General features: G+C 65.0%; 450 protein-coding genes, 7 tRNA genes, 3 pseudogenes, 2 riboswitches and 1 other annotated feature (2 of these 463 only partly in view). Of the genes and pseudogenes, 224 read left to right on the top strand and 236 right to left on the bottom strand.

The window, feature by feature from the left end; translation table 11 throughout:
• Window positions 1-479: the 3' portion of a hypothetical protein gene (locus T8T98_RS09330; protein ID WP_322295604.1), read on the top strand. Its footprint begins 88 nt before the window's first position; the window shows 479 of its 567 coding nt (coding positions 89-567); its start codon lies beyond the left edge, outside the window; the stop codon is at window positions 477-479.
• A 75-nt stretch (window positions 480-554) separates the two neighbouring features.
• On the opposite strand, the gene T8T98_RS09325 is transcribed toward T8T98_RS09330, so the two are convergent.
• Window positions 555-740, bottom strand: coding sequence for a hypothetical protein (locus T8T98_RS09325; RefSeq protein ID WP_322295603.1), 186 nt, complete (start codon window positions 738-740; stop codon window positions 555-557).
• A gap of 156 nt (window positions 741-896) precedes the next feature.
• On the opposite strand from T8T98_RS09325, the gene T8T98_RS09320 reads away from it, so the two are divergent.
• Genes T8T98_RS09320 through T8T98_RS09255 form a run of 14 tightly spaced genes read left to right on the top strand, consistent with a single transcriptional unit; the run spans window position 897 to window position 8,813 of the window.
• Window positions 897-1,160 (top strand): hypothetical protein, encoded by a 264-nt coding sequence (locus T8T98_RS09320; RefSeq protein ID WP_147391779.1) that lies wholly within the window; start codon window positions 897-899, stop codon window positions 1,158-1,160.
• A complete protein-coding gene (locus T8T98_RS09315) occupies window positions 1,157-1,612 on the top strand; it encodes a hypothetical protein (RefSeq protein ID WP_322295602.1) in 456 nt (151 codons plus the stop codon). Before T8T98_RS09320 ends, T8T98_RS09315 begins: the two co-directional genes overlap by 4 nt.
• Window positions 1,609-2,052: a hypothetical protein gene (locus tag T8T98_RS09310; protein ID WP_322295601.1), complete on the top strand. Its 444-nt coding sequence runs from the start codon at window positions 1,609-1,611 to the stop codon at window positions 2,050-2,052. Before T8T98_RS09315 ends, T8T98_RS09310 begins: the two co-directional genes overlap by 4 nt.
• The gene (locus T8T98_RS09305) at window positions 2,049-2,594 is read left to right on the top strand and encodes a Rieske 2Fe-2S domain-containing protein (protein WP_322295600.1); all 546 of its coding nucleotides are present in this window, start codon (window positions 2,049-2,051) and stop codon (window positions 2,592-2,594) included. Before T8T98_RS09310 ends, T8T98_RS09305 begins: the two co-directional genes overlap by 4 nt.
• Window positions 2,570-2,716 carry a hypothetical protein gene (locus tag T8T98_RS09300; RefSeq protein ID WP_322295599.1) on the top strand — a complete coding sequence of 49 codons (147 nt, stop codon included), beginning with the start codon at window positions 2,570-2,572 and terminating at the stop codon, window positions 2,714-2,716. The genes T8T98_RS09305 and T8T98_RS09300 overlap by 25 nt, the downstream gene beginning before the upstream one ends.
• Window positions 2,713-3,405 carry a lambda exonuclease family protein gene (locus tag T8T98_RS09295; RefSeq protein WP_322295598.1) on the top strand — a complete coding sequence of 231 codons (693 nt, stop codon included), beginning with the start codon at window positions 2,713-2,715 and terminating at the stop codon, window positions 3,403-3,405. Before T8T98_RS09300 ends, T8T98_RS09295 begins: the two co-directional genes overlap by 4 nt.
• Before the next feature lie 56 nt (window positions 3,406-3,461).
• Window positions 3,462-4,100 carry a hypothetical protein gene (locus tag T8T98_RS09290; protein ID WP_322295597.1) on the top strand — a complete coding sequence of 213 codons (639 nt, stop codon included), beginning with the start codon at window positions 3,462-3,464 and terminating at the stop codon, window positions 4,098-4,100.
• On the top strand, window positions 4,100-5,968 hold the full coding sequence (locus T8T98_RS09285) for a DNA cytosine methyltransferase (RefSeq protein ID WP_322295596.1): 1,869 nt from the start codon (window positions 4,100-4,102) through the stop codon (window positions 5,966-5,968). The genes T8T98_RS09290 and T8T98_RS09285 overlap by 1 nt, the downstream gene beginning before the upstream one ends.
• Window positions 5,965-6,165, top strand: a complete 201-nt coding sequence (locus tag T8T98_RS09280) for a hypothetical protein (protein WP_322295595.1) — start codon at window positions 5,965-5,967, stop codon at window positions 6,163-6,165. The genes T8T98_RS09285 and T8T98_RS09280 overlap by 4 nt, the downstream gene beginning before the upstream one ends.
• Window positions 6,162-6,425 carry a hypothetical protein gene (locus T8T98_RS09275; RefSeq protein WP_322295594.1) on the top strand — a complete coding sequence of 88 codons (264 nt, stop codon included), beginning with the start codon at window positions 6,162-6,164 and terminating at the stop codon, window positions 6,423-6,425. The genes T8T98_RS09280 and T8T98_RS09275 overlap by 4 nt, the downstream gene beginning before the upstream one ends.
• Complete coding sequence (locus tag T8T98_RS09270; RefSeq protein ID WP_251105406.1) at window positions 6,422-6,901, top strand: hypothetical protein; 480 nt, start codon at window positions 6,422-6,424, stop codon at window positions 6,899-6,901. The genes T8T98_RS09275 and T8T98_RS09270 overlap by 4 nt, the downstream gene beginning before the upstream one ends.
• A complete protein-coding gene (locus T8T98_RS09265; protein ID WP_322295593.1) occupies window positions 6,894-7,529 on the top strand; it encodes a hypothetical protein in 636 nt (211 codons plus the stop codon). Before T8T98_RS09270 ends, T8T98_RS09265 begins: the two co-directional genes overlap by 8 nt.
• Window positions 7,526-7,705, top strand: coding sequence for a hypothetical protein (locus T8T98_RS09260; protein ID WP_251105408.1), 180 nt, complete (start codon window positions 7,526-7,528; stop codon window positions 7,703-7,705). Before T8T98_RS09265 ends, T8T98_RS09260 begins: the two co-directional genes overlap by 4 nt.
• Complete coding sequence (locus T8T98_RS09255; RefSeq protein ID WP_322295592.1) at window positions 7,695-8,813, top strand: tyrosine-type recombinase/integrase; 1,119 nt, start codon at window positions 7,695-7,697, stop codon at window positions 8,811-8,813. The genes T8T98_RS09260 and T8T98_RS09255 overlap by 11 nt, the downstream gene beginning before the upstream one ends.
• A gap of 6 nt (window positions 8,814-8,819) precedes the next feature.
• On the opposite strand, the gene T8T98_RS09250 is transcribed toward T8T98_RS09255, so the two are convergent.
• From T8T98_RS09250 to infA, 5 genes are all read right to left on the bottom strand, one after another.
• Window positions 8,820-8,895 (bottom strand) — tRNA-Phe (locus T8T98_RS09250).
• A gap of 88 nt (window positions 8,896-8,983) precedes the next feature.
• Window positions 8,984-9,151 (bottom strand): DNA gyrase inhibitor YacG, encoded by a 168-nt coding sequence (locus tag T8T98_RS09245; RefSeq protein ID WP_160733107.1) that lies wholly within the window; start codon window positions 9,149-9,151, stop codon window positions 8,984-8,986.
• On the bottom strand, window positions 9,148-10,119 hold the full coding sequence (locus tag T8T98_RS09240; RefSeq protein WP_251105410.1) for an Rne/Rng family ribonuclease: 972 nt from the start codon (window positions 10,117-10,119) through the stop codon (window positions 9,148-9,150). The genes T8T98_RS09245 and T8T98_RS09240 overlap by 4 nt, the downstream gene beginning before the upstream one ends.
• Window positions 10,112-10,726, bottom strand: a complete 615-nt coding sequence (locus T8T98_RS09235; RefSeq protein WP_251105411.1) for a Maf family protein — start codon at window positions 10,724-10,726, stop codon at window positions 10,112-10,114. Before T8T98_RS09235 ends, T8T98_RS09240 begins: the two co-directional genes overlap by 8 nt.
• Before the next feature lie 157 nt (window positions 10,727-10,883).
• A complete protein-coding gene (infA, locus tag T8T98_RS09230) occupies window positions 10,884-11,129 on the bottom strand; it encodes a translation initiation factor IF-1 (RefSeq protein WP_047806247.1) in 246 nt (81 codons plus the stop codon).
• A gap of 231 nt (window positions 11,130-11,360) precedes the next feature.
• Between infA and T8T98_RS09225 the strand changes: the two genes are divergently transcribed.
• Window positions 11,361-14,420: a TonB-dependent receptor domain-containing protein gene (locus T8T98_RS09225; protein ID WP_251105412.1), complete on the top strand. Its 3,060-nt coding sequence runs from the start codon at window positions 11,361-11,363 to the stop codon at window positions 14,418-14,420.
• A 92-nt stretch (window positions 14,421-14,512) separates the two neighbouring features.
• On the opposite strand, the gene T8T98_RS09220 is transcribed toward T8T98_RS09225, so the two are convergent.
• Window positions 14,513-15,715, bottom strand: a complete 1,203-nt coding sequence (locus T8T98_RS09220) for a BaiN/RdsA family NAD(P)/FAD-dependent oxidoreductase (RefSeq protein WP_251105413.1) — start codon at window positions 15,713-15,715, stop codon at window positions 14,513-14,515.
• 41 nt (window positions 15,716-15,756) lie between these two features.
• A complete protein-coding gene (locus T8T98_RS09215; protein WP_160733102.1) occupies window positions 15,757-15,885 on the bottom strand; it encodes an entericidin A/B family lipoprotein in 129 nt (42 codons plus the stop codon).
• A 132-nt stretch (window positions 15,886-16,017) separates the two neighbouring features.
• Here T8T98_RS09215 and uvrC point away from each other — a divergent pair, with 132 nt between their 5' ends.
• The 3 genes from uvrC to T8T98_RS09200 all read left to right on the top strand — a co-directional run bounded on the left by uvrC (window position 16,018) and on the right by T8T98_RS09200 (window position 21,000).
• Window positions 16,018-17,961, top strand: coding sequence for an excinuclease ABC subunit UvrC (gene uvrC, locus T8T98_RS09210; RefSeq protein WP_251105414.1), 1,944 nt, complete (start codon window positions 16,018-16,020; stop codon window positions 17,959-17,961).
• Window positions 17,962-18,129: 168 nt separating this feature from the next.
• Window positions 18,130-18,441 (top strand): hypothetical protein, encoded by a 312-nt coding sequence (locus tag T8T98_RS09205; RefSeq protein ID WP_160733100.1) that lies wholly within the window; start codon window positions 18,130-18,132, stop codon window positions 18,439-18,441.
• A gap of 246 nt (window positions 18,442-18,687) precedes the next feature.
• Window positions 18,688-21,000: an EAL domain-containing protein gene (locus T8T98_RS09200; RefSeq protein WP_251105415.1), complete on the top strand. Its 2,313-nt coding sequence runs from the start codon at window positions 18,688-18,690 to the stop codon at window positions 20,998-21,000.
• Between the two features lie 210 nt (window positions 21,001-21,210).
• Here the strand turns inward: T8T98_RS09200 and T8T98_RS09195 are convergent, their stop codons facing one another.
• The 5 genes from T8T98_RS09195 to T8T98_RS09175 all read right to left on the bottom strand — a co-directional run bounded on the left by T8T98_RS09195 (window position 21,211) and on the right by T8T98_RS09175 (window position 28,737).
• Window positions 21,211-22,119, bottom strand: a complete 909-nt coding sequence (locus T8T98_RS09195) for an acyl-CoA thioesterase (protein WP_160733098.1) — start codon at window positions 22,117-22,119, stop codon at window positions 21,211-21,213.
• 31 nt (window positions 22,120-22,150) lie between these two features.
• Window positions 22,151-23,038, bottom strand: coding sequence for a cupin-like domain-containing protein (locus tag T8T98_RS09190; RefSeq protein ID WP_251105416.1), 888 nt, complete (start codon window positions 23,036-23,038; stop codon window positions 22,151-22,153).
• Between the two features lie 3 nt (window positions 23,039-23,041).
• On the bottom strand, window positions 23,042-24,208 hold the full coding sequence (locus tag T8T98_RS09185; RefSeq protein ID WP_251105417.1) for a GNAT family N-acetyltransferase: 1,167 nt from the start codon (window positions 24,206-24,208) through the stop codon (window positions 23,042-23,044).
• 103 nt (window positions 24,209-24,311) lie between these two features.
• Window positions 24,312-26,414 (bottom strand): alpha/beta hydrolase family protein, encoded by a 2,103-nt coding sequence (locus T8T98_RS09180; protein WP_251105418.1) that lies wholly within the window; start codon window positions 26,412-26,414, stop codon window positions 24,312-24,314.
• 208 nt (window positions 26,415-26,622) lie between these two features.
• On the bottom strand, window positions 26,623-28,737 hold the full coding sequence (locus tag T8T98_RS09175; RefSeq protein ID WP_160733096.1) for a sodium-translocating pyrophosphatase: 2,115 nt from the start codon (window positions 28,735-28,737) through the stop codon (window positions 26,623-26,625).
• A gap of 238 nt (window positions 28,738-28,975) precedes the next feature.
• On the opposite strand from T8T98_RS09175, the gene T8T98_RS09170 reads away from it, so the two are divergent.
• Window positions 28,976-29,170 (top strand): hypothetical protein, encoded by a 195-nt coding sequence (locus T8T98_RS09170; RefSeq protein ID WP_160733095.1) that lies wholly within the window; start codon window positions 28,976-28,978, stop codon window positions 29,168-29,170.
• Window positions 29,167-30,180 carry a fatty acid desaturase gene (locus tag T8T98_RS09165; protein ID WP_251105419.1) on the top strand — a complete coding sequence of 338 codons (1,014 nt, stop codon included), beginning with the start codon at window positions 29,167-29,169 and terminating at the stop codon, window positions 30,178-30,180. Before T8T98_RS09170 ends, T8T98_RS09165 begins: the two co-directional genes overlap by 4 nt.
• Window positions 30,181-30,277: 97 nt before the next feature.
• On the opposite strand, the gene thiL is transcribed toward T8T98_RS09165, so the two are convergent.
• From thiL to hisG, 4 genes are read right to left on the bottom strand one after another with little or no spacing between them, the layout of a single operon-like run.
• Complete coding sequence (gene thiL / locus T8T98_RS09160) at window positions 30,278-31,189, bottom strand: thiamine-phosphate kinase (RefSeq protein WP_251105420.1); 912 nt, start codon at window positions 31,187-31,189, stop codon at window positions 30,278-30,280.
• Entirely contained in the window at window positions 31,186-31,644 is a 459-nt protein-coding gene (nusB, locus tag T8T98_RS09155; protein ID WP_160733092.1) for a transcription antitermination factor NusB, read from the bottom strand. Before nusB ends, thiL begins: the two co-directional genes overlap by 4 nt.
• Complete coding sequence (gene hisD / locus T8T98_RS09150) at window positions 31,641-32,930, bottom strand: histidinol dehydrogenase (protein ID WP_251105421.1); 1,290 nt, start codon at window positions 32,928-32,930, stop codon at window positions 31,641-31,643. The genes nusB and hisD overlap by 4 nt, the downstream gene beginning before the upstream one ends.
• A complete protein-coding gene (gene hisG, locus T8T98_RS09145; protein ID WP_251105422.1) occupies window positions 32,930-33,586 on the bottom strand; it encodes an ATP phosphoribosyltransferase in 657 nt (218 codons plus the stop codon). The genes hisD and hisG overlap by 1 nt, the downstream gene beginning before the upstream one ends.
• Window positions 33,587-33,624: 38 nt before the next feature.
• Between hisG and T8T98_RS09140 the strand changes: the two genes are divergently transcribed.
• On the top strand, window positions 33,625-34,725 hold the full coding sequence (locus tag T8T98_RS09140; protein WP_251105423.1) for a DUF2332 domain-containing protein: 1,101 nt from the start codon (window positions 33,625-33,627) through the stop codon (window positions 34,723-34,725).
• A gap of 12 nt (window positions 34,726-34,737) precedes the next feature.
• On the opposite strand, the gene T8T98_RS09135 is transcribed toward T8T98_RS09140, so the two are convergent.
• The 5 genes from T8T98_RS09135 to T8T98_RS09115 are packed head-to-tail and all read right to left on the bottom strand — an operon-like array spanning window position 34,738 to window position 38,311.
• Window positions 34,738-35,634, bottom strand: coding sequence for an alpha/beta fold hydrolase (locus T8T98_RS09135; protein WP_251105424.1), 897 nt, complete (start codon window positions 35,632-35,634; stop codon window positions 34,738-34,740).
• Between the two features lie 4 nt (window positions 35,635-35,638).
• Entirely contained in the window at window positions 35,639-36,454 is an 816-nt protein-coding gene (locus T8T98_RS09130; protein WP_251105425.1) for an SDR family NAD(P)-dependent oxidoreductase, read from the bottom strand.
• On the bottom strand, window positions 36,451-37,332 hold the full coding sequence (locus tag T8T98_RS09125; protein ID WP_160733087.1) for a pirin family protein: 882 nt from the start codon (window positions 37,330-37,332) through the stop codon (window positions 36,451-36,453). Before T8T98_RS09125 ends, T8T98_RS09130 begins: the two co-directional genes overlap by 4 nt.
• The gene (locus tag T8T98_RS09120; RefSeq protein ID WP_251105426.1) at window positions 37,329-38,036 is read right to left on the bottom strand and encodes a glutathione S-transferase; all 708 of its coding nucleotides are present in this window, start codon (window positions 38,034-38,036) and stop codon (window positions 37,329-37,331) included. The genes T8T98_RS09125 and T8T98_RS09120 overlap by 4 nt, the downstream gene beginning before the upstream one ends.
• A complete protein-coding gene (locus T8T98_RS09115) occupies window positions 38,036-38,311 on the bottom strand; it encodes a BolA family protein (RefSeq protein WP_251105427.1) in 276 nt (91 codons plus the stop codon). The genes T8T98_RS09120 and T8T98_RS09115 overlap by 1 nt, the downstream gene beginning before the upstream one ends.
• 51 nt (window positions 38,312-38,362) lie before the next feature.
• Here T8T98_RS09115 and T8T98_RS09110 point away from each other — a divergent pair, with 51 nt between their 5' ends.
• Window positions 38,363-38,956, top strand: coding sequence for a DnaJ domain-containing protein (locus tag T8T98_RS09110; protein ID WP_160733084.1), 594 nt, complete (start codon window positions 38,363-38,365; stop codon window positions 38,954-38,956).
• Here the strand turns inward: T8T98_RS09110 and T8T98_RS09105 are convergent.
• The 10 genes from T8T98_RS09105 to T8T98_RS09060 form a co-directional block, all read right to left on the bottom strand.
• Window positions 38,953-39,303, bottom strand: coding sequence for a GFA family protein (locus tag T8T98_RS09105; protein WP_251105428.1), 351 nt, complete (start codon window positions 39,301-39,303; stop codon window positions 38,953-38,955). The genes T8T98_RS09110 and T8T98_RS09105 overlap by 4 nt on opposite strands.
• Window positions 39,300-39,938 carry a glutathione S-transferase family protein gene (locus T8T98_RS09100; RefSeq protein ID WP_251105429.1) on the bottom strand — a complete coding sequence of 213 codons (639 nt, stop codon included), beginning with the start codon at window positions 39,936-39,938 and terminating at the stop codon, window positions 39,300-39,302. Before T8T98_RS09100 ends, T8T98_RS09105 begins: the two co-directional genes overlap by 4 nt.
• A gap of 81 nt (window positions 39,939-40,019) precedes the next feature.
• On the bottom strand, window positions 40,020-40,670 hold the full coding sequence (locus tag T8T98_RS09095; RefSeq protein ID WP_251105430.1) for a glutathione S-transferase family protein: 651 nt from the start codon (window positions 40,668-40,670) through the stop codon (window positions 40,020-40,022).
• A complete protein-coding gene (locus T8T98_RS09090; RefSeq protein WP_251105431.1) occupies window positions 40,670-41,335 on the bottom strand; it encodes a dihydrofolate reductase family protein in 666 nt (221 codons plus the stop codon). Before T8T98_RS09090 ends, T8T98_RS09095 begins: the two co-directional genes overlap by 1 nt.
• 3 nt (window positions 41,336-41,338) lie before the next feature.
• Window positions 41,339-41,815 (bottom strand): VOC family protein, encoded by a 477-nt coding sequence (locus T8T98_RS09085; protein ID WP_251105432.1) that lies wholly within the window; start codon window positions 41,813-41,815, stop codon window positions 41,339-41,341.
• A 130-nt stretch (window positions 41,816-41,945) separates the two neighbouring features.
• A complete protein-coding gene (locus T8T98_RS09080) occupies window positions 41,946-42,749 on the bottom strand; it encodes a VOC family protein (RefSeq protein WP_251105433.1) in 804 nt (267 codons plus the stop codon).
• Between the two features lie 3 nt (window positions 42,750-42,752).
• Window positions 42,753-43,118: a DUF1428 domain-containing protein gene (locus T8T98_RS09075; RefSeq protein WP_251105434.1), complete on the bottom strand. Its 366-nt coding sequence runs from the start codon at window positions 43,116-43,118 to the stop codon at window positions 42,753-42,755.
• Between the two features lie 47 nt (window positions 43,119-43,165).
• Window positions 43,166-43,882, bottom strand: coding sequence for a DUF1428 domain-containing protein (locus tag T8T98_RS09070; protein ID WP_160733077.1), 717 nt, complete (start codon window positions 43,880-43,882; stop codon window positions 43,166-43,168).
• Window positions 43,879-44,589, bottom strand: coding sequence for a glutathione S-transferase family protein (locus tag T8T98_RS09065; RefSeq protein ID WP_251105435.1), 711 nt, complete (start codon window positions 44,587-44,589; stop codon window positions 43,879-43,881). The genes T8T98_RS09070 and T8T98_RS09065 overlap by 4 nt, the downstream gene beginning before the upstream one ends.
• A 133-nt stretch (window positions 44,590-44,722) precedes the next feature.
• Window positions 44,723-45,157 (bottom strand): VOC family protein, encoded by a 435-nt coding sequence (locus tag T8T98_RS09060; protein WP_251105436.1) that lies wholly within the window; start codon window positions 45,155-45,157, stop codon window positions 44,723-44,725.
• A gap of 71 nt (window positions 45,158-45,228) precedes the next feature.
• Between T8T98_RS09060 and T8T98_RS09055 the strand changes: the two genes are divergently transcribed.
• The 3 genes from T8T98_RS09055 to T8T98_RS09045 all read left to right on the top strand — a co-directional run bounded on the left by T8T98_RS09055 (window position 45,229) and on the right by T8T98_RS09045 (window position 46,912).
• Entirely contained in the window at window positions 45,229-45,939 is a 711-nt protein-coding gene (locus T8T98_RS09055; protein WP_251105437.1) for a winged helix-turn-helix transcriptional regulator, read from the top strand.
• 102 nt (window positions 45,940-46,041) lie between these two features.
• Complete coding sequence (locus tag T8T98_RS09050; protein WP_160733073.1) at window positions 46,042-46,509, top strand: hypothetical protein; 468 nt, start codon at window positions 46,042-46,044, stop codon at window positions 46,507-46,509.
• Window positions 46,499-46,912, top strand: a complete 414-nt coding sequence (locus T8T98_RS09045) for a hypothetical protein (protein ID WP_251105438.1) — start codon at window positions 46,499-46,501, stop codon at window positions 46,910-46,912. The genes T8T98_RS09050 and T8T98_RS09045 overlap by 11 nt, the downstream gene beginning before the upstream one ends.
• A gap of 99 nt (window positions 46,913-47,011) precedes the next feature.
• On the opposite strand, the gene metE is transcribed toward T8T98_RS09045, so the two are convergent.
• On the bottom strand, window positions 47,012-49,300 hold the full coding sequence (metE, locus tag T8T98_RS09040; RefSeq protein ID WP_251105439.1) for a 5-methyltetrahydropteroyltriglutamate--homocysteine S-methyltransferase: 2,289 nt from the start codon (window positions 49,298-49,300) through the stop codon (window positions 47,012-47,014).
• A gap of 354 nt (window positions 49,301-49,654) precedes the next feature.
• A riboswitch (cobalamin riboswitch) is annotated at window positions 49,655-49,885 on the bottom strand.
• 129 nt (window positions 49,886-50,014) lie between these two features.
• Here metE and T8T98_RS09035 point away from each other — a divergent pair.
• A complete protein-coding gene (locus T8T98_RS09035) occupies window positions 50,015-50,326 on the top strand; it encodes a PilZ domain-containing protein (protein ID WP_251105440.1) in 312 nt (103 codons plus the stop codon).
• Here T8T98_RS09035 and T8T98_RS09030 read toward each other — a convergent pair.
• A complete protein-coding gene (locus T8T98_RS09030) occupies window positions 50,323-50,715 on the bottom strand; it encodes a metallopeptidase family protein (RefSeq protein ID WP_251105441.1) in 393 nt (130 codons plus the stop codon). The genes T8T98_RS09035 and T8T98_RS09030 overlap by 4 nt on opposite strands.
• A gap of 150 nt (window positions 50,716-50,865) precedes the next feature.
• Between T8T98_RS09030 and T8T98_RS09025 the strand changes: the two genes are divergently transcribed.
• Genes T8T98_RS09025 through folE form a run of 3 tightly spaced genes read left to right on the top strand, consistent with a single transcriptional unit; the run spans window position 50,866 to window position 53,522 of the window.
• Window positions 50,866-51,354 (top strand): hemerythrin domain-containing protein, encoded by a 489-nt coding sequence (locus T8T98_RS09025; protein ID WP_160733068.1) that lies wholly within the window; start codon window positions 50,866-50,868, stop codon window positions 51,352-51,354.
• 15 nt (window positions 51,355-51,369) lie between these two features.
• On the top strand, window positions 51,370-52,917 hold the full coding sequence (locus T8T98_RS09020) for a phospholipase D-like domain-containing protein (RefSeq protein ID WP_251105442.1): 1,548 nt from the start codon (window positions 51,370-51,372) through the stop codon (window positions 52,915-52,917).
• Entirely contained in the window at window positions 52,914-53,522 is a 609-nt protein-coding gene (gene folE, locus T8T98_RS09015) for a GTP cyclohydrolase I FolE (RefSeq protein ID WP_160733067.1), read from the top strand. The genes T8T98_RS09020 and folE overlap by 4 nt, the downstream gene beginning before the upstream one ends.
• Here folE and T8T98_RS09010 read toward each other — a convergent pair.
• Window positions 53,503-54,336 (bottom strand): acyl-CoA thioesterase, encoded by an 834-nt coding sequence (locus tag T8T98_RS09010; protein WP_251105443.1) that lies wholly within the window; start codon window positions 54,334-54,336, stop codon window positions 53,503-53,505. The genes folE and T8T98_RS09010 overlap by 20 nt on opposite strands.
• 109 nt (window positions 54,337-54,445) lie before the next feature.
• Window positions 54,446-54,639: riboswitch (cobalamin riboswitch) on the bottom strand.
• Between the two features lie 42 nt (window positions 54,640-54,681).
• Window positions 54,682-55,161, bottom strand: coding sequence for a peroxiredoxin (locus tag T8T98_RS09005; protein ID WP_160733066.1), 480 nt, complete (start codon window positions 55,159-55,161; stop codon window positions 54,682-54,684).
• A 186-nt stretch (window positions 55,162-55,347) separates the two neighbouring features.
• Between T8T98_RS09005 and ahcY the strand changes: the two genes are divergently transcribed.
• From ahcY to trxA, 8 genes are all read left to right on the top strand, one after another.
• Window positions 55,348-56,760 carry an adenosylhomocysteinase gene (ahcY, locus tag T8T98_RS09000; RefSeq protein ID WP_251105444.1) on the top strand — a complete coding sequence of 471 codons (1,413 nt, stop codon included), beginning with the start codon at window positions 55,348-55,350 and terminating at the stop codon, window positions 56,758-56,760.
• Window positions 56,761-56,903: 143 nt separating this feature from the next.
• Window positions 56,904-59,246 carry a sensor histidine kinase gene (locus tag T8T98_RS08995; RefSeq protein ID WP_251105445.1) on the top strand — a complete coding sequence of 781 codons (2,343 nt, stop codon included), beginning with the start codon at window positions 56,904-56,906 and terminating at the stop codon, window positions 59,244-59,246.
• Window positions 59,243-59,692, top strand: a complete 450-nt coding sequence (tsaE, locus tag T8T98_RS08990; RefSeq protein ID WP_251105446.1) for a tRNA (adenosine(37)-N6)-threonylcarbamoyltransferase complex ATPase subunit type 1 TsaE — start codon at window positions 59,243-59,245, stop codon at window positions 59,690-59,692. The genes T8T98_RS08995 and tsaE overlap by 4 nt, the downstream gene beginning before the upstream one ends.
• Window positions 59,689-60,678 (top strand): aminoglycoside phosphotransferase family protein, encoded by a 990-nt coding sequence (locus T8T98_RS08985; protein ID WP_251105447.1) that lies wholly within the window; start codon window positions 59,689-59,691, stop codon window positions 60,676-60,678. The genes tsaE and T8T98_RS08985 overlap by 4 nt, the downstream gene beginning before the upstream one ends.
• The gene (locus T8T98_RS08980; RefSeq protein WP_251105448.1) at window positions 60,675-61,391 is read left to right on the top strand and encodes a nucleotidyltransferase family protein; all 717 of its coding nucleotides are present in this window, start codon (window positions 60,675-60,677) and stop codon (window positions 61,389-61,391) included. Before T8T98_RS08985 ends, T8T98_RS08980 begins: the two co-directional genes overlap by 4 nt.
• The gene (gene addB / locus T8T98_RS08975) at window positions 61,384-64,440 is read left to right on the top strand and encodes a double-strand break repair protein AddB (protein ID WP_251105449.1); all 3,057 of its coding nucleotides are present in this window, start codon (window positions 61,384-61,386) and stop codon (window positions 64,438-64,440) included. Before T8T98_RS08980 ends, addB begins: the two co-directional genes overlap by 8 nt.
• Entirely contained in the window at window positions 64,437-67,904 is a 3,468-nt protein-coding gene (gene addA, locus T8T98_RS08970) for a double-strand break repair helicase AddA (protein ID WP_251105450.1), read from the top strand. The genes addB and addA overlap by 4 nt, the downstream gene beginning before the upstream one ends.
• A gap of 47 nt (window positions 67,905-67,951) precedes the next feature.
• Complete coding sequence (trxA, locus tag T8T98_RS08965) at window positions 67,952-68,272, top strand: thioredoxin (RefSeq protein ID WP_251105451.1); 321 nt, start codon at window positions 67,952-67,954, stop codon at window positions 68,270-68,272.
• A gap of 13 nt (window positions 68,273-68,285) precedes the next feature.
• Here trxA and T8T98_RS08960 read toward each other — a convergent pair whose 3' ends face one another.
• Both T8T98_RS08960 and argJ read right to left on the bottom strand, forming a co-directional pair.
• Window positions 68,286-69,083 carry an inositol monophosphatase family protein gene (locus T8T98_RS08960; RefSeq protein ID WP_251105452.1) on the bottom strand — a complete coding sequence of 266 codons (798 nt, stop codon included), beginning with the start codon at window positions 69,081-69,083 and terminating at the stop codon, window positions 68,286-68,288.
• Window positions 69,080-70,306 (bottom strand): bifunctional glutamate N-acetyltransferase/amino-acid acetyltransferase ArgJ, encoded by a 1,227-nt coding sequence (argJ, locus tag T8T98_RS08955; RefSeq protein WP_251105453.1) that lies wholly within the window; start codon window positions 70,304-70,306, stop codon window positions 69,080-69,082. The genes T8T98_RS08960 and argJ overlap by 4 nt, the downstream gene beginning before the upstream one ends.
• 87 nt (window positions 70,307-70,393) lie before the next feature.
• On the opposite strand from argJ, the gene T8T98_RS08950 reads away from it, so the two are divergent.
• On the top strand, window positions 70,394-70,666 hold the full coding sequence (locus T8T98_RS08950; protein ID WP_160733056.1) for a hypothetical protein: 273 nt from the start codon (window positions 70,394-70,396) through the stop codon (window positions 70,664-70,666).
• 97 nt (window positions 70,667-70,763) lie between these two features.
• Window positions 70,764-73,511: a preprotein translocase subunit SecA gene (gene secA / locus T8T98_RS08945; RefSeq protein ID WP_251105454.1), complete on the top strand. Its 2,748-nt coding sequence runs from the start codon at window positions 70,764-70,766 to the stop codon at window positions 73,509-73,511.
• A gap of 110 nt (window positions 73,512-73,621) precedes the next feature.
• On the opposite strand, the gene T8T98_RS08940 is transcribed toward secA, so the two are convergent.
• Window positions 73,622-73,696: transfer RNA gene (locus tag T8T98_RS08940), tRNA-Asn, on the bottom strand.
• 91 nt (window positions 73,697-73,787) lie between these two features.
• Window positions 73,788-74,576 carry an NAD kinase gene (locus T8T98_RS08935; protein ID WP_160733054.1) on the bottom strand — a complete coding sequence of 263 codons (789 nt, stop codon included), beginning with the start codon at window positions 74,574-74,576 and terminating at the stop codon, window positions 73,788-73,790.
• 122 nt (window positions 74,577-74,698) lie between these two features.
• Here T8T98_RS08935 and T8T98_RS08930 point away from each other — a divergent pair, with 122 nt between their 5' ends.
• Complete coding sequence (locus T8T98_RS08930) at window positions 74,699-75,523, top strand: EAL domain-containing protein (protein WP_237486818.1); 825 nt, start codon at window positions 74,699-74,701, stop codon at window positions 75,521-75,523.
• Here T8T98_RS08930 and mfd read toward each other — a convergent pair.
• Both mfd and T8T98_RS08920 read right to left on the bottom strand, forming a co-directional pair.
• Window positions 75,520-79,017 carry a transcription-repair coupling factor gene (mfd, locus tag T8T98_RS08925; RefSeq protein ID WP_251105455.1) on the bottom strand — a complete coding sequence of 1,166 codons (3,498 nt, stop codon included), beginning with the start codon at window positions 79,015-79,017 and terminating at the stop codon, window positions 75,520-75,522. The genes T8T98_RS08930 and mfd overlap by 4 nt on opposite strands.
• 171 nt (window positions 79,018-79,188) lie before the next feature.
• Entirely contained in the window at window positions 79,189-79,485 is a 297-nt protein-coding gene (locus tag T8T98_RS08920) for an FAD assembly factor SdhE (RefSeq protein ID WP_251105456.1), read from the bottom strand.
• A gap of 135 nt (window positions 79,486-79,620) precedes the next feature.
• Here T8T98_RS08920 and recG point away from each other — a divergent pair, with 135 nt between their 5' ends.
• Window positions 79,621-81,681, top strand: coding sequence for an ATP-dependent DNA helicase RecG (recG, locus tag T8T98_RS08915; RefSeq protein WP_251105457.1), 2,061 nt, complete (start codon window positions 79,621-79,623; stop codon window positions 81,679-81,681).
• On the opposite strand, the gene T8T98_RS08910 is transcribed toward recG, so the two are convergent.
• Both T8T98_RS08910 and T8T98_RS08905 read right to left on the bottom strand, forming a co-directional pair.
• A complete protein-coding gene (locus T8T98_RS08910; protein ID WP_251105458.1) occupies window positions 81,678-82,139 on the bottom strand; it encodes a low molecular weight protein-tyrosine-phosphatase in 462 nt (153 codons plus the stop codon). The two genes, recG and T8T98_RS08910, sit on opposite strands and share 4 nt — an antisense overlap.
• A gap of 89 nt (window positions 82,140-82,228) precedes the next feature.
• Window positions 82,229-82,305, bottom strand: a tRNA-Pro gene (locus T8T98_RS08905).
• 109 nt (window positions 82,306-82,414) lie between these two features.
• Here T8T98_RS08905 and thyA point away from each other — a divergent pair.
• The 6 genes from thyA to T8T98_RS08875 all read left to right on the top strand — a co-directional run bounded on the left by thyA (window position 82,415) and on the right by T8T98_RS08875 (window position 87,866).
• Window positions 82,415-83,371, top strand: a complete 957-nt coding sequence (thyA, locus tag T8T98_RS08900; protein ID WP_251105459.1) for a thymidylate synthase — start codon at window positions 82,415-82,417, stop codon at window positions 83,369-83,371.
• 103 nt (window positions 83,372-83,474) lie between these two features.
• Window positions 83,475-84,776 (top strand): 3-methyl-2-oxobutanoate dehydrogenase (2-methylpropanoyl-transferring) subunit alpha, encoded by a 1,302-nt coding sequence (locus tag T8T98_RS08895; RefSeq protein WP_251105460.1) that lies wholly within the window; start codon window positions 83,475-83,477, stop codon window positions 84,774-84,776.
• Window positions 84,773-85,831 carry an alpha-ketoacid dehydrogenase subunit beta gene (locus T8T98_RS08890; RefSeq protein ID WP_251105461.1) on the top strand — a complete coding sequence of 353 codons (1,059 nt, stop codon included), beginning with the start codon at window positions 84,773-84,775 and terminating at the stop codon, window positions 85,829-85,831. Before T8T98_RS08895 ends, T8T98_RS08890 begins: the two co-directional genes overlap by 4 nt.
• 4 nt (window positions 85,832-85,835) lie before the next feature.
• Entirely contained in the window at window positions 85,836-87,185 is a 1,350-nt protein-coding gene (locus tag T8T98_RS08885; RefSeq protein ID WP_251105462.1) for a dihydrolipoamide acetyltransferase family protein, read from the top strand.
• Window positions 87,186-87,301: 116 nt separating this feature from the next.
• The gene (locus T8T98_RS08880; protein ID WP_160733044.1) at window positions 87,302-87,484 is read left to right on the top strand and encodes a CsbD family protein; all 183 of its coding nucleotides are present in this window, start codon (window positions 87,302-87,304) and stop codon (window positions 87,482-87,484) included.
• Between the two features lie 187 nt (window positions 87,485-87,671).
• On the top strand, window positions 87,672-87,866 hold the full coding sequence (locus tag T8T98_RS08875) for a hypothetical protein (RefSeq protein WP_251105463.1): 195 nt from the start codon (window positions 87,672-87,674) through the stop codon (window positions 87,864-87,866).
• A 9-nt stretch (window positions 87,867-87,875) separates the two neighbouring features.
• On the opposite strand, the gene T8T98_RS08870 is transcribed toward T8T98_RS08875, so the two are convergent.
• Window positions 87,876-89,312, bottom strand: coding sequence for an MFS transporter (locus T8T98_RS08870; protein WP_251105464.1), 1,437 nt, complete (start codon window positions 89,310-89,312; stop codon window positions 87,876-87,878).
• A 116-nt stretch (window positions 89,313-89,428) separates the two neighbouring features.
• Between T8T98_RS08870 and pgsA the strand changes: the two genes are divergently transcribed.
• Complete coding sequence (gene pgsA, locus T8T98_RS08865) at window positions 89,429-90,022, top strand: CDP-diacylglycerol--glycerol-3-phosphate 3-phosphatidyltransferase (RefSeq protein ID WP_160733041.1); 594 nt, start codon at window positions 89,429-89,431, stop codon at window positions 90,020-90,022.
• Here the strand turns inward: pgsA and T8T98_RS08860 are convergent.
• From T8T98_RS08860 to rnd, 3 genes are all read right to left on the bottom strand, one after another.
• Window positions 90,006-90,989: a division plane positioning ATPase MipZ gene (locus T8T98_RS08860; protein ID WP_251105465.1), complete on the bottom strand. Its 984-nt coding sequence runs from the start codon at window positions 90,987-90,989 to the stop codon at window positions 90,006-90,008. The two genes, pgsA and T8T98_RS08860, sit on opposite strands and share 17 nt — an antisense overlap.
• Before the next feature lie 108 nt (window positions 90,990-91,097).
• Window positions 91,098-91,994 carry a hydrogen peroxide-inducible genes activator gene (locus tag T8T98_RS08855; RefSeq protein ID WP_160733040.1) on the bottom strand — a complete coding sequence of 299 codons (897 nt, stop codon included), beginning with the start codon at window positions 91,992-91,994 and terminating at the stop codon, window positions 91,098-91,100.
• Window positions 91,991-93,193, bottom strand: coding sequence for a ribonuclease D (gene rnd / locus T8T98_RS08850; RefSeq protein WP_251105466.1), 1,203 nt, complete (start codon window positions 93,191-93,193; stop codon window positions 91,991-91,993). Before rnd ends, T8T98_RS08855 begins: the two co-directional genes overlap by 4 nt.
• 158 nt (window positions 93,194-93,351) lie before the next feature.
• Here rnd and aspS point away from each other — a divergent pair, with 158 nt between their 5' ends.
• From aspS to T8T98_RS08805, 9 genes are all read left to right on the top strand, one after another.
• Window positions 93,352-95,172, top strand: a complete 1,821-nt coding sequence (gene aspS / locus T8T98_RS08845; RefSeq protein WP_160733038.1) for an aspartate--tRNA ligase — start codon at window positions 93,352-93,354, stop codon at window positions 95,170-95,172.
• Between the two features lie 126 nt (window positions 95,173-95,298).
• The gene (locus T8T98_RS08840) at window positions 95,299-95,859 is read left to right on the top strand and encodes a YfiR family protein (protein WP_251105467.1); all 561 of its coding nucleotides are present in this window, start codon (window positions 95,299-95,301) and stop codon (window positions 95,857-95,859) included.
• Complete coding sequence (locus T8T98_RS08835) at window positions 95,853-97,094, top strand: diguanylate cyclase domain-containing protein (RefSeq protein WP_251105468.1); 1,242 nt, start codon at window positions 95,853-95,855, stop codon at window positions 97,092-97,094. Before T8T98_RS08840 ends, T8T98_RS08835 begins: the two co-directional genes overlap by 7 nt.
• A 10-nt stretch (window positions 97,095-97,104) precedes the next feature.
• Window positions 97,105-97,593 carry an OmpA family protein gene (locus T8T98_RS08830; protein ID WP_251105469.1) on the top strand — a complete coding sequence of 163 codons (489 nt, stop codon included), beginning with the start codon at window positions 97,105-97,107 and terminating at the stop codon, window positions 97,591-97,593.
• 113 nt (window positions 97,594-97,706) lie between these two features.
• A complete protein-coding gene (locus tag T8T98_RS08825; RefSeq protein WP_047805955.1) occupies window positions 97,707-97,943 on the top strand; it encodes an acyl carrier protein in 237 nt (78 codons plus the stop codon).
• Window positions 97,944-98,114: 171 nt separating this feature from the next.
• Entirely contained in the window at window positions 98,115-99,374 is a 1,260-nt protein-coding gene (gene fabF, locus T8T98_RS08820) for a beta-ketoacyl-ACP synthase II (RefSeq protein WP_251105968.1), read from the top strand.
• A 1-nt stretch (window position 99,375) separates the two neighbouring features.
• Window positions 99,376-100,347: an endolytic transglycosylase MltG gene (mltG, locus tag T8T98_RS08815; protein ID WP_251105470.1), complete on the top strand. Its 972-nt coding sequence runs from the start codon at window positions 99,376-99,378 to the stop codon at window positions 100,345-100,347.
• Window positions 100,344-100,862 carry a 2'-5' RNA ligase family protein gene (locus T8T98_RS08810; protein ID WP_251105471.1) on the top strand — a complete coding sequence of 173 codons (519 nt, stop codon included), beginning with the start codon at window positions 100,344-100,346 and terminating at the stop codon, window positions 100,860-100,862. The genes mltG and T8T98_RS08810 overlap by 4 nt, the downstream gene beginning before the upstream one ends.
• A gap of 89 nt (window positions 100,863-100,951) precedes the next feature.
• A tRNA-Met gene (locus tag T8T98_RS08805) sits at window positions 100,952-101,028 on the top strand.
• A 79-nt stretch (window positions 101,029-101,107) separates the two neighbouring features.
• Here T8T98_RS08805 and T8T98_RS08800 read toward each other — a convergent pair.
• The 17 genes from T8T98_RS08800 to T8T98_RS08725 form a co-directional block, all read right to left on the bottom strand.
• On the bottom strand, window positions 101,108-102,106 hold the full coding sequence (locus tag T8T98_RS08800; RefSeq protein WP_322295591.1) for a tyrosine-type recombinase/integrase: 999 nt from the start codon (window positions 102,104-102,106) through the stop codon (window positions 101,108-101,110).
• A gap of 174 nt (window positions 102,107-102,280) precedes the next feature.
• Complete coding sequence (locus T8T98_RS08795; protein WP_322295590.1) at window positions 102,281-102,550, bottom strand: hypothetical protein; 270 nt, start codon at window positions 102,548-102,550, stop codon at window positions 102,281-102,283.
• Complete coding sequence (locus T8T98_RS08790; protein WP_322295589.1) at window positions 102,543-102,761, bottom strand: hypothetical protein; 219 nt, start codon at window positions 102,759-102,761, stop codon at window positions 102,543-102,545. Before T8T98_RS08790 ends, T8T98_RS08795 begins: the two co-directional genes overlap by 8 nt.
• A gap of 113 nt (window positions 102,762-102,874) precedes the next feature.
• Window positions 102,875-103,780, bottom strand: coding sequence for a DHHA1 domain-containing protein (locus T8T98_RS08785; protein ID WP_322295588.1), 906 nt, complete (start codon window positions 103,778-103,780; stop codon window positions 102,875-102,877).
• A gap of 41 nt (window positions 103,781-103,821) precedes the next feature.
• A complete protein-coding gene (locus T8T98_RS08780) occupies window positions 103,822-104,169 on the bottom strand; it encodes a hypothetical protein (RefSeq protein ID WP_322295587.1) in 348 nt (115 codons plus the stop codon).
• Entirely contained in the window at window positions 104,162-104,554 is a 393-nt protein-coding gene (locus tag T8T98_RS08775) for a hypothetical protein (protein ID WP_322295586.1), read from the bottom strand. Before T8T98_RS08775 ends, T8T98_RS08780 begins: the two co-directional genes overlap by 8 nt.
• A gap of 147 nt (window positions 104,555-104,701) precedes the next feature.
• Window positions 104,702-105,037: a hypothetical protein gene (locus T8T98_RS08770; protein WP_322295585.1), complete on the bottom strand. Its 336-nt coding sequence runs from the start codon at window positions 105,035-105,037 to the stop codon at window positions 104,702-104,704.
• A 204-nt stretch (window positions 105,038-105,241) separates the two neighbouring features.
• Complete coding sequence (locus tag T8T98_RS16340) at window positions 105,242-105,691, bottom strand: HNH endonuclease signature motif containing protein (protein WP_407675120.1); 450 nt, start codon at window positions 105,689-105,691, stop codon at window positions 105,242-105,244.
• A 10-nt stretch (window positions 105,692-105,701) separates the two neighbouring features.
• A complete protein-coding gene (ssb, locus tag T8T98_RS08765) occupies window positions 105,702-106,136 on the bottom strand; it encodes a single-stranded DNA-binding protein (protein ID WP_407675019.1) in 435 nt (144 codons plus the stop codon).
• Window positions 106,136-107,074 (bottom strand): hypothetical protein, encoded by a 939-nt coding sequence (locus tag T8T98_RS08760; RefSeq protein WP_322295584.1) that lies wholly within the window; start codon window positions 107,072-107,074, stop codon window positions 106,136-106,138. The genes ssb and T8T98_RS08760 overlap by 1 nt, the downstream gene beginning before the upstream one ends.
• 13 nt (window positions 107,075-107,087) lie before the next feature.
• Window positions 107,088-107,846 carry an ERF family protein gene (locus T8T98_RS08755; RefSeq protein WP_322295583.1) on the bottom strand — a complete coding sequence of 253 codons (759 nt, stop codon included), beginning with the start codon at window positions 107,844-107,846 and terminating at the stop codon, window positions 107,088-107,090.
• Window positions 107,836-108,003: a hypothetical protein gene (locus T8T98_RS08750; protein WP_322295582.1), complete on the bottom strand. Its 168-nt coding sequence runs from the start codon at window positions 108,001-108,003 to the stop codon at window positions 107,836-107,838. The genes T8T98_RS08755 and T8T98_RS08750 overlap by 11 nt, the downstream gene beginning before the upstream one ends.
• Window positions 108,000-108,296 carry a hypothetical protein gene (locus tag T8T98_RS08745; protein WP_322295581.1) on the bottom strand — a complete coding sequence of 99 codons (297 nt, stop codon included), beginning with the start codon at window positions 108,294-108,296 and terminating at the stop codon, window positions 108,000-108,002. The genes T8T98_RS08750 and T8T98_RS08745 overlap by 4 nt, the downstream gene beginning before the upstream one ends.
• Window positions 108,296-108,613: a hypothetical protein gene (locus T8T98_RS08740; RefSeq protein ID WP_322295580.1), complete on the bottom strand. Its 318-nt coding sequence runs from the start codon at window positions 108,611-108,613 to the stop codon at window positions 108,296-108,298. The genes T8T98_RS08745 and T8T98_RS08740 overlap by 1 nt, the downstream gene beginning before the upstream one ends.
• Window positions 108,610-108,930: a hypothetical protein gene (locus tag T8T98_RS08735; protein ID WP_322295579.1), complete on the bottom strand. Its 321-nt coding sequence runs from the start codon at window positions 108,928-108,930 to the stop codon at window positions 108,610-108,612. The genes T8T98_RS08740 and T8T98_RS08735 overlap by 4 nt, the downstream gene beginning before the upstream one ends.
• Window positions 108,927-109,631, bottom strand: coding sequence for a hypothetical protein (locus tag T8T98_RS08730; protein ID WP_322295578.1), 705 nt, complete (start codon window positions 109,629-109,631; stop codon window positions 108,927-108,929). Before T8T98_RS08730 ends, T8T98_RS08735 begins: the two co-directional genes overlap by 4 nt.
• A 185-nt stretch (window positions 109,632-109,816) precedes the next feature.
• Window positions 109,817-110,188, bottom strand: coding sequence for a helix-turn-helix domain-containing protein (locus T8T98_RS08725; protein WP_322295577.1), 372 nt, complete (start codon window positions 110,186-110,188; stop codon window positions 109,817-109,819).
• Between the two features lie 96 nt (window positions 110,189-110,284).
• On the opposite strand from T8T98_RS08725, the gene T8T98_RS08720 reads away from it, so the two are divergent.
• Together T8T98_RS08720 and T8T98_RS08715 are read left to right on the top strand one after the other, a co-directional pair.
• Window positions 110,285-110,491, top strand: a complete 207-nt coding sequence (locus tag T8T98_RS08720) for a hypothetical protein (RefSeq protein WP_322295576.1) — start codon at window positions 110,285-110,287, stop codon at window positions 110,489-110,491.
• Window positions 110,488-110,796, top strand: coding sequence for a GIY-YIG nuclease family protein (locus T8T98_RS08715; RefSeq protein ID WP_322295575.1), 309 nt, complete (start codon window positions 110,488-110,490; stop codon window positions 110,794-110,796). Before T8T98_RS08720 ends, T8T98_RS08715 begins: the two co-directional genes overlap by 4 nt.
• 45 nt (window positions 110,797-110,841) lie before the next feature.
• Here the strand turns inward: T8T98_RS08715 and T8T98_RS08710 are convergent, their stop codons facing one another.
• A complete protein-coding gene (locus T8T98_RS08710) occupies window positions 110,842-111,105 on the bottom strand; it encodes a hypothetical protein (protein ID WP_160732394.1) in 264 nt (87 codons plus the stop codon).
• Between the two features lie 173 nt (window positions 111,106-111,278).
• Here T8T98_RS08710 and T8T98_RS08705 point away from each other — a divergent pair, with 173 nt between their 5' ends.
• From T8T98_RS08705 to T8T98_RS08510, 41 genes and pseudogenes are all read left to right on the top strand, one after another.
• Window positions 111,279-111,614, top strand: coding sequence for a DUF3307 domain-containing protein (locus tag T8T98_RS08705; protein WP_322295574.1), 336 nt, complete (start codon window positions 111,279-111,281; stop codon window positions 111,612-111,614).
• 90 nt (window positions 111,615-111,704) lie between these two features.
• The gene (locus T8T98_RS08700; protein WP_322295573.1) at window positions 111,705-112,286 is read left to right on the top strand and encodes a hypothetical protein; all 582 of its coding nucleotides are present in this window, start codon (window positions 111,705-111,707) and stop codon (window positions 112,284-112,286) included.
• Entirely contained in the window at window positions 112,287-112,484 is a 198-nt protein-coding gene (locus T8T98_RS08695; protein ID WP_322295572.1) for a hypothetical protein, read from the top strand. It abuts the gene before it with no gap.
• Window positions 112,477-112,965: a hypothetical protein gene (locus T8T98_RS08690; RefSeq protein ID WP_322295571.1), complete on the top strand. Its 489-nt coding sequence runs from the start codon at window positions 112,477-112,479 to the stop codon at window positions 112,963-112,965. The genes T8T98_RS08695 and T8T98_RS08690 overlap by 8 nt, the downstream gene beginning before the upstream one ends.
• Window positions 112,965-113,234: a hypothetical protein gene (locus T8T98_RS08685; protein WP_322295570.1), complete on the top strand. Its 270-nt coding sequence runs from the start codon at window positions 112,965-112,967 to the stop codon at window positions 113,232-113,234. The genes T8T98_RS08690 and T8T98_RS08685 overlap by 1 nt, the downstream gene beginning before the upstream one ends.
• Before the next feature lie 112 nt (window positions 113,235-113,346).
• Complete coding sequence (locus tag T8T98_RS08680; RefSeq protein ID WP_322295569.1) at window positions 113,347-113,598, top strand: hypothetical protein; 252 nt, start codon at window positions 113,347-113,349, stop codon at window positions 113,596-113,598.
• Window positions 113,595-114,071, top strand: coding sequence for a helix-turn-helix domain-containing protein (locus tag T8T98_RS08675; protein WP_322295568.1), 477 nt, complete (start codon window positions 113,595-113,597; stop codon window positions 114,069-114,071). Before T8T98_RS08680 ends, T8T98_RS08675 begins: the two co-directional genes overlap by 4 nt.
• Complete coding sequence (locus T8T98_RS08670) at window positions 114,068-114,415, top strand: VRR-NUC domain-containing protein (RefSeq protein WP_322295567.1); 348 nt, start codon at window positions 114,068-114,070, stop codon at window positions 114,413-114,415. Before T8T98_RS08675 ends, T8T98_RS08670 begins: the two co-directional genes overlap by 4 nt.
• On the top strand, window positions 114,415-115,077 hold the full coding sequence (locus tag T8T98_RS08665) for a hypothetical protein (protein WP_322295566.1): 663 nt from the start codon (window positions 114,415-114,417) through the stop codon (window positions 115,075-115,077). Before T8T98_RS08670 ends, T8T98_RS08665 begins: the two co-directional genes overlap by 1 nt.
• Window positions 115,055-115,351, top strand: coding sequence for a hypothetical protein (locus T8T98_RS08660; RefSeq protein WP_322295565.1), 297 nt, complete (start codon window positions 115,055-115,057; stop codon window positions 115,349-115,351). The genes T8T98_RS08665 and T8T98_RS08660 overlap by 23 nt, the downstream gene beginning before the upstream one ends.
• Before the next feature lie 219 nt (window positions 115,352-115,570).
• Entirely contained in the window at window positions 115,571-116,122 is a 552-nt protein-coding gene (locus tag T8T98_RS08655; RefSeq protein WP_322295564.1) for a hypothetical protein, read from the top strand.
• Window positions 116,123-116,185: 63 nt separating this feature from the next.
• Window positions 116,186-116,827 (top strand): hypothetical protein, encoded by a 642-nt coding sequence (locus T8T98_RS08650; RefSeq protein ID WP_322295563.1) that lies wholly within the window; start codon window positions 116,186-116,188, stop codon window positions 116,825-116,827.
• Between the two features lie 458 nt (window positions 116,828-117,285).
• Window positions 117,286-117,468: a hypothetical protein gene (locus T8T98_RS08645; RefSeq protein ID WP_322295562.1), complete on the top strand. Its 183-nt coding sequence runs from the start codon at window positions 117,286-117,288 to the stop codon at window positions 117,466-117,468.
• A gap of 58 nt (window positions 117,469-117,526) precedes the next feature.
• Window positions 117,527-117,970: a terminase small subunit-like protein gene (locus T8T98_RS08640; protein WP_322295561.1), complete on the top strand. Its 444-nt coding sequence runs from the start codon at window positions 117,527-117,529 to the stop codon at window positions 117,968-117,970.
• Window positions 117,971-118,065: 95 nt separating this feature from the next.
• The gene (locus tag T8T98_RS08635) at window positions 118,066-119,457 is read left to right on the top strand and encodes a hypothetical protein (protein WP_322295560.1); all 1,392 of its coding nucleotides are present in this window, start codon (window positions 118,066-118,068) and stop codon (window positions 119,455-119,457) included.
• On the top strand, window positions 119,454-121,526 hold the full coding sequence (locus tag T8T98_RS08630; RefSeq protein WP_322295559.1) for a portal protein: 2,073 nt from the start codon (window positions 119,454-119,456) through the stop codon (window positions 121,524-121,526). Before T8T98_RS08635 ends, T8T98_RS08630 begins: the two co-directional genes overlap by 4 nt.
• On the top strand, window positions 121,523-121,891 hold the full coding sequence (locus T8T98_RS08625; protein WP_322295558.1) for a hypothetical protein: 369 nt from the start codon (window positions 121,523-121,525) through the stop codon (window positions 121,889-121,891). The genes T8T98_RS08630 and T8T98_RS08625 overlap by 4 nt, the downstream gene beginning before the upstream one ends.
• Window positions 121,892-121,928: 37 nt before the next feature.
• Window positions 121,929-122,936 (top strand): hypothetical protein, encoded by a 1,008-nt coding sequence (locus tag T8T98_RS08620; protein WP_322295557.1) that lies wholly within the window; start codon window positions 121,929-121,931, stop codon window positions 122,934-122,936.
• Window positions 122,937-122,948: 12 nt separating this feature from the next.
• A complete protein-coding gene (locus T8T98_RS08615; RefSeq protein WP_322295556.1) occupies window positions 122,949-123,920 on the top strand; it encodes a DUF5309 domain-containing protein in 972 nt (323 codons plus the stop codon).
• A gap of 73 nt (window positions 123,921-123,993) precedes the next feature.
• Window positions 123,994-124,293 carry a hypothetical protein gene (locus T8T98_RS08610; protein ID WP_322295555.1) on the top strand — a complete coding sequence of 100 codons (300 nt, stop codon included), beginning with the start codon at window positions 123,994-123,996 and terminating at the stop codon, window positions 124,291-124,293.
• Window positions 124,290-124,946, top strand: a complete 657-nt coding sequence (locus tag T8T98_RS08605) for a phage adaptor protein (protein WP_322295554.1) — start codon at window positions 124,290-124,292, stop codon at window positions 124,944-124,946. Before T8T98_RS08610 ends, T8T98_RS08605 begins: the two co-directional genes overlap by 4 nt.
• 1 nt (window position 124,947) lies before the next feature.
• A complete protein-coding gene (locus T8T98_RS08600; RefSeq protein ID WP_322295553.1) occupies window positions 124,948-126,354 on the top strand; it encodes a hypothetical protein in 1,407 nt (468 codons plus the stop codon).
• Complete coding sequence (locus T8T98_RS08595; RefSeq protein ID WP_160732414.1) at window positions 126,351-126,554, top strand: hypothetical protein; 204 nt, start codon at window positions 126,351-126,353, stop codon at window positions 126,552-126,554. The genes T8T98_RS08600 and T8T98_RS08595 overlap by 4 nt, the downstream gene beginning before the upstream one ends.
• The gene (locus T8T98_RS08590; protein WP_322295552.1) at window positions 126,551-126,910 is read left to right on the top strand and encodes a hypothetical protein; all 360 of its coding nucleotides are present in this window, start codon (window positions 126,551-126,553) and stop codon (window positions 126,908-126,910) included. The genes T8T98_RS08595 and T8T98_RS08590 overlap by 4 nt, the downstream gene beginning before the upstream one ends.
• A gap of 88 nt (window positions 126,911-126,998) precedes the next feature.
• Window positions 126,999-127,568, top strand: coding sequence for an HNH endonuclease signature motif containing protein (locus tag T8T98_RS08585; protein ID WP_322295551.1), 570 nt, complete (start codon window positions 126,999-127,001; stop codon window positions 127,566-127,568).
• Window positions 127,569-127,721: 153 nt separating this feature from the next.
• The gene (locus tag T8T98_RS08580) at window positions 127,722-128,432 is read left to right on the top strand and encodes a tail fiber domain-containing protein (RefSeq protein WP_322295550.1); all 711 of its coding nucleotides are present in this window, start codon (window positions 127,722-127,724) and stop codon (window positions 128,430-128,432) included.
• Entirely contained in the window at window positions 128,432-128,995 is a 564-nt protein-coding gene (locus T8T98_RS08575; protein ID WP_322295549.1) for a hypothetical protein, read from the top strand. Before T8T98_RS08580 ends, T8T98_RS08575 begins: the two co-directional genes overlap by 1 nt.
• Window positions 128,970-129,314 carry a hypothetical protein gene (locus T8T98_RS08570; protein WP_322295548.1) on the top strand — a complete coding sequence of 115 codons (345 nt, stop codon included), beginning with the start codon at window positions 128,970-128,972 and terminating at the stop codon, window positions 129,312-129,314. Before T8T98_RS08575 ends, T8T98_RS08570 begins: the two co-directional genes overlap by 26 nt.
• Entirely contained in the window at window positions 129,314-132,265 is a 2,952-nt protein-coding gene (locus T8T98_RS08565; protein ID WP_322295547.1) for a hypothetical protein, read from the top strand. Before T8T98_RS08570 ends, T8T98_RS08565 begins: the two co-directional genes overlap by 1 nt.
• Window positions 132,266-132,395: 130 nt before the next feature.
• Window positions 132,396-132,731 carry a hypothetical protein gene (locus tag T8T98_RS08560; protein WP_322295546.1) on the top strand — a complete coding sequence of 112 codons (336 nt, stop codon included), beginning with the start codon at window positions 132,396-132,398 and terminating at the stop codon, window positions 132,729-132,731.
• 32 nt (window positions 132,732-132,763) lie between these two features.
• Window positions 132,764-133,039: pseudogene (locus T8T98_RS16335) on the top strand (NUMOD4 domain-containing protein); the annotation flags it as partial.
• Window positions 133,040-133,048: 9 nt separating this feature from the next.
• Complete coding sequence (locus T8T98_RS08555) at window positions 133,049-133,459, top strand: HNH endonuclease signature motif containing protein (RefSeq protein ID WP_322295545.1); 411 nt, start codon at window positions 133,049-133,051, stop codon at window positions 133,457-133,459.
• A gap of 59 nt (window positions 133,460-133,518) precedes the next feature.
• Entirely contained in the window at window positions 133,519-133,971 is a 453-nt protein-coding gene (locus T8T98_RS08550; protein ID WP_322295544.1) for a hypothetical protein, read from the top strand.
• On the top strand, window positions 133,968-135,881 hold the full coding sequence (locus T8T98_RS08545) for a glycosyl hydrolase family 28-related protein (protein ID WP_322295543.1): 1,914 nt from the start codon (window positions 133,968-133,970) through the stop codon (window positions 135,879-135,881). Before T8T98_RS08550 ends, T8T98_RS08545 begins: the two co-directional genes overlap by 4 nt.
• A 115-nt stretch (window positions 135,882-135,996) precedes the next feature.
• A complete protein-coding gene (locus T8T98_RS08540) occupies window positions 135,997-136,212 on the top strand; it encodes a hypothetical protein (RefSeq protein WP_160732425.1) in 216 nt (71 codons plus the stop codon).
• Complete coding sequence (locus T8T98_RS08535) at window positions 136,212-137,414, top strand: helix-turn-helix domain-containing protein (protein ID WP_322295542.1); 1,203 nt, start codon at window positions 136,212-136,214, stop codon at window positions 137,412-137,414. The genes T8T98_RS08540 and T8T98_RS08535 overlap by 1 nt, the downstream gene beginning before the upstream one ends.
• Entirely contained in the window at window positions 137,411-137,533 is a 123-nt protein-coding gene (locus T8T98_RS08530) for a hypothetical protein (protein WP_322295541.1), read from the top strand. Before T8T98_RS08535 ends, T8T98_RS08530 begins: the two co-directional genes overlap by 4 nt.
• On the top strand, window positions 137,526-137,708 hold the full coding sequence (locus T8T98_RS08525) for a hypothetical protein (RefSeq protein WP_322295540.1): 183 nt from the start codon (window positions 137,526-137,528) through the stop codon (window positions 137,706-137,708). Before T8T98_RS08530 ends, T8T98_RS08525 begins: the two co-directional genes overlap by 8 nt.
• Window positions 137,709-137,772: 64 nt before the next feature.
• Complete coding sequence (locus T8T98_RS08520) at window positions 137,773-138,321, top strand: glycoside hydrolase family 108 protein (protein WP_322295539.1); 549 nt, start codon at window positions 137,773-137,775, stop codon at window positions 138,319-138,321.
• Complete coding sequence (locus tag T8T98_RS08515; protein ID WP_322295538.1) at window positions 138,318-138,641, top strand: hypothetical protein; 324 nt, start codon at window positions 138,318-138,320, stop codon at window positions 138,639-138,641. The genes T8T98_RS08520 and T8T98_RS08515 overlap by 4 nt, the downstream gene beginning before the upstream one ends.
• Window positions 138,638-138,934, top strand: coding sequence for a hypothetical protein (locus T8T98_RS08510; RefSeq protein WP_322295537.1), 297 nt, complete (start codon window positions 138,638-138,640; stop codon window positions 138,932-138,934). Before T8T98_RS08515 ends, T8T98_RS08510 begins: the two co-directional genes overlap by 4 nt.
• 22 nt (window positions 138,935-138,956) lie before the next feature.
• Here the strand turns inward: T8T98_RS08510 and T8T98_RS08505 are convergent, their stop codons facing one another.
• From T8T98_RS08505 to T8T98_RS08480, 6 genes are read right to left on the bottom strand one after another with little or no spacing between them, the layout of a single operon-like run.
• Window positions 138,957-139,415, bottom strand: coding sequence for a DUF2493 domain-containing protein (locus tag T8T98_RS08505; RefSeq protein WP_322295905.1), 459 nt, complete (start codon window positions 139,413-139,415; stop codon window positions 138,957-138,959).
• Window positions 139,351-139,503 carry a hypothetical protein gene (locus T8T98_RS08500; protein ID WP_322295911.1) on the bottom strand — a complete coding sequence of 51 codons (153 nt, stop codon included), beginning with the start codon at window positions 139,501-139,503 and terminating at the stop codon, window positions 139,351-139,353. The genes T8T98_RS08505 and T8T98_RS08500 overlap by 65 nt, the downstream gene beginning before the upstream one ends.
• Window positions 139,504-139,524: 21 nt before the next feature.
• The gene (locus T8T98_RS08495; RefSeq protein WP_322295536.1) at window positions 139,525-139,671 is read right to left on the bottom strand and encodes a hypothetical protein; all 147 of its coding nucleotides are present in this window, start codon (window positions 139,669-139,671) and stop codon (window positions 139,525-139,527) included.
• A gap of 14 nt (window positions 139,672-139,685) precedes the next feature.
• Window positions 139,686-139,895, bottom strand: a complete 210-nt coding sequence (locus T8T98_RS08490; RefSeq protein ID WP_322295535.1) for a hypothetical protein — start codon at window positions 139,893-139,895, stop codon at window positions 139,686-139,688.
• A complete protein-coding gene (locus T8T98_RS08485) occupies window positions 139,892-140,095 on the bottom strand; it encodes a hypothetical protein (RefSeq protein WP_322295534.1) in 204 nt (67 codons plus the stop codon). Before T8T98_RS08485 ends, T8T98_RS08490 begins: the two co-directional genes overlap by 4 nt.
• Window positions 140,088-140,276 (bottom strand): hypothetical protein, encoded by a 189-nt coding sequence (locus tag T8T98_RS08480; RefSeq protein WP_322295533.1) that lies wholly within the window; start codon window positions 140,274-140,276, stop codon window positions 140,088-140,090. The genes T8T98_RS08485 and T8T98_RS08480 overlap by 8 nt, the downstream gene beginning before the upstream one ends.
• Here T8T98_RS08480 and T8T98_RS08475 point away from each other — a divergent pair.
• Window positions 140,275-140,781: a hypothetical protein gene (locus T8T98_RS08475; protein ID WP_322295532.1), complete on the top strand. Its 507-nt coding sequence runs from the start codon at window positions 140,275-140,277 to the stop codon at window positions 140,779-140,781. The genes T8T98_RS08480 and T8T98_RS08475 overlap by 2 nt on opposite strands.
• A gap of 930 nt (window positions 140,782-141,711) precedes the next feature.
• Here the strand turns inward: T8T98_RS08475 and T8T98_RS08470 are convergent.
• From T8T98_RS08470 to T8T98_RS08455, 4 genes are read right to left on the bottom strand one after another with little or no spacing between them, the layout of a single operon-like run.
• A complete protein-coding gene (locus T8T98_RS08470; protein WP_160732430.1) occupies window positions 141,712-141,966 on the bottom strand; it encodes a hypothetical protein in 255 nt (84 codons plus the stop codon).
• Complete coding sequence (locus T8T98_RS08465; protein WP_160732431.1) at window positions 141,959-142,108, bottom strand: hypothetical protein; 150 nt, start codon at window positions 142,106-142,108, stop codon at window positions 141,959-141,961. Before T8T98_RS08465 ends, T8T98_RS08470 begins: the two co-directional genes overlap by 8 nt.
• Before the next feature lie 21 nt (window positions 142,109-142,129).
• The gene (locus tag T8T98_RS08460) at window positions 142,130-142,396 is read right to left on the bottom strand and encodes a hypothetical protein (protein WP_322295531.1); all 267 of its coding nucleotides are present in this window, start codon (window positions 142,394-142,396) and stop codon (window positions 142,130-142,132) included.
• Window positions 142,397-142,406: 10 nt separating this feature from the next.
• A complete protein-coding gene (locus T8T98_RS08455; protein WP_322295530.1) occupies window positions 142,407-142,793 on the bottom strand; it encodes a Lar family restriction alleviation protein in 387 nt (128 codons plus the stop codon).
• A 568-nt stretch (window positions 142,794-143,361) separates the two neighbouring features.
• Here T8T98_RS08455 and T8T98_RS08450 point away from each other — a divergent pair.
• Window positions 143,362-144,615: a tyrosine-type recombinase/integrase gene (locus tag T8T98_RS08450; RefSeq protein WP_224800986.1), complete on the top strand. Its 1,254-nt coding sequence runs from the start codon at window positions 143,362-143,364 to the stop codon at window positions 144,613-144,615.
• 7 nt (window positions 144,616-144,622) lie between these two features.
• On the opposite strand, the gene T8T98_RS08445 is transcribed toward T8T98_RS08450, so the two are convergent.
• Both T8T98_RS08445 and T8T98_RS08440 read right to left on the bottom strand, forming a co-directional pair.
• On the bottom strand, window positions 144,623-144,826 hold the full coding sequence (locus T8T98_RS08445; RefSeq protein WP_224800987.1) for a DUF5818 domain-containing protein: 204 nt from the start codon (window positions 144,824-144,826) through the stop codon (window positions 144,623-144,625).
• Window positions 144,823-145,407 carry a lytic transglycosylase domain-containing protein gene (locus tag T8T98_RS08440; RefSeq protein ID WP_224800988.1) on the bottom strand — a complete coding sequence of 195 codons (585 nt, stop codon included), beginning with the start codon at window positions 145,405-145,407 and terminating at the stop codon, window positions 144,823-144,825. The genes T8T98_RS08445 and T8T98_RS08440 overlap by 4 nt, the downstream gene beginning before the upstream one ends.
• A 145-nt stretch (window positions 145,408-145,552) precedes the next feature.
• On the opposite strand from T8T98_RS08440, the gene T8T98_RS08435 reads away from it, so the two are divergent.
• The 3 genes from T8T98_RS08435 to T8T98_RS08425 all read left to right on the top strand — a co-directional run bounded on the left by T8T98_RS08435 (window position 145,553) and on the right by T8T98_RS08425 (window position 152,869).
• On the top strand, window positions 145,553-146,467 hold the full coding sequence (locus tag T8T98_RS08435; RefSeq protein WP_224800989.1) for a DUF7146 domain-containing protein: 915 nt from the start codon (window positions 145,553-145,555) through the stop codon (window positions 146,465-146,467).
• Window positions 146,468-146,543: 76 nt separating this feature from the next.
• The gene (locus tag T8T98_RS08430; protein ID WP_322295529.1) at window positions 146,544-150,791 is read left to right on the top strand and encodes a strawberry notch-like NTP hydrolase domain-containing protein; all 4,248 of its coding nucleotides are present in this window, start codon (window positions 146,544-146,546) and stop codon (window positions 150,789-150,791) included.
• Between the two features lie 104 nt (window positions 150,792-150,895).
• Window positions 150,896-152,869 (top strand): ParB/RepB/Spo0J family partition protein, encoded by a 1,974-nt coding sequence (locus tag T8T98_RS08425; RefSeq protein WP_322295528.1) that lies wholly within the window; start codon window positions 150,896-150,898, stop codon window positions 152,867-152,869.
• A 184-nt stretch (window positions 152,870-153,053) separates the two neighbouring features.
• On the opposite strand, the gene T8T98_RS08420 is transcribed toward T8T98_RS08425, so the two are convergent.
• Complete coding sequence (locus T8T98_RS08420) at window positions 153,054-153,536, bottom strand: hypothetical protein (RefSeq protein WP_322295527.1); 483 nt, start codon at window positions 153,534-153,536, stop codon at window positions 153,054-153,056.
• The gene (locus T8T98_RS08415; protein WP_322295526.1) at window positions 153,536-155,017 is read right to left on the bottom strand and encodes a chymotrypsin family serine protease; all 1,482 of its coding nucleotides are present in this window, start codon (window positions 155,015-155,017) and stop codon (window positions 153,536-153,538) included. The genes T8T98_RS08420 and T8T98_RS08415 overlap by 1 nt, the downstream gene beginning before the upstream one ends.
• A 461-nt stretch (window positions 155,018-155,478) precedes the next feature.
• Here T8T98_RS08415 and T8T98_RS08410 point away from each other — a divergent pair, with 461 nt between their 5' ends.
• The 5 genes from T8T98_RS08410 to T8T98_RS08390 all read left to right on the top strand — a co-directional run bounded on the left by T8T98_RS08410 (window position 155,479) and on the right by T8T98_RS08390 (window position 159,021).
• Entirely contained in the window at window positions 155,479-156,408 is a 930-nt protein-coding gene (locus tag T8T98_RS08410) for a zincin-like metallopeptidase domain-containing protein (protein ID WP_322295525.1), read from the top strand.
• Window positions 156,409-156,419: 11 nt separating this feature from the next.
• Window positions 156,420-156,860 carry a hypothetical protein gene (locus T8T98_RS08405; protein ID WP_322295524.1) on the top strand — a complete coding sequence of 147 codons (441 nt, stop codon included), beginning with the start codon at window positions 156,420-156,422 and terminating at the stop codon, window positions 156,858-156,860.
• Window positions 156,861-157,079: 219 nt separating this feature from the next.
• Window positions 157,080-158,015 (top strand): DUF2493 domain-containing protein, encoded by a 936-nt coding sequence (locus T8T98_RS08400; protein ID WP_322295523.1) that lies wholly within the window; start codon window positions 157,080-157,082, stop codon window positions 158,013-158,015.
• A gap of 70 nt (window positions 158,016-158,085) precedes the next feature.
• A complete protein-coding gene (locus tag T8T98_RS08395) occupies window positions 158,086-158,355 on the top strand; it encodes a hypothetical protein (RefSeq protein WP_212451793.1) in 270 nt (89 codons plus the stop codon).
• A gap of 267 nt (window positions 158,356-158,622) precedes the next feature.
• Window positions 158,623-159,021, top strand: coding sequence for a single-stranded DNA-binding protein (locus tag T8T98_RS08390; protein ID WP_322295522.1), 399 nt, complete (start codon window positions 158,623-158,625; stop codon window positions 159,019-159,021).
• 65 nt (window positions 159,022-159,086) lie between these two features.
• On the opposite strand, the gene T8T98_RS08385 is transcribed toward T8T98_RS08390, so the two are convergent.
• Window positions 159,087-159,353, bottom strand: coding sequence for a DUF6437 family protein (locus tag T8T98_RS08385; protein WP_322295521.1), 267 nt, complete (start codon window positions 159,351-159,353; stop codon window positions 159,087-159,089).
• A gap of 343 nt (window positions 159,354-159,696) precedes the next feature.
• Between T8T98_RS08385 and T8T98_RS08380 the strand changes: the two genes are divergently transcribed.
• The 4 genes from T8T98_RS08380 (at window position 159,697) to mobF (ending at window position 166,218) form a co-directional block, all read left to right on the top strand.
• A complete protein-coding gene (locus T8T98_RS08380; protein WP_322295520.1) occupies window positions 159,697-159,918 on the top strand; it encodes a hypothetical protein in 222 nt (73 codons plus the stop codon).
• 680 nt (window positions 159,919-160,598) lie between these two features.
• Window positions 160,599-160,928, top strand: a complete 330-nt coding sequence (locus T8T98_RS08375) for a hypothetical protein (RefSeq protein WP_152434326.1) — start codon at window positions 160,599-160,601, stop codon at window positions 160,926-160,928.
• Window positions 160,918-163,257 carry a type IV secretion system DNA-binding domain-containing protein gene (locus tag T8T98_RS08370; RefSeq protein WP_322295519.1) on the top strand — a complete coding sequence of 780 codons (2,340 nt, stop codon included), beginning with the start codon at window positions 160,918-160,920 and terminating at the stop codon, window positions 163,255-163,257. Before T8T98_RS08375 ends, T8T98_RS08370 begins: the two co-directional genes overlap by 11 nt.
• A gap of 48 nt (window positions 163,258-163,305) precedes the next feature.
• Complete coding sequence (mobF, locus tag T8T98_RS08365; RefSeq protein ID WP_322295518.1) at window positions 163,306-166,218, top strand: MobF family relaxase; 2,913 nt, start codon at window positions 163,306-163,308, stop codon at window positions 166,216-166,218.
• Between the two features lie 93 nt (window positions 166,219-166,311).
• On the opposite strand, the gene T8T98_RS08360 is transcribed toward mobF, so the two are convergent.
• Window positions 166,312-167,526 carry a type II toxin-antitoxin system HipA family toxin gene (locus T8T98_RS08360; protein WP_224800992.1) on the bottom strand — a complete coding sequence of 405 codons (1,215 nt, stop codon included), beginning with the start codon at window positions 167,524-167,526 and terminating at the stop codon, window positions 166,312-166,314.
• The gene (locus tag T8T98_RS08355; RefSeq protein ID WP_224800993.1) at window positions 167,523-168,146 is read right to left on the bottom strand and encodes a helix-turn-helix domain-containing protein; all 624 of its coding nucleotides are present in this window, start codon (window positions 168,144-168,146) and stop codon (window positions 167,523-167,525) included. Before T8T98_RS08355 ends, T8T98_RS08360 begins: the two co-directional genes overlap by 4 nt.
• Window positions 168,147-168,591: 445 nt before the next feature.
• Here T8T98_RS08355 and T8T98_RS08350 point away from each other — a divergent pair, with 445 nt between their 5' ends.
• The 5 genes from T8T98_RS08350 to T8T98_RS08330 are packed head-to-tail and all read left to right on the top strand — an operon-like array spanning window position 168,592 to window position 173,878.
• Window positions 168,592-169,371, top strand: coding sequence for a hypothetical protein (locus tag T8T98_RS08350; RefSeq protein WP_322295517.1), 780 nt, complete (start codon window positions 168,592-168,594; stop codon window positions 169,369-169,371).
• Between the two features lie 40 nt (window positions 169,372-169,411).
• Window positions 169,412-170,362 (top strand): patatin-like phospholipase family protein, encoded by a 951-nt coding sequence (locus T8T98_RS08345; RefSeq protein ID WP_322295516.1) that lies wholly within the window; start codon window positions 169,412-169,414, stop codon window positions 170,360-170,362.
• Complete coding sequence (locus tag T8T98_RS08340; protein ID WP_224800996.1) at window positions 170,363-171,253, top strand: nucleotidyltransferase domain-containing protein; 891 nt, start codon at window positions 170,363-170,365, stop codon at window positions 171,251-171,253.
• Window positions 171,254-171,258: 5 nt separating this feature from the next.
• A complete protein-coding gene (locus tag T8T98_RS08335; protein WP_322295515.1) occupies window positions 171,259-172,995 on the top strand; it encodes a hypothetical protein in 1,737 nt (578 codons plus the stop codon).
• Between the two features lie 34 nt (window positions 172,996-173,029).
• The gene (locus T8T98_RS08330) at window positions 173,030-173,878 is read left to right on the top strand and encodes a hypothetical protein (protein ID WP_322295514.1); all 849 of its coding nucleotides are present in this window, start codon (window positions 173,030-173,032) and stop codon (window positions 173,876-173,878) included.
• Between the two features lie 181 nt (window positions 173,879-174,059).
• Here T8T98_RS08330 and T8T98_RS08325 read toward each other — a convergent pair whose 3' ends face one another.
• Window positions 174,060-175,877 carry a restriction endonuclease gene (locus T8T98_RS08325; RefSeq protein ID WP_322295513.1) on the bottom strand — a complete coding sequence of 606 codons (1,818 nt, stop codon included), beginning with the start codon at window positions 175,875-175,877 and terminating at the stop codon, window positions 174,060-174,062.
• Between the two features lie 71 nt (window positions 175,878-175,948).
• Here T8T98_RS08325 and T8T98_RS08320 point away from each other — a divergent pair, with 71 nt between their 5' ends.
• Window positions 175,949-176,161 carry a DUF3892 domain-containing protein gene (locus tag T8T98_RS08320; protein WP_081432280.1) on the top strand — a complete coding sequence of 71 codons (213 nt, stop codon included), beginning with the start codon at window positions 175,949-175,951 and terminating at the stop codon, window positions 176,159-176,161.
• 225 nt (window positions 176,162-176,386) lie between these two features.
• Here the strand turns inward: T8T98_RS08320 and T8T98_RS08315 are convergent, their stop codons facing one another.
• From T8T98_RS08315 to T8T98_RS08300, 4 genes are all read right to left on the bottom strand, one after another.
• Window positions 176,387-177,022, bottom strand: a complete 636-nt coding sequence (locus tag T8T98_RS08315) for a S24 family peptidase (protein ID WP_007163807.1) — start codon at window positions 177,020-177,022, stop codon at window positions 176,387-176,389.
• 303 nt (window positions 177,023-177,325) lie between these two features.
• Window positions 177,326-177,487 carry a DUF6961 family protein gene (locus tag T8T98_RS08310; RefSeq protein WP_322295512.1) on the bottom strand — a complete coding sequence of 54 codons (162 nt, stop codon included), beginning with the start codon at window positions 177,485-177,487 and terminating at the stop codon, window positions 177,326-177,328.
• Between the two features lie 29 nt (window positions 177,488-177,516).
• Window positions 177,517-177,657: a hypothetical protein gene (locus tag T8T98_RS08305; protein ID WP_322295511.1), complete on the bottom strand. Its 141-nt coding sequence runs from the start codon at window positions 177,655-177,657 to the stop codon at window positions 177,517-177,519.
• Window positions 177,648-178,187 carry a thermonuclease family protein gene (locus T8T98_RS08300; protein WP_322295510.1) on the bottom strand — a complete coding sequence of 180 codons (540 nt, stop codon included), beginning with the start codon at window positions 178,185-178,187 and terminating at the stop codon, window positions 177,648-177,650. Before T8T98_RS08300 ends, T8T98_RS08305 begins: the two co-directional genes overlap by 10 nt.
• A gap of 123 nt (window positions 178,188-178,310) precedes the next feature.
• On the opposite strand from T8T98_RS08300, the gene T8T98_RS08295 reads away from it, so the two are divergent.
• A complete protein-coding gene (locus T8T98_RS08295) occupies window positions 178,311-178,520 on the top strand; it encodes a hypothetical protein (protein ID WP_209196999.1) in 210 nt (69 codons plus the stop codon).
• 1 nt (window position 178,521) lies between these two features.
• On the opposite strand, the gene T8T98_RS08290 is transcribed toward T8T98_RS08295, so the two are convergent.
• The 18 genes from T8T98_RS08290 to T8T98_RS08205 are packed head-to-tail and all read right to left on the bottom strand — an operon-like array spanning window position 178,522 to window position 196,120.
• On the bottom strand, window positions 178,522-181,224 hold the full coding sequence (locus tag T8T98_RS08290; protein WP_322295509.1) for a conjugal transfer protein TraG N-terminal domain-containing protein: 2,703 nt from the start codon (window positions 181,222-181,224) through the stop codon (window positions 178,522-178,524).
• A 9-nt stretch (window positions 181,225-181,233) separates the two neighbouring features.
• Window positions 181,234-182,670 (bottom strand): conjugal transfer protein TraH, encoded by a 1,437-nt coding sequence (locus tag T8T98_RS08285; RefSeq protein ID WP_322295508.1) that lies wholly within the window; start codon window positions 182,668-182,670, stop codon window positions 181,234-181,236.
• Complete coding sequence (locus T8T98_RS08280) at window positions 182,660-183,472, bottom strand: conjugal transfer protein TraF (protein WP_322295507.1); 813 nt, start codon at window positions 183,470-183,472, stop codon at window positions 182,660-182,662. The genes T8T98_RS08285 and T8T98_RS08280 overlap by 11 nt, the downstream gene beginning before the upstream one ends.
• Complete coding sequence (locus T8T98_RS08275; protein WP_322295506.1) at window positions 183,469-185,190, bottom strand: conjugal transfer protein TraN; 1,722 nt, start codon at window positions 185,188-185,190, stop codon at window positions 183,469-183,471. Before T8T98_RS08275 ends, T8T98_RS08280 begins: the two co-directional genes overlap by 4 nt.
• Complete coding sequence (gene trbC / locus T8T98_RS08270; RefSeq protein WP_322295505.1) at window positions 185,187-185,942, bottom strand: type-F conjugative transfer system pilin assembly protein TrbC; 756 nt, start codon at window positions 185,940-185,942, stop codon at window positions 185,187-185,189. The genes T8T98_RS08275 and trbC overlap by 4 nt, the downstream gene beginning before the upstream one ends.
• Complete coding sequence (gene traU, locus T8T98_RS08265; RefSeq protein ID WP_305958907.1) at window positions 185,939-186,952, bottom strand: conjugal transfer pilus assembly protein TraU; 1,014 nt, start codon at window positions 186,950-186,952, stop codon at window positions 185,939-185,941. Before traU ends, trbC begins: the two co-directional genes overlap by 4 nt.
• Window positions 186,949-187,581 (bottom strand): type-F conjugative transfer system protein TraW, encoded by a 633-nt coding sequence (gene traW, locus T8T98_RS08260; protein ID WP_322295904.1) that lies wholly within the window; start codon window positions 187,579-187,581, stop codon window positions 186,949-186,951. The genes traU and traW overlap by 4 nt, the downstream gene beginning before the upstream one ends.
• Entirely contained in the window at window positions 187,581-188,087 is a 507-nt protein-coding gene (locus T8T98_RS08255; RefSeq protein ID WP_322295504.1) for a S26 family signal peptidase, read from the bottom strand. Before T8T98_RS08255 ends, traW begins: the two co-directional genes overlap by 1 nt.
• On the bottom strand, window positions 188,084-188,464 hold the full coding sequence (locus tag T8T98_RS08250; RefSeq protein WP_322295503.1) for a TrbI F-type domain-containing protein: 381 nt from the start codon (window positions 188,462-188,464) through the stop codon (window positions 188,084-188,086). Before T8T98_RS08250 ends, T8T98_RS08255 begins: the two co-directional genes overlap by 4 nt.
• Window positions 188,457-188,861 (bottom strand): hypothetical protein, encoded by a 405-nt coding sequence (locus tag T8T98_RS08245; protein WP_322295502.1) that lies wholly within the window; start codon window positions 188,859-188,861, stop codon window positions 188,457-188,459. Before T8T98_RS08245 ends, T8T98_RS08250 begins: the two co-directional genes overlap by 8 nt.
• A complete protein-coding gene (gene traC / locus T8T98_RS08240) occupies window positions 188,861-191,410 on the bottom strand; it encodes a type IV secretion system protein TraC (protein ID WP_322295501.1) in 2,550 nt (849 codons plus the stop codon). The genes T8T98_RS08245 and traC overlap by 1 nt, the downstream gene beginning before the upstream one ends.
• The gene (locus T8T98_RS08235) at window positions 191,407-191,991 is read right to left on the bottom strand and encodes a hypothetical protein (protein ID WP_322295500.1); all 585 of its coding nucleotides are present in this window, start codon (window positions 191,989-191,991) and stop codon (window positions 191,407-191,409) included. Before T8T98_RS08235 ends, traC begins: the two co-directional genes overlap by 4 nt.
• On the bottom strand, window positions 191,988-192,866 hold the full coding sequence (locus tag T8T98_RS08230) for a DsbC family protein (RefSeq protein ID WP_322295499.1): 879 nt from the start codon (window positions 192,864-192,866) through the stop codon (window positions 191,988-191,990). The genes T8T98_RS08235 and T8T98_RS08230 overlap by 4 nt, the downstream gene beginning before the upstream one ends.
• Window positions 192,863-194,146 (bottom strand): TraB/VirB10 family protein, encoded by a 1,284-nt coding sequence (locus T8T98_RS08225; RefSeq protein ID WP_322295498.1) that lies wholly within the window; start codon window positions 194,144-194,146, stop codon window positions 192,863-192,865. Before T8T98_RS08225 ends, T8T98_RS08230 begins: the two co-directional genes overlap by 4 nt.
• Window positions 194,146-194,901: a type-F conjugative transfer system secretin TraK gene (locus tag T8T98_RS08220; protein WP_230293240.1), complete on the bottom strand. Its 756-nt coding sequence runs from the start codon at window positions 194,899-194,901 to the stop codon at window positions 194,146-194,148. The genes T8T98_RS08225 and T8T98_RS08220 overlap by 1 nt, the downstream gene beginning before the upstream one ends.
• On the bottom strand, window positions 194,898-195,467 hold the full coding sequence (locus T8T98_RS08215; RefSeq protein WP_010412621.1) for a type IV conjugative transfer system protein TraE: 570 nt from the start codon (window positions 195,465-195,467) through the stop codon (window positions 194,898-194,900). The genes T8T98_RS08220 and T8T98_RS08215 overlap by 4 nt, the downstream gene beginning before the upstream one ends.
• A 12-nt stretch (window positions 195,468-195,479) precedes the next feature.
• Window positions 195,480-195,767, bottom strand: a complete 288-nt coding sequence (gene traL / locus T8T98_RS08210) for a type IV conjugative transfer system protein TraL (RefSeq protein WP_010412623.1) — start codon at window positions 195,765-195,767, stop codon at window positions 195,480-195,482.
• A gap of 26 nt (window positions 195,768-195,793) precedes the next feature.
• On the bottom strand, window positions 195,794-196,120 hold the full coding sequence (locus T8T98_RS08205; protein WP_173214078.1) for a hypothetical protein: 327 nt from the start codon (window positions 196,118-196,120) through the stop codon (window positions 195,794-195,796).
• Window positions 196,121-196,483: 363 nt separating this feature from the next.
• On the opposite strand from T8T98_RS08205, the gene T8T98_RS08200 reads away from it, so the two are divergent.
• Window positions 196,484-196,945, top strand: a complete 462-nt coding sequence (locus T8T98_RS08200) for a hypothetical protein (protein WP_221572381.1) — start codon at window positions 196,484-196,486, stop codon at window positions 196,943-196,945.
• Between the two features lies 1 nt (window position 196,946).
• Complete coding sequence (locus T8T98_RS08195; protein ID WP_137678726.1) at window positions 196,947-197,213, top strand: AlpA family transcriptional regulator; 267 nt, start codon at window positions 196,947-196,949, stop codon at window positions 197,211-197,213.
• A gap of 47 nt (window positions 197,214-197,260) precedes the next feature.
• Here T8T98_RS08195 and T8T98_RS08190 read toward each other — a convergent pair whose 3' ends face one another.
• On the bottom strand, window positions 197,261-197,647 hold the full coding sequence (locus tag T8T98_RS08190; RefSeq protein WP_010412642.1) for a MerR family transcriptional regulator: 387 nt from the start codon (window positions 197,645-197,647) through the stop codon (window positions 197,261-197,263).
• A gap of 82 nt (window positions 197,648-197,729) precedes the next feature.
• Between T8T98_RS08190 and T8T98_RS08185 the strand changes: the two genes are divergently transcribed.
• Both T8T98_RS08185 and T8T98_RS08180 read left to right on the top strand, forming a co-directional pair.
• Window positions 197,730-198,092: a DUF3703 domain-containing protein gene (locus T8T98_RS08185; protein ID WP_010412645.1), complete on the top strand. Its 363-nt coding sequence runs from the start codon at window positions 197,730-197,732 to the stop codon at window positions 198,090-198,092.
• 8 nt (window positions 198,093-198,100) lie between these two features.
• Window positions 198,101-198,679: a class I SAM-dependent methyltransferase gene (locus T8T98_RS08180; RefSeq protein WP_224800998.1), complete on the top strand. Its 579-nt coding sequence runs from the start codon at window positions 198,101-198,103 to the stop codon at window positions 198,677-198,679.
• A gap of 163 nt (window positions 198,680-198,842) precedes the next feature.
• Here T8T98_RS08180 and T8T98_RS16360 read toward each other — a convergent pair whose 3' ends face one another.
• From T8T98_RS16360 to T8T98_RS08115, 14 genes are all read right to left on the bottom strand, one after another.
• On the bottom strand, window positions 198,843-199,190 hold the full coding sequence (locus T8T98_RS16360) for a hypothetical protein (RefSeq protein WP_456107228.1): 348 nt from the start codon (window positions 199,188-199,190) through the stop codon (window positions 198,843-198,845).
• A gap of 2 nt (window positions 199,191-199,192) precedes the next feature.
• Window positions 199,193-199,501 (bottom strand): redoxin domain-containing protein, encoded by a 309-nt coding sequence (locus T8T98_RS16355; protein ID WP_428831680.1) that lies wholly within the window; start codon window positions 199,499-199,501, stop codon window positions 199,193-199,195.
• A 195-nt stretch (window positions 199,502-199,696) separates the two neighbouring features.
• Window positions 199,697-201,931: a TonB-dependent receptor family protein gene (locus T8T98_RS08170; RefSeq protein ID WP_224800999.1), complete on the bottom strand. Its 2,235-nt coding sequence runs from the start codon at window positions 201,929-201,931 to the stop codon at window positions 199,697-199,699.
• Window positions 201,932-202,132: 201 nt separating this feature from the next.
• A complete protein-coding gene (locus T8T98_RS08165; protein ID WP_224801000.1) occupies window positions 202,133-203,086 on the bottom strand; it encodes a cation diffusion facilitator family transporter in 954 nt (317 codons plus the stop codon).
• Window positions 203,086-203,952, bottom strand: a complete 867-nt coding sequence (locus T8T98_RS08160; RefSeq protein WP_224801001.1) for a hypothetical protein — start codon at window positions 203,950-203,952, stop codon at window positions 203,086-203,088. The genes T8T98_RS08165 and T8T98_RS08160 overlap by 1 nt, the downstream gene beginning before the upstream one ends.
• Window positions 203,949-204,578 carry a cation transporter gene (locus T8T98_RS08155; RefSeq protein WP_224801002.1) on the bottom strand — a complete coding sequence of 210 codons (630 nt, stop codon included), beginning with the start codon at window positions 204,576-204,578 and terminating at the stop codon, window positions 203,949-203,951. Before T8T98_RS08155 ends, T8T98_RS08160 begins: the two co-directional genes overlap by 4 nt.
• Complete coding sequence (locus T8T98_RS08150) at window positions 204,575-207,070, bottom strand: heavy metal translocating P-type ATPase (protein WP_224801003.1); 2,496 nt, start codon at window positions 207,068-207,070, stop codon at window positions 204,575-204,577. The genes T8T98_RS08155 and T8T98_RS08150 overlap by 4 nt, the downstream gene beginning before the upstream one ends.
• A gap of 116 nt (window positions 207,071-207,186) precedes the next feature.
• A complete protein-coding gene (locus T8T98_RS08145; RefSeq protein ID WP_224801004.1) occupies window positions 207,187-207,612 on the bottom strand; it encodes a hypothetical protein in 426 nt (141 codons plus the stop codon).
• Between the two features lie 13 nt (window positions 207,613-207,625).
• On the bottom strand, window positions 207,626-210,889 hold the full coding sequence (locus T8T98_RS08140) for an efflux RND transporter permease subunit (protein ID WP_219149915.1): 3,264 nt from the start codon (window positions 210,887-210,889) through the stop codon (window positions 207,626-207,628).
• Between the two features lie 37 nt (window positions 210,890-210,926).
• Window positions 210,927-212,075, bottom strand: coding sequence for an efflux RND transporter periplasmic adaptor subunit (locus tag T8T98_RS08135; protein ID WP_219148248.1), 1,149 nt, complete (start codon window positions 212,073-212,075; stop codon window positions 210,927-210,929).
• An 11-nt stretch (window positions 212,076-212,086) separates the two neighbouring features.
• On the bottom strand, window positions 212,087-213,340 hold the full coding sequence (locus T8T98_RS08130) for a TolC family protein (protein WP_219148250.1): 1,254 nt from the start codon (window positions 213,338-213,340) through the stop codon (window positions 212,087-212,089).
• A gap of 64 nt (window positions 213,341-213,404) precedes the next feature.
• Window positions 213,405-213,704: a hypothetical protein gene (locus T8T98_RS08125; protein ID WP_251105510.1), complete on the bottom strand. Its 300-nt coding sequence runs from the start codon at window positions 213,702-213,704 to the stop codon at window positions 213,405-213,407.
• Between the two features lie 204 nt (window positions 213,705-213,908).
• Window positions 213,909-215,840, bottom strand: a complete 1,932-nt coding sequence (locus tag T8T98_RS08120; protein WP_322295497.1) for a cytochrome c/FTR1 family iron permease — start codon at window positions 215,838-215,840, stop codon at window positions 213,909-213,911.
• Window positions 215,837-216,478 carry a cation transporter gene (locus T8T98_RS08115; protein ID WP_219148254.1) on the bottom strand — a complete coding sequence of 214 codons (642 nt, stop codon included), beginning with the start codon at window positions 216,476-216,478 and terminating at the stop codon, window positions 215,837-215,839. The genes T8T98_RS08120 and T8T98_RS08115 overlap by 4 nt, the downstream gene beginning before the upstream one ends.
• A 138-nt stretch (window positions 216,479-216,616) precedes the next feature.
• Here T8T98_RS08115 and T8T98_RS08110 point away from each other — a divergent pair, with 138 nt between their 5' ends.
• Complete coding sequence (locus tag T8T98_RS08110) at window positions 216,617-217,012, top strand: MerR family transcriptional regulator (protein ID WP_010412699.1); 396 nt, start codon at window positions 216,617-216,619, stop codon at window positions 217,010-217,012.
• A 26-nt stretch (window positions 217,013-217,038) separates the two neighbouring features.
• Here T8T98_RS08110 and lspA read toward each other — a convergent pair whose 3' ends face one another.
• Both lspA and T8T98_RS08100 read right to left on the bottom strand, forming a co-directional pair.
• Window positions 217,039-217,605, bottom strand: coding sequence for a signal peptidase II (lspA, locus tag T8T98_RS08105; RefSeq protein WP_322295496.1), 567 nt, complete (start codon window positions 217,603-217,605; stop codon window positions 217,039-217,041).
• A gap of 199 nt (window positions 217,606-217,804) precedes the next feature.
• Window positions 217,805-217,990: a hypothetical protein gene (locus T8T98_RS08100; RefSeq protein ID WP_230293248.1), complete on the bottom strand. Its 186-nt coding sequence runs from the start codon at window positions 217,988-217,990 to the stop codon at window positions 217,805-217,807.
• Window positions 217,991-218,031: 41 nt separating this feature from the next.
• Between T8T98_RS08100 and T8T98_RS08095 the strand changes: the two genes are divergently transcribed.
• Together T8T98_RS08095 and T8T98_RS08090 are read left to right on the top strand one after the other, a co-directional pair.
• Window positions 218,032-219,672 (top strand): acetolactate synthase large subunit, encoded by a 1,641-nt coding sequence (locus tag T8T98_RS08095; RefSeq protein WP_322295495.1) that lies wholly within the window; start codon window positions 218,032-218,034, stop codon window positions 219,670-219,672.
• Window positions 219,669-221,063: an aldehyde dehydrogenase family protein gene (locus T8T98_RS08090; RefSeq protein ID WP_322295494.1), complete on the top strand. Its 1,395-nt coding sequence runs from the start codon at window positions 219,669-219,671 to the stop codon at window positions 221,061-221,063. Before T8T98_RS08095 ends, T8T98_RS08090 begins: the two co-directional genes overlap by 4 nt.
• 137 nt (window positions 221,064-221,200) lie before the next feature.
• On the opposite strand, the gene T8T98_RS08085 is transcribed toward T8T98_RS08090, so the two are convergent.
• Window positions 221,201-221,599 carry a MerR family transcriptional regulator gene (locus tag T8T98_RS08085; RefSeq protein WP_008603824.1) on the bottom strand — a complete coding sequence of 133 codons (399 nt, stop codon included), beginning with the start codon at window positions 221,597-221,599 and terminating at the stop codon, window positions 221,201-221,203.
• Window positions 221,600-221,674: 75 nt separating this feature from the next.
• On the opposite strand from T8T98_RS08085, the gene T8T98_RS08080 reads away from it, so the two are divergent.
• The 7 genes from T8T98_RS08080 to T8T98_RS08050 all read left to right on the top strand — a co-directional run bounded on the left by T8T98_RS08080 (window position 221,675) and on the right by T8T98_RS08050 (window position 230,068).
• Window positions 221,675-222,292: a cation transporter gene (locus T8T98_RS08080; protein WP_054523302.1), complete on the top strand. Its 618-nt coding sequence runs from the start codon at window positions 221,675-221,677 to the stop codon at window positions 222,290-222,292.
• 94 nt (window positions 222,293-222,386) lie between these two features.
• The gene (locus T8T98_RS08075; protein WP_322295493.1) at window positions 222,387-224,339 is read left to right on the top strand and encodes a cytochrome c/FTR1 family iron permease; all 1,953 of its coding nucleotides are present in this window, start codon (window positions 222,387-222,389) and stop codon (window positions 224,337-224,339) included.
• A gap of 156 nt (window positions 224,340-224,495) precedes the next feature.
• Window positions 224,496-225,113, top strand: coding sequence for a TetR/AcrR family transcriptional regulator (locus T8T98_RS08070; RefSeq protein WP_219148266.1), 618 nt, complete (start codon window positions 224,496-224,498; stop codon window positions 225,111-225,113).
• Window positions 225,110-226,114 (top strand): efflux RND transporter periplasmic adaptor subunit, encoded by a 1,005-nt coding sequence (locus tag T8T98_RS08065; RefSeq protein WP_219148268.1) that lies wholly within the window; start codon window positions 225,110-225,112, stop codon window positions 226,112-226,114. The genes T8T98_RS08070 and T8T98_RS08065 overlap by 4 nt, the downstream gene beginning before the upstream one ends.
• 6 nt (window positions 226,115-226,120) lie before the next feature.
• Window positions 226,121-227,842: an ATP-binding cassette domain-containing protein gene (locus T8T98_RS08060; RefSeq protein ID WP_230293249.1), complete on the top strand. Its 1,722-nt coding sequence runs from the start codon at window positions 226,121-226,123 to the stop codon at window positions 227,840-227,842.
• The gene (locus T8T98_RS08055) at window positions 227,839-228,957 is read left to right on the top strand and encodes an ABC transporter permease (protein ID WP_322295492.1); all 1,119 of its coding nucleotides are present in this window, start codon (window positions 227,839-227,841) and stop codon (window positions 228,955-228,957) included. The genes T8T98_RS08060 and T8T98_RS08055 overlap by 4 nt, the downstream gene beginning before the upstream one ends.
• A 4-nt stretch (window positions 228,958-228,961) precedes the next feature.
• Entirely contained in the window at window positions 228,962-230,068 is a 1,107-nt protein-coding gene (locus T8T98_RS08050) for an ABC transporter permease (protein WP_046904073.1), read from the top strand.
• A 6-nt stretch (window positions 230,069-230,074) separates the two neighbouring features.
• Here the strand turns inward: T8T98_RS08050 and ppk2 are convergent, their stop codons facing one another.
• Complete coding sequence (gene ppk2 / locus T8T98_RS08045) at window positions 230,075-230,851, bottom strand: polyphosphate kinase 2 (protein WP_230293251.1); 777 nt, start codon at window positions 230,849-230,851, stop codon at window positions 230,075-230,077.
• Window positions 230,852-231,041: 190 nt separating this feature from the next.
• Between ppk2 and T8T98_RS08040 the strand changes: the two genes are divergently transcribed.
• On the top strand, window positions 231,042-231,617 hold the full coding sequence (locus T8T98_RS08040; RefSeq protein WP_322295491.1) for an RNA polymerase sigma factor: 576 nt from the start codon (window positions 231,042-231,044) through the stop codon (window positions 231,615-231,617).
• 272 nt (window positions 231,618-231,889) lie between these two features.
• Here T8T98_RS08040 and T8T98_RS08035 read toward each other — a convergent pair whose 3' ends face one another.
• The 5 genes from T8T98_RS08035 to T8T98_RS08015 all read right to left on the bottom strand — a co-directional run bounded on the left by T8T98_RS08035 (window position 231,890) and on the right by T8T98_RS08015 (window position 238,231).
• Window positions 231,890-232,939, bottom strand: a complete 1,050-nt coding sequence (locus T8T98_RS08035) for a type II glyceraldehyde-3-phosphate dehydrogenase (RefSeq protein WP_230293253.1) — start codon at window positions 232,937-232,939, stop codon at window positions 231,890-231,892.
• Between the two features lie 57 nt (window positions 232,940-232,996).
• On the bottom strand, window positions 232,997-233,914 hold the full coding sequence (locus T8T98_RS08030) for a ribose-phosphate pyrophosphokinase (protein WP_230293254.1): 918 nt from the start codon (window positions 233,912-233,914) through the stop codon (window positions 232,997-232,999).
• Complete coding sequence (locus T8T98_RS08025; RefSeq protein ID WP_230293255.1) at window positions 233,911-235,449, bottom strand: thymidine phosphorylase family protein; 1,539 nt, start codon at window positions 235,447-235,449, stop codon at window positions 233,911-233,913. Before T8T98_RS08025 ends, T8T98_RS08030 begins: the two co-directional genes overlap by 4 nt.
• Window positions 235,446-236,810, bottom strand: coding sequence for an MBL fold metallo-hydrolase RNA specificity domain-containing protein (locus T8T98_RS08020; protein ID WP_230293256.1), 1,365 nt, complete (start codon window positions 236,808-236,810; stop codon window positions 235,446-235,448). Before T8T98_RS08020 ends, T8T98_RS08025 begins: the two co-directional genes overlap by 4 nt.
• 86 nt (window positions 236,811-236,896) lie before the next feature.
• Window positions 236,897-238,231 (bottom strand): hypothetical protein, encoded by a 1,335-nt coding sequence (locus T8T98_RS08015; protein WP_230293257.1) that lies wholly within the window; start codon window positions 238,229-238,231, stop codon window positions 236,897-236,899.
• A 148-nt stretch (window positions 238,232-238,379) separates the two neighbouring features.
• Between T8T98_RS08015 and T8T98_RS08010 the strand changes: the two genes are divergently transcribed.
• The gene (locus T8T98_RS08010) at window positions 238,380-239,969 is read left to right on the top strand and encodes an acyl-CoA dehydrogenase family protein (RefSeq protein WP_230293258.1); all 1,590 of its coding nucleotides are present in this window, start codon (window positions 238,380-238,382) and stop codon (window positions 239,967-239,969) included.
• Between the two features lie 54 nt (window positions 239,970-240,023).
• Here T8T98_RS08010 and T8T98_RS08005 read toward each other — a convergent pair whose 3' ends face one another.
• Both T8T98_RS08005 and T8T98_RS08000 read right to left on the bottom strand, forming a co-directional pair.
• The gene (locus T8T98_RS08005) at window positions 240,024-242,417 is read right to left on the bottom strand and encodes a heavy metal translocating P-type ATPase (RefSeq protein WP_230293259.1); all 2,394 of its coding nucleotides are present in this window, start codon (window positions 242,415-242,417) and stop codon (window positions 240,024-240,026) included.
• Window positions 242,418-242,502: 85 nt separating this feature from the next.
• Window positions 242,503-243,432: a 1-phosphofructokinase family hexose kinase gene (locus T8T98_RS08000; RefSeq protein ID WP_046904079.1), complete on the bottom strand. Its 930-nt coding sequence runs from the start codon at window positions 243,430-243,432 to the stop codon at window positions 242,503-242,505.
• Here T8T98_RS08000 and T8T98_RS07995 point away from each other — a divergent pair.
• From T8T98_RS07995 to T8T98_RS07975, 5 genes are all read left to right on the top strand, one after another.
• Complete coding sequence (locus T8T98_RS07995; protein WP_230293260.1) at window positions 243,431-244,474, top strand: alpha/beta fold hydrolase; 1,044 nt, start codon at window positions 243,431-243,433, stop codon at window positions 244,472-244,474. The genes T8T98_RS08000 and T8T98_RS07995 overlap by 2 nt on opposite strands.
• A gap of 111 nt (window positions 244,475-244,585) precedes the next feature.
• A complete protein-coding gene (locus tag T8T98_RS07990) occupies window positions 244,586-246,238 on the top strand; it encodes an L-lactate permease (protein ID WP_407675119.1) in 1,653 nt (550 codons plus the stop codon).
• The gene (locus tag T8T98_RS07985; RefSeq protein ID WP_230293261.1) at window positions 246,235-247,449 is read left to right on the top strand and encodes a cation:proton antiporter; all 1,215 of its coding nucleotides are present in this window, start codon (window positions 246,235-246,237) and stop codon (window positions 247,447-247,449) included. The genes T8T98_RS07990 and T8T98_RS07985 overlap by 4 nt, the downstream gene beginning before the upstream one ends.
• A 144-nt stretch (window positions 247,450-247,593) precedes the next feature.
• Entirely contained in the window at window positions 247,594-250,014 is a 2,421-nt protein-coding gene (gene ppsA, locus T8T98_RS07980) for a phosphoenolpyruvate synthase (RefSeq protein ID WP_322295896.1), read from the top strand.
• Complete coding sequence (locus tag T8T98_RS07975) at window positions 250,011-251,012, top strand: hydroxyacid dehydrogenase (protein ID WP_230293263.1); 1,002 nt, start codon at window positions 250,011-250,013, stop codon at window positions 251,010-251,012. Before ppsA ends, T8T98_RS07975 begins: the two co-directional genes overlap by 4 nt.
• 4 nt (window positions 251,013-251,016) lie before the next feature.
• On the opposite strand, the gene mrdA (T8T98_RS07970) is transcribed toward T8T98_RS07975, so the two are convergent.
• Both mrdA (T8T98_RS07970) and T8T98_RS07965 read right to left on the bottom strand, forming a co-directional pair.
• Entirely contained in the window at window positions 251,017-252,894 is a 1,878-nt protein-coding gene (gene mrdA, locus T8T98_RS07970; RefSeq protein WP_322295895.1) for a penicillin-binding protein 2, read from the bottom strand.
• A gap of 283 nt (window positions 252,895-253,177) precedes the next feature.
• Window positions 253,178-253,900 carry a lysophospholipid acyltransferase family protein gene (locus T8T98_RS07965; protein WP_230293265.1) on the bottom strand — a complete coding sequence of 241 codons (723 nt, stop codon included), beginning with the start codon at window positions 253,898-253,900 and terminating at the stop codon, window positions 253,178-253,180.
• 207 nt (window positions 253,901-254,107) lie between these two features.
• Between T8T98_RS07965 and T8T98_RS07960 the strand changes: the two genes are divergently transcribed.
• Together T8T98_RS07960 and cls are read left to right on the top strand one after the other, a co-directional pair.
• A complete protein-coding gene (locus T8T98_RS07960; protein ID WP_230293266.1) occupies window positions 254,108-254,701 on the top strand; it encodes an RNA polymerase sigma factor in 594 nt (197 codons plus the stop codon).
• Window positions 254,702-254,989: 288 nt separating this feature from the next.
• Complete coding sequence (cls, locus tag T8T98_RS07955) at window positions 254,990-256,411, top strand: cardiolipin synthase (RefSeq protein ID WP_230293267.1); 1,422 nt, start codon at window positions 254,990-254,992, stop codon at window positions 256,409-256,411.
• 109 nt (window positions 256,412-256,520) lie between these two features.
• Here the strand turns inward: cls and T8T98_RS07950 are convergent, their stop codons facing one another.
• The 6 genes from T8T98_RS07950 to T8T98_RS07925 all read right to left on the bottom strand — a co-directional run bounded on the left by T8T98_RS07950 (window position 256,521) and on the right by T8T98_RS07925 (window position 268,422).
• Complete coding sequence (locus T8T98_RS07950; RefSeq protein ID WP_230293268.1) at window positions 256,521-264,740, bottom strand: GH36-type glycosyl hydrolase domain-containing protein; 8,220 nt, start codon at window positions 264,738-264,740, stop codon at window positions 256,521-256,523.
• The gene (locus T8T98_RS07945; protein WP_230293269.1) at window positions 264,740-265,765 is read right to left on the bottom strand and encodes a universal stress protein; all 1,026 of its coding nucleotides are present in this window, start codon (window positions 265,763-265,765) and stop codon (window positions 264,740-264,742) included. The genes T8T98_RS07950 and T8T98_RS07945 overlap by 1 nt, the downstream gene beginning before the upstream one ends.
• A gap of 363 nt (window positions 265,766-266,128) precedes the next feature.
• Window positions 266,129-266,314 (bottom strand): YHS domain-containing protein, encoded by a 186-nt coding sequence (locus T8T98_RS16330; protein ID WP_407675110.1) that lies wholly within the window; start codon window positions 266,312-266,314, stop codon window positions 266,129-266,131.
• A gap of 2 nt (window positions 266,315-266,316) precedes the next feature.
• A complete protein-coding gene (locus T8T98_RS07935; protein ID WP_230293271.1) occupies window positions 266,317-267,432 on the bottom strand; it encodes an NAD(P)/FAD-dependent oxidoreductase in 1,116 nt (371 codons plus the stop codon).
• Window positions 267,433-267,484: 52 nt separating this feature from the next.
• The gene (locus tag T8T98_RS07930) at window positions 267,485-268,138 is read right to left on the bottom strand and encodes a methyltransferase family protein (RefSeq protein ID WP_230293272.1); all 654 of its coding nucleotides are present in this window, start codon (window positions 268,136-268,138) and stop codon (window positions 267,485-267,487) included.
• 2 nt (window positions 268,139-268,140) lie between these two features.
• Window positions 268,141-268,422: a DUF2933 domain-containing protein gene (locus T8T98_RS07925; protein WP_230293273.1), complete on the bottom strand. Its 282-nt coding sequence runs from the start codon at window positions 268,420-268,422 to the stop codon at window positions 268,141-268,143.
• A gap of 249 nt (window positions 268,423-268,671) precedes the next feature.
• Between T8T98_RS07925 and T8T98_RS07920 the strand changes: the two genes are divergently transcribed.
• On the top strand, window positions 268,672-270,024 hold the full coding sequence (locus T8T98_RS07920) for an SAM-dependent methyltransferase (protein ID WP_230293274.1): 1,353 nt from the start codon (window positions 268,672-268,674) through the stop codon (window positions 270,022-270,024).
• A 351-nt stretch (window positions 270,025-270,375) separates the two neighbouring features.
• Here the strand turns inward: T8T98_RS07920 and T8T98_RS07915 are convergent, their stop codons facing one another.
• Both T8T98_RS07915 and T8T98_RS07910 read right to left on the bottom strand, forming a co-directional pair.
• Entirely contained in the window at window positions 270,376-271,941 is a 1,566-nt protein-coding gene (locus T8T98_RS07915; RefSeq protein ID WP_322295894.1) for a sulfatase-like hydrolase/transferase, read from the bottom strand.
• A 417-nt stretch (window positions 271,942-272,358) separates the two neighbouring features.
• Window positions 272,359-273,102 carry a Bax inhibitor-1/YccA family protein gene (locus T8T98_RS07910; RefSeq protein WP_370638880.1) on the bottom strand — a complete coding sequence of 248 codons (744 nt, stop codon included), beginning with the start codon at window positions 273,100-273,102 and terminating at the stop codon, window positions 272,359-272,361.
• 151 nt (window positions 273,103-273,253) lie between these two features.
• Here T8T98_RS07910 and T8T98_RS07905 point away from each other — a divergent pair.
• The 7 genes from T8T98_RS07905 (at window position 273,254) to petA (ending at window position 281,136) form a co-directional block, all read left to right on the top strand.
• Window positions 273,254-274,605 (top strand): IS3 family transposase gene (locus T8T98_RS07905; protein WP_155806041.1). Its coding sequence is split into 2 segments (ribosomal slippage): window positions 273,254-273,589 and window positions 273,592-274,605, totalling 1,350 coding nucleotides; the frame shifts between segments, so codons are not numbered across the junction.
• Window positions 274,606-274,682: 77 nt separating this feature from the next.
• Window positions 274,683-275,669 (top strand): alginate export family protein, encoded by a 987-nt coding sequence (locus T8T98_RS07900; RefSeq protein ID WP_322295893.1) that lies wholly within the window; start codon window positions 274,683-274,685, stop codon window positions 275,667-275,669.
• 11 nt (window positions 275,670-275,680) lie between these two features.
• A complete protein-coding gene (locus tag T8T98_RS07895) occupies window positions 275,681-277,126 on the top strand; it encodes a YfcC family protein (RefSeq protein ID WP_230293285.1) in 1,446 nt (481 codons plus the stop codon).
• Between the two features lie 39 nt (window positions 277,127-277,165).
• The gene (locus T8T98_RS07890; protein ID WP_219148305.1) at window positions 277,166-278,395 is read left to right on the top strand and encodes an arginine deiminase; all 1,230 of its coding nucleotides are present in this window, start codon (window positions 277,166-277,168) and stop codon (window positions 278,393-278,395) included.
• A gap of 38 nt (window positions 278,396-278,433) precedes the next feature.
• A complete protein-coding gene (argF, locus tag T8T98_RS07885; RefSeq protein WP_219148307.1) occupies window positions 278,434-279,435 on the top strand; it encodes an ornithine carbamoyltransferase in 1,002 nt (333 codons plus the stop codon).
• 4 nt (window positions 279,436-279,439) lie between these two features.
• Window positions 279,440-280,393, top strand: coding sequence for a carbamate kinase (arcC, locus tag T8T98_RS07880; RefSeq protein WP_219148309.1), 954 nt, complete (start codon window positions 279,440-279,442; stop codon window positions 280,391-280,393).
• 164 nt (window positions 280,394-280,557) lie between these two features.
• Entirely contained in the window at window positions 280,558-281,136 is a 579-nt protein-coding gene (petA, locus tag T8T98_RS07875) for a ubiquinol-cytochrome c reductase iron-sulfur subunit (protein WP_230293286.1), read from the top strand.
• 250 nt (window positions 281,137-281,386) lie between these two features.
• Here the strand turns inward: petA and T8T98_RS07870 are convergent, their stop codons facing one another.
• Window positions 281,387-282,055 (bottom strand): DUF6629 family protein, encoded by a 669-nt coding sequence (locus tag T8T98_RS07870; RefSeq protein WP_230293287.1) that lies wholly within the window; start codon window positions 282,053-282,055, stop codon window positions 281,387-281,389.
• A 343-nt stretch (window positions 282,056-282,398) separates the two neighbouring features.
• On the opposite strand from T8T98_RS07870, the gene T8T98_RS07865 reads away from it, so the two are divergent.
• Complete coding sequence (locus tag T8T98_RS07865; RefSeq protein WP_230293288.1) at window positions 282,399-283,307, top strand: DMT family transporter; 909 nt, start codon at window positions 282,399-282,401, stop codon at window positions 283,305-283,307.
• An 80-nt stretch (window positions 283,308-283,387) separates the two neighbouring features.
• On the opposite strand, the gene T8T98_RS07860 is transcribed toward T8T98_RS07865, so the two are convergent.
• The 9 genes and pseudogenes from T8T98_RS07860 to T8T98_RS07820 form a co-directional block, all read right to left on the bottom strand.
• The gene (locus T8T98_RS07860; protein WP_230293827.1) at window positions 283,388-284,584 is read right to left on the bottom strand and encodes a HipA domain-containing protein; all 1,197 of its coding nucleotides are present in this window, start codon (window positions 284,582-284,584) and stop codon (window positions 283,388-283,390) included.
• A gap of 51 nt (window positions 284,585-284,635) precedes the next feature.
• Window positions 284,636-284,884 (bottom strand): helix-turn-helix domain-containing protein, encoded by a 249-nt coding sequence (locus T8T98_RS07855; protein WP_230293289.1) that lies wholly within the window; start codon window positions 284,882-284,884, stop codon window positions 284,636-284,638.
• A 147-nt stretch (window positions 284,885-285,031) separates the two neighbouring features.
• Entirely contained in the window at window positions 285,032-285,691 is a 660-nt protein-coding gene (locus tag T8T98_RS07850; RefSeq protein WP_230293290.1) for a PepSY domain-containing protein, read from the bottom strand.
• 83 nt (window positions 285,692-285,774) lie between these two features.
• Window positions 285,775-286,218 carry a YybH family protein gene (locus T8T98_RS07845; protein ID WP_230293291.1) on the bottom strand — a complete coding sequence of 148 codons (444 nt, stop codon included), beginning with the start codon at window positions 286,216-286,218 and terminating at the stop codon, window positions 285,775-285,777.
• A 99-nt stretch (window positions 286,219-286,317) separates the two neighbouring features.
• A pseudogene (locus tag T8T98_RS07840) lies at window positions 286,318-286,985 on the bottom strand (copper resistance protein B).
• Between the two features lie 446 nt (window positions 286,986-287,431).
• Window positions 287,432-289,261 (bottom strand): copper resistance system multicopper oxidase, encoded by a 1,830-nt coding sequence (locus tag T8T98_RS07835; RefSeq protein ID WP_230293293.1) that lies wholly within the window; start codon window positions 289,259-289,261, stop codon window positions 287,432-287,434.
• A gap of 56 nt (window positions 289,262-289,317) precedes the next feature.
• A complete protein-coding gene (locus T8T98_RS07830) occupies window positions 289,318-289,878 on the bottom strand; it encodes an RNA polymerase sigma factor (RefSeq protein WP_230293294.1) in 561 nt (186 codons plus the stop codon).
• Window positions 289,879-289,884: 6 nt separating this feature from the next.
• A complete protein-coding gene (locus tag T8T98_RS07825; RefSeq protein ID WP_219148329.1) occupies window positions 289,885-290,319 on the bottom strand; it encodes a periplasmic heavy metal sensor in 435 nt (144 codons plus the stop codon).
• Window positions 290,320-290,322: 3 nt separating this feature from the next.
• The gene (locus T8T98_RS07820; protein WP_230293295.1) at window positions 290,323-290,619 is read right to left on the bottom strand and encodes a hypothetical protein; all 297 of its coding nucleotides are present in this window, start codon (window positions 290,617-290,619) and stop codon (window positions 290,323-290,325) included.
• Between the two features lie 99 nt (window positions 290,620-290,718).
• Between T8T98_RS07820 and T8T98_RS07815 the strand changes: the two genes are divergently transcribed.
• From T8T98_RS07815 to T8T98_RS07800, 4 genes are read left to right on the top strand one after another with little or no spacing between them, the layout of a single operon-like run.
• Window positions 290,719-291,393: a DUF2231 domain-containing protein gene (locus T8T98_RS07815; RefSeq protein WP_053059237.1), complete on the top strand. Its 675-nt coding sequence runs from the start codon at window positions 290,719-290,721 to the stop codon at window positions 291,391-291,393.
• Window positions 291,394-292,080 (top strand): class I SAM-dependent methyltransferase, encoded by a 687-nt coding sequence (locus T8T98_RS07810; RefSeq protein WP_230293296.1) that lies wholly within the window; start codon window positions 291,394-291,396, stop codon window positions 292,078-292,080.
• Window positions 292,077-292,544, top strand: coding sequence for a DUF411 domain-containing protein (locus T8T98_RS07805; protein ID WP_230293297.1), 468 nt, complete (start codon window positions 292,077-292,079; stop codon window positions 292,542-292,544). Before T8T98_RS07810 ends, T8T98_RS07805 begins: the two co-directional genes overlap by 4 nt.
• Before the next feature lie 35 nt (window positions 292,545-292,579).
• On the top strand, window positions 292,580-292,861 hold the full coding sequence (locus T8T98_RS07800; RefSeq protein WP_046904114.1) for a hypothetical protein: 282 nt from the start codon (window positions 292,580-292,582) through the stop codon (window positions 292,859-292,861).
• A 47-nt stretch (window positions 292,862-292,908) separates the two neighbouring features.
• Here T8T98_RS07800 and T8T98_RS07795 read toward each other — a convergent pair whose 3' ends face one another.
• Window positions 292,909-293,193, bottom strand: coding sequence for a metal-sensitive transcriptional regulator (locus T8T98_RS07795; protein ID WP_046905158.1), 285 nt, complete (start codon window positions 293,191-293,193; stop codon window positions 292,909-292,911).
• A 104-nt stretch (window positions 293,194-293,297) separates the two neighbouring features.
• On the opposite strand from T8T98_RS07795, the gene T8T98_RS07790 reads away from it, so the two are divergent.
• The 17 genes and pseudogenes from T8T98_RS07790 to T8T98_RS07710 form a co-directional block, all read left to right on the top strand.
• Window positions 293,298-293,570 carry a DUF5676 family membrane protein gene (locus tag T8T98_RS07790; protein WP_230293298.1) on the top strand — a complete coding sequence of 91 codons (273 nt, stop codon included), beginning with the start codon at window positions 293,298-293,300 and terminating at the stop codon, window positions 293,568-293,570.
• Between the two features lie 63 nt (window positions 293,571-293,633).
• Window positions 293,634-294,467, top strand: a complete 834-nt coding sequence (locus tag T8T98_RS07785; RefSeq protein ID WP_322295892.1) for an AlbA family DNA-binding domain-containing protein — start codon at window positions 293,634-293,636, stop codon at window positions 294,465-294,467.
• 140 nt (window positions 294,468-294,607) lie between these two features.
• Window positions 294,608-296,821: a copper-transporting P-type ATPase gene (locus T8T98_RS07780; RefSeq protein WP_230293300.1), complete on the top strand. Its 2,214-nt coding sequence runs from the start codon at window positions 294,608-294,610 to the stop codon at window positions 296,819-296,821.
• Window positions 296,822-297,010: 189 nt separating this feature from the next.
• Entirely contained in the window at window positions 297,011-298,315 is a 1,305-nt protein-coding gene (locus T8T98_RS07775; protein ID WP_230293828.1) for an APC family permease, read from the top strand.
• A gap of 324 nt (window positions 298,316-298,639) precedes the next feature.
• Window positions 298,640-299,868, top strand: a protein-coding gene (locus T8T98_RS07770) for an IS3 family transposase (protein ID WP_251104415.1) whose coding sequence is annotated in 2 segments (ribosomal slippage) — window positions 298,640-298,928 and window positions 298,928-299,868 — 1,230 coding nt in all. Because the reading frame shifts where the segments join, the coding sequence is not laid out codon by codon here.
• Window positions 298,921-299,037, top strand: a sequence feature (AL1L pseudoknot). (Overlaps the previous gene by 117 nt.)
• A gap of 67 nt (window positions 299,869-299,935) precedes the next feature.
• A complete protein-coding gene (locus T8T98_RS07765; protein ID WP_230293301.1) occupies window positions 299,936-300,679 on the top strand; it encodes a glutaredoxin in 744 nt (247 codons plus the stop codon).
• The gene (locus T8T98_RS07760; RefSeq protein ID WP_230293302.1) at window positions 300,676-301,089 is read left to right on the top strand and encodes an ion channel; all 414 of its coding nucleotides are present in this window, start codon (window positions 300,676-300,678) and stop codon (window positions 301,087-301,089) included. The genes T8T98_RS07765 and T8T98_RS07760 overlap by 4 nt, the downstream gene beginning before the upstream one ends.
• Window positions 301,086-301,613 carry a DUF305 domain-containing protein gene (locus tag T8T98_RS07755; RefSeq protein WP_219148349.1) on the top strand — a complete coding sequence of 176 codons (528 nt, stop codon included), beginning with the start codon at window positions 301,086-301,088 and terminating at the stop codon, window positions 301,611-301,613. The genes T8T98_RS07760 and T8T98_RS07755 overlap by 4 nt, the downstream gene beginning before the upstream one ends.
• On the top strand, window positions 301,610-302,098 hold the full coding sequence (locus T8T98_RS07750; protein ID WP_219148351.1) for a DUF6692 family protein: 489 nt from the start codon (window positions 301,610-301,612) through the stop codon (window positions 302,096-302,098). Before T8T98_RS07755 ends, T8T98_RS07750 begins: the two co-directional genes overlap by 4 nt.
• Before the next feature lie 92 nt (window positions 302,099-302,190).
• Window positions 302,191-302,895: an NAD(P)-dependent oxidoreductase gene (locus T8T98_RS07745; RefSeq protein WP_322295891.1), complete on the top strand. Its 705-nt coding sequence runs from the start codon at window positions 302,191-302,193 to the stop codon at window positions 302,893-302,895.
• Window positions 302,896-302,966: 71 nt separating this feature from the next.
• Window positions 302,967-304,319 carry an MBL fold metallo-hydrolase gene (locus T8T98_RS07740; protein WP_322295890.1) on the top strand — a complete coding sequence of 451 codons (1,353 nt, stop codon included), beginning with the start codon at window positions 302,967-302,969 and terminating at the stop codon, window positions 304,317-304,319.
• A gap of 721 nt (window positions 304,320-305,040) precedes the next feature.
• On the top strand, window positions 305,041-306,276 hold the full coding sequence (locus T8T98_RS07735) for a TolC family protein (protein WP_322295889.1): 1,236 nt from the start codon (window positions 305,041-305,043) through the stop codon (window positions 306,274-306,276).
• Window positions 306,273-307,766, top strand: coding sequence for an efflux RND transporter periplasmic adaptor subunit (locus tag T8T98_RS07730; RefSeq protein WP_322295888.1), 1,494 nt, complete (start codon window positions 306,273-306,275; stop codon window positions 307,764-307,766). Before T8T98_RS07735 ends, T8T98_RS07730 begins: the two co-directional genes overlap by 4 nt.
• Entirely contained in the window at window positions 307,763-310,930 is a 3,168-nt protein-coding gene (locus T8T98_RS07725) for an efflux RND transporter permease subunit (protein ID WP_230293305.1), read from the top strand. Before T8T98_RS07730 ends, T8T98_RS07725 begins: the two co-directional genes overlap by 4 nt.
• Window positions 310,909-311,292: a copper-binding protein gene (locus T8T98_RS07720; RefSeq protein WP_230293306.1), complete on the top strand. Its 384-nt coding sequence runs from the start codon at window positions 310,909-310,911 to the stop codon at window positions 311,290-311,292. Before T8T98_RS07725 ends, T8T98_RS07720 begins: the two co-directional genes overlap by 22 nt.
• 56 nt (window positions 311,293-311,348) lie before the next feature.
• Window positions 311,349-312,899: a multicopper oxidase family protein gene (locus tag T8T98_RS07715; protein ID WP_219148362.1), complete on the top strand. Its 1,551-nt coding sequence runs from the start codon at window positions 311,349-311,351 to the stop codon at window positions 312,897-312,899.
• A 12-nt stretch (window positions 312,900-312,911) separates the two neighbouring features.
• Window positions 312,912-313,151: pseudogene (locus T8T98_RS07710) on the top strand (YHS domain-containing protein); the annotation flags it as partial.
• 12 nt (window positions 313,152-313,163) lie between these two features.
• Here the strand turns inward: T8T98_RS07710 and T8T98_RS07705 are convergent.
• Together T8T98_RS07705 and T8T98_RS07700 are read right to left on the bottom strand one after the other, a co-directional pair.
• Window positions 313,164-313,604 (bottom strand): hypothetical protein, encoded by a 441-nt coding sequence (locus T8T98_RS07705; RefSeq protein WP_230293307.1) that lies wholly within the window; start codon window positions 313,602-313,604, stop codon window positions 313,164-313,166.
• Window positions 313,605-313,697: 93 nt separating this feature from the next.
• Window positions 313,698-313,985: a hypothetical protein gene (locus T8T98_RS07700; protein WP_230293308.1), complete on the bottom strand. Its 288-nt coding sequence runs from the start codon at window positions 313,983-313,985 to the stop codon at window positions 313,698-313,700.
• A gap of 223 nt (window positions 313,986-314,208) precedes the next feature.
• On the opposite strand from T8T98_RS07700, the gene T8T98_RS07695 reads away from it, so the two are divergent.
• Window positions 314,209-314,598: a hypothetical protein gene (locus T8T98_RS07695; RefSeq protein ID WP_322295886.1), complete on the top strand. Its 390-nt coding sequence runs from the start codon at window positions 314,209-314,211 to the stop codon at window positions 314,596-314,598.
• Between the two features lie 215 nt (window positions 314,599-314,813).
• Window positions 314,814-315,443 carry a DUF2231 domain-containing protein gene (locus tag T8T98_RS07690; protein WP_040464221.1) on the top strand — a complete coding sequence of 210 codons (630 nt, stop codon included), beginning with the start codon at window positions 314,814-314,816 and terminating at the stop codon, window positions 315,441-315,443.
• 690 nt (window positions 315,444-316,133) lie between these two features.
• On the opposite strand, the gene T8T98_RS07685 is transcribed toward T8T98_RS07690, so the two are convergent.
• From T8T98_RS07685 to T8T98_RS07665, 5 genes are read right to left on the bottom strand one after another with little or no spacing between them, the layout of a single operon-like run.
• Entirely contained in the window at window positions 316,134-317,486 is a 1,353-nt protein-coding gene (locus T8T98_RS07685) for an MBL fold metallo-hydrolase (protein ID WP_251105532.1), read from the bottom strand.
• 58 nt (window positions 317,487-317,544) lie between these two features.
• Window positions 317,545-319,317, bottom strand: coding sequence for a SulP family inorganic anion transporter (locus tag T8T98_RS07680; protein ID WP_322295885.1), 1,773 nt, complete (start codon window positions 319,315-319,317; stop codon window positions 317,545-317,547).
• Window positions 319,318-319,332: 15 nt separating this feature from the next.
• The gene (locus T8T98_RS07675) at window positions 319,333-319,752 is read right to left on the bottom strand and encodes a DUF6691 family protein (RefSeq protein WP_251105533.1); all 420 of its coding nucleotides are present in this window, start codon (window positions 319,750-319,752) and stop codon (window positions 319,333-319,335) included.
• Window positions 319,749-320,198, bottom strand: a complete 450-nt coding sequence (locus tag T8T98_RS07670) for a YeeE/YedE family protein (RefSeq protein ID WP_251105534.1) — start codon at window positions 320,196-320,198, stop codon at window positions 319,749-319,751. The genes T8T98_RS07675 and T8T98_RS07670 overlap by 4 nt, the downstream gene beginning before the upstream one ends.
• Window positions 320,195-321,127, bottom strand: a complete 933-nt coding sequence (locus T8T98_RS07665) for an MBL fold metallo-hydrolase (RefSeq protein WP_160733028.1) — start codon at window positions 321,125-321,127, stop codon at window positions 320,195-320,197. Before T8T98_RS07665 ends, T8T98_RS07670 begins: the two co-directional genes overlap by 4 nt.
• A gap of 249 nt (window positions 321,128-321,376) precedes the next feature.
• Between T8T98_RS07665 and T8T98_RS07660 the strand changes: the two genes are divergently transcribed.
• Entirely contained in the window at window positions 321,377-322,396 is a 1,020-nt protein-coding gene (locus T8T98_RS07660; protein ID WP_251105535.1) for an amidohydrolase family protein, read from the top strand.
• A gap of 23 nt (window positions 322,397-322,419) precedes the next feature.
• Here the strand turns inward: T8T98_RS07660 and T8T98_RS07655 are convergent, their stop codons facing one another.
• From T8T98_RS07655 to T8T98_RS07645, 3 genes are read right to left on the bottom strand one after another with little or no spacing between them, the layout of a single operon-like run.
• Window positions 322,420-324,417 (bottom strand): TonB-dependent receptor plug domain-containing protein, encoded by a 1,998-nt coding sequence (locus T8T98_RS07655; protein ID WP_251105536.1) that lies wholly within the window; start codon window positions 324,415-324,417, stop codon window positions 322,420-322,422.
• Between the two features lie 47 nt (window positions 324,418-324,464).
• Window positions 324,465-324,827 carry a DUF3703 domain-containing protein gene (locus tag T8T98_RS07650; protein ID WP_251105537.1) on the bottom strand — a complete coding sequence of 121 codons (363 nt, stop codon included), beginning with the start codon at window positions 324,825-324,827 and terminating at the stop codon, window positions 324,465-324,467.
• On the bottom strand, window positions 324,820-325,440 hold the full coding sequence (locus T8T98_RS07645) for a cation transporter (protein WP_251105538.1): 621 nt from the start codon (window positions 325,438-325,440) through the stop codon (window positions 324,820-324,822). Before T8T98_RS07645 ends, T8T98_RS07650 begins: the two co-directional genes overlap by 8 nt.
• A gap of 67 nt (window positions 325,441-325,507) precedes the next feature.
• Here T8T98_RS07645 and T8T98_RS07640 point away from each other — a divergent pair, with 67 nt between their 5' ends.
• Both T8T98_RS07640 and T8T98_RS07635 read left to right on the top strand, forming a co-directional pair.
• Window positions 325,508-325,909, top strand: a complete 402-nt coding sequence (locus T8T98_RS07640; RefSeq protein ID WP_160733023.1) for a heavy metal-responsive transcriptional regulator — start codon at window positions 325,508-325,510, stop codon at window positions 325,907-325,909.
• 90 nt (window positions 325,910-325,999) lie between these two features.
• Complete coding sequence (locus T8T98_RS07635; protein ID WP_251105539.1) at window positions 326,000-327,457, top strand: amidohydrolase family protein; 1,458 nt, start codon at window positions 326,000-326,002, stop codon at window positions 327,455-327,457.
• 34 nt (window positions 327,458-327,491) lie between these two features.
• Here T8T98_RS07635 and T8T98_RS07630 read toward each other — a convergent pair whose 3' ends face one another.
• The gene (locus tag T8T98_RS07630) at window positions 327,492-328,307 is read right to left on the bottom strand and encodes an alpha/beta hydrolase (protein WP_251105540.1); all 816 of its coding nucleotides are present in this window, start codon (window positions 328,305-328,307) and stop codon (window positions 327,492-327,494) included.
• A 139-nt stretch (window positions 328,308-328,446) separates the two neighbouring features.
• On the opposite strand from T8T98_RS07630, the gene T8T98_RS07625 reads away from it, so the two are divergent.
• Together T8T98_RS07625 and T8T98_RS07620 are read left to right on the top strand one after the other, a co-directional pair.
• Window positions 328,447-329,565: an ABC transporter substrate-binding protein gene (locus tag T8T98_RS07625; protein ID WP_251105541.1), complete on the top strand. Its 1,119-nt coding sequence runs from the start codon at window positions 328,447-328,449 to the stop codon at window positions 329,563-329,565.
• A gap of 27 nt (window positions 329,566-329,592) precedes the next feature.
• Window positions 329,593-331,011: a YncE family protein gene (locus T8T98_RS07620; RefSeq protein ID WP_251105542.1), complete on the top strand. Its 1,419-nt coding sequence runs from the start codon at window positions 329,593-329,595 to the stop codon at window positions 331,009-331,011.
• Window positions 331,012-331,094: 83 nt separating this feature from the next.
• On the opposite strand, the gene T8T98_RS07615 is transcribed toward T8T98_RS07620, so the two are convergent.
• A complete protein-coding gene (locus tag T8T98_RS07615; protein ID WP_160733018.1) occupies window positions 331,095-331,895 on the bottom strand; it encodes an ABC transporter ATP-binding protein in 801 nt (266 codons plus the stop codon).
• Window positions 331,892-332,896, bottom strand: a complete 1,005-nt coding sequence (locus T8T98_RS07610; RefSeq protein WP_251105543.1) for a FecCD family ABC transporter permease — start codon at window positions 332,894-332,896, stop codon at window positions 331,892-331,894. The genes T8T98_RS07615 and T8T98_RS07610 overlap by 4 nt, the downstream gene beginning before the upstream one ends.
• A gap of 197 nt (window positions 332,897-333,093) precedes the next feature.
• On the opposite strand from T8T98_RS07610, the gene T8T98_RS07605 reads away from it, so the two are divergent.
• Window positions 333,094-334,245, top strand: coding sequence for a M20 metallopeptidase family protein (locus T8T98_RS07605; RefSeq protein ID WP_251105544.1), 1,152 nt, complete (start codon window positions 333,094-333,096; stop codon window positions 334,243-334,245).
• The gene (locus tag T8T98_RS07600) at window positions 334,242-334,862 is read left to right on the top strand and encodes a cytochrome b (RefSeq protein WP_251105545.1); all 621 of its coding nucleotides are present in this window, start codon (window positions 334,242-334,244) and stop codon (window positions 334,860-334,862) included. The genes T8T98_RS07605 and T8T98_RS07600 overlap by 4 nt, the downstream gene beginning before the upstream one ends.
• Here T8T98_RS07600 and dhbA read toward each other — a convergent pair.
• The 6 genes from dhbA to T8T98_RS07570 are packed head-to-tail and all read right to left on the bottom strand — an operon-like array spanning window position 334,829 to window position 343,101.
• Window positions 334,829-335,572 carry a 2,3-dihydro-2,3-dihydroxybenzoate dehydrogenase gene (gene dhbA, locus T8T98_RS07595; RefSeq protein ID WP_251105546.1) on the bottom strand — a complete coding sequence of 248 codons (744 nt, stop codon included), beginning with the start codon at window positions 335,570-335,572 and terminating at the stop codon, window positions 334,829-334,831. The two genes, T8T98_RS07600 and dhbA, sit on opposite strands and share 34 nt — an antisense overlap.
• Entirely contained in the window at window positions 335,569-339,456 is a 3,888-nt protein-coding gene (locus T8T98_RS07590; RefSeq protein ID WP_251105547.1) for an amino acid adenylation domain-containing protein, read from the bottom strand. The genes dhbA and T8T98_RS07590 overlap by 4 nt, the downstream gene beginning before the upstream one ends.
• On the bottom strand, window positions 339,453-339,698 hold the full coding sequence (locus tag T8T98_RS07585) for a phosphopantetheine-binding protein (protein WP_251105548.1): 246 nt from the start codon (window positions 339,696-339,698) through the stop codon (window positions 339,453-339,455). Before T8T98_RS07585 ends, T8T98_RS07590 begins: the two co-directional genes overlap by 4 nt.
• Window positions 339,695-340,342 carry an isochorismatase family protein gene (locus tag T8T98_RS07580; RefSeq protein WP_251105549.1) on the bottom strand — a complete coding sequence of 216 codons (648 nt, stop codon included), beginning with the start codon at window positions 340,340-340,342 and terminating at the stop codon, window positions 339,695-339,697. Before T8T98_RS07580 ends, T8T98_RS07585 begins: the two co-directional genes overlap by 4 nt.
• On the bottom strand, window positions 340,339-341,964 hold the full coding sequence (locus T8T98_RS07575; RefSeq protein WP_251105550.1) for a (2,3-dihydroxybenzoyl)adenylate synthase: 1,626 nt from the start codon (window positions 341,962-341,964) through the stop codon (window positions 340,339-340,341). The genes T8T98_RS07580 and T8T98_RS07575 overlap by 4 nt, the downstream gene beginning before the upstream one ends.
• On the bottom strand, window positions 341,965-343,101 hold the full coding sequence (locus tag T8T98_RS07570; RefSeq protein WP_251105551.1) for an isochorismate synthase: 1,137 nt from the start codon (window positions 343,099-343,101) through the stop codon (window positions 341,965-341,967).
• Between the two features lie 127 nt (window positions 343,102-343,228).
• Here T8T98_RS07570 and T8T98_RS07565 point away from each other — a divergent pair, with 127 nt between their 5' ends.
• Window positions 343,229-344,434: an MFS transporter gene (locus tag T8T98_RS07565; RefSeq protein WP_251105552.1), complete on the top strand. Its 1,206-nt coding sequence runs from the start codon at window positions 343,229-343,231 to the stop codon at window positions 344,432-344,434.
• Between the two features lie 54 nt (window positions 344,435-344,488).
• Here the strand turns inward: T8T98_RS07565 and T8T98_RS07560 are convergent, their stop codons facing one another.
• Complete coding sequence (locus T8T98_RS07560; RefSeq protein ID WP_251105553.1) at window positions 344,489-346,735, bottom strand: FepA family TonB-dependent siderophore receptor; 2,247 nt, start codon at window positions 346,733-346,735, stop codon at window positions 344,489-344,491.
• 158 nt (window positions 346,736-346,893) lie between these two features.
• On the opposite strand from T8T98_RS07560, the gene otsB reads away from it, so the two are divergent.
• From otsB to trxB, 5 genes are all read left to right on the top strand, one after another.
• Entirely contained in the window at window positions 346,894-347,637 is a 744-nt protein-coding gene (otsB, locus tag T8T98_RS07555; RefSeq protein ID WP_251105554.1) for a trehalose-phosphatase, read from the top strand.
• Entirely contained in the window at window positions 347,634-349,436 is a 1,803-nt protein-coding gene (locus tag T8T98_RS07550; RefSeq protein WP_322295884.1) for a glycoside hydrolase family 15 protein, read from the top strand. The genes otsB and T8T98_RS07550 overlap by 4 nt, the downstream gene beginning before the upstream one ends.
• Window positions 349,433-350,824, top strand: coding sequence for an alpha,alpha-trehalose-phosphate synthase (UDP-forming) (gene otsA, locus T8T98_RS07545; protein WP_160733236.1), 1,392 nt, complete (start codon window positions 349,433-349,435; stop codon window positions 350,822-350,824). Before T8T98_RS07550 ends, otsA begins: the two co-directional genes overlap by 4 nt.
• A 67-nt stretch (window positions 350,825-350,891) precedes the next feature.
• Window positions 350,892-351,671, top strand: coding sequence for a tyrosine-protein phosphatase (locus T8T98_RS07540; RefSeq protein ID WP_160733004.1), 780 nt, complete (start codon window positions 350,892-350,894; stop codon window positions 351,669-351,671).
• 41 nt (window positions 351,672-351,712) lie between these two features.
• A complete protein-coding gene (trxB, locus tag T8T98_RS07535) occupies window positions 351,713-352,687 on the top strand; it encodes a thioredoxin-disulfide reductase (protein WP_251105556.1) in 975 nt (324 codons plus the stop codon).
• Between the two features lie 34 nt (window positions 352,688-352,721).
• On the opposite strand, the gene T8T98_RS07530 is transcribed toward trxB, so the two are convergent.
• The 5 genes from T8T98_RS07530 to T8T98_RS07510 form a co-directional block, all read right to left on the bottom strand.
• Window positions 352,722-353,159 (bottom strand): MAPEG family protein, encoded by a 438-nt coding sequence (locus T8T98_RS07530; protein WP_251105557.1) that lies wholly within the window; start codon window positions 353,157-353,159, stop codon window positions 352,722-352,724.
• A 15-nt stretch (window positions 353,160-353,174) separates the two neighbouring features.
• On the bottom strand, window positions 353,175-353,603 hold the full coding sequence (locus T8T98_RS07525) for an MAPEG family protein (protein ID WP_251105558.1): 429 nt from the start codon (window positions 353,601-353,603) through the stop codon (window positions 353,175-353,177).
• Between the two features lie 76 nt (window positions 353,604-353,679).
• Window positions 353,680-354,336, bottom strand: a complete 657-nt coding sequence (locus tag T8T98_RS07520; protein ID WP_251105559.1) for a class I SAM-dependent methyltransferase — start codon at window positions 354,334-354,336, stop codon at window positions 353,680-353,682.
• Window positions 354,336-355,550, bottom strand: a complete 1,215-nt coding sequence (locus T8T98_RS07515) for a DUF3419 family protein (RefSeq protein WP_251105560.1) — start codon at window positions 355,548-355,550, stop codon at window positions 354,336-354,338. The genes T8T98_RS07520 and T8T98_RS07515 overlap by 1 nt, the downstream gene beginning before the upstream one ends.
• 84 nt (window positions 355,551-355,634) lie before the next feature.
• Window positions 355,635-356,624, bottom strand: coding sequence for a threonine ammonia-lyase (locus T8T98_RS07510; protein WP_251105561.1), 990 nt, complete (start codon window positions 356,622-356,624; stop codon window positions 355,635-355,637).
• 277 nt (window positions 356,625-356,901) lie between these two features.
• On the opposite strand from T8T98_RS07510, the gene T8T98_RS07505 reads away from it, so the two are divergent.
• From T8T98_RS07505 to T8T98_RS07490, 4 genes are all read left to right on the top strand, one after another.
• Window positions 356,902-358,113, top strand: a complete 1,212-nt coding sequence (locus T8T98_RS07505; protein ID WP_251105562.1) for a saccharopine dehydrogenase family protein — start codon at window positions 356,902-356,904, stop codon at window positions 358,111-358,113.
• Window positions 358,114-358,171: 58 nt separating this feature from the next.
• Window positions 358,172-359,350: a carboxynorspermidine decarboxylase gene (locus T8T98_RS07500; protein ID WP_251105563.1), complete on the top strand. Its 1,179-nt coding sequence runs from the start codon at window positions 358,172-358,174 to the stop codon at window positions 359,348-359,350.
• Between the two features lie 90 nt (window positions 359,351-359,440).
• Window positions 359,441-359,947, top strand: a complete 507-nt coding sequence (locus T8T98_RS07495; RefSeq protein WP_160732996.1) for a YbjN domain-containing protein — start codon at window positions 359,441-359,443, stop codon at window positions 359,945-359,947.
• Between the two features lie 193 nt (window positions 359,948-360,140).
• A complete protein-coding gene (locus T8T98_RS07490; protein ID WP_160732995.1) occupies window positions 360,141-361,343 on the top strand; it encodes a type III PLP-dependent enzyme domain-containing protein in 1,203 nt (400 codons plus the stop codon).
• A gap of 90 nt (window positions 361,344-361,433) precedes the next feature.
• Here T8T98_RS07490 and phoB read toward each other — a convergent pair whose 3' ends face one another.
• From phoB to recJ, 9 genes are all read right to left on the bottom strand, one after another.
• Window positions 361,434-362,123 (bottom strand): phosphate regulon transcriptional regulator PhoB, encoded by a 690-nt coding sequence (phoB, locus tag T8T98_RS07485; protein ID WP_160732994.1) that lies wholly within the window; start codon window positions 362,121-362,123, stop codon window positions 361,434-361,436.
• Between the two features lie 46 nt (window positions 362,124-362,169).
• Window positions 362,170-362,838 (bottom strand): phosphate signaling complex protein PhoU, encoded by a 669-nt coding sequence (phoU, locus tag T8T98_RS07480; RefSeq protein WP_201784030.1) that lies wholly within the window; start codon window positions 362,836-362,838, stop codon window positions 362,170-362,172.
• Window positions 362,838-363,584, bottom strand: coding sequence for a phosphate ABC transporter ATP-binding protein PstB (pstB, locus tag T8T98_RS07475; RefSeq protein ID WP_237486888.1), 747 nt, complete (start codon window positions 363,582-363,584; stop codon window positions 362,838-362,840). Before pstB ends, phoU begins: the two co-directional genes overlap by 1 nt.
• Window positions 363,585-363,622: 38 nt before the next feature.
• Entirely contained in the window at window positions 363,623-364,870 is a 1,248-nt protein-coding gene (gene pstA, locus T8T98_RS07470) for a phosphate ABC transporter permease PstA (RefSeq protein WP_251105564.1), read from the bottom strand.
• Window positions 364,863-366,248: a phosphate ABC transporter permease subunit PstC gene (gene pstC, locus T8T98_RS07465; RefSeq protein ID WP_160732991.1), complete on the bottom strand. Its 1,386-nt coding sequence runs from the start codon at window positions 366,246-366,248 to the stop codon at window positions 364,863-364,865. The genes pstA and pstC overlap by 8 nt, the downstream gene beginning before the upstream one ends.
• A 110-nt stretch (window positions 366,249-366,358) precedes the next feature.
• A complete protein-coding gene (locus T8T98_RS07460) occupies window positions 366,359-367,570 on the bottom strand; it encodes an ATP-binding protein (protein ID WP_251105565.1) in 1,212 nt (403 codons plus the stop codon).
• Between the two features lie 84 nt (window positions 367,571-367,654).
• Window positions 367,655-367,729, bottom strand: a tRNA-Glu gene (locus tag T8T98_RS07455).
• 38 nt (window positions 367,730-367,767) lie between these two features.
• Window positions 367,768-367,842, bottom strand: a tRNA-Glu gene (locus T8T98_RS07450).
• Window positions 367,843-367,969: 127 nt separating this feature from the next.
• A complete protein-coding gene (recJ, locus tag T8T98_RS07445; protein ID WP_251105566.1) occupies window positions 367,970-369,757 on the bottom strand; it encodes a single-stranded-DNA-specific exonuclease RecJ in 1,788 nt (595 codons plus the stop codon).
• An 82-nt stretch (window positions 369,758-369,839) separates the two neighbouring features.
• Between recJ and T8T98_RS07440 the strand changes: the two genes are divergently transcribed.
• The 3 genes from T8T98_RS07440 to T8T98_RS07430 all read left to right on the top strand — a co-directional run bounded on the left by T8T98_RS07440 (window position 369,840) and on the right by T8T98_RS07430 (window position 371,785).
• Complete coding sequence (locus tag T8T98_RS07440) at window positions 369,840-370,331, top strand: flavodoxin family protein (protein ID WP_160732988.1); 492 nt, start codon at window positions 369,840-369,842, stop codon at window positions 370,329-370,331.
• Window positions 370,332-370,516: 185 nt separating this feature from the next.
• A complete protein-coding gene (locus T8T98_RS07435; protein ID WP_251105567.1) occupies window positions 370,517-371,212 on the top strand; it encodes a hypothetical protein in 696 nt (231 codons plus the stop codon).
• Window positions 371,213-371,215: 3 nt separating this feature from the next.
• Complete coding sequence (locus T8T98_RS07430; protein WP_251105568.1) at window positions 371,216-371,785, top strand: AHH domain-containing protein; 570 nt, start codon at window positions 371,216-371,218, stop codon at window positions 371,783-371,785.
• Here the strand turns inward: T8T98_RS07430 and T8T98_RS07425 are convergent.
• The 8 genes from T8T98_RS07425 to miaA all read right to left on the bottom strand — a co-directional run bounded on the left by T8T98_RS07425 (window position 371,746) and on the right by miaA (window position 381,331).
• Window positions 371,746-372,714, bottom strand: coding sequence for an NAD(P)H-dependent flavin oxidoreductase (locus tag T8T98_RS07425; protein WP_160732986.1), 969 nt, complete (start codon window positions 372,712-372,714; stop codon window positions 371,746-371,748). The two genes, T8T98_RS07430 and T8T98_RS07425, sit on opposite strands and share 40 nt — an antisense overlap.
• 83 nt (window positions 372,715-372,797) lie before the next feature.
• On the bottom strand, window positions 372,798-373,838 hold the full coding sequence (locus T8T98_RS07420) for an amidohydrolase family protein (RefSeq protein WP_322295883.1): 1,041 nt from the start codon (window positions 373,836-373,838) through the stop codon (window positions 372,798-372,800).
• Between the two features lie 345 nt (window positions 373,839-374,183).
• Window positions 374,184-375,872, bottom strand: coding sequence for a 2-isopropylmalate synthase (gene leuA, locus T8T98_RS07415; protein WP_251105570.1), 1,689 nt, complete (start codon window positions 375,870-375,872; stop codon window positions 374,184-374,186).
• A 199-nt stretch (window positions 375,873-376,071) separates the two neighbouring features.
• The gene (locus tag T8T98_RS07410) at window positions 376,072-376,737 is read right to left on the bottom strand and encodes a YceI family protein (protein ID WP_251105571.1); all 666 of its coding nucleotides are present in this window, start codon (window positions 376,735-376,737) and stop codon (window positions 376,072-376,074) included.
• Window positions 376,738-376,792: 55 nt separating this feature from the next.
• On the bottom strand, window positions 376,793-377,812 hold the full coding sequence (ilvC, locus tag T8T98_RS07405; protein WP_160732982.1) for a ketol-acid reductoisomerase: 1,020 nt from the start codon (window positions 377,810-377,812) through the stop codon (window positions 376,793-376,795).
• A gap of 130 nt (window positions 377,813-377,942) precedes the next feature.
• Complete coding sequence (ilvN, locus tag T8T98_RS07400; RefSeq protein ID WP_160732981.1) at window positions 377,943-378,458, bottom strand: acetolactate synthase small subunit; 516 nt, start codon at window positions 378,456-378,458, stop codon at window positions 377,943-377,945.
• A gap of 13 nt (window positions 378,459-378,471) precedes the next feature.
• Complete coding sequence (gene ilvB / locus T8T98_RS07395) at window positions 378,472-380,220, bottom strand: biosynthetic-type acetolactate synthase large subunit (RefSeq protein WP_251105572.1); 1,749 nt, start codon at window positions 380,218-380,220, stop codon at window positions 378,472-378,474.
• Between the two features lie 151 nt (window positions 380,221-380,371).
• Window positions 380,372-381,331, bottom strand: a complete 960-nt coding sequence (miaA, locus tag T8T98_RS07390; protein WP_251105573.1) for a tRNA (adenosine(37)-N6)-dimethylallyltransferase MiaA — start codon at window positions 381,329-381,331, stop codon at window positions 380,372-380,374.
• Between miaA and serB the strand changes: the two genes are divergently transcribed.
• Complete coding sequence (serB, locus tag T8T98_RS07385) at window positions 381,324-382,205, top strand: phosphoserine phosphatase SerB (protein WP_251105574.1); 882 nt, start codon at window positions 381,324-381,326, stop codon at window positions 382,203-382,205. The two genes, miaA and serB, sit on opposite strands and share 8 nt — an antisense overlap.
• A gap of 100 nt (window positions 382,206-382,305) precedes the next feature.
• Complete coding sequence (locus T8T98_RS07380) at window positions 382,306-383,151, top strand: Coq4 family protein (protein WP_251105575.1); 846 nt, start codon at window positions 382,306-382,308, stop codon at window positions 383,149-383,151.
• Between the two features lie 24 nt (window positions 383,152-383,175).
• Here the strand turns inward: T8T98_RS07380 and T8T98_RS07375 are convergent, their stop codons facing one another.
• From T8T98_RS07375 to T8T98_RS07365, 3 genes are all read right to left on the bottom strand, one after another.
• On the bottom strand, window positions 383,176-383,841 hold the full coding sequence (locus T8T98_RS07375; protein ID WP_251105576.1) for a nitroreductase family protein: 666 nt from the start codon (window positions 383,839-383,841) through the stop codon (window positions 383,176-383,178).
• A gap of 55 nt (window positions 383,842-383,896) precedes the next feature.
• Window positions 383,897-386,089, bottom strand: a complete 2,193-nt coding sequence (purL, locus tag T8T98_RS07370; RefSeq protein ID WP_251105577.1) for a phosphoribosylformylglycinamidine synthase subunit PurL — start codon at window positions 386,087-386,089, stop codon at window positions 383,897-383,899.
• A 63-nt stretch (window positions 386,090-386,152) separates the two neighbouring features.
• The gene (locus tag T8T98_RS07365) at window positions 386,153-386,833 is read right to left on the bottom strand and encodes a hypothetical protein (protein WP_251105578.1); all 681 of its coding nucleotides are present in this window, start codon (window positions 386,831-386,833) and stop codon (window positions 386,153-386,155) included.
• Between the two features lie 193 nt (window positions 386,834-387,026).
• Between T8T98_RS07365 and T8T98_RS07360 the strand changes: the two genes are divergently transcribed.
• From T8T98_RS07360 to T8T98_RS07335, 6 genes are all read left to right on the top strand, one after another.
• Window positions 387,027-387,278, top strand: coding sequence for an exodeoxyribonuclease VII small subunit (locus tag T8T98_RS07360; protein ID WP_160732973.1), 252 nt, complete (start codon window positions 387,027-387,029; stop codon window positions 387,276-387,278).
• Window position 387,279: 1 nt separating this feature from the next.
• On the top strand, window positions 387,280-388,188 hold the full coding sequence (locus T8T98_RS07355; RefSeq protein ID WP_251105579.1) for a polyprenyl synthetase family protein: 909 nt from the start codon (window positions 387,280-387,282) through the stop codon (window positions 388,186-388,188).
• Window positions 388,185-388,727, top strand: coding sequence for a pantetheine-phosphate adenylyltransferase (gene coaD / locus T8T98_RS07350; RefSeq protein ID WP_251105580.1), 543 nt, complete (start codon window positions 388,185-388,187; stop codon window positions 388,725-388,727). The genes T8T98_RS07355 and coaD overlap by 4 nt, the downstream gene beginning before the upstream one ends.
• Before the next feature lie 107 nt (window positions 388,728-388,834).
• Entirely contained in the window at window positions 388,835-389,548 is a 714-nt protein-coding gene (locus T8T98_RS07345) for a peptidylprolyl isomerase (RefSeq protein WP_251105581.1), read from the top strand.
• 109 nt (window positions 389,549-389,657) lie between these two features.
• Window positions 389,658-390,686: a tRNA preQ1(34) S-adenosylmethionine ribosyltransferase-isomerase QueA gene (gene queA, locus T8T98_RS07340; protein ID WP_251105582.1), complete on the top strand. Its 1,029-nt coding sequence runs from the start codon at window positions 389,658-389,660 to the stop codon at window positions 390,684-390,686.
• Between the two features lie 67 nt (window positions 390,687-390,753).
• Entirely contained in the window at window positions 390,754-392,859 is a 2,106-nt protein-coding gene (locus T8T98_RS07335; protein ID WP_251105583.1) for a CapA family protein, read from the top strand.
• Here T8T98_RS07335 and T8T98_RS07330 read toward each other — a convergent pair whose 3' ends face one another.
• On the bottom strand, window positions 392,860-393,450 hold the full coding sequence (locus tag T8T98_RS07330; RefSeq protein WP_251105584.1) for a TetR/AcrR family transcriptional regulator: 591 nt from the start codon (window positions 393,448-393,450) through the stop codon (window positions 392,860-392,862).
• 57 nt (window positions 393,451-393,507) lie between these two features.
• On the opposite strand from T8T98_RS07330, the gene T8T98_RS07325 reads away from it, so the two are divergent.
• The 6 genes from T8T98_RS07325 (at window position 393,508) to T8T98_RS07300 (ending at window position 400,960) form a co-directional block, all read left to right on the top strand.
• Window positions 393,508-394,932, top strand: coding sequence for an 8'-apo-carotenoid 13,14-cleaving dioxygenase (locus tag T8T98_RS07325; RefSeq protein ID WP_251105585.1), 1,425 nt, complete (start codon window positions 393,508-393,510; stop codon window positions 394,930-394,932).
• 40 nt (window positions 394,933-394,972) lie between these two features.
• Window positions 394,973-395,926 (top strand): ABC transporter ATP-binding protein, encoded by a 954-nt coding sequence (locus tag T8T98_RS07320; protein ID WP_407675108.1) that lies wholly within the window; start codon window positions 394,973-394,975, stop codon window positions 395,924-395,926.
• Window positions 395,923-396,687: an ABC transporter permease gene (locus T8T98_RS07315; protein WP_251105586.1), complete on the top strand. Its 765-nt coding sequence runs from the start codon at window positions 395,923-395,925 to the stop codon at window positions 396,685-396,687. The genes T8T98_RS07320 and T8T98_RS07315 overlap by 4 nt, the downstream gene beginning before the upstream one ends.
• Window positions 396,684-397,751: a DUF481 domain-containing protein gene (locus T8T98_RS07310; RefSeq protein WP_251105587.1), complete on the top strand. Its 1,068-nt coding sequence runs from the start codon at window positions 396,684-396,686 to the stop codon at window positions 397,749-397,751. Before T8T98_RS07315 ends, T8T98_RS07310 begins: the two co-directional genes overlap by 4 nt.
• On the top strand, window positions 397,751-398,878 hold the full coding sequence (gene tgt / locus T8T98_RS07305) for a tRNA guanosine(34) transglycosylase Tgt (RefSeq protein WP_251105588.1): 1,128 nt from the start codon (window positions 397,751-397,753) through the stop codon (window positions 398,876-398,878). The genes T8T98_RS07310 and tgt overlap by 1 nt, the downstream gene beginning before the upstream one ends.
• A gap of 114 nt (window positions 398,879-398,992) precedes the next feature.
• Window positions 398,993-400,960, top strand: coding sequence for an alpha/beta hydrolase family protein (locus T8T98_RS07300; protein ID WP_322295882.1), 1,968 nt, complete (start codon window positions 398,993-398,995; stop codon window positions 400,958-400,960).
• 106 nt (window positions 400,961-401,066) lie between these two features.
• Here T8T98_RS07300 and rpsD read toward each other — a convergent pair whose 3' ends face one another.
• Window positions 401,067-401,681, bottom strand: a complete 615-nt coding sequence (gene rpsD, locus T8T98_RS07295; protein ID WP_251105589.1) for a 30S ribosomal protein S4 — start codon at window positions 401,679-401,681, stop codon at window positions 401,067-401,069.
• A gap of 284 nt (window positions 401,682-401,965) precedes the next feature.
• Here rpsD and T8T98_RS07290 point away from each other — a divergent pair, with 284 nt between their 5' ends.
• The gene (locus tag T8T98_RS07290) at window positions 401,966-402,277 is read left to right on the top strand and encodes a chorismate mutase (RefSeq protein WP_160732961.1); all 312 of its coding nucleotides are present in this window, start codon (window positions 401,966-401,968) and stop codon (window positions 402,275-402,277) included.
• Here the strand turns inward: T8T98_RS07290 and T8T98_RS07285 are convergent.
• From T8T98_RS07285 to T8T98_RS07240, 10 genes are all read right to left on the bottom strand, one after another.
• Window positions 402,274-402,987 carry an RNA methyltransferase gene (locus T8T98_RS07285; RefSeq protein WP_407675118.1) on the bottom strand — a complete coding sequence of 238 codons (714 nt, stop codon included), beginning with the start codon at window positions 402,985-402,987 and terminating at the stop codon, window positions 402,274-402,276. The genes T8T98_RS07290 and T8T98_RS07285 overlap by 4 nt on opposite strands.
• 70 nt (window positions 402,988-403,057) lie before the next feature.
• Window positions 403,058-403,534, bottom strand: a complete 477-nt coding sequence (nrdR, locus tag T8T98_RS07280) for a transcriptional regulator NrdR (protein ID WP_160732960.1) — start codon at window positions 403,532-403,534, stop codon at window positions 403,058-403,060.
• Between the two features lie 6 nt (window positions 403,535-403,540).
• Window positions 403,541-404,851, bottom strand: coding sequence for a serine hydroxymethyltransferase (gene glyA, locus T8T98_RS07275; RefSeq protein WP_407675117.1), 1,311 nt, complete (start codon window positions 404,849-404,851; stop codon window positions 403,541-403,543).
• A gap of 5 nt (window positions 404,852-404,856) precedes the next feature.
• Window positions 404,857-405,294: a ribose 5-phosphate isomerase B gene (gene rpiB / locus T8T98_RS07270; protein WP_160732958.1), complete on the bottom strand. Its 438-nt coding sequence runs from the start codon at window positions 405,292-405,294 to the stop codon at window positions 404,857-404,859.
• A gap of 86 nt (window positions 405,295-405,380) precedes the next feature.
• The gene (locus T8T98_RS07265; protein WP_251105591.1) at window positions 405,381-405,731 is read right to left on the bottom strand and encodes a response regulator; all 351 of its coding nucleotides are present in this window, start codon (window positions 405,729-405,731) and stop codon (window positions 405,381-405,383) included.
• A complete protein-coding gene (locus T8T98_RS07260) occupies window positions 405,728-407,176 on the bottom strand; it encodes a sensor histidine kinase (RefSeq protein ID WP_251105592.1) in 1,449 nt (482 codons plus the stop codon). Before T8T98_RS07260 ends, T8T98_RS07265 begins: the two co-directional genes overlap by 4 nt.
• Before the next feature lie 147 nt (window positions 407,177-407,323).
• Window positions 407,324-409,345 carry an RNA polymerase sigma factor RpoD gene (rpoD, locus tag T8T98_RS07255; RefSeq protein WP_251105593.1) on the bottom strand — a complete coding sequence of 674 codons (2,022 nt, stop codon included), beginning with the start codon at window positions 409,343-409,345 and terminating at the stop codon, window positions 407,324-407,326.
• 10 nt (window positions 409,346-409,355) lie between these two features.
• On the bottom strand, window positions 409,356-411,242 hold the full coding sequence (gene dnaG / locus T8T98_RS07250; protein WP_251105594.1) for a DNA primase: 1,887 nt from the start codon (window positions 411,240-411,242) through the stop codon (window positions 409,356-409,358).
• A 41-nt stretch (window positions 411,243-411,283) separates the two neighbouring features.
• On the bottom strand, window positions 411,284-412,039 hold the full coding sequence (locus T8T98_RS07245; RefSeq protein WP_251105595.1) for a hypothetical protein: 756 nt from the start codon (window positions 412,037-412,039) through the stop codon (window positions 411,284-411,286).
• Entirely contained in the window at window positions 412,036-412,488 is a 453-nt protein-coding gene (locus tag T8T98_RS07240; RefSeq protein WP_160732953.1) for a GatB/YqeY domain-containing protein, read from the bottom strand. The genes T8T98_RS07245 and T8T98_RS07240 overlap by 4 nt, the downstream gene beginning before the upstream one ends.
• Before the next feature lie 151 nt (window positions 412,489-412,639).
• On the opposite strand from T8T98_RS07240, the gene carA reads away from it, so the two are divergent.
• From carA to greA, 4 genes are all read left to right on the top strand, one after another.
• Entirely contained in the window at window positions 412,640-413,806 is a 1,167-nt protein-coding gene (carA, locus tag T8T98_RS07235) for a glutamine-hydrolyzing carbamoyl-phosphate synthase small subunit (protein WP_251105596.1), read from the top strand.
• Window positions 413,803-414,171, top strand: coding sequence for a hypothetical protein (locus T8T98_RS07230; RefSeq protein WP_251105597.1), 369 nt, complete (start codon window positions 413,803-413,805; stop codon window positions 414,169-414,171). The genes carA and T8T98_RS07230 overlap by 4 nt, the downstream gene beginning before the upstream one ends.
• Window positions 414,171-417,494 (top strand): carbamoyl-phosphate synthase large subunit, encoded by a 3,324-nt coding sequence (gene carB / locus T8T98_RS07225; RefSeq protein ID WP_251105598.1) that lies wholly within the window; start codon window positions 414,171-414,173, stop codon window positions 417,492-417,494. Before T8T98_RS07230 ends, carB begins: the two co-directional genes overlap by 1 nt.
• 108 nt (window positions 417,495-417,602) lie before the next feature.
• A complete protein-coding gene (gene greA / locus T8T98_RS07220) occupies window positions 417,603-418,079 on the top strand; it encodes a transcription elongation factor GreA (protein ID WP_160732949.1) in 477 nt (158 codons plus the stop codon).
• A gap of 70 nt (window positions 418,080-418,149) precedes the next feature.
• Here greA and T8T98_RS07215 read toward each other — a convergent pair whose 3' ends face one another.
• The 5 genes from T8T98_RS07215 to T8T98_RS07195 all read right to left on the bottom strand — a co-directional run bounded on the left by T8T98_RS07215 (window position 418,150) and on the right by T8T98_RS07195 (window position 420,404).
• Entirely contained in the window at window positions 418,150-418,380 is a 231-nt protein-coding gene (locus T8T98_RS07215) for a DUF4170 domain-containing protein (RefSeq protein WP_160732948.1), read from the bottom strand.
• A 117-nt stretch (window positions 418,381-418,497) separates the two neighbouring features.
• Entirely contained in the window at window positions 418,498-418,992 is a 495-nt protein-coding gene (locus tag T8T98_RS07210; RefSeq protein WP_251105599.1) for a hypothetical protein, read from the bottom strand.
• Window positions 418,993-419,037: 45 nt separating this feature from the next.
• Window positions 419,038-419,361, bottom strand: a complete 324-nt coding sequence (locus T8T98_RS07205; protein ID WP_251105600.1) for a hypothetical protein — start codon at window positions 419,359-419,361, stop codon at window positions 419,038-419,040.
• Complete coding sequence (locus tag T8T98_RS07200; protein ID WP_251105601.1) at window positions 419,358-419,759, bottom strand: phage holin family protein; 402 nt, start codon at window positions 419,757-419,759, stop codon at window positions 419,358-419,360. Before T8T98_RS07200 ends, T8T98_RS07205 begins: the two co-directional genes overlap by 4 nt.
• A 27-nt stretch (window positions 419,760-419,786) precedes the next feature.
• Window positions 419,787-420,404, bottom strand: a complete 618-nt coding sequence (locus T8T98_RS07195; RefSeq protein WP_251105602.1) for a hypothetical protein — start codon at window positions 420,402-420,404, stop codon at window positions 419,787-419,789.
• A gap of 176 nt (window positions 420,405-420,580) precedes the next feature.
• Between T8T98_RS07195 and eno the strand changes: the two genes are divergently transcribed.
• The gene (gene eno / locus T8T98_RS07190) at window positions 420,581-421,867 is read left to right on the top strand and encodes a phosphopyruvate hydratase (RefSeq protein WP_160732943.1); all 1,287 of its coding nucleotides are present in this window, start codon (window positions 420,581-420,583) and stop codon (window positions 421,865-421,867) included.
• A 46-nt stretch (window positions 421,868-421,913) separates the two neighbouring features.
• Here the strand turns inward: eno and T8T98_RS07185 are convergent, their stop codons facing one another.
• The 8 genes from T8T98_RS07185 to T8T98_RS07150 all read right to left on the bottom strand — a co-directional run bounded on the left by T8T98_RS07185 (window position 421,914) and on the right by T8T98_RS07150 (window position 428,572).
• A complete protein-coding gene (locus tag T8T98_RS07185) occupies window positions 421,914-422,213 on the bottom strand; it encodes a hypothetical protein (RefSeq protein WP_160732942.1) in 300 nt (99 codons plus the stop codon).
• Window positions 422,214-422,253: 40 nt separating this feature from the next.
• The gene (gene ribH / locus T8T98_RS07180) at window positions 422,254-422,673 is read right to left on the bottom strand and encodes a 6,7-dimethyl-8-ribityllumazine synthase (RefSeq protein WP_160732941.1); all 420 of its coding nucleotides are present in this window, start codon (window positions 422,671-422,673) and stop codon (window positions 422,254-422,256) included.
• Window positions 422,674-422,746: 73 nt separating this feature from the next.
• Window positions 422,747-422,822: transfer RNA gene (locus T8T98_RS07175), tRNA-Lys, on the bottom strand.
• Window positions 422,823-422,919: 97 nt separating this feature from the next.
• On the bottom strand, window positions 422,920-424,035 hold the full coding sequence (gene rodA, locus T8T98_RS07170) for a rod shape-determining protein RodA (protein ID WP_160732940.1): 1,116 nt from the start codon (window positions 424,033-424,035) through the stop codon (window positions 422,920-422,922).
• On the bottom strand, window positions 424,032-426,074 hold the full coding sequence (gene mrdA, locus T8T98_RS07165) for a penicillin-binding protein 2 (protein ID WP_251105603.1): 2,043 nt from the start codon (window positions 426,072-426,074) through the stop codon (window positions 424,032-424,034). Before mrdA (T8T98_RS07165) ends, rodA begins: the two co-directional genes overlap by 4 nt.
• The gene (locus T8T98_RS07160) at window positions 426,074-426,628 is read right to left on the bottom strand and encodes a rod shape-determining protein MreD (protein ID WP_160732938.1); all 555 of its coding nucleotides are present in this window, start codon (window positions 426,626-426,628) and stop codon (window positions 426,074-426,076) included. Before T8T98_RS07160 ends, mrdA (T8T98_RS07165) begins: the two co-directional genes overlap by 1 nt.
• Window positions 426,628-427,518: a rod shape-determining protein MreC gene (gene mreC / locus T8T98_RS07155; RefSeq protein WP_251105604.1), complete on the bottom strand. Its 891-nt coding sequence runs from the start codon at window positions 427,516-427,518 to the stop codon at window positions 426,628-426,630. Before mreC ends, T8T98_RS07160 begins: the two co-directional genes overlap by 1 nt.
• Window positions 427,519-427,528: 10 nt before the next feature.
• Entirely contained in the window at window positions 427,529-428,572 is a 1,044-nt protein-coding gene (locus T8T98_RS07150; RefSeq protein WP_160732936.1) for a rod shape-determining protein, read from the bottom strand.
• 194 nt (window positions 428,573-428,766) lie between these two features.
• Here T8T98_RS07150 and mutL point away from each other — a divergent pair, with 194 nt between their 5' ends.
• Both mutL and T8T98_RS07140 read left to right on the top strand, forming a co-directional pair.
• Window positions 428,767-430,590 carry a DNA mismatch repair endonuclease MutL gene (gene mutL, locus T8T98_RS07145; RefSeq protein ID WP_251105605.1) on the top strand — a complete coding sequence of 608 codons (1,824 nt, stop codon included), beginning with the start codon at window positions 428,767-428,769 and terminating at the stop codon, window positions 430,588-430,590.
• A gap of 1 nt (window position 430,591) precedes the next feature.
• A complete protein-coding gene (locus T8T98_RS07140; RefSeq protein WP_251105606.1) occupies window positions 430,592-431,140 on the top strand; it encodes a hypothetical protein in 549 nt (182 codons plus the stop codon).
• A 30-nt stretch (window positions 431,141-431,170) separates the two neighbouring features.
• On the opposite strand, the gene T8T98_RS07135 is transcribed toward T8T98_RS07140, so the two are convergent.
• The 3 genes from T8T98_RS07135 to T8T98_RS07125 are packed head-to-tail and all read right to left on the bottom strand — an operon-like array spanning window position 431,171 to window position 433,748.
• Window positions 431,171-431,647: a MaoC family dehydratase gene (locus tag T8T98_RS07135; protein WP_251105607.1), complete on the bottom strand. Its 477-nt coding sequence runs from the start codon at window positions 431,645-431,647 to the stop codon at window positions 431,171-431,173.
• 1 nt (window position 431,648) lies between these two features.
• Complete coding sequence (locus T8T98_RS07130; RefSeq protein ID WP_251105608.1) at window positions 431,649-432,992, bottom strand: hypothetical protein; 1,344 nt, start codon at window positions 432,990-432,992, stop codon at window positions 431,649-431,651.
• A 15-nt stretch (window positions 432,993-433,007) separates the two neighbouring features.
• Window positions 433,008-433,748 (bottom strand): glutaredoxin family protein, encoded by a 741-nt coding sequence (locus T8T98_RS07125; protein WP_160732932.1) that lies wholly within the window; start codon window positions 433,746-433,748, stop codon window positions 433,008-433,010.
• Between the two features lie 50 nt (window positions 433,749-433,798).
• On the opposite strand from T8T98_RS07125, the gene T8T98_RS07120 reads away from it, so the two are divergent.
• On the top strand, window positions 433,799-434,176 hold the full coding sequence (locus tag T8T98_RS07120) for a MerR family transcriptional regulator (RefSeq protein WP_456107230.1): 378 nt from the start codon (window positions 433,799-433,801) through the stop codon (window positions 434,174-434,176).
• On the opposite strand, the gene T8T98_RS07115 is transcribed toward T8T98_RS07120, so the two are convergent.
• From T8T98_RS07115 to T8T98_RS07075, 9 genes are all read right to left on the bottom strand, one after another.
• On the bottom strand, window positions 434,173-434,970 hold the full coding sequence (locus tag T8T98_RS07115; RefSeq protein ID WP_251105610.1) for a DUF1206 domain-containing protein: 798 nt from the start codon (window positions 434,968-434,970) through the stop codon (window positions 434,173-434,175). The two genes, T8T98_RS07120 and T8T98_RS07115, sit on opposite strands and share 4 nt — an antisense overlap.
• Window positions 434,971-435,046: 76 nt before the next feature.
• Window positions 435,047-436,342 carry an alkaline phosphatase family protein gene (locus tag T8T98_RS07110; RefSeq protein ID WP_251105611.1) on the bottom strand — a complete coding sequence of 432 codons (1,296 nt, stop codon included), beginning with the start codon at window positions 436,340-436,342 and terminating at the stop codon, window positions 435,047-435,049.
• 17 nt (window positions 436,343-436,359) lie between these two features.
• Window positions 436,360-437,460, bottom strand: a complete 1,101-nt coding sequence (gene ychF, locus T8T98_RS07105) for a redox-regulated ATPase YchF (RefSeq protein WP_251105612.1) — start codon at window positions 437,458-437,460, stop codon at window positions 436,360-436,362.
• A 98-nt stretch (window positions 437,461-437,558) separates the two neighbouring features.
• Window positions 437,559-438,554: an SDR family oxidoreductase gene (locus tag T8T98_RS07100; RefSeq protein ID WP_251105613.1), complete on the bottom strand. Its 996-nt coding sequence runs from the start codon at window positions 438,552-438,554 to the stop codon at window positions 437,559-437,561.
• A 107-nt stretch (window positions 438,555-438,661) separates the two neighbouring features.
• Entirely contained in the window at window positions 438,662-439,234 is a 573-nt protein-coding gene (gene pth, locus T8T98_RS07095; RefSeq protein ID WP_251105614.1) for an aminoacyl-tRNA hydrolase, read from the bottom strand.
• Window positions 439,235-439,305: 71 nt separating this feature from the next.
• Window positions 439,306-441,249: an acetate--CoA ligase gene (gene acs, locus T8T98_RS07090; RefSeq protein WP_251105615.1), complete on the bottom strand. Its 1,944-nt coding sequence runs from the start codon at window positions 441,247-441,249 to the stop codon at window positions 439,306-439,308.
• Window positions 441,250-441,388: 139 nt separating this feature from the next.
• Window positions 441,389-442,066 carry a 50S ribosomal protein L25/general stress protein Ctc gene (locus T8T98_RS07085; protein WP_251105616.1) on the bottom strand — a complete coding sequence of 226 codons (678 nt, stop codon included), beginning with the start codon at window positions 442,064-442,066 and terminating at the stop codon, window positions 441,389-441,391.
• 111 nt (window positions 442,067-442,177) lie between these two features.
• Entirely contained in the window at window positions 442,178-443,065 is an 888-nt protein-coding gene (locus tag T8T98_RS07080) for a TraB/GumN family protein (protein WP_251105617.1), read from the bottom strand.
• Complete coding sequence (locus tag T8T98_RS07075) at window positions 443,062-444,000, bottom strand: TraB/GumN family protein (RefSeq protein WP_251105618.1); 939 nt, start codon at window positions 443,998-444,000, stop codon at window positions 443,062-443,064. The genes T8T98_RS07080 and T8T98_RS07075 overlap by 4 nt, the downstream gene beginning before the upstream one ends.
• Before the next feature lie 134 nt (window positions 444,001-444,134).
• Here T8T98_RS07075 and T8T98_RS07070 point away from each other — a divergent pair, with 134 nt between their 5' ends.
• From T8T98_RS07070 to ppdK, 3 genes are all read left to right on the top strand, one after another.
• Window positions 444,135-445,034 carry a glycine--tRNA ligase subunit alpha gene (locus T8T98_RS07070; RefSeq protein WP_160732922.1) on the top strand — a complete coding sequence of 300 codons (900 nt, stop codon included), beginning with the start codon at window positions 444,135-444,137 and terminating at the stop codon, window positions 445,032-445,034.
• 117 nt (window positions 445,035-445,151) lie between these two features.
• On the top strand, window positions 445,152-447,380 hold the full coding sequence (gene glyS, locus T8T98_RS07065; protein ID WP_251105619.1) for a glycine--tRNA ligase subunit beta: 2,229 nt from the start codon (window positions 445,152-445,154) through the stop codon (window positions 447,378-447,380).
• A 115-nt stretch (window positions 447,381-447,495) separates the two neighbouring features.
• Window positions 447,496-450,159 (top strand): pyruvate, phosphate dikinase, encoded by a 2,664-nt coding sequence (ppdK, locus tag T8T98_RS07060; protein ID WP_251105620.1) that lies wholly within the window; start codon window positions 447,496-447,498, stop codon window positions 450,157-450,159.
• Here the strand turns inward: ppdK and T8T98_RS07055 are convergent.
• Window positions 450,156-450,911, bottom strand: coding sequence for a methyltransferase domain-containing protein (locus tag T8T98_RS07055; protein ID WP_251105621.1), 756 nt, complete (start codon window positions 450,909-450,911; stop codon window positions 450,156-450,158). The two genes, ppdK and T8T98_RS07055, sit on opposite strands and share 4 nt — an antisense overlap.
• Window positions 450,912-450,966: 55 nt before the next feature.
• Here T8T98_RS07055 and T8T98_RS07050 point away from each other — a divergent pair, with 55 nt between their 5' ends.
• Window positions 450,967-451,468: the 5' portion of a ComF family protein gene (locus T8T98_RS07050; protein ID WP_251105622.1), read on the top strand. The gene runs 311 nt beyond the window's last position; only the first 502 of its 813 coding nucleotides appear in the window; it begins with the start codon at window positions 450,967-450,969; its stop codon lies beyond the right edge, outside the window.

The raw sequence follows: 451,468 nt of genomic DNA, 5'->3' as shown, positions 1-451,468 counted from the left end.
CACAGGTGGAGGTTGACCTGTCGGCTTTGTTCGCTGCGCTTCACGGCGTTCCGATGCAGGAAGCGTCACATCCGATCAGGCAGGTGTTCGAAGTGGTGCAGTCGTTTGAAACCCGTGTCGCGATGACGAACAGAAGTGTCGAGTGCTTTATCGACGCGCACCCCGCCTACGCCGAGGCATGGCAACCACTGAAGAACAAGATCGAGAGATCGGCAAGGCGGCGGCATGAAGTCGCCCATTTCGTTCTTATCAGCCGGAATGCGATTCACGGGATCAAGCCCTTCTTCACCTTCCATAATTTCCGAACCAAGCAAGGAAGGGGCGAGCTTACAGCTCGTCAGATTGCGGATCGGGCAAGGGGCTTTTTCGATCTCTCGACGAGAGTGCGACGTCACGCGGGATATGTATCGCGTCTCCAAGGGCTGCCTGTAGAATCTGACTTAGCAACAGCCGATCTGGCTCACCTGCTTGAGCGCTGAGAACGCCGGAGTGAAATAGGCAGCCGGCCGCACGGTCCAGCATCTCGACCGTCACTTCGATTCGCTTCGCCATCTTCATTTTCCTCGGCATGCCGCCTTGTCGCCCGACGCTTTATCATCGTCGGGCTTGGCGGTCTGGTTGTTCTGGATCAGCCTCAAGAGTTCGCCGTGTCGCCGATATTCGCGGATCGTCAAGATCAGGAAAAGCACCTGAATCAGCGTCCCGGCGACAATTAGCTTTGCCCAACATTCCATGGTCACAGTCTCCTTTCCAGCGTGATGCCGTGCAGGACGCATAACACTGCGATCACAAAATGTGAATTTTGTTCTTGACGGGAAAGTCACAACCTGTGATTATCTCTCCAACAGCCCGGGTGAGCCGAAAGCGCAGACCCCGGGGCAAGTTGGAGATGAAGCATGGCGGAGAGCCTTTCCCTTAAGTGGGGCACATTGAAGGGCTGGGACCTCAACGAGGACGGTCCCGCGTTCAAGGCACTGCAGCGCTACCATGAAGAGCCCACGGCTCTCGGCGCGATGCAGCAGCAGGACACTGACAGCCAGAAGCAGGCAATCTGCGACATCATCGACGCCCTCGATGCTGACACCGTCTATCTTGATTGGGACGGCAAGGACGTCAGCAAGGAAGAGGCGAAGCGGTACGTGCTGGAGTACCGCGCATGAACGCCCCCTCGAAAATCGCCGTCGCTACCGCCCCCCACCGTCCGCGCGCCGTCCCCCCAGCGCGCTCCGCCGGCGCAACCTCCACGTCCGCTGAGGTAGCGGGCGGGCGTGGACAGGCCTCGGACTGGCACCGTCGCCCGCAGGCGCGCGCCGTTCTCGAGAACATCGATCCTGCAGATTTTCGTTGCGGGATCGCAGGCAACATCTGGGGGTCGCTGTTCGACAAGACCGAACTCCGGCCAGTCACCCCTGCCGCCTGGGCCGTATACGACCGCCTTGAGAACCTGCGCCGCGGCGCGGTTACTGCCGAGGTCGGTTGCACATTCGAGGCCACGCAGTGCCCCTACGATGAAACGCGCGCAGCGCGGTGGCTCGATCTCATTGGGAGCATCCCCGACGTCTCGGAAGTGATCGCTGCCGAATTGGCTTCGAGAGCCGGAGGCGCAGCATGAGCCAGCCCGAACGCCTTCACCGCCTCTCGCTGGCTCCTGCAATCGCATACGGCGCCAGGACGACCACGTTTCGGGCGTGGCGCGTCCCGCACGGCTCGCTGCACCCTGCCATCCCTCTCGATATTGGCGAACCGGCCGATCTGACCGAAGCGCTCGCCAATGCCCAGGACGCGACCGGGCTGCAGCACAAGGACGCACTGCTGATCCACGCCCGCGACGAAGCGCGGCGGACCGGCATCCTGCGCAGCTATGCGATCAAGCAGAAGTCGCAGGCAGTCTGGCGCAAGTGCGAGGCCACCGGCGCGCCGAAGGCGATGCGTCCGCTCTACGCCGAGGAGCTGTTCGCGCTGCCGATCTACGACTTCGAGCCGGAGCGGCCGTTCGATGCGCTGCGGGATGATGCGGTTGGCGTGGACCGGTCGCTGGTGGGGGCGGGATGATGAGTGCGCCGCTTCTCTCCGAATTGCGCGAGCCCCCGGTCGTCGGTCGCTTCTACATGGTGCCGGTCATCGACTTCCGATATTGCGGGTACGCGGGTCAGTGGCCGACGCTCGGTCCCGCGCATCGCGACCGGGAGGATATAGGCTTTGAGCCGGTCCACTTCCACGTCGACTTTCGCTTCCTGACTGCGAAGCAGGTTCGCCAGATAACCGAATGCAGATGGTGGCAAAAGCCCGAGGTCACTGTCGCGGTCGCACCGCTCGCTCAGCGGGGGCGGGAAGTGCCGCGCAAGCCATATCTGGCGAAGCGGCGGTGTCGCGTCTCGGGTTGGACCTACTCGCCGCCCCACCGCCCCAAGTGGCTCGATGCCTTCGACAAGCGCTACGGCAAGATTGTCGAACCGCGGCGCCTAGCTGACGGCCGGCTGCTTTGCCCGCATCGCAAGGTCGACCTCTCGTCGTTTGAACCGGATGCGGATGGGGTCGTTACGTGCCCCCTGCATGGCCTGCGCGTCCAATGCCGGGAGCGCGTGTCGTGCTGACCCGCCACCACGCCCTCGGCGCCGCCCTTGGCCTGGTCCTCGGGTTGCTCGTCGCGCTCATGGCGAACGGCCTCATGGCCGGTGCCGCCGCGGTGGCGACGGGGGAGATCGTGCTGCGATGACGATCAAGTACCACAACGACCTCGTGCAGGGCAGCGACGAATGGCACGCGGCCCGCTGCGGCTTGCTGACGGCGAGCGAGATCGATCGCATCCTGACGCCCAAGCTCAAGATCGCGGACAATGTGAAGACGCGCGCCCACCTCTGGGAGCTTGCCGCGCAGCGCATCAGCCACTTCGTCGAACCGCAATACATCTCCGACGCCATGCTGCGCGGCCACGAGGACGAGATATTGGCCCGCGCGCTCTACAGCGGAGAGTACGCGCCCGTCGAGGAAGTCGGCTTCGTCACCAACGACAAATGGGGCTTCACGCTCGGTTGCTCGCCTGACGGTCTGGTCGGTGCTGACGGCATGATCGAGTGCAAGTCGCGGTGCCAGAAATACCAGGTCCAGACGATCGTCGAGGAATGGACCGGCGTCGCATCGATCCCCGAGGAATACTCGCTCCAGGTGCAGGCGCAGCTTCTCGTCACTGGCCGGCGCTGGTGCGACTTCGTCAGCTACTCGGGCGGCCTGCCGATGGCGGTTTTCCGTGTCGAAGCGGACCAGGCTGTCCAAGACGCGATCATCGAAGCCGCCGCCAAGTTCGAGGCGCGGATCAACGAGGTCGTTGCCGACTTCCACGCGGCCGTGAAGGCGCGGGGATACCACCCGACCGAAAGGCGGACCGAAGAGGAAATGGTGATCTGACGATCGCCACCGACGCGTGCGGGCCAGGCCCGCAACCGGAGTGAAGGAGAAAGATCTTGGTAGACATGTCCCAAACGATTGCGCCGAAGAGCGATCAGCTTAACGCAGACGATCTGATCGGCGGACCGCGCACGATCACGATCACGCGCGTGACCGGCAATGAGGGCAATGCCGAGCAGCCCGTCAACGTCTTCTTCGAAGGCGACAACAACAAGCCCTATCGCCCCTGCAAGTCGATGCGCCGTGTAATGGTGAAGATCTGGGGTGCCGACGCATCTCAGTACGTCGGCAAGTCGATGACCCTGTTCCGCGACCCGAAAGTGAAGTGGGGTGGCATGGAAGTGGGGGGCATCCGGATCAGCCATATGACCGGCATCGACAAACCCGAGCAGATGGCGTTGACCGAGACGCGGTCCAAGCGATCGCCCTATACGGTACGCCCCCTCAAGGTCGAAGATCAGCGGGATCGCGCTGCCGAGTGGGCCGACGATCATGTGGCCGGCGTAGCGAAAGCGAGATCAGCTGAAGAGCTGGCCGAGGTCATCGAGGGCGGCGTCAAGGCGCTCGATAGGCTCCAGAAAACGCGGCCAGAACTGCATCAGCGGGTTGTCGCGGCCTACGAGGCGCGTCGCTCGGAGCTGGAAAGCGTCGATGCAGCTGATGCGCAGGCGGAAGACAGCGGGGTGGGGTTCTGATGGGCCTGATCGTCGACAACTTCGCCGGCGGCGGCGGTGCTAGCACCGGCATCGAAGCCGCGCTCGGCCGCGCCGTGGACATTGCCATCAACCACGACGAACAGGCCATCCGGATGCACGAGGCCAACCATCCCGGCACCCTGCATATTCGCAACAATATCTGGCAGGTCGACCCGCGCGAAGTGGTGAAAGGCCGCCCGGTCGACCTCGCGTGGTTCTCGCCCGACTGCAAACATTTCAGCAAGGCGAAGGGCGGCAAGCCGCGCGAGAAGTCGATCCGCGATCTCGCCTGGGTCGTGGTGCTGTGGGCGCAAAGGGTGCGGCCGCAGGTCATCCTGCTCGAGAACGTCGAGGAATTCCGCACCTGGGGCCCGCTCTGCGACCAAGGGAAGCCGATCAAGGAGCGGCAGGGCGAGACGTTCGACAAATGGTGCCGCGAGCTGCGCAAGGCGGGCTACAAGCTGCAGTTTCGCGAGTTGCGCGCATGCGACTACGGCGCGCCGACGATCCGCAAGCGCTTCTTCATGATTGCTCGCTGCGATGGGGAGCCGATCGTTTGGCCCGAGCCGACACATGCGCCGGCCGATCCCGATGAGCGGGAGGCATGGGCCCGCCGCCAGCGCAAGGCAGGTTTCAAGGTAAAGCGCCCCGACACGCTCAAGCCGTGGCGCACGGCGGCTGAGATCATCGACTGGTCGATTCCCTGTCCGTCGATCTTCGAGCGTAAAAAGCCGCTGGCGGAGAAGACGCTGCGGCGGATCGCGCACGGGATCATGAAATTCGTCGTGAACAATCCGGCACCGTTCATCGTGCCGGCAGAGGGTGCCTCGCCGCTCTTCGCGCGCACGGCGCACGGCGATGTCGACAACAAGGGGAAACGTCGCGGGCAGGGCAGCCATGGGCCCAAGGAGCCGTTCCCGACGGTCACGCAAAGCGGCGATAGCGCGCTCGTCGTGCCGCACATCACGAAGTTCCGGGCCGGCGCGGTCGGGCATGCTGCAGACGAACCGCTGCATACGGTCACCGCGAACAGCTACGTGAAGCGACCTGGTGGCAGCGCGCCGTTGGGCCGCGTCGATGCCGTCCTCGCGCCGTTCGCCAGCTACGCCCAGCAGGGCGGCGCAAACCGCTCGGTTGAGGGTCCTCTTCACACGGTCACCGCGTCGCAGAAGGATCACAATGTTGCGGTCGCGGCGTTCATGCAGAAGTTTGCCCAGAACGGGAAGGGGATCGATCCGTCCGAGCCGCTCCACACGGTTATGGCGGGCGCACCTCGACATGCCGTCGTCACCGCGCACATCGAACAGGCCAATGGCGGCCCGAACAACGATAAGCTCGCCGGGCGTGCTGCGGACGATCCGATTTCGACCATTGCGACGAAGGGTAGTCAGCAGCGGCTTGTCACATCTAACTTGGTCAAGCTGCGCGGCGGGGAGGATAGCCACGACAGGTCAAGCAGTGTCGGAGTAGATGAACCGCTGCACACGGTTTGCGCCACCGGCACGCACATGGCCGAAGTCCGCGCCTTCATGATCAAATACTACGGGAACGAGCAGGACGGTCACGGCCTCGAAAGCCCGCTCGGCACAGTCACCGTTCAGGACCGCTTCGGTCTGGTCACCGTCACTATCGCGGGCGAGGAATACGTCATCGTCGATATCGGCATGCGGATGCTCTCGCCGCGCGAGCTCTTCAACGCGCAGGGGTTCCCGCCGGATTACATCATCGACCGGGATGCTGCCGGCGACCCGATCACCAAGACGGCCCAGGTCGCCAAGTGCGGCAACAGCGTCTGCCCGCCGCTCGCCGAGGCGCTGGTGCGCGCAAACGTCGCAGCCGGCCAGCAGGACGAAAGGGCGGCGGCATGAGCGGCTCCGGCCTTATCCGCGCGGCGCTCGATCTGCCACGCAGCGCCACGAGCGAGCGTGCCGACACGCTGGCCTGGCTCGATTCCAAGATCGTCGCATGTCGCCGCGCTGGCGAGCCCGCCGAGGACAGTCTGCGCCGGTTCGCAGTCGCTCGCGAGGAGATCGCGGCGGGACTGCATGAGAGGGATGACGAATGACCTCGCGACCGAAGAAGCGTTCGATGCCGGGCAAGGTTCTCCATTTGCCGAGCGCCGAAGACACGCAACTCCAGCGCACCCGCGCCCTGGCCGATGCGTTCGCGCAGCTCGACGCGGCCGAACAAGCCTACGGCGAAGCCCAGGCGGCGGTGTCGGCAGCGTTCGGACCGTGGTCGGCCGGGCGCCGCATCAGTCGTGACGAGGCGAGGGCGCAGCTGATTTCGACCGGGCATCTGCCGCGGAGGAGGATTTGGGAATGAGCCGATACGCGAAAGATACGAGCGTCCCGGTCGCCAACAGTAAAGCCGAGATCGAGCGGATCCTCGAGCGCTACGGTGCGGACCAGTTCATGTCCGGGTGGTCGGCGGACCAGGCGGTGATCGGCTTTACCATGCTCGGTCGCCAAGTGCGTTTCGTTCTTCCGATGCCCGATCGCGGCGACACTGAATTCACCGTAACGCCGACTGGTCGAGATCGCTCTGCAGACGCGGCTCACAAAGCATGGGAGCAAGCATGCCGTCAGCGGTGGCGCGCGCTGGCGCTGGTCATCAAGGCGAAGCTCGAAGCGGTCGAGAGCGAGATCAGCGTATTTGAGGACGAGTTCATGGCGAACATCGTCCTGCCGAATGGGCGCACGGTCAGCGATGAGGTGCGGCCGCGGATAGCAGCGGCTTACGACACCGGCGACATGCCGAACCTGCTGCCGGATTATTCGGGAAGCGCTGGCAATGGCTGACAAGGGCATCATCTTCGCAGCCCCGATGGTTCGCGCGCTGCTCGACGGGCGGAAGACGCAGACGCGGCGGCTGATCAAGCCGGCGCCATTCATCGACAGCATGGGCAACTTCTGTGCGCCAGATCGCAAGGGCAAGATCTGGAACTGGGGGCAGAACATCGATGGCAGCCCCTGCACGCGGAACTTCGTCAAGAAGATGCCCTACGCCCCCGGCGACCGGCTCTACGTGCGCGAGGCTTTCGCGGTCAGCGGCATAGGCTGGGGAAAGAAGCCAAGCCAAGCGAGGGGCGGAAGGGTTCACTACCGGACCGACCCGGACCATGGATGGCAACCGTATTGGGGACCGTGGAATCCATCCATCCACATGCCTCGCTGGGCTTCGCGCCTGACGCTGCTTGTGACCGACGTCCGGGTGCAGCGAGTGGCGGAGATCAGCGAAGAGGATGCGATCGCGGAGGGCGCCGAGTACAGCTTCATCCGCGGGGCGGCGATCAGCCAGCGGCGCATGTTCGAGCTGCTTTGGAACAGCCTCCACGACAGGCCCGGTCAGCGCTGGGAGGACAACCCGTGGGTCGTCGCCGTCAGATTCGACGTGAAGCACGGGAATATCGACAGGATCAACCGATGACCGCTCCAGCGCGCATCACGCAGGACGACATGAACCGAGCGACCAAGGCAGTTGCGAGGGCCGGGTTCCACTGCGCGCGGATCGTCATGCGCTTGGAAAAAGCAGAGATCGAAGTCATCATCGGCGAATCGCCGCCCCCGCCAGCGGCGGAGGAGGAATGGACGGATGACGACTGACCTGCCGCGCAACGTTCGACCGGAACGCGACCGGCATGGCAAGATCCGATATCGTTTCCGCAAGGCCGGTTACCGCAGCGCCATGGTGCCTGGGCCGCCCGGTTCGCCCGAGATGCTCGAGGCGGTCGCGGCGATCTTGCGCGATGGCAAACTCCCGAAGGAGGGCGCCAAGAGCCCGAAACCGGTCGAGCCGCGGTCGCTCGACGATCTCTTCCGGCGCTACAAGGCTTCGGTGCACTGGACCAAGAACAGCCCGCGGTATCAGCATGTCGCCGGCCAGGTCATCGATCGCTTTCTCAACCGGGAGGACAGGAAGGGAAGGCGCTACGGCCGCCGTCCGGTCGAAAGGGTAACGGTCGGATGGCTCGACGCGAAGCTTGCGGAGATGGCCGACAGGCCGGGAGCAGCGAACGACCTGCGCAAGAAGCTCAAGGGCCTGATGAACCACGCCATTCGCCTCGGGTGGCGGAACAGCAATCCGGTCGAGTTGACTGCCAAATATAAAGACGGTGCCGGGTTCCACGATTGGACTGACGACGAGATCGAGCAGTTCCGGGCAACGCATCCTCTCGGCACTATGGCTCGGCTGACGCTGGAGCTGACGCTCAACACCGCGGGGCGACGCTGCAACGTGAACAAGATCGAGCGCGACCATATCCGCAACGGGCGGATCTACGTTGCGCACGCGAAGGGCAGCCATGAGACGAGCGTCCCGATGCTCTCGACCACGCGTGCAGCGATCGACGCGCTTCCCGCCGCTCCGATCCGCTTCCTCATCACCACCGTCTACGGAAAACCCTTCACCGATGCAGGGCTGGGCAATCGCGTGCGCAAGTGGTGCGATGAGGCCGGGCTACCGCAGTGCTCGCTTCATGGGCTGCGCAAGTCCGTATCGCGGCAGATGGTCGAGCGCGGCGCCACCGACGCCGAGGGCCAGGCAGTGACCGGCCACAGGAAGTCTGACACCTTCGTGCATTATCGCGCCAAGGCCAACCGTGCCCGTCTCGCGGACAGCGCGCTTGCGCGATTAGAGTCGCAATTTGCCGAACCTAGTGCGCCGGAAAATTGCCGAACCTCGGCAAACGACTGGAAAGACACCGAAAAATAGATGGGGTGGTGCCCAGGGACGGAATCGAACCGCCGACACTGCGATTTTCAGTCGCATGCTCTACCAACTGAGCTACCTGGGCGCACTCTGCGAACGACCCTTCGGAAAAGGCCGGCGAGCGGTTGGAAGCGGCCCTATGGCGAAGGCTGCCGGGCTTGGCAAGGGGGGAATCAGTCCTCGCGCGCGATCTCGTCCGGGGACGCCGGGCGGCCGGGTACGGCATAGCCATCGTTGAACCACTGGGCGAGGTCGCGGTCGCGGCAGCGGGCGGAGCAGAAGGGGGCGAATTCCTCGCGCCGCGGCTTCTTGCAGATCGGGCAGGGGCGGGGCTTGGTCATGCCGCCACCGCCTGCGCGAAACCGGCCTCCGGGGCAAGGGCGGCGTCGGATTCGATCCGCACCGCGCGGCCGGTGCGGCGGGTCAGCTCCTCCAGCCAGGGCGGGGCAAGCTGCGCGGCGACGGCCGGGTGGCAGGCGAGCAGCAGCGCGCCCGGCTCCGCCACCCGTTCCGCCCGGCGAAGCAGGCGCCGCGCGGCGAGGGCGGCGGGCGCGACATGCGCGAGGTGGAGGAGCGAGGGCCGCTCCAGCCGCGCGACGATCTGGACGAGGCCGAAGCCGTTCATCGCCGTGCGCTCGTGCGGCCAGCCTTCCAGCGCCGCGCCCAGCGCCGCGTCGACCGCGCGGCGATCCTCCCGCGCGGAGAGGGTGGGGAAATCGATCGCCACCGTCCCGCCCAGCCCGAAACGGCGCAGCGCGGCGGCGATCGGGGCGCAGGCGGCGAGCGCCAGCTCGCGCGGGGGCAAGGCCCCGTCGATGTCGATCACGGTCATGCCCGGCGTCGGGGCGAGGAGCAGGGTGCCGCCGGCGAAGTCGATCCGCGCGTCGAACGCCTCGCCGACCAGCTCGTCCCAGTCGCAGGGGGGGAAGGCGTGGACCACGCGCACCGCGCGGCCAGCGGCGGAAAGGCGCTCGGCCAGCGTGGGCGCGGCCGGTTCCGCGGCGCTCGGCCGGGCCTGCGCCAGCTTGCTGCGGCCCCGTTCCCCGATCGCGGCGCGCACGATCTCGACCCGCAGGCCGGCCCCTTCGGCCGCGTCGCGCGGCAGGCGGCCGACGAGCGCCTCTTCGCCGCCGGGCAGGGCCACTCTCCCACGCGATCCGCCGGCATTACGCGCGAGCAGGCGGCCCTCGAGCACCTGGCCCGGCATCGCCCGGCCGGGCCATTCGACGTGCGCCTCGACGATCCGGCCATCGGCGATCCGCACCGCGCGGTGTTCGCCGATCCCTTCCTCGACCAGCCAGTCAGCCAAGGGCGAACCCTGCCGCCTTGAGCAGCGCGCGCGTTTCGAACAGCGGCAGGCCGACCACGCCCGAATGGCTGCCCTGGATCCAGGCCACCAGCCCTTCGGCGGCGCCCTGGATCGCGTAGCCGCCGGCTTTTCCGTGCCATTCGCCGCCGGCGATATAGGCGTCGACCTCTTCGCGCGAGAGGCGCTTGAAGCGCACGCTCGTCTCGCTCAGCCGTTCGCGCAGGGTCCCGTCGGGGTGGAGCAGCGCGACCGAGGAGAAGACCCGGTGCCGCCGTCCCGACAGCAATTGCAGGCAGGCGCGCGCGGTCGCCTCGTCCTCCGCCTTGGGCAGGATGCGCCGCCCGGCCGCGACGACGGTGTCGCCGGCGAGGACGTGGCGCGTTCCATCGGCCGCGGCCAGCGCCTTTTCCCGCGCCATGCGCGCGGCATAGGGGCGCGGCAGTTCGCCGGGCAGGGGGCTTTCGTCGATATCGGCAGGGGCGATCCCGGCCGGCTCCACCCCCAGGCGGGCCAGCAGCTCGCGCCGGCGCGGGCTGGCGGAGGCGAGGAGGAGCGCAGGCAGCGCTCGGTCGCCCGCCGCCTGGCGCGGAGAGGAGAAATCGGTCATCGGGTCGGCATCCGGGCCCGGGCCCCCGTCGCGTGCGCCGTCGCGGCTCTCGTCGTGGCCCCCGTTACGTCCCCGGTGGCGGCCCCAGGGCGGCCTTTCATGGCAGCCCCCGCGCCTGCGGGCGGCGTTCGCCGGGCCGGGGCAGGGGCGGCACCGCTTACTGCGGCCCCGGGCCGCCGCGTCCGGGCATGAAGCGATAGGTGATGCGCGCCTTGGTCAGGTCGTAAGGCGTCAGCTCGCACAGAACCTCGTCCCCCACGAGCACGCGGATGCGGTTCTTGCGCATCTTGCCGGCGGTATGGCCGAGTACCTCGTGACCGTTTTCGAGCTCCACCCGGAACATCGCGTTGGGCAGCAGTTCGACCACCTTGCCGCGCATTTCGAGGAGTTCTTCCTTGGCCATCCAGTAATCGTTCCGTTTGCAAGAGTGTGGGGATCGGGCGCGCGCTTTAGCGGCGCGGGCGGCAAAAGGGAAGCCTTCTCCGCGATCGGGCGCAGGGGCGGCCCATTCGCGTCAATCGCCCAGAAAGCTTCGTGCGACAATTCGTTACGCGTCCGGGGATTGCGCGCCGGCCGCCGCCTTGGCACTTCGCCGCTGCGGGGGAGAGGGCCAACGACAAGAGGAAAGAGCACCTTGCCGAGACTGTCCACGACCGCATCCTTTGTCGCCATTGCCGCCTTCACCGCCGCCCCGGCCGCCGCGCAGGTCGATCCCGCCCCTGCCGGCGCGATCGCGCAGGATGGCGCCGCCCCGGGCGTGGAGGAGCGCGTGGAAGAGGGCGAGGCCGAGATCGTCGTCACGGCGGAGCGGCTGCGCGGCCAGGTCGATACCGACGTGCCGCCGGTGCTCGAACTCGATGCCGAGGAGATCGCGTCCTACGGCGCGGGTTCGATCGAGGAACTGATCGAACAGCTCGCGCCGCAGACCGGATCGGGCCGCGGGCGCGGATCGGGCCGCCCGGTGTTCCTCGTCAACGGCCAGCGCGTCGGCGGCTTTCGCGAGTTTCGCCGCTACCCGCCCGAGGCAATCCAGAAAGTCGAGGTCCTGCCCGAGGAAGTGGCGCTGCAGTTCGGCTATCCGGCCGACCAGCGGGTGATCAACTTCATCCTGAAGGACAACTTCGCCTCGCGCGAGGTGGAGCTGGAATATGGCGGCCCCGACCGCGGCGGCACGGCCAATGGCGAGATCGAGCTGTCGCAGCTGACGATCGACGGTTCGCGCCGGACCAATATCGGTTTCGAGTTCAACACCAATTCGATGCTGACCGAGGCGGAGCGCGACATCGTCCAGACCCCGGGCAGCACGCCGACGGTCGCGGGCGATCCCGATCCGGCGGCCTTCCGCAGCCTGCGCGCCGATGCCGAGTCCTGGGAACTCGACGCCACGATCAACGACACGCTGGGCGATGCCCCCGGCTCGGGGACATACTCGCTCAACGCCGGGATCGAACGCGGCTTCAGCCGCTCGCTTTCGGGTCTCGACGTCGTGACGCTGACCGACGGGGGCGCAAGCGCGGTGCGGACGATCGACGACGATCCGCTCGAACGGCGGCGGCGCGCGACGACGTATTCGCTCGGCGGGTCGCTCAACAAGCCAGTCGGCGACTGGATGCTCGACGCGACGCTCGACGGCAGCCGCGCCGACACGACCACGCTGATCGACGCGCGACGCGATACCGGCGTGCTGCAGGACATCGTCGATGCCGGCGAGCTGGCGATCGACGGCCCGCTGCCCGCGCTCGCCCCGGGCGGAACCGACCGGGCCGACAGCACGACCTACAGCGCCGATTTCAAGACCACGCTGCGCGGCACCCCCTTCACGCTGCCCGCGGGTGAGGTGCGGGCGACGTTCGATGCCGGCTATTCCTGGAACCGGATCGAGAGCACCGATACCCGTTCCGACGCCGGCGAACTGGCGCAGACGCGCGGCAACCTGACCGCCGGGGTCAACCTGGGCCTGCCGATCGCCAGCGCGCGCGAGGGGTTCCTGGGCGCGCTGGGCGAAGTGAACCTGAACCTGGCCGCCGGGGTCGATCGCCTGTCCGATTTCGGCACGCTCGCCGATGCCACCGCGGGCCTCGCCTGGCGCCCGACCGAGGCGCTGACCCTGCAGGCCAGCTATATCTGGCGCGAGGCCGCCCCCAGCCTGTCGCAACTGGGCGATCCGGTGGTCACCGATTACAACGTGCCGGTCTACGATTTCAGCCGCGGCGAAAGCGTGCTGGCGACGATCGTGACCGGCGGCAATCCCGACCTGGCCGCCCAGACGCAGCGCGACATCAAGCTGGCGGCCAATTACGAGCTGGAGCTGTTCAGCCGCACCAACATCGTGGTCGAGTACTTCCGCAACCGCTCGGACGACGTGACCCAGTCTTTCCCGCTGCTGACCCCGGCGATCGAGGAAGCCTTCCCCGACCGGGTCGTGCGCGACGGGGCGGGCAACCTGGTCTCGATCGACCGCCGGCCGGTAACCTTCGCCGGCACGCGCAGCGCGCGCCTGCGCTACGGCATCAACATGTTCGGCCGGGTGGGCAAGGAAGCGACCGACGGCGAGAGCGACAGGCGCAGCGGCGCGCGCGCCGGCGGGCGGGCGCGGGCGGGCGCGGGCGAAGGCGCGCAGTCGCCGGCCAATGGCGGCGAAGGGCCGCCGGCACCCGCGGGCACCGCGCGGCAGGCGGGGCCGGGCGCGCAGGATGGCCGCGGCCGGGCGCGCGGGCGGTTCGACCCGGCGCGCATGGCCGAGCTGCGCGAGCGGTTCTGCGCCGCGCCCGAAGGCGAAGTGCCCGACCTTTCCGGCCTGCCCGAACGGATGCTCGCGCGCCTGAAGGGGGCCGACGGGCAGGTCGATCCCGCGCGGGTCGCCATGTTGCGCGAACGGTTCTGCAGCGAGGAAGGCGCCGCCGCCGGGGGGCAGTTCGGCCGGATGGACCCCGAACGCTTTGCCGCCCTGCGCCGGGCGCTCTGCGCCGATCCGGCCGCGCCGGTCGATCTCGATGCCCTGCCCGAACGGGTGCGTGCGCGCCTCGCCGGCGCCGACGGGCAGGTCGATCCCGCGCGCCTGGCCGCCTTCCGCGAACGGATCTGCGCCATGCCGGCTCCGCCTGCCGGGGGCGAGGCACGCCAGGGGGGCGAGGGCACCCAGGGGGCCGGCCGCGGCGGTAGCGGCGGGCGCGGCGGCGGCGCAAGTCGCTTCGGCCGGCGCGGCGACGGGCAGGGGCGCTGGAACCTGGGCCTCTATCACTCGATCGAGTTCGAGAACGAAGTGCTCGTCGCGCCCGGCGGCCCGGTGCTCGACCAGCTCGACGGGCAGGCGATCGGCAGCGGCATCCCGCGCCACAAGATCGAGCTGGAAGGCGGGCTGTTCTACAAGGGGCTGGGCCTGCGCCTTTCGGGCGATTACCAGTCGGCCACGCGGATCGACGGCACCGGCCTGCCCGGATCGCAGGACCTGTTCTTCGACCATATCGCGACGTTCGACTTGCGCGCCTTCGTCAACCTCGAACAGCAGGAATGGCTGGCCGGCGACACGCCCGGTTTCTGGAAGGGCGCGCGGCTTTCGCTGCGGGTCGACAACCTGTTCGACGCGCGCCAGCGGGTGACCGATGCCAGCGGCGCGGTGCCGGTGAGCTACCAGCCGCTGCTGACCGACCCGCTGGGCCGCACGTTCGAGATCGAGTTCCGCAAGCTGTTCTAGGCCGCTAGCTGTTCCCGGCCGCACTGTTCCAGGCCGCACTGTTCCCGGCCGCACTGTTCCTCGGGGTCCCCGGCCAGCCGGGGGGCGGGCGGTCAGCCGCGCGGTTCGGCGAGCGCGTTGCCGGCGGCGACCGCGCTCGCCCAGGCCCACTGGAAGTTGTAGCCGCCGAGCCAGCCGGTCACGTCCACAGCCTCGCCGATCGCGTAGAGGCCGGGGACCGCCTTCGCCTCCATCGTGCGCGACGACAGCTCGCTGGTGGCGATCCCGCCCAGCGTCACCTCGGCCTTGGCGAAGCCCTCGCTCCCGTTCGGGTGGAAGTGCCAGTCGGACAGCGCCTGCCCGGCGGCGCGCAGGCGCTTGTCGGGCAGGTTGCCGAGATCGCCGGACAGGCCGATCCGCTCGGCCAGCGTGGCGGCGAGCCGGTCGGGCAGGCGCTCGCCCAGCACGGTCCGCAGATGCGCGCGTGGGGTCCGGCGCTTGGCCTCGACCAGCCACTCGGGCGCGGTGCCGGGCAGGAAATCGATCGCGACCGCGTCGCCCGGGCGCCAGTAGGAGGAAACTTGCAGGATCGCCGGGCCCGACAGGCCGCGATGGGTGAACAGCGCCGCCTCGCGAAACGCCGCGCGGCCGCAGCGCGCCTCGACCGGGGCGGAAACGCCCGAAAGCTCGCGGAACAGGACGTCCTCGCCGCCCAGCGTCAGCGGCACGAGCGCGGGGCGCGGCTCGACGATCCGCAGGCCGAAACGCCGCGCGAGGCGATAGGCGAAATCGCTCGCGCCCATTTTCGGGATCGACGGCCCGCCGGTCGCGATCACCAGCGCGGGGGCCGAATGGGTGCCACCTGGCGTCGTGACGTCAAACCGGCCGTCGACGTGCGCGACATCGCCGATCTCTTCCCCGCAGCGAACATCCACCTGGCCGCCGGCGGCCTGCGCCGCTGCGCATTCGTCCAGCAGCATGGCGACGATCTGGCGCGCCGACCCGTCGCAGAACAGCTGGCCCAGCGTCTTCTCGTGCCAGGCGATCGCGTGGCGTTCGACCAGCGCCAGGAAATCGTGCGCGGTATACCGGCTCAGCGCCGACTTGGCGAAATGCGGGTTGGCGGAAAGATAGCGGTCGGGGGCGGTGTGGATATTGGTGAAATTGCACCGTCCGCCGCCCGAAATCACGATCTTGCGCCCGACTTCGGCCGCGCGTTCCAGCACCAGCACGCGGCGGCCCCGCTGCCCGGCGACGGCGGCGCACATCAGCCCGGCGGCTCCTCCGCCCAGCACGATGATGTCGTAATCCTGCATCCCGGGCGCGGTAGAGAAGCCGGCCGGAATGGCAAGCGCGGTCAGATCGCGCGGTCGCCCGCTTCGCCGACCGATTCGATGTCGCGGCCGAGGCCCTTGACCGTGTTGCAGGCGGCCAGCGTCACGACCGAGGCGCCCAGGGCCACGATGGCGATCGTCTTCTTCAGCATCTGTCGAACTCCTGATTCCCGTGTTTGCCAGCATAGTCGCTGGCGCCGGCGCGTGCGATAGCCATGCGGACCTGAACCGGCGCTGTTGCGCCTGCCGGTTCCCATTTCCGGCGCAGCGATTATGTCAGGCCCATGTCGCGAACCCCCGCCGGAACCCCGCACGACCCGAGAGGCGCCGAGCGCTTCAACGAAGAGCGCGCCACCTATACCGTCAAGGGCGGCACCCGGCCGGACATCGAGGCGGGGGTGGCCGCGATCCGCGACACGGTGAAGACGCTGCGGCCCAAGCCGGGGGTCTACCGGATGCTCGATGCCCGCGGCGACGTGCTCTACGTCGGCAAGGCGCGCGCGCTGCGCAACCGGGTGGCGAACTATACCCAGGTCGCGAACCTTTCGAACCGGCTGCGGCGCATGGTCAGCCAGACCCGGCGGATGGAAATCGTCACGACCAATTCGGAGGCCGAGGCGCTCCTGCTCGAAGCGCAGCTGATCAAGCGCTTCCGCCCGCCGTACAATGTCCTGCTGCGCGACGATAAATCCTTTCCTTTCATCCTCTTGCGTGCCGATCATGAATATCCGCGCATCATGAAGCACCGCGGCGCGCGGCGGGCGAAAGGCAATTACTACGGCCCCTTCGCCAGCGCCGGATCGGTCAACACCACAATCAATGCCTTGCAGAAGCTGTTCCTGCTAAGATCCTGCACGGACAGCTTTTTTGCCCGCCGCGACCGGCCGTGCCTGCTCTACCAGATCAAGCGTTGCTCCGCCCCCTGCGTGGGCCGGATCGGGCCGGAGGCCTACGGCGAACTGGTGCAGGAGGCGAAGGATTTCCTCTCGGGCCGGTCGGGCGCGGTGCAGAAGAAGATCGAGGCGCAGATGGCCCAGGCCGCCGAAGACCTCGATTTCGAGCGCGCGGCCATGCTGCGCGACCGGCTGCGCGCGGCGACCGCGATCCAGGCGAGCCAGGCGGTCAACGCCGCCGGGGTCGGCGACGCCGATGTCTTCGCGCTCGCGGCCAAGGGCGGGCAGGTCGGCATCCAGGCCTTCTTCGTCCGCGGCGGGCAGAACTGGGGCCACCGTGCGTTCTTCCCCACCCATACGCAGGACGTGGAGGAAGCGGACGTGCTCGCCGGCGTTCTCGCCCAGTTCTACGAGGAAGTGCCGCCCCCGCGCACGGTGCTGGTCGACCGCGCTCTGCCCGAACAGGCGCTGCTGGCCCAGGCGCTGGGCGAAAGCGCGGGCCACCGGGTGGAGATCAGCGTGCCCCAGCGCGGCGAGCGCCGCCGGCTGATGGCGCAGGCGAGCCGCAACGCGGTCGAGGCGCTCGACCGGCGCCTGGCCGAAAGCGGCACCCGGGCGAAGATCAACCGCGACCTGGCCGAGTTCTTCGAGCTGGCCGAGCCGCCCCGCCGGATCGAGGTTTACGACAACAGCCATATCCAGGGCGCCAAGGCGGTCGGCGCGATGATCGTCGCCGGGCCCGAGGGGTTCCTCAAGAGCCAGTATCGCAAGTTCAACATCCGCACCGCGCAGAGCAACGACGATTTCGGGATGATGCGCGAGGTCATGACCCGCCGCTTCGCCCGCGCGCTGGAGGAAGACCCGGATCGCGACGGCGAGACCTGGCCCGACCTCGTCCTGATCGACGGGGGCAAGGGCCAGATGTCGGCGGTGCGCGACGCGCTGGAGGAGCTGGGGATCGAGGACGTGCCCCTGATCGCCATCGCCAAGGGCCCGCACCACGGGCGCGAGGGGCGCGAGGTGTTCCATTTCCCCGACGGGCGCGAGAAGACCCTGCCGACCAATTCCCCCCTGTTGTTCCATCTCCAGACGCTGCGCGACGAAGTGCACCGCTTCGCCATCGGCGCCCACCGGGCGAAGCGCAGCCGGGCGATCAGCGCCTCCCCGCTCGACGAGATCCCGGGCATCGGCCCGAGCCGCAAGCGCGCGCTTCTGCTGCGGTTCGGCACGGCCGGGAAGGTGCGCGCGGCCGCGCTGGAAGACCTGAAACGGACCCCGGGGATCAGCGCCGCCGTGGCGCAGAAGATCTACGATTTCTATCACCCCGCCGGCTGACCGGGGCGAGCGCGCGCAGCGCGCGGATTTGGTGCGGCCGTTAACCCGCGTTAAAGCATTGGCGCCGACAGTTCGGTCCGTGGCGGATGCCGCGCGGGGGGCTTCGATACCGGTCGGGATCGCACTTGCTCGCGCGCCGCGAAGGCCGCCGATGCGAGGAGACGACACATGCACAGGATTGCCGCCATTATCGCGCTGGGCCTGGGACTATCGGCTTGCGCCACCGGAGGGCCGGGCAAGCACGGGTATTTCGATTGCAGCGATGGCTCGGTGCTGAAAGTGAACTTCACCCACGGCGGGGCGACCGTCGTCAGGAACAACGGCGTGCCGATCTACGTCCGCTCGGTCCAGTCGGTCGGCGCCTCGGTGTTCGAGAACCGCGCCGGCTACCGGCTCCAGGTTTCCGGCGACACCGTGACATGGAGCGGCAAGACGCGCGAGGCGCCGCTGACCTGCCGCCGCGTGACCCTGCCCCGCTAGGCGCGAAAAGGCATTCGCCTGCGCCCGCCGGCCCCGATGCGGCTCGTGCCTTCGCGCGGCTATCGTGTATAGTCGCCGGGGCGCCGCTTCGCTGCCGGTGGGCGTAGCCGTTCGCGGGCCCCGGCCCGCACGGCGTTTACCAATGGATGGCAGCAGTCAGGCGGCGTTCACGCCCCGATCGGCCGGTGCCGGAAACACCATCTTTACGATGTTCCCCTATGGCAGCGGCGAACAAGGGATGCTGCATTGTTGCCACTGGCACGAAACCTGATCGCATCCGAGAGGTTGCGCCATGCGGCAATCGCCGTAGGCATCGCCGTGCTCGTCGCGGTCACGACGATCCTGCGCCCGCTCGACATCACCGTCTGGTCGCTCCAGGCCAAGCTGTTCGATCACCGGCCCAGCGGCGAGATCGTGTTCGTGGAGGCGGAACGCGGAGCCGGGGCGGATGCGCTGGTCACCGCCAACCGGCGCCTTGCCGGGACGCTCGAGGCCGTGGATGCCGCCGGTGCAGCGCGCATATTCATCGACCTGCCGATCCAGCGAAGCGGCGATGACGCCGTGGACGAGCGCCTGCGCGGCGAGCTCCTGCGTCTGCGCGACATGACCGTGCTCACGCGTTCGCTTCGCACGGATTTCCTGAACGGGCGCGGCGTTGCCGAGACCGATCCCTTCTTCGCTCGCGGGCTGCGAATGGTCAGCAATGACTACAAGACCGATTTCCTCGGCTATGTCTGGGGTATCGATGCGGTTCATGGCGATGGCCGACGGACCCTGCCGGCATTGTGGACCGAGCTGGCCGGGAATTCCGGCCCCAAGGCGGAACTAGCGCCCGACTACGCGGTGAACGTCGAAGCCATCCCGTCCTTCGAAGCTGAAAACCTGGGAACAGACGCCCTGTCGGCCTCAATTCGCGATAGGGCGGTTGTTCTGGGCCAAGCCGGTCAGAGTCGTCGCGTGGTGAAAATCCCGGGCAGCGGCGTCGTCAATCCCAGCCTTGTTCACATCGTTGCCGCAGAAACCGCGCTACGTGGCGGCGGACAGCCGGTGAATTGGCCGTGGACAACCGCATTCTTTGGCCTGTTGCTGGCTCTGGCGGCGAGCGCTTCGGTCCGGGCGCGTCGTCGGCGTTTGCTTTACGGTCTTCTCGTGGTTTCGCTGGTGGCGACCGTCGTGGTCACAGCAGCCTCCGGGGTCAGGGCGATCTTTGCGTCGTCAATCGCACTTTTTATCGTCTACGCGTGTTTGCGGCTGATTGTTCGATTCAAACGTCGGCACCTCCTGGTCGAGCCGCGCAGCAAGCTGCCCAATTTCGTCGCCTTGAGACGCGATCTCAGCGACGATCCGCCCGACGGAGCGGCGGCCATCGTCGTGGCGAAGATCGCACGCCTCGATGCCGTGTTCGCGACGCTGACCCCGGCCGATCAGGGCCGATACCTGCGCCAGCTCGCCTCGCGGCTGGCGCTCGGCGATCCCGAAGCGCGCATCTATTACGACGGCGGCAAGTACTTCGCCCTGATCCTCGCCGCGGCCAAGTACGAGGACCTGCAAGGGCATCTGGAGGGTCTGCGCGCCATCGCATCGCAGTCGGTGACCGTATCGGACAGGGTGCTGGACGTTTCGATGACGATCGGCGTCGATCGATCGGCCGAGAAGTCGGGGCCCAGCCGGTTGAGCTCTGCCATTGCCGCCGCCGACCAGGCGCGCGAGGCCTATCGCCCGGTCTTCATCATCTCCGACACGGTCGACGATGCGGAAGAGTGGGACTATTCGCTGCAGGCGCGGCTGGAGAGCGCGCTCTCGCAGGATCGGATCTCGATCAAGTTGCAGCCGCAGGCCGATCTTCGCACTGGACAGATCATCGGTGCCGAGGCGCTGGCGCGGTGGGTGGACGAGGAGCGGGGCGAGATCCCGCCGGCCCGATTCATCCTCCAGTGCGAACGCGTCGGCCGGCTGGACGAGCTGACCAAGCGCATCCTGATGAAGAGCCTGAGTGCAGCGGAAACACTGCGACAGGCCGGTCATACGCCGCGCATCTCGGTGAATGTCTCGGCGATCCAGTTCGTCGATACCCGGATCGCCGAGCTGATCGAGCGCTGTCTGGCAGTTCGGCCAGCCGATCCATCTCGCCTCACGATCGAACTGACGGAAACCGCGCGCATCGAGGACTTTTCATCTGCCCGATCGGTAATTGAAGAGATCAAGGCGCTCGGAGTTTCGTTTTCCATGGACGATTTCGGGGTTGCCAGCGCGAACCTGGAGGCGATGTTCGAACTGCCTTTCGATGAGATCAAGATCGACCAGTTGTTTGTGCAACGCATTCACTCATCGCCGATGGCACGAGCTATCGTGGCCAATGTTTCGCGGCTTGCGAGAGAGACGGGGTTGACCTCAGTGGCCGAGGGAATCGAGGATCAACAGACCTTTACCGCACTGCGGGAGATGGGTGTCGACATCGGTCAAGGTTACCACATTGCGCGCCCGATCGTCCTTTCGGAGCTAGAAAAAACGCTTTCTTTACAAAAGGATGCCATCGCTCCTTTTGAAAATCGTGGTTAACAATTTACAAACGGACATGGTTAACGTATTTCTCCGTAGCAGGCAGCAACAGGAGATTAACCATGTTTGGTTCGATCTGGGACTGGATCTTCAACTGAGATCCTGAATACCGACAGTTTCGAAAAGGCCCCCTCGCGGGGCCTTTTCTTTTGCCCGCGCCGCACCTCTGTCGGCGCGAGTCGCGTCTCTCGCCGCCCTATTCGCTCACCGTCAGCCCTTGCGCCGGCGGATCATGCCTTCCTGGGCCACGCTCGCCACCAGGTTGCCCGCGCGGTCGAAGATGCGCCCGCGGTTGAAGCCGCGGCCGTTGCCGCTCCACGGGCTGTCGGTGGCGTAGAGCAGCCATTCGTCGGCCCGCGCGGGGCGGTGGAACCAGATCGCGTGGTCGAGGCTCGCCCCCACCATCTCGCCGCGCGCCCAGCTTATGCCGTGGGGCAGGGCGCTGGTGCCGAGCAGCGTATAGTCGCTGGCATAGGCGATCACCGCGCGGTGCAGCGCGGCATCGTCGGGCAGCGGCGCGGCCGCGCGGAACCAGGAATGGGCATGCGGCGGGCGCGGTTCGCTGTTCATCCAGTGCAGGCTGTCGGCCGTGCGCATCTCGATCGCGCGCGGGCGCAGCATCAGCGCGCGCTGCGCCTCGCCCAGACCGGGCATGGCATCGACGAAGCGGCGCCGCTGCTCCATGTCCGGCGGCAGGTCTTCCGGCGGGGCGACGTCGGGCATCGCGTAGTCGTCGTGCGACAGCCCTTCCTCCGGCCGCTGGAAACTGGCGGTGAGGTTCAGGATCGGCGTCTCCCCGCGCTCCGGGTCGTCCTGGCTGGCGACGACGCGGCGATTGGCGAAGCTGCGCCCGTCGAAGTCGGCCTCCACCCGGTAGGCGATCGGTGCGCCTTCGCGCCCGCCGCGCAGGAAATAGGCGTGGAGCGAGTGGGCGACCATCGCCTCGGGCGCGCTCGCCTGCGCGGCCTGGAGCGCCTGGGCCACGACCTGCCCGCCGAAGACCCGGCCGACACCGCCCTTCTGCGCGCGCCCTTCGAACCGGCCGCCGCCGTGCGGCGCGACGGTGAGGAGTTCGACGAGGTCGGCGACGAGGCTCTGGGCGCTGGGCTGGTCGGTCATGGCCGCGCTTTGCGGCCCCGGCACGCCGCGGTCAACCGGCCAGGCCGAGCCGCCGCAGCGCGCGATAGGCGAGCGCCTTGCCCTTGTTCCCGGCCGGCCAGCGCCCCGGCGGCGCGGGCCGGAGGCCGATCCGGCGCAGCAGGCGGTTTAAGCCGCGGGCGTCGGCCTCGGCGAAGCTCCAGTCGCTGCGCCAGGTGATCGACAGCGAGATCGAGCTGTCGGGGCCGTTGCGCACGAAGTGCGGGGCCATGACCGGCACGTAGACCGCCTCGCCCGGGCCGATCGCGAATTCGCGCCCGCCGGCGAGCAGTTCGTCGCGCCAGGTCAGCTCGCGCGCGCCGCCCGCGTGGTAGGATTCGTGGATCGTGTCGGGGGCATAGCGATCGTCGCCTGCCGGGAACTGGGTCATCGTCTTGCGGCCGACCAGCTGCAGCAGGATATTGTGCTCCGGGTCGAAGTGATAGGGGGTGACCGCGTCCGGGCTGGAGATGAAGACGAAGCCCTGGGGCCGCAGCATGGCCCCGGTGCGCGCCTCTATCTGCGGGCGGATCTCGTCCAGCAGCGCCATCAGCAGGTCCGCGTACTCGGGCACCTGCTCGATGTTCTTGAGCACGGCCCAGCTATTGCTGCGCGCGATGTGCCGGATCGTGTCCTCGATCGCGAGGCCGGTGCCCTCGGGCTTGCCGTCCACCCCGATCGGCAGGTCGCCGCGGTTGTACTCGATCGAGCGTTCGGGGAGCCGCGCGGCGAGCGCGGCCAGCGCGTCGAGCGTGAGCAGCGCGTTCTGCCCCAGGCCGTGCGCGAGGACGTGCGGCTCCTCGGGATAGGACCGGGCGAAGGCGGCGCGGGCCTCCTCCGCGAAAACGGGGGCGGGCCGCGCCTCGCCGGCGGGCAGGTCGATCGGGGTCTGGACGCCCATCGTTCACGTACTCCTGGTCTGGCGGGCCAGCTCGGCCCGCAGGATCTGGCGAAAGGCCGCGCGGCGAAGCCTGCCGCCGATGGCCACGTTGACGCGCACCATTGCGCGCTTCTCGCGCCAGATGCGCTCGATCATCGGGTGGTCGGCGGCCGCGCAGCTGTCGCACCAGGCAATGTCCTCGCGCGCCAGCAGGTCTAGGTTCTCGCGCTGGAGCAGGACGCCGGGCGAATAGCGGGCGTACCGTTCGTCGTAAGCGGTCTTGAAACTGAACGCGCCGGGCGGGGCGATGAAATTGGCCAGCATGGCGACGGGCGCGCCGTCGAGCGTCAGGCTCAGCCGTTCGAGCCGCCCGCGCGCCGCGGCCCCGTGCAGCGTCGCGGCGAACCAGCCGGCGGTGCGCGGGTCGTCGGCGAGGGCGGAGCCGTTGCGCCCCTTCCACCCGGCCTGCTCGAGCGCGAGGAACTGCTCGATCCAGCGCTCCAGCCCCGCGCCGTCGCTGCGGCGTTCGAACCCTTTCGCGCCTTCTTCGGCCAGGCGCTTGTCCTGCCGGCGCAGTTCCTTGCGCTTCTTGCCGTTCAGCGAGCGCTCGAAATAGGCCTGCGGCGACAGGCCCGATCGCAGCATCGCGCGTTCCTCGCGCTGGACCACGCCCCAGGCGCGCCCGTCCCCGTCCGCCACGCGGGCAAGGGCGGCGAACAGCGGGCCATTCGCGTCGAGCCGGTCGAGGTGGAGGAAGAGCGCCCTGCCGGTCGCCGCGTCGAGATGGCCGAACAGCGCGCGCCAGAACCGCTCCTCGAACCCGCTGCGGACCAGCGGGCTGCCGACGAAGAGGTTATCGTGGCTCCAGTTGACGCGATGGGGCAGGGGGTAGCCGTAATAGGCCGCCGCGCGCCCGAGCGGGACGAGCGCGCAGAGCCGCCCGCCGCACCGCAGCGCCATGATCGTGCAGTCCGCCCCGGCGCCGAGCCGCTCCAGCGCCGGCAGCAGGGCCCAGCGCTCGTAGAACGGATTGGGCTCTGCCACGGCATCGGCAAGCTCGTCCCACTCGGCGGCGAATTCGGCGCTGCGAACAAGGGCTGGGGCGACCGGGCGCAGCGAGGGGACGTCCCGCGACGCGATGTCGCGGGACGGTTCTCCAAGAGATGCGCGCCGATCGGGCAGGCTCGCCAAGAGTTAACCTTCGCTACCGCGGTCCAAGGTGCCGCGGCGCCTGCGATAGCAATGCCCCGGTTAAGATTTCCTAGAACGCGCCACCGTCCAGGATCGTCCGGCCTCAGATCCCCGTGATGTTCAGCCGCTGCGCCATGCGGCTGGCGGCGGGATCGAGTGGCGGGCGCTGGTCGTAGTCGGCATCGCCGGCCACGTAGGCGGGGTTGTGTTTCGCCAGCCATGCCGTCGCGCCGGCCAGCCACTCCAGCCGCTCTTCCTTGGTGAAATAGGGGCTGTGATGCCCGTTCTTCGGTTGTTCGAGATAGGCGTAGTCCACGCCTTCGCGCTTGCCGGCCCGCTTCAGTGCATCGCGCAGGACCCGTGCCTGTTCGATCGGGACGCGCGGATCGCGCACGCCGTGGACGATCAGGATCGGCGACCAGTCGCCTTCCGCGTTGCGCGCCGGGCTCACGTCGGTGAGCGAACTGGCCCCTTCCGCCAGGTAGTTCGCCCCGAAGCTGCCGAGATAGCTCTGGTCGTAGGCTTTCATGCGCGGAAGGTCGTAGACCCCGGCCCCCGCGATCGTGCAGTTCCAGCGGTCGGGATCGCGCTGGGCCGCGCGCGCGGAGGCATAGCCGCCGTAGGACCAGCCCATCATGCAGGCGCGGTCCTTGTCGACCAGTCCCTGAGCGTCAAGGTGATCGACGACGTCGTTGAGATCGTCCTGCATCCGGGTGCCGAAGCCGTCCTTGCGCCCTTCCTTGACGAACTCGGTGCCGTACCCGCCCGATCCGCGATAGTTGGGCTGGATGACGACATAACCCTGTTCGGCAATGGCCTGGGCCCACTGGTCGTACGTGGCATAGTCGCGCACACCATAAGGGCCGCCATGCGTGAGCACCACGACCGGCAGATCGCCCTGGCCTTCGCGCAGGCGCGGCCGGGTAACGATCGCCTCGATCTCCAGCCCGTCGCTGGCCTTGTATCGGATGGCCTCGACCGGGTTCATCACGCCGTCGCGGATCGCGTCGCTTTCATAGCCGATCACGCGGAAATCGCCGGTCGGCACGTCGTAGAGGTAATAGGAAGCCAGCTGGTTCGGCCGCGAGAGCGACACGATCATCCTGCTGTTGTCGTCGCTGCGGCTGACGATGCGGGCGTTGGCCTCGCCGAACTCTTCCTCCAGGAACGCGGATATCTGCGCGAAGACCGGGTCCGTCCAGCTGCGGCGCGGGCGATCGGTGGCGTAGGCGAAGCCCAGGATGCCGTTTTCGTCCTCGTTCGCAATCGCCGACGAAACGTCGTAGCCTTCGACGGAGAAGAGCTTTTCCCCGATCTCCATCGTCGCCAAGTTGGCCTTGTAGATCGCGCGGTAGCCCTCGTGGTTGCTGGAGACGATGGCCATGTCGGGTTCGTCGAGGAACACGATCGGCCGAATCCCCTTGCCTACGAAGTTTTCATCCCGCACCTTCTGCACGGTACGGAAGTTCTCGTCCGGGCCGGACCGATAGAGGTAGCGTTCCTCGCCGCTATCCGGGTCGGAGGCGAAACCCATCCGCACGACGCCCTTGCCGTCCGCTGCCCAGCCATCGACGATCGGGTTCGGCCGCTGGACCAGTTCGATCACCTTCCCGGTCGCTAGATCGACCCATTCGACCTGGTAACGGAAAGCCCGCTCGGTATTGCCGTCGTTGACCATGCGGGCGAGGAGAATGCGGTTGTTGTCCCCGTCGGTCATCAGGAGCGCGCCGGCATCCGACGTGGCGTCGCGCCATGCGAGCGGCGTCGTTTCCCCGGTCTGCGTGTCGTAGGAGGCGAGACGACGGACGGTCGCCCGGAGCCCGTAGGCGTTCTGGACCGAGTGGAGTTCGAACAGGACGTAGCGGTCGTTGGCCCATTCGTAATCCCACAGGATGCGGTCGCCGGTATCTTTCAGCGTTTCGGCAGTGGCGAAGACCTGGGGCTTGCCGCCCTTGTCGAGATCGATGATCGCATAGGCGAAGTTGTCTCCGGCGCCGATCGTCGCCAGGGCTCGGGTGCCGTCGGGCGAAAGCGTCAGGTTGCTGAGCGCCGGCAGCGCGGCGATCGTGTCGAGCGGGACCTTTTCCGCAACCGGATCGCCGGGCGTGGTCTGGGCCGCCGCGGGCAATGCGATCGCCGTTCCCAGCGCGGAAAGGGCAAGTGTGAAAATGCTGGCGCCACGGATCGTGCGCGATTTCGAAAACATCTGGTGTCCCCCCAAAAAATCGGCGGGAGACGCCGGCACCGAGGCAATGCCCCGAGGCCCGGTGCGCTTGGTCGCGGCTGCCGACGATCCCCCTTTGAATGCGTCGATCTTGGCATAAAGGGCCGCGACTGCAAGAAAAAACCCCGCCCGGCTGGTTACGGGCGGGGTCTGTGATCGTTTCGCAACGACCGGTCCGGTCGGCCCGTCCTCAGCCGGCGGCGAGGGCTGCCAGGAGGAGGAGGGCGACGATGTTGGTGATCTTGATCATCGGGTTCACCGCCGGGCCGGCGGTGTCCTTGTAGGGATCGCCCACCGTGTCGCCGGTCACCGCGGCCTTGTGCGCTTCCGAGCCCTTGCCGCCGTGATTGCCGTCCTCGATGTATTTCTTCGCGTTGTCCCACGCGCCGCCGCCCGCGGTCATCGACAGGGCGACGAACAGGCCGCCCACGATCACGCCGAGCAGGAGCGCGCCGAGCGCGGCGAAGCCGTTCGCCTCGCCCGCGACCCAGGTGATCGCGAAATAGACCACGATCGGGGCGAGCACCGGCAGCAGCGAGGGGACGATCATCTCCTTGATCGCCGCCTTGGTCACCAGGTCCACCGTCTTGGCATAGTCGGGGCGGCTGGTGCCGGCCATGATGCCCGGGTCGTTGCGGAACTGGTCGCGCACGTCCACCACCACGTCGCCGGCCGCGCGGCCGACCGCCGTCATGCCCAGCGCCCCGAACAGGTAGGGCAGGAGCGCGCCGAGCAGCAGGCCGACGATGACGTAGGGGTTCTCGAGGCTGAAATCGACCGTCACGTCGGGGAAGAAGATCCCGAGGTCGGTCGTGTAGGCGGCGAACAGGACGAGGGCGGCGAGCCCGGCCGAGCCGATCGCATAGCCCTTCGTCACGGCCTTGGTCGTATTGCCGACCGCGTCGAGCAGGTCGGTCTTCTCGCGCACGCTGTCGTCCAGCCCGGCCATTTCGGCGATGCCCCCGGCATTGTCGGTGACGGGGCCGTAGGCGTCGAGCGCCACGACCATGCCGGCCAGCGCCAGCATCGCGGTCGCGCCGTAGGCCAGCCCGATCAGGCCCGCGAGCTGGTAGGCACCGACGATCGCGGCGACGATCGCCAGCGTGGGCAGGGCGGTCGATTCGAGGCTGATTGCCAGGCCCTGGATCACGTTGGTGCCGTGGCCGGTTTCGGAAGCCTTGGCGATCGACCGCACCGGGCGGAAGCCGGTGCCGGTGTAATACTCGGTGATCCAGATGATGATGCCGGTCAGCACGAGGCCGATGATCGAGCACAGGAACAGGTCGGTCCCGGTGAAGGCGACCATGCCGGTGCCCGGGTTGAGCACGGTGTTCATGTCCGATCCCGCGGTGCCCAGGGCATGGCTGGTGACGAACCAGATCAGCGGAACGGCCAGGACGGCGGTGACGATGAAACCCTTGTACATCGCGCCCATCACGTTCGTGCCGCCGCCGAGGCGCACGAAGTAGGTGCCGATGATCGAGGTGACGATGCAGGCCCCGCCGATCAGCAGGGGCAGCGCCATCAGCGGCAGGAGCAGGTCGCCCACCGCGGTCAGCAGGAGCGCGGTGAGAACCATCGTCGCGCCCACGGTGACGACATAGGTTTCGAACAGGTCGGCGGCCATGCCGGCGCAGTCGCCGACATTGTCGCCCACGTTGTCGGCGATCACCGCCGGGTTGCGCGGATCGTCCTCCGGAATGCCCGCCTCGACCTTGCCGACGAGGTCGGCGCCGACGTCGGCGGCCTTGGTGAAGATCCCGCCGCCCAGGCGCGCGAAGATCGAGATCAGCGAGGCGCCGAAGGCGAGGGCGACGAGCGCGTCGATCACCTCGCGCCCATTGGGCTCGAGCGCCATCGGGCCGATCAGGACGTAGAAGAAGACCGCGATCGCCAGCAGCGCCAGCCCGGCCACCAGCATCCCGGTGATCGCGCCCGCGCGGAAGGCGATGGTCAGGCCCTGTTGCAGCCCGGTCTGCGCGGCCGCCGCGGTGCGCACGTTCGACCGGACCGAGATGTTCATCCCGATGAACCCGGCCACGCCCGACAGGATCGCGCCGATGACGAAGCCGATGGCCGAGATCGGGCCGAGGAAGACGCCGACGATGATCGCCACGGCCAGGCCGACCACGCCGATCGTCGTATATTGCCGGTTGAGATAGGCCCGCGCCCCTTCCTGGATGGCGCCGGCGATTTCCTGCATCTTCTCGTTGCCGGCATCTGCGCCGAGCACCTGGCGGCTGGTGACGAAGCCGTAAATAACGGCCAGCAGCCCCAGGCCAATTGCGATCATGACTAGATCCACGCGCCTTTCCCCTCTTCTTCCCAGATATTGTTCTTTTGCTGCGGCCCGCGTTTTCGCAGTGCCGTTCACTTCGCGAGGTATAGGGGGTGCGGCGCGGCGCGCAAGGGCTTGCGGGCGCCGCCCGCGACCGGGGCGAAGGGCGGGCCGCCCCCGGGCGGGTGACCCGAAATGCGACGGCGGCGCGGCCCGTTCGCCGCCGCGCTTGCGACTTGCCATGGTTAAGTTTAAGTAAACGGCCATGCAAAGCGCGGTCCAGGCCCTGTTCAAGATCATGCCGTTCCTGTTCGGCATAGGTTTTATCGCGCCGCTGATCGCGCAGACGATGGCCTATTGGGGCTGGTCGCCCCCGCTCGGCCTTTCGCCGATCGGCTTCGGCCTGCTGATCGGCGGGCCATGGGGCCTTTACGCGACCGTGCGGGGGCGCTGGATATGACCGACGGCATCGGCAACCCGCGCGATCTCGCGCTGTCCGGCGCGGCGGCCCCCGCGGCCCCCTCTGCCGACACCTCGCCGGCGCTCGACACCCCGCGCACGCGCGGCGACGGGCCTGCGATCCCGCTGGGCGGCGACGCGACGCTGGACAGGCACACCCGCATCGCCCTGCTGAAAGAGGAACGGGCCATCGCGCGGCGGTTCGAAGGCGGGAAGATGTGGATCTACCCCGCCGCCGCCTTCACCTGCTACGCGATCTGGCTCAGCTTTTTCCCGCTCGCGATCATGGGCTGGCTGAACCTTCCGCTCGCCTTCGTCCTGTCGACCGTCTTCGCGGTCGGCGGCTATGTCACCAGCCACGAGGCCATGCATTCGAACATCGCCCGGCACGGCACGAAGTGGCGCTGGCTGAACGAATGGACGGGCAAGGTCTCTACCATCATCATCGTCTTCCCGTTCTCGATGGCGCGGCTGATGCACCTCGAGCATCACTATCACTGCAACCACCCGGAAAAGGATCCCGACTATCCGGACCGGGCGAACGGGCCGTGGCACGCGATCTACAAGACCTGGCTCAACCGCCAGCCGGGGGTGGACGGGTCGATCCACATCTACAAGCGCATCCTCGCCGAAATGGGGACCAGGGAAGCCGCCGACGCGCTGAAGGACACGGTGCGCCTGCAACTGATCTTCATGGCCGTGCTGTTCGCCATGGCGTGGAGCGGATATGCGATAGAGGCGGCTTTGATCTGGTGGCTGCCGCGCCATATCGGCCTCAGCTATATCCGCTTCTACCTCAGCTGGGCCCCGCACCACCCGCGCGAGGACCAGGGCCGCTACGGCAATACCCGCCTGTTCAAGAGCCGGCTGGGCCAGATCGGATCGATCGGGATGGAAACCCACCTGGTCCACCACCTCTATCCCTCGATCCCGAACCACCGGACGAAGGAAGCCTACTACGCGCTGCGCCCGATCCTGGAGAAACGCGGCGTCCATTGCCCCGAGATCTGACCGGCGCGCGCGGCTGCACCCGGGAACGCCTTGCCGCGGCTTTCAAGACGTTACGACAACGAACCTCGCTGATCGAACGGGCGCCCGGTGCCGCGGCCTAGTGGCTGTAGCCGAGGCCGTCGGGGGAGGCGATCGGCCGGCCGTCGAGGATGAGCGCGCCGCCGCCATCGCTGTCCCCGTCGCTGCCCCCGTCGCCCCTGCTGTCGGGCGATTCGACCGTCCCGATGCGGGTCGCGCGGACCGGCGGGGCCAGGCCGGCGGGGAGGGCGAACAGCAGCTGGTAGTCGTCGCCCCAGCGCAGCGCCTCGTCGCGCCGTGCCTCGGGCAGCGCGATGGGCACCGCGGCGCTTTCCAGCACGAGGTTAGCCCCGCTCGCGCGCGCCATGCGCCAGGCATCGAGCAGCAGGCCGTCGGAAACGTCCATCATCGCGGTCGCCACCGGGGCGAGGGCGACGCCTTCGCCGACCAGCGCGCGCGGACGCAGGTAGGCGCCGGCCCCGTCGCGGTCGCCGGCGGTCAAGGCCTCGAACCCGGCGAGCGCCGCGCCGAGCGTCCCGGTCACCCAGACCGCGTCGCCCGGCCGCGCCCCGCCGCGCGACGGGACGGGGACGTGGCTCGCTCGTCCGATCGCGGTAAGGCCGTGGCTGCGCGGCGGGCCGCCCGATACCGTGTCGCCGCCGAGCAGGGGCACGCCGTAATGCCGCAGCGCGGCCTCCAGTCCGGCAACGAAGCGCGCCTCGTCCTTGCCGCGGGTGAAGCCGACGAGGACGCCGACCGGCCGCGCGCCCTTGGCCGCGAGGTCGGAGAGGTTGGTCGCGACGAGTTTCCACGCCACGTCGGCGGCGTCCTGCCCCCGCGCGGTGTGCACCCCTTCGACCAGCATGTCGTGGGTCAGCACCAGCGTTTCGCCCCCGATCTCGAGCACGGCCGCGTCGTCGTCGAGATTTCGCGCCCCTTCGTGCAGCGGAAGGGCGCGCAGGCGCTCGATCAGGTCGAGCTCCCCGCTCACCGCACCTGCCTGGCCACCGCGTCGAGTATGCCGTTGACGAACTTCGCTTCGCGGTCGTCGAAGAAGGCCTTGGCCACATCGACATATTCGCTGATCGCGGTGCCCACCGGCACGTCGGCCCGGGCGATCAGCTCGTAAGCGCCCGCGCGCAGGATCTGCAGCATGGTCTTGTCCAGCCGGGCGAGGTTCCAGCCCTGGGCCAGCCGTTCGCTCAGCAGCAGGTCGATCTCGTCGCAGCGCGCGTCCACGCCCGACACGACGTCGTCGAAGAAGGCGACTTCGGCATCGGCGTAGTGCTCGTCCTCGATCACCGCGCCTAGGCGGTGCTGGTGGAACTCGTCGAGCAGGCGGACGAGGGCCGTGCCTTCCATTTCGCGCTGGTAGAGCGCCTGGACCGCCGCGAGGCGCGCGGCCGAACGGGCGATCGAGCGCCGGGGCGAAGGTGCGGATGTCATTTGAGCCTCATGGAAACCGAATTTGCATGCGCGGGCAGGCCCTCGGCCTCGGCCAGGGCGACCGCGGCCGGGCCGATTGCCGCCAACGCGCCGGGGCCGCACTCGATGAAGCTGGTGCGCTTCATGAAATCGAGCACCGAGAGCCCGCTGGCGAAACGGGCGCGCCGCCCGGTCGGCAGGACGTGGTTGGGGCCGGCGACGTAATCGCCGACCGCCTCGGGCGTATGGCGGCCCAGGAACACGCTGCCGGCATGGCGCAGGCCGGCGAACAGGGGGGCGGGATCTGCCACCGCCAGCTCGACGTGCTCGGCCGCCAGCCGGTTGGCGAGCGGGATCGCCTGGTCGAGCGTCTCGACCACGATCATCACCCCGTTGTCGCGCCAGCTCGCCTGCGCGGTCGTGCGCGTGGCCAGCTGGGCGGACTGGGTATCGACCCGGTCCTCCACCTGGTCGGCGAAGGCGGCATCGTCGGTGATCAGGATCGATTGCGAGGTCGGGTCGTGCTCCGCCTGGCTGAGAAGGTCGGCGGCGATCCAGTCCGGGTCGTTGACGCCGTCGGCGATCACCAGGATCTCGCTCGGCCCGGCGACCATGTCGATGCCGACCACGCCGTAGAGTTGGCGCTTGGCCTCCGCCACCCAGGCGTTGCCCGGGCCGGTGACGACATCGACGCGGGCGATCCGCTCGGTGCCATAGGCGAGCGCGGCGATCGCCTGCGCCCCGCCGATGCGCCAGATCTCGTCCACCCCGGCGACATGGGCCGCGGCCAGGACCAGCGGGTTGCTTTCCCCGCCGCGGGTCGGGGTCACGACCACCAGCCGCCCGACGCCGGCCACGCGCGCGGGGATCGCGTTCATCAGCAGCGAGGAGGGATAGGCCGCGCGCCCCCCGGGCACGTAGAGGCCCGCGGCATCGACCGGCTGCCAGCGCGCGCCGAGCCGCACGCCGTTGCTATCGGTGAAGTCCCGGTCCGCCGGCAACTGGTCGCGGTGATAGGCCTCTATCCGCCGGGCGGCGAGGTCGAGCGCCTCGCGCAGCGCCGGTTCCAGCCCCTCGTAGGCCGCGCGGCACGCCTCCGGCGCGATGCGCCAGTCGCTGTCCTGCGTCAGCGCGTGCTTGTCGAAACGCTGCGTGTATTCGACCAGCGCGGCATCGCCCTTGCGGCGCACGCGCTCCACGATCGTCGCGACATCCTGCGACACCGCGATGTCGCTTTCGCGCCGCCCGTCGACGATCCGGGCGAAGGCCTTTTCGAAGCCGGGATCGGTGATGGCCAGCCGCCGCATCAGGCGCCTTCCGCACCGCTTGCGATCGCGCGGAACCGTTCGACCAACTCGCCGACGCGCGGATCGGTCTTGAGCGCGGCGCGGTTGACGATCAGCCGCGCGGAAACCTGCATGATGGCGTCGCGCTCCTCCAGCCCGTTCTCGGCCAGCGTGCGGCCGGTGGAAACGAGATCGACGATCCGCCGCGCGAGGCCCAGCGCGGGGGCGATTTCCATCGCGCCGTTCAGCTTGACGCACTCGGCCTGGATGCCCTGGCGTTCGAACCAGCGACGCGTGAGGTTCGGGTATTTCGTCGCCACGCGCATGTGGCTCGCCCCCGCGCCCGCCTCGGGCACGTCGGCCGGGGCGGCGAGCGACAGGCGGCAATGGCCGATGTCGAGATCGACCGGCGCGTAGAGATCGGAATAGTCGAATTCCTCGATCACGTCCGATCCCACGATGCCCGCCTGCGCCGCACCGTGGGCGACGAAAGTGGCGACGTCGAAGGCGCGCACCCGGATCAGGCGCAGGTCTTCGCGCGTGGTCGCGAAAGTAAGGCTGCGGTTGCCCTTGTCGTGGAACGCGCGTTCCGGCACGACGCCGGCGCGTTCCATCACGGGCAGAGCCTCGTCGAGAATACGCCCCTTGGGGATGGCGAAGGTCAGCGGTGTTGCCATTGCGCCGCGGCACTTAGGCAAGGGGCGAGGAAAGGGCAATGGAGATGGCCGAAAGGCAGGAGATGAAAATCGGGCGGGAAGATCCGCAGGCGCGGGGGCCGGAGGCGGTGCGCCGCGCCTTCGCCAACCAGGTCGCCTATTGCCGGTCGAACGGCGCGCCGGTGACTGCCGGCATCTGCGAGGGGCTGCACCGGCTGCTGGAGGGCGAGCGAGGCGGGGCGGTCATGCGGCGGGTGCGCAAGTGGCAGGGGCCGCCGCTCGCCGACGCCCTGCCGCTGCGGATCGCGGGCGGGCTGCACGCGCTTCACCTCGACGGGGCGGAGCCGGACCTCGAGCCGGTCTACGCCGGCCAGCGCACGACGCGCATGGCCGACCTGCTGGCCGATGTCATCGAACGGCACGAACCTTTCCTCATGCCCTGGCTCGACGGGCCGCCGCAGACCAACGAGGCGGGGCGCTCCGCCGCCTTCGCCGCGGCTTTCCTGTGGCTTCGCGCCCGGGGGCTGCCGGGGCGCCTCGCGCTCGGCGAGATCGGGGCCAGCGCCGGTATCAACCTGATGATGCGCCGCTATCGCTACGACCTGGGCGGGGTGCGCGTCGGCCCGCCGCGGGCGCGGATGCGGATCGCCCCCGAATGGCGCGGCGACCCGCCGCCCGCCGGCGATTTCGACATTGTCGGCGCGCAAGGCTGCGACATCGCGCCGGTGGACCTGGCGGACCCGCGCCAGGCCCTGCGGCTGCGCGCCTATATCTGGCCCGAGTTCACCGAGCGGTTCGCCCGGCTCGACGCGGCGATCGCCGCCGCCCGCACGTTCCCGCCCGAGATAGAGCGCAGCGCCGCGGCCGATTTCGTCGAGCGGACCCTGGCCGCCGCGCCCGAGGCGGGGGTGACGCGCGTGGTCATGCAGTCGGTCGTCTGGCAATACCTGCCGCCGGCGGAGCGCGAGCGGATCGAGGCGGCGATGGCCGAAGCCGGCGCGCGGGCCAGCGCCGAAAGCCCGCTTGCCTGGGTGGCGCTGGAGGCGAACCGCGAGAGCCACCGGCACGAGTTGTCGGTGCGCCACTGGCCCGGCGGGCCCGAGTGGACCCGGCTGGCGGTCGCCCATCCGCACGGCGAATGGATCGAGTGGAGCGGCTAGCCGGCCCGGCGCTCAGCCCGTCCGGCCGAGGAAATCGTCGAGCGCGGCATTGACCTTCTCGGGCGCCTCCCACGGCACGAAGTGGCCGCAATCGGGCACTTCGACGAGGGCAAGATCCTCGATCAGTTCGTCCATCCCCTCGAGGTTTTCGGGCGGGAGGGCGCGGTCGTCCATGGCCCAGATCACCAGGGTCGGGATCGTCAGCCGGGGCAGGGGCGGCGGGGTCCAGCCCCGTGGCGGCTCGTAAGGGGCGTCGAGCGGGGGCACGTCGATCGGGCTGGCCCGGTACCAGTTGAGCATTCCGAAGGCCGCCTCGCGGTCCTGCCAGTCGCGCAGTAGCGCCTCGCGCTCTTCCGGCTCCATCTCGCTCGGCCGGTCCCATTTCACTTCCTGCATCAGCAGGGCGGCCAGGCCGTGTTCGCGCACCAGCGCATCGTTCGTGCGGTCGCGGAAACCGCGGATATACTGGCTGGAGCGGCGCTGGTTCTCGTCGGTGTAGAGCAGTTTCTGGAAGATCGCCGGGTGCGGGGCATTGGCCACGACCGCGCGCGTCACCCGCCCGTTCGCCTGCCCGGCCAGCGCGGTGCCCCAGGCGATCGCCCCGCCCCAGTCGTGCCCGACGATGGTGAAGCGTTCGACCCCCAGCGCATCGGCCAGCAGGAAGATGTCGCCGATCAGCTTGTCGGGCGTATAGGCTTCCACCTCCTGCGGCTTCGACGATCCGCGATAGCCGCGCTGGTCCGGCGCGATGCACCGGAACCGGTCCGAAAGGTGCGCGATCTGGTGCCGCCAGGTCCGGTGGCTTTCGGGAAAGCCATGGAGGAAGACCAGCACCGGGGCGTCGCGCGGGCCCGTGTCCACCGTGTCCAGTTCGATCCCGTTCGCCAGCGTGACGCGCGTCTGTTCCATCTGCCTACCCCTCCGCTTCCATCTTTTCCATGTATCCACCGGCGACCATCGCCGCGACCTGGTCGAACACCTGGTCGGGCGTCTGGCGCAGCTTGCCCAGTGCCTCTTCCATCCCGCGCGCGACGATGATCTCGCGCTGGTTGAGCGCGATCGCATCGACCATTTCGCGGGCTGCCTCGTCCGGTGGGATCCCGTTGTCGATCGCCGGGTCGCTTTTGCCGCGTCGCGAGCCGTCGGCGGTCAGCGCATTGCGGCTGACGTCGGTCGCGACCGAGCCGGGCGCGACGACGTGGACTTCGACCCCCGATTGCGACAGCTCGGCGCGCAGCGCGTCGGCATAACCGACGAGGCCGAACTTGGCCGCGCAATAGGCGGTGCGCATCGGCACGCCGACCTTGCCGGCGATCGACGATATGAACACCAGCCGCCCGCTGCCCCGGTCGGCCATGTGCGGTACCAGCCCCTGCGCGAAGGCGATCTGCTGGACGAGGTCGATTGCGACGATCTCGCGATAGACGTGCATTTCGGTCTTGCGCGCGGCGCCGCGCTGCGAGACGCCGGCATTGGCGACCGCGATGTCCACCCCGCCGCGCCAGTCGATCGCCGCGCGCGTGGCGGCGGCCATGGCATCGTCGTCGCGCACGTCGAAGGGGAGGCACAGGCTCTCGGTCGCCAGCCCCTCGGCCACGGCGGCCAGCCGCGCCTCGTCGCGCCCGGAAAGAACGACGTGCGCCCCGCGGGATGCCAGCTCGCGCGAGAGGGCCGCGCCGATGCCCGAAGATGCGCCCGTGATCCAGGCGACCCGGTTTTCGAAACTCATGGATAGCTCACCGTCGTTGCTTTTTCAGGAAGGGGAATGAACTCGTCCTCGTCGCCCGGCACCGCCGGGAAGCGACCGTCCTTCCAGTCGCGCTTCGCCTGGTCGATCCGCTCGCGGTCGGAACTGACGAAGTTCCACCACACATGGCGCCTGGTGGCGAAAGCCTCGCCGCCCAGTAGCATGACCCGGCCCCCGCGCTCGCTCGCCAGCGTCATCGCAGCGCCGGGGGCGAGCACGGTCAGCTCGAACAGGGTCAGCGGCTGCCCGCCCACGCTCGCTTCGCCATCGACCAGCATGACGGCGCGTTCGTCCGCCTCGGCCTCGACCGGGATCGTCCCGCCAGGGGCGAGCGCGATCTCGGCATAGATCGTGCCGGCATGGGTCGTCGTCGGCGCGCGGCGGCCCCAGAGCTCGCCCATGACCACGATCGCGCGGGCCGGGCCGTCCTCCACCACCGGCAGGTCGGTCTGCGCCTCGAACGCGGGGGCGATCTCCTCCTGCCCGTCGGGCAGGGCCAGCCATGTCTGCATGCCATAGAGGCGCGCCCCGCGCTCCCGCTCGTCCTGCGGGCTGCGTTCGGAATGGACGATGCCGCTGCCCGCCGTCATCAGGTTGACCTGGCCCGGGCGGATCGTGGCGAAAGTGCCCAGGCTGTCGCGGTGATCGATCGCCCCTTCGAACAGCCAGGTGACCGTGGCGAGGTTGATGTGCGGGTGGGGCCGCACGTCCATGCCCGCGCCGATGTCGAGCTGCGCCGGCCCGAACTGGTCGACGAAGATGAACGGGCCGACCATTGATCGCTCGCGCGAGGGGATGGCGCGGCGGACCTCGAACTGGCCGAGGTCGTGGGTGACGGGGGTTATCGCTTGTTCGATCATGGGCCGTCGAGCTCCGGGTAATGGCGGAAGATGCCGTCTTCGTTGAACGCGATGCAGCGGGACGAGGCGCGATAGGCGGCCACGCCCTCGATCGCGCCGACCGCCGCGTGGCAGGCGGCCAGCCGCGGATAGCCGCCGAAGACCGCGGCCATCCGCCGGGGGAACATGTATTGCAGCCCCTCGACCAGCTGGAACAGCGAGGTGTCCACGTGGCTCCAGCGGTCGCCGAGCACGAAGGGCCCGCCGGTCTCGCCCAGGGCATCCTCGAAATAGTCGAGGAACCTGGTCAGCCGGCCGGCGCGGAACTCGGCAGCGGCGCGCGCGGCGGCGTCCTCCTGCTCGCGGTAGTAGAGGCCGGTCGCGACCGGGTGGTGGACGGCATGGACTTCGGCGACCATGTCGCTGACGGTCAGCTGGACGGTGATCAGTTCCAGGTCGCGCGCGAGCGTGCCGGCGCCGAAGCCGTGCCGGTCGGCGAGCCAGGCGAGGATATGCGCGACTTGCGCGATCGCGAAGTCGCCATCGACGAGATAGGGCGGGGCGAAAGGGCGCAGGCCCTTGCGCGCCGCGAGGTCGGCGGCCAGCGCATCGGCCCCGTCCTCGCGCGCGCGGTCGCGATAGGCAATGCCGGCAGCCTCCAGCGCCAGCCGCACGAATTCCCCGCGCCCGGGGATCTGCGGCCAGTACCAGAGGTCGTAGGCCATCAGCCGTCGCCGGGTGCGAAGGCGCGAATGGCAAGGGCGTGGACGCGCTCGCCCGGGATGTCGCCCAGCGCGCGGTTGACCATGCGCTGGCGTTCGAGCCGGCCCTTGCCGGCAAAGGCCGCGCTCTCGATCACGACGGTGAAGTGCGATTCGCCGCTGCCGTCGTCGCCCGCGTGGCCCCGGTGGCTGGCGCTGTCGTTGATGACGTCCAGCCGGTTGGGGGAGAATGCCTGTTCGAGACGCGTCTCGATCTCGGATTGCAACGGAGTCGTCATAGGCCCGGTTTGGGGGTTCCCATCGCCCTTGTCCATGCCCATCCTAATGGGGTGAAGCAGACGAAGTTCCATGGACGTTACGAGGGCAGCGGGCGGGAATGCGAGCGGCCGGGATGCCGCGAAAGGGGCGAGTTCCGCGCCCCCGGCAGGCGCGGCAATTCGTTCGACGGGCCGGGCGAATGGCGCTGGTTCTGCCTCGACCACGTGCGCGAGTTCAATGCCGGGTACGACTGGTTCGAGGGGATGAGCGCGGAGGAGATCCTGGCCGCCCAGGCCCCCGGCGCCGGCTGGCGCACCGAAACCCACGCCTACCGCCCGCCCGGCGGAGTGGACGGCATGCCGCGCTGGTCCGATTTCGACGACCCGCTCGACGCGATTTCCGCCCGCGCGGGCGGAATCCGGAGCCGGGCCGAGCGCGAGGCGCGCATGGCGATGGATGCCCGTTTCAGCGCCGAGGAGGCCAGGGCGCTGGAAACGATGGGGCTGGGCCTCGATACCGACCTTCGCCGCCTGCGCCGCCGCTATTCGGAACTGGTCCGCCGCTATCACCCCGATCGCAACGGGGGCGACCGCCGGCACGAGGCGCGTCTCGGCCGCGTGGTCGAGGCCTACCAGCTCCTGCGCAAGAGCGCGGTCTTCGCCTAGAACGACGCGCCGTCCACGGCGGTGAGCTTCAGCCGGTCGAGATCGCAATCTTCCACGCACCGCAGGTTGACCGCGACCATGGCGTTGCCCTGCGGATCGGTGCCGGTGGCAAACGGCGTGCAGCCGCAGTCCATGCAGAAATGGTGGTGGATCGCGTTCTTGCCGAACCGGTAATCGCGCAGCTTGTCCGCCGGCGCGTGGAGGCTTGCCGCGTCCGCCGGAACGAAGTGCAGCACGGTCCCCTTGCGCCGGCAGATCGAACAGTTGCAGGTCATCGCCTCGGCCGGCAGGTCGCCCGCGATCGTCGCCCCGATCGTGCCGCAATGGCATGTGCTCGTGTAACTCATCCCGCGCCCCCTTCGCCCTGCATTTCGGCCATCAGCCGGCCGTCGATCGCCTTGCCTTCGCGATAGGCCGGACGCTCGCGGCAGCGCGCGGCATAGGCTTCCAAGACGTCGCGCGGCGGGATCGAGCCGAACTGGAGCCCCCAGTCGATCGCGCTGCCGACATAGACATCGGCCATGGTGAACCGTTCGCCGCAGACATGGTCGCGATCCGCCAGCCAGCCCGCGATCGCGTCCAGCGCGCGCTCGTAACTGCCGAACCCGGCGCTCCTTTCCTGATCGGGCGACAGTTCCCAGCCGAACATCCGCGCCGTCACCGCCTGTTCCAGCGGGCCGGCGGCGAAGAACATCCAGCGGAAATAGTCGGCCTTCTCGTGCGCGCGCGGCAGCAGTTCGGGCGCCGACATCTCGGCCAGGTAGTGGCAGATTGCCGCCGCCTCGGTCACGACGTGATCGTGGCCGGCGTGGTGATGGACCACCGTCGGCAGCTTGCCCAGCGAATTGGCCGCCATCAGCGCCGCCGGGGGGTTGTCGAACGGCACGAAGACCGGCTCGTAATCGACGGCCGCCTCGTGCAGCGCCCAGCGGGCGATCTGCGCCCGGCTCATCGGATTGAAGAAGAACGTGTACTCGGCCATGGCGCAGCCTCTCCCTTGAACGGGTGGGAACAATACAGGAACATCGGCAGCGGTCAACCGCGACCGGTCGATCGCACCCGCTCAGTCGCGATCGGGTGCGCCCAGCGGGAACAGGTCGCGGAAAGGGCGTGCATCCTCGACGCAGCGGGCGACCGGCGGCAGGGCCAGCAGTTCGCGCCGCAGCTCAAGAAGACGCGGACAATCGGCCGGAATCTGTTCGACCCAGTCGGCATAGAACAGCGATGGCGCCGCCGCGCAGGTGACGAGCGAGACGTGTTCGGGCAGCGCGTTCCGCGCCAGCCACCCTTCGAGCCAGGCATAGGCGCGCCGGAGCGTTTCCCCGCCCTGCCGCACCGCCCCCGGATCGGGGTTCGCGCTGTCGGCGAGGTAGGCGTGGACCACCTGTTGCACGCCGCCCATCACGTAGTTGTCGAACACCCGGTCCAGCATCCGGGTCGTGACCGCCGCGGCCGGATCGGCCGGGATCAGCGGCGCACGGCCCGGATGGTGCTGCGCGAGGTGCTCGACGATCGCCGTCGCCTCGATCACCGTTGTCCCGCCATCGACCAGCACCGGGAACTTGCCCGTCGGGTGGGCGCGCTCGACGAAAGCCGCGTGCTCGGGATGATCGGGCCCGACCTCGCGAAATTCGTACGGCGTGCCGTTGGCATGGAGCGGGATCAGCGCCTTCCAGGTATAGGACGAGAAAAGATGGCCGTAGAGTATCGGCATCACCAGGTCCCCTCGGCCATGCGGCGACGCCGCGCGATCTCGGCCTCGCTCGGTTCCTGCGCGGCGAAGCTGCCCACGTCGGGCGGCCCGTTCGGCTCGTAAGTGGACATGACGCAGCCGCCGGCGCCGATGCGCTGTTCCACCATGCGGAACGTGCGCGCCGGCGTGCCTTCGCCGAACAAGCGCTTGCCCGTGCCCAGCGTGACCGGCACCGTCATCAGCACGAGCCGGTCGAGCAGCTTGCGTTCGAGCAGTTGCGGATAGAGCGTCGAACTGCCCTGGATCACGAGGTCCGGCCCTTCCTGCCGCTTGAGCCGCGCCAGCGCGTCGAGATCGGCCAGGCGATGGCTCCCCTCCCACTCGGCCTGCAGCTCGGAGGTGGAAAGCACGTACTTGCGCGCGCGGGCGAACATCGCGGCGACCGGATCGTCCTGCGGCTGGTAAGGCCAGTGGCCGGCGAAGATATCGTACGTGCGCCGGCCCAGCAGGAGATCGAACGGCATCGACAGCAGCGTGTCGACCTGGTTGGCGATCGTTTCCTCGAACAGGTTCGCCAGCCAGCCGCCCAGCGCGAAATCGCCGGTCGTGTCTTCCTCCGGCCCGCCCGGGGCCTGGACAATGCCGTCGAGCGAAATGAAGGCCCCGCCGATAATGCGTCTACCCATCCGTCAGGCCCCCTTGCGAGCGGCTTCGATCGCGGCGACGTCGATCTTGCGCATCGTCATCATCGCCTCGAAAGCGCGGGACGCTTCCTCGCCGCCGGCGGCCATCGCCTCGGTCAGGACGCGGGGCGTGATCTGCCAGTTGAGGCCCCACTTGTCGCGGCACCAGCCGCAAGCCGATTCCTCGCCTCCGTTGCCGACGATCGCGTTCCAGTAACGGTCGGTTTCCTCCTGGTCCTCGGTCGCGATCTGGAACGAGAACGCCTCGGTCTGCGGGAAGGAGGGGCCGCCGTTCAGGCCGAGGCACGGAATGTCGCAGACCGTGAATTCGACCGTGAGCACGTCGCCTTCCTTGCCGCCGGGGAAATCGCTCGGCGCCGTGCGCACGGCGGTCACTTCGCTGTCGGGGAACGTCGCGGCATAGAACCGCGCGGCCTCTTCGGCGTCCCGATCGAACCACAGGCAGATGGTGTTCTTGTTCATTGCGATCTCCTTCGCGCTTCTTTTTTTCCGGCCCTGTCTTTTCGGGCCCATTCTTTCGGGGCCTTGTTTCCGGAGGCCTTGTCGGTTCGGGCTTCGTCGTCTTGTCGGGCCCTGGTTTCGGGGGCGGGCCCTATCGCCGGCGCGGGCCGATCAGGCCGACGATCGCCCCTTGCGGGTCCGTGCACTGGAGCGCGAACTCGCCGCCGGGGATCTCGGTGATCTCGTCCAGGTGCCGCCCGCCGCGGTCGGTGGCGGCGCGGGCCGCCCGGTCGATGTCGTCCACGCCGAGGTAGAAGGTCCAGCCCGTGCGGGGCGCGGCCTGCAGGTGCGGCATGATCGCGCCGATCATCGCGTCGCCGCGATGGAGGAAGCGGTAGGTGCCCATCTCGCCCATCGGCATGGTTTCCTTCTGCTCCCAGCCGAAGACCTCGCCGTAGAGCGCGGCCGCCGCCTGCGGCTCGCGCGTCTGCAATTCGTTCCAGCGCACGTGCTGCGCGCGGGCGTCATCGAAGACGTCGCTTTTCGCGTCGGGCGGACCCGGGGGCGGCGCAGGCCGCATGACGTAGATCGCGGCCCCCTGCGGGTCCTGCACCAGCGCGATGCGGCCGACGCCTTCCATGTCGTGCGGGGCGACGTGCACGCTGCCGCCCGCCTCGACGATCCGGGCCACCGCGCGATCGACGTCGGGGTGATGGACATAGCCGAGCCAGCCGGGGGCGGCGCCGGCTTCGCACATCGCATCGGTCAGGGTCAGGACGCCGCCCGCCCGGCCTCCGTCGGCGCGGAGGATCATGCGGTAATCGGGCCCGCCCGGCGGGGCCGTGCTTTCCTGCGCGAAAGTCCAGCCGACGACTTCGCGATAGAAGTCGGCCGCGCTTTCGCGGTCGGTGGTCATCAGTTCGTACCAGATGAAGGCGCCGCGATCGCTGGCCATCGCTCAGGCCTCTTTCCACACGAGCGGCTCGAAACCGCCGTAGACCATGCGCTTGCCGTCGAACGGCATGTCGCTCCCGTCGCCGAAGAACGCCTCCATCCGCTCGTCCGCCATCATCTTGTCGTGGCTGGCGTCGGCGGTTTCCTTGTCGTCCCAGGTGACCCAGGAGAAAACGATCTTCTCGCCTTCGCGGCACTGGACCGCGCGGCGGAAATCGGTCGCCTCGCCGTCGGGCACGTCGACTTCCCAGCACTCGATCTGCGATTTCGCGCCGTAGTCCTTGACGATTTCCCAGAACTTCTCGGCCACCTCCTTGTAAGCGGCCTTGTTCGCTTCCGGCACGGCCAGGATGAATCCGTTCACGTACATCGCGCTTTCTCCTTTTTTGCGGGCCCGGCCGGCCGGTCGCGCGGCTCTCAGAGGTCCAGGATCGGGCGGAATCCGCCCCAGAACATGCGTTTCCCGTCGAAAGGCATGTGCTCGCCCGGCTGCATATCGGGATCGGCCATCAGCGCTTCCCATGCCTTGTCGCGGGTCTGCTTGTCGGGCCAGGCGATGTAGGAGAATACCACGTTTTCGCCGTCCTCCAGCCTGACCGCGCGGCGGAAATCGGTCGTCTCGCCTTCGGCCACGTCGTCGCCCCAGGCCTCGACCACGCGGACCGCGCCGGCATCGATGAACTTGCCGGCCATCTTGCGCGCCATTTCGCCATAGGCTTCCCGGTTCGCCGCGGGGACGGGGGTGAACATGCCGTCGAAATAGGCCGGCGCGCCATCGCCGCGCTCGTCCACGATCGCGGCGAACCCGCCGAAGATCATGCGCTTGCCATCGAACGGCATCGTTTCGCCGAGGGCGTGCATCCGCTCGTCGTTCACGATCCGCTCGTTCGCCGCGTCGCGGGCGGCCCGGTCCGGATATTCGAACCACGAGAAGACGGGCGTTTCCTCGTCGGTGGCGGCGACCGCGCGGTAGAAATCGGTCACCTCGCCGCGCGGCACGTCGTCGCCCCAGGCCTCGACCATGCGGGTGGCACCGAACTCGCTGAACAGGGGAAAGGCCTCGCGCGCGTGGGCGGCATAGGCATCTTCGTTCGCGGTCGGCACCGCGGCAACAAATCCTTCGAAATAGGTCATGCGATCTCTTCCTCTTGCTGGGCGGCGGCCCATTCGGCCGGCGGGGCGCCCGTGAAGCCGGCCATCTGGTCTTCCAGCGCGCGGCGATAGGCCGGCCGGGCCTCGCCCCGCGCGCGGTAGGCGGCGAGATTGGGGTAGCGCTCGAGCAGGTCCGCCAGCTCGCCGCTGACGAGCTGGAGCACGGCGATCATCGTCAGGTCGCCGACGCAGAAACGCCCTTCGAGCCACTCGTCGTCCCCCAGCCGGGCCGAAAGTTCGCCCAGGCGTTCGTCGATCCGTTCGCGGATCGCGGGCTTGCGCGGGGCGGACCAGGGCTTGTCGGCTTCGAACAGCGTGGCCATGGACCAGTCGCCGAGCGGCGGCTCGACGGTATTGAGCGCGGCGATCACCCATTGCGCCGCGCGGGCGCGGGCATTGTCGCCTTCGGGCAGGAGAGCGGGGGCCTGGTCCGCGATATGGAGCGCGATGGCCCCCGATTCGAACAGGGTGACCGCGCCGTCTTCGTAAGTCGGCAGCTGGCCGAACGGCTGGCGCCTGCGGTGCCGGGGCAGCTTCTGCGTCCCTTGGGGCAGGTACTCGACCCGGTAGTCGAGCCCGGCCTCTTCGAGCGCCCAGCGCACGCGAAGATCGCGCACCAGGCCGCGGGCGAAATCGGGCACCCAGTCGAAGGCGGTTACCGTAATCGCGGCATCGGGATTGAGGGGCATTGTCGATCCTTCTCGCTGGTGAAAGGACGGAGACGATCGCCTGCAGCCTTTTGGGGGAGGGCCTAGCAGGCGATCGCTCGGTCGCGTGGCGAGATGGCTCCGTTACAGAGCCATCCGCGGGTACTGCGGCGCGTCAGGCCGCCTCGGTGGGCATCGGTTCGCCCTGGTCCATTGCCGCCATGTCCATGAAGGTGTTTTCCCAGATATGGCCGTCGGGATCCTCGAAGCTGCGGCCGTACATGAAGCCGTGATCCTGCCGCGGCGTGGGATCGGCCCTGCCGCCGGCCGCGGCCGCGCGGGCGACGATCGCGTCGACATCGGCCGTGCTCTCCTGGCTCAGCGCCAGCAGGACCTGCGCCGTCGTCTGCGCGTCGGGGATCGTCTTGCTGGTGAAGGTTTTCCAGAAACCATGCGTCAGCAGCATGACATTGATCGCGTCGGACCAGACCATGCAGGCGGCATCGTCGTTGGTGAAGCGCGGTTCGTTGCGGAAGCCGACCGCTTCGTAGAACGCCTTCGAACGTTCGAGATCGGAAACGGGCAGGTTGATGAAGATCATTCGGTTCACGGTGTCATCTCCCGGTTCGGTGTCGAATCACTGCTTGCATTTTCTGGACCATTAAGTTACCAAAGGCAACCATGAAGTTACAAAAAGAAACCAAGGAAAATCAGGCAATTCACGGAAAGTGGTATCGCGATGCCTGCGGCACGGCCTTCGCGATGGAGCTGGTGGGCGAGCGCTGGTCGCTGCTGATCGTGCGCGAGTTGATGTTCGGCCCGCTGCGCTTTTCCGACATTCGCGCCAGCCTGCCGGGGATCAGCGCGAAAGTGCTGACCGAACGGCTCGCCTCGCTGGAAGAGGCGAGCGTGCTGGAGAAGCGCCAGCTTCCCCCGCCGGGCAAGGCGCAGGTCTATGAACTCACGCGCTGGGGTTACGCGGCCGAGCCGCTGATCCAGGAGGCCGGGCGCTGGGCCGCGCAGTCGAGCGCGCACGATCCGCGCCTGCCGCTGTCCGCGGTGTCGCTTATGCTTTCGCTGCGCACGATGGTGGACAAGGCGCGCGTGGGCGGGGTCGCCGGTGCCGTCGGCTTCGCGATCGGGGACGATCGCTTCGTCGCCGAGCCGCGCGAAGGCGAGCTGCCGATCCGTCGCGACCAGGCGGGCGGGGACGGCGCGGACGGGGTCGATGCCCTGTTCCGCGCGCCCGACGCCGCCGTCGTCGCGGCCGGGCTCTACGCGGGTGTGCCGTGGGAAGATCTCGAGCGCGATGCCGGGCTGGCGATCGAGGGGGATCGCGCGCTCGCGCTCGAATTCGCGTCGCTCTTCGCACTGCCGCCCAAGCTTGCCTGACGCCGCGCGCGGCCGCGCGGCCCGCCTGCAGATAGCCGTTGACCCGGCGTCCCGTTTCTCGCTAATGAAAATCACTCGCAACTAAGCAAGTGGGTGAACAGCATGGCATCGGGACGAGAGAGATTCGCGCAGGGGCTGATCGTGCGGCTGTTCCGCGCCTGGGCCGCCGCGCGCAGCGCCGGCCGCGGCGGGCTGCACCGAATGCGCGAGATCGTCGTACCGCTGGGCCTTCCGGACGAGACCGCGCCGGCCTGCGCCAGCCTGTTCGAACTGGTCGAGGCCCACCTGGGGCGGGCATTGCAGGCGGAGCGCAGCTGCAGCGCGCGGCTCTCGGCCGACGAGCGCGCGCTGCTCGGCATCGTGTCGCTGGCGCCCGCCCTGCACGGCGGGGCGACGATCCGGCAGGTCCCGCACGGGCTGCCGGGGGCGATCTGCTGGGCGGCGATGGTCGTGCGCCGCGCTTTCTCGATCGCCGAAGGCGCGGGCCTGCCCGCCGCGGCGGACGCGGGGCGCGGCGGGTGCCCGTTCGGCACGCGCGGCGTTGCGCGGGAGGCGCACCATGGCCTTTGACCTGGCGCAGCTGACACGCACGCCCGATCTCAGGACGGTCACCCCGCTCCACGCGCGGCTGGTCTGCGCGATGCGCTACACTCATGTCGCGCGGCGGGTGGGCGATTACTCGCATCGCCGGCTGGCGAGCCACCTCGGCTCCTTCTGCGCCGTGCACAGTTTCCACGTCTTCATGGACGAGGCCGGGCACGCCTGGCCCGAGCGGATCGTGCTGAACCCGCCGTGCCAGTCTGCCTTCAGCTACGACGAGATGCTGCTGGTCGATCTCCTGACCGCCGCGGCGCGGGGCGAGCGCGCGCGGTTCGACGATTTCGTGCGCGACATGATCGGCGCCGGCGCGCGCCACGCGATCTGGTCCGCCGCCCGCCGGCTCATGCGGCACATGGCGACCGGCGTCAGCTGACCCGCCGCGCGCCGGCCCGGTAGGGGAAGCGGCGAGGGCAGGGGTGGCCAGCACGCTGCCGCCCGCCCTGCGCCGCCCTTTCGCCTGCCGGCCCGGGCTTCAACCGGTTTCGGCGCGCACCAGCCGCGCGGCGGCGACCATGTTGGCCAGGGCCGGCTCGACATCTTCCCACCGGCGAGTCTTCAGCCCGCAATCGGGGTTGACCCACAGCTGCCCCGGGTCGAACGCGCCGCGCGCCTTCACCAGCAGCGCGCGCATTTCATCGGTCGAGGGGACGCGGGGCGAATGGATGTCGTAGACCCCGGGGCCGATCTGCGCGGGGTAGCGGCAGGTGGCGAAGGCATCGAGCAGTTCCATCTTCGAGCGCGCCGTCTCGATCGAGATCACGTCGGCATCCATCGCGCCGATCGCATCGATGATGTCGTTGAACTCCGAATAGCACATGTGGGTGTGGATCTGCGTCTCGGGCGCAGCGACCGCGGCGGCCAGGCGGAAGCACGCGACCGCCCAGTCGAGATAGTCGTTCCAGTCCGCGCGCCGCAGGGGCAGCCCTTCGCGCAGGGCGGCCTCGTCGATCTGGACGATCCGCGCGCCGGCCTTCTCCAGGTCGGCCACCTCGTCCCTGATCGCCAGCGCGATCTGGCGGCAGGTTTCGGCGCGCGGCTGGTCGTCGCGAACGAACGACCATTGCAGGATCGTGACCGGGCCGGTCAGCATTCCCTTCACCGGCCGTTCGGTCAGGCCCTGGGCATGGCGCCACCAGTCCACCGTCATCGCCCGGGGCCGTGCCACGTCGCCGTAGAGGATCGGCGGCCGCACGCAGCGCGAGCCGTAGCTCTGGACCCATCCGGCGCGGGTGAAGGCGAAGCCCGAGAGGCGTTCGCCGAAGTACTGGACCATGTCGTTGCGCTCGAACTCGCCGTGCACCAGAACGTCGAGGCCGAGGCTTTCCTGCCGGCGGATCGCCCGCTCGGTCTCGGCCCGCAGGAAGGCGTCGTAACCCGCCTGGTCGAGCGTGCCCTTGCGGTGCTCGGCGCGGGCCTTGCGGACCGCTTCGGTCTGGGGGAACGAGCCGATCGTCGTGGTCGGCAGCGAGGGAAGGCGCAGGCGCTCGCGCTGGCGCGCCAGCCGCCGCTCCACCGGCAGTGCGCGCCGGGTCCAGTCGGGCGCGACCTCGGCGACCCGCGCGCGCACCGCGGGATCGTTGGTCAGCGCGGAGCCGCGGCGCGCGGCGATGGCATCGGCATTGGCCGCCAGTTCGTCGGCGATGACGTAAGGGCCATGTTCGAGCCCGAGGCGCAGCAGCGCCAGTTCCTCCAGCTTCTGCACCGCGAAGGCGAGCCATTCGGCCACTTGGGGGTCGAGCTCGGTCTCGAGCGCCAGGTCGATCGGCGCGTGGAGCAGCGAGCAGGAAGGGGCAAGCTGGATCTCGCGCCGCGCCCGTGCCGCCGGGCCGAGCCGGTCGAGCAGGGCCGCCAGGTCGCATTTCCACACGTTGCGCCCGTCGATCGCCCCGGCCGAGACGACGAGGTCTTCGCGCGCGCCGTCGAGCACCGGTTCGAGCTGTTCGGGCGCGCGCACCAGATCGAGGTGAAGCCCGTCCACCGGCAGCGACAGGGCCAGTTCGCGGTTGTCCGCCAGCCCGCCGAAATATGTCGCCAGCATGATCCGCGGGCTATCGGGGCCGCACAGCGCGGCATAGGCGGTGCGCAGGGCCGCCCGCGCGCGCTCGTCGAGATCGAGGACCAGCGCCGGCTCGTCGATCTGGACCCATTGCGCGCCGGCCGCGCGCAGCCGCGACAGCAGCTCGCGATAGAGCGGCAGGATCGCGGGCAGCAGGGTGAGCGGATCGAAGCCCGCCTGGTTCGACTTCGCCAGCAGCAGCCAGGTCACCGGGCCGAGCAGCACCGGCCGGGTGCGGTGGCCGAGCGCCAGTGCCTCGGCGAATTCGCCCAGCGGCTTGGCGGCGCAGAGGGTGAAATCCTGGTCCGGCCCGACCTCGGGGACCATGAAGTGATAATTGGTGTCGAACCACTTGGTCATTTCCTGCGCAGGCAGGTCGCCGCCCTGATCGGAACGGGTGCCGCGCGCCATTGCGAAATAGACCGCCAGCGAATCCTGCGGCCCGAGCGCGCGATAGGGCGCGGGGATCGCGCCGAGCATGACGCTGGTGTCGAGCACCTGGTCGTAGAGCGAGAAATCGTTGCTGGGGATCACGTCGATCCCCGCGTCGCGCTGGCGCGCCCAGTTCGCGGCGCGCAGCCTGCGCGCGGTGTCGCGCAGCGCGCCCTCGTCGATCCGGCCGGCCCAGAAGGCTTCCAGCGCCTTCTTGAGCTCGCGGCGCGGGCCGATGCGGGGAAAGCCGAGATTGGCGGTCGTGACAGGCATGAATCGTCTCCTCCGGCCGCGCGCGTAGCCCCGGCCGTTGCTGGTGAAATAAAATCGATCGGTTGGTCGCTGGGGCGCGCGCCGCGTCAGGAAGACCCGGCGCGCCTGGTCATTCGGCCCGGCGGGAGCGTTCGGCCGGGCGGGGCCATCCGGAGGGGCAGGGTCCTGCGTGTCGGCAAGGTCGCGCGAACCGGCAGGGGCGCGATGGGGGAAATCGTCGTGGTCGGCATTGTCCGCGCACCTTTCGCATCGGGGGACGAAGGGCCGGTCGGCGGGCGCGCAGGGGGCGGCGCGGCGCACCCCGGGCAGGGGCGCCGCACCTTGCGCGTCCGCCGGAGGAACCCCCGTCCGGAGAACGTTATCGCGTCGCAGGCAGGTCTCCTGGCTCGCGGGTCGTCGCGCCGGCCCCGGCCTTCCCGGCCCTGCACGGGGCAGGTCCAGTGGCTTGGTGGGGCTGCCGCTCGCCGCTCACAGTTGCGGGGGCAGCGCCGGATTCCATTCGTGGAGGAATGTCACCGGCTTCCCGTCTTAGCCCCACCGCGCGGCACGGGCCGCGGGCGGGGAACCTCGACAGCGCGGACAAGAGCCGACGGGCATCGCCATGTCAAGCGCAATATAAAGAGTTCTTTATGTCTTGATGTCGGCATGTCTTGATGTCGGGTGCGGAACGAAATCGAGGTTGCCACCGCAGCGGGCAGGGCGCACAATCGGCGAATGTCCGAAAGGGATGGCGAAATTCGCCGCGAGGAACGGCACGGCGTAACGGTGGAAGGCCGTTACCGGACGGGTCGCGGCGTGCCCAAGGACATCCGCGTGCTCGACCTGTCCGAGCACGGCTGTCGTTTCTACGACAAGTTCGGATCGCTGACGGCCGGCACGCGCATTTCCATCCGTATCGGCCCGATCGGCCCGATCACCGCGGTCGTCCGCTGGTCGCAGGGGCAGACGGTGGGGGTGGAATTCGACGACCCGATCTACGGCCCGGTGCTCGACCACATTCGCAGCCAGCTGGCCGGCGAAGGTTAGGCCCCTTCGCCTTCCGTCCCGGGCCGACCATGCGCGTCGCCCGCGTTTTCTTCCAGCCAGTGCATTTCCTCGTCGGAAAAGCCGAAGTGGTGGCCGGCCTCGTGGATCACGACGTGGCGCACGAGGTCGCCGAAATCGACCCCGGTCTCGCGCCATTCGCGCACCAGCGGCTGGCGGAACAGGCTGATGACCGGGGGCAGGTCGCCCGGGTCCCAGATCGACTGTTCGTCCAGCGGGCGGCCTTCGTAGAGGCCGGTCAGGTCCCACTTGCTGCGAATGCCGACCGAATCGAGCTGTTCGCGGGTGGCAAACTCCTCCACCCGCACCACGACCGCGCGCATCGGCTCGCGGAATTCCTCCGGCAGGCCCGCGACGACGGCGCCGGCCATGCGTTCCATCTCCGCAGCGGAGGGCGGCTCGCGAAATCGCTCCATGCGCCGCATATGGGGCGGAGCGGCGCGATAGTCACCCCCGGGCGCGCGCGGAACAAAGCACCGGTTCGCCCATTCCATCCGGCAGGCAACAGGAGGAAACCGCCCATGGCCGCCGAGGCAATCTTCGCGCGACTGAAACAGGATCACGATCGCCACCGCGAGCTGCTCGACCGGCTGCTCGAAACCGAAGGCGAGAGCGAGGAACGCCGGCGGCTCTTCACCGAGCTGACCAAGGAGCTGAAGAGCCACGCCGCGGCCGAGGAGCAGGCGCTCTATTCGACAATGCTGCGCAAGCCCGACACGACCGACGAAACGCGCCATTCGGTGGCCGAGCATCACGAGATCGACGAGATGCTGAACGACCTAGCGGCCACCGACATGTCCTCCGGCGCCTGGCTGTCCAAGTTCAAGGAACTCGAGCACCGCTATCGCCATCACATCGACGAGGAAGAGGAAGACCACTTCCCCGATTTCGAGGATCACCTTACCCGGGAGGACGAGGAACACATGGAATCGGTGTTCGAACGCCGCAAGCGCGAGGAGAAGGCCGATGCCGAAGTCACGCCGGAGAAGCTGGAAGACGCCAAGGAATAAAGCGTCGGGGGCGGGGTGACAGCACGGGAAACGGAGGCGGCCGAACCGGAGTTCGACGACGAGCCGGAGGAGCCCGGCGTCTGGCGCTATGCCCATGCCGACCGGGCGAGCGTGATCGTCGACGCGGCCGATTATTTCGCGCTGATGCAGCAGGCGATGCTGAAGGCGCGCCACCGCATCTTCCTGGTCGGTTGGGATTTCGACACCCGCATCCACCTGGCCCTGGGCCGCAGGTGGTTTCACCGCATCCTGCGCCGCAACTATCCCCGCCGCCTGGGCAGTTTCCTGATGTGGCTCGCCCGCCATCGCGACGGGCTGGAAATCCGGGTGCTGAAATGGAGCCTTGGCCTGTTCCAGTTTTTCGCGCGCGGATACATGCTCGTGGACCTGGCGCGGATGGCCGCGCACAAGGGGATCACCTTCAAGTTCGATACCCACCACCCGGTCGGCTGTTCGCACCACCAGAAGATCGCCGTGATCGACGACAAGCTGGCCGTGTGCGGCGGCATCGACATGACGCAGGACCGGTGGGACACGCGCGATCACCTCGAGCGCGATCGCCGCCGCCGCCGGCCGCACGGCAGGCGCTATGGCCCGTGGCACGACGCGACGATGATGTTCGAGGGGGAAGCCGCCCGGGTCCTGGGCATCCTCAGCCGCGAACGGTGGGAGCGGGCCGGGGGCGAGAACCTCGACCAGGTGCCGATACCCGGCGAAAGCCTGTGGCCCGATGCCCTCGCGGTCCAGTTCGAGGACGTCGAGCTGGGCATTGCCCGCACCCGCGCCCGCTACGACGGGCTGGAACGGGTGTGCGAGATCGAGGAACTCCTGCTCGCGCAGATCGCCCGCGCGCGCCGGTTCATCTACAGCGAGAACCAGTATTTCACCTCGCGCCGCATCGCCGAGGCGATCGGAGAGCGGCTGAGCGAAGACGACCCGCCCGAAATCGTGATGGTCCAGCCCAAGACGGCCGAGGGCTGGCTGGAACAGCAGGCGATGGACCACGCCCGGGTGCGGATGATCGAATGCCTGGCGGAGTTCGACCACAAGGACCGTTTCCGCATCTACGTGCCCCATACCGGCGACACGCCGATCTACGTCCACGCCAAGGTGACGATCATCGACGACGAGATCCTGCGGATCGGCTCGGCCAACTTCAACAACCGATCGATGGGGCTCGACAGCGAATGCGACGTCTTCATCGATTGCCAGCGGCCGGCCAACGGCCACGTCGGCCCCGCGATCGCCGCGCTGCGCCATTCGCTGCTGGGCGAGCATTGCGGGCTCGAGGCGGAGGAGGTCGCCCGCCTGCTGGAGCGCGACCCGTCGATGCACCGCCTGATCGCCGAGCACGGCCAGGGGGAAGACCGTTCGCTGCGCGCCTACGACGTGCCGGACCTCAACGGGGTGGAAGATACCCTGGCCGAATCGGGCATGCTCGACCCCGAACGGCCGGACGAGATGTTCGAGCCGTTTGCCAAGGGCGGACTTTTCCGCAAGGGGAGCATGCTGCGGCGCGCCGCGCGCCGCGCGAAACGGACACGAAAGAGGATCGGATTATGAGCAGCCTGGTCGGGCCGGACGAAGACGTATCGCGGGGCAAGCCCCCCGTTCCCGACGAGGTGCAGGAGGCGATTCGCACGCTGATCCGCTGGGCCGGCGACGACCCGGAGCGCGAGGGGCTGCTCGACACGCCGAGCCGGGTCGCCCGCGCGTGGAAGGAGTATTGCCTCGGCTATGCCGAAGATCCCGCGATCCACCTCAGCCGCGTGTTCGAGGAAGTGGGCGGATACAACGAGATCGTCCTGCTCAAGGACATCCCCTTCCAGAGCCACTGCGAACACCACATGGCGCCGATCATCGGCAAGGCGGCGATCGCCTACCTGCCGACCGACCGCGTGGTCGGCATCTCGAAGCTCGCCCGCGTCCTCCACGGGTTCGCGCGCCGGCTCCAGGTGCAGGAACGGCTGACCGCCGAAGTGGCCGACTGCATCTGGGAACATCTCCAGCCCCAGGGCGTGGCGGTCGTGATCGAGGCGAGCCACAGCTGCATGACCGCGCGCGGCGTTCGCACCCCCGGGGTGACGATGACCACCAGCCGCATGATGGGCACGTTCCTCGACGACCCGCGCAGCCGCGAGGAAGTGCTCAAGCTGATGGGATACTGAACGGCAGCGGGCGGCCTTCGCGGTTCACGCTGACGAGGGTGAACAGCGCGCTCGCCGCGCACCGGCGTTCGCCCGTCAGCACGCCTTCCGACCACAGTTCCACCGCCACGCGGACCGAGCTGCGCCCGGTCATCTTCACCCGCGCCACCAGTTCCACGATGTCGCCTTCGACGATCGGTGCGACGAAATCGATCCGGTCGGAGGAGGCCATGACGAGCACCTGGCGCACGTGGCGGGTGGCGGCGATGAAGGCCGCCTTGCCCATCATCCGCAGCGCGTCGCCGCCATAGAGCGTGCCGTAATGGTTGGTCTGCCCCGGGAAGACCATGTCGAGGATGCGCAGCGGCGCCCCGCCATGGCCATCCACGTCCTCTTTCGCGTCGCCGTGCGCCCCGGGGGGCGCGGCGAGCGGGGGCAGGGGAAGGCGCGTGTCCGGCCCCTTGCGCGCGACCATCGCGAACCGTCCGCGCGTGCACAGCCGCCGTTCGCCGCTGACCGGCGCTTCGGCCACGAGCTCCACCTCGACGTCGAGCGAGGACGCCCCGACCCGCACGACGCGCCCGGTCACCTCGACCATGTCGCCTTCGTGCGCGGGCGCGGCGAAGTCGATCTTCTCCGATGCCGCGGTGACGAACGGCGCCCGGCCATGACGCGAAGCGGCGAGGAAGGCGACCTTGTCCATGTGCGCCAGGGCGACCCCGCCGAACAGCGTGCCGTGATGGTTGGTGTCGCCGGGAAACACCATGTCCACCAGGCGCACGGGCGGGCCGGGTTGGGCGGCCGGTTGTGCTGGCGTGATCTGCCCGGGTGTCATCGTCGTCGCCTCCTTCACATGGCGGCAATGCGTCGACCGGGCACGTGCAGCCGGCCGCGCGGGCGGGCGCTCCGGCTGCCAGCGACCCGACCGGACACCCCGCCGGTGGTTCGTTTGCAGCGCCCGGGCAGGTCTCCTGGCTTGCGGGTCGTCGCGATCGGCCTGGCCTTCCCGGGGTGGGCCCGGTGGCGCTTCGTCGGCCGTCGCTCTCCGCCTACAGTTGCGGGGGCAGCGCCGGATTCGGACCGGCTTCCCGTCTTCGCCCCGGCGCGCGGCCGGGGAACCTGGGCGCGTGTTTCGGTTCGGATCGGGCCGGCGCCACGGCCGGCCCGTCCCCCGTTGCGGTCAGAGCTGGCCGAGCATGTGCTCCGCGCTCGAGACCGAGAAATCGCCCGGCTGTTCGACGTTGAGTTCCTTCACCACGCCGTCTTCGACGATCATCGAATAGCGCTGACCCCGCTGGCCGAGGCCGAAACCGCTGCCGTCCATCGTCAGCCCGGTGGCCTGGGCGAACTCGCCGTTACCGTCGGCCAGCATGGTCACGTCCGACGAACCGGCCTGGTTGTTCCAGGCGCCCATGACGAAGGCGTCGTTGACCGCGGTGCAGGCGATCTCGTCGATGCCCTTGGCCTTCAGGTCGCCGGCCTTTTCGACATAGCCGGGCAGGTGGCGCGCCGAGCAGGTCGGGGTGAACGCGCCCGGCACCGAGAACAGCGCAACTTTCTTGCCCTTGAAGTATTCGCCCGCCTGGACTTTCTCGGGACCCTCGTCGGTCGCCTTCACCAGCGTCACATCGGGAATCCTGTCGCCAACCGAAATCGTCATCTCGCAATATCCTTTCGTCGTCCCGTCCGTTCGCGTGCCGATATAGAGCCTGCGGTGCGCGCGGCAACGGCAAAGGATATAAAGATCGCTTTATATTTGCTTCGCGACAGGGCCGTCGCTACATCCGCGGGCAGGAAAACGGGCGCGCCCTGCGCGCCGCCAGACAGCAGATTTCAGGAGAATTCCGTGGCCGACGCCAAGCAGGATTACATCGTCAAGGACATCAGCCTCGCCGATTACGGCCGCGACGAGATCGCGATCGCCGAAACCGAGATGCCCGGCCTGATGGCCCTGCGCGAGGAATATGGCGAGGCGCAGCCGCTGAAGGGCGCGCGCATCACCGGCTCGCTGCACATGACGATCCAGACCGCGGTGCTGATCGAAACGCTGACCGCGCTGGGCGCCGAGGTCCGCTGGGCGACCTGCAACATCTTCTCGACGCAGGATCACGCCGCCGCGGCGATGGCGGCCAACGGCGTGCCGGTCTTCGCGGTGAAGGGCGAAAGCCTGGCCGATTACTGGGACTACGTCGGCAAGATCTTCGACTGGTCGAGCGAGGACGATCCCGACTGCACGGCCAACATGATCCTCGACGACGGCGGCGATGCGACGATGTTCGCGCTCTGGGGCGCGCGGATCGAGGCGGGCGAGGAAATGCCCGCGCCGCAGAACGCCGAAGAGATCGAGATGCAGCGCGCGCTCAAGGCTTTCGTCAAGGCCAGGCCGGGCTATCTCACCAAGTCGGTCCAGGCGATCAAGGGCGTTTCCGAAGAAACGACCACCGGCGTCATGCGGCTGTACCAGATCGCCAAGCAGGGCAAGCTGCCGTTCCCGGCGATCAACGTGAACGACAGCGTCACGAAGTCGAAGTTCGACAATCTCTATGGCTGCAAGGAATCGCTGGTCGACGCGATCCGCCGGGCGACCGACGTCATGCTGGCGGGCAAGGTCGCCTGCGTGGCGGGCTACGGCGACGTGGGCAAGGGCTCGGCCGCTTCGCTGCGCGACGGCGGCGCGCGGGTGATGGTGACCGAGATCGACCCGATCTGCGCGCTCCAGGCGGCGATGGACGGGTTCGAAGTCGTGACGATGGAAGAAGCGGTCGGCCGCTGCGACATCTTCGTGACCGCGACCGGCAACGAGGACGTGATCACGGCCGAGCACATGAAGGCGATGAAGCACATGGCGATCGTGTGCAACATCGGCCACTTCGACAGCGAGATCCAGATTTCCGCGCTCGACAACTACACCTGGAAGGAAATCAAGCCGGGCACCGACCTGGTGACCTTCCCCGATGGCAAGTCGATCCTGGTCCTCGCCAAGGGCCGCCTCGTCAACCTCGGCTGCGCCACCGGCCACCCGAGCTTCGTGATGAGCTCCAGCTTCACCAACCAGACGCTGGCCCAGATCGAGCTGTTCACCAAGTCGGACGAATACCGCAACGAGGTCTACGTCCTGCCCAAGCACCTGGACGAGAAAGTCGCCGCGTTGCACCTGGAGAAGCTCGGCGTCACGCTGACCAGGCTGAGCCAGAAGCAGGCCGACTATATCGGCGTCCCGCAGGAAGGGCCGTTCAAGCCCGAGCACTACCGCTACTGACGCGCGCTGGCGCCCGGCGGCGAGCGGCGGGCATTCGCCCGGCCCCTGCCGCCGGGCCGCCCGCCGGGGCGGCCGGGAGCACCCGGGGCGAGCGCGGCAGGATTGGCGTTGCATCGCGGGCGCTTGCCGCATAGCTGACCGGCATGGACCTTTCCCCCACCGCGCTGGCGCTGATCGGGCTGCTGCTGGCAGCATGGACTGCCGGCGCCGCATGGCTGATGATCGCGGCGGCGGCCAAGGCGCGGGCGGCGGAAACGAGCCGCAAGGCGGCCCGCAGGCTCGCCCGGATGATCGACGAGGCGCCGGCGATCCCGCTGCTGGTCCGTGCCGACATGCGGATCGAGGCGTCCGAACGGCTGGCCGGCTGGTTCGGCCTCGACCGCCTGCCGGCCTATCTCAGCGAACTGTCGGGCAGCGGGGGCGAGGGCCTCTCGCGCGATCAGCTGGAAGACCTGACCCGGCACGTTCGCCGCGCGCAGAAGACCGCCGCACCGTTCCGCATGGCCCTGACCCCGCCGGGATCGCAGCGTAGCCTGGCCCTGCGTGGCGCGCTGGCCGACCCGCAGGTCTCGCCCGGCGGGGCGGCGCTGATCTGGGTGTTCGATTTCAGCGAGAGCGAAAGCGAACTGGCCCGCCTGCGCGAGGAGGCGGCGCGGGCGCAGGGCGATTTCGCCGCGCTCGTCGGCCTGATCGAGGCCGCGCCGATGCCGATGTGGTTCCGCGGCACCGACGCCCGGCTGCGGCTGGTCAACGGCGCCTATGTCGAGGCGGTCGGCGCGGCCAATGCCGCCGACGCGGTCGATCGGCAGCTCGAACTGGTCGAGCAGGTGGACGGTCTTTCCGCGGCGCAGGTGGCCCTGCAGTCGGCCGAGCACGACGCTCCGATAGAGCGGATCGTGACAGCGACCGTGGCCGGCGAGCGGCGCTCGCTGCGGGTCAGCGACCTGCCGCTGGGGCGCGAGGGCATTGCCGGATACGCGATCGATATCGAGGACATGGAGGAACTGGCCCGCGAATTCCGCGCCTTCCGCGAGGCGCAGCGTTCGATCCTCGACCAGCTTTCGGTCGGGGTCGCGCAGTTCGACGCGCGCCGCCGCCTGACGTTCGCCAACCAGCCGTTCCGGCGCATTTTCGGCGTCACCCCGGGCACGGTCGCCGCGGGTCTCGATTTCGAACGGTTCCTCAGCGATGCCCGCGATGCCGGGAAGACCCCGGTCGTGCGCGATTTTCCCGCCTGGCGGCGCGAACATGCCGAGTGGTTCAGCGCCGACGAGCCGCGCGAGGAAGCCTGGCCGCTGGCGGACAAGACCCACTTGCGCGTTGTCGGCAACCCGATGCCCGACGGGGGGCTGGTGCTGGTGGCGGAAGACCGGACCGAACAGCTCGCGCTATCTGCCACGCGCGACACCCTGCTGCGCACGCGCACGGCCACGTTCGACAGCCTGTTCGAAGCACTCGCCGTCTTCGCGCCCGACGGGCACCTGCAGCTGTGGAACCGCAGCTTCGCCGGGACCTGGGGGCTGGACCCGGACCTGATGGACCGGCACCCGGCCGCCGACCGCCTGATCGAGGCGCTGGCCCCCAATCTTGCCCGGCCGGCCCAGGCCAGGGCCGTGGGCGAGGTGATCCGCGCCGCCACGCTCGACCGCAAGGAAAAGGGCGGGCGCATACAGCTGGCGGACGGGCGCACGCTGGAATTCGCCGGCGTCCCGCTGCCCGATGGCAACGGCCTGCTGACCGTGCTCGACATCACCGACTCGGTGAAGGCGGAAGAGGCGCTGCGCGAACGCAACATGGCGCTGGAAGAGGCGGACCAGGTCAAGACGCGCTTCCTTGCGAACATGAGCTACGAATTCCGCACCCCGCTGACCTCGATCGGCGGCTTTGCCGAACTGCTCGACAGCGGAGCCGCGGGCGAGCTTTCGGAGCAGGGGAAGGACTATGTCCGCGCGATCCTCGATTCGGTCGCCCGCCTGACCGACCAGGTGGAGGACGTGCTCGACCTCTCGCAGAGCGAGGCGGGCCTGCTGCCGGTGACGAAGGAGCGGATCGCCCTGATGCCCTTCGTCACGCGGATCGTGCGCGAGCGCGAGCAGGCGATCCTTGCCGGCGGCCTCAATCTCGACCTGGAAGGCAGCTCGGTCGGCAAAGTCGATGCCGATCCGCGCCAGCTCGGCCGGGCGATCGGCCACCTGCTCGACAACGCGATCGCCGCGACCGACAAGGGCGGGCGGATCCTCGTCAACCTGACGCGCGAGCCGGACGGGGTGAAAGTGGTCATATCGGACAATGGCCGGGGGATGACCGCGGGTGAACTGGCCCATGCGCTCGATGGCCTGCGCAAGACCCGCGACGGCAGCGGGCTGGAGCGGCGGCAGGGGCTGGGCATTCCGCTGGCGCGCGAACTGGTCGAGGCGCAGGGCGGCACGCTCGACATCGCCTCGCGCAAGGGCGCCGGCACGACGGCGACGATCCGCCTGCCATGACCGGCCCGGCGACCCTGGACCTCCCCGATCTCGCGGCGATGGAGCGGCTGGGGCAGGCGATCGCGCGCCAGCTGCGGGCCGGCGACGTCGTCGCGCTCTCGGGCGGGCTGGGCGCGGGCAAGACCACGCTGGCCCGCGCGATCATCGCCGCGCTGGGCCACCGCGGCGAGGTTCCGTCGCCCACTTTCACGATCGTCGAGACCTACGATGCGCTGGACCCGCCGCTGGTCCATGCCGATTTCTATCGCCTCGACGATCCGGCGGAGGCGGAGGAGATCGGGCTCGACGATTACCGGGCAGGGGCCGCGCTGCTGGCCGAATGGCCGGAAAACGCCGGCGGTTTCGCGCACGAGGCGGGGTGCCTGTCGATCACTCTCGAAATCGCGGATAGCGGGCGCAAGGCGATTGTCGTGCCGGGCGACGATTGGCTAGGGCGCATGCCATGAATGCGCTGCCCGATGGCCTGATTCCCTTTCTCGACAATGCCGGCTGGCAAGGGGCGACGGTGGAGCCGCTCGAAGGCGATGCCTCCTTCCGCCGCTATTTCCGCGTCCGCCACGGCGATCGCCGGGCCATGCTGATGCATGCGCCGCCCCCGCACGAGGACCCGCGCCCGTTCCTCGACGTCGCGCACTGGCTGTCCGCCAATGGCCAGCGCGCGCCGGAAGTCCATGCCGAAGACGCCGCGGCGGGCTGGGTCCTGCTGGAGGATTTCGGCACGGACCGGATGCGCGACTGGCTCGAAGCCCACCCGGACGGGGAAGCCAACGCCTATGCCTGCGCGATCGACGCGCTGGTGGCGCTGCATCGCCTGCCGCCCGGTCCCTTCGCCCCCTACGACCTCGCCGCCTACCGCCGCGAACTGGCGCTGTTTACCGACTGGTACTGCCCGGCGATGGGGCTGGCGGTCGATCGCGAAGGCTATCTCGCCGCGTGGGACGAAGTCATGGCCCCCGTGCTCGATCGGCAGCGGCCGGGCGTCACGGTGCTGCGCGATTACCACGCGGAAAACATCATGCTGCTCGACCCCGCGCCCGACGGCAGCGGGCCGCAGGGGCTGATCGATTTCCAGGACGCGCTGGTCGGCCACCCGGCTTACGACCTCGTGTCCCTGCTTCAGGACGCACGGCGCGACGTTGCGCCCGAACTGGAGCGCGCGATGATCGAACGCTATGTCGCCGCCGCCGGGCCGGGGGATGGCTTCGCGGCCGACTACGCCCGGCTCGGCGCGCAGCGCAACGCGAAGATCGTCGGCATTTTCACCCGCCTGTGGAAGCGCGACGGCAAGGCGCGGTACCTCGCCATGATCCCGCGCGTGTGGGAGGCGCTGGAGCGCGACCTGGCCGATCCCGCCCTGGCCCCGGTCGCCCGCTGGTTCGATGACAACATCCCGCGCAATATCCGCGATACCTTCGGTGGAGAACTGATGTGAGCAGGCTCGCTTCGGATACGGCGATGGTCATGGCGGCGGGCCTGGGCAAGCGGATGCGCCCGCTGACCGCGAGCCAGCCGAAGCCGATGGTGCGCGTCGCCGGCAAGCCGCTAATCGATCATGCGCTCGACCGGCTGGCCGAGGCAGGGGTCGAACGCGCCGTGGTCAATGTCCATTACTATGCCGATGCGCTGGAAGCGCACCTGAAGGAACGCGCGCGCCCGGCGGTGACGATTTCCGACGAGCGCGCGGAACTGCTGGAAACAGGCGGGGGGATGAAGAAGGCCCTGCCGCATCTTCCCGATCCCTTCTTCTGCCTCAATTCCGACAACATATGGCTGGACGGGCCGCGCGACGCCTTCACCGACCTTTCCGAACGGTGGGACCCGGAACGGATGGACGCGCTGCTGCTGGTCGTGCCCCATGCCCGCGCGCGCAATTTCCGCGGGCTGGGCGACTTTCACATGGACCCGCACGGGCGGCTGAAACGCCGCCTGGCGGGGCGGGTGGCGCCCTTCATCTACACCGGGATCCAGCTCGTGTCGCACCGCCTCCTGCGCGATTCGCCGGAGGGGCGCTTCGGCACGATGGAACTGTGGGAGCGCGCGATCGCCGAGGGCCGATTGTTCGGGGCGAGCTTCACCGGCTGCTGGTACGAAGTGGGCACCCCGCAGGCCATCGCACCCACCGAAGAAGCGTTGCAGGGTGGCTGACCGGCCCGGCCCGGCCGTCTATTCGATCGCCGCGCACCGCGGCTTCGCCGATGCGCTGGTGGCGGGGCTGGTGCCGCGCTACGGCGAGGACGATCTCGGCCTCGCCCGCCTGACGCTCCTGCTGCCCAGCACCCGCGCAGTGCGCACGGTGACCGAGGCGTTCATCCGCCACTTCGGCGCCGAGGAGCGCGACGGAATGCTGATGCCGCGCATGGCGGCGGTCGGCGACCTCGACTTGGACGAGGCGATCGGGCCGCTGCTCGACCCGCTCGGCGCGAACGCGATCCCGCCCGCGGTGGAGCCGACGCGGCGCTGGCTGACCCTGGCCGAATTGCTCGACCGGGCGATGGACGCGCTGGGCCGCAACCCGCGCCCGTCACCCGCAGGGCGCCTGCGGCTGGTGCGCGAGATCGGCCAGACGATGGACCGGCTGCTGGTGGAAGGGATCGCCCCCGACGACCTCTGGGCCGAACCGGTGATGCAGGCCCTGGCCGAAGTCGCCGCGCACTGGAGCGAGAACACCAAGCTGTTCTACGCCGTCCAGGCGATGTGGCGCGCCGAGCTGGAAGACCTTGGTATGGTCGATGCGGCCACGCGGCGAAACATGCTGTTCGCGCGCGCCGCCCGCCAGTGGCGCGATGCGCCGCCCGCCACCCCGGTCGTCGCCGCCGGCGTGACCAGCGCCGCGCCCGAGCTGGCGCGGATGCTGCGGGTCATCTCCGAGCTGCCGCGCGGCGCGGTGATCCTGCCCGATCTCGACCTGGCGCTGGCGGACGAGGTCTGGGACGAGCTGGGCCGCGCCGGCCATGCGGACGAGGCGGGCGCGAGTCCCTTCGCGCGCGACGACGCGGTCACGCACCCGCAATACCATCTCAAGCTGCTGCTCAACCGCATGGGCGTGGCGCGCGGCGAAGTGCGTCCGTGGCACCGGCGCGGCATGGGCGCGGCGGAGCCCGAGCGCAGCCACGCGATCTCCAGCCTTTTCATGCCGCCGCAGGCGAGCACGCGCTGGGTCGACCTGCCGGCGGAGAAGCGCCGCATGGCCGGGGTGCGGATCATGGAAAGCGCCAACCCGGAAGAGGAAGCCCAGGCGATCGCCCTGCTGGTGCGCCGGGCGCTGGAAGGGGCGGAGCGGCGGATCGCCGTCGTCACGCCCGATCGCGGGCTGGCCGCGCGGGTCGCGGCCCACTTGCGCCGCTGGAACATCGAGGCGGACGATTCGGCCGGCCGCCCGCTGTCGCAAACCGCCGCCGGGCGTTTCCTCCTCCTCCTGGCCGAAGTCATGGCCGACGATGCCGCGCCGGTGCCGCTGATCGCCATGCTCGAACACCCGCTGGCGGGCGAGCCGTTCGGGCGGGCGGCCTGGCTCGACCATGCCCGCCAGCTCGAGCTGGAGTTGCGCGGGCCGCGCCCTGCGCCGGGCCTGGCCGCCCTGCGCGAGCGCATCGGGCGCCTGGCGCGCCGGACGGCGGGGATCGGCGACTGGTGGCAGGCGGTGGAAGCCGCGCTGGCCCCGCTGTTCGTGCGCGATGCCGCCGCCGGGGACGGGGCCGACGGCGAGGCACCCGCGCGCCCGCTGGGCGGGCATGTCGACCTGCTGGCCCGCGCGGCCGAGGCGATCTGCGGCGATCCGCTGTGGGCCGGGGCCGACGGGCGCGCGCTGTCGGCCTTTGTCGACGACTTGCGGCTGCACGGCAGCGAGGCCGGGCCGGCGCTCGCACCGGGCGACCTCCCGGCCGTGCTGCGCGAGGCGATGGACCAGGTCGCGGTGCGCCCGCCTTACGGCGGCCATCCGCGCGTTGCCATCTACGGCCTGCTCGAATCGCGCATGGCGCGGGCGGACCTCGTCATCTGCGGCGGGCTGAACGAAGGGGTCTGGCCGCCGCGGCCGGCGCCCGATCCGCTGCTCGCGCCGCCGGTCATGCGCGCGCTCGGCGTGCCGGGGGCCGATTTTCGCATAGGCCTTTCGGCGCACGACCTCGCCGCGGCCCTCGGCGCACCCGAAGTCGTGCTGAGCCGCGCGGCGCGCGACGAAGGGGGCCCGGCGATCCCTTCGCGCTTCCTCCTGCGGGTCAAGGCGCTGCTGGGCGATCGCCTGCTGGAGAGCCACCGCGAAAGCGCGGCGGTCGATCTCGCCCGCGCGATCGACGACACGCCCGGCCAGCCGCCGGTCTATCCACGCCCGGAACCGCGGCCCGACGCGTCGCAGCGCCAGGTCGATATCGCGGTGACCGCGCTCGATCGCCTGCTGGGCGATCCCTACCAGTTCTATGCCCGCGAGATACTGGCGCTGCGCAGCCTCGACCCGCTGGACGCCGATCCGTCGGCCGCGTGGCAGGGCACCGCGGCGCACGCGATTCTCGAACGCTGGCACCGGGCGCGGGCGGACGATCCCCGGGTGCGGCTGGCGCCTATCGCGGACGACGTGCTGGAGGAAATGAACATGCACCCGCTGATGCGGGGCCTCTGGCGGCCGCGGTTGCTCGCCGCGCTCGAATGGGTCGAGCGCGCGATCGGCGAGGACGGGGCGCGGCAGGCGATCGCGATCGAGCGCAAGGGCGAAATGACGGTCGAGGGAGTGCGGATTCACGGCCGCGCCGACCGGATAGACCGGCTGGCCGACGGAACGCTGGCGATCGTCGATTACAAGACCGGCAAGCCGCCGGGGTGGAAGATGGTGGAACAGGGTTTCGCCCTCCAGCTCGGGCTGATCGGCATGATGGCCCGCGCGGGCGGCATTGCCGATGTCGAGGGGGAGCCCGTGGTCTTCGAATACTGGTCGCTGGCGAAGAACCGCGCGGGCGGCTTCGGCTATGTCGAGACGCCGCTGCGGGTCGGCAGCAAGCGGACCGGGATCGAGCCGGATCGCTTCCTGCCCCTGACCGAGGCGAAGCTGCGCGAGGCGATCGGCGACTACATCCGCGGCGATGCGCCGTTCACCGCGCGCAAGAACCCCGATTATCCCGGCTATGCCGATTACGACCAGCTGATGCGGCTCGACGAATGGCAGGCCCGGGTGGACGACGACCCCGTGGGCGACGGGCGATGAGCGGCAAGGTCTATCCGCTCCATGGGCGGCAACGCGACGCGGTCGATCCGCGCGAATGCGTCTGGCTGTCCGCGTCGGCCGGGACCGGCAAGACGCAGGTCCTTTCCGCGCGCGTGCTGCGCCTGCTGTTGCAACCGGAAACCGATCCCTCGCAGATCCTGTGCCTGACCTTCACCAAGGCCGGGGCCGCGGAAATGGCCGTGCGCGTGAACGACGTGCTCGCCCGCTGGGTGCGGATGGACGCGGCCGCGCTGGCCGGCGAGCTGAAGGATATCGGCGCGCCCTTCGATCCCGCGACCCAGGCGCGCGCGCGGACCCTGTTCGCCAGCGTGCTCGACACCCCGGGCGGGGGGTTGCGGATCGACACGATCCACGCCTTCGCCCAGTGGCTCCTGGCGACGTTTCCGGAAGAAGCCCGGATCGCCCCGGGATCGCGGCCGATGGAGGACCGCGAGCGCGAGCTGCTCTCGCGCGAGGTCCTGGCCGAGATGCTCGCCGCGGCCGAGCGCGAAGGCGATGCGGCGACGCTCGAGGCGATCGCGCGGCTCAGCTGCGACAAGGGCACCGACGGGGTGCGCGCCTGGCTGATGCGCTGCGCCGGCGCGAGCGAGCTGTGGACCGGCCCTGGCGCGTGGCAGCCGCCGATGCGCCCGCGGGTCAACCGCCTGCTCGGGCTGGCCGCCGATGCGAGCCGGGACGATGCTGCCGCGCTCTGCGCCGACGAGGGTTTCGACATCGCCGCGCTGCGCGAATGCCTGGCGCACTACCGCGACTGGAAGGGCAAGCAGGGCGCGGCCGCGGTCGAGGCGATCGAGGGCTGGCTGGCGGCCCCGGCGGCCGGGCGGGCGGACACGGTCGACCGGCTGGCCGATGCGTTGTTCTTCAAGAACGGCAACCCGCGCCTGCCCAGGAACGCCGATGGAGCCTTCGCCGCGGCGAGCGAGCGGGCGGGGGCGGCGATTGCGCGGGTGCGCGAATTCGTCGGCCTCGTCGCGCTGGCCGAGGCGATGGCTCCCCAGCTGGAACTGGGGCGCAAGTTCGCGCTGCGGTGGGAAGAGGCCAAGGCGCGCGAGGGGCTGGTCGATTTCGACGACCAGATCCGGCGCGCGGCGGACCTGCTGGGTCGTTCGGACATGGCGGCCTGGATCCGCTACAAGCTGGACCGGCGTTTCGACCATGTCCTGATCGACGAGGCGCAGGACACCAACGCGGCGCAATGGGCGATCGTCTTTGCGCTGATCGACGATTTCTTCGCCGGCGAGGGCGCGCACGACGACAAGCTGCGCACGATCTTCACCGTCGGCGATTACAAGCAGGCGATCTTCCGGTTCCAGGGCACGAGCCCGGAGAATTTCGAGGCTGCGCGCGCCCGGGTCAGGGCGGCGATGGCAGCCGCGGCCGAGGGGGCGCGCGAGGCGCGCGACGCGGTGCCGATCCGCGAGCTGCGCGAATACGGGCTGGACGAATCGTTCCGTACCGGCGCGCCGGTGCTCGGCTTCGTCGATCGGGCGATCGCCGCGATCGGCCATCCGGAACTTGGCCTGGCCGAGCCTGCCGATCCGCATGTCGGGCGGTTCGACGCCGGACTGGTCACGCTCTGGCGCCCGGTATCGGGGGTGATCGAGCGCGAGGACGACGAGGGCGAGGAAGGCTGGCTCGCGCGGCACGACCGGCAGATGGCCGATCGCATCGCGCGCCAGGTGCGGACCTGGCTGGACGACGGCTTCACCCTGGCCAAGAACCATCCCCCGCGCGCCGCCGGGCCGGGCGACATCATGGTCCTGGTCCGCAAGCGCAAGGAACTGGCCGGCCTGATCGTGGCCCGCCTCCACGCCGCCGGCGTCCCGGTGGCGGGGGTCGATCGGCTGCGGCTGGGCGCGCCGCTGGGGGTGAAGGACCTGATGGCCGCGCTGCGCTTCGCCGCGCAGCCGCTCGACGACCTCAATCTCGCCAATCTCCTCGTTTCCCCGCTCGTCGGCTGGAGCCAGGATGACCTTCTGGCCTATGCACATCGCCCGCCGGGCGTACCGCTCTGGACCCACTTGCGCGCCGCGCGCGAGCCGCTGGTCGCGGCCACGCGCGAGGCGCTGGGCCAGCTGCTCGCCCGGGCCGACTACGAATTACCGCAGGCACTGCTGCGCTGGATCCTCGTCGGCCCCTGGCAGGGGCGGCGCAAGCTGGTCGCCCGGCTGGGGCGGGAGGCGAACGACCCGATCGACGAACTGCTCAATGCCGCCCATGCCTACAGCGCGGGCAGCGCCGCCAGCCTGCAGGGCTTCATCCGCTGGTTCGACGCCGGCGAGGGAGAGCTGAAGCGCGAGGCGGGCGAGGGCGGCAGCCAGGTGCGGGTGATGACGGCCCACGGATCGAAGGGGCTCCAGGCGCCGATCGTGATCCTTGCCGATGCGACCGGCGCGCCGCCGGGGGGCGGGGCGCTGTCGCTGGCGGAGAACCTGCCGGGCGCCGAGGAACCGCGGCAGGTCCCGATCCCGGCGCTTGCGCGCGAACAACGCCTGGGCCCCGTCGCTGCCGCGCACGACGCGGCGCTGGCCGAGGAAATGCGCGAGCACTGGCGCCTGCTCTACGTCGCGATGACGCGCGCGGAGGAGGCGCTGTTCATCGGCGGCTCGCTCGGCCCCCGCGACAAGGGGGAGCCGCATCCGGATAGCTGGTACGCCCGCCTCGCCCCCCTGTTCGAGGGGGAAGGGCTGGCCGACGACTTGTGGGGCGCGCGGTGGGAAATCGGCGCGCCCGCACCGCCACTGCGCCCGGAGGAGCCGGTGACCGAGAGCGCGCCGGCCGAACTGCCCGGCTGGGCCCGCCGCCCGGTCGGCCCGGAACCGCGCCCGCCGCGCCCGCTGGCCCCCTCGGCAGCGGGGGAAGACAGCGCGGCCGATCCCCCGCTTCCGCCCGACCGCCTGCGCGAAGCCGCGCTGCGCGGCACCCTGATCCACAAGCTGCTGGAGCGGTTGCCCGAAGTGGCGGTGGACCGGCGCGAAGCGCTCGGCCGTGCCTGGCTGGAGAAGCAGGGCGCAGCCCTGGACGCAGGTGCGCGCGACGAGATCCTGGCATCGGCCCTGGCGGTCATGGCCGATCCCGCCTTTGCCCATGTCTTCGGCGCGCAGGCCCTGGCCGAAGTGCCGCTGGCCGCGATCGTCGAGGGGCAGGTCGTCGCCGGCACGGTGGACCGTCTCCTGGTCGAACCGGAACGGGTGACGGTGGTGGACTTCAAGACGGCCCGCCGGCCGCCGGCATCGCTCGACCAGGTGCCGCGCGCCACGGTGCGGCAGATGGCGGCCTATGCGGCGGCGCTGGGGCGCATCTATCCCGGCCGCGCGATCGAGGCGGCCGTGCTCTATACCCAGACGCCGCAGCTGATCGCGATCCCGGCGGACATGCTGGCGGCGCAGAAAGCGGCCTTGTCGGTCGAGCAGGAAAGCTTTGACCCGCCGCCCGTTGAGTGAACCGACCCGCGCCCTAAATAAGGGGGCAAAGAAACAGGAGATTTCCCATGGCGACCGTCAATGTCACCGATGCCAGCTTCCAGTCCGACGTTCTCGAAAGCGACAAGCCCGTGCTGGTCGATTTCTGGGCCGAGTGGTGCGGCCCGTGCAAGATGATCGCGCCCGCGCTGGAAGAAATCAGCGAAGAGCTGGGCGACAAGGTGACGATCGCCAAGATGGACATCATGGAAAACACCGGCGTCCCCGGCGAGATCGGGGTGCAGTCGATCCCGCTCATGGTCCTGTTCAAGGACGGCAAGCCGGTTGCCCAGAAGCTGGGTGCCGCCCCGAAGAGCCAGCTCAAGGGCTGGCTCGAGAGCGAGCTCTGACGCCTTCGGTGCGTTAAAGGCCCGCCATTCGCGCGGCCAGGTCGTCCCACAGGGCCGGGCTGGCCGCGGCGAGCAGGCCGGGCCGGTCCCATTCGTCCAACCGGTACGCGCTGCCGTCGGGGCGCGCGGCCTTGCCGCCCGCCTCGTTCAGCCAAAGCGCGCCCGCCGCGTGGTCCCAGGCCAGCGTGCGTTCGAAGATCGAGACGTCGTTCCGGCCCAGGGCGAGGCGCGGGTATTGCTCCGCCGCGCAGAACGGGACGTCGGTCAGGCGGTAATGCGGCGCGACCTGGCGCTTCACCGCCTCGCGCCGCCCCTCGTCCATGAAGAGCAGCGAAATGGCCGCGACCGGCGTGCTCTCGCCGGTGCCGCGCGCCGCGATCCGTTCGCCGTCGACAAAGGCGCCGCGACCTTCGTGGGCGGCGCAGAACCGGCCCGAGAGACAGTCGTAGATCCACCCCGATCGGGCCACACCGCCCTCGGCGCGGGCGACGAGAATGCCGAAAGGCGCCTCCCCCCGCGCGAAATTGCGCGTTCCGTCGAGCGGATCGACGATCCAGCAATCGCCGGCGAGGGCGTCGAGCACGCCGGCGTCGGCATGGGCGGCTTCCTCCCCGACGACGGGCAGGGTCGGCTCGAATGCCGCGAGCGCCTCGGTCAGCATGGCTTCGGCCGCGTGGTCGGCCGCGGTCACGACGTCGCCGGGCGCCTTGGCCACGATCTGCCCGTCGTCGAGCGCGCGATAGAGCGGCAGGATCGCTTCTTCGCTGACCCGGCGCACGAGCGCGAGGATCTCGCGGTCGAGCACGCTCACGAGCGGTAATCCGCGTTGATCGCGATATACTGGTGCGTGAGGTCGCAGGTCCACACGGTGGCCCGGCCGTCGCCCAGGCCCAGGTCCACGTCGATCCGCACCTCGTCGCCGCGCAAGTGTTCGGCCACCGGCCCCTCGTCGTAGTCGGCCAGCGGCAGCCCTTCGCGCGCGGCCCAGTGGCCGCCGAAGCCGATCGAGAGCCGGTCGCGGTCGGCCGGTTCGCCGGCCTTGCCCACCGCCATGACCACGCGCCCCCAGTTGGCGTCCTCGCCCGCGATCGCCGTCTTGACCAGGGGCGAATTGGCAATGGCGAGGCCGATCCGGCGCGCGCTGTCGTCGCTGGCCGCGCCGGTCACCGCGACTTCGATGAACTTGCGCGCGCCCTCGCCGTCGCGGACGACGAGATGGGCGAGCTGGCGGCAGATGTCGTCGAGGGCGGCGGCAAAGGCATCGGCGCCGTCATCGCCGAACGAGGCGAGCGGTGCATTGCCCGCCTGCCCGGTGGCAAAGGCGAGCACGGTGTCGCTGGTAGACGTGTCGCTATCCACCGTGATGCACGAGAAGGTCCGCTCGTTCGCGGCGGAGATCAGGGCCTGCAGGAAGGCCGGTTCGACCGCGGCGTCGGTGAAGACGTAGCCGAGCATCGTCGCCATGTCGGGCGCGATCATGCCGCTGCCCTTGATGATCGCGGCCAGCGTCACCGTGGTGTCGCCGATCACCGCGCGGGTGAGGGCGCCCTTGGGAAAAGTGTCGGTTGTTCCGATGGTTGCGGCCGCATCTTCCCACGAGCACTCGCTCGCCTCGAGCGCGGCAGCGACCCCGGCGCGGGCCTTGTCGCGCGGCAGCGGCACCCCGATCACCCCGGTGGAGGAGACGAAGACCTCGCGCTCGTCGCAGCCGAGGTGGGCGGCCACCTGGCCCATGATCTGTTCCACCGCCGCGCGCCCGCGGTGGCCGGTGAAGGCGTTCGAGTTGCCCGCGTTGACCACCAGCGCGCGGGCGCGCCCAGCGCGCACCTGCTCACGACCCAGTTCGACCTCGGTCGAACAGCACCGGTTGCGGGTGAACACCCCCGCAACGGCGGTGCCTTCGGCCAGCTCGACGTAAGTCAGGTCGCATCGGCCCCAGTCCTTGTACCCGGCGCGCGCGACGCGCAGGGCGACGCCGGCAACCGGCGGCATGTCGGGGAAAGGCCGGGCGAGGGGGGAGCGTTCGAGCTTCATGGGCCGGCTCCTACCCCCGCGGGGCGCGGGGGTAAATCCGCCATTCGCGGTGGACGGGGGGACGAACAGCCCCTATCTTGCGCCCAGATGTTGACGCGCCTTCTTGCCTGCCTTGCGCTCATTACCGGCCTGGCTGCCGCCGGGGCGCCGGCCAGCGCGGCGTTCACGCAGGCAGCAAGTGCCGAGATCAGCGGCAGCGTCGCGGCCGCACAGCCGGGCCGGAGCCCGCGGTGCGAGGCCGACTTGCGGCGCGGACGGCCGCCGGCGCGGTCCGACCGGGCCCCCGGTTGCAGCGACTGCGCGCCGATCCGCATCTATATCCCGACCGTCCAGTTCGGACCCGATCGCGCCTTCGAATAGGCGCCTCCACCGCTTTTCCACGTGATCGTTCGCAGCTGCCCGCGCCCGCGCGCGGGCGGCGCCCATCCATATTCCAGTCCTGACAGGGCCCCTTTCCATGTTCCAAGCCATTGCCAAGTCCCTCTTCGGTTCCTCCAACGACCGTTACGTCAAGTCGATCGGCAAGGTCGTCAACCAGATCAACGCGCTCGAAGACCAGGTCCGCGCCCTGTCCGACGAGGAGCTGCAGGCGCAGACCGCGAAGTTCCGCGCCCAGCTGGAAGAAGGGCGCACGCTCGACGATATCCTGCCCGAAGCCTTCGCCACCGTGCGCGAGGCATCGGTTCGCGTGCTCGGCATGCGCCATTTCGACGTCCAGATGATCGGCGGCGTCGTGCTCCATCGCGGCGAGATCGCCGAAATGCGCACCGGCGAGGGCAAGACCCTGGTGGCCACGCTGGCCACTTACCTCAACGCGATCGAGGGCAAGGGCGTCCACGTCGTGACCGTCAACGACTACCTCGCCCGCCGCGACGCGGAATGGATGGGGCAGCTCTATCGCTGGCTGGGGCTAACGGTCGGCGTGATCGTGCCGAACCTGAACGAGCAGCAGCGCCGCGAGGCCTACGGGGCCGACATCACCTATGGCACCAACAACGAGTTCGGCTTCGACTACTTGCGCGACAACATGAAGCACGAGCGCGGCCAGATGGTGCAGCGCCCGTTCAACTACGCGATCGTCGACGAGGTGGACTCGATCCTGATCGATGAGGCGCGCACGCCGCTGATCATCTCCGGCCCGACCGAGGACAAGAGCGAACTCTACACGACGATCGACGCGATAGTGAAGCGGATCGACGACAGCTATTACGACGCCGACGAGAAGACCAAGAACATCACCTGGACCGAAGAGGGGATCGAGAAGGTCGAGACCATGCTGGCCGAAGCCGGCCTGCTGGAGACCGAGAACCTCTACGACGTGGAGAATACCCAGGTCGTCCACCACCTCGACCAGGCGCTGAAGGCGAACGTGATGTTCAAGCGCGATACCGACTACATCGTGAAGGACGGCAAGGTCGTCATCATCGACGAGTTCACCGGGCGCATGATGGACGGCCGCCGCTGGTCGAACGGCCTGCACCAGGCGGTCGAGGCCAAGGAAGGGGTGAAGATCGAGCCGGAGAACCAGACGATGGCCTCGATCACCTTCCAGAACTATTTCCGCATGTATCCGAAGCTTTCCGGCATGACCGGCACCGCCGCCACGGAAGCGGCCGAGTTCTGGGACATCTACAAGATGAACGTGGTCGAGATCCCGACCAACGTCCCGGTCCAGCGGATCGACGAGGAAGACGAATTCTACAAGAACACGCAGGACAAGTTCAAGGCGATCGCCAAGGCGATCCGCGAGAAGAACGAGATCGGCCAGCCCGTCCTGGTCGGCACCGTGTCGATCGAGAAGTCCGAACTGCTGTCGAAGTTCCTTGACGAAGAAGGCGTGAAGCACGCCGTGCTCAACGCCCGTTTCCACGAAATGGAGGCGCATATCGTGGCCCAGGCGGGCCGGCTGGGCGCGGTTACCATCGCGACCAACATGGCCGGCCGCGGGACCGACATCCAGCTGGGCGGCAATGTCGATTTCCGGATCGAGGACGAGCTGCGCGACATGCCCGAGGGGCCCGAGCGCGACGCCGCGATCGAGAAGATCAAGCAGGAAGTCGCCGCCGAGCGGGACAGGGTGCTCGAGGCCGGCGGCCTGTTCGTTCTCGGCACCGAGCGGCACGAATCGCGCCGTATCGACAACCAGCTGCGCGGCCGTTCGGGCCGCCAGGGCGATCCGGGCCTTTCGCGGTTCTACCTCTGCCTGGAAGACGACCTGCTGCGCATCTTTGGGCCCGACACGCTGTTCGCGCGGATGATGAATTCGAACCTGGAGGACGGCGAGGCGATCGGATCGCGCTGGCTTTCCAAGGCGATCGAGACCGCCCAGAAGAAGGTCGAGGCGCGCAATTACGACATCCGCAAGCAGGTCGTCGAATACGACGACGTGATGAACGACCAGCGCAAGGTCATCTACGAACAGCGCGCCGAGATCATGGACAGCGAGACGGTGGACGACGTCGTCGTGGACATGCGGCACGACACGGTCGGCGCGATCGTGCGCGAAAACTGCCCGCCCGGATCGTATCCCGAACAGTGGAACGTCGAAGGGCTGAAGGAACGCGTCGCCGAAGTCATCGGCATCGAACCGCCGATCGACGAGTGGATGCAGGAAGACACGCTGGAGCCGGAACTGATCGAGGAACGTCTGCGGAGCGAGGCCGACGCGATCATGGAGCGCAAGATCGCCGAGAACGACCCGACGATCTGGCGCCAGGTGGAAAAGTCGATCCTGCTCGAACGGCTCGATTTCCACTGGAAGGAACACCTCGCGACGCTCGACGCGCTGCGGCAGGTCGTGTTCCTGCGCGCCTATGCCCAGAAACAGCCGATCAACGAATACAAGCAGGAAGCCTTCGGCCTGTTCGAATCGATGCTCGACAAGCTGCGCGAGGACGTGACGGGCATCCTGCTGAAGAGCGAGCTGCGTATCGCCGCCCCGCCGCAGCAGGAACTGCCCGACCTGCCCGATTTCCTGACCGGGCATATCGACCCGCTGACCGGGCTGGACAATTCGGCGGACGGCGACGGTTCCGCCGGGCGCGCGGCGCTGTTCGGCGCGCTGGCCGGCAGCCCCAGGGCCGCCGCCGGCCCCGGCGGCTCGGCACCGGAAAACCCCTATGCCGGCATGGACATCAGCCGCAACGCCCCGTGCCCGTGCGGTTCGGGCAACAAGTACAAGCATTGCCACGGCGCGGCCGGGTGAGTGCGCGCTCGCCGGGGCTCCGTGCCCCGGCGGCATGAACGACGGGTCCAGCATGAAAAAGGGCGCGGAGGGGATGACCCGCCGCGCCCTTTTTCATGTCCGCCACCGAGTGGCTCCCCGAGTTGGATTCGAACCAACGACCAAGTGATTAACAGTCACCTACTCTACCGCTGAGCTATCGGGGAACAGTCTCGGTGCGGACAGGGGTGCGCCTATATGGGCGCGTTTCGGCTTTGGCAAGGGGGTGCTGCACCCTGTTTTCGCGCGCGCCGCATGTCAGGCGATGAACTGCTCCGCCACGATCCGTTCGTCGAGCGCGTGGCCCGGATCGAACAGCAATGTCAGCTGCAGTTCGCGCGCGATTTCCAGCGTCACCTCGGCCACGTCGCGCACTTCCTTCTGATCGGCAACGGCCGAGACCGGGCGCTTGGCCGGCTCGCGCACGCGGAGCTGGATGCGGCTGCGATCGGGCAGCAGGGCCCCGTTCCACCGGCGCGGGCGGAACGGGCTGATCGGGGTGAGGGCGAGAAGCTGCGAATCGAGCGGCAGGATCGGCCCATGGGCCGAAAGGTTGTAGGCGGTGGAGCCGGCCGGCGTCGCCACCAGCACGCCGTCGCAGACCAGTTCCGCGATCCGCACCCGGTCGTTGACCGAGACCTCGATCTTCGCCGTCTGCCGGGTTTCACGCAGCAGCGACACCTCGTTGATCGCGCAGAAAGTGGTGGTCGCACCGTCCTGGGTGACGGCCTCCATCCGCAGCGGCGCGATCTGGAAGGCGCGCGCGCGGTTGACCTTGTCGAGCAGGTTGCCGCTCTTGCGATAGCGGTTCATCAGGAAGCCGACCGTGCCGAGGTTGATGCCGTAGACCGGCTTGATCTTTCCGCTGTCGAGCATCTGGTGCAGCGTTTGCAGCATGAAGCCGTCGCCGCCGATGACGGCCACGGCCTCCGCCTCCTCGATCGGGCAGAAGCTCATCGCTTCGCGCAGCTCGTGCGCCGCGGCCTGGGCGCGTTCGCTGTCCGAAGCGACCATTGCCAGCCGCGAAAATTCGTTGGAAACACTCATTTAAAGGAGGCTCCGTCCCTGCCCGGCGCGCAACCTATGGGCGGGCGTCTCGATTTGCAACGCGCGCCGGCGACGGGCAGACGCGCGGGGCGGTTTGCGCCATCGAGCGAGGGATGAAATCAATGCTGCCGATTCGCGAACGCCGGACCTCCGCCGATCGCCGCAAGAACGACGAGACGATCGCTGCCGAGCTGGCGGCGGCCTTTGCCGAAGGCCAGATCGAGGTTCTCTACCAACCGCAGTTCGCGTGCGAGGATGGCAGCCTGGTCGGGGCCGAGGCGCTTGCGCGCTGGAATCACCCCGCGCGCGGGCAGATCGGGGCGGAGGCAATGTTCTCGCTGGCGGCGCGGGCCGGGATGTCCGAACGGCTCACGCGCCATGTCGCCGCGCGCGCGCTGGACGACGCGGCCGGCTGGCGCGCGCCCTTGCGCCTGTCGCTCAACGTCACGGCCGCCGATATTGCCGCGCCGGACTTCGCCGATGCGCTGACCGCGATCGTCGGACAGGCATCGTTCCCGCCCGACCGGCTGACCCTGGAGCTGACCGAGCATGCGCTGGTGCGCGATATCGAGGGAAGCGCCCGCCAGCTCGCCCGCCTCGCCGCCGACGGGATGCGGCTGGCGCTCGACGATTTCGGCGCGGGGTTCTGCAACTTCCGCTATCTCAAGGTCCTGCCGCTGCATTACCTGAAGCTCGACCGGTCGATGGTCGAGGGGATCGTCACCGATCCGCGCGATCTCGCGATCCTGCGCGCCATCGTGGCCTTGGCCGGCGCGCTCGATATCGCGGTGATCGCCGAGGGGATCGAGCGCGAGGCCCAGCTGGCCGCGGTGCGCGCGGAAGGCTGCGTGCTCTACCAGGGGTTCCTGCGGGCACGGCCGATGGACGCGGGCGCCTTCGCGGCCTTCGCGCGCGACGGGGCAGGGGGCGCCCCCGGCGACGCCTAGGCCGCCGCCGCCTCGCCCCGCTTGCGCGCCGCCTTGCGCGCGATCCCGCTCAGCCCCTTGGTGAGCTGGAACAGGCCGTTGAGACGCGAGCGCGGATCGCCCCAGGCGCGGTTGATCACCAGCTTCATGTCGGGCCGCAGCTTCGCCGTGTCCTTCAGCCGCTCGACATAGGCGAGCAGCCCGGCCGGGTCGGGGAAGTCGTCGTTGTGGAACGTCACCAGCGTGCCGCGCGCGCCGACGTCGATCTTGGCGATATTGGCCTCGATCGCCTGGTGCTTGATCTCGATCAGGCGGACGAGATTGGCGGTGGCATCGGGCAGCGGGCCGAAACGGTCGATCATCTCGGCGGCCATGGCCTCGATCTCCGCCTTGTCCTTCGCGTCGTTCAACCGGCGATAGAGCGCCATGCGCACGGCCAGGTCGGGGACATAGTCGTCGGGGATCATGATCGGGGCATCGACCGTGATCTGCGGGCTCAGCGGCCCGTCGTCGCGCTCCAGCCCGGCGTCGCCGGCCTTGGCGGCGAGGATCGCGTCCTCCAGCATCGACTGGTAGAGCTCGAAGCCGACCTCGCGAATATGGCCCGACTGCTCGTCGCCCAGCAGGTTGCCGGCCCCGCGGATGTCGAGATCGTGGCTCGCCAGCTGGAAACCCGCGCCGAGGCTGTCGAGATCGCCCAGGACCTTGAGCCGTTTCTCCGCCACTTCGGACAGGGCCACGTCCTTCTCGTACGTCAGGTAGGCATAGGCGCGCAGCTTCGACCGGCCGACGCGGCCGCGCAGCTGGTAGAGCTGGGCCAGGCCGAAGATGTCCGCCCGGTGGATGATAATCGTGTTGGCGCTGGGCAGGTCGAGCCCGCTTTCGACGATGGTGGTGGAAAGGAGCACGTCGTACTTGCCCTCGTAGAAGGCGCTCATCCGTTCCTCGATCTCGTTCGCCCCCATCTGGCCGTGGGCGGCGACGAATTTCACTTCGGGCACGTTCTCGTGGAGCCAGTCCGAAACCTGCTCCATGTCCGAAATGCGGGGGACGACGATGAAGCTCTGCCCGCCGCGGTGGTGTTCGCGCAGCAGTGCCTCGCGCATCACCATGTCGTCCCACTCCATCACGTAAGTCCGCACGGCGAGGCGATCGACCGGCGGCGTCTGGATCGTCGAAAGCTCGCGCAGGCCGCTCATCGCCATCTGCAGCGTGCGCGGGATCGGCGTGGCGGTGAGGGTGAGCACGTGCACGTCGGCCCGCAGCTGTTTGAGCTTCTCCTTGTGGGTCACGCCGAAGCGCTGTTCCTCGTCCACGATGACGAGGCCGAGGTCGCGGAACTTCGTGGTCTTCGACAGGATCGCGTGGGTGCCGACGACGATGTCGACCTGCCCGGCGGCCAGGGCCTCGCGCGTTTCGGCCATTTCCTTGGCCGGCACGAGGCGCGAGAGGCGGCCGATCCGCAGCGGGAAGCCGGCGAAGCGTTCGATGAAATTGGCGTAGTGCTGGCGCGCGAGGAGGGTCGTGGGGGCGACGACCGCCACCTGCTGGCCCGCCATCGCCGCGACGAAGGCCGCGCGCAGCGCGACCTCGGTCTTGCCGAAGCCGACATCGCCGCAGACCAGACGATCCATCGGCCGCCCTTGGGCCAGATCGCCCAGAACATCCTCGATCGCGCGGTCCTGGTCGTCGGTTTCCTGCCACGGGAAGCGATCGACGAACTGGTTGTAACTCGCCTCCTCGGGCTCGAGCGCGGGGGCTTTCTTCAACGCGCGCTGCGCGGCGACCTGCATCAGTTCGCCGGCGATCTCGCGGATCCGCTCCTTCAGGCGCGCGCGGCGCTTCTGCCAGGCCTCGCCGCCGAGGCGGTCGAGCATGACCGCGTCCTCGCTGCTGCCGTACCGGCTGAGCACGTCGATGTTCTCGACCGGGATGTAGAGCTTGTCGCCGCCCTTGTATTCCAGCATCACGCAATCGTGCTGGCTCTTGCCGACCGCGATCGGCTCCAGCCCGATGTACTTGCCGATCCCGTGTTCGACGTGGACCACCAGGTCGCCCCGGTTGAGCGCCGACAGCTCGGCCAGGAAGGCATCGGAGTCCTTGCGCCGCTTCTTGCGCCGCACGAGCCGGTCGCCGAGCACGTCCTGCTCGGTCACCAGCTCCATCTCGTCGTTGGCGAAGCCGGTTTCGAGCGGCAGGACGAGCGCCGCCGGGCTTCCCTTGGCGGCAGTGCCCAGCGCTTCCTGCCATCCGTCGGCGAGCCGGGTTTGCGCCCCCGCTTCGGACAGGATCGAGGCGATGCGGGCGCGGCTGCCGGGCGAATAGGCGGCGAAGAGCGCCTTGCGGCCCGATTTCGCGACCGCGCGCAAGTGTTCGGCGGCGCTCTCGTACACGTTGTCGCCGCGGGCCCGCTCGGGTGCGAAGTCGCGGGCCGAGGAGAAGCCGAAATCGACCACGCCCGTCCCCTCGGGCTCGGCGAATATGGTCGTGCGGTGGACCGGGCGGGACTGGAGCGCCGCGCCGAACTCTTCCTGCGCCAGGTAGAGCGCATCGGGTGCCAGCGGGCGATAGCTGCCCTTGGCCTGGCCGCCGGTGCTCCGGCGCTGGTCGTGGTAATCGGCAATGTCGGTCAGGCGCTCCTCCGCGGCCTGGAGCGCCGCCGAATCGATGACCACGAGGTCGCGCGGATCGAGATGATCGAACAGGGTCGCCATCCGTTCCTCGAACAGCGGCAGCCAGTGTTCCATTCCCGCCAGCCGCCGCCCCTCGCTCACCGCCTCGTAAAGCGGGTCCTGCGTGGCATTGGCGCCGAAAAGCTCGCGGTAACGGCCGCGGAAGCGCTTGATGCTGTCATCGTCGAGCAGGGCCTCGCTCGCGGGAAGGAGGAGGTGCGAATCGAGCACCCCGGTGCTCATCTGCGTCGAGGGGTCGAAGCTGCGCAGGCTTTCCAGCTCGTCGCCGAAGAAATCGAGCCGCAGCCCTTCCTCCATCCCGGAAGGAAAGACGTCCACGATCGATCCGCGGACCGCGTATTCGCCCTTGTCCACCACCGTATCGGTGCGGCCGTAGCCCTGGCGCTGGAGCAGCGCGGAGAGACTCTCGCGCCCGATTTCCACCCCGGGGCGGAAATCGCGCACACTTTCGCGAACGCGGAACGGGGTCAGGACGCGCTGGAGCAGGGCATTGGCGGTGGTGACCAGCAGCTGCGCCCCGGCCTTGCCGGCCTGGAGCCGATGAAGGGCTGCCAGCCGGCTTGCGCTGACGGAAAGGGCGGGGCTGGCGCGGTCGTACGGCAGGCAGTCCCAGGCCGGGAACTCGATCACGTCCAGTTCGGGGGCGAAGTACTGCGCCGCCTCCGCGACGGCGCGCATCGCCGCGTCGTCGGGCGCGACGAAGACCGCCCGCCCGCCCGCCGCGCGCGCGAGGTCGGCCATGACGAGCGGCTGCGCCCCGCGCGCGACCGAGGCGAGGGTGAGCGGCTTGTCAGCGGCCAGGATGTGTTGGAGATCGGGCATCTAGGGTCAAAGCTTCCAGTCGGCGGACGGGTTCCGGGCACGGGTCTTCACCCCGGGGCCGTGTGGGCCGGGGCGGAGTTCGCCGCCCGATAGCGCGGGCGCGCGCCGGGCACCACCCCGCGGGCGGCGGGCGGCGGGCGGCGGGCGCAGGAAAGCGGTTGCCGGCGCGGTCTAGCGCTGCGCCGTGCCAGTACCCGCGATCTTGCCCTCGATATCGACGTAGTCGAGCTTCTGCATGGCGGCCATCTGGCTGCCCACGAAGCGTTGGGGAACGGGCTGCGTGCCGAGCGCCCAGGCCATGACGTCGACGTCGTCCTGTTCGAGAAGCGCCTCGAACCAGGCGAGGCCTTCCTCGTCCCACTGCGCGTGATAGCGATCGAAGAAGCCGCCGATCATGAAATCGGCCTCGCGCGTGCCGCGGTGCCAGGCGCGAAAGCGGGCTTTGGAAAGGCGGGCGGGGTCGATCATCGCGCGCGCCCTACCGGGTTTGTCCCCGGCCGTCATCCCCGAGAATCGTGCCCGGACCCGGCTTTTCAGGGGCCATTCGCCGGGGCTGGTTGCCGGCGGCTTTCGCCGCGGTCGCGGCTGGGGTAGTGGCAGCCCATGCGCCCGGACATCCTCAACCCGCTGTTCGCCGAGACCGGCACGCTCGACGGGGTCGGCCCGAAGCTGGCCCGGCCGCTCGGCAAGCTCGGGCTGACCCGGGTGCGCGATCTCGCCTATCACTTGCCCGAACGCTTCGTGACGCGCCGCCCGGTGGACGATCTCGACCAGGCGGGGGAGGGCGAGCAGATCGTCGTCGCGCTGACGCCGAGCGAACACCGCGCCGCGCGCTCGGGGCGTGGGCCCTATCGCGTGCTGGCCCACGACAGCGCGGGCAACGTCTGTGCGCTGACTTATTTCGGCCGCGCCTCCTACACCGCGAAGAAACAGCTGCCGGTGGGGGAGAAGCGCTGGGTCGCCGGGCGGCTCGACCGTTACGGCGACATGTTGCAGATCGTCCATCCCGACCATGTCAGCGAGGCCGGCGATGCCACGCTCGGCCACTTGTGCGAGCCGGTCTATGCGCTGTCCGAAGGGCTGACCCAGCCGCGCCTGGCCGGGCTGGTCGGCCAGGCGCTGGAGCGTCTGCCGGACCTGCCGGAATGGATCGAGCCGGGGCAGCGCGCGGCGCGCGACTGGCCGGATTGGCGCCGGGCGCTGGCCCAGGCGCATCGCGGGGAAGATTCCGCGGCGCGCGATCGGCTGGCCTACGACGAACTGCTGGCCAAGAGCCTCGCCCTCATGCTCGTGCGCGCGGACAACCGCCGCCGCCGGGGACAGCCGCTGGCGGGCGACGGCAGGCTTCGCGAGCGGCTGGAACTGCCGTTCCCGCTGACCGGCGCCCAGACCCGCTCGATCGCGGAGATCGAGGGCGACCTGGGGCAGGAGGCGCCGATGCTGCGGCTGCTGCAGGGCGATGTCGGCGCGGGCAAGACGGTGGTCGCGCTCCACGCCATGCTGATCGCGGTCGAGGCGGGCAGGCAGGCGGCCCTGCTGGCCCCGACCGAGATCCTCGCGCGCCAGCATTTCGAGACCCTGCGCGCCATGCTGCGCCCCACCGGGGCCGAGATCGCGCTGCTGACCGGGCGCGACAAGGGGCGCGCGCGCGAATCGATCCTGATGGGGCTGATGGACGGCACGATCGACGTCGTCGTGGGGACGCACGCGATCTTCCAGGACAGCGTCGCCTATCGCGACCTTGCGCTGGTGGTGATCGACGAGCAGCATCGCTTCGGCGTGGCCCAGCGCCTGCAACTGGCGGCCAAGGGCCGGCGGACGCCGCACACGCTGGCGATGACGGCAACCCCGATCCCGCGCACGCTGACCCTGGCCCAGTACGGCGAGATGGACGTCAGCCGCCTCGACGAGATGCCGCCCGGGCGCCAGCCGATCGATACCCGCGTCGTCGCGCAGGAGCGGCTGGCCGACGTGGTCGAGGCCGTCGGCCGCCACGTCGCGGGCGGGCAGCAGGCCTACTGGGTCTGCCCGATGGTGCGCGAGCACGAGAGCGAGGACATTGCCGCGGCCGAGGCGCGCCACGCGGCCTTGCAGGACCGGTTCGGCGACGGGGTCGTGCTCGTCCACGGCCAGCTCGCGCCCGAACGCAAGGACGCGGCCATGGCGCGCTTCGCCGCGGGCGAGGCGAAACTGCTGGTCGCGACGACCGTGATCGAGGTCGGGGTGGACGTGCCCGCGGCGACGCTGATGGTGATCGAGCAGGCGGAGCGTTTCGGGCTGGCCCAGCTGCACCAGCTGCGCGGGCGCGTGGGGCGGGGGAGCGAGAAATCGACCTGCCTCCTGCTGCGCGGCGATGCCCTGTCGGAAACGGGGCGCGAACGCCTGGCCCTGATGCGCGAGACGCAGGACGGTTTCCGCCTGGCGGAGGAAGACCTGCGGCTGCGCGGCGGCGGCGAACTGCTGGGAACGCGCCAGTCGGGCGATACGCCGTTCCGCGTCGCCACGCTCGACCAGATCCAGCGCCTCCTGCCGCTCGCGCACGACGACGCGCGGCTCCTGATGGAACGCGACGGCGGTCTGGAGGGTGAACGCGGCTCCGCTGCGCGCGTCCTGCTCTATCTGTTCGAGCGCGACTGGGGCGTCCAGCTCCTGCGCGGAGGCTAGCGCAGCAGCGCCACCAGCGCTTCGGCCCCGCGGCTCACGTCTTCCCAGGTGCGGACGAAGTTGTCCTCGCCGCCGTGCCAGGGGTCGGCGACTTCGGCGCCTTCGCGTCCGGGCACCAGGTCCATGAACATCGCGACTTTCGCCCTGCTGTCCGACGGCCGCAGGCGTTCGATATCGCGCATGTTCGAGCGGTCCATGCCGACGATCCAGTCGAACCGGTCGAAATCCTCCACCGCCAGCTGGCGCCCGCGATAGTGCGCGATGTCGATCCCGTGCCGTTTTGCCGTGGCGATGCTGCGCGGGTCGGGCGGCTCGCCGACGTGGTAGTCGGCGGTCCCGGCGCTGTCGGCCGCGACAGCGAGGCCCGCGCGCGCCGCGGCCTCGCGAAACGCCGCCTCCGCAAGCGGAGAGCGGCAGATATTGCCGAGGCAGACGAACAGGATGGCGGGGGTGGTCATCGCGATCTCCTCCCGCCCATGGAGCCTGGAGCGATCCGGCCGCGAATGCCCAGGACATTCGCCCGAAACACTCGCGTAGCGCGGAAAACTGGTCGGGGAGAGAGGATTCGAACCTCCGGCCCCTGCCTCCCGAAGACAGTGCTCTACCAGGCTGAGCTACTCCCCGACCGTGTCGGTCCCGCCCGGGCAAGCCCGTGCGGGTCGAGGCAAGGCGCGCCCTATAGGGAGCGTGACGCGGGGTGGCAAGCGGGCATTTGCAGGTCTAGGGAAAAGTCATGGCCAGTGCCGCGATTCCCGCCGATTCTTCCGCCCGCGATCACCCGGAGTGGCAATATCTCGACCTGATGCGGCGCATCTGGTCCGAGGGCAGCGAACGGGTCGACCGTACCGGGATCGGCACCCGGTCGATCTTCGGCGCCACGCTGCGATTCGATCTTGCCGGCGGGGCCATGCCGCTGCTGACGACCAAGCGGGTCTACTGGAAGACCGCCACGCGCGAGATGCTGTGGTTCCTGACCGGCGAGACCAATATCCGCCCGCTGGTGCTGCAGGGCGTGAAGATCTGGAACGAGTGGCCGCACGCGCGCTACGTGCGCGAGACGGGCGAGCAGATCGCGCTCGACGATTTCGTCACCCGCATCGCCGAGGACGAGGCCTTTGCAGAGCGGTGGGGCGATCTCGGCCCGGTCTATGGCAAGCAATGGGTGGACTGGCCGACCTGGCGCTATCGCAAGGACGGGCTCTACGAACCCGGGCCCGGCATCAACCAGGTCGCGCAAGTGGTCGAATCGCTGCGCCACGATCCGGGCAGCCGGCGCCATATCATCGAGGGGTGGAACATCGCCGAGCTGGATCGCATGGCCCTGCCGCCGTGCCACAAGACCTACCAGTTCCACGTCGCCGACGGGCGGCTCAACTGCGCGCTTTACCAGCGCAGCTGCGACGTCGCCCTGGGCCTGCCGTTCAACTTGTGGTCGGGCGCGCTCTTGCAGCGCATGCTCGCGCAGCAGGTGGACCTGGAGCCGGGCGAATTCGTGTGGATGGGGGGCGACGTGCACCTCTACCTGAATCACAGCCACCTGATCGAGGAACAGCTGGCAAGGGAACCGCAGGGCCGCCCGCGGCTTGAGATAATGCGGCGGCCGGAGAGTGTTTTCGGTTACCGGATCGAGGATTTCGAGGTGCGCGACTACGCGCCGCTCGCGCCGATCAGGGCGCCGGTGGCGGTCTGAGACGGGAAAGCTTGACCCCTCCCGCGGCGTGAAATAAAATAACGCACACGTAAAAGAATGCGTCTCACGCTGGAATGCATCTCACGCTCTGGGAGAAAACCCTATGGCCGACAGGCCCGACGCGGACAGCGAAGCAGGTGCGAACAAGCCCGCGCTGCGCCTCCACGTTCCCGAACCGAAGTTCCGCCCCGGCGACACCGTCGATTTCAGCCACGTCCCGATCAGCGAGGCCGGCAAGCAGCCGCGGCCGGACGAGGCCTGCGACGCCCGCGAGACCGAGGGGCTCTGTTACGACCTGATCCGGGTCCTGGGCGACGACGACAAGGCCCATGGCCCCTGGGATCCGAAGCTCGATCCCGAAACGCTGCGCACGATGCTGGGGCATTTCGCGCTCGTGCGGGCATTCGACGAGCGCATGTTCCGCGGCCAGCGCCAGGGCAAGACCAGCTTCTACATGAAGTGCACGGGGGAAGAGGCAACCTCGGTCGCGGCGGCGATGGCGCTGGCGAGCGACGACATGGTCTTCCCCAGCTATCGCCAGCAGGGCGTGCTGATCGCGCGCGGTTACGACCTGGTCGAGATGATCAACCAGATCTATTCGAACAAGGGCGACAAGCTGAAGGGCCGCCAGCTCCCGATCATGTATTCGAGCCGGGAGCACAGCTTCTTCTCGATCAGCGGCAACCTCGCCACGCAGACCCCGCAGGCGGTGGGCTGGGCCATGGCCAGCGCGATCAAGGGCGACACCCGGATCGCGGCGACCTGGGTGGGCGAAGGCAGCACGGCCGAAGGCGATTTCCACAGCGCCTGTACGTTCGCCACCGTCTATAATGCCCCGGTTATCCTCAACGTTATCAACAACCAGTGGGCGATCTCCAGCTTCTCCGGATTCGCCGGGGCCGAGCGGACGACCTTTGCCGCCCGCGCGCTGGGCTATGGCCTCGCGGGCCTCAGGGTGGACGGGAACGACGCGCTGGCGGTCTATGCCGCGCAGCGCTGGGCCGCCAATCGCGCGCGGGCCAATGCCGGGCCGACCCTGATCGAGTATTTCACCTATCGCGCCGAAGGCCATTCCACCTCCGACGATCCCGCCGGCTATCGCAGCGCGCAGGAACGCGACGAATGGCCGCTCGGCGATCCGGTCACCCGGCTGAAGGACCACCTGATCGCGCTGGGCGAATGGGACGAGAATCGCCAGGCGGAGATGGACCGCAAGGCGGCCGAACGGGTCAAGGCCGCGACCAAGGAGGCCGAGAAGAACGGCATCCTGGGCCACGGGATGCACCAGCCCTTCCGGACGATGTTCGAAGACGTGTTCGAGGAGCTGCCCTGGCACCTGAAGGAACAGGCCGAACAGGCGACGCGCGAGCGGTTGATCAAGTTCAACGGGGGGCGCCCGCAATGAGCACCGAGACGAAGGCGCAGGCCGCGGCCGACAACGGCGGCGAACGGCGTCTCAACATGATCGAGGCGATCAACGACGCGCTCGACATCATGCTGGAGAAGGATCCCGACGTCATCGTCATGGGCGAGGACGTCGGCTATTTCGGCGGCGTGTTCCGCTGCACCGCCGGCCTGCAGAAGAAACATGGCAAGACGCGGGTGTTCGACACCCCGATCTCCGAATGCGGGATCATCGGCGTGGCCGTGGGCATGGGCGCCTATGGCCTGCGCCCGGTGCCGGAAATCCAGTTCGCGGACTATATCTACCCCGGGCTCGACCAGCTCGTGTCGGAAGCGGCCCGCCTGCGCTATCGCTCCGCGACCGAATATATCGCGCCGATGACGGTGCGCTCGCCCTTCGGCGGCGGGATCTTCGGCGGGCAGACGCACAGCCAGAGCCCGGAGGCGCTGTTCACCCACGTCTCGGGGCTGAAGACGGTGATCCCGTCCACGCCCTACGACGCGAAAGGCCTGCTGATCGCGTCGATCGAGGACAACGACCCGGTGATCTTCTTCGAACCGAAGCGGATCTACAACGGGCCCTTCAGCGGATACTACGACAAGCCTGCCGAGCCGTGGAAACGCCACGCGCAGAGCGTCGTGCCCGAAGGATACTACCGGATCCCGCTGGGCGAAGCGCGCACGGTGACCGAGGGGGAGGCGCTGACCGTGCTCGCTTACGGCACGATGGTCCACGTCGCCGAATCGGTCTGCCGCGAGAAAGGCGTCGATGCCGAGATCCTCGACCTGCGCACGCTGGTGCCGCTGGACATCGAGGCGATCGAACGCTCGGTCGAGAAAACGGGCCGGTGCCTGATCGTCCACGAGGCGACCCGCACGTCGGGCTTCGGCGCCGAGCTCTCGGCGCTCGTGACCGAACGCTGCTTCTATCACCTCGAAGCCCCGGTCGAGCGCGTGACCGGTTTCGACACCCCTTATCCGCATAGCCTCGAATGGGCCTATTTCCCCGGCCCCATCCGCATCGGCGAAGCGATCGACAAGCTCTTGAGCGAGTAATCCCATGGCGAAATTCACCTTCAACCTGCCCGACATCGGCGAAGGCATTGCCGAAGCCGAGATCGTGGACTGGCACGTCAAGGTCGGCGACACGGTCGAGGAAGACGACCGACTGGCCGACATGATGACCGACAAGGCCACGGTCGAGATGGAAAGCCCGGTGGCGGGCAAAGTGATCGAGGTGGCCGGCGAGGTGGGCGACACGATCGCCATCGGATCGATGCTCGTCGTCATCGAAGTCGAAGGCGAAGTGCCCGAAGACGCGGAAGAAGACGCGGAAGGGGGGACCGAACCGGCCCCCGCGCCCAAGGCCGGGGAATCGGAAACGCGGATCGAGGTGGAAACGCCCGATCCCAGCGACGCCGAAGACGCCGCGGCCGCCGCGCCGCCTTCCGCCCCCGAGCCGCCGGCCGAACCGGTTGGCGAAGCCGGGGCGCAGGGCAGTGGGCGGGACGCGGGCGATGCGTCGGCGCCGAGGCCGGCGAAAGTGCTGGCATCGCCGGCGGTCCGCCAGCGGGCGAAGGACCTGGGGATCGACCTTGCCGAAGTGAAGCCGGCGGCCGACGGGCGGGTGCGCCACGCCGATCTCGACGCGTTCCTTTCCTACAACCGCGCCGGCGGTTTCGGCGCGGCCGGGCGCGCGCGGGCCGACGAAGAGGTCAAGGTGATCGGGCTGCGCAAGCGCATCGCCCAGAACATGGCCGAGGCGAAGCGCAACATTCCGCATTTCTCCTATGTCGAGGAATGCGACGTTACCGATCTCGAGCGGCTGCGCGCCGACCTCAACGCGGAGCGGGGCGACCGGCCGAAGCTGACGATGCTGCCGCTGCTGATCACGGCGATCTGCAGGACCCTGCCCGATTTCCCGATGATCAACGCGCGTTACGACGACGCGGCCGGGGTCGTCACCCGGCACGGTTCCGTGCACCTGGGCATGGCCACGCAGACCGACAAGGGCCTGATGGTCCCGGTCATCCGCGATGCCCAGTCGCGCAACCTGTGGCAGCTCGCGCGCGAGATCCTGCGGCTCGCCAATGCCGCGCGCGACGGCTCGGCCACGTCGGACGAGCTTTCCGGTTCGACGCTCACCGTCACTTCGCTCGGGCCGCTGGGCGGGGTCGCGACCACGCCGGTCATCAACCGGCCCGAGGTCGCGATCATCGGGCCCAACCGGATCGTGGAACGGCCGATGTTCGTGCCCGACGGGCTGGGCGGCGAACGGCTGGAGAAGCGCAAGCTGATGAACATCTCGATCAGTTGCGATCACCGGGTGGTCGATGGCTGGGACGCCGCCAGCTTCGTCCAGGCGCTGAAGCGGCTGATCGAGGCCCCGGCGCGGATCCTGGCCGACTGAATCGCCGGAAAATCAGGCACCTGCTCGCGCCGGTGGCGGAACCGGCGGCGGCTATCCTCGTTGAATCTGCGAAAGGCAGGCGTCCCGCCTGCCGCTCAGACACGAGGAGAATCGCAATGGGCGAACTGAAGGACAAGGCCAAGGGCATGGGCAACGAAGTCGCGGGCAACGCCAAGCAGGCGGCCGCCGAATTCAGCGGCAATCCGCGCCTCGACGAAGAAGGCAAGGCGCAGGAGCGCAAGGGCGAAGCCCAGAACCTCAAGGGCGAAGTCAAGGGCGCGACCGGCGACAAGGTCTGATCCTCGACCGACCACGAGACGACGAAAGGGCCGCCTGCAAGGGCGGCCCTTTTGCATTGCGAGCCCCTTTTTTCGCGTTGCGGGCCATCGGGCCGCGACCGGGGGCGGGACCGGCAAACTGTCTCGCCATGCGACAGTTTGCATCGGGCGGGAGCAAAATGGTTACCGAAGTGTTAACGCATGCATCATGCGTCGTTGCCTTGTCCTTACCGATGAAGCCGCCCGGCACCCGTTCCGGGCCAGCCTGCCGCCCCATGTCTGCGCCGTCGAAGATGGCAAGGCGGCCACGCAATCGGGCTGGCGCGTGACGCTGGCCGACATGCGCGGGTTCGCTTCCGCTTACGTCGCCTGCGTGGTCGGGATCGTGGCGTTCATCGCCTGACGTGGTGCGTTAGCCCGCCGGGGCCGCTTTTTCCGCGTCGTAGAGCTTCTTGCCGAGCCAGCTCGATACGAGGCACATCGCCGCGCTGAGCAGGAGCTGGTCGGCAATCGCGACCTCCGCCGCGCTGAGCCCCATTGCCAGCACCGCACCGGCGACCATCGCGCCCGAGTTCACGATATTGTTGGCCGCGATCGTGCGCGCGGTCTGCGTCTTGGGCACGAAAGTGGTGAGGAAGGCGTAGAGCGGCACGACGAACATCCCGCCGGCGACCGCAATGCCCAGCAGGCAGAACAGAAGGGCGATCGCCAGCGGCTGCCCCATGAACTGGCCGACGTCCATCAGCGTATCGCCCGGCGCCGGCGTCCAGGCGCGGCAGACGAGGTAGAACGCCAGCACGAACAGCGCCATGACGATCACCGACAGGGGCGAGAAACGCGCCGATACCGTGCCCTTGAGCAGGGCGTTGACCGAAACCGACCCGATCGCCACGCCGACGGAGAAGATCACCAGGAACAGGCTGGCGACTTCCTTGCTCGCGGTCAGCACGTTCTTCGCCAGGGGCGGGAACTGGATGAACAGGACCGCGCCGATCGTCCAGAAGAAGCTGATTGCCATGATCGCGAGGAACACGCGCCGATCATGGGTGGTGGACCGCACGAGCTTGAACATCGACACGAGCTGGTCGGCGACAAGCGTGGGCAGGAAGGCCGCCGCCTTGGTCGCCTTGCCGTGCCCCGAGCGGCCGAGCGGGCCGAGCAGGGGAAAGTCCAGCTCGTTGCTGTCCCCCTGGGGCGGGGCGGGCGGCACGAACTGCGCGGTGATGAAGCCGAGCACGGCGATCCCGACGACGACCGCGGCGGCGACTTCGACCGGGATCCACCCGGCCAGAATCGTGCCGAAGAGGATGGCGAGATAGGTGCCCGCCTCGACCAACCCGGTCCCGGCGAGCACTTCGTCGGAATGCAGGTGCTGGGGCAGGATCGCGTACTTGATCGGCCCGAGGAATGTCGAGTGGACGCCCATTGCGAATAGCGCGGCGAGCAGTAGCGGGATCGCGCTCTGCGCCAGCAGCGGGGGCGGGGCCGTCAGGCAGGCGGCCCCGGCGCCGGTCGCGCATTCGACGTCCTGCCAGGCGATCAGCAGCCCGGCCGCGCCGACCAGCATGATCCCGATCTCGCACCCTTTCACGATCCGGATGATCCGTGCCTTGTCGCGCATGTCGGCGAGTTGCCCCGCGAGCGCGGAAAGGACGAAGAAGGGCACGATGAAAACGCCCGAGGCGACGGCGCTGAACATCGCCTCCTCCGCCTCCGAATTGTAGATGCTGTAGACCACGAACAGCACCATCGCGGTCTTGTAGAGGTTGTCGTTGAAGGCGTTGAACAGCTGCGTCACGAACAGCGGCAGGAACCGGCGGCGGCGCAGGATGTGCGTCGAGGTTGTCATGCAGGTTCCGTGCGCCCTTAACCCAGTCCACGGACCGTGTAACGCACGCGAGAATGCGGACAAGGGCAAATCCGCGGCTTTTGCCCGAACGGCACACGCGCTAGGAGAGAGGGGCCGTGCTGAACCTGCCCAATATCCTCACGCTGTCGCGGATCGTCACGATCCCCCTGCTGGTCTTCCTGCTGTGGTGGCCGGGCTGGGCGTTCGGCTATTCGCTCGCCTTCGCGCTCTACTGCCTGATGGGGATCACCGACTATTTCGACGGCTACCTAGCCCGGGCGAGCGGGACGGTTTCGAAGCTGGGCGTCTTCCTCGACCCGATCGCCGACAAGATCATGGTCGCCGCGGTCATCCTGGTGCTGACCGCCCAGGGCTGGCTGCGCGGGCCGGTGGCGGGCGATTTCCACGTTATCGCGGGTCTCGTGATCCTGATGCGTGAAATTGCCGTCTCGGGCCTGCGCGAGTTTCTCGGGCCGCTCCAGGTCTCGGTCCCGGTCAGCAAGCTCGCCAAGTGGAAAACGGCCGCGCAGATGATCTCGCTCGGCGCGCTGATCCTGGCCGGGGCGCTGCCGGGCTGGACGATGGGGCTGGGCGGGGCGGTGTTCAACGTGCCGCACCTGGTCGGGATCGCGACCTTGTGGACGGCGGCGGTGCTGACGCTGATAACCGGGTGGGACTACCTGCGCGTCGGCCTCAGGCACATGGACTGACGGCGCCCGTCGCGGCGGCCAGTGCCTCGCGATAGGCGGCACGGGCCCGGCCCGAAGTGCGCACCGGCGTCGCGGCAGCGCGCCGGGAGCGGCCGGGACCACGGCGATCGGCCCCCAGCAGGTCGTCGATCAGCTCCTCGATCTCCGCCGTCGTCGTCCGGCTGGCGCGTGTCATGTCGGGCAGCTGCGGCAGGTCGAGGTGCGTCAGGCCGAACTGGAACAGCTCGCGAAAGGCGACCCGTTCCGACAATCCGCACGCCACGCGAAACTCGTGGTGGCCGGCAAGCGCGGAAAGCGCGCTGTCGATCCGGTCGATCTGCCGCCGTTCGCAGCTGCGGACGCGGTTCTTCGCGACGATCCAGTCCAGCGGGGCAAGCTCGCGCCCGCGCCGTTCCTCCCGCAGGGCGGCGACCGTGCGGCCGAACGCGCTGGCGGGGCCCGGGCGGCCGGAGACGGGATCGATCCGGCCGATCACCTGGAGATCGACGAACGAGGGGTTGATCGGGGTGACGAGCGTATGCGCCAGCGCCACCGCGCGGCGGAAGATCGGGCAATCGGCACCCGGCGCGTCGAGCACGACGTAGTCGGCCCGCGCGTCGAGCCGGGCGACTTCCTGCTGCAGCTGGGCCGCGCAGTGGCGGTTCAGCACCGCGTGCATCGGCATCGGCAGGTCCACGCCCACGACCCGTGCCGTTCCCTCGCGCGCGGCGAAGCTGCTTTCCAGCGTCGATTGCCGGCGGTCGAGATCGATCGCGACCACCCGGTGGCCCGCGCGGGCCAGGGCAACGGCGGTGTGGAACGCCAGGGTCGATTTCCCGACTCCGCCTTTCTCGTTGGCAAAGGCGATCACGTGGCCGGGAAGCGGGTGGGCCAGCGCGTCGGCCATCACGACCTGCGGATGTTCGCCATCCGTCCAGCGCGGCGCCGCGCCGTCGTTGCATCCGTCAGGTCCGAGTTCTTTCCACACGGCGCAGTCCCCCGTCCGGCGCTTCGCGAATCAGTTATCCACAGCTTTTACCACATTTCGTTAGCAATACCCTGCCTGCCCGGCGCCGATCGCCCGGGGAGGGAGGATTCAACCGGCGCGCAGTTCCTGCGCGAGCAGTTCGAAATCGGCCTTACGGGGGGAATTCTTGCGCCAGATCAAGGCGATCTCGCGGCTTGCCGCCTGCGACTTCAGCGGCCGGGCGACGACCTGAGTATCGTGCAATATACCCGCATCGATGGCCATTTCGGGCAGCATCGTCAGGCCCAGGTCGTTGTCCACCATCTGCACCAGCGTGTGCAGCGACGTGCCGATCATCGTCGCCGAGGCGCGCAGTTCGGGCCGGTTGCAGGCGGCCAGCGCGTGTTCCTTCAGGCAATGGCCGTCCTCCAGCAGGAGGAGCCGCCCCTCGTCGATCATCGAGGGGTGGACGACTTCGGGGGGATCGCGCGGGTCGTCCTTGGGAAAGGCCACGTGCAGGCGATCGTCGGCGATATGGGCCTTGTCCACTTCCCCGGTGGCGAAGGGGAGGGCGAGGAGCACGCAATCCACCCGCCCGTGGTGCAGGCTCTCGACCGCGTCGTGGCTGGTTTCCTCGCGCAGGAACAGCTTGAGGTCGGGGCGTTCCTTCTTCAGTCGCGGCAGGATGCGGGGCAGCATGAACGGGGCGATCGTGGGGATCACGCTCATCCGCAGCGTGCCCGAAAGCGGCTTGCCGCTCGCGCGGACGAGATCGGACAGTTCCTCCGCCTCGCGCAGCAGGCGATGCGCCTTTTCCACCACCTGCTCGCCCAGCGTCGTGAAACGCACCACGCGCCGGCTGCGCTCCACCAGCGTGACGCCGAGCAGCGATTCGAGCTCGCGGATCCCGGCAGAGAGGGTGGACTGCGAGACGAAGCTCGCCTCCGCCGCGCGGCCGAAGTGGCCATGCTCGTGCAAGGCGACGAGGTACTGGAGCTGCTTGATCGTGGGGAGGTAGGTGCTCACTCTGCCGCCTGCGTCTCCGCCAGTTCCCCGGCCATGTCGTCGATATGGGTCATGTGCAGTTTCCCGCGCTTGACCGCGAAGGCCAGCTTGCCTTCGACCAGTTCCAGCGCATCGCGCCCGAAGACGTCGTAGCGCCAGCCTTCCAGCACCGGCAGGCTGCGCACGCCGGCGGCCAGCGCCTCCATCTCGTCCGACCGGGTCAGGAGGCGGGCGGCCACGTCGATCTCGCGCGTGCGGATCTTGAGCAGGAGCTTGAGCAGGTCCGCCACCAGCGCACCTTCCTTGCCCAGCGGCGCGCCGCGCTTCGGCTTGTCCGGCATCTCGTCGGCCGGAAGCGGTTCCGCCTTTTCGAGCACTTTCATAAGCCGCTTGCCGATGTCGTTGTCTTTCCAGGCATTCGACAGGCCGCGCACCTTGATGAGATCGCCCTGCTTCTTGGGCGGGTGGCTGGCGATGTCGGCCAGCGTCTCGTCGCGCATGATCCGCCCGCGCGGGATGTTCTTGTGCTGCGCTTCGCCCTCGCGCCAGGCGGCCAGCGCCTTCAGCCGGCCCAGGACCGCGGGATTGCGCCCGGCCTGTCGGATCCGCCGCCAGGCGTCGCTGGCGTCGTTGCGATAGTTCGCCGGGTCGGCCAGCTTCTCCATCTCGGCGTCGAGCCATTCGCCCCGGCCGGTCTTGATCAGCTTGCGCAGGATCTTGGGAAAGATCTTCGACAGGTGCGTGACGTCGCCGATCGCGTATTCGATCTGCCGCGCGGTCAGCGGGCGGCGGCTCCAGTCGGTGAAGCGCGCGCCCTTGTCGACCGTGATTCCCAGCCAGCTTTCGACCAGGTTGGCATAGCCGATCTGTTCCGACTGGCTGATCGCCATCATCGCGATCTGCGTGTCGAAGATCGGGTGCGGCGTCTTGCCGGTGAGATTGTAGATGATCTCCACGTCCTGTCCGCCGGCGTGGAAGACCTTCAGCACGTCCTCGTTGTCGCACATCAGGTCGAGCAGGGGGGACAGGTCGATGCCGTCTGCCAGCGGGTCGATCGCCGCGGCTTCCTTCTCGTTGGCGATCTGCACCAGGCACAGTTCCGGCCAGTAGGTGTTCTCGCGCATGAATTCGGTATCGACCGAAACGAAATCGGACTGTGCCAGGCGTTCGCACAGATCGGCGAGTTCGTCGGTGGTGGTGATAAGGTCGTGTATCTTCATAGGTCTTTTCTGTTGTCGGGCGGAGTACCGCCTCTCGGGCCGGCGCCGCGCCTTGACAAAGGCCCGTGCTTGCCCTGTTAGCGCGCGCGACAATGCGCGTGCGCGCCGTTCGGTGGCGCGCCCTTAGCGCCATAGCCCCGCAAATGGAAAGAATTTAGATGCACGCCTATCGAACCCACAACTGCGCACAGCTGACCGGTGCGAACGTCGGCGAGACGGTTCGCCTGTCGGGCTGGATCCATCGCAAGCGCGATCACGGGGGCGTGCTGTTCGTCGACCTGCGCGATCACTACGGCATGACCCAGATCGTCGCCGACGAGGACAGCGAGGCGCTGCCGGTACTGGAAGGGCTGAAGCTGGAGTCGGTCGTCACCATCGACGGCACGGTCAAGGCGCGCGCCGAAGGCACGGCCAACCCGAACCTGCCGACCGGGGAGATCGAGGTGTTTGCGCGCGGCGTCACCGTCCAGAGCCGGGCCGAGGAACTGCCGCTGCCGGTGGCGGGCGAGCAGGACTATCCCGAGGAGATCCGTCTCAAGTATCGCTTCGTCGACCTGCGGCGCGAGACAATGCACCGCAACATCATGCTGCGCAGCCAGGTGATCACCTCGATCCGGCGGCGCATGACGGCACAGGGCTTCACCGAGTTCCAGACCCCGATCCTGGGCGCTTCCAGCCCCGAGGGCGCGCGCGACTACCTCGTGCCGAGCCGGCTGCATCCGGGCCGTTTCTACGCGCTTCCGCAGGCGCCGCAGATGTTCAAGCAGCTGCTGATGGTGGCCGGCTTCGACCGCTATTTCCAGATCGCGCCCTGCTTCCGCGACGAGGACCTGCGCGCCGATCGCAGCCCCGAATTCTACCAGCTCGACTTCGAAATGAGCTTCGTCACGCAGGAAGACGTGTTCCAGGCGATCGAGCCGGTCCTGGCCGGCGTGTTCGAGGAATTCGCGAACGGCAAGAGCGTGACGCCCGCGGGCGAGTTCCCGCGCATTCCCTACGCCGAGGCGATGCTGAAATACGGCACCGACAAGCCCGACCTGCGCAACCCGCTGATCATCTCGGACGTCACCGGCCACTTCGAGACTTCGGGTTTCGGCCTGTTCGAGAAGATCGTCGGCTCCGGCGGCCGGGTGCGCGTCGTCCCCGCGCCGAACACGCATGAGAAGAGCCGCAAGTTCTTCGACGAGATGAATGACTGGGCGCGGCGCGAGGGCTTTGCCGGTCTCGGCTACGTCACCCGCAAGGGCGGCGAGTTCGGCGGCCCGATCGCCAAGAACCACGGCACCGAGGGCATGGAAAAGCTCTATGCCGAGCTGGGCCTGGGCGAGAACGACGGCCTGTTCTTCGCCGCGGGCAAGGAGAAGGACGCAGCCAAGCTCGCCGGTGCTGCGCGCACCCGCGTGGCCGAGGAGCTGGGGCTGATCGAGGAAGGCTGCTTCAAGTTCTGCTGGATCGTCGATTTCCCGATGTTCGAATACGACGAGGAACTGAAGAAGATCGACTTCAGCCACAATCCCTTCTCGATGCCGCAGGGCGAAATGGAGGCGCTGGAGAACCAGGACCCGCTTGAGATCAAGGCGTGGCAGTACGACATCGTCTGCAACGGCTACGAGCTGTCCTCGGGCGCGATCCGGAACCACAGGCCGGACATCATGTACAAGGCCTTCGAGATCGCGGGGTACAGCCAGGCCGATGTCGACGAGAATTTCTCGGGCATGATCGAGGCGTTCAAGCTCGGCGCGCCGCCGCACGGTGGCTCCGCCCCCGGGATCGACCGGATCGTGATGCTGCTGGCGGACGAGCCGAACATTCGCGAGGTGATCGCCTTCCCGCTCAACCAGCGGGCGCAGGACCTGATGATGGGCGCGCCGAGCCTCGTCAGCCCGCGCCAGCTGCGCGATGTCCATATCCGCACGGTCGATGCGCCGAAGCCCGAAGGGGCGGAGGCGACGCGGGTGGACCGGGCCGGGGATTCCTGACCCGTGCGCCCGCCGCGCAGCTTTCCGCCCCTTAGCCGCCGCTAGCTGGCCGGCGTGGGGGGCGTGACAGGGTTCGGGGCATTCGCCCGCGCGCGATCTGCGTGCGGCGGCGCACGCTGGCGGCGCGTGCTGGCGCCCGCGTTCGCCCTGCTGGCGGCCGCGCTGGCGACGACCTTCGCCGCGCCGGCCGCCCAGGCCGCCCCGCTGGTGCGGATCGGGCTGCCCCTCGCGAACGAGGCGGACCCTTATGCCCGGCCGGTGGGGCGCATGCTGACGCTCTTGGCCAGTTACACCCACTGGCCCGAGCCGCACGACCCGCTGCGCCTGTGCCTGGTCGAGCCGACCGATCATGCCGAGGCGCTGGATAGCCCGGCCTTCGCCGGCGAGGCCGGGATCGCCACGACCGTCGTCACCGCGCAGGCCGTCATCGGAACGCAGTGCGAGATCGTCTATATCGGGCGCATGTCCATCGGGCAGCAACGTTCGATCACGACCGCCTTTCGCGACAAGCCGACGCTGACGGTGGCCGAGAACGATCCCGCCTGCCGCAGCCGGGCAATGATCTGCCTGCTGTTCGAGGCGGATTCGCTGTCGTTCCGTCTCAATATCGACGCCGTTTCCCGCTCGCAGGTGCGGATCGATCCGCGGGTCCTGCGCATGGGCATGGCGCGGGGAGGGGGATGGTGAGCGCGCGCGAAACCCGGCGCCTCGACGGCCTGCCGCTGCGCGAGCTCCTGGCGCGCGGGCATTTCCGGCTGGTCATCCTGGCGGTGATTCTCGCCGCCGTGACGCTGACGATCAGCGGGGTCGTTTTGATCCGGAGCCATTCGACCGCCAACGCCGCGCTGACCGCGCGCACCGTCAGCTACGCGGTCGAGCCGGCGGTGCTGTTCGGCGACCGCGAGGCGGTGCAGGAAACGATCGAGACGATCGGCAATGCCGGTACCGCCGGCCAGATCGCCGTGATCGACGAGGCGGGGGACGTGCTCGCTTCGTGGGAGCACGAGCACGACGGTCTCGCCGGATCGTTCGAGCGGGCGCTGGGCCAGGTGCTTCGCGGCCGGGCGGAAGTCGTGCCGGTGGCCAGCGACGGGCGCGAGATCGGCGCGGTGATCGTCCGCGGCAGCCTGGCCGACACGCTCGGCTATGCCACGACGGGCTTCATCATCGGGCTGTGCTGCCTGGGGCTGACCATCATCGCCACGCGCGTCCTGGCCCGCCGGCTGGAAGAAGCGGTCGTCGCCCCGCTCGAACACGTCGGCGAGATCGCCCATGCCGTGCGGGCGGACCGCAGCTTCGGGCGCCGCGTCAGCGTTTCCGGGATTGCCGAGATCGACCGTCTTGCGCGCGATTTCAATGCCTTGCTGGCGGAACTGCAAAGTTGGCACCAGGCGCTGCTGTCTGAAAACGTCGAGCTGGCGCGCCGGGCCGAGCACGACGCGCTGACGGGCCTTGCCGGACGCCGCCGGTTCGAGCGCGAGAGCGAGCAGGTGATCCGCCGCGCGCGCGAGGAAGGCATGTCTTTCGCGGTTCTCTATCTCGACTGCGACGAGTTCAAGCACATCAACGACACGTACGGCCACGACGTCGGCGACATGGTGCTGTGCGCGATTGCCGACCGGCTGCAGAACGCAGTGGGCGAGCGGGGCCATGTCTACCGGTTCGGCGGGGACGAATTCGCCGTGGTCCTGCACGAGACCGGCGAGGAGGAAGAGGTGGAGCGTGTCTGCGAGGCGATCCGGGCGAGGATGGCCGAGCCTTTCACCCTCGCGCTGCGCCGCGAACGGCAGCTGAGCATCAGCGTCGGCTGCGCGATCTATCCGCGCGACGGGGACGGCTGGCGCGAGCTCCTGCGCCTGGCGGACCAGCGCATGTATCGGGAGAAGCGAAATGCCCACAAGGCCCTGGCCGAATCGAACTGACATCGGCGGCGTGCGCGCTCTGTTCGTGGCGGCCGCCCTGGCGCTGCTGGCGGCCTGCCAGACGGTGCCGGCCGATCCCTACACCGCCAGCCAGGTCGAGGCGCTGGAGCGGGCCGGCTTTACCCGCGAAGGCGACCGGTACCTGCTGGGCCTGCCGGACCGGCTGCTGTTCGAATTCGACAGCTCGGATCTCGTGCCCGAGCGGCGGGTCGCGCTGGGGGAGATGGCGGCCGCCCTGTCGGGCGTCGGCATCCTGGGCGCGCGGATCGAAGGGCACACCGATTCCGTGGGCGAGGAGGCCTATAACCGGGCCCTGTCGCAGGACCGCGCCGAAACCGTCATGCGCGCGCTGGCAGCGGGCGGGATGGACGCGGGGGCCATGCAGGTCCTGGGCCTGGGCGAGAGCGATCCGATCGAGAGCAACGATACCGAGGAAGGCCGCAGCCAGAACCGGCGCGTTGTCATCATCGTGACACCCGCGGCGGCGATTCCGTTGTAGAACAGCGCAAACCCGGCCCCGGCCATGTGTTTGCATGTCAGGCACTTGCCAGCGGGTCCGGCGTTCATTAGGGCGAAAGCCAATTCCTAACCCCCAATCCAAGAGGGCATAACATGAGCGATACCGCCGACCGCGTGCAGAAGATCGTTGTCGAGCACCTGGGCGTCGAGGCCGACAAGGTCACGCAGGATGCAAGCTTCATCGACGACCTGGGCGCAGACAGCCTCGACATCGTCGAGCTGGTGATGGCTTTCGAAGAAGAGTTCGGCGTGGAAATCCCGGACGACGCGGCCGAGAAGATCACCACCGTCGGCGACGCGACGAAGTACATCGAAGAACACAAAGGCTAAGCCGGCGGGAGGTTCGCTTTCGCCGGCCTTTCCCCGGGCGGCATCGCCGGCCGGAAGGTGGCGGCGGAGAGAATCGGTTTCCCGCGACAGGCGGGAACGAGCAGGCTCAGCCCCGGCGGGTTGGGCCTGTTGCTCTATCTGGCGGGAACACTCGAATATTCGGAGATGCAGATGCGCCGTGTGGTCGTAACCGGACTGGGCCTCGTCACCCCGCTGGGCGGTGATGTCGAGACGACCTGGACCAACCTGATCGCGGGGAAAAGCGGGGCGGGCACGATCACCCGCTTCGATGCCAGCAACCAGAAGTGCACGATCGCGTGCGAGGTGAAGTCCAGGGATCACGAGTGGGGCTTCGACCCCGACAAGCGCGTCGATCACAAGATCCAGCGCCAGGTCGATCCCTTCATCGTCTATGGCATCGACGCCGCGGGCCAGGCCCTCGAAGATGCCGGGCTGGACGAGATGGACGAGGCGCTGAAGCAGCGCACCGGCGTCTCGATCGGTTCGGGGATCGGCGGCCTGCCGGGGATCGAGAGCGAATCCATCGTCCTCAGCGAACGCGGGCCGGGCCGGGTCTCGCCGCACTTCGTGCATGGCCGGCTGATCAACCTGATCAGCGGGCAGGTGTCGATCAAGTATGGCCTGATGGGCCCCAACCACGCGGTGGTGACGGCCTGTTCGACCGGTGCCCACTCGATCGGCGATGCCGCGCGGATGATCCGCGACGGCGATGCCGACGTCATGCTGGCGGGCGGCGCGGAATCGACGATCAACCCGCTCGGCGTGGCCGGCTTCGCCCAGGCGCGCGCATTGAACATGAGCATGAACGACCGGCCCGAGGCGGCGAGCCGCCCCTACGACCGCGACCGTGACGGCTTCGTCATGGGCGAGGGCGCGGGCGTCGTCGTGCTCGAGGAATACGAGCACGCAAAGGCGCGCGGGGCGAAGATCTACGCCGAGGTGGTCGGCTACGGCCTCTCGGGCGATGCCTATCACGTCACCGCTCCGCACCCCGAAGGCAAGGGCGCGGAGCTGGCCATGCGCATGGCGATCGACAAGGCCGGGCTGCAGCCGACGGACATCGATTACGTCAACGCGCACGGTACCTCGACAATGGCCGACACGATCGAACTCGGCGCGGTCAAGCGCGTCCTCGGCGAAGATCTCGGCGGGGCATCGATGTCGAGCACCAAGTCGGCCATCGGCCACCTCCTGGGCGGTGCAGGCGCGGTGGAGAGCATTTTCTGCATCCTGGCCATTCGCGACCAGATCGTTCCGCCCACGCTCAACCTCGACAACCCGGACGAGGGGACCGAGGGCGTGGACCTCGTGCCGCACACGGCGCGCAAGCGCGAGGTCGGGGCCGTGCTCAACAACAGCTTCGGCTTCGGCGGCACCAATGCCAGCCTGGTGATGAAGAAGGTCGACTGACATGCGCCGCAAGGGCTGGCTGGCGATCGGGGTGCTCGGCGCCCTTGCGCTGCTGGCGGTGGTTGTCGGCGCCCGCTTCGCGTTCGGTTCGGCCGAGGTGGAGCGGGACACGGCCTTCATCGTGCCTTCGGGCTCGACGCTGACGGCGGTCGCGCACAAGCTGGAAGACGAAGGGCTGATCTCTTCGGCCGACGGTTTCCTGCTGCGGGCCAAGCTGATCGGCGGGTCGGACCCGATCCAGGCCGGGGAGTTCATGCTGCCGGCCGGAATCGGCCTGGGCGGCATTCTCGAGACGTTCCAGCACGGCGACGTGATCCGGCGCTTCATCACGATCCCCGAAGGCACGCCGTCGGTCCTGGTGCACGAGAAGCTGATGGCGGAGCCTCTCCTGACCGGGGAGATCCCGGTGCCGGAGGAAGGTTCGGTCCTGCCCGACACCTACGACTTCGAGCGGGGGGAGGCGCGCACCGCCGTGCTCGCGCGGATGCAGGCCGCCATGCGCAGTTACCTGGCCGAGGCATGGCCGAGACGCGCGGCCGACATCGCGGTCGACAGCGTGGAGGAAGCGGTCGTCCTCGCCTCGATCGTCGAGAAGGAAACCGCGCTGCCCAGCGAAAGGCGAATGGTCGCCGGCCTCTATTCGAACCGGCTGAAACAGGGGATGTATCTCCAGGCGGACCCGACGATCATCTATCCGATCACCCGGGGCAAACCGCTGGGGCGCCGCATTCGCCAGTCGGAAATCGCCGCGGTCAACGATTACAACACCTATTCGATGGCCGGGCTGCCCAAGGGGCCGATCACCAACCCGGGCCGCGAAAGTATTGCCGCCGTGCTCGACCCGGCCGAAACCGACGCGCTCTACATGGTTGCCGACGGCACCGGTGGGCACGTGTTCAACGCCGACTATGCCGCGCACCAGGACGCGGTCGACAAGTGGTTTCAACTGCGCCGCGAGCGCGGAGAGATGTGAGCGGCGCGCTGATCGTCACGGCCGAGCTGCCGGCCGATCTCCACCGCTGGGCGACACGCCTGCGGACGATGCATTTCCCGCCCGAGCGCAATTTCCTCGAAGCGCACGTGACCCTGTTCCACGCGCTGCCGCCGGGCAGCGAACCGGAGATCCGCAGCCGCCTGGCAGCCGCCGCGGGACAGACACCGCCGGTCGCGGCGCGCCTCGAAGGCGTCATGCCGCTGGGCGGGGGAACCGCCCTTGGCATAGCCAGCCCGGAGATGCTCGATCTGCGCGACGACCTGGCCGACCAGTTCCACGGCTTGCTGAGCATGCAGGACCAGCAGGTGCCGCGCCTCCACGTTACCGTGCAGAACAAGGTTCCGGCCCGCGAGGCGCGCGAGCTCCAGGCGCGCCTCGCGGCCGAGGTCGTGCCGCGCGATTTTCGCTTCGCCGGACTCGTGCTACACCGTTACGAAGGCGGCCCCTGGGCCCCGGTGCAACGGTGGGTGTTCCGGGGCAAAAAGCGAGGTTGACCCGGCGCGGCCCCGGCCCTAAATGCCCCGCCTGTCCCCGCTGCGGCGGGGCCACGCCGAGCTCGCTCCGCGGCCGGCAAGCCCGATGGGGCGGAGTAGCTCAGGTGGTTAGAGCAGCGGAATCATAATCCGCGTGTCGGGGGTTCGAGTCCCTCCTCCGCTACCAGTTTTCGCCACGAAAACAGCACATTGCTGACACTCGCATTTGCGGTGTTCCGAATGGTTTACAATCGAACGTAAACCTTTCATGCCGACAGCCTCTCCGCAAGTGAGATAATCACCCGCTCCTCGTCCACGTAGCGCGCTCGAATCGCGCCCACTCGCTTGGCAGTCCAGCCCATGATGTAGGCCGCTTGATCGTCGGTCAGTCCGGCCATGATCAGGCGGGTGGCAAAGGTGCCACGAAGGTCGTGGATCGTCCTGTCAAACCATGCGGGCTTGCTCTTTTGGAACACGCTTCCGAGGCCGCTGTCGGTCCACGGTTCGCCGCGGCTATTTCGCAGGATCGGACCTTCGCGGCCCTCCAGCTTATCCAGCAATTTGCGCGTCTCGGGCAGAATAGGGATGACCGCGCGGCTCTTGCGCTTGCGCGTTTGCTCGACGATGATGGCGGTGGGGCCGACTTGCGACCAATCCAGGCGCACGAGGTCGCCAAGGCGAAGACCTGTCAGGCCCGCCATCTTCAACGCGTTCCTTAGGTGGGCAGGGGCGCGGGTCATGGCCCGCATGTGCCGCCGCTCCCATATCTGGTCCGCCTTGTTCACCCGGTGCAGCGTGGGAATGCGGGCGGCGACGTTTATGCTCAGGTCGCTTTGATCGACAGCCCACCCCAACAGGGTTGCCATGGTCACCGCCGCCTTATCTGCGGATCGCGGCTGATGCGCCCACGTGTTGCGCCAATTGATAATGTCTTTTCGCATTCGGCGGTCTTCGAATGCCCCGATACGACAAGCTCCGAATCGTTCGGAGATCCGGTCAAGCCACCGGCGATAGTCGCGCTTTGTGGAGTCCGCCAAACGCTCGAAAGCAGGGCTGTGACGGTAGTCGTCAATGATCGCGTCGAACGTGCGCTCCCACCCGTTCGCGGCCTGCGCGCGAGCCTTGGCCGCCTTGTCCAACAGGGCCGTGTCGATCACAGGTTCGTCGATGTCCTGCGTATGGATCCGGGGGCCGCCCCGCCACGCATAGACGTAGTAGCGGAAACCGGCCTTGCGGCGCTTTCGCACGATGTGCAGCTTATGCACGACGCGCCTCTTGCGCCTTCCATAGGTCATAGTCGTTCCCCGGGGATTGTTCCGGGGGGTAGACAGTCACCCCATCCGCACGAATGTCAACCGCGCCTATCTGCACCCCGCACTCGCGCAAGGTGTCGAGCACGCGCTTGACTTCGGCGTTGGGCACTAGGCGGCGGCGAGCTGTCACCTATCCTCTCCCGTGTTGTTAAGGAGGTGACCTCTCGGGGCGAATACTGTTCTGGGCGGCCCGCCTTCTCTGAATTCTAGTCCTACGTCCGCTCCGAATATGTGGACCCCTGAAACACCATCGGGCCACGTAATGATTGCCCCCTCCTCACCAATGAAAACTCCACGCCGCCCCTGCAGATCGCGTCCGCCCAAAATGAACATTCCCAGTCTGTATCTGGCATTGCCGATCCACAGTTTGATACGTTCTGCGATGGTCTTATCCATTGTGGGCCTCCTGGGAAGGCTCCCAGCGGGTTCGGACGGTGATCGCCTTTTTCAGCGTCACGGCTGCATCTTGGGAATAGACGGCGTGATAATGGAGCGCGTCTTTCGGGCAGGTGCTACTGGCGACCAGTAGATCGTCTTCCCACACCTCGTAGGAGACATCCGCCCCCTCAAGTGCTTCGATACGTTCTGCTATCTCTGCTTGTGTCATGGTTACTACTCACTGGATTACAGGGGTTTGGCGATGCCTTCGGCCCGCGCTGTCAGGCTTCGCGGCTCAGCCCGCTGCGCGGTCTTCGGCCAAGCTGGCATCGCTATCGCGGGTCATGCCAACGGAACTCCAAAGCCTGCCGCATTGCGATGCCCTCCGCCGCCAAACTTGCGGGCAATCTCAGACACGTCGAGACGTTCATCGCGGGAGCGAAGTGAGAAGCCGCGCGACTTTCCTTGGTCAGAATAGCATGCGACGAAGGGCGCTTCGGGATGGTCTTCGAGCAACTTGTGCCCCACCTCGCTGGCGAACATAGGCGGGCAGTTACAGAGAGGGACCGTGTGGCCGCCAATCTCCCCTTTGCGCGACAGGCTGGCTATCTCGCTTACCTTCTGATCGAAAAACCTCTGCATAGCACGAGCTTCGGCTAGAAGCCGCTCGCTGCCTCGACCGTCCATCAGCTCCTGATTAATAATTTCCCAACGCTCAAAGTCGAAGGGTTCACTGCGCAGCCATAGCCCGAACGGCTTGGTGTCGTCGAAGTTGAAGCGCCAAAGATCGCGATCTTCGATAAGCTCTATAAGGCGCGGGGCGGGTTGTTCGTGGCAGAATTCCCACACCATACGAGCGCCAGAGCGGTTCATATCGAACTGTGCGGCGATTGGTTGACCCACATGATCGTCGATGTGGCGCACCGCCTTCATTGGGTCATCGTCCGCCCAGAAGTCGCCGCTCACGTCTTCAAACGTCCATGGCGCTAGCTCTGCCTCGGCGGTCTGGTGGTGGTCGAGAACAATCACCGACCTGGCCTGCTGACCGAGCGCCTTCATCGCATCGCGTTTATAGCTAAAATCGCCAATCAGGACGTGCTTTCCGGCGAGGTCGTTAGGGGCTTCTTGCCCATAGCTGACTGGTCGATACTCGACCGTCTCGCCCCACTTCATCCAAGCGGCCCACGCCGCGCCGAATCCGTCTGCGCAATGCGCGTGATACAGCATAATGTCAGGCTGATATCCCATCTTCACTTCCCCTTATCCTGCCAGCGCCATCGCTTCCGCGATCAACGCAGGTTCATTTGTGCGCGCTTCGTCGCATTGGCCGTGCGCCATGCTTCGAACTTCATGCGTTTTGCCTCGGCTTGGGCGCGCAGGGTTTCGGCCTCCATCGCGGCAGCCTCCCAATCATTGACCGCCAGCTCGTAAACCGGATCGGCCTCTGCCATCTGTTCCGACGCGCCAGCGGCGTTCCCATCCGCCTTGTATTTAACGAATAGGGTGGCGCGCACCCGCTTCCGGCGGTAATCTTCTCGTTCCGCACGAACCTTCGCTTGGCCTGCCGCAACGAACAATTCTTCCGCCTCGGCAATGGCTCGTTCAAGGTCCGCAGCTTGTGTTGCGATCTCACCCATTCTCTTTCTCCGGCAGTATCCCCATCGCCACGCTTTCGGCCTCCAGGCGCTCAGCCTCGGCCAGCAGGTCGATCCCCCATTCCTGATAAAACCCCCGGTGCCCCAGCGCTTCGACCGACATTTTCGGGCCGTGCTGGTGCAGGTGATACTCAGGCGCGAGCGGCACGATCAGGCGATGCGACCGCGCAAACCGGCCCATCGCAAACGCAAACCCGGTAACGTGGTGCAGGGTGACGGGGCGCTTGCCCGAAACGAGGCACGGCAGGGACGCTACCCGGTCCATATGCCGCTGTTCTGCCCGCGTGGGCTTGGCACCAGCCTTAGGCTTGATACGCCCGTGCTTCGGCACCTTGGGGAGGGGGCCTTGGAAGGTCACTCCGGCCACCTCGCCGGTTCCAGGCCAAGCCGCTCGCGTATCTCGTCGCACCGTGCGCGGATCGCTTCCCGCTCCCGGTCGCGCTTTACAGCATTGCCCAGCTTGCCAATCTCACTGGCGGTAGGGTGGCGGCGGAATAGGTCTAGGAAGCGCATGTTACTGGCCTCCTTTGGGCGCATCCTGGCGGACCGCGCCCTCGTGAACCGAGCCGGTTCCCGTCTCGGCCCTACGGGCTTCGATCGCTTGCGCGACTTCAGCGCGGACAATCTCGTCGAGTTCGGGACGGATGGTCTTGAATTTATGCACCACGTTAATTTCGGTGCGCGTCTCGTTCATCACCATATCGGCTAGACACTGCGCCCAACGGTCATTTTCTTTGACTCTGGCGCGTTCGGCATAATTCTCAAACGCCCCCAGTATGACGAGGCCACCGAAAACCGAGAGGATGATATTCGGCTCGTCGTTGGCGACACCTGCCATCAGCAGGAACATTCCCGCTATGGCGGTGCCGAATGGCCCTACCCAGGTCGCGAAAGCTCGCCACGCGCTAGGGATGGAAGCCCGAAGGGCGGAGACGGCCTTGCTGGCTCCGTTCACGACAGCCCGGTCGGCGTCAGCCGAAGCGCTCATTGAACCCTGTTTCGTCATCGGTAACCACCGGGACGGCTTTCACCGCCCCGGCCCCTCGTTGTGGAACTAAGCTGCTTGATCGTCTCGCTGAGCGGCTGCACGCCTCTTGCCCGCCATGATCCTCTGCATCCGCTCTGGGGAGCGAAGGTAGGCCTTGAACTTAGGCATGTTCAGGTTCTCCTTTTGAGTCCCCCACTTGAGGTTCTCTGGGCGATTGTTGTGAGCGTTTTCGTCCAGGTGGATCACGACTGCTTCGGGGAAGGGCTTCGGGCCGTGGAAGGCCTCGCAAACCGCCCTGTGGACCTTTATGTTGCCGAAGAACCTGGAGTAGACGCCGCGATAGCTGTGCGACGCATCTTTGTTGGCCCGAGTGACCACCCCGCGCACCGGCTTCGGTGTGTAGAGTCGGTATCCACCATGGTGCACCGGTGCATGACGAGGCGGCAGTAAAAGACGCCCCTCAGTGCTCGCCAGGACTCCGGGGAGGCTCGGCACGGGTTTCCAAAACTCAGGCATTTTCAATCACCTAAAATGGGATCGAGTCGTCGAGGTCATCGGCAGGCGCGTTCTGTTGCCAGTCGCCACCGGTGTTGGATGTGCTGCCGCCGCCGGGCGCACCGTCGAGCATCACAAGCTTCGCATCGAAGCCCTGCAAAACGACCTCAGTGGAATACCGATCGTTGCCCTGCTGGTCCTGCCACTTGCGCGTTTGGAGCTTGCCCTGCACGAAAACCTTGCTGCCCTTGCGGAGATATTCGCTGGCGACACGAACAAGGCCTTCGTTGAAGATCGCTATCGAATGATATTCGACGCGCTCCTTCCGTTCGCCGGTGTTCTTGTCCTTCCAGCTTTCGTTTGTCGCGAGGCGGAAGTTGGCCACGCTGCCACCGTTCTGGAAGCTACGGGTTTCCACGTCGGCACAGAGATTGCCGAGCAGGCTGACTTGATTGAGCGATGCCATTATGCTGCCACCTTTGTTTTGTTGATCGTGAAGCCAGGAATTTCACGAACGCCACGGCGCACGTCCTCATCCGCTAGCTGTTGGAGAAAAGCCTTCACCCGGTCGGGTTGGGCCTTGGCGTAGTGAACAAGGGCCTTGCCGCCCTCGCCTTCATTTAGTGAGGCAGTCCAAACGGAGCGCAGACCTGACGCGCGAAAAGCGCCCTTGGCTTGCGGCTTCTCTCGCTCGACAACCTTAAGCGTAGCGGCGGCTTCCTCTGCGGCGGCTAGTAGGTCGTCAGCCTTGTCCATTTCGGACAGGTCATCGGACTTCTTCGCCTGCTCGCGAGCGGCAAGGGCGGCTGCCTGCTTGGCATCGGCTTCCTCTTTGGCCTTGCGTTCGCGCTCGCGCTTTTCCTCGTCCAGCTTGTTGAGCCAAGGCGTAAGGAGGTTGGCGAGGGCGCGGTCAGCCTTGCTTACGCTGCCCGGCTTCTTGTTCTTCAAGGGCGCGATGTATTCGTTGTATCGCCCCTGAATCTCGGCTATCGCATCGTCATACGGCTTTTTCTCAGCAACGCGCGCCTTGTCCGCCAGTCGGGCGGCTTCCTGGAGCATCCGGCGAAGGTCACTTACCTTGTCGGCTTGTTCTTGTTTCGAGATCGGCTCGCCATCCGCCCAATTCTCTGCTTCGGTAAGCAGATCGTCCATGTGGACCTTGACCGCCTCCCACTCCGGCTTGATTTCTTCTTCGGGCGGGGGATTGTTGCCGCCGATCTGGGCGCGCGGGTTCAGCTTTTCCTCGGTCGCCTCGGTTTCGAGCTTCGACACATGCGCGTCGAGAGCGTCGATTTCCGCTGTGCGCTCCGGTTCGGTGCGGCGCAGCTTATTGAGCGCGTTCTTCGCGTAGGACAGGGGCATCCCGGCGATTTCGACCGGCCCCTTGCTTGATTTGTAGATCACTGGTCCGGTCCTCCTAGTAGGGAATTTGATCTTCGAGATCTGCGAATTCGTCCGCAGGCTCTTTCGAAGCTTTGGCGTCGGTTTCCGCCTTCGCCATCGCGGCCAGCTTCTCATTGAGCTTGCCGATGACATCACCATATTGCTGCTGGTTAAGCTGACGCAGGTCCTTCACGCGGTAGTGCTTGAGCATTGCCCCGGTGTCGGCGCGCGTCGCCTTGATTAGCTGCTGGAGCTTGGCGAACTCGGCGTCGGGCATGCCGTCTGGCCCGGCCTCGCGGCTCTCAACCCTGCGCGCATGCTGCGCTCGCGCCGCGACCTCGGGCGTGGATGCGTCGGCATCGTTGTCGCCTTCGGTCGGGATTGCGAATGCCATGAATGCGGCGTATTTGTAGGCGGCGGACATGGCCTTGTTCGTGGCCTTGTCGCTGCGGTCCATCGCCTCGCCATAGGTGCGGATGGTGTGAACGCTGCCGTCCTCCGCAGCGACGAAATCGAATTCCGCCGTCACGGTGACATAGAACATCGGATCGCCCTTCTTGCTGACCCGCTCGACGCTCTCGCGCTCGATGATGCGCGGCAGAACACAGAGGCCGTGCTTTGCGAGCAAGGGGCCGAGTGCGTTGTAAACCGCGTCGATCCCGCGAAACTTGTAGCGGTCGAAGGTGTTCTCGCTGTCCTTGCCGATACCGGTCTGGGCCAGTTCGCCCTGGACGGCAGCGATGCGTTGATAAACGACAGGCCCGGGAGCCTTGATCTTGGACTCAGCGCCCATCGTCTTTCTCCTTATTGATTGATTTCCATGTGGAGAGGGTTTCGCGGGCACGCTCCCGCCTCAGCCTGAAAAACAGTGCATCATCTTTCGACTGCGGAAGTATCTGCCCGATCTGCTGCATCGGGTTACTGGACGTGTGGATGCGAAGGCTGGTCACAGGTATTCCTCCTCTTTCGGCCATTCCGCCTGGAGTTCTTGCCAACGCTCCTCGCCCATCTCTTCACGGGCTTGATCGGCAATGTCTTGAAGGCGGCCCATCGTGGGCAGGGTGCTAATGGCCATGCCCTCAAGAGCGCGGGTGTTCGTGTCGCTGGTGCGCTCGTGGATGTGCAGGACGCCGGGGCGGTCCTCTACGGCCTTGCCAATCCGGTAGTGCAGGTCCGATAGGGACATGCGCGATATGTCGTCCTGACGGGCGCACAGCCGTTCGTAGTGGGAGCGGCGGGGCATCACAGCCTCCCTTTGCTCTGGCAAAGATCGTTCGGGTGGATGCGAGAGGGGTTGAAGCTCGCCAGCGGGAAGCCATCCCCGTCCAGCGGGTGGCCTTCCTCGTCGATGTTCAGCCGCCAGCGCAGATCGTCCATTTCGTCCAGCGCCCCGGCGGGCACGACAGCATCGAACGCTTCACACAGGGCGAGGCGGAGAAACATCGTCGTGGCCTTCGCGTCCTGCGGATCGCTACGGGCTGCCTCGGCATATGCCTGTGCAGCGCGAGCAAGGGCGTCAGCGTCGTGAACGGTGCGATCGATAGTGCTGAGGGCGTTCATACTTCACCCCGTGCCTTGGCGATGACGGCGAGAGCGCGCTGGATCCGCTCGCACAATGCATCGTGATTGATGGTGAGCGTGTTCTCGCGATTGCGCAGAGAGTCTGTCAGGTCGCGAACGAAGCCATCAAGCTCCCTCAGCAGCTCCGGCGCGGCTGCGGCTTTCAAGGCGTCCGCCTCGGATGCGCAGTCGCTGGAGAATAGGCGGAACGTGCGCCCCCCAATCGGGGCGGACATGATGTGGAAGCCATCGCCGTAGAACTTCGGTTTTACCGACCACGGCGTATGCCCTGCGCGTTCTTCGTTGGGAGTGGTCATGCCGCCTCCCCCGGAACAAAACCGAGGCCGTAGTCAGCCGGGCGCAGAGGAATGTCGTCCAGCGAGTTGATGCCGAACATGGGGAGAAGGAAAGGCTTGCGTCCACGCTGGCGTAGCAGTTCGAAGCCTTGAATTTCCCCTGCGGCGCCCCCTGCGGCGTCCCATGCGGCGCCCCCTGCGGCGTCCCATGCGGCGGCCCCTGCGGCGGCCCCTGCGGCGGCCCATGCGGCGGCCCCTGCGGCGCCCCCTGCGGCGTCCCCTGCGGCGGCCCATGCGGCGTCCCCTGCGGCGTCCCATGCGGCGGCTACTTCCCGCCAGCGCTTGCCGTCGAAATTGTGGAACATCCACCAGAAGTCGAGCAGCTTGCTCCACTGGTCGCCGAGAACCTTGCCGGGATCACGCAGGACCACCGAGGGCGCGCCATCGGCCCTGTCGTTGATGTTGCGAAGGAGGACCGCATGAGCGCGACTGATGTTCAGCAGCTTGGCGACTTCGGCGTCGGCCTTGGCTTGATCTTCGATGTCGCGGATGCTCTGCGGCGTCCAACCGCCAGCCAGCACAAGAACCTGCCCTTGCGCGCACATGCAGCCGATGTTGTCGGGATCGGCCTCGTAGGCATCCCAGTCGATCAGCTTGCCCTTGTAGGGGCGGCCTTCGGGGCTGTCCCAGCGGTCGAAAACTTCCTGTAGCGCGATTGCCATGCTTCACCTCTCTATCGTGATGCCGTGCATCACCTGTTGAGAGGTTTATTACGCCGGGTGTAAGCGTTCCGTCAAGTGAAATCTTACATCAGGCGTAAGTTTTTTCCCACCCCTTCGAATCAGCGCGGGAGGGCGCGCACAAAAAACCCCGCCGAAGCGGGGCGCTAGGGTCCGATGGTGGTGGGCTAATCCAACTCGTGCTCTATCTCTTTTGGCTCGACGCTCCGCATGGCCTCGATCACCTTAAGCGCGGCCTCGGCCTGGCTCTGGGTAAGACCCTCTATCGCGCGCATAACGCCTAGCGTTCCCGCGAAGGGGTTCACCACAAGAAGATCGCGCGGGTCTTCTACCTCAAACACCTCGGCCAGTGCCGCGAGCAGAGCCATGTTAAAGTTTTGGCTTCCCTGTTCAACGCGGGAAAGGCTGGCCTCAGTCGTTGGGAATTTCTCGCGGCTGTTTTCGCGGTTCTTTATCTCGCCCAGACGCTCGATCACCTCACGCTGCGTAAGCGCGCGAAACTTCCGCCAATGACGGATGTAGGACCGATGCTTTCCCATGACTTCCCGTATCGGCCCATTAGCGAGCGCTGGGAACGACACCGGGTGTAAGTTTTCGCTTGCGCCGGACTTACATCCGGTGTAAGTGCGTAACTCATGACACTGGATCAATTTCTCAAGGCCCCGAACGCGCCCAGCGCGGCGGAGTTCGCGAAATCTGTGGGCGTCAGCGAGGTATCGCTCTGGCGCATCCGCAAGGGTGAGCAGAACTGCACCCGAGACACGATGCGGGCGATCATTGCCGCGTCTGGTGGTCGGGTGACGGCCGAATCTCTCGTGCACGCGCCGGGGGAGGCCGCATGAGTGTCTATTTCATGACATGCCGCTCCCTCGGGCAGGTCAAGATCGGCCACAGCTGCAATCCGCAGCGCAGGCTGGAAACCCTGCAAAGCGGTTGCCCCATGCCGCTGGTTATTGAAGCCACCATGAGAGGCGGTCGGGCGCAGGAAATGGCGCTTCATAGCCGGTTCGCCGCGCATCGCCGCCAAGGCGAATGGTTCGAGCTGACCCCCGAAATCGACGCACTCATTACCGAGCGCCGCCGTGCCCAGAACGACAAGTGGTTCAAGCGGCAGGGGCTGGTGAGCGAACTGGAGAAAGCAGCATGACCCACCCTTATATCGTCGGCAATCGCCCGCCCGAATGGTTCGACCCTAACTGGATCGCAAACGCTCGCGCACACCCGCCCAAAAAAGGTCCATCCTTTGGCCTGCGGCTTCTTGTGCTTGTCGGGTTTGCTCTGGCGACAATTCCTCTCCGAAAACTGTCGCGGGGAGGGCGGTAAATTGCCTGTGCATTTCCTCGGCCAGCCCTTCGCAGTCGTCAATCGGATTGTCGGAAACCCGGTGCAGCCAAGTGGCCACAAGGTTTTCGAGAATGAAGTTGATCTTGCTGAGTTCGATACTCGTGGCGTCCATGTCGGTCCCTTTCGTGCGTCACCATCGCAGGTTCGCACGATAGCCGAAGCCGGGGGTGTAGCAAGTGCCCCCGGCGGAGGTGCCGCATGACCCCCGACAAGCCGCTTCCCCCGATCCTGCACGAAATACCCGACGTGATCGCGGCGGGCATCCACCCCAAACGGGAGGACTGAATGAACGATATCGCTATGATGGCCGTGGCTCTTGTCGCTGGTCACGCTCTCGCAGACTATCCTTTGCAAGGCGATTTTCTCGCCAAAGCCAAGAACCGCGACAATCCTATCCCCGGCGTGCCGTGGTGGCAGGCCCTCGCGGCCCATGCTGCCATTCATGGCGGCTTCGTCGCGGCTATCACGGGCGTCTGGTGGCTCTTTTTCGCAGAGTTCGCGGCCCATTGGCTTACCGACGACGCAAAATGCCGGGGCAGGATCAGCTTCAACGCCGATCAAGCGATTCATCTCGTCTGCAAAGCGTGGTGGATTCTGATCGCCGTAGCGGTGGCATTCTAAATGACTGGCCTCGACGGTCTTAGCATCATTGCGATCATTCTCGCGGCAGTCCTCATTATCGCGCTCTTTACCGAGCCGGGGAGGGCTTAGGTGCGTATCCTCGTCGCCTGCGAATATTCCGCAATCGTCCGCGACGCCTTCCGGGCACGTGGTTTCGATGCGTGGTCTTGCGACCTGCTGCCAACCGAGGGTGACCCGCGCTGGCATATCCAGGGCGACTGCCTTCCCCTGCTTGGCGAGGGCTGGGACATGCTCGTTTGCTTCCCTCCCTGCACGCATCTGGCCGTCAGTGGGGCGCGCTGGTTCAAGGATAAGCAGGCCGAACAAGCCGAGGCACTGGATTTCGTTCGCACCCTGCTTGGCGCACCTATCCCGCACATCGCGCTGGAAAACCCGGTCAGCATCATCAGCTCGCGCATCCGCAAGCCCGACCAGACCATCCAGCCCTGGCAGTTTGGCCATGGCGAGGTGAAGCGCACCTGCCTGTGGCTCAACAACCTGCCGCGCCTCAAACCCACGGACATTGTGGAGGGCAGGGAGGCCCGGGTCCACAAGATGCCCCCCGGCCCCAACCGCTGGAAAGAACGCTCCCGAACCTTCCAAGGCATTGCCGACGCGATGGCCGCTCAGTGGGGCGATTACCTTCTCAGCCTTAACAAGAGGGCCGCATAAATGCCCCCTGTAATCATCGATGACGGTGACGTTCGCGGCGCATGGGCTGACGCTATCCGCCACAGTGCGCTGATCGAGATCGCACCCGATACTTTCGCCAATTTCACGCACGACCCGAGCGGCCGCCACCCCAATGGTGACGATCTCGCCGGGCCGTTTCTCCATCCTTTCCATAATTCGGAGATAGCCGATGGCTGACAACGGTTCAGCGGAATTAGTCCCGCTCGTTTCACACGAACAAGTTGAGAACGCTTTCTGGAACGCCCTGCGCATGTTCGTGGGGAGGGGCAAGCGCCACAGCGCGGAAGAGATCGTCAGGGGCGCTGGTGTCCATCGCAGGACGCTAGACTGCTACCGGGGCTATCCCATCGGGCACCCTGACCACCGCCCGCTCGACATCGCTCAGAAGTTCTCAATCGCCAGCTTCATCGGCGCAGACCTCACTAGCGAGTGGATCGGCTTCATCGGTCAATCGGCATACGATCTGCCCGACATTGAGCCCGATCCTGGCGAGCTTGCGGCAGATACGAGCGAGGATACCGCGAGGGTCGTTCGCATGGCCTCTGACCGGACCTTCGACGACGATTGCCCGGTCCAGCTTCGCGAAACCGGAAGCCGGCTGATGAAGCACGGTGCGCACCTTGTTTCGCTCGGCACTCGCGCCCGGAGGCGTGCGTGATGGCGGACTGGCAGAAAGGCGATTTGGCGCTGTGTGTGGATGATAAGCCTTCCCCGCTGGGGCAGCACCCAGCGAGGAAAGGCCGCGTCTATACGGTTTCGACCGTTGTTTTCGGATACGACTCGCTGGGGCTTACGTTCGAAGAGATCGACCACCCGAATGCTGTGGGATATTACGCAAGTCGCTTCCGCAAGGTCACCCCTCCCAAGGCAGACGAGTTCGACCGCGAAGTCATCGACCTCATGAACCGCAAGCCGGTGGAGGTCTAACCATGCACGACACCAACGGCGCTGAACTGGCGGGCTGGGAATCCGAACCCGATCCTTTCCCCAAGGCCCTTATCGCTATCGGTATCGCCCTGATTATCGCGGGTGTGGTGCTGTGAAGGTTCTCGTTCGCGACAGTCGCACCTGCTTTCGCTGCGGCGCAATCTACGGCCGGTGCGAGCATACGCACGGCAAGGTGGATAATCGCTACATCGAAATGCCCGATCGCCAGGACGGTTGGAAAGAAAGCGAGATCGCAGCCCTTATCGCCGCTCGCCGCGAGGGCCTGTCCTATTCGCAGGTGGGACGCCTCCTCAATCGCACAAAACACGCTGCTCAGGCCAAAGGCCAGAGTCTCGGCCTATGACCGCCCCCCTGACACAAGAGGAACGCGAGCGCGTCGGGATCTGTCGTGGCAGTGCCGAACTGCTGGCCGCGCTGTGGCGTGAGCATCCCGAGCGAATGGAGCCGCTTTACAAGGCCGGCCATGCGCCCGCCCCGTCGAAGCCGCCGCCGCCACCGCTGCCCCCGATAGTTTTCCGGCCGCTAGGTGTGGCCCGGGACCTGCTGGACAGCGTTGCCGAGGACTTCGGCGTATCGCACGGCGAGATCATCGGGAACGGGCGCAGCGCCAAGCTGGTGGAAGCCCGCGCGGTCGTCATCACGATCCTGCGTGCCCGAGGCTGGTCCTATCCGCAGATAGGCAAAGTGCTGGGTGATCGCGACCACAGCACGGTCATCCACGTTGCCGGTAAGCTGGACATCTACGCTGAGCGCAACCCCGTAGTGGGGCAGTCCCTTCGCAGGCACGACCACCTGATGGCGAGGGGGCAGGTATGAGGAAAGAAACCCGCCTCCAGCGCGACATTCGCCACTATCTCCAGCTTCACGGCTTCAAGTCGGTTGCCGTTCCCAACGGGGCGACCCTTGCCGGCAATGCAAAGCAGCGCGCCATTCAAATGGCGAACCTCAAACGGGACGGGCTGACCCCCGGTTTCCCCGACCTGATCGTGTTCGGCCCTGACCGCGTTGGCTTCATCGAGGTCAAGCTGGAGGGAGAATACGCCACTGACAAGCAAATGGAGGTCGAGGACTGGCTGACGGGCTGGGCGGGGCAGAAATACGCTGTGTGCCGCTCCCTGGAGGACGTGCGGGACACCCTGAGCGAGTGGGGGTGGGCCTAATGAGCGTGATCGCCACTGCTGTCCGCCATCTAATGGCCGCCGGTGTGACTGGCGAGGAACTCTGCGCTGCAATCGCGGAAATGGAGGCGGATATTCGCGCCGAACCGAAGCCGCGCAGCGCGGGCGCTATTCGCCAACAGCGCTACAGGGAGCGTAACAAAGCGTCACAAGTGACGGAAAGTGACGGATGTGACGCTTCTCCCTCCCTTTCCCCCTCCCCCAAAGAAAATAAATCAAACCCCCACCCCCATACCCACCCGGAAAACACTACGCGCACGCGTAAGGCCGAGGATTTTCCCTGCCCTGACTGGGCAGATCCGAACGTTTGGCGGGACCTCAAGCGGAACCGCAAGGCCAAGCGCCTCGCGAACACCCCCACTGCCCACAAGCGCTTCGTCGAGGCTGTCGAGGCCATGGCGGACGACGAGTGGCCGCCTGGCCGCCTGCTGGAAGGCATCGTCGCCAAGGGCTGGGGCGGCGCACACGATCCACGAGAAAACGGGAAATCGAACAATGGCAACGACTTTCGGAAAAGCAGCGGCACAGGGCCTGACAAGCGTAGCGGACTCGCAAGGGCAATCGACGCAGAACTCGAACGGGTATCCGCATTTCCTCAAGTGCCTGCGGATGTGGCAGGCGATGCTGCCGAAGAAGGCTGGTGACGAAATCGACGGGGAACTGCTGGCGCGAGGCTACTGGCGCATGATCGGCCAGAGCCTGACCGAGGCGGAAATGAGCGCCCTGACCGAGCTGGTGCTGGATCGCTGCCGCTGGTTTCCCACGGTTGCCGAATGCCGGGACCTGATGCGCGAGAAGTCCTACACGAACCCGTTCTATCGCGGTCGGCGTGATGCCGAACTGACCTCGCAAGGTTACGAGCGGCCGAAGCAGCTTACCGGCGCGACGATCCACCAGATTACGGACGCGCGGGCATGACCTCCCCTGTCACCATAGGCCGGGCGGATGCAGCATGAACCGGGCTTCACCCCCACACGCGGGAGAAAGCCCCGCACCGGCGAGCGTCGTCTCATCGTCCAGTTCCGCTGCGGATACGTGGATAAGAAGCACACCTACACCGCTGAGCAGCTTCGCTGGAGCGACACGGGAGACGATTGGGACATCATCGCGGTCAAGAGGGCTTAAGGGAGAAGTGAAATGATCTACGAACTGATTGCATTCGGAGGCATCGTCTTCTGGACTATCGTCGCGGCGGCGCTTCTGGCGACCCTGTTGTTTCTCAAAGGCTTCGCGGAAGGTGACCGAATTGGGACCGCCATCGGCTGCACAGTGATTTTCGGTGGCTTCCTCTTTGCCTTCTCGGATTTCCCATCAATCGACCTCCAGTCGGCCGCAATTGGTTTGGGCGCCTACATCGCGATTGCACTGGTATGGGCGTCCGCTCGTTGGTTCTTCTTCCTGCGGAAAATACGCGATTTCGTGTTGAATAACAAGGAAATGTCGCGCACTAAAATAGATAGCGAGCTTGCTTATAAGTTCGACACTCGATCCTTCCCGCCGACTGCCAGCGAGCACTCTGGGCGGCTGTGGTTCTGGTCAATGTATTGGCCGCTCGACATGTTGGCCGAGACGCTAACCGGCCCCTTGAACTGGATATACGACCACTTCGTTCTGGTCTTCTCCAGCATTAGCAGGCGCGTGTTTTCTGGCGTCACCCTCCCGCCGCGTGAAGGTGGGCCGGGGCTATGATTAAAGCACTGGCAGACAGATCCAGAGGTGGCTCGCGGGCCGTAGTTAAGGGAGGCATATAGGATGGCAAAGACGCGCACAGACCCGCTCGCCAAGCGCCGGGACGAAAACTATCTCCAGTGGCGCTCCCGTGTCGCTCGCGCCCGAGAGACGCAGCGCAGGCAGGGGGAGGGCATTGTCACCCCCGAGACGCTGCGGCAGGGCGGGCTGGTGGAAGGCTATGCCCCCACGCAGGAACGCGCGCGGACCTATCACCGCAAGCAACGCTCTGCCCTGAAGGCGATGCACGACCGTGGCTCCCTATCAAGCGAACAGTTCGGGGCGGCATTGCAGATCGCCCGCATTGCCGAGCGGATCGAGCGCGAAGCCGGGGTATCGTGCGCCAGCATGGAAGCGAGGGTGGATTGTTCGGGTTCGGCATCGGATAAGCTGGTCGAGAGCCTGTATGACGTTCGCGCCGAGCGGGCTTACACGCAATGGCGGCAGTCTCTCCCGCTGCCTCGCCGCATGATCGTGGACATGGTGCTTCGCGACCACCGGCTGAAGGCCATTGCCTCCCGATACAACATGGGCTGGCCCAAAGCGCAGCGTTTGCTTGGGCAGGCGCTGGACAAGTGGGCAGATATCTACCGCAAGGCGATGCGGGAGATCGACCAGGAGGACGTGGACGCCATGCACGAGCGGCTTGGAACAAAGTGCGCCTAGACCACGAACAAAGGTTGACACATGCCTCGAAATATGCCATGTCCGCAATCATACAGAGATGCGCCCGGAAGGGGTGCGACTGAGTTTCACGAATTGCTGCGGGCGTATAGAGCCGCCTACGCCACAAGGCCCGGATGACAGGCCCGGGTCCGAAGGCCCGCAGCAACCTTAATTGCCGTGTTGCCCGCGCAGAGCGTTGGGATTGGCGACATGCCCACGGCAGCTATTTGCGAATTGCTGCGCGGTCCTGAGTTGGTCCTCGCCATAAGCCCTGGATGCCGTGCCCAAGGTTGAGGTCGCGCAGCAACCCCTTAGAGCCTCGCCCTAACCGGCGGGGCTTTTTGCATTCGGCCCCTAATCGGGTCGCGTCCCGATCCACCACCGGTCAAGTCAGGTATCGCACAGGGATGCGAACACGGTGCCGCTGCGATCGGGGCAGATATTCGAGAGGTAGGGCGATGGCTCGCTACGTCACCCGCGCCCGTCGCGAGAAGGCTGACAGCGATTGGTATGAGCCGCCCCTGATTACCAATATCGAGGTAACGGAAAGCGAGCCTGTCTGGACGGGCCTGCTGGACCGCGACGGCAACGACATCATGCGGATGAACGACCCTATCGGGTTCATCCATTTCGACGACTGATACACACCGCATACACACCGGCCCACCGCCTAGCGGAGCCGGGGGAAAGCGAGAGACGATGGCGCGCCCGACGATCTACGATCAAGAGTTGGCGGACAAGATACTCGACCGCATCTCTGACGGCGAGAGTCTGCGTAAGATTTGCTGCGATGACGACATGCCGGGGCAGACGACGGTTTACCGTTGGCTCAGGCAGGACGAAGAGTTTCGGCAGCAATACGCGAGCGCGCGTGAGCTTCAGGCCGACACGTTGTTCGACGAGACGCTGGACATTGCCGACGACGCGACCAACGATTGGATGGTCCGCTACGGGAAAGAGGACGAGGCTCCGGGCTGGAAAGAGAATGGTGAGGCCATCCGGCGGAGCCAACTGAGGATCGACACTCGTAAGTGGATTGCTGGCCAGCTTCGCCCGAAGGTTTACGGTCCGCGGGTCCAGCAAGACCACACGCACGCGGTCGATGAGGATTTGGCCGAATGGCTGGGCCGCAAGACCTCCTAAGGGAGGCGATGAAGCGGTGGCCTGATAAGCTCTCGCGCCTTCGGGACGGTTTCTACAAGATCAAGGGTAAGGACGGGAAGGTTGTCCCTTTCCGAATGAACGCCGACCAGGAGAGGTTTCTCCAGGAGCGGCACGGCATGGACGTGGTGCTGAAGGCTCGGCAGAAGGGCTTCACCACCGTAATCCAGCTCGACATGCTGGACGACTGCCTGTTCGTTCCGAACACTTCGGCGGGCGTCATCGCCCACAACCTGAACGATGCGAAGGCGTTCTTCGCAGACAAGATCAAGTTCGCATATGACAATCTGCCGCAGGCCTTCCGGTCGCTAGTCCCTGCCGAGCAGGACGCGGCTGACAGCATGAAGTTCGGCAACGGATCGAGCATTCGTGTCGGCACATCTCTGCGCTCTGGCACGCTCCAGCGGCTGCACGTAAGCGAATACGGTAAGCTGTGTGCGAAATATCCTGAGAAGGCCCGAGAGGTCCGCACGGGCGCGTTTAACACGGTTCAGGCGGGACAGAGCATAACGGTCGAAAGCACGGCTGAGGGGCAGGCTGGCGACTTTTACGCCATGTGCCAGAAAGCTGAGCACAAGATGCAGAGCGGGGAGTCACTAAGCCCGCTGGACTTCAAGTTTCATTTCTCGCCTTGGTTTACCTCGCCGGAGTATCGTCTCGCCCCTGAGGGCGTCGTCATCACGAGTGAGATGGCGACATACTTCGACAAGATCGAGCCGTATGTCATCGAGGTGCAGGGTGAGCCGCTCGATGACGAGCAGCGCGCTTGGTATGTGAAGAAAGCCGAGCAGCAAGGCGACGACATGAAGCGGGAGTTTCCTTCGACGCCGAAGGAGGCTTTCGAGGTAAGCGTAGAGGGTGCGTATTTCAGCACTCAGATGGCAACGATGCGAAAGCAGGGGCGCATCTGCCGCATCCCGATACTGGACGCCCCGGTCTATACGACTTGGGATTTGGGATACGACGACAGCATGACGATCACATTCTGGCAGGATGTCGGGATGGAGCGCCGCGCGATCGACTATTACGAGAACAGCGGGGAGGGCTTCGGGCACTATGCCCGCATTCTTCGCGAGCGAGGATACGACTACAGCGAGCACTGGATGCCGCATGACGTGGAAGTTCACCTCCTGAATAAGGAGGCGACGACCCGCAAGCAGGAGGCCGAAAAGGCCGGCATCAGGCCGATACGCACGTTAAAGCGCATCCGCACCGAACAGGACGGTATTGAGGCGAGCCGGACGTTTTTCCCGAACGTCTACATCGACGAAGAGCGGTGCGACCGGCTCATCAAGTGTCTCGATAACTATCGCAAGGAATGGGACGACAAGCTGGGCGTGTTCAAGGATCGGCCCCGGCATGACGAGTTCTCACACGGTTACAAGTCGTTCGAAAGCGCGGCCATTCGCCCGCAACCGAAGGCAAGCAAGCCGCTGGATCTGAGCAAGCTGAAGAGGGCGATGGTATGAACGAACCGACCAGCCCTGAAGACCTGGCGGCGATCCTCAAGCGCGAATACGAGGCGGCCGACGACTATCACGACCAGATAGAGCAGCTTCAGGAAGAGGCGTTTCGTTATTACGAGGCCCAGCCCTTCGGTAACGAGATCGACGGGCGTTCGCAGATCGTCCTGCCCGACGTGCAGGAAACCTGCGATGCGATGCTTGGGATTATCCTCAAGATGTTCGTCTCGGGCGACCGAGTGGTTGAGTTCGAAGCGACTGACGAGGATGACGAGCAGTCGCTGGATGATGCGACCGTTGCGATCGAACACGTGTTCATGCGCCAGCAGGACGGCTATCGCGTTCTGAACGACACTGGCATGGACGGCCTTCAGCGCAAGATCGGCATTTTCAAGGTCAGCTGCGAAGAGGACGAAAAGGTATCGCGGCAGTGGGTCGAGTTTGCTCACCCGTTGCAACTTGGCATGATCGAAGGCGAGGTCGAGGACGTCCGCGAAAACGAGGACGGTTCGGGCCGGGCGCTGGTGAAGACGCAGCGCACGATCAAGCGCTATACGATCCATTCTGTCCCAACTGACGAGTATCGCTTCAGCCCTGCGGCAGCGCACGAGGACACGGCGGATTATCAGGCGCATGTCCGCCCGATGACCCGTTCGGACCTGGTGGAAATGGGGTTCGACCGCGATCAGGTCTATTCCCTGCCGTCCTACACGCAGGCGCTTACCGAACGGGTCGAAAGTAACAAGCTCGACAGCTACAATCGCGAGGAATCGACGCCAGCGCTTGAGGAAGTGCTGCTGTGCGAGGAATACGCGCATATCGACGTGGACGGCGACGGCATTGCCGAACTGGTGAAGTGCTACCGGGTCGAGAATGAAATCCTGATCGACGCGGAGACTGGCGAGCCGTCGATTGAGACGATTGACGAGCAGCCGTTTAGCGTTTTCTGCCCGTTTCCGCGCCAGCACCGCCTTATCGGCTATTCTCTGGCCGACAAGGTTATGGATCTTCAGCTGCTGCGCTCGCACTTTGCACGCCAGCTGATCGACGGGATGGCCTTCGCCAACATGCCGCGTCCTTACGTGGACATGGCGGCGACGACCGACGAGACGCTTGACGACCTGCTGAACCCGATCCCCGGCGCTCCGGTGCGCGGACAGGGGCCGAACGGGGTCACGAACCTACAGACGCACTTCAACATTGGCGACAGTCTCCAGGCGATGGAGTGGGTCAGCCGGGAGAAAGAAGGCCGCACTGGTGTAGGCCGCTCGACCCCGACGCTGGACGAAAATTCGCTCAATAATCAGACTGCCACTGAGTTTGCCGGTCGCGAAGGCAAGGCGGAGACGCAGCAGGAATACATCGCCCGCAATCTGGCGGAAGCGATGGCCCGCGCATTTGCCAAGCTCTATCGCCTGATGCGTGTCGAGGCGGAGCCGTTCCGCATCAAGGTGGACGGCAAATATCGCCTCGTGGACCCGTCGCAGTGGCCTGAGGATATGAACGTCCGGGTCAACGTGGGGCTGGGCAACGGCAGTAAGGAAAAGCGCATCATGGCGCGCACCGCTCTGCTGGGGCCGCTTCAGGCTGCGATCGAGCAGGGACTGTCCGGGCCGGAACATGCGTTCAACTGGTTTGACGGCATGGCGCGGGATACCGGCGTCGGGCAAGGTGAGGACTTCATGTATGACCCGTCCGACCCCGAGGTTCAGCAGCGCATGGCGGCGAAGGAACAGCAGCCCGACGCTGACGTGATCGAGGTGCAGGGCAAGCTTGAGCTTGAGCGCGAGAAAGCCGGGGCTGACGCGGCGCTCCAGCGGCAGAAGGCTGAAGAGCAAGCGCTGTTGCAGCGCCAGAAGACTGAGGCTGACATTGAAACGCAGCGCCAGAAGCACGCGATGGACATGCAGGTCATGCGTGAACGCGCGGCGCTGGAGAGCGAACTGGCCCGGGACAAGGCGGCTGAGGAACTGAGGCTGGCGCGTGAACGCATGGCGGCTGAGGCGGAGTTGAAGCGCGAGTTTGCTGACGCGAACGTGTCGCAGAACCGGCCCGGTGGGAGCTTGGCAGAATGATCCGTAACCTCGCCGTCCGCCTTATCCTGTGGCTCTGCAATCGCTTCGACGTTTGGCCCGTAGAGGAAGCCCGTCGCAACATGGGCGGGGACAAGAAGGCCCGCTCGCTTCGGTTCGAAGAGTTCGCCCGCGAGGAAGGCGGCCTGTTCGACCTGCTGGACAAGATCAAGGCGGAATACCTCGCCAAAATGGGGCAGGTGAAGCCCGGGGATGCAAAGACGCTGGAGACGCTGGCAATCGGCGCTCGGGTTACCGACCAGCTGGCCGCTCAGGTCCGTAGCGTGATCGCGGCGGGCAAGATCGAAGACGCAAACGAGGATCGCCGGGCGAAGATGAACGTCACGCCGATCCGCAAGAGCATTTAGCCGCCCCTAGCGGGCAAACCACCACGAGGAAACCGATATGGCCCACCAGCAGCAAGACGCTGGAGCCGTTGACGTGCCTGTTACCCATACGGTTGACAGCGCGGCGGCGGCTCTTTCGCAGGCATTCCAGCAGGAACCTGAGGAACACGACGAGGGGCAGGACGAAGACCCCAACGTCAACGACGAGTTTGCCGACGAGGACTTTGCCGAGGAAGGCGAGGAAATCGAAGGCGAAGAAGAACAGGGTGAAGGGGGCGACGAACCGGACGAGCCGGCCATCGACGCGCCTGTCAGCCTGACAGCGGACGAGAAAGAAGAGTTCAGCCAGCTTCCCAAGGAAGCCCAGGATTACGTGACTCGCCTTGAACAGCGCCGCAATTCGGACGTGCAAAAGATCACGACCAAAGCAGCCGAGGCCCAGCGAGTAGCTGAAGCGAAAGCAGCCGAGGCCGACAACGAAGCGAAGCAGCGCTACGCAAGTCAGCTCAAGCAGTTTGTCTCGGCTTTTGAGCCGCAGGCACCTGACCCGCAGCTGGCCTATAGCGACCCGCAGCGTTTCGTCGCCATGAAGGCCCAATACGACGCCCACAAGGCCCAGCACGACGAGCTTGTGCAGCAGGTGGAGTCGATCAGCGCGGAAGCCGACGAAGAAGCCCAGCGGGCTTTTGTCGCCCAGCGCGACCGCGAACTTATGGCCATCCCCGAGATCGCCAACGAGGAAACCCGCAAGGCTTATCTCGACAAGGCAATGGGGGTCGCAACCGAGCTTGGTTACGACATCTCCGAACTGGCTGCCAATATGAGCGCGTCCGATGTGAAGGCGCTTGCTCAGGCGGCCGACTGGAAGGCCAAGGCCGAGAAATACGACATGGCAATGTCGCGCCAGATGAAGCGCGTGAGGGCTGGCAAGAAGCGCGCCCTCAAGCCCGGCGCCGCCCAGCCCAAGGGCAGCGGCAACCGTGCTCTTTCGCAAGCAAAGCAGCGGCTCGCCCAAACGGGGAGCGTCGATGACGCAGCCGCTGCGTTCAAGGAAATCCTCTCGTAAGGAAACGAAACAATGGCTGTGCCGACCAACACGGTTCAGACTTTCTCGCGCAACAGCATTCGCGAGGATCTGACCAACATCATTTCGAACATTTCGCCCACGGATACGCCGTTCATGTCGAATATCGGCACCGGCAAGGCCAAGCAGCGACTGCACGAATGGCAGAAGGATTCGCTGGCCTCTCCTGACGGTGATAACAAGACCATCGAAGGCGACGACGTTACGGCCGACCCCGCGGCGGCCACCTCGCGTCTGAACAACTACACGCAGCTGTCGGACAAGGCCGTCTCGGTTTCTTCGACGGCTCGTGCGGTGGACAACGCGGGCTACGCCGACGAACTGGCCTACCAGGTCAGCAAGCGTGCCAAGGAACTGAAGCGCGACATCGAAACCCGCATCAACGGCAATTTTGCCGCTGTGCCGGGCGGTGCGGGCACTGCTGGTGAAACGGCAGGCTCCGTTGCGTTCATGTATACCAACGTGGACGCCGAGGCGACCGGGACCGATCCGACCCTGTCGGGCGGGACTTCGGGTTATCCGAACGCGGCGGCCGGCGCGGGTGTCGCTCGCGCCTTTACCGAGGCCCAGCTGAAGAATGTCCATGAGCTTGCCTGGACCGAGGGCGGCGAACCGACGATGCTCATTATGTCGGGTAAGCTGAAGCAGGTTGCTTCGACGTTCTCGGGCATCGCCGCGCAGCGCAAGGAGAACACCCGCGGCCAGGCGACCATCATCGGGGCGGCCGACGTCTATGTGGGCGACTTCGGGGAGGTCAGCTTTGTTCCGTCGCGCTTCTGCCCGACTGACGTTGCCCAGCTTATCGACCCGTCGCTTTGGAAGCTCATGGACCTTCAGCCTTATCAGCTCGAAGACCTCGCCAAGACCGGCCACAGCGACAAGAAGATGCTGAGCCGCGAATACGTGCTCCAGTGCCAGAATGAAGCTGGTAACGGCATCATTCGCGACCTCGACCCGGACGCCTAACTCCGGTCAACTAGAACAGGGGCTGGGCCTTCGGGCCTGGCCCCTTTTTGCGTGAGGGGCCGAGATGCGATCCTTGGGATACGACCAATTCGGAAACGAGCAGTTCGTGAAGACCAACCCGGACGGCACGTTCTCCCTCGTGACGAAGTATGCGGACACCCGCCGCACGCTAGACCGTAATGCGGCGCTCAGGTCTGCCGGGCACGGCAACGGCAAAGACGTAAAGCTCGCCGCGTCGATTGACGGCGCGGTTGTGGCCAAGTGGATGCAGGAGGGCATGAACCCCTTCGATCCGAACAACCGTAAGAAGTTGCGGAGCATTCTGAACGACAGCGATTACAGAAAGTTTCGGATTTGGGAGGGGCGCTTGTGACGATTGCCGTTTCGACCTCCCCGGCCAACTCCATCTCGAACCTGTCCGATCTCGTGGCGGAAATCCGCGACGAAATGGACGATGACGCCTATCCGCTCGACAAGATCAACCGGGCCATTGGACGGGCTGAGGCGGTGTTCAACCGCGAATTGCGCTGCCCCCGGATGGAGACGGAATACGTCTTCACCACTTCACAAGAGGAAACCGACCTGCCGCTGGACTTTCTCCAGCTGCGCTCGGTTTACGCTGAAGGCTCGCCCGACAATCCGCTTACGTCGATGTCTCCGAACGGGTTGCGGCAGCTCTACCGGGGCATTTCAGGGGTGCCGATGGCCTGCGCTATCGAAAACCGCCGCCTCGTTATCGCCCCTGTTGGCGAGACGACCCTGACGATCCTTTACTATGCGCGCATTCCGGCGCTTACGGACAGCAACCCGACGAATTGGCTGCTGGACGAACACCCCGATGTTTACCTGCACCAGGTTCTGTCGATCCTGTTCAATAAGACGGGTGACAGCGAGCGGGCGGCGCTCAATCTCGACATCGCGACCAGCCTGCTTACGCAGATCAACGACAGCGGCAAGAAGAACCGCTGGGGGGCGGGGCCGTTGACCCCGCTGGGCGTAACGCAAGTGTGCGGCGCGCGTATCTGACATGCGCTGGCCCCTTCCGCCGTTCCTGCCCGACCAGTTGCCGCGCGGGGACATCCTGACTGTCTGTAAGAACGTTTATCCCGCACAGAACGGCTATCGTCCGGTCGGGGGCTTCGAAAGCATTTCAGAGCCGCTTCCCGCGACCTTCAAGGGCGGTGCCAGCTTCATTTCCACCGGCGGGGGTGCCTTCCTGCTGGCGGGCACGTCGAACGGCCTCGTGCGGCTTTACAGCGGGGTCTGGAGCGATCTTCTTACGTCGCTCACTGTGCCGTCGCGGTGGAAGTTCGCGCAGTTCGGCGATTACGTGGTGTGCGTCAACGGCGGCATCACTCAGCAAGTGAACCTGCCAGCCAGTTCGGCAAGCGCCATCGCTGGGGCGCCTACCGGGACTGACGTAACGGTCATTGGCGATCACGTCATTATCGCTCAGCCGGATGGTGACAATCTCAAGGTGGCGTGGAGCGCGTTCAACGATCATACCTCGTGGACGCCCGGTGTCGATCAGGCTGGCGAGCAAATCATGCTGACCGGCGGCGAGGTCATGGGCGTGGCCGGGGGCGAATACGGCGTCATTCTCCAGCGTCAAAGGCTGGTGCGTATGAGCCGCACGGGGGATGCGGACGCGCCGTTTCAGTTCGACGAGATAAGCACGAATTTCGGGTGCGCTTCGAAGGCTTCGATTGTGCAGTCGGGGCGCACGGTATTCTTTCTGTCTGACCGTGGGTTTATCGCGCTGGACGATGGGCAGGCCATTCGTCCCATCGGCAATGAAAAGTTCGATCGCTCGTTTCGCGAACAGCTTGGCGAGGATGCTTTCGAGAATATCTGGGCCGCGGTGGATCCGAAGCGCACGCTGGTCATCTGGGGTATCCCCGGCGTGGTCGGCACGGCATGGGTTTACGATTGGGCACTCGACCGCGCCAGCACGATTGAGATGCCGTTCGACGGGGTGTTTTCTGGCTTTGAGAACAGCATCGACCTGGACGCGCTGGCGGTCCTTTATCCCGATCTCGACGCGATGCCTTACACGCTGGACGATCCGCGCTGGAGCGGCGGTGCCCCGCGCTTGTATTTCGTGCAGGACGGCGAGGTCGGCACGCTTGAAGGCCAGAACATGACCGCGACCCTGAAGGGTGGACGGTTCACGCCGAACCCGAACCGGGTGACGCGGCTTAGGGCCGTGTGGCCCGACACTGACGCAATCGACGGTGTGACGGTCAACGTTACGTCGGCCCAGCGCCGGGGCGATGCAGGAATTGTCGATACGGGCAGCAACCTGCAAGCGTCGGGGCGGATACCGCTTCAGGCGCGCGGCAAGTATATGGATTTTGAGACGGTCATCGCAAACGACCGCTGGACCTACATCGAAGCGCTGGAGTTGGAACAGTCGGCAGGGGGGCTGCGATGACGCCGCGCGTTCCGGTTGACGACAAGACTGCTGACTGGCCGCGCAAGGTGGCGCAGGCGATCAACCGGCTCATCGGCAAGGCAGTCGAGAGGGACGGGCAGACGATCTACACCGCCCCGACGATTAGCGACCCGCCGACACAGGCGCAGGTGCAGGCAATTGCGGATGCACTTGAGGCGGTTTCGGACAGGCTGAAATGAGGTTTGGCGAGCAGGCGTATCTGCCATTCCGCGAACAGTTCGTTGCGCTCGATCCCGAGCGTTACCCGCCAGAATACATCGACGCGCAGGTTTGGGCGGGGTTCTGGGCCTGCTGGGGAACCGAAAACGCCGCGATACTGGCGGAAATCAAGACGTATCCCAGCGGATTGAGGGAGGTGCATGGCCTCGCCGCTGCGGGCGATGTGCAGGAGATCGTCGCGCTCATCCCGATGGCGGAAGCGTGGGGCAAGCAACAGGGGTGCCGCCTGGCAAGCATCGAAAGTCGCCCGGGGTGGGCCAAGGTGCTGGACGGCTACGAAGTCGACCAGGTGCGGATAGTGAAGGAATTGGACTAAGGCCACCTTTTGTTCTAAGGTCAGCGGGCCGCAACGGTGCTGGTAACACCGCGCGGCCCTGACCAACACGAGCGATAGGAGCGCCCGCATGGCTAAGAAGCCTCTACCCACCCCCGAACAGCTACGTCAACTGCTGCGGTATGAGCCTGAGACGGGCAAGCTTTATTGGCGGGAGCGGCCCGCCGACCTATTCCAGGCGCGGGGCAAGTTTCCACCAGAACACGGAGCAAAAGTTTGGAACGCGAGGTGGGCCGGGGCGGAGGCGTTCACCGCAGTCGCGAAAGAGGGCTATCACGTGGGGGCGATCAACTTCCGCACTATGAGGGCGCACCGGGTAATCTGGGCAATAGTTTATGGGGCGTGGCCGGTGGGCGAGATCGACCACATCAACGGAATCCGGTCTGATAATCGCCTGTGCAACCTGAGGGTGGTTAGCCCCTCAGCAAACCGGAAGAATATGAAGCGCCGGAAGGATAATCCCAGCGGGGCCACAGGGGTCTATTGGTGGCCCACGTCGCGCAAATGGCGTGTGCAGATCAAGTCATGTGGTGAACGCCGTCACATTGGCATGTTTGATACATTTGAAGAAGCGGTCGCGGCACGGAAGGCGGCGGAAGCTAAGCACGGCTTCCACCGGAATCACGGTCGGCCAGCCTAAGAACGGGAGGCTACCATCGGACTTTCCTCGAAAAAGACGAAGACGACACAGACGAACAAGCCGATCTACTCGCGCCAGATCGAGGGCGCGGCGAACGCTCAGCAGGCGGCTTATAACCAGTCGAGGGGCAAGATCGCGGACGTTTCGGACAACATGCTGGGCCTGCATGAAGACCTGCTGGCCCGGTTCCGCGACGGCGACCCGACGATTGACGCGGCAAAGGGCTATCTCACCGACACGCTGACCGGCGACCCGACGCAGAACCCCTATCTTGACGATATGATCGCGCAGACGAACGACAGCGTTCGCAACCAGCTTCAGGCGAAGATGGGCACGCGAGGGCTTACCGGCGGTTCGGATTATTACGGCCTGATCGGGCGCGAGCTGGCGAAGAACGAAACCGGCCTGCGCTATACCGACTATGACAAGGCGATGGATCGCAAGACGCAGGCGGCCGGACTGGCCCCGGGCGTCACGGCGGCGGAGTATATCCCGGTCGCGGGTGCGATGGAGGCGGGCCAGGCGGGCGCGATGCTGCCGCTTCAGGGCGCGCTTGCCAACTCTGCTGGCGTTGGCGGGCTGTTGGGCCAGTATCAGAACGTGAAGGGCACGCAAAAGCAATCCGGCAGTTTCATGGACATGCTCGGCATGGGGCTTCAGGCGGCAAGCATGTTCAGCGACCGGCGACTGAAAACCGACGTTCGCCGTGTTGGGCGGACTGACGCGGGCACCCCGATCTACACCTATCGCTACGGCGGCGAAGGGCCATTCCATATGGGCGTCATGGCCGACGAGGTGAACGAAAACGCGCTCGGCCCGGTCGTCGATGGCTTCGCAACCGTCCGGTATGAGGAGGTGGCCTAATGGCTATCGGCTTCAGGAGCGCCCGTAAGGGCCTGTTCGGCGCGCCACGGGACACGCAAATGCCCCCCATTGCCCCTCAGCCGACTCCACAGGGCGAATACGGGCTTGGTTTCCAGCAACCGGAAGCGAAGCCCGGCCTCGGCACCCGCCTGCTGGGCGAGGGGTGGGAGGACAAGGCGTTCGCGGTGGGCGGGCTGATGCGCGGCGACCCCTCGGGGGCCTACATGCTTCAGCAGCGCAAGGACATGGCGGCCCAGCAAGCGGCGCAGGCTGCGGCTGAGCAGCGCAAGCGGGCGGCCGATCTGGCGGACTGGCGGTGGAAGCAGGACTACCAGCGCGAGAATCCCGGCGGAACCGCTTTGCAGCGCAATTACGAATGGCTCAGGGAAACCAATCCCGACGCTGCCGACGCTTACCTTGAACGCATGACTTCCAATTACGAATACCGCCAAGGGCCTGACGGTCGGTTCTACCGGATCGACATTGCTGAACAGCCTGCGCGACCGGTTGGGGGCCTCAAGCCAATGGGAGGCACCGGTGGCAACGCCGGTGGCGGGTTTTGATGCCGATTTCGACCCGCTGGGGTGGGCGCGTCAGCAGGGATTTACCCCGACCAGTGGTTTCCGCACGCAAGCGCATCAGGACGCGCTGCGGGCACAGGGGCTGACGAAAACGCGGCATAGCTCGCACACGCGCGGCGATGCACTGGATCTCGCGGTTCCTAAGGGAATGACGAAGGCCCAAGCTATCGCGATGGTGCAGCGTCAATATCCGGGGGCCAAGGCCATCCCGAGTAACGGTAATTCAATTCACGTCACCTTCCCGGGTTGGGGGAAGGCACCGGACGTTAGCGGTTCGCGCCGCAGATATGGGGGACGCTGATGCCTCGTTTTGTCGATGATGCTGGCAACATTTGGGAGGCGTCGGGGCCGAATGACCCGAACCCCGTGTTTGTCTCAGGCCCGCAGTCGCAGATGCCGGCCGATCCGACGTATCAGTATGAAGGGCCGCAAGCCGCGGCGAACGTGGACAAGACGCAGACCGACATCGTTGATACGGTCGAGGATAACCGTCGCGAAGACGCGAAGCTTGAGGCCGATCTTTTCCAGCGTGGCCTACGTCGAAATCCGCAGACCGGCTCTATCGAGTATATCCCGGGATGGCAGCCGCGCGACAGCGATAAGCCCGCCACAGTAATCGCGCAGGAGGAAAAGAAGGAGGGCAAGCGCCAGAAGGCCGATGTCGTGCGCGCGATCATGCGGCAAACCATCGACTTCTACAAGCAAGACCTAAGGGGGCAGCCAGCAAGTCGGGCGTTCGGCGCAACGGAATACCTGCCCCTGCCTCGCAACGAGCGCTTCACTGAAAACGCTCAGGCAATGCTTTCGCTTATCCGCCCGATGGTGGCGATGGGCGCGAAGGATGGGGATTCCGACAAGGAAATGCAGGTCTTCCTGTCCTATATCCCGAATGCGTCCGATAGCGACATCACCATTGAGGCCAAGCTCCGCAACCTTGAGCGACTGCTAAACGGTGTTGTGGACGGCAGAAATCCTTCGGAGGTCGATCTCAGCCGCGACAGTGACACCCCCTATGTGGATGGCCTGCTTAACGAGCTTGGGCCGCCGCCCAAGGATCGTGGTGGCCTCACGGGGCCGGGCTTGGCGCAGGGTGGCGATGCCGAGAAATCCATCCCGATCCCCGAGGCGATGCAGTCCGAACATGCGGCCTACCTCCGTCAGAATTGGGGGCAGATCGACCCGCAGGCCTATGCGAATTTCCGTGCAGGGCTTGACCGCAAGTATGGCTTCGAGCCTCGGCCCGACGCCTACCGTGCGATTGTGGGCGATTTGAACAATCGCGCCGCGCAGGGTGGATCACCGGACGGCTTGGCTATTCCGCCGGTCAATGCGGAGATGGACGGCCTGGAGCAGGTGAACGCTTCGCTCTTTAACAACCGTCTGGGGGGATTCGCGTTCGGGCTGGGGGATCAGCTGGGCCTCGCAGATGAGATGGCGGGGGGCGTGCGATCGCTCATCCACGGCACTGATTACGATGTCGAAGTGGCGCGTGCCAATGCCATGAAGAACGCCATGCAGGACGCCTACGCGGGGGAGAACCTTGCTGGCAATCTGTCCGGGGCCATTCTGTCCGGTGCCGCGATTGCTAAAGCCTTTCCGCAGGCGAGCGCGATGCTGGCCGGGAACACCAAGCGGGCAATCGGCACCGGCTCGGCATTCGGGGCGGCCACCGGCGCAGGTGAGAACAACGACAATCGAGCGATGGGCGGCGCTTTGGGCCTCGGTCTAGGTGTGGCAGGCGGGGCCGCTGGTGCCGCAGCAGCGCCGGTTGTGCGCTCGGCAATGGACACGAGGCTGGGTCAGGCGGCAAGTCGGGTTGGCAGGGGCGCGTGGAACCGAACGGCCGGCGCAGTCGCACCGTCTATGCGGGTTGCGGCAGATCCGAACGTCCCGCAGATGCGTCAAGGCGAAAGCTTGCTCCCCGCCGACGTGCTGGACGAGGCCGTTAGCAACCTAACGGATGCTGACAACTATGGACTGCCCTATTCTCTGGCGGACGCCGACCCCAAGCTGCGGACGCTTGCCGGATCGGTTTCGCGTCGCTCGCCAGAGGCGCGCCAGTTGGCTGAGAATATTTTCGAGCCTCGCGCGCGGGGGCAGGCAGATCGTCTTGTAGACGCGGTGGACACGCGACTTGCCCCGGTGGCCAACGTTGAGCAGCGTGGCGCAGAGCTATTGCGGGCCGGCGATCAGGCGGCGGGACCGTATTACAACCTTGCATTCGACAAGGCGGGGCCGGTGGATCCACAGATCGCGGCAATGCTCGAAACCCCGGCCGGTCGCGCTGCGCTCTCTCATGCGCGCACCATCGCGGCCAATCGGGGGCTGGATCCGAACAAGCTCGGCTTCGATCTCGACGAGCAGGGCGAGGTTGTTCTGCGTTCTGTCCCGTCCTATGAAACGCTTCAGCTCGTCAAGCGCGGCCTCGACGCGCACCTTGACAGCTTCCGCGACCAGTTCGGCAATCTGAATGTCCGGGGGAACCCCCTCGCTCAGTCAGTGGTGGATTTGCAGGGGCGCCTTAACTCTCGCCTCGGTGATTTGAACCCCAACTACGCCGAGGGTAACCGGGTGTGGTCGCAATATGCTCAACGCAAGGATGCTCTCGACCAGGGGTATAACGTTCTTCCCAAAAACGCGGTGCCTCAACGTCAATTCGATGATGCACTTTCGCGGATGGGGCCGGAACAAATGGACGAGGCGCGGACCGGTTACGCCACTGCGATGGCGGATCAGGCCGACCGCCTGCGGTATTCGGGCAATCCGTATGATGCGGTGTATGGAGCACCGGTCCAGCAGGCGAAGGTGTCGCGTCTGTTCCCCGATGGAGCGCGCGACTTCGACCGCATTTATGGGCTTGAGCGCGACATGGCAAAGACCCGCCATGAGACGCTTGGCGGCTCACCTACGGCCGCCCGCCTTGCTTCGGATGCTCAGTTCGATAACGGCGCGATGGAAGTCGGCACGAATATCGCGGCCGACTTGGCCGGCGGTGGCGGCGCGTTCACCGGGCGGCAGGCATTCGGTAAGATCCTGCAAACGGCCTCGGACGCTCTTCGAACGAAGGGCAGCAAGGCAAAGGCGGATGCAATCGCCCCGGTTCTGTTTGAGCCCAATCCGCGCCTTACGCTCGATTACCTCGGAGATCTGCGAAAGAGGAAGGCGCAGCAGACGAAGCGCGCCAAGGAGTTCCGCCGTAAAACAGGGCTATTCGGCTCCATCGTCCCCAGTGCTTTCCTTGGGGCCGAATAGGCTCAACCCCAGGACAAAACCGAAGGCCCCGAGGGCGATACCGACCATCTCTAGTAGATCCATCTGATCTACATACCACAACCTAGCAGCCGCTCCAATACGGGGCGGCTTTTTCGTTTGGAGCGCCGCAATGTCCTTCAGCGACTACAGCCTGACGCCCTCGAACAACCTGACGATCGATGGGCAGTCCATTGCCGAGGGGACCACCTCTCCGGGCACGATCAATCTGGCGATCAGGCAACTCATGTCCGATGGGCGCGAGTTGTCCGATCAGGTAAATGCTATCGACCTGTCTGGTTATGCCCCCCTGAGCTCCCCTGTCTTCACCGGGCAGCCGACATACACTGGGCGGGGGGCCTTCCTGCACCACAACAACAGCGCGAACCTGTCGGGCCGCCTGTTCGTGCAGGCCGAAGGGGCGGCCGTGCCCACGATGGCAAACGGGGATATCCTAGCGACTTATTAGACACGCAACGCCCCCCGTTCTATAAGAACGGAATGAGAACGAAGAAATGCGCTGCATGCGGAGAGGACCGTCTGGCCTCCGAGTTTTCGCCTTACAAGACAAACTCGGACGGGCTTTATTCCTACTGCCGCCCATGCGCCCGCGCCAAGCAAAGAAAGCCCCGCCCGCCAATCACTAATCTTCCTGGGGAGGAATGGAGGCCGATTCCCGGATGGGAAGACCTATACCACGTCAGCAACATGGGCAGGGTGAAGGCGCTGCCCCGCTCGACCCCGACGCGGAACCGGTGGGGTGCCGCGATATATAACCGCCCGGCAATGATTATGAAGCTCACCCCAACCAAACACTTCGGGCACCTGACTGTGGGCCTCGACCGCAATGGCGAAAAAAGGCGGTACCTCGTGCATCGGTTGGTTTGTGAGGCCTTCCACGGCCCCTGTCCGCCGGACAAGCGACATTGTGCACACTGGGATGGCGATCCGACGAACAACAATTCTGAGAACCTTCGCTGGGCGACGGTCAAGGAAAATGCGGAAGATACGCGAAGGCATGGCAATCTCCGCGTCGGGGAGGACAGTAATCTTTCCCGACTGACCGAGACGCAGGTTTTGGAGATACGAGCTAAGGCGGCAGCGGGGCGGTCGGGCTACTCTCTCGGTAAGGAATATGGGATCAGTAGCACGGGCGCACTGAAGATTATTAGGCGAGAAAACTGGAAGCACATTTAAGGGGGCTTCGAAATGAAAAGACTGAGGGAGCGGCCTGCGGGCCGCTTTTTTTGTGCCTGATGTCCCTGCAAATCCGCGACGCGGGCACGCTCCGCACGATCACGAGACTGACTATCCGGCAGGCGGGGGTCAACCGCAGCATTCGCACCTTGAAGGTCATGGATGGCGGCGTGTTGCGGACGGTTGCGATCTTTGCCGACCCGCTCGCTGTCACGGCACCCGATACGAACGGGCATCAGGACAGCTCGACCGTCATAACCAACCTTATCACTGCCACGCCAAGCGGCGGCTTCAGCCCCTACACCTATGCGTGGTCGCTAATCGCCAATGGCGGCGCAAGTCCTTCAACTGCGACCGCCCCGACTAGCGCAGGCACCAGCTTTAGCAAAAGCGGCCTGATCCCGGGCCAGACTGTGACAGACACCTGGCGCGTCACTGTGACCGACTCCCTCGGCCAGACCGCCTCTCACGACATTTCCGCGACATTCACCAGGGGGACCGGTGGCGCATGAACAAGTATTATGAAACCCTGACGAACCAGCGCGGCGACGTGCTGTTCGGTTATCGCGCGCAAGTGGTCGATGACACCGGCGCGATCGTGGACATTTATCAGGACCGCTCGGGCACGCGCTTTACCGATAGCGCGGGCAACATCGTCAACTATGCGACATCCGATGACGACACCGGCATGGTGCAGTTCTACTGGACCGCCGCGACTGGGCAGCTGTTGCAAATCCTCGACCCGGGTGGCGACCTTGCGCGCCCTCCGATTGAAGGGTTTGCCGACAACTACGTTCTCAGCAACCTGCCGGGCGATATTCCGCAGAGCGCAGTCACCGACCTGACCACCGACCTGGATGCGAAAGAAAACTCGGCCGACCTAGCCGCGTCCAGTGGTGCAGGTCGCGTTGGCTGGAGCGACAGCGGCGCGGGGGCCACCCTGCGGGACGTGGAAGCCAAGCTGCGCGAACGTCCTTCGGTTCTCGACTACGGCGCGGACTCGACGGGGGCGGCGGACAGCACGGCGGCTTTCGTGGCTGCCTATGACGCGCACAAGGGCAAGGAAATCCGCATCCCCGATGGGACCTACACCCTCTCCCCTGGGGCCATGAAGTTGAACGCCGCAGGAACGCGATGGGTCGGGGCCTCTAAGTCCAGCACGATCATAAAGGCTGCGTCGGGTGCCACTGGCGCGATTTGTCAGAACACTAATTCGGCGTTCGGATCTACCGCTTATTGCGGGGTCGAGAAGCTGCATTTCGATCTTAACGGTGAGGACTGCATAGCGGTTGATCTCGCCAGTGTTAATAACGCTGTGGTGCGCGATTGCTCGTTTACGGGCGGCGCGGGGTTCGGAAGTCCGACCACCACGGGCGGTTCTGCCGTGGTTACGCTATCCGGTGCGGGGGGGAATAACACGTCTCGGGTCAGGGCTGGGCAGTCGGTTTTCGGCCCCCATATTCCCGCCGGGACGACCGTTCTATCCGTAGATAGCGCAACGCAATTCACCATGTCTGCCAACGCAACGGGCGCGGGCCAGCCTGTCTATTGCGCGGGCGGGATTAGCGTCAGGTGTTCGGCTCCTCTTGATGCTGCCTCCTACACTAACTCCATCATGGACTGCGCGGCGATATATATGAAGCGTTCGTTTGTGGCCGAAGATGCGGCAAACGAAAACAGCTTCTTCAACTGTGAGGCCATCGCCTGCGATTTTGGTTTCGACGTTGAAAATGGTGTCGATACAATTGGCATCACCAGGGGGCGCGCGGAAGGCTGCCGGGTCGGGCTGAGAACCGGGGGGCGCGAAACCGCTTGTGTCGGGGTTCGATTTGAGGCGAGCCAGGCCGCTGATGTTGAATTTGCGGCGGGATGCACCCGGCCTTCGTTCCTGTCCTGCCATACCGCGACAAGCCCGGTGGTGTTTCTCAATCCGGCAAACTCCACGGGCCTTTATTCCCGTGGCGGGACGTTCCCCCAAAGGGATATCGAGCCGAACACCTCCAATCCCGTTCTCCACGCTGCGCGGCAGACGTTCGCGGCGGCGGGGTCGTCCCCCGCCTCGTCCACGGCGAGCACGGGATATTCGGCATATTTCCAGGACTTTGCTCTGTTCAGGAGCCAGATCGCAATTGAGTGGGAGAATTACAACGGCGGTAGCCCTGACAACAGGATTGTCTTCGCGAGTGCCGACACCAGCGATAACATCAATATTTCCGCTTATCGGCGCAAGACGGGGACTTATGGCAATGTGAACCTCAGTCAGCGGCTGTCCGCCCGCCCGGATGGCCTGTATTACACTGGAACAAAGGTTCTGGGCGCGCAACAGCCCGCAATTGCTGACGATGCCAGCGGTGCCCCCAATCAGGCGACCCTCAATGAGGTTATAGCGGCACTTCGCAACCATGGGATAATCGCGTCATGACGACGCTCGAATCCCGCTTTCTTATCAGCCTTTTGGCCGTTGCCGCGCTTAGCTCGCTGGCCGCCTGCGCTTTCGTCTGGGGGAGGTGCAGGTGAAAATGACACAGGGGGAGCGCTTGGCCCGCATCGAAACTTTGCTCGAAGAAGGTGTGGTCAAGCGCATCGACGAATTGAGCGCCGACATGAAGGCCATTCGCGCCGATCTCGATACCGACAAGGCGGAACTGGCCCAGTTGAAGAACCGGGGTATCGGCCTGCTGGTGGGGGTTGGCCTCGCCGGTGGGGCCGCCGGTGCCGGGTTCATGAAGCTCTGGCAGGGGATATTCGGATAATGGCCACACCTCGGCTAAGCGACGAACAGCTTTTAGAGGCCCTTCGCGTCGTCTCTGAATATGGCAGCATTGCGGAGGCGGCCCGCCGGTTGAGCATGCCGCGCCAGACTCTTTCCGATCAAGTCCATAAGGCGAGGGAAAGATTCCAAACCGGCGATGAATTGAAGGCCGACATTCAAGAGCGGGTCGCCGATGGCTTTGAGCTTCGCGGCTATTCCCAATTCACGAAAACACAGACTGGCGAGCCGATATGGCTCAAGACGCGCAAAGCGGAACGTGACTATTGGGATGGGGTCGCCCGCGCAATTGAACGGGTGAAGCCGATTGACCCTGCGCGCATTCCGGCCGCCCCGGACGAACCCGATGAAGACGTAATCCCGTGGCTGCAAATCGGGGATGCACATATCGGGATGCTTGCCAGCGAGGTGGAGACGGGAGCGAATTTCGACATCGCGATTGGCAAGCGCGAGATCATGGAAGCCGCCGCCGCTTTGATCGATGCAGCGCCGAATTGCGAGCGCATGGTTATCAACGACCTTGGCGACGGGACGCATTTCGAGACGTTCAAGGCGGAAACCGAAGCGAGCGGGCACGCGGTGGATCAAGACACCCGCTACTGGAAAATGATCGACGCCTACCTGGAGATCAGCGAGTTCATTTGCGAGCGCGCGCTGGCGAAGGCGCAGAAAGTGGATCTGCTCTATAATCAGGGCAATCACTCGCGGTCGAACGATGTTTGGATGGCGGCACACATGCGGTCGCTCCACCGGAACAACCCGCGCGTGACTGTCCTGCCGAACGAAAGCCCCTTCATCGCCTATCGTATGGGCAAGACGCTGGTGGTCGTCCACCATGGCGACAAGGCCAAGCCCGAAAAGTTCCGCGACGTGGCTTCAAGCGATTTCAGCGCGGACTGGGGCGAAACCGAGTTCCGCTATCTCGACGGCGGGCACGTCCACCATTCGCAGCGCAAAGAGCTGGCCGGGTGCGTGTTCGAAAGCTGGAACAACCTCGCGCCCCGCGACAAGTATGCCCACGACGGGGGCTGGCGCTCAAAGCAGTGCATGAGCCTTGTCCTGCGATCCCGCCGCTACGGCGACCGGGGGCGGATCGTCATGCCTATCGAGATGGTGCGCGACCGCATTCTTGAAAAGCACCCCGACCACTACACCCCGCCGCAAATGAGGGCCTTCGCAGCATGATCGACCGTCTCACATTCTGGCTTGGCGAAGACGCCGAGGACGCATGGCAAGCCCACCTCGACCAGTGCGAGGCGGATGCCGAACAGCAGCGCCAGCGCAGGGAGGAAATCGATGAGTGACACCTCTATCGCCCTTGTCCAGCGCGCCGGGATGGTCGTGCAGGAATTGCCCCTGTCCGATCGCACGGCCGGGATCGTGGGGCTGCTGGGCCTGCTGATAATCAACATCGCCCGCACGTCGCCATCCGATCAGGCGGAAGCTGCCGAACAAATCGTGAAACTGATGCGAGAATGACGATGGACTGGCTCGCCACCGCGATTGCCGAAGCCCTCGCGCAACTGGGAAGGGAGATGGGGCTGTGACCGTAGATGAGATGATCGACGGCATTATCGAGCGCGAGGCGGGCTTTGTCGATCACCCGTCCGATCCCGGCGGCGCAACCCGGTGGGGCATTACGCAGCGCGTGGCCCGCAAGAACGGCTATCACGGCGACATGCGGACGCTGCCGCAGGAAACGGCTCGCGAGATCTACAAGCGCGAATACGTCGCCAAGCCGGGCTTTCTCGGCATCGCGGAGATCGACCCGTTCGTTGCCGAGGAGGTAATTGATAGCGGGGTGAACGCCGGGCAGTTTCGCGCGGCCAAGTGGTTTCAGCAAGCCCTGAACGTCCTGAACCGGCGCGGCAGGGACTACGCCGATATCGCCGTAGATGGGGAGATTGGCCCGCGCACCCTTGGCGCGTTCAAGGCACTTCGCCAGCGGCGCGGAGAGGCCAAGGCACGGCAGCTGATGCTCAAGACCCTGAACGGTCTGCAATTCATGCACTACTACAAGCTGGCCGATGGCGGGACGAAGTTCGAGGATTTCTTTGTCGGGTGGATCGACCACCGTGTAGGTGCGCTGTGAAGGCCCTAGCGGCCATTGCGGCCGGTCTATCGGTAGCATCGGCCGCGCCGGTCGAGCGCCCCTATTTCGCCGGAATGCCGCCTGAGCGGTTTCAGGGGGAAGGGGTGGCAATCGTCATGTTTGCAGACGACGTGAACGATCATTGCCCGTTGGGGGTGCCTGCCGGTTACACCCTGCTGGGATGCGCGTTTCAGGTTGAGGGAACGCCGGTGCTGGTGCTGCCGAACCCGTGCCCGATGGGGGACGTGGAGTTGTTCGCGCGGATTGCCTGCCACGAGCTGGGGCATCGAAACGGGTGGAGCGGAGGGCACGAGCTATGAAACTGTGGCTTGCCTGTCTTAGCCTGACCCGCGCTCAGGTGCGGTCGCTCTACTCTATCGCCATGCTGGCCGGCATCATTGCCTTTTGCGGGGCAGGGGCCGTGCTGCTGTGGTTTGCCTATGACGCTGCGCTGTTCAATCCGCAGTGGTTTAGGCTGGCAACCGAAGCGATCCGCTACATCTTTGCCCTGATCGCCATGTTCGCAGCTATCGTAGCCCTGACCGTGTTCGGAGCGGATTACTTCAAGGCGAAGTATGGGGATGCGGAGATTGAGGCGGGAGGACGGGATTAGTTATTGCTTGGCGGGTGGCGAATTAGCGAAGGTCCCACACGGGCACGCCGCTCTGCCCCAAGCGCCAAACCATGTCGGCTGTCCCATTGCCGCCGGGAAACGCGATAGCCGAATCCGGCTTCCCCTCATCTATCATCTGCTGGTTCCGCCGCGTGCCAGCCTTGGCGTCATATTTACTGCCATCTCTGCGTGACCGAATCACCGCGTCCGGGTGTGAAAGATCGGTCCAGTTCGCAGGAAACTTCCGCACCGGTATTCCCCGCGCCTCGGCCCAGTCTCGGCAAAGGCTGTCTGCGCCCGTAGCCTCGCCCTCTATGAGCAATGCTATGCCGTGCTTCTTATTCACCGCGCCTAATGCACGATCCACAAGCGATGCGTCGGAAAAGTTCCGTCCGCCAGTCACAACTAACCGTCGCTCAGCCACGCTCTTCACTCGCTTTCTGCCCGCAAAGGCGCTCGACAGTAATCTCCGGCGGATCATCGCGATGGTGATAGACGCGCAGGAACCGGCCATCGTAGTGCATCCGCGGCGGCCTCCACGTCACTCGATAGGTGGTTTCCTCGCTCATTCCCTGCTCGCTTTCTGTCTCTTAACGAGGCGGTCCATGATCTTTCTCCGCTCTTTGCGCTTTTAACATTCGCTTACGGCATCGGTCATAAACGCGCCGGTATTGAGCGTTCAATTCTGCCTTGCTCGCCTTGATTTTTGCCACCTCGGCGCGGTCGGCGTCGTCCATGTAGGCGCGCCAGTTCATGCAGCGTTTGGCCCGTCTGGATTGTCATATATAATGTTCAATCCTTCGGACGTTATGTGGCTTATACGGTAGGGGCCGTCCGAAAGATGCAGCATTAAATGTCGGGCGGCATCACGTGGCTGCCAATCAGGTCCAAGGCTGTCGGCAATCACATACTCGATCCAGTCCTCTAGGTTCTGCTCGAAAAAGCGCGACATATCTGTCATCGGAAATACTCCTCGGATTGAATGTCGTTACAACGCGCTTTGGCCTGCGCCAACATGGTGCAACGGAAAATCTCTGGCGAGGCTTTGCCCGCCTTGATTTCTGCGTCGGTCACGCCCTCTGCATCGAAGACGGCATAGCCGCCCTCGACCTTGCGGATGCAGAAACGGGAGAGATCCCCGTAGAAGACGGCCTTAGCCATTGGCCGCCTCCACAACCTGCGTGAACGAAAAGATGCGATGGCATCCGTTGTCGTCGAGGCGGTAGCCGCGCTCGCCCGTAGAGAACGGAAAATCGCCCGCGCCAGGAATGACCGTGAGGCCGATAACGCGGATGCCCTTGCGAGCGAGAGCGCGCTTCGTGGCGGAAGAAAAATCGTTCATGGAAACCTCCTTTCGGGGAATGGGCGGAATTGCCCGGTTCCATGTGGATCGTCGCTCTCTATGTCCACTCTTATATGGTGGAAATCCGCCTATTGCAAGCGGAAAATGCATTTATTTTTGCTTGACCATATCTCGGGAACATGGCAAGAACATAGCGAAAGGAAGTGCGATGCTTGGACTATGGGCGAACGGAGCGCTGAACGTCCTGCGCTCGATCCCGCGCGAGGTGTGGCTTATCGCCGCTGCCGTGCTGGCGCTGTGGCTATGGGGCAATCATCGCGAGGCCAGCGGGCGGGCCGAGGAGCGCGCCGAATGGATCGCCAAGTTGGAACAGGCCGAAGCCGAGGCCAAGGCTCGTGCCGAACGCGCGGCCAGGGCAGCCGACGAACAGGAACGCGAACGCGCTGCCGAGTTCGAGGCCGAACAGGAATCATTGCGGGAGATCATCGATGAAGCGGAAAGCACTGGCGCTAACCCTCTCGATAGCCTTGTGCGCCTGTGGTGAGCCGCTGGAGCTAAACCCGCCGCCCCCGCCTGCCGACAAGCTGGAGTGTGCGAAATTGCCCTCTCCACCCGCTGTAGAGCCGCTAGAGGCGTTTCAGGCATCCAATGGGGCGCTGGTCTATCCGAAGAGCCAAGTGGACGCCAGAGACGCTGCAATCGCCCGCTGGATCGTGGAACTACGCGGGGCTTGGTTTGATTGCTCGTCGCGCGTGGAGTGGATGCGGGACTATTACGATTGAACGGTCTTGCCCGGTATGGCATGTTAGACGGATGTTAACCGTGGACACCATGCTGACCGTGGCGGTGGCTCTATTGGGAGCGTTCACGGTGGCGGGCATCGGGCTTTTCCGCTCCTCTCGCTCCAAGCGCAGGCGCAGGTAGGGTTACCCCGTTATCTTCGGCATCGTAAACGCGGCCCAAGCGAAGAACGCTGCCCCGGCCACCAGCAACAGGGCAAAGGCAAACCGCGCGATCTTGTTCCCCCTGTCATGATCGGGGTTCGGAACGAAAGCGGCCACCCCCATGGCAATGCCCCATAAGAGACAGCACACGGCGGTAACGGAGAGGGCAACGTCAGGGATGGCTAGTCTCTCGTATCGTCTCTGCCTCTAGGGCAAGCATGGTCAGTATAAGATACTCTCTCATGCGTCCCTTACGGAAGGCAAGACGAGCGCGGGCCAGGATGTTTTCTCGAATCATGGCCTGCGGTCTATGCAGGGTGGGGGCGTGTAGGAAAGTGTTTTAGGCGCGGCGTCACAACGATAGGAGATCACCATGCGCGAAGGCGTCGGCAGTATGACAGGCGAAGGCTGGGGCGGCGATTAGCCCGGCAGCTCCGGTCCCACCTCGATCCGCTCAGCCCTATGGGAATAGATCACCACCGCTAACCCCAGGATAATCAGGGTTCCTAATACGCCTATAAGAGTGCGGCTCACTTGGCGGCTTCGATCACGGCGCGGTAGATGCGGAGAACGTCTCGCTCGGGATCGTCTGAGTCTAGGCACCAGTTATCCAAGCCTCTCTCCACCATCGCTTCCGTAGGCTCCACAGGCAACACAACAAGCCCTGCTTGCTTGAAGAACGCCAGCAGCTTCTTCGCCTGTGGTTCGTAGGACCAATCTTCGTCGCAGCCCTCGGGATCGCTTTCCCGTAACCCTCTCGCTATCACCTCTCTAAGATCAGTCATATTTGCCGTCCTCCTTGTGGTGGTCGAGGCGTTCAATATGCGCGGCGACATTCCATGCGGCCATTTCGTCTAGTCCGATGACGCTTGGAAAAGTCCGCAGCCACGCCACAATCGCAGCCCGTTCGCGTTCTGCCTCAGTCATCGCTCTATTCTCCCTTACCGATCATTCAGGGCGGGTAACCGCGATCTCCGTTGGCGACCACTCGTTGCCTTCTAGGCGTATCTCTGCCCGAACAAGATCGTCACTCGAATACTCCCCGGCAGCGCGCATCATATCGCGCATCCCGGCCATGCTATTCGGCGCAAAGCCCGAAATAACCGGGCCGTCGCTCGGAATGATACGCCAGAAAAAGCGCCCGCTGTGCTGCATCCGGGCGGCAATGTAGGGGATCGCTACCCCTTCTTCGGTGTCATTGGCTGCATTACGCACGATGTCTCTCCTATTGTTCGCTGGTGGCTTTGCGGTGAGAGGCGAGGGCTTTGCGAAGGTCGCTGTCGATATCCCCGACGCGAACGAGCAATTCGGCCTTCGGGTCGTTGGACTCGATTGCGCGACGAAGCATGTGTGCGTCACTCTGCGCTACTTCCATCGCTTCCACCAGCTCCTGCACTGCTTCTGACTGTGCGGCGGCACGCGTGTTCCAAAGTTTTCCGGCGGCGTCCCACGCTTCTTTTGTTTCGGGGTCGCCGTTCTCGGCATACGGTCCTGCACCACACTGACTGCAGACAAAATAGACATTCGCCGGAGGTGAGCGGTGGTTATAGCTATGGGCTATTTCTCTCGCTCCGCAAAACGGGCACGGCTTGAGCGTCACTTCATCCTTCATGTCAGTTATCCTTCTTGCTGGGGGAGAGGTGAAGCATCGCGGCTTTGCTTGCGCGCTCCATTGCCCTGCGTTGCTGCCGAGTAGCGGGATAGGGAGGCCCGAGGGGTTTTCCGTATTTGCGGCGGGGGCGCTTGTGCTCTCGACCGCTGCCGCTCATTGCGGCAAGCGCCGCCAGTCCAGCGAATTGGGCAAGGTCAACTCTCATCGGACGCTCCATTGCTGGGGGAGAGGCGGGCGATCTCGGCGCGCAGCGGGTTTACACACCAACGGGCGCTATCCGTAAATGCCGGGAACATAGGGTGATCGTTTACAGAAAAGGCGCGTAAAAACAACGCGACATGAGAAATCATAATCCGCGTGTCGGGGGTTCGAGTCCCTCCTCCGCTACCAATCTCGAATCCGCATGGGTTCGCTTGCTTCCGCATACATCCGTAAACTTCAATTAAAACAGAATGATGTGAGTGATTCGCGTCCGCTTGCGTGCGCATGCATTCGCTTGAAGCCGGATTTGGTGTGGGGGTATTTTGGGGGTATTTTCCGGGGGTAGCGAAAAGGAGCGATACCCCCAATGGCCTTGAGTGAGATTCAGATCAAAAAAGCGAAGGCGGCTGAGCGTCCATACAAGCTTGCGGATGGGGAGGGATTATTCCTCCTGGTGCAAAAGAACGGCTCGAAGCTCTGGCGGCTGAAATACCGGTACCACGGGAAGGAGAAGCTGCTTTCTTTCGGTGCCTACCCCGAAGTCGGAATAGCGGCCGCAAGAGAACTCAAGAGAGCTGCCAAGGGTGTGCTGGCCGAAGGCAGGGACCCGATGGTTCACAAACCGGGTCGGGACTTCGAAGAGGCTAAGACCTTCAGGGCGATTGCCACCATGTGGCATGAGAACAGAGCAAGTAGTCTCAATCCCGCCCATGCGAAGCGCGTGTGGTCGCGGATGGAGCAGGACGTGCTTCCTGTCTTAGGCGAGCTCATGATGCATGAGATAACTCCACCAGAAGTCCTGAAGGTCATTCGGAAGATCGAGGAGCGCGGCGCGCTCGACATCAGTCGACGGGCCAAGCAATGCATTGGTCAGGTATTCCAGTTCGCGATTGCCAGCGGACTTTGCGATTCCGATCCAACGGCGCATCTTCGGGGGGCTTTGAAGCCACGTCCTCGGGTCAAGCATATGGCGAAGCTGCCTCTGGCACAGCTACCCGAACTCATCATCAAGATGGAGCGATACCAGGAAGAGGGTGAGAGACGATCCGAAATTACGCGGGCGGCATTGACCTTTGCTCTTCTTACATGGGTCCGGACCAAGGAACTCCGGTTCGCCAAGAAGCACGAGTTTGAAGGTCTAGTCGGAGATTTACCAGTTTGGCGCATTGGCGCTGATCGGATGAAAATGGGCCGCGAGCATATCGTGCCTTTGTCGCGACAAGCCGCTTCTCTTGCTCAAGATATGATCAGCAAGTCCGAAGGCGAATACGTCTTTCCAGGCCAGAAGCCCAAGATGCCGCTTTCCGAGAATACGATGATCTATGGCCTCTATCGCCTCGGTTACCACGGGCGACAAACTGTTCACGGCTTCAGGGGTCTGGCGAGCACCTGGGCGAATGAGCAGCTGGTCGAGGTCGGCGAACCACCGATGTGGATCCGCAGATATCATGAAGACTGGGTCGAACTGCAATTGGCACACAGCGAAGAGAACGAGGTTCGCGGGGCATACAATGCTGCCGAATATCTCGCTCCCCGTCGTGCAATGCTGCAGGATTGGGCAGACTTCCTCGATTCCATCGGCGGCAAAGCGCAAAACATTGCTGTTTTGAGAGCCGCTTGACCTGCTCCTAGGCGGGCACCTGCCCCAGCCATTCGACGCGAAGGCGGTCGAACCCGACAACGATACCCTCTGCGGTAACCTCAAATCCAAAGTCGTTGTTTGAGGGTTCGTAGTCTTCGAGAACCCAATGATCTCCGGCATCGGTTACAATTACGGCTCCCCGAGGAAGGTGCTCGAGCCGTCCGCTGATCCTTTTCCGATTCGTAGTCATATCGAACCGTATGCCATCCATCGGTCGACAACGCTCTTCACATATCCAGGTGTTTCACGATTTTTCGGTATCCCGCCGGCTCGCGACACAGCGCCGGGTCCAGCATTGTATGCGGCCAGCGCGAGATGGATCGCACCGAAGCGCTCTAGCATCTGCTTCAGATACCGCGCGCCGCCATCGATGTTCTCAGCCGGATCGTGGCGATTGCTGACACCAAGTTCTCTTGCCGTTCCCGGCATGAGTTGAGCGAGCCCAGCGGCGCCAGCCGGACTGATTGCCATCGGGTTGAACCGCGATTCCTGCCAAATCAGGGCCTGAAGCAGTCGAGGCGGCAATTGGTATCGCGCTTCAGCTTGCCGGATGAGTGGCTCATACAAGGCTTCCTTGAAGCTTCTATCGATATAGGCCGCGCCGCCATCTGGCTTGTCCAAGTGGATTGCAGTCGGGTTGAAAGCGCGCCCTTTGTCGGTTGTAACCTCAACTGTGCCGAGGTCATGGTCGAAGACCTGAAACTCCTGCGCGTGCGCGGATCCCGAAATCGCAATCGCGAGCGCACCGCAACCGCAAGCCACCAGAGACATTCGCATTGAATTACCTTTCACCTTGCCTCGATCCGCAAGAGAACATAAATAGAACGAATGGGTGTAGGAAAACGTTTTTTTGCGAGTTTATCCGAGAGGAGAGGGGTTCGTCTGGAAGGGGCAATTGTGAGGCGATGGAGCCGGTATGCCTGTTTCGAATTCAACCCTGTCACGTACCTCGCTTGAGGACACCGCCCGCAACATCTGCGAAAGCCGAGGGGGCAAATGGTCAGGCACAAAGGGGATGGCCTGCTGCCCCGCACACGAAGACCGCACACCTTCGCTCGGCGTGACGCTCGGCCGAAAGGCTATTCTCTTCCATTGTTTTGCGGGCTGCGATCAGCAGAGCGTGCTTTCCGCTCTGGCACGCGAAGGTTTCGAGGTGGCCAGGTTTTTCTCGGGTTCTTCGGCCGAGGATCAGCTCGAGCCAACCAGGGTGCGCAAACCCTCGGCAGCAGCGTTGAGGATCTGGCGCGAAGCAGAACCATTGGGTGGCAGTCCGGCGAAGGCCTACCTTGAGAGCCGCGGCATCCTGGCCGCATCTTCAGCTCTTCGCTTTCATCCACGCACGCCACTCGGGCCGAAAGGACGGACCCGTTTTCTTCCCGCTATGATTGCGGCGGTCAGCCTCGACGAGGGGCCAATCGCGATCCACCGCACATTTTTGTCCGTCGAGGGCTCAACCAAGGCAGCCTTCGAAAAGCCAAAGCGCGCGCTTGGCTCGCTCGGTGAAGCTGCTGTCCGTCTCTTTGCTCCGGTTTCCGGGAAGCTCGGCCTTGCCGAGGGGATCGAGAGCGCGTTGTCAGCCTATGCGCTCACCGGCATTCCCGTTTGGGCGACCCTCGGGAATGAGCGCTTCGGTCTCGTGAGCGTGCCCGAGACCGTGACCGAACTCCACCTCTTCGTCGATCACGATGCTGGCGGCAAGTTGGCCGCTTCTCGTGCCCTGGCCGCCTATGCCCGCGATGGACGCACGATCCACGTTCGCAAGCCGTCATCACGCGGTACCGATTGGAACGATGAACTTACAGCATGGCTGCACCGCAAGGCGGCACAGTAAGAGGAGAGAGGGCTTCTCGAATTCCTGATCCGGCAGAGGGCGTGTCCCGATGCCCCCATCAGGAGGACGAATTGCCATGTTTCAATCAGACCTGTTTCCAGCTGGCGAGCAGTTGTCGTCAGTGCCATTGGCCTACGCCATCGGCACCAGGATTGCCGAGCTTCTTGCTTCGGGACGTCATCTTACCCGCGCTGACATTTCCGGGCTGTTCGCCGACAAGACCGGCGTCATGGACTGGGGAAGCGCCTGGACCATCGACGACTACAACAACGCGGTCGAGATCGGCGCACTGCTCTGGCTGCGAGAGTCTTCTCGCATCGGTCTGGCGACAAGCATTCACGAAGCAGAAGCACGTTTTGACTGGCTCGAAGCAGCCTTGCCGCCGCGGCACGTTCGCAGCGAAGCACAGGTCGAGCTCCAACAATTCTCGACCCCGCCAATGCTGACCTGGCTGATGGCAAAGGCCGCAGCTGTCTCTGCGCAAGACACCCTACTCGAGCCGTCCGCAGGCAATGGTGCCCTTGCACTTTGGGGCAGCGTTGAGAACGCTTCGCTGCTCCTCAACGAGATCGACCCGGCAAGACGAGACAGCCTAGGCCATATCTTCCCCACGCACGCAATCACTGCGCATGACGGGGAACTGATTGCCGACCTGAATCGCGGTCCTGTACCGTCGGTCGTGTTGATGAACCCGCCGTTCGCCCGCAGCCAGGAACGCGGCAAGGATGGCGAGACGGCGCAGCGCCACCTTCGTAGTGCAATCCGAGCCGCTGCCGCTGGTGCGAGGATAGTCGCCATCATGCCCGAAGGCTTCGATGCTTCCGCTTTCGCCAAAGCACAGGACGAAACGTCGCTCCTGCTCAATGTCCGCTTGGAGCAGATGTTTCGCCGGACAGGGACGGGGATTGCCGTTCGCCTGGTCGTGATCGACAAGGTGCCTTCTGCGCCTGAGCCAGCGATCACCGGAGATACCTGCGACCTGATCGCGCTCCACGAGCTTGTCACCGCGCTTCCGCGCCGCGCGCAAACATCCGCCAGCCTCCATCGCCTGTCAGTCGGAAAGCCAGTGCGCCTCGTTGGCAAGACTTCGACCCGACCTACGCCGGTTCGACCGATGGCGCCGTTCGCCTCGACACCAGCAGCCACGGCGAATGCGATCGACCTTGCCTATTCGGTCCTCGCCGACCCCGCGCCTGTGCCCGAACAGGCAGGCATCTACCTGCCTTACCGCCCCAGCCGCATCATGTTCGAGGATGCGCCGGTTCATCCCACCCCGCTCGTGGAATCGGTCGCCATGGGTTCGGTCGCAGCACCCCAGCCGGACGTCACACCGCGCCTTCCCGCTTGCTGCCAGGCCGAGGGCCTTCTGTCCGAAGCGCAATGCGAGACACTGGTCTACGCTGCCCAGGCATTTGCGCGCGATCTTTCGGGTCAGTTCAAGGTGAGCCAGGAAGGCACCTCGCTGGAACTCTCCGAGGACGGACACTCCTACCGCCAGGGCTTCTTCCTTGGCGACGGGACCGGAGCTGGCAAGGGTCGCCAGATCGCGGGCGTCATGATGGACCGCTGGCTCTCGGGCGAACGCCGCCATGTGTGGATCACCAAGAACGAGGCACTGCTCGAAGATGCGCGCCGCGACTGGGAAGCGCTTGGCGGGCTCCCGCTCGATATTCAGCCACTCTCCCGATGGAAGCTCGGAACTCCAGTGACGATGCCCGAGGGTATACTGTTCGTCACCTATCCAACGCTGCGTTCGGGACGCGCCGAGGACACGAGGCTCGATCAGATCCTTGCTTGGGCCGCCGAAGATTTCGAGGGCGTGATCGCCTTCGACGAAGCGCACGCCATGGCGAACGCGCTCGGCTCCTCTTCCAGCCGCGGCAACACCAAAGGATCGGAACAGGGGATGGCAGGGCTCAGGCTTCAGAACCGCCTGCCGCGCGCTCGCGTGCTGTACGCTTCTGCTACCGGCGCGTCTGACATTGCCAACCTCGGTTACACCTCCCGGCTTGGCCTGTGGGGACCCGAGACCGCCTTTCCGACCCACGAGGCGTTCATGACCGAGATCCGAGCTGGCGGCGTTGCGGCGATGGAACTCGTCGCCCGCGACCTCAAGGCCCAGGGGCTCTATCTCGCTCGCGCACTGTCCTTCGCTGGGGTCGAGTACGAGATCCTTGAGCACAGCCTGACCGAAGCGCAGGTGCGGATCTACGATGCCTATGCCGATGCCTGGGCGATCATTCACCGCAACCTCGAAGCTGCGCTCGAAGCAACCCGCGTGGTCGACGAGGACAGCGGCGATACGCTCAACCGCAATGCCAAGGCTGCAGCGCTGTCGATCTTCGAAGGCACCAAGCAGCGCTTCTTTGCCCAGCTCCTGCTTTCGATGAAACTGCCGAGCCTGATCCCCGCGATGGAAGCAGAGCTTGGCGAAGACCATTCGGTAGTCGTGCAGCTGGTTTCGACCGCGGAAGCCATGCTCGACCGACGCCTCGCCGACCTCACCGTGGAAGAACGCGAAGCGCTCGATATCGATCTGTCCCCGCGTGAATACGTCATCGACTATCTCGCCAAGAGCTTTCCGGTGCGATTGATGCAGGTCTTCGCCGACGAGGAGGGTAACCTGCGTTCCGAGGCAATGAGCGACGAGGAGGGCAATCCCGTTTTCTGCCCGCGCGCCGTCGCCGCGCGCGATGCGCTGATCGAGCAGCTCTGCGCGCTGCCGCCCATCGCAACAGCACTCGACGCGATCATCGAGCACTTCGGAACCGACGCCGTGGCCGAAGTCACGGGTCGGACCCGCAGGCTTGTACTGGGCCGTGATGGTCACCAGCGTCTCGAACGGCGAAGCCCCAGTGCCAATGTCGCCGAAGCGCAAAGCTTTATGGAAGGCACTAAGCGCATCCTGGTCTTCTCGGACGCTGGCGGCACGGGTCGATCCTACCATGCCGATCTTGGCTGCCGTAACCAGCAGCGCCGGGTTCATTTCCTGCTCGAGCCGGGCTGGCGCGCCGACAACGCCATCCAGGGTCTCGGTCGCACGAACCGCACCAATCAGGCCTCGGCCCCGCTGTTCCGGCCGGTAACCACCGACGTGAAGGGCGAGCGCCGCTTCATCTCGACCATTGCGCGAAGGCTCGACGCATTGGGCGCGCTAACGCGCGGCCAGCGCCAGACGGGCGGTCAGAACCTGTTCGACCCGGCCGACAATCTCGAAAGCGACTATGCGCGCGACGCGCTCAGCCGCTGGTTCCAGCTGCTCTACGAGGGCAAGCTCGAAGCCACGAGCTTCGCCAACTTCGTCGAGCGCACCGGCCTCCGGCTTGAAAATCCCGATGGCGGATTGACCGACAATCTCCCGACGATCCAGCGCTGGCTGAATCGCATCCTCGCGCTTCCGATCGCGCTGCAGAATGCCATATTCGAGGAATATCTTGGCCTCGTCGAAGCACGGATTGAAGCCGCGCGCGAAGCTGGAACGCTCGACCAGGGGCTGGAAACCGTGAGGGTCGATCACTTCACGGTCCTCGCCGATGAGCTCCTGCGCACAGATCCCGTGACCGGTGCCGAGACCCGCCTCGTCTCGCTCGAAGTGACAAGGCACCTTCGGCCCCTAAGCTTGCAGCGCCTGGTGCGGATGCACGAGATCGGCAGCTCACACGCGATACCGATGCGCAATACCCGCTCGGGCAAGGTCGCACTGTCGGTTCCAGCCCGGCGTCTCATCGCCGACGACGGCGCCGTAATCGAACGTCGGCGCCTGCTGCGCCCGCTTAACTCCGTAAACTGGACACTTGAGGCACTCGGTGAAAGCCACTGGGAGGAAATTGGCGTCACCGCATTCACCAGTACCTGGCGGGCCGAGGAAGAAGAGGCTGCCGCGTCACCGGTGACCGAGCGCGTCCATCTCGCCACCGGACTGCTGCTTCCGGTCTGGAAGCGCTTGCCCGGCGATCATGTCCGCGTCACCCGGCTCGTTGCCGAGGACGGCCAGTCGATCATTGGCCGCGAAGTGCTCGATATCGATCTCGCTGCGATTGCCGAGACCTTTGGTCTTTCCGGGGTTACCGGACCATCGGCAGAGCAGATCGGCGACCTGGTCATCGCCAGCGGAAAACCGCTGGGCCTTGCGAGCCACGATCCACTCACCGTGAAGCGATCGCTGGTCGGCGGCGAACAGCGCCTTGAACTGACCGGATTTTCGCCGGATCGGCTCGACTGGTACAAGGGCAAAGGCTGCTTCACCGAGATCATCCGCTACCGCACGCGCCTGTTCGTCCCGGTGTCGAATGCCTCGTCGGTTCTCCCCGCGCTTGCCGCCTGATCCCTCGGGCAGACCCCAATCTCAGAACGAGAGTGGAGGGAGCCCTTTGGGCTTGTGGGCCTCGTGATCCTCACCTGCGCCTTCATTCCATCAGGAGAACACCCATGATCCAGTCGATTCCCTTGAAGAAGCTCGTCCCGAGCCCGCTCAACGTTCGCAAGGCGAGCGACGTGCTGGCCGACCTCCAGCTGCGGGCAGACATCGCTGCGCGCGGCCTGTTGCAGAACCTTGTCGTGCGCAAAGGAAAGCGCGGCAAGTTCGAAGTCGAGGCCGGCGGTCGCCGTCTCGCCGCGCTGCAGGCGTTGGCCGGAGAGGGCACCTTGCCCGAAAACCACGAGGTTACCTGCCTCGTCATCGAAGGCGAGGAAAGCGAAGTGCGCGAGGCCAGCCTTGCCGAGAACTTCCAGCGTCTCGCGATGAACCCCGCCGACGAGGCGCAGGCCTTCGCTTCTATCATCGAGGCAGGGGCTACCCCCGAAGACGTGGCGCGCCGCTTCGGCCTCACCGTCCGGTTCGTCGAAGGACGTCTGCGCCTAGCCTCTCTCGCGCCTTGCGTCTTCGAAGCGCTCGCCGAAGGCACGATCACGCTCGATATGGCCAAGGCCTACGGCGCTATCTCCGACGTGGAGCGCCAAGCTAATGTCTATGCCGAGCTGCAGGACGCCTGGTACCAAATCACGCCCGACACGATCCGCCGCATGGTGCTCGACGCAACCGTTCGTGGCTCCGATCCGCGAGCGGTTCTCGTCGGACGCGATGCCTACCTCGCCGCGGGCGGCCGGATCGAACGCGAACTGTTCGACGACGATGCCAGCGAGAGCTGGATCGATATCGCGCTGCTCGAAGACCTCGCGCACAAGGCCATGGAAGAAGCCGCAGAAAAGGCCGCGCTCGGATATGGCCTTGCCTGGGTGCGCCCGACCCTTGGCAACTATGTCAGCCACGACCTTGTTGAAGGTCTCGGTCGCTTGCCCTGCGAGCCTGCGCCGATGACCGAACAGGAAGCTCAGGAACTCGGCGAGCTCGAGGCCGACTACGACCGCGTCGCCGCTGTGCTCGAAGACGAGGACAGCGACGAGGACGAGGTCGCCAAGGCCGAGAAGGAACTAGTGGTGATCGACCGTGCCATGCGCGTGCTCAATGACCGGCCGCCGGTACTCGCCGACGAACTGAAACCGGAGGCCGGCGCCTTCCTCGTCCTCTCGCGCAATGGCGAGCCGACCCTGGTCCCGCAGTTCTACACCGAGACCGAGGTCATCGCTGACGAAGGCGTGGTCGAGGCCATTGAAGAGAGCGGTGCGGCTAAGCTCAAGGGGAGCTCGCTTTCCCAGCGCCTGCTCGACGAACTCGCAATGCAGCGCCGCGACATCCTGGCAATCCATCTCGCCAACGACCCGGCACTAGCGCTCGACTTTATGGTCTTCACGCTCGCCGATGCCGATGGGCACGACTGGCGCGCCAAGAAAGCGTCGACCCTCGTTGGCTCGGTCGCGTCCGGGCCTATCGCTGGGTTCGAGGCGAAGGATGCGCCGGCGAGTGCCGCGCTTGCCGAGTTCGCCGGGTCGCTCGATGAAAGCTGGCGTGCGGGTGAAAGCGATGTCGAGCGGTTCGCGAAATTCCGAGCGCTTTCCGACGAGGCGCGCTCAGCATGGCTTGGCCATGTCGTCTCGCGCACTCTGGTTGCCAGCCTTGCCTGCGAAGGCGAACGATCGGTGCCGATGCACGAGGCACTCGGCTCGCTCCTCGAAATCGAGACCGCGCATTGGTGGCGTCCCACGGCGAACAACTACTTCGACCGGGTGGCTAAGGCGCGCACGCTCGAAGCGCTCGACGCCGCCGGCGGTCCCGAACTCGTCAGTCGTTATGCCGCATCGAAGAAGGCTGAGCTTGCGAGCGCTGCCGAACGCATCTTCTCGGGCAACTTCATTGGCGAGCCCGAGGTCAAGGAACGGGCGCTGGCTTGGGTTCCGACGATCATGTGTTTCGCCGGTGCCGAGCAAGTCGCACCGATTGCCGCCGACGGCGAAGAGTCGGTCAGCGAAGACACCGCTGGTGAAATTGCCGAGCAGGCTGCCTGACCCCTCCTGACAGGTCCATGCCACTCGGTGGGCGGTCCGTCCCTCTCGGGATGGGCCGCCTTTTCCATGTCAAATTCTGGACCGTTTGTAGTTTGCCGGCTTCTGTCAGAAAGTAGTGGCAAGCTGCCTTGGGCGGCTGTCAGGTCAGCCCGCTGGTGTTAAGCAACTGGTCCGAACGACGGGATCAGGACTTGCCCTTCAAGGCGCCTGCGGGCGTTGGTGGCGCGGGAGCAATGTTTTCAGTGTCAGGCCGCTCGATCATTGGTACGAACAGCGCGTTTTTGGGGCATCTGCTTCCTTCGGGTAAATTCACGAAGCTTCCCGCTGTTGCTCTCGGAAAGTAGAGATCTTCACCGTAATCCACGGTCAGGCCAAATGCCTGCAATCTATCGCTCCCTACAACCAGCCGATCTGATCCGCCCCGGAACACTGGCGTGAAGTGCTCGCTACCGACCGTCAATACCAAACAGCGGCCGTCAAGTCGTAAGATGCCAGCAGTGCCACCCATTCCGGCCGACGTAGTGCCTTCCGGCGGATCGACGACATACAGGTTCTCAACAATCTGATTGTCTACCGGATCGGATAGCACCCTATTTTCTTCCATCCCACCTGGTTGGCATGCTGCGACTGATACGGCCAGCAGAATCGAGGCGAACCCTTTAGTCATCAGTTCACCGCCACCGCACCGGTCGTTGTCAGAATCGTGCCAGCAGCATGATCGTTAATACGGTCAATCGGCATATAATATGCGGGGCAACTCTGGTCGCCCGGCATGACACAAGGTCGATCATATCCGTCTCCACGATCGCGCACGGATCCTATGAGAACGATCCCCGCCGCCTTCACCTGATAATAACCTGCTGTCGAATTCCACACAGGTTCGGTGACCGCCGGCCCGCCGCTGTCCCCACCGTTTGCCAAGACCATGTAGTCCTGACCCTCGACTTTCACGTATCCGTAGTATTGCCGCGTGGAGCCATCGTCCAATACTTCGACGGCGGTGGTCGAAGACGCTGTGATAAGGCCACAGGTAATTCCGGTGGTCTGGCCGCCGAGGCATCGTGTCTGACCGGCGGCATGGTTGTAATTCTGCGTGTTAGCCGAAGACCCAAGCACCGCTCCGGTGACCTGCGAGTAGCCGCCCTCAATCGGATAATTCGGGTTTACGTTTGCCCAACTCTTGTATTCCCAGCCACTCAGCGTTTTCTGATAATAGTTCCCGCCTCGATTGTTCCAAAACCAGACATATGGACCAGGCTTAATTGTTCCAGTCCGCACCTGGCGATAATCATAGGATCGACCCGAATTGTTGAAAACGAACCGGTCAACCTCCGCAGGTGTGACCAGCGCCACGGTGTGTCCGTCAGGATATTTGTATGCAGCATTGCCTTGGCAATGCCCCGAGCTAGCGGTCAGCATCCCATCCTGCCCGCTGCCCGTTCGGATCGAAAACGCATACGTGCAGGTCGGGGTGCCCGTGCCCGGAGCGGGAAAGAACTGCCAACCGCCGTAAAATACATCGCCTGATCGTGCGCCAGTCTGCACAGTTTGAGGCTTACCTCCCGGAACGAACCGGACGACCGATCTTAAATCCGTTGGGAGTGCGGGCATGAGTTTCTGCCCGGCGGTTTCGGTAGCACTGATTTCGAACTTGTCTGTGCGAAAGTCATAGCCCACCGTTCCGGGCAACTTCATATTCGCGAGGGTATCGGCAATCCGCCTGTTCAGTACATCGAGTTCGCTGACGGTATATTTGCTTCGCTTGACCGCTACATAGCGCCGCAATTCCTGCGCCACCATCTTCTGCGCATCACCAACCGGTACATCGCGCGCAATTACGTAAGTGACCCTATAGTTCGGCTCATGGTCGATGAACACACTGACGAAATCATCGCCGAACGCCTCTACAAAAGAAGCAGTACTCTCGGTAATCTTTTCGTCTAGCGCAAGTCTTTGCCTAGCCTCAAGCTCCGAGAGGCCGAAGCGCTTCGCCAGATAACCAGCTCCGGGTGCCTTTTGAGACTTGGATACTTCGACGGGAGCCGAATCCGCTGCCGGAATCTCCGGTGGCCCGGGAGGTTGTTGTGCAAGGAGACTCGGACCCGCGAGTGCAGTTCCAAGAACAAGAAGGCTCTTGAAAATTTTCATGCCAGACGTCCCATGTTTGCGTAGTGGCAACCGTATTGGTCGCGGCATTCAACTCAAATGAACGTAAATTCTCCATTACGGTTCCATGCTTTGGGGTAGTCGGGTGACGTCTGAAAAAGTTCGGTATCGTAGAGTCGGCGGGATAAGCATGGAATTCGCTCGCACATCCTTGGCAGACTTTGCCTAAATATTTCCCGCATCCATCAAACTCGGAAGTGATATCGATAAATTTGGCTGCGTGTCTGCCATCGGTGCAACGGTTGGCGCGACATTAGGGTTTCGAGGGTTTGGTTGAGAGCGCAAATTTGCCACTCTAAGGGAGCGGCAGCTTTCGGGGAAATTGCCAGTGGACGCGAACGGCTGAGTACAGGGCGCCAAGCGGCCAACAGGAAACGAGAGGGGAGGGAGCTTTGCTCTTCCTGAGCCGGGGCATGCCCGTCCCGGCGATCAGGAGAGCTCCCATGACCAAGTATCGCCGCACTGCTTCGACCTCGCCAGCTGAGCGCATCACTGCCGCCATTATCGAAAAGCTTGAAGAAGGCACCAAGCCTTGGGTCAAGCCGTGGCGCGGTGTGTCAGTCTCGCGACCCTTGCGCTCCTGCGGAACGCCCTATCGCGGAATGAATACCTTCTGGCTATGGATGGTGGCCGATGGCTGCGGCTACGCCTCGCCATACTGGATGACCTATCCCCAGTGTCAGGCGCTCGGCGGACAGGTCCGCAAGGGCGAAAAATCGACGATCGCGATCTTCTACAAGAGCTACACCAAGGAGGTCGAGACCGCAGACGGCGCAGCGGACACCGAGAACCGGCGCGTGCTCAAGGCCTATGCCGTGTTCAACGCGGATCAGTGCGATGGCCTTGCTGCATTCTACCATCCCAAGCCACTCGTTGCCGCGCTTGAACCCGAAGGCCGCGAAGCCCGGCTCGATGCCTTTTTCGGTCAAGTGGGCGCCAACCTGCGCCATCAGGGCGCGCAGGCCTACTACGAGCCGCTGCGCGACCGCGTGACCATGCCGCCAGCAGAACTTTTCGAAGCCTACGACCACTACTACGCTACACTCGCACATGAACTGTCGCACTGGACGGGGCATTCCTCGCGGCTCGGTCGCGATCTCAAGAACCGTTTCGGCAGCGACGCCTATGCTGCCGAGGAACTGATCGCCGAACTTTCGTCGGCAATCCTCGGCGCTGAACTGGGTCTTCCGGTCACCCACCTCGATCATCATGCCAGCTACATCGCCTCCTGGCTAAAGATCCTCAAATCGGACGAGCGCGCGATCCTCACTGCTGCGGCCAAGGCCGAGGAAGCGGCAAGCCTGCTGCTCAAACTGGGTGGTTGCCAATCCCACGAAAGCAAGCCCGACATCAATCTCGCTGATGCAGCCTGAGGAGCAGAGAGATGGGACGTTCAGTCAGCTATCCGACCGGCTCCGTAGTGGCCTTTCGCCTGCTTGATGAGGGCGAAAACGAAGATGTCGACTGGGTCTACGAGTGCCTCGTCGACGAGGTCATCGATACCGCGAAAGCGGCCTTTCCTTCCTTCGAGCGCTTCGACGGATGGCGCGGGCGCGAGGATCGCATTCTCCTGCGAAACGCCTTCGCTGATTGCGGCGTTTCGACTTATTGCGGGCTCGCGGCGATCTGGCTCGCCGAACGCGACGATGCCCGGTACTGGGAGGCCGATTTCTACAACCCACGAGCGGCGAGGGCACGGCACTGGCTCGACCAGGTGTCGGCAAGGTTCATCGAATTGTTCGGTGAGCTGCGCATGGTCGGGCGGTTCTCGAATGGCGAAGCGATCTTCGAGCGCTCCCGATCCACCTGCGACACCGGGTCCTGATCCTGCCTCATCCCTCTCCGCCGGGAGAGGCCCTTGGGCCGGTCAGGGCGCGCCGCAACCTGCGGCCCGTCGGCCCGTGTTGCCCGCGCCAGCCTAGGGCCGCAGGTTTCCCGCTGCGCGGTGCGTCACGCCCCTTTTACCGGCCCTGATCGGGCTCCGGCGGACAGGGCCGAGGCAATGGTGCCTCCTTTCCTTGTTCCCGCGATCAGGAGACACCCCATGTACGACAGCTTCATCGACCAGTTGAGCGGCCTTGACCTTTCAGGCCTCAGCATCAGGCCGGCGCGATTCAGCGAAACCGACTTTCCCTGCGAGGACGCGATCGAGCAGACGCTTGGCGCCGTATGGTCCGACCTCTTCGCGATGTTTTCCGACACGGCCCTGGAAGCTGACGCCGAGGACATTGACTGGGGCGTGGTCAATCTCTTTCACCGTGCAGCCAGCCGCAAGTCGGCTCAACTTGATCGGGCCAGCGGCGAGATCCGGGTCCTCCTCGCATCAGCCGACGGGTCCGAAGTGCATTCGAGCAATCTTGAAGAGCAGGTTGAGCGCGCGCAGGCTGCCGAAGCGAGCATGCTGGCCTTCGAGCAGATGCGTGAGGCTGCTGCAGCACTTTATCGCGACGAGACCGGTTCCTCTTGGAAGCCCGTTTCCGGCTCGCGGACCAGCCATTCGCGCCACCTTACCTCGGCTGTGATCGATGCCCGCGATTTCCTTCGCGCACGTGCTGAGAACCGGCGCCACGCCCTGATCCCGGAAGGAACTCCAATCGTCTTTGCCGGTGGTCGCCAGAGCTTCGAAAGCGCTGAGGACGCGCGCGTTTATGCCGACAATATCTGGGCAACGCTGGACAAGGTTCGCGATGCGGTTCCCGATCTCTTCCTGGTCCATGGCGGCGACGGCAAGGGTGCCGATCGCCTGGCCGCCAGCTGGGCCGAACGCCGCGAAGTCCAGCAGCTGACTTATTCGCTCGATCGTCGTCTCGGTGCCCGCGCCGGGTTCAAGCGCAACGAGCAGATGCTTTCGCTGGGTCCGCGTTATGTCGTCGCCTTTCCGGGCAATGGCGTGACCGAACGGCTCGTCATCGATGCCAAGGCACGCCGGATCACCGTGGTCGATCGTCGCGGCCCCTTGGGCACATCTCCCGGGTCCTGAGGGGCCCTTGATCATCTGCATCTGAATTGCCTGGATGTGCATTCGGCGCCGACCCGACTATGGACCGGTCATGCAACTTGACGATCTGCTGCAGCGCTACTTTGCCACCACCGACCTCTCCGGGGTTTCTCCCGATACCTTTGCAGCCGGCATTGAGCATTGCCGGGTCGATCTCGGCCTTGAGGACGACCGGGGCAAGCGCTTTGCACTGTGGTCGTTCTTGCACATGTTTGGGTCTGCCCCCGATCTCGACGTTGCGTTCGAAAACGAGGAAGACCGGGAAGCAGCCCGCAACTTCATGGATCTTCTGGCGGCATCGGAAGGCGATGGAGCAGGCTGATTGCAGCAGGGTATTGGCACCTTCAGGCCCGCACCCGATACCCATCCGGCTTTCTTCGCGAACAGTCCTGAACCAGGTCAGCTGAGGACAGCAACCCGTTCCTTGCCGGCCGTGTTAGCAGCTGCGCTGCCTGCCCGCACCACCCGTCATGAACAGGTTCCCCTTCGGCCCTTCAGGCCTGCGGTGCAGTCCTCCCATGTCCTGCTTCTTCTGGATGTTCGCAAGCCGGAGATGGTCTCCGGTTTGAGGAACCGAAGGAATACACCCATGACCAATATTGCAATCCTCACTGGCCGCATCGCTCGCGATCCCGACACCCGCGAGACCAAGGGCGGCACCAATGTTACTGGGATCACCGTCGTCACCGATCGACCGCTGCGCGACAAGGACGGCAAGACCTACAAGGACGAGAACGGCTACACCGCCAAGGAAAGCGAGTTTCACCGGGTGACCTGCTTCAACGGCCTTGCCAAGACCGTCGGGCAGTACTGCTCCAAGGGCCAGCTGGTTTCAGTCCAGGGCCGCATCCACTATACCCAGTGGGAAGATAAGGACGGGGTTACCCGCTACGGCACCGAAATCCTCGCGGACAAGGTCGATTTCCTCTCCCGCGGCAGTGGTTCGAGCGACGACAACGAGAACACCGACGCTCCCGAGATCGACTGAACTCTCCCGTCGGTCTCCCTCCCGAAGGGGTCCTGTCTTAGCGGACAGGACCCCTTTTGTTTTTCCTACTCTTCCGATGACTGTTCGGTGCGAGAAGACGATCGAGCCGGTGGAACCAGCTTCAGTAGAGACGCCTCTTCGCCGAGCTTTCCAAGTTCTCCGGCAACTCTTGCGAGCGCCTTCTTCGAGAAGGTCTCAAGTCCTGTTCCCAATATGATGCGGCCCAGTTCTAGGGCGGCTTGCTCCTCAAGTTGTTTCTGGCGCTCGGCAAGTGCCAGCCGGTCGGCCTCGAGTTTCCGGAGTGCTGCGACAGCGCTTCGTTTGGTTGGCATCGGGGTTCCTTTCCTGCACCCCTCGGTGGATCCTCCCTTCGATCAACATGCACCCGGGCACAGCCTGTAGGAAAGTCCAATCGCGCGGGTCGTCCCTTGCACTCCATAACGGAGCGGGGAAGGGGGCTGGCTCACCGAGTTCCAAGGGTGATGGGCATAGGGCCGGCGCGTCAAGGACGGCGGGGCCCCACCATTTTGCCTCCCCTGCGCTTTGCTCCGGTCCGACAAAATCGTTGCCCCCACCGCCGCTTCGCGGTCGCCCTCGGGGCGATCCCTGACCCGCCGGCCCCATGCCCCTCCGCCTGTTTCCTGTCGTCTCAGCGACAGGTTTCAGGAGGATATCATGACTGCACTCAGCACCTTGGACACGAACGCGCACAGCTATTTCGAAGCGCTTGCAGTTGCCGAAAGGCGCGCCCTGCACAGTTTCTTCGACCAGCACGTGGTGGAAGATGAAGACCTGGGCTACTTCGCCCTGGACGAGGGTGACTACAACGCACTGCCTGCGCATCTCGCCAGCCGCGTGGTGCACACGGTCCATGGAGCCATGCTCGACGAATACTGACGACCAAACGAGGGCAGGAGCCGGTGACGGTTCCTGCCCTTTTTTCGTGTTCGCTGGCACTGGAGCGGGGCGAAAAGCGGAACGGGGCTGGGGTCGCGCTCGGTCCCGCCCCGCCTTCGGCGGTGCTCCTGCGGGCGCGGCCTTCTTGTTCTGGGCCCCGCACGCACTCCCGAACGACAGCGGGTCGGACCGGCGCGGTGCCGCGGGAACCGACAGACCCCGGTCCCGGGCACCGCACGCGCTCCTTTGCCGCAGCCTTTGCGGGGGTGCGGACCTTGTGCGTGGTATTCATTCAAACGCAGATCAGGCTCAATTACGTTCGCGAACTGGATGCTCGCGCCTCCGAGGGCTCAGTTGGAAAATGCCTTCGAGAAAGGAGCGACCATGATCACTGGATTTCGCCGCGCAATGGGGAACAGAATTGGCACACCGTACGCAGCGGGTGCTGCAATGGAAGGCATTAAAATGCTTCGCGAATTCACGAAATCTCGCCGATGTCATCTTCTGTGCCGGATGCGGTCCAGTTGCTCGCTCGTCCGTGCCGAGTCGGCACAGATCCATCTAGCCTCCTGCAATTGTTTGTGAATTTTCCGTTTTCCTACACCCCGTGCTGCGGCCTAGAGTGGCACTTGCCTTTCGAAGGGTGAGCCAGGTTCTTTGAACACAAGGAACTTGGAAAAATGCAAAGACACCACCGGTTTGTGACCTATGTCACGCCCCTGATCGCCGAATGGATCAGGAAACAAGCAGACGAGCGCAGGGTCAGCGCGAGTATCGTTGTTTGCGATTGCATCTTCGATGCCTGGCAGCGCGCGACCGAAGCTGACCTGAGGACTCCGGCGACCGATCCGGTCCGCCAGAACATCTTCATCACGGTCGCATTGGATGCGCTGCTTACGCATCATCCCGACACTACCTTGCGTGATAAAACCGTCGCTGCCTACCAGCGCCGGCTGGAGCGCCTCGGTATCGTTGCACCCCGACCCATGGGAGGCGACGATGAAGCATAATCTCGTCAACTTCACCCGCGGCAGCCAGCTCCTCGGGCATTTCGGCTTCATGTTTGCGGCGGGCCTCAAAGGGCCCCTGATCGTGACACTCTTGGTCGTTCTCGGGCTGGTCTATTGGGACGTAAGCAGCGCGCTAGATGACTATCAGGTCTACCTCCTGTGGATGCATGCCTATGCCTCTGGCTATGCCTTCATGGAGTTCGATCCAGACAAGCTTGTGAACCTCAAGCTGGCCGATGGGAGCCTCGTCGCATTTCCCATTTCCGTGGTGACCGATTACCCGCCGATGCGCGAAGCGGTCGCGCTTTTCCAGAGCGCGGTCATCAGCGCTTTGTGGCTTGCAGGGTTCATTCTTGCGCCGCTCTTCGCGCTTTTCTGGTGGGTTGCCGAACGCTTCGGCGAGAAGTCGAAACAGAAGAAGCATGTGCGCGGGGCGGAGCTTGCTACCTTGCGTGGACTTGACCGGGAGATCGCCGCGCACAACCGCAATGCCCGTGCCCGCGAGTATGGCGATGCGTTGGGCTGGCGCTGGCGTCTGGCCGGGTCGGCTTCGCTGCGGGATGCGGGCTTCTATTCTCCCGCGCATCTGGCAGGGGTCAGCTGGCCCTGGCGCCTCGAGCAGAGTCACGCGATGCTTGTTGGCACAACCGGGACAGGCAAGACCGTTGTCCTGACCGAGCTTACCAGGGAGATCCGTGAACGGGGCGAACGTGCGGTCATTTTCGATCTTACCGGGGCCTTTGTCGAAACCTTCTACGATCCCAAACGCGACATCATTCTAAACCCGCTCGACGCGCGTTGCCCCGCCTGGAGCGTGTTCAACGATTGCTCCACGCGTGCCGAATTCCATGCCGCGGCGGAGTCGCTCGTCCCGCACGATGGGGGCGGCGCCGAACAGTTCTGGGTGCTCGCCGCGCGCACGCTGTTCGTCGAGACCTGTCTCAAGCTCGCCGAAGCAGGGCGAGGCACCAACGCCGCGCTGGCCCACGAACTCATGAACGCCGATCTCTCCGATCTGCACCGCCTCGTCGAAGATACCATGGCCGGTCCCATCAGCACGCCGAGCGCGGCGCGCATGGCGGAATCGGTGCGCGCAGTGTTCAATGTCAACGCCAAGGCGCTGCAGATGCTGCCCGAAGACGGGACGCCCTTTTCGGTCCGCGAGTGGGTCAACGGGGCAGGTGAACCGGGCTCTATCCTGTTTCTGTCCGCGCGCTACATCGACATGAGCGTGCTCTCGCAGCTGCTCACCCTGTGGCTCGACACCGCGATCAATACGCTGATGGCGGGCCAGCGCTCGCGGGACATCAGGCTCTGGTTCCTGATCGACGAACTGGGCGCGCTGCATCGTCTCCCTTCGCTTGAGAAGGGCCTCCAGACCGCGCGCAATTTCGGGGGCGCGATCGTCACCGGGATCCATGCCTTTGCCAAGCTCAAGGATGTCTACGGCGAGAACATGGCCATGACCCTGTCCTCGCTTGCCCGAACCAAGCTGATCCTCGGCACAGCAGATCGCGAGACCGCCACCTGGTGTTCCGATATTATCGGCCACCGCGAGGTTCGCGAGATGGAGGAAGGATACAGCTATGGCTACAACAATGCACGCGATGCGGTCAGCCTCACGCCCCGGCGCCAGGTCGTCCCGCTGCTGCTTCCCGACGAGCTGATGAAGCTCAAGAACCTTCATGGCTTCATCAAGTTTCCCGAAGGATTTCCGGCGGCACCCGTGGTTCTCGAACCGCGCAACTGGCCTCGGGTAGCCGAAGGCTTCATTCCCCGCGATATGCAGAAGCCACCGCCGCAGACCCGGCACGCTGATGATAAAGATGGAGCAGGGGGCGGTGCCGGAGCAGCCTCTGAAACAGGCGACAATGATGGTGATCCTCGCCGGATGAGGGACGCGCACGATCGCTCCGACAGCGCTGAAAAGAAAGCCGACAAGAAAGAGAAAAAGGAACCTCGCCGGACCCGTCGCAGCTACAAGGTCGAGCAGGCTCGACCGGACCAGACAAGGAAGGCTCGCGATCCGAATGCGCCAGGGAAAAGGGCCACATCACACCCTCAGCGGCCGGCTCAATCCGAACTTCCCCTGTCTTCGAAAGCTGAGGAGCACCGCGGCATGGAGCAACGGGCTGTGCCTTCCGCCAGGTCCGATATTCCCGATCCCGCAGCGCATCAGCGAGCACAGGTCGCGCGCGGCAAGGCCGACCAGAGGCTCCAGGAAGAGCAGCAGAAGTCGCTGCTTGGCGGTGCAGCGAAGCAGGGTCGCGATGCCGATCAGGGGCAGGACCATGGTCACGATTACGGGGACTTCGATCCGGATATGTGACGCTCAACCGGGGAGGGGACGAGGGCCAAGAGAAAGTGATCCCAGCCCATGCTTTCCGTCGCCAATGTCCGCTCGCCTTCGGCGGCGGCGAGCTACTTCGCCTCGGACAATTACTACGCCAGCGCCGATGCCGACCGCTCGGGCCAATGGGTCGGCGAGGGTGCAAAGCGCCTTGGTCTCGACGGCAAGGTCGAGACCGCAGTGTTCGACGAGCTGCTGCGTGGCGAGCTGCCCGACGGCAGCAGTGTCGGCAATCCCGGACAGACGCACCGCCCGGGTACAGACCTAACCTTCTCCGTCCCCAAGAGCTGGTCGCTGCTGGCACTTGTCGGGAAGGACAAGCGGATCATCGCCGCCTACCGCGAAGCCGTCCTCGAAGCTCTGGATTGGGCTGAGAAGAATGCGGCCGAGACCCGGATGGTCGAGAAAGGCAAGATCGTAACGCAGGCCACCGGAAACCTTGCGATCGGCCTGTTCCAGCACGACACCAACCGCAACCAGGAGCCGAACCTCCATTTCCATGCGGTGATCGCCAATGTCACGCAAGGCAAGGACGGGAAGTGGCGTACGCTCAAGAACGACCGGCTCTGGCAGCTCAACACCACGCTCAATTCTATCGCGATGGCGCGCTTTCGCGTCGCGGTCGAGAAGCTTGGCTATGAGCCGGGACCGACCCTCAAGCATGGCAATTTCGAGGCGCGCGGTATCACCCGCGAACAGGTCATGGCGTTCTCGAGCCGCCGCCAGGAAGTACTCGATGCACGGCGCGGTTCTGGTCTTGAAGCGGGCCGCATTGCCGCGCTCGATACGCGCGCGAGCAAGGACGGGATCGAGGACCGCGAGGCCCTCGGCATGCAATGGAGCGAAACCGCGAAATCGATCGGGTTGGACCTCGCGCCCTTGGTCGAGCGGGCGCAGACCCGCACACTGAAACAGTCGATCGAAACTGGCAGGTTCGGTTCGCTTGCCGAGCGCGGGCGCGCATGGCTGGGACGTTTCGCCGCGCATGTCAGGGGCGATCCGGCCGATCCGTTCGTGCCCAAATCGGTCCTCAGGCAGGGCCGTGAGACGATCGCAGCTGCGCAGGCCGTCGCTTCGGCGGTGCGTCATCTTTCGCAGCGCGAGGCTGCCTTCGAGCGCACCGCGCTCTACAAGGCTGCGCTCGATTTCGGGTTGCCAGCGACGATTGCCGATATTGAAAGACGGACCCGCGCCTTGGTGCGCTCCGGCGACCTGATAGCGGGCAAGGGAGACCACAGGGGCTGGCTCGCCTCGCGTGACGCGGTGCTGACCGAGCAAAGGATCATGTCCGAGGTTGCCGCCGGCAAGGGTGCGAGCTCATCTGCAGTTGAGCCGGGAAGCGCTACTGATCGTGTCCAGACCGCTGCAATGGCAGGGCAGGGGTTCTGCCTCAACGAGGGCCAGCTCGGAGCGGCGAAGCTGATCCTGACGTCAGAGGATCGAACGATCGCGGTCCAGGGAATTGCCGGTGCCGGCAAGAGCAGCGTTCTGAAGCCAGTCGCCGAGGTGCTGCGCGACGAGGGCCACCCGGTCATTGGCCTCGCGATCCAGAACACGCTCGTCCAGATGCTCGAACGCGACACCGGCATCGGCTCGCAGACGCTGGCACGCTTTCTTGGTGGCTGGAACAAGCTGCTCGACGATCCCGGCAACGCGGCGCTGCGTTTGGAGGCCAAGGCGGCGCTGAAGGACCATGTGCTCGTGCTCGACGAGGCTTCGATGGTCTCGAACGAGGACAAGGAAAAGCTCGTCCGCCTTGCCAATCTTGCTGGCGTTCACCGCCTGGTCCTGATGGGGGACCGCAAGCAGCTCGGCGCAGTCGATGCGGGCAAACCCTTCGCGCTGCTGCAGCGGACGGGCATGGCGAGCGCTGAAATGGCGACCAACCTGCGCGCCCGCGATCCAGTCATCCGCGAGGCGCAGGCGGCAGCACAGGCGGGTGATGTACGCACGGCGCTGCGTCACCTGCAGCCGCACACGGTCGAGGCCAAGGGCGATGGCGCGCTGGTCGCTGCTGATACCTGGTTGGCGCTCGACAAGGACGACCGCGCGCGGACATCGATCTACGCCTCGGGCCGCGCCATCCGCTCTGCGGTCAATGCTGCCGTCCAGCAGGGACTTCTCGCCAATGGCGAGATCGGACCGGGCAAGGCCGAGCTTGGAGTGCTCGATCGCGTCAACACGACCCGCGAAGAACTGCGACATCTGTCAGCCTACCAGCCTGGTCGGGTGCTCGAGGTCTCGAGAAAGCAACAGGCCCTGGGACTGTCAGCGGGCGAGTATCGTGTCCTGGGACAGGACCGGAAGGGCAGGCAGGTCGAAGTCGCGGACAAGCGCGGCAAGCGGTTCCGGTTCGATCCCGCGCGGATCAGGGCAGGGAAGGGCGACCAGAATCTGACCTTGCATGAGCCGAGGAAGCTAGAAATCCATGAAGGCGACCGGATCCGATGGACCCGCAACGATCATCGCCGCGGCCTGTTCAATGCCGACCAGGCCAGGGTGGTTGCCATTGCCGGTGGGAAGATCACATTCGAAGCTTCCAAGGGAGACCAGGTCGAGCTCAAAAAGGACGATCCGATGCTGAAGCGGATCGATCTTGCCTATGCGCTCAACGCCCACATGGCGCAGGGTCTGACATCCGATCGCGGCATAGCCGTCATGGACAGCCGCGAGCGCAACCTGTCGAACCAGAAGACCTTCCTGGTGACGATCACGAGGCTTCGCGATCACCTGACGCTGGTTGTCGACAGTTCGGACAAGCTCGGAGCGGCCGTCGCACGCAACAAAGGCGAGAAGGCATCGGCCCTCGAGGTCACCGCACAGTTGACCCCGACAGAAAAGAAAATCGGCGAACTTGATCAGCTGAAACCGGAAGAGGCCAACAAGGCCGAAAAGGAACTCGCTCGAAGCAAGAGCAAGACACTGGATTTCGGGATTTGAAGGGCCGCTTTGCGACCCAATCTTCAGACGTGTTGGTCCGGCAGTTGGTCCAGGTGGTGCTTACGCGCGAACGATCGGATTTCGGAACCGCTCTCAGATCGCAAGAGTCTTGCGATGCCTCTCAATCGCGCTTCGCACGTCATCGGGGAAGGGCAGGTGTCCGCTTTCGTTGCTCCAGGCGTCGTCGAACTGTGCAACGACATCCTTCGCTGTCGCGGTGATCAATTTGGCAGGCAGCCTTGCCTTGTCGGCGATCGTCTCGAGTTCGTCATAGGTGTAGGATGCCCACTCGCGCGAGCTATGAAATTTGAGTGCAGCATCGTCGCCTGGGATATAGGCGAGCGTCGAAAGCAGGTCATAGGCAGGTGCCAGCAGCGCGTTGCGCCGGTCCGGATAAATCAACGACCAGTTCTTGAGATGCATGTCGCCATTGCCGATCAGCACCGAGTAGGTGAGCCGGCGGACGAATTCGATCACGCTTTGCTCGTCGGTCTCGATCGCCAGCACGCTGAGGATCTGGCGGTAGCTCGCATTCTCGTATTTATCGTCTGCAAAGACACCGAACACCTGGGCGAAGTCTTCGGTGTGTACGGGTCCCTCTTCCCCCCGGTCGAAGCGCCGGATGGCAAAAGCGGATTTTCCGTAGCGGGTGATACCTTCGGGTATGCCATCGATCTGATCGAGAGGCACAAGGTCGATGTCCGGTACGTCAATCCCGATCTTTGCCGCCAGTTTCATCGCCGCGAATTCTGCCTCGGGCACCTCCGGATGTCTCGCAGAGGGCAGCTTGACGATCCAGTTGCCGCCGCTGCCTGTGACCGGGATCGTCAGTCCGCCATTCTTGCCTTGGGCCTTGATCGCCGAGAATTTGAGTTGCACGCCGGCAAGCGAGAAGCGCAGCGCGCGCTCTGCCTGCTTCCCCGCCGCTTCTTCATCTAGCTCGTCGACCTCCGTTTCCTCGGCATCGACGGCGACGGCGCGCACTGCGCCGGGAAGATCGTGCCCTAGCTGTGCGAGAAGGTGGTACTCGCGCACGGCTTTCACGCCCGCGCGGCGAGCCAGGTAGTCGCGAAGCGTTCCTTCGGGAAGGAGGTTGGAGAAGAACGGCTCGATCTTCGTTCGATAGCTGCGTGGCTCTGCGATGATGTCCCCATTCACGTCCTTGTAGGCGAGCGACAGCGTCGGCCGATCCTGGTCGGCAAGGTAGACTTCGTCGAATGTGAAGATGCTCGCATCTCCATCGAGGCGTGCGATGGTTCCAACGCGCGTCTCACCCAGAAAGATATCGAGAGCCGCTGCGTTGATCATGTGGCGTCGTCCTCAAGCCGGTAAGCAGGCAGTCTGTGGGCACTATCTCGATCGATTGAGTGAACCTGCAGGTTTCTGACGTGCCGTAGGGCACGTGTGGATGCCGCGATCTGTTGGGCGAGTTTCTTCCTTCCCTCTTGCTGCTCGAGCGCCCAGCCGAGATCCTGGAGATGCTTTTTCAGATGAGCGACGGGCTGCAAAGCCTGCTCGATGGCTTTGAGCGTTTCGGGGGTGAAATTAACGGCCTGGATATCTTTAAGTGCGCTTTGAAGCTCATTCACCTCGGTGACGCTCGGATAGCTCTCCCGTACTCGCTCGGCGAAACGGTTGGTTTCGGCAATCGTTGCGAGCGTTCGACTGGCCTCGCTTCTTTCGCGCTGTGAGCGAACAACGCCTTCGATCGCCGGTACGGTCCTTCGAGGCACTAGCTTCAGTTCGAGGTCAAGCGCGCGCGCTATTTCGACAAGGCTGGAAATCTGTAGGTCTACATTCCCGCCTTCGATTTTGGAGATGTGGCTTTGGGGCAAACCTACCCGTTCACCCAGCTGCTTCTGGGTAAAGCTCTTTGCTGTCCGAGCCGCTTTGATGCTTGCGGCGATGTCTTCGATTGCCGTGGTCATAAATATGTTTCTGCATATGTTGATCGACGTTTATATTTTTTAGCATATACAAAGGTTTCTCAGAAAGCGACAAAAATCTGTAGCGACATATATGGCTGACTAATCATATGTCATTGCATATCATGGACGGAGATTGACGGGCATAAAGCGCGAGCAGTCGTCACTTCGCAGAACCATTTTCGGATTTTTTCTCCCGATCCTTCGATGACAGAGCTTTCGCCCAGAAATATGTCGATCAGTCAGGCAAGCCAACGGCGGCAATGCGCCCCAAACTCGGACATCCAGTCCGCATTCTTAACTGACCAAAAGCGGACGTTGGAGGCCATGGTTTGGCTAAACACTCCCCAAGCGTTGCGCAAAAAGCTCTGTTTCGGCAGTGGACTTAACTGGAAACATTGTGGCAAGCGGAATGACATTCGATTTCAGAAACCGAGCCAGAGCAAGCTTGAATAAAGCAAAGGAGCTGCTGGCATCGGGCGATACCGAGGATTTGGAGTTCGCCGCGCTCAAGCTGCGCAAGGCAATGGAAGCTTTGACCTACGAGCGGTCCAAGATCTATGCCGATGATCTTGGGCCCAAATCGATGATGACCTGGCAACCCAAGAAGCTCATGGATCGGATGCTGGAGGTCGATCCTTATGCTGACAAAGCCGCTCGGATATCCATAGGCCGCGAACCGACTCCGGGAGAAACACCAGAATTCATGAGACTGCTGGGAACGGACAACGTTCTCGACATGCAAACGCTCAAAAAGCACTACGATGCGCTCGGCGCATATCTACATACCGAAACCCTCGACCAGATCCATAACGGAAAAGCTCACGACCTTACAAAACTGCGAAAACGATGCGATGCCATCGTTGAAGCAGTCGAGGTCGTTCTCAGCTCGCGAATTTGGAATTCCTCGATGGCAAATCGCGGGCAAATCGAATGCCATGAATGCGGCTCCATCATTCGCCGACGATTGGGCCGGGATGGTGAGCCTCGCGTGGTGCAATGCTGGGAATGCGATGCCAGCTACACGCTGACCGACATTGGCAATCGCAAAGTGCATTTCGAGCCCCGAATGCAAGACGTGCTCTGTCCGGTTGAGGGTTGCGCCGGAAGCTTTCCGCTTTGGGAACGGGAGTTCATCGTTGGCACACGGTGGAAATGCCGCGATTGCGGCCACATGCTTCATTTGGCACCGGGAGTCGCTATAGATGAAAATATATATGATGAATAAATATTAGTATAATCACGTGTTAGATTGTGGGGCCGCATTAATGGAGCAGGGAAAGCTAGATAAATTATTGCGAGTACTGTGTCTCGATGGTGGAGGTGCGAAGGGCTTTTACACCCTCGGCGTTCTCCGGGAAATCGAAGCCATGGTCGGCTGCCGCCTGCATGAGCAGTTCGATCTTGTTTTTGGAACCAGTACAGGAGCAATCATCTCGGCTCTGATAGCGCTGGGCAAAGACGTCGACGAGATCCACAGACTCTACAAGAGCAACGTTCCCGAAATCATGAAGCACAAGGGCAGGGCTAAGAAATCGGCCGCCCTTAAGAATCTAGCCGACCAGGTGTTCGGCGATCTGGAGTTTGATAGTCTGAAAACCGGTCTCGGCATCGTCTCGGCTAAGTGGCAATCGGAACGTCCGATGATTTTCAAAGGCGATCCGGCACAGGCGCATGGACGTGCGGCGACGTTTGTTCCTGGGTTCGGCGTCAGCATAAGCGATGCCGTGCAGGCGTCGTGTTCAGCCTATCCGTTTTTCGAACGCAAGATCGTCACAACCGCTGCGGGTGACAAAATCGAATTGCTGGATGGCGGATATTGCGCCAATAATCCAACGCTCTATGCCATAGCCGATGCAACTTCGGCGCTTGATACCCCGATAGAAAACATCAGAGTCGTGAGCATCGGCGTCGGTGTATATCCGGAACCGAAACGATCTCTCTTCAGTGCCGCACGATGGGCAAAGCACCTGCTGAGTGTGCAATTGCTGCAAAAGACACTGGAGATAAACACCCAGTCGATGGACCAACTCCGCGAGATTCTGTTCAAGGATGTCCCGACCATCCGGATCAGCGATACGTTCGAGCGTCCGGAATTGGCGACGGATTTGTTCGAACACGATCTCGATAAGCTCAATACGCTTCGCCAATTGGGGGCAGAGTCCTTCGCGCAACGTGAAGCCGCGCTCTCCGAATTCTTATCGGTTGAAGGTTCCTAAATGGCCATTCCAGAAAATCAGCTCGAGACATGGTCGCATCAGGGCTCGGTCACCCAATCGAGCAGCACCTATCAGACCATCAAAGGCGTGTTGGAGGCGTCGACCGCGCCCTATTCAAGCCATCTGCACCGGAGTTTCCTGCAAGGATCCTATGGAAACAGCACGAACATCTGGGCCGATAGCGATGTCGATATCGTCATGCAGATTGATTCCGTTTTCTATCAGGATGTCGGCGAGCTGCCGCCCAGCGAACTTGAATTATACAACGCATCATTCTCTTCGGCCGATTACAACTACGCCGATTTCAAGCGGGACGTGATCGCGGTCCTTCAGGCCAAGTATGGCAATCTGGTTGTACCTGGAAAGAAGGCCGTCTTTGTCGGCGGGAATGGCAATCGACGAGACGCCGACGTCCTAATTGCTGCGCAATTCCGCAAGTACTGGCGCTTTCAGGGAATGGACGAGCAGTCTTACGCGGAGGGCCTTTGCTTCTGGGATTCTGCCGGCAACCGGATCATCAATTATCCGAAAATGCATTCTGCCAATTGCGTGGCCAAACACGGCGCTACGAACCAGCGCTTCAAGCCAACCGTACGGATTTTCAAGAATATGCGCAACCGGATGATCCAGGATGGCTACATAACCGCCGGGCTGGCTCCATCCTACTTTATCGAAGGGATGCTCTACAACGTTCCGGCCGATTGCTTCGGTTCGAACTGCGAGGACTCCGTGGTCGGCTGTATCAATTGGCTATTGGAAGCGGATAGAAGCAAGCTGGTCTGCGCAAACGAACAGTATGTCCTGCTCCATCCAACCTCGGCGGTTACGTGGCGATCGGAAGAATTTGATGCCTTCTTGAGCGCCGCCGTGCGATTCTGGAAGGAGTGGTAAGAAGCTTGAAAACGATCGATCAGTTTATGTGGGGTTATCAGGAACACTTCCGAATCCACTATGAGATTCTCACGCAAAACGTGTTCGAGGCGATCGGATTCGAAGGAAAGCCGAAGGTCTTTCTGGTCGGGCTGGCGATGTCCGATCGGGAGGTTCGGCATGAAGTGTGTGTCGAGCCCGAAACCGGTTTTCCGGATCAGGACTTCTTTTCTTCGCTTCCTAAGCGCGTCACTGAAGGCGTACCCAAGCACCCCAGTCAGCAGATGTTCTACGGCGACGAGGTAACCAACAGAGAAAAGCCTGAAAACATTCGCCGCCAAGTGATTACAGAGGAAGTTTTGAACCTTCTCGCCTCGGAGGACGAGCGTAGCGGACTGCGCAGTTTCGCATCCTTGGCCGCTCCCGTCGACAACCACTATGTCGTAACAGTTATACAAGTTCCGAAGGGCAATTTAGACGTACATCCGTTGATACCTTTTCGCTGGATGCAGGAAAACGCCGAGACGAATCTGCTTATGGAATGCGTCCGGAAAATACTTGGCCAGGCGCAGTATGAGACGTACCGGTCATGGCCGGAACCCGGACGTACTCTGGGAAGCGAGATGCAACTCGAAACCCATGAAATTGCTGTCCGTGCAGCCAAGAGTTTGATGCGCGTGCCGTTCATTGCCGGCGACATGATGAATTCCGGGCTTTTCGAGCCGCTCGAACAGGTCACCCAGCTCATGTACGAGGGGCAGGTATCAAAGGGCCGAATTGTACTGGCGGCGGCGGACGATCCCAACGTCGATTATGTTCTACGCTTTTCCAACCCCGTGTCGTTACAGCAAACGCGATGGCTGCGAAAACTGTTGCAAATGGCGACGCGTGAGACGGCCCTCATCAGCGGCTACGGAAAAGTTTACGGTCTCGGCTCCACTTCCGACATCAGCACAGAACCTTACGCCATTGATGTTGTCGATCGGCACCAGTGGGATTTTCGTCGCGGCAGCACGATCTACATGAATATGCGTGCTGGCCGCCCGACCTTGCCTAAAGAGCCCATTTCAAGCGAGCGCCTGAAAGAAAACATGACGCGCATTTTCGAGAACATCTCGGATGCCTCGGTCGCCAGAGCAAAAAACGTGATGGACATTCTTTTTCAGTTGGGCCGCGGCAGCATGATCGTCTTTGCCGATGATGCGGCGAAAGAGGCGGGGCGGTTGCAATCGCAGGGGACGAAGATCGAACCAACAGCGCTCAACAAGGAATTGCTGGAAAGAGCTACGAGCATAGATGGCACGATCATCGCCGATCCGGACGGCGTCTGCCACGCGGTCGGCATCATTCTCGATGGTAGTGCCAACGCCGAGTGTACTCCCGAACGCGGATCACGCTACAATTCTGCCGTGAGATATGTCGGCGATGGATCGCAGGGCAGAATGGCAATGGTTTTATCCGAAGATGGCACGCTCGACATAGTTCCACTGCTGCGAAAGCAAATCTACCGCGAGGAAATCGAGCGGGCGGTCATCGAGCTCGAAGTCGCCGATCTCGACACTTATCACAAGGCGAGGAACTATCTCGAAAAGCACCGCTTTTATGTGCTCGAAGATCAATGCGAACGGATCAACAAAGCTCTCGATCGCATTGAAAACGAACGGACCGAAGTCGGCAGAATAGTCTGGCACACTAAGAGATTTACCCCAAATCCGAACATGAGCGAAGACTACTTCAAGCAGTCCAAGAAAGGGAGGGAGTAGGCCAAGCTTGCCCTGCCTGGCGGGCGGAATGTAAATGATAGATGAGGATTTGAAAAGCCGCGCCCGGAACATCTTGAGAGGCCACTACAGAACGATCGATTTTGATCGACTGTTTTTGGGTCTGCGGTCGCGCGCGGCAAGCAAGCCGTGTTTCAGGGAATTGGGCGACTTCGTCGCCCATCGCGACACCCGGGAAAAAGGCTTTCTCACGCAAGTTGGCCGTGATGTCTTCATTAGTCTCGATGTCTGGAGCATGAAAATGCGGGGCATCGAACCGACCTTGTCGGACCTGTGCCGGGCTGCTGACGCCAATCTACGCCTCGCCAACGATCTGCAAATGTCTGAAGGGTGCGGGTGCAGCAAGGCCACCGCGAAACAACGACTGAAGCGCGGATTCGAAAAGTTGGAGAAGAATCGCAAACCGACCGACAAGGAACTCCGCGTCCTGGGGTATCTGGCAAATCGGTTCATCTGGCGCCCTGCATTTACCGCAGATCAGCTATTCGATGAGTTCGGCCAACTGCTCGTACAATGCGGAATAATAGATCGAGCCGAAATGGCACCGCTAGAGAACAGCAAAGTGCCGCTCACACTATATGCGTTAACGGTGATGCATGGATCAGCGATCATCCTGGAAAACGGTCAGCGATCCAATCTCTATGCCGGCTACGCTAACCGCGAAGGCAAGCTGGAAGTGAAAATGGAAATCGTCTTTACCGAACAATCCAAGCCTATCCTCTCGCCGATCTGTCTGTTCCAGACTGATTTGAAACCGGAAGATCACTGCGAAGCTGATATGTTGGATGCCGAAGCTCCCGTTCTAATAGATCACTGGAAGCGTCCCATTGAATTGAACTCCGCGAACAAGCTGGCTTGCGTCTAGAAAAAGTCAGCCGCTCAAGCATCCGTGTCCTTTGATTACCGTATTCCCCTACATTCACGATGTAGTCGACATGGCAGGTTTTTGGGCTCGGTGCCGAAAAGCAGACTGTCCGGAATCGGCCCCACAATCTGACACTGAGGCGGAACATCAAAACCATGAGGCCAGCGGCTCTAAGGCTTATTCAGTCTAGCGCCTCTCTCGCTTCAGCCAAATCGATCCGCGCGTCATATGAATGCTTGCGTAGTAGGTGCAGCAGGTTCGCTCCGTTCAGAAGAGATAGCGGTTTCGCAGTCGCGAATTTATGTGCCTCTGGACCGAAATCCGAGGTCGTCACCAGAATACCTTTGGTGGCTCCTTCATTCATGACGGTGCCATATAAGTCGCGAACCGCCGCGACACCAACGGTCCGGGTGTAACGTTTGGCCTGGATCACAATCTTGCCGCCACTAATGGGGTCGGGATCGAATGCTATCGCATCGACGCCCTCATCCCGGCTCGATTGCGTGACCTTGACTTCCCCGCCGCGCGAATTGAATTCCTTCTCGAACAACTCGCGGATCAGGTGTTCGAAGTCTTCCCAGTCCATCGCTGCCAAGTTGACCGAAGCATCGAGCGTATCGGCAATCTCGCGGCCATCGACGAAGCGGCGGTCGCATTTGTCGATCGTGATAATTGGTGGGATAGGTGCCAGCGCCGCCAAGGAAGCAGCGGAAACGCCGCTCAGCGCCTTGAAGCAGGCCTTGGGCTCGACACGGGCAAGATCAATCTTTTCGAACTCCGCTCGCGAGCACAAAACGGAGAGGATGCAGTTGCGGTTCGAGAGTCCGTTGGCGGGGTTAATGGCGGTGACGAAGCCATTGAACGCGACGTTCTCGATGTTTTGGAAATCATCTGCTTCGAGAACCTCGTGAATGCTCCGCAAGGCAATCTGGTAGATCGTGCCTTCGAAAAGATCCTTCTTAGCTCTGGCGGCCAGCGGGGTTTCTTTTAGCTCGCCGGTTGCTCGTACGAACCGGACGGACTTCACGGTCGGGAGATCGTCGGGGTTCGGCATTTCGTACTCGACCAGCAAAGTCTTGTCTTGGGATCGATAATCGAGGACGAATTCCTTCTCGATGAGGCCGTGATAGTTCGAGGCCTCCAGAACGAGAGAAGCGTGTTCCATCACCGCCTCTTCGTGTCCCTCTCGCAGGGATCCAATCAGCTCTTCAATCGCCCGGTTATGTTCTGCAACCTCTTCCTCATGCGCCGCTTTGTCCTCAGCATGTTTGGCCAGGAATGCGGACCTTTCCATCTCGTAGGCGACAATTGACTTATCGTGCGCATCCTTCCGCGCCGCTTCGCGTCGTTGCCATTCCTCCATTCGAACAGCGTGTGTCTCCTCAGCTTGCTGAATGAGGCTCGCCTTCTTGCCGAACAATGTGTCCCAGAAGGTGATCTTCGGCTCCTCGTAAGCCGGCGCATTTTCACGTTCCAGTTGCGGACGCGGTCTGTCGAATTTGTCGGAACGCCCGAAAGCATCATTCCTGCGAAGTTCGTCCCAATCTACCGTGTCGTCGATCCCGAGCGTGTGCGACAAGATATTCGAGAGCTGGTCACGTTCGAGTTCAGCCTGCACCGTGAGGCGTTCCGCTTCGGCTTTGCCGTCAGCGAACATCGTTTTCACGTTGTGCTTGTCAGTCTTCTCGTCCCATGATGCCAGAAGCGCATTCGCTTTCTCCTGCAGAATGGACAGGTCCGGAGCTCCAAGCTCGCGGTGAAGATTCAAGGTTCGATGGCGAAAGTCGATGTAGTAGCGGAGGATACGATCGCCGCGCGCGCTCCATTTGACGTTGAGATCACCCACCGAAATGTCGCTGAGATATCGGCTTTCGACTGTTATACCTGCCATGATGCCCCCTTCAATCAACTGGTATTCGCTAGCGCGGTCAAACCTGTTTTTCAGATCACGCCATTCAGAATTTAATGTCCATGTCGCGCCCTCTTGAGAAATTCTCATCGTTCGACACGGTATTGACCTTTGGTCCGCGCTACTGATTCAATATTGGAATTCTGAGAGAGGTAAAGCGGATGACAAAAATCAAAGGTAAGAATGACGGTCCCGGCGGTCGCAATGAGCACTATGACATCGGAAACCGAAAGAACGTTCCACGGCGCAACGCGGTAGCGGAGGTCAAACGCGGCGACCATCCCGGTGCGCACGTGATAAAGATCAACGGCCGCGAGTATGTGCGTGACAACCCGGACAACTCGAAAAAGGATAACGTAAATCGGGATAGGTGATCGTTGCTTGGTGTGTGTTCTACCCTGCGGCCAGCCTGCTCAATCCGATGCGTGCTCCTGACGATGGGGCGTGCGTAACTAGCTCACCCATACTCTCGTCTATGTAAGTGCCTCGCACCCTCTGGCGCACTGATCGCGCGGGTAGAACGTTCGGCGGCTTCCTGCTGTGCAAGTGTGCGATTGTTTGTGTGGACCACTGCCGCGATCCATGCGCGGAATCTCCCGCTACAATGCGCGGCCAAACCAGATGACGCGGCCAACCACATGTACTTCAGACCGGTCCATGTCGTACCAAGTTGGGTAGGCCGGATTGTCGCTGGCAATTGTGATCTGCCGACCACCTGGTTTGATCGCGATACGCTTCACGACGAGGGCATCATCAGAGCGAAGGACATAAATCCCATCACGCAATCGCGATCCATGATCTGATGCATCGACCAGGACCTCGTCACCATCGCTGAGAGTGGGCTCCATCGAGTCACCCTTTACCCCAACGATCGACAGGCTGGCGCTCTTGGCCGAAGTCAGGTGCCGCAGCCACCGCTCATCGAACCCAAACCGGGTGTGTGCAGTCTCACTAGCAGCTACCGCGCCAAAGCCGGCGGATGCCTCCACATCGAGTACGGGGATCTCGACCATGCCATCGGTGACCGGATTAGCCGGACCACCGAGCACTTGCTCGTCGACACCGAAGAAGCAGGCGAGCGTCTTTCGGTCTTCGTCATCGAGCTTTCTCGGAGACCCGCGCTTGATGAATTGCTGCACATAGGCAGGGTTGCGGCCAAGCAGCCGCGATATCGACGCGTAGCCATATCCGCCCTTGAGGATCAGCCGGTCGAGCTCCTCCCTCACATGTTCCATTCGCCTGTCCTTCGAATCTCAATCGTAGGAATTTTCCTAGACTCGCGGATGTGATCCTACTAAGAACATAACAAGAACACAAGGGATTTGCGAGTCGGAGCGAAAGGGTTATGACCTTGCTGGAACGGATTGAAGAGCATCTGAAAGATCATCATATTTCGGCGACACGCTTTGGCAGGCGTGCAGTCGGTGATCCTCGATTCGTGCTAGACCTCCGGCAAGGGCGAAGGCCGCGTCGACGAACGCTAGAGCGGCTGGAAGCCTATCTGCAGTCAGTGGAGGCTGGAGATCACAAAGGTTCCATCAGGAATGGGACGTGCGCTCGGCAAGTTGCTCATAGCGACGGGCAACATCCTGCCAAAGTCTTGCTCCGTCCTGCTCGCCGGCCCGGCATAGCTGATCGATCTTCGACGCAATGAATTCACCTCCGGCGTCGCCATGGTGCTTATCCACCCACAGCGCCATGCCCCAAAGCTCCTGTTCACGGGTGAGCATCAGAAGAGTGACCCGATGCCTGCGATTAGCATAAGGACAATCGGAATACCCAGCAGCCATGCTTCGAGCTTCAATTTCCATTCCCGCTCGTTGCCCGGCAAGGGATCATCGCTGTCCGGCCAGATGCGCATCAGCACCATGGCTCCCTGCGTCCGGACCAGGTTCGTGCTAGTCCTTCCGCGACCAATTGGTCGCCGATCGAGCGGCCATCGCGCATCAGGACACGGAGCTTACGACCGTACTGGTCTTCGTCTCGATTACCGATTGGAACGGCGGAGAACACTCCCTGATTGAGCAGAACCACAAACCTGTCGCGTGCCCTTATGCCGAGATCGTATTCGATATCGCATCTTGGCTGCGAAATTTCAGGCGTGTCGATATCCGCGATCCTGATCTTCACGCCTTCGAGCCAGATCGTGTCGCCATCGACGACACAAGTGCGTCTGACCATGCCGCAAACGGCAAAGCTGTGCGTGGTTCGTGCCTCAGCGATCGCCGAACCAAAAGGCCAGTAGATGCCAAGAATGCCGCCCAGAATGCCAACGAGTAAGCCTCCGGCAACAAGCAGCGCAAGGCCGCGCCGTTTGCCTTGCTTCTGTCGGAGAACTCCTGCGTGAAAATCGAAGACATTATTCTGTGGTGATCTTCCTGCCATGCCAACTTCTTTCATTTTCGGGCCTGTAAGCCAAGACACCGTGCTCGCTTTTCCGATGATTTTCGGCTATTTTCTCAGCAGCAAGATGGGGTTGAGAAGAGGAGAGGGCGGCTCCCTTCTTGTGAAGGAGAATGAGCGATGAGCGATCCAGACGACACACCCCCGGGCGGCAAGGAGAACTGGGAGGGCTTCCGCGAAGTAGATCGGGCCATCGCCGAGAACCGTCTCACTTCCTACACCTGGAAAAAGACCTGGGCTGACCCGTGGGGCAAGCTTGGATTGATCCTGTTCGGGGTCCTGTTCCTCGCCTTTTTGATCTATGTGATCATCTACGACGGGCTGATCTGAGCTACCATTCCTTCACATCGTCGGCCGCCTCAGCCGAGGCTCCCTTGGCATCGCGAGTCTTGCCATCGAGGTATCCTTTGACGGTCCCGATCCGCCGGTCCCCTTGTTGTTGGACCCGACCTACATCCCGGGCGATGTCTTCACGCTCGCTTGAGGGGGCGCCAAGGCTCCCTGGTACCCCGCCAAGCCGTACCGATCCCCGCACGCCATCTGCGCTGCTCACAGCGGGTCGAGCGACGGACGCAAAGGGCGGCAGAGCCAGGTCATCCGCGATCTCGGCATTGAGCTGGTTCGCATAGCTTTCGACGAACCGCGCCTGGAGTTGCTGGCCCCGCGCACTCATCTGGAAATCGATGTCGTCGAAGCGCACCGGCCCATAGTAGTCGCGGTTACCATCGATCTCCGCCATGCCCCATTCGCGATAGGCCTGGCTGAGGTTGAGCGTGCCTGCGGCATTGGCACTTTCGTACCAGCTTGCCTGGTTCTCAAGGCGGCTGGCGATCTCCTCGGCTCGGCGCGCTTCGCGGGTGTAGCTCTGCGCTTCGGTGATAGACGTGGTGATCCCGGCCGAGCTGCTTGACACCAGCGCCTCCGAACTCGAACTCGTTTCACGCAGGAAGCCTTCGCGCGTGCTCGACCAGCTGCGACTGTCCGAGATCTGGCTCAGCGCGCCCATAATGCGCGAGCGATCCTCGGAGGCGATCCCGATATCACTGTCAGTCCAGGTCTGGTTCCGACCACCCTTTAACCCGAGGGTGCCCTTGACCGAGCCTCGTTCTCCTTTGACCCCGAGACCGGCATCCCCGTTTAGGAACCAGGACACAGTAATGTCGTCGGCCGCGCGGCGCGACAGCCCGAATTGCTGCTGGAGTGTATTCGAGGCGTTGTCGACCTCGCTGAAGGCGCTGCCGATGCTGTCGCTCGTTGACGTGCCACTGACGCTCTCGTTCGAGCGCGAGCGGGTGTAGGCATCGCGCAACTCGCTGAACCGGGTGACAGCCGAGCTCGTCGATTGCTGGGCAAGGTTCGAGAATGTCTCGCTCTGGCCGCGACTCTGGCTCGCCATGGTCGCGAGCCTGCTCGAGAAGTCCTGCCCGAGCGTCGGCGTGAACGGATAGCTCGAGGTCGGCACGGTCGCGAACTCAGCCTGCGGGAAGCTCGTTGTCTGCGTGCCGTTGTCGGCAAAGCCGCGCGATTGCGCTGCGCCATAGGCCATGTTTGGCGCGAGGCTTGCCTGGGCGAATTGGCGCGAGAACACATTCGAGTTCTCCAAACTGGTGTTGCCGAACGAGAGGTTGCCCGTGCTCGCCTCGCGCGCCGCTTCCTCGGCCGCGTTCTGGCTCGGATTAAGGTAGCTCGTGGCCTGGCCAGAGATCGCCATGGCTCCGCGAGCGACCCCGCCTGCAAGGAAGGGGATCGAGGCGACAAGGTAGCCGGCAAGGATACCGATATCGTTGTTGACGTCGGTCATGCCTGAGAAGGTCGCGAGGCTGAGACCGGTTGCACCGCCAGCTGCCGCAACATCGCTCGCGCCCTTGAGCATCAGGATCATGTGGAGGATGACGAACAGCGGTCCCCAGGCGGCAAGGTAGAAGAATCCGGTGACATAGCCTCGAAGTGCGATCGGGCCGGTCCTTGGCATCAGAAACAGTGGGAAGAGTACCGGGAAGAGTGCGTAGAAGACTACGGTCAGCACGACATTGAGGATCGGCACCCATTTCATCGCATTGTGCGCGATCGAGGAATAGGTCCGCTCGGTCTGGATATCGGCGCGGGTCTGCGCAAACACATCGACGCTCGAGGCGCCGCTTGCCCCGGCAAACCCATGCATTGCCTGGTTCATCGCATTGATCGTCAGCACCTGGCGAAAGATGCTGCTCGCATCCTTCGAGACCCCGGTGAGATATTGGTAGGCTATAGGAAGGTCGGCGATGAGCTTGGCCTTGGCGAGCGCTTCGGTTTGCTTGGGATAGAGCTGACGTCCGGCAACGAGGGTCATGTCGTCGATCATACCCGCCCACTGGTTCGAAAGCGCGGTGTAGGCCTCGCGGCAGGTGTCGATCGATGCCGTGACACTGTCATCGGTCTCGCGGGTCAAGAACTTCTGCGCGCGCGCCGCGCTGCCGGGCGCGATAGTCGCCCAGATGTCGTTGCTCTCGGACAGCTCCTTCATCGAGTAGCGACCGAGCAGCAGGTCGTAGAACACGCATTGGCGAACGTGTTCGTCGAAATTTGCCGCGAACTCGGGATCAGCAATACGCAGCGAGCGTGTCGCCTCGAGCAGGCGCGCGCCGTAGATCATTCCGTTCTTCGAATAGTTGAGATCGTCGGGAAGCCCGAACACGGTCTCGGCCGACCGCGTGAGGTAGTCGCCCGCCTGGCTGGTGAAACTCGCCATCAGCGCGAGGCCCAGCGGAACATTGGCAACCGTGGCCGGAGCAAGGCTCGGATTGACGCGATCGGTAACCTGCACATCCATCCGCGGCACCATCAGGCACATGTAGATGAGCGTCGCGCCGAGGAACCAGTTGAGCCAGGCGCGCCAGTCCTGGTTGAACGCGACGACGATGACCGCGAGCGCGAACCCCATCACCAGCGCGACCTGAATCAGGCTCTTGTAGCCACCGGCCCCGGTCCACGAGGCGACAGCGTTGAGGACATTGACGATATATTCGCCGCCTCCGGTGGTGAAGATCTCGACCATGTGTGCGCCTCAGGGGACGATCGAGCGCGACTGGAGCCCGCGCGACCAGTCGAGCGCGGCGGACATCGAGGGCGACATCGAAGCGGCGAGCGCGTTCTCGATCATCGCAGTCTTCTCGATGATCTGCATGATTGCGGAGACCTTGGCTTGTCCGGTCGCCTGACGCTGGACGAGGCCCGAACGCACTTCGGCGACCTGGCCCCGCCAGATCGCGAGCTTGGCTTCGTCGGCGGCGATGAAGCTCGCCATCGAGCGCCCGGCTTCGGACACAATGCGGTCGAGGATGGCATAGAGGAGGTCGATGCTGGCGATCTCGGCGAGCGTGTCGCGATCATCGGTCGGCATGCCGCGCCCATAGGCGGCCTGGACGGTGAGGATCTTGTACAAGGGGACCGAGGCCACCTGCAGCAGTTCCTTCTCCGCATTGCCGATCGCGGTATCGGCCCGGATCGCGTCGACCATGTTGCCGATGAGGAGTGCGACGCGCGGGCGGATCGCCTTGGCGTTGGCAAGGCTCATTTGCTCGAAGGTCGGATTGAGGCAGAGATCGGTCTCGTCGCAGCGAAACACCCGCACGTTTTGGCCCTGCGTCCCGTCGAGCAGCGCGCTCACCAGCGTCGAGGACGCATCGCCTGCGAAAGGCACGAACTTGCCCGGCTCGTCGTCCTTGGGCGGCACGTAGATCACCGTGCCGATCAGCGTCATGGCGTATTCGGCGAGTTCGCGGTCGAAGGTACCGCCGGGGTTGAAGAAGGCACTCTTCTTGAGGACGTGCCAGGTGTAGTTGCGCGGCACGCCGGGATTGACGTCGGCATAGTCGCTCCCGGCTCCCTCGTTGGTCGAGGCGCGCTGTCCTCGCGTGCCGCAGCCGTGCTTGGCAGCAGCGTAGTCGGTGAAGATACCTTCGGAATTGCCGATCGCCTCGCAGATCGCCTTGTCGGCGAGATCGCCCTTGGGCCACAGTCCGCCGACCAACCCCTGCGCCATCTCGCAGGAGTTGATCGAGAGATTGTTCATGAGCTGAGCCTTCTGCGAAAACTCCTGCATGATCTTGTTGCACTCGGGACAGACGGTATCGATCGCGAGGCTGAAAGCAAAGCCGACCGCGTTGTTGGCAACGGCCTTCAGGAGCGCGACCATCTCGCTCGCATTGATGAAGGAAAAGGATCCGGCGAAGATATCGATGCCCCCGCAGCCCGCCCTTGCGCGAGGCAGCTGGAGATTGGCGACGTTGGTCGTTTTCTGCGGGAAGCGCGTCCAGACATTGCCGAGGCTGTAATAGCCCGCCGACTGGCCTTCGAAGGCGGTGGGGCCGGTGACATTCGCCGCCGCGCCCATGTCGTCCATGAAGCGGTCCATGCTGTCGCCAACATTCGCGGCGACCGGTGAGGCAACCATGCTGGCAGCGGCGAGGGTCAATGCCGCATTGCGGATGCTAGTAATCATGTCCGGCTTCCTTGGAGGTGAGAAGGTAGATGCGGTCCTGCAGCTCGTCGGCCGAGAGCACGCCGTAGCCGATCGGAATCGGGCGTTTGGTCACGCTGTCCCACAGCACCAGGGCGGGGGTGGCTTTGCCTTCGAGACCAAGCTTGCCGCGCTGGTTGGTTTCGACCTTGTAGTCCGGGAAATGGCGCGAAGGCCCGCCGTCCGTCGAGATCGCGCGCACGGTGATCCGCCAACGGTTTGCGACGCCCTTGACGATCGGGCTCATCACTTCGCACGGGCCGCAGGTCGAACTGAAGAAATAGAACAGCCCGTAGCGCTGCGAGAGCGTTGCCATGACGTGATCGCGCTCCGCGCTGCGGGCATCCTGCCACTGCTTCTTAGCGACCGCTCCGACGGGGCGTTCAAGCGTGTAGTCGAGGTCCGGGTCCTGCCAGATCGCCCGCTGCCAGACATCGGAGAACAGCGAGGCGCGGTCGAGCTGCGCGCGCTGGAAGCGGATATAGGCCGCGACATTGGCCTCGGTCGGATAGAGGATCGCGCGCGCCTTGAGTTCGCGCAGCTCGGAGGTGATCGCGTCGAGTTCCTGCGTTGCCGGGACCGGTTCGGTTTCGGGCTGTTGCGGCTCTTCAGCGGGAATTGGTTTGACACAGTAGAACCAGTAACCCAGCCTGCGCTCTTTGCAGTAGAGCGCATCGGCCGCGGTGGTCGATGTAGTGTCCTGTCGCTCTTGGCTATAGGCCGAGGTTGTGGGAAGAACGCTCAGGCTCAGGGCCAGCGCTGTCAAGCGATGGAGATGGGTCATTGGCCGCCCCTTGCGTAATAATCTTCGATCCTCTGCTGGATGAGGATGCTCGTTTCGAGCTCGTCGGGCAGCCGCGCGGCCTCGGTGAACTCGGAATAGACTTCGCTGAAATCCATCCGGCTGAGGTCGAGCCGGGCGAACTCGGCGAGGGTGAACCCCTCGCATTGTTCTTCTTTGGGCTTGTCCCACGGCTTGGGGAGCTGCTTACGGCCCTGTTCCTGCAGGATCCGCGAGAGCTTGCTCTCGAAACAGCAATAGACCTTCTTCTTCGTCAGGCAGACGCCGAGGAACTTGTCCGAACAATAGGTCCCCACATAGGCGCACAGCCCCTGCGCATCGCGCTGGTGGAGTAGCACTTCCTCGCGATCGCAGCCGAGCGCAACCAGCAGGCTGATCCCCGGAATGAGCGGGAAACCCTTACCCTTGCAGCAGTTGAGCACGCCGAAGACCTTGGACGAGCAGGTGTTGCGCGTGCCGCGGAACAGCGTCAGCGTGTTCGGATCGAACTGGCCGCGCGCCTCGTCCATGGCATGCAATGCGACCGCCGCATCCTTGAACTCGTCATTGGCGGTGCGCTCGATCGTCTCGCAGCTGCCATCGATGCAATAGACATCGCCGTCGCAGACATACTGTGTGGAGCTGTCCGTACCGGGCAGGGGACATTCGTAGATGCGCTCCCAGGTCTCGCAGGGCGTCTCGTCGGTGAGGCATTCCTCGCCGATGAACCGGCAGGTGCCCTGGCTTTCGATGTCCGAACAGTCGGTCGCCGCCTCGCGCGATGTGCAGGTGTAGCTACGCTGCCATTCCCAGCAGGGCCGCGTAACCGAGACACCGTCGATCACCCGTGTCTGCGGATCGGCATCGGTGCAGATCTCGGTATCGAGCGTACAGTCGCCATTATCGGCAAATCCGGTGCACTGGCTCTCGTCGGAAAAGGTATCGATCGAGTTGTCCGTGGTCACCGCATAGGGCGTGTAGCGCGCATCTGGAGTGTCGCATGTGATTTCGGCGATGGGATCGCCAGGTTCGGTGCAGTATCTGTAGAACTGGTCCTGCCGCCACTGAAGGCAGGGCCCGGGCCGATACCCGGTGATCCGGCACGAGCCACCATCGAATGCCGAGCACCAGGGATATCCATAGACTGTGCTCGTCTCATTGCAGAGATAGTGCCATTGCTGGCGCCGGGTCACGTTGGCGACGAGCGGGACTTCGCACTGGCCCGCCGACTGGTCGATCCGCGTGCCGGTGTTGCAGGTAGCGGTATAGGTTCCCGCCGAGCCCGTCCCGGGCGGCAACGGGACGCAATTGCCCTGACCGCCGGAGATATCCATGCCACTGGTATAGTCGAGCGGGGTCTCGTTTATTGCGAGGCTGCGCGCGATGACGTCCTCGATCTCGCTTGGATCGAAGCGCGCGCGATTGGCCACGCTGTAGCGCATCGCCCGATAGCCCCGGTGTCCGGTAGCAGCGGCGGCCGCATTGCTTTCGATCCGGTCGGGATCGTCGGCGAGCGTTTCCAGGTTTCGCACGGCGTTGCGGTCGTAGTTGGGCAGGTTTGCTGCATTGGGCTGCGACCTGGCAGCTTCTTGCGCTTCGCCGCGCAGGCTTTCGCCAAAGGACTTGCCATCGGCCCGCGCGTCCTGCTGCTGCGCGGAGACGGGCGCGGCGACCGCGAGAAGAGCGAGCAAGCCCAGACTGAGAGATTTTGCGAGCGTCATGGATGGTCTCCCTCGAGGCGACGAAGGTGGAGACGTGCAAGCTGCGCTCCCGGACCCCCTCCGGAAGCGAAGGTGTCGAGCACTTCGGCCACGCTGATATTACCGGCAATGCGGTCGTGCGGCGGCAAGACGTCTTTGCAGTCGAACCCGTCGCACGGGGCAAAATCGCTCGCGATCATCACGAAGCTCGGGGCAACCTTGATATCGAAGGCGCGGAACAGGCGCGGGTCGATACCGAGTGCGCCGGCATCATCGCTATCGCTCCAGATCGCGGCGGTGCGCTTCTTGAAGCGCGCGCTGTCGCCTTGGGGGAATCCGCGCAGTACGGTGACGCCGCCGGCCCTCGAGACATCGCGAACCAGCGCCTTCAATGAGGGTTCGGGCATTGCCAAGGAGGCAAACGCGATGAACCGGGGCGTTTCGCCCAGCGCTGCGACTTCCGCATCGGCCTGGGCGCGGATCATGCCATCGAGATCGAGCGGCCCGGCATTCGCGGTCGCCTGCGCAGTCTCGGCATAGGCTGCGCGATTGTCGAAAGCTGTTTGCTGCGCGGCGCGCGCGTCTTCTGCGAGGGCATCCGCTTTTGTCCTGATGGATGTGGCGAGCGCCTCAGCGTCGGCGGCATGTTCGGCCGCACGCGCGCGGATCTCAGCGAGGTCAAGGTCGGGCCCGGCATCCTGCGCGGAAGCTGCGGCAAATCCGGCAGCGATCAACAGGCTCAGGCCAACGAGTATGGGGAAGGCGTATCTCATAGCGCGCAGCAATTCCTCTTGCGCCAGACGAGGTATCCCATGTCTTCGCCGATGGCGGGGATCACCTGTCCGGGGGACTGGAAGGTGGTGGAGGCACCGATAGGCGGGCAGGCGTAGCGGCCCTTGGTCGCCGGATTGGGGTTGGTGGCCTGGAAGCGGTATTGCTGCTTACGCATGACCGGCATGAGGTATTTGCCGCACAGGCCTTTGGAGCCCATCGTTCCCCACGAGACGAGTTCGCGGTGAAGCTTGTAGGCGAAGCGCGAGAGAACGAGCCGCGAGGCCTGAACGTGGCCGATCGAGGCCGAGACATTGCCGTTCATCGGGTACATCGAGCCCTGGCAGCCCGCGCACCAGAACATCTCGTCGAGCGGCAGGTTCGCGGTCGATGCCGCGCAATCAGCCGCGCACGCGGCGAGCGCCAGCGGGTTGGCGAAGAGCACGGCCTCGGGATTGATGATCGCGGTGAGCTCTGAGTCCTGCCACAGCGGATCGATCTCGGAGATATAGAGGATATCGATCGAACCGGGCTCGAGGCACAGGAAATCGGCGACGATCTCCATCCAGTAGATCAGCGGATAGGCATACCAGTGGACATGCCAGCTCGAATAATACTGGCTCGCGCCGCCTACCGCCGAAGGGCCCGAGATTGAGCGGAACCCGATATCGAAGCCGGGATCGAGTTTCATGCCGCCAAGGTTCACGAAGCACCAAGGCTTCATACTGACATCGGCGAGCCGGACCGGCTCCCAGAACCCCATCGCGATGCCGGGCCGAAGACCGCACAGGCACAGCGGGAAATCGGGGTTGTCCGGATCGGGACGATTGCTCGGCCAGATTTCGAGCCCGCCGACTGAGATCGGGAACAGGCACGACCAGCAGATGTCGGTGATCGGGTTGACGAATTGCCCGGTGCACTTGCCCGGACCGGCATCGGCCGAAGCCGGTGATGCGAAGACCAGCGATAGCATCGCCGTGAACAGCACGAGGAAGGCGCGGATGCTGCTCATGGCTGTGCCTTCCGGGGCGGGAGCGTGATCTCGCTCACCTCGAGCATCCGCCCGTTCTGGCGCACCCACGCGGGGACGGCCCTGATGCCGAATTTTTGCGTCAGCTTGCCGCCCTGATCGAAATAGAAGCGGCGTTGACGGGCCTTCATCAGCTCGAGCGGTGCGCCTTTCACGAGGATAAGCTTGGCGTGCGCGTCCTGCCTCAGCGCCCAGGCGATTTGCGAGGGATCGTCGCCGTCAAGAAACAGGAGGTCGCCGCGCAGCTTGACGCTGTCGAGCGGATTGACCTGCGTTCCGGCGGCATGGATCAGCTCGCCTTTTGCGCCCCGGATATCGGCAGCAAGCGTAATTGTCGGATCGAAGGCCCATTGGCGGCTTGCGCTTGCGCGGATCACGCCGGCAACCGGATCAGGCCGGTTGACGCGGGCAATCGTGCGACGCTTGAGTTCCTCGTTGAGCCGCGCGGTCTCGCCCGACTTTTCCATCTGGGCGAGGCGCGTATGGATCTGTTCCAAGAGATCGCGCTCGATCACGGGGAAGACCGCTCCGCGCTGGCCGTAGTCTCGTGCCTGCAGGCTGGCAGGGAGCGCAGCGAGGAGAAGCGCGCCAATCGGAAGGAGGGAGCGCATCACAGGATTGCCCTCCCGCTGCCGAGGATCTGCTCGCGGCAAATGAAACCGATTGCGCCGTAGCGGCTGTCGAGCCCGCGCGGATGGTCAGTTCCGGCGTAGTAGCAACCTTCCGGTATTGCGCCTTCGGGACCGCGCGTGAGCGGCACGCCAAGGCGGGTGACCTCGAGCAGGCTCGCGACCTGCTTCCCGTTGATGAAGACCGCATCGCCCTCGTGGCGCACGACATCGCCCGGCATGCCAAGCACGCGCTTGCCGAACATCTGCGGTCCTTTTCCGAAATGCCTTTCGACCAGCTCGCTTTGCGGCGGCTCGAAGAAGAACAGGCTGCCGCGTTCGATCGGCGCGTGCTTGTCGAGCCAGAACGCCCAGTTGGGCAGGCTCGGGCTCGCATTGATGAGGAACGCGTGGTCCTTGCTGAAGGCATCGAGGGGCGCCCAGGCAAGCGGTAGCAGGACCAGCCCCGAGAGCAGCAGCGGACGGCGGATCGAGCGGGTCAGGCTCATGGCTGCTTCTCCCCGGCGAGCTTGTCCGCAATGCGCTGCTCGAGTTCGGAGGTTGCGTCTTCGGCAGCGCCCGCGAGCACGGCCTCGGCAACCAGCACCACGCGGCCGTCATGGCCCATATCGGCGACGGCGCTTTCGGCGGCTTTGAGGTATGCAAGGCTCGCCGCCTGGACGACCGCCGGATCGGCATCGGCGCGCGCGGCTTCCTCGACGAATGTCCCGATGGTCTCGGCGAGCCGGACCGTGACGATCCGCTGCTTTGGGGAGCTGGTGACCTGCTGCGTGATCCACGCACCCCACAGGAGCGCGGCAACGAGCAACGCTACGGCGAGGAGTTTCGGGCCCAGCTGGCTAAGCGGGAGGTTCAGTCTATCCATGGCGGGGAGATCCTTCGGCGAGGCGGCGATCGAGGTGGCGCAGGAAAGCCGGCAATCGCAGCAGGGCGAGGCCGCCGGCTGCGATGAGGAATGCGATCTGGAGGTCCTGGGCAAAGAAGCGGCGCGCGACAGGTTCAGCGCTGCGGTAGTGGTCAGCAAGATTGCCGATCTGCGCGAACAGCGCCGTCAGGTCCCATCCAGCGATGAGAAGGAACACGAACAGCGGCAGACCGAGAACAAGCAGCAGCGTGCTCGCCGCGAAGCCTGCCGTTTCGATCAGCACCAGGCAGGTGCCCTGGAACAGCGCCAGCCAGTCGATCACACGGTGCTTGTCGCGGGCTTGTCTGACTGACGGAAGTCGCACGCGATCTACGAGCGTGGTGGTCTCGAGCACCATCACATGCCTCCTTCCACACCTGCGACCAGCGCGACTGCGCGCTCCAGCGGCATGCCGTTTTCGACATGGCGGTGGATCGCGGCATAGGTGTCAGGATCGGAGGAGAAGATCGTCGCGGAGAGTGGGTCGAGCACCAGGCGTCCAACGGCTTCCATCTCGGGACCTTTGAGGTAGATCTCGCTGTACTCGGTGCCCGAGCGCTTGAGGCTGCGGATCAGCGTCTCGGTCCGGTCGTCCATGTCGAGCCGGGCCTCCTTGCGGAAATCGGCGATGGTCTCGGGTTTCTGCTGAAGCACCAGCATCCAGTCGCTGTTCTCGAGCGCGGCCCGCGCGCCGTCCGATTTGTAGTAGTCGTTGAGCGACTGGGTGGCGGTCGCAAGCGCGCCGCCATACTTGCGCGCGGTGCGGGCATAGGTCTCGACGAACTCGCCCATCGAACCGCCCTTGAGCATCGCCCAGGCCTCGTCGATCAGCAGCAGCTTCTTGGTCGAGCGCGACGAGCGCGTCATCGCCTGACCGGTCATGAACATGATCGCCGAGAGGACGACGCTTCTGAGTTCCTCGCGACTTGCGAGGTCGCTCATCTCGAAGACGGTGAAATCGTCCTCGAGCGCGAAACTCGCTTTCCCGGAGAAGAACCCGGCGTAGCTTCCGCCTCGGCAGAAGGGCGCGATTGCGGTGGCAAGGTCCTTGCCCGCCTCGTTGTCGCTCTGATGGAGTGCATGCGCGACGTCGTCGATCGCGCCGCCGCCGCCGAGCGCATTCCAGACCTGGGTTACTGCACGATCGATGAGGCCGCGTTCGGTGTCCGAGGGCGCGGCGCTTGGCCGCGCCATCTGGCCGACGATCGCCTTGATCATCGCAAAGCAGTCGAGGCGGTAATCTTCGTCTTCATGCGCGCGGGCATCGTCGACCATCGAGAACGGGTTGAGTGAAAAGCCCGAGGCGAGTGTGAACTCGACGAAGCGGCCGCCCTGCAGCTTGACCGAATGCTCGAAACTGCGCCCGTCATCGATCACGACCACCTTGGCGCCCGCGCCGCGCAGCGCGGCGCACAGCTCCTGCAGCAGCACCGACTTGCCTGATCCCGACTTCCCGCAGATCGCAATGTTGTGATTGCCCGCCGCGTTCTCGAAGGGCGACCAGAAGAAGGGCTGGCCGCGCCGTCCGAGGAGCAGCAGGTGCGGGATCGTCCCGCCGAGATACTCGCCCTGCAGGGGGGCGATATTGGCCGCGGTAGTCGAGAGCATGGTGCGAAAGCGCTTGAGGCGTGCAAGGTCGTGGACGAGCCCGTCGGCGAGGCTCAGCGGGAATGCCGCGACGAGGCCCTGCAGCTGGAGGAAACGCTCGTCGGCAAGGTCCCAGCCGGCGGCCTTGTAGATCGCCTTGATCGTGCGTTCGTGCGCGTCGCCGTCTCCCAGCGGCGAGATAGTGGTGAGGCCGTAGAAGAGCTTGACGAGCTTCTTACCAGCCTGGAGCTCGGCCTGGACGTGCTTCCACTCCGCCGATTGCTCGGAAAGCCTCGGCAGGAAGCGTGCGCTCTTCGTTTCCGACAGGCTGGTGGTGCGCATGAACTTGTAGCCTGCGCGCGCGGCTGCCGCTTCCTGGTCGGGATAGTGCAGGCACAGCATGGTGGCGGCGGGACAGGGAAAGCGCAGCTTGTCGGTGAACATGTCGCCGACAAGCCGCGCGCATTCCCACGGCGCCCAGCGTTCGGGCGTCGAACGCACGCCGTAATGGCGGACATCGAAGCGGTCAGGATAGCAGGTGCCCATTTTGGGAACGCCATCGCGGCTACGTCCGGTCTCCCGGAACCGCTCGGTGCGCAAGATCAGCCGGTCGTCCTCGACTTCGAGTTCTATGTCGCGGCGGATCGCTTGCGCATCGAGCGTGTCCTCGCGGTTCCAGTGGGTGAGATCGGGTTCGCGCGCGGTGGTCGGCGAGGTAAGTTCGTCGACCAGCGCGAGCAGGCCTGCAGGCTCGAGCCTGTTCGATGCAAGGCCGAGCGAGTTCAGCATGCCCGCCATCCCGTCTCGGCATTCGGTGAGTTCCGCATCGGTGACGCTTCCGGGCACCGGAACGCCGAGCGACAGCACGAGACGCACATGGCGTGCATGAAACGGCGCGTGTGCCGAGCCCGACTTCCAGACGAGATCGTAGAGCCGGTTGGTGCGGGCCTTCGCGATCGCTTCGTAGATCCCGCCCTGCTCGTAGCGCGGCGCGAACCACGGGCCGACGATGGCGCCGATGCGCGGGGACGCGAAGTTCAGCACCTGCAGGCAGGCGCCTTGCGGCAGGCTCTCGGAAAAGAACTGGCCGAGGATCTCACCTGACCGCTCGTCGGCGCCAATGAGCGGGGTGACTTCGAGAATGAAGCCCTTCGAGTGCGCGTTGCGGTAGAGCCCCGGGCCCTCGTCATAGACGCGGTATGGAAGCCAGTCCGACAGCATGTCGAGCGCGAAACGCGGCTGCGCATGGTCGGCTTTCTTTGCATCGCCGAACAGGCCAGCGAGGAGCGCGTCGCGCGCAGAAGAAAGCGAGAGGTTCACTTGGGCTCTCCTTCGGGCAGAACAGGGTGGGGCACCTGGCCGGGGGAGGGGGAACGACCAGGTGCCCCGGGGTCCGGCGCTTTGGCGCCGGGCAGCTCCGTCAGATCCTGCGAGGGGATGACCAGGACATCGGGAGGCTGCTGGGGGGAGGGATTGGAATGCTGGAAAGGAATTGCTTCTGCGGCGGTGGGCGGCGGGCCTTCCGCTTCAGCCGGGCGCGCCAGGGCGCGCAGCACCTCGCCGGTTGAACGCGGCGCGCGCCAGCGCTCGGCAGCGCGATCGGGCAGCACGACATGAACGACCCGGGCCTCGTGGATGCGGCCCGCCTCATCGCGGTAGCCCGCAACGACGATCCGCAATTCGCGATCACCGGCCCCGTGCGCTCCCGCAGAGGCATGACCGGACCGTTGTGCCTGTGAAGCGCGGGTGGCGGCATCGTCGATCATCGAGGTTGGCGCGCAGCTTCCCTCCGGCGCGCGGCAGGAAAAGTCGCCCTTGACGTTGCCGCCAAGCGTCGCGCAGCCGGCGATCGTCAATGCGAGAATTGCCGTCGCCCCGACACGGGTCGCACGACCGCTCATTGCTTCGATCCGGACTTGTCATTGGCAAAGGCGTGCAGTGTCTTTGCATCGCGGTAGCCGTGCAGCACCGCGCCGTCGCGCGCCCGGACGATCACCGGGGTTCCGGCAAAGCCGTTGGCCTGTGCAAAGGCTTCGTTGGCATCGAGCGCAGCGGCTTTCTTGCAGGTAGCGCGCGGTTCGAGGTGCTTGCCGGTGTAGGCAGCATGGAGCGCCGCGACGGGGTCGGCGGCGCAGAGCACCGCCTCGGACATGCGCCGGCTCGATGCGCCGAAGATCGAGATCGGCCGTTCCTCGACAAGGACGCCTGCCTTCTCGAGCTCGCCGGTGAGTCGCTTGCAGTAGCCGCACTGAAAATCCGAGAAGACAACCAGCTTCGGCCCCTTGGGATTGCCCCACAGGATCGCGCCTTCTGCGGGCAGGACTTTGAGATCGACATGGGTCGCTGCCCGCCTGTCGCGGGTTTCGGCAACGTCGTGCCGCCCGGCAGTGTCCTGGCCGGCAGCGCGGGCTGCACCGGCGGCGAGCAGGTCGGGGTTGAGTTCGAGCAGGCGCGCGGCGGTCACGTCGCGCCGCTCTTCCATGTCATAGAGCCGTCCGACGAAGAGGTAGCGCGCCGCTTCGTCGATGTAGAACAGCGTCTCGCCCGAAACGACCTCGCACCACGGCGCGAATGTCCTGCAATCGAGCGCATCGATCGGCGTCTTAGGTAGACGCAGCTTGAGCGCCTCGACCACGTTTTGCGCGATCGCGGCCTGCGCGGGCATGGCGGTTACGATCGCGACGCCGCTGGTGAGGAGGGCCGCAGCGCTGGCAGCCGCGAGCGATAAGTGCGCGGCGCGCGCCTTGAGGCCCGGCCGCTGGTTCGAATAGTTCATTGGGGTGTGCTCCTGACATGGACGCCGTCGAGAAAGACGATCTCGACTGCGATGCCGGTCGGCATCTCGACGACGGGTTGGTACTGTTCTGCGCGTTCGATGAGGTATTTGCTGACCGTGTCGGCGGCTTCGCCCGCGCCCTGGCCCAGGCCGCCTGTAAGGATGTCGGTGGGCGAGAGCGCGTCGCGCCTGCCGTCGCTGCCGACAGGCTGCGCAAAGATGCCGTTGGCATTGGCCGAGAAGCCGCGCCCGAAGCCGCCGACAATACCGGCGAGCAGCGCCTGGCTGACGAGACTGCCTTCGCGGCTGACGACATTGCCGCGGACGCCCGACTTGCCGGCAAAGGCGATGAATCCCTTCACTTCGCTCACCGCGAAGCGCCCGCCCGGCTGGGCACAGGTCATGCGCACAAGCTTGACGTAGACCTTCTCGGCCGAGAGGTCGCCGCGCGCCGCGCCGTTGACGAGGCAGCCGGTGAGATCGGTGGTGAGCAGCTTGTTGCCCTGCAGCACCGAGCGCGCCGGACCGGTGATCCGCAGCACCACGGGCAGCGGATCGCTCTGGCTGGTGACCCCGGTCGAGGCGTCGACCCCGACGATTACGGTGGCAGGTGCATAGCTGTTGGGCGGCAGGTAATCGCGGCTTGCCTCGAGCAGCAGCGCCGGCGCGCTTTCGGTTGCCTTGGCCTTGGCGGTGCCCGGCTTGTCGTTTGAGAAGCTCAGCAGGCTTGCCTTGGGTTCGCTGGGTGGCTCGAGCGGTCCGGGAGCGAAGCCCGGAGCCCGCGGATCGACTGAGGGAACCGGCGCGACCGGGGGATTGGTGCGCACTGTTTCGAGTTCCGAGCGCAAGGCGGCGTTCTCGGCCGAGATCGCATCGATCGCAGCTTGCCCGTCGCTCAGCATCCGCGCGTTCTCGCCCCGCAGCGTTTCGAGCTCCTGCTCGATCGAAGCCCTGGGAAGCTGGGTCTCCTGCAGGTCCTTGATCGCCTTGCCCTGCGCATCGAGGCGGTTGCCGTAAGTGGCGACGAATTCGCGCTGCGAGAGATTGCGATTGACCAGCGCGCCGGTCTCGATCGTGGTTGCGCCCGCGCCGTCGGCGCTCGCTTCATCCTCGCCGCCGAAGATGAACATCGAACCGGCGATGAGCGCCACGCCGCCGATCCCGGCAAGCAGCAGCTTCTGGCGCTGCGCGACCGTGCGGTTGAGATCGCGCCGGGCTTCGCCGCGCGTCTCGTCCTTTGGCGCTGCCGCGGGCGTATAGCTTGTGTCGGGATCGGCCATTATTCGAGCCCTCCCTTGGTAAAGACAAGGAAGGCTTGCGTGCTCTCGCCGGGCTCGAGGCTGTCTCGGCCATAGGCAAAGGCCAGCGCCCCGGCCGGCGCCTCGCGCTCACCGGCAAGGTCGACGGGCGCCGAGCCAAGATTGCGTAGAGTAAAGGCTTGGCCGATCAGTTCGGCGCCTTCGTATTCCGCGACCTGCTGCACTTCGAGGCTGTCGGTGTGGCGTGGTCGCGAAAGTTCGGCACGGGCGCGGAAGCCCGGCAGGACCCCATCGCTGGCCATCGCTTCGATCAGCCGGATCGCGGCCTCGTCGCGCGTCACTGCTGCGCCTTCCCATTCACTCGCCTGGGATTTGGCGAGCGCGGGATTGGTGACGAAGAGCTGGCTCGCTTCCTCGCCTTCGACGCGGCAGGTGAACTTGTAGACATAGCCCGCGCTGCTCGTCGCGAAGAAGCTGACCCTTGCGCTCGCATATTGCAGCGGCACCGAGACATAGATGTCGCCGCGCACCGGCTCGTGGGTCACCTCGAAATCGTTGTAGGGAAAACCGCTCGCCATCTTCGAGACATTGGCGAAACCGTCCTCGATGAGGGCGATACGGGTCAGCGCGCCGCGTGCGAGCACGCAGTCGATCGCGGCGCCATCAGCGGCCTCGACGAACTGGTCGGCATGTGCCGGTGAAGCGTAGGCGGCCGTGGCGATTGCCAGTGCAACGCTGGTCAGCGCGGCGGGGAAGGGGCGGGATAGGAGTGTCATGGGTTCTCCTCCTCGTTTTCGGTTGGGAGCTGGCGGAAGCCGGTGAGGCCGAGACTGAGGCCGCGGCGGTTCCAGCTGAATTCGAAGCTGCGCTCTTGGCTTGCGATCACCTGCGCACCGACGAAGGTCTTGAGCGTGCCGGTGACGACAGCGGTGAGCGCCTGCGCGTCGACCTCCATCCGCGAGATGACGAAGGCCTGGCTGATGTCCGAACCGCGCTGCTCGTCGACGATCTTGACGAGCTCGGCCTTGAGGCTCCCGTGCGCTGACGGATCTGCCACCTTGAGGACCTGTTCCATCCAGTAGTCGAGGCTCTCGGGTGCGCGATTGAGCAGCATGAGCGCGGTGTCGCGGGTTACGAGTTCGAGGTAGTGCGCATCGGTACCGCCGCTCCCGAGCGTCAGGCGCTCGGTCGTGACAGGCACCAAAATGACGCTTTCCTCGCGCGTCGCCGCCGCGCCGACCGCCAGCAGGCTGGTAAGGCCCAGCACGGCTGACAGCGCGGCGAAGCGGTTGCGCTGTTTGAGGTGACGCTGCGCTTCCTCATAGGCGAATTCGTGTTTCACTTGGGTCCTCCCTCAGCCTGCGAGCAGGCGGCAGTGGGAGGGCGGCGTGGCTTTCAGCCCGAGGAAGCTCCCCGGCAGATACCAATAGGCAGCATGGACCAGTTTCGACCCTGCGCCTGATGCCTTCGCCTTTCGAAGGGCGAACCAGGTCATGACCGATAGGCCGGTGCCGATGATGATGTGCTGCGAAAGGATGCCCCACGCGAAGGGGACGAGCAGTCCCGCAAACTCGTCGATGGTCCAGAAGCCGATGAGCTCCGGGTCGTCGAGCCGCCGTGGAACGAGGTATCTGTCGGCCATGCCGCCCTCCCGTCGTTAGACCGCGATCAAATGGTTGCGGTCACGACCGAGGTGACGATCGGCACGCCTGTGCCGACGCCAATTCCGACACCGACCGGGACCGCGACCTGCCCAAGGGCGAAGCGGCCCGAGGCGAGCGCGATCAAACCGCCGGCAAGGCTGAGGACGGTGATGATCTTGCCGCCCGAACCTTCGAGGAAGTCAGTGAACTTCTGCAGCGCCGGATCAAAGGTCGTGTCGGCACCGGCATAGGCGGCACCGGCGCAGGCGAGCGCAATCGCGGCCGGAAGAATATAGTCGCGGGCACGAATGCCTTTAACGGATGGGCGGGGAAGGGTGATTGCATTGTTCATCGAGGAACTCCGTTTCGAACATTGGCAGCGATGCGTTCGCTGTATGTTCTTTCCTCGATTGGAAGGCAGGGTGTAGGAAAACGGAAACTGCCGCACGCGGCATTCCGACCAAGAGAAATCGTCGATTCTGGGCAATCTGACCAGGCTTTGCGCGACCGGTGCAGACATTGCGGCCAAGAATACCGATCATTGCGCCACCCATACCGAAGTCTGAGATCGAGGGACCGGAATCTGCGCGAATCAAATCGTGTGACGATGAGCCAGTTTCCTACGTGTTCCTTATTTGTTCTTTTTCCTTTCCTACAGTTTGACGCGTCGCCTAGCCTGTTGGTGATTCGCTGAAGATCACCGGAAGCAGGAACAATGGCGCGAAACACAAACGACAAATGGGAAGAACTATCGCGAGGAGTCGCCGCTTTCCTCGACCATGCCGTGGACGAAAGTGGCAAGTCCCGGCGGACGATTGCCGCACAAACGAATATCAACAAGGACGCGCTCCGACGCATCCTCGCCGGGACAAGGTCAGCCACACTGCCAGAGGCGCTGGCCATCCTTGACGCGAGCGGACACGCGCCGCGCACCTCCCTGATGCTGGCACTCGCGGGGTACTCGCAGCGTAGCAAGGATTGGCAGAATAGCGGCGTGCTGGAATTTCTTGAAACCTTCATAAGCGAGTTGCCGTCTGCTTTGGATCAAGCGCTGGGCGAAAGGCTGCTCGATGTGAGACCGCGCTGGGCAAAGGGGACCGCGCACCGCACCGCCGGTCTCCTGTCGGATCACCTCGCGCAACTGGAGCGGCAGGATGAACAAAGCTTCGCTCTCTGAAATGACGACTGGTCTCGAAACGGACGCGGAAGCCGTTCCTGTCGAGCCACCGCCAGACCGGCTCATTCGTCTTCCCGAGGTCATGGCGCGCGTGGGCCTGCGCCGAACGGCAATCTATCAGCGGATGCGCGAAGGCCGTTTTCCAAAGTCGCGTTCGCTCGGTCCCCGTTGCACGGTTTGGGTCGAAGCCGAGATCGATGACTGGATCGGTTCTGTTGTCGAACGCACCGACGAGATATGTCAGAACACGCCCCGAATTTCGAGATGATCATGGTTTGCGTCCCGTCACCGCTCGAATAAACGCGCGCTGTCCCGCTAGCCGGAAAGCACTTCGATTATCCGGCATTCGCCAACCGCTCCGTGCTGGCAGTCGTCGACCATATGGCGCAGTTCGGTTCGCAGTTTTCGCAAGTCACCAAGCTTCCGATCCACTTCGCGTAGGTGGAGGCTGGCAATAGAGTCCACGGCTTCGCACGATTGCGATGGATCATCCGACAAAGAAAGCAATTGGCGCACCTCCGCCATGGTGAAGCCAAGGTCGCGTGCGCGGCGGATAAACCGCAATCTGGCCAATTCGGTCGGGCCATAGTCCCGGTAGTTTCCGGCGGTGCGTGGTGGTTCCTCCAGCAATCCGGTCCGTTCGTAGTAGCGGATCGTTTCGGCGGTCGTGCCGGTCTTCCGCGCCAAGGCACCAATCTTCATGGGTTTCTCGCAATGCTTGACCTTGTAGCCACTACAAGGTGCATAAGACGATTCGAAGATGCAAGCAGAACGGTAAAATCCTGTGGCAAAGAAGGACATTATTGAACTTATCGAAGCTGAGCGGCGCGTTTTCCGTGCCGCCAGGCAGTCTGGTGACCGGGCTTTGGCTTGGACCGCGCTCGAGCGGGAACATATTCTGGGCCAGGGCTTCTTCGGGCCGCACCTTCGTTCACATATGACGATGCTGGGCTATGCAGTTGAAACCCGCGATGGCCGCGAAGTTCTGGGGCAGGTCATACGTCTTGCGCTCGCTCCCCTTGGTAATCTCACCGGACGGCTCCCCTGGGGCAATACCGGACGCGCAAACGTGAGCGCATTCGCGCCAATGCCATACCCGGACGACCTCGCGGAGGTTTTCACCATCTCTTCGGACGAGGTTCGCTAGCACGCGCCATGGCAATTCTATCCAACGAACAGGTTGAACGTCTCTACGACAAGAACGCGGGAATCTATGACCGATTGGTGTCGGGGTTTCGGTGGGCCGGTCTTGGTCGCTGGCGACGCGATCTGGTTAACCGGCTTGAACTCAACGCCGGTGACCATGTGATCGATCTATGTGCTGGCACCGGCGCAAACCTCGCGTTTCTGCTTGAGAGAGTAGGACCAAGCGGCAAGGTGACGCTGGTCGACCTTTCGCAAGGCATGCTCGACCAAGCCCGTCGACGAGCGAAGCGCCTGCGAGCTAGCAATGTCGAATTTGTGCAGTCAGACGTAGCCGCCTTCCGCTTTCCGAGCGAGACCAGCGCAGTCATCAGCACCTTTGGACTGGAAATGCCACCTGATTACGCTGGGATCATCGAGCGCGCCTCGGCTGCTCTCCCGACGGGTGGCCGGATGGCCCTGCTTGGCCTGAAACACCCCGAGCGCTGGCCGCGATGGCTGATTGAAATCGGAATATTCGCTACGAAACCGTTCGGCGTCTCGCGCGATACGAAGAATTCCGCCCGTGGCTACCAGCCCGCCGAGAGCTGAACGAACTCCATTTCCGCGAGTTTCTGGCAGGATGCGCTTACGAATTCGTCGGTGCCAAATCGTAATGCGGCGGAAGCCGCAGTTGCGTGACTGCTTTTGTCTAGCTTCATGCGGGTTCCCCTGTTGAGTTCGAGCCCAAATACACCACATCCGCTTGCGCTGGTCAGTCGATTTTAACCGTGCGCAGATAGGGGCGCAGCGTTGTGAAACCTTGCGGGAAGCGCGCTTTCGCTTCTTTATCGGAAACAGACGGTGGAATGATGACGTCATCCCCACTCTGCCAATTGACCGGGGTTGCCACGCCTTTACTTTCGGTGAGCTGGACTGAATCGAGCAATCGAAGCACTTCTTCGAAATTGCGTCCGCTGCTCATCGGATAAAGTAGCATCGCACGGATTTTTTTGTCCGGGCCAACGATATAGACGGCGCGAACGGTAGCATTGTCGGCTGCGGTTCTTTGCTCCGCACTGCCAGTCTCCTCGGCGGGCAACATATTGTAGAGTTTGGCCACCTTCAGGTCGCTGTCGCCGACCACCGGGTAATCGACTTTATTGCCGCTGACCGCGCCTCGATATCGGGTAGCCAGTCGCGATTGTCTTGGCTGCTGTCGACCGACAGGCCGAGAATCTTGGTGTCGCGTTTGGCAAATTCCTCGCCGAGACCGGCCATGTAACCCAGCTCGGTCGTACAAACCGGGGTAAATGCCTTTGGATGAGAAAACAGGATAGCCCAATTGTCGCCCATCCAATCATGGAAGGTGATGGTGCCTTGGGTCGTTTCCGCTGTGAAATCGGGGGCTGTCGAGCCAATGGAGAGGGTCATGTGCATAATCCTATTTGTCGTGAGGGGAGGTGTCCGCCGTCCTCATATTTTGGCGGGTGTGTGGCCTGCGGCACGTCGAATGTCGACGCAATCGATTGCGTGAGTCTCGACCTCACCTGCATTTAGTGGGGCGGAAATGCTCACTGGCGCTCCCGCCTCCTACAAGATTGCGCGATCATCGGCCGGCGTAGATACTCAGAAGCGCACGCTAGCGCCTGCTACGAAGCGCCGGGGAGCCCCCGGTCTCAAACCCGAAGGCCGACGCGCTACAGCATAAGCATTGTCGAACAGATTATCCACTCTGGCAAACAAAGAGAGACCTTCCGTCAGCGCAAACCGGCCGGCGAGATCAAAGACAATCCTTTCGTCAATACGCTCATCGGGCGAAATATCCCCGCTACCTGCTTCGGTGCGTACTTGCGATGTGTAATTGGCGCTCACGAGCAAGGATGCCGGTCCAAATGCGAGCCCCGTTTCGGCATAGAATTGGTGGCGAGCGATGTAGGGGAGTGCGTCGCCCTGGGACACGGAACCGAAGAACGCACTCTCGAAACTGCTTTCGAATTGCGCGTCGGTGAGCGTGTAAACCACCGAGAAGGGAATTGAAATTTCCCTACCCACTTGATGCTCCGTCGAAGCTGCCAGCTCCAACCCCTTTACGGAGACGGCCCCAGCATTGAACTGGTCGCCAATATCCCCGACGCTACACCCCACGGATTGTGTGCAGTTTCCGAGCAGATTGGAATAGTCGGAATAAAACGCAATCGCGGAAGCTTGAATGGCGCCATTCCGAAAACGCCCACCAAATTCATAGTTCCAGCTTTTCTCGGCTCGCGCCTCCGGATTTCCTGGCCCGGGGGGAGAAAAACCGCGCGAAGCGCCTGCAATCAACAGCACGTCTCCCAGTGCATAGGTTGCACCGAGTGCGGGAAGCCATTCGTCAATGTTGGTCTTACGTATGCGCGAAGGTCCATCGAGACGAGCGGGGTCGGCTCGATCATAGTCCAGTCGGGTAAGGTCGATGCCTTCGTACCGAATGCCGGGTGTCAGAGTAAGCCCGCCGATCTCGATCCGGTCCTCCAGATAGAAAGCGATCGCCTTCGCCTTCGCCTCGCGATTGGCTTGAGCGCCCGGAGCCGTCTGCCGGACGAAAACGAGATCTCCATCCGTTTGCGTATAGAATTCCTCATTCTGCAACCGGTCTTCTTCATCCTCGTGATACCGGAGCGACGCAGCCAGGTTGTGCCTGACCTCGCCGGTCTCGAAAGGTCTTTCGAACGAAAGCTGGACGCCTTCGCTCCGATAGACGCGGTTGTTGTTGCGAATGCGAAGGGCACCTTCAGCGCTGTCTGCGCCTCGCAGGATTGCGAGGCCTCTCTCGTTTGAGGAGGGAGCATCGAAAACGGGTTGGATGGCATCAAAGCTGCCATCACCATCGAAATCGATGTCCTGTAGCTTCGACCAACTTCGTGTGAAATCGTTGCGATATAGGGTAACCGCGAACTGCGTGTCGTCGGGCAACCGGAGGGTGCCGGTGAGCCGATATTGATCGTGCTCGCCCGTGAAAACGTCGCGTTGGCTGGCCGAATAGCGCCGGTACGGATCGCTCGCGAAATCCGCGTCGGCGAGGCCCAAATAGGTTTCGTTCGCCTCAAGTTCTGATCGACCATAGGCGAACTCGAGGCGCGCATCGACCGGCGAATCTGGGCTGGTGTGGACGGCGAAGCGGGCGCGATAGTCCTGACGTTGAAAACCGGTCTCAGCGCCGGGAAGCCCATCTATCGTCTTGAACCCGTCACTGCCTTGCTGATAGCTTTCCACCAGCGCCCCGAAATTGCCGGCGCTAGCGCCAATCCAGCCATGACCTTGATAATAGCCGCGAGAACCAAGCTGTCCGGAGGCTTCGCCAGCAAGGCTCTCGGTCGGTATCGGAGTCGATCGGAAATTGATGGCCCCGCCGATCGTGCGAGGACCATAGCGTACCGAGCCCGCGCCCTTGATCACTTCGACTGCATCCATTCGACCGATCGCAGGGAAGTAATACGCGGCCGGAGCGGCGTAGGGGGCAGGGGCAATAAGAACGCCATCTTCCATCAAGGTGATGTTGCTCGACCGTTCGACCGGCGCGCCGCGCAAGCCAATATTCGGGAATAGCCCGAAACTGTCCTCTTCCTGAATGTTGACCCCCGGCACCTGGCGCAGGACACGGTTGACGTCACCATGCTCGAATTCGCTCAGTTCCTCGCCATCGATTAGGTCCGCCGCACCGGCCACTTCATACGCATCGATGCGACCGCCAATCACGATAATCGATTCGCTTGGGTTTGCTATCCCGTCCTGCGATTGCCGCTCATCGGTCGGGTCTTTTTCATTGGCGTAAGCAGGGGCGGCCAGTGCAATTGCTATGAGCGAGGCGGTAGCGCGATACATGTGAAGAATCCTTTCGAGACATTTACCAGCCTACTACTACTATTGAGACGTATTCGCAATAGCAGTAGTAGGCTTTTATGCCCATATCGGGTTAGGGCGGCTCGCGGTGCATCGGTTCCGGACTGCAATACCGTCCGTGACCGGCGCGCGATGAGGGCTCAGGGTCTGCGAACGGTCGGGCAGGAACAGGCCAGCGAAAGCTTAATCACCGGCCGTGTCTTTCCCGTTGTTGGGTGCCGGGTGGGCAGGGATCAGCGCATCATCGCAGTCCGTAGCGAGGCAGGGCTCGAAAGTGGCATGTGCGATGCCGAAATCCTTTTCCAGCATCGCCCGCGCGCGTCGCTTGACTCCCTCGAATGCTGTTTGGGAGTAATCAACAAGAGTGAGATGGGCTTCGAGCGCCCGGTGATGTTCTCCCAGATTCCAGACATGGACGTGGTGAATATCCTGCACGCCGCCAAGCGCGCGCAGGTTTTCAACCATCTGATCAAATTCCACCTCGTCCGGCACTGCTCCCATCAGCAGACGAACGGTTCGCGGTAGGAGCGTCGCGCCCTGCCAGATGACATAGGCCGCGATGATGAGAGTGATGATGAGATCGGCGACGACGAGATCGTATAGAATGATTAGCACTCCGGCGACGATCACACCGATCGAGGCCAGCGCGTCCGAAACATTATGCAGGAAGGCAGCCTTCATGTTAATGCTGTCATGCGCGCCGCGATAGACAATGAATGCGGTGACGAGATCGATGACAAGTGCGATCCCGGCAACCCAGATCACGGTCCAGCCTTCGACCGGCTGCGGCGCGGCGAAACGGTTGATCGCCTCAACGATCAGATAGAATCCGATGATCAGCAAGGTCGTCAGATTGATGAGCGCGGCGACGACTTCTCCCTGGGCGTAGCCGAAGGTCATCAGCTTGTCCGCCGGCCGCCGGCCTATGCGCCGCGCAAACCATGCAAGACCAAGAGAGGCCGCATCGCTGAAGTTGTGCAATGCATCCGCGATAAGCGCCAGTGACCCCGAAAGGATGCCGCCGACGATCTGGGCAAGGGTCAGGAGGACATTGATCGCGACCGCGAGGATCAGCTGACGATCGCTAAGGTTTTCCTCGCCGTGACTGTGGCCAGCATGATCGTGCGAGTGCGCCATCACTTCTCTCCGCTATTTACGATTTCGTTGCCGGCGGTATCCGGATGCTGAAGGATCGCATCGGAATTATCGATTGCTCCGATCGCGGCGTTAAATCCGACTGCAATCATTCCGAACATCGCAAGCCCGGAGATGAAGGCCGCGAGTGCTGCCAAATTCAAACCTCCCAGTCTGCCCGGGATTTGCAGCAAAAAATGAACCGACCAGATAAGAAAGTATCCTGCGAGTAGAATTGCCAACCGCGCGTCGGCTGTTTCGCTCATGCCGTGGAGAAGCCAAAACCCGGCTACCGCTGCGGCAACAAAGGCGAGTGACAGAAAAACATGGATCGCCAGACGATCCATGCGTTTCATCGCGCTGTCGCGAAATCCGGCTGTTGTCTTTCGCCCCACCAGGAAAAAGGTGATTCCAACCCCTAGTGTTGCTGCGAAACCGGCGAAGACAGACACGGCTGCTGCTGCACCCAGAGCGATGCCACCAAACCCCAGCGCAATACCGCCTTGAAGCGCAATGGTCATCTTCGGCCCGCGTCTTCCCACGGCGTCGGACAGGGTTCCAACTGAGTCGCGATGCGAAGCCCAGCCTCCGATCAGCACCGCCAGAAGATAGAGAGTCCCGCCAGCGGGGAGCAGGGCTGCGTCTATGAAGTCACCCCTTGCTTGTCCAACTGCAGGACCGGTCAAAACAAGCGCAAGTGCGGCAAGGGCGCCAGAGTGGACGGCCGCCGCGAACCCATTTCCGTTCGGGGTAGGCCCGTGCTTTTCTTCCCAGACAACGCCAGCACCCAGGCCGAGGCTTGCCAGCATCGCCAAGGTCAGGATCGCCGACAAATCCTCAGTTGCAAATATCTCGTGGACGAGGCTCATTCCCGTGTTTCGCCATGAACCGTTCCCGCCTCGTCGTGCTTGTCACTGTGCGCGTCGCGCAGGATATCGATCCCGCCGTAAAGAGCTATGCCAGCCACAGCGACGCCGACCACAAGGTCCGGCCAGTTCGCGCCTGTGATCATAACGATGACGCCAGCGATGATAATCCCGCCGTTCGAAATGAAGTCATTGAAGCTGAATGTGGTGGCGGCCCGCATGTTGACGTCCTTGTTCTGCATCTTTTGCAACAGGCGAAGGCAATAGAGGTTCACTATGCCCGCGACGGCAGCCATCGCGATCATCAGGATGCCACCCGGCTCAGAACCTTCAACAAACCGCCTAACGGCATCAGCAATCACTCCGCCGGCAAAGATCAAAAGCATGACGCCAGAAAAGCGCGCTGCGCCTCGCTTCCAAGAGCGCGGTCGACTCAGCGCAAGGAGACTGAGAGCGTAGACAAGCGCGTCCGACGAATTGTCGAGTCCGTTGGCCAGCAGCGCATTCGAGTCGCCAAAGTAGCCCATGACGAAAAACCCGACCGCAATCGCGACGTTAAGCCATAAGACGATCCATAATGTGCGGCGCTTGTCAGACGTATCCAGATTGAAGTTATCATCGCCGCTCATGCTTGCGTCTCCATTATCGCCTTTGCACCGCTCTTCTCTTTATACGCCAGAAGCCGGAGCGCGTTGGCGACCACGATCAATGTCGAACCTTCGTGAACCGCGACAGCGGGGCCTATCCCGAGACCGAAAATGGTCGCCGGGATAAGCACAGCGACAATTCCGAGACTGACGATCATGTTCTGCCGGATGATCGAGCGGGTCTGCCGGCTCAGATCGACGGCGAAAGGCAGCCGGGCAAGATCATCTGCCATAAGGGCGACATCGGCTGTCTCCAGCGCGACATCCGAGCCTGCGGCACCCATTGCAATCCCGACGGTGGCATTCGCCATAGCCGGAGCATCGTTGACCCCGTCTCCGACCATCGCAACCTTGTCCTGACCGGCAAGCTTGCGGATGGCCTCGACCTTGTCGTCGGGCATGAGATTGCCCCAGGCCTCGTCGAGGCCGACATCCTTTCCAACCGCATCGGCCACTCTTTGATCGTCACCCGAGATCATGATCATTCGGGTGATCCCGAGGCCGCGTAAAGCTTCGAGCGTCGCCTTTGCTGCCGCCCGCGGCGTGTCGAGCAAACCGATCGCTCCAAGATCGCGCGTTTCCGAGCGAACGCCCATTGTTGTCCGCCCGCGCTCGCGCATGGCCTCGATTTCTCCCGACAGGCCCTCACTGAGCGAAGGAACGCCGTCTTGGCCAAACATCTCGAGCTTGCCGATCCACACCCGCTCACCGCCAACAATTGCGGTGATGCCCTTGCCTGTGAAGCTTTCAAGATCGCGCGCTTTGGGCAGTGTCTCATCGCCGAGCTGCTCGCGGCCATCCTTGACGATCGCCTGTGCCAGAGGATGATCGCTCAGGCTTTCGGCGGCGGACGCAATCGCAAGCAACTCTCGTTCCGCCACGCCGGGCGCTGCCACAACATCGGTAATCCGGGGCTCACCTTTTGTAAGCGTACCGGTCTTGTCGAAAGCGATGGCTTTGAGCGCACCGAGATCCTCGAGCGGCGCGCCGCCCTTTACCAGAATGCCGCTGCGTGCTGCTCTGGCCACTCCGGACAAGACCGCGCTCGGGGTCGCGATCGCCAAAGCGCAGGGGCTGGCAGCCACAAGCACCGCCATCGCCCGGTAAAAACTGTCGCGGAACGGCTCGTCGATGACAACCCAGGCGAAAAGGAGCAGGCCGGCCAGAGCGAGCACGGCGGGCACAAAAATTCGCTCAAAGCGCTGCGTGAAACGCTGGGTAGGAGATTGCTGAGCCTCGGCTTCGCTCACCATTTGGACGACCTTGGCGAGGGTCGTATCGCTCGATCGCCGGGTCACTTCCACTTCGAGCGCGCCCGATCCGTTGATCGTCCCCGCAAAGACGCGATTGTCATCCGCAAGATTGTCAGGATTTGCGCGCGCAGAAGCGACATTCGAAACCGCGCTCTTGTCGACCGGCACGCTTTCACCGGTCACCGGAGCCTGATTGATGGCACTGACGCCGTCCAGGATGAAACCGTCAGCCGGAAGGCGTTCGTTCGGACGCACGATTACCACGTCGCCTAGCGCCAGCTCCTCGACCGGAACCTCAACGACGTCATCCCCACGTTTTACTCGTGCCGTTTCCGGCGCGAGCTCGGCGAGCGCCTCGATCGCCCTCTTAGCGCGCCCCATCGCGTAGTGTTCGAGCGCGTGGCCGAAACTGAACAGAAACAGCAATAGCGCGCCTTCGGCCCATTCCCCGAGAAAGGCGGCGCCTGCAGCGGCGACAAGCATGAGGCTGTCGATTTCAAACCGGCGCAGGCGCAAATTGTCCCACGCCTCTCGGACGGTAAAGAATCCGCCAAAGAAATACGCCGCGAGATAGCATGCGAATGGCAGCCATCCGGGATGCCCAGACCATAGTTTCTCAATCCCGAACCCGGTCGCGAGAAATGCGCCCGAGGCGAGCGAGAAATAGAGTTCGGTGTTCGCGCCGAAGATTCCGCCATGACTGTGTCCGGCATGATCTTCATCATCGTGACTATGGTCTTTGGAGGAGTGCTCGGCGTTCCTGACGACATCGCCCGCCAGAACCGACACGCCGAGGTTCTTGAGCTCGCCAGCAATCGTAGGCTCATCGGTTAGCTGACGGTCGTATTCGGCAACGAACCTCCCGCTCGCATCAGCATTTGCTTCGAGGATACCGGGTTTGCTCGCCAGCAGGTCCGCGACCGTTTGGGCACGGCGGGTGGAATTGATGCCATCGGCTTGCCAGACAACGTGTCCGTAGCGTTCGGAGATTTCCGCTCCGGCCACATGGGCCAACTCCTTGATGCGGGGGACAGTCAGGCGATCGGCATCGTATGATATCGCTAGTCGAGCGGATGCATTTTTCTCGCCCGGCAATATCGTGACCTCGTGCACGCCGATCCGCGAGTTGAGCAAAGACTGCAAGCGAGCGATGCAATGGTCTGTTTCGCTCGGGAGGTCGGGAAGGAGCGGTGAGACTTCGAGTTCGATGGTTCGCGTCATTGCCTATTGCTTCCCATTGGAAATTGACCGCTCCCGGTGCCGCAGACCCGTAAGCTTGCAGGTTCGCGAAACCCTAAAAGGGACTAGCGAAGCCCGCATATTGCGTAACGAAAGCGTCAATGTGCGTCCTGACCTGCCGGCACTTTCAGAGAATTCGCTGGACAGCGGTGAAACGTGCGCGTGACACCGCGATAACTGCGGGTTGTCAGTTTTTCGGCGGTGCGCTCTTCGATGGTAAGATGACGAACCCGCATCGGCCGTTCATGACCTTCGAATGGCATGTGCGCGTGGGTGTAAGCGATGGCATCGCCCTCGTCTCGCCAAATTCCGACGGCGGCGGGGGCACCGTCCGGAAGCTGCACTTCGGCATAATAGCCATCTGCGAAAAACACCCAGGCCGGTCCGCTATCACAAGACCGCGTTTCACCAAGGCTCCAGACACCGGCGATCGGAACAAGCGTGCTCTGATCCTGCGCCGATGCTGGAACACTTGAAAGTATCAGGGCGCCGGCAAGAGTCACTCTGAGCTGGCTACTAATCATTGATGCTCTCCATTCACGTAACCTCTTGCAGCTCTTGCCGTTCCTCGGGAGTGACGTTGCGGCGCAGGCGGTCCCACCAGCGTTGACGCCACGTCCGGTCATCCTTTCTGGTGGCGAAGACGAGCTTCAGGATCGCGGGAAGGACGAACAAGGTGAGCGCAGTGGCGGTGATCAGACCGCCAATGACCACCGTTGCTAGAGGCCGTTGAACCTCCGCTCCGGTACCGGTCGCGATCGCCATGGGGACAAACCCGAGCGACGCGACCAGAGCGGTCATCAATACTGGACGCAAACGCGCCAGTCCGCCTTCCACAATGGCCTCATCGAGCGCCATCCCCTTGTCCAGACGCTGGCGTATTGCAGTCACCATCACGAGACCGTTGAGGGTCGCCACGCCCGAGAGGGCGATGAACCCGACTGCCGCCGAAACCGAAAACGGCATTCCGCGCAGAGCCAGCGAGAAGATGCCGCCAGCGAGGGCGAGCGGGATCGCGCTGAAAACAGCCAGAGCGGGAACCCAGCCTCCGACTGCCATATAGAGCAACAGGAGAATAACCGCGAAAGCGATCGGGATAACGATCTGCAACCGTTCCTGCGCAGCTTGCAGGTTCTGGTATTGACCGCCCCACTCGATAAAGGCTGCAGCGGGCAATTCGACCTGCGCCTCGACATTCGCCCTCGCTTCCTCAACGAAGGATCCAAGATCGCGCTCGCGCACATTGGAGGAAACGATCACCAGCCTGCGTCCCTGTTCACGGCGGACTTCGGCAAGGCCATCCACAACCCGGAATTCAGCGACCGAGCGCAGCGGTATGGTTGCTCCGTTCGGAAGCAGCACCGGCAATGCACCAAGCTGATCGAAATCATCGCGTGTCGCATCCGAAAGCCGAACGACGACCTCGAACCTTCGATCGCCTTCAAACACGAGTCCGGCAGGCCGCCCGCCCAAAGCAATTGCGACGGATTGAGCGACGTCTTCGACCTTCAGCCCATATCGAGCGATCGTTGGACGATCGAAGGCAATATCAAGCGTCGGGAACCCGGTGACCTGCTGGACTTTGACATCCGCAGCTCCCTCGACCTCGCGCAAGATGCCGGCGACCCCGTTCGCTGCCGAGGTCATGGCGCTCAGATCGTCGCCGTAGATCTTGACCGCGACATCGCCGCGCACGCCAGCGATCAGTTCGTTGAAGCGAAGTTCGATTGGTTGGCTGAACTCATAGAGATTGCCAACCAGGCCTCCCAGAGCACTCTCCATTTCTGCCACCAGATCGTCTTTCGAAAGATCCGGGTCAGGCCATTCATCGCGCGGCTTCAGGATCACATACGCATCGGAGGCGTTGGGCGGCATCGGGTCGCTGGCCACTTCCGCAGTACCGGTACGTGAGAATACCAGCTGCACTTGCGGAAATTCCTCCAATCGATCTTCTACTCGCCGCTGCATCGCCAGAGACCGCTCGAGAGATGTGGAAGGGATTCGCAATGATTGCACCGCGATATCGCGCTCGTCGAGCTGCGGCGTAAACTCGCTGCCAAGGAAACTGAACACCAGAGCAGCAACGGCAAAAATGCCGGCACCGGCCCCGATCACCGGCCAAGGGCGGGCGATGGCTTTGCGGACAAGAGGCCCATAGCGTTCCTTGGCCATCCGGATCGGTTTGACTTCCTTCTCCGTCAGTTTTTTGTTCAGCAGGATCGCGATCATCGCCGGGACGAAAGTCAGCGAGAGTACGAATGCCGACGCGAGCGCCAGCATGACCGTGATGGCCATCGGCGAGAACGTCTTGCCCTCGACTCCGGTGAAGGTCAGCAACGGTGCGAACACCAGAAGGATAATCGCCTGACCATAGACAGTCGGCTTGATCATCTCCTGCGCGGCAAGCCGCGTTTCCGTCAGCCGTTCGCCAAGTGTCAGGAGCCGGCCCTCATGCTCCTGTCTGGCCGCAAGACGTGCCACACTATTCTCGACGATAATCACGGCCCCATCGACGATCAGACCGAAGTCAAGCGCGCCCAGACTCATCAGATTGCCTGACACTCCGAGCCGGTTCATGCCGATCGATGCCATCAGCATCGAAAAAGGGATAACCAGAGCGGCGATAATTGCGGCGCGTATGTTGCCGAGCAAAAGGAACAGGATGGCTATGACCAGCAGCGCACCCTCGACGAGATTCTTCTCGACGGTCGCGATCGTTGCATCGACAAGAGACGAACGATTGTAGACGATTTCGGCTACCACACCTTGCGGCAGGGAGGTGCGGACTTCATCAAGCCTCTCAGCGGCCTGGGCTGAAACAGTGCGGCTGTTTTCTCCTGCCCGCATGAGGACGGTACCAACCACAGCCTCGTCGCCATTCAGCGATGCAGCCCCGGTTCTGAGATCACCGCCAATGCTGACCGTTGCGACATCTCCCACGCGAATGGGAACGCCTTCACGTGTAGATATGACTGCTTGCTCGATGTCCTCGACACTGCCGAGCCGTGCATCGACACGAGCCAGCAGGGCCTCTCCTGATCGCTCGACGAAATTCGCGCCTTCGGCAAGGTTGGCGGCTTCCAGCGCTTCGATCACCTCATCGAATGAAAGCCCGTAGCCTGTCATGCGAGCAGGATCGGGCTGTACGAGATATTGCTTTCGGAAACCCCCGATGGAATCGACACCGGCGACGCCATCGACCGACCGCATGAGTGGAGCGACCACCCAGTCCTGAATGGTACGCAGATAAGCAGCCTTAGCGACATCGCTATCGAGCCTGTCACCGCGTTCGGTAACGAAGCTTCCGTCGGACTGCCAACCGACCGCATTGCCCTTCGGTGCTTCCTTGCCCCCCGGATGCTCGAACTCGATCGTATACATGAGCACTTCGCCCAGACCGGTCGAGATAGGTCCCATTACCGGTTCTGCTCCTTCGGGCAGCGAAGCGGTGATCGGCGTCAGGCGCTCATTGACCTGCTGCCGCGCGAAATAGATGTCAGTACCTTCTTCGAAGATTGCAGTAACCTGGCTGAACCCGTTGCGCGAAATCGAACGGGTCATTTCCAGACCATCGATCCCGGCAAGACCGGTTTCCACCGGATAGGTTACCTGCGTTTCGACCTGGGAGGGGGAAAGGGCGGGCGCTTCGGTATTGATCTGCACCTGAACGTTCGTAATGTCGGGTACGGCGTCAATGGGAAGCCGAAGAAGGTTCATCACGCCATAGATGGCGACACCGATCGTCAAAACGACCATGGCCCAGCGAAAACGCACGGCCATGTCGAGGATCATGCCGATCAGGCCGTGGCGGTGCGAGTGCTCCGTTTCCTGCATGCGATCAGTGTCCATGTTCGGCTTCCTCTTTTTCGAGTTCGGCTTTGAGCAGGAAGGCATTCTCGGTTGCGATCCGCCAGTTCGCTTCGAGACCGGATTCGATCACCACGCGGCCTCCGGAACGTGCGCCGGTCACCACCGGACGGGTCTGGAAGCCGCGGCGAGTGCGCACGAAAACCACTTCCTGGCCGTCGAGTGACTGCACCGCGCTTTCGGGCACCGACATGCGGCCCGTGTCGACCTCGCCCGAAGGCCGGATGCGCGCTTGCAGGAAGGCACCTGGTTGAAGACCGGGGATGGACCGCGTGAGCGAAAGGACTGCCGTCGCGCTGCGGCTCTCAGGATCGAGCGATGGCGTGACGGAGCGGACCCGCGCTCCGATCTCGCGGTTTTCTGCAAGTTCCAGCGTGGCTTCATCGCCTGGCTGAATACGGCTTGCTTCTGCAGAGGGGAGCGCGACTTCGATCTGCATCGCATTAGGATTCACGATTTGGTAGAGTTCCTCTCCCGCATCGACAAACGAACCAAGGACAATAGGCGCCGCCGTTACCCGTCCTGCAAGAGGGCTGGTAACCGCCAAAGACCGACCGTCGCCACTCACGCCCGCTGCCGCAACCGCTGCCTGCGCGCGGGACAGTTCTGACTGGGCGACCTGGAGATTGGCGCGCACCGCTTCGAGATCCTGCCGCGCCGTAACATTGGCTTCGAAAAGCCGGCGTTCGCGCTCATAGGCGGCTGACAATTCGTTGACGCGCGCGCGCGCCGCGCTCAATTGCGATGCCAAAGCTGCCGCTTCCGCACTTTCGATACGCGCAATGGTTTCACCCTGCCGGACGTAATCACCCAGCGTTTTTTGAACGCTCCGCACCACGCCCGCCGCTCGCGCATCGATCCGCGCGCTGCCTGTGGGGCTAGCGGCGATTGTGGCTGGGAACACTAGCTCTACCGCCGAGCCCTCACCAACGGTCTCGACCATGATTTCGGAGCTTCGAATCTGCTCTTCGCCGAGTAGGACCAGTCCTTCCGGGAGATCGCTTTCTTCGGTTTCCTCTTCGCTGTGCGGTTCTGCGCCGTTGTCCGGCCACAGCATTACAGCAGCCGCAAAAACAAGAATGATCAGGCCGATCAGTACAGCCAAACGCTTACGGTTCATGGGTATTTTCCTCATTGGGCGCCAAGCCAGATCAACTGCGCCGCCAGGCGACCGCGATCTTCCTGGGCTTGGATCAAGGCTTCTCGGATTGCATCGCGGGCTTCGGCCGCAGCCAGAACCTCGATCAGCGGGAACCTGCCGTTGCGATACCCAATCCGGACGAGGCGCAAGGCTTCTTCCGCTTGAGGCAGGGAGGTTTGGGACAGAGTCTCTACACGAGCCTCGGCGGCGAGAAAGCGGCCGCGCGCCTGGGTTACTTCGAGTTCGAAATCCGCGCGGGCGACAGCCTCGCGTGCGGAGGCCGCGCGGAAGCGGGCCTCGGCAGCGGCGATGTTACCCTGATTGCGATTGCGGAAAGGAAGGGGAATCGAGACGCCCACTAGGAAGGCTTGATCCCTGCTTTCCTCGAACCGCCTGACACCGGCGGAGATGGCCGGATCGGGAACACCCAAAGAGCGCTCCCTGTCGATCGCAGCGTCCGCCGCCTCGCGTTCGGCACGCGCAACTTGGAGACGCAAAGCAGAAGGCGATGCAAGAAGCATCGCAGGAGGTTCGATCCCGGGAAACGCCGATGGCACGTCCGGGGGAGGGGACGTTTCACCCCAGAGCGCCACCAACGCGCTCCGCGCCGCTATCTCTGAAGCTCGCGCGGCTTCAAACTCCGCCTCGGCTTCAGCAAGGGCCGCTTCTGCACGAAGCGAGCGCAGCGGCGGCTCGCGGCCAACTTCGACAAGCAGGCCAGCTATACGCGCGAGTTCGCGATTGCGTTCGACTACGTCGCGGGCAAGTTCCAGTCGCGCAGCTGAAGCGACCGCCTCGATGTAGCGTTCGCGCACCATGCGACTCAGCTCAGCGACCGACAATTCTCCAGAAAGCATTGCCACGCGCGCCTCGGCCTCGGCCGAGCGAATGCGTGCGCCCCGCTTGCCGCCTAGCTCGAGGCGCTGACTCAAAGACAACGTATATTCGGTTGCTTGCAGCCCTGAAAAGGCACCGCTTCCTGCGATGTTCTCCGCTTCAAAGGCAAGCTCAGGATTTGGCCGAAGCCGTGCCTGATCGATAAGCGCGCGTGCCGCGTCCGTTTCGGCCTGCGGCCCGATCAAACGCGGATTGTCTGATTGCACCTGCGCGCTTTCGTCCACACCCGCACGCGCGAGAGCTTCGTCGAGCGTCAACACGGCGCGATCTTGTGCACGCACCGCACCGGGCAGTACTGCGAGGCTCAGCCCTGCAAAAAGGGCGCCTCGCCAAATAATGGCAAACATGAATTGATTTTTCCTCTACTGACATGCCGAATGCGCGCCGACATTGCGGCGGCAATACTGGACGTCAGATTCGAGGAGGGGGCGTCAAAATCGCTTGCTGGACTGCAGTCAGGCCGACGGGTTCGAAGAAATGCTGTGCACCGGATGAACGCTCACCGGCCCCGATATCCGCATTACCTGCAAACTGGACTCCATGATGGCAATGGCCGTGGGCGCAGATGCCATGCTGCTCATTCGGGCTGTCCGGCAAGTCTTGACCAGTCTCGCTACTTGCAGCTTCGACACTTGTAAGTTCGCCAATTTCAGGCCCGCATACCGCCGCGTCCACGCTTACGCTGAACACCAGGCCGAAGAGAATCAGCATGGCGAAAAACGGCTTCAAGGCAAGAAGGGGCGTACGGAGGGTCATGACAATTTGGCCCCGCTAGCAGGACCAATCACATGGCACAAGTCGATATTCTCTTCGAATGCCGAAGCCGTCGCGCAGCTCAATGCATAAGAACGAACAAATGCGCTATTCATGTACCGACCTGGGTCGACACAAACGCCGTAATAGAAAGATATATTATCACACTGCATCGCGTGACCGGTCATTGTTTGATGCTCGGGTGTGATTAATCCAGAAACCAAGTAAAAGTGCGGATGCCATTGCAAATTGAGCGCCAATCACTTGGAACGTCGGATAAACTCCAAGCATACTTAGTCGCGGACCGCCGGCTATCTGTGCAATTCCGATCACACCCGCTTCCTGCAAACCCGCGATCCCTTTGCCAATCAGGACAATCGCAAGCAGGGCGATGAGCACCGAACTGTAGGCAAAGAACTTTCCGATCGGCAGCGTCCGGCTGTAGCGCAGCAGCAGCCAGGCGATGACGACAAGGAGCAAACCGGCCGTGGCAGCGCCCGCCAGCAGATAGCCCGTACTTCCCTGAGCGGACAGCGCAGCGTAAAAAAGGATGGTTTCGAAGACCTCTCTATAGACGACAAGGAATACGATCCCGAACAGAAACCAGAGCGATCCGCGCGAAAGCGCCTTGCCAAGCTTGTCGCGGATATAGCGCTGCCAATTGTCTGCCTGTGATTTTCCGTGCATCCAGACGCCAACCGACAGGAGGACCAGCGCTGCAATCAGCGCACCGAATGCCTCGATCGATTCCCGGCCGGCACCGCTGATGTCGAGAAGATAGGTCGCCGCAAGCCAAGTAAACGCGCCTGCTACCAGCGCACCGGTCCACCCGCCATGGACATAGGGCAATACCTCGGAGCGCTGCGACTTTTTCACAAAGGCGATCATGGCGATCACGATCAGCAATGCCTCCAGACCCTCGCGGAGGAGGATCGCGAAAGATGCCACAAAGGTTGACCATCCCGTCGCAGATTCCGGCGCAAGGACATTTTCAGCCTGTACGAGCAAACCCTCGATGGCCCGGATCCGTTCGCTTATCGCAGAGGTCGGCAGATCTGCGTCGATGGCTGCACGCAAGTCCATCATCCCGCTCTCGATACGCACCAGAAGATCCGGATTGCGTGTCGCCAATATCGGTTCGACGGGTTCGAACCCGTCCAAATATGCCGACAGTGCGAGCTCCTTGGCCCGGGAAATATTCCCGTTCGCGTGGGCGCGTTCAGCTTCTGCGAGCCGGGTACGTGTGATGCCAAGAGGCCCCGCTGCATCGGCGATCGCCGACGGGTTGGCCCGAAGATAGGCCATGAGCGCGTCCGCGCGCTCTTGCCCGATCTCTCCTGCCAGTTCGTCCGGCGTGATCTTCGTGAGAGCGGCAAGATCGGGAAAGCGTTTACGTAGTTCGGAATCTGACTTCCATAGACGCGCCCCTTCGTCCGCCGGCTCAAAGGCGACGGATCCCGAATAGAAGGCCAGGGCCCAACGATCGTCGGAGGAGAGCTGTGAGAAACCGGGCATGGCGGTGCCATCGATCCCTTGGTCGATAACCTGATAGAGACCCATGATGCTACGCTGGCGCGCGCGATCGACGTCGGTAAATGCGATCGGCGGCGGATCAAGGCCCGCAGACGCCGGCCCGCGACCGTTTCCTGACACCCCGTGGCAACTGGCACAAGTCTCCTGGTACAGCAGTCTTCCGCGCTCAAGATCGGGCGCCCTCGAAGGCGAGAGCGTGATCGGATAGATGGCTAGGAGATCCGCAGCGAGCTTTCTGGCTGCCGTGGCAACTTGATCAACGGGGGCCATCGAGAGGATATCGGCTTCAAGTTGCTTCGCGTTTGCCTCTAGCCGAACGCGACCGGGGCGTTCAGGCAATTCCGCAATACCCGATCGTACCGAACCGGCGAATTCGACCATTTCCTCATATTCGACTTCGTTGACGACTTCGCCGTCCTCGACGGCAGCTGCATAATCTACCGCCATGTAATCGAGCAGGCGCCAGATCGTGTTGGGTTCTGCCGCCAACGCTTGCGCGCTGCCGAACGACAACAGAAGGGCCAGGCAAATGCCGGACAGGCGCGCCAAATATTTCATCATGCAATCTGCTGCGTTTTCATATCGCTGCGCGCATGGCGGATAATTTCGAGAGCCGAATGGAGGAACAAAAATGCAATCGCAGCGGCCACGATGATATCAGGCCATGCGCTTCCCAACCAATAAACCAAACCGGCTGCGACAATGACCGCGACATTGGCCAGGGCATCGTTGCGCGAAAATAGCCATATCGCGCGCGCTTGAGCATCGCCTTCTTTGCGAAAGCGAGCGAGCACAAAAACGGCGGCAAGGTTGATAAGCAGGGCGACAAACCCCACCCAGCCCATGATTCCGGCTTCCGGTTGCACCATATCGAACATGCGCCATATCGCCGCGCCGATCACGCTCACACCAAGCGCCGCCAGAAACAAACCTTGCGCGAGCGCCACCCGAGCACGCGTCGATGCCGTCCATCCGAGCGCAAGCAGTCCGATGAAGGTGATCGAGCCATCGCCAAGGAAATCCAGCGCGTCGGCTTTGAGCGCCTGGCTCGCGGCTAAAAACCCGGCGGCCAGCTCGATCATGCCGAAACCGACATTGAGGATAATCACGATCCAAAGCGCGCGGCGGTATTGCGGATCGTCAACCGCCCTCTCGGGGTCGCCGGTGCAACCACAGTCTTCCGAATCATCTAAACTCATGATTTTTGAGCTTTACAATCTCCAGTTACTGGAGGATCAAGGACTTTCTGCGAACCTTTCGCAGAAAGTCTGACGGCCGATGTGCGATTGCGTCGCGGAGACACACACCCTGCGATGGCTATCATCGAGGATTAAAGAATGCAGATAGGAAAAATTGCCCGCGCGACCGGGACCAAAGTCAACACCGTTCGCTATTATGAAGAGATCGGTCTTCTGAAGCCCGCTCCGCGCTCCCAGTCGGGACGAAGGATTTACGCAGACGCCGATGTCGAACGGCTCGCATTCATCCGGCGGGCTCGGGGTTTGGGCTTTTCGGTGTCCGAAGTTCGCTCGCTGCTCGAAGTGTCGGACGCACCAAACCGGGATTGCAAGGACGCTGCGACTTTGGCACGAAATCATTTGCGCCGGGTGGAGGAGCAGATCGAACAGCTGCAGGCGATGAGACAGGAACTGATCGGCCTGGCACGGGCCTGCGATGGGGGCACTGCCACCGACTGCGGCATCATCGGCGGGCTTGCTAGAAAATCCGCCTAAAGATTGCCTCGGCAAAAGCGCAGAATCTACACTTTCGGCGCGGTGCCATCGTCGCGCTGCGTTTCTCCGGACCACCAGGTAACGAGAAGCAATGCCACTCCAAGGACTATTCCGACATCCGCGAGATTGAACGCCGGCCAGTGATAGCCGCCGACATAGAAGTCGAGAAAATCGGTGACCGCTCCGTCCGCCAGTCGGTCGGCAACGTTACCCAATGCACCGCCAATGATCGAACCTATCGCGGCGGATTCAAGGCGTACGGTACTGCGCCAGAGCCATCTGGCCAGAACGCCCACGACAAGAAGCGCGAACCCGGACAGCAAATAGGGCGCGATTGGATTACCGGAACTCAGAAGGCCGAATGTAACACCGCGATTATATCCGAGCACCAGATTGAAGAATGGAAAAACATCTATCGTGCGGGCAGGGTCCATGACCACATTCACAATAAGCCATTTTGAAATGAGATCGCTCGCGAAGACTGCGACGGCGATCGAAAGACCAAGACTTCGGTACATATTGGTTCCTTGGATGATCGGCAGATATCTCTGATTCTCCGGACGATAGAAATTAGGCCTGGGCCCGGTACTCATCGATCATGTCAATGCAGATAGGTCAACTGCACCGCAGATCACTGGCCTAGCCATTCAGGCATCCGAATGTCATCGGCACGTGATTCCAGCGCGGGAAAATATCTTTCTCCGCCATGCCTTGATGGGCAAGCAAAACATTTTCGCCGATCTCGCAAATTGCACCGGTTCCGCGTGGGGGCACACGAGGTGGATCGCGGACTCATGCTGCGGCGGTGGGAATGTCAAGAAACGCAGTCCCTACCTTCTTGCCAAATCCAAAGGTCATGTTTTTTAGGATACTTTTTGCGGCTACGCGCATTTCAGAACATTCGCTGAACGGCATGGTGCGAATGAGGCGGGGCTCCTTGCGTCTGTGACTCTCTTTGCGGTTGTAGTGAGAAAGCATTGCCGTAGGGCATTCATGCTTCTGAAAAGGGAATATCAAAAATGAAAGCCTCTGACTTGTTTATCGCTGCATTAGAGGCTGAAAAGGTGGAATACATCTTTGCCGTTCCCGGCGAAGAAAACCTCGACCTGCTGGAATCCCTGCGCACGTCCTCAATCGAATTGGTATTGACGCGCCATGAGCAAGGTGCGGGCTTTATGGCGGCGACCTATGGCCGGCTAACCGGCAAGGCGGGGGTTTGCCTCGCAACTCTCGGGCCTGGTGCGACGAACCTGACAACTCCGGCGGCCTATGCCGCGCTCGGGGCCTTTCCGCTCGTCATCATCACCGGGCAGAAACCGATAAAGACATCGAAGCAGGCCCAGTTCCAGATTGTCGACGTTGTTTCCCTGTTTACGCCGCTATGCAAGGCTTCGACCCAGATCGTGAACGGCAATCGCATTCCCTCGCTCGTTCGCGAAGGTTTCCGCCTGGCGCAGGAAGAAAGGCCCGGTGCCGTCCTTCTGGAACTGCCCGAAGACATTGCTGAAGAGCAAACGGTCGAACCGGTCATACCGCCGCATGACAGGCGCTATGCCGTAGCGGGTGATGCCGCTCTGGATGAAGCAGCCCGGCGTATTCTTGCTGCGCAGCGGCCTCTGCTGCTGATCGGAGCTGGAGCGAACCGCCGCCGCGCTTCGAAGGCGTTGCGCAAATTCGTGGCCGATACCGGCTTTCCCTTTTTCGACACCCAGATGGGTAAAGGCGTGGTCGACGAAGATAACGAGCTTTATCTGGGCACCGCGGCGCTATCGTCGGGCGATTATGTCCACTGCGCGATCGAGAAGGCCGATCTGATCGTCAATATCGGTCACGACGTGGTCGAGAAGCCTCCCTTCTTCATGGAGCCGGGCGGGCAGACCGTCATCCATATCAATTACAAGGCAGCCGAAGTCGATCAGGTCTACTTCCCGCAGCTCGAGGTCATCGGCGACATCGCCGGATCGGTCGAGCGGCTGGGAAACCGCCTGGATGGCAAGCTGCAGTGCGACCGCAGCTATTATACCGCCCTGCATCACGAGATTGCATCGCACATCTCCGAGACCAGCGACGACGAACGTTTTCCAATGGTCCCCCAGCGCGTGGTTGCCGACGTACGCAGCGTAATGGCGCGCGATGATATCGTTGCGCTCGACAACGGCATCTACAAGATCTGGTTCGCCAGAAACTACATCGCCCACGAGCCTGGCACCATCCTGCTCGACAATGCATTGGCGACGATGGGTGCTGGCCTTCCATCCGCCATGATGGCTGCGATGCTGGCGCCGGGGCGCAGAGTGCTCGCGGTATGCGGCGATGGCGGGTTCATGATGAACTCGCAGGAACTGGAAACGGCCGTCAGGCTTGGACTGAACCTTGTCGTTCTCGTTCTGAACGATGCAGCATACGGCATGATCCGCTGGAAGCAGGACCAGCTCGGCTTTCCGGACTACGGCCTGACCTTTTCCAATCCCGACTTCGTCACCTACGCACAAAGCTATGGAGCGACCGGTCACCGGGTCGAACGGAGCGCAGATCTTGTGGCGGTCCTGAACGCCGCATTCGAGGCTGGCGGCGTGCACCTTGTCGATCTGCCCGTCGACTATTCCGAAAACAAGAAGGTGCTGATCGACGAACTCGGCGCGAAGGTGTGCGAGCTATGAAAACGATCGTTCACAATCCCTTCGACCGCTCGCCGATTGCAGAAGTGGCGCTTGTCGACTGGGCTCAAATCGATGAATGGCTGAATGAAGCGCAGTTGCTCCACCGCGACCGCAGTTGCTGGCTTGCCGTGCACGAGCGTATCGCCATCCTCCGGCGGGCTGCGGATATCATGCGCGAACGAGCCGAGGATCTCGCTCTCCAGATCGTCAGGGAGGGCGGCAAACCCCTGGTCGATGCGCGCGTGGAAGCCGGTCGCGCGATCAGCAGCGTCGACTTGTGCGTTCAGGCGCTCAGCGATGGCGGCGGCCACGAGATCCCCATGGACCTGACAGAAGCGGGTGCGGGAAGGACGGCATATACCTTCCGCGAGCCGATCGGTCCTGTCGTGGCGATCTCGGCATTCAATCACCCCCTCAACCTGATCGTCCATCAGGTTGCACCGGCGGTAGCAGCCGGGTGCCCCGTTCTCATCAAGCCTGCGCTGGAAACGCCTCTGTCATGCCAGAGCTTCGTGAGCATTCTCCATGAAGCCGGCCTGCCCGAGGCCTGGTGCCGGTTCGCACCTTGCGGCAACGATATCGCCGAAAGAATGGTAACCGATCCGCGCACGGCGTTCTTCTCATTCATCGGTTCTGCGAAAATCGGCTGGATGCTTCGCTCGAAGCTGGCGCCGGGGACCCGCATTGCTCTCGAGCACGGCGGCGCGGCGCCGGTAATCGTGGACAACGGCGTGGAGCGCGCAGCAGTGATCGCCTCGTTGCTTAAAGGCGGGTTCTATCATTCGGGTCAGGTCTGCGTTTCCGTACAGCGCGTATTCGTCCCTGCTGCAGAATTGAAAGACTTCGCCAATGACCTAGGGCGAGCTGCCGAAAAGCTGGTCGTGGGCGATCCCGCCGATGCTCAGACCCAATGCGGACCCCTGATCCGAACGGAGGAAGTTGACCGCGTCGAACGCTGGGTCGATGAAGCCATCGCAGCAGGCGGCACCCTGGTGTGCGGGGGAAGCCGTCTGAGTGATACTCTTTTCTCCCCGACCGTCATTGTCGATCCTCCCGAAAGTTCCAAGGTATCCCAGGAAGAAATCTTCGGCCCCGTGATCTGCGTGTATGGCTATGACGATATCGACCTGGCTATCAAGCAGGCCAATGCCCTGCCTTACGCCTTTCAGGCCGCTGTATTCACGGATCGCCTGTCAATCGCTAATCATTGCATACAGTCTCTGGCGGGATCGGCTGTGATGGTGAACGACCATACGGCATTCCGCGTCGACTGGATGCCTTTTGCAGGGCTGCGCCGCTCCGGGCTTGGCGTCGGCGGGATCCCCTACACTATGGCGGATATGAGCATTGAAAAAATGGCCGTCTGGAACTGGCCGACAGCAGCATCATAACCCGTTCGACAGACCCGGGATGGCGACACGGGCAGCTTCGCACCCGTCGGCCTTTCCCGAAGTTAAGTCTCTTAGGGGCGGCGGACAAAAGCCGTGCATCGGCGAGCCTGACCGAACTGGCGCACGAGGCGCGGGCATCAAGGCTCGGTGGTACCGGCAAGTGCATCGATGATGCGACAATCGCCTACCGTGTCTTGCTCGCAGGCAGCGATCATGCGCCCAAGCTCCGTCCGCAACGCCTCCAGGCTGGCGATCTTGCGCTCGACTTCGCCGAGATGGCTTCTGGCCAGAGCGTCAATGCCCGCGCAGGACCGGTCGGCATCATCGGAGAGATCGAGCAATTCCCTGATGCGTGCCATCGAGAAGCCGAGATCACGCGCGCGCCGTATGAAGTTAAGGCGCGCTTCCTCTGCAGGTCCATAGTCGCGATAATTGGCCTTCGTGCGCGGAGGGGCAGCGAGGATACCTTCGCGCTCGTAGAAGCGGATTGTTTCGGATTTGACGCCGGTTATCCGGGCAAGTTGACCAATTCTCATGACAAAGGCTCCTGCCGCTTGACCTTGTAGTTACTACAAGGTGCATAGGGCGGATCGACGCAAGGAGTCGAGTAAATGGGAAAGACCTGCTGCGGCCCCGATGAGGCCGGTGCAAACAACAACGATCCGACATGGCGGCGCATTCTGTGGATCGCGCTGGGCCTTAATGCAATCATGTTCGGTGTGGAGATCGTGGCAGGCATTGCTGCGGATTCGCGCGCCTTGCAGGCCGACGCGCTCGACTTTCTCGGTGATGCGGCAAACTATGCTATCAGTCTTGGCGTAGCGGGGATGGCGCTCGTCTGGCGCGCACGTGCGGCTCTCGTAAAGGCGGCGACCATGCTGGCTTTCGGCCTGTGGGTGCTCGGCTCGGCCATCTGGGGTTTCTTTGTCGGGGCGTCGCCCGACCCGGGAACGATGGGCGCCATCGGTTCTCTTGCTCTGGCGGTAAATCTCGCCGTCGCCGCGATGCTGTTCCGGTATCGCTCGGGCGATGCGAACATGCGCTCGGTGTGGATCTGTTCGCGCAACGACGCGATCGGTAATATCGCCGTGCTGGCGGCAGCGATTGGCGTTTTCGGCACCGGCCGTGCGTGGCCCGATCTGGTTGTGGCGAGCATCATGGCAGGACTGGCGGTGTGGGGAAGTGCCGAAGTCTTCAAACAGGCACGTGGCGAACTGCGCTCTACCTAAACTCCAGAATATGCCGCGATTGCGGATTGGGAAAATACGTTTCCGTCTTTACCCTGCTATTGCGAATTAATTGCAACAGATATAGAGCCCCCGCATGCATCGCATCGTCTCCGCCACCGTCCATCCGGCAATGCGGCTCATTCTGCTGGCGCTTGCGCTGTGTCTGTCCGCCACCGCGAGCGCGGAAGAGCCCGATGTGCGAACCACTTGGCGCTTGCTCGATTATATCGCGGTCGACTACGCCTCCGCGGTTTCCGACGGACGTGTTGCCGACGAATTCGAATATCGCGAAATGGTGGAGTTTTCCGATGTCGTGGCGCGGCAGATCGCTGCATTGCCGGACACTAAAGACAATCAAGCACTCATCCGCCGATCGGACCAGCTGCGAGCTCTGATCGCCAACAAGGAACCCGCCGAGCGAGTTGGGCGCTTCGCGCGCGCGCTGGCAGCCTCGTTGCTGACAGCCTACCCGGTTCCGCTCGCCCCTTCGCAGGCGCCCGACCTTGTCCGCGCCCGCACTCTCTTCGCGCAGAACTGCGCCTCGTGCCACGGCGCCGCCGGAAGTGCGCCACCAGCCGCAATGCAGGCGCTCGATCCCCCGCCGATCGACTTTACCGATATCGACCGGGCACGGCAGCGCAGTGCGTTCGGGCTTTACCAGGTCATCACGCAGGGGCTTGAAGGAACGTCCATGGCCAGCTTCGCATCGCTATCCGACGAGGATCGCTGGGCGCTTGCATTCTATGCCGGCAGCATTGCTTTTGAAGATGTGGCCAAAGGCGAGCGTATCTGGCGGGAAGATGATGGCATACGCCAGCTTGTCCCCGATCTCCAGACGCTCGCCGCGCTCACACCGGAAAGTCTGGCCGAGCAGATCGGCGAGGACCGTGCGCTCGCCGTCATGGCCTATCTTCGCGCCAATCCGGATGCGGTGGGACAGGCAAATGACGCCGGTTCGCTCGCCTTCGTTCGCGATATGCTCGATCGCAGCCTGTCAGCTTATCAGGCTGGCGACCGTGAGGAAGCGCGGGAGCTTGCCCTGTCTGCCTATCTCGACGGGTTCGAACCCCTGGAGGCCCTCCTGGCAACGCGCGATGGCGGTTTGATGCGGGAGGTAGAACAGGCGCTCGGGCAATTCCGGGCCGGAATAGAGTCCGGGGCGGACCCATCCGAACTACAGCAACTAAGGGCTCGCATCGATAGTCTGCTGGCCAGCGCCGAGGGAGCGTTAGCCCCTGAGGCGGCCAGCGAAATCTCGACCTTTCTCGGCGCGTTCACCATCCTGCTGCGCGAGGGGATCGAAGCACTTCTGGTTGTGATCGCCATGATCGCCTTTGTGAAAAAGTCGCAGCGCTCCGAGGTATTGCCCTATGTCCATGGTGGATGGATCGCCGCTCTTCTTGCAGGTGTCGCCACCTGGGTCGTAGCAACCTACTTCGTCAGCATCAGCGGTGCGAGCCGCGAGATGACCGAAGGGATCGGCGCGTTGCTTGCGGCTGTCATACTCGTATCGGTCGGGATCTGGATGCACGGCAAATCCCAGGCCGAGGAATGGCGGCGCTATATCCAGGAAAAAATGGGCAAGGCGCTCTCGCGCGGATCGGCATGGTTTCTCTTCGGTCTCGCATTCGTGGTCGTCTACCGGGAAGCGTTCGAGACTATCCTGTTCTACGCTGCCCTGTGGAACCCGCAGAGCAGTGGCATCATACTGGCAGGTGCCTTGTCCGCAGTCGCGCTGCTGGCGCTCATTGCATGGGCCATGCTGCGCTACAGCCGCAAACTGCCGATCACCCAGTTCTTCCGCTACAGTGCTATCCTGATTGCGATACTTGCGGTCATTCTCGCGGGCAAGGGCGTGGGCGCTTTCCAGGAGGCCGGAGTTCTTACCGCCACTTTCATTGCCGGCTTGCCGCGCCTCGCCGAACTCGGCTTCTTCCCGACTGTCGAGACAATAGTCGCGCAGTTGCTCACGCTGCTGGCTCTGATTGTCGGATTTCGCGTAAACCGGGCTTTTTCCAATCCGCCACCGGCAAACGTTACGGGATAAGTGGTCCCGGCTACGCAGTCTCCTCGATCCGGCCACAGGGCGGGCGTGCGAAGGACTATCCCACGCTTAAAGGCAACCATAGAGTACGGCCAAAAAGAACCCTGCAGGTCTGTAATACCTCGCTGACTGATGCGTCAGTCACACCGAGGTGTTCAAATGACCGATGACATCGCCAGAAAATTGAAAGCTGCCGCGGCCCGGCTTTTCACTCAGCACGGATATACGGCAACCCGCGTCGCGGACATCGTCGCGAATGCGGGCGTAGCGCAGGGGACCTTTTACCTGCATTTTGAAAACAAGCCGTCGCTGTTTGTCGCGCTTATCGATGAATTCTTTGCAGGACTGATTGAGGAGACCATTGCCCGCCATCCCGCCAAGCGGCTGCAAACTGGAGAGCAGCTATCAGCCGAGGTTGAGGAGATCTGGATGACCATCATTCGGTATGGCCGCAAGCATGATATTCTGACCAGGCTGGTCTTGCGTGAGGGCCATGCGCTTCCGCCCGAGCAGCGCGCTCATATCAATCGACATTTCGAGCAAGGCGCTGACGCGCTCGCGCGGTATCTCGAAGATGCCCAACAGCTCGGCCTGGTGAAAAATCTCCCGGCGCGACTCATTGCTTGGGTTCTTGTCGGAATGATCGAGCGGGCAATGCACTACGCCGTTTTTGTCGCGCCGAACGCACCGAGCGTGTCGCTGGCAGGGCATTGCACCGAGTTCGAACTCCTGGGCCTGCTGGAACCTAGTGATGCTAGGACCGGAGGCGAATCATGAGATCCAGACAGAAGGTCTACATCGGCATTGGCCTGCTCGTATTGCTAGCCGCTTCGGCAGCGACAATCTGGCTGATGCAGCCTGATCGGCATGAGCGAGAAGGTCATCTGGTACTCAATGGAAATGTCGATATTCGTCAGGTCAATCTGGCGTTCAAGGTTCCAGGCAGGATCGACCGATTGGCGGTCGATGAGGGAGATAGGATTGAAGGTGGCGATCTTTTGGCCTCGCTTGAACCTCAGGATTACAAGAACGAGATCGCGCTTGCCGAAGCGCGTGCCAGCCAACGCTCCGCAGCGCTCGCCGCTCTCGAATCGGGCAGCAGGCCGGAGGAGATCGAGCGGGCGAGAGCGCGGGTTGCAGAAGCGGAGTCCGCGCTGAGCGTTGCCCAGGCAACCCTGGACAGGGTCGAACACCTCGCCGAACGCGGGTTTGCCGCACGGCAGACCCAGGACGAGGCGCGGTCACAGCGCGATCGCGCGGCCGCTCAGCGGCAGGCGGCGCTCGAAGAACTCTCGCTTGTCCGCGAGGGACCCCGACGCGAAGAAATCCGGCAAGGACGCGCGGCGCTTGGAGCCGAGCGAGCTGCCGCTGCGCTCGCCCGGCAACGCCTAGTAGACGCGAACCTTTACGCGCCCGCTGACGGGATCATCCTGACGCGCGCACGCGAGGTTGGGGCCATCGTGGGGCCGGGCGAAACCGTATTCACACTCGCGCACACCTCGCCCATGTGGATCCGGGCCTATATCGAGGAACCCGACCTCGAGCGCGTCGAGATCGGTATCCCCGCGACAGTGTTGACCGAGGCTGGCCGCGAATTTCCCGGCCGCATTGCCTACATCTCACCGACAGCCGAGTTCACACCCAAGTCCGTTGAGACCCGCGAACAGCGCACCAGCCTTGTCTACCGGGTGCGTGTGCGTACCGAAGATCAAGACGGAATCCTGAAGCAGGGCATGCCGGTCTCCGTGATCGTCCGTCCCGTCGCCCCCGGGCGTTGACGGGTGGTGGCTCTGGTAACCATCGAAGGCCTGACCAAACGGTTCCCCAAGCAAGCCGAACCGGCATTGCGCAGTGTGAGCACACAGATCAGATCGGGCCACATCGTCGGGCTGGTGGGGCCCGATGGCTCGGGGAAGACAACCTTCTTGCGCCTGATCGCCGGACTGCTGCGCGCCGATGAAGGCGGGATCGACGTGGGAGGTTTCGATCCCGTCGCCAACGCGAAGGAGGTGCGCGCGCGCATTGCCTATATGCCGCAACGTTTCGGCCTCTACGAGGATCTGAGCGTGGAGGAAAATCTCAATCTCTACGCAGATCTGCGCGGACTGGTTGGATCAGCGCGCAAGGCGACATTCGAGCGGCTTCTCGATTTTACCGGCCTAGCGCCATTTACCGGCAGACTGGCAGGCGCCTTGTCGGGCGGCATGAAGCAAAAGCTCGGGCTCGCCTGCGCTCTCGTTGTGACACCTGAACTCCTGTTGCTGGACGAGCCAAGCGTCGGCGTAGACCCTATTTCGCGGCGCGAACTCTGGCGAATGGTAAGCCGACTGACCGATGAAGGGATCACGGTCGTTTGGGCAACCGCCTACCTCGATGAGGCCGAGAAATGCGAGACTGTGCTCGTGTTGAGCGAGGGCGATCTCATCTTCGACGGTCGGCCGGCCGATCTGGCCGCGCGTGTCGATGGCCGGGTGTTTATGATCGAGGGCATCGAGGGCGATCGGCGCTACGTTTTGAATAAGGCTCGCCAACACGAGGCTGTGATGGATGGAACAATCCAGGCCAGCGACGTCAGGCTGTTGCTCAACGAGAATGCGCATGCCCCCTCACTGGCTTCGATTGGCGCGGGGGATGAAGCTCGGCTGCAACCTGTCGCGCCGCGTTTCGAGGATGCGTTCATCGATCTCATCGGCGGCGGGTTTCGCGCCGAATCGCCTTTCGCGGGTGGATCGGAGCGCAGCCACGATATAGCGATTGCCGTAGAGGCGCGCGGACTAACGCGGATGTTCGGCTCCTTCACTGCGGCTTCCGAAATCAGTTTCGATGTGCGTCGAGGTGAAGTGTTTGGGCTTATCGGACCCAATGGCGCGGGCAAGTCGACTACATTCAAAATGCTCTCCGGCCTTCTCAAGCCGACCAGCGGTGAGGCTCGTATTGCCGGTGTCGATTTGCGTACTGCCGCGAGCGAGGCACGGGCTCGTCTCGGATACATGGCGCAAAAATTTTCGCTGTATGGCGATCTCAGCACGATGCAGAATCTGCGGTTCTTCGCACGTGTTTACGGCCTTACCGGAGCGCGGCAGCGTACCATGATTGCGCGTATGATCGAAAGCTTTGCCCTCACGGACAAGCTCGATGAGAATTCCGGTCAGCTCCCGCTTGGGTTCAAGCAGCGTCTGTCACTCGCCTGCGCCGTCATGCACGAGCCTGACGTCCTTTTTCTCGACGAGCCGACCTCGGGTGTCGATCCGCGTACGCGCCGTGAATTCTGGGCCCATATCAACGCAATGGTCACGAACGGCGTAACCGTCATCGTGACGACACATTTTCTCGACGAAGCGGAGTATTGCGACCGCGCTGCGCTCATATATCGCGGGCAGATGATCGCTTTGGGAACTCCCGCCGAACTCAAGGCGCAGGCGGCCTCCTCGACCATGCCCAACCCGACCTTTGAGGATGCATTCATCGCTCTCGTCGAAGAGAACGAAGCGGTAAACGCGCCATGAGGTTTTCGCGTTTCGCAGCGATCATGCGCAAAGAAACCCGGCAGGCTATTCGGGACCCGAGCACACTCATGATTGCCGGCCTATTGCCAATCATGCTGATCTTCCTGTTCGGTTATGCGGTTTCGTTCGACCCCCGGCAGTTCTCGGTCGGCGTTGTGGTCGAACAGCCGACCGGAGAGACGGAGAGCTTTGTCGCGTCGCTGCGCAACACGCGCTATTTCGAGATTGAAACAGCGCCTGTGCGAAAGGACTTCGAAACCCTCATGGCCGCGGGCGAGCTCGATGCGATCATCATCCTGCCACAGGATTTCAGCGCAATTGCGCTCCGCGGAGAGGCGGCGCCGATCCAGATCCTGGTCGATGGGGGTGATCCAAACACGGCCGGACTGGTTGGCTCCTATATTGAATTGCTCGTTATCAATTGGCTCGAGCAGGAATGGCTCGATCGCGGGCAACCGCCGCTCGCGCCTCTCGTCTCGATTGAGCCGCGTGTCTGGTTTAACGCCGAGATTTCGAGCCGCAACTATCTGGTCCCCGGCTCGGTGGCGATCATTCTCACCATAATCGGCGCCTTGCTCACAGCGCTTGTGGTTGCCCGCGAATGGGAGCGCGGCACTATGGAAGCGCTCCTTGCGACCCCTGTCGCTCCGCTCGAACTGCTGCTGGGCAAGCTTGTGCCCTATTTCGTGCTGGGCCTCGGCTCGTTCATGCTGTCCGTGTTTGTGGCCGTGGCGTTTTTTGGTGTTCCCTTCCGCGGATCGTTTCTCGCGCTCTCGCTCGCAGCCGCACTCTTCATGCTGTGCTCGCTGGGCCAAGGACTGCTCATTTCGACGCTCACCCGCAACCAGCTCGTGGCAGCGCAGGTCGCGGTGATGCTTGCCTTTTTGCCCGCGTTCTACTTTTCCAATTTCGTCTTTGAGCTCGACAGCATGCCACTGGCGCTCCAGCTTTTCAGCTACGCGATCCCGGCGCGCTTTTTCGTCTCGACTCTGCAGACGCAGTTTCTTGCCGGCAATGTCTGGTCGGTTCTGCTGCCCGATCTCGCTGCCCTTGCCATCTTCGCGATTGTGATCTTCGCGATCTGCGCTCTGTTCACACGCACCCGGCTCGACTGAGACCATGTGGCAACGCATCTACGCCTTGATCGTGAAGGAGCTTCTGGCAAGCGCGCGCGATCCGCAAACCCGTTGGGTGGTGCTGTTTTCGCCGCCCTTTCTGCTCCTCATCTACGCCTTTGCAATTACGCAGGAAGTATCGGACGTCACCCTGGCGGTCTACAACCAGGACCACGGCAATGCCTCGGTCGAGCTTATCAGCCGCTTCGAGGGTGCCGAAGTATTCGATCAGATTATCCATTTGCGAGCAGGCGCGGATATCGCGCCGACAATCGACGCACGCCGTGCGACGCTGGTCATGCGCGTTGGCGAAGACTTCTCGCGGCGACTCGAGCGCGGCGAAAGCGCCGAGGTTCAGCTAATCCTCGATGGCCGCAGATCCAACACCGCTCAGATCCTGCTGGGATACAGCAGCCGGATCGTCGAAACCTATAATCAGGAGCGGCTCGATCGACTGCGCGCGACGGCACCTGTGCGTCTTGTCCAAAGGACCTGGTTCAATCCCAATCTCGAGCCGCTCTGGTCCGCAGTGCCCGCGCTCTTTGCCGTCCTCGTAGCCGTGGTCGGTTTCATGGTGTCCGCGCTGTCGATCGCCCGCGAGCGCGAGCTCGGTACCTTCGAGCAATTGCTGGTGTCGCCGCTGCGCCCCTTCGAGATCCTGATCGGCAAAAGCGTGCCGGCTCTCCTGATTGCGCTGACGAGCGCAAGTGCGATGCTGGTTCTGGGGATGCTGTTTCTCAACGTACCGATCCGCGGTTCTCTCGCCCTGCTTTTCTTCGGAATGGTTGTCTATCTCGCTGCAATAGTCGGTATCGGCCTGTTTATCTCATCGCTCGCGAAGACCCAGCAGCAGGCGATTATCGGGCTGTTCATGTATATGGTCCCGGCCGTGCTTATTTCGGGCTATGCCACGCCGGTAGAAAACATGCCCGACTGGTTGCAGGGCCTTGCCGCCGCCACGCCGATCACCCACTTCATAGTCATCAGCAAAGCGGTGTATCTTCGTGAAGCGCCACTCTGGCTCTATTTCTCCCACATCTGGCCCATGGCGCTTATCGCTGCCGCGAGCCTGCTGGCGGCGACTTGGTTGTTCCGCCGCCGAACGGGTTAAACAGTTTCACGGGGCCAAGCCACCAATCCCGACTTCGGCAATCGGCAGGATGACCGAAGGGTCGGGACGCGCGAGGCGTTGATCAACCGCCTGGCACGCGATGGATTGCAGCATGTGCCGGATGATGTTGAGGCGTGCGGCGCGTTTGTCGTTGGCGCGCACTGCAATCCACGGGGCATAGGCAAAATCTGTGCGTGTCAGCATTTCGTCCCGGGCGGTGGAATAATCGTTCCACTTCTCGAGCGCCACTGCGTCGATGGGGCTGATCTTCCACTGCTTGAGCGGATCAGTGCGCCGCGCTTCGAGGCGCTTGGCCTGCTCTTTTCTATCGATGTCGAGATAATATTTGAGAAGCGTAGTCCCGTCGCGCGCCAGCATCTCTTCGAATTGCGCAACATCGGCGAAGAAGTCGACAACTTCCTCCTTGCCGGCAAATCCCATCACCCGCTCGACGCCCGCCCGGTTGTACCAGGAGCGGTTGAACAGAGCGATCTCCTCATCGGCGGGCAGCTGTTCGCTATAGCGGCGAAAATACCAGCTGCGCGCGTCGCGATCGGAAGGTTTTCCCAAAGCGACGACCCGCGTCTCGCGCGGGCTCATGTGTTCGCGCACACGCTTGATCACACCGTCCTTTCCGGCCGCATCCCTCCCCTCGAATATGATCAGAACACGCTCGCCATGGGCGATGACCTGGCGTTGTATCTTGACCAGTTCGATCTGCAGCGCGCGCAATTGTTGCTTGTATTCGCTTTTGGATATTTTCTTCTTAGTCGAACTGGACATGTTGCTCTCCGGCTCTTTAGCTGCGATAACAGGACAAACCCCGAACATGTCGCGACGATACTACCGCCTGCGACCGTTTTGCGGGAAGGGACGGGCCCTTCTCCGGTATTGGGGCACTGGCGTTTTGGGGTTTTCCATGGTTGGAATTGAAGCCGATAAAGCTGACAGGTCCGAGGAGGCGTTGCGACCGATGGATGAAGCAGTGCGCCGGGCGCTGGTGGATAGCCACGAAGATATGCTGCGCTTCCTCATCGGCCGCATGCGGGGGCGCCAGGAGGCGGAGGAAGTTCTCCAGCGTTTCATGCTTCGTGCGATCGAGCGGGCTGGGGACCTGCGGGATGTGGGTTCGGTCAAGGGATGGCTCTCCCGAGTGCTGGCGACGACAATTGCCGACTTTTACCGACAGGCTGCGCGCGGCCGTAAACACGAAACCGCCATTGATCCTCAGGAACTCGCCGAACTCGCAGAAGCAGAAGTCATTTCTGACGCGGAGATGGAGGCTGCCGTATGCAACTGTCTCTATCGCCTCCTGCCAACGCTCAGGCCGGACTATGCCGAAGTCATCTGGCGCGCTGATTTGCTCGAGGAGCCGCGTGAAAGCATCGCCAGCGCCCTTGATACGAGTGTCAACAATATCAACGTGCGTCTTCATCGTGCGCGCGGCGCGCTTCGCACGCGCCTGCTCCAGATGTGCCGCACCTGTGTCATTCACGGTTTCCTCGATTGCGAATGCCAGCATGAGAAGGAGCAAGCACACGCGCCGTAGGCGCAGACTGTCGGGGCCGCACTATCTGGGCGATGCTAGTCACCGTCCTTGGGCCGCGCGTCTCCTGAGCTGCATGGCCGCATAGCTTTTTCGTTTTGGCGTGGATCGCTGTCGACGCCCAAGGTCCAGGACGGTGGGTCGCTCGCGGGAAACGATTCGTTCAGGGCTTCGTCGATCGCTCGCTCTTCCGGGCCGGAGGAGCGCGTCTCTGGCTTGCATCGTGGCCGGTCCGTGGGGGCGTTCGTCATCGGCTTGGCTCTTGCCTTCAATCGCTACAATCTCAGCTCGTCTGATCCGATACCAAGCGTTTTGTTTGTCAACCTCATCGAGACCTCGGGCTGCTCCTCGCTCGACGCAAGGGCGCGGATCGCATCTATCGTTTCAGGGATGACGATGGCTTGGTTGTCGACCATGTAATTGTAGCACAGTTCGGTTCCATCGACCGCGAGGATGTTGCTCCAGAGGGCCACCTCGTAGAGGTCTGCATTGGGCCGCCCCTCCATCGCCATCGCCTCTTTGACGCTGTTGAGTGCCGACAGTCCGCTGTCTCCATCGATGAGCAGAATTCTTGGCGAGGCCGCAAATGCGTCGAGGACTTCCTCCTTTGTCGCAGGCCGGGTGAGTTCAACATACCAGCTGTGCAGATGAGCCAAGGTCTCAGGAACCTTGATCGCGATCGTCACCACATCGAGTTCCGGATCCACATGCCGGGCATCCGGCCCCTGATGGCTCGGGATTGTCGGCTCGGGCACGAGCGTGTTCATGATCCCCCCGAGATGGCTCTCCCAGGGGTCGGTGGCCCGGCGCATGAGCGTGCCGCGCGCCTTTTTGAGCAGGCCTGCGCGCTTCAGCGCCCCTAGGGTGCGGACAATCGACGTGGTGTTGCATGACACGACCCGTGTCGCATCGCGGCCGAGTGCGCTCTCATAGGTTGCTTCGGCGACGAATGAGTGCCCCGCCACGTCGTGCTTCTCGCCTCCTTGCACGATGAATGGCTTCCCTGCGCGGCGATAGATGTCTGCGTTTTGGGCACCGATGCCCTTGGGTGTGCAGTCGACAATGACGTCGCTTGCCGCGATGAGATCCTCTAGCGAACCAGCAACGTCGAGCCCCGACTCCGGCAAGGTTTGCGAGGCCTGCGAACTGGCCGCAAACAGGCGAACGCCGTCCTTCGCGAGCATTGCGATCCGCCAATCGGCGGCGACGTCGGCGACGCCTGCCAATGCCATATCGGGTTGTAGCCTTACGGCGCCGACAACGCGGCGACCGATTACCCCTGCTCCTACGATCCCTACCGAGATCTTGTTTGGCTCCTTTGTCATCGACTATGAACTCCAGTTGGTGGTTGCGGGCGCACTCGTGACGCCGAAAGGGTGGGATTAGTGGCTCGCGCCGATCAGCTCATCGTTCTGGACGCTCCATGCGCACAAAGCCTCGGCGAGTGACGGCGACACATCCACTGCGTTGGTTGGATGCGCGATGGCATTGACGCTGATCACGCGCTTGGCACCGGCCTGCAGGAGCTCGTCATATGCATTGCCGGCAAAGATGGGGTGGACCACAACGCAAACCGGCGGCTTACTTCCAGCCTTCGAGAGCAGCTTGACTGTTTCGACGAGCGTTCGCGCACTAGAGGCAATATCGTCGATGATGACGGGTTGTTTGTCGTCCATATCGGGAAGGCTCCCGCCGCTGATCGCCACATCGAAGTCGCCCCAGCGTTTCTTCTCCAGAACAGCTGAAGGTATGCCGGCCCTTTCTGCGACATCGAGCACCCATTGTTCGCTCTCCTCGTCGGGGCCGATGACGAAGGCGTCCGGGATGTTCGCCTTTAGCCAATCCGCAATCGCCGGTGCTGCGGGCACGACCTTGCTCGGCACCGAATAAATCTCATCGAGATTGTCGATGCGGTGCAGGTGGGGATCGACGGTGACGAGGAAATCGAAATAGAACGACAGCAGCCGCGAGAACGAAATGGACGTGACGGCCTCGCCTGGATTGAAGGCCTTGTCCTGGCGCATATAGGCCAGATAAGGCGCGACGAGCGCGATGCTTCGCGCGCCCTGATCGCGCAGCGCATCCGCCGCAAAGAGCAATGGCGCGATTTTCGCATCGGGCCGGTCAAGAGTGCAAAGCAGGACTACATCTCGGCCACTTACCGGCGTGGCGATTCGCAAGTAGGTTTCTCCATCGGGGAACTGGCGCGTCTCGAGTTCGCCGAGATCGGCCTCGAAACACCGGGCAAGTCCTTCGGCCATGCCCGGTGCCGCGCTAAGGGAAAAGACGACCCTGCTCATTGTGCCTCCAATCTGATCATATCGCTGTTGCGCAAGGCAAAGGCGAAAGCGTAATCAAGCTCGCCCATGCTTTCGCCGTGAATGGTGAAGAGTGGCTGGCCTTCCTCGACCAAATCGCCCGACTGCACATGCAGAGCGATCCCGGCCGTCGCGCGCTGCGGTGCGCCAGCGAGTTTGGCAGTGCGCGCAAGCAGGCGGTTGTCAAAGGTGGCTACCCGTCCTGCGCGCGTGGCGAGGAATTCGCGCGTCTGGAGCGCCCGCCCTGGCTCTTTGAAGCCGCCCTGTGCTTCGCAGATAGCAAGAAATTTGCTTTCTGCGCGCCCCTCGACCAGCAATTGCGTAGCCTGATGAAGAGCATCGGTACGCGATACGCCGCTCAGTTCGAGAATGCCGGCAGCCAGCGCCAGCGCGCGAGCTTTGAGATCCTGCGGCGCGTCGTCGCGGTTGGCGAGGACCGCAAGGACATCATGTGCCTCCAGGGCCGGCCCGATCCCGCGTCCAACTGGCTGGGTCCCGTCGGTCTGGACTGTCGCGACGTGCAGTCCGCATTGCCGCGCCACGTTCTCGAGGAGCCCCGCAAGCGCATCGGCGTCCCTTGTGCTCCGAATCTTCGCGGTCGGTCCTACTGGTAGGTCAAGCAATACGTGCGTCGATCCGGCAGCAAGTTTCTTGGAAAGCACCGAAGCAACAAGTTGCGCATCGCTGTCAACATCCAGAGCCCGCTCGATCCGAATGAGGACGTCATCAGCCGGACTGAGATTGACGCTGCCGCCCCAAACGATGCAGCCGCCTTCTCGTTCGACCACCTTCTGCATGGCCGCCAGATCGAGCGTCACGGGCGCCATGGTCTCCATCGCATCCGCAGTACCGGCCGGTGATGTGATCGCCCTGGATGACGTCTTTGGCATCGTGAGACCGGCTGCCGCGATAATACTGACCACGATAGGTGTTGTCCGATTGCCCGGCAGTCCGCCGACGCAATGTTTGTCCATCACGCGGTCGGTATTCCATTCGAGGCGGTCGCCCGCAGCGAGCATCGCTCGGGTGAGGGCAGCGGTTTCCTCTCCCTGTGCTGGCTGCGCAGCGAAAGCGGACACGAACGCGGCGATGTCGACATCCGAATACCGACCGTCCGCGATATCGGCGATAATGTGTCCTAGACGGATCTCGTCAAGCCGGTGGCCATAGAGTTTAGCTCTAACGTGGCTGAGCGACGACAACGGATGAGGATGCCTGACTTGAAGCTCGTCGCCCTCGGCGAGGGAAAGCCGTGCCATCAGCCGGTGAGGCAGGCCCACTTCATCGTCGGCCAGGAGATCATCCGTAGCCCGGTAAAGCGTCGCCAAAAGCGTTCTTCCTTTCGCGACAAGTTCCACCCCCACGCGGGCGCGAAACCCTTCGGACCGCGCAACCGGACAATCCTCATGCATGAAGATCATCGCTTCGCCATCGGTTTCGATCGGCAAGGCGCGCGCGCGCAACGGATGAGCAAGTGCGTCTGTGGAGGAGGTAGGGGAAAGGATGGCCTCACTCATGAAAGGACGACCTCTTCGGCGTGCTCGGGGACGCGCGCATTCCAGCCAAGACGTTCGGTCACAAGATGTCTTAGGGTGTCGGACGCACCGGGCTCTCCATGGGTTACGAAAATCTGCCGCGGAGAGGACCGGAAACCTTCAAGCCATCGCAGCAGTTCGCCCTGGTCGGCATGGGCCGAAAGCATGTCGAGCTGCGCCACCTCGGCGCGGATGGGGATGTAACTGCCGTGGATTTTCAGTTCGGTCGCGCCATCGCGCAGGGCCGCCCCCCGCGTGCCGCCAGCCTGAAATCCTGCGAGGATGATCGTGTTGCGGTGACTGGGGGCATAGTGTTTGAGGTGATGCAAAATCCGCCCGCCGGTTGCCATGCCGCTCGCTGAAATTATGATCTTCGGCATGGCGCTGCGATTGAGCTGCTTGGACTCTTCGGCTTCGCGAACATATTCGGCAATTCCGCATGCATCGCGGCATTGCTTTTCGGTCAGGCGGTGTTCGCCGAGATGGTCACAGAAAATCGAGCTGGCGTTTACCGCCATGGGGCTGTCGAGATAGATCGGGATTTGCGGCAGTCTGCCTCGCTGCCGCAACTGACCGAGATGGTAGAGAAGCGTCTGCGCGCGGCCGATCGCGAAGGAAGGAATGATGACCGACCCGCCGCGCCGGACCGTTCTTCCGACTACGTCTTCGAGCACACTTTCAGGGTCGGCCTCGCCATGATGGCGATTGCCGTATGTGGACTCGGTGACGATGTAATCAGCCTCGGGAACTACCACAGGATCGACCATCGTCGCGCTGCCGTAGCGTCCGATGTCACCCGAGAAGACAATCTTCATATCGTCGCATTGCAGCTCGATACTTGATGCGCCGAGAATATGGCCCATCGGCCGGAAGATCGCCTTGCAATCGCGCGTAACTTCGACCGGCTCCTGGAAGGGCACAGGCCTGAATGACTTCAGCGCGGCTTTCGCATCGGCCTGGGTGTATAGGGGCCGAGGCGACTTGTGCTTGCTGTACCCTTTCCTTTTCGCATAGCGGGCATCGGCCTCCATCAAATACCCGCTGTCGGGAAGCAGCAATTCGCACAGTTTGAGCGTTGCGTGCGTGCTCAGCACGGGCCCCTTGAACCCGTCGCGTATCAGAGCTGGAACGTAGCCCGAATGATCAAGGTGGGCGTGCGTGAGAAGGACCGCATCGATTGACGCCGGATCGACCGGAAACGGCTTCCAGTTGCGCTCACGAAGCTGTTTGAAACCCTGAAAGAGCCCGCAATCGATGAGGATCCTGTGATCAGGCGTCTGAAGAAGATACTTCGATCCGGTGACCGTACCCGCTGCTCCGAGAAAACTTAGCTTGTAGCTCACCAGACCTCTTCCCTGCCAATCGGATAGATTAGTAACCCCCAACAGACGGGAGCACGTGGCGGAAATTACAGTTCAACCGTCCGAACTTACCGGAATCCGCAGGCAGGATCATCCGTTATGGGAAGTATCGGCGAAAAGCCGCCACCCGGGGTTCGCATATTTGTCGCCTGGCCATGGTAGAGCCGTGCCGCGCGCAACAGTATTTCTCCGGCATAGGTATAAAGCCGCACATCCACTTTGAGCTCGACGATATCCGTCTCAAGGCGGACCTTGCGCGTGCTCGGAGGCGTAAACCGCTGCGCGACATAGCCGCCCTCAACGATCTCGGACCAGACCCGCTTCGTCAGCTTCGCTCCGCGATAGGCGGCCTTGCTGCCATAACCGCGGGCAGGTTTGAAAAACCAGTCTCGCCGTTCGGACCAGAATTTCTCGGCGTTAAAACGATCGACGATTGCTGTTTTCGGCACCGCGGCGAGGATCACTTTTTTCTCGCGTTCGCTCAAACCGCACGAAGCCAGCCAATCCGGATCGGAAAGCAGGCAGAGGTTCCGCTTGTCGGCATAGAGCGCATGGATATGCGGATTTGGCGAGAGCACGACGCGGCCTGTCATATAGGCTTCCCGAAGGGTCCGGCTCTCCGGGCGATCGAGCGAGAAATCGACCAGGCGATTATACACAAGATCGATTTTCCTGCCCTCGAAGAGTAATCCGGCGGGGGACAGCTCGAGATCCTCGGGCCCGGCGACCACCGCTTCATATCCGTGCTCCTGCAACAGGGTCCTTGCTGCGAGAAATTCGGGAAAAAGCGGCTGTCCTTCAGGATCATCATCGACGATGGCGATGGATTCGAGCTCACCGGCACGATCCTGCGCATGCCACTCCTCCTCGAACATCCGGGCAATTCTTGTCCGAAACGTGTCCTGTGAGATGTCTGCGGCCAGAGCCGGTCGTGTTTCCCTGCAGCATTGGGTTTGCGCATCGGCAAGCAAGGCGTTCAGAAAAGCGCCGCCGGCATTGGTGTTGATCTCGATGAGCCGCGGACCGTTGGCGGTGAGATGGAAGTCGTAGCCCATAAAAACCCCTTTGGGCCCGAAATCTCGGGCGGCTGACGAAGGCGCCCAGCCCATGACAACCGAGCGGAAGGCGGGGGTTTTGGCGACGGTCTCGATGGCCGCGACAACCTGCGTCATGGCCGAAAGCGTAGCTGGATCGATGAATACCGGGGCAGCGGCAAAGAGGGTCGATTGCGATGCAAGGAGGGTGTCGCCGGCTCCGCTCTCGCCGAGTTCCGTATCGAGGAGGGTCGCCAAACGCTGCCGGTCGAGCGTTACGCACATGCACTCGGCATTGGCCCAGTCCGCCGCCTTCCCTTCAGCCTGTTCTGCAGCACAGCTGTCGGTCTTGTCATCGCATGGCATCATTCGGTTCCATCAATAATGGGCAGATAAAGCACTTCGCCCAGTGAGGAGTTGCGCTTTTTCGCTGTCTCGGCGAGACTCGGATATGCCGAGAATCTCTTTGCCAGACCAGCTTGCCACGCATGAGGTGCTCAATCAGCCTCCACCCCTTGTGGATTTCAACGCCTTCGAGCTCGACGTTCCTCTGCAAAGCGCACTCGAACGAAACGGGGCGGCTGCGCACCGCGACCAGCTTGCTGTATTTGGCAAACGCGTCGGCAGTTTCGAGGCGCTCGAATGGGGGCGCCTTGCCAACGAAAATCCGCCAAAGCTGAAAACCTTCGACCGCTTCGGCCACCGGATCGACGAAGTCGAGTTTCATCCCGCCTACCACCAACTCATGCGCCTCGGTCTTGAATCGGGCGTGTCGGGGGCGGCCTGGACCGCCGAACAGGCGGGTCATACGCTGCACGCTTCGCTCCTCTACCTCATGACCCAGGCCGACGCGGGCACGGCCTGCCCGATGTCGATGACTTACGCGGTCGTTCCCGCGCTCCGCGCCGAACCGGCCGTAGCCGCTGAATGGGAGCCGCGCGTTACCAGCGGCCGATATGACCCGCGGTTTATCCCGGCGGCTGAGAAGACTGGCGCGACAATGGGCATGGCGATGACCGAGAAGCAGGGCGGTAGCGACGTTCGCGCGAATACTACACGCGCGCATGCGCTCGGGACGGGGGAATATGAGCTGATCGGCCACAAGTGGTTCTGTTCCGCCCCGATGTCCGACGCCTTTCTGACCCTCGCCTACGCAGAAGGCGGTCTGACCTGCTTTCTCGTGCCGCGCTGGCGCCCCGACGGGACCCGCAATGCCATTCACATCATGCGGCTCAAAGACAAGCTCGGCGACCGCTCCAACGCCTCGTCCGAAATCGAATATCACGGCGCCTGGGCCCAGCGTGTCGGGGAAGAAGGTAGGGGCATACGGACCATCATCGATATGGTGCAGGGTACACGGCTCGACTGCATTGCAGGGTCCGCCGCGGGAATGCGTGCAGCTCTTACGCAAGCCGCATGGCATACGCGGCACCGCACGGCCTTCCAGCGCCAATTGGCCGACCAGCCCGCCATGCGCGGTGTTCTCGCCGACCTCGCGCTCGAGGTCGAGGCCGCGACGGCGCTGATGATCCGCATCGCCTCGGCGTTCGACGCTGCGCAGGCCAGCGACGAACGCGAAGCGGCCTTTGCGCGCCTCGCGACGCCGATCGCAAAATATTGGGTCTGCAAACGTCAACCCGGCTTCGTCTACGAAGCGCTTGAGTGTCTTGGCGGCGCCGGCTTTGTGGAAGAGGGGCCCATGCCGCGCCTTTTTCGGCAGAGCCCTCTGAATGCGATCTGGGAGGGGTCGGGCAACGTGATCGCGCTCGATGCCCTCCGCGCGCTTACGCGGGAACCGGGGGCGTGGGAAGCCCTGCGCGCGGAACTTGGCCTGGCGCAGGGCGCGCATCCGCTGCTCGATGCGGCCATCGATCGCATCGACGGCATTCGTGTCAATGGTGTTCCCGCGGAATCCGAAGCGCGCGCCTTCGTCGAGACGGTCGCGCTCGCGCTGGAAGCAGCCTGCCTTCGCGATGCACCATCTGCCGTTCTCGCCGGGTTCTGCGCGACGCGGCTCGATCCCGACAACCGTGCGTTTCTTCATGGCGCTGCGAGTGCTTCGCTTGACACCGACCGGCTGTTGGCCCGTGCCCTGCCAAGCGAATGAGGCGTCGGACGCTCTTGCAGTGAAGGACGCTTCTTCGGCATCAAGGCCTGACACTCAGCCAGGTGCCTGACCGGGAACAAGCGGGGCGGGGGCCTCTTGGGCGGAGTCTCCAGGCGTATAGCTGTCGAGGCGGGTGCGTTTGAGCAGCAGGGCATTGACCGCGACAAGGACGGAACTGCCGGACATGGCGATTGCTGCGACAGCGGGACTAATAATGAACGGATAGAAGACACCGGCGGCGGCGGGAAAGGCGATGACGTTGTAGGCGACCGCCCAGAACAGGTTCTGATGCATCTTTCGCAGCGTCGCACGCGACAGCTCCACCGCGCCGACAACATCGTAGGGATCACTTCGCATCAGCACGACGTCTGCGCTTTCCATGGCCACATCGGTACCGGCCCCGATCGCAAAGCCCACATCGGCCTGGGTCAGGGCAGGCGCATCATTGATGCCATCCCCGACCATTCCGACTCTTTTTCCTTGCGCCTGAAGCTCTTTCACCTTGTCGGCCTTCTGGCCGGGAAGCACATCGGCGAGCACGATGTCGATACCCAGTTCCTCGGCCACGCGCCGCGCGGTACCCTCATTGTCGCCGGTGAGCATGGCGACCTCGACGCCCTTGTCATGCAGCCGGGCAATCGCGGCCTTGGCCGTCGGACGCGGCGCATCGGCGATCGCGATCAGGCCTACAAGAATCCCCTGGTGAGCGACATGGACGACCGTGCGGCCCGCTCCCTTGAGTTCCTCGGCCTTGTCAGCCAGCCCTCCCAGTGAGATTGATTCTTCGTCCATCAGCCGGCGGTTGCCGAGGAAAACGGTATCGCCGTTGACGTCCGCCTGCGCCCCTCTCCCGTCGCGGTTGAGAAAATCGCGCGCTTCGGGGATCTTCAGTCCTTCGGCCTTGTCAAGGATGGCAAGGGCGAGCGGATGCTCCGATCCCTTTTCGACCGCAGCGGCCAGTAGCAACACCTGTTCGGGCATGCGGCCCTCGGCGGCCACGATATCCACGACGCGCGGTTCGCCCATCGTCAAGGTGCCGGTCTTGTCGAAGATAACGACATTGAGCTTTGTGGCGTCTTCCAGCGCCGACGCGTTCTTGAACAGAATGCCGCGACTTGCGCCGAGCCCGGTGCCGACCATGACCGCCATCGGTGTGGCCAGTCCGAGCGCATCGGGGCAGGCGATCACGAAGACCGTGATTGTCAGGGTCACGGCAAACAGCAATGTCTCACCGATCCACCAGAACCAGACAGCAAACGTTCCGAGGCCAATGACGATCGCGATCAGAACAAGCCATTGCGACGCGCGGTCGGCGAGCAATTGCGCGGGCGCCTTGGAATTCTGCGCCTCCTGCACGAGCTTCACGATTTGCGCGAGCGCCGTGTCAGCGCCGACCTTGGTCGCCCGGTAGCGGAAACTGCCGCTCTTGTTGATGGTCGCTCCGATGACCTCGTCACCGGGTCCTTTTGCGACCGGCATGGATTCGCCGGTCAGCATCGATTCATCGACTTGGGAGCTGCCTTCCAATACCTCCCCGTCTACGGGGATCTTGTTGCCCGGGCGGATGAGCACGGTGTCGCCTTCAAGGACGTCGGCCGTTGGGATTTCCTGCTCCTCGCCATCGCGCAGAACGACCGCCATTGGCGGGGCCAGGTCGAGCAGAGCCCGGATCGCCGCCGACGCGCCCGCGCGCGCGCGCATTTCCAGCCAGTGCCCGAGGAGGATGAACACGAGCAGGATGGCGACGGCCTCATAGAATTGCACGCCGGGAAAGAAAAATGTCGATCCGACGCTGAAGAGATAGCCGGTGCCGACCGAAAGCACGACAAGCACGGCCATATTGAGAATGCCATTGCGAAGGGCGCGCCATGCAGCGACCACAAATGGCCAGACCGGATAGAGCACGGCCGCGCTCGCCAGGCCGAACAGAAAAAGCTCAAGATTCATGCCGAACGGCGGGGCCGGAGGAGTGAAAAAGCCGCCCATCGGGGAGTAGATGAAAATCGGGATCGTGAAGATGAAGGCAATCCAGAAACGGTTGCGCATGTCGCGTACCATCTCCTGCATGTCCATGCCTGCCCCGTGGCCCATTTCCTGGGCCATTTCGTCCTTCGCCCCGCCTTGGCGGTGGTCGTGGTGAACTGCCTGTTCTCCCCTGCTGTCCGCACCGCGCCCCGGTCCCCTGCCGGATTCCGAAAGATTTGCTTCCGCCGGTTTGCAGACATGCTTCGGCATGATGCCGCCACGGCAGCGGAAACCGCAGCTTTTGATCAGGCTCTGAAGCCGCGTCCCATCGGTCTGCGCAGGGTCGTATTCCACGGTCACGCTGCCCCCCGCGGGGTTTGCAGTGGCCCGGCTTACGCCGGCTTCATGCCGCAGCTGCTTCTCCACGCCGAGGTGATCGAGTTCTTCAAAGAGATTTCCGACTTCTAAAGTGAGTGTTGCCAAAGCGAATTCCCTCTAGGCTGAACCATAGTGCTTCTGGATCAAGACGGTAATGAGCGCTGGCTCTTACAGTTGCTTGCCTGCCACCCTAACCCTCGCTGCGCGCTCTGAGTTCGGCATAGAGCCGCTCGACATCGCTGCGCTTGCATAGCGAAGTTCCTGGTGTAAGCGCCGTGGCAGCGCCAGCTGCCATGCCGTAAAGAAAGGCCGCCTCGGGCGCGTCGCCTGCGGCAAGGCGAACGGTCATTGCGGCAAGGAAGCTGTCTCCCGCACCGACGGCGCTTTGTGCATTGATCTTCGGTGCGGCGTGCATCACGGTCTTCTCGGGCGTTACAAGCATGGCGCCATCGCGCCCCAGAGTGAGAGCGAGCATGTCGAGGCCATTATCGCGCACGATGGCTTGGGCCGCCGTTTCCTGCTCTGCCGCGGTCGCCAGCCTTCGGCCGACGAGCGTTTCGAGTTCGCCTAGGCTCGGCTTTGCCAGGTGAACGCCGCCACCAATGCCATGCCGCAGAGCGTCTCCAGAACTGTCCAGCACCAGCTTGATGCCTCGGCGCTGGCAAATCGCACCGACGACGGCGTAGATATCGCTACGCAGCCCGCGCGGAAGACTCCCGCTTGCCACGAGATATTTGCAATCGAGCGTTTGCAGCGCTCGCAGGACGACTTCGCAGTCGCGTTCGGAGACTTCCGGACCCTGCGGCACGAAGCGAAATTCGAGATTGGTGGACCGTTCGTAGATCGCGTGGCTGATCCGCGTGGAGCCGGAGATCGAGAAGCGTTCGGCACGCACCCTTGCTTGCTTGACGAGCTCCTGCAGCACGCCGCCTGTTGCTCCACCTGCAAGGTAAAGCGCGTAGGACTGGCCGCCGAGTTCATTGATGACGCGCGCAACGTTGAGACCGCCTCCGCCAGGGTAATAATGCTCATCGAATGTGCGGATCTTGTGCATCGGCTTCACCACCTCGGCCTGCGCCGCGCCATCGATAGTCGGGTTGAGCGTCAGGGTGGCTATCATGACGAGGGGATCCTTTGTCGTTTTTACGGTCTCCCCGGTTAAGACGCGGCAGGATACGCAGCCTTACGCCGCCATGATCCGCTCGTATGCCTGTCTGGTTTCGTCGGCGCTCGTCAGGCTGAGCCGCCCGTGTAACCTTGGCGACGCCAAGGCGTCTGTCCTCGCAGGCGACGCGCGAAAAATCAGAGAAATGGTGCAAGATTTGATCCTCCCTTCAAGACGCGATCGCGACCCTGAGCTATTTGTGAAGATTTTTGGAAGCGGTGTCCGGACCCTGGTGTTCGTTGCGGGGCTGGGTGGGACCACGCGATATTGGGAGACGCGGGTAACCGAGCTTGCGCAAGAGCATAGAATTGTGCTCGTCGACCTCTTGGGCTTCGGACGATCGCCCAAGCCCTGGGTGAAGTATAGCGTCGAACGGCATGTCGATGCCCTGCGGCGCGTTCTCGCCCCTCTCGGGCCGGTAACGCTCGTTGGCCATTCGCTGGGCGCTTTGATTGCCGCAGCCTATGCGGCCAGACATACCGAGACTGTCGAGCGCCTCGTCCTCATCAGCTTGCCTCACTTCGGATCGCAGGACGCGGCGTATACATATATGCGCCAGGGACCGGTTAAAGGAGGGCTCATATACACCAACGTCCTGTTGACCATGCTAGCCTGCATCATCACGCGCCGCCTGTTAGGGAGAATCCTGCCCTATCTCATTCGAGATATTCCGCGCGAGGTCGTCGAAGACCTTGTCAAGCATACGTGGAGGTCATCTACCTCGTCGCTATGGGATGTTGTCTATCGCCATGACGTTGCGGACGACCTGAGAATTCTAGAGCCCGTTCACAACGTGCTTTGTATTCATGGGAGCGATGACATCATGGCACCGCTTGCGCCGGTAAGAGCGCTGGCAGAAGCTTTCTCGAATGTGCAGCTTTGTGTCCTTGAGGGGCTCGATCATCACCCCTTTCTGCGCGAGCCGGAAAGGTGCTGTGAGCTTATCGCGAGCTTTGCCGAGCAAGCGGCGCGAGAAGCCATGTTGCCGAATGGCTGAGCCCGCCTGACTCCTTTGGCCCCGGACGGGGAGGGCCGAGCCGCGCTGATGCGGGCCGAGGGTGCCTCTGCGCCGATCTCCGCCGTAATCGCCGGCCCTCTTTCCCGTCCGATAGACGAGACGCAGTCTGGCGCTGCTTACGGCCGAGCGGAGGGCGACATTACATTCAGCCTATTTCTTGCAGCGCTTTCGCCCCTGCTCGCGGTTCTGCTTTTCCTTGTCGGTCTGCGGATGCCCGCATCGCGGGCCATGGCACTGGCCTATATCGTAACCGCCGCTGCCGGCTATTTCCTGTGGCACATGGCGCCCCGCACAATCCTGGCCGCTTCGATCGAGGGTTTGGCGATCGCGGCCTCGGTCTTGTGGATCATCTTTGGTGCGATACTTCTCTTGAGGCTCCTTACCGAAGGCGAGGCGATGGCCCGGATACGCGAAGGATTCGCGGCCATATCGCCGGAACCGCGGGTCCAGCTCATCGTCATCAGCTGGACCTTCGGTGCTTTCCTCGAAGGCGTCGCCGGTTTCGGCACACCGGCCGCCATTACCGCTCCGCTGCTTGTGGCGCTTCGTTTCACACCCATGGCAGCCGTGTCGCTTGCACTGATTGCCAATAGCAGCCCGGTTGCCTTCGGTGCGATCGGTACGCCGGTGGCCATCGGGCTGCGCGAAGGACTCCGTCAACCTGCCGCAAATGGCGGGCTCGATAATCTGATCGAAAACTCGGCGCAGATGGCAGCTGCAATTGATCTGACTACCGGATCGCTCGTCCCGTTCGCGCTCATCCTTATCTATTCGCGGTTCTTTTCCAAAGAACTAAGCTGGTCCAGTGCGCTGGGCTATTGGCGGTTCGCTCTGTTTGCCGGTCTGGCTTACACCATACCTGCCTTTATCGTCAGTGCGACGCTAGGACCGGAACTTCCCGCGCTTGCCGGCGCGCTTTGTGCCATCGTGCTCGTGGTACCAGCAGCACGGCACGGCTTTCTCATGCCCCGCTCGAGCGGGGCTGATCCGGGTGCGCCGATTGCCGTAGAACCGTCACGCGTTACACTGAAGCGAGCCTGGGCACCCTATCTCTTGCTCGCCGCGCTCCTTCTCGTGAGCCGCGCAGATCTGTTGCCGGTTAAACAGGTCATGCAGGATGTCTCGTTTGCCTGGCTTTCGGTCTTGGGGACACCGATCAACATTGCGATTGCGCCGCTATATTTGCCGGGTTCGATGTTTTTGATCGCGGGTCTTTTGGCCGTCTTCCTTCTGCCTCTCGACCGTGAGCGGCTCCGCCGCGCTGGCCGGGACACATTGAAAATTACGGTCGCAAGCGCGGTGACGCTGGCGGCGGCGGTCCCGATGGTGCGCGTCTTTGTGCATTCGGCAATCAATTCAAACGGTCTGACGAGCATGCCAATGGCGCTTTCAGTTCTTGCGGCCGATGCCGCCGGACAGAACTGGCCGGTGATTGCACCATTCATCGGAGCGCTGGGCAGTTTTCTCTCAGGAAGTGCGACCTTCAGCAATATGACATTTGCGCTGTTTCAGTTCACCGCAGCCAATCAGGCCGGACTGCCACCGGAAACCGTCCTTGGCGCCCAGATCCTTGGCGCTAGCGCGGGGAACATGGTGTCGGTAGTCAATGTGGTGGCAGCTGCAGCCGTCGTCGGCCGTGTCGGGCGCGAGGGAGAGATCATCCGGGTCACGCTCGTACCCATGCTCGCCTATACTGCTGCCGTTGGCCTTGTCGCCGCTGCCGCAATCGGGTTGGCACGATGATCGAGCATGTGCTGCATCTCATTCTCCTGTTGCTGGCGGCGAGATCCTTCGGCGAGATCGCAACGCGCATTGGCCAGCCCGCGCTGGTGGGGGAGATAGGTGCCGGGCTAGCACTGGCGGTTTTGGCGGCTTCCCTCAACGCCCCGTTTCTCGCCGAATTGTCGCGCAGCGCCTTTCTCGATCTGACCGCCGAATTCGGAATTTTCTTCCTGCTGCTGCTTGCCGGCCTTGAAATTGCCCCCGGAGAGCTGTTCAGACATTCGGGTCGCTCGGCTGCCGTTGCGCTCGGGGGCGTGCTGTTGCCACTCGCCCTGGGCCTGGCCCTTGCGTGGTGGGTGATTCCCGACAACCCGATGAAATTTGTCCAGGCTCTGCTGGTGGGCGTTGCATTGTCAATTTCTGCGGTCCCGGTCGCCATCGGCGTGTTCATGGACCTCGGCATGGTCCATACGCCAACCGGCCGTACGGTGATCGCCGCTGCAATTCTCGACGATATCATCGGACTTGTGCTGCTCGCGATCTTGACCGGCGCAATTGCGGCAGGTTCCGTCCCGGGGATTGGGGCGATGTTGCCGCTGCTTGGCAAAGCCGCGCTGTTCTTCCTCATTGTCGCTGGCACGGGCTATTTCGGAGCGCCGAGGATCGCCAATCTGATCTCGCGGCTTCGGATCCCCGCCCCTGAATTTACCGCGCTCATTCTGACAGCGTTGGGGTTTTCAGGGTTGGCCGAAGTGCTCGGAATGGACTTCATCATCGGAGCCTTTGCTGCCGCCCTTCTGTTCAACGCCAAGAGCCTGGGTCAAGCCTCTTTCGCGCGCCTGAAAGCAGCGGTCAGCGATCTCACGATGGGCTTGCTGGCCCCGCTTTTCTTCCTTTCGATCGGCATTCGCGTCGATTTCGCGGCCCTTGCCATCATTCCTGGCATCGTGCTGGCGCTGATCCTAGCCGCACTTGGCGGCAAGATCATCGGCGCAGGGATTCCTGCTCTGCTTTCTGGTCTCACCCGCAAAGAGGCGCTTGGGGTCGGGTTCGGCATGAGCGGCCGCGGAGCGGTCGAACTGATCATCGTAAGTATCGCCTTGGAAGCAGGGCTTTTTGATTATCCCGACCCGGTCGTTGCCAATCTCTTCTCAGCTCTTGTGCTGATGGCGCTCGTCACCACGATTGTCACGCCCATCGGACTGCGCTGGCTTTTTCGCGATCGGGGGTAGAAAGCCTGTAATCGGCCGGGCTGAAAACCGTCTCACCATATGGACGATGCTTCGGCGGCGACGGGTAAGATTTAGCCGCCGCTCGAGGCAACGTCCACGTTCGACCACTGCCGAGCACCGCTCGCGAATGACCCGGAGATTTCGATGCCCGACGCCCTTATTGCCTGGTTTGAGGATATTGGACGCGGCGACGTCGCCATGGTTGGCGGAAAGAATGCTTCGCTCGGTGAGATGGTCGGCGCGCTGTCGAAGCGCGGTATCAGAGTGCCGGGAGGCTTCGCCACAACGGCGCAGGCCTATCGGCACTATATCGCGGCCAACGGCATTGAACCCGAAATGAGGCGCTGGATCGAAGCGCTCGATGCCGGGCGCGCCTCGCTTCAAGTGGCAGGTGCTGCGATCCGGCATGCGTTTCTGGAAGGGGCGTTTCCACCGGAGATCGAGGCGGCCATCGGTGAAGCCTATGACGCTTTGTCTGCGCGCAGCGAACAGGATGCGGTCAGCGTCGCGGTCCGCAGCAGCGCGACAGCGGAGGATCTTCCCGAAGCGAGCTTCGCCGGGCAGCAAGAGACCTTTCTCAATGTCACCGGGAAGCGCGCACTTCTCGATGCCTGCAGGCGCTGCTTTGCCTCGCTCTTTACCGACCGGGCGATCAGCTACCGTCAGGCACAGGGTTTCGACCATATGGATGTTGCCCTGTCGATCGGAGTGCAGCGCATGGTGCGCTCGGATCTCGCTGGATCGGGGGTCATGTTTTCAGTCGATACCGAAACGGGTTTCCCCGACGTGATCGTGATAAGTGCCGCCTGGGGGCTTGGGGAGACTGTCGTCCAGGGCTCGGTCGATCCTGACACCTACCGTGTCTTCAAACCCTTTCTCGAACGTACAGATACGGTTCCGCTTATCGAGCGCAGTCTTGGGGCCAAGGAGCGCAAGATGATCTATGCGACCGGCGGCAGCGTCAGGACGTTGACCAAGAGAACCACGCGCCGCGAACGCGAGACCTTCGTCCTCTCCGATGACGAGGTACTTGAGCTGGCGCGCTGCGCCAAGACCATCGAAAAGCATTATGGTCGCGCGATGGACATGGAGTGGGCGAAAGATGGTGCAACCGGCGAACTCTTCATCGTCCAGGCCCGCCCGGAAACGGTTCAGGCGGGCAAGGCAGCGGGAAGACTGACTACCTACAGGTTGAAACAGCGCGCCGAACCGCTGCTTACGGGCGCGGCGGTCGGCGAGGCGATCGCCACCGGGGAGGTTTGCGCGATCCGGGACGCCTCGCAGATCGAGGCTTTTCGAGATGGTGCAATCCTTGTGACAGGCATGACCGATCCGGACTGGGTGCCAATCATGAAGCGCGCAGCGGGTATCATCACTGATCACGGCGGAACTACCAGCCACGCAGCGATCGTCAGCCGCGAACTCGGCGTGCCGGCCATCGTTGGGACACAGACAGCGACGCGCACCCTGCAGGACGGGCAGCCCATCACCCTGTCATGCGCGGAAGGCGACCGCGGTGCGGTCTATGAAGGGACGCTCGAGTTCGAAACCATCGAGTTCGACCTGGCGGATCTGCCCGAGACCGAAACCGATGTGATGCTGAATATCGCGAGTCCGGCCGCCGCCATGCGCTGGTGGCGCCTTCCCGCGCGCGGAGTAGGCCTCGCGCGGATGGAATTCGTGATCAACCACCTGGTCAAAGTTCACCCGATGGCGCTCGTCGCCCCGGAGAAGGTCACGAGCGAGGATGCCAGGCGCGCGATCGCCGAGCTTACGCGCGGATATGCCGAGCCGGCCGACTATTTCGTCGACACGCTTGCGCTCGGCATAGCAAAGCTCGCAGCTCCGTTTCATCCGCAGCCGGTGATTGTCCGGCTCAGCGACTTCAAGACAAATGAATATGCTCATCTTCTCGGAGGAGAGGCCTTCGAACCCGATGAGGAAAATCCGATGATCGGATGGCGCGGCGCCTCGCGCTATTACAGCCCCGGTTACAAGGCGGGTTTCGCGCTCGAATGCCGCGCCTTACGCCGCGTACGCGAGGAAATTGGTTTTGAAAATGTCGTCATCATGGTGCCATTCTGTCGCACGCTCGCCGAAGCCGATAGAGTTCTCGAAGTGATGGCGGAAAACGGTCTCGAACGGGGCCGAAACGGACTCCAGATCTATATGATGTGCGAGATTCCGGCGAACGTCCTGCTCGCGGAGGAATTTGCGCAGCGCTTTGACGGATTTTCGATCGGTTCCAACGATCTCACCCAGCTCGTGCTCGGGATTGACCGCGATTCCGAGCTTCTCGCCGATCAGTTCGACGAACGCAACGACGCGGTAAAACGGGCGATTGGCGAAGCCATCACCAAGGCGCACCAAGCCGGGATAAAGATCGGCATTTGCGGCCAGGCGCCGAGTGACCATCCCGACTTTGCCGGTTTCTTGGTCGCTTGCGGGATCGACTCCATTTCGCTTAACCCCGACAGTTTTGTTGCCGCAGTCAAGGTGGTCGCTCAAGCCGAGGCCATGTCGGATAAAGGCCGAGCACAACCGGCTGAGGGCTCGCGGATATGAAGGTCGTCATCTTCGAGGCCGAGGAATGGGAGGCGCGGGCGTGCCGTGCGCTCTCCGGCAATCACGAGCTCACTTGTGTCAAGGAACGGCTGACATCTGATAATGCGGCAAGATACAGCGATGCCGAAGTGATCAGCACATTCATCAACTCACGGCTTGATGCAGAAGTCCTGCGCCAGTTCCCCGAGCTGCGGCTGATCGCCACCCGCTCGACCGGCCACGACCACATCGATCTGGCCTGGTGCGCCGCCGAAGACATCGAGATCGCCAACGTTCCCGACTATGGTGATGTTACTGTAGCCGAGCACAGTTTTGCCTTGATGCTGGCGGCAGCGCGGCATCTCGTTCCGGCAGTCGAACGTACACGCCGCGGAAATTTTTCGCAGGATGATCTGCGCGGTATCGAGCTGCGCGGGAAGACCTTGGGCGTCGTCGGGACCGGTCGCATCGGGCGCCGCGCGATCGAGATCGCGCGCGGGTTTGGCATGAATGTCGTAGCCTTCGACGTCGATCCGGATGGCTCTGCGGCAGCAAATCTCGGCTTTACCTATTTGCCTTTCGCCGAACTCCTTTCCCAAGCCGACATCGTCACATTGCATCTGCCGGCAACCCCTCAGACCCAGGATCTCCTGTCCGATGCCGAGTTCGCTGCCATGAAGACCGGCGCGCTCCTGATCAATACGGCGCGCGGCAACATCGTCAGCGTTCCCGCTCTGGTGCGCGCGCTGGCGGAGGGGAAACTTCGCGCCGCTGGTCTCGATGTGCTCCCGCAGGAGCCGCTCGTCCGCGAAGAAGCAGAAGTGTTCCGCGGACCGCCGCTTGAGAAGGAGAATTTGGAGGCCCTCGTGGCCAATCATGTGCTCCTGCGCTTTCCGAACGTCATCGTGACCCCGCATGTCGCCTATAACACGCATGAGGCGGTCGCGCGCATCATCGAGACGACAATCGAGAATATCGAAGCCTTTGCAATGGGTTCGCCGCAGAACCTCATTGTTTAGGGGGTCAGTCGCTCGGTGTGCGGGCGGCGAATTCTGCCGCTTCGCGCGCCATTCGCTCCTCGATTCCGCCACCCCAGCCATTCTCCAGCGATGCCAGGCGCTCCATGGCCTGGCCTTTGTCAAACAGATAGAGCAGCGTGTCGCTTGCGATGGGATAGGCCGCTCCAGAGCCTCCGCCATGTTCGATTACCACCGCCACCGCATAGCGGGGCCGGTCTGTCGGCGCATAACCAATGAACAATCCATGATCGCGCAGCTTCCAAGGGAGAGAGGCATTGGAGCGGACGCCCCGGCGACGTTCGGCCATCGTGATGCGACGAACCTGCGCGGTGCCCGTCTTGCCCGCCAGCTTGATGTTCGCAAGGGGGAGGCGGGCGCGGGTTGCGGTGCCCCGGCCATTGACAACATCCTCCATTCCCTGGCGGACGATCGCAAGCATTCGGGGGTCAATTCCGAGCGGGGCGGCAGGCGCCACCTTTGCGGCTAGTAGCTTGGGATGGGTTTTCTCACCGGCGGCAAGCCGCGCCGTCATGACCGCAAGCTGCAGCGGGTTGGCGAGCAGATAGCCTTGCCCGATTGTCGCATTGACAGTGTCATAGGCTTCCCAAGGCTCGTTGTATCGACGCCGCTTCCAGGCCGGATCGGGGACAGTCCCATAATACTGATAGGGAACCGGCAGGCCTGAAAACCGCTCGCCAAGCCCAAAACGTCTGGCCATGTCGGCAATTGGCTGAATGCCCACCCGAATGCCCATGACATAGAAGTATATGTCACAGCTTTCTGCGATTGCCCGGTTCATGTCGACTACACCGTGGCCACTACGGCGCCAGCAATGGAACGTGCCGCCGGCAATGTTGATCCGGCCGGTACAAAGGACGGTTTCGTCTGGGTCGATGTTCTCATGCAACAAAGCCAGGGCCGTGATCGGCTTGATGGTCGATCCGGGCGGATAAAGACCCTGGAGGGTCTTGTTTCTGAGCGGAACGCGTTCGTCTTGCGACAGCATGTCCCATTCGAACTGGCTGATCCCATCCGAAAAGCTGTTCGGATCGTAGGCCGGCATCGAAGCCATAGCGAGAACACCGCCACTGATCACGTCGAGCACCACGACCGAGCCGGACTGGGTTCCAAGCCGACGGGACGCATAGGTTTGAAGCCCGCCATCAATGGTCAATTGTACGCTTTTACCTATAGTGTCGGATCGGACTGCGAGCTCGCGTACGACCTTGCCCGTGGCTGTCACTTCGGCCCGGCGCGCGCCGGGCTTGCCCGTCAAATCCTTCTCGAGCGTCTTCTCGAGCATATCCTTGCCGACTTGCATGCCCGGAACCATTAGCAAGGGATCGCCGGTTTTTTCATACTCCTCGCGGCTAGGGGCCCCGACATAGCCGAGCAAGTGAGCTGTCGCGGCTCCTGCTGGATAGTGCCGCGAAAACCCTCTCATCGGGGATACGCCGGGGAGGTCGGGAAGGCGTACATTTACAGCGGCATATTGGTCCCACTCGACATCGCTCGCAACCCGCACGGGCTGGTGATCCAATGCTTGTGCGAGGTCGCTCCTGAGGCGGTCCGTCTCATCGGCGCTAAGACCCAGCAGCTCGGCAAGCTGCTTCAGGACTCCGTCGGCGTCCTCGAGGCGATCGGGCAGGAGATCGATCATGAAGACCGATTTGTTGCTGGCGAGGGGGACGCCCGTGCGATCAAGCAGCAATCCGCGCCTCGGCGGGATCAGGCTCAGCTGAAGCCGATTGCTCTCGGAGAGCAGTTGCCATTTTTGGTTTTCGGCGATCGCAAGCCAAGCGAGCCGGCCTGCCAACACACCGCCGAGACCGAGCTGCAACGCGCCCAAGATAGCGGCCCGGCGAGAAAACTTCTGCTCCAATATCCTTTTGTTTGTTGGCGGTTTCGCCACAGACTGCTCCTGATTGCAGGGTTCCCGGTTTTGATCGCCCGTCTAGACCGGCTCCTGGTGCGCGCTGGCCTGCCCGGGCGGCACCTCATTCGGATAAACAGACGCATGGCGCGCTTGGTGATTACGAGAACGCCGCCGACGGCGAAGCTCGGAACAAATGGGTGTTGCCTCTCGCCATGAGATGCAGGATCATGTTCATGGGGGCGCAGGCCTCCTCGTCCTCATAGGGATCCGGGCCCTTTCGGCGGTCAGTCTAGGCCTCGTTCAGATTGGCGACTTCGGCCGTGAGGGACCGCTGTGCCTGCTCGACAAGAACACGATGATCGGTCGTAGGTGGGATCGGCGGGAGTATCGAAACGGTAATCGATCCAGGATGCAGCCGCATGCCCTGCCGCCAGAGCCGGCCGGCATCGTGGGCAACGATTACCGCGGGTATCGCCAGATTACGATAGAGCAGTTCCACTCCGCGCTTGAATTCGATGGGGCTTCCCGGCTGCTTGCGTGTGCCTTCGGGGAAAATGAGCACCGAGCGACCCGCCGCTACTTGCGCGCGGCAGGCCGCAAGCATTTCACGCAGCGCCCGCGCGGATTGAGCGCGATCGACCGGGATCATGGGGGAGTGCTTCAGGAACCATCCTATCACCGGCAGCGCCAGAAGCTCACGCTTGGTGACAATCGCCACGTCAGGGAAGAGAACGAGTGCGGCAAACGTTTCCCAGGCCGATTGATGGTTGGCGATGATGAGGACGGGACCCTCGGGCAGGTTAACGCGTCCCCTTTCCGTATAGCGGATTCCTGCCAGCGCAGCGAGGAGACAGAGAAGGCCGCGCGCCCAAATCCGGGTGAGCTGCCGAATGATCCGCGGCGGACGACCTAGAAGAACCAATAGCGGGATCAAGGGCGCAAAAAGGAGAGTCCACACCGCCGCCGACACTGCAAAGGCGAGACTTCGCATAGTGGTGATCAGGCGGCTCATCGGGCTTTCTAGTCTCGGTGCAGAGGATTTCTAAACGGGCTCATTCAAGAGACGGGTCGCCGCAGCTCGGCTTACAGGACGAAGCGCATCAGCGCGTTGTTTCCCGGCCAGAACCTCCCATCATCCGCCGAAACACCAAAGAAATTTGAGGGGCGGGGCCTCTCCCTGCGTATTCCAAGTAGGTGGAACTTCGGTGGGGAAGAACTCATGCTATTATCTTACGCCGCACAATCAGAGGATATTGTTGCCGAAGAGCAGGAGCGTTCCGAACCTTCGAGCCCACAAGAGACGAACAGAGAGATTATTGAGCGGGTTCTTGTTGATGATTATGTCATCATCCGCCGTCTTGCGCTCAAGCGTCTGCGCAACCGTGTCGCGGCGGATGATGTCCTTCAGTCCTTCTGCGTCAAAGCGCTTGAGCGCGCGCACCAGCTGCGCGATGAAAAGGCCGTCCACGGATGGCTGCGGCGTCTCTTCGAAACGACGCTGCTCGACCATTACCGGGCCTCGGCGCGGCTCAACGCCAAAACGACCCCGCTCGAACCCGGCGGTTCACCCTTGGAAGAAATCTTGGGAGAAAGTTTATCGGTCGATGAAAGCGAGGTGGTCGAGGAGGTATTGGCGACGCTTCGGCCAGCCTATACGCAAATCATCCGGCAAATGGACCTGGGACGGGAAGAGCCTTCGGCCATCGCTTCGCGCCTCCACATTTCGCCCAACAATCTCGCCGTAAGGCTCCACCGTGCGCGCGGCGCATTTCGCGATGCTCTGGCCGACACTCCTATTGCTTTGCAAGCTTGAGGAGCCGACGCGCTCGTGTGGGCGGGCAGAGACTTTGTCATGCCTATTCAGTGAGACCGAAACGAGGTCTGCGCTGTAATAGCAGGCGCGCTGCCGCGTCTATGTACATGCATGCGAGCTCTAAGGGTCGAATTGGCGGGACCATTTGGCTGCGTAAAAGCCCGAACCCGCCAAGCTCGTTGCCGCGGCGATGCCTCCAACCCCGCGCCTCGGCAGTGCGGCACGCCGTGATCCTCCCCCCTCCTACGGCGTGCCGCCATTGCCTTCCGACAAGCGGGAGCAAGACCGGTGTCTGATACGCTCGTGCTGTTACTCACGCTGGATTGGCTCGCGCGGTTTGCTATCTTCGCGGTGATCATTTTCAGCCGACCAGAGGTTGGCGCACAGGGCTGGCTGGCGCTGGTTCTCGTCTTCCCCATTCCAGCCATTCTCGTTGTCCTTTGGGCGTTCCGTCCGCTGGCAACGGCGCGCAGGCGTGCCCGTTTTGCTGAAGCGCGCAGGCAGCTCAAGATTGCGCGCCGCCAGATCCTGATGTCGCAGCACTGCTCACCGCCGCAGCTTCCCGCGCATCTTGTTCGGGCAGCGCAGCTCATCGAGCGGGTCAATTTGTTCCCTGCGGTGGGTGGAAACAACATCGAAGCGCTAGCGGATTATCAGGAAGTGATAGACCGTCTCGTGGCCGACATTGGTACTGCCCGGCACCATGTTCATCTCACGACCTACATCTTCTCCGACGATGCTGTGGGCAACCAGATCGTCGCGGCGCTCGTGGCTGCCGCAAGCCGCGGGGTTGAATGCCGAGTTCTGATCGATGCGCTCGGTTCCTATTGGTGGTCCCGCCGTATCATTCGAAAGCTCAGGAGCTGCGGGATAACGGTGCGCCGCGCGCTGCCCGTATCGCTTACGAACATGGAGGCCCTGCGGCCCGATCTGCGCAATCATCGCAAGCTCGCTGTGATCGACGGACGGCTCGGATATATTGGCTCGCAGAACGTCATCAGCGCCGAGCTACCGGGAGGTCAGCGCAGCAAGGAATTCGTGGTGAGGGTCAACGGACCCGTCGTGCTCCAGATGCAGGCGCTCTTTGCCAATGACTGGTTTTTGGAATGCGGCGATCTGTTGAGTGACGGGGCGCTCTTTCCGCATGAACGGTCCGCAGGGGCGGCGCACGCACAATTGGTGGCTGGCGGACCCGAATATCGGCGCTCTGTCATCCGGCTGCTCCTCGATGCGCTGGTGCATACGGTCGAACACCGGCTTGTCATTACGACGCCCTACTTCGTGCCGGACGAAGCGCTCCTGCTCGCGCTCGAAGGGGCCGCCGCCCGCGGTGTCGAGGTCTGCTTGATTCTGCCGAAGAAGGGCGACCATCGTCTGGTCGATCTGGCGCAGCGCTCTTTCTTCGATCGAATGCTGGAAGCGGGCATCGACATACACCTCTATCATCGCGGATTCTTGCACGCCAAGCATGTCAGCGTTGACGATGACCTCGTCCTTGTCGGTTCGATGAACATCGATTTGCGCTCGCTGGAGTTGAACGGAGAAGCCGGCCTCCTGATCTATGATCAGGACACAACCGCGCGCCTGCGCGAAGAGGAGGCACGCAACATTGCGGGGAGTGAGCGCTTGGTTCGCGCCGAATGGAATGCCAGACCTGCGCTTGCCCGCGCTGCGGAAAATGCAGCACGGCTCTTTAGCCCGCTATTATAGGATCAACTTTGCTTTGCACGGCAGACTTCGCGTCGCGCATCTTTGCCAAACACCCCGCCAGGATTTTCACGCGCTGGGAGGAGCGTTTGAATAGCTCCGGGCGGAATTCTCAGGCAGGGGAGGGGTGTTGTACATTGCGTCCAACAATGCGGACCCGAAGCTCGACTGTTTCGCCATTCTTCGGGAGTACAATCGCATTCCCGGCATGAGTTTTGCCATCAACGGTGAGCTCGACGTCGGCGCAGCCAAGCCCTTGCGGATCTTCGACTTTCACTGACACCAACCCGCCACCAACCCGCAGTGTCGCGCTGAAGCCGCCCCAGGTGGGCGGGATACAGGGGTTGACGACAAGCCGGCCATCGGACTGTTGCAACCCCAAGATGCTTCTCGTGGCGAGCTGCCATGCCCAGCCTGCGGCCCCGGTATACCAGCTCCAGCCCCCTCTGCCCGCATGCTGCTCACCCGCAGAAATGTCTCCGGCGACGGCGTAGGGCTCCAGGCGATAATGCTCAGCCTTCGCGTGATCGTCGGAGCGACCGGCAGGGTTTATCATGTTTAAGAGGGCGTAGGCTTTCTCGGGCTCCTTCGCCTGCGCAAAGGCCATGCCCAGCCACGCGGCCGCATGCGAATACTGCCCCCCATTTTCGCGTATCCCGGGAGGGTAGGCCTTTATGTAACCGGGATCGATCAGGCCTTCGTCAAACGCGGGCCAGAGCAGCTTTGCCAACTGGTCCTCCTGCGAAACAAGCAGGTCCCATGCGGACTGGAGGGCCTTGCTCACGCGCTCTTGATCAGCCGAGGCAAAGGCCGCCCATGACTGCGCGATCGAATCGATCCGGCAATCGTCGTTTCTGGCCGAGCCGATGGGCCGCCCGTCATCATCGAAGGCCCGCAAGTACCATGAGCCATCCCAGGCTCTCTCTTCCGCGCGCTGCCTTATCTCGGATGCCCGTTCTTCCCATTCTTTCGCCTCGTGCATCCGACCGGTCCGGCGGCAGATGTCGGCGAAGCCTTGCGCTGTGACCGTGATAAACCATGCCAACCAGACGCTTTCGCCATGGCCCTTCGCGCCGAGGCGGTCCATTCCATCATTCCAGTCCCCGGCGCCGATTAGCGGCAGTCCATGGGCCCCGACTGCCAGAGCGCGGTGCAGTGCGCGCTCGCAGTGCTCGAACAGCGAGCCGCGCCACTCGGTCGCATCGAATTGCGCATATCGATTGGCTTCGTCGGGGGCGAGTTCATCGGCATCGAGGAACGCGACTTCCTCGTCGAGGATATCAAGGTCACCGGTCGTCGTGACATAGATGCCAACAACATAAGGCAACCAGAGCAAATCGTCGGAAAAACGCGTTCGCACGCCGCGATCAGCAGGGGGGTGCCACCAGTGCAGAACATCGCCCTCTACGAATTGATGCTGCGCGCTTTCGAGGATGTGCGCGCGCGCGAGCGCCGGCGCCGTGTGGAGAAGCGCAAGAACGTCCTGCAATTGATCGCGAAAGCCGAAGGCCCCGCTCGACTGATAGAATCCCGTGCGCGCGAGAACACGGGACGACAGCGTCTGGTATAGCAGCCAGCGGTTGACCATGACGTCGAAAGCCGGGTCCGGGGTTGAGACCTGAAGGGCGCCGAGTGTCTCATCCCAGAAATTCTCCAGCGCTGTCATTGCCGTCTCTGCCTCGTCTGGCTCACGCCAGCGCTGGGCGAGTTCCATGGCCGCATGGTGGCCTGGCCCTTGGCCGAGCACGAACAGGATTTCTTCTTCCTCGCCCGGGCCAAGATCGAGGTGTATCTGATAGGCTCCGCATGTATCGCCGCCCGCGCATACGCTGTTGGTTAGACCCCATCGCCGAAGCGCCGCGGGATCCGCCGGGTCCCCACCCCTGCCGATGAATTCGCCGCGGTCGGTCGTGAAGCCGTGCGGTGGGCGGTTTGACGTGAGAAACGCCACCTGTCCGGCAAAATCGCTGTTCCAGCGGTTCGTTGCCGTGATGGTCTGCGTCTCGGTGTCAAAGTCGCAGACTATGTGCGGGCGTGCGATACTGGGAAGAGAGCCGAGCAGCCACTCGGCATAATAGGTTGCGGTTACGCGCCGGTGCCGGTCTTCGCAGTTGCGGATCTGCAGCCGAACGATCTTCACCGATGCATCAAGCGGTACGAACATTGTGAGCTGATGGTCCAAGCCGGCGAACCGTTTTGACCATTTGGTGTAACCCGCGCCATGCCTGACTTCGCAGGCAGCGGCATCGCCAACGGGAGCAGGCGTTATGGTCCATACCTCGCCAGTTTCCTCATCACGCAGGTAGAGTGTTTCGGAGGGACGGTCCGTGACCGGGTCGTTCGACCATGTTGTGAGGCGGTTCTCGCCGCTGTTTATTGCCCAAGTGTACCCCCCGCCGGCTTCGCTTACGAGCGCGCCGAAGTCACGGTTGGCCAGGATGTTGCACCACGGAGCAGGCGTTGCCTGCCCGGGTTCGACGAAGATGACATATTCGCGGCCATCCGCCGTGAACCCACCCAAACCATTGTCGTAGAGAAGGTTCGCTGAACGTTCGAGCGATGTCATCGAGGGATGCTGCGCAGCCCTTGTTGCAGAAAACAGCGGCAAGCGGTTTGGCACAGCGTGCGCTTCTTCCAGCTGGTCCTGCAAACTACCCCGTACGTCGTCGAGGGTGACACGCGCCGTGCTCTCCAGAAGGCGCACCCGATCCGCACCGATCTGGTCCGCGAAAACGATATGCACGCCGCCCTTGCGCCCAAGCAGCTCCGCCATCTGCGCGCGTTGCAGCGCCTCCCTGAGCTGGTCGAGCACCGGTTCGATGTAGGCTGAGCCGGCAAGCTGTAGGATCACCAGATCCACCTCCAGTCCGTGCCGCCGCCACAATCGGTGGGCGGTGAGGAGGACGGGCAGCAGGGTCGTGGTCTCACCGGCAGATCGCAGCAGAAGGATGGGGTGGTCGCCGGACACGCCCATCCCCCACAAATCCGCTTGTCCGAGCCTGTTTTCGTTCTTCGCCGCGCGCGTGCTCGATGCGGCGTTCCCCGGATAGATGAGAGCCGAAGCGAGCTGCTGCAAGATGGGCAGGTGTTCGGCTTCGATGTTCATGTGGGCCAGGGCGCGTGCATTTTCGGCTGCCGTATCGTGGGTCGCCCATTCGACCGAATCGAGAGTCGAATGACGCTCGGCCAGCTCGACGGCGGTTTCGCGCGACGCGGCCGCGACTGTCAGGAAACAGATTTCCCTGGTCTCGAACGGCTCCAGGTCGATGAGGTGTTGAAGAGCCATGACTGGGTCCAAGGTCCACCCTTGGGTGTTCTGCACGGTTTCGGTTGCCCCTGTTGGGGAGCGCAGGTTTTCATGACGCCTGATGAAGGCGCGCCGGTCGGTTTCGAAGCGGGCATTGCGAACCGGTCCCCCGCCATCGACCGCAAAATGAAGGAGCACCGGCGGCGTATCCCGTGGCGCGCGCGCGCGGCGCTCGAACAGCAGGCCACCAAGCGATGGGACATGCTCGCTCTTGATAAACAGTTTGCTGAATGCCGGGTGCCGCTCGTCCTCGAGCGGCTCGCCGAGCACGATCTCGGCGTAGGTCGTCACGCGAAGCTTGCGGTGACGGGAACTCTCGTTGATGAGCCGCAAGCGCCGCACCTCGATGTCGCTTCCCGCAAGAACGCCAATCTCGAGACGCGATGCAACGCCTTGATCGCGCCGGCGAATTACTGCCTGGTGCGCATGGCATGTGACCTCGTACTCTTCCGCTTCGGACCCGGTTGGTTCGAGCGTCGCCGACCATAGCCGTCCGGTGTCTTCATCGGCGATATAGATCCAATAACCGTCCGCATCGTGAGTGGCGTCCGCCACGAAGCGTGTCAGCGCCCGGTGATGCCAGCGCAGTCCGCCGCTACCGCTATCAGAGAGCCACGTCGATAAAGGCCCGTTTCCAAGCAGGAGCATTTGCGGCACGGATGCTTCGCGCCTGGGTTGCCATGACGCAGGCAGAGTGACGGGCGTTCCCCGAACCATGGAAATCGTGCGGTCGGCAAGCCTGTCAATTTCTGGCGGAATCTCGCGTGGCACCCGTTCGCTCAACAACAACATCGTGGGCCGCATTCGTGGATCTTCGGCGAAACGGCTAGCGAACCGGTCTGAGAACAGCGCATTGACGATCGCCGACAGGAGCATGCCTTGGTGGTGTGCCATATAAGCATTAACGGTCTGGGGACCGCTGCCCGGGGAGCGGTCAGGCGTGAAGTCGAGCGCTTCGACCAGGCCATATCGACCGCTGCCGCCCGATCGTGTCAGCAGCCTGAGGTTCGCTACTGCCTTCTTTGGTGCAACTGCCAGTGCAAGCGCAGTTGCGTAAGGCGCGACAACCATGTCCCGCGAGAGGCCCCGTTTCAAGCCAAGTTCGGGAACGCCGAACCCTTGATACCTGTAACGGTGTTCAGGATCGCGAGCGGAATATGCCGATTCCGAGATACCCCAGGGAACGCTCTGGGCTTGCCCGTAGCGCTCCTGGACGTCGACCACCATCCGCTCGCTCTCGCCCAGCAGCGTGCCGGTGTCCGGCTTGAGCAGCAGGCGCGGCATAAGATATTCGAACATCGAGCCGTTCCAGGAGATCAGCATCGCTCCACCCTCGACGCGCCGTAACGGGCGGCCCAGATGGAACCAGTGTTCTGGCGGAACATCGCCTTTTGCGATGGCGAAAAAGCTCGCTAGCCGTGCCTCGGAAGCGAGGAGGTCATAATAATGTGTATCGGGACGTCCCAGACTGACATTGATGCCAATGCGCAGGAGGCGCCGGTGCTCGTCATAGAGCGGCGCAAACTCCATTGAATAGGCCAACTCGATTGCTTGGTCTGCGAGGCTGGACAGTTGGTCAGCCGGGATACCGCCGTTCCCCAGGTCCCGGCACATCGAACGTATCTGGTACTGCAACCGATCGACGAGCACCTCGATGTCGACCAGATGGTTCGGCGCTGCCTTTTCGGACTGCTCGCCCAGACCAAGCGCTGCCTCCATCTCCGGGATCAATACCTCGCAGATATCCTGCAGGCCGGCCATCCAGTGGGCACGGTCTTCCTCGACACCCTCCAGGCGCGACCTTAGCTGGGTGATCCAACGAGGAAGCGCTGCATCCTCAGAGTTTTGCGCGACTTGTTCGATCAGATCGACCACATCGATCAGGCCGCGCCAGCGTTGCTCCTCCATACCTTCCGCACGCCGCGCCTCACGCAAGGAAGCAGCGTAGGCGAGCAGCGCCGCCGCGAGATTGCCGCTGTCCACCGTCGAGACATATCGAGGTTCCAGCGACGCGAGCGTTCTTGTGTCGTACCAATTGTAGAAATGTCCTCGATATCGTTCCAAGCGATCGAGCGTGGCGAAAAGGTTCGCCGTCCGCGCCGCGAGTTCTGCACGGCCGATGTAACCGAGGTCCCAGGCTGCGGCTGTCGATAGCATCAACATGCCGATATTCGTCGGTGACGTGCGCTGCGCGATTTCTGCATGCGGAGCGCCCTGGTAGTTGTCCGGGGGGAGCCAATTGTCTTCCGGGCCAGCGAAGGTCTCGAAGAAGAGCCAGGTCCGCCTCGCCAGGCCCCGCAGGAAGCGCCGGTCATCCTCGGCAAGCGGTTCCGCATCTTCGCGGCGTTCGCGGGCCATCGCCCAAGTAATTTCCGGCGCGGCGATCCAAAGAATGAGCAGCGGAAGGGATGCGGCCAAAGCGTCAGGTTTGATGGCGGCAAGAAGCGCCGCGAGAGCGACCGAAATGGTCGGTCCCAACCACATCTTGCGCCATATGACACCTCGCGCTCGGTTCGAGCGGATGTCGGTGGCGGAGTGCGCGGCGCTTGTCCATTCGAGGAGGTTGCGCCGGCTTGCAAAAAGCCTCCAGAGCGTGACCGCGATCGCACGAACCGACAATATGGCGTCATCGTGCAGATAGACGACGGCCAGAAACCAGCGGCCGGCCTGATCGCGCAATTGCGGCCACAGGCTACGCGATGTCCCACGCCGCCGTCCTGTCGCCAATCCGGTCACCAGATCGGTGAATACTTGACCTGCTGGCATGAAGAAGGCGAGCAGACTCCAGAACCATGCTTGCCCCGGCAAAATAAACCAACCCGAGACCACCAGTAAGATCGTTGCCGGGGCAACCAGGCTACGCCTCAGATTGTCAATAATTTTCCATCGGTCGATGGCGGCGATCGGATTTGGGGATCTTGTGCCATCTGATCGCCTCACCTTGCCTGCCAGCCATGGCAGGAGCTGCCAGTCCCCGCGGATCCAGCGGTGCGCGCGCCGCGCATATTCGAGGTAGTTCCCGGGAAAACTTTCGAACAGGACGATATCGCTGGCCAGACCAACCCGGCCATGGACACCCTCGAAGAGGTCATGGCTGAGAATGGTATTTTCGGGCACGCGCCCGGCAACGCTGCGATGGAAAGCATGGAGGTCGTAAATGCCCTTGCCGACGAAAATTCCAGCACCAAACAGGTCCTGATAGACGTTCGAGACAGCCCGGCTGTAAATGTCGATTGACGTATCGCCGGCAAAAAGTCGTGCGAACAGCGTTCGCGATCCACTCTGGGGCGAAATCTCCACCCGCGGCTGGATGACCGTATAGCCGCCAAGCAGCTTTCCCGTTTCCGGATCGATCCTGGCCTGGTTCAGTGGGTGGGCAAGCGTCCCGACAAGCTTTCGCACAGTGCCGGTAGGCAAGGTGGTGTCTGCATCGAGAGTGATGACGAAGCGAATATTGCGGGGTATTTCGCGCGAGCCGACATGTCGATGGAATGCTCCGCCATCGCCTTCGATGAGCATGTGATTGAGCTGCTCAAGCTTTCCGCGCTTGCGCTCCCATGCGAGCCAGCACCCTTGTGCTTCACAATATTGCCGAGGGCGCATCAGCAGGTGAAATGGCTCGCTTCCCTCGCTGCGATAGCGAGCGTTGAGCGCGAGAATTTCCCTTTCCAGCGCCTGCTCGATTTGCTTGTCCACGGCAATGCTTTCGCTCGCCGCGTCGGCGAGATCGGCCAAAAGCACGACGTCCACCATCGGATCGCCGTTCGAAAGCCAGTGGTTCTCCAGCTTTTCGATCAGGAAAGGCACTTCGTCCTCGCGGGCGATCACGACCGGGACCGCTATCAGCGTCGCGCAGTCCTCCGGCAGCCCGTCACCAAAGTCGAGTTTGAAAAGAGCTCGCGGCGGCAAGAGGCGCGTAATCGACCAATGCAAGAAAGTGATCGCGACAACCGAAGCGGGAATGAGCGACAAGGACAAGCCGGCGAACCATCCCGTCGCGCCTGCGTCAGCGGCGTCGAGATACATCGCTGGCAGCAAAAGGGCCCCGACAAGGAGCCCGATGAGCGAAACGAAGTAGACCGGGCCGGGATGGCGCAAGGCATAGTCCAGAAGGCGGGCCCGAGCCGGGAATACCGCTCCTGTCTGTTGCCGGAATGCCCTGCGCCCATCACCGCTGAGCCAGAATCCGACGTGATGAGATCGGTCGTCAGGCAAAGCGGCGCAGCTTGCTTGGATCGCCTCGAGTGCGACATCGGTCTCGGATAAATCGCCATATTCCGCCAGTTCTTCAACCGCGCGGCGATAGCGATCGCGGCTATCGAAATCCATCTGCCCGTAATATCCGGATGGATCGTTTCGCAAGATCTGTTCTACCGGACTTACGTCGTCGAACAAATCCTCCCACGAGATGGCATCAAGGGTACTGAGATTGGCGATCGCGCGTGCGACCCGTTCATTTGCTTCCAGTGCATGCGCCTCGCCTGCCCATGAGGTGGTCGCGACGGGCACGTCGAGCTGATCGCACAGCAGGGTCGACAAGGTTTCCACGAGGATCTCGACGCAAGCGATGCGAAGCATGGCCGGGAACGCCCAGAGTTCTCCGATGCGGAGCGGCGCCGTGCGCTGATAAGCGATCAGGAACCGGCTCAGGGCCGATGCCGAAACCTGCATTCGGCTCAGTTCGAGAAAACGGTGCGCGAGCACGAAGGCACGCGGGAAGCCAATGGTTTCTTCACCCTCGAGGGCTGGCAGTTTGCTATAGAAGCCGGTTGGCAGATCCTGTTTGATCTGCCTCAGCGCGCGGTGGACCACATAGTCATTGTCGAGCAACCATTCCGCCGCCTTGCTGGCTTCGGCCCCAGCCTTGGCGCATGCCAGGCAAGCCGCACGCAGCCATTCGAGGATGGCATCGGTTCCTCTGCGAGCGGGAATCTCTTGCGCTGCTTGCGCGGATATCCGGTCCTCCTCGGCAAACTGGATTGCAGCATGATCGAGCGCCGAGAAATCGCTATTAATGTCCGACATCAGCTGGCGAATTCAGTTTCCGCAGCGAGGGCCTCGAACATGAAGCCAGAGCGGCCCGGTTTGGCCAATGGAATCCGAAGGTCCGGTTGGACGATGAATGTCGGGCAAGGCGCACTTTTCGCCAGAGCGCCGGCGACACTTCCGTAGGGCGCGCTGGCAAGGTTGGTCTGGCCATGGGAAGCGACCACAACAAGTTCGATTTCGAGGCGGGATGCGATCAGATTGAGCCGCTCGCACGTTTCGCTGTCGGTTCCGAAATACACGGTAGCGTCGATGCCTTGCCGCAGGAGCCTCAACTTCCATGTTTCGAGATAGTTGCGTGCGCGCGCGGAGGTATTGCTCCTATCGGAACCGGCCTGTGTTTCGTGTGAGGGCAATTCGGCGGTTGGAGAAACAATGTGCGCCAGGATCACTTGCGCTTCTAGCGACTGGGCAAGCCTTGTGACAACCGGCAGCACGCTCTCGGAATTGGGCGATCCGTCAAGCGGCACCAGAAGTTTGCGGTACTCGGCCGAACATTTCCTTTCGCGTCCCGAAGGAAGTAGAAGCATGGATGCTGCGCCGCTTTTCAGCAGCCGGTCGGCGGTGGTGCCCAGGCCTGAATGTGGACCTCGCCCGCTATGCCGCGCGAGGACGAGGACCGACCCGCGATGACCCTCCGCCCAGTCTATCAGCCGTTCATGGGCGGTCCCCGGGAGAACAACGGGCAGCACATCCGAGACCGTCTCGCTGGCCTCCCCAATAAGCTCGCCTATGCCGTCGCGGCATTCGGTGAAGCGCAGGTTCCACTCGATCGGGTCGGCAGGAAGAACCCCATGCGGGGCCGTTTCAACGATCTGCGCAAAGCCAAGCTGCAGGCCGAGAGCTTTCGCGATTGCGCGCGCGTGCCGTGCCACTTCGAGGCGATTCATGTCTTCGTCCAGACAAGCAAGAATTTGCGGCGCTTGGCTGGGAAAGCGGGTGCGTTCGTCTCCAACCGGCGACCTCAGCACCGTGCTGGCACGTGATCGGGTATTCGTCGACATGGCAGTACCCTCCGGCATCATCATCGTTTCGCCCAGGCAATCATGCCTGGTGTCCCCGCGAATGGAATTTATGGCACATCGGCCATCAGACGCAGGGAACACCGGCATGGTCTCACCAGCCTCATGCAGGGCAGCGAGACTTCTTCTCGAAAGCCGGCCGATCGGGGAAGGCCGACATATACTTGGACGCCATCGGTGCCGATCAATTACACCCGCACCATTGGTTCGCTCGCGATCTCGCGTTCCAAGATCGAACCGGGATTATCGATCGGTGGAGGCTCTGGCCCGGCGGGGCATCTTGCTCACCAGACGGCGCGCAAGGGTCGATGCGCATTCGCCTCCAAGCGAAGAGGCTCTGCCCTGTCAGGGCTGCTCAATGTGCGCCGGCGGCCCGCCTTGCTGCCGATCAATGTAATTCTCGGGGCGCTGATCGAAGCGCCGCACGCACTGAGCCGAGCAGAAGAAATAAGACCATCCCAAAAATTCGCGGTGGGCCTCGACGGTCTCTAGCGGAATGCTACGCCGGCATACTGGATCGGTCACCTGCATCGTCAGAACGCCGTTCCATGTTCGCACCACACGCATGTGCAGTCCTGATGGTCGCAACTTGGGTCATGTAAGCCCCTGCGCAGGCGACGTTCTGCAGCGGGGAAGAGCAGAGCGTGGAGAGACGATGCCGCATACAGCTTGTGCAGCCTTTCTCCCGTACTGGCTTGCATCAGTTTCGCTGTCACCCAATGGCGTCCTGTCGTTCCGATGCTGTTGAAGACAAAACGATTGACGATGCCCGCCTTCATTCTCGGTAAAAGCAAACGGCGCCACAATTGCTCATAGCTTCGATTTTCGAGGATGCTTTGTGCAGCGAGCGCGCCCGAAGTGATTGAATAGCGTAAACCAAACCCCGCAAGGGCATCCTGGAAACCCGCATGCTCGCCCGCAACCGGATGGCGCCCCTGAACTGCGCTTCTTGGGAGTCGCAGATTTCCATAACCGCCGAAGGCTTGTTGGTTACGCATCACGAGCCCGACTTTCTCCCGGAAGAAATCACAGGTTCGCTCGACAAATTCCTGTTGCCGTTTGAAGCCGCGAAAAAGACACGCTGCGATAGTCCCGCGGCCTTGATGGACCAGGAGATAGGCATAGCCTCGCGGTGTCAAACGGTCGTCGAAGGCAATGTAAGCTCCATCTTCACACTCGGTTTCGAATACATATCCCGAGGCGATGATATCGGCTTTGCGCGGTCCCCCGGCGAGGATCGTTTCTCCCTCGGTTTCGCGAACGCGGCTCCCGAAATGGACCTGCACACCAAGCGCCTCTGCCTGCTTGAGGAGCCCATACTCGAGGCTTTGCACCGATCCGCCGCGCTCAACGAGATAATAGAGTGGGCGGCGCGCTGAAATCTCGTACCGCCGTCCGCGCGCATCGAAACCCGTGCCTGTTCGAACTGGATGGGCCAGGAAGTTGATATCGATCCCCCAGCTTTGGAGTTCGCACAGCGTATCCTCGTCGCAGCTCCAGTTTTCAAGGCCCTGGAAATCGCCGTGAAAGCGCGCCCCGACGTGGCGGTGCCATTCGTGAAGCTCGACATCCCTTCCGCCTTTGGCGAGCACGATCGCCGCGGCGAGACCCGCCGGACCTGCGCCGACCACTGTAACGGCTGCGCTCACTAGGTCAGGTCAGTCGCGAACCGCGCCCCGGCAGGAATGGAGCAAGTTATTGTCACCTCCCTGGCTTGGCGGAGACGAGCGTGCGAAACTTCGGGAAAAACCGGGGAACGCGTGCTGCGTATTGGCGATAGCGCTCGCCGAACCCGGCGAGTGCCTCTCGCTCCTCCCGCAGCGACAGCCGCCAGTACATGAGGAGGAGGATCGGGAACATGGCCAGCGTAAGTATGGTCGGCCACTGAACCAGAAAGCCCAGCATGATGAGGACGAAACCGACATATTGCGGGTGGCGGATGCGAGCATAAGGTCCTTCGGTTGCAAGTGTCCCCCCCTTCTGTGCCTGATAGAGCACGCGCCACGCGGCCGACAAAAGGATGAAACCACCTCCGATCAAACCAAAACTGAGGAGGTGGAACGGACCGAAATGCGGATTGCCGCGCCAGCCAAACAGCATTTCGAGCAAATGACCGGAATCGTGCGCGAACCAGTCAACCGACGGATAATTGCTCTGCAGCCATCCGGACAGGAAGTAGATGGTAAGCGGGAAGCCGTACATCTCGGTGAAAAGCGCCACGAGAAAGGCGCTGAACGCCCCAAAGGAGCGCCAATCGCGGCCCGATTTCGGCTTGAAAAAGCTGAACGCAAAAAGAATGAAGATCGCCGAGTTGAAGGCGACCAATATCCAAAGTCCGTATGCGGAATCGTGCATCGTCAGCGCACTCCTCTATCGTTGCCCGGCCGGTCATTGGCCGCATATCGGGAGGCAGTTTTCTTGGACGCGGTATCGGTTGTCTGGTCATGTGCGCCATGGTGCCCGGACGGTGGTGTATCGGCCGGGCTATGCCCGCCGTGTCCGCCATGCCCACCGTGCATGAAGAGGTGGATGCCCACGCAAAACGCCAGGATCAATCCGAGCAGATAATAGTCACCGGGGATATGGGCCTGATGCTCGAACAGCAGCAGGAACCCGACGGCGAGAAGAAACACGGTCACCGTTATTCCTGCCCGCGTTCCGAAAAAGGGCCGATCCGGACCACTTGTCCCCTTTCGCATAGTTATACCTCCATCGCAAAGCCGCGCTTCAATAGGCGGTGCTTCAGGAAATAGACGCAGAGCCGGCCGCGTTCTTACAGGGAGGCTTTCTTGTGGTGCCCGAAAGCACCCACGCCGGACTTGGAAGTGTAAGTTGATCTCCGACCGCTCGTCTTTGGGAACACAATCATTCAAGACCTGAGAGGCGGTATGACCCAGAGACAACGAGGAAAATCAGCGCGTCACGAACTTGGTCTGCGTGCATTGAAGCCAGCCTTGCGCGCCATCGTGAAGGCTGGTCGACTTACAGTCATCGGTGCTCACGCGACGCGACTGGTCATCGATTCCGGTTCACCAGGACCCTCGGTTGCGATCAAGCTTCATAGCGCTGCGCTGCCGTTCAAGCTTCTCTCGCGCCCCTCGCTTGCGCTCGGCGAGGCCTATATGGATGGGTCCCTCACAGTGGAGGACGGATCCATTCGCGATCTCCTTGCAATTGTTACTTCCGGGCTCGATGCACTTGATGAATTGCCGATCGAACGCCTCCGCGCACCGCTCGCGCGGATAGCCACCCGTCTCACAGGCAACCGCCGCCGTAAAGCGGCCAGAAACGTCGCGCATCACTACGACCTTTCGAACGAGTTCTATGCACTCTTCCTCGACGAAGACTGGCAGTATTCTTGTGCTTATTTTTGCCAAGGTTGCGGCTCTCTCGATGATGCTCAAACCGCAAAGCGGTCTCACATTGTGCAAAAGCTGATGGTGGGTGAAGGCATGAGCGTCCTTGACATTGGCTGTGGCTGGGGCGGCCTCGCGATCGAATTGGCAAAGCAGGGCGCGGCCGAAGTGTTAGGCATCAGCCTTTCGCAAGAGCAACTGACGCTGGCGCGCCAGCGCGCCGAGGAGGCTGGGTTTGCAGAAGAGGCGCGGTTCGATTTCTGCGACTACCGCGACCTTCAGGGTGAATTCGACCGTATCGTTTCCGTCGGGATGTTCGAGCATGTCGGCCCAGCCAGCTACGGGTCCTTTTTCAGAGCCATCGAAGAGCATCTTGCTCCGGATGGGATCGCCGTCGTCCACTCGATCGGGAGAATGGCTCCCCCGGGCGGAAAGGATCCCTGGGTCGACAAGTACATCTTTCCCGGCGGTTACATCCCGTCGCTGTCAGAGACCCTGTCCGTCGTCGAGCGCATGGGCCTGTGGGTTACCGATATCGAGATTCTGAGGCTGCATTATGCGGAAACTCTGGCGCATTGGTACGAGCGCTTTCAATCGCGCCGCGAAAAGGCGCTCGAACTTTTCGACGAGCGCTTCTGCCGGATGTGGGAGTATTATCTCGCCGCCTGCGAGATGATGTTTCGCAATGGCAATCTTATGGTTTTTCAGCTCCAGCTTGCGCACAAGCGGGACGCGGTCCCGCTGACGCGCGAGTATCTTTACGACACGAGGCGCTCAGGGGCTGCAATCGATGCAGGTGCGCCGCTACGACTAGGCTCGGGCTGCAGATGTTCCGAGGGCCGAGGCTTTCAGACCGCTTCTGTGCCGGAGCGGGTGTTGCGATAGGAAACCGTCCGAGTCGGGCAAGAGAAACTGCCGCCTAACTGAGACGACTCGAAGTCAGGATCCGAAATCAATGTGGGCATACGGGGAATACAGCGTGGTGCTGAAACGTCGGCAATTGGGGTGGTAATCGGACATTGTCATTTGCCCTCATATCCCTTTGCCTTTGCTGGCTCAGCACCCATGGCTTAGGTGGCTGCGGGAACTAGCAGGCCATTGGGTTCGTCACCTTGATACAAGTATTCGGGTTTGTTTCAGGTTTACTATGCGAGAACAAAGAATAGTAGTGTATCGCGCTGACTCTTTTTCAGCCCTTAACTTCTCACGCAAAAACAACTCTGATCGTCTTGCTTCTCAATTCTCCGCATCCTGGTCGTCTGGTATGAGTAGCGTTTCTGCGTCGATTGACTGCCATTGAGGTAGCTGACCAAGCCGGGCATTAAAACGAGTATTGAATGTTTCCGGCTCCTCCGAAGTATCGGATAGATCCGGACCATAGATTTGCTGCGCTCTTTTCGGATCATACCCCATGAGTCGCAATAGCGTCGGAAAGATCCTGTAGTGGCTGCCGTTGCCTCGGATTTCCTTTGCTAAAGGCAACACATCCGCTCCAGCGATGTAAACCAATGGGACAGCGCCTTCGCTACCGCCCGGATCCGCGTTGCAATGTGTGGAGAGGCCAGAGCTACCATCCTCACGCAAGTTCTGCCCGTGATCGGATGTGTAGATCAAGGCGCTTGAGGATAAATCTGCTGTCGCTAGAAGTCGGTCGAAGAACGCGCCAACGTTCCAGACAATCGTGTTCCGGTATGCATTTCGGTATTGGCGCCAGCTTTCGGCAGAACCGTCAAAACCCTCGCGATTTCCCGTATCCGAGACATCCGTGAACTGGCCGCGAGGCAGGGTCGGCCGATAGGTCATATACTCGTCTGGAAACTTGTCATGAACGGGGAAGTGCGCCCCGACCTTGTTAGCCACGATAAAGCTCGGCTCAGGCTTCGATACTTCAATCGCTATCTGCTCTGCGACGCGGGAGTCGCGGGTTAGGACAGGCTCATCATCGAATTGAAAGAAGCGGTCAATCAACGCGACTTCTTCGTCATTCATTCCGTTATGCAGGGCCCCGCCAGTGCGCTGCGCGTCGATGTAAACGGTTTTCATGCCCGCACTTTTCGCAAAAGCCCAAATCGATGGACCAGCGGCAATCCTGTTCCGGTAATTCTCGCGTGTTCCGCCAAATCGCAACGCGAGGTTCGATCCGATGCTGCAGTTGGTAATGCTTGGCACAACGCCAAAATTCGAGATCGTGATACCCGGCCATTGGCGCGATAGGCCGGTTTCGACACCGGAAGGCGAGTTGATATCCAGATAATGGCCTGAAACGCTTTCGTCGATAACAAGAACGATATGATCAACTGGCTCGCTTGTGCGCTGCAAATAGACGCCTTCCCGAATTCGATTGGGCGAAAGTGCGAACTCAATTCCATACAGGCTCGCATATGCGAGAGTCGGATAGCTGGCAGGCAACCCGCGTGCACCTTCTCCGCCACGGAGGAACAGGATGGCCGCGATCGAGGCCACCACTACGTAGGGGACCGGAGCAAGCCAGTTGGGCAGCGCCAGCCGTCCGCGCGCGGGCAAGCCAATGCCCAAAAGAAGCAGCAGCGAGAGCGCAGCAGACCACCACAATTTGCCGCCGTATTGGGCATAGGCATCGTCTACGAAGGCTCTTGAATTGAGCAGATTGATGAACGCGTCATAGGTGAGGAATTGCCCGGTTACTTGACCGAAGCCGGTAAACAAAAGAGCGGCCGCAGCGAAGACTACCGCTCCTGACCAGCGGATCGCAGCAGAAGAAATGCAGGCAGCGGCGCAGATCCCAAAACTCGTCCAGCCAAGCAGCGCGAAATAGGCGGCCAATGCAGTTGAATCGTCAATGGTTGCAATACGTGCGCCTATATCTGGGACCAAAGCCAGAAGGAACCAAAGTCCCAAACAAATTATCTTCACGAATCTCGACACAGATCAAACCTCACTTGGAAGGCTTTCCGCCATCCGTAGTGCATTGCAAATCCGAGTGCATTTTTCGTAAACTATTCCGAGTTCCAGGGCGATTGACGGCCAGACAGCTCCGAATTGAATAATTCAACCGCAAGTGGTTGCGACTGCTCCTAAGTCGGCCATAGACTGAACTCCAAGTACGGGTGTCCCATCGATCAAGAATCCTAATAACTCAGGTTGTCAGTGGTATCGTCGGGCTTCAATTAACGTCAGCATCGCCGGTTGGGCTCACATCTGCGTTTAGACCATGTCGTGCGCGCTCCGTCCTCGGAGACCTCACCGGCGATCTCCCATCAGGCGAAGCAGGAACAGGAACAGATTGATGAAATCGAGATAGAGCGTCAGGGCGCCCATTACGATGGCCTTGCCGCGAAACTCGGTCTTCCCAACCTGGAAATAGATGTTTCTGATCTTCTGCGTGTCATAGGCAGTCAGGCCCGCGAAGATAAGCACGCCCAGACCGCTGACAATCAGGTCCATCGTCGAGGATTGGAGGAACATATTGACGACCAGGGCAACGAGCAGACCTACAACCCCCATGATCAAAAAGGCGCCCCAGGCCGATAGATCTTTCTTGGTCGTATAGCCCCACAGACTCAGTCCGGCAAAGGCAGAGGCGGCGACGAAAAAGGTCCGGGCGATGCTCACCCCGGTGTAGGCGAGGAAAACGGTCGATAGCGACACGCCCATGAGTGCCGCATAGCTCCAGAACAGCGTTTTCGCGGTCCTTTCCGAGAAACGATTGACCCCAAAGCCCAAGGCAAAGACAATGGCCAGGGGTGCAAAGATGGCGATCCAGCCCAGCACCGTTGGGGCGCCGGTAGCGGAAAAGAAGATCTCGCGAATGCTGGCGGTATTCGCGACCCAAAGTGCGATGATGCCGGTAAGAAGCAATCCGCTCGTCATGTGATTATAGACGCCGAGCATGTATGATCGCAGCCCCGCGTCAAATGTCCCCGAGGGAACCGATTGTGGGGTAGAGGCGCGATCAAGGCTTGTCGCGGATCGGTGGTCTTCCATAAGTAGAATTCCCTTTCTTGCGCGTATCGGCACCTCGCGGCCCGATCGTTAGTCGTGGGTATAGGCTGTCTCCCGTCAGCGCCTATGGCACAGATTTGAGGTTGTGATTTAAGGAGGATTTGGGCTTCGTCGTAGTGACGAAGGAACGAAGATGAAGCCCAAATCCTCAAGGTCCAAATCGCCTGCCGAGCAGGTGGTAAAAGACATTCGCCGCAAGACCCGCCGGCATTTCTCTGCTGAGGACAAGATCAGGATCGTCCTGGGTGGCCTGCGCGGCGATGACTCCATTGCCGAGCTGTGCCGCCGCGAGGGCATTGCGCAGAGCCTGTATTACACCTGGTCGAAGGAGTTCATGGAGGCTGGCAAGCGAAGGCTAGCTGGCGATACCGCCCGTGCTGCGACCACGGACGAGGTCAAGGACCTGCGGCGAGAAGCTCGCGATCTCAAGGAATGCGTGGCCGACCTCACCCTGGAAAACCGCCTGCTCAAAAAAAGCATGATCGCGGATGGGGGAGACGACGAATGAGGTATCCCGCATCCGAGAAGCTCGAGATCATCCGGATCGTCGAGCAGTCGCATCTGCCCGCCAAACGCACGCTGGACCAACTCGGTGTGGCACGGCGAACCTTCTACCGCTGGTATGACCGTTACCTCGAAGGCGGGCCGGAGGCGCTCCAGGACCGCCCTTCAGCGCCGAGCCGGGTGTGGAACCGCATCGGCGAGGATATCCAGGACCAGATCGTCGAGATGGCGCTGGAGCAGACCGATCTGTCCCCGCGCGAGCTGGCGGTGCGCTTCACCGACGAGCGGCGCTACTTCGTGTCGGAAGCCACGGTTTACCGGCTGCTCAGGGCTCATGATCTGATCACCAGCCCGGCCTACACCGTGATCAAGGCGGCAGATGCGTTCCACACACAAACCTCCCGCCCCAACGAGATGTGGCAGACCGACTTTACCTACTTCAAGATCATCGGATGGGGCTGGGTCTATCTATCGACCGTGCTCGATGATTACTCGCGCTACATCATTGCATGGAAGCTCTGCACCACCATGCGGGCCGAGGACGTCACCGAGACGCTGGACATGGCGCTGGCAGCCTCAGGCTGCGACCACGCCAACGTGCTGCACAGGCCCCGCCTTCTCAGCGACAACGGCCCCAGCTACATCGCCGGAGAACTGGCCGAATACATCGAAGCGAACCAGATGAGCCATGTGCGGGGCGCCCCCTTCCATCCGCAAACCCAAGGCAAGATCGAGCGCTGGCACCAGACCCTGAAGAACCGCGTGCTGCTAGAGAACTACTTCCTGCCCGGCGATCTCCACCAGCAGATCGAGGCCTTCGTCGAGCATTACAACCACTGCCGATACCACGAGAGCCTCGACAATGTGACACCTGCCGATACCTACTTCGGCAGGGCTCCTGCCATCATCAAACGAAGAGAAAGGATCAAGCGAAAGACACTCGAACATCGGCGCTTGCAACACCGCAGGCTCGCCGCCTAGCATCAAACCTCAGACGAGGCCCGCACTCCGCAAACCTACGCCGCGAGTTGTGCCAAATGTTCTGACGACGGACAGCCGTGGGTTTCGACGATCCCGGCGCGACGACGCTCGAGAAACTCTATGTGGGCTGGAAGACCGAGATTGGTCCCAACGACACAATTGAGATCTTCGGCGGTGATTTCGACTACCAGATCGGAACAGGTTTCCTGATCAAGGACGGTGGCCGCGACGGGGGCGACCGCGGAGGTTTCTACCTTGGTGCACGATCGGCCTCGCGCGGCAGCGCCTTGCTCCGCGTCAAGACAGGCGACCTCCTGCTTGAAGGCTTCTATTTAGGCAATAATCCCGGGCGAAGCGGCATTCGTGCACATGTCGTCGGCGCCAATGTCGAGTATGAGCTTGCCGAAGAGGTGTCGATCGGCGCTACCTACATTGAGGTCGCGCATTTCGATGACCCGGTGACCGCTGGCACCGCCGAAAACCTCAAGGCATATGATTTTCGCGGGTCTGCAAAGGTTACCGACCAGCTCACCTTTTCAGGCGAATATGCCGTGCAGAGCGGGGCCGGTTTCTACGACGGCAAAGGGTGGTACCTACAGGGCGACTACGGTTTCGATAGCCTGCCTCTGAACCCGACGCTCACCTACCGCTACGCGGAGGTCACGGGCGACGATCCCGCAACGCTGAAGAATGAGGAATTCATCCCGCTGGCATACGGGTTCACCGATTATGGGCAATGGTACCAGGGCGAGATCACCGGCAACTGGATCTTCGCCAACTCCAACCAAAAAACCCATATGGTAAAGGGAACAGCGACACTCACCGAGAGCCTCGCACTCACCGCATCCTGGCTCAATATCTCACTCGATGAGCCGGGACAGCTGGGCGTCACAGACGCGGCATTCGGCAACGAGTTCGACGTCTTCATCGACTGGCAGGCGACCGATCGCCTGTTTCTGTCCCTCGCTGGCGCGGTTCTAGTGCCTGGCGAGGGAGCGAAGCAGCTCACCGGCGGATCCGGCACCTGGTCGCACGTCATGCTTTACGCTTCGGTTTCTTTCTAGGAGGTATGATCATGTCGGACACTGCCGCTGCGCACGGGTCACCCTCCAGCTCCAGGCGCTTCAAATTTCCCACCGCGTATACAATTCTCTTTGCCCTCATCGCATTGGTCGCCGCGGGCAGCTGGGTCATTCCGGCAGGCCAATATGAGCGGATTGAGAATGCCGAACTGGGGCGCTCGGTCCCGGTCCCCGGAACTTACGAAACCGTAGACGCGAACCCGCAGGGCATATTCGACGTACTGCTGGCGCCGATCGCCGGGTTCTACAATCCCGAAACCTATGAAGCCCAGGCCATCGATGTCGCGCTTTTCGTGATCATCATCGGCGGCTTCCTCGGCGTCGTCACGCGAACCGGGGCGATTGACCGCGCCATCGAACGGTCAATGGGAGCGCTGAAGGGAAGAGAGGTCTGGATGATTCCCATCCTGATGGCAGTGTTTGCCGCCGGTGGGACGACCTACGGCATGGCCGAAGAATCGCTCGCATTTTACGGACTACTTATTCCCGTCATGCTCGCGGCCCGCTTCGACGCCGTCGTTGCGGTTGCGGTCATTCTCCTCGGCGCAGGCGTCGGTGTCCTGGGATCGACCATCAATCCGTTCGCGACGGTCATAGCCGCCAACGCGGCAGGAGTGCCGTTCACCTCCGGACTGGGCCTGCGCGTCTTTATCCTGGTGAGTGGATGGGCGATCTGTTCGGCTTATGTGGTCCGCTACGCGCTCAAGGTGCGTGCCGATCCGTCGAGATCGATCGTTGCCGACGAGAGCGCAGCGATCGCCGCGCGGTTCGCGAGTGACGGCCATGACGCACAGGCGCCGCTGAGCAGAACGCAGGTCCTGACCCTGATCATTTTCGCGGCGACATTCGGTATCATGATCTGGGGCGTCGCCTCACAAGGCTGGTGGATGGACAAGATGTCGGCGCTTTTCATTGCGGCATCGATCCTGGTTGGCGTTGTTGGGTGGATGGGAGAGCAGAAATTCATCGATGCCTTCATGGCCGGCGCGAAAGACTTGCTCGGCGTCGCGCTTATTATCGGAATCGCGCGCGGCATCGTCGTAATCATGGATGCCGGTAAAATGACCGACACCATACTGAACAGCGGAGAGCAGGCCTTGGCGGGCCTAGGCGCGGTTGGTTTCATCAACACCATCTTCGGGATCGAGGTCGGTCTGTCCTTCCTCGTCCCATCATCATCGGGGCTGGCTGTCTTAAGCATGCCGATCCTCGCGCCACTTGCAGATTTCTCCGCGGTCGACCGGGCGCTTGTGGTCACCGCCTACCAGTCGGCGAACGGCCTGGTGAACCTCATCAACCCTACTTTCGCTGTCGTGATGGGCGCGCTCGCCATTGGCGGCGTTCCCTATCAGCGGTGGCTCAAATTCATGTGGCCGCTGCTGCTTATCCTGACGGTGCTGATCATGAGCTCGCTCAGCCTCGCAGCTGCGCTTGGGTAAAACCAAGCTGCTCGAACATTTGCAAAAAGGACATCTTCAATGACCGGATTTGGCGTTCATTCCGAAATAGGCAAGCTCCGCAAGGTTATCACCTGCCAACCGGGTCTGGCGCATTCCCGCTTGACGCCGGCGAATGCCGACGCGCTTCTCTATGACGACGTGCTGTGGGTGCAGGAAGCGCGCACCGACCACGCTGATTTTCGTATGAAAATGAGCGCAAGAGGGGTCGAAGTCTACGAGTTTCACGACCTGCTCGGCGCTGTCCTCGCGATCCCCGAAGCGCGGGCATGGGTTCTCGACCGGCGGATCTCAGAGGATCAGGTCGGGCTTGGCATGCTGAGCGAGCTACGCGCCTGGCTAGACGAAATGTCACCCAGCCAGCTCGCCATACACCTGATCGGCGGCATTGCCGTTCATGAACTGCCCTTCAAGGCGCATGACATGTTCGGCAGCTATCTCGGCCCGGACGGGTTCGTCATCCCGCCGCTCCCGAACACGCAGTTCCCCCGCGACAACAGCTGCTGGATCGGCAACGGCCTTACCCTGAACCCAATGTTTTGGCCCGCGCGGCGGCCGGAGACGCTGCTTGTGGCGGCCGTCTACAAATTCCATCCGCTGTTTGCGAGTGAAGATTACCAGATATGGTGGGGGGATCCGGACACTGACCATGGCCCGGCCACACTCGAGGGCGGCGACGTCATGCCTTGGGGCAATGGCACAGTCCTGATCGGTATGGGCGAGCGCACCTCACCGCAAGCCGTGGGTCAGGTCGCTCGCGCGCTCTTCCGCGGCGAGGCGGCACAACGGGTTATTGCCTGCCAGCTACCGCGATCGCGCAGCGCCATGCACCTCGATACGGTTTTTTCCCACTGCGAGCGCGATGTTGCGACCGCCTTCGTCGAAGTGTGCGATCAGATCCAATGCTACAGTCTGCGGCCCGGAGACAGTGCTGACCAGATTGATTTTCGCAAGGAAGAAAAGCACCTCTTTACCTTGGCTGCGGAGGCGCTGGGCCAGAAGAAACTGACCATCGTCGAAACCGGGGGCGACGCCTATGCGCAGGAACGCGAGCAATGGGACGATGGGAACAACGTCGTCGCGATCGAGCCGGGCGTCGTCGTCGCCTATGATCGCAATACGTCGACCAACACCTTGCTGCGCAAAGCCGGCATCGAGGTCATCACGATCCGAGGCTCCGAGCTCGGGCGGGGTCGCGGTGGTGGCCACTGCATGACCTGTCCGGTCTGGCGCGACCCGGTCGATTTCTAACTTTCGCTCCCCTGACATACCGACAATCGAGACATTTTATGGCCTACAATCTTCACGGACGCAGTTTCCTGAAACTGCTCGACTTCGACCAGCGGGCGGTGCGTCACCTGCTCGACCTGTCGCGCGATCTCAAGCGCGCGAAATATGCCGGTACCGAGCAGCAGCATCTCAAGGGCAAGAACATCTGCCTGATCTTCGAGAAGGCGTCGACACGTACAATGTGCGCTTTCGAAGTTGCGTCCATGGACCAGGGGGCAGGGGTCACGTACCTCGGGCCGACGGGTTCCCAAATCGGCCATAAGGAGTCGATGAAAGACACGGCTCGTGTGCTCGGCCGCATGTACGACGCGATCGAGTATCGCGGTTTTGCGCAGGAGAAGGTCGAGGAACTCGCCGCCCATGCCGGCGTGCCGGTGTTCAACGGTCTGACCGACGAATTCCATCCCACGCAGATGCTGGCTGATCTGATGACGATGCGCGAGCATGCCGACAAGCCGCTTGGCGACATCTCTTACGCCTTTGTCGGCGACGCCCGGAGCAACATGGGGCATTCGCTCATGATTGCAGGCTGCCTGATGGGCATGGATGTACGGATCGGCGCGCCCAAGAGCCTCTGGCCGAGCGATGACTATTTGCAGCCTGCCAGAGCATTTGCCGACCAATATGGCGCGCGGCTTACACTGACCGAGGATCCCGTCGAGGCGGTGGAGGGCTGCGACTTCGTCAATACCGATGTCTGGGTTTCGATGGGGGAGCCCGAAGACGTCTGGCAGGAACGCATTGAGCTGCTTTCACCTTACCAGGTAAACACCGCACTCATGCAGGCAACCGGCAACGCCGCAGCAAAGTTCATGCATTGCCTTCCTGCCTTCCACAACACCGAAACGAAGGTCGGAAAGGAGATCTTCGAGGCCCACGGTATTGCCGAAATGGAAGTCACCGACGAAGTCTTCGAATCGGCGGCCGGAATTCAGTTCGAACAGGCCGAGAACCGGCTTCATACCATCAAGGCGATCCTTGTCGCCACGATCGGGACCTGACGCCATGCGCATCGTCGTCGCTCTGGGTGGAAACGCGCTCCTGAAACGCGGCGAACCACTTACCGCGGAAAACCAGCGCGCGAACGTCCGTATTGCTGCGGCCGCGCTTGCGCCGCTCGCCGTGGAGCACGAACTCATCATCTCGCACGGCAATGGACCTCAAGTCGGCCTGCTCGCCTTGCAAGGTGCCGCTTACAAGCCTGACGAGGCGTTTCCGCTCGATGTGCTCGGCGCCCAGACGGAAGGCATGATCGGCTACATCATCGAGCAGGAGCTCAAGAACCTCCTCCCCGCCAGCCAACAGCTCGCCACGATTCTGACCATGGTCGAAGTCGACCCCCACGACCCGGCCTTTGACGAGCCGACTAAGTTTGTCGGGCCGATCTATGACCAGGACCATGCTCTGCGCCTTGCAGAGGAGAAGGGATGGGCGATGAAGCAGGATGGTGACAGTTGGCGCCGTGTTGTCGCATCACCCACCCCCAAAAGCATCGTCGAACGCGAACCGATCCAATGGCTTATTGAGAAGGCGGCGATCGTCATCTGCGCCGGGGGTGGGGGGATCCCGGTCGCCGAGGGTCCGGATGGACATTATGCCGGCGTAGAAGCTGTGATTGACAAGGATTTTGCCAGCGAGCTGCTGGCACGAGACCTCGAAGCCGACCTGCTGGTGATGGCCACCGATGTCGATGCAGTGTATCTCAATTGGGGCAAGGCCGGTCAGCGCGCCATCCGCTCGGCTTCGCCCGACGCGGTCGATCTTGGTGCCTTTCCCGCAGGTTCTATGGGCCCAAAAGTGCGTGCGGCCTGCAATTTCGCTGCAGCGACCGGAAAGAAAGCTGCAATCGGCGCGCTGAGCGATCTGCAGGCGGTCGTCAACGGCGATCGCGGAACGACGATCAGTATGCAAGGCAGTGGCATCGAGTTTGCGGATCCCGATCCGTCGGAGGAGCGTTGACGATCGGTGATCCAGCGCGCCTAAGGTAGCCCGACCGTGGTCGCCAAACGCGAGCGATGCGATGACCGCAACATAGCACGAAGCCGATTGATCGGCTGCTTGCGAGTGTAATCCCGGCTTCATGGAGGCGTCTGCTCTTGAAAGACGCAAGAATGCGGAGATGAATGGGCAAGACAGGTTCAAACGGAGCGGCGAGCAACGCAGCCGACAAGGACGGCTCGACGGAAGGCGTGCGCCGCCGAGATTTTATCCATATCGCGCCCGTTGCGTTCGCGGGAACCGGTGCCGCCGCGGCGATCTGGCCGCTTATCGACAGCATGAACCCATCGGCCGATGTGGTCGCACAGGCGAGGATCGAAGTCGATTTGCAACCCATCGAGCCAGGTCAACGTATCACTGTGAGCTGGCGCGAGCAGCCGGTGTTCATTGTGCGGCGCACAGCTGAAGAGATCGCGCGAGCCAAAGCCGACGATGCCTCTTCAGGGCTGATCGATCCAGAGACGGACGCTGCGCGCGTGCAGCGACCAGAGTGGCTCGTGGTCGTGGGCGTCTGCACGCATCTTGGCTGCATACCGTTGGGACAGGGAGTGGGCGAAAACCGCGGAAGATATGGGGGATGGTTTTGTCCCTGCCACGGCTCGATCTACGACAATTCCGGGCGCGTGCGGAAAGGGCCGGCACCGAAGAATTTGGTCGTTCCGCAATATGTCATCAGCGACGATCTAAAGCTCTCGATCGGCTAATGACCTTGGGGGTGAGCCGGGGCCGCCTCGAATTCGAGCCAAAACTGGGCCGAGAGCAGCAAGAAGTTTTGCAACCATGCACTGGACCTGCACACCAGGCAGAACACGTAATTCTTGAGGAGACACCCACCGCGTACCCCTCCTTTCCACCCGCCTGAGCTGGCGCTGTGGCGCGGGCATACCAGACTGAAAACTCAGGGCACAAATCGCCTTCGGTGAGACCAAAGCAGCCTGTCCGGCGCCCTACAAACTAGCGCACCGGCTCACCCATCCGGGGGGAAGGAGGAGCGTCGGTCTCTCTACGCAGAAAGAACATCACGACGATCACGCTCATCGCTGCGGCAAAGAAGCACCACACCGATATGAACCAGGTGAGATAGAACGCGCCTGCCGCAAGAAAGGAGACGATTGCGCCGACCCCGAACCAGTTTACCCAGCGATGGCTGGATAGCAGCGGGCTGACACAGGTACCCAAGACATACAGTGTCATGACGATGCCAACGTAGAAGTGGGGGGATTCGTAGTCGATATGACCGTCGCCGGCTGTCGCGACGATTGGCAGGCGGATAAGGAAATAGAGTAAGTAGAGTCCAACCAGGGTTCCGCCTATCGCCGTCGCCAAGAGGGCCTTTCGGCGCCAGGCTACCTTCTCGAGCATATAGACCGCCACCGGGACGTAGATTGGCCACAGAACATGTGAAAAGATCGAATAGAGATAGGTCAGAACCGTCTTCAGTACCGGCGCCTTGTCAGGAAATGTCAGCCACAGTGCGCCCTCGATCAATTGCTGGACGCCAAACAGAACCGGAATCAGCGCGTAGGGTCTCTCGCGGCTATTGCGCGCCATTCGCATTGTGAAGGCACCGGTTGCCAACAGCACGGTGCCGGCGGCGAAACTCGCTGTGGCGGAAAAACACATTCAGTCTACCCTCGCTGGTTGGATGCCTGAGGATTTCTTCGTGCACCCATGTTACACACTGGCCGAGTACCAAGCTTGCCGCGCGCTGTAATTATGATTTCAACTCGACCATGGTCTCGCTCGCAAGTACGGACGTCTGTGCACCGCGAGGCTTACAAAGCCCGAAGGGACCAAATGACAAGAATCAGACCCCTGGGTAATCTGGATCGCTTGCGAAGTAATACAAAGGGATCTCTTGACGGTCATTGATCCAAGTTCGCTGTTCGGCGTGACGATCCATAGGCTGGACCTGCGCATCCCACCATTGTGGGCACCGGGATGGAAGGCTATTGCTTAACCTACTATGCCAGCGCGTCTTTCCGCAATCTTTGTGATGCTTCTTTGGGCGTCCTGCTATCCGCTCATAACGGTCGGTCTCGACAGCGCGCCCCATCTCACCTTCGCCGTGCTGCGCGCGGTTCTTGCAGGCACCACGTTACTGGCGGTCGGTATCATTCTCAGAAAGCCCTTTCCGCGCGATGGAAGCATCTGGGGATGGATCATTCTTGCCGGTCTCGGCATGACGGGGCTGGGTTACTACGGGATGTTCCACGCTGCGGAGTTCGTTTCGCCCGGCCTTGCAACCGTCATCGCCAACAGCCAACCCCTCATCGCGGCAGGTCTCGCCTTTCTGTTTCTCCGCGAGCGCCTGTCCTCCAAAGGCTGGATCGGGCTATGGCTCGGCTTTGCGGGAATCCTCATTATTGCTGGCCCGCGAATTCTCCAAGGTCCGCTGGCGCTCTCAACCGGCTTTGCATATGTGCTGCTTGCGGCCTTCGGCGTTGCCGTGGGCAACATCGCCATCAAGAAGCTCTCGGGGCGCGTCGACGCAGCGATCGCCATGGGCCTTCAACTCCTCATCGGCGCTATCCCGCTCGCGTTTCTGGCTTTGCTTACCGAAGATCAGGGGCAAATCGACTGGTCGCCGGTTTTCATCGCAAGCCTGCTTGGGTTAGCGATCCCAGGTACAGCCCTCGCATTCTGGCTGTGGCAATATACGCTCGGCAAAATCGAACTCTCGAAGGCCAATGTATTCAGCTTCCTGGTGCCCGTTTTCGGTCTAACGATCGGCGCTGCCTTCTTTGGTGAAAGGCTTACACCCCTGATCATCACGGGCACAGCAATTGCAACCGCGGGCGTATGGCTAACGACCGTCAAATCATCGAGTGACGTTCAGCCAAAAGCGAAAGGAGCCGAGGACGGGCGCGCTTAAGGGATGCTCTTCGTCAAAAAATTAGGTGGCGATGGGCTGCAGCAAAGGGCGGGCGATGACTTCGTTGGCGGATGCCAAAGCTATAGCTCCTCAAGCGCGCTCGAAAGCCCGGACAATCGGGTCGCCAGGGCCGCAGCAATGCTGTCATGAACAGGTTCGGCGAAGTCCACCGGCATCGCTTCGCGCGCTACCGTCGGCGCATCACGTGCCCGGTCCATTAGTTCGCTGATGGCTGCACGCATGAGGCCTGTGCCAAGCCCCGCTGACTTGCCCGACTGGACAAAATGCCGACCGGTCACCCCGTTCAGCCGGTAGTGATGGTTGGTGCCTGCGGACATCGCGAGGGGGAACCTGTTCTGCGCAATCTGGTCGGAGTCGACGGCCGGTTGGGCCGAGAGCACATCGTAGAAGAGGATCTGGCTCTTGAAAAGGGCGGCTGCGTCGGCTTGCGGATCGTCAGCACCGCGCAGCAACAGGCCGAAGATATCCTTCATGTTCGGGCCGCCATCGCTCTGATATTTGTGCGTGGGCGGATAGCCGAGTGCTTGGCAGCAGTCCTCTTGCGGCAGACACAGGATTTGCTTGGCGTTGCGCCAGTGCCTGTGGAACCGTTCGACGACGAGAACTCGGCGCTGGCCGACGGTCGCGATCTCTGTCGCTGCGACCGACAGGCCGAACGCCTTCATCAGCGTCATGCAATAGTGCTCGTTGTCGACGCTGTTCGACATGTCGATCATCCCGTCGGCGCTGGGTATCTGTCCAAGTTCCGGCTTCAGGATGTAAGTTGTCGGGGTCACACCGGCCGGTCGGTGCCATTTTCCATCGATGCGAAGCAGGGCCGTCTTTTCCTGCGCACCCGCGACCGAGATCCTGAATTCCTGCTCCCGATCGACGCCAAGTGGAGCCTGCGCAAGATCGGCGAGGAGCGCCTCGACCTCGGTCTCGCTGACCGGTTCGCTTTCGATGTCGGCAGTCTGCGCTTGATCTGTTCCTTCGGGCAGGAACCGCATGGCACCGACGCAATCGCGTCCGATGGCTTCGAGCAGACTATAGAAGTCGGTGCCCTGGGCACCCATGCGCGCCGCCACGCGGCGGCGTGCTGCATTCCTGTCCGGGAGAAGATTGTCGAACACGGCGACGACCGGCGCGCCGCGATAGGCCGCCGGGGTCAGAGGCAGCGAGAGCGATACCGCGAAGCGATGCTCCCAAGCAAGCCACTCTTCGGAATATCGGAAACTGGTTGCACCGCTTGCTGCCCTTTCGAGACGGCCGACCAGCCTGCCGTTGATAAGTACATCGAGGGGCGCATGGGTCTTTTAGCGCGCCATTCAGAAGACGTCCTCGATCGATATGCTGCCGTTCTGACGCGGCACGATCTGGAGATCGAGGCCGAGGACTGCGATGACACTGATGAGCGTGTCGAGCCTGGTTCCTGCGCTTCCGTTCTCGATTGCCGAGATGGTTTTCTGCTGCGTGCCGGCGAGGGTGGCGAGCTCGGTCTGGGTCGGGCCCTTGCCGAGGCGATGGGTCTGGATCACGGCTCCGAGTTGACTGGGAGGCGTGACGATCTGGTTCATGGCGTCCCCCCACGCTCCGCTATCCCGCCAAGGGTATGCTGCATCCCGCCGCAACGAGGGGTTCCTCAATGGTTCCGGGCCAGGCGTTCCTGACGTTGGAGAGAGGCGTCTTGAACAGGATATGTCATCCGGCCAGGAGACGGACTTTCATTTTCGTCTCAGCCATCCGATCCTTGGCAGCCTGTTGGCCAGCAGAACAAATCCCGAAAGGGCAATGAACGTCCCTGCGATACCAAACAGGAGAAGCCACCAGCTGTTGATGCGGTCGCGCTGGGTCCAGTCCATGATGTGAAGGCCCCAGATGAAATCGAAGAGCCGCCAAGTATCGCTTCGCGCTGACAGGACCGTTCCGCTGGAAGCATCGATATAGACGCGCGTCGCATCGCGATCGTCATAACTGACCTGCCAGGCCGGGAAGGGGCCCCTGAATTCGGTCCCGACCTCGCGTTCGATAAGCCGCGCGGTGTGGACCGAGGTTTCCGGGCCAATCCAGGCGCGGCGAGCGATGGCGCGCGCCGTCGCGGCCGAGATGGGGGAGAGCAATCGTCCGCTACGCGGATCATGTAGCGTGACATCGCCATCCGCTCGCCGCACTTCGGTCACCACCTTGCCGTCGAGAGCACGTGTGGCAACCGAAACCACATCATCTTGCCTTTCCAGCCATTCGGGTAACTCGGCCCCGGCAGGCAATATTTGCGCAGACCGGGACACGACATGCTCCGAGCGTACCTCCTCCAGATCGAGAAAGGACATCAAGGCACCGGTGCCCATCCACAGCAGAACTTGCGCCCCGATCAGGAGCGCCAACCACTTGTGGAGCTTGCTGCCAAAGACATGCAAGCGCAGTTTGAGGGACCGCGAAGCCAACTGTCTCGCCGCTCCGTAGCGGGTCAGGGCCGCCGCGGCGCGCGCGAGGAGGAGTGGTACTGCACGATCTTCCAGCCCGATTCATCGTGCGAAAGGACCGAGGTCGCGACCCCGTCACGCTCGATCACGCGCCCGTCCTCGAGCTCGATCCGGTAGCCGTAGGTTTCGTAGCCATAGGCCATATGGCCCTTACGGGTCACCGTCAGCGTCGGGTCGGTGAAAGTAAAGCTTGTGATCGCGTCGAGCTCCGGACCGAGATGGTGCTCCATGTAATTGGCGAAACTCCCCTCGGCCTTGCCATTCTCGAAGATCGCGGAGTTTTCCGCAAACAGGGCCGACATGCCTTCGGCATCGCGCGACACCAATGCGGCGCGATAAGCCTCAAGAATATCTTCAGCGCCCGACACATCTTCGCTGGCCGAACCTGTCTTGTCGGAATGATGTGTCCCATGTCCGGAATGGTCCATGTCCTGCGCCCCAGCCGGCACTGGCGCCGCAGCAATGGCTAGTGCAACTACCCGCACTCGCAATAGAGTGTTCATCATGTCAGTTTCTTCTCCCTTGACCTAAAACCAGAACCGCACGCCGACGACGTAGTTCGTTACGCTGGGGTCCTCGCCGGCGGCCCTTGCGAAATCGCGGCTGTTGCCGATCTTCCATTCCTGGTCGATGCCGATATAGGGCGCGAATTCGCGCGCGAATTCGTAACGCAGGCGAATGCCGGCCTCAATCGTATCGATCCCTGCGCCGATCCCGAGTTCAGGAATGTCCTGTGCTGACAGCGCGATTTCGCCGCGCGGCTGCACGATCAGACGCTGTGTGATGAACTGATCGATTTCACCTTCAATTCGTGCGGTAAGATCGCCCTTGTTCGACAGAAATGCTGCTGCATCGACCTCGAACTCATAGGGAACGAGCCCTTGGATGCCCACAACCGCATGGGTGCGTTCAGGCCCGGTAAATCCTGCCGCACGCCCGCCTGAAAATCGAAGAAAGGCGCAATGGCACGGCTCCAAAGCGCCTGCACTTCGGCGCTTTCAATGGTCTCGCCGAAGCTGCCTTCGCCTTCGGATTTGAACCAGAACTTGTTGTAGTCACCGCCATAATAACCCTGGACGTCCCACAAATAGCCGTCGTCGCCCTCGCGCAGGCGGTATTCGAGCCGGTCGCCCTGAAACCAGAATACCGGCGTTCCGCTCACTTCCTTGGTGACGGCCGCCCGAGACGCAGCCATTTCCTCTGCGCCGACAAAGGCATCGGCGGCAAAGGCGGGGCCCTGTAGCGCTTCAGGCGGGGGAGGGCCTTCCGGGATCGCCATATGGTCGGCGGATGCTCCATGGCCCATCGCGGAATGATCCATTTGCGACATGCCGCCCTCATCCTCCTTGCCGGTCATGGGCATCGCGCCATGCTGGGCCGCCCCATGATCCATGGCCGAATGATCCACTACCTCCGGATCTTGGACCTCCTCCCGAGGATGCTGCATCCGGGAGTGATCCATCTGCGGTTGATCCGGCGCATGGTGATCGTGCGCCTCGCTCGCAGCCACGTCGTCTTGAGCAGCTTGCCCGGCCTGGCTCTGCGGTTCGGCAGCCTGCGGATCGTGATCATGCTGCTGCGCCATCGCGGTTGCCGGAACCGCGAGCAGGGGGAGGGCGATCATCATGGTCGCGCGCTTCATCAGCCTTCTCCTCCCTCGAGCGGTCGGACCGTCACCACCTGAAACATTCCGTTATGCATGTGGTAAAAGAGATGACAGTGGAACGCCCAGTCACCCCGTTCATTGGCGGTCAGGTCGAATTGCGCACTGCCGCCGGGCTGGACCGTCAGCGTATGTTTGAGCGGTTGACGGTCGGCCGGGGCCCCGTTCACGAGCTCGAAGAAGTGTCCGTGCAAATGGATCGGATGCGCCATCATGGTGTTGTTGATGAGCTTGACGCGCACGCGCTCGTTATAGGCAAATTGAATCGGCTCGGTGATCTCGTCGAACTTCTTCCCGTCGAACGACCACATATACCGCTCCATATTGCCGGTTAGATGGATCGTCTTGAGCCGGCTCGGGCGCCGGTTGTCGGTATTGGGCTTGGCGGCGATAAGCTGGTTGTAATTGAGCACGCGGTGGCTCACATCGTCGAGCCCGAGGCCAGGAAAATCCATCCGGTCGATAGGATTCATGGCAACCGAGTCGATCCCTGGACCCACTTTCACATTAGGCGGAAGCAGTGATGTATCGCGCATGTTCATACCCGACATGCCGGCCATCCCAGCCATCTCGGATCCACCGCTGGAGCCATGATCCATTCCGGCCATGCCACCCGCGCCTTGATCCATGCTTGCCGCGGCACCGGCCGCAGCTGCACCGTGACCCGCATGCCCGTCTCCAGCAGCGCCTGCGCTATCGCCGTGCCCGGCCATGCCCATATCGGTCATGGTGAGAAGCGGCGGTTTACGCAGGGGCGGGACGCTGGCCCGGGCGCCGGGGCGACTGGCAAGGGTCGCCACGCCCATGCCCGAACGGTCGGTGGCCTCGGCGACGAGCGAATAGGCCTCGCCGCGCGGCTCGATGATCACGTCGTAGGTTTCAGCAACACCGATCTGGAACTCGTCGGTCTCGACCGGCTGTACGTTTTGGCCATCGGCCTGAACCACGGTCATCGGCAGGCCAGGGATGCGGATATTGAAATAGGTCATCGCGGCGCCGTTGATAAAGCGCAGGCGGACCCTCTCTCCTGGCTGGAAAAGGTATTCGAGATCGTCTTCGGGCCCGTGACCATTGATGAGGAAGGTGTAGGTCGCGCCGCTCACGTCGGAGATGTCGGTCGGCATCATCCGCATGCGCGCCCACATTCGGCGCTCTTCGCCGCTCATGTCGTAGTCGTCGGTCCAGGTGGTTTTGCCATAGTTGAAGTAGCCCTCGGCGACCTTGAGTTTCTTCATGATCGAATAGGGGCTCATGGTCGACCAGTCAGACAGCATCACGACATAATCGCGATCGTATTCATACGGTTCGGGCTCGATCGGGTCGACGATCAGGGGGCCGTAATGGCCAAGCGGCTCCTGCAGCGTATGCGCGTGCCACCAATAGGTGCCCGACTGGCGGATGGGAAACTGGTAACGATAGGTATCGCCCGGCTCAACAGCCGCCATGCTCACCCCGGGTACACCGTCCATAAGGAAGGGTACGAGCAATCCGTGCCAGTGAATGGAAGTGCCATGCGAACTCCGATTGAGGAGATCGACCGTCAGGTTCTGGCCTTCCTTGAGGCGCACCAAGGGTCCTGGGATGGTGCCATTCACGGCAACACCCGGCCCGCGGCGCGAGCCAGTGGTGAAGGTCGTGTCGGCGACGCTCATTGTAAGATGTTCGCCGGACAGAACGTCGCTCCCGCGGCGCGCGATCGTGCCATCGAGACCTCCGCGTGCCCACGCGGGCATTGCACCGGCAAGGCCAAGCATTCCGACCCCGCTTGCGCTAGACCCCAGAAATTTACGGCGATTGATCGCGACCATCGAAAGCTCCTGTATGAACGATACACCCTCAACTACGCAGGGCCCGGTTCTACCCCTCAAAAATTTTCCAGGCGGTCGCGCAATTTTTGCCGGGCACGATAGATGCGGGTCTCGATTGCCTTTTCCGACACGCCGAGAAGTTCGGCGGCCTCCGCCTGGCTGCGTCCGTCGATACTGACCAGTATGAGCGCTTCGCGAAGACGGATCGGAAGACGCTCGATTTGCTCCAGGAGCATTCGCAATTCCTGGCGCTGCATCGCGATCTCTTGCGGATCGGGGCCGTCGTCGACGATTGCCAGCGTTTCTGGGTCACTTTCCAATCCGAAAAAGCGCGCCGTTTTGCGTTTGCGCAGCCTGTCGCGGCATTTGTTGAGCACGACTGTCGTCAGAAAAGGGCCAACAGGACGGTCCGGGTCCAGGCGGTGCCGGGCGACCCAGACCGAAGCAAGCCCGTCCTGAACAGCGTCTTCGGCCTGATGCGGAGACGCAAGCATGCGTGTCGCCAAAGCAATAAGCCGCGCTATATGGGGTTCGACCAGCGTCCCATATGCTGCCTTGCTGCCCCTGCGGGCATCTTCGACCAGGGCGGTCTCGGACCGGCTTTGCGCCTGCGTCACGGAGGCCTAATCGCGCGAATTGCTGGTGAGCGCCTCGGAGACCTTGCGATCGAACAGGCGCTGCTGCTCGGGCTCGAGTATCTCGCGCATGTCGAAGACGTGTTGGACCGTGGCTTTTTGCAATTCGCCCATTTGCCCATGCACATCGTCGATCGCCGCGCTTACTTCGGGGCCATATTCGTGCTCGGCGTCCATCGCCTGGGCGAGCCTCGCATTCGCTGCGCGCAAAGACGACTCAAGCGCTGCGCGCTCGACAGCAAAGCGCGCTTCGAGGGTCTCAAGGCGCGAATTTTGGTCTTCGGTCAAAACCAGTTCCTCGTGCACGAACTGGTGCAGGCTGCCATTGTCTTCGTGGTTGAGCCAGCGATCGGCCGCGATCGCCCCCAAACATCCCGCGAGCCCGGCAAGAAGAACGGCAAGCAGGAGGCGTCCGTTCGTCAAAGTCTAGCTCCCGACATGCAGGAGAGCGGCGGGAGAAAGGTGCTCGTTCGACGCAAAATCATTATAGGCGGAACTCGCAGGTGAGCCCTGATTGTAGGGCATGATGGTCGTGCCGAAGCCTGCTCCAAGGCCGATGACGAACAGGCTGCAAAAGAGCGCGGCACGCCGGCGGCGATCGGCAACCTCGCCAAGCTGTCCGGCGCGCTGCCAGACACCATCCATGAAGTCTGACGGGTCATGCACAATATCATGCGCGGCCAGCTGTTTGAGCGAAGCATCGAGGGAAGGATAATCTGACATAGGCAACCTCTAACTGTTGTAACTCCTTTACGCCACAGCCCGCCGAAGCCCTCAAAAAAATACTTGAGGGGTATGATATTCTCGCGCGTATCAAGGCATATGAGCATATTCACCCGCCTTGGCCTCGCCGCCCTCTTCGCAGCCTTTCTGCTTTCGGCACCCTTGCACGCGCATGAAGGGCATCAGGACAATATGTCCGACGCTGAAATGCTGGCGATGGAGGAGGGTATGGCCATGCCGGACGACGCCCATGCCGGCGAGCTTGCGCCGCCCGGGGAAGAGATGGACAGGCCGAACGCGCAGCAGTCCATGTCGCCTGAAGACATGATGCAGCAGAAAATCACGGAAAACCGCCTGACCTCGGCAGAGGACCTTCTGTCGCGCCTTCATCCGGTCGCGGCGCATTTCCCGATTGCGCTTCTCCTCGTCGCCGCACTCGCCGAACTCGCCTTGATGGTGCGCCCGACCTTGGGGCTTGAGACGACGATCCGGTTTCTCGTAGCCGGCGGCGCGATCGGGGCGGTCGTTGCGGCTTTGCTCGGATGGTTTGCGGGTGGATGGCGACTGCTGGACCGGTCGGAAAATCTCGCCATTCACCGCTGGAACGGCACGACGATTGCCATATTGAGCCTCCTCGCCTGGTGGGTTGCTGCGCGCGGAAAGGGGAGAGGCGCGCTGCGCTTGCTTCTGGCGCTGATCGCTGCGGCGCTCATCGTACAAGGCTATTTCGGCGGGGAGATGGTGCATGGGCCCAATCATATGGGCATCATGTAGGTGGGACGGGTAGCCGCTCCTCAAGGCGACCGAGCCTTCACGCCAGCCCTTGGCAAAGCCTGGCTGACCCCGGTCTATGACCTCACCCTCGCCTTGTTTACACGTGAGCGGACATGGCGGCGCGCGGTTGTCCGCGCCGCCAATCTTGCGCTCGGCGATCATCTTATCGATGTTGGGTGCGGAACCGGCACCTTGCTTCGCGATCTTATGATCAGCTGTCCGCACGCGGGTCTCGTCGGTGTCGAGCCCGATCCGGCCGCACTGGCCATCGCGCGCCGCAAGTTTGGCGCCGGGGCGGATCTGATCCGTTGGCACAATGGCTTTCTCGATACCCTCGACCTGACCGCGCGATGGCAGCCGAACAAGATCGTCAGCAGCCTCGTCTTTCATCAGGTTCCGCTGGGTGAAAAGCGGGCAATCCTGGAGCAGATGCACGATTTGCTCCAGCCCGGAGGCATGGTGCTGATTGCCGACTATATGGCTCAGGACTCCGCCCTTATGCGCAAGCTTTTCCGCGCCACGGTGCAGCAGCTCGACGGTGTCGAAGACACGCAGCCCAATGCCGACGGTATCCTGGAGCGGCAGCTTGCCGAAATTTTCACCGACGCCGAAAGGCTTCACGTCTTCCCGACCGCCACCGGAGCGATATCGCTCTGGCGCGGCTACAAGAAAGGTCCCCATGCATGACCCGCACGTTTGCGCGAAAGCGCTTTCGCAACTCGTTCGCCGCAACAGCCCTCCTGGTAATTGCCGCCTGTTCGAACGTTGCCCAGGCGGCCACCTACACGATGTATCGCGATCCCGGCTGCGGCTGCTGCCTCAAATGGGCCGACCATTTCGAGAACGGCATGGACGCCGAGGTTGCGACTGTCGACACCACCGACATGGGTTCGGTGAAAGCCGACAAGGGCGTACCTTCCGATCTGTGGTCGTGCCATACGATGGTGATCGAGGGATATGTCATCGAAGGTCACGTCCCGGCAGAAGCAATCTCAAAATTGCTGCGCGAGCGCCCGGCAGGCGTCACCGGACTTGCCGTTCCCGGCATGCCGCTGGGTTCGCCTGGCATGGAATACGAGAACCGTGTGCAACCCTATGACGTCATCGCCTTTGGGCCCGGCGGCCGTACGGTTTTCGCAAGTTACCCCTGAACGGGCAAGAAAACGCCCCCAACTTTTGGAGAATAATGATGAAAATGATCCTCACCGTCGCTGGCGCGCTTGCTTTCTCGGCAAGCCCGGTCCTTGCTCAGGAGGCCCCTTCTGAAAAGCCCAAAATGTGCGAGATGATGCACGATGGCAAGAAAATGCAGGGTATGATGAAGAAGGACAAGGACGGAAAAATGTCATGCCAGATGATGGACCATTCCAAGATGGACCATTCGAAAATGGACCATGGCCAGTCCGGCCATGGCAAGAAAAAGGCCGCCGAGGCTGAAAAGCCGCAGACCGAACACAAGCACGACTGACCAGCCTTTGGCGTCTGGAGCCGACAATTCAATCGGCTCCAGACGGTCTAACGGGCCATGCGCTCGATGAGAGTGAGAAGTTCGGCGATCTTCTCCGATTGATCGGCCTTGTTGTTCGATGAGAGCGCCTGTTCGATGCAGTGCTTGGTATGGATGTCGAGTACTTTGGTCCTGGCGGCGCGCGCGGCGGCTTCGAGCGCGAGGATCTGCTGCAAGATATCGACGCAATAGCGCTCTTCTTCCATCATTCTCGATATTCCCCGCGCCTGCCCCTCGATCTTGCGCATTCGGGTCAAGACATCACGGAACTTGGGGTTTTGATCATCGCTCATGCCGTTCTCTCCAGACGCCGAGTTCATTCCTGACTGCTTTTGACACAGTTGCAAAGCAGTTCGCAATACACTATACCCCCCTATAGTATACGACGGAGACAAAGATGACCAATGCGACGACGAAAGGTTCAATCCTTGCCTGGGGCTGGGCTCTCAGCGTCTTTCTGCTGATTACCTATCTGCTCTGCGTGGCCTTTGGCCTGATCGCGCCCGATACTTTCCATATGCATGAAGCATGGGCGCCTTTGCTGCCAGGCTTCGATTGGTTGACATGGCCTGGCTTCTTCGCCGGGGCTATCGGCAGCTTTCTCTATGGCTGGTATATCGCGATCCTAGGGGTCCCGCTCGTCCGCTATTTCAGAAAAAGGATCGGGTGAAGAACCGGCAATGTGGATTTATCCGCTGCCGCGAATTCCGCACAGGTCGCAAAGCCTATGACAATGCACAGCACACTCTTTTCCGGTTCGTCTTTCAGCAAAAAGAGGGGATTGGCCCTGCATACGGTTATCGGGGCAGTGCTGGGCGTCTTAATCCTTCATCCGCTCACCGCGCTCGTTTATGGGTCTGGAGGGGCAGCAGCGGCGAGCGTGCCATTTGCTGAGCAGTTGGGCTCGGCGGTCGATCGACTGAGCGCGGCATTTGAAATCGAAATGCTGCCCATGAGCCTGGCTTTCGCGGTGATCGGCGGCGCAATCGGCCTGGCGTTTGGTCTTTATCATCTGCGGCTCATGGCTGATCGCCAGATAATCCGCTCTCTGGAGCATCAATTGGCCGAAGAGCTGCCGCTGCTCATCGCCCGAGGCGAGGGCGCACAGCTGGAATTCAAATCGTCGCTGCGTTGGGATACGCGTGAGCAGCGCGCAAATCGAAGCCTTCAACAGGTCGTGGTCAAAACGATTGCCGGATTTCTCAACAATGATGGCGGCACGCTGCTCATCGGCGTCGACGATAGCGGGGGCATCGTAGGAATCGAGGCCGATCTGAAGACTCTCAAGCACCCCAATAAGGACGGGTTCGAGCGCGTGATGATGGACGCGATACGATCAGCACTCGGCGGTAACGCCTGCGCCCTGATCCATTGCTACTTTCACGATCTCGATGGCCGAACTGTTTGCCGCGTGATCGCACAAAAGAGCCTCGAACCGATCTATTTTCTCGACAATGGAGTGGCGCGCTTCATGCTCCGCGCCGGCAACAGTACACGGGAATTGGATGCGCGCGAAGCGCACACTCACCTTTCGCAGCGCGGAAAAGAATATGCACGGCAGACTTGAAATGATCGTCAGCCATGGATCGGCAGGTTCGGCTGATCTCGTTCCCCGTTTCACGCCAGCAGCGCACGCCGCCGCCTGTCTGCCCAGTTCAGCCTTGTCGGCGGAACTTTCGCACAGCTTTATCCAGACCCAGGGAGACGATGATGGACCATTCTAATTGCAGCCATAGCGGCCACGGCGAAGCCGTTGCCGGTGATGACGGCCGCTACAATCTCGTTCCCGCTGGTTATGACGGACCGGTTTATACCTGCCCCATGCACCCGCAGGTCCGGCAGCCAAAGATGGGGTCGTGCCCGATCTGCGGCATGGGTCTCGAACTCGAATCCGCGGCCATGGTCGATGACGGACCGAACCCGGAGCTCGTCGACTTTACAAGGCGTTTCTGGGTCGGCGCCATCCTCACCTTGCCGCTGCTTGTTCTCACGATGGGCCCCTATGTGGGCTGGCCGGGCGTGCGCGAAATATTTGGCGAGCGGGCCACCCTATGGATTGAACTGGTGCTCGGTACACCGGTCGTGTTGTGGAGCGGATGGCCGTTTCTCGAACGGGGCTGGAATTCGTTCCGCACCTGGAACCTCAACATGTTCTCGCTCATCGGCATGGGCGTTCTCGCCGCATGGATTTTCAGTGTCGTCGCCGTCCTGGCACCGGACATCTTCCCGGATGGCTTTCGCGATCCAGAGGGACATGTCGGCGTCTATTTCGAAGCCGCGGCCGTTATCGTCACTCTTGTGCTCCTCGGCCAGGTCATGGAGCTGCGCGCGCGTGAAGGCACCGGTAAGGCCATTCGCGCTCTGCTTGATCTTGCAGCCAAAACCGCCCGCGTCATCAGGGCAGACGGCACTGAAGAAGAAATCCCCCTTGAGCACGTGGCTGTTGGCGACCAATTGCGGGTCCGCCCAGGCGACAAGGTGCCCGTTGACGGTGTAGTGCTCAAAGGCCGCTCGTCGATCGACGAAAGCATGATCACCGGTGAACCAGTCCCGGTCGAAAAGGTCGAGGGCGACGCCGTGACCGGGGCAACGATCAACGGAACAGGCAGCCTGGTGATCGAAGCGAAACGTGTCGGATCAGACACCATGCTCGCGCAGATCGTGGAAATGGTTGCGGCCGCACAGCGCTCGCGCGCGCCGATCCAGAAGTACGCCGACAAGGTGGCCGGCATGTTCGTCCCCGCGGTTATCGGCATAGCCGTGCTCGCCTTCATTGCTTGGGCGATCTGGGGCCCCGCACCAGCGCTTGCCTATGCCCTCATTGCTGCGGTTGCGGTACTGATCATCGCCTGCCCCTGCGCTCTCGGCCTGGCGACGCCGATGTCGATCATGACCGCGACAGGAAGAGGGGCGCAGGCGGGCGTTCTGATCAAGAACGCCGAAGCGCTCGAGCGCTTCGAGAAAATCGACACGCTCATCGTCGACAAGACGGGTACGCTGACCGAGGGGCGACCGCGACTCGTCGCGGTCATGCCCGAGGAGGGCCACGATGAAATCGAGGTGCTGAGCTTGGCGGCGTCGCTCGAGCGCGGGTCGGAGCACCCGCTCGCAGAAGCGATCGTCCGCGGCGCCGACGAACGCGGCGTCGCGATGGAAACCGCCAGCGAGTTCGAGGCCGTAACCGGCAAAGGCGTCATGGGAACGGTCTCCGGTAAACGCGTCGCGCTTGGCAACCTCGCGCTTCTGACGGACCTCGGTTTGGAAGGCGCTGCGCTCAGCGAAAGGGCGAATGCGCGCCGCGACCAAGGCGAAACCGTCATGTTCGTGATCGTTGCTGACAAGATTGCCGGCCTCATCAGCGTTGCCGACCCGGTCAAGGAAACCACTCCGGCGGCCATCGCGGACCTCCACAATCTCGGCCTTACAATTATCATGGCGACCGGCGACAATGAGCGGACTGCGCAGGCGGTTGCCGCCCGGCTCGGTATCGACGACATCCGCGCAGGTGTGCTTCCCGAGGACAAGGCGCGGCTCATCCGCGAATTGCAGGAAGGCGGTGCCAAGGTGGCCATGGCCGGTGACGGGGTCAATGACGCTCCGGCGCTGGCCCAGGCCGATGTCGGCATTGCGATGGGCACGGGCGCGGATGTTGCGATCGAGAGCGCGGGGATCACGCTCGTCAAAGGCAATCTCGACGGGATCGTCCGGGCCCGCAAACTCGCCCGGGCTACGATGCGCAATATTCGGCAGAATCTGTTTTTCGCGCTCATTTACAACGCCTCGGGCGTGCCCGTCGCGGCCGGTGTCCTCTATCCGTTCTTCGGCATCCTGATTGGTCCGATGTTCGCCGCCTTCGCGATGAGCGCGTCCTCCATCTCGGTAGTCCTGAACTCGCTCAGACTTCGCAGCGCGAAGCTGTGAACGTCAGGCAATCGAACAGAACCCCATCCCTGATCCCTGCCACAATGCCTGTGCATTGCGGCAGAGCCGGTCATCCGCGGAAGATGGAAGCGCGACGCAAGCCAATGAGAGGATAACCACATGGATACCCATTCGGCGCACGAAGACAGTCTGAACAAGGGCAGCATCACGCTGCTTGGCGGCGTTGCCATGGGGACCGGCGTCATGATCGGTGCGGGCATTTTTGCGCTCACCGGTCAGATCGCAGAGCTTGCCGGTCCGCTCTTCCCGCTGTCCTTTGTTGCTGGCGCTCTCGTCACTTCGCTGGCAGCCTACAGCTACATCAAGATGTCGAACAAATGGCCGTCCTCGGGCGGCATCGCGATGATCTTGCAGAAGGCATACGGGCCGGGTGTCGTCGCCTCAGCGGCTGCGATGATGATGGCGCTGTCGATGATTATCAACGAAAGCCTCGTCGCACGAACCTTCGCAACCTACGCCCTGCGACCCTTTGGTCTGGAAGACACCGGCTGGCTTGTGTCCGCAGTGGCGCTCGCCGCTATCGTCTTTGCCTATCTGGTCAATGCGGCGGGCAACAAGTCGGTCAGCGGCTTTTCGGTTGTCATGTCGGCAATCAAGGTTGGCGGGATCGCGATTTTCGCGGTTGCCGCGATCTGGGCCAGCGGACTGTCGGGCGGCGCATTCTCGGAGCCGGTAGAGCTATCGAAAGCCGATGCTTTGCTTGCCTCGGTCGCCTTTTCGATTCTGGCTTTCAAAGGCTTCACCACGATCACCAACAGTGGCGGCGAGATGGTCGATCCGCACAAGAATGTCGGGCGCACGATCATGGTCTCGATCGCCGTCTGCATCGTGATTTACCTGCTTGTCGCACTGGCCGTCGGTTCCAGCCTCAGCATCTCAGAAATCGTACAGGCACGCGACTATTCGCTGGCGGCAGCAGCGCGTCCTGCATTCGGGCAGATGGGCTTCTACTTCACTGTCGTCATCGCTCTCACGGCCACCATTTCAGGTGTGATCGCAAGTGTCTTTGCTGCCTCACGCATGTTAGCGATGCTGACCGACATGAAGTTGCTTCCGCACAGCCATTTCGGCATGAGCGGCGGGATACAAAGCCACATGCTTGTCTATACCGTGGTCATTGCCGGCACGCTCGCCGTCCTGTTCGATCTGTCGCGGATCGCGTCGCTGGGTGCCTTTTTTTACCTTGTCATGGACATGCTGGTTCATTGGGGCGTCCTGCGCAACCTGCGCAAGGAGGTTGGCGCACGGGCGACGATACTCCTGGCTGCGTTAGCTGCAGATGGCGTGGTCCTGGCAGCCTTTACCGTGACCAAACTGCGCAGCGATCCTGCAATTGTCGCTTATGCGATCATCGGGATCGCTATCGTTTTCTTGGGGCAGTGGATCTTCCTGTCCGGCCAGCGCAAAGCAACAAGCAGCGATCCCGCGGAGCGCATTAGCGATGGCCACAGCGGCGATCAAGAGCATCCCTGACCACCGCATTGGTTGCCTGGCAGCCCAGTCAAATCTTTTTTGAGGTAGAGCTGTAAGATCGGGCGGGCGCACACGTCTGTGTTTATTCGGCTGCCATTCAATAGCCGCAAAGTTGCTGGTCTGGCCCGTGCGAAGCGGCGCTCATGATTGACAGAACGAGAGTATGGGAAGGGCAGTCTGCGTTTGAGATGAATAGCGTTTGTTTTTTCCAAACGATGAAACGAAAACGCAGAACGAACATTGGATTGGAATAAGCAGCCCCGGGCTGTGCTGAACCGCCCCGGGATTGCCGGAGGCCCCAACTCCTGAGAGGACGGGTCTCCTATGAGCAATACGACGAACAAGTTTTCACCCGAGGTTCGCGAGCGGGCGGTGCGGATGGTGCTCGATCATGAGAGCGAGCATTCATCGCGCTGGGCGGCGGTGAGGTCGATCGCGGCCAAGATCGGGTGCTCGGCCTATACGCTGCTGGAGTGGGTGAAGAAGGCCGAGGTGGACAGCGGCAAGCGCGCCGGGGTTCCGACCGAGCTGGCCGACCGGCTGAAGGCGCTGGAACGCGAGAACCGCGAACTGCGGCAGGCCAACGAGATCCTGCGCAAGGCGTCGGCATATTTTGCCCAGGCGGAGCTCGACCGCCCGTTCAGGCGATGACCAGCTTCATTGATGAGCATCGCGAGGAGTATGGGGTCGAGCCGATCTGCCGGGTTCTGCCGATCGCCCCATCCACCTACCGCGAGCGGGCAGCGCAGCGGCGCGATCCTTCGCGGCGGTCGCCCCGTGCCCGGCGCGACGATGCATTGAAGGGCGAGGTCCGGCGCGTGTTCGCCGAGAACTTCGGCGTCTACGGCGCGCGCAAGGTGTGGCGGCAGATGCAGCGGGAAGGGTTCGGCATTGCCCGCTGCACGGTGGAGCGGCTGATGCGGGAGATGGGCTTACAGGGCGTGATCCGGGGCAAGCCGGTGAAGACCACGAAGAGCGACAAGGCGGCGCCGTGTCCGCTCGATCTGGTCGACCGGCAGTTCCATGCCCCGGCGCCGAACATGCTGTGGGTCTCGGACTTCACCTACGTCGCGACCTGGGCGGGGTTCGTCTACGTCGCCTTCGTGATCGACGTCTACGCCCGCTACATCGTTGGCTGGCGGGTCAGCCGCACGGCCCATGCCGGCTTCGTGCTCGATGCTCTCGAACAAGCGATCCACGAGCGGAGACCGGCCTACCGGGGTGGTCTCGTCCACCACTCCGACCGCGGCAGCCAGTATGTCTCGATCAGGTATACCGAGCGGCTCGCCGAAGCAGGGATCGAACCTTCGGTCGGCAGCGTTGGCGACAGCTACGACAACGCCTTGGCCGAGACGATCAACGGCCTCTACAAGGCCGAGGTGATCCACCGGCGCGGGCCGTGGCGCTCGTTCGAAGCCGTCGAATACGCCACCCTCGAATGGGTCGACTGGTTCAACAATAGGCGGTTGCTCGAGCCGATCGGCAACATCCCGCCCGCCGAAGCCGAACAACGATATTACGCCATGCTGGACGACAGGCCCATGGCAGCATAACTCAAACCAAACGGCCTCCGGCAATCCCGGGGCGGTTCAGTGCTTGTGAACAAGGGGCTGTAAAGGCATGAAAACTGCGCGTGTTTACCGTATGGTGATGGACGACCACACTTGTCCCTACGGTATCAAAACTGTCGACCTTTTGAAGCGCCAGGGCTTCAAGGTCGAAGACAATCATCTGACAAGCCGCTCGGAGACCGACGCGTTCAAGGAAGAGCACGGCGTCGAAACGACCCCGCAGACTTTTATCGATGACAAGCGGATCGGCGGATATGATGACGTGCGCGAGTATTTCGGTAAGAGTCGCAGCCAACCCGAAGAGGGCGAAACAAGCTATCAGCCGGTCATTGCGATTTTCGCCGTCGCGCTGCTGCTCGCGCTCGGGCTAAGCTGGGCGTTTTTTGACGATCTCTTCACCGTTCGGGCCGCCGAATGGTTCGTCAGCCTTTCGATGACATTGCTCGCCGTTCAGAAACTCCAGGACGTGCGCAGTTTCTCCACCATGTTCCTCAATTACGATCTGCTCGCCAAACGGTGGGTTCCCTATTCCTTCATCTATCCCTTTGGCGAAGCGGCGGCCGGCATCCTGATGACCGCTGGAGCGCTGGTATGGCTGTCGGCTCCTTTGGCGCTTTTTATCGGAACCATCGGTGCAGTGAGCGTCTTCAAGGCCGTCTATATTGACAAGCGTGAGCTCAAATGCGCCTGCGTCGGGGGCAGCAGCAACGTCCCGCTCGGCTTCGTCTCGCTGACCGAGAACCTGTTCATGATGGGGATGGGGCTCTGGATGGGTCTCAAAGTCTTTACATGATCCTCGCTTTGATCCTGGCGACCTCGCTGTTCTTATTATCGGTGGGCTCGCACCTCGTCATACTGAATGCGGGCCATACGCTGCTCGAGCAAAACTGCAGCCTTCTGCACAAGCTGGGCATCGCACTGCTCGTTCTTTTCTCGCATCTGACCGTCGCGGCGTTCTTCGCCGCCGGCTTCTGGATCGGCGAGGAGCTGGGTCTGGGCGGCTTCCGGCAGGCCGGCGCGATGACCGCGATGGACTATTTCTATTTTTCTTTGATCAACGTGACGACGCTCGGTCTGGCGGACATTTTCCCAACCGATCACCTGCGGGTTCTCGCCGGCGTCGAAGCCCTCACCGGCTTCGCTCTCATCAGCTGCTCGGCGCAGCTATTCTGGACCATGATGCACAAAGGAGAAAAAGCATGACTGAAAAGACCTCCCATTCGGACAAGGGAGGGGGCGGCAGCTACTGGCGGTTCATGGCCATGGTGTCGACCTCGACCGTGATCATGTTCTTCCTGATGTATGCCAACACCTTTACCGTCGATGATCTTTTCTGGAGCGAAACGCGCTTCTGGATGATGTTCGTCATGGGTGCGATGATGATGGTCGTCATGCTGCTCTTCATGTGGGGCATGTACAAGGACCGGACCAAGAACTTCATCATTCTGGGTGTCGGCGCCTTTGTGTTCGCGCTCGCACTATGGCTGGTGCGCAGCCAGACCACCGTCGACGATACCGAATATATGGCAGCGATGATCCCGCACCACTCGATCGCGATCATGACCAGCGAACGCGCGAGCCTGAAAGATCCTCGCGTGCGCGAACTCGCTCAAGCGATCATAGTCGCCCAGCGCCGCGAAATCGCCGAGATGAAATATCTCATAGACGATATCGAGCAGAACGGTCCGCGGACCGAAGAACGCCTGCCCGAGGAGATGCAGCCATGAACAAGATAGCTTTCACGGCGCTCATCGCGCTGCCGCTTGCCGCCTGCAATTCGAATACTGCTCCGGGAAATGACCGCGAAGCCCAGCTCGACCCGCCTGCCACTGCCGCGCCGATCGAGGACGCGGCCAGTGCACTGGCAAATGTTGACCCGGGCCTCATGCTTCCCGGGACCATGAATGACGCGGACCTTGCTGCTCTGGGCGCAGGACAGGCCTGCCAGTTCCGCCTGACCGAAGTGGCCTTTCCCTCGTTTGTCTATGACGGTGACGGGGGCGGAGCGATCAAGATCAATGGCAAATTGATCCCCGTGACCGCCGATGGCCCTGGCAGCTATGCGAACGGCGAGCTTCGGATCAAAACCCGCATGCTGGATAATGAAGGCGATGCGGGCCTGCAAATGCAGGAGATGATCGTGGCAGCACCAAGAGCCAAGGATGAGTTCGGCTTTTGGGGTTATACCACCTGTCCGGCCGACGGAGCCTAATGCTGGCAGGGCGCATGGGGGGGTGTCGGCTACCTCATGCGCCCGCGTCTCCGCCCTTCGTCGCCCTCACCAGTTTTAACGGGAACAAGCAGATGACCGATACGAGGCCCATTGCTGTCTTCGGCGCAGGCGGGAAGACCGGCACCGAGCTATTGAAGCATGCCCTTGACCGGGACATACCGATCCGCGCTTTCGAGCACACCGTGCCTGGGCCAGGCGAACGAGTGGGCGACTTCGAGTATATCGAATGCGATGTGCTTTCGGATGATTTCGCTGGCGATCTCGATGGCTGCCGCGCGGTTATCTCTTCACTCGGTGTCGCATTCAGTCCGAGCAATGCGGTGGATCCACCGCCGCTTTATACCGATGGCACGCGCAACCTGATCGAGGCAATGACGCAAGCGAAAATCGACCGCATTACCGTTATCTCCGCTGCCTTCGTCGAACATCAGTCGAGCGTCCCGGCCTGGTTTGAGCTCACCGCCAAGCCTGCTTTACTCAAGATACTCGAGCAGATGCGCGCGATGGAGGCGATGCTCAGCAATGCCCAAGACATCAAATGGACGGCCGCACGTCCGGGCTGGCTCCTGGATAAGCCTTACACCGGCGATGCCGTCATTACGGATGAACGCTTGGCAGAAAGCTGTTTCCGCTGCCGTCATGCTGATCTCGCGGCGAGCCTGCTCGACTTCGTGTGCGAAGACACCTGGATCAACGCAAAGCCTGCCATCGGCAGGCCCGAAGCCGAACGTTTCGAAAGTCCTGGTGCCATCAAGGCCGAACTCGGTATCGATTGAGCGTCGTATCATTTTTCGATCTGTAACGAGCCCGAACGTTACAGACTTTGAGCAATAGACAAGGAAGTCGCATGTTTCTGGAGAAGATCAAAACCCCTGGCCTCTCGCACCTTTCGTATATCATCGGCTCGGGCGGACAGGCAGCGGTCATCGATCCGCGCCGGGACTGCGAGATCTATGTCGAAAAGGCCCGGGCCGAAGGACTGGAGATAACGCACATCTTCGAAACCCATCGCAATGAAGATCTGATCAGCGGCTCGCCGATTTTGGCCGATTTGACAGGAGCCACGGTCTATCACGGGCCCGACGCGGCAGGCGAAGTCGTTTTTGCCAAGACCGCACGCGAAGGCGATTGTTTTGAGCTGGGTCAATTGCGGATCGAGGTGCTGGAAACACCTGGACACACCGACGATCATCTCGCTTTCGTCATCCATGACAGCGAATATTCCGAGGGACCGGTCGGCGTCTTTACCGGCGATGCCCTGTTCGTCGGCGATGTCGGACGCACCGATTTCTATCCCGAGCGCAAGGAAGAAGTCGCGGGCCTTCTTTTCGACTCCCTGCAGAAACTTTGCGGCCTCGGCGATCAGGCGATTATCTACCCGGCGCATGGTGCGGGCTCGGTCTGCGGGTCGGGAATGGCTGAACGGGAATTCTCGACAATCGGCCACGAGCGGCGCAATAACCCGCGCCTGCGCATCTCCGACCGAGACGAGTTCATCAAGGCGAAGCTGGCAGAAAACCACTACCAACCGCCCTATTTCCGGCTGATGGAGCGGCTCAACCTTGAAGGGTCCAATGCCGCGCCGCGAGTCATGCGGCCAAGGCGTCTGGGGCTAAAAGACCTTGGCGAGAGCGGCGCCGATTACCTGGTCGATGTGCGCGATCCACTCGCCTACGCTGCCGGACACTTGCCGGGTGCCATGTGCCTCCCGGTGGGATTGATACCGGCCTTTGCCGGATGGTTCCTCGGTGAAGGCGACAGGATCGCCCTCGTTGCTTCCGAGGAGGGCCAGCTAGCCCACGCCATGGCCCATCTGGTGCGCATCGGTCTCGATAATGTTGTCGGCGGTTATGTCGGTGTGGTTCCAGCCGCAGCGCAAGGCAAAGCGATGAACAGCATTCCCATGATCGGCACCGAGGAAGTCGCGTGCAGGCTTGATCGGGACAGCGACGAGTGGACCTTGCTCGACGTGCGGGACGCGGACGAACGTTCCAGCGCTTCGATAGATGGATCGGTGCATATCTACGTCGGAGAGCTCAACGAGCGCTGGTCGGAACTGGACAAGGCGAGGCGATACACCTTGATGTGCGCTAGCGGGATGCGCGCTACCGTCGCAGCAGGCTGGTTGGCAAGTCGCGGTTTAGAGAAGATCGATGTCTATCTTGGATCGATGGGCGCTTGGAAGCAGCAAAGTTCATAGACGATCACAGCGTTCATGCTTCTTTCGATGCAATGTTTCCCCGAAGCTCCGCTGCCGGCGAGCCGTGATCTTCCACAGTCACAGGCTTGGCATGTACAGCATGCACTGACCGTGATAGCGTCGATAATCGGACGAGACCGCCTCAGACTAGAACATGGCATATGGCCGAGGCAATGGCTGCGCCTTTTTCCTCAAGCACATGCATTCTTGTCGGTAAGCCGCAAAGTCTCTAGGGTATCGAAGATGGCTTGGTTGCGTTTCTTTTTGCTGACAGTGCTTTGCATTGGTTTCGTGATCCACTCACCTGTGCAGGCGATGCCAGCGCCTCAATCGGAGAAGATGCTCGCTTCCGATTGTGCTGAAATGATGCACCACTCGGAAAAAGGTGAGGCCGCTCATCACCATGGCGATGATACTGACGCCCCGTGTGAGAACATGTCGGTTGATTGCTTGCTGGCAATGAATGCGGTTTCTCCTGTTTGGCTGGGGAGCGATGCGCCTTCGCATGTTGTTATGCCATTTTCCGACGGCCCTGTGTATTTGTCGAACCTAACATCACCTCTTTTCAGTCGGGCTTCTTGTCCCGATTCTCCCCCTCCACGAACCTGACTTGATTGCAAGACCTGAAGGCGAATTGCGCCTTCTGAAAGCGTGGTCTTAGCGCTGCGATGCACCGTCATTGCCGCCGGGCCTCGGCACCCACATCAAGTGAGATTTTTCCATGAAATGGTCCATAGGCGGCATTCTTGTCGTCGCGCTTATGCCAACGCAGTTGGTCCTCGCGCAGCCAGTTGGCTACGACGAAGCCTTGCGAGCAGCGCGCGAAGATCAGCCGCTGCTCCAGGCCGCGCAATTGCGTATCGACGGCACGCGAGATGCCTCGGAAGCCGCAGATGAGTTGCCCGATCCGATATTGCGCGGCGGGATTGCAAACTTGCCAATTACAGGGCCTGTAGCGTTCGAGTTTGATCGACAGCTTCCAACGCAGATTGCTGTGGGCATTGAGCAACCAATCCCGAACCTTGCCCGGCGCAGAGCGCGTCGAGGCGTGGCAGACTCAGACGTTGCCGTCGCGCAAATGCTGCTTGGGGTTGCGCAGCAGCGGATCGACATCGCCACATCAACTGCCTGGATCGACCTGTACTATGCGGAGGAGAAACTCGCCTTCGCCCATACCGCGCTGAGCGATCTGCGCAGGCTTCAGCCGGTCGCGAACACCGCCGTCGCTTCGGGATCAGCGCGTCCGGCTGAAAGCCTCGCCATTCGCCGAGAGCTTCTGGTCATCGAAGATGCGATCACAAGAATTGAAGCCGAGAGAGATGCCGCACGTGCCATGCTCTCGAGCTACATTCACACAGACGATCCCACTATCTCGGGAAATGCACCAGCGGCTGATGTCGACCAAGAAAGCCTCGAGCAAGCACTGGATCTCAACCCAGTCATCCGTCTTGCCGATGCGGCCACCGGACGCGCGCAAGCGAACGCCGATCTCGCGCGTGCCGACTTGCGCCCCGATTTCGGGGTGAGCGTGAATTATGGTCGGCGCGATCCAGCCTTCGGTGACGCCTTCTCCGTCATGGGATCGGTTACTCTGCCCATCTTCACCGATCGACGTCAAAAGCCGCGCATTCGTGCCGCCGAAGCCGAAGCCGCTGCAGCGCAGGCAGAGCGCGATGATCGTTTGCGGGCACTGCGTGTGCAATTCGAATCCGATCTCGCATCGTGGCGCGGTGCAAAGCGCCAATGGGAACGCGCCCGCGATGAATTGCTTCCACTGGCCCGGCAACGGGTCGAACTGGAAACGGCAAGCTTTGCTGCCGGAAACGCGGACCTGATCGACGTGATTGCAGCAAAGGCGGATTTGGCCCTGCTCGATCTAGAAATTTTCGAACGCGAAGCCGCCACGGTGGAATGGGCCGAGATGCTTCGCCTGACCTATGGGGAGCAACAGCCATGAGCGATGCGGTCAACAGCTCGGGTCTTTCAAAACGGACCTACGCAATCCTCGCAGGCGTCGCGCTTGTCAGTCTCGGTGCGGGATATGCGCTTTCGTTCTTAGGCGGTGACAGCGAGGGCGGGATCTCCGGTTCCGATGCGGCAGAATGCGAAGAGGTGCTTTACTGGTACGATCCGATGGTGCCCGGACAGCGCTTTGACGAGCCTGGCAAATCGCCCTTCATGGACATGATGCTGGTTCCCAAGTGCGCGGGAGAAGCTGCGGAAGCGGGCGTCCGGATTGATCCGGGCCTGGTCCAGAATTTCGGCATTCGCACCGCAGCGGCAGAGTTCGGAGTTCTCGAGCCAGAAATTACCGTAACGGGCGTCCTGGCCTACAACAGCCGAGATGTTGCCATCGTCCAGCCAAGAGCGGGCGGTTATGTTCAACGAACCTACGGACTTGCCAAGGACGATGTGGTGGGTCGAGGCACTCCGATAGTCGACATTCTCGTCCCTGATTGGGGCGGCGCGCAGCGCGAGTACATTGCTGTGCTCGATACTGGCGATAAGGCGCTGGCAGATGCGATGCGGCAGCGAATGCGATTGCTCGGCATGACAAACGCGATGATCGCATCCGTTGAACGCACACACCGCGTCCAGAACACGTTTACAGTCACCGCACCTGTTGGCGGCGCTGTAACAATGCTCGGGGTGCGTCCAGGCATGACCGTGATGGAAGGTCAGACACTCGCGGAGATTACAGGCTTCTCGCCGATATGGCTGGAAGCCTCAGTGCCCGAAACACAGGCCGCAAATATCCGGCAGGGCCAGCCCATCAGTGCGACCCTGGCAGCGTATCCGGATCAGCGATTTGCGGGACGGATTGTTGCCATCCTTCCTAGCGCCGATGCAGCAAGCCGGACGATCACCGTCCGGGCTGAGTTGCCAAACCCGCGCGGCAGGCTGAAGCCGGGCATGTTCGCGCAGGTGTCGCTTTCACCCGACACACGGCGAGCCTTGCTGGTACCGTCGGAGGCGGTCATTCGAACCGGACGCCGAAATCTCGTGATGCTCAAGCAGGATGAAGGCGCGTTCCTGCCTGCCGAGGTCGAAATCGGGCGCGAAGCGAATGGCAAGACAGAGATACTCGCAGGCGTTGCGGAGGGCGAGCAGGTCGTCACTTCAGGTCAGTTCCTGATCGACTCCGAAGCAAGTCTTGGCGGGATCGACGTCAGGTCGATCGATGGGACCATGAGCATGGCGTCGGACGGCTCGCCAAAGATGAGGGCATACACCGCTACGGGAAGAGTGACGAAAATCGCTGGTGCTTCGATCACTCTCAACCACGCGCCGGTTCCCGCCCTCGAATGGCCAAGCATGGTCATGCCCTTCGCCCTCGCCGACGCCGCTCTAGTTGACGGTATTGAACCGGGCGACAAGGTCGAGTTTACCTTCTCGCAGCACGACACCGGTCCGCGCATCGAATCCATTCGGAAGACCGACCAATGATCGCGCGCATAATCGATGCCTCGATCGCCAATCGGTTTTTCATCGTTCTGGCGGCCTTCGCGGTCACGCTCGCCGGCTTCTGGGCGGTGCGCGCAACGCCGGTCGATGCGATCCCCGATCTGTCTGATGTCCAGGTCGTGGTGCGGTCTAATTATCCGGGCCAAGCTCCGCGCATCGTTGAGGATCAGGTCACATACCCGCTCGCAACGACGATGCTCTCGGTGCCGGGCGCGGAAACAGTGCGCGGGTATTCGATGTTCGGCGACAGCTTCGTCTATGTGATCTTCGAGGATGGGACGGACCTCTACTGGGCGCGTTCGCGCGTGCTCGAATATCTCAACCAGGTGCAAAACGAATTGCCCGAAGGTGTGACCAGCTCGCTCGGGCCGGACGCGACGGGCGTGGGCTGGATTTACGAATATGCGTTGGTTGACCGAACTGGGAACAGCGACCTTGCTGGGCTCAGAAGCCTTCAGGACTGGTTCCTGCGCTATGAGCTTCAGACCATTCCGGGCATCGCAGAGGTCGCCAGCGTGGGCGGCATGGTCAAGCAGTACCAGGTCGTGCTGGAACCCTACCGGATGGCTTCGCTTGGCGTCACTTACAGCGATGTCGTGCGCGCCATACAAGCTTCCAATCAGGAGGCTGGCGGATCGGTGGTTGAAATGGGTGAGGCCGAGTTTATGGTCCGCGCTTCAGGCTATCTCACGTCTCTCGACGACTTCCGGCAGATCCCTCTCAAATCAGTCGGGAACGGTATACCGGTTACTCTATCCGATATCGCCACGATCCAGCTTGGCCCCGAAATGCGGCGAGGAATCGCCGAACTCAATGGCGAAGGCGAAGTCGCAGGCGGTATTGTTGTGCTTAGACAAGGCGAGGATGCGCGGGCAACGATCGCGGCTGTCGAAGAGAAGCTCGACGTGCTCCAGGCCAGTCTTCCTGAAGGGGTCGAGATTGTCACGACCTATGATCGTTCGAAGCTGATCGACGCCTCGATCGAAAACCTGACCGGAAAACTCATCGCCGAATTTATCATCGTCGCGATCGTTTGCGCACTGTTCCTGTGGCATGTGCGATCAGCATTGGTGGCGATCGTCACGCTTCCATTGGGGGTGCTGGCGGCCTTTATCGTGATGCGGTTCCAGGGGGTCGATGCGAACATCATGTCCTTGGGCGGCATCGCCATCGCAATCGGCGCGATGGTCGACGCTGCCATCGTCATGATCGAGAACGCGCACAAGCATATCGAGCATTGGGAAGAGGACCATCCCGACGAGAAGATGTCCAACGATGAGCGCTGGAAACTGATTGCGGACGCATCGAAAGAGGTGGGGCCAGCGCTGTTTTTCAGCCTCCTGATCATAACCCTATCGTTCCTGCCGGTGTTTACTCTGCAGGCGCAGGAAGGGCGGCTCTTCTCCCCACTGGCCTTTACCAAGACCTATGCCATGGCGGCGGCCGCCATTCTGTCGGTGACGCTGGTTCCCGTTCTGATGGGCTGGCTGATCCGCGGGAAGATACCCAAGGAGGACACCAACGTCCTCAATCGCTTGCTGACCAACGCCTACCGGCCCGGTCTTGATTGGGTACTGCGCCGACCGAAAACCACTTTGGTTGTGGCAGGCCTCGTATTCCTTACAGCGCTGGTCCCGTTCACCCGCCTTGGAGGAGAATTCCTGCCGCCGCTCGACGAAGGCGACTTGCTTTATATGCCAAGCGCGTTGCCTGGTCTGTCTCCTGGTGAAGCGTCGGCATTGCTTCAGCGGACTGATCGACTGATCAAATCCGTACCCGAAGTCGACACCGTGTTCGGCAAGGCAGGACGCGCGGATACCGCAACAGACCCGGCGCCGCTCACGATGTTCGAGACGACCATCCGGTTCAAACCTCGAGAAGAGTGGCGACCCGGAATGACGCCGGAGAAGCTCGTCGAAGAGCTTGATCGTGCGGTGCAGGTGCCGGGGCTCGCCAATGTCTGGGTGCCCCCGATCCGCAATCGCATCGACATGCTCGCGACCGGTATCAAGAGCCCGATAGGCGTGAAAGTGTCTGGCGAGAACCTTGGCGAGATCGAGCGCGTGGCGTTGCAGGTCGAGAATGTCGCAAAACAGGTTCCCGGCGTCAGCTCCGCTTTGGCAGAGCGTCTTTCGGGAGGCCGCTATGTCGATGTGGACATCGACCGGGTCGCTGCGGCGCGTTTCGGGCTGAATATCGCCGATGTTCAGCAGATTGTGTCAGGCGCGATCGGCGGCGCGAATATCGGCAGAACGGTCGAAGGATTGGCGCGATATCCCATCAATGTGCGCTATCCGCGCGAGATCCGCGACAGCCTCGCAGAACTGCACGCGCTGCCTTTGCTAACCCCCTCTGGCCAGCAAATTACGCTCGGCACCGTAGCGCAGGTGAGCGTCAGCGATGGCCCCCCGATGCTCAAGAATGAGCAAGGCCGTCTCATCAGCGTGGTCTATGTCGATACGCGCGGGCGCGATTTGACCTCGGTCGTAAGCGATCTTCAGGCGGCAGTTTCAGAGGGCGTCGATCTGCCTGCCGGTGTAAGCATTTCCTACGCGGGCCAGTTTGAATATCTCACCCGCGCCAATGAGCGGTTGCAGGTCGTCGTTCCCGCGACGCTCGGCATCATTTTCGTTTTGCTGTACCTGATCTTCCGCCGCTTCGACGAAGCGCTACTTGTTATGGGCACGCTGCCCTTTGCCCTCACCGGCGGCTTCTGGCTGCTCTATCTGATGGGCTACAACCAGTCTGTTGCGACATCGGTGGGTTTCATTGCCCTTGCCGGGGTATCGGCGGAGTTCGGCGTTATCATGCTGATCTACCTCAAGTCTGCGCTGGCCCGGCGCAGCGGTGCCCTCGATGCGGACGGCGTGGGCGAAGCCATCAGGGAGGGCGCTCTTCTGCGCGTGCGTCCCAAGGCAATGACCGTGGCCGTCATTCTTGCCGGTCTCTTCCCGATCCTCATTGGAACCGGCGCAGGATCGGAGGTCATGAGCCGCATCGCCGCGCCGATGGTGGGCGGCATGATCACCGCGCCGCTGCTTTCGATGTTCGTTATCCCCGCCGCATATTTGTTGATGCGGCGCCCCCGGCCCGAACGGCCAACCCAACCCCAAGGAGAAGAAGAATGCGTACCACAACCCTCATGAGCCTACTGGCCCTCCCGCTGGCGCTGGCGGCCTGCGATTCTGGCCAGGACACTGCGGAGATGAACGACATGCCGATGGCAGAGAATGAAATGATCATGGACGGCGAAGAGATGCCGATGATGGACGCCGGCAGCATAATGCAGACCGCGAGTGCGCAAGGCACCGTCACCGCCATCGACGCCGAAGCGGGCACGATCACCGTCGACCACGGCCCGGTCCCAGCGATCGAATGGCCGGCGATGACGATGGCGTTCGAAGCCGATGAGCAATTGCGCAGCGAAGTAAGCGTCGGTGAGGGAATTGCCTTTGAATTTCGTACTGGTTCTGAAGGCAGTGTGATCACGTCGATCACGAAGGAGTAAATCGGTTGGGTGGTGCCAGGCAAATCTGGTGCCGCCCATCGCGAAACAGGAGGAGCATGATCCGGACACCCCCCATCACCCAAGCATTCCCCGTGGACCGCCGCACACTGATCAAAAGCGCTGGTTTTGCTGCTGCAGGCTTTGCCGCGTTCCCGCTTGCGGGATGCAAAGCGCAAGACGCATCGATGCTGGACAGCACTGACGGGTCCAATCCGCTCGCCATACCGCCCTTGCAGAGTGGCGAGATGGAGCAGGGCGCGCGGGTTTTCCGCTTGTCTTTGACCCCAGGCCAGAAGGAATTCGTCCCCGGTGTTGCTTCGCCCACCATCGGCATCGACGCACCCTATCTGGGACCGACGCTGGAAATGCGCCGGGGCGAGTGGGTGCAGTTCCATATCGACAACAAGCTGGCCGAAGGCGCTACGGTCCATTGGCATGGTTTCGAACTTCCTGCCGCAGCCGATGGCGGACCGCATCAGTTGATCCGTCCCGGCGAACGCTGGAGCCCCTCTTTCGAAGTTCGCCAGCGGGCTTCGCTCTACTGGTGTCATTCGCATTTGGAACGCGAAGCTGGGCCGCAGGTCTATGCCGGGCTTGCCGCGCCGATTTATGTTCGCGATGACGAGGAAGAGCGCCTCGACTTGCCGAGCGACTATGGTGTCGACGACATTCCGCTGATCGTTCAGGACCGCGTCATCGATGGATCTGGCCGGTTGGTGTACCCGCTGAGCATGCACACGCGGATGATGGGCGTGCGCGGGAACCGGATATTCGTCAACGGTACTGAAAACGCCGTGTTCGACGCACAGACAGGCCAATTGCGTCTGCGCATCCTCAACGGATCGAACGCCCGCTTTTACGATTTTTCGCTCGAAGGTGATCGTTCGATGCAACTGATCGCGAGTGATGGCGGCTTGCTCGATCGTCCGCACATCGTCCGCTCGGTGAGGCTCGCCCCGGGGGAGCGCGCGCAGGTCATCATCGATCTCTCGGAAGGACGCCCGCTTCGCCTTCTTGCCACCAGTCCTGAAAGCACCATGGGCATGATGGGCGGACGCGGACGCGGAATGATGGGCGGCGGGATGATGGGTCGCGGCAATAGCGGCGATGCTTCCGGAGACGTGTTTCAAATCCTCGATATCAGGCCGGCAAGGTCGGCTCAGCCAGCCAGGGTGCCGACACAGCTGGCATCGCTTGCCCCACCTGACCCGTCGTCAGCCGTCCGAACCCGGCGTTTCGTTCTCGACATGGGCATGATGGGCGGCGGAATGTCCATTAACGGTGCTGCGATGGACATGAATGTGATCAACGAACGTGTGCCGGTCGGCCAATGGGAAATCTGGGAGATCGCCAACGCTTCGATGATGGCCCATCCGTTTCATATCCATAACGCCCAGTTTCGTGTGATCGACCGCGATGGGCGAGCACCCCCACCACTGGAAACCGGTTTGAAGGATACCGTTATCGTCAATCCGCGCGAGCAGGTGCGCCTTCTCTTGCGTTTTGAAGAACACACCGATCCGGACCTGCCCTACATGTATCATTGCCACATTCTCGAACACGAGGATGCAGGCATGATGGGGCAGTTCGTAGTCGTGAAGAGCTAGGAAGGACAGGCGATGAGCAAGGACAAGAGCGTGATCGAGGGTACCGCGATCGACCCGGTATGCGGCATGATCGTTGCAATCGACGGGGCCGAGCATAGCGCGACGCATGAGGGCGCGACACACTATTTCTGTTCGCCGCGCTGTCACGACAAGTTCGTCGCCGATCCCGAGCTCTATCTTTCGGGTGCGCATCTCGACGCGGTCGAGGATGTGCCTGAAGGCACGATCTACACCTGTCCGATGCACCCTGAACGCGTTACTAAGTCAATCAGGCTCGACGTGCGCGAAGCGGACCAGAAGGATGGTTAGCGCGGGCACGATCGTCCACATCGCGATTGGTATCAGCGCCAGGCCCGTCACTGGCTCGTGCGGCATCAACTCGCTGTAGCGCCAGCTCAGGAAACTGTTTGCCGGAAGCGATGTGGCGATCATTTCGACGGCGATCGCGACGACAAGCCCGAAGCCGAAATAGATCGCATAAGGCATTTTTGCGGCTTGCCAGAGCCACGCGCGCCCGCCGCGCAATGCTGCAAGGCTGTAGGCTGTGAGCAGGATCACGCCATCGCCCAGGCTTGCAATGCCGCAGCGAATGGTCCGCTCGAAGGGTTCGAGATCACCCGGTTCGAAGAATGGCATCTGGAAAATCTCCCAGACGAACGCGATCAGGCTCCCGCAAATAAGGATCAGCCAATGGGTTCTGGTCATGCTGCAGGTACGCCGGAATAATCTGCGCCAGCAAATAGCAAGCGGCCGGATTTCCACTTCCTGCATAGCGCCTTCGCTGCCCCAAAGCCCGGATCAGTCATGATTTTCGCGGCCCTCCGACTCGGCCATGCGAGCAGCGCGTTTGAGAAATTTCCGCATGTCACCTGCTGCCAGTTCGGTAAGCGGATGTCGGCTCGCCTCAGGGCGCGGTTCGATCATGTCCGCTCGTTTCCTGATCTGTTCGATCTGTTCATCGCTCGCCCCGGACAAGAGGCCAAGAACTATGTTCTCGAGAGTAATGAGGCGAATGCGCATTTGCACCAGATCGGCATGATCGGGCTCCGGGATATCCCAGCTGCCGTTCTCATTGACCGTGCTCACGACTGCTTCTCCGACGGCTCTGCTGGCACCATGATACTCCCCATTCGTCGTTATCGGCTTCTCTCAAAAAGGTGGCCGAAAAACAGCACCGCTGCAACCGGCCGTGCTTCGGCCCACCAGCCCCACCGCTGCTGCGGATTGTTTGAGGGGAAGAGATGGCGGCTGCGTAAAGAGGATGACTGCACACAGCATCCACCGCAAGACCGACGAAAGGAAATCGACCATGAAACGGACAGTTCTAGCTTTCGCGCTCGCCACCGGCCTGGCAACCACCCCGGCAATGGCCCGGCAACAGCATGACCACGGGGATCAAGCGGCGGCGCAGCAGCAGTCACACGCTGGCCATATGATGCAGGATTCGGCGGCCATGACGGCCCACCGCGAGAAGATGGCTGAAATGCGCGCGCTGATGCAGCAGGCCCACGCGGCGAGCGATCCTGCCGAACGCCAAAGGCTTATGGCCGAACATCGTGCAAAAATGCAGGAACACATGGCGGGCATGATGCAGGGGGACAACGCCGATATGATGGCGGCCTGTCACCAGCACATGATGATGATGCATGACATGATGGAGCAGATGGCGGCTCACGAGAACATGGCGCAAGACGATTAGGAGGCGGTGGCCGGGCTCTCGCTTTGTGCCTGAGCCTGGCCACACTCTTACCAGGGCGCGGTGCAAGGCAGGAGGTCCGACCATCTCGTGAGTAAAATTTGAACCCTCACGCGTCGACGATCGCCGCGCTCTATCACCGCAAGAGATGAAGGTTCGCAGAGCATTACAGACACAATAGGTTGCACGACCATCGCCAAGACCGGAGCCCGTAGAGAATGAAACGAATACAATTCATGGCTATTGTGGCCGCCAGTCTGCTCTGGATAAGTCCGGCCCAGGCCCATGGCGACGAGGAACATGGCGAAGCGGCCAGTGCTGTCGTCTCCGATGCGGCGTCAAAAGATATCCAGGCTGCGCAGGGACACGGCGACACGGCTGCTGATCATGACGGGGCGAAGGGACAAGATGCAGACGAAGGCGACAAGGGCGTGGTCGGTGTGCTCAAGTCGCTGCATCCCGCCACCGTACACTTTCCGATCGCCTTGTTCTTTATGGCCGCTCTCACCGAGCTATTCGTCATCGCACGGAAGGGCACAGGCCTAGAGTCGGCAGTGCGCGTACTTGTTTATGGCGGTGCCGCCGGGGCGGTCGTGGCGGCCATATTCGGTTGGATCCATACCGGTCTCTGGTTCGGCGGAGATACTGCGATGCAGGTTCATCGCTGGAACGGAATGCTGATCGCGGTTCTCGGTCTGGCGATGGCCTATCTGGCGAGCCGTGCTTCCGCGAGCCGGACCGCGTTTCGCGCCGCAATCTTTGCCATGGCCGCTCTAGTGCTGGTGCAGGGATTTCTGGGCGGCGAGCTTGCGCACGGTGCCAATCATCTTGGTATCTCCTGGCTTTGAAGGATAGAATGATGCGCAGATCAAATCGGAACGCGTTTGTTGCCCCCCTTGCTGCGGCGGCATTGGGGCTAGGGCTCGCTGCCTGTGATCAGACGCAGGACACTTCATCAGAAGCTGAAGCCTTGCCACTGTATACGGCCCCGCCGACCGAGAGCACAGGTGCTGGCGAAGGCGAAAGAGACAACGCTGCCTTTCCCGCTGGAGAGGCCAACACGAACCGGTCGGGTGAAGCTGCGACTGCCGGTAGGCAACCAGACCGACCGGCGAGCACTCCGGTAGTAGCGTCGTCCCCTGCGGCCACTCCCCCGCCGGTGAATGCCCAGCCTAGCAACACACCCGATCCTCATGCGGGCCACTATATGCCATCCATGCCCGACCATGACATGCCCTCGATGTCCGATCAGGCGCATGGATCGTGACCTGGCGTTTCGCCTTCTGATCGGCCCAAAAACGGCCGACGCTCGTTTTACCAGTCACTACGAATAACAAGTCGTCGTTTGCCAAAGGCGCTTTATCTCATCTGTCCGATTTTGGGGGTATTGATGGGGGTATTTGCAAGACGACTCAAAAAGTTTATTAGGTAAATCAGCACGTTATATGCTCTCTATATTTCCCTCCTCCGCTACCATTCTTCGCAGATCGTGAAAGGTTACCGGCCCTGCCGGGGTCCGGCGTCGTCGCCGTGGGCTTTCAGCCATGTTCCGCCTTCCAGGCGCCCATCGATCCGAGATAGACGTCGAGCCGGTCGAAGCCGTGCGCATCGAGCCATCCTGCTGCGACGGTTGCGCGCATCCCGCTTGCGCACATCAACGTGTAGTGCCGGGCGGGGTCGAGGTCTTTCCACCTCCCGTTGAGCTGGCCGACATAGATATGCTGCGAGCCCTCGATCGCCGCCGACTGCCGTTCGTCCGCGTCGCGCACGTCGAGCAGGGTCCAGCCGTCGCGGCCCGCCGCCAGGCGGCGTTCCACTTCGGCGGTGCCGATCATCGGGATCGAGCGCATGGCCTTGCCCGAGGCTGCCGCGGGAACGACGCCGACGTAGCCGCCGACGACATCGTCGAGCGCGATCCGGACGAGGTGCTTCATCGCCGCCGCCAGCTGGCCCTGCGACGACGCCACGAGCGCGATCGTGTCGTCTTCGCCGATGAACCAGCCCGCGAAGGCCGGGATCATGTCCACGGGCAGGTTGATCGTCCCCGGCAGGTGGCCCGCGGCATAGGCCAGCGGCTCGCGGATATCGACGATCCTGTCGGCGCCGCAGGACGACAGCTGGTCGAGGGCCATCGGCTGCGGCGCGATCACGCGCGGCGCCGGGTCCCCGCCTACCAGGTTCAACCGTTCCATCAGGCGGAAATAGGGCGGCTGGTAGTGGTTCTCGTCCACCTTGCGGTCGATGAATTCCTCGCGATCGGCGATCTGGAGCATCGGATTGTTGCGACGCTCGTGGCCCAGGGTCGAAAACTCGCGATCGGCCATGGCCGAGCCGCAGACCGATCCGGCGCCATGCGCGGGATAGACGATCGCCTGGTCGCCCAACTCGCAGATCTTGCGGAGCGAATCGAACAGGAGGCCGGCGACTTCGCGCTTGCGGTCTGGATAGAAATCGGTCCGACCGACCTCGCCCACGAACAGCGCATCGCCGGTGAATACGCCGACGGCCGTTTCGGGATATTCGCGGTCGAAGATCGCATAGGCGAGATGGTCGAACGTGTGCCCCGGTGTTTCGAGGACGCGGATTTCGAGCTGCCCGATCGCATGGCAATCGCCCTCTCGCGTCGTCTTCGCGTAGACGACCTCTCCGTCGGCGTTCGGGCCGTGAAACACCTCGGCCCCGGTCATCGCGGCGAGATGGGGCGCACCGGAAACGAAGTCCTCGTTGCGATGGGTTTCGAAGACATGCGTGATCCGCAGGCCTTCGCGGCGGGCCGTCTCGAGATAGACTTCGCAATCCCGGCGCGGATCGATGACCGCGGCCTCTCCCCCGGCGCCGAGGATATAGGAAAGATGCGAAAGGCCGGGGGTCTTGATCTTCTCGACAAGCATGGTCGCCTCCTGCCCGATCAATGCCGGCCGGGCGGGCGCGGTTCCTTGGATCGCGAGGTCAGATGAGGCCCCGTGCCATGTCGTCGGGTTCGGCGGACCCGCTGCCGTCGTCGCGCGCAAGCTCGCGGAATGCGCGGTTCTGCGACAGGTAGACGCGGCCGTTGAGTTCTTCGAGGAAATCGGTCCGCCCGAGGCGGTCCATGACCGGGCCCTTCACCTCGGAGAGGTGGAGGCCGATCCCGGCGTCGCCGAGCCGGTGATTGATCGCCTCGAGGCTTTCCAGCCCGGAGGCATCGATCTCGTTCACCGCGCTGGCCATCAGGATCACGTGGCGAACTTCCGGCTGGTCGGCGACGCGCTCGAGCACGTATTCCTCCAGCCAGCGGGCATTGAGGTAGGTGAGGCTCTCGTCGATGCGGATCGAGAGGACGTGCGGCACGGTAAACACCGAATGCCGTTCGACATTGCGGAAATGCTCGGTTTCCGGAACGCGGCCGACGATCGCCGCGTGGGGCCGCGATGCCCGCCAGAGATAGAGCAGAAGACCGACGGTGACGCCCGCGATGACGCCCATTTCCACGCCGGCAAGAAGGGTGATGGCGATCGTCGCCAGGTGGGCGGCGAAATCGGCCTTGGAATAGCGCCAGAGCTGGGCCGGGGTCTTCAGGTCGACGAGGCTGAGCACCGCCACGATGATCGTCGCGGCGAGGGTGGCGACGGGCAGGGACGACAGCAGCGGCGTCAGGAACAGCGATGCGAGCGCGATCCCCCCGGCGGTAAACGCGCCCGCGGCCGGGGTCCGCGCGCCGGCGTCGAAATTAACTGCCGAACGGGCGAAGCCGCCGGTCACCGGATACCCGCCCGAAAAGGCGCTGGCGACGTTCGCCGCGCCGAGGCCGACCAGTTCCTGGTCGGGGGAGATGCGCTGGCGCCGTTTTGCGGCGAGCGTCCGGGCGACGGAGACGCTTTCGACGAAACCGATGATCGAGATCAGCAGCGCCGGAACCCAGAGCCGTTCGATCAGCGAAAGATCGGCCGAAGGCACGGCGAAAGGGGGCAGACCGGATGGGATGGCGCCGACCAGATCGACCCCCTTCGCGCCGAGTTCCAGCAGGCTCGCGGCGAGGATCGTCAGCACGACCGCGATGACCGGTCCGCCCTTGGCCAGGATGTCGGCCGCGCGGGGCGGCAGGCCGAGCGCCGTCAGCGCCCGCCCGAAGCCGCTGCGGACCCAGAACAGGAAGATCAGCGCGGGCACGCCGATGGCGATCGTCCAGGGGTTCGCCGCGCCGAGCGACATTGCGAGCGAACCGAGCATGGCGGGCCAGTTGTCGCCCCCGGCCTCGATCCCGACGATATGCTTGACCTGGCTGGTCGCGATGAGGACGCCGCTGGCGGTGATGAAACCGCTGATGACGGGATGCGAGAGGAGATTGGCCAGGAACCCGAGCCGCAGCAGGCCCAGAACGGTCAGCATTATCCCCGACAGGGCCGCGAGCGTAACGGCCGCTTCCAGGTATTCTGCCGTGCCGGGGGCCGCGACGGCCCCCGCGGCGGACGCCGTCATCAGGGACAGGACGGCGACCGGGCCGACGGCCAGCGTCCGGCTGGTCCCGAGGACCGCGTAAGCCACCAGCGGCAGGATCGAGGCGTAAAGCCCGACGATCGGCGGAAGGCCCGCGAGCAGCGCGTAGGCGAGACTCTGCGGGATGAGCATGATGGTGACGATGACCGCGGCGACCAGGTCGCTGGCAAGGACCGAGCGGTCGTAGGTCCGCGCCCATTCGAGGATCGGCAGGTAGCGGGCGAGATTCGGGGCGGCCGCGGGCACTGTCCGGTCGCCGGGCTAGCGCCTGCCGGCGACCGGCCGCGCCAGGACCATCCCGGCCAGCATCGCGGCGACGAACGCCGCGGCCTTGGCAGGCTCGATCGCCAGGGCGGCAAAGCCGGGGCCGGGGCAAAGGCCGGCAATGCCCCATCCGACGCCGAACAGCGCCGATCCTGCAACCAGCCGCGGCGTCAGGTCGCTCTTGTCGGGGAGCGCGAAGGATCCGGTGAAGAGGGGCGCGCTCATCCGGCGCTGGATCGGCCAGGCCAGGGCCATGACGATCAGTGCACCGCCCATGACGAAGGCCAGAGTCGGGTCCCAGTCGCCGAACACGTCGAGAAACCCGCGGACGCGGGCCGGGTTGGTCATCCCGCCAATGGCCAGCCCTGCGCCGAAGAGGAGCCCGGACGCGCCGGCGACGAGTGCCGTGCGGTTCATGGCAGGACCTCCAGGCCGATCGCGTTCATCAGGGCCACCGTTGCGATACCCGTCGCCATGAAGGTCAGCGTCGCGACGATCGATCGCTGCGACAGGCGGCTCACCCCGCATACCCCGTGCCCGCTGGTGCACCCGCTGCCGAGGCGCGTGCCCAGGCCCACCAGAGCGCCGGCGAGGAGGATCGGGCCGAAGCCGGTGAACTGCGCCTCGATCCCGCCGCTGGCGAGCACGACGATGAACGCGCCGAGCGGCATCCCCGTGATGAAGGCCCATGCCGCGTTGCGCGGCGGCCCGCCATCGCTCAGGCCGAACGCGCGCGCGCCGAGGCCGGAAACGCCGGCGATGCGCCCGGCCCCCAGCAGCATCAGCGCCGCTGCCAGCCCGATGAGTATCCCGCCGAGGAGCCCGTCGAGCGGGGCGGCGTCGGGAAATGCCGGCAGGGTCATACCGCGTTCACCGGTATCTTGATGTAGCTGACCCCGTTGTCCTCGGGATCGGGCAGGCGTCCGCCGCGGATATTGACCTGGACCGAGGGCATGATGAGCTTCGGCATGGCCAGCTGCCTGTCGCGCCCGGTCCGCATTGCCACGAACTCTTCCTCGGTCACGCCGTCGCGGACGTGGACGTTCTCTTCGCGTTGCTGCCTGACCGTCGTTTCCCATGCGTATTCGTCGCGGCCGGGCGCCTTGTAATCGTGGCACAGGAACAGGCGGGTTTCGTCGGGGAGCGAGAGCAGCCGCCGGATCGAGCGATAGAGCTGGGCCGCGTCGCCCCCGGGGAAGTCTGCGCGCGCAGTCCCGAAATCGGGCATGAAGATCGTGTCGCCGACGAAGGCGGCATCGCCGAATATAAACGCCATGTCCGCGGGAGTGTGGCCGGGAACGTGCAGGACGATCCCCTCGATCGCGCCGAGGGCGATGGTTTCGCCGTCCTCGAACAGGTGATCGAACTGCGACCCGTCGCGCTCGAAGTCGGTACCCGCGTTGAACAGCTTGCCGAAGACTTCCTGCACGCGAATGATCTCGCGCCCGATGCCGAGCTTCCCGCCCAGCCGTTCCTGGAGGTAAGGCGCCGCGGAGATATGATCGGCGTGGGCATGGGTTTCCAGGATCCACGCGATCTTCAGCTCGTGCCTGCGCACGTATTCGATCACCAGGTCCGCCGGCCCGTTGGATGTCCGGCCGGAAGCGGCTTCGAAATCGAGCACCGAGTCGATAATCGCGCCTTCGCCCGATGCGGGGTCGTGGACGACGTAAGTCACGGTATTCGTCGCCTCGTCGAAGAACCCCGCGATCGAGGGGCGAGCCGACTTGTCGCCGCTGGCCTGTTCGATGATCTCGGCGGCGCGCGATAGCGCCGGGTCCGGGCTGTCCATGATAACGATCTCGCCTCCTCGATCTGCCAACGCCGCAGCGCGCAACGGGTTTCGCCCTCGTGGCGGCGCCTGCGGCCCGGCGGCCTGCCACGGCCGCCCGGATGCCCGGGCACGGGTACATCTACCCCCGTTCTTGCAAATGACACAATCCGCGGGCCAGTTGTTCGGTGGGTTTGCCACCGGGCCTGCCCGCAGCCAGCGGATTGTAATCTCGCCGCGTTATGGCAAGCTGCCGGGCAGGAGATGCACATGGCCAAGCTCGGTACAGGCATTGCCACGGCGGCTGCGCTGCTTTTCGCGGTGGCAGCCCACGGTCGCCAGGCGGCGGAGCCTTCGCGTTACGAAGGGCCGGTGATCGACGTGCACCTCCATGCGGACAGCGCGGGCCAGATCGGGCCGCCGGGGCAGTCGATCTGTCCGAAGGAGGGGCCGCTTCACCGGATGAACTTCGATGCGCGGGGCGACTGGCGGCGAGCGCTCGTGGAGCGCGGGCTCGACCCGCCGTGCGACGATCCGCTGGTCGGGGCGCCCAGCGATGCCGCGCTGCGCGACCTGACGATCGAGCAGATGCGCCGGTACAACGTGCGCGGGCTGGTGAGCGGCCCGGCGGAATACCTCGACGACTGGGTCGGAACGGCGCCCGACCTCTTCTGGCCCTCGACCAAGTTCTACCTCCCGTCGGACAGCATGCCGTCGCCGGAAGACCTGGCGGAGCGGCAGAGGCTGGGCACGCGGATCGCGCTTGCCGAGATCGTCAACCAGTATGCCGGGATCGCCCCGGGCGATCCGCGCATGGCGCCTTACTGGGAAATGGCCGAGCGCGAGGAATTGCCGGTCGGCATCCACCTCGGCATCGGCCCCCCGGGCGCGGCCGCGCTCTATCCCGAGTTTCGCGCGATGAGCCCGCTGGAGCTCGACCCGGTGCTGCGCAGGCACCCCCGGCTGCGGATCTTCGTCATGCACGCGGGATACCCGTTCCTCGACGACATGAAGGCCATGCTCTACCTCTACCCGCAGCTGATGGTCGATACCGCGGTCCTGCAGTTCCAGATCCCGCGGGCGGAGTATTACGCCTATCTCGAAAGCCTGGTGAGAGCGGGATATTCCGATCGGATCATGTTCGGTTCGGACCAGATGGTCTGGCCCGGTGCGATCGGAGAGGGCATCGATGCCATCAACGATGCCCCCTTCCTGACTTTCGAACAGAAGAAGGCGATATTGCACGACAACGCCGCGCGCTTCCTCGGATTGCCGGACGGGGCGGACTGACGCGCCGCCAGCCCGCTGGGCCCTCAGTGCCCGCCGAAGCGCAGGCGAAACCCGCCGTTCAGGATGAAGCCTTCCAGCGGGGCCCAGGCATCGACGGTCCATTGCCCGCTGGCCGCTCGCCGCGGCAGCAGTAGCGGATCGTGCCTGGTCTGGCGCACGTCGAGCAGGTTTTCCGCGTTGACGAACAGGCTCACCCGGCCGAGCGCGATCTCGCCCAGCAGGCCGAGGTGGAGATAGGGGCGCGACCGCGTGCGGTAGGGATTGTCTTCCAGCGCCTGCCCGCCGGTGTAATAGGCCTCTATCCCGATGCGGCCCTTGCCATGCTCCTCCCACATGCCCACCAGCCCGGCGCTGTGCTTCGGCGTCAGCGGGACTTCGCGCCGCCCCATTCCCGAAGGATCGGGTTCGCTCGCATCGACGAAGACATAGCTGCCGGTCACGGTGAAGCCGTCCTGGCGGAAGCGTAGGAGAACCTCCGACCCGCGAACCCGCGTCGTCCCGGCGACATTCACCAGGCGAACCCGGTCGCTCGCAATCTCCTCCAGCCGGGTGGCGTTGTCGATATCGGCACCGAAAAGCGTGACGTTGGTTTCCCAGGGGCCATCGGCATACCCGACGTCGAGCGAGGCGGTGCGCGCGGTTTCCGCCGCCAGGTCGCGCGGCGGCTCCAGGCGCGAGAGACCGGCTGCCTCGATCGCGTCGACGAATGGCGTCGGGGCGAAGAACCCGCCGCCGAACGATCCGCGCACCGTCCACCGGCCCGGGCGGTAGAGCGCGGAAAGGCGGGGGCTGAAGCGCGTGCCGAAGACGTCGTGAAAGTCGACCCGCCCGCTCGCCGCCAGCGTCAGGTCCGGCGCCGCTTCCTGCTCCACTTGCGCGAACAGGGCGGGCACGTCGTAGCTGTAGTCGAAGTCCGGGAAGGTCGCCGAACGGAAGCGGTCCTGCTGGAATGCCACGCCCGCGACCCAGGCGGTCGCCCCGTCGGTGGCGGCGACGGAGGCCTCGCCGAACAGGTTGGTGTGGCGATCGTCCTCCACCACGTCGCCGTAGCGATGGAGATGGTCCTGCCGCATGGCCGAAGCGCGCAGGTTGAGCGTGACCGAGCCCGAGAGCGGCGTCCGCGCGACGAGGCCGCCATCGAGGCGCTCGGTGTCCTGGAGCTGCGCGAAGGCACGGCCGTCGGGCGCGGTCCGGCCGGGCAGGGTGCCGCCGGCGCGTTCCTCCGCCATTGCGCCGAGCGTGAGGTAGAGCGACGAACCGTCCGCGCCGGTCCATTGCATCCGCGGCCGCGCCGTCACCCGGTCGTAGCCGGCCATGTCGTACCAGCCGTCGCCGTCGAGGTCCTGCCCGTCCTGGCGGTGCGCCCCCGCGGTCAGCGACAGGCCGGTATCGGCGCCCACCGGCCCGGCGAGATATGTCGTGACATCCTGCCCCCCGCGCGTGGTCGCATTGGCGAGCACTTCGGCCTCGAAAGCATCGCCGGGCCGCTTGGACACGAGATTGATAACCCCGCCCAGCGCGGAGGCGCCGTAGAGCGCGGAGGCGGAGCCCTTGATCACTTCCACTTGCGCGAGATCGGTCGGGGGGATCTGCAGCAGGCCGAGCGATGCCGCCTGCCCGCCGTAGAGCGGCAGGTTGTCGGCGAGCAGCTGGGTATAGCGGCCCTCCAGCCCCTGGATGCGGATATTGGCTGCGCCCAGCGCGGGGGAGGTGACCTGCACGCGCACGCCCCCGGTCTCGTTCACCAGCATGGCGATGTTGCCGGGGCGCATGATCGCCTTCTCCTCGATCTCCTCCCCCGCGATCACTTCGACCCGGATCGGTTCGTCCTGCACGCGGCGGCCCGAACGGGTGCCCTGGACGATGATGACGTCGCCGTGGTCGCTCGCTTCGCCGTGGTGGTCGTCGCCAACCGCTTGGGCGCCCTCGCGGGCCTCGGGCTGGGCCTGGGCGGGGGAGGGGGCGAGCGAAACGGCGCAGGCGACGCCGGCGAGGAGGAACGAACCGAACGGAGATGTCACGGGGGAAGGGCTTTCTGATCTGCGGGAGGGAAAAGGAAGGGCGCCGGTCAGCGCGATTCCGGGTGGAGGATGGCCTCGAGGTCGGGCGGGATCGCCATCGGGGCGAAGGCGCTCACCCGGGCGCGGCCGACGTTGCCCGGGGGCAGGCGGCCGGTGAGGTTGCCGATCGGGGCGAGCGTCAGCCGTATGGCTTGCCCGGCCGCCTCGCGCCAGTCGCGCAGGCGCAGCGCGAGGCGCAGCATGGCCCCGTGCGATCGGCAATGCGGGATCAGTCGCGCCTGGGCGACGACATGCGCGCGTTCGAGGTGGCGCCAGGCGGCCGCGATGTCGCCGGCCTGCTCGGCGGTCCGGGCAGCGCGGTATTCGCCTGCAAGGAAGCGGGCGATGCGGGCGGGGCGATCTTCAGCCATGGGCCAGCTCGCGCCGCGCCTGGGTGAAGACTTGCGCGCTGCCCCAGATCGCGAGGCCGGCGACAAGGGTGGCCACCAGCAGATCGGGCCAGGCGCGGCCGGTCCCGAACACCCCGGCCGCAGCCGCGAGCACGGCGAGGTTGCCGATCGCGTCGTTGCGCGAACAGATCCAGACGGACCGCATGTTGGCATCGCCGCCGCGATAGCGGAACAGGAGGAGCGCGACTGCCAGGTTTACCGCCAGCGCCAGCGCACCGACCAGGCCCATGGTCTGCGCCTGCGGGGCCGAACCGACGACCAGGCCGTATACCGCGTAGCCGACGACCCAGAGACCGAAGGCGAGCATCGTCGCGGCCTTCACCAGGGCGGCCCGGGCACGCCAGGTCAGCGCCAGCCCGGCCACCCCCAGGCTGATCGCGTAATTGGCTGCATCGCCGAGGAAATCGAGCGCATCGGCCTGCAGCGCGCGCGAATCCGCGGCGAGGCCGGCCACCATCTCCAGCGCGAACATCGCCGCATTGGCGAGCAGCGCGACCCACAGGATCGCCCGCCAGCGCGGGTCGTCGTGCGCTGTCGGTGCGGTTCCGGATGCCTGGCAGCAGGATTTTCCCATGCCGCTTCCCTTTGCAACGTCGAGTCGCGGCGCCATATGCACCCTGTAGCAACTACAGGGTCAAGCAATGCGTATCGGCGAACTGGCAAGGGCGACGGGCACGAGCGTGGAGACCATCCGCTATTACGAGCGCGAGGGGATCATTCCGGCTGCCGACCGGGCCGACAACAACTATCGCGACTATTCACCCGAACACCTGGCGACGCTGACTTTCGTCCGGCGCGCGCGAGGCCTGGGCTTCAGCATGGCGCAGGTCCGCGCCCTGCTCGCCCTGTCGGCAGACGCCGATACGCCCTGCGCCGATGTCGATCGCATGGTCCAGTCGCAGATCGAGGAAGTGGACCGCCGGATCGGGGACCTGGAGGCGATGCGCGCGCAGTTGAGCGGCATGCTGGCCGCCTGCGGCGGACGCAGGATCGGCGATTGCGGGGTGGTGGAAAGCCTCGCCAACCGGCCGCCGGCGAACTGATCCCTCCCGCCGGCCTGCACCTCCCGGCTTGCACTCGCCCGCGGGGCCGGCGGATGGACAGCCAGGGCGCCGTGCCATAGCTTCGCCGTCATGTGGTGGCGCCAGCTTGTCTGCATCGTCCTGTTCGTTCTCGCCGCGCCGGGCAATGCGCGGGCCATCCTGATCGACAACATCAGCGTCATCGATGTCGCACGCGGCGAGGTTCGCGCGGATCGGGCCGTGCTGATCCGGGGCGGGCAGATCGCGGCGGTGGGCGAAGCGGGCACGCTCGCGCCGGACGGTGCGGCGCGCGTGGTCGACGGGGCAGGGGGATATCTCATCCCCGGCCTGTGGGACATGCACGTCCATACTTCGTCCGACGAGACGACCCGCGCGGTGCTGTTCCCCCTGTTCCTGGCGCACGGGGTGATCGGCGTTCGCGATCTCCTGGGCGATTGCCTGGCGCCGTGCTGGGAGCTTTCCAGCTCGCTTGCCGACGCGCGCCGGCGCGAAGCCGACATTGCCGCCGGGCTGCTCGCCGGTCCGCGGGTAGTGGGGGGCAGCGTCTTTGCCAATGGCAAGGCCGACAATCCCGCCGCCGCGACCGATACGCCGGAAAGGGCGCGGCAGTTCGTTCGGCTCGCGGCCTCGCGCGGGGCGCGGTTCATCAAGCCTTACGACCTGATCCCACGCGATGCCTACCTGGCCCTGGTCGACGAGGCGCGATCGCTGGGCCTGCCGGTTTACGGCCACGTGCCGGTCGCGGTTTCCGCCAGCGAGGCGGTCCGGCTGGGCCAGGACAGCATCGAGCATCTGGGCGGCGGCAACTACCTGGAGGCCTGCTCGGCGCGCGAGGATATCTTGCGCCCGCAGGTCGTGCGCCAGGCCCTGTCGGAGGAGCCGCGCCTCTTTCCCCTGATAGAGGCGCTGGTCGAAAGCACCGACCCGGCCAGGTGCGCGGCGGCGATCGATCTCCTGGCGCGAAGCGACACCTGGCTGACGCCGACGCTGGTCCTGCACCGCCTGCCGGGCGAGATGGGGGCCGGGGCGTGGCACGGCGATCCGATGGCGGCCTATCTCCACCCGGGAGAGCGCGCCTACTGGCACAGGGCCAAGGCCACTTTCGACCTCGTGCAGGGCAGCGACGAACAGCGGCGCGGCTACAACCTGTGGGTGCGCGAGACCGCGCGGCGCATGCATGCAGCGGGGGTCAAGATGCTCGCCGGGTCCGACGCGGGTGCGCCCGGGGTGTTCTGGGGCCAGGCCCTGCACCAGGAGCTGGAAATGCTGGTTTCGATCGGGTTGTCGCCGGCAGAGGCGCTTCGCAGCGCGACGCTCGGCCCGGCGGAGTTTCTCGGCGAAGCGGGCGTGGCGGGAAGGATCGCCCCCGGAATGCGCGCCGACCTCGTGCTGCTGGACGAAAACCCGCTGGCCGATATCCGCAATACCCGCAGGATCCGCGCCGTGATCGCGCGCGGCCGGCTGTTCGATCGGGCCGAACTCGACGCCCTCCTTGCCCGCGCGCGCGCCTTCGTCGCCCGGGCCGACGCGACGGCCGGCGGCGAGTGACCCACGCCGCGGCGCACGCGCTCGCCGCCGGTCGCTAGGGACGCGCGGCGAAGCGCAGGGCGCGGGGCATGGCGGCGGTGACGATCGAGGCGTGGTCCTCGTCCGGGTAGAGGTGGAACTCGGCCCGCGCGCGCGGGTGGCGGGCGATCCGTTCGGCCAGGTCGCGGGCATTGGCCGCCATGCGCCGCGACTTGCGCCGTTCGAGGGCGCCTTCGCTGCCCGGCAGGCCCGCCTGCCACGGGGGCAGTTCGCCTTCCCATTCGCCCGCCGCGAGGAAGGCTTGCGGGCCGAGTTCGGCGATCCGGTCGATCCCGGCGAAGAGCGCTTCGCGGTCCCACCAGATCGAGGGGCTGAGCGCGACGTGGCGATGGAAGAGCGCGGGGCGCTGCGCCAGCGACCAGAGGGTGAAGTAGCCTGCCAGCGAGTGGCCGAAGAGCGTGCGGCGCGTGACGTCGAGCGGCGCTGCCTCGTCGAGCTGCGGCAGAACGGTGCGCTCGAGGAAGTCGAGGAAGGCCGGCGCCTGTCCGTTCGCCTGCCGTTGCCCGTCGCCGCCGCCGGGCGTGGCGAAGTCGCGCCGCCGGGCCTGCGTGTTCGCCGGATCGCGGGCCGCGAGGCCGGCCACTGCCATCGCGCGCACGCCGGTGGCATCGCTGCGGCGGGCCATTCGCTGCATAGTCTCGACCGCGGTGGCCATGCACATCTGTGCTTCCAGCAGGAGCAGGAGCGGCCAGCCGGCGGCGGGCATATCGCCTTCGGGCAAGGACAAGTGCAGCGTGTAATCGTCGCCATGGCCGCCGGCGGGCAAGGGCAGGGCGCGCAGGTTCATCGCCTGGTTTGCGGGGGCTGTCATCGCGCGCGATCTCTATTGCACTTTACAATCATTCTCAATTACCCGATGGGGCGGGAATGCCGATCTGCACGGGATAGCGTCCATCGTGGCTGGAACCAATGCAACTTCCATCGCGGCGCCCGGCCGCGCCGGCCCGGCCATGCCGGCCCTGCTGGCCTGCCTGCTCGCCGCGCTCCTGGCCCTGGCCGGCTGCGCGCCGGGCGAGAGCGCTGCCGAGGCCAGGGGCGGCCTGACGTTGACCGACATGCGCGGCCGCACGGTCGAACTGGCGGGGCCGGTGCAGACCATTGCCATCGACGACAGCCGCTATCTCGTCGCGCTGGCGCTGATCGATCCGAAGCCGGTTTCGCGGCTGGCGGCCTGGGCCCACGATTCGAACCGTCTCGGGCGCGAAGGGCATCGCGCCTTCCTCGCCAGCGAGCCGGCGCTCGACGGCCTGCCGCGCATCGCCAGTTCGGCCGAGAACTTCGACGTCGAATCGGTCATCGCCGCGCGCCCCGACGTTGCCGTGCTCTCGGTCGAGAGCGGGGTCACCGATTCGCAGATCGCGCGCGTCGAGGCGGCCGGCATCCCGGTGGTCGTGCTCGATTTCTTCGCCGATCCGATGGACAACCTGGAACCGAGCCTGCTCGCGCTGGGCGAGCTGATCGGGCGCGAGGAGGCCGCCCGGCGGTTTGTCGAGTATCGCCGCCAGCGGATGGACGCCATTGCCGCCCGCATGGCGGACCTGCCCGAGAGCCGGCGGACGCTGGTATTCCTCGAAGCCCATGCCGGCAGCAGCCCCGATTGCTGCAACTCGCCGGGGCGCGGGAATGCCAGCGACTATCTCGAATTCGTCGGCGGGCACAATATCGGCGCCGACGCGATCAGGCAGGCTTCGGGCAAGCTCAACCTCGAATACGTGATCGCGCGCGATCCGCAGGTCTATATCGCCACCGGCGGCCCGCACCTGGAAGCGCGCGGGGGGTTCGTGGTCGGCGCCGCATTCGACCGGGCGGAGGCCGCGCGATCGCTGGAGCAGGTCGCCGCGCGCCGCGGGATAGCGCAACTGCGCGCGGTGCGTGACGGCCGCGTCCACGGCTTTTCGCACCAGCTGCTCAACTCCCCGCTCGATATCGTGGCGATGGAAGTCTTCGCCCGCTGGCTTCACCCCGAGATTTTCGCCGACCTCGCGCCCGAGCGCACGCTGGAGGAGCTGAACGACCGCTTCCTCGCGGTCCGCTACGACGGCACGTACTGGGTTTCACTCGAGAATTGACCGCGTCCTTCAGACAGGAGAACGACCTTGCGTAACGCACTTCATACCACCGCCGCCTTCGCGATCGGGGCCATGCTCGCCGCGGCGCCGCTCGCCCCCGGCCACGCCAGCGCGCAGGCAGTATTCGCCGAGACCGACCGCACGGTGGAGGCCGAGGTGCGTTTCGACGCGGCCGAGGCGCGCGCACCGATCGTCGCGGGGGACGAAGTGCGGATTTCGGGCAGCGGGTTCCGTCCCGGGCAGGCGGTCCTGCTCAACTACGGCACGAAGCCGCTGACCGCGCAGCCGCTGGTGGCCGACGCCGAGGGCGCGATCGCCGGCAGCTTCACCCTGCCCGAAGACGCGAGCGTGGGGATCCACCCGGTCGTCGTCATCGCGCAGGAACCCTATGTCGCCACGATCGCGGAACTGAAGATCTCGCCCGATATCCCGCTTTCGGGCGAATCGCGCTACGACATCGCGCGGGCCCTGCCGGCGCGGGGGCTCTACCAGTCGGCGCTGAGCGCGCGGAACGGCGCCATTTTCACCACTTCGGCCATCGGCCGGCCGCCGGTCCGCCAGTCGCAGATCACCAAGCTCGACGCGCAGACGCTCGACGTGCTGGCCCGGGCGACCCCGGCCGCGGCGCCCGCGCGCCCGGGGCGCGACGGCACGATGCGCGATGGGGGCGTGTTCGCGGTCTATGGTCTCGACGTGGATGACAGCAAGGATACCGTCTGGGTCACCAATACCCGGCAGGATACCGTCGCCATCTATCGCCAGTCCGATCTCGCGCTGGTCAAGCAGTTCGATCCGGGCACCGTCTATCACGCGCGCGACGTTCGCGTGCACGAGGGGCTGGGCAAGGCCTATGTCAGCGCGACCTTCACGCCCGAAGTGGTCGTGTTCGACACTGCCACCAACGAAGAGGCGGGACGGATCTCGATCCCCTCGGGCAAGCGGCGCGAGGAATTCGGCACCGCCAGCCTCTCGCTCGACGAGGCGGCCAATCGCCTCTACGTCGCCGGGCTGGGCACGGCCGAAGTCGCGGTGATCGACACCGCCAGCGACGAAGTGCTCGACGTCTTCCCCGTTCCCGGTGCGCGCAGCGTGATCGGCGTCTCGCACGATCCGCAGACCGGGCGCATCTTCGTCGCCGCGCAGGGCAGCGACAACCTCGTGATCCTCGATGGGGAGAGCGGAGAGGTGATCGCCGATACGCCGGTCGGTGCGGGCGCGCTGAACGTCGTGTTCGACCCGGTGACGCGGCATGCCTATGTCGCCAGCCGCGGCGCGGGTACGATCACGGTGACCGATGCCGATGGCGCCATCGTCGCCAACCTCGGCCCCGCGCCGCTGGCGAACCACGTCTCGCTCGGACTGGACGGGACGATCTACGCGGTCGACAAGTCCGCCGGCGCGCGGGAGGCGGACGCCGACCAGCTGCTGCGCATTCGCCCGCGCTGATCGCGCTGCGGCGGCGGGGCGCGGGGCTATCGAGGCCTTCCGCTCCGCCGCCCCTCGGCCCTTTGCCGGCCGCGCTGGCCGGCCTAGAGGATATCGTCGATCGCGATTGCCAGGCCGCTGCCGGTGCGCGTCACCGTGCCGGAAACCTGGTACACTTGCGCCAGCCGTTCGGCGGTGATCGCCTCTTCCGGCGGGCCTTCGGCCGCGACTTCGCCACCTGAAAGCAGGACGACCCGGTCCGACCAGCGCGCCGCCATGGCGAGATCGTGCAGCACCATGATCACGATCATCCCGCTCTCGCGCACGATCTCGCGCACGAGCTTCATCACGCGCAGCTGGTAATGCAGGTCGAGCGCACTGATCGGCTCGTCCAGCAGCAGGACGCGCGGCCGGCGCACGAGCGCCTGGGCGAGCGAGGCGAGCTGCCGCTGCCCGCCCGATAGGTGGCCCAGTTCTTCCATCGCGAGATGGCCGATCCCGACGCGTTCGAGCGTGTCGAGCGCGGTTTCGGCGAGGTGCGCCTGGCCGGCATCGCCCGGGGGCGCGGCACGCATCGCGCTGATCGTCGCCTCGATCACCGAGAGGCCGATGCGCTGCGGCAGGTTCTGCGGCATGTAGCCGACCAGCCGGGCATGTTCGGCCAGCGGCATCCCCACCAGTTCGCGCTCGCCGAGGCGGATCGAACCGCTGGCCGGCTGGAGCCCGGCGAGTGCGCGCAGGAGCGTCGTCTTGCCGGCGGCGTTGGGCCCGAGCAGCGAGATCATGCTGCCCGGCTCGATCGGGCCGAGATCGACCTGGCGCACGACGGCCTTGCCGTCGTAGCCGGCTTCCAGCCCGCGCACGCCCAGCGTCCCGGCCGCGTGGCTATCCCCGCGCGCGGTCATACCCGGTCGGGCCTTCGCAGGATGAGCGCGAGGAACACCGGCACCCCGATCATCGAGGTCACGATCCCCACCGGCAGCAGGACGCCGGGCACGATCAGCTTGCTGGCGACCGAGGCGAGCGACATGATCAGCGCCCCGGTAAGGATCGATGCCGGCAGCAGGAAGCGGTGATCCTCGCCCAGCAGCAGCCGCGCGATGTGCGGGCCGACGAGGCCGACGAACCCGATCGTCCCGACGAAGGCGACCGAGGTGCCGGCAAGCGCGCTGATCCGCAGCAGCGAGAAGAACCGCAGCCGGCGGACATCGACCCCGAAGCTGCGCGCGCGGTCTTCACCCAGCCGCATGGCGGTCATCGCGTTGGCCGCCCGCAGCGAGAAGGGAAAGGCGAGCGCGCAGACCGCGGCCAGCACGGCGACGCTTTCCCAGGTCGCCCGCCCGAGCGCGCCCATCGTCCAGAACACCAGCTGCGACAGCGCCTCCTGCGAGGCGACGAATTGCAGCAGGGCGACCGCGGCGTTGAAGGTGAAGACGAGCGCTATGCCGAACAGGATGATGCCCTGCGTGCCCGCCGCCCGGCCGCGGGCCAGCGCCTCGAGCAGGAGGACCGAGCCGAAGGCGCAGGCGAAGGCATTGACCGGGACGATCCAGTCGCCTCCCAGCCCGGGCAGCCCCAGGCCGAGGACGATGCCGAGCGCGGCCCCGAACGAAGCGGCCGATGAAACGCCGAGCGTGAACGGGCTGGCCAGCGGGTTGTCGAGGATCGTCTGCATCTCCGCCCCCGCCAGCGACAGCGCCGCCCCGACCAGCAGGGCCATCAGCGCCATCGGCAGGCGCACGTCGCGGATGATCGTCACCGCCGGCAGGTCCAGCCGGCCGGGGAAGAACAGCCCGTCCCACACCTCGCGCAGCGGCAGGGCGGAAGGGCCGGTCGATATGTCGAAGCCGAGCGCGAGCACGCTCGCGCCCAGCAGCACGAGCAGCAGGACGAGGCGCCTGCGCACGAGCCGGCCATAGGCCGCGATAGTGCGATCGCGCTGGCTGCCGGGGGGAAGGGGGCCGGAATTCAGTTGCGGTCTCCCGGATTGGGGCCGGGGGATGGAAACCCGGGCAAATTCTGGCATTGGCGGTTGGCGAAGCGGCCCTGCCAAGTCAAGCGGCCGGGGCAGCCCAGGTGCGCGCCCCGGACATCGGAGAAGACATGAACGACATGACGATTGCCCCCACGCTGGCCGAGGCCATGACCGGCTGGCGGCACGAGATGCACCGCAATCCCGAACTCGCTTTCGAGGAACGGTGGACATCCGCCTTCGTGCTGGACCGGCTGCGCGAATTCGGGCTCGACCCGGTGGGCGGCCTCGGCGGAACCGGGGTGGCCGCGATCGTCGACAGCGGCCGTCCGGGCCCCTCGATCGCCCTGCGCGCCGACATGGATGCCCTCCCGATGGAAGAGCAGACCGGGGCCGATTATCGCTCCACCCGGTCGGGGGTGTCGCATTCCTGCGGCCACGACGGGCACACGGCGGCACTGCTGGGCACCGCGCGGCATCTGGCCGAACACCCGCCGAAGACGGGCCGGGTCGTGCTGATCTTCCAGCCGGCGGAGGAGAACGGCAAGGGTGCGCGGGCGATGATCGCCGACGGCCTGCTGGAAAACTTCGCATTCGACGAGGTTTACGGTTTCCACAACATGCCCCTGCTCGATCCCGGCCAGGCGGGAATCAGGCCGGGCGCGGTGCTGAACGGCTACATCGTCTGGGAAGTGACCGTCACCGGCCTAGGCGGGCACGGTGCGGCCTTCTACAAGGCGATCGACCCGCTCCAGGCGGCGGCGCGGCTGGCGGTGGAGATATCCTCGATCGTCGGGCGCTACGTCGATCCGGCGCAGGCCGCCCTGATCAATGTCGGTTCGCTCCAGGCCGGGACGAACCACAACATCATTCCCGAGACGGCGCGCCTTTCGGGGACGCTGCGGGCGGTGGAGCCGGAAGTCCAGGCCCTGCTGTTCGACCGGCTGGAGAAAGCCTGCGCGGGGATCGCGGAAATGACCGGCTGCCGCGTGGAGTGCACGAAGCTGGCCGAAGTGCCGCCGTGCGTGAATGCACCCGTGGCGGTGGAGCATGCCGCGCGCGCCTGCGCCGCCGTCCTGGGAGAGGGCGGGATCGTCGCCGACCACCCCGCCTACCCGTTCACCGACGACATGGCGCTCCTCCTCCAGGCCGCGCCGGGGGCCTATCTCTTCCTGGGGCAGGACAGCGCGATGTGCCACAACCCCGATTACGATTTCGACGACGCCCTCCTGCCGGTCGCCTCGGGTATCTTCGTGCGCCTCGTGCGCGACCGTCTCGGATGATCGGCCGCGCGGGCGGGCGAGCCGACGTGCAGTGGCGCGACACGGCCGAACGCTACGGCGCGGTCTCGCGTTTCCTGCACTGGACGATGGCGACGCTTTTCGCGTGGCAGTTCGCCGGCATGGCAATCAAGGAGATCGTCGGCCGCACGCCGTTGACGCGGTTCTGGGTCGGCTCGCACGCCTCGGTCGGGATCGTCCTGCTGGCGCTGGTCGTGGTGCGGCTGGGCTGGGCGCTGGCCCAGCGCCGCCGCCGGCCGCCCTATCGCGCCGGGCCGGCCGGCCTTGCCGCGCGTGGCGGGCACTTCGCGCTCTATGCCCTGATGCTCGCGGTTCCCCTGCTCGCACTGATGCGGGCGATCGGGCAGGCGCGGCCGATCGCCGTCTTCGGGATCACGCTGCGCGGGCCGCGGGAGGGGGAGATCGGCTGGCTGACCGCACCGGTCGACTGGCTGCACGGCAACCTCGCCTGGCTGCTCCTGGCCCTGGTCGCGGGCCACGCGTCGATGGTGCTGGTCCATCGCCGCCGGGGCGACGACATCGCGGCGCGCATGATCGGGCGCAAGGCGCCACCCGGCATCCGGCGTCAGGCGCGCAGGGTCGCGCCCCCGTCGACGTAGAGATCGGCCATCGTGACATGGCCCGCACGGTCGGAGAGAAGGAAGATCACCGCCTCGGCCACGTCGTCGGGCGTGGCCAGCTTGCCCAGCGGGATGCCGGTCTTGAACTGCTCGGGAAAGCCGGCGATCACTCGACCGGCGCCGTCCTCGTCGGCCCACATCCCGGTCTGCATCGGGGTCAGCGTCGATCCCGGGGCGACGGTGTTGCAGCGCACGCCGTAGGGCGCGAGCTCCAGCCCCAGGCAGCGCATGAACATGTGGCTTGCCGCCTTCGACGCGGCGTAGGCGGCCATCGCCTGGCGCGGAACCCCGGCCGCGTTGGAGCCGACCGTCACCAGGCTGCCCCGGCGCCGCTCGCGCATTCGGCTGGCAAGCGCGCGGCAGAGGTGAAACACGCCGTCGGCGTTGACCGCGAAGACGCGGCGCCACTCGGCGTCGTCGGTTTCCCACACCGGGCGGTGGGACAGCACGCCGGCCACGTTGACGCCGAGGTCGATCGGGCCGCGCTCGCGCTCCACGCGTTCGACCAGCGCCTCGACCGCGGCGCTGTCGGTCACGTCGAGCGCCTCGATTCCATCGCCCGCGGCGACATCGGTGGCCACGACCTGCGCCCCTTCCTCGCGCAGGAGGCGCACGACGGCAGCGCCGATACCCCCGGCCGCGCCGGTTACCAGGGCGGTGCGGCCGTCGAGGCCGGTCGGTCGGGTCATGCGACGATCCTTTCGCGTTCCAGCATCCGCCGGACGAGTTCGGGCGCGATCAGCGCGCTGGCCTGCGCCCCGGGGAGTTGCGGGTGGAGGAAGGGCACGCCCAGTGCATCCACCGCGCTGCAATGCGGCCGCCACAGGTCCGCCACAAGGTGCGGGCGGTCGGCGTGGTCGGCATCGGCGCGCACGTGTGTCAGGGTCCCGCCGAACGGGCGGTGGCGATGGTTGCGCACGAGGCGATTGGTATCGAGCACCGCGCGAATGACCCCGTCCTGCACCGCCGGTGGCAGGTTGCCGAGGACGCTGTCCCCCGCGCGCAGGAAGGCGATGACCTTGGCCCGCGTGTCCAGTTCCGCGTGGCTGTCGGGATCGTATCCGGCGATCGCCAGCAGGGCGCGCAGCGCCTCGGCCTCGGTCGGCTCGGGCTCCGCCTGCCAGCATTCGGCCGGATAGGCGTCGAGCAGGGCGACCAGCCCGACCTCGCGCCCCCGGCTTTCCAGCTCCACCGCCAGGGCCTGCGCGATCACGCCGCCGACCGACCACCCGCCCAGATGGCACGGGCCGGCCGGGTGGCAGACCTCCAGCCGGTCGGCATATTCGGCGGCGAGGGCATCGATACTGTCCGGCAGACCGCGCGCCGGATCGAGCGCGGGCGACTGCAGCGCATGAACCGTTCGCGCCGGGTCGAGCGCACGGGCGAGCGTGCGATAGCCCCAGCCGATTCCCCCCGCCGGGTGGACGAGGAACAGCGGCGCGTGGCCGCCACCGGCGCGGGCCAGCGTGATGACCGGCGCCAGTCCTTCGTCGCGAATCGCCGTGCCGCCCGCGATCCGGCGCGCGAGCGATGCGATGTCGGGCGCCTCGAACAGCGCGCCGAAGCCCGGATCGTGGCCCCATTCCTCGGCAATGCGCAGCATGAGCTGCACCGCGAGCAGCGAATCGCCCCCGAGCGCGAAGAAATCGTCGTCGCGGCCCGGCGGCCCGTCGAGCGACAGGATTTCCGCATAGAGCGCGGCCAGGCGCTGCTCGTCCGGCCCTTCCGGCGCGTTTCCGCCGCCGCTCGCGAACCGCGGGGCGGGCAGGGCCTTTCGATCCAGCTTGCCATTGGCGGTGACCGGCAGGCGCGGCATCTCGACCAGCGCGGCGGGTACCATGTAGTCGGGCAGGCGTGCGGCCAGCATGTCGCGCAGCGTGTCCGCGTCGTAGCCGTCGCCGGGCACAATCCAGGCCACGATCCGGCCGTCGCGCGCCATCACCGCGGCGGCGCGGGTCAGCCCGCTGTCGGCGATCGCGGCCTCGATCTCGCCCAGTTCGATCCGCAGGCCGCGGAACTTCACCTGGTGATCGTCGCGGCCGAGGAAGACCACAGCGCCGTCTTCCCGCCGCCGGGCAATGTCGCCGGTGCGATAGAGCCGCTCCCCCGGGTGGAAGGGATCGGCCACGAACCGCTCCGCCGTCAGGTCGTCGCGGCCGAGATAGCCGCGCGCCAGCTGCACCCCGCCGAGGAACAGCTGCCCCGTTGCGCCCGGGGGGACGGGGCGCATCCGGCCGTCGAGGATCACCAGCCGGGTGTTCCAGACCGGGTGCCCGATCGGGATCGGGCGCGACCGGTCGCCGGGGCCGGCATTCCAGTGGCTGACGTCCACCGCTGCCTCTGTCGGGCCGTAGAGGTTGTGGAGCTGCGCGGCGAGCCGCCGGTGGAAGCGGTCGCGCAGGTCGGCGGGCAGTTCCTCCCCGCTGCAGAACACTCGCGCCGGGGCCAGCCCCTCGCTGCCGGGCACGTCGAGGAAGGCGGAGAGCATCGAGGGTACGAAATGGACCGCGGTGATCCCCTCGTCGCGGATCAGGGCGGCGATCGCCGTGGGATCGCGGTGTGCGCCGGGCGGCGCGACCACCAGCGTCCCGCCCGAAACCAGCGGAAGGAAGAACTCCCACACCGAGACGTCGAAAGTCGCCGGCGTCTTCTGCAGTACGCGGTCCCCCGGGCCGAAGCCGTATTGCGCCTTCATCCACAGCAGGCGGTTCACGATCGCGCGATGCGGCACGACGACGCCCTTGGGCGCGCCGGTCGATCCCGAGGTGTAGATGACATAGGCCGGATGGTCGGGGGCGAGGTGCGGCCGGTCCGGTTGCTGCTGCTCAGCTGGGCCCCCGGCGGGCTGGCCGCCGGTGACCCAGTCGCCGGGCGCGAGCAGGCGATCGCCATGGATGCCATGCGGATCGTCCTCGGCCAGGACGGCGACCGGTGCGGCGTCGCGCAGGATCGTCGCCAGCCGCGCCGGCGGATGGTCGGGGTCGAGCGGAAGATAGGCCGCGCCCGCCCTGAGCGTGCCGAGCAGCGCGATCACGAGTTCGGGAGAGCGCGGCAGGGCGACCGCGACGATCCGGTCCGGCCCCGCGCCGCGCCGGCGCAAGGCGTCGGCCAGTTCATGCGTGCGACGGTCGAGCTCGCGATAAGTGATCGAAGCGCCGCCGAACCGCATCGCTTCCGCGTCGGCGTGATCGGCCAGGGCCTGTTCGACCAGCCGGCACAGCGTGGTCTCGGGAACGGGGTGGGCGGTGTCGTTGAACCGCTCGATCTCGCGCGCGGCCTCGTCCGGGGTGGCGGTGTCGATCTCGGCCAGGCAGGCGGCGTTCGCCGCGCGGGCCAGAAAGCATTCCAGCCGCGCGGCATGGGCTTCGATCGCGTCCTGCCCGTAGAGTTGCGGGTTGGCGTCCACTTCGAGCGTGATCGCCGCCCCGATCTCGCCGCGGAAGGTGAAGGCGATATCCTCGACCGGCCCGGTTCCGGTAACCCGGAGGCGCGCGTCGAGCCCGGCGAAACGCGGGGGCTTGTCGTAAGGCTGGACGTTGACCAGCGGGCCGTAGAGCCGCCGGTTGCCGCCCAGCAGGCCAAGGTCGCGCCGCATCTGCTCGCTGCGATAGCGGCCATGCCGCCGCGCGGCTTGCAGTCGCTGCCCCGCCTGCCGCACGAAATCCTCCAGCGGCAGGTCCTCGTCCGGGGCGAGACGGAAGGGCAGGACATTCATCACCATCGCCGGAACGCGCGCCGCGGCGCTGCCGAAGCGGCCCATGTGGGGCACGCCGGCGACAATCTCCGGCCCTTCGACGAACCGCTTGCAATAGGCGGCGACCAGCGCGGTGAGAACATCGGGCCAGGGAACGCGCGCCCGCGCGGCCAGCGCGCCGACGGCCTCGCGCGCCGTATCGGCCATCGGCTGTTCGTGGCGCAGGAAATCGTGCGCCGTCACCGCCCGTCCGGGGGCCATGCCGGCGACTTCGTCCATGCCGGAGAGCGCCTCCATCCACCACGCGCGATCCTCTTCGCGGCGGGCGCTTGCCCGGTACTCGTCATCCTCTGCCCAGACCGTTTCCAGCGCGCCGAACGGGCGGCCGCCATCCGCCTCGCCGGCGCGAAACGCGGCGTAGAGATCGGCCATGCGGCGGGTCAGCATGACCATGCCGTACCCGTCGTTGGCGAGGTGGTGGACCTGCTGCGACCAGACGTGCCGATCCGGCCCGGTGCGATAGAGCGTCTGCGCCGCGATCGGCCCCCGGGCGAGGTCGGCCGGGGTCTTCATCGCCGCCGTGATCGCCGCGCGGGCCGCGACCTCGGGCGCGTCCTCGGCCGAAAGGTCGACCAGCGACAGGCGCGGCGCGCTGCCGAGCGCCTGGACCGGGCCGTCGGGCCCGTCGCTGAACACCAGCGAGAGCGCCTCTGCCTCCGCGCTCGCGCGGTCGACAGCCCGGCGGAAGGCATCGAGGTCCAGCGGCCCCGCCAGTTCGACGTACTGGCCGGTGTTGAAGATCGGGTTCGCGGGATCGAGGGCCTGCGAATACCACAGGCCCGATTGCGCTTCGGTCAGGGGGCGTGCCTGGCCGCTCAAGCCGGGGCCTGGCCCTGCCGCGCCTGCGCGAGCGCGTGGATCTCCGCCAGCGTCTGCGCTTCGCCGAGGTCGGCGAAATCGAGCGGCAGGCCCCGCTCCTCCCATTGCGCGGCGAGGTTCATCGCGCGCATCGAATCGAGCCCGGCGTCCATCAGGTTCGCATCGTCGGCCAGGTCGGCCGGCGCGATTTCGAGGATGTCGGCGATGTCGGCGCGCAGCGCCTCGCGGGAAATGTCAGTCATCCGATCGTCTCCAGAACCTGCCGGGCGCTCAGTACCACGCCGCTGCAATTGGCAACCGTGCGAATGGCCGTGTCGTGCCACGCGCGCGAAAAATCGGCCACGGCATCGGCTACCATGAAAGGCTGGATATCGCGCTGGAACGCCTCGAGCGCGGTCGCCTGGCAGCCGATGTGGGCATAGACGCCGCAGATCACCAGCTGGTCGCGCCCGCGCGCGCGCATCAGCGTTTCCAGGTTGCTGCGCTGGAACGCGCTGTACCGGTGCTTGACGAGGACGAAGTCCTCCGCCCGCGGGGCGAGGGCGGGCGCGATTTCCTCGTGCTCGGGCGCGGCTTTCATCCCCGGCCCCCACAGATCGGCCTGCAGCCCGCGGTCGCGCCGGTCCTGCGCCCCCTTCTGCGCCGTGTAGAACACCGGCATCCCGGCGCGGCGCGCGGCGTCGAGCAGGGCCGCGATCCGCCCCTCGATCGCGCTGGCCGGGCTCTCCCCGGCCCCGAAAGCGGCGAGGAAATAGCGCTGCATGTCGTGGACGAGCAGCGCGGCCCGCGCCGGGTCGAGCCGCCAGTCGGCGCGCGAGGGGGGAAGCTCGTCCGCGGCGGGCAGCGCATAGGGCGCGATCGCGGGAAGCCGGGCCGCGCCGCTCATGCCCGGGCCCCGTTCGCCAGCGCCTCTTCGCGCAGGCGCGCGCGCAGTTCCTTGCGACTGATCTTGCCCACCGCGGTCGTGGCGAAGCCTTCGACGAACACGATCTGGTCCGGCACCTTGAACGCGGCGATGTCGCGCGCGCGCATCCAGCGCTTGATCTCCGCCGCCGGTGGTGCGTCGCCCTCGGGCACGATGAAGGCGCAGATCCGCTCCCCCAGGAACGGATCGGGCAGCGAGACGACGGCCGCATCGAACACGTCGTCGCGCGCCAGGAGGTGATCCTCCACTTCTTCGGCCGAGATCTTCTCGCCCGCGCGGTTGATGTGGTCGCTCGCCCGCCCCCGCACGACCAGGTTGCCTTCCGCGGTGCGCGCCACGACGTCGCCGGTGCGGTAATAGCCGTCGTCGGTGAAGGCACGCGCATTGGCGGCCGGATCGTCGTGGTAGGCGCGGATCGTGTAGGGGCCGCGGGTCAGCAGGTTACCCGGCTCCCCCTCGGCCACCGGCGCGCCCCTGTCGTCCACGATCAGGATCTCGTCGTCGGGGGAAATCGGCCGCCCCTGGGTGTTGACGATCACGTCCTCCGGGTCGTCGAGCCGGGTATAGTTGACCAGCCCTTCGGCCATGCCGAACACCTGCTGCAGCGTGCAACCGAGTTCGGGCCGCACGCGCCGGGCCGCCTCGGGCATGAACTTTGCACCGCCGACCTGCAGCACCTCCAGGCTGGAGATGTCGTGCCCGCTACGCGCCGCGGCGCGCAGCCACAGCAGGGCCAGCGGGGGGACGAGCCCGGTGATCGTCACGTTCTCCTGCTCGATCAGGGGAAAGGCGGCATCGGGCGAAGGGCTGGGGGCCATGACGATCGTCGCGCCGGCGTGGATCGCGCCGAATATCCCGGGCGAGCTCATCGGGAAATTGTGGGCCACCGGCAGCGCGGCGAGATAGACGCTGTCCTGCGTCAGGCCGCAGATCGCGTTGCTCGCGCGGATCGAATAGAGATAGTCGTCGTGGGTGCGCGGGATCAGCTTCGACAGGCCCGTGCTGCCGCCGGAGATCTGGACCAGCGCGACGGCGCCCGGGTCGGCCTGCACCGGCGCGGCCGGGGGCGCATCGCCGGGCCCCTCGATCGCTCGCCAGGGGCCGGGATCGCCGGCCACGAAGACGCGCGATACCGCCGGCACCGCCTGCTGCAACTGGCCGGCGAGGTCGCGGTAGTCGAGCCCGTCGTGCCGGTCCGCGATGACGAGCGCCTGCGCCTGCGCCTTGCGGGCGAAATGGGCAAGTTCGGTCAGGCGATGCGCGGGCAGCGCGAAGACCGGGATCATCCCGGCGCGGAACAGGCCGAACACGACCTGGAGGAACTCGGCCCGGTTGGGCATCTGCACGACGACCCGCGCCCCCGGTTCCAGCCCCGCGGCGCGGAAGGCGGCGGCCGTGCGGTCCGCGCGTTCGAGTAGTTCGGCATAAGTCCACCGGCGGGCCTGGCAGACGACGGCGGTGCGCCCGGCGTGATCGCGCGCCACGCGTTCGATCACCTCGCCGAAGGTTTCCCCCGTCCAGTAACCGCGCGCGCGATAGTGCGCCGCGAGGTCATCGGGCCATTGCTGCATCAGTGGCTTCACTTAGCCTGCCTCCACCGCCTGGCGCGGCTTGTCCGTGACGCCCAGCGCGCGCAGCATGGCGCGGAACTTGGCCGCCGTCTCGTGAACCTCGTCGTCCGGCACGGAGCCTTCGACGATCCCCGCGCCCGCGTGCAGCGTGATCCGCGGCCCTTCGATCTGTGCGCAACGCAATGCCACGTACCACTCCCCATCGCCGTGCGAATCGACGTGCCCGACCGCACCGGCGTAGAATCCCCGGTCGTGGCTTTCCAGTTCGCGAATGGCCTCCAGTGCCCGATCGCGCGGGTGGCCGCCGACTGCCGGGGTCGGGTGCAGCAGGGCCGCGAGCCCGGCCGAAGTCGGCGCGTCGGCTGATTTCAGCCGGCCTTCGATCCGCGTGCCCAGGTGCCACATGGTCGCGGTGGAGCGCAGGCCCATGCCGCCCGGGCTGCCCAGCTCGCTGCACAGCGGGGCGAGGAGGTCGAGGATGTATTCGACCGTGATCGCGTGTTCGCGGCGATCCTTGTCCGATGCCATCAGGGCGCGGGCGCGCTCGCGATCCTGTGCCGGCTCGCGCCCGCGCGGGATCGACCCGGCGAGCGGTTCGGACGCCACCATGCGCCCGCTGCGCGAGACGAGAAGTTCCGGCGTCGCGCCCATCAGCAGTCTCGGCTCTCCGCCCCTGTCGGGCTGCAGGTCCAGCCGGTAGGCGGTGATATCGGGATCGAGCGACAGGATCGCCAGCAGGCGTTCGAAATCGGGCTGCTGCGCGGCCTCGAGCACGACCTGACGGGAGAGCACGACCTTGCGCAGCCCATTGCCGCCCGCGATCCGCGACAGCGCGCGTTCCACCATGGCGGCATACTCGGCGCGGGAGGGGATTTCGCGCAGGTCCCTGTCGGAGAAGAGCCCCATCGATCCGGCGCCGGTTTCCCGGGGCGGCAATTCGCGCGACAGCAGCTGTTCGGGTTGGTAGAGCAGTTCCGGCCGGCCCGGCTCGAACGGCAGCGCGCCGACCAGCGTGCCGGGGCCTTGGCCCGCGGTGCCTTCCAGCGCCTCGCGCACGCGCCGGTCCAGCGTCGCGCGTTCGCCCGGGCGCAGGCGGTGCCTCAGGCCGGTGGCGCAAAGCTCTCTGCCGGCGCGCCGCAATACGAACACCACGATTATCCTTTCACACCCTGGGCTCCTCCGCAGGTAGGGAGATTGCCTCGCAATAGCAACACCGGCATTTGATTTCGGCGCCGCGATCCGCAAGGTCTGGCCCGCTGGAAAAGGGAGTGCCGACATGACCGAACCGACGCCGGGCCAGGCCCCCGCCGCAAGCCGGGCGACACTCGTGCCGCTCATGCTGGCGGCCTTTACCGGCACGGTGGGGATCATGGCCTTCGTGGCCGTGGCAGGGCCCCTGGCGCACGTCCTGTCGCTCGAGCCATGGCACCTCGGTGTTGCCATGGCGATAGCCGGGGTTGCCTGGATGGTCATGGCGCGCGTGTGGGGCGTGCGCAGCGACCGAGCGGGGCGCCGGCCGGTGCTCCTGCTGGGGCTGGCGGGGTTCTGCCTGTCGTACCTGGCGCTGGCCCTGTTCATCGAGGCGGCGCGTCACTTCGCCTTGCCGGCCGCGGCCGCCTTTGCCGGGATCGCCATTGGCCGCGCGGCGATGGGAACGTTCTACGCCGCGGTGCCGGTGGTTGCCGGGGCCGTCGTGGCCGACACCGTCCGGCCGGAAGGGCGGGCGAAGAGCATGGCCGCGATCGGCGCCGCCAGTTCCGCCGGCCTGATGGTCGGCCCCGGGTTTGCCGGGCTGCTTGCGGGCTGGAGCCTGCAACTGCCGCTCTATGTCACTGCCGCCCTGCCGCTCTTCGCGCTCGCCCTGCTCTGGGTCGCGCTGCCGGCCGAGACGCCCGGGGACGCGCGGCCGCGCCCGGCGCCGCGCCTGTCCGACCCGCGCCTGCGGCCGGCCATGGTTTTCGGTTTCCTCGCCGCTTTCGCCGTTGCCATCGCGCAAGTCGTGGTCGGTTTCTTCGCGATCGACCGGCTGGGGCTGGACCCGGCGGCAGCCGCCGCCGCGGCGGGAACGGCGCTTGCCGTGGTCGGCCTGGCGCTGGTGACGACCCAGACCCTGATGCAGAAGCTCGACTGGTCGCCGCTGCGCCTGGTCGCGACCGGCGCCGCGCTGGCCGCGGCCGGCTTTGCCGCAACCGCCGCCGCGACGACGCCGTTCATGCTCTGGGCCGCCTATGGCTTTGCCGCCGCGGGCATGGGGATGGTCTATCCCGCGGTCCCGGCGCTCGCGGCGAACAGTGTCGATCCCGGCGAACAGGGGGCAGCGGCAGGCTCGGTCGCGATGGCGCAGGGGCTCGGCATCGTGGCCGGGCCGCTCGCCGGGACGGCCCTCTACGCGCTGTTCCCCGCCGCCCCCTATCTCGCGAGCGCGCTCGCGCTGGGCGGCGGCGCGCTTGCGGCCCTGCGGCTCGCGCTGCGCCGCGCCTGAGCGCCTCCGCCCCCGCCCGCGCGACGGGCGCGGGCGGAGGCATTCTGGCCGTAATCAGAACCGCAGGTTGGTCTGGACGAAGAACGCGCGGCCCGGCTCGTTGTAGTTGTTGGCGCCTGCGCCGTTGTTGGAACTGGCGCGATAGAGCCGCTCGTCGAACAGGTTGTTCACGCCGAGGCTGAAGCGCAGGCGCTCGGCCGCCTGGAAAATCATGTTCAGCGACACGAGATTGTAGGGATCGCGCGGCTGCAACTGTTCCTCGGTCGGCTCGTCCCCGCTGTAGAGGACCGCGTTGGGCACCTGCTTGCCATAGCGGGTGAAGGTGGCGATCAGCTTGACCGCGTCGTTCAGCTCCCAGTCGAGCGTCGAGTTGATCGTGTACTCGGGGATCACCGACAGCAGGCGCCCCGTCTCGCGATCCTCGTTGCGGATCATGTAGGTGACGTTGGTGCTGAGGACGAGGTTGCGCGCGAAGGGGACCAGGACATTGCCCTCGATCCCTTCCACGATCGCCTCGCCGGTATTGTACCACTGGAAGATGCGGGCCGGCTGGCCGTTGTACGGGGCGGTCCCGACCGGTTCGTTGTTGGCGATGATCTTCTGGTCGTAGTCGTTGCGGAAGTAGGTCGCGCTGACATTCCAGCCGTTCGGGCGGAAGGCGATCCCGATTTCCTTGTTCACGCTGGTTTCCGGCTCGAGGTCCGCGTTCCCCTGGACGAAACAGCCCCCGCCGAGGCTGGGGAAGGCATTGGGGCATCCCCGGCCGCGCGTGTAGTAGAGGTAGTTCGGGTTCGACTGGTAAAGGTTGGGCGCCTTGAAGGCCCGCGCAATGCCACCCTTGATCACCACGCTGGGCGTGACCTGGTAGGAAACGCCAAGGCTGGGCGACCAGTTGCTGCCGAACGTGCTGTGCCGATCGAACCGGATCGCCGGCGTCATCGTGACCGGGCCCCAGACCATGTTGCTTTCGACATAGGCCGCGTAAGTGCTGGCATCGCTCTGCGTGTCGCGCATCTGCGGGTTGTCGATACCGGGCAGGTCGATACCCGCGCTGTTCGACACGGCGTAGGGATCGTCGAGATATTCGTACCTGTACTCGATCCCGGTCGTCACCACGTGCTGCACCGCGCCGGTCGCGAAGGGCACGTCCAGCGTCGCCTGGGCATACCAGTTGCGCAGGGTCGCGGTCGAAAACTCCGTGGTGGTGTTGATCGTCCCCTCGCCGCCGCCGGCCAGCCCCTCGTTGAGGCGGCGGTTATGCGTCTCCTCGTACTGCCCCAGCGCCTCCAGCTCGCCGAAGCCGTACCTGCCGCGATAGCCGGCGCTGCCGGTATAGCGCTTGAGGATATTGGTTTCCTCGCCGATCAGGGCGGCGGTGTTCGGGCTGGCGGCGCCGCCGCTCAGCCGGTATTCGCCGGCGTACTCGTTGCCCTGGCGGCTGAAACCTCCTTCGAGGTCGAACCGGTGGACGTCGCCCGGCTCCCAGCGGAGGAGGGCGCTCAGGTCCTTGTTCTCGACTCCTTCGCGGCCGCCGGGCGGGACCAGGCCGTCCTCGACGTCGGCGGCCTCGGCATTGAGCAGCGGATCGTCCCCGCCCGTCTTGCTGTAATTGCCGTAGAGGCGGAAGCCGAGGCTGCCGGCGACCGGGCCGGCGAGCGAGAAGTTCACCCGCCTGGTATCGCTTTCGCGCGTGTCCTCGGGCACGAGCACGTAGCCGGTAAGAGAGCCGCGAAATTCGTCCGCCGGGCTCTTGGTGACGATGTTGATCACGCCGCCCGCCGCGCCGGAGCCGTAACGGGCCGCGGCGGGGCCGCGCAGGATCTCGATCCGCTCGACCTCTTCGGCCGGCACCCAGTTGGTGTCGCCGCGCGAGTTGCGCTCCCCGTCGCGGCCCATGCGAACCGAGTTGCGGGAAGCGACGGGCTTCCCGTCCACCAGGATCAGGGTGTTTTCCGGCCCCATCCCGCGAATGTCGATCTGCCGGTTGTTGCCGTAGGTCCCGGCGGAGCCTGCGCCGGTGAGGTTGATCCCGGGCTGGCGGCGGATGATGTCGGCGAGATCGTTGACCGGGGGAAGCTCGGCCAGCATCTCGGAGGTGATCGTGGTGGAACCGAGCGCCTGGATCGCCTGCCGCTCTGCGGTCACGACGATCTGTTCGTCACCGCTTTCCGCCTTCGCGGCCGGTGCGTCGGCTTGCTGCGCGCCGGCTTCGTCCGCGCCCGATTCCTTCGCCGAGGCCGCGCCGGCCTGCGAAAGCGCCAGCGCCGACGCGCCGCACATTACGATCACTGCTGATTTCATTGTCCCACCTGCTTGTCGAGATTTCCTGATTCGCCGCTATTGCGAAGCATTCGCATGACGCGTTACGCGATGTTGGCGGGAATGCAACCCCGGCGGTGCCGAAAGGAAATCGTATTCGGGTTTGACCTTGCAGAGCGCGGAGCTAAGACGCGGCGCGGATGGACGGAGCCAACGATCTTCCCCCGCCGCCCCCGCTTGCGCGGCTGATGGACGAGTGCCCGCTCGCGCTTTTTCTCGACTTCGACGGCACGCTGGTGGAAATCGCCGCCACGCCCGGTGGCATCGCGGTGCCCCGGCGGCTGGCGGACAGCCTGCAGATGCTGGGGCAGCGGCTCGACGGGCGCCTCGCGCTTGTCACCGGCCGCTCGCTCGAAGACCTGGCCGGGCATTGCCCGGTGGACGGGCTCGCCTGCGCCGGATCGCACGGCGCGGCCCGGCGGGCGGCGGACGGGCGCGAACTGGGCGAAGCTGCCCGGACCTTGCCGCAGGCGGCGTTCGACGCCCTGCACCGCGGGGCGCACGAACTCGGCCTCGCGCTGGAGACCAAGACGCACGGCGCGGCGCTGCACTTCCGGTCGGCGCCTGCCAAGGGCGAGCAGGCCCTCGCTTTCGCGCGGGAGGTCGCGGGCGATCACGATCTCGCGGTGAAGCGGGGCAAGGGCGTCGTCGAGTTGACCCAGCCCGGGGCTGACAAGGGCGGGGCGGTGCGCGAATTCCTCCGCCACCGGCCCTTTGCCGGATCGCTGCCGGTCTTCATCGGCGACGATGTCACCGACGAAGATGGCATGGCGGCTTGCGCCGAGGCGGGCGGCTTCGGCATCATCGTCGGCGACCGCACACCCACGGCGGCCCGGTACCGGCTGCCCGACGTTCCCTCCGTCTACGATTGGCTGGATCTTTGACTGCGAACCAACAGACCTCGCTCGAGCTTTGGCCTGTCGGCAATTGCCAGGTCAGCGGGCTGATCGACCGGCGCGGCGCGCTCGTCTGGGGATGCGTGCCGCGGGTCGATGGCGACCCGATCTTCTGTTCGCTGATGAACGACGATTGTCACGACGTGGGCGAATGGCGCTTCGAGCTCGAAGGGCAGGTTTCGGCCACCCAGCATTACGAACGCAATACCCCGATCCTGGTGACCCGGCTGGAGGCGGAGGACGGGAGCGCGGTCGAGATCCGCGACTTCTGCCCCCGTTTCGAGCGGTCGGGGCGCATGTACCGCCCGGTCGCCTGGGTCCGCATCGTGCGCCCCCTGGCCGGGGCCCCGCGGATGAGGGTCGTCCTGCGGCCGATGCGCGGATATGGCGCGCATGTGGCCGAGACCACCAATGGCACCAATCACGTGCGCTACCTCGTCAGCCCGCAGGCCATACGGTTGAGCACCGACGCCCCGATCGGGCACGTCCTGTCGGGCCGGGTCTTCAGGGTCGAAAGCGACCAGCATTTCTTCCTCGGCCCGGACGAGCCGTTTTCCGGCAACTTGCGCGCCCAGCTTCGCCAGATGGAGGAACAGACGCGCAAGTACTGGACCCTGTGGGTCCGCGGGCTGCACATCCCGCTGGAATGGCAGGACGACGTGATCCGCTGCGCGATCGCGCTCAAGCTCTGCCAGCACGAGGAAACGGGCGCGATCGTCGCCGCGCTGACCACCTCGATCCCCGAGGCGCCACATAGCGAGCGCAACTGGGATTACCGGTTCTGCTGGATCCGCGATTCCTATTTCACCGTCCAGGCCCTGAACCGGATCGGCGCGCTCGACGTTCTCGAGAAATATCTGGCCTACCTGCGCAACATCATCGATTCGGCCCGCGGCGGGCAGATCCAGCCGCTCTATTCGGTCATGGGCGACAGCGAGCTGGACGAAACCACCGCCGCGCACCTCGCCGGCTATCGCGGGCAGGGCCCGGTCCGCGTGGGCAATGCCGCCTATTTCCAGGTTCAGCACGACTGTTATGGCCAGATCGTCATGCCGACCGCACAGGCGTTCTTCGACCGCCGCCTGCTGCGCATGGCGGACGACCGCGATTTCGCCAGCCTCGAGAAAGTGGGCGAGATGGCGTGGAAGATGCACGACCAGCCCGACGCCGGCCTGTGGGAATTTCGCACCCGGCAGGAAGTGCACACCTATTCCGCGGTCATGTGCTGGGCCGCCTGCGACCGGCTCGCCAATGTCGCCGCGCATCTCGGCAAGGACGATCGCCACGCGCTGTGGCGCGAGCGGGCCCAGGCGATCCGCGAGAAGATCGAGCGCGAGGCGTGGGTCGACGACGGCGGCGACGGCCACTTCGGCGCCAGCTTCGAAAGCGACTACCTCGACGCCAGCCTGCTGCAGATGGTCGAACTGCGCTTCCTGCAACCGGACGACCCGCGTTTCCAGAGCACTTTCGCCGCGGTCGAGAAGGCCTTGCGCCGCGGCGAACACATGCTGCGATATGACAGCGAAGACGATTTCGGCCTGCCCGAAACCGCTTTCAACGTCTGCACCTTCTGGCTGATCGAGGCGCTGCACATGGCCGGCCGCGACGAGGAGGCCCGCGTGCTGTTCGACACGATGCTGAGCCATCGCACGGCCTCGGGAATGCTGTCGGAAGACATCGATTTCGAAAGCGGCGAATTGTGGGGGAACTTCCCCCAGACCTACTCGCTTGTAGGGATAATCAACTGCGCCGGCCTGTTGTCCAAACCGTGGAGCGAAGTCCGATAAGCCGTCTGATCGTCATCTCGAATCGCGTTGCCGTCCCCAAGGCGCGCGGCGCTGCCGGTGCCCAGGGCGGGCTGGCCGGCGCACTCAATGCCGCGCTCAAGAAGCACGGAGGTATCTGGTTCGGCTGGTCCGGCCAGGAGTGCGAGGAGTTCACCGGCAATATCAACCTGCAGCGGCACGAAGGGGTGACGACCGCGACCGTCGATCTCGGCCACCAGGATATCGAGGAATACTACAACGGCTACGCCAATTCGACGTTGTGGCCGCTGTTCCACTTCCGCCTCGACCTGACGCAGTACGAGCGCGAGACCGGCAAGGGCTACGAGCGCGTGAACGAGCGGTTCGCGGAAAGCGTCGCGCCGCTGGTCGATCGCGACGACCTCGTCTGGGTGCACGACTATCACCTGCTTCCGCTGGGCGCGCGGCTGCGCGAACGGGGGCTGACGAACCGCATGGGCTTCTTCCTGCATACGCCCTGGCCGCCCACGCGCCTGTTCGTGTCGCTACCCTATCACGAGCGGTTGGTGCGCACGATGCTGGAATACGACCTGATCGGGTTCCAGACCGACGAGTGGCTGGAAAGCTTCTGCCACTATTGCCGCAAGGAGCTGGGCGCCGAAGTTGACGAGGAAACCGGCCGGATCGCCTTTGACGGGCGGGTCACCCACGCGAAAGCCTATCCGATCGGGATCGATTACGAGCACCTGATGGAGCAGGCCGACAGCGGCGAGGCACGGCAGGCGGGGCAGCGGCTGCTCTCGAGCACGCGGCGGCGGACCGCGATGATCGGGGTCGATCGGCTCGACTATTCGAAGGGGCTGCCCGAACGGCTCGACGGCATCAGCCGTTTCTTCGATCACCACCCGCAGCGGGTGCGCGACGTGGTTTTCATCCAGATCGCGCCGCCCAGTCGCGAGGATGTCGAATCCTACCAGCGCATCCGCGCCACGCTGGAACAGAAGGCGGGGCAGATCAACGGGGCCCGGTCCGAAGTCGACCTGGTGCCGATCCGTTACGTCAACAAGGGCCATTCGCTGGCCGAACTCTGCGGGTTCTACCGCGCGGCGAAGATCGGGCTCGTCACCCCGCTGCGCGACGGCATGAACCTGGTGGCCAAGGAATACGTCGCCGCGCAGGACCCGGAAGATCCCGGCGTCCTGATCCTCTCGCGTTTCGCCGGGGCGGCGCGCCAGCTGACCGACGCCGTCCTGGTCAACCCGCACAGCCCCGACGATGTCGCGCAGGCCATCCAGATGGCGCTCGACATGCCGCTGGAGGAGCGCAAGGCGCGCTGGGAGGCGATGATCGAGACGGTGCGCGAAGATAACGTCCAGCGTTGGACCGAGCTGTTTACCGGCGACCTTGCGGCGATCGGCCAGGACGACTGAAGCCCGGCCGCCCTGCGCCCGCCGGCCGGCGCTTGTGCCGCCGCCGGGGCCATGGCAGGCAGGCGCCATGGAGCATGATCGCGTCGTCGCCCTCGAGGGTGTTCACAATTTCCGGGATTACGGCGGCTATCCGGCGGCCGGCGGTACGCGCGTCAAGCGCGGGCTGCTGTTCCGATCGGGCCAGCACGTCGGCGCGACCGACGCCGATCTCGCCATCATCGACCGGCTCGCCCTTCGCCACGTGATCGATTTTCGCGGCGCGAGCGAGCGCAGCACATATCCCTGCCGCCGCGGCGAGCGCTTCTGCGGGGAAGTGATCGCCTTCGATGGCGAAACCGCCAATCTCGCCCCCCATGTGGAAGCAGCCGACGGCGTCCTGACCGTGGAAGGGGCGCACCGGGCGATGGAGCGGATCTATCGCAACCTGCCCCGGCGCACGCCCGTCCTGTGGGTCATGCGGCAGTATTTCGCCGCGCTCGCGCGGGGGGAAGGGGCGAGCCTGGTCCATTGCCTGGCGGGCAAGGATCGCACGGGCATGGCGGTCGCCCTGCTGCACCACGCCCTGGGCGTTCACGAGGACGACGCGATGGACGATTTCCTCCTGACCAACAGCGCCGGCAATATCGAGGCGCGAATTGCGGCCGGCGGGGAAACGATCCGGGCCAGGTACGGCGCGATCGACGACGACACGATCCGAGTGCTGATGGGCGTCGACGCGCGGTACCTGCATGTCATGCGCGAAGCTGTGGAGGACGCGCACGGTTCGCTCGACGCCTTCCTCGCCGATGTGCTGGGGGTGGACGCGGCGGCGCGCGAGGCGCTGCGCTTGCATTTGACCGAGGGGTGACCCACTTCCCCGGTCTGCCCTGAACAGATGGAAAGGTTCCGATGGCTACCCACCGCACCAAGATGCTGATCGTAGGTTCCGGCCCGGCGGGGCTGTCCGCGGCGATTTACGGCGCCCGCGCGATGATGGAACCGATCGTGGTGCAGGGGCTGCAGCCCGGCGGCCAGCTGACGATCACCACCGACGTCGAGAACTATCCCGGTTTCAAGGACGTGATCCAGGGGCCGTGGCTGATGCAGGAAATGCAGGCCCAGGCCGAACATGTCGGCACGCGGATGATGTGGGACACGATCGTCTCGGTCGATATCGAGAACGGCCCCCCGTTCCGCGCCGTCGGCGACAGCGGCGACGAGTACATCGGCGATACGCTGGTGATCGCGACCGGCGCCTCGGCCAAGTGGCTCGGCGTTCCCGGCGAACAGGAACTGGGCGGCAAGGGCGTTTCGGCCTGCGCCACCTGCGACGGGTTCTTCTATCGCGGCAAGAAAGTGGCCGTGATCGGCGGCGGAAACACCGCGGTGGAAGAGGCGCTCTATCTCACCAACCACTCCGACGACGTGACGCTGGTCCACCGCCGCGACGAATTGCGGGCGGAGAAGATCCTGCAGGAACGCCTGTTCAAGTCGGACAAGATCTCGACCATGTGGAACAAGACCGTCGAGCGGTTCGAGGGCGATCCGGCCGGCGGCGGGCTGACCCATCTCGTGCTTCGCGACACCGTCACGGGGGAGACATCCAACCTCGAGGTGGACGGGGCCTTCGTCGCGATCGGCCACGCGCCGGCGACCGAGCTGTTCAAGGGCAAGCTGGCGATGGACGAGAGCGGTTACCTGCTGGTCGAACCCGGCACGCCGAAGACCGCGGTGCCGGGCGTGTTCGCCTGCGGCGACGTGATGGACCACACCTATCGCCAGGCGGTGACCGCCGCGGGCACCGGGTGCATGGCCGCGCTCGACGCCGAGCGTTTCCTGGCGACGCTGGAATTCGCGAAGGAAGAGGCCGAAGCCGCGGAGTAACCGGCCGGCCGGCGCGCCGCGGCCCGGCGGCCGGTCAGCCGATTTCGAAGATCGTCACCGCCGCGTTCACGATCAGCGCGATCAGCGCGATGCTCGACAGCGCGAAGAGCACGAAGCGGACCATGACCTTGTTCGCCGTCGCCTGCACCAGCGAGTGGATCACCCGCAGGCCGACGTAGATCCAGGCGATCAGCGCGTTCATGCCGTCGCCCTGTCCGACCAGGGCCAGCGCCAGGCCGACGGCGTAGAACACCGTGGGCGCTTCGTGCAGGTGGTTGTAATTGTGCGCCTTCCACTGGACGCGGTCGGGCACGACGCCGTCGAGGTCCTTGCCCGTCCCGCCGGTCAGGTCGCTGGTGTCGATATTGGCCCGGCTCATCGCCGGAATCCGCGTCACGTACATCCACAGCCACATGACCATGGTCCATGCCATGAGCGCGACGAGGGGCTGGAGAATGGTCATCCCGATCATCAGTCTACTCCGATTTCAATAATTCAGCGCCAGCGCGAGGGCGCGTACCGCCAGCACGATCAGGCAGGCAGTGGACAAGAGGAAAAGCAGGAACCGCACGGAGACCTTGTTGACCGTCGCCTGCCAGATCGAGTGGACGACCCGGATCGCGACGTAGGCCCAGGCGAACAGGACATCGTGCGCCTGCGGCCCAAGGATCGCGAGGATCGCGATCACGGCGTAGAACAGGGTCGGCTGTTCGTGCAGGTGGGTGTAATTGTGCGATTTCCAGTTGATCCGATCGTCGATCACCCCTTCCAGATCCTGCCCGCGGCCCCCGGCCTTTGCCTTGCCGAGGCCGCCCAGCTTCCTGAGCGCCGGCATGCGGGTCATCGCCATCCAGAACAGCATGACGAGCGTCCAGACCACCAGTGCGGCGGCGGGCGCCAGTATTTGTGCCTGCATCGATTTCCCTCCCCCGGCGAATTGCGGCGGAGATTGCGTCGGGCGCGGGCCCTTGTCAAACCCGGAGGCGGCGAACCTAGAGGCGCGAGAGCGTGGCGTGCTGCCAGTAGCCGTAGCGCCCGCGCCGGTGGCGAACGGCGAGGGCGCGCTCTGCCGCGATTCGCTCTGTCACCGGGGCCAGGTCGGCTCGCGGTGCGACGTGGAACCGCGCGAGCCAGGCCCTGAAGGCACCGGCAATCGGGCCGGGGAGGCCGCCGAGATCGCCGAAATCGACGACGTGCAGCGATCCGAACGGCGCGAGCAGGCCGGCGGCGTGTTCCAGCGCCCGTTGCCAGTCGGGGATCATCGAGAGCGAGTACGACAGGATCACCCGGTCGAACTGCGCGCGGCCGAGCGCCTCCTGCGGGTCGAAGCCGCAGGCATCGGCGGCGGCGAGCACCGCGTCGTCGCCCAGCGTCCGTTCGGCCGAACGCAGCATTTCGCGCGAGATGTCGATCCCGTGGAGTTCGGTGCCCGGCCATGCCCGCGCCACTTTCGCCAGGTTGCGCCCTGTGCCGCAGGCGATCTCCAGCACCGTGTCGCCCGGTCGGCAATCGAGGCCGGCGATCAGCTCGTCGCGGCCGAGCAGGTAGTACTTGCGCGTCAGGTCGTAGATGTGCCGTTGCCCGCGATAGACCCGGTCCATCAGCGCGGCATGGTCGGAACCTGCCGCGGGGCCGGCGCCGCCCCGCATCAGGCCAGCTCGTAGAGGTGGACGCCGCCGTAGATCGAGGACCGGTCGCGCGCGGTGAGATCGGCGGACAGCGCCTCGCGATAGGTCCAGCGATCGAGCAGGTCCGGCGCGAGGCGTCCCGGCAGCAGGCTCGGCTCGGCGGCCGTGCGGAACAGCACGCGCGCGCCCGGCCGCGCGGTGCGCGTGATCTGGGCCCAGAGAGCGTTGAGCTGCGCGTCGTCCATCCAGTCCTGCGCGTCGAGCAGGAGATAGCGATCGTGGCTGGTCGCGTCGGCCTGTCCCAGGTGGTGCTCCATGTTCGCGTTGCGCACGTCCAGCCGGCCGATCCGTTCGCGCATCGCCGTCCAGTTGGCCCGCTGCAGGTAGGGGGGAAGGGCGGCTTCCGGTCGGCGATCGTAAGCCCGGCCGAAAGCCTGCCAGGCGAAGTAATTGTCCGCCACGGCGAAGCCGCAGGCCAGCTTCTCCAGCCGCCGGCGCAGGACCGCGGCCATGCGTTCGCCGCCTGCCAGCGCCGCGTATTGCGCGGGCGGAATGCCGAGGCCGAAGAGCGAGGCCGGGTGATCGGTGAGCCAGCGGACGAAGCGGCGATCGAAGACCGGGGCCAGTTCGCGCTCGAACACCGCGCGCTGTTCCTCCAGCGTCTCGGCGGCGAGCACGCGTGACAGGTCGATCCGGTAGAGCCGGGCGAGCAGGTGCGCGACGCCGATGAAGCCGCCGAGCAGGCCCTGGCGGTAGATGCCGCGGGTGAAGTGGCCGATCCGCCGCCGGCCGGTGGCATCGCGGCTTTCCCAGTAGCGCCGGCTTTCCGGGTCGAGGTTGGGCGCGATCAGGCTGTCGTAGACTTCGCGGTTCTCGTGGTGGTCCGCCTCGGCGACGAAGCGGCGGAAGCGCTCGTAGGTCGGCAGGTGGCGGATCGCCGCCGCCTTCAGCCGGCCGAGCGCGACGTGGGCGCGATTGAGGTCCACCGCGACGACCGCAGCCGGGTCCGCCACGAGGTAGGACAGGGCGTTGCACCCGCCGCTGGCAATGCAGACGATGCGGCTGTCGCGCTCGATCGCCAGGCCTTCCATGTCCACCACCGGGTCTTCCCATATCTGGGGATAGACCAGCCCCTTGAACGCGAAGGCGAAAGCCCGGTCGAGCAGCTTCTCCCCCGGTCGCGCCGCCTTGCGCACCACCGCATCGTCGATGATGCGCCTTGCCTGAACCGCCATGTCGCCCGCTTCCCGCTGATGAACCTGCCTGGCGGGTAGGGGCCCTGCATGTCCGCCGTGTGACGGTTTGCGCGAAGGGCGGGTTCAGCCGCCGGCCAGCGTCTCGGCGAAGCGCTGCGGGTCGCAGTTGCCGCCGGTCAGCATGACGACGCTGTGGTCGTCCACCGGCACTTTCCCGGCCATGACGGCGGCGAGCGCGGCGGCCCCGCCGGGTTCGACCACCAGCCGCAGGCGGGCGAAGGCGAACCGCTGCGCGGCGCGCACTTCCTCGTCGCTGACGGTCACGCCCGGTTCGCTGCGGCCGTGCAGCACGGCCAGGTTGACCGGCGCGCTCGCGGTCGGTTGCAAGGCGTCGCAGATCGTCTTTGGCGCATCGTCGCCGGCGCGCACGAGCGCGCCCGCTTCGAGGCTGCGCCCGACCATGTCCCACCCTTCCGGCTCGACCGGGTGGATGCGCGCCTCGGGGCAGGCGAGGGCGAGCCCGGCGCTCAACCCGCCGCCGCCGCAGGGGGCGACGATGCGCGACGGCGTGCGCCCCAGTTGCACGGCGATCTCGATCCCGGCGCTTCCCTGCCCCTCGATCACCCAGGGATCGGCGAAGGCATGGACCAGAACCGCGCCGCGCCGCTCCACCTCGCGCGCGGCGACTTCGTCGCGATCCTCGCCCGGCCGCTCGTACAAGACGACCTCCGCCCCCAGCGCCCGCGTCGCCTCCAGCTTCACCGAGGGCGCGTCGCGCGGCATCACGATCGTCGCGGCAATGCCCAGCCGCCGGGCCGCCCAGGCGATCCCCTGCGCGTGGTTCCCGCTCGACACGGCGACCACGCCGCGTGCGCGCTCGGCTTCGTCCATCGCGCTCAGCCGGTGCCACGCGCCGCGGATCTTGAACGCGCCGACCGGCTGCAGCATCTCCGCCTTGGCCCAGATCCGCGTGCCGGCGACTTCGACCGGCAGCATGGGGGTGGGGGGAAGGATCGCGGCCACGGCCTCCGCCGCGCGCAGTACGCCGGGGCGCCCGGGGGCACGCGCGGGCGCGCGATTCGGGGCGGGGGAGAAGGGGGCAGGGGCCGTCACCGGGCGGCCCCTTGCGTGTTGGACATGGACCGCATGTTACACTGTCCTGGAGTTAAAAAACCGCGCCGTTCGCGGCGCGCGATACCGGCCCGGCGCAAGCGCGGGCGAGCATGGCGGGGAAGGGGGCGCGGGCGGGACATCGGCCGGTCCATGCCCGATCGCGGCCGGGTAGGAAACCGATTTCGGATCGTATTGCGATGGCGGCGCATTCCCCTATGTGGGCAGGCATTATCCACGGGCCCGGCGCGGGCCCTTCGGTCACGAGATTGGAGCAGTTATGTCGAAAGTGCTGGTAATCGGGGCGGGCGGGGTAAGCTCGGTCTGCGTCCACAAGATGGCGATGAATCCCGACATCTTCAGCCAGATCCACCTCGCCAGCCGCACCCGGTCGAAATGCGACGCGATCGCCGAGAGCGTGAAGCAGCGCACCGGGCAGGACGTGGCGACGTACGAGATCGACGCCGAGGAAGTGCCGGCGATGGTCAACCTGATCCGCAAGCTGGAGCCGAGCCTGGTGGTCAACCTGGCCCTGCCCTACCAGGACCTGCCGATCATGGACGCCTGCCTCGAGGCCGGGGTCGATTACCTCGACACTGCCAATTACGAACCGAAGGACGAGGCGAAGTTCGAATACAAGTGGCAGTGGGCCTATCACGACCGGTTCAGGGAGGCCGGGATCATGGCCCTTCTGGGCAGCGGGTTCGATCCCGGGGTCACCAGCGTGTTCGCGATGTGGCTGAAGAAGCACAAGCTGAAGACGATCCGCCAGCTCGACATCCTCGACTGCAACGGCGGCGACCACGGCCAGCATTTCGCGACCAATTTCAACCCGGAAATCAATATCCGCGAAGTGACCGCGCCCGCGCGCCACTGGGAAAACGGCAAGTGGGTCGAGACCCCGGCCATGGCCGAGAAGGTCGAGTTCGAGTTCGAGGGCGTGGGCCCCAAGAACATGTACATGATGTATCACGAGGAGCTGGAAAGCCTCGCCAGGTTCAACCCGGAGCTGGAACGCGCGCGCTTCTGGATGACGTTCGGCGACGAATACATCAAGCACCTGACCGTGCTGCAGAACGTGGGCATGACGCGGATCGACCCGGTCAAGTACCAGGGCACGGACATCATCCCGCTGCAGTTCCTCGCCGCGGTCCTGCCCAAGCCCGAAACGCTGGGCGAAACGACCAAGGGCAAGACCAATATCGGCGTGATCGCGACCGGCGAGGCGCTCGACGGGTCGGGCGAAAAGACGTTCTACATCAACAATATCTGCGACCACGAGGACGCTTACGAGGAAACCGGCAACCAGGCGGTCAGCTATACCACCGGCGTGCCCGCGATGGTCGGTTCGGCGATGATGCTCCAGGGCGCCTGGCGCGGGGAGGGCGTGTTCAACATGGAACAGTTCGATCCCGATCCCTTCCTCGACATGCTGGGCGACCAGGGCCTGCCGTGGAACGTGAAGGAGCTGGACGGGCCGGTGCCCTTCTAGGCCCGGCGCCTTTCGCGCCACCACGCAGACAGCCAAGCAAGCGGAGCCAGACAGCACGATGGAAACAAGGGCCGGCGATCCGGGCGCCTTCGCGCATTTCGACCTCGACCGGGTGGACAGCCCCGCCTTCGTGGTGGACGCGGCGAAGCTGCGCGCCAATCTCCAGGTGCTGGCCGATATCCGCGACGCGGCGGAGATCAAGGTGCTCGCCGCGCTCAAGGCGTTCTCGATGTGGTCGGTCGCGCCGATCGTGGGCGAATACCTCGACGGGGTCTGCACCTCGGGCCTGTGGGAAGCGCGGCTGGCGGGCGAGTTCTACGACGGCGAGATCGCGACCTATTCGGCCGCCTACAAGCCGGAAGAGCTGGAGGAGATCTGCCGCCTTTCCGACCACGTCATCTTCAACACCCCGGCGCAGCTCGAACGCGCGGCGCTGATCCTCGACCACGCGCGCGCCGGGGGGCAGGATTTCGACGTCGGCCTGCGGATCAACCCGCAGGTGCCGACCGGCGAGGTGCCGCGGTACGATCCGTCGTCCCCCGGATCGCGGCTCGGCTTCCCGATCGACCAGCTCACGCGCGAGATCATGGAGCGGGTGGACGGTATCCACTTCCACAACTTGTGCGAACAGGATTTCGAGCCGCTGGAACGGACGTGGGACAAGGTGTTCGACGCGATCGAGCCATGGTTCGGCCAGCTCAAGTGGATCAACATGGGCGGCGGGCACCATATCACCCGCGCCGATTACCAGCGCGAGGAGCTGATCGAATTCCTGCGCGACGCGCGCGAGGACACCGGGGCGGAAATCTACCTCGAACCGGGCGAGGCCGTGGCGCTCGACGCGGGCATCCTCGTCGGCACGATCCTCGATTCGCACTGGAACGGGATGGAGCTGGCGACGCTCGACGTTTCGGCCACCTGCCACATGCCCGACGTGATCGAGGCGCCCTATCGCCCGGCCATGCTGGGGGAAGGCGCGGCGGGGGCGGGCGAGCCGGTGCGCCTGGGCGGTCCGTCGTGCCTCGCCGGGGACGTGATCGGCGACTATCGCCTGCCGGTGCCGTGCGAGCCGGGCCGGCGAATCGCCTTCCTCGACCAGGCGCATTACTCGATGGTGAAAACCAACACCTTCAACGGGGTTCAGCTGCCGTCCATCTGGCTCTGGGACAGTGAGACCGACGCCCTCGAACAAGTGCGGAGCTTCGGCTACGAGGACTTTCGCGACCGGTTGAGCTGACCGGGCCCGTTTGGGGGAAACCGCCGGCGCCCGGCCGGCCCACGGCCCGCCCGTCGGGGCGCCGATCCTGAAGAAGAAGGGGGGAATACCATGCGTAAACTGTTTTCATTCACCGCCGCCGCGGCCATGGCCGCGGGCGCGCTGGGCGCCGCCGCACCTGCCGCGGCCCAGGACTATTCCGCCACGCGCGTGGTCAAGGCCGTCGACGTCGATGACCTGAAGGCCGTGGTCGGCCAACTCGGCCACACGGTGGCGCAGGAAGGCAACTACGGCCCGGTCAGCGTCGCTGCCCAGACGGAGAGCGGGACCAATTACCTTCTGATCGGCACCGCCTGCAACGTGGGCGATGTGGCCGGGTGCCAGGGGGTGATGGTACAGATCCGCTTCGACGCCGATGCCAGCATCGCCGACGAACGCCTGCTGCGGGCCAACCTGGCCCAGGCCGCGGTCAACACCTGGCGCGACCAGAGCGGGACGATCGGCGTGACCCGCTACGTCGTGCTCGACCACGGGATCACGATGGCGAACCTGCGCGCGAACGTGCTGGTTCTGCTGGGCCTGGCGCCCAGCGTGGTCCAGACCCTTATCGGCGAGTGACACGGCAGCGGGCGCGCGGCACGAACCGTCCTGCCGCGCGCCCGTTTCGTCCGACCGGAACTTGCATCGCGAGGCGCGAGTTTTCACTTGCGGTTCACGCTGCGAGGCTTATAGGCGCACCCCGCTGCCCCAAGGGGACTTCCTGACCGCAAGGCAGCCTCGTTCGAACTTAACCGTTTGGGGGTCCCTTGAGTTGCACATCCATCCTGACGCCCGGTCTGTAGTTCGCGCACTTGCGCCGGACGAACCGGTTATCCTCAATCGCCCGCATGCCGCGGAGCGCGCCGCGCGTTTCTTCGTCGAGAAGTTTCCCGGCAAGTCGCTCTACGCGGTGAAGGCCAATCCTTCGCCCGACCTGCTCAAGGTCCTCTGGGCGGGCGGGATCACGCATTACGACGTGGCCTCGATCGCGGAAGTGCGCCTGGTGCGCGCGGCGCTGCCGCAGGCGACGCTGTGCTTCATGCACCCGGTGAAGACGCCGCGCGCCATTCGCGAGGCCTACTTCGAACACGGGGTGAAGACCTTCAGCCTCGACACGATCGAGGAACTGGAGAAGATCGTCGCCGCCTGCACCGACGATGCCGGCCGCCCGGCGAAGGACCTGCGCCTGCTCGTGCGGCTGCGGGTCAGCTCCGACTATTCGGAACTGAGCCTGGCGTCGAAGTTCGGCGTGGACCTTGCCGATGCCGCGCCGCTGCTCCAGGCGACGCGCCAGCACTGCGACTGGCTGGGCCTGTGTTTCCACGTCGGCAGCCAGGCGATGACGCCCTTCGCCTATGTCCAGGCGCTGGAACGCGTGCGCGTGGCCGTGGCCGAAGCGAGCGTGGTGATCGACGTGGTCGACGTGGGGGGCGGGTTTCCCTCGCTCTACCCCGACATGGAGCCGCCGCCGCTGGAGGACTATTTCGAGGTCATCCACCGCCACTTCGAGAACCTGCCGATCGCCTACAACGCGGAGCTGTGGTGCGAGCCGGGCCGCGCGCTCTGCGCCGAATACTCGTCGGTCGTCGTGCGGGTGGAGAAGCGCCGGGGGGACGAGCTCTACATCAACGACGGCGCCTATGGCGCGCTGTTCGACGCGGCGCATGTCGACTGGCGGTTCCCGGTCGCGGCGCTGGCCGAGGATTTGCGCGATCCGGTGCAGGATTTCGCGTTCTACGGGCCGACCTGCGACGATGCCGACTACATGAAGGGGCCGTTCGCGCTGCCGGGAGACATCCAGGCGGGCGACTATATCGAGATCGGCATGATCGGCGCCTATGGCGCGGCGATGAAGACCGGGTTCAACGGGTTCGGCAATGCCGAGCAGATCGTCGTGTCGGACGAGCCGATGGCGAGCCTCTATCGCGGCGACCGTGTGATCCCGACCAGCGACAACGTCGTCAGCCTGCGCTGACGCAACCGCGCGGCGGAGGCTGGCGGCGGCGGGGGCTGGCGACGGGGGGCAGGCGGCGGGGGCGTGCGTGTCCCCGCCTCTCGGCCCGGTTCAGACCGCTTCGAAGGCGTAGCCGGCCGAACGCACCGTGCGGATCGGGTCGGGCGCGTTCGGCAGTTCCAGCGCCTTGCGCAGGCGGCGGATGTGCACGTCCACCGTGCGCAGCTCGATATCGCTGCCGGTCCCCCAGACCCCGTCGAGCAGCTGGTTGCGGCTGAACACCCGGCCCGGGCTTTCCATGAAGAACTTGAGCAGGCGGTATTCGGTCGGGCCCATTTGCAGGTTCTGGCCGCGGCGGATGACCTTGTGCGCCACGGGGTCGAGCTTGATGTCGCCGACCTCGATCGTCTCGCCGGCAAGCGCGGGGCGGATGCGGCGCAGCACGGCCGCGACGCGGGCCAGCAGCTCGCGGGGGGAGAACGGCTTGGTTACGTAGTCGTCCGCACCGGTTTCGAGCCCGCGGATGCGGTCGTCCTCCGCCTCGCGCGCGGTCAGCATGATGATCGGGACGTGCGCGGTCGCCTTGTCGCGGCGCAGGCGGCGGCAGACCTCGATCCCGCTGGTCCCTTCCACCATCCAGTCGAGGATGACGAGGTCGGGCACTTCCTCCGCCGCGAGGACGAGGGCCTCGTCCCCGTCGGCGGTCGCGCGCACGCGATAGCCTTCGTTGGCGAAACGATACTCGAGAAGTTCCGAGAGCGCGGGGTCGTCTTCGACGAGGAGGAGCGTTGCGGTGGTCATGACCAAATCAAGACACCGCTATTATTTCACTTTGACGACAGGAATGTCACAAATCGTCGTCGACCGGGTAAGTCCCGGTCGCGGCGAAGTGGACCATCTCGGCCACGTTGGTCGCGTGGTCGCCGATCCGCTCGATGTTCCGCGCCACGAACAGCAGCTGCGCGGCGGTCGAGATCGTCGAAGGATTTTCCACCATGTGGCTGACGAGATTGCGGAAAATCGAGTTGTAGAAATTATCGACCTTGCGATCGGCCGCGATCACCTCGCGCGCGAGGGCGGCATCGCGCGCGCCATAGGCGGTCAGCACGTCGTGCACCATTTCGGCCGCGAGCTCGCCCATCGCCGGCAGCAGGGTCAGCGGTTCGAACCGCTTGCGGTCCGCGATCTCGCGGCTCGCCTTGGCGATGGCCTTCGAATAGTCGCCGATCCGCTCGACCACGCCGGCGATCTTGAGCGCGGCGATCACTTCGCGCAGGTCGTCCGCCATCGGCGCGCGCAGGGCGATCACCCGCACGGCCAGCTTGTCCACTTCCGATTCGAGCGCGTCGATCTTCTTGTCGCCCTCGATGATCTTCTTCGCGAGCGCGTCGTCGCCCTTGACCAGCGCGTCCATGGCATTCTGCACCGCCACTTCGGCCAGGCCGCCCATCTCGGCGATCAGGCCGCGCAGACGGGTGATGTCTTCGTCGAATGCCTTGACTGTATGCTCGGTCATCAACCGTACCTGCCCGTGATGTAATCCTTGGTCCGCTCTTCGAGCGGATTGGTGAATATGTCAGATGTCCGGCCGTATTCCACCATCTTTCCGAGGTGGAAGAAGGCCGTGCGCTGCGACACGCGCGCCGCCTGCTGCATCGAGTGGGTGACGATCACGATGGCATAGCGGCCATTGAGCTCGTCGATCAGCTCCTCGATCTTGGCGGTCGCGATCGGGTCGAGCGCGGAACAGGGCTCGTCCATCAGGATGACTTCGGGGTCCACCGCGATCGCGCGGGCGATGCACAGCCGCTGCTGCTGCCCGCCCGAAAGCGCGGTTCCGCTGTCGTCCAGCCTGTCCTTCACCTCGTTCCACAACCCGGCACGCTGGAGAGAAGTCTCGACGATGGCATCGAGTTCCTGCTTCCCTTCGGCCAGGCCGTGAATCCGCGGGCCATAGGCGATGTTCTCGTAGATCGACTTGGGGAACGGGTTCGGTTTCTGGAACACCATGCCCACCCGCGCGCGCAGCTGCACGACGTCCATCTTCGAACGGTAGATGTCGTCGCCGTCGAGCAGGATCTCCCCTTCGACCCGGGCCGAGGGGATCGTGTCGTTCATGCGGTTGAGCGTGCGCAGGAAGGTCGACTTGCCGCAGCCCGAAGGGCCGATGAAGGCCGTGACGTACTTGGTCGGGATGTCGATCGAGACATTGTCGATCGCCTGCTTGTCGCCATAGAACACGGAAACGTCCCGCGCGCTCATCTTGGCTTCGGTGTCTTCCAGGTTGGGATGGACTACGGTCACCACTTTTTCTCGAACTTGTTGCGCAGGTAGATGGCCAGCCCGTTCATCACGAGGAGGAAGAGCAGGAGGACGATGATCGCCGCCGATGTCCGTTCCACGAAACCGCGGTCGATTTCATCCGACCATAGGAAGATCTGGACCGGAAGGACAGTCGCCGGCGAAGTGAACCCGTCGGGCGGGCTGGCGACGAAGGCGCGCATGCCGATCATCAGCAGCGGCGCGGTTTCGCCGAGGGCGCGGGCCATGCCGATGATCGTCCCGGTCAGGATGCCCGGCAGGGCGAGCGGCAGGACGTGGTGGAACACGACCTGCACCGGCGATGCGCCGATCGCCAGCGCGCCGTCGCGGATCGACGGCGGCACGGCCTTGATCGCGTTGCGGCCCGAGATCACGATGACCGGCATCGTCATCAGCGCCAGCGTCATGCCGCCGATCAGCGGGGCCGAGCGCATCGAGGGGAATATCCACAGGAACACGGCGAGGCCGAGCAGGCCGAAGATGATCGAGGGCACGGCCGCGAGATTGTTGATCGACACCTCGATCAGGTCGGTCCAGCGGTTCTTGGGCGCGTATTCCTCGAGGTAGAGCGCGGCCAGCACGCCGATCGGGAAGGCGAGGGCGAGGGTGACGATCATCGTCAGGATCGAGCCCTTGAGCGCGCCCCAGATGCCGACCTGCTGCGGATCGGTGGCATCGGCGCGGGTCAGGAATCCGACGTCGAAGCCGGTGTCGAGCTGGCCCGCATCCGCCAGGCGGGCGGCGAGAGCGCGCATTTCCGGCGAGCCGTCGCCGTTGAGCCCGGCCGCCAGGTCCGAACTGGCGGGCAGGTCGAAGGTCGCGCTGCCGGACAGGAGCGAGGGATCCGAAACGATCGCCTCGCCCACCTCGCGCCAGGCGCCGTTGCCCAGCTCGTCCGCGGCCTCGGCGCCCAGCTCGCGCTCGGCGAAGAACTCGACGACCGAGGGCAGGCCCTGCATCTCGAGGTTCTGCAGGCCGCCGGGCCGGGAAAGGCTCTCGGCATCGCCCGAAAGGCCGGCCTCGGCAAAGTCGATCGGCACGGTCAGCTCGGCCCGCTGGAAGCCGCCGATGCCGTTGATCGTCATCGTTGCAAGGAGGAAGGCGAGCACGACCACCGAGAACGCGATCGCGGCAATGCCGGCGAGGCGGAACCGGCGTTCCGCCGCGTAACGCTTCTTCAGCCGCGCCTCGAAGGCGGCGGTGCGGGTGGGAAGACGCTCACTCATAGGCTTCACGGAACCTCTTGACCACGCGCAGCGCAACGAAGTTCAGGCCCAGCGTGACCAGGAACAGGACGAAACCGAGCGCGAAGGCGCTGAGCGTGGCGGGGTGATCGAAGCTGCCTTCGCCGGTCAGCATGGCGACGATCTGCACCGTCACGGTGGTCATCGCCTCCAGCGGGTTGGCGCTGAGGTTGGCCGCGGTCGAGGCGGCCATGACCACGATCATCGTTTCGCCGATCGCGCGGCTGATCGCCAGCATGACCCCGGCGACGATGCCGGGCAGCGCGGCGGGCACGAGCACGCGGCGGATCGTTTCCGAGGTGGTCGCCCCCATCGCCAGGCTGCCGTCGCGCATGGCCTGCGGGACCGCGGCGATCGAATCGTCGGCCATCGAGGAAACGAAGGGGATGATCATCACCCCCATCACCAGGCCGGCGGCGAGCGCGCTCTCGCTCGACGGGTTGGACGCGCCCAGCGCCAGGGCCAGGTCGCGAATGAACGGCGCCACCGTCAGCGCGGCGAAATAGCCGTAGACCACGGTCGGCACGCCGGCGAGGATCTCCAGCGCCGGCTTGACCCACGAGCGCAGGCGCGGATCGGCATATTGCGTCAGGTAGATCGCGCTCATCAGCCCCAGCGGGATGGCCACGATCATGGCGATGATCGCGCCGATGAAGATCGTGCCCCAGAACAGCGGGATCGCGCCGTAGCGGCTGGGATCGGGATTGTCGGGGTTGGCCATCGGGTCCGGCCCCCAGTGGAGCCCGAACAGGAAATCGATCGGGTTGACCATGCCGAAGAACCGCACGGTCTCGAACACGAGGCTGACGAAAATGCCCAGCGTGGTGAGGATCGCCACCAGCGAGGCGAGGAGCAGGATCACCATGACGGTCCGCTCCACCCGCGTGCGGGCGGTGAAATCGGGCTTGATCCGCAGGAACGACCAGGCCCCGCCGAGGAACCCGAGCAGGAGCGCGACGACGATCCCGATCGTCTGGTAACGGCCGATCGCCTCGCGATAGGGTTCCACCAGCGCGCGCGCGCCGTCGTTGAACACCGCCGGCGCGGCGCCGGTCGCGACCGCGCGCGCTTCGGCGAGGAGCGATTCGCGCTTGAAGCCGAAGGCGGGCAGGTCGGCCGCCGCCGGCGAAGCGAGGACATGCTGGCTCACCAGCTGCGGGCCGATCACGCTCCAGGCCGCGATGAACACGACCATCGGCACGACGATCCACAGCGCCACGTACCAGGCGTGATAGCTGGGCAGGGCGGCCAGGGCGCCGGCCCCGGCGCTGCGGCGGAAGCTCCACGCGCGGGCGCGCCCGGCCAGCCAGCCGGCCAGTCCGAGCCCCAGCGCGAGCAATAGGAGAATGGTGACAGACACGCGGATCGGGACCTAGATCGCCTGGACAGGAACGGCCCCGGCTTCGCCCGAAGCAGGGGCCGCGGGCCGCATGCCCGCTGGCGCCGCCCTGTGCAAGTATTGTGACAAAATCATGACAGCCCCTCCGGTGTCGTGTCCGCCTCGCCGCCTTCCACCAGCGGGATGCGGACGATCACGCTCGTCCCCTGACCGAGCTTGCTCTGTATGTCGAGCCGCCCGCGGTGCCGTTCCACAATGTGCTTGACGATGGCAAGCCCCAGCCCCGTCCCGCCCGAGGCGCGGCTGCGGCTGGGATCGGTGCGATAGAACCGGCGGGTCAGGTGGGGCAGGTGCTCGGGCGCGATTCCCTCGCCCTTGTCGGTGACGGTCAGTTCCGCCTCCGCCTCGGGCAGGCGGCGCAGGGTCACCGTCACGGTTTCGCCCGCCGCGCCGTATTTCAGCGCGTTGTCCACCAGGTTGCGCACGAGCTGTTCGATCTGCCGGGCATCGCCGCGGATCGCGATTCCGCCGATGCAGTCGAGCGTGACGCGGTCCTGCCGGTCGGGGCCGGCGGCGTCGCGCGCGGCGGTTTCCACCAGTTCGCGCAAGGGCAGCTCTTCCTGCGGCAGGTCGTGCTTTTCCGCTTCGACGCGCGAAAGCGACATCAGGTCGTTGACAAGGTTCTGCAGCCGCTTGGCTTCGCTCAGCACGGTGTCGAGGAACTTGCGCCGCATCTCCGGCGGGGCCTTGCCCCCGTCTTCGCGCAGGGTCTCGACATAGCCGATGATGGAAGACAGCGGGGTCCGCAGCTCGTGGCTGGCATTGGCGACGAAATCGGTGTGCGCGCGGCTGATGTCGGCTTCCGCCGTCTGGTTCAGCAGCTCGATCACGCCGAGCCCGTCGGTCAGGCGCTGGAAGTTGAGGATCCAGATGTCGCGCCGGCGGACGAGGCCCTGGACCGCGGCCTGCCCGCTCTGCCCGCGTTCGAGCAGCGAGACCGCCTCCGGGTGGCGGAAGGCGACCCGAATGTCCTGCCCCAGCACGTGGGCGCCGAGCAGGTTGCGCGCGGCCTTGTTGGCGATCGAGATGCGGCCGTTCTCGGCCACCAGCAGGGGCGTGCCCGCATGTTCGATGAACTCGCCCATGTCGTCGCGATTGAACGTGCCGTTGCTGACCGGCTCGACCGCGCGCGGCGGGGCGGCGACGGCGAGCCAGAGCGATCCCGCCCAGACGAGGAACACCGCGAAGGCCAGCCACCACGGGGCCCCGGCGATTCCCATGGCGACCGAGGCAATGGCCGCGAGGGCGAGGGAAGCGACGGGGAAGGCGCGATCCTGCTCCATTGCGGCGGGGCTTAGCCGCCCAAAGTTACATCGGCCAGACGAGATCGGCCGCTGTGGAACATTTTTTCGGGTGCGGGTTCGCGCTGGTGACCCCTACGGGAATCGAACCCGTGTTTCAGCCGTGAGAGGGCCGCGTCCTGACCGCTAGACGAAGGGGCCATGCCTGACGCGATGGCGTGCCACGGCCGGCGTGGCGGTGGTGACCCCTACGGGAATCGAACCCGTGTTTCAGCCGTGAAAGGGCCGCGTCCTAACCGCTAGACGAAGGGGCCAGACCGTCAGGTGCCGGTGGCGTGGCGGCGCACTTAGGGGGGCTGCACCGCGCGGTCAACCCCGTCGTGTCGATTGGCGCGATTTGTCGTGCGGCGGCCCGGCTTCGCGGCGCGCGCAGGGCGCCGCTCAGTCGGCCCAGGCGGCGTCGTCGAGGTGCAGCTCGGCCGCGGGGCGTGCGCCCCAGTCGTCGATCTTTGCCCGCCCGGCCAGCCACAGCCGCCGCCCGCGCGCGCCGTGCAGCAGCGACTGGCCCAGCTCGCTTTCGGCCAGGCGGAAGCCGATCGCCTTGAACGATCGCCCGTCGTCGCCGCTGGCGACGAGGCGCACGTGGTCGGTCCCGACGCGGTCTGCCTTGACCAGGCGGACCGGGCCGACCGCCAGTTTCGGCCCCGGCCAGCCGACCCCGAACGGGCCGGCGCGCTCCAGCGTCTCGACCAGGTCGGGGGTCAACCCGCCGGGCGTGAGCGAGAGGTCGAGCGAGAGCACCTGCCGCGCGCTGGCGCGCTGGACCGCGCCGGCGAGGCGTTCGTCCAGCCAGTCGACAAAGGCGTCGAGCCGCCCCGGATCGACCGTCAGCCCGGCGGCCATCGCGTGCCCGCCGCCCGCCACCAGCAGCCCGGCCTCGCGCGCGGCGATGATCGCCGCGCCCAGGTCCACCCCGGCGATCGACCGGCCCGAGCCCTTGCCCTGGCCGCTCTCGTCGTCGAGCGCGACGACGACCGAGGGCTTGCCCGTCTTCTCCTTGATCCGCCCGGCGACGATCCCGATCACGCCCGGGTGCCAGCCGCGCCCGGCGAGGACCGCGACGGCGCGGTTGTGCTGGCCGGCGAGCTGTTCCTCCGCCGCTTCCTGCACCGCGGCCTCGATCGCGCGGCGTTCCTCGTTCAGCGCGGAAAGCTGCGCGGCGATGGCCTGGGCCTCCTGAACGTCCTCGGTCGTCAGCAGGCGCACGCCGAGGGTCGATTCGCCGACCCGGCCGCCGGCGTTGATCCGCGGGCCGAGCGCGAAGCCGAGATCGCTGCAGACCGGCGCGCGGGTCAGCCGGCTGGCGTCGATCAGCGCGGACATGCCGACGTTCTGCCGCTTGGCCATGACCTTGAGCCCTTGCGCGACGAAAGCGCGGTTGAGGCCGTGAAGCGCGGCGACATCGGCCACGGTGCCGAGAGCGACGAGGTCGAGCAGGGCCCTGAGATCCGGCTCGGGCCGGGAATCGAAATAGGACCGGGCGCGCAGGGTCCGCACGATCGCGACGGCAAGCAGGAAGGCGACGCCCACGGCCGCCAGATGGCCGTGCCCGGCGGCCAGGTCGCCTTCGTCGAGCCGGTTGGGATTCACCAGTGCCGCCGCCCGCGGCAGTTCGGCCGAGCACTTGTGGTGATCGACCACGATCACGTCGACCCCGGCGTCATGCGCCATGGCCAGCGCCTCGTGCGCCATGGCCCCGCAATCGACGGTGACGATCAGGCTCGATCCCTGCTCGGCCAGGCGGACGAGCGCCTCCCCGCTGGGGCCGTACCCTTCCAGCAGACGGTCGGGAATGTAGTGGCCGGCATCGTGCCCCAGCATCCGCAGCAGGCGGATCAGCAGGGCGGAGCTGGTCGCCCCGTCGACGTCGTAATCGCCGTAGATGGTGATCGTTTCCCCGCCCAGCACCGCCTGGGCAATGCGTTCGGCGGCCACGTCCATGTCGCGAAAGGCGGAAGGATCGGGCAGGAAGGCGCGCAGCGTCGGGGTGCGGTGCCGCTCCAGGTCGTCGCGCGGCACCCCGCGCGAGAGCAGCAGCTGCGCGACGATATCGTCCTCCAGCCGGGCCCCGTCGCCGCCCAGCGCCATGTTGCCCCCGCGCCAGCGCCAGGCCTTGCCCGAGAGGGAGCGTTCGATGCCGAAGACGCTGGAAATCGATTGCGACGCCATGGGCTGCGTCTACCCCAGCGCGCGGCGGGGCGCCAAGCGCGCGGTTTGAACAATCGACAGCCGCGTGCGATGGTCGCGCCGCATGGCGCAGGGTTCGCGAACATTGCTGGTGGCCTGGCACAGCCGGACGGGCGCGAGCGAGGCCATGGCGCGCGCCGTGGCCGAAGGCGCCGGCGAAGCGGCCGAGCTGCTCGGCGCCGAGGCGGTCACGCCCGATCACCTGCTTCGCGCGCGGGCCTATGTCTTCGTCTGCCCGGAAAACCTCGCGAGCATGAGCGGCGCGATGAAGGAGATGTTCGATCGCTGTTACTACCCGGTGCTCGGCGAGATCGAGGGGCGCGCCTACGCCACAGTGATCGCGGCCGGGTCCGACGGGGAGGGGGCCCAGCGCCAGATCGATCGCATCGCCCGCGGCTGGCGGCTGCGGCGCGTGCTCGACCCGGTGATCGCGTGTTTCGATGCCCAGACGCCCGAAGCGATCCTCGCGCCCAAGCGCGTGCGGCCCGAACGGCTCGCGCAATGCCGCGAGATGGGCGCCGCGATGGCCGAGGGAATCGCAATCGGCATGTTCTGAGCCGCCGGCAATCGCCTCGGAACCGGAGGCGATTCGTCGCGTTCCCCTCGACCTGACACGCGATCCGGGGCAGTTTCGGCGCGGTCAGGCTGAAGGGACGCACGATTACCGACCGCGCAGCCATCGCAGGCGACCCGCGATCGCCGGGGCTCCTCCTCCTTTTCCGGGCGGGGGAGCGACCGGCCATGGCCGCGCTGCGCCGCGCGCTCGCCTCGGCGGAGCGGGTTGCGATCACCCACGAAAGCCCGGCCGTGCGCCCGGGAAGCGCCGGCGAAACCGTCTGGGCGGAGCTGCTGATCGACGGGCTGACGTTCGACCTCGACGGCCTCGCGCCCGGCCCAGGCTTTCCCATGGACCGGCCGCGCCACTTGTTCGAGGCACCGCCGGAACTGGTCGAGAAGCCGGGAGAGGCCCTGGCGCTCGGCCCGGGCCAGCACCTTGCCGGGGGCCGGGCGACCCTGCCGGTGGTGCGCGCGCAGCTGGCGCTCGGGGCCGAACTGCTGCGCGTCTTCCCCGGGATCACCGCGCTTTCCTGGCCGCCGGCGCGGTGCCTGATGGGGCGCGGCTTCTTCCTGTCGCTGGTCGATGCCTGGCTGGCGGGCGGACCGTTTCCGGCGCTGGGGCTCACGGCCTTCCGCCGGGCGCTGGACGGGGCGGTCCAGTCGGAAGGGCTGGCCTTCTTCACCGGGCAGGAACTCCACTTCGACCCGGTCGCCTTCCCGGATCCGGTGGAGGCAAGCCGCATCGGCGTGCGGCTGGTCCACGAGATGGTCGGCCTCGGCCGGCTGACCGAACCCGCCGGCCTGGCCGCGCCCGACGGGGCGGCGCTGGCGCTGCGCCCGTCGCGCAACGGCCGTTTCGTGCGCGTGACGCGCGGCTGAGGCGTGGCCGCGACCGGGCGCCAGCGACGGGGGTTGCGGCGGCGCCCGATCCCCTTCGCATCGGTCAACCGCAAGGGCGCCCCGGGATACGACGCGGCCCTGCAGCGCCATCACCTGCTGCCCCGCCAGCTGCGCCGCCTCGCCTGGTTCGCGCCGCTGCTGGACGAACTGGGCGGTGCGCGCATCGGGCTGGAGGACTTCCGCCGCAACGGGATGCTCCTGCCCGCGCGCGAGGCGGCGGCGCTGCGCCTTGCCCTGCCGCTCCATCGCGGGCCGCACCGGGCCTATAACGAGCTGGTCGCCCAGCGTGTCGGGCAGATAGAGCGGCGCTGGTCCCGCGCCCGGGCATCGGGGGCGGAGCGGGCCGCGGCCGAGGCGCTGATGCGGCTCGACCTGCTGCAGCGCGCGCTCCGGCGGCGGCTGCTGGACGGGCGCCGCCGCCTGGTCCTCAATCGCCGCGACCCGGTCGGCGCCGGGCACGACTTTGCCACGATGGACGCGCTCGCCGAAACGCTCTGGCGCGCGAGCGACCCTCAGACCGTCTTGGCCGAAAGCGCCTCTTTCGCCGCGTGATACTCGCGCTCCAGCCGCTCGACCCGCTCGGCCACCGTCTCGACCGCGTCGACCATGCCCACGCCCTGGCCCGATCCCCAGATGTCCTTCCACGCCTTGGCCTTGGTGTTCCCGCCGGAGCCGAAGTTCATCTTGCTCGGATCGCTCGTCGGCAGGTTGTCGGGGTCGAGCCCGGCCGCCTCGATCGAACCGCGCAGGTAGTTGCCGTGAACCCCGGTGAAGAGGTTGGTATAGACGATATCGGCCGCCCGGCTTTCGACGATGCCCTGCTTGTAGCCCTCGTCCGCGTTCGCCTCTTTCGTCGCGATCCAGGGGGAGCCGATATAGGCGAAGTCCGCCCCCATCGCCTGCGCCGCGAGGACCGAGCGGCCGTGCGCGATCGAGCCGGACAGGGCGACGAGGCCGTCGAACCACTGGCGGATTTCCTGCATCAGCGCGAAGGGCGACTGCACGCCGGCATGGCCGCCCGCGCCGGCGGCGACCGGGATCAGGCCATCGGCCCCCTTCTCGATCGCCTTGCGCGCGAAGCGGTCGTTGATCACGTCGTGCATCGTGATCCCGCCCCAGCCGCGCACCGCGGTGAAGATCTCCTCCCGCGCGCCGAGCGAGGTGATGACCATCGGCACCTGCCACTTGGCGCAGACCTGCATGTCCTCTTCCAGCCGGTCGTTCGACTTGTGAACGATCTGGTTGACCGCGAAGGGGGCGGCCGGGCGGTCGGGATTGTCGCGGTTGTGCGCGGCCAGTTCCTCGGTGATGCGGTGCAGCCATTCGTCGAGCACGCCCGAAGGCCGCGCGTTGAGCGCCGGGAAGGAGCCGATGATGCCCGCCTTGCACTGGGCGATCACCAGGTCCGGGCCCGAGACGATGAACAGCGGGGAGCCGATCACGGGCAGGCGCAGGCGGTCGAAGGGGGCGGGCAGGGGCATCCGTATCTCCGTTGTCGATTGCAACTTGATCGCACGGGCTATCGGGCGCAGCCCCGCTTGTCGAGATTGCCGTTACGTAAACGTCAGGCGAGCAGCGCCTCCAGCCCATAGACGCGGGCGGCGGTCCCGGCGAACAGGGCGCGCTTCTCGTCCTCGCTCGCGCCCGATGCCAGCCGCTTGAACGCGTTCCACAGCACCGGGTAGCTCGCCCCCCAGCGATCGACGGGGTAGTTGCTTTCGAACATCGCCCGCTCGGGCCCGAAGGCCTCGATGCAGGTTTCGACGTAGGGACGCCACAGGTCGGCCAGGGTCTGCGAATCGCACCCCGCGGCGGGTCCTTTCTCGGGCATGGCGCAGAAGGCCATTGCCAGCCCGCCGAGCTTGACGGTCACGTTCTCGCATTCGGCGAGGGCGCGGATGTTCGCGCGCCAGCGGTCGAACCGGTCGGGCAGGGTCCCGCGATAGGCGGCAATGCCCAGCGGCGTGCCGCAATGGTCGAGCACGATCGGCTGGTCGGGGAAGGCGCGGGCGAGCGCGATCACGTCGCCGAGCTGCGGTTCGAGCACCCAGGCATCGAACGTCAGCCCGCGGCGGCCGAGTTCGGCAAAGCCTTCGCGAAAGGCGCTGTCGCCATAGAGCCCCTCGGGCGCGTGGAACGGCGGGCCGAGCACTTCGGGATCGGTATCCCAGGCCCCGGCGTGGCGAATCCCGGCGAAGCGGGGGGAGGCGGCCTGCAGCGCGTCGAGCACCTCGCCCGCCGCCGCGCCGCGCGTCAGGTCGGCATGGCCGACGATCGCGGCGCAGGGGCGGTATGCGCCATAGGCCCCGCTTGCCCCTTGCGCGGCGACGCCGTTGGCGAACTCGACTTCGCCCACCGGCCTGAACGGCTCGCTCCGCCCGGCATCGTAGAACGCGCCGCATTCCATGAACACGGTGGCGATCACCTTGTGGCCGCTCGTCGCATCGGCGTGGAGCTGGTCGAAGGTGTAATAGGCCGCGCCCGCGATCGCCGCCAGGAACGGGTGGCGCGGCTCGGGGAAGGCGGGGAGCAGGGGCCGCAAGTCCCACAGGTGGTGGTGCGGATCGATGATCGGCAGGTCGGGTTCGAGAATCGCTTCGCTCATCGCGGCACTCCGTTCGTCGCAGCCAGGGAACACATGGACCGCCTGTTACACTGTCCTGGAGAGAAAAAGTCCGGCCGCCTGAAGCGGCCTGAAAACGGGGCGGGGAGGGGGAGCGAGCGGTCCATCGCCGGGATGCTAGCGTCCCTGGGGCCCTGTAGGAAAGACGCGATTGGGGGGCGCTGCACGGCCGCCTTGGCCACACCCGTCACGCCGAACGCGTTTCAGCATCCATCCCGCCGCCTCGTGCGGACGGTAGCGGCGGCGGAATCGACCTGTGACACAGGTTCAGGGTGACGGCGAAGCGGGGAAGGGCACATCGATGGGCGCCTCCCCCTCTGCCCCAGGTCAGCTCTCGGCCCGATCGACCGCGCCGTTTGCGGCGCTCAGCACGGCGCGGACGCTGGCGGTGGCGACGTCCTCGTCGATCCCGCAGCCCCAGACCCGCTCGCCCGAGGGGAGCGCGCATTCGAGATAGGCCGCGGCGCGCGCGTGGGAGCCGGTGGACAGCGCGTGTTCGGTATAGTCGCACACTTCCAGTTCGACCCCGAAGCTTTCCTTCAGCGTCGCGACGACCGAGGAGATCAGCCCGTTGCCGCGCCCCGAAACGCGCTGCGCCCGGCCGCCCACCTCGATCGTGCCGGCAAAGACGCGGGTGCCGTCGGCCGCGCGGCTTTCCTCGTAATCGACGAGCTGGAAATGCTTGGGCCGCACCTGCACGTGGTAGGTGCGCCGGAACACGTCCCAGATATCGGCCGCGTTCAGCTCGCGCCCCAGCTCGTCGGCCATGCGCTGGACCTGGCGCGAGAAATCGGCCTGCATCTTCTTGGGCAGCTTCAGCCCCTGGTCCTGTTCCAGCACCCAAGCGAACCCGCCCTTGCCGCTCTGCGAATTGACGCGGATCACCGCCTCGTAATTGCGGCCGAGGTCGGCCGGGTCGATCGGCAGGTAGGGCACGCGCCAGCGTTCGTCGTTCTGCCGCCCGTGCGCCTCGAACCCTTTCTTGATCGCGTCCTGGTGGCTGCCGGAAAAGGCGGTGAAGACCAGTTCGCCGCCATAGGGGTGGCGCTGGTGGACCGGGATCTGGTTGCAGTATTCGACCGTCTCGATCACCCGGTCGATGTCGGAGAAGTCGAGCCCCGGATCGACCCCCTGGGTATAGAGGTTGAGCGCGACGGTGACGAGGCAGCAGTTGCCCGTCCGCTCCCCATTGCCGAACAGGCAGCCTTCGACCCGGTCGGCCCCGGCCATCAGGCCCAGTTCGGCGGCCGCGACCCCGGTGCCGCGGTCGTTGTGCGTGTGCAGGCTGATCACCGCGCTTTCGCGGTTGGGCAGGTTGCGGCAGAAATACTCGATCTGGTCGGCGTAGACATTGGGCGTCGCCGCCTCGACCGTGGCCGGCAGGTTCAGGATGATCGGCCGTTCGGGCGTGGGGGCGAGCACGTCCATCACCGCCTCGCAGACCTCGATCGAGAAATCGAGCTCGGCGGTGGAGAAGGTTTCGGGCGAATACTGGAAATGCCAGTCGGTGCCCGGGCGGCTGCCGGCCTCGTCGCGCATGACTTTCGCCCCGGCGACCGCGATCTCGCGCACTTCCTCGCGGCTCATGCGGAAGACGATGTCGCGCCAGGCGGGGCTGACCGCGTTGTAGAGATGGACGATCGCCGCGCGCGCGCCGTCGAGGCTGGCGAAGCTGGTGCGGATCAGGTCCTCGCGGCTCTGCGTGAGGACCTGCACGGTCACATTGTCGGGAATACGGCCGGAATGGACCAGCGCCTGGATGAAATCGAACTCGGTCGCGCCCGCGCTGGGGAAGCCGACTTCGATCTCCTTCACCCCGATTTCGACCAGCAGGTCGAAGAAACGGTTCTTCTTCACCGCGTCCATCGGGTCGACGATCGCCTGGTTGCCGTCGCGCAAGTCGGTCGAGAGCCAGCGCGGCGGGTCGGCGATCGTGCGGCTGGGCCATTGCCGGTCGGGCAGGGGCACCTGGGGGAAGGCGGCGTATTTGCGCGAAGGATCGCGGAGCATGGTCATTTCGGGTAATCTCGCACGGAAAGGTTCTGCAGTCTGTCGGCCTTGACCCCTTGGGCGCAGCGCGCGCCCACCGGCCACGCGTCAGCTCACGCCCAAGGGCGCGTAAGTCGAAGCAGGATTAGTCCGTTGCGTGTCATGCCCGCGGCAATGCGCGAAAATTGCCCGGAAGGCAAGCCATGCTGTCGCATCGCTGCGCCGGCTATTGCGGATCGCGCTTTTCGAAGGCGACGGAAAACTCCAGTTCCACCTCGTCGCCGACCATCGGGACGCCGAAGCCGAGGCCGAAATCGGACCGGTTGATCGTCGTGCGTCCTTCGAAGCCGACCGTTTCGTAGCCGGTGCGCGGCGCCGCACCCGCGCCGGTGAAGCGCGTTTCCAGCGTGACGGGCATCATCACGCCGTTGAGCGCGAGGTCGCCGGTGACCTCGGCGCTCGTGCCGTCGGCGCCGATCGTCACCGCGGTCGACGTGAAGCGCGCGGGCATCGGGTCGGGCCCGAAGAAATCGGGGCTGCCCCCGTCCTTGCCCGGGCGCAGCAGGTGTTCGCGCAGGCCCTCGCTCGGCACGGTCACGCCGGCGACCGGGATCGTCACGTCCACGCTGGCCCGGCCCGGGTTGGCCGGGTCGAGCGTCAGCGTGCCGTCGACGTCGCCGAAGATGCCGAAATAGTCGTTGAAGCCCATGTGGTCGACGCGCCACTGGACCATGCTGTGCGACGGATCGGCGAGGTACGTGCCCCCGCTGACCCGCGCGGGATCGGCCCGGCCGGGCGCCTCGCCGGGCGTTCCCTGCGCGATCAGCGTGCCGGTGGCCGCCAGCGCGAAAGCGGCGGCCCCGATCGTGGCGACAAGACGTGTGCTGCGCATTTTTCCCGGTCCCCTCTGTTCCTCGCGGGTTCGTTCGCGGACCGGGAGAATGCCGTCAGTTCTTCGCCTTGTCGACCAGCTTGTTCTTGCCGATCCAGGGCATCATCGCGCGCAGTTGCGACCCGGTCTGCTCGATCGGGTGCGCCTCGGCCGCCTTGCGCGCGGCCTTCAGCTCGGGCTGGCCGGCGCGGTTGTCGAGCACGAAGTCCTTGACGAAGCGGCCCGACTGGATGTCCGCCAGCACGCGCTTCATTTCCGCCTTCGTCTCGTCGGTGATGATCCGCGGGCCGGTGGTGATGTCGCCGTATTCGGCGGTGTTGCTGATCGAATAGCGCATGTTCGCGATCCCGCCTTCATAGAGCAGGTCCACGATCAGCTTGGTTTCGTGGAGGCATTCGAAATAGGCCATTTCGGGCGCGTAGCCGGCTTCGACCAGCGTTTCGAACCCGGCCTGGATCAGGTGGGTGATGCCGCCGCACAGCACGGCCTGCTCGCCGAAGAGGTCGGTTTCGCACTCTTCCTTGAAATTGGTCTCGATAATGCCGCTGCGCCCGCCGCCGACGCCGCTGGCATAGGCGAGGGCGAGATCGTGGGCATTGCCGGTCGCGTCCTGGTGCACCGCGATCAGGCAGGGCACGCCGCCGCCGCGCTGGTATTCGCTGCGCACGGTGTGGCCGGGGCCCTTGGGCGCGATCATGATCACGTCGATATCGGCGGGCGGTTCGATCAGCCCGAAATGGATGTTGAGCCCGTGGGCGAAGGCGAGCGCGCTGCCCGGCTTCATGTTGCCGGCGAGATCGTTCTGCCAGATCGCGGCCTGGTGCTCGTCGGGCGCGAGGATCATCAGGATGTCGGCCCAGGCGGCCGCTTCGCTGTTGCTCATCACGGTGAAGCCGGCGTCCTGCGCCTTCTTCGCGGTGGCGGAGCCTTCGCGCAGGGCGATCGCCACTTCGCCGACCCCGCTGTCGCGCAGGTTCTGGGCATGGGCGTGGCCCTGGCTGCCATAACCGAGCACGGCGATCTTCTTGCCGGTGATCAGGTTCAGGTCGGCATCGGCGTCGTAATAGACTTTCATCTCTCGTCCTTCACTGTGCAATCGTCATGCTGAACCCGCTCCAGCATCCAGTTTCGCCATGCGCGAAGCGCTAACGGATTGCTGGCCGCTCGAACAAGCTCGGCGCGACGTGGAATTTCTTGTCCTGGGCCTAGGCTCCCTCGGCGCCGCGCATCATGCCGACGATCCCGGTCCGGCCGACCTCGACCAGCCCCAGCTCGCGCATCAGGCCGACGAAGCTGTCGACTTTTTCCGGCGGGCCGGTGATCTCGAAGATGAAGCTGCCGGTGGTCGTGTCCACCGGGCGGGCGCGGAAGATATCGGCCAGGCGCAGCGCCTCGACCCGCTTTTCGCCGGTGCCCGCGACCTTGACCAGTGCCAGCTCGCGCTCGACGTGGGGGCCTTCCTCGGTCAGGTCGACGACCTTGTGGACCGGGACCAGCCGGTCGAGCTGGGCGTGGATCTGGTCGATCACCGCGGGCGGGCCGTTGGTGACGATCGTGATCCGGCTGACCGCGTGGTTTTCCGTGATGTCGGCAACGGTGAGGCTGTCGATGTTGTATCCGCGCGCGGTGAAGAGCCCGGCGATCTTGGCGAGGATGCCGGCCTCGTTGTCCACCGTGATCGCCAGGACGTGGCGCTGCGATGCCTGCTGCGTGATCTGCATTGTCGCCTGCCCCCTAGACCAGTGCCTTGGCTTCATCGTTCATCGTCCCGCTGACCATGTCGCCATAGAGCAGCATCTCGGTATGGGCCGCGCCGCTCGGGATCATCGGGAAGCAGTTGGCTTCCTTGGACACCAGGCAATCGACCATGACCGGCCCGTCGTGCGCGATCATCGCCTCGATTCCCGCGTCCAGCCCGGCCTCGTCCTCGATCCGGATCCCCTTCCAGCCATAGGCTTCGGCGAGTTTCACGAAATCGGGCAGGCTGTCGGAATAGGAATTGGAGTATCGGCTTTCATAGGTCAGCTCCTGCCACTGGCGGACCATGCCCATGTACTCGTTGTTGAGGATGAAGACCTTGACCGGCAGGCGATACTGGCTGGCGGTGCCCAGTTCCTGGATGTTCATCTGGATGCTCGCCTCGCCCGCGATGTCGATCACCAGCGCTTCCGGGTTGCCCAGCTGCGCGCCGATCGCGGCCGGCAGGCCATAGCCCATCGTGCCCAGGCCGCCGCTGGTCAGCCAGCGGTTGGGGCCGGTGAAGCCGAAATACTGCGCGGCCCACATCTGGTGCTGGCCCACCTCGGTCGAGACGATCGGGTTCTGCCTGCGGGTCAGGGCGTGGAGGCGCTCGATCGCCTTCTGCGGCATGATCGCCGCCGGGTTGGGCGGATAGGCGAGCGATTCGCACGCGCGCCAGCCGGCGACGCGCGCCTTCCATTCGCCGAGGTCGCGGGCCTCGCGGTTGCCCCAGGCGCCGACGATCTGTTCCAGCACTTGCGCGCAATCGCCCAGGATCGCGAGGTCCACCGGCACCGTCTTGTTGATCGAGCTTCGATCGATGTCGATGTGGATCTTCTCCGAATCGGGCGAGAACGCATCGAGCCGCCCGGTCACGCGGTCGTCGAAACGGGCGCCGATGCAGACCATCAGGTCGCACCGGTTCATCGCCATGTTCGCCTCGTAGGTGCCGTGCATCCCGACCATGCCCAGCCAGTCCGGGTGGTCGCAGGGAAAGGCGCCGAGACCCATCAGCGTGCTGGTGACCGGCGCCCCGGTGAGTTCCTGCAGCCGGCGCAGCAGCTCGCTCGCCCGCGGGCCGGAGTTGATGACGCCGCCGCCGGTATAGAACAGGGGCCGTTCCGCCCGGGCCAGCATGTCCACCGCGCGGGCGATCGCCGCCTCGTCGCCGGCGGTCTGCGGGGCATAGCGGGTGGAGGGGAGGGCCACGTCGTCCTGCCCCGACCAGCTCGCCAGCGCGATCTGGACGTCCTTGGGAATGTCCACCACGACCGGGCCCGGCCGCCCGGTGGTCGCGATGCGGAAGGCTTCCTCGATCGTGGCGCGCAGCTGCGCCGGGTCCTTCACCAGGTAATTGTGCTTCGTGCAGTGGCGCGTGATGCCGACGGTGTCGGCTTCCTGGAACGCGTCGGTCCCGATCAGCGCGGTCGGCACCTGCCCGGTGATGACGACCATCGGGATCGAATCCATGAAGGCGTCGGCAATGCCGGTGACGGCATTGGTCGCCCCGGGGCCGGAGGTGACGAGGACGACGCCCGGCCTGCCGGTCGAGCGGGCATAGCCTTCCGCCGCGTGGGCCGCGCCGGCTTCGTGCCGCACGAGGATGTGGCGAATGCGCTCGTCCGAAAAGAGCTCGTCATAGATCGGCAGCACGGCGCCGCCGGGGTAGCCGAAGACGAATTCGACCCCCTGGCTGACCAGGCATTCGATCAGGATGGACGCGCCGCTGCGCTCCTCCGCCATTGTTCGACCCTTTCCTCGTCCTTCGTGTCGCTTCGTCCGGGCAGCGGATCGACGCCCCGGAAAAAGATCGACCCGGCGCGAGGGGGACGCGCCGGGCCAGTATCGATCCGTTGCCTCATCGCCTATGGGACAGAATATGATATGTCAAGGGCTATCGGTGAAACAATGATGCGAATGTATCGGTTAGAGAATCGCAATATGTCTCCATCCGGTGCCATTCTTGCGGCGGCTGCCGGCGGAACCAGGTGTACTGGCGCTTCGCATACTGGCGCGTCGCCTGCTGGCCGGCGGCAATCGCCTCGTCGCGCGACGTCTCGCCGGCCAGCCAGCGGGCGATCTGCGTCACGCCGATCGCGCGCATGACCGGCAGGCCGGGATCGAGGCGGCGGGCGAGCAGGGCCTCGACTTCCCCGACCGCGCCGTTTTCCATCATCGCCACGAAGCGCCGGTCGCAGCGTTCGTGGAGCCAGGCCCGATCGGGCAGGAGGATCAGCGGGTGCAGCGCCACCTGCGCCCCGATCCCGCCCTCGCGCCGCGCCTGCCAGTGCGAAAGCGGCCTGCCGGTGGAGCGGACGACCTCGAGCGCGCGGGCAACGCGGGTCGTGTCGGCGGGGGCGAGCGCGGCGGCGCGCGCGGGGTCGAGGCGCGCCAGCTCGGCATGGGCCTCGGCCACGGGCAGCGCGCGCACCGCCTCGCGCACCGCGGGATCGATCGGCGGCACCGGCGCGATCCCGTCGAGCAGGGTCCGCAGGTAAAGTCCGGTGCCCCCGACGAGGACGGGCACGCCGCCGCGCGCATGGACGGCGGCGATTTCCCGGCGCGCGGCCGCGGCCCAGTCGGCCGCCGAACAGGGATCGGCCCCGTCCCAGGCGCCGAACAGGCGGTGCGGCACGCCGGCGGTCTCCGCCTCCGACGGCCGGGCGCTGAGCACGCGCAAGTCGCGATAGACCTGGGCGCTGTCGGCATTGATCACGCGGGCCTCGCGCCCGCTGTCGAGCACCGCCCGCGCCAGGCGCACGGCCAGATCGCTCTTGCCGCTGGCGGTGGGCCCTGCAATGAGCGCGACCGGCGGCCGCCCGTCGCCGGCAATCGGAGGAATCTCGGTGCTCATCGCCCGGCTGATAGCAGACCCGGCCACGCTGGAAACACGCCTCGACCGCGCGACCGCCGCGCTGGAGAAGGAGGGGATGCGCGTCGCGCTCGCGCAGATGCACGATTTCTGCGGCGACGTGCTGCAGCTGAGCCTGCCCGAAGGCGATCCCGCGACGCTGCGCGGGCTGCTGGAAGAGCATTTCGCCCCGGCCGACCTGCTTGTCTCGCGGCGGGAAATCGCGGTGCCGGACCTGTTCGTGTCGGACATGGATTCGACCATGATCGGCCAGGAATGCATCGACGAGCTGGCCGACTTCGCCGGTTTCCGCGACCGGGTGGCCGCGATTACCGAGCGCGCGATGCAGGGCGAGCTCGATTTCGCCAGCGCGCTGGCCGAACGCGTCGGCCTGCTCGCGGGGCTGGGGGAAGACAGCATCGCGGATTGCCTTGCCGAGCGCATCCGCCCGATGGAGGGCGCGCGCACGCTGGTCGCCACGCTGAAGGCGCGCGGGTGCCGCACCGTGCTGGTGACCGGCGGTTTCCACCATTTCGCCGACCCGGTGGCCGATCAGCTCGGCTTCGACCGCGTCGTGGGCAACCGGCTGGCGGTCGCCGGGGGCAAGCTGACCGGCGCGCTCGCCGGGGCGATCACCGATAGCGCGGTAAAGGAACGCGTGCTGCGCGAAGAGGCCGAGGGTATCGGGCCGGAGGCGACCAGCCTCGCCACCGGCGACGGAGCCAACGACATCCCGATGCTGGCCGCCGCGACCTGGGGCATTGCCTTCCGCGCCAAGCCGCGCGCGCGCGCGGCCGCCGACGGGACGATCGACCGCGGCGACCTGACCGCCGTGCTCGAACTGTTCGGCATCCCGCGCGAAGAATGGGTGGCCTGAATCGGCGCGCGCCGGCCGGCGGCGCGGCGCCCCCGGGGTCCCTTTCAATCTGCAACCGACCTGCTATATTGACAGGCGTGTCAGTAAAGGATGCCCTGTCATGACCAGTCCGCAGGCCCTGCCAGACGCCGGGGCGGCCGCCTGTGCCGCCGACGGCACGCCCTTCCGCAATCCCGCCCGGCCGCAGCCGCGGCGCAATGTCCGCAAGGCGCTCCACCATTTCCGCGAGCTGATCAAGGACAAGGAAGACACCGAGCAGGTGTTTCACATCTACGAGGCGCTGCCTTCGCGCACGTTCATCCCGCGCGCCCGCGCGCTGACGCTGAGCGCGGAAGGGGAGGCCCTGCGCGCCAGCGAGCCTTTCCTGCCCCCGATCCTCGACGATCACGAGGCGCTGCTGAAACTGCCCGAGGGCAGCGTGGCCCATGCCTATGTCGATTTCATGCGCCGCGAGGGGTTGAGCGCGGCGGGCCTGGTGGCCGAATCGGAGAAGATGGGGCGGCCGAAATACGGCGACCTGATCGAATGGTTCGCATTCCGCCAGCGCGACACGCACGACCTGATGCATGTCCTGACCGGCTATGGCCGCGACGCGCTGGGCGAACAGTGCGTGCTGCTGTTCACCCACGGGCAGAGCCCGAGCCACGGGCATCTCCTGCTCGGCTATGCCGGGGCGCTGAACATCCGCAAGCAGGTCAAGAGCCGGGCCCCGGTCTTCCGCGCGGTGCGCCAGGCGCACCGGATCGGCAAGGGCTGCCCCCCGATCGTCGCGATGGCGATCCGCGATCTCCTCGCGATGGACCTGGGCGAGGCGCGCCGACGGCTGCGGATCGCCGAGCCGACCTGGTACCACCGCTGTCACGAGGTCTGGCGCAGCGAGGGGATCGACCCCTACGACCTGCTGGCCAGCGAGCGGACGCCGGCCTCGCAGCCCGCCACCGCCTGACATTCCGGCCGGCCGCGGGCCGGGTCAGAGCCAGCTGGCGATCGTGTCGAGCGGCTTCTTGCGCAGCGCGTGGTCTGGCACGGTGGCGTCGGGCGCGGGGTGGCCGGCGACGACGATCATCAGCGGCTTTTCATGCGCCGGGCGGCCGCAGATCTCGCGCAGGAAGCCCATCGGGGAGGGCGTGTGCGTCAGCGTCGCCAGGCCCGCTTCGTGCAGGGTCGCGAGCAGCAATCCACAGGCCAGGCCCACGCTTTCGGTCACGTAGTAGTTCGAGGCCGCGCCGTCTTCCTCGATCCCGCCCTTGCGCTGCGCGAAGCAGACGATCAGCCAGGGCGCGATCTCCAGGAACGGCTTGTCGTGATCGGTCCCCAGCGGGGCGAGGGCGGCCAGCCATTCCTCGCTCGCACGCTCGGCATAGAAGGCGCGTTCCTCTTCCTCCGCGGCGAGGCGGATGGCGCGCTTCGCTTCGGCGGAGGAGACGGCGGCGAAATGCCACGGCTGATGGTTCGCGCCCGAAGGCGCGGTGCCGGCGGCGGCGATCGCGTGTTCGATCACTTCGCGCGGCACCGGCCTGTCGGTGAAGGCGCGACAGGTGCGGCGGCCGGCAAGCCGTTCGCAGGCCGCGCGGGCCCGGGCGATCCGCTCGTCGTCGCTTAGCGCGGGCGGCGCGGGGTAGGGGCGTTCGGTCACCGGCGCTCCTCCCCGCAGGCGATCCGCGCGCGGCGGGGGGAGGCGGGGCCGCCGATCAGGCTTCCATCCATTCGCGAAAGAAGCTTTCGTGCGCGGCGCGCAAGTCGGTCAGCGGCACGCCGGCCACGCTGTCGCCGCCGACCGTGCCGATCCGCCGGACCGGGATGCCCGCGGCCTCCACCCGGTCGGGCTGGCCGGTCGTGACGACGTAGCGGCCCTGGTCCTCGCCGAAAGCGGCCGCGGGGCCGCCCAGCGCGTCGAGCGAGCAGCCGATATTGCCCGCCAGCGCCATTTCGGCCAGCGCGACCAGCAGCCCGCCGTCGGACACGTCGTGGACCGCGGTGGCCAGCCCCGCGCCGATCAGGCGGCGGACGAACTCGCCCCGTGCGCGCTCCTGCGCGAGGTCGACCGGCGGGGCCTCGCCCGCCTCGCTGCCGTGGACCACGCGCAGCCAGAGCGACTGGCCGAGGTGGCGCGCCTCCTCGCCGACGAGCAGGATCGCGTCGCCTTCGGCAGCGAAGCCGATCCGGGCCATCGCGCCGTAATCTTCCAGCAGGCCGACCCCGCCGATCGCGGGCGTGGGCAGGATCGCGCTGCCGCCGCCGGTCGCCTTGCTCTCGTTATAGAGGCTGACGTTGCCGCTCACGATCGGGAAGTCGAGCGCGCGGCAGGCATCGCCCATGCCATCGAGGCAGCCGGTGAACTGGGCCATGATCTCGGGCCGTTGGGGATTGGCGAAGTTGAGGCAGTTGGTCACCGCGAGCGGGCGCGCGCCGACCGCGCAGAGATTGCGATAGGCCTCCGCGATCGCCTGCTTCCCGCCTTCGTAGGGATCGGCATGGCAGTATCGCGGGGTGCAGTCGGTCGTCATCGCCAGCGCCTTGCGCGTGCCGTGGACCCGCACCACGCCGGCATCGCCGCCGGTCTGCAGCGTGTCGGCGCCGACCTGGCTGTCGTACTGCTCCGCGATCCAGCGGCGCGAGGCGAGGTCGGGGCTGGCGACCAGCTTCAGCAGGTCCGCGCCCAGATCGGTGCTGCCGGGCGCGGTCTCGAGCGGCTCGACTTTGGCCCAGGCCCGGTAATCCTCGCGGCTCATCGCCGGCCTGTCGTAGAGCGGCGCGTCGGCGGCGAGCGGGCCGAGCGGGATGTCGCACACGACCTCGCCCTCGAACTCCAGCACCATGTGCCGGGTGTCGGTCACTTCGCCAATGACCGCGAAATCCAGTTCCCACTTGCGGAAGATCTCTTCCGCCATGGCTTCCTTGCCGGGCTTCAGCACCATGAGCATCCGCTCCTGGCTTTCGCTCAGCATCATCTCGTAAGGTGTCATCCCCTCTTCGCGGCAGGGGACCTTGTTCATGTCCAGCCGGATGCCGGCCTTGCCGTTGGTGGCCATCTCGACGCTGGACGAGGTGAGCCCGGCGGCGCCCATGTCCTGGATCGCGACGATCGCGTCGGTCGCCATGAGCTCGAGGCAGGCCTCGATCAGCAGCTTCTCGGTGAAAGGGTCGCCGACCTGGACGGTGGGGCGCTTTTCCTCCGCATCCTCGCCGAAATCCGCGCTGGCCATCGTCGCCCCGTGGATCCCGTCGCGCCCGGTCTTGGAACCGACGTAGACGATCGGGTTCCCGACGCCGGTGGCCGCGGAATAGAAGATCTTGTCGGCATCGGCGACGCCCACGGTCATCGCGTTGACCAGGATATTCCCGTCGTAGGCCGGATGGAAGTTCGTCTCCCCCGCCACCGTCGGCACGCCCACGCAGTTGCCGTAGCCGCCGATCCCCGCGACCACGCCCTGGACGAGGTGCTTCATCTTGGGATGATCGGGCCGGCCGAAGCGCAGCGCGTTGAGGTTCGCGACCGGGCGCGCGCCCATCGTGAACACGTCGCGCAGGATACCGCCGACGCCGGTGGCCGCGCCCTGGTAGGGCTCGATATAGCTCGGGTGGTTGTGGCTCTCCATCTTGAAGATCGCCGCCTGCCCGTCACCGATGTCGATCACGCCCGCGTTTTCGCCCGGGCCGCAGATGACCCAGGGCGCCTCGGTCGGCAGCTTCTTGAGGTGGATGCGGGAGGACTTGTAGGAGCAATGCTCCGACCACATGACCGAGAAGATGCCGAGTTCGACCAGGTTCGGTTCGCGCCCGAGCGCGTGGAGGACGCGTTCGTATTCCTCGGGGCTGAGGCCGTGCTGCTCGACGACTTCGGGGGTGATCGCGGACTCGGTGCGGGACTCGGGGCTAGCCATGCGCGCGCCCTTACGTTTCAATGCCGCGAAGGGCAACGATCCATGCGCCCCGGCCGGCGCCGTTCAGCGCCGGGCGGTCGCGACGCCAAGGCCGATCTCGCGCCGGTGCCAGCGCGTGTCGCCGACCCACCAGGCGATCCATGTCGCGAGGGCGAAGGAGGCCAGCGCGAGGAGGTAGAGGCCCGGCCCGGCCGATTCGGGCTGCGGGCCGGTCCAGTTGACCAGCTGCATCGCCAGCAGCACGGCCAGCAGGACCAGCGGCGGTCCGGCAGGGCCCCGTGTGCGCCGCAGGTAGAACGCGAAAGCCCCCAGCGTCAGCGCCAGCTCCAGCGGAATGGCGATTTCGGGCCGGTCCCACAGGCCCAGGCCCAGTTTGCGCTCCCCGCCCGCCAGCGTCAGGTCGGGCCGGTGCACCAGCAGGTCGAGGAACCAGTGCGAGAGGACCACCGCCCCGCCGACAAGCGCCGCCGGCAGGTCGCGCCGCCAGGCCAGCAGCACGGCGACGAAGGCGAGCGCCCAGGCGGCCGTGCCGGCCAGGCTGTGGGTATAGGGCATGTGATAGAGGTCCAGCGGGTTCATCGCCGTCGCGCCCGGCGTTATCCGCAGTTTCTCGACCCCGAACGCGGCGAGGGCGAAGAAGCCCCAGTCCACCAGCTGCGCGGCGACGAACAGCACCCCCAGTTTCGGCGCCCGCCGGCTCGCGGCCCCGGCGAGGAAGGCGGCGGACCAGTGGCCGATGAACACTTACTGCGCCCCGGCCGGGCGCGTGCCGGCCCCGCATGGGCCCGGCCCGTGCCGGCCTGGCCGCCGTGCGCCGGGCGCGCGTGAGAAACCCCGGCTGCCGGCCGGCTGCGCGGCCTCGATCCCCGTCATCGCCGTCCCCCCTGTTCGCAGTCAGCTTGACCAAGCACCGGGCGAGCGTCAATGCTCTATCGCCATGAGCAACGACACGCCCGACATTGCCAGCATGACCTTCGAAGACGCGCTGAAAGCGCTGGAGGATATCGTCCGCAAGCTGGAAGGGGGCGAGGCCGCGCTGGACGAATCGATCGCGCTTTACGAGCGCGGCGAACGCCTGCGGCAGCATTGCCAGGCCCGGCTGGACGCGGCGCAGGCGCGGATCGAGAAGATCGTCCAGGGCGCCGACGGCGAAGTACGCGGAACCGCACCTTTCGACGCGGCGAACTGAGATGCAACTGGTCGGCGACCGGGGCCAGTTGCTGGCGGAGGGCCTCGCCCGCATCCAGCGCGAGGTGGACCGGACGTTCGACGAGCTGATGCCGGTGCCCGGCGACACCCGGGCGCGCCTGGTCGAGGCAATGCGCTACGCCGCGATCGGCGGCGGCAAGCGGGTGCGCCCGCTGCTGCTCTGCGCGACCGCGGGGATGTACGGCGTCTCGCGCGAGGCCGCGGTCCGCTGCGGCTGCGCGGTCGAGGCGATCCACGTCTATTCGCTGATCCACGACGACCTGCCGTGCATGGACGATGACGACCTGCGGCACGGCAAGGCGACCGTGCACCGCCGCTTCGACGAGGCGACGGCGGTGCTCGCGGGCGATTCGCTCCATGCCTTCGCGTTCGAGATCCTCTCGATGCCGGAGACCGCCAGCGATCCCTTCGTCCGCGCCGAACTTGTCGCCACGCTCGCTGCCGCCAGCGGGATGGGCGGCATGGCCGGCGGCCAGATGATGGACATGGCCGCCGCCACGCAGGAATACGATCTTCACGCGATCACCCGCCTCCAGCAATTGAAGACCGGCGCGCTGCTGTCGGCGGCGGTCGAGATGGGGGCGGTGCTGGGCCGCGTGCCGGGCGAAGGGCGCGCGGCGCTGCGCAACTATGCCCGCGACATCGGCCTCGCCTTCCAGATCGCCGACGACCTGCTCGACCACGAGGGGGACGAGAGCAAGGCGGGCAAGGCGCTGCGCAAGGACGCGGAGCAGGGCAAGCAGACATTCGTGACCCTGATGGGCATCGAGAAGGCGCGCCACCAGGCCCGCGCCCTGGTCGAACAGGCCGTCGGCCACCTGGCGCCCTATGGCGCGGAAGCCGACATGTTGCGCGCGCTGGCGCGGTTTATCGTGGAGAGAGACAGGTGAGTGCCAACCAGAACGGCGCCAGCGGAAATGGTGAACGTATCGGCGTCTATCCGGGCACGTTCGACCCGATCACGCTGGGCCATGCCGATATCATCCGGCGCGGCAGCAAGCTGGTGGACCGGCTGATCATCGGCGTAACCACCAATCCTTCCAAGAACCCGATGTTCACGCCGGAAGAACGCATGGCGATGGTCCGGCGCGAAGTCGCCGCGCTCGGCCTCGACAATGTCGATGTGGTCGGCTTCAACGCCCTGCTGATGAAGTTCGCGCGCAAGCAGGGGGCCAGCGTGATCGTGCGCGGCCTGCGCGCCGTCGCCGATTTCGAGTACGAATACCAGATGGCCGGGATGAACCAGCAGCTCGACGACCGGATCGAAACGGTCTTCCTGATGGCCGACGTCTCGCTCCAGCCGATCGCGTCGAAGCTGGTCAAGGAAATCGCCGTCTTCGGCGGCGACATCTCGCCTTTCGTCAGCGCCGAAGTGAGGGACGAGGTCGTCGCCCGGGTCGAGAAAGTCGGCCGCCGCGGCGATTACTGACGCGGGCAGGGGGCGCATCATTCATTGAACCGACAGTCCCCCGCCGCTAGACGCTGGCGGCTGAATTCGATTTCTTGCATTATTGCCAATTCGACGACGGGAATTCCATGTCCAGATGCCTGATTGCCGCCGCGGCCCTGCTGTCGATGGTCGCAGCACCCGCCCATGTCTCCGCCCAGGATAGCCCGGCCGTCGAAGCCGGTGCCGGGGGCGACGCGGCCGCGCAGGACCGGCCGGCACCGGTGTACCAGCCGATCAACTACGACGTGCAGGAAGACCGCGAGAACATCCTGCTGCTCGACCTTTCCACCGGCGAACGCGTGGCGATCCGCCTGATGCCGAGCTGGGCACCCAACCACGTCGAACGCATCAAGACGCTCGCGCGCCGGGGGTTCTACGACGGGGTCATCTTCCACCGGGTGATCGACGGCTTCATGGCCCAGACCGGCGATCCCACCGGGACCGGGCAGGGCGGGTCCGACCTTCCCGACCTCGACGCGGAGTTCAACCCGATGCCCCACGTGCGCGGCACGGTCGCCATGGCCCGCGCGCAGGAAGAGAACAGCGCGAACAGCCAGTTCTTCATCGTCTTCTACCCCCGCTTCACGCTCGACAAGCGCTACACCAATTTCGGGCGGGTCATCGCCAACATGGCGGCGGTGGACCGTATCGCGCGGGGCGAACCGCCGGCCAACCCGACCCGCATCCTCCAGGCATCGATCGCCGCCGACAACAAGCCGGTGCCCGCGCCCGCCCCGGCCGCGCCGGCGCAGGACACGATCACCGCGGACATGCTGAACGCCCCCGGCGGAAACCAGTAGCCAGGCCGCCGCGGGCCTGCCAGAAGGGCGGGGCGTCGGGCAGGCTGGCGGCTTGCCGCTGCGCCCCCCGCCGGCCCGGCAAGGCCCGAAGACCGGGACCCAATGCCGCATGCGTATCGATCTGTTCGACTTCGACCTGCCGCAGGACCTGATCGCGCTGCGCCCTGCCACGCCGCGCGATTCGGCGCGCATGCTGGTGGTCGATGGCGATCGCCCCTTCGATGACCGGACCGTGCGCGACCTGCCCGCGGTGCTGCGCCCGGGCGACGTGCTCGTCTTCAACGACACGCGCGTCATCCCCGCCCAGCTGGAAGGGCGGCGGGGCGAGGCGCGGATCGGCGCGACCCTGCACAAGCGGATCGACCTGCGGCGCTGGCAGGCCTTCGTGCGCAATGCCCGGCGGTGCCGCGAGGGCGACCGGGTGGAATTCGGCGGCGGCGTGACCGCGATCGTCGAGGCGCGCGGCGACGACGGCAGCGTGACTTTCGCGTTCGAAGGGGACGAGCCGGTCGAGGTCCTGCTCGAACGGGCGGGGCGAATGCCGCTGCCGCCCTATATCGCGGGCAAGCGCCCGGCGGACGCGCGCGACGCGCGCGATTACCAGACGATGTTCGCCGCGCGCGACGGTGCGGTCGCCGCGCCGACCGCCGCGCTCCATTTCACCCCGGAGCTGGTCGCCGCGCTCGACGCGCGCGGCGTCGTGTCCGAGACGCTGACGCTCCACGTCGGGGCGGGGACGTTCCTGCCGGTGAAGGTGGAGGACACGCGCGAACACCGGATGCACAGCGAGTGGGGCCGGATCGAGGCGGCGACGGCCGAGCGTCTCAATGCCGCGCGGCGCGACGGGCGGCGGGTGATCGCGGTCGGCACGACCAGCCTGCGCCTGCTCGAGAGCGCGGCCGATGCCGACGGCACGATCCGCCCGTTCGAGGGGGATACCGCGATCTTCATCACCCCCGGGTATGCCTTCCGCGCGATCGACGGGCTGATGACCAATTTCCACCTGCCCCGATCGACCCTGTTCATGCTCGTCAGCGCGCTGATGGGGCGCGAGCGGATGCAGGCCGTCTATGCCCATGCGATAGAGCGGAAATACCGTTTCTACTCCTATGGTGATAGCAGCCTCCTCTTGCCCTGAGCGGGGCACACGGTCGCGGGGGGCGGCGCAGGGGCCGGGACAAGGGCACCGAAAAGGGGGGCAGGCGATGCGAATCCGGGCATTTTGCGCGATCCTGGCGCTGGCCGTGGCGGGAATGCCGGCCGCCGCCGAGCCGGCCCTGCGCGATGGGCAAGGCCCCGCTGCCGCGGCGCCCGCCACACCGCCCGTCGCCGCCCGGGGCACCGTTCTTTCGGCGGACAGCGGCGCGCCGATCGCGGCGGCGACGATCACTCTCAACGGCCAGAGCGTGGCCAGCGACGCGGAGGGGCGGTACCGCCTCGAGGCGGGCGAGGCGACGCTCTACACGCTGCGCGTTTCCGCCCCCGGCCACTATCCGGCGCACCATGCCTTCGCCCGTCACGAGCTGGTGGACGAAGCGGGCCTGCTGCGCGTGCCGCCGGTGGAGCTGGTCGAGCGGCGCGCCGGGCGGCAGCTGTTCGTCTTCGGCGGCGATGTCATGGGCGGGCGCCGTTACGAGACCCCGCTGGAGGGGGAGCGCCGGCTGGTCCATGACGCCACGCGGCAGGCGGACATGCGCGCCCTGCTGGCGACGATGGCGCCCACGCTGCGCGCCGCCGACCTGGCGAGCGTCAACCTCGAGATCACCCTTTCCGCGCGCGAGCTGACGAGCGCCGCGCCCAAGTCCTACGTCTTCTATGCCCATCCCGAGCTGGCCCATGCGCTCGCCTGGGCCGGGGTTGACTATGCCGCGCAGGGCAACAACCACGTCTACGACTATCTCGACCAAGGGCTGGCCGATACGATGGCGGCGGTGAAGGCCGCCGGGCTCGGCCATTCGGGGGCCGGCGCCGATCGCGCCGCGGCGATCGCCCCCTGGCGCACCAGCCTGCAGGGCGAGGCATGGTCGTTCCTCAGCTTCGTCGGCTGGGAGGGACGGGTCGAGCCGAACCAGGTCGCCGAGGCGGGCAAGGGCGGGGCGGCGCTGGGCGACGATGCCACGATCGTGGAGACCGTGGGCCGCGAAACGGCCGCCGGGCGGGCGGTGGTCGTCCAGTACCACGGCAGCCGCGAGTACTCGCCCGAACCGACGGCCGAGAGCCGGCGGCGGATGCTCGCCGCGATCGATGCCGGGGCGGACCTGGTGATCGGCCACCATCCGCACGTCCTCCAGGGCTTCGAGATCCACCAGGGGCAGCTGGTCGCCTATTCGCTCGGCAATTTCCTGTTCGACCAGTACATCCACGAAACCCAGGCGAGCATGTTGCTGAAGGTGTGGATGGACGAAAGCCGCTTCGCCCGGGCGGAAATCGTGCCGATCGACGTGCGCGACTATCGCCCGGTGCCCGCGGTCGCCGGGATGCGCGATGCCGTTCTGCGCCGACTGCGCGCGCTGTCGGGCCCGCGCGGCGTGCGGATCGCCGACATGGCGGGCCACGGCATCATCGCCGGTCCCGCGTCCCCCGCGTCCGTCGCGCCCGAGACCGAGCCGCACGCGCTGGCCCTTGCCCCTGTGGCCGGCGCCGCCATGGCCGCGATCCCTGCCGGGGCGCTGGTGCAGGGGGCGCCGGCCGCGGCGCGCGATGAGGCGGGGCGCCCGCTCGTTTTCGGGCGCGGGCTGCTGTGGCGCGGCGATTTCGAAAGCCACGAGGGCTTCGGCGCGCACGACCGCACGTGGACCTTCGAAGGCGGGACGGGCACGCTCGACCGCCGGGCCTTCGCGGGCGACCATGCCCTGCGCGTGACGCCGCGGGGCGACGCGGTGACGATGCACCAGCGGATCGCGCTGCGCGATCTCGATCGCGGGCCGCTGACGGTCGGCGGCGCGATCGCGGGCGAGGGCACGGCGCTTACGCTGCAATACCGCTTCCGCCTGGCGGGCGAGAAGCGCTTTTCCTCCTGGCAGACCGCCGGGAGCTTCACCCCGGCGGGCCCGGGCTGGGAGCGTTTCGCCTTCGACATTCCGGCCCCGGCGGCCGAGCCGACGCGCTTCAACATCCGCTTCGTCGCGAAGGCGCGCGATGGCGAGGCACGGCCGTTCCGGCTCGACGATCTCCAGGTCGTCAACTGGGAGGGGGACGCGGGCGAGCCGATCGCGGGCCTGCGCCAATACGTCCGCCTGCCCGGCGAGCGTCCGCAGCAACAGTCGGCGACCGTCAGCTTCCGGCCCTGGGCCAGCCGCCCGGCCGAGTGATCAGGGGCGGTCGCCCGGCGCGGGGAAGAGCGTGCCGGGGTCGATCACCCGATCGATCAGGGCATCGTCGGCCGGCAGTCTGCCGTCGAGCATGAGCATGGCGAGCCCGTGGACGATCGACCACGCCTGCAGCGCGAGCCGCTCTGCCGCCGGTCCGTCGCCCGCCAGCGCCGCCGTGCTGCGCTTCAGCAGGTCAGAGGCGGGATCGGATTTCCCGGCCCGGTCCGCGCCGGGTTCGCCGTGGGTGAAGACCAGGCGGAAGAGCGCCGGGTTGGCCAGCGCGAAGCGGACGTAGGCGCGCCCGGTCGCGGCAAAGCCCGCGCGCTCGTCCTCGGTCGCGGCCATCGCCTCCGCCTGCGCGGCGCCCAGCCGGGCCAGTCCCGCCTCGCCCAGTGCGGCGAGCAGGGCGCCCTTGTTGGGGAAGTGGCGATAGACCGCCGCTGCCGAGACCCCGACCTCGCGGGCCAGTTCGCGCAGCGAGACCGTGCCGCCCGCGTCCTCCGCGTGGTTCGCCTCGAGCGCGCGCAGCCCCGCCTCGATCAGGGCCTCGCGCAAGGCGCCGTGGTGATAGGGCGAGGGCGATGTTGACACTGTTTACACCTGCGCTATGTTGACATTGTTTACATCGGCTAGCGGCAGGAGTCCGGCATGGCAAGCGTTCTGGAAAAGACCATTCGCGGCGCGGTAACGGCAGGGATCGGCAAGATTGCCGCGTTCAACCGTTCCGGCCTGGAGCAGGACAATCCCTTCACGCAGGGGCTCCACGCACCGATGCAGGAGGAGCTGACGCTGGAAGACCTGCCGGTCACGGGGACGATCCCGGCCGCGCTCGACGGGCGATACCTGCGGATCGGGCCTAACCCGGAACATGCCGACCCGCGCGGCCACCACTGGTTCGTCGGCGACGGCATGGTCCACGGCGTGCGGATCGCGCAGGGCCGGGCGCGGTGGTATCGCAACCGCTACGTCCGCTCGCGCGCGCTGGAAGAAGTTTCGGGCCTGCCGGCCGCGCCCGGCCCGCGCCGCGGGATGAACGACACGGTCAACACCAATGTCATCCCCTTCGGCACCGGCATTCTCGCGCTGGTCGAGGCGGGGTCCTACCCGGCCGAGCTTTCGGACGACCTCGAAACGCTGGGTTACAGCGATTTCGGCGGCGGCTTGGCGGGCTCTTTCACCGCCCACCCGCACCGCGACCCGGCGACGGGCGAATACCACGCGATCTGTTACGATGCCGCGCGGCCCGACCGCGTGACCCATGTCGCGCTCGACCCGGCGGGCAAGGTCATGCGCGAAGTGCCGATCGCGGTCGAACACGGCCCCTCGATCCACGATTGCGCGCTTACCGCGTCGTGGGTCGTGATCTTCGACCTGCCGGTCACGCTGTCGATGAAGGCGCTGATCGCCGGGCATCGGTTTCCCTATCGCTGGAACCCGGCCCACCGCGCGCGCGTCGGCCTGCTGCCGCGCGACGGAGACGCCGCAGAGGTGACCTGGCACGATGTCGATCCTGCCTATGTCTTCCATGTCGCCAACAGCTTCGAGGATGCCGAAGGGCGGGTGGTGGTCGACTGCTGCGCTTACGAGACGATGTTCGACGGGGCGATGCCCGGCCCCTTCGGCCGCAACCTGGGGCTCGAGCGGTGGACGGTCGATCCGGCCGGCGGGAAAGTCGCGCGCGAGACGTTGAGCGCCGCGCCGCAGGAGTTTCCCCGCTGCGACGAACGCCATTTCACGCGCCCCTGTCGCCATGTCTGGACCGTGGGCCTGCCCGACGATGCCAGCCCCGAATACTTCGCCAGCGCGCCGCTCTATCGCCACGACCTGCGCACGGGGGAGACGGTGGAGCGGTCTTTCGGCGCCGATGCAGTGCCCGGCGAATTCGTATTCGTGCCCGGCGCGCCCGATGCCGCGGAGGGCGAAGGTTGGGTCATGGGCTTCGTGATCGATCGCGCCAAGTGCGTGACGGACCTCGCCATTCTCGATTCCATGACGCTGGAAGACGTCGCGCGAATCCACGTTCCGCACGTGATTCCGCCCGGTTTCCACGGCAACTGGGTGGCGGCCTTTTAACACTTGGCAAGCGGCAGGCGGCGCGCGATTGTCCCGCGCCATGGAACCGATTCACGATCCGATCCTGGATATTCGCGGCCTGACGAAGGTCTATCCCGGCGGGCTGAAGGCGCTCGACTCGGTCGATCTCTCGATCCGCCGGGGGGAGATCTTCGCGCTGCTCGGCCCCAACGGCGCCGGCAAGACCACGCTGATCGGGGCCGTGTGCGGCATGGTCCGCATCAGCGCCGGGTCGATCCACGCCTTCGGCGGCGACCTGGTGAACAACTGGCGCACCGCGCGCCAGCGGATCGGCCTGGTGCCGCAGGAACTGGGGTTCGACATGTTCGACACGGTCGAACGGCAGGTCGGCTATTCGCGCGGGCTGTTCGGCCGCGCGCCCGACCGCGCCCGGATCGAGGAGGTCCTGCGCTCGCTGAGCCTGTGGGACAAGCGCGACGAGGAAATCCGCAAGCTTTCGGGCGGGATGAAGCGCCGCGTGCTGATCGCCAAGGCGCTCGCTCACGATCCCGAACTGCTGTTCCTCGACGAGCCGACCGCCGGCGTGGACGTGGAACTTCGCCGCGACATGTGGCGCCAGATCGACAGCCTGCGCGACCAGGGCGTGACGGTGATCCTGACCACCCATTACATCGAGGAGGCCGAGGAAATGGCCGACCGCGTGGGCGTGATCGACAAGGGGCGTCTGCTGCTGGTGGACGAGAAGGAGGCGATGATGAAGCGGCTCGGCCGGACCGAGGCGCACTTCGTTCTCGCCGCCCCGGTTTCCAGCCTGCCCGAGAGCCTGCGCGCCTATCCGGTGACCCTGGCGGAAGACGGCGCGGTGCTGAGCTATCGCGGCGGCGACGGGACGGGCAAGGGCAAGGCCGAAGTGGCGGCGGTCGCCACCGCGCTGGTCCAGGCGGGGATCGCCTTCACCGCGCTGGAACAGAAGGAATCGAGCCTGGAAGACATCTTCGTCGACCTGGTCGAACGGCAGGGGCTGGCGGCATGATCAACTGGCGTTCGACATATGCGATCTATCGCAACGAGCTGGCGCGTTTCCGCCGCACCGTCTTCGGCTCGATCGTCTCGCCGGTGCTGACGACGAGCCTCTATTTCATCGTCTTCGGCGCGGCGATCGGCGGGCGCATCTCGGAAGTCGGCGGGCTCGACTACGGGGCCTTCATCGTCCCCGGGCTGCTGATGCTGACGCTGCTGTCCGAAAGCACCAGCAACGCCAGTTTCGGGATCTACATGCCCCGCTTCACCGGCGCGATCTACGAACTGCTCTCCGCCCCGGTCGGCGTGGTCGAGACCCTGCTCGGCTTCGTCGGGGCGGCCGCGACCAAGAGCCTGATCCTGGCCGCGATCATCCTGCTCACGGCCATGGTCTTCGTCGATTACACGATCGCGCATCCGTTCCTCGCGCTGATCTACATCATGCTCGTGGCCGCGTCGTTCTCGCTCCTCGGGTTCATCCTCGGCGTCTGGGCGGAAGGGTTCGAGAAGCTGCAGATGGTGCCCCTGCTGATCCTCACGCCGCTGACGTTCCTCGGCGGGACGTTCTACTCGATCGACATGCTGCCGGCGCCGTGGGACAAGATCGCGCTGGCCAATCCGATCGTCTATTTCGTCAGCGGGCTGCGCTGGACCTTCTACGGCGATTCCGACGTGTCGATCGGTATCTCGCTGGGCCTGACGCTGGGCTTCCTGGCGCTCTGCATCGCGATCATCGCCACGATTTTCCGCACGGGGTGGCGCCTGCGGACATGACGCGCTACGCAATTCGGCCGATGTCCACGCCGTCGCTCGCACCGATTGCGGCCCTTGCAGCCGCCCTGGCCGTGGCCGCGCCTTCGGCGGCCCGGGCCGGCCCGTCCGAACCCGCGACGCCCGCGGCCGATAGCGACGTGTCCGGAAGCGAGCTGGCCGAAGGCGAGCAATCCGAGGGCAAACTGCCCGGGGGCGTGCGCGCGATGATCGACGCGGCCCTCGAAACCGGCGACGCGGGCCAGGTCCGCACCGTCCTATCGCTGGCGCGCAAGACGCATCCCGACGGCAAGGCAGAGATCGACGCGATCGAGAAAGGCTGGAAGACCCGCCAGGCCGAGGCCGCCCGCCTCGCGCGCGAGGAGAAAGCGCGCAAGATCCAGGAAGCCGGTCTGTTCGATCTCTGGAGCGGGGAGGGGCAGCTCGGCGGCTTCCAGTCGAGCGGCAATAGCGACAACGTCGGCCTGTCCGCCGGCCTCAAGCTCAAGCGGCAGGGCCAGGACTGGAGCCACGCGCTGCGTGCCAATGCCGACTACCAGCGGTCCAACGGGGTGACGAGCCGCGAGCAGTTCCTGTTCGCTTACGAACCGCGTTACCAGATCAAGGACGAGCTGTTCTTCTACGGCCTCGCCCAGTACGAGCGGAACGCGCTCCAGGGCTTCACCGGGCGCTATGCCGTGTCGGGCGGCGTCGGTTACCAGGTGGCCGACCGCGACGACCTGAAGCTGTCGGTCAAGGCCGGCCCCGCGCTGCGCCTGACCGATTTCGAGGAAGGCGAGAACGAGACCCGCCTGGCCGCCCTGTTCGGTTTCGATTTCGACTGGCAGATCGCCGATCGGCTCGCGCTGACGCAGGATGCCAACATGGTTGCCGAAACGGGCGGCACGGCGACGGTGATCGTCGATTCCACCCGCACGACGCTGAACCTCGTCACCGGCCTCGACGCGAAAGTCAGCGACCGGCTGCGGTCGCGGGTCAGCTATGCGGTCGATTACGACAGCAAGCCGCCGGCGGGGAAAGTCTCGACCGATACCGTGACGCGGCTCACCCTCGTCTACGACTTCTGATGGACGCGCCCCGGTTCGCCTTTCGCGTCGACGCGGTCGACGGCAAGGCCCGCACGGGCCGTATCGCCATGCGGCGGGGGGAGATTCGCACGCCCGCCTTCATGCCGGTCGGCACCGCCGCCACGGTCAAGGCGATGAAGCCGGAAACCGTGCGCGCGACGGGGGCCGACATCCTGCTCGGCAATACCTACCATCTGATGCTGCGCCCGGGCGCGGAGCGGGTTGCGCGGCTGGGCGGGCTGCACCGGTTCATGAACTGGCAGCGCCCGATCCTGACCGACAGCGGCGGCTATCAGGTCATGAGCCTTGCCGCCCTGCGCAAGCTGAGCGAGGACGGGGTCGAGTTCCGCAGCCACATCGACGGCGCGCGGCACATGCTCTCGCCCGAAAGGTCGATGGAAATCCAGCGCCTGCTGGGTTCGGACATCGTCATGGCCTTCGACGAGTGTCCGCGCGCCGACCGGCCGCGCGACGAGATCGCGGCCTCGATGGAACTGTCGATGCGCTGGGCGCGGCGCAGCCGCGAGGCCTTCGATCGCGGGGGCGACCACGCCGCGGGGGCGGCCCTGTTCGGCATCCAGCAGGGCGCGCTGGACGAGGATCTGCGCCGCGTATCGGCCGAGAAGCTGACCGAGATCGGCTTCGACGGTTACGCCGTCGGCGGCCTCGCCGTGGGCGAAGGGCAGGAGGCGATGTTCGCCACGCTCGACTTCGCGCCGGGGATGCTGCCCGAGGACCGCCCGCGCTACCTGATGGGGGTGGGCAAGCCCGACGACCTCGTCGGCGCGGTCGAACGCGGGATCGACATGTTCGACTGCGTCTTGCCGACCCGTTCCGGCCGCAACGGCCAGGCCTTTACCTGGAACGGCCCGGTGAACTTGCGCAACGCCCGCCATGCGGAGGACGAGGCCCCGCTCGATCCGCGGTGCAGCTGCGCCGTGTGCGGGCACTATTCGCGCGCCTATCTCCACCACCTGCACAAGGCGGGGGAAATCCTCGGCGCCATGCTGACGACCGAGCACAACCTTGCCTTCTACCAGCAGCTGATGGCCGCGATGCGACAGGCCATTGCCGAGGGCGCTTTCGCCGACTTCGCGGCCCGGTTCCGCGGCGATTACCTGCGCTGACGGGTTTCGCTTGCAAAGCGAAGGGCGGGTTTGCAACCTGTCGCCCGACGAACGGGGTCGACCGGGGGAACAGGTGTGAGAATTCGAGGTGCGATGGCCGCGGCTGCGGCAGCGATGGCGATAGCGGCACCGGCGTGGGCTGAAACGGGGACGGGGGCCGAATCGGGGGAGGAGGCCGCGCGGCTGTTCGGGGCCCGGCAATCGGTCGAGTATCTCAGCCTCAGCCCCTCCGGCACCAAGATCGCCTATATCGCACCCCATCGGGACAGCGGCGAAATCCTCTACGTCGTGGACCTCGAAGGCGACCCGATGCCGCGCGCGATCGCCAGCAACAGCGAACCGAAGCTGGACCTGCACCGCTGCGACTGGGCGACCGACGACCGGCTGGTCTGCCGGTTCTACGGCATTGCCGAGCGGACCGAGGCGCTGGTCGGCTTCACGCGGATGATCGCGATCGGCGCCGACGGCAGCGATGTCGACCTGCTCTCGCGCTCGAACAGTTGGCGCGCGCTCGGGCCGAGGCAGGACGGCGGCACGATCCTGGCCCTCGACGTGGAGGGGAGCGAGGACAAGATCCTGATGACCCGCCAGTGGGTGGAGGAATCGGGGGCCGATACCCGGCTGGCCAACCGCGACGGGGGCCTGGGGGTCGAGGAAGTCGATATCCATACCCAGTCGCGGCGGCGGGTCGAGCGGCCCGACGACGGGGCGGCCCGCTACATCGCGGACGAGAACGGCCGCGTGCGGATCAAGGTCAGGCGGCCGCTCGATTCGCTCGGGCGCATGGCGGAAAACGCCAGCTACTATTACCGCACGCGCGATTCCGACAGCTGGGAACGGCTCGATCCCCCGACGGACGGCGACGACTTCTTCGCCGAATTCTACCCCGTCGCGGTCGATACGGCGAAGGATGTCGTCTACGGCTTTGGCGAGGTCGACGGATACGATGCGGTGTTCACCGTCGCGCTCGACGGTTCGGGGCGGCGCGAGAAAGTGCTGGGGCGCAGCGATGTCGATGTCGACCAGCTGATCACCATCGGGCGCAGGAACCGCGTCGTCGGGGCCAGCTACGCGACCGAGAAGCGCGAAGTGGTCTATTTCGATCCCGAGCTTGCCGCGCTGGCCAGGAGCCTGTCGGCCGCCCTCCCGGGCGAGCCGCTGATCGATATCATCGATGCGAACGCCGACGAGAGCAAGCTGATGATCGTCGCATCGAGCGATGTCGATCCGGGCATGTCCTACCTGCTCGACCGTGCCACCGGCCAGCTCAATCCCATTCTTCCCCTGCGCGAACAGCTCGACGGGCGGACAATGGCGACGATGTCGCACGTCCGTTTCCCGGCGGCAGACGGGACGATGATCCCCGGTTACCTGACGATGCCGGTCGGGGCGGAAGATGGGCGCGATCTCCCGGCTGTGGTCCTGCCGCACGGCGGGCCGGGCGCGCGCGACGAGTGGGGCTTCGACTGGATCGTGCAGTTCCTCGCCGCGCGCGGCTATGCCGTGCTGCAGCCCAATTTCCGCGGATCGGCCGGGTATGGTTCGGCCTGGTTCGGGCGCAACGGCTTCCAGGCCTGGGAAACCGCGGTGGGCGACGTGAACGACGCCGGGCGCTGGCTCGTTGCGGAAGGGATCGCCGACCCGGACCGGCTGGCGATCGCGGGCTGGTCCTACGGCGGGTACGCGGCGCTGCAGTCGCAAGTGCTCGACCCGGCCCTCTACAAGGCCGTTGTCGCGATCGCGCCCGTGACCGATCTCGACCAGCTGCGCGAGGAATCGCGCGCATTCACCAACTACGGCATCGTCGATGCCTTCATCGGCAACGGTCCGCACGTCCGGGCGGGCAGCCCGGCGCTGAATGCAGAGCGGTTCGCCGCGCCCGTCCTGCTGTTCCACGGAACGCTGGACCAGAACGTCGGCGTGCGCCAGTCGCGGCGAATGGCGGACCGGCTGGAGGACGCGGGCAAGACGGTGACCTATATCGAGTTCGACGATCTCGCCCACTCGCTGGTGGCCAGTTCGGCGCGCCAGCGGATGCTGCGCGAGATCGACGCCTTCCTGGCCGCCTCGCTCGAGCGCTAGCGCCGCCGGCGCCGGCCTCTTCGCCGCCGCGGGGCGGACACGGCGCAACGAAAAAGGGCGGCCCCGCGGGGCCGCCCTCCTGTCTCTTTCGTGCCTCGCGGCCGGATCAGCGCGAGTAGAACTCGACCACCAGGTTCGGTTCCATCGTCACCGGGTAGGGCACTTCGTCGAGCGTCGGGACGCGCGTGAACGTGACCTTGTCGGTGCCGTCGGGCGCGACGTAATCGGGAATGTCACGCTCCGGCAGGCTCTGCGCCTCGATGACCAGCGCCATTTCCTTGGCCTTGTCGCCCAGGCTGACGACGTCGCCCACGTTGATGCGACGGCTGGCGATGTTGCACTTCACGCCGTTGACGCGGATGTGGCCGTGGCTGACGAGCTGGCGCGCGGCGAAGATCGTCGGCGCGAACTTGGCCCGGTAGACCACCATGTCGAGCCGCTGTTCGAGCAGGCCGATCAGGTTCTGGCTGGTATCGCCCTTCATCCGCGATGCCTGCTGGTACGTGGCCTTGAACTGCTTCTCGGTCACGTCGCCGTAGTAGCCCTTCAGCTTCTGCTTGGCGCGCAGCTGCAGGCCGAAGTCGCTCATCTTGCCCTTGCGGCGCTGGCCGTGCTGGCCGGGGCCGTAGGAACGCTTGTTGACCGGGGAATTGGGACGACCCCAGATGTTTTCGCCCATCCGGCGGTCGAGTTTGTACTTGGCGCTCTTGCGCTTCGACATAAGTCGTGTCCTTCGATCTGCTGGATCGCCTCCCGCACCGACCATCGGGGCGGGACCGACCATTGAACCCGGCATCGCACCGCCGGAAGAAACCTTCCGGCGCGGCCGCCGCTTCACCGGGGTGCGGGGCCAATTCGCGAAGGCGGCCCATTAGCAGGATCGGCGGCCCGGTCAAGGGGACGTTCCATCGTTCTTCGCCGCGCACCGGGGCCAGGCCGCCCCGGAGCGGGGGCGGAGCGGTTATCGGCTCGACAAGCGCGGTGCGGGAAGGCAGGGGCACCTCCATGACCGAGACCTACCCATTGCCCGAGGCCTGCCGCGACATGGGCGACGTGCGCGCGGGCGTCGATGCCACCGATCGCGAGCTGATGGCGCTGCTCGACCGGCGCTTCGGATATATGCGCGCGGCTGCCCGGATAAAGACATCGCGCGACGCCGTGCGCGACGAGGGGCGCAAGGCCGCGGTCATCGCCGCCGCGCGCGAGGATGCCGCGGCACGCGGGTTGCCGGCCGATGCGATCGCCGCGATCTGGGACCGGCTGGTCGAGACGTCGATCGCCTACGAACTGGACGAGTGGGACCGCCTGAAGGCCTAGTCCCGCGGCGGTTTCGCCAGGCTCGACAGCACGCCGCGCATCGTGCGCACCTCGAGGTGGTTCCACCCCGGCTTGGTCAGCATCGAGCGCAATGTCCGCCGCGTCGCCGCGGCCCGCGTCTCGGGCAGGAAATAGCCACGCGGGCCGAGCATTCCCTCCAGCTGCGCGATCATCCCTTCCAGCTCGGCCTGGGGGGCGGGCGGCAGTTCCTCTTCCTCGGTCGGCTGCACCAGCTCGCTGGCGTCGCCTTGCGTCTTCGACCATTCGTAGGCGCAGAGGATGACGGCCTGCGCGAGGTTGAGCGAGCCGAAGGCCGGGTTGATCGGCACGGTCAGGATCGCGCGGGCGAGCGCGACATCGTCGGTTTCCAGGCCCGAGCGTTCGGGGCCGAAGACGATCGCCGAACGCCCTGTGGCCGACGCCATCTCGGCCGCGGCCCGCTCGGGCGTGACGACCGGCTTGGTCACGCCGCGCTTGCGCACCGTCGTGGCATAGACATGGGCGCAATCGGCCACCGCGTCGGCCAGCGTCTCGTGGACGCTGGCCCGTTCGAGGACCACGTCCGCACCCGCCGCCGCGGGGCCGGCGGCCGGGTTGGGCCAGCCGTCGCGCGGAGCGACCAGGCGCATTTCCGTCAGCCCGAAATTGAGCATGGCGCGCGCTGCCTTGCCGATGTTCTCGCCCAGTTGCGGGCGAACGAGCACGATCACCGGCCGGCCGGTGCCGCCGTCGCCACCCTTGGGGGCGCCTTCGCCGTGCGGTCCGGGCGCTGCTGTCACGTCAGGCGCCGCCCGTGCCCTGCGCCCCGGCCTCGTGGACCGTGCTGGCGAATTCCTCGAAATCGCGGGCCTCGCTGAAATCGCGATAGACGCTGGCGAAGCGGATATAGGCGACGCTGTCGATCTGGCGCAGGCCCTCCATCACCAGTTCGCCGATCCGGCTCGACGGCACTTCGCTTTCGCCGGCGGTTTCCACCTGGCGCTGGATGCCGGAGACGAGCTGGTCGATCCGTTCCTGCTCGATCCCGCGCTTGCGGCAGGCGAGGGCGACCGAGTGTTCGAGCTTCGACCGATCGAACGTCTCGCGGCGTTCCCCGCTCTTGACGATCGTCACTTCGCGCAGCTGCACGCGCTCGAACGTGGTGAAGCGTGCGCCGCAGCTGGTGCACTGGCGCCGGCGGCGGATGGCCGAGCCGTCTTCCGCCGGGCGGCTGTCCTTTACCTGGCTGTCGTCATGCGCGCAGAAGGGGCATCGCATTGCGCATCACATTCCCGGATAGACGGGGAAGGCTTCGCACAGCTCGTTCACGCGGCCGCGAACGCGTTCCTCGATCTGGGCATCGCCTTCCGGGCCGTTTTTGGCCAGGCCGTCCACGACTTCGGCAATCAGTTCGCCGACCTTGCGGAACTCCGCCGGGCCGAAGCCGCGCGTCGTGCCCGCGGGCGAGCCGAGGCGCACGCCGCTGGTGACGAAGGGGCTGCGGGTATCGAACGGGATGCCGTTCTTGTTGCAGGTCAGCCAGGCGCGATCGAGCCCTTTCTCGGCTGCCTTGCCGGTCACGTCCTTGGCCGTGAGATCGACCAGCATCAGGTGGTTGTCCGTCCCGCCCGAAACGATCCGCAGGCCGTTTTCTTCCAGGCTGGCGGCAAGCGCGCGGGCGTTTTCGACCACGTTGTCGGCATAGGCCCTGAACTCGGGACGCAGGGCCTCGCGGAAGGCGACGGCCTTGGCCGCGACGACATGCATCAGCGGCCCGCCCTGCATGCCCGGGAAGACCGCGCTGTTGACCTTCTTCGCGATTCCTTCGTCGTTGGTCAGGATCACGCCCGAGCGCGGGCCGCGCAGGCTCTTGTGCGTGGTCGTGGTCACGACATGGGCGTGGGGGAAGGGGGAAGGGTGCGCGCCGCCGGCAACAAGGCCCGAGAAATGCGACATGTCCACCAGCAGCCAGGCGCCGACCGCATCGGCGATCTCGCGAAACTTCGCGAAGTCCCACTGGCGCGAATAGGCCGTGCCGCCGGCGATGATGAGCTTCGGCTTGTGTTCGTGCGCGAGCCGTTCGACCTGTTCCATGTCGAGCAGTTCGTCGTCCTTGCGCACGCCATAGGGCACGACATTGAACCACTTGCCGCTCATGTTGACGGGCGATCCGTGGGTCAGGTGCCCGCCCGAATTGAGATCGAGGCCCATGAAGGTATCGCCCGGCTCCAGCAGGGCCAGGAACACGGCCTGGTTCATCTGGCTGCCGGAATTCGGCTGGACGTTCGCGAACTCGCAGCCGAACAGTTCCTTCGCCCGTTCGATCGCCAGCGTTTCGACCACGTCGGCATATTCGCACCCGCCGTAATAGCGTTTGCCCGGATAGCCTTCGGCATACTTGTTGGTGAAGACGCTGCCGGTCGCTTCGAGCACGGCGCGGCTGGCGATGTTCTCGCTCGCGATCAGTTCGATCTTGTTGCGTTGCCGCTTCAGCTCGTCGCGGATCGCGCCGGCGATCTCGGGATCGGCGTCGGCCAGGCTGTCGTGCCAGAAACGGTTCGTGCTGTCGGCTTGGGTAGCGGTCGCGGTCATCAGGGGTCTCAGCAGCTGGGGTTCGAGAGTTTGTCGACGCGGCGCTGGTGGCGCCCGCCGCCGAAATCGGTGCCGATGAAGGCGGAAACGCAGGCCTTGGCCTGTTCGATTCCGATCAGCCGCGCACCGAGGGCGATCATGTTCGCATCGTTGTGTTCGCGCGCGAGACCGGCCGAAAGCGGTTCCGACACGAGCGCGCAGCGCGCGCCGGGGTTGCGGTTGGCCGCGATCGAGATGCCGATCCCCGAACCGCACAGGGCGATGCCCCGCTCCGCCGTGCCCTCGGCGACGACGGCGGCCAGCTTGTAGCCGAAGTCGGGATAGTCGACGCTGTCGTGGCTGTCCGGGCCGAGGTCGGCGACCTCGTGGCCTTCCTCGATCAGCCATTCGCGCAGGGCGGCTTTCATCTCGATGGCCGCGTGATCGGAAGCTATGGCAATACGCATGGCCGCGCCCATAAGCCTTTCGGGCGCGCTGTGCCACCCGCAAAAGCGCAGTTGTCCCGCCTTCGCTGGCGCGAGCTGACGCGCGCTCAGGCGATGGCGTCGATCGCCCGGCGAACCTGGCCCGGGCTGTAGGGCTTGGACAGCGTGGGCACGTCGGCGAACTCGGGCGGATGGGCGGTGTCGCCGTAGCCGGTGGCGAAGAGGAAGGGTATCCCGCCTTCGCGCAGGCGCGCGGCCACGCCGTAGCTCTTGCCGCCGTGGACGTTGACGTCGAGGATGCCGCAATCGAAGGCCTGGCCTGCGACGGCCGTTTCCGCCTCGTCCAGCGTGGTCGCGAGGAACGAGTGCGCGCCTTCGGCGGCCAGGATATCTTCCAGTGCGAAGCCGATGATCGGTTCGTCCTCCAGCACCAGGATGCGTGCACCGTTCATCTTCATAGCGTGGCCTCGATCCTGCAGCGCAACCCTTCCGGGCGATAGTCCAGTTCCACCTTGCCCCCGCGGTCGCCCAGGCCCCGGCGGATAAGGCGCGAGCCGAAGCCTTCGCGTTCCGGCGGCGAGACCGGCGGGCCGCCGCTCTCGGCCCAGTCGATGACAAGCGTCGGAGCGCCGGGGCGATCGTCGCCGGCGTCCCCGGCCGGGACGATGCGCCAGGACACCGCGATCCGCCCTTCGGCACACGACAGGGCGCCGTACTTGATCGCGTTGGTCGAAAGCTCGTGAACGATCATCGCCAGCGCGACCGCGGGCTGCGGACGCAGGACGACGTCGGGCCCGTCGACGCGGTAGCGGTCGTTCGCCGGGCCGGCGGTCGCCTCCAGTGCGCCGGTAATCAGCTCGCGCAAGTCCGCCGCTTCCCAGTTGCACGCCGTCAGCAGGTTGTGCGCGCTTGCCAGTGCCGAGAGGCGGGCGGAGAAGCTCTCCAGCGCGCGCTCGCCAGGCTGCTCGGCGCGCGCGAAGGATTGCTGGGCCAGGCCCTGGACGATCGCGAGCGTGTTCTTCACCCGGTGGTTCAGCTCGTTGATCAGCAGGCGCTGGCGTTCCTCGGCCTCGACCTCCTCGGTCACGTCGTGGCCCTGGACGAACACGCCCGAGACCTCGCCATCCTCGTCGAAGATCGGCTGGTAGATGAATTCGAGGTAGAGCTGCTCCGGCTCCGCGTCGGGGCGGTTGCGCAGGGCGATCTTCTCGCGGCTGCCGAAATAGGGCCTGCCGCTGGCGCGCACTTCGTCGAGCAGGTCCACGAAACCCTGCTCGACCACTTCGGGCAGGGCCTCGATCACGCGCAGGCCCAGCAGGGGCCGGTCGCCGATCAGGCGGCGGTAGGCGGCATTGGCCATCACGAAGCGATGCTCCGGCCCCTGCAGCACGCAGACGAAGCCCGGCGCCTGTTCGAGCAGCCGCTTCAGCTGCTGGCTTTCCTCCTCCAGCCCGCGGTTGCGCAGCTCCACCGCGGCTGCGCGGCGAATGACATCGACCTCGTCGCGCAGGCGGCGCAGGCCGTGGAGTTCGGTGACGTTAACGGTGTGCTGCAGGATATAGGCGACTTCGCCGTCCTTCCCCAGGAACGGGGTGTGCGTGGCGCTCCAGTAATGGGCATCCATGCTGCCGTCGGGATTGCGAATGTCGTAACGGATCAGCGCGATCTCGTCGACTTCGCGCGTTTCCAGGACGCGCGCGAACGAGGCGCGCAGCTGGCGATGGCTGTCCGAATCCTCCGGGCTGGGGAAGGCGTCAAACATCGTCTTGCCGACGATGTCGTCGCGCTCGCGCATCGTGACGCGCAGGTACGCGTCGTTCATCCACACGATCACCAGATCGCGATCGAGCACGACGTACGGATTGGGGGACCGCGCGAACAGCGCCTCGAAGTCAATGGACAATGCTGACGCTCACGATTTCCCTCCCTCGGGTGCGCCAATAGCGCGCGAGAACCGCTCCGGTTCCCGCCCGAATGCCTTTCCTGTCAGGATTTTGTCGCACAGGCGCGCGGGCGAAGGCGTAACGGGTCGGCCTCCGCCCGGCGGAGCCTACTGGTCGAGGAAGGAGCGCATCTTGCGGCTGCGGCTCGGGTGCTTGAGCTTGCGCAGGGCCTTGGCCTCGATCTGGCGGATACGTTCGCGTGTCACCGAGAACTGCTGGCCGACTTCCTCCAGCGTGTGATCGGTGTTCATGCCGATGCCGAAACGCATGCGCAGCACGCGTTCCTCGCGCGGGGTGAGGCTGGCGAGCACGCGGGTGACGGTTTCCTTCAGGTTCGCCTGGATCGCCGCGTCCACCGGGATGATCGCGTTCTTGTCCTCGATGAAATCGCCCAGGTGGCTGTCTTCCTCGTCGCCGATCGGCGTTTCGAGGGAGATCGGCTCCTTGGCGATCTTCATCACCTTGCGAACCTTCTCCAACGGCATGGAGAGGCGCTCGGCCATTTCCTCCGGCGTGGGTTCGCGGCCCTGCTCGTGCAGGAACTGGCGGCTCGTGCGCACCAGCTTGTTGATCGTCTCGATCATGTGGACCGGGATGCGGATCGTGCGCGCCTGGTCGGCGATCGAGCGGGTGATCGCCTGGCGGATCCACCAGGTGGCGTAAGTGCTGAACTTGTAGCCGCGGCGGTACTCGAACTTGTCGACCGCTTTCATCAGGCCGATGTTGCCTTCCTGGATCAGATCGAGGAATTGCAGGCCGCGGTTCGTGTATTTCTTCGCGATCGAGATCACCAGGCGCAGGTTCGCCTCGACCATTTCCTTCTTGGCGATGCGCGCCTCGCGCTCGCCCTTCTGCACCATGTTCACGATGCGGCGGAATTCCTCCAGGCTCATGCCCGTCTGGCTGGCGATGTCGGAAATCTCGGCCCGGATGCGTTCGACGGCCTCGCCCTCGCGATCGGCGAAGGCGGCCCATTTCTTGTCCTTCTTCGCGCGTTCCTTCAGCCAGGAATCGTCGAGCTCGTTGCCGATATAGGCATCGAGGAAGTCCGCCCGCTTGATCTTGTGCCGTTCGGCGAGGCGCAGCATCTGGCCGCCGAGTGCGGTCAGGCGGCGGTTGAAGGCATAGAGGTTGTCGACCAGGAACTCGATCTTGGTCGCGTGGAACTGGACGCTTTCGACCTCGGCGGTCAGCTCTTCGCGGAGCTTTTCGTACTTCTTTTCCTTCGCCGCCGGGAAATCCTCGCCGCGGCCGATCGTCTCGACCCGCTCGGCCTGGATCTTCTCGAACTTCTTGAACAGGTCGGTGATGCGGGCAAAGCGCTCGACGGCGTCCGGCTTGAGCGCGGCCTCCATCTGCGCGAGGGACATCGTGTTGTCTTCCTCGTCGTCTTCCTCGCGCCGCCGGCCGTTCTCGCCCTCTTCCTCGTCCTCGGCGGTCTCTTCGTCGACTTCGTCGTCCTCGCGGATCGACGGGCCTGCGGTCTCCTCGGAGATCTCGCCGTCGTCGTCCTCCGCGCCTTCTTCCATCTTGTCGGCCGGCGGTTCCTTCGACAGCATGGCATCGAGATCGAGGATCTCGCGCAGCTGCATTTCCTCGCTGTTGAGCGCTTCGGACCACTGGATGATCGCGTGGAAGGTGATCGGGCTCTCGCACAGGCCGATGATCATCGTGTCGCGCCCGGCCTCGATCCGCTTGGCGATGGCGATCTCGCCCTCGCGGCTCAGCAGTTCCACCGCCCCCATCTCGCGCAGGTACATGCGCACCGGGTCGTCGGTGCGATCAGAGGTGGTCGTCTTCTTGGCCGCGGCCGCGGCGGTCTTCTTCGCCGGCTTCGCACCGTCGCCGTCGGCGTCGGCGGCGATTTCCTCCACCTCGCTCTCGGCATCGGCGTCGGCCTCCGCCTCTTCGTCGTTCTCGACGATATTGACGCCCATCTCGGAGATCGCGGACATGACATCCTCGATCTGGTCGGTCGTCATCTGGTCCTGCGGCAGGGCCTCGTTCAGTTCGTCGACGGTGACGTAGCCACGCTTTTTCGCACGGGTGATGAGCTTCTTGATCGACGCCTCGTTGAGATCGATCAGCGGTGCGTCATCGGTGTCGGAGTTCTTCGACTTGGTTGCCATGAAGATGCGTTCATTCCGTGTCTGCGCCATTGGCGGGCCCTGTCTCCCCCCGGCGCGTTGAATCAGCTTGGGCCGCCGAAGCAGCCCGTCGGCTCGACATTTGCCCTAGTCGCCGCTCAAATTCCAGCTTTCGTTTGAGCAATCTCTGTTGCTCGGCGAAAGCTCCTTCCGGGTCGGTTTCGAACCGCGTTGTCGCTGCGGCCAGGGCAGCTTCCAGCGCAGGCCGTTCGACCAGCAGCGCCACGGCTTCGGCCAACTGTTCGCGCGCGACTTGCGGATCGATGCCTTCTCCGAGGAAGGCGAAGCGGGTGTTATCCGGCGGCGCGACGGGACCGTCGAACGACGATATGGGCAAAGTCTCGCCCGGTTCAAGCATTTCCACCGCTTCCAGCACCGCGTCCACCGCCGGGCCGGCCTTGCGGTCGAGCTGCGCGAAGCGGCCCAGCTGCTCGGCATGGCGGAGCGCCTCGTCGGGGTAGCGCATCAGGCCGGCGATAACGGCGGAGACCAGCTGGTCGCGCGACCCCTCGCGCGCGCCGCGCAGGCGGCGGGCGGTCTCAGGCGAAAGGCGCGGGATCGCCTGGCGCCGGTCGCGCGGCCCGCCCCCGCGCGGGGTGAAGCTGCGCTCGCGCCGGGGAAAGGCGAATGCGGAGAAGCGCTCCAGCAGCTCGCGCTTGTAGAGGGCGCGGATATCGGGATGCTCGATCCGCTCGACGTGATCGAGCAGGCGCTGCTTCAGCCCGGCCTTGTCCTCGGGCGTGTCGAGCGCCTGGGCGTTCTTCTCGAACTCCCACAGCGTGTCGAGCAGGGTGGCGGGGGCCGCCAGGAGCCTTTCCATCGCGGCCCGCCCTTCCTTTTTCAGCAGGTCGTCGGGGTCGAGCCCGGCCGGCAGGCGCACGATGGCGAGCGAATGGGCAGGGCGCAGCAGGGGCAGGGCGCGCCCGATCGCGCGCATGGCCGCACGCTGGCCGGCGGCGTCCCCGTCGAAGCAGAGCACCGGCCGTTCGACCATGCGCCAGAGCAGCTCGATCTGCTGTTCGGTGAGCGCCGTGCCGAGCGGGGCCACGGCGTCCTCGAACCCGTGGGCCGCGAGCGCGATCACGTCCATGTAGCCTTCGACCACGATCATCCGCCCGCTCTGGCGCGAGGCGGGGCCGGCACGGTGGAGGTTGTAGAGCGTGCGCCCCTTGTCGAACAGCGGCGTATCGGGCGAATTGAGGTACTTGGGCGCCTTGCTGTCGCTTTCGAGGATGCGCCCGCCGAACGCGATCACCCGCCCGCGGGCATCGTGGATCGGCAGCATCAGGCGCGCCCGGAAACGGTCGTAGGGATCGCGATCCTCGACCGCGATCCGCAGCCCGGCCTCGATCAGCAGGCTTTCGTCGAACTGCGATAGCGCGGCCTTCATCGCCTGCCGCTCCCCCGGCGCGAAGCCGAAGCCGAACCACTCGACCGTGCGCGGGCTGAACCCGCGCGAGGCGAGGTATTCGCGCGCCCGGGCGCCGCCGGGCCCCTGCAGGTTGGCGGCGAACCAGTCCTGCGCGGCCTGCATCACGTCGTGCAGTCCGGCGCGTTCCTGCGCGCGGCGCGCGGCGCGCGGATCGGGGGCGGGCATCTCCATCCCGGCTTCGGCGGCGAGTTCCTTGACCGCGTCCATGAACGAAAGGCCGCGCTGGTCGGTCATCCAGCGGATCACGTCGCCGTGCGCGCCGCAGCCGAAGCAGTGATAGAACCCCTTTTCGTCGCTTACCGTGAAGCTGGGCGTCTTCTCGTCATGGAACGGGCAGCAGGCCTTCCACTCGCGCCCCGCGCGCTGGAGCTTGGTCGTGCGCATTATGATGCTCGACAGCGTCACGCGCGATCGCAGTTCGTCCAGCCATTGGGGGGTCAGCGCCATGCGCGATCAATGCGCGGCGCGCCCGGCGAGCGCAAGGGCGATCAGCCGGCCGCGCGCGGGGCGGTGCAGGCGTTGCCCGCCGCTTCGTCGGCCGCCGGGTAGGGGCCGGGGCCGTGGGCGGCGGTATAGTTGGCGAAAATGGCATAGGCATCGCGCGGCCCGGCGGGCGGCACGGTCGATTGCCAGTAGAACGTCAGCGGCTCGGCCTGTTCCCACTGGTCCCCGCCGTCGCCCGCGTTCACCGTCCAGACGATGCCGCCTTCGTGGCAGGTGACGATCACGTCGGCCTTGGCCCCGATGGCGGCGAGGGCTTCCGCCTTCGAATAGCCGGCCTGCCCGGTGAAGCCATGGGCGGGCATGGTCAGGCGGAACTCGCTCGCGCGTTCGACGTCGGAGGAGGTATTGCCTTCGCCGTCGCCGGTGGACGGGTCGTTGTCCTCCCCCGGATGGACGACGTGGACGTAAGTGAACACCGTCCCCGCCGGCGCGCTGGCCGGATCGCACGGGTCGATCCCCGCCGGGCAGGCGACGTAGGAACGGATGTCGGCGAAGTTGCCGGCCGCGTTGGAAAGCGCCCCCTCGACGTCCTCGCCCCGCGGCCCGGCGATCTTCGCGCCCAGCGTCAGCTCGGCGAAATCGCCTGCCGGCAGTGCTTTCGCGGCCGCTTCCGCCGCCCCGTCGCTCGCGACCCGGTCGAGGTCGGTCACGGCCTCTTCGCCATCCCTGCCGGTATTGTCGGAACATGCGGCCAGGGCGATCGTGCCGACCGTGGCGAGGATGGCGAAACGGCGTGTCATGCAAGGCTCTCCTTCACCAGGGCGCTGGCCCGGCTCATGTCGAGCACAGCGCCGTGGCGGGCTTTTAGTTCCCCCATGACGCGGCCCATGTCCTTGATCGAATCGGCGCCGAGGTCGGCTTTGACCGCCGCGATTGCGGCGCGCGTTTCGGCCTCGTCCATCATCTGCGGCAGGTATTCCTCGATCACCGCCAGCTCGGCCTTTTCCTGCTCGGCCAGCTCGGTGCGGCCGCCGTCTTCGTACATCTGGATCGATTCGCGCCGCTGCTTGGCCATTTTCTGCAGCACCTCGGTCACCAGTGCGTCGTCGTCGACGTCCTTGCCGCTGGTGCGCTGTTCGATATCGCGGTCCTTGATCTTGGCGGCGATCAGCCGCAGCGCGGCCGTGCGCTGCTTGTCGCCCGCCTTCATCGCCTGGACGGTGGCCTGCTTGATGTCGTCGCGGATCATGGAAAATGCTCTCTTGCGCAAAGGGAATTTCTCGATGCCGGGGGCCTTACCCCGATAATTCGCAATTGGACAGGTTGACGGAAACCGCGCCCGCGCCTAGCGGCTGGGACTTAGCGACATTACCGGAAAACCAATGAACTCGGAGCGCCCCATGGCAGACCCCGTTAACACGCCTGCGCAACCCAAAGGAGCGACCGGCGTGCTGGTTCTGGCCGACGGGAGCCTGGTCTGGGGCAGGGGCTTCGGGGCGGTGGGCGCCGCGGTGGGCGAAGTGTGCTTCAACACCGCGATGACCGGTTATCAGGAAGTGATGACCGACCCCTCCTATGCAGGGCAGATCGTCACTTTCACGTTCCCGCATATCGGCAATGTCGGCGCGAACGCCGAAGACATCGAATCGAAGGTCGAAGGGGCCGTGGGCTGCATCGTTCGCGAGGAAGTGACCCCGCATTCGAACTTCCGCGCGCGCGAACAGTTCGGCGAATGGCTGGCGGCGCAGGGCAAGATCGGCCTGTCGGGCGTCGATACCCGCGCGCTCACCCGCCGTATCCGCCTGAACGGCGCGCCCAATGCAGTGATCGCGCACGATCCCGATGGCCGGTTCGACTTGCCTGCCTTGCTGAAGCGCGCGCAGGAATGGCCCGGGCTGAACGGGATGGACCTCGCCCAGCGGGTCAGCCGCGAGAAGCAGGAAAGCTGGGAAGGCGGATACTGGCAGCTCGGCACCGGCTATGGCCGTTCCCCGCGCGACGAGGCGCGCCCTCACGTGGTTGCGATCGATTACGGCAGCAAGGACAATATCTTCCGCAACCTGGTGAAGGCCGGCGCGCGGGTCACGGTGGTCCCGGCGAAGACCTCGCTCGACGAAGTGCTCGCGCTGTCGCCGCAGGGGGTGTTCCTGTCCAACGGGCCGGGCGACCCGGCCGCGACCGGCGAATATGCGGTGCCGGTGATCGCGGGCCTGCTGGAACGCGACGTGCCGATCTTCGGCATCTGCCTCGGCCATCAGATGCTGGCGCTGGCCGCCGGTGGGAAAACGGCCAAGATGCACCAGGGCCACCGCGGCGCGAACCATCCGGTCAAGCGGCTGGAGGATGGCGTGGTCGAGATCACCAGCATGAACCACGGCTTCGCGGTCGATAACGCCGCGCTGCCCGAAGGCGTCGAGGAAACCCACGTCAGCCTGTTCGACGGCAGCAACTGCGGCATCGCGATCAGGGGCAAGAAAGCCTTTGGCGTGCAGTACCACCCCGAGGCGAGCCCGGGGCCGCAGGACAGCTTCTACCTGTTCGAGAAGTTCGTGGGGATGTTGGGGTGAGGCGGACCAAGCTGATTTGGTTAGCTGTGGGTTTGGCCACTTCCTCGGCAATTTGGATCGTAGCGGAACGCGTGTCGTCGCACGAAGCAGACGGTGCATTCCTCGTGATCCATGATCGAGACGTCATCGAGCCAGCCGAAATGGCCGGAATGTCCAACGAAGAAGTTGCGATGAACTTGTCCAGCGCAGGCTTCGCTCGTCGTTGCGGTGCGGCCGCATTCAAAACTCATTGGGAGGGGGCTTCCCATTCAGTGCCTGAAACCCGAGTAGCGGTGACAAAGTCCAACGCCCCAGTCATCGACTGCATATTCGCGAACGCTCCGAAAGAGGGCTTTGCGATCAACCTGATGTTCGAGAATCGCTAATGCCCAAACGCACTGACATCTCTTCGATCCTCGTAATCGGCGCCGGGCCGATCATTATCGGCCAGGCTTGCGAGTTCGATTATTCGGGCACGCAGGCGATCAAGGCGTTGAAGGAGGAGGGCTATCGCGTCATCCTCGTCAACTCCAACCCGGCGACGATCATGACCGATCCAGAGTTCGCCGATGCGACGTATGTCGAGCCGATCACGCCCGAGATCGTCGAGAAGATCATCGCGAAGGAAAAGCCCGACGCGCTGCTGCCGACGATGGGCGGGCAGACCGCGCTCAACTGCGCGCTGGCGCTGTTCAATGACGGCACGCTGGACAAGCACGGCGTGCAGATGATCGGCGCCAATGCCGACGCGATCGACAAGGCCGAGAATCGCCAGCGCTTTCGCGAGGCGATGGACAAGATCGGCCTCGAATCGGCGCGCAGCGGGGTCGCCAACACGCTGGACGAGGCCTTTGCGGTGCTCGAGCGGACCGGCCTGCCGGCGATCATCCGGCCCAGCTTCACCCTCGGCGGTACCGGGGGCGGCATCGCCTACAACAAGGCCGAGTTCGAGCGGATCGTGCGCGAAGGGCTCGACGCCAGCCCGACGACCGAAGTGCTGATCGAGGAATCGCTGCTCGGCTGGAAGGAATACGAGATGGAAGTCGTGCGCGACCGGCACGACAACGCCATCATCGTCTGCTCGATCGAGAACGTCGATCCGATGGGCGTCCACACCGGCGACAGCATCACGGTCGCCCCCGCGCTGACGCTGACCGACAAGGAATACCAGATCATGCGCAGCGCCAGCATCGCGGTGCTGCGCGAGATCGGCGTCGAAACGGGCGGGTCGAACGTGCAGTTCGCGGTCAACCCGGAAGACGGCCGCCTGATCGTGATCGAGATGAACCCGCGCGTCTCGCGCTCGTCCGCGCTGGCATCGAAGGCCACCGGCTTTCCGATCGCGCGCGTCGCGGCGAAGCTGGCGGTCGGTTACACGCTGGACGAGATCACCAACGAGATCACCGGCGCCACGCCGGCGAGCTTCGAACCGACGATCGATTACGTCGTGACCAAGATCCCGCGTTTCGCGTTCGAGAAGTTCAAGGGCGCGAAGACCGAGCTTTCGACCGCGATGAAATCGGTCGGCGAAGTCATGGCGATCGGCCGCAATTTCCAGGAATCGATGCAGAAGGCCCTGCGCGGGCTGGAAACCGGGCTGGACGGCTTCAACGGCGTGGCCGAACTGGAAGGGGCCGATCGCGAGGCGATCACCACCGTGCTGAGCCGCCGGACGCACGATCGCCTGCTGAAGGTCGCCCAGGCCATGCGCGAAGGCTTCACGGTGGAGGATATCCAGGCGATCACCGGCTACGACCCGTGGTTCCTGCGCCAGATCGCCGATATCGTCGCGGCCGAGAAGGACGTGAGCGAGAACGGCCTGCCGCTCGATCCCGACGGGATGCGGCGGCTGAAGGCGATGGGCTTTTCCGATCGCCGCCTGGCCACGCTGGCCGTGCGCTCGGTCGGCGTCGCCGGGGGGCTGGCCGAAACCCAGGCCACCCGCTCGGGCCTGCTGCACGATACGGTGCGCGCGATGGCCGGCGCGACCAGCGAAGAGGAAGTGCGCAAGCTGCGCCGCAAGCTGGGCGTGCTGCCGGTGTTCAAGCGGATCGATTCCTGCGCGGCCGAGTTCGAGGCCGTCACCCCCTACATGTATTCGACTTACGAGGCGCCGAGCTTCGGCGAGCCGGAGGACGAGGCCCGGCCGAGCGATCGCCGCAAGGTCGTGATCCTCGGCGGCGGCCCGAACCGGATCGGGCAGGGGATCGAGTTCGATTACTGCTGCGTCCATGCCTGCTTCGCGCTGGCGGAGGCCGGGTTCGAAACGATCATGGTCAACTGCAACCCGGAAACGGTCAGCACCGATTACGACACGTCGGACCGCCTCTATTTCGAACCGCTGACGGCCGAGGACGTGCTGGAAATCCTGCGGGTCGAACAGCGGTCGGGCGAACTGGTCGGGGTGATCGTGCAGTTCGGCGGGCAGACGCCGCTGAAGCTGGCCCAGGCGCTGGAGGACGAGGGCATTCCGATCCTCGGCACCAGCCCCGACGCGATCGACCTGGCCGAAGACCGCGAACGCTTCGCGCGGCTCGTCAACCAGCTCAAGCTCAAGCAGCCGCTCAACGGAATTGCCAAGAGCCGCGACGAAGCCGCCGCGGTCGCCGCGCGGATCGGCTACCCGGTCCTGCTGCGGCCCAGCTACGTCCTGGGCGGGCGCGCGATGGAGATCGTGGACAGCGAGGCGCAGCTCGACGATTACATCGCCACCGCGGTTCACGTCTCGGGCGACAGCCCGGTCCTGGTGGACCAGTACCTGCGCGACGCGATCGAGTGCGACGTCGATGCGCTGTGCGACGGCGGGGACGTGCGCATCGCCGGGGTGATGCAGCATATCGAGGAAGCCGGCGTCCACTCGGGCGACAGCGCCTGCACGCTGCCGCCCTATTCGCTGCCGGCGGAAATCGTCGAGGAGATGGAGCGCCAGGCCGAGGCGCTCGCCCGCGCGCTCAAGGTCGTGGGCCTAATGAACGTCCAGTTCGCGGTCAAGGACGGAGAGGTCTACCTGATCGAGGTCAATCCGCGCGCGAGCCGGACGGTGCCGTTCGTGGCCAAGGCCATCGGGCAGCCGGTGGCGAAGATCGCCGCGCGCGTGATGGCGGGCGAGAAGCTCAGTGCCTTCCCGCCCTTCCGCCGCGCGTTCGACTACATGGCGGTGAAGGAAGCGGTGTTCCCGTTCACCCGCTTCCCCGGCGCCGACCCGATCCTGACGCCCGAGATGCGCTCCACCGGCGAAGTCATGGGGATCGACCGCGATTTCCCCGCGGCCTTCCTCAAGTCGCAGCTGGGGGCGGGCGCGCGCCTGCCCGAAGGCGGGGTGGTCTTCGTCTCGGTGAAAGACAGCGACAAGGCGATCATCCTGCCCGCCGTCCGCTCGCTGATCGAACAGGGCTTCGGCGTCATCGCCACGGCCGGGACCCAGGCGTACCTCGCCGAACAGGGCCTGCCGGTCGAACGCGTCAACAAGGTCGCCCAGGGGCAACCGCACATCGTCGACCGGATGATCGATGGCGACGTGTCGCTGGTCTTCAACACGACCGAGGGCTGGCAGAGCCTGATCGATTCGAAATCGATCCGCGCGACGGCCCTCGAAATGAAGATTCCCTACTACACCACGGCGGCGGCATCGCTCGCCGCGGCCAAGGCGATCCGGGCCGTCCGCGCCAGCCAGCTTGAAGTGCGACCGCTGCAAGACTATTATAGCTGAAACAACCCGCGTTCCCTCCCGAACATTCCGCCCGTTTCGCCGCCGCCTCCCCGACGGAGGGGCACAGGGCGGAATTGCCGTGACGGGGGCGCATGGAGGAAAGACGCGATGGCTACGATGGAAAAAGTTCCGATGCTGGCAGAGGGTTACGAGCGGCTGACTGCCGACCTCAAGTCCCTGCGCGCGGAACGGCCGAAGATCGTCGACGCGATCGAGGAAGCGCGCGCCCATGGCGACCTGTCGGAAAACGCCGAATACCACGCGGCGAAGGAACGGCAGGGCCAGGTCGAGGCGCAGATCGCCGAACTGGAAGATCGCGTCAGCCGCGCCCAGATCATCGATCCGACAACCCTTTCGGGCGACAAGATCGTTTTCGGCGCGACCGTGACCCTGCTGGACGACGACGACAAGCCGGTGAAATACCAGATCGTCGGCCAGACGGAAGCCGACGCGAACCGTGGGCGGATCAGCTACAACTCGCCGCTGGGGCGCGCGCTGATCGGCAAGTCGGTGGGCGACGAGATCGAGGTGACCGTGCCTTCGGGCGACAAGTTCTACCTCGTCGACAAGATCGAATTCATCTGATCCGGGCCGCGGCGCGGGCCGCGGGCGGATGAAACGAAGGCCCCGGACCGCGTCCGGGGCCTTTCGCCTGTCAGGCGTCCGGCGTCAGCAGGCGGTGCAGGTGGACGACGACGTATTTCATTTCAGCATCGTCCACCGTGCGCTGCGCATTGCCGCGCCAGGCCTCGACCGCGCTGTCGTAATCGCTGAACACGCCGACCACGTGGATGCTTTCCGGGTCCTGGAATTCCAGCGTGCGGGGATCCTTCACGCGCCCGCCCATGACGAGGTGGAGCCGCTGGGGTGCTTCGGTTTCTTCCATGTCTTCGGTCCTGAACCATGAGGGAGGAGGGTTGGGGAACGGCGCGGCCCTTATAGCAAACGGCGCGGCAGGCAACCCCGCCGCGCCGCTGCGCGCCCCTTGCGGCCGCGGGGGCCGTCAGTGGGCGATGCGCTGCTTCAGGTCGCGCACCGTGCGCCCGGTCCGCTTGCCGGCATCGCGCGTCAGGCGGCGCACGGTTTCGCGCGCCGCGTCGCGCTGGGAGCCGACCTCGCGGCGGAAATCGCGGGCGCTGTCGCCGATCGAATCGCCGATGTCCTCCAGCCGGTCGCCGCCGGTCCTCGCTGCCGAGCCGAGGTTCTCGAGCAGGGAAGCGCCATAGGCGGCCCCCATCTCGGCCAGGATCGCGGCCATGGCCGAGCCGCGACGCACGGCCTTCTTGCGCATGCGCCGGCCGGGGCCGGGAACGATGCTGGCGATGATAACGCCCAGCGCCAGGCCGCCGGCAACGGTCGCGATCGGGTGGTCCTTGACGAAAGCGGTCGCGGTGTCGCGCGCCTCGCGGGCATAGTCGCCCATCGAGCGGTTCGCGTGCCGCTGCTGGCCCGCCTCGATCCGGTTCTTCAGCTCTTCGCGTTTCTCGTTGTCGGCCATTGTCGTCTGTCTCCGCTGAATTGGGTTGTCGGGAACCGAACGGGCTCAAGCCCCTTCGAGTTCCGCCTCTGCCTCGTCGTCGTCGCGCCCGGCTTCATCCCCGGTGAACAGGGCCATCAGGGGGTGCCGCGCGAACCACAGCACGATCGCCGCGACCAGCGTGACCAGCACGCCGCGGTGGTTCTCCGCGACGTCGGTCGCCTCGTCGAGCACGTCGCTTGCGCCTTCGGCCACCCGTTCCAGCACGCGCGCGCCGATGCCCTTGGCGTTGAGATCGGTCTGCAGGTGGGCGATGTCCGCCTTCACCAGCGCCAGCGCCGCGTCGCGCAGCGCACGGGCTTCCGCCATCCTGTGTTCGGCCTCGGTCATGGGCTGTCGTCTCCGAAGCTGGCCCCGGCCTCCTTGAAATGCCGGATCGCGCTGCGCGCGAACAAGTATCCGCCGAGCAGGAGCACCCCGGTCACCGCCGCGGTCGCGCCCCAGATGGTGAGGAAGCGCGAGAGCGCGATGACCACGCCGACCACCAGCCCGATCAGCGCGATGTGCACGAGGGCGAAGGCGGCAAGGCCGTGGACGATCCCCGACTTGCCCTTGTCCGCGACAAAACCCGCGCGGCTTTTCTGATAGGCCGCCTCGGCCTCCAGGTAGGTCTTGCCGTCTTCGAGCAGCGCGACGAGATCGTCGGTCAGCGAAGTGCCCGAGCGCGCCTGGTCGGCGCCCGGACTCTCCTGCCCGTCCTGCCCGGGGGGCAGGGGCTCGTCATGCATGGTTGCCACCTCGGGAAAGCGCGCGGATCAGTCGCGGCTGCCGCGGAACATCCGCGCCAGCATGAAACCCGCGACCGCCGCCAGCCCGACCGCGAGGCCGGGGCTCCGGCGGACCATTTCGCGCGCCTCGTCGCTCAGTTCGTCGACGCTCTTCTGGTCGAGCTTGACCGAAGCATCCTCGAGGCTGCGCGAGGCCTTGCGCGCGTAATCGCCGTATTGCGAACCGAACTTCTCGTCGATCGCGGTGGCGTTCTCGGAAACCATGCGGCTGAGCGAGGACAGCGCCTCGCTCGCCTTGGTCTTGCCCTCGGTCGCGAGTTCCTTGCTCTTGCCCTTCGCCTGTTCGCCATAGGCCTTCGCCTCGGCGACCCAGTCGTCGGAGCGGTCGCGCGCCTGGTCGCGATAGGCGGAGGCGCGATCGGCCGCCTCGGCCTTCAGCGCGGCGGCGCCGGCCTTGGCTTCCTCCAGCGCGGAGTTGAAACGCGACTTGGCTTCGGTCCGGTGGTCCGTCGTCGGTTGATCGGGGGTCCGGCTCTCGGGCGCGGGGGTGCTGGCGGCACCCGTCTTCGCCTTCGCCGTGCTGCGAGCCGCCGGCTTCCTGGCGGTCGTTTTCTTCTTGGTGGTGGAAGGTGTCGCGTCAGCCATGTCGTGTTCCCTTAAGCCCTCAACTTGATTTGCAGCGCGCAGCCGTCATCGGCGCTTTAGCTGTTCAGGTTGCCAACGCAACTTGCGCCGCATTGTTCCGGCGCATAGAGGGGCGCCAGACACCCGATATGGGGGTGTCATAGTCCATTACAACACCTCTCGACCCGGAGCGCTTCATGACTGCGATCATCGATCTTCACGGCCGCGAAATCCTCGACAGCCGGGGCAATCCGACAGTGGAGGTGGACGTCCTGCTGGAAGATGGCAGCTTCGGCCGCGCCGCCGTGCCTTCGGGCGCGTCTACCGGCGCGCACGAGGCGGTGGAACTGCGCGACGGGGACAAGGGGCGCTATCTGGGCAAGGGCGTGACGAAGGCCGTCGATGCCGTGAACGGAGAGATCGCCGACACTCTTCTGGGCCTCGACGCGGAAGACCAGCGCGACATCGACCTGGCGATGATCGCGCTCGACGGCAGCGGGAACAAGGGGCGCCTGGGCGCGAACGCGATCCTCGGCGTCAGCCTGGCCGTGGCCAAGGCGGCCGCCAATGCCCGCGGCCTGCCGCTCTACAGCTACCTGGGCGGGGTTTCGGCCCATGTCCTGCCAGTGCCGATGATGAACATCATCAACGGCGGTGAGCATGCCGACAACCCGATCGACATCCAGGAATTCATGATCATGCCGGTCGGCGCCGAAACGCTGGCCGACGGCGTGCGCTGGGGCGCGGAAGTGTTCCACACGCTCAAGAAGGGGCTGGCGCAGAAAGGGCTTTCGACCGCGGTCGGCGACGAAGGCGGCTTTGCGCCCGATCTCGCCAGCACGCGCGCGGCGCTCGATTTCATCATGCGCTCGATCGAGGAAGCCGGCTTCCGGCCGGGGGCCGACGTCGCGCTGGCGCTCGATTGCGCCTCGACCGAGTTCTTCTCCGAAGGCCGCTACGATCTTGCCGGGGAAGAGATCTCGCTCAATCCCGAGGAAATGGCCGAGTACCTGGCGAGCCTGTGCGCCGATTACCCGATCCGCTCGATCGAGGACGGGATGAGCGAAGACGACTTCGAAGGCTGGAAGGCGCTGACCGATCGCATCGGCGGGAAAGTGCAGCTGGTCGGCGACGACCTGTTCGTGACCAACCCCGAGCGGCTGCGGATGGGGATCGACAAGGGGCTGGCGAACTCGCTGCTGGTCAAGGTCAACCAGATCGGCACGCTGACGGAGACGCTGGAGGCGGTCGATATCGCCACCCGTGCCGGCTACACCTCGGTGATGAGCCACCGCTCGGGCGAGACCGAGGATTCGACCATTGCCGACCTCGCGGTCGCGACCAACTGCGGCCAGATCAAGACCGGCTCGCTCGCCCGGTCGGATCGCCTGGCGAAGTACAACCAGCTGATCCGGATCGAGGAAGAACTGGGCGACAGCGCCCGCTATGCCGGCAACGCCTGCTTCGGCCGGCTCGCCGACTGACGCCGCTGCGGCCAAGGCTGGGGGAGGGGAGCGCGAGAGGGGCGGCCTAGCCGTCCACTTCGCGTTCGGCTTCTTCCTCCAGCTCTTCCATCTTTTCCAGCTTGCGCCGGTTGCGCGGGCTCAGCAGGTATTGCCACACGCCCCAGGCGTTGATGGCCAGCAGGATCGCGTTCATCGCGGCGATCGGCATGGCCCCGCTCGTCAGGCCGGACACGATCCAGGTGATCGCCACAGCGCAGAACAGCACGAAGCCCCAGCCGGTGGCCTTGCGCCCCAGGTCGGCGGCGATCAGCCCGGCAGCGATCATCGTGCCGATGGCGGCAATCCATTCGAGCGGTCCGTTCACGCGGGCACCTGTGCCGGGCGGCCGCGCCGGGACGCCGCGATCAAGCGAACTTGTCCTGCAGGGCCAGCATGGCCATGGCGGCGCGGGCAGCCTCGCCGCCCTTGTCCTTTTCCGCCTTCTTCGCGCGGACGAGCGCCTGTTCCTCGTTCTCGACCGTCAGGATGCCGTTGCCGATCGCAATGCCGTCCATCGAAAGGGCCATGATCCCGCGCGCGCTCTCGCCCGCGACGATCTCGAAGTGATAGGTCTCGCCGCGAATGACGATGCCGAGCGCGACGAAGCCGTCGAACCGCCCGCTCTCGGCGGCAAGCGCGATCGCGCCGGGCACCTCCAGCGCGCCCGGAACGGTCACGACCTCGACTTCGTGCCCCGCCGCCTCCAGCGCGCTGCGCGCGCCGTCGAGCAACAGGTCGTTGAGATGTTCGTAGAACCGGGCCTCGACCACCAGGAAACGCGCCATGCAAATCTCCGCATCAGAACTGCCAGCCCGGTAGCACAAGCGGCGCGCTGGGGAAGGGGCGAATGGTGGGAAATGGTGGACGCACTAGGGCTCGAACCTAGGACCCGCTGATTAAGAGTCAGCTGCTCTACCAACTGAGCTATGCGTCCCCATGCCGTTTCGGCTGGCCGGGCGGGGCAGGGCCCCGACTCGGGAGGCGCTGCATATAGCGATCCTCGCGAGCATGAAAAGGGGTGATTTCGCGATCTAGCGAAAACGGCTCTGCGGCGCCTGCCGATTCCAGCGATTGACCATCATCAGCGAGCCGATGCAGATCATGTTCGTCAGCATCGACGAACCGCCGTGGCTCATGAACGGAAGCGGGATCCCGACCACCGGGGCCAGGCCCATGACCATCATCAGGTTGATCGCGACGTAGAAGAAGATCGTCGCCACCATCCCGGCCGCCAGCAGCTTGGCGAAGCGATCCTGCGAGCGGTGCGCGACCTGGAGGCCCCAGCGCAGGATCAGGCCGAAGATCAGGATCACCGCCAGGCCGCCGAGCAGGCCCCATTCCTCGGCCATCGTCGCGAAGACGAAATCGGTGTGCGGCTCGGGCAGGTAATTGAGATGGCTCTGCGATCCCTCGTTGAAGCCCTTGCCGGTCAGCCCGCCCGAGCCGATCGCGATCTTCGACTGGGTGATGTGATAGCCGGCGCCCAGCGGATCGCTTTCGGGATCGAGGAAGGTCGTCACCCGCCGCCGCTGGTAATCGTGCAGGCCGAAGAAATAGGCGATCGGCGCGACGATCATGGCCCCGATCGCGCCGGCCGCGAACCAGCGCAGCGGCAGGCCGGCCAGGAACATGACCACGACCCCGCCGAAGGCGATGGCCAGCGTCGTGCCGAGATCGGGCTGGAGCAGGACGAGCCCCATCGGCAGCGCGATCAGCACGCCCGCCGGAACGAGCGCGCGCCACGACGTCGTCATCGAAGGGGGAAGCCCGCTGTAGAAGCGCGCCAGGACCAGGACGATCGCCGGCTTCATCAGTTCGGATGGCTGCAGCTGGATCACCCCCAGGTCGAGCCAGCGCTGGCTGCCGCCGCCGACGAAGCCCATCGCCTCCACCGCGACCAGCATGGCCAGGACCAGAGCGTAGCCGGGGTAGGCGAGCAGGCGCACGAGATCCCGGCTGAACAGCGTCATCACGCCGGCCATCGCCAGGAACACGGCGAAGCGCACGAGGTGCGGAATGGCGAAAGGCTTCCAGTTGCCGCCCGCGGCGGAGAACAGCACCATCGCGCCGAAGCCGACCAGCATGAATAGCGGGATCAGCATTCCCCAGGGCTGGCGCGCGATCGGGGCGGGGACGACCGAGTTCATTCGTCCACCTGCGAACGGTTGATTGCGGCGTCGGTCGCCTCGTTCACCGGCACCATCGCGGCGGCCCGGGCCTCGGCGTCGACACGGTCGAAGATTTCCTCTTCACGGCGCGGCACCGGCGGCACGTCCGCGCCTGCCTGCTCGGCATAGGCGGCGTACTTCCTGGTCAGCCGTTCCTGCGCGGTGCCGCCCCATTGCTTTTCAAGCGCGTGAAGCGCGTCCATCCCCTTGGTCGGGTCGAACAGGAATGTCGTCACGTCGCGGGCGATCGGATAGGCCGCGCCCGATCCGCCGCCGTGTTCGATCACCACCGCGCCGGCATAGCGCGGGTTGTCGAACGGCGCGAAGAAGATGAACAGCCCGTGGTCGCGATACTTCCACGGGCCCGAGCGGCCATCCGATTTCGACAGCGAGACGACTTGCGCGGTCCCGGTCTTGCCCGCCATCAGCACGTCGGGCAGCGGCAGGCGCGCGCGCCCGGCCGTTCCGGGGCCGTTGACGACGTCGCTCATCGCCTCGCGCACGAGCCTGACGTGTTCGGCGGGGAAGTCGGCCGAGGCGAACGGTGCCTCCGCGCCGCCGTAGAGCAGGCGGGGCTGGACATGGCGGCCGGTGGCGATGCGCGATGCCATGACCGCCAGCTGCAGCGGATTGGAGAGCATGTAGCCCTGGCCGATCGTGGCGTTGACCGTGTCGAAGGCCTGCCATTCGCGCCCGTGCTTGCGCAGTTTCCACGCCGGGTCGGGAACGGTGCCGTAGAACTGGCTCAACACCGGCAGGTCGAATTCCTGGCCCATGCCGCAGCGCCGGGCCATGGCCGCGATCGGGTCCATCCCGATCCGCTGTGCGAAGTGATAGTAATAGACGTCGCAGCTCTGGTAGATGCCCTTGGCCATGTTCACGTGGCCGTGGCCGCCCCGTTTCCAGCAGCGGAACACGCGGTTGCCGACCCTCAGGCCGCCGCCGCAATAGACGGTTTCTTCCGGGTCGAGCCCCTCGCGCAGGAACGCCATCGAAACCATCGGCTTCACCGTCGAGCCGGGCGGATAGAGGCCTTTCAGCACCTTGTTGCGCAAGGGGACGCGTTCGTCCTCGCGCAGCATCGCATATTCGACGCTGCCGATCCCGTCGGAAAAGCTGTTGGGATCGAAACTGGGCATCGAGGCCATGCACAGCAGGTCGCCGGTGCGGCAGTCCATGACCACGACCGAGCCCGATTCGAGGCCGATCCGGCGGGCGGCATAGTCCTGCAGCGGGCCGTCGATCGTCAGCTTGACCGGCTCGCCCTGGACGTCCTCGCGCGTTTCGAGGTCGCGCACGATCCGGCCCGAGGCGGTCACTTCGACCCGGCGCGCGCCGGGGACGCCGCGCAGGCGCTGCTCGAACTGCTTTTCCAGCCCGTCCTTGCCGATCTTGTAGCCGGGCGTGATCAGCAGGGGGTTGCGATCCGCCTCGTACTCCTCGGCCGAAGCCGGGCCGACATAACCGATCAGGTGCCCGACCGAGGGGCCCGTGGGGTAGAAGCGCGAGAAGCCGCGCTGCGGCACGACGCCGGGCAGGTCGGGCAGGCGCACGCTGAGCGCGGCGAACTGTTCGTAGCTGAGGCCGCTGCCGACCTCGACCGGGCGGAAGCCGCGCGTCTGGTCGATCCGCTCGCGCAAGTCGATCAACTGCGCGCGGTCGAGCGAGAGCACTTCGCCCAGAACCTCGATCTCGCGTTCCTTGTCGGTCATCCGCTCGGGGATCACGTCGACGCGGAAGTCGGCCCGGTTGGACGCCAGCGGCGCGTCGTTGCGATCGAGGATCCACCCGCGGCGCGGCGGGATCAGCGACAGGTTGACGCGGTTGCTTTCCGCCTCGGTCCGGTACTTCTCGTTCTCCGCGATCGCGATATAGCCCATCCGCACCGCCAGCAGCGTGCCGATGCCCGCGCCCACCGCCGCGATGACGAAGCTGCGACGATCGTAGATATTGTCGAGCGTGGCGGAAGTGAGCTGGGACGAAAGGGCCTTGCGCGCGCGCGATTTCCTGCCGAGCATCAGCCGATCATCCAGATACGGAGCAGCCTGAAACGGTCGAGGATGGAAATCATGCGGGCGATAATGGGATAGAGGAGCAGGGACAGCAAGATCTGCGGCAGCAGCGCGGCCAGCAGCGGGGCGTATAGATGGGCCCCCGATACCACCGCAGCAGCGACGATATAGGTGGCGACGATGGCGCCGGCGATCAGCCAGTCCTGGACGAACGACCGCCAGGGGAAGCGAATCTCGATCGCCTCGATCGCGATCATGGCCAGCGACCACAGCAGGATAGCGCTGCCGAATGGCTGCCCGCTGAACAGGTCGTCGAACGCGCCCAGCGGCAGGCCCGCCCAGACCGGCATGAGGCCCGGCCGCACGAGGCGCCAGGCGACCAGCGTCATCAGCCCGATCGGCGGGACGACCGGCGCGGCCGAGGCGATCGGGAACAGCGGCAGGAGCGAGGCGAGAAGGATCGTCCCCCAGGGCACGGCGTAGGCGAGCGCGGGGGAATGGGTCCGGTTGATGCGCGAGCCGTATGCATCGCGGCGCGACCGGGGATCGGTCCGCTCCATTACTCGGTCACCGGCTCCGCCGCGGGCGTCTGCGCCGCGCGCAGGGCATCTTCCTGCCAGATCGCCTCGACCGCGACGTAATCGGTTGCCGCCGGGTCGCTGATGATCCGCGCCAGCGCGCCGTCCTCGGTCTTCTCGGCCACGATCGCCACCGCGATGCCGGGGCGGTAGTAACCGCCGGCCCCGCTGGTGACGAAGACGTCGCCCGGCTTCAGCGGGTTGATGCCCAGGTTCACCAGACGAATACGCAGCAGGCTGTCGCCGCGCCCCTCGGCGAAGGCGACGACGTTGCCCTGCGCCAGCCGCACGGGCAGGACGCTCTGGCTATCGGTCAGCAGGAGGACGCGCGCGCTGTCGCGGCCGACCTCCAGCACGCGGCCGACGACGCCGCGCGGGCTGCGCACCGGCATTCCGGCCACCACGCCGTCCGCGCGGCCCGCGCCGAGATAGGCGAAACGTCGCGCGCTCGCGGACGTGGAGCCGATCAGGCGCGCGACGGCGACCGGCTTCTCCTCCGTCTCGTAGAGGCCGAGGAGGGCCTTCAGGCGCGCGTTTTCCTGCGCCAGCGCCTCCGCCTCCGCCAGGCGGATGCGGGCGAGTTCGACTTCCTTCTTCAGCTCGGCATTCTGGCTGCCGGCGCGCAGGTACCCGCCGATCGCGTCGAACAGGCCCTGGCTTTCGGCCCGGACATTCGCGCTCGCCGTGGCCGCGGGGGCAACGGCGTCGCCGGCAACCGCGCGCGGGCCGTTGAAGCTTGCCGGCCGCCAGAGCGAGAGGGCGAGGAGGACGGCACCGACGAGCGCGCCGATCCCGGCGATGACGTAGCCGGTGAAGACCCCGTATTGCGCCCTGCGCGAATAGCTCGAGCGCCGTGACGAAGGCGGCGCCATACGTTCCCCCTCAGGCGGTCATCAACACGCCGCGATAGATCGGATCTTCCATCGCCCGGCCGGTGCCGATGGCGACGCACGACAGCGGGTCTTCGGCAATGCTGACGGGCAGGCCGGTTTCCTCGCGCAAGTGCTCGTCCAGTTCCTGGATCAGCGCGCCGCCGCCGGTCAGCACGATGCCCTGGTCCACGATGTCGGCGGCGAGTTCGGGCGCGGTGTTCTCCAGCGCGATCCGCACGCCTTCGACGATCGCGCCGATCGGTTCGGCCAGCGCCTCGGCCACGTGGGCCTGGTTGATCGTGATTTCCTTCGGCACGCCGTTCACCAGGTCGCGGCCCTTCAGCGTGATCGTTTCGCCCACGCCGTCTTCGGGCACCGTGGCGATGCCGTAATCCTTCTTGATCCGCTCCGCCGTCGATTCGCCGATCAGCAGGTTGTGGTGGCGGCGGACGTAGGAAACGATCGCCTCGTCCATCTTGTCGCCCCCGGTGCGGACCGAGGTGGTATAGGCAAGCCCGCGCAGCGACAGCACCGCGACTTCGGTCGTGCCGCCGCCGATATCGACGACCATCGACCCGACCGGCTCGGTCACCGGCATGTCGGCCCCGATCGCCGCGGCCATCGGCTCGAGGATCAGGTAGACCGCGCTCGCCCCCGCATTGCTCGCCGCGTCGCGGATCGCGCGCCGTTCGACCGAGGTCGAGCCGGAGGGGACGCAGATCGTGATCTCGGGATAGCGGAACAGGCTCTTCTTCCCGTGCACCTTGCGGATGAAGTGCTTGATCATCTCCTCGGCGATCTCGATGTCGGCGATCACGCCGTCGCGCAGCGGGCGGATCGCCTCGATGCTGTCGGGCGTCTTGCCCATCATCATCTTGGCATCGTCGCCCACGGCCTTCACGCGCTTGATCCCGTTGATCGTCTCGATCGCGACCACCGATGGCTCGTTGAGAATGATGCCCTGGTCCTGGACATAGACCAGGGTGTTGGCGGTGCCGAGGTCGATCGCGAGGTTCTGCGAGCCGAATTTGAACATGTTGGATAGGAAGCTCATTGCCGTTGCGCGTTTTCCGTATGTGTCTCGGGCCCTCGCCGCAGTTACCCGCGACTGCCGTAACCCGCATCTGACAGGGATCGCGGGTCCTTAACCAAAGCTGCGGAAAAAGGCCAAAAGAATTGTTGCGAAAAGCTGGGTAAACCCTTCCGCCGGCCTCGAATTCACGGCGCTTCGCCGCTAGGTACCCGGCAATGCCCGAAATTCGCCGCCTTCCCGAAACGCTGGTAAACCGCATTGCCGCGGGCGAAGTGGTCGAACGGCCCGCCTCTGCGCTGAAGGAGCTGGTCGAGAACGCGATCGATTCCGGCGCGTCGCGCATCGCGGTCAGGATCGTGGACGGCGGGCTCAGCCGGATCGAGGTGACCGACGATGGCTGCGGCATGTCGCCGCAGGAGATGGCGCTGGCGCTGGAACGGCACGCGACCTCGAAGCTGCCCGAAAGCCTGGTGGGCGAAGAAGGCGCGATCGAACGGGTGGCGAGCCTGGGCTTTCGCGGCGAGGCCCTGCCTTCGATCGCCAGCGTCGCGCGGCTGACGCTGGAAAGCCGGCCGCAGGGCGCGGGCGAGGGCTGGAAATGCGTGGTCGATCACGGCGACCCTTGCGAGGACGGGCCGGCCGCGCTGCCGCCCGGAACGCGGGTGCGGGTGGAAAACCTGTTCGCCAGGGTGCCGGCCCGGCGCAAGTTCCTGCGCACGGCGCGGAGCGAATATGCCGCCTGTCACGACGTCGTGCGGCGCCTGGCCATGGCCCGGCCCGACATTGCCTTCACGTTCGAGCATGGCGAGCGGCGGATCCTCTCGCTCCAGGCCGACCAGCCGCTGGCCGGGCGGGTGGCGCAGATCGTCGCGCGCGAGCTGGAGGCGAACGGCGTCGCGATCGACCTTGAGCGCGGGGCGATGAAGCTGACCGGGATCGCCGGGTTGCCGACCTACAACCGCGGCGTGGCCGATCACCAGTACCTGTTCGTCAACGGGCGTCCGGTGAAGGATCGCCTGCTGAGCGGCGCGGTGCGCGGGGCCTATGCCGACATGCTGGCGCGCGATCGCCATGCCGTGCTGGCGCTGTTCCTCGACCTGCCGGCGCAGGAAGTGGACGTCAACGTGCACCCGGCGAAGACCGAGGTGCGCTTTCGCGACGCGGCGGGCGTGCGCGGTTTCATTGTTTCCGGCCTGCGCCAGGCGCTGGCGACCGGCGACCGGCGCAGCGCACAGGCCCCAGACGCGGCCGCCATGGGCCGCTGGCAGAGCGAGCCGGTGGCCGAGCCCGCCCCGGCGGCGGCCCTGCAATCGATCTTCTCCGGCCGCGACTGGTCGGCCCCGGCGGCCGGCGTGCGCGAGGCATCGCAGGCCTGGCGCGAGCACGAGCAGGACGTGATGGCATCGCCGCAAGGCCGGGCCGAGCAAGCCGCCCCGCTGCCCGACGACGCGGCCCGGTACCCGCTCGGCATCGCGCGCGGCCAGGTGGCCAATACCTATATCGTCGCCGAGGCGGCGGACGGGCTGGTTCTCGTCGACCAGCACGCCGCGCACGAACGTCTCGTGCTCGAACGGCTGCGCGCGGCGGGGGCCGGGGACTCGGTCGCGCGCGCGCAGGCCCTGCTGATCCCCGAAGTGGTCGAGCTGGAGGAGACCGCCTGCGACAGGCTGGAGGACGCCGCCGAAAAGCTCGCCGGGCTGGGCCTGGCGATCGAGCGCTTCGGACCGGGCGCCATGCTGGTGCGCAGCGTGCCGCATTCGCTGCGCAAGTCCGACCCGGCCCGCTTGCTGCAGGACATTGCCGACGATCTCGCCCACCACGGCGAGGCCCTGCTTCTGGGGGAGAAGCTCGACCTCGTGCTCGCGACAATGGCCTGCCACGGGTCGGTCCGCGCGGGCCGCGTGCTCTCGGTCGCGGAAATGAACGCGCTGCTGCGCGAAATGGAGCGCACCCCGCGTTCGGGCCAGTGCAATCACGGCCGCCCGACCTGGGTCAAGCTGAAGATGGAAGATGTCGAGAAACTGTTCGGAAGGCATTGATATGAAACGGCTTGTGCCCTTGATGCTGCCTTTCGCGTTGATCGCCTGCGGCGAACCTGCGCCCACGGCGGAGGAGAAGCGCGCGGCCGAAGATCGCGCGATCGCCGCGGTCGAGGCGGCGCAAGACGTTCCGCCCGACCCGGTCGAACTGGAGGCGATCACTTATCCCGATATCGAACAGCATCGCCTTTCGGGCGCCGGCTGCGCGTTCCTGCGCGAAGGCGAAGAAGGGCGGGAGGGGGCCGGGGAAGGGGCCGCGGCCGGGGAAGGGGAGGCGGACCTTCTGGCCCTGGCCATGGAACGCGGCGCCTTCGTCAAGATCGACGGGCGCATCCACCGGCTCGCGCCCGATGCGGGGAGCCCGCAATTGCCCGTCATGGCGCGGGCGCGTTACGACGGGCGCGAGTATGCGATGCTGCTGGACCTGGCCGAGCGGGAAGGCGCGCGCAGCGGCATGGAGACGACCGACTATCCCGCGCGGCTGGAACTGCGCAACGGGCGCGGCCAGGTCGTCTACGGGGCCAGCGGAATCGCCCAGTGCGGCACCTGAGGCGACCGGCGGCAAGGCCTCGTTAGCGGTTCAGCCGGTCGGGGCATCCTCGATCGGGGCCGACGGATCGCGCACGCGGATCAGCCCGTTCGAGATCATTTCCAGCACCACGTCGTCGTGCTGGTTGAAGACCTGGATGCGCGACCGGAACAGGCCCATCTCGGGCCGTTTGCGGCTGCGGCGCCGGGCGATCACCTCGGTCTCGCACCGCAGGGTGTCGCCCGGATAGACCGGGCGGCGCCACTTCAGCTCGTCGATGCCGGGCGATCCCAGCCCGGCCTGCTCTTCGCGGTGCATGTTCTCCACCATCATGCGCATCGTCATCGCGCAGGTCTGCCAGCCGCTGGCCGAGAGGCGCCCGAAATGGGTCTTCGCCGCGGCCTCGTCGTCGAGATGGAACGGCTGCGGATCGTATTTTTGCGCGAAGTCGATCACTTCCTCGCGCGTGACCTCGTACGAGCCGAAGCTCTGCCTGGTCCCGATCTCGATATCTTCAAAGTACTTCACACTAGTCCCCCAGGCTGAATCGCGCGAACAGCGTGTAGCCCATCGGACCGTCTCCGTAATAGGGGGCCAGTTCCGCCGGCTTGGCAAAGGCGGAGAGGCTGCCGCCCAGCGCCACGTTAACCGGCCCCAGCGGCAGGCGATAGGCATAGCCGGCCTGGAACTTGGTGATCCGGAACGCCTCGTGGTGCAGCGGATCGTGGTGATCGGGAAAAAGCTCGTCGTTCTTCACGTTCTCGACCCGGCCGAACAGCGTGTGCCGATCGGAAAGATCCCAGTTCACTTCGCCCAGCCAGGCGGTCAGCGTGTCGCCGGGCCGGCGGTCCTTGGCGGAAAATGCCGCCATGGCCGACAGGCCGCGCCCGTCGTTGTAGTGGACCGAGGCGGTCGTCCGGTGTTCGTCCGCGCCGCCGTGCATCGCCTCGGGTTCGTCGATCTGGCCGTAGCTCGCCTGGAGCAGCCAGGCCGGGGCGGGGGCGAAGCTGGCGCGCACGCTCCACGAATCGAGCCGCGGCGTCTCGATGTTCCAGCGGAACTCGTCCGGCTCGCGGCCGCGGAAGGCGCTGCCCTCCAGCTGCCAGGCCGGTCCGCCGATGCCGGCCGTCACGACGCCGTAAGTGATATGGGTCGAATCGAACCAGTGATGGGTGATCGGCGCCTCCGGGTTGTAGCGGGCGCTGGCGCGATGCATGAACGCGCTCGGCCCCAGCGCCGGCTCGCCCACCGGGCCGCCGTAGAGGAAGGCGCTCGTATCCTCGCCGATATCGACCTCGATCCTGCCTGCCAGTTCCATGAACAGGTCGTGCGGGTGCTGCCGGTCGACCAGCGGTTCGCCATAGGCGACTTCGCCGGTGGCGAAGAGGTTGGGATAGCCGTCGTGCCGCATGGCCGGTTCGAGGCTCATCATCGTGCGCAGGGTCAGCTTGCCCCCGTCGAACGGCTTTTCCAGCGTCGCCATGGCCATCGACTGGACGTAGAACTTGTCGTCGCCGCGCGGGCCGCCCTGGTCGGTATAGACCGGCCAGACGAAACCGTGGAGCATCAGGCTGGCATCGCCGCCGAGATCGATCGCCGCGCCGTGGTCCATCGTCTCGTTCGCGGGAAGGCGCGAGGTGCCCGACCCTTCGCCGCCGTGCGCGGGGCCGTGGTCCATCGCCCCGTGGTCCATCGCCCCATGACCCATTGCCCCATGATCCATTGCCCCATGATCCATCGTCGCGCGATCGCGCGGATGATCGATCGGTTCGTCGTCCATGCCGGGGGCCGCGTCGGGGCCGGTCTGGGCCAGCGCGGGAAGGGGGGCGAGCAGGGCGGGCGCGGCAGCCGCCGCGAGAAGTGAGATACGCATCCAGGTGGTGTTCCTTCAGTACCTGGCGATCATCCAGATCGCCATGCCGATCATGAAAAGGTTCTCGGTGAGCGAGACGAAACCGAGCGGCACGTTGCCAGACCCGCCGACGCAGGCGCACTTGATCGCGCGCTTCTGGACATAGACGGCGTAGAACACGCTGGCCGCCCCGATCGTGCCGATGACCAGCGCCACCGGGATCGAGAGCCAGTTCAGCGCATGGGCCGCCATAAGCACGCCGGCCCCGGCCTCCAGGAACGGATAGGCATAGGCATAGGGCACCCAGCGCCGCGCAAGGAGATCGTAGCCGACGAACATGGTCGAGAAGCGTTCCACGTCCTGCAGCTTCAGCATGGCGAGGATCGCCATCGTGAAGGCCACGAACCATTCGGCCGCGCGCACGGTGATGGCGGAGCCGAACGCCAGGTGGCTGGCCGCCATGGCCAGCGCGGCGGCAATGGCGAACACGGCGATCACCGGGCGATAGCTGGTCGCGCCTTCGCCGGGCAGGGGCTTGCCCAGGAAAGCGCGCAGCTCGCTATAGCCGCCGATCCGCTCGCCCCCGATGAAGGTCTGCGGCGTCGTATCGACCCCGTGTTCCCGCTTGAAGGCGTCGGTTTCCTCGCGCGTGGTCAGCCACCGGTCGTCCACCGCGTAGCCATGGCGTTGCAGGAGCCACCGGGCCTTCACGCCATAGGGGCAGACGTGCTTGTCCATGACCATGCGGTGCAGCGTTGCGGTCTTGTCGTCGCTCATGCATTCCTCCATAGCCTCCGTACCGTGGTACGGAGTCAAGCATGAAAATGATGCGCATTTCCGATCTCGCCCGCGCCGGCGGGGTCGGGGTCGAAACGGTGCGGTTCTATCAACGCAAGGGGCTGCTCGCCGTGCCGCGGGGAAGCGCGCCCGGCGGGCGGCACTACGGCGCGGAGGACCTGCGCCGCCTGCGTTTCGTGCGGCAGGCGCAGGCGGCGGGCTTCTCGCTGGCCGAGATTGCCGAGCTGATCGCGCTCGACCGGACCGACGACCGGCCGCGGGCCCGGGCGATGGCGCGCGAACGGATCGCGGCGCTCGACGCGCAGATCGCGGCCCTTGCCGCCGCCCGCCGGTCGCTCGCCCGGCTGGCCAGCGACTGTGCGCGGGGCGATGCCGGGCCGTGCCCGATCCTCGCCGCCTTCGACTAGGAGCGGAAGGCCGGACGCATCCCTTCGGCGTCGAGCTCGGGAATGATGCGATAGCGCGCGAGGACGAGGCTGAAGAGACCGAACATCAGCAGGCCGATCGCCACGAGCGTGAAGATCACGCCGTCGTCGGCCAGGCTGGCCACGGCGTCGCCCAGCGTCAGGACCTGTTCGCTGCCGCTCGACAGGAAGCCGGCCTGAACCAGCGACCAGCCGATCAGGAGGAACACGACCGCGCGGGCGATATAGCCGATCCCGCCGAGCCAGCGGGTCTGCGAAGGGGCCCCGGGTGCGATGCGGTGCATGAATTCGCCCGTCCAGCCCTTCTTGGCCTGGAACACCGCGGCGACGATGAAGGCAATGCCGAGCAGGCCGAGGATCGCCCCGCCGAACTGGACCGACAGGACGCCAGACGCCGCCGCCTGCGCGCCGCCCCCGTTGTCGGAGCCCGAGGTGGCGAAGTTGAACGCCGAATAGGCGAGCGCGAGGTGGCCGATCGCGCTGCCGGCATGGCCGATGCGGTGCGCCCACCCGGTCTTGTCGCTCCCCTGGTTCTCGATATCGAACAGCGGGGAGGCGAGCCGGAACAGTGCATAGGCGACGAGGCCGACCACCATGAGCCAGAGGATCGCGGTGCCGAGCGGGAATTCCTGGATCGCCTGGAATATCCCGTTCGTGCCCTGCCGAATGCGCCCGGCGCTGGTGAGCGCGATCAGCCCGAGGACGGAATAGAGGATCGCGCGGCTGAAATAGCCGACGCGAACCAGGCTGCTGAACCGTTCGGACTTCGTTGCCATGTCTTGCTGTTCCCCTGTTTACTGGCTGGGAAACGCCGCAAGGGTGCAGTCCGTTCCGGCAGGCGCCGCCGGGCGGTCAGTCGGCCGCCGCCCCTTGCCGCTTCAGCGCGGGGCGGAACGCCTCGGCACCGCTCCCGTCGCCGAGGCCGAGCAGCACGCGCACGAGCGGCGCGACGGCGGTGTTGCGGACCGTGGGCAGGCGCACGCCGCGCTCGAACGCCGGGCCATGGGCAAGGAACAGCGCCGCCATTTCGGGTGCCTCGTGGTCGTAACCGTGGCTGCCCCCGGTCCATTCGCGCGCGCTGCGGGTGCGGGCGATGGTCCAGCCGGTTTCCGCGACGCAGAGGTAGGGGGGGACGCGCGGGTTCGTGCCATAGGCGAAGCGCGCGGGGATGGCCTCCTTGCGCCAGCATTGCATGTGCGGATGATCGCGCAGCAGCGCGGCCTCGAACGCGCGGCGATTGCCCTCGGTCGGGTGGAAGGTGGCATAGGCGCCGCTTTCGACCACCCGGTAGAGCGCCGGATCGACGGTTTCGTCGAGCGCGACGACCCGCTGCGAACTCGTCGCCGCCATCCCGTGATCGGAGACGATGACCAGGTTCGCCGGCTGCCCCAGCTCGGCCAGGCCGCTCACGAGATCGCCGATATGGCGATCGATCGTGCGGACCGCAGCGTTCAGCTCGGCACTGTCGGGCCCGCCGCGGTGGCCGGCGGTGTCCACCGCGTCGAAATAGAGGGTGACGAAGCCCGGGCGTATCCGGGCCGGGCGGCGCAGCCAGTCGAGCACGGCGTTCACGCGCTGGGTATTGGTCACTTCCATGCTGAACTGCTGCCAGTCCTGCGGGTAGCGGCCGCCTTGGGGCGAACCCCGTCCGCCCTCGGGCATCGTGCCGCCCCAGGCGACCGCCGATCCGGGCCAGAACATCGCCGCGGTGCGGATGCCGGCTTCCTCCGCCTCGACCCAGACCGGGCGGGAGGCGTTCCACCACCAGGGATCGAGCGTCGCCATCGTGAAGACTTCCTCCGGCCGCTCGGGGTGTTCGATCCGGTTGGCGGTGATCCCGTGGACATCGGGCACCTCGCCGGTCACCAGCGTCCAGTGGTTGGGGAAGGTCTTGGTCGGGAACGAGGGCTGCATCGGCGCGCGCACCCCGCCTTGCGCGAGGCGCGAGAGCGTGGGCGTCACGCCGCGGTCGAGGTAATCGGGACGGAACCCGTCGATCGAGACCAGGATCGTGACCGGCGCGCGCTCCTGCGCCGTGGCGGCCGCCGGGGCGCCGGCGGATTGCAGCGAAGGGGCGTCGGCCGCGGGCACGCAGGCGGCGAGCAGCGCCGCCGCCGCCAGCGAGAGGGCACGGGCAAGCCTGGTCATGATGTCGCTCCGATCGGTCAGACGTTGAACTTGAACAGCATCACGTCGCCGTCCTGCACCAGGTATTCCTTGCCTTCCTGGCGCAGCTTGCCGGCTTCGCGAGCGCCGGCTTCGCCGCCGAGCGCGACGTAGTCTTCGTAGGCAATTGTTTCAGCACGAATAAAGCCGCGCTCGAAATCGGTGTGAATCTCGCCCGCGGCCTGGGGCGCCCGGGCACCGTCGGGGAAAGTCCAGGCGCGCGATTCCTTCGGGCCGGCGGTGAAGAAGGTCTTGAGGCCCAGCAGCTTGTAGCCGGCGCGGATCACGCGGCTGAGGCCGCTTTCCGCCAGGCCCAGCTCGGCCAGGTACTCGGCGCGTTCTTCCTCGTCCATCGCGACCAGCTCGGCCTCGATCGCCGCGGATACGACGACCGCCTCGGCCCCTTCGGCCGCCGCCTTCTCGAACACGCGCGCGCTGAGCGGGTTGCCTTCGGCCGCGTCTTCCTCGGCGACATTGCAGACGTAGAGCACCGGCTTGGCGGTGAGGAGCTGGGCTTGGGCGAAGATGCGGGCTTCCTCGTCGTCCTTCGGCTCGGTCAGCCGCGCGGGCTTGCCGTCGCGCAGCAGATCGAGCGCCTGGCCCAGCACGCTGGCCATGATCTTCGCTTCCTTGTCACCGCCGGTCGCCTTCTTCGCGGCCGCGGGAACACGCTTTTCCAGGCTTTCGAGATCCGCCAGCATCAGCTCGGTCTCGACCACCTCGGCATCGGCGATCGGGTCCACGCGGTTGGCGACGTGCTGGATATCGTCGTCCTCGAAACAGCGCAGGACGTGGACCACGGCATCGACCTCGCGGATATTGCCGAGGAACTGGTTGCCCAGGCCTTCGCCCTTGCTGGCGCCTTTCACGAGGCCGGCGATGTCGACGAAGGCGAGCTGGGTCGGGATCACTTTCGCCGAACCGGCGATCGCGGCGATCCTGTCCAGCCGTTCGTCGGGCACGGCGACCTGGCCCACGTTGGGCTCGATCGTGCAGAACGGATAGTTCGCCGCCTGCGCGGCCTGCGTCTCGGTCAGCGCGTTGAACAGGGTGGACTTGCCCACATTCGGCAGCCCGACGATTCCGCAGCGGAAACCCATTTGCTTCGAATACCTTCCATCTACCGTCGCCCGCGAAAGTGCCGCGGCCTTGCGGTGCGGGCGCTATAAAGAAATGCCGTCGCGCGACAAGCTCGGCGCTATCCGTGCACCGCCCGCACCAGGGGGCCGACCCGCTGCGACCCGCCGAGCCAGGCGAGCTGGGTGGCGGCGGTGACGCGATTGATCTCCTCCTGCGGGATCGAGCCGCCGCTGACCGCGCGGCGCAGCGGGCGGGTGCCGGGCGGCATGGCGATGATCTGCGCGATCGCGCGCGGGATATCCATGACGTCGGCGGTCCGGCCCGAGCCGTCCTCCAGCCCCATGCGGGCGACAACGTCGGGATAGCCGTCCTTGTGGACCTGCGCCGCGCGGTCGCGCAGCGCGGCGGTATAGACGTTCCGGTTGACCCATACTTTCGTCGGGTAGCCGCCCGGCTCGACGATCGTGACGTCGATATTGTGCGGCACGAGTTCATAGGCGAGCTGTTCGAACATCGCCTCGACCGCGAACTTGCTGGCCGAATAGTGCCCGGCATAGGGCGCGATGACGCGCCCGAGCTGCGAGGAAACGGCGAAGATCTGCCCCCCGCCGCGCGCGCGCATGGCCGGCAGGACGGCGCGGGCGAGGCGGTAATAGCCGAAGACGTTGGTGTCGAAGGCGAGGCGGGTCGCCTCCATGTCCTGGACCTCGACCGGCCCCGAAATGCCGATCCCGGCATTGTTCACCAGCACGCCGAGCGCGCCGCCGGCCATGCCTTCGGCCTGCGAGACGGCGCGCGCCACCATGTCGTCGTCGAGCACGTCGAGTTCGAGCACGGTGATATCGAGCCCCTCGTCCCGCGCAAGGCGTTCCAGTTCTTCCCCCTCGGGCCGGGGCAGGTTGCGCATCGTGGCGAAGACTTTCGCGCCGAGCCGGGCGTAGTGTTCCGCCCCGGCGCGGCCGAAGCCCGATGAGCAGCCGGTGATCAGGATCGACTTGCCCGAAAGGTCGGGCCGTGCCGCGACCCGGTCGGGCTGGGCGCGCGCGGCGCCGGCGGCGAGGGCGGTCGTGGCGGCGGCCCCGGCGAGCAGGGAACGGCGGTCTATCGTCGGCATCGATGGCTCCTGGCTGATGATCGTGCAAGATCGGTCCCTAAGGCCCGGCTGAACGCGCGCGGACCCTAGCCGAGCGGGCGGCGCCCGGTCGATAGGCTTGCGCGGCGCTAGCCGTTCATGCGCAGGGCGACGTCGCTCATGAACCGGGCCGGATCGCCTTTCGCCAGCCATTCCGCCTCGGCCCCGATCGCGGCGAGCATGTCGGTCAGCGCGTCCATTTCGCCCTTGGCATAGTTGCCGAGGACGTGCCCGGTCACGCGGTCCTTGTGCCCCGGGTGCCCGATGCCGATCCGCACCCGGTGGAAATCGGGCCCGCCCAGGTGCTGGTTGATCGAACGCAGCCCGTTGTGCCCGGCGAGGCCCCCGCCGGTGCGGACCTTGATCTTGAACGGCGCGAGGTCGAGCTCGTCGTGAAAGACGGTGAGATCCTCTAACCCGAGCTTGTAGAAGCGCAGCGCCTCGCCCACGCTGCGCCCGCTCTGGTTCATGAAGGTCGCGGGCTTGAGCAGCAGGATCTTCTCCCCGCCGATGCGCCCTTCCTGCACCCAGCCGGAGAACTTCTTCTGCACCGCGCCGAAGCCGTGCATCTCCGCGATGACGTCGCAGGCCATGAAGCCCACGTTGTGACGGTGGAGCGCATATTGCGGCCCGGGATTGCCTAGTCCTGCCCAGATCTGCATGGCGCGCGCTCTAGTGCGCCGGCCGGGCCGGGGCAATGCCCCGCTGGCTGCTGCCTGCCTGCTGCCGGCGGCTAGCGGTTGAGCCGCCCCTCGATCAGCCCGTCGACCAGCGAGGGATCGGCCAGGGTCGAGGTGTCGCCGAGCGCGCCGTAGTCGTTCTCCGCGATCTTGCGCAGGATGCGGCGCATGATCTTGCCCGAACGCGTCTTGGGCAGGGCGGGGGCGAAGTGCAGGTGATCAGGGGTGGCGATCGGGCCGATTTCCTTGCGAACGTGCGAGCGCAGTTCGGCGGCGAGATCGTCCGACGGTTCCTCCCCCGCGTTGAGCGTGACGTAGCAATAGATGCCCTGGCCCTTGATGTCGTGCGGGAAGCCGACCACCGCGGCTTCCGCCACTTTCGGGTGCAGCACCAGCGCGCTTTCGACTTCGGCCGTGCCCATGCGGTGGCCCGAGACGTTGATCACGTCGTCCACCCGCCCGGTGATCCAGTAATAGCCGTCTTCGTCGCGGCGGCAGCCGTCCCCGGTGAAATACTTGCCGGGATAAGTGCTGAAATACGTCTGCACGAAGCGCTCGTGATCGCCGTAGACGGTGCGCGCCTGCCCGGGCCAGGACCGCGCGATGCACAGGTTGCCCGCGGCCGCGCCGTCGATGATCGCGCCGTCGCCGTCGACCAGTTCGGGGCACACGCCGAAGAAGGGGCGGCCCGCGCTGCCCGGCTTCATCGGGTGCGCGCCGGGCAGGGTGGTGATCATGATCCCGCCGGTTTCGGTCTGCCACCAGGTATCGACCACCGGCGTCTCGCCGCCGCCCACGTGGTCGTGGTACCAGCGCCAGGCCTCCGGGTTGATCGGTTCGCCCACGGTGCCCAGCAGGCGCAGGCTCGACAGGTCGTGCTTGTCGACGTGCGCGGTGCCTTCGCGCATCAGCGCGCGGATCGCGGTCGGCGCGGTGTAGAAGATATTGACCCGGTGTTTGGCGCAGACGGCCCAGAAGCGATCGTGGTCGGGCCAGTTCGGCACCCCTTCGAACATCAGCGCGGTCGCCCCGTTCTGCAGCGGGCCGTAGACGATATAGCTGTGCCCGGTGACCCAGCCGATATCGGCCGTGCACCAGTAGACTTCGCCCGGCCGGTAGTCGAAGACGTAGCGGAACGTCGTTTCGGTCCACACGGCGTAGCCGCCGGTGGTGTGGAGCACGCCCTTGGGCTTGCCGGTCGATCCCGATGTGTAGAGGATGAACAGCGGGTCTTCCGCGTTCATTTCCTCGCACGGGCATTCATCCGCCACGCCCTGCGACAGCGCGTGATACCAGTGGTCGCGCCCCTCGGTCATCGCCACGTCCGCCCCGGTGTGGCGCACGACGAGGACGGCCCTGACCGCGACCTTTTCCAGCGCGGCATCGACATTGGCCTTGAGCGGGATCGTCTTCGATCCGCGCAGCCCCTCGTCAGCGGTGACGACCCAGTCGCTGCGGCAGTCCTCGATCCGGCCGGCGATGGCATCGGGCGAGAACCCGCCGAAGATCACCGAGTGGACCGCGCCGATCCGCGCGCAGGCGAGCATCGCGATCGCGCCTTCGGGGATCATCGGCATGTAGATCGTGACCCGGTCGCCCTTCTTCACGCCCATGGCCTTCAGCGTATTGGCCATGCGGATCGTTTCGCGCTGCAGGTCGGCGTAAGTCAGGCGGCGCACCTCGCCCGCCGGGTCGTCCGGCTCGAACACCAGGGCCACCGCGTCGCCGCGCCCGGCCGCGACGTGGCGGTCCACCGCGTTGTGGCAGACGTTCAGCGTGCCGTCCTCGAACCAGCGGATATCCACCGGGTCGTAGCTCCAGTTCGCGATCCGCGCGGGTTCGCGGAACCATTCGAGCCGCGCGGCCTGCTCGGCCCAGAAGGCGTCGGGATCGTCGATGCTGCGGCGATAGAGCGCCTCGTAATCCGCCAGCGAACAGCTCGCGCCCTCGCTCGCGGCGGCAGGGACGGGGACGGTCTGGTGATCGGTGTCGCTCAAGCTCTTCTCTCCCGCATGTGCGATGCGATTCGCATAGCGCGAGTGGGTTAGGCAAGCGACGCCCCAAACGCAAAACGCCGGCCCGTTGCCGGGCCGGCGCTGCGTGTTCTTGCCGGGCGATAGCCGGAAGCGGGGAAGGTCAGCCTTCGCCGCCCTCTTCCTCGCCGCTGTCGTCTTCGGCGTTCTGCTCGGTCGCGGGAACCGCGTCGGCGGGAGCTTCATCGCTCTCTTCCGCCTCGGCCCGCTTGAGCGCCGACGGGGCCACGACCGTCGCGATCGTGAAGTCGCGATCGGTGATCGCGCTTTCCGAACCCTCGGGCAGCTTGACGTGGCTGATGTGGATCGAATCGCCGACCTCGAGGCCGGTGACGTCGATCTCGATCTCGTTCGGGATCTTGTTCGCGTCGCAGACCAGCTCGAGCTCGTGGCGCACGACGTTCAGCACGCCGCCCTTCTTCAGGCCCGGGCTCGCCTCTTCGTTCACGAACAGGACGGGGACCGCAACGTCCACTTTCGCGCCCTTGGCCAGGCGCAGGAAATCGACGTGGTTCGGGCGGTCGGTAACCGGGTGGAAAGCGACGTCCTTGGGCAGGGTGCGAACGGTCTTGCCGTCCAGCTCGATCTCGACGATCGAGTTCATGAAGTGGCCGGTGTCCAGCTGCTTTATCAGCAGGCGTTCCTCGACGTGGATCGGGGTCGGGGCTTCCTTGCCACCGTAGATGACGGCGGGAACACGGCCTTCACGACGCAGTGCACGGGAGGCTCCCTTGCCAGCCCGATCGCGCGTCTCGGCCGGCAGGGTCAGAGCGTCGCTCATGTCGCTTACCTTTCGAAATGCTTGTGGATACGGTTTCCGCCACGCCTCCAGGGATGACCATGGCAGGAAGCGCGCGCCTATAGCGGACCGGGGCGGGATTGCAAGGGCGCGTTACTGGATGCGGCGCACGGTATAGCCGCGCCGGTGCAGCAGGGCGGGCAGCCCGTCCTCGCCCGCCAGGTGCGCCGCCCCGACCGCGACGAAGGGGCGCGGCGCTTCGTCCAGCATGGCCGCGAGGCGGCCGGCCCAGTCGCGGTTCCGCCCGGCATAGAGCGCGTCGCGCAGCTCGGGGTCGGCAAGGATCGCGCTCGTCGCCGGGTCGGCGAGCTGGCCGATATCGCCGCGGTACCAGCGCGCGGCATTGCCCTGCGACCCGGCCTGGCGGTCGGCGAGGTCCGCGATCACCGCCGCCAGCAGGTCGCGCTGTTCGCGCTCGGGCAGGCGGTCGAAGATGTCGAGTTGCGCGCCCGCGCCTTCCAGCTCGATCACCGCGCCCGCCCCCATGCGCCGCACGAGCGCGCGATCGACCCCGTTCTCGGCCTTGCCGGTCTGGCCCAGTTGGGCGAGCGTCAGCGCCGCGGCCCAGGTCTCCATCCGGTCGAGCGCGCCGGCCGGCATCGAGCCTTCGGCCATCAGGCTTTCCAGCCGGGGCCGCAGCGACGGCGGGACCCGCTCGGCCAGCGGGGGGCGGGGCGCGGAATAGGCGCGCCGCTCGAACGCGCGGCGCAGCGCGGCGCCGTCTTCCAGGTCGCGGACTTCGACCACCAGCACGTCCGCCGCCGCCAGCGCATCGGCGAGCGTTTCCGTCTCCCACGACACGCCGCCGGGCAGCGAGTGGATCGTCCCGAACAGCCAGCCTTCCACCGCGCCGCCGGGCCCGGCGATCTCGAACAGGGCGGGTGCGGCGGGGCCGGCGAACCCGGCCGGCGGGCGGCCCCGGTCGCAGGCAGCGAGCGCCAGCAGCAGCCCGGCCGCGACGAGGGCGGCACGCCGGATCACTGGACGCGCGCGGTCGCGATCCCGAGCTCGGCCAGCTTGTCCTGGACGCTCTGCGTGCCCGCCAGGTGGCCCGCGCCGACCGCGAGGAAGACCGTGCCGGGCCGGTCGAGGCGCTCGTCGATCCACCGCGCCCAGTTGGCGTTGCGGCGATAGAGCAGCCGTTCGGCGAGGACCGGGTCGCTCATGCTCTCGTTGATCAGGCGCGCCAGTTCGGCGGCGTCGCCCTCGGCCCATTCGGCGACCATGAGGTCGAGCATGGCCTTGATGTCATCGACGCCTTCGGCGGTTTCGATCAGCAGGCGGACCTGGGCCTCCATCGGCAGGCTGTCGAAGATCGCGAGCTGTTCCTCCAGCGTCTCCAGCGCGCCGCGGGGCATTTCTTCGCCGCGCGCCTGCTGGAGCACGGTCTCGACCCCGGCGGCGGGGGAATAGCCTTCCTTCAGCAGCGGCAGCATCCCCAGCATCATGGCCGCATACCATGGCTCGTAGGGGTCGAACGCCGCGGCCGGCAGGCCCAGCCGCGCCAGCGCGTCCTCGTAAACGGTGCGCTGCTTGGCGTTCAGCATCGCGCGCAGGCTCTGCCCCTCGGGCAGGGTGCCGATCCGGGTGACCAGCGCCTTCATCGAGGCGGCGGTTTCGGCCGTCATCTCGATCTCGGTCACCAGCATCTCGGATTCGCCGAGCGCCCGGGCGACCGGGCCGTGGTACCAGTCGATCCCCTCGGGCAGGGCATGGACCGTGCCGAAGAGCCAGATGGTCGTGTCCTCGTCCGCCACCTTCCACAGGGCGGGGCGGGCCTGGGGCGGGGCGGTTTCCGGGGTTGGGGCAGGGGCTTCCGGGTTCGGGGCGGGCGCGTCCCCGGCCTGGGCCGCGGGGGCGAAAGCCAGCGCCAGGGCCGAAGCCGCGGCGGCGAAAGGTGTGAGAATGCGCTTCATCGCGGGTGTCCTGTCCTCGGCCCCCTTGCGGGCCGGTGAACCGATTGTGGCGCGCCCCCTTGCCTGTCAAGCCGATGGCCCCGCCGCGGCTGCACCATTGACCGATTTTTTCGCTTCGGCCATGGCGCGGCGCGATGGACCGGAACCCCGAGAAAAGCTTCCAGGACATGATCCTCGCGCTCCACGATTTCTGGAGCGCGCAGGGCTGCCTGATCCTGCAACCTTACGACATGCGGATGGGGGCGGGCACGTTCCACACCGCGACCACGCTGCGCGCGCTGGGTCCGGAGCCGTGGAACGCCGCCTTCGTCCAGCCCAGCCGCCGCCCGACCGACGGCCGATACGGCGAGAATCCGAACCGGCTGCAGCATTATTACCAGTACCAGGTGATCCTGAAGCCGAGCCCGCCCGACATACAGGAGCTTTATCTCAAGAGCCTGGAAGTCATCGGCATCGATCCGCTGAAGCACGATATCCGCTTCGTCGAGGACGACTGGGAAAGCCCGACGCTCGGCGCCTGGGGGCTGGGCTGGGAAGTCTGGTGCGACGGGATGGAAGTCACCCAGTTCACCTATTTCCAGCAGATGGGCGGGTTCGACTGCAAGCCGGTCGCGGGCGAGCTGACCTACGGGCTCGAGCGCCTGGCAATGTATATCCAGGGCGTCGACAACGTCTACGACCTCGATTTCAACGGACAGGGCGTGAGCTACGGTCAGGTCTTTCTCGAGAACGAGCGGCAGATGTCGAAGTGGAACTTCGAGGTCGCCGATACCGATGCCCTGTTCGACCTGTTCAACAAGGCGGAGGCCGAATGCCGCAACGCGATCGCGAACGACGTGCCGATCGCGGCCTACGAACAGGCGGTCGAGGCCAGCCACCTGTTCAACCTGCTGCAGGCGCGCGGCGTGATCAGCGTGCAGGAACGCGCCAGCTACATGGGCCGCGTACGCGACCTGGCGCGGGGAAGCTGCGAGAAATACGCCGAGCTGATGGCGCCCCGGTGGCAGGCAGCATATCCGGAGTGGTCGCTGTGATGGGTGCGTATCCGCATAGTTCGTGCGCTCCTGCGAAAGCAGGAGCCCAGGGCAATCGAGGGGCCGACTCGGCAGGGTTCCTGCTTTCGCAGGAACTCGTGACGGGGGAGGCGGCCCATGGCTGATTTCCTGCTCGAACTTCGCTGCGAGGAGATTCCCGCGCGGATGCAGGCCGGCGCGCGCGCCGAACTGGAAAAGCTGTTCCGGCGCGAGATGGATGCCGCCGGGGTCGCGGTGGGCGCGGTCACCGTCTGGTCCACGCCGCGCCGGCTCGCCCTGATCGCGCGCGACCTTCCTCAAGCGACCGAAGCGGTCAGCGAAGAGGCGAAGGGCCCGCCCGAGGGCGCACCCGATCAGGCGGTGGAGGGATTCTGCCGCAAGAACGGCGTCACGCGCGACCAGTTGGAAGTGCGCGAGGTCAAGGGGCGGCCGACCTATTTCGCGGTCAGGAACATTCCCGGCCGCGCGACCAGGGACCTGCTGGCCGAGGCCATTCCCGCGATCGTGCGCGATTTCTCCTGGCCCAAGTCGATGCGCTGGGGTTCAGCCTCGATCAGCACCGAGAGCCTGCGCTGGGTGCGCCCGCTGTCGGGTATCGTTGCGCTGCTGGGCCACGAGGTCGTCGAATGCAAGGTGCATGGGATTAAGAGTGGTCGCGAAACTGAGGGTCACCGCTTCCACGGCATCAGAAAGCCCGATCCGAAGTCGCGCAATTTCGGGCTGCCGGTCGAGATATTCAAAGACGAGAACCTGACTGTCCTGAACAGCAACGGCATGATCGAAATTGGCAATGCCGATGATTACGAACGCAAGCTGGCCGATGTGCACGTGATCGTGAACCACAAGCTCCGGGAAGACGAGATCAGGATCGGAGCGAGAGCCGCTGCGCGGGATGCCGGGCTCACGCTGGTCGAGGACGAAGGGCTGGTAATCGAGAACGCGGGGCTGACCGAGTGGCCGGTGCCGCTGCTCGGCCGCTTCGACGAGGATTTCCTCGCCGTCCCGCCCGAGGTCATCCAGCTCACCGCGCGCGTGAACCAGAAGTATTTCGTGTGCGAGGATGCCGACGGCAAGCTCGCCAACGCCTTCGTCTGCACCGCCAATATCGAGGCGCAGGACGGCGGCGCGCGCGTGGTCGATGGCAACCGCAAGGTCCTCGCCGCGCGCCTCGCCGATGCGCGCTTCTTCTGGGACGTGGACCGCAAGAAGACGCTGGCCGAACACGCCAGGGGGCTGGAGCGGATCACATTCCACGAGAAGCTGGGCACCGTCGCCGAGAAGGTCGAGCGTGTGGCGAAACTGGCCCGCTGGCTGGTCGAGGAAGGGATCGTAAGATCCTCCCCATCGCAAGCCGATGGGGAGGATCGTGCTGCACTCGCCGACATGGCCGAACGGGCCGCGCGGCTTTGCAAGGCCGACCTGGTGACCGAGATGGTCGGGGAATTCCCCGAACTTCAGGGGCTTATGGGCGGCTATTACGCCCGCGCCGAGGGACTGCCCGATGCCGTCGCCGACGCGATCCGCGATCACTACAAGCCGGTCGGCCAGGGCGACCATGTGCCCACCGCGGCCGTTACGGTGGCGGTAAGTCTGGCGGACAAGCTCGACACACTGCGCAGCTTCTTCTCGATCGACGAGAAGCCGACCGGATCGAAAGACCCCTTCGCGCTTCGGCGCGCGGCGCTCGGCGTCATCAGGCTGGTGATGGACAACGGTTTGCGCCTGCCGATCGCGGAGGGCGAACTGCTCGATTTCTTCGCCGACCGCCTCAAGGTCCAGCAGCGCGAGGCCGGCGTTCGCCACGACCTGATCGACGCGGTCTTCGCGCTCGGGAACGAAGACGACCTCGTGCGACTTCTCGCCCGTGTGAACGCATTGCAGGCCTTCATCGAGACCGAGGACGGCGCCAATCTCCTTGCCGGCTACAAGCGCGCGGCCAATATCCTGAAGAAGGAAGACTGGCACGGCATCGAGGGCGAGATCGCGCAGACCGGGGAGGAAGACCCGCTCGCGATCGTGGACGACCCCGACCTGAAGGCGGTGATCGACGCCAAGATGGCCGAGCGCCATGCGAAAGAGCTTTCCTACACGCCCGAACCTGCCGAAAAGGCGCTGATGGCCGCGCTCGACGGTTCGGAACGGAAAGCGGCCGCGGCCATTGAGGCGGAAGACTTCGGCGCGGCAATGGCGGCCCTTGCCAGCCTGCGTGCGCCGATCGACCGGTTCTTCGACGAAGTGACGGTAAACGCGGATGAAGAAAACAAACGGGCCCACCGGCTCGACCTTCTTGCACGGTTCCGTGCTGCGGTGCACAAAGTGGCCGATTTCTCTCGGATCGAGGGATAACGGCCGCTTGCCACCCTGTCCGTCACCTTCGGGAATCGGGCGGTAGATCAACGGCTTGGTACGAACAACGCGGGTGACACCCTGTCACCTTCGTCAACTTTTCGGGATGGATGGCATGGAACAGACGGTCTTCACCTTCGGCGGCGACGCCCCGCATTCGAATGCGCGACAGAAGGACAAGACCGTTACCGGCGGCAAGGGCGCGAACCTGGCGGAAATGGCCGCGATCGGCCTGCCCGTGCCCCCCGGCTTCACAATCGCGACCGACGAATGCGTTCGCTACCTGAAGGAAGGCGGCGACTTTTCCGCCGAACTGCGGGACGAAGTGGCCACCGCGCTGCAACATATCGAACGGTCCGTCGGCAAGCGCTTCGGCGATGCGGGCGATCCGCTGCTGGTCTCGGTCCGCTCGGGCGCGCGCGTCTCGATGCCGGGAATGATGGACACCGTGCTCAACCTCGGCCTCAACGACGAGACGGTGGAAGGGCTCGCCGCGACCTCGGGCGATCCGCGCTTCGCCTGGGACAGCTATCGCCGGTTCATCCAGATGTATTCCGACGTCGTGCTCGGCCTCGACCATGGCCTGTTCGAAGAAGCGCTCGAAATCGCCAAGGAAGACAAGGGCTTCTACAACGACACGGAGATGGAGTGCGAAGACTGGCAGGCGCTCGTCGGCCAGTACAAGGACATCGTCCGCCGCGAACTGGGGGAAGATTTTCCGCAGGACGTGCTGCACCAGCTCTGGGGCGCTATCCGCGCGGTGTTCGACAGCTGGGATTCGGAACGGGCGAAGGTCTATCGCCGGCTCAACGACATCCCGGGCGACTGGGGCACGGCGGTCAACGTCCAGGCCATGGTCTTCGGCAACATGGGCAACACCTCGGCCACTGGGGTCGCCTTCACCCGCGATCCCGCGACCGGGGAAAAGGCCTATTACGGCGAATACCTGATCAACGCCCAGGGCGAGGATGTCGTCGCCGGGATCCGCACGCCGCAATACCTGACCCGCGCCGCGCGCGAGAAGGCCGGGGCCAAGCCGCTTTCGATGGAAGAGGCCATGCCCGAGGCCTATGCCGAGCTGACCCGCGTGTTCGAGCTGCTCGAACGGCATTACCGCGACATGCAGGATATCGAGTTCACGGTCGAGCGCGGCAAGCTCTGGATGTTGCAGACGCGCACCGGCAAGCGCACCGCGAGCGCGGCGTTGAAGCTTGCCGTGGACATGGTCGACGAAGGGCTGATCGACGAGAAGACCGCCGTGCTGCGGGTCGATCCGATGGCGCTCGACCAGCTGCTCCACCCGACGCTCGACCCCGATGCCCCGCGCGACGTCCTGACCACAGGTCTTCCCGCCTCGCCGGGCGCGGCCTCGGGCAGGATCGTGCTCGATGCCGATACCGCCGAACAGTGGTCGCAGCGCGGCGACAAGGTGATCCTCGTGCGGGTCGAGACCAGCCCGGAAGACATTCACGGGATGCACGCCGCCCAGGGCATCCTGACCGCGCGCGGTGGCATGACGTCACACGCGGCGGTGGTCGCCCGGGGGATGGGCCGGCCCTGCGTGTCGGGCGCGCCCGGCGTCTCGATCGATCTCAAGGCGCGCACCCTGCGCGTGGGCGAACGCGAGCTGGCCGAAGGCGACACGATCACGCTCGACGGCGGGACCGGGCAGGTCATGGCCGGCGAAGTGGCGACGATCGAGCCAGAACTGGCCGGCGATTTCGGCACGCTGATGGAATGGGCCGACCGGCACCGCCGGATGAAAGTGCGGACCAATGCCGAAACGCCGGCAGACTGCCGCATGGCGCGCCAGTTCGGCGCCGAAGGCATCGGGCTGTGCCGGACCGAGCACATGTTCTTCGACGCCGGGCGGATCAGCGCGGTGCGCGAGATGATCCTCGCCGACAGCGAGAAGGGCCGCCGCGCCGCGCTCGACAAGCTGCTGCCCGAACAGCGGGCCGATTTCCGCCAGATCTTCGAGGTCATGGTCGGGCTGCCGTGCACGATCCGCCTGCTCGACCCGCCGCTGCACGAGTTCCTCCCGCATGGCGACGCCGAGTTTGCCGAGCTTGCCGAGGCGACCGGGCTGGGCGTCGATCACTTGCGCCGCCGGGCGCAGGACCTGCACGAATTCAACCCGATGCTGGGCCATCGCGGCTGCCGCCTCGGGATCACTTATCCCGAGATCTACGAGATGCAGGCGCGCGCGATCTTCGAGGCCGCCTGCGACGTCGCGGCCGAAAGCGGCGAGGCCCCGCTGCCCGAGGTGATGATTCCGCTCGTCGCCACCCGGCGCGAGCTGGAGCTGCTGCGCGAACTGGTGGACCGCGTCGCGGGCGAGGTCTTCGCGGAGAAAGGACGCGAGATCGCCTATCTCGTGGGCACGATGATCGAGCTGCCGCGCGCCGCGCTGATGGCCGGCGACATCGCCGGGGCGGCGGAGTTCTTCTCCTTCGGCACCAACGACCTGACGCAGACGACCCTGGGCGTATCGCGCGACGATTCGGCGCGGTTCCTCGCGCAGTATGTCGATCGCGGGATCTTCGCGCGCGATCCTTTCGTCAGCCTCGACATCGACGGCGTGGGCCAACTGGTCGAACTGGCGGCGGAACGCGGGCGCGGCACGCGGGCGGAGCTGAAGCTGGGCATCTGCGGCGAACACGGGGGCGATCCGGCCAGCATCGCGTTCTGCGAGAAGACCGGGCTCGATTATGTCAGCGCCTCGCCCTACCGCGTGCCGATCGCGCGACTGGCGGCAGCCCAGGCCAGCCTTCGCTAGTCTTTCCAGCCGGTTAGCGTCACTATCTCGAAAGTCTCGGTGACGCGGCCCTCGGCATCGGCGGAAGACAGGAAGGCATCGCGCGCCCGGCCCGCCGCGGCCCGGCCGAGGGGCGGGGGCGGGCTGGCGAGGACATTGGTGAGCGCCTGGTCGCGCAGGTCGCCCACCAGCCGGTCGAACCCGCGGTAGCGGACCTTGAGCGGGTAACCGTCCGCCACCTGCCGGGCGAACCCGGCCCGCTGCATCAGGGCCGATCCGGCCTGGATGTCGATCATCGGGTGCATGCGCGCCGCCTGCCGGTCCGGCTCCGCCGCGAGCAGCGCGCGGCGCAAGTTGGCGAGGCTGCCGGCCCCGACGAAGGCGATCATCGCGATCCCGCCGGGCGCGAGCGCGTTGCGCATGTGGATCAGCGCCCCCGGCACGTCGTTGACCGTGTCGAGCATCGCAAGGCTGGCGACGAGGTCATGGCTCCCGCCCAGCGCGCGCTCCTCGTCGGTATCGAGCGGCGAGGCGGAAGTAACGTCCGCGCCCAGCCGCGCCAGCGCCGCCTGGGCGTGCCCGGCCGGGTCGCCCAGGACCAGCGCGGTGCGGGGGCGCAGGTTCATGAAGCCGAGGCGGTCCTCGATCTCGTCCGCGAACGACCGATAGAGGAAATCGGCCGCATCCGCCCCCCGCTGCCGTGCGAGGGCCCTCTGCCAGCGCCGGCGGCGACGTGCCTGGTCGAAGATGCGGGGAACGGGGGTGGCGCTCATGCCGCGGTGCTCTGCCGGGCTTGCCTTCGCCATGCAAGCGCGACAGCCTCGGCGCATGATATCCGGCGCCGCCCTGCGCGACTCGATCGCTCCGCTGGTAGACCTCGTCTATCCGCCGCGCTGCCCGGCTTGCGGGGACGCGATCGCCCGGCAGGACGGGCTGTGCGCGCAGTGCTGGGCGGGGCTGGTCCTGCCGTCGGAGCCCGCTTGCGCGGCGTGCCAGCGCCCGTTCGCGGTCGATCAGATCGCCGAAGGCGCGCTGTGCCCTGCATGTCTCGTCGATCCGCCGCGGCACGATGGGATCGTCGCGGCGGCGCTCTACAACGACACGGCGCGCAAGCTGGTGCTGGCCTACAAGCACGGGCGCAGGATCGGGCTTGCGCCGATGCTCGCCCGCCTGGTCGCAGCCCGAATGCCCGGGTTCGAGGGCGAGTGGCTGCTGGTGCCCGTTCCGCTGCACCGCTGGCGTCTCTGGCGGCGGGGCTTCAACCAGGCCGCCCTGCTGGCGCACAACCTCGGCCGCGAGCTGGCCCAGCCGGTCCTGGTCGATGCGCTCG

It is taken from the genome of Pelagerythrobacter marinus (genome assembly GCF_034375205.1).
Taxonomy (GTDB): domain Bacteria; phylum Pseudomonadota; class Alphaproteobacteria; order Sphingomonadales; family Sphingomonadaceae; genus Pelagerythrobacter; species Pelagerythrobacter marinus.
The sequence above is the reverse complement of the archived record's forward strand: the minus strand, read 5'-3'. Positions and strand labels throughout refer to the sequence as shown.

Coding starts and splice junctions, on each gene's coding strand:
- T8T98_RS07805 (WP_230293297.1), top strand. CDS start 292,077: ATGACCCGCACGTTTGCGCGAAAGCGCTTTCGCAACTCGTTCGCCGCA.
- T8T98_RS08100 (WP_230293248.1), bottom strand. CDS start 217,990: ATGCTTTCTCACTACAACCGCAAAGAGAGTCACAGACGCAAGGAGCCC.
- T8T98_RS08450 (WP_224800986.1), top strand. CDS start 143,362: ATGGCCTTGAGTGAGATTCAGATCAAAAAAGCGAAGGCGGCTGAGCGT.
- T8T98_RS07790 (WP_230293298.1), top strand. CDS start 293,298: ATGACCAATGCGACGACGAAAGGTTCAATCCTTGCCTGGGGCTGGGCT.
- T8T98_RS09165 (WP_251105419.1), top strand. CDS start 29,167: ATGACCGACGGCATCGGCAACCCGCGCGATCTCGCGCTGTCCGGCGCG.
- T8T98_RS08395 (WP_212451793.1), top strand. CDS start 158,086: ATGCAACTTGACGATCTGCTGCAGCGCTACTTTGCCACCACCGACCTC.
- T8T98_RS07240 (WP_160732953.1), bottom strand. CDS start 412,488: ATGATCCGCGACGACATCAAGCAGGCCACCGTCCAGGCGATGAAGGCG.
- T8T98_RS07780 (WP_230293300.1), top strand. CDS start 294,608: ATGATGGACCATTCTAATTGCAGCCATAGCGGCCACGGCGAAGCCGTT.
- T8T98_RS07585 (WP_251105548.1), bottom strand. CDS start 339,698: ATGACTGACATTTCCCGCGAGGCGCTGCGCGCCGACATCGCCGACATC.
- T8T98_RS09030 (WP_251105441.1), bottom strand. CDS start 50,715: ATGGCCGGCGCCGTCGTCGCGGGCCTGCCGGAGGAATTCCGCGAGCCG.
- trxA (WP_251105451.1), top strand. CDS start 67,952: ATGGCGACCGTCAATGTCACCGATGCCAGCTTCCAGTCCGACGTTCTC.
- addA (WP_251105450.1), top strand. CDS start 64,437: ATGAGCGGCAAGGTCTATCCGCTCCATGGGCGGCAACGCGACGCGGTC.
- T8T98_RS07785 (WP_322295892.1), top strand. CDS start 293,634: ATGCACAGCACACTCTTTTCCGGTTCGTCTTTCAGCAAAAAGAGGGGA.
- T8T98_RS07665 (WP_160733028.1), bottom strand. CDS start 321,127: ATGGACAGCCCGGACCCGGCGCTATCGCGCGCCGCCGAGATCATCGAA.
- T8T98_RS07845 (WP_230293291.1), bottom strand. CDS start 286,218: ATGGACCATTCCGGACATGGGACACATCATTCCGACAAGACAGGTTCG.
- T8T98_RS08035 (WP_230293253.1), bottom strand. CDS start 232,939: ATGACAAAGGAGCCAAACAAGATCTCGGTAGGGATCGTAGGAGCAGGG.
- T8T98_RS07740 (WP_322295890.1), top strand. CDS start 302,967: ATGTTTCTGGAGAAGATCAAAACCCCTGGCCTCTCGCACCTTTCGTAT.
- petA (WP_230293286.1), top strand. CDS start 280,558: ATGGGCAAGACAGGTTCAAACGGAGCGGCGAGCAACGCAGCCGACAAG.
- T8T98_RS09195 (WP_160733098.1), bottom strand. CDS start 22,119: ATGACCGACCAGCCCAGCGCCCAGAGCCTCGTCGCCGACCTCGTCGAA.
- T8T98_RS07705 (WP_230293307.1), bottom strand. CDS start 313,604: ATGACCAGAACCCATTGGCTGATCCTTATTTGCGGGAGCCTGATCGCG.
- T8T98_RS07835 (WP_230293293.1), bottom strand. CDS start 289,261: ATGGTCGCGATCAATCGCCGTAAATTTCTGGGGTCTAGCGCAAGCGGG.
- T8T98_RS07855 (WP_230293289.1), bottom strand. CDS start 284,884: ATGAACCAGATCGTCACGCCTCCCAGTCAACTCGGAGCCGTGATCCAG.
- argF (WP_219148307.1), top strand. CDS start 278,434: ATGGCCTACAATCTTCACGGACGCAGTTTCCTGAAACTGCTCGACTTC.
- T8T98_RS08585 (WP_322295551.1), top strand. CDS start 126,999: ATGGCTAAGAAGCCTCTACCCACCCCCGAACAGCTACGTCAACTGCTG.
- argJ (WP_251105453.1), bottom strand. CDS start 70,306: ATGAAGCTCGAACGCTCCCCCCTCGCCCGGCCTTTCCCCGACATGCCG.
- T8T98_RS08250 (WP_322295503.1), bottom strand. CDS start 188,464: ATGGATAGACTGAACCTCCCGCTTAGCCAGCTGGGCCCGAAACTCCTC.
- tgt (WP_251105588.1), top strand. CDS start 397,751: ATGGACGCGCCCCGGTTCGCCTTTCGCGTCGACGCGGTCGACGGCAAG.
- T8T98_RS09215 (WP_160733102.1), bottom strand. CDS start 15,885: ATGCTGAAGAAGACGATCGCCATCGTGGCCCTGGGCGCCTCGGTCGTG.
- T8T98_RS07920 (WP_230293274.1), top strand. CDS start 268,672: ATGACCCAGAGACAACGAGGAAAATCAGCGCGTCACGAACTTGGTCTG.
- T8T98_RS07640 (WP_160733023.1), top strand. CDS start 325,508: ATGCGTATCGGCGAACTGGCAAGGGCGACGGGCACGAGCGTGGAGACC.
- T8T98_RS09270 (WP_251105406.1), top strand. CDS start 6,422: ATGAGCCGATACGCGAAAGATACGAGCGTCCCGGTCGCCAACAGTAAA.
- T8T98_RS08710 (WP_160732394.1), bottom strand. CDS start 111,105: ATGGACGCCACGAGTATCGAACTCAGCAAGATCAACTTCATTCTCGAA.
- T8T98_RS08380 (WP_322295520.1), top strand. CDS start 159,697: ATGACTGCACTCAGCACCTTGGACACGAACGCGCACAGCTATTTCGAA.
- T8T98_RS08015 (WP_230293257.1), bottom strand. CDS start 238,231: ATGATGCCATGCGATGACAAGACCGACAGCTGTGCTGCAGAACAGGCT.
- T8T98_RS07435 (WP_251105567.1), top strand. CDS start 370,517: ATGGCCGCGCTGCGCCGCGCGCTCGCCTCGGCGGAGCGGGTTGCGATC.
- T8T98_RS09130 (WP_251105425.1), bottom strand. CDS start 36,454: ATGAGTTTCGAAAACCGGGTCGCCTGGATCACGGGCGCATCTTCGGGC.
- T8T98_RS07110 (WP_251105611.1), bottom strand. CDS start 436,342: ATGACCAGGCTTGCCCGTGCCCTCTCGCTGGCGGCGGCGGCGCTGCTC.
- T8T98_RS07735 (WP_322295889.1), top strand. CDS start 305,041: ATGAAATGGTCCATAGGCGGCATTCTTGTCGTCGCGCTTATGCCAACG.
- T8T98_RS07525 (WP_251105558.1), bottom strand. CDS start 353,603: ATGCAGGCACAAATACTGGCGCCCGCCGCCGCACTGGTGGTCTGGACG.
- T8T98_RS08835 (WP_251105468.1), top strand. CDS start 95,853: ATGGTGAGCGCGCGCGAAACCCGGCGCCTCGACGGCCTGCCGCTGCGC.
- pstA (WP_251105564.1), bottom strand. CDS start 364,870: ATGAGTGAGCGTCTTCCCACCCGCACCGCCGCCTTCGAGGCGCGGCTG.
- T8T98_RS07070 (WP_160732922.1), top strand. CDS start 444,135: ATGGACCGGAACCCCGAGAAAAGCTTCCAGGACATGATCCTCGCGCTC.
- T8T98_RS08665 (WP_322295566.1), top strand. CDS start 114,415: ATGAGCGTGATCGCCACTGCTGTCCGCCATCTAATGGCCGCCGGTGTG.
- T8T98_RS08550 (WP_322295544.1), top strand. CDS start 133,519: ATGTCCCTGCAAATCCGCGACGCGGGCACGCTCCGCACGATCACGAGA.
- T8T98_RS08705 (WP_322295574.1), top strand. CDS start 111,279: ATGAACGATATCGCTATGATGGCCGTGGCTCTTGTCGCTGGTCACGCT.
- T8T98_RS08430 (WP_322295529.1), top strand. CDS start 146,544: ATGTTTCAATCAGACCTGTTTCCAGCTGGCGAGCAGTTGTCGTCAGTG.
- T8T98_RS08625 (WP_322295558.1), top strand. CDS start 121,523: ATGATCCGTAACCTCGCCGTCCGCCTTATCCTGTGGCTCTGCAATCGC.
- T8T98_RS08935 (WP_160733054.1), bottom strand. CDS start 74,576: ATGAGTGTTTCCAACGAATTTTCGCGGCTGGCAATGGTCGCTTCGGAC.
- recJ (WP_251105566.1), bottom strand. CDS start 369,757: ATGGCGTCGCAATCGATTTCCAGCGTCTTCGGCATCGAACGCTCCCTC.
- T8T98_RS07815 (WP_053059237.1), top strand. CDS start 290,719: ATGAGCATATTCACCCGCCTTGGCCTCGCCGCCCTCTTCGCAGCCTTT.
- T8T98_RS07615 (WP_160733018.1), bottom strand. CDS start 331,895: ATGACCGCGCGCGGGGATAGCCACGCGGCCGGGACGCTGGGCGTGCGC.
- T8T98_RS09080 (WP_251105433.1), bottom strand. CDS start 42,749: ATGGCCAGCGATCGCGGCGCCTTCATCTGGTACGAACTGATGACCACC.
- T8T98_RS08560 (WP_322295546.1), top strand. CDS start 132,396: ATGTCCTTCAGCGACTACAGCCTGACGCCCTCGAACAACCTGACGATC.
- T8T98_RS09205 (WP_160733100.1), top strand. CDS start 18,130: ATGCACAGGATTGCCGCCATTATCGCGCTGGGCCTGGGACTATCGGCT.
- mltG (WP_251105470.1), top strand. CDS start 99,376: ATGCGCCGCAAGGGCTGGCTGGCGATCGGGGTGCTCGGCGCCCTTGCG.
- T8T98_RS07965 (WP_230293265.1), bottom strand. CDS start 253,900: ATGAGCCGCCTGATCACCACTATGCGAAGTCTCGCCTTTGCAGTGTCG.
- ilvB (WP_251105572.1), bottom strand. CDS start 380,220: ATGGCGGAGGAGCGCAGCGGCGCGTCCATCCTGATCGAATGCCTGGTC.
- T8T98_RS08150 (WP_224801003.1), bottom strand. CDS start 207,070: ATGACGCGAACCATCGAACTCGAAGTCTCACCGCTCCTTCCCGACCTC.
- T8T98_RS07290 (WP_160732961.1), top strand. CDS start 401,966: ATGACCGAGACCTACCCATTGCCCGAGGCCTGCCGCGACATGGGCGAC.
- T8T98_RS07635 (WP_251105539.1), top strand. CDS start 326,000: ATGTGGTGGCGCCAGCTTGTCTGCATCGTCCTGTTCGTTCTCGCCGCG.
- T8T98_RS08435 (WP_224800989.1), top strand. CDS start 145,553: ATGCCTGTTTCGAATTCAACCCTGTCACGTACCTCGCTTGAGGACACC.
- T8T98_RS08115 (WP_219148254.1), bottom strand. CDS start 216,478: ATGAGTTTAGATGATTCGGAAGACTGTGGTTGCACCGGCGACCCCGAG.
- T8T98_RS07820 (WP_230293295.1), bottom strand. CDS start 290,619: ATGTCAGATTATCCTTCCCTCGATGCTTCGCTCAAACAGCTGGCCGCG.
- T8T98_RS07160 (WP_160732938.1), bottom strand. CDS start 426,628: ATGGAGCGGACCGATCCCCGGTCGCGCCGCGATGCATACGGCTCGCGC.
- rpoD (WP_251105593.1), bottom strand. CDS start 409,345: ATGGCAACCAAGTCGAAGAACTCCGACACCGATGACGCACCGCTGATC.
- T8T98_RS07130 (WP_251105608.1), bottom strand. CDS start 432,992: ATGCGTATCTCACTTCTCGCGGCGGCTGCCGCGCCCGCCCTGCTCGCC.
- T8T98_RS08650 (WP_322295563.1), top strand. CDS start 116,186: ATGGCAAAGACGCGCACAGACCCGCTCGCCAAGCGCCGGGACGAAAAC.
- dnaG (WP_251105594.1), bottom strand. CDS start 411,242: ATGGCGCTGACCCCCCAATGGCTGGACGAACTGCGATCGCGCGTGACG.
- T8T98_RS08500 (WP_322295911.1), bottom strand. CDS start 139,503: ATGAGCGAGGAAACCACCTATCGAGTGACGTGGAGGCCGCCGCGGATG.
- T8T98_RS08735 (WP_322295579.1), bottom strand. CDS start 108,930: ATGACCACTCCCAACGAAGAACGCGCAGGGCATACGCCGTGGTCGGTA.
- recG (WP_251105457.1), top strand. CDS start 79,621: ATGCGCCCGGACATCCTCAACCCGCTGTTCGCCGAGACCGGCACGCTC.
- T8T98_RS08645 (WP_322295562.1), top strand. CDS start 117,286: ATGGCTCGCTACGTCACCCGCGCCCGTCGCGAGAAGGCTGACAGCGAT.
- T8T98_RS07460 (WP_251105565.1), bottom strand. CDS start 367,570: ATGGAGCAGGATCGCGCCTTCCCCGTCGCTTCCCTCGCCCTCGCGGCC.
- T8T98_RS07265 (WP_251105591.1), bottom strand. CDS start 405,731: ATGAAGATGAACGGTGCACGCATCCTGGTGCTGGAGGACGAACCGATC.
- T8T98_RS08445 (WP_224800987.1), bottom strand. CDS start 144,826: ATGACTACGAATCGGAAAAGGATCAGCGGACGGCTCGAGCACCTTCCT.
- T8T98_RS08890 (WP_251105461.1), top strand. CDS start 84,773: ATGAGCACCGAGACGAAGGCGCAGGCCGCGGCCGACAACGGCGGCGAA.
- folE (WP_160733067.1), top strand. CDS start 52,914: ATGAGCAGCCTGGTCGGGCCGGACGAAGACGTATCGCGGGGCAAGCCC.
- T8T98_RS08780 (WP_322295587.1), bottom strand. CDS start 104,169: ATGGGTGAGATCGCAACACAAGCTGCGGACCTTGAACGAGCCATTGCC.
- T8T98_RS08255 (WP_322295504.1), bottom strand. CDS start 188,087: ATGAGCCTGACCCGCTCGATCCGCCGTCCGCTGCTGCTCTCGGGGCTG.
- T8T98_RS07730 (WP_322295888.1), top strand. CDS start 306,273: ATGAGCGATGCGGTCAACAGCTCGGGTCTTTCAAAACGGACCTACGCA.
- T8T98_RS07355 (WP_251105579.1), top strand. CDS start 387,280: ATGCAACTGGTCGGCGACCGGGGCCAGTTGCTGGCGGAGGGCCTCGCC.
- T8T98_RS08065 (WP_219148268.1), top strand. CDS start 225,110: ATGAGATCCAGACAGAAGGTCTACATCGGCATTGGCCTGCTCGTATTG.
- T8T98_RS09315 (WP_322295602.1), top strand. CDS start 1,157: ATGAACGCCCCCTCGAAAATCGCCGTCGCTACCGCCCCCCACCGTCCG.
- T8T98_RS07505 (WP_251105562.1), top strand. CDS start 356,902: ATGTCGAAAGTGCTGGTAATCGGGGCGGGCGGGGTAAGCTCGGTCTGC.
- T8T98_RS07320 (WP_407675108.1), top strand. CDS start 394,973: ATGGAACCGATTCACGATCCGATCCTGGATATTCGCGGCCTGACGAAG.
- T8T98_RS07315 (WP_251105586.1), top strand. CDS start 395,923: ATGATCAACTGGCGTTCGACATATGCGATCTATCGCAACGAGCTGGCG.
- T8T98_RS08310 (WP_322295512.1), bottom strand. CDS start 177,487: ATGGCGCTGTGGGTGGATAAGCACCATGGCGACGCCGGAGGTGAATTC.
- T8T98_RS08375 (WP_152434326.1), top strand. CDS start 160,599: ATGCAAAGACACCACCGGTTTGTGACCTATGTCACGCCCCTGATCGCC.
- T8T98_RS07085 (WP_251105616.1), bottom strand. CDS start 442,066: ATGAGCGACGCTCTGACCCTGCCGGCCGAGACGCGCGATCGGGCTGGC.
- T8T98_RS08425 (WP_322295528.1), top strand. CDS start 150,896: ATGATCCAGTCGATTCCCTTGAAGAAGCTCGTCCCGAGCCCGCTCAAC.
- T8T98_RS09055 (WP_251105437.1), top strand. CDS start 45,229: ATGAAGTTACAAAAAGAAACCAAGGAAAATCAGGCAATTCACGGAAAG.
- hisG (WP_251105422.1), bottom strand. CDS start 33,586: ATGGCAACACCGCTGACCTTCGCCATCCCCAAGGGGCGTATTCTCGAC.
- T8T98_RS08280 (WP_322295507.1), bottom strand. CDS start 183,472: ATGACCCATCTCCATCGCTTGACAGCGCTGGCCCTGAGCCTGAGCGTT.
- T8T98_RS07380 (WP_251105575.1), top strand. CDS start 382,306: ATGACCAGTCCGCAGGCCCTGCCAGACGCCGGGGCGGCCGCCTGTGCC.
- T8T98_RS07910 (WP_370638880.1), bottom strand. CDS start 273,102: ATGGAAGACCACCGATCCGCGACAAGCCTTGATCGCGCCTCTACCCCA.
- T8T98_RS07750 (WP_219148351.1), top strand. CDS start 301,610: ATGAACAAGATAGCTTTCACGGCGCTCATCGCGCTGCCGCTTGCCGCC.
- T8T98_RS07540 (WP_160733004.1), top strand. CDS start 350,892: ATGGAGCATGATCGCGTCGTCGCCCTCGAGGGTGTTCACAATTTCCGG.
- T8T98_RS08085 (WP_008603824.1), bottom strand. CDS start 221,599: ATGAGAATTGGTCAACTTGCCCGGATAACCGGCGTCAAATCCGAAACA.
- T8T98_RS07205 (WP_251105600.1), bottom strand. CDS start 419,361: ATGACCGAGGCCGAACACAGGATGGCGGAAGCCCGTGCGCTGCGCGAC.
- T8T98_RS07300 (WP_322295882.1), top strand. CDS start 398,993: ATGGCGATAGCGGCACCGGCGTGGGCTGAAACGGGGACGGGGGCCGAA.
- T8T98_RS08725 (WP_322295577.1), bottom strand. CDS start 110,188: ATGGGAAAGCATCGGTCCTACATCCGTCATTGGCGGAAGTTTCGCGCG.
- T8T98_RS07440 (WP_160732988.1), top strand. CDS start 369,840: ATGGCGCAGGGTTCGCGAACATTGCTGGTGGCCTGGCACAGCCGGACG.
- ribH (WP_160732941.1), bottom strand. CDS start 422,673: ATGGCGCGTTTCCTGGTGGTCGAGGCCCGGTTCTACGAACATCTCAAC.
- dhbA (WP_251105546.1), bottom strand. CDS start 335,572: ATGACCCGACCGACCGGCCTCGACGGCCGCACCGCCCTGGTAACCGGC.
- ppdK (WP_251105620.1), top strand. CDS start 447,496: ATGGAACAGACGGTCTTCACCTTCGGCGGCGACGCCCCGCATTCGAAT.
- T8T98_RS08490 (WP_322295535.1), bottom strand. CDS start 139,895: ATGACAGATATGTCGCGCTTTTTCGAGCAGAACCTAGAGGACTGGATC.
- T8T98_RS08785 (WP_322295588.1), bottom strand. CDS start 103,780: ATGGGATATCAGCCTGACATTATGCTGTATCACGCGCATTGCGCAGAC.
- pth (WP_251105614.1), bottom strand. CDS start 439,234: ATGCAGATCTGGGCAGGACTAGGCAATCCCGGGCCGCAATATGCGCTC.
- T8T98_RS08620 (WP_322295557.1), top strand. CDS start 121,929: ATGGCCCACCAGCAGCAAGACGCTGGAGCCGTTGACGTGCCTGTTACC.
- T8T98_RS08345 (WP_322295516.1), top strand. CDS start 169,412: ATGGAGCAGGGAAAGCTAGATAAATTATTGCGAGTACTGTGTCTCGAT.
- T8T98_RS08495 (WP_322295536.1), bottom strand. CDS start 139,671: ATGGACGACGCCGACCGCGCCGAGGTGGCAAAAATCAAGGCGAGCAAG.
- mobF (WP_322295518.1), top strand. CDS start 163,306: ATGCTTTCCGTCGCCAATGTCCGCTCGCCTTCGGCGGCGGCGAGCTAC.
- T8T98_RS08220 (WP_230293240.1), bottom strand. CDS start 194,901: ATGACACTCCTATCCCGCCCCTTCCCCGCCGCGCTGACCAGCGTTGCA.
- T8T98_RS08245 (WP_322295502.1), bottom strand. CDS start 188,861: ATGGTGCTCGAGACCACCACGCTCGTAGATCGCGTGCGACTTCCGTCA.
- T8T98_RS07685 (WP_251105532.1), bottom strand. CDS start 317,486: ATGCTTGTCGAGAAGATCAAGACCCCCGGCCTTTCGCATCTTTCCTAT.
- T8T98_RS07650 (WP_251105537.1), bottom strand. CDS start 324,827: ATGGCTGAAGATCGCCCCGCCCGCATCGCCCGCTTCCTTGCAGGCGAA.
- T8T98_RS08655 (WP_322295564.1), top strand. CDS start 115,571: ATGATCTACGAACTGATTGCATTCGGAGGCATCGTCTTCTGGACTATC.
- T8T98_RS08040 (WP_322295491.1), top strand. CDS start 231,042: ATGGATGAAGCAGTGCGCCGGGCGCTGGTGGATAGCCACGAAGATATG.
- T8T98_RS07745 (WP_322295891.1), top strand. CDS start 302,191: ATGACCGATACGAGGCCCATTGCTGTCTTCGGCGCAGGCGGGAAGACC.
- T8T98_RS08480 (WP_322295533.1), bottom strand. CDS start 140,276: ATGAACGATTTTTCTTCCGCCACGAAGCGCGCTCTCGCTCGCAAGGGC.
- T8T98_RS08285 (WP_322295508.1), bottom strand. CDS start 182,670: ATGATTACTAGCATCCGCAATGCGGCATTGACCCTCGCCGCTGCCAGC.
- hisD (WP_251105421.1), bottom strand. CDS start 32,930: ATGCGGCGGCTGGCCATCACCGATCCCGGCTTCGAAAAGGCCTTCGCC.
- T8T98_RS07115 (WP_251105610.1), bottom strand. CDS start 434,970: ATGGCAACGAAGTCCGAACGGTTCAGCAGCCTGGTTCGCGTCGGCTAT.
- T8T98_RS08590 (WP_322295552.1), top strand. CDS start 126,551: ATGAGGTTTGGCGAGCAGGCGTATCTGCCATTCCGCGAACAGTTCGTT.
- T8T98_RS08160 (WP_224801001.1), bottom strand. CDS start 203,952: ATGAGCCTCGTCCACGAGATATTTGCAACTGAGGATTTGTCGGCGATC.
- T8T98_RS08415 (WP_322295526.1), bottom strand. CDS start 155,017: ATGAAAATTTTCAAGAGCCTTCTTGTTCTTGGAACTGCACTCGCGGGT.
- T8T98_RS07360 (WP_160732973.1), top strand. CDS start 387,027: ATGAGCAACGACACGCCCGACATTGCCAGCATGACCTTCGAAGACGCG.
- T8T98_RS08660 (WP_322295565.1), top strand. CDS start 115,055: ATGCTGCCGAAGAAGGCTGGTGACGAAATCGACGGGGAACTGCTGGCG.
- T8T98_RS16330 (WP_407675110.1), bottom strand. CDS start 266,314: ATGCAGGTGACCGATCCAGTATGCCGGCGTAGCATTCCGCTAGAGACC.
- T8T98_RS08930 (WP_237486818.1), top strand. CDS start 74,699: ATGCTGCCGATTCGCGAACGCCGGACCTCCGCCGATCGCCGCAAGAAC.
- T8T98_RS07675 (WP_251105533.1), bottom strand. CDS start 319,752: ATGAACCGCACGGCACTCGTCGCCGGCGCGTCCGGGCTCCTCTTCGGC.
- T8T98_RS09255 (WP_322295592.1), top strand. CDS start 7,695: ATGACGACTGACCTGCCGCGCAACGTTCGACCGGAACGCGACCGGCAT.
- T8T98_RS07120 (WP_456107230.1), top strand. CDS start 433,799: ATGCGCATTTCCGATCTCGCCCGCGCCGGCGGGGTCGGGGTCGAAACG.
- nrdR (WP_160732960.1), bottom strand. CDS start 403,534: ATGCGATGCCCCTTCTGCGCGCATGACGACAGCCAGGTAAAGGACAGC.
- T8T98_RS08230 (WP_322295499.1), bottom strand. CDS start 192,866: ATGAACTATTCGAACCAGCGGCCGGGCCTCAAGGCGCGCGCCGCGCAC.
- T8T98_RS08360 (WP_224800992.1), bottom strand. CDS start 167,526: ATGATCAACGCAGCGGCTCTCGATATCTTTCTGGGTGAGACGCGCGTT.
- T8T98_RS08910 (WP_251105458.1), bottom strand. CDS start 82,139: ATGACCACCCCCGCCATCCTGTTCGTCTGCCTCGGCAATATCTGCCGC.
- T8T98_RS08410 (WP_322295525.1), top strand. CDS start 155,479: ATGACCAAGTATCGCCGCACTGCTTCGACCTCGCCAGCTGAGCGCATC.
- T8T98_RS07495 (WP_160732996.1), top strand. CDS start 359,441: ATGCGTAAACTGTTTTCATTCACCGCCGCCGCGGCCATGGCCGCGGGC.
- ychF (WP_251105612.1), bottom strand. CDS start 437,460: ATGGGTTTCCGCTGCGGAATCGTCGGGCTGCCGAATGTGGGCAAGTCC.
- T8T98_RS09260 (WP_251105408.1), top strand. CDS start 7,526: ATGACCGCTCCAGCGCGCATCACGCAGGACGACATGAACCGAGCGACC.
- T8T98_RS08300 (WP_322295510.1), bottom strand. CDS start 178,187: ATGAAAGAAGTTGGCATGGCAGGAAGATCACCACAGAATAATGTCTTC.
- lspA (WP_322295496.1), bottom strand. CDS start 217,605: ATGAGTACCGGGCCCAGGCCTAATTTCTATCGTCCGGAGAATCAGAGA.
- T8T98_RS08790 (WP_322295589.1), bottom strand. CDS start 102,761: ATGACACAAGCAGAGATAGCAGAACGTATCGAAGCACTTGAGGGGGCG.
- T8T98_RS07945 (WP_230293269.1), bottom strand. CDS start 265,765: ATGTCGACGAATACCCGATCACGTGCCAGCACGGTGCTGAGGTCGCCG.
- T8T98_RS08615 (WP_322295556.1), top strand. CDS start 122,949: ATGGCTGTGCCGACCAACACGGTTCAGACTTTCTCGCGCAACAGCATT.
- T8T98_RS07055 (WP_251105621.1), bottom strand. CDS start 450,911: ATGAGCGCCACCCCCGTTCCCCGCATCTTCGACCAGGCACGTCGCCGC.
- mrdA (WP_251105603.1), bottom strand. CDS start 426,074: ATGCTCGGCAGGAAATCGCGCGCGCGCAAGGCCCTTTCGTCCCAGCTC.
- T8T98_RS07695 (WP_322295886.1), top strand. CDS start 314,209: ATGAAACGGACAGTTCTAGCTTTCGCGCTCGCCACCGGCCTGGCAACC.
- T8T98_RS08880 (WP_160733044.1), top strand. CDS start 87,302: ATGGGCGAACTGAAGGACAAGGCCAAGGGCATGGGCAACGAAGTCGCG.
- mutL (WP_251105605.1), top strand. CDS start 428,767: ATGCCCGAAATTCGCCGCCTTCCCGAAACGCTGGTAAACCGCATTGCC.
- T8T98_RS09125 (WP_160733087.1), bottom strand. CDS start 37,332: ATGATCGAACAAGCGATAACCCCCGTCACCCACGACCTCGGCCAGTTC.
- T8T98_RS08555 (WP_322295545.1), top strand. CDS start 133,049: ATGATTATGAAGCTCACCCCAACCAAACACTTCGGGCACCTGACTGTG.
- T8T98_RS09115 (WP_251105427.1), bottom strand. CDS start 38,311: ATGACGACTCCGTTGCAATCCGAGATCGAGACGCGTCTCGAACAGGCA.
- rnd (WP_251105466.1), bottom strand. CDS start 93,193: ATGAAGATACACGACCTTATCACCACCACCGACGAACTCGCCGATCTG.
- T8T98_RS08095 (WP_322295495.1), top strand. CDS start 218,032: ATGAAAGCCTCTGACTTGTTTATCGCTGCATTAGAGGCTGAAAAGGTG.
- T8T98_RS08195 (WP_137678726.1), top strand. CDS start 196,947: ATGACGACTGGTCTCGAAACGGACGCGGAAGCCGTTCCTGTCGAGCCA.
- ssb (WP_407675019.1), bottom strand. CDS start 106,136: ATGGCATCGCTCAATCAAGTCAGCCTGCTCGGCAATCTCTGTGCCGAC.
- T8T98_RS08745 (WP_322295581.1), bottom strand. CDS start 108,296: ATGCCCCGCCGCTCCCACTACGAACGGCTGTGCGCCCGTCAGGACGAC.
- T8T98_RS08670 (WP_322295567.1), top strand. CDS start 114,068: ATGAGGAAAGAAACCCGCCTCCAGCGCGACATTCGCCACTATCTCCAG.
- T8T98_RS07795 (WP_046905158.1), bottom strand. CDS start 293,193: ATGAGCGATGATCAAAACCCCAAGTTCCGTGATGTCTTGACCCGAATG.
- mfd (WP_251105455.1), bottom strand. CDS start 79,017: ATGCCCGATCTCCAACACATCCTGGCCGCTGACAAGCCGCTCACCCTC.
- T8T98_RS08675 (WP_322295568.1), top strand. CDS start 113,595: ATGACCGCCCCCCTGACACAAGAGGAACGCGAGCGCGTCGGGATCTGT.
- T8T98_RS08180 (WP_224800998.1), top strand. CDS start 198,101: ATGGCAATTCTATCCAACGAACAGGTTGAACGTCTCTACGACAAGAAC.
- T8T98_RS07125 (WP_160732932.1), bottom strand. CDS start 433,748: ATGAGCGACGACAAGACCGCAACGCTGCACCGCATGGTCATGGACAAG.
- T8T98_RS08565 (WP_322295547.1), top strand. CDS start 129,314: ATGCCTCGTTTTGTCGATGATGCTGGCAACATTTGGGAGGCGTCGGGG.
- nusB (WP_160733092.1), bottom strand. CDS start 31,644: ATGACATCCGCACCTTCGCCCCGGCGCTCGATCGCCCGTTCGGCCGCG.
- traW (WP_322295904.1), bottom strand. CDS start 187,581: ATGCGCTCCCTCCTTCCGATTGGCGCGCTTCTCCTCGCTGCGCTCCCT.
- T8T98_RS08420 (WP_322295527.1), bottom strand. CDS start 153,536: ATGACTAAAGGGTTCGCCTCGATTCTGCTGGCCGTATCAGTCGCAGCA.
- phoU (WP_201784030.1), bottom strand. CDS start 362,838: ATGACCGAGCATACAGTCAAGGCATTCGACGAAGACATCACCCGTCTG.
- T8T98_RS08505 (WP_322295905.1), bottom strand. CDS start 139,415: ATGATCCGCCGGAGATTACTGTCGAGCGCCTTTGCGGGCAGAAAGCGA.
- T8T98_RS08770 (WP_322295585.1), bottom strand. CDS start 105,037: ATGTTCCTGCTGATGGCAGGTGTCGCCAACGACGAGCCGAATATCATC.
- carB (WP_251105598.1), top strand. CDS start 414,171: ATGCCCAAACGCACTGACATCTCTTCGATCCTCGTAATCGGCGCCGGG.
- T8T98_RS09050 (WP_160733073.1), top strand. CDS start 46,042: ATGGCATCGGGACGAGAGAGATTCGCGCAGGGGCTGATCGTGCGGCTG.
- T8T98_RS08325 (WP_322295513.1), bottom strand. CDS start 175,877: ATGAGAATTTCTCAAGAGGGCGCGACATGGACATTAAATTCTGAATGG.
- T8T98_RS07720 (WP_230293306.1), top strand. CDS start 310,909: ATGCGTACCACAACCCTCATGAGCCTACTGGCCCTCCCGCTGGCGCTG.
- T8T98_RS07775 (WP_230293828.1), top strand. CDS start 297,011: ATGGGGACCGGCGTCATGATCGGTGCGGGCATTTTTGCGCTCACCGGT.
- phoB (WP_160732994.1), bottom strand. CDS start 362,123: ATGACCACCGCAACGCTCCTCCTCGTCGAAGACGACCCCGCGCTCTCG.
- T8T98_RS09285 (WP_322295596.1), top strand. CDS start 4,100: ATGGGCCTGATCGTCGACAACTTCGCCGGCGGCGGCGGTGCTAGCACC.
- arcC (WP_219148309.1), top strand. CDS start 279,440: ATGCGCATCGTCGTCGCTCTGGGTGGAAACGCGCTCCTGAAACGCGGC.
- T8T98_RS08025 (WP_230293255.1), bottom strand. CDS start 235,449: ATGAGTGAGGCCATCCTTTCCCCTACCTCCTCCACAGACGCACTTGCT.
- T8T98_RS07950 (WP_230293268.1), bottom strand. CDS start 264,740: ATGTCGGACATTAATAGCGATTTCTCGGCGCTCGATCATGCTGCAATC.
- T8T98_RS08050 (WP_046904073.1), top strand. CDS start 228,962: ATGTGGCAACGCATCTACGCCTTGATCGTGAAGGAGCTTCTGGCAAGC.
- T8T98_RS07600 (WP_251105545.1), top strand. CDS start 334,242: ATGATCGGCCGCGCGGGCGGGCGAGCCGACGTGCAGTGGCGCGACACG.
- T8T98_RS07310 (WP_251105587.1), top strand. CDS start 396,684: ATGACGCGCTACGCAATTCGGCCGATGTCCACGCCGTCGCTCGCACCG.
- T8T98_RS08920 (WP_251105456.1), bottom strand. CDS start 79,485: ATGATCGACCCCGCCCGCCTTTCCAAAGCCCGCTTTCGCGCCTGGCAC.
- T8T98_RS08385 (WP_322295521.1), bottom strand. CDS start 159,353: ATGCCAACCAAACGAAGCGCTGTCGCAGCACTCCGGAAACTCGAGGCC.
- uvrC (WP_251105414.1), top strand. CDS start 16,018: ATGTCGCGAACCCCCGCCGGAACCCCGCACGACCCGAGAGGCGCCGAG.
- T8T98_RS08340 (WP_224800996.1), top strand. CDS start 170,363: ATGGCCATTCCAGAAAATCAGCTCGAGACATGGTCGCATCAGGGCTCG.
- T8T98_RS08630 (WP_322295559.1), top strand. CDS start 119,454: ATGAACGAACCGACCAGCCCTGAAGACCTGGCGGCGATCCTCAAGCGC.
- thyA (WP_251105459.1), top strand. CDS start 82,415: ATGGCCAGTGCCGCGATTCCCGCCGATTCTTCCGCCCGCGATCACCCG.
- T8T98_RS08075 (WP_322295493.1), top strand. CDS start 222,387: ATGCATCGCATCGTCTCCGCCACCGTCCATCCGGCAATGCGGCTCATT.
- eno (WP_160732943.1), top strand. CDS start 420,581: ATGACTGCGATCATCGATCTTCACGGCCGCGAAATCCTCGACAGCCGG.
- T8T98_RS08795 (WP_322295590.1), bottom strand. CDS start 102,550: ATGGATAAGACCATCGCAGAACGTATCAAACTGTGGATCGGCAATGCC.
- T8T98_RS08475 (WP_322295532.1), top strand. CDS start 140,275: ATGGAAACCTCCTTTCGGGGAATGGGCGGAATTGCCCGGTTCCATGTG.
- T8T98_RS07645 (WP_251105538.1), bottom strand. CDS start 325,440: ATGGGAAAATCCTGCTGCCAGGCATCCGGAACCGCACCGACAGCGCAC.
- T8T98_RS09245 (WP_160733107.1), bottom strand. CDS start 9,151: ATGACCAAGCCCCGCCCCTGCCCGATCTGCAAGAAGCCGCGGCGCGAG.
- T8T98_RS08120 (WP_322295497.1), bottom strand. CDS start 215,840: ATGATGAAATATTTGGCGCGCCTGTCCGGCATTTGCCTGGCCCTTCTG.
- ilvN (WP_160732981.1), bottom strand. CDS start 378,458: ATGCAGATCACGCAGCAGGCATCGCAGCGCCACGTCCTGGCGATCACG.
- T8T98_RS08685 (WP_322295570.1), top strand. CDS start 112,965: ATGGCGGACTGGCAGAAAGGCGATTTGGCGCTGTGTGTGGATGATAAG.
- T8T98_RS09035 (WP_251105440.1), top strand. CDS start 50,015: ATGTCCGAAAGGGATGGCGAAATTCGCCGCGAGGAACGGCACGGCGTA.
- T8T98_RS09065 (WP_251105435.1), bottom strand. CDS start 44,589: ATGCCCCTCAATCCCGATGCCGCGATTACGGTAACCGCCTTCGACTGG.
- aspS (WP_160733038.1), top strand. CDS start 93,352: ATGCACGCCTATCGAACCCACAACTGCGCACAGCTGACCGGTGCGAAC.
- T8T98_RS08290 (WP_322295509.1), bottom strand. CDS start 181,224: ATGGTCGAGATCTTCACCACCGGAGGCGGCGAATATATCGTCAATGTC.
- T8T98_RS09220 (WP_251105413.1), bottom strand. CDS start 15,715: ATGCAGGATTACGACATCATCGTGCTGGGCGGAGGAGCCGCCGGGCTG.
- T8T98_RS07865 (WP_230293288.1), top strand. CDS start 282,399: ATGCCAGCGCGTCTTTCCGCAATCTTTGTGATGCTTCTTTGGGCGTCC.
- otsB (WP_251105554.1), top strand. CDS start 346,894: ATGGACGGAGCCAACGATCTTCCCCCGCCGCCCCCGCTTGCGCGGCTG.
- T8T98_RS08165 (WP_224801000.1), bottom strand. CDS start 203,086: ATGGCGCACTCGCACGATCATGCTGGCCACAGTCACGGCGAGGAAAAC.
- T8T98_RS09025 (WP_160733068.1), top strand. CDS start 50,866: ATGGCCGCCGAGGCAATCTTCGCGCGACTGAAACAGGATCACGATCGC.
- T8T98_RS08875 (WP_251105463.1), top strand. CDS start 87,672: ATGCGTCGTTGCCTTGTCCTTACCGATGAAGCCGCCCGGCACCCGTTC.
- T8T98_RS07960 (WP_230293266.1), top strand. CDS start 254,108: ATGCTATTATCTTACGCCGCACAATCAGAGGATATTGTTGCCGAAGAG.
- T8T98_RS08330 (WP_322295514.1), top strand. CDS start 173,030: ATGATAGATGAGGATTTGAAAAGCCGCGCCCGGAACATCTTGAGAGGC.
- T8T98_RS08730 (WP_322295578.1), bottom strand. CDS start 109,631: ATGGCAATCGCGCTACAGGAAGTTTTCGACCGCTGGGACAGCCCCGAA.
- metE (WP_251105439.1), bottom strand. CDS start 49,300: ATGCCTGTCACGACCGCCAATCTCGGCTTTCCCCGCATCGGCCCGCGC.
- T8T98_RS08635 (WP_322295560.1), top strand. CDS start 118,066: ATGAACGCCGACCAGGAGAGGTTTCTCCAGGAGCGGCACGGCATGGAC.
- carA (WP_251105596.1), top strand. CDS start 412,640: ATGGCAGACCCCGTTAACACGCCTGCGCAACCCAAAGGAGCGACCGGC.
- T8T98_RS07975 (WP_230293263.1), top strand. CDS start 250,011: ATGAAGGTCGTCATCTTCGAGGCCGAGGAATGGGAGGCGCGGGCGTGC.
- T8T98_RS08535 (WP_322295542.1), top strand. CDS start 136,212: ATGGCCACACCTCGGCTAAGCGACGAACAGCTTTTAGAGGCCCTTCGC.
- T8T98_RS08370 (WP_322295519.1), top strand. CDS start 160,918: ATGAAGCATAATCTCGTCAACTTCACCCGCGGCAGCCAGCTCCTCGGG.
- trbC (WP_322295505.1), bottom strand. CDS start 185,942: ATGAGATACGCCTTCCCCATACTCGTTGGCCTGAGCCTGTTGATCGCT.
- rpiB (WP_160732958.1), bottom strand. CDS start 405,294: ATGCGTATTGCCATAGCTTCCGATCACGCGGCCATCGAGATGAAAGCC.
- T8T98_RS07420 (WP_322295883.1), bottom strand. CDS start 373,838: ATGAGCGAAGCGATTCTCGAACCCGACCTGCCGATCATCGATCCGCAC.
- T8T98_RS07150 (WP_160732936.1), bottom strand. CDS start 428,572: ATGAGCTTCCTATCCAACATGTTCAAATTCGGCTCGCAGAACCTCGCG.
- T8T98_RS09100 (WP_251105429.1), bottom strand. CDS start 39,938: ATGGCCGAGTACACGTTCTTCTTCAATCCGATGAGCCGGGCGCAGATC.
- T8T98_RS09140 (WP_251105423.1), top strand. CDS start 33,625: ATGGAGATGGCCGAAAGGCAGGAGATGAAAATCGGGCGGGAAGATCCG.
- T8T98_RS08485 (WP_322295534.1), bottom strand. CDS start 140,095: ATGGCTAAGGCCGTCTTCTACGGGGATCTCTCCCGTTTCTGCATCCGC.
- T8T98_RS09265 (WP_322295593.1), top strand. CDS start 6,894: ATGGCTGACAAGGGCATCATCTTCGCAGCCCCGATGGTTCGCGCGCTG.
- T8T98_RS09075 (WP_251105434.1), bottom strand. CDS start 43,118: ATGTACGTGAACGGATTCATCCTGGCCGTGCCGGAAGCGAACAAGGCC.
- T8T98_RS16355 (WP_428831680.1), bottom strand. CDS start 199,501: ATGACCCTCTCCATTGGCTCGACAGCCCCCGATTTCACAGCGGAAACG.
- T8T98_RS09120 (WP_251105426.1), bottom strand. CDS start 38,036: ATGGCCTACGACCTCTGGTACTGGCCGCAGATCCCCGGGCGCGGGGAA.
- T8T98_RS08995 (WP_251105445.1), top strand. CDS start 56,904: ATGGACCTTTCCCCCACCGCGCTGGCGCTGATCGGGCTGCTGCTGGCA.
- T8T98_RS07670 (WP_251105534.1), bottom strand. CDS start 320,198: ATGACCCTGCCGGCATTTCCCGACGCCGCCCCGCTCGACGGGCTCCTC.
- T8T98_RS07530 (WP_251105557.1), bottom strand. CDS start 353,159: ATGATCGGGATGACCATTCTCCAGCCCCTCGTCGCGCTCATGGCATGG.
- T8T98_RS08355 (WP_224800993.1), bottom strand. CDS start 168,146: ATGACCACGGCAATCGAAGACATCGCCGCAAGCATCAAAGCGGCTCGG.
- T8T98_RS08640 (WP_322295561.1), top strand. CDS start 117,527: ATGGCGCGCCCGACGATCTACGATCAAGAGTTGGCGGACAAGATACTC.
- ilvC (WP_160732982.1), bottom strand. CDS start 377,812: ATGAAAGTCTATTACGACGCCGATGCCGACCTGAACCTGATCACCGGC.
- T8T98_RS07930 (WP_230293272.1), bottom strand. CDS start 268,138: ATGCACGATTCCGCATACGGACTTTGGATATTGGTCGCCTTCAACTCG.
- T8T98_RS08225 (WP_322295498.1), bottom strand. CDS start 194,146: ATGGCCGATCCCGACACAAGCTATACGCCCGCGGCAGCGCCAAAGGAC.
- T8T98_RS09305 (WP_322295600.1), top strand. CDS start 2,049: ATGATGAGTGCGCCGCTTCTCTCCGAATTGCGCGAGCCCCCGGTCGTC.
- secA (WP_251105454.1), top strand. CDS start 70,764: ATGTTCCAAGCCATTGCCAAGTCCCTCTTCGGTTCCTCCAACGACCGT.
- T8T98_RS09135 (WP_251105424.1), bottom strand. CDS start 35,634: ATGGAACAGACGCGCGTCACGCTGGCGAACGGGATCGAACTGGACACG.
- rpsD (WP_251105589.1), bottom strand. CDS start 401,681: ATGTCGAAGCGCAAGAGCGCCAAGTACAAACTCGACCGCCGGATGGGC.
- T8T98_RS08525 (WP_322295540.1), top strand. CDS start 137,526: ATGAGTGACACCTCTATCGCCCTTGTCCAGCGCGCCGGGATGGTCGTG.
- mreC (WP_251105604.1), bottom strand. CDS start 427,518: ATGGCGCCGCCTTCGTCACGGCGCTCGAGCTATTCGCGCAGGGCGCAA.
- T8T98_RS07325 (WP_251105585.1), top strand. CDS start 393,508: ATGGCAAGCGTTCTGGAAAAGACCATTCGCGGCGCGGTAACGGCAGGG.
- T8T98_RS07215 (WP_160732948.1), bottom strand. CDS start 418,380: ATGGAAGAAACCGAAGCACCCCAGCGGCTCCACCTCGTCATGGGCGGG.
- T8T98_RS08465 (WP_160732431.1), bottom strand. CDS start 142,108: ATGACTGAGGCAGAACGCGAACGGGCTGCGATTGTGGCGTGGCTGCGG.
- T8T98_RS09180 (WP_251105418.1), bottom strand. CDS start 26,414: ATGTTTTCGAAATCGCGCACGATCCGTGGCGCCAGCATTTTCACACTT.
- T8T98_RS09300 (WP_322295599.1), top strand. CDS start 2,570: ATGCCGGGAGCGCGTGTCGTGCTGACCCGCCACCACGCCCTCGGCGCC.
- T8T98_RS08125 (WP_251105510.1), bottom strand. CDS start 213,704: ATGCTGATTCTCTTCGGCCTGGTGTTCAGCGTAAGCGTGGACGCGGCG.
- T8T98_RS08390 (WP_322295522.1), top strand. CDS start 158,623: ATGACCAATATTGCAATCCTCACTGGCCGCATCGCTCGCGATCCCGAC.
- T8T98_RS07625 (WP_251105541.1), top strand. CDS start 328,447: ATGCCGGCCCTGCTGGCCTGCCTGCTCGCCGCGCTCCTGGCCCTGGCC.
- T8T98_RS07630 (WP_251105540.1), bottom strand. CDS start 328,307: ATGACAGCCCCCGCAAACCAGGCGATGAACCTGCGCGCCCTGCCCTTG.
- T8T98_RS08070 (WP_219148266.1), top strand. CDS start 224,496: ATGACCGATGACATCGCCAGAAAATTGAAAGCTGCCGCGGCCCGGCTT.
- traL (WP_010412623.1), bottom strand. CDS start 195,767: ATGGCCGACAGATACCTCGTTCCACGGCGGCTCGACGACCCGGAGCTC.
- T8T98_RS08200 (WP_221572381.1), top strand. CDS start 196,484: ATGGCGCGAAACACAAACGACAAATGGGAAGAACTATCGCGAGGAGTC.
- T8T98_RS09045 (WP_251105438.1), top strand. CDS start 46,499: ATGGCCTTTGACCTGGCGCAGCTGACACGCACGCCCGATCTCAGGACG.
- glyS (WP_251105619.1), top strand. CDS start 445,152: ATGGCTGATTTCCTGCTCGAACTTCGCTGCGAGGAGATTCCCGCGCGG.
- T8T98_RS09090 (WP_251105431.1), bottom strand. CDS start 41,335: ATGGGTAGACGCATTATCGGCGGGGCCTTCATTTCGCTCGACGGCATT.
- T8T98_RS08440 (WP_224800988.1), bottom strand. CDS start 145,407: ATGTCTCTGGTGGCTTGCGGTTGCGGTGCGCTCGCGATTGCGATTTCG.
- T8T98_RS08950 (WP_160733056.1), top strand. CDS start 70,394: ATGTTGACGCGCCTTCTTGCCTGCCTTGCGCTCATTACCGGCCTGGCT.
- T8T98_RS07565 (WP_251105552.1), top strand. CDS start 343,229: ATGACCGAACCGACGCCGGGCCAGGCCCCCGCCGCAAGCCGGGCGACA.
- T8T98_RS09105 (WP_251105428.1), bottom strand. CDS start 39,303: ATGAGTTACACGAGCACATGCCATTGCGGCACGATCGGGGCGACGATC.
- T8T98_RS08305 (WP_322295511.1), bottom strand. CDS start 177,657: ATGGTGCTGATGCGCATCTGGCCGGACAGCGATGATCCCTTGCCGGGC.
- T8T98_RS08030 (WP_230293254.1), bottom strand. CDS start 233,914: ATGAGCAGGGTCGTCTTTTCCCTTAGCGCGGCACCGGGCATGGCCGAA.
- T8T98_RS08155 (WP_224801002.1), bottom strand. CDS start 204,578: ATGAGCGGCGATGATAACTTCAATCTGGATACGTCTGACAAGCGCCGC.
- T8T98_RS08130 (WP_219148250.1), bottom strand. CDS start 213,340: ATGTTTGCCATTATTTGGCGAGGCGCCCTTTTTGCAGGGCTGAGCCTC.
- T8T98_RS09095 (WP_251105430.1), bottom strand. CDS start 40,670: ATGCCGATACTCTACGGCCATCTTTTCTCGTCCTATACCTGGAAGGCG.
- T8T98_RS09275 (WP_322295594.1), top strand. CDS start 6,162: ATGACCTCGCGACCGAAGAAGCGTTCGATGCCGGGCAAGGTTCTCCAT.
- T8T98_RS08895 (WP_251105460.1), top strand. CDS start 83,475: ATGGCCGACAGGCCCGACGCGGACAGCGAAGCAGGTGCGAACAAGCCC.
- T8T98_RS07335 (WP_251105583.1), top strand. CDS start 390,754: ATGCGAATCCGGGCATTTTGCGCGATCCTGGCGCTGGCCGTGGCGGGA.
- T8T98_RS16340 (WP_407675120.1), bottom strand. CDS start 105,691: ATGCCTGAGTTTTGGAAACCCGTGCCGAGCCTCCCCGGAGTCCTGGCG.
- T8T98_RS08055 (WP_322295492.1), top strand. CDS start 227,839: ATGAGGTTTTCGCGTTTCGCAGCGATCATGCGCAAAGAAACCCGGCAG.
- trxB (WP_251105556.1), top strand. CDS start 351,713: ATGGCTACCCACCGCACCAAGATGCTGATCGTAGGTTCCGGCCCGGCG.
- T8T98_RS08190 (WP_010412642.1), bottom strand. CDS start 197,647: ATGAAGATTGGTGCCTTGGCGCGGAAGACCGGCACGACCGCCGAAACG.
- fabF (WP_251105968.1), top strand. CDS start 98,115: ATGCGCCGTGTGGTCGTAACCGGACTGGGCCTCGTCACCCCGCTGGGC.
- rodA (WP_160732940.1), bottom strand. CDS start 424,035: ATGAACTCGGTCGTCCCCGCCCCGATCGCGCGCCAGCCCTGGGGAATG.
- T8T98_RS09320 (WP_147391779.1), top strand. CDS start 897: ATGGCGGAGAGCCTTTCCCTTAAGTGGGGCACATTGAAGGGCTGGGAC.
- ppsA (WP_322295896.1), top strand. CDS start 247,594: ATGCCCGACGCCCTTATTGCCTGGTTTGAGGATATTGGACGCGGCGAC.
- T8T98_RS08885 (WP_251105462.1), top strand. CDS start 85,836: ATGGCGAAATTCACCTTCAACCTGCCCGACATCGGCGAAGGCATTGCC.
- T8T98_RS07140 (WP_251105606.1), top strand. CDS start 430,592: ATGAAACGGCTTGTGCCCTTGATGCTGCCTTTCGCGTTGATCGCCTGC.
- miaA (WP_251105573.1), bottom strand. CDS start 381,331: ATGAGCACCGAGATTCCTCCGATTGCCGGCGACGGGCGGCCGCCGGTC.
- T8T98_RS07725 (WP_230293305.1), top strand. CDS start 307,763: ATGATCGCGCGCATAATCGATGCCTCGATCGCCAATCGGTTTTTCATC.
- T8T98_RS08510 (WP_322295537.1), top strand. CDS start 138,638: ATGAAACTGTGGCTTGCCTGTCTTAGCCTGACCCGCGCTCAGGTGCGG.
- T8T98_RS09280 (WP_322295595.1), top strand. CDS start 5,965: ATGAGCGGCTCCGGCCTTATCCGCGCGGCGCTCGATCTGCCACGCAGC.
- T8T98_RS08985 (WP_251105447.1), top strand. CDS start 59,689: ATGAATGCGCTGCCCGATGGCCTGATTCCCTTTCTCGACAATGCCGGC.
- T8T98_RS07580 (WP_251105549.1), bottom strand. CDS start 340,342: ATGAGCGGCGCGGCCCGGCTTCCCGCGATCGCGCCCTATGCGCTGCCC.
- T8T98_RS07895 (WP_230293285.1), top strand. CDS start 275,681: ATGTCGGACACTGCCGCTGCGCACGGGTCACCCTCCAGCTCCAGGCGC.
- T8T98_RS07760 (WP_230293302.1), top strand. CDS start 300,676: ATGATCCTCGCTTTGATCCTGGCGACCTCGCTGTTCTTATTATCGGTG.
- T8T98_RS08600 (WP_322295553.1), top strand. CDS start 124,948: ATGCGCTGGCCCCTTCCGCCGTTCCTGCCCGACCAGTTGCCGCGCGGG.
- T8T98_RS07515 (WP_251105560.1), bottom strand. CDS start 355,550: ATGGCGGTTCAGGCAAGGCGCATCATCGACGATGCGGTGGTGCGCAAG.
- T8T98_RS09005 (WP_160733066.1), bottom strand. CDS start 55,161: ATGACGATTTCGGTTGGCGACAGGATTCCCGATGTGACGCTGGTGAAG.
- T8T98_RS08400 (WP_322295523.1), top strand. CDS start 157,080: ATGTACGACAGCTTCATCGACCAGTTGAGCGGCCTTGACCTTTCAGGC.
- T8T98_RS07985 (WP_230293261.1), top strand. CDS start 246,235: ATGATCGAGCATGTGCTGCATCTCATTCTCCTGTTGCTGGCGGCGAGA.
- queA (WP_251105582.1), top strand. CDS start 389,658: ATGCGTATCGATCTGTTCGACTTCGACCTGCCGCAGGACCTGATCGCG.
- T8T98_RS08455 (WP_322295530.1), bottom strand. CDS start 142,793: ATGAAGGATGAAGTGACGCTCAAGCCGTGCCCGTTTTGCGGAGCGAGA.
- leuA (WP_251105570.1), bottom strand. CDS start 375,872: ATGACCATGCTCCGCGATCCTTCGCGCAAATACGCCGCCTTCCCCCAG.
- T8T98_RS09010 (WP_251105443.1), bottom strand. CDS start 54,336: ATGACACCCGGGCAGATCACGCCAGCACAACCGGCCGCCCAACCCGGC.
- T8T98_RS07200 (WP_251105601.1), bottom strand. CDS start 419,759: ATGCATGACGAGCCCCTGCCCCCCGGGCAGGACGGGCAGGAGAGTCCG.
- T8T98_RS08825 (WP_047805955.1), top strand. CDS start 97,707: ATGAGCGATACCGCCGACCGCGTGCAGAAGATCGTTGTCGAGCACCTG.
- T8T98_RS07500 (WP_251105563.1), top strand. CDS start 358,172: ATGGAAACAAGGGCCGGCGATCCGGGCGCCTTCGCGCATTTCGACCTC.
- T8T98_RS07345 (WP_251105581.1), top strand. CDS start 388,835: ATGTCCAGATGCCTGATTGCCGCCGCGGCCCTGCTGTCGATGGTCGCA.
- T8T98_RS08405 (WP_322295524.1), top strand. CDS start 156,420: ATGGGACGTTCAGTCAGCTATCCGACCGGCTCCGTAGTGGCCTTTCGC.
- T8T98_RS08320 (WP_081432280.1), top strand. CDS start 175,949: ATGACAAAAATCAAAGGTAAGAATGACGGTCCCGGCGGTCGCAATGAG.
- T8T98_RS09310 (WP_322295601.1), top strand. CDS start 1,609: ATGAGCCAGCCCGAACGCCTTCACCGCCTCTCGCTGGCTCCTGCAATC.
- T8T98_RS08000 (WP_046904079.1), bottom strand. CDS start 243,432: ATGATAGCCACCCTGACGCTCAACCCGACTATCGATGGCGCGGCGCAG.
- T8T98_RS09170 (WP_160733095.1), top strand. CDS start 28,976: ATGCAAAGCGCGGTCCAGGCCCTGTTCAAGATCATGCCGTTCCTGTTC.
- T8T98_RS08690 (WP_322295571.1), top strand. CDS start 112,477: ATGGCTGACAACGGTTCAGCGGAATTAGTCCCGCTCGTTTCACACGAA.
- T8T98_RS07560 (WP_251105553.1), bottom strand. CDS start 346,735: ATGAAATCAGCAGTGATCGTAATGTGCGGCGCGTCGGCGCTGGCGCTT.
- T8T98_RS09085 (WP_251105432.1), bottom strand. CDS start 41,815: ATGAACAAGAACACCATCTGCCTGTGGTTCGATCGGGACGCCGAAGAG.
- traU (WP_305958907.1), bottom strand. CDS start 186,952: ATGAGCAGCATCCGCGCCTTCCTCGTGCTGTTCACGGCGATGCTATCG.
- T8T98_RS07765 (WP_230293301.1), top strand. CDS start 299,936: ATGAAAACTGCGCGTGTTTACCGTATGGTGATGGACGACCACACTTGT.
- T8T98_RS07890 (WP_219148305.1), top strand. CDS start 277,166: ATGACCGGATTTGGCGTTCATTCCGAAATAGGCAAGCTCCGCAAGGTT.
- T8T98_RS08470 (WP_160732430.1), bottom strand. CDS start 141,966: ATGACTGATCTTAGAGAGGTGATAGCGAGAGGGTTACGGGAAAGCGAT.
- T8T98_RS07520 (WP_251105559.1), bottom strand. CDS start 354,336: ATGCGGGGCGGCGCCGGCCCCGCGGCAGGTTCCGACCATGCCGCGCTG.
- T8T98_RS07075 (WP_251105618.1), bottom strand. CDS start 444,000: ATGAAGCGCATTCTCACACCTTTCGCCGCCGCGGCTTCGGCCCTGGCG.
- T8T98_RS08295 (WP_209196999.1), top strand. CDS start 178,311: ATGAGCGATCCAGACGACACACCCCCGGGCGGCAAGGAGAACTGGGAG.
- T8T98_RS08580 (WP_322295550.1), top strand. CDS start 127,722: ATGCTGGGCCTGCATGAAGACCTGCTGGCCCGGTTCCGCGACGGCGAC.
- T8T98_RS08145 (WP_224801004.1), bottom strand. CDS start 207,612: ATGATTAGTAGCCAGCTCAGAGTGACTCTTGCCGGCGCCCTGATACTT.
- tsaE (WP_251105446.1), top strand. CDS start 59,243: ATGACCGGCCCGGCGACCCTGGACCTCCCCGATCTCGCGGCGATGGAG.
- T8T98_RS07755 (WP_219148349.1), top strand. CDS start 301,086: ATGACTGAAAAGACCTCCCATTCGGACAAGGGAGGGGGCGGCAGCTAC.
- T8T98_RS07715 (WP_219148362.1), top strand. CDS start 311,349: ATGATCCGGACACCCCCCATCACCCAAGCATTCCCCGTGGACCGCCGC.
- T8T98_RS08275 (WP_322295506.1), bottom strand. CDS start 185,190: ATGACGCTCGCAAAATCTCTCAGTCTGGGCTTGCTCGCTCTTCTCGCG.
- T8T98_RS08090 (WP_322295494.1), top strand. CDS start 219,669: ATGAAAACGATCGTTCACAATCCCTTCGACCGCTCGCCGATTGCAGAA.
- T8T98_RS07210 (WP_251105599.1), bottom strand. CDS start 418,992: ATGGCCGACAACGAGAAACGCGAAGAGCTGAAGAACCGGATCGAGGCG.
- T8T98_RS07995 (WP_230293260.1), top strand. CDS start 243,431: ATGACGAGGGGATCCTTTGTCGTTTTTACGGTCTCCCCGGTTAAGACG.
- T8T98_RS08110 (WP_010412699.1), top strand. CDS start 216,617: ATGCAGATAGGAAAAATTGCCCGCGCGACCGGGACCAAAGTCAACACC.
- infA (WP_047806247.1), bottom strand. CDS start 11,129: ATGGCCAAGGAAGAACTCCTCGAAATGCGCGGCAAGGTGGTCGAACTG.
- T8T98_RS08315 (WP_007163807.1), bottom strand. CDS start 177,022: ATGGAACATGTGAGGGAGGAGCTCGACCGGCTGATCCTCAAGGGCGGA.
- pstB (WP_237486888.1), bottom strand. CDS start 363,584: ATGAGCGCGCGGGACGTTTCCGTGTTCTATGGCGACAAGCAGGCGATC.
- purL (WP_251105577.1), bottom strand. CDS start 386,089: ATGGCTAGCCCCGAGTCCCGCACCGAGTCCGCGATCACCCCCGAAGTC.
- T8T98_RS08695 (WP_322295572.1), top strand. CDS start 112,287: ATGCCCCCTGTAATCATCGATGACGGTGACGTTCGCGGCGCATGGGCT.
- T8T98_RS08530 (WP_322295541.1), top strand. CDS start 137,411: ATGATCGACCGTCTCACATTCTGGCTTGGCGAAGACGCCGAGGACGCA.
- T8T98_RS09070 (WP_160733077.1), bottom strand. CDS start 43,882: ATGACCTATTTCGAAGGATTTGTTGCCGCGGTGCCGACCGCGAACGAA.
- T8T98_RS07870 (WP_230293287.1), bottom strand. CDS start 282,055: ATGTGTTTTTCCGCCACAGCGAGTTTCGCCGCCGGCACCGTGCTGTTG.
- ppk2 (WP_230293251.1), bottom strand. CDS start 230,851: ATGTCCAGTTCGACTAAGAAGAAAATATCCAAAAGCGAATACAAGCAA.
- T8T98_RS07690 (WP_040464221.1), top strand. CDS start 314,814: ATGAAACGAATACAATTCATGGCTATTGTGGCCGCCAGTCTGCTCTGG.
- T8T98_RS08135 (WP_219148248.1), bottom strand. CDS start 212,075: ATGAACCGTAAGCGTTTGGCTGTACTGATCGGCCTGATCATTCTTGTT.
- T8T98_RS08575 (WP_322295549.1), top strand. CDS start 128,432: ATGGCTATCGGCTTCAGGAGCGCCCGTAAGGGCCTGTTCGGCGCGCCA.
- T8T98_RS07660 (WP_251105535.1), top strand. CDS start 321,377: ATGGCCAAGCTCGGTACAGGCATTGCCACGGCGGCTGCGCTGCTTTTC.
- T8T98_RS07800 (WP_046904114.1), top strand. CDS start 292,580: ATGATGAAAATGATCCTCACCGTCGCTGGCGCGCTTGCTTTCTCGGCA.
- greA (WP_160732949.1), top strand. CDS start 417,603: ATGGCTACGATGGAAAAAGTTCCGATGCTGGCAGAGGGTTACGAGCGG.
- T8T98_RS08715 (WP_322295575.1), top strand. CDS start 110,488: ATGAGTGTCTATTTCATGACATGCCGCTCCCTCGGGCAGGTCAAGATC.
- T8T98_RS08870 (WP_251105464.1), bottom strand. CDS start 89,312: ATGACAACCTCGACGCACATCCTGCGCCGCCGCCGGTTCCTGCCGCTG.
- T8T98_RS08170 (WP_224800999.1), bottom strand. CDS start 201,931: ATGTATCGCGCTACCGCCTCGCTCATAGCAATTGCACTGGCCGCCCCT.
- T8T98_RS09190 (WP_251105416.1), bottom strand. CDS start 23,038: ATGGGCGTCCAGACCCCGATCGACCTGCCCGCCGGCGAGGCGCGGCCC.
- T8T98_RS08080 (WP_054523302.1), top strand. CDS start 221,675: ATGGGAAAGACCTGCTGCGGCCCCGATGAGGCCGGTGCAAACAACAAC.
- T8T98_RS08595 (WP_160732414.1), top strand. CDS start 126,351: ATGACGCCGCGCGTTCCGGTTGACGACAAGACTGCTGACTGGCCGCGC.
- T8T98_RS08755 (WP_322295583.1), bottom strand. CDS start 107,846: ATGGGCGCTGAGTCCAAGATCAAGGCTCCCGGGCCTGTCGTTTATCAA.
- T8T98_RS08235 (WP_322295500.1), bottom strand. CDS start 191,991: ATGAGCGGTCGTGCGACCCGTGTCGGGGCGACGGCAATTCTCGCATTG.
- T8T98_RS08720 (WP_322295576.1), top strand. CDS start 110,285: ATGACACTGGATCAATTTCTCAAGGCCCCGAACGCGCCCAGCGCGGCG.
- T8T98_RS07245 (WP_251105595.1), bottom strand. CDS start 412,039: ATGACACGCCGTTTCGCCATCCTCGCCACGGTCGGCACGATCGCCCTG.
- T8T98_RS09295 (WP_322295598.1), top strand. CDS start 2,713: ATGACGATCAAGTACCACAACGACCTCGTGCAGGGCAGCGACGAATGG.
- T8T98_RS07410 (WP_251105571.1), bottom strand. CDS start 376,737: ATGCGCAGCACACGTCTTGTCGCCACGATCGGGGCCGCCGCTTTCGCG.
- T8T98_RS07425 (WP_160732986.1), bottom strand. CDS start 372,714: ATGCCCCTGCCCGCCCCCTTCGACCGCCTGCGCCTGCCCGTGATCGGC.
- T8T98_RS08545 (WP_322295543.1), top strand. CDS start 133,968: ATGAACAAGTATTATGAAACCCTGACGAACCAGCGCGGCGACGTGCTG.
- T8T98_RS08740 (WP_322295580.1), bottom strand. CDS start 108,613: ATGAACGCCCTCAGCACTATCGATCGCACCGTTCACGACGCTGACGCC.
- T8T98_RS07195 (WP_251105602.1), bottom strand. CDS start 420,404: ATGGCTGACGCGACACCTTCCACCACCAAGAAGAAAACGACCGCCAGG.
- T8T98_RS07605 (WP_251105544.1), top strand. CDS start 333,094: ATGAACGACATGACGATTGCCCCCACGCTGGCCGAGGCCATGACCGGC.
- T8T98_RS07100 (WP_251105613.1), bottom strand. CDS start 438,554: ATGCCGACGATAGACCGCCGTTCCCTGCTCGCCGGGGCCGCCGCCACG.
- T8T98_RS08205 (WP_173214078.1), bottom strand. CDS start 196,120: ATGAACAATGCAATCACCCTTCCCCGCCCATCCGTTAAAGGCATTCGT.
- T8T98_RS09235 (WP_251105411.1), bottom strand. CDS start 10,726: ATGACCGATTTCTCCTCTCCGCGCCAGGCGGCGGGCGACCGAGCGCTG.